This is a genomic window from Stenotrophomonas sp. YJH_SMC_105-26, assembly GCF_059368915.1.
Map to the genome: position 1 here is coordinate 563,283 of NZ_JCAFSD010000001.1, position 456,803 is coordinate 1,020,085.

At 67.1% G+C, this 456,803-nt stretch carries 394 protein-coding genes, 3 tRNA genes, 1 other RNA gene and 2 riboswitches (2 of these 400 cut by a window edge); of the genes, 156 read left to right on the forward strand and 242 right to left on the reverse strand.

Annotated elements, in window-relative coordinates; all coding sequences use genetic code 11:
• The 3 genes in view from AC5P7F_RS02720 to AC5P7F_RS02730 are tightly spaced (at most 49 nt apart) and all read right to left on the reverse strand, a layout consistent with a single transcriptional unit that may run on beyond the window.
• Positions 1–50, reverse strand: partial view of a DUF998 domain-containing protein gene (locus tag AC5P7F_RS02720; protein ID WP_014647965.1) — the beginning only. 568 nt of this gene lie to the left of the window's left edge; only the first 50 of its 618 coding nucleotides appear in the window; it begins with the start codon at positions 48–50; its stop codon lies off the left edge, out of view.
• Positions 47–220 carry an oxidoreductase-like domain-containing protein gene (locus AC5P7F_RS02725; RefSeq protein WP_032958663.1) on the reverse strand — a complete coding sequence of 58 codons (174 nt, stop codon included), beginning with the start codon at positions 218–220 and terminating at the stop codon, positions 47–49. The genes AC5P7F_RS02720 and AC5P7F_RS02725 overlap by 4 nt, the downstream gene beginning before the upstream one ends.
• 49 nt (positions 221–269) lie before the next feature.
• Positions 270–872 (reverse strand): HD domain-containing protein, encoded by a 603-nt coding sequence (locus AC5P7F_RS02730; protein ID WP_014647966.1) that lies wholly within the window; start codon positions 870–872, stop codon positions 270–272.
• Between the two features lie 229 nt (positions 873–1,101).
• Between AC5P7F_RS02730 and AC5P7F_RS02735 the strand changes: the two genes are divergently transcribed.
• Entirely contained in the window at positions 1,102–2,253 is a 1,152-nt protein-coding gene (locus tag AC5P7F_RS02735; protein ID WP_164077474.1) for a tetratricopeptide repeat protein, read from the forward strand.
• A 7-nt stretch (positions 2,254–2,260) separates the two neighbouring features.
• Here the strand turns inward: AC5P7F_RS02735 and AC5P7F_RS02740 are convergent, their stop codons facing one another.
• Positions 2,261–2,596 (reverse strand): zinc ribbon domain-containing protein YjdM, encoded by a 336-nt coding sequence (locus tag AC5P7F_RS02740; RefSeq protein ID WP_010482882.1) that lies wholly within the window; start codon positions 2,594–2,596, stop codon positions 2,261–2,263.
• Positions 2,597–2,788: 192 nt separating this feature from the next.
• Here AC5P7F_RS02740 and AC5P7F_RS02745 point away from each other — a divergent pair, with 192 nt between their 5' ends.
• The 3 genes from AC5P7F_RS02745 to AC5P7F_RS02755 all read left to right on the forward strand — a co-directional run bounded on the left by AC5P7F_RS02745 (position 2,789) and on the right by AC5P7F_RS02755 (position 4,867).
• The gene (locus AC5P7F_RS02745) at positions 2,789–4,150 is read left to right on the forward strand and encodes an Hsp70 family protein (RefSeq protein WP_164077475.1); all 1,362 of its coding nucleotides are present in this window, start codon (positions 2,789–2,791) and stop codon (positions 4,148–4,150) included.
• A 229-nt stretch (positions 4,151–4,379) separates the two neighbouring features.
• On the forward strand, positions 4,380–4,673 hold the full coding sequence (locus AC5P7F_RS02750) for a YkgJ family cysteine cluster protein (RefSeq protein WP_053462562.1): 294 nt from the start codon (positions 4,380–4,382) through the stop codon (positions 4,671–4,673).
• Positions 4,674–4,684: 11 nt separating this feature from the next.
• On the forward strand, positions 4,685–4,867 hold the full coding sequence (locus AC5P7F_RS02755; protein ID WP_005410566.1) for a hypothetical protein: 183 nt from the start codon (positions 4,685–4,687) through the stop codon (positions 4,865–4,867).
• A gap of 49 nt (positions 4,868–4,916) precedes the next feature.
• Here AC5P7F_RS02755 and AC5P7F_RS02760 read toward each other — a convergent pair whose 3' ends face one another.
• The 3 genes from AC5P7F_RS02760 to AC5P7F_RS02770 are packed head-to-tail and all read right to left on the reverse strand — an operon-like array spanning position 4,917 to position 6,918.
• Positions 4,917–5,798, reverse strand: a complete 882-nt coding sequence (locus AC5P7F_RS02760) for a DUF4097 family beta strand repeat-containing protein (RefSeq protein WP_032958651.1) — start codon at positions 5,796–5,798, stop codon at positions 4,917–4,919.
• An 11-nt stretch (positions 5,799–5,809) separates the two neighbouring features.
• Entirely contained in the window at positions 5,810–6,343 is a 534-nt protein-coding gene (locus AC5P7F_RS02765) for a hypothetical protein (protein ID WP_046431913.1), read from the reverse strand.
• Positions 6,340–6,918 carry an RNA polymerase sigma factor gene (locus AC5P7F_RS02770; protein WP_032958649.1) on the reverse strand — a complete coding sequence of 193 codons (579 nt, stop codon included), beginning with the start codon at positions 6,916–6,918 and terminating at the stop codon, positions 6,340–6,342. The genes AC5P7F_RS02765 and AC5P7F_RS02770 overlap by 4 nt, the downstream gene beginning before the upstream one ends.
• A gap of 126 nt (positions 6,919–7,044) precedes the next feature.
• On the opposite strand from AC5P7F_RS02770, the gene AC5P7F_RS02775 reads away from it, so the two are divergent.
• Both AC5P7F_RS02775 and AC5P7F_RS02780 read left to right on the forward strand, forming a co-directional pair.
• Positions 7,045–7,224, forward strand: a complete 180-nt coding sequence (locus AC5P7F_RS02775; RefSeq protein WP_014647972.1) for a hypothetical protein — start codon at positions 7,045–7,047, stop codon at positions 7,222–7,224.
• 35 nt (positions 7,225–7,259) lie between these two features.
• Positions 7,260–7,853: a mechanosensitive ion channel family protein gene (locus AC5P7F_RS02780; RefSeq protein WP_014647973.1), complete on the forward strand. Its 594-nt coding sequence runs from the start codon at positions 7,260–7,262 to the stop codon at positions 7,851–7,853.
• A 200-nt stretch (positions 7,854–8,053) separates the two neighbouring features.
• Here the strand turns inward: AC5P7F_RS02780 and AC5P7F_RS02785 are convergent, their stop codons facing one another.
• Entirely contained in the window at positions 8,054–8,320 is a 267-nt protein-coding gene (locus tag AC5P7F_RS02785; RefSeq protein WP_014647974.1) for a DksA/TraR family C4-type zinc finger protein, read from the reverse strand.
• A 170-nt stretch (positions 8,321–8,490) separates the two neighbouring features.
• Positions 8,491–9,048, reverse strand: a complete 558-nt coding sequence (locus AC5P7F_RS02790; protein WP_164077476.1) for a DUF2058 family protein — start codon at positions 9,046–9,048, stop codon at positions 8,491–8,493.
• Positions 9,049–9,110: 62 nt separating this feature from the next.
• Between AC5P7F_RS02790 and AC5P7F_RS02795 the strand changes: the two genes are divergently transcribed.
• The 3 genes from AC5P7F_RS02795 to AC5P7F_RS02805 all read left to right on the forward strand — a co-directional run bounded on the left by AC5P7F_RS02795 (position 9,111) and on the right by AC5P7F_RS02805 (position 12,058).
• Positions 9,111–9,611, forward strand: coding sequence for a M48 metallopeptidase family protein (locus AC5P7F_RS02795; protein ID WP_014647976.1), 501 nt, complete (start codon positions 9,111–9,113; stop codon positions 9,609–9,611).
• Positions 9,612–9,658: 47 nt separating this feature from the next.
• Positions 9,659–10,357, forward strand: coding sequence for an RNA pseudouridine synthase (locus tag AC5P7F_RS02800; RefSeq protein WP_046431915.1), 699 nt, complete (start codon positions 9,659–9,661; stop codon positions 10,355–10,357).
• Positions 10,358–10,465: 108 nt separating this feature from the next.
• Positions 10,466–12,058, forward strand: a complete 1,593-nt coding sequence (locus AC5P7F_RS02805; RefSeq protein ID WP_049404698.1) for a phospholipase D family protein — start codon at positions 10,466–10,468, stop codon at positions 12,056–12,058.
• Between the two features lie 3 nt (positions 12,059–12,061).
• On the opposite strand, the gene AC5P7F_RS02810 is transcribed toward AC5P7F_RS02805, so the two are convergent.
• A complete protein-coding gene (locus AC5P7F_RS02810) occupies positions 12,062–13,138 on the reverse strand; it encodes an HDOD domain-containing protein (protein WP_164077477.1) in 1,077 nt (358 codons plus the stop codon).
• 278 nt (positions 13,139–13,416) lie between these two features.
• Between AC5P7F_RS02810 and AC5P7F_RS02815 the strand changes: the two genes are divergently transcribed.
• Positions 13,417–14,514, forward strand: coding sequence for a Glu/Leu/Phe/Val dehydrogenase dimerization domain-containing protein (locus tag AC5P7F_RS02815; RefSeq protein ID WP_008264553.1), 1,098 nt, complete (start codon positions 13,417–13,419; stop codon positions 14,512–14,514).
• A gap of 47 nt (positions 14,515–14,561) precedes the next feature.
• Here AC5P7F_RS02815 and AC5P7F_RS02820 read toward each other — a convergent pair whose 3' ends face one another.
• Positions 14,562–17,405 carry a S8 family serine peptidase gene (locus tag AC5P7F_RS02820; protein ID WP_481462535.1) on the reverse strand — a complete coding sequence of 948 codons (2,844 nt, stop codon included), beginning with the start codon at positions 17,403–17,405 and terminating at the stop codon, positions 14,562–14,564.
• A gap of 182 nt (positions 17,406–17,587) precedes the next feature.
• Here AC5P7F_RS02820 and AC5P7F_RS02825 point away from each other — a divergent pair, with 182 nt between their 5' ends.
• The 3 genes from AC5P7F_RS02825 (at position 17,588) to AC5P7F_RS02835 (ending at position 19,796) form a co-directional block, all read left to right on the forward strand.
• Positions 17,588–18,763, forward strand: coding sequence for an acetyl-CoA C-acyltransferase (locus AC5P7F_RS02825; protein WP_164077925.1), 1,176 nt, complete (start codon positions 17,588–17,590; stop codon positions 18,761–18,763).
• Positions 18,764–18,887: 124 nt separating this feature from the next.
• Positions 18,888–19,229, forward strand: coding sequence for a hypothetical protein (locus AC5P7F_RS02830; protein WP_005418203.1), 342 nt, complete (start codon positions 18,888–18,890; stop codon positions 19,227–19,229).
• 156 nt (positions 19,230–19,385) lie between these two features.
• Positions 19,386–19,796, forward strand: coding sequence for a hypothetical protein (locus tag AC5P7F_RS02835; protein WP_014647982.1), 411 nt, complete (start codon positions 19,386–19,388; stop codon positions 19,794–19,796).
• Between the two features lie 112 nt (positions 19,797–19,908).
• Here AC5P7F_RS02835 and AC5P7F_RS02840 read toward each other — a convergent pair whose 3' ends face one another.
• Positions 19,909–21,546 carry an acyl-CoA dehydrogenase family protein gene (locus tag AC5P7F_RS02840; RefSeq protein WP_046431928.1) on the reverse strand — a complete coding sequence of 546 codons (1,638 nt, stop codon included), beginning with the start codon at positions 21,544–21,546 and terminating at the stop codon, positions 19,909–19,911.
• Between the two features lie 113 nt (positions 21,547–21,659).
• Here AC5P7F_RS02840 and AC5P7F_RS02845 point away from each other — a divergent pair, with 113 nt between their 5' ends.
• From AC5P7F_RS02845 to pdeM, 4 genes are read left to right on the forward strand one after another with little or no spacing between them, the layout of a single operon-like run.
• Positions 21,660–22,658 (forward strand): ligase-associated DNA damage response exonuclease, encoded by a 999-nt coding sequence (locus tag AC5P7F_RS02845; RefSeq protein WP_046431930.1) that lies wholly within the window; start codon positions 21,660–21,662, stop codon positions 22,656–22,658.
• Positions 22,655–24,262: an ATP-dependent DNA ligase gene (locus tag AC5P7F_RS02850; protein ID WP_046431931.1), complete on the forward strand. Its 1,608-nt coding sequence runs from the start codon at positions 22,655–22,657 to the stop codon at positions 24,260–24,262. Before AC5P7F_RS02845 ends, AC5P7F_RS02850 begins: the two co-directional genes overlap by 4 nt.
• Positions 24,259–26,718: a ligase-associated DNA damage response DEXH box helicase gene (locus AC5P7F_RS02855; protein ID WP_164077926.1), complete on the forward strand. Its 2,460-nt coding sequence runs from the start codon at positions 24,259–24,261 to the stop codon at positions 26,716–26,718. The genes AC5P7F_RS02850 and AC5P7F_RS02855 overlap by 4 nt, the downstream gene beginning before the upstream one ends.
• Positions 26,708–27,349 (forward strand): ligase-associated DNA damage response endonuclease PdeM, encoded by a 642-nt coding sequence (gene pdeM, locus AC5P7F_RS02860; RefSeq protein ID WP_014647987.1) that lies wholly within the window; start codon positions 26,708–26,710, stop codon positions 27,347–27,349. Before AC5P7F_RS02855 ends, pdeM begins: the two co-directional genes overlap by 11 nt.
• A gap of 1 nt (position 27,350) precedes the next feature.
• Here the strand turns inward: pdeM and AC5P7F_RS02865 are convergent, their stop codons facing one another.
• The 9 genes from AC5P7F_RS02865 to rlmD all read right to left on the reverse strand — a co-directional run bounded on the left by AC5P7F_RS02865 (position 27,351) and on the right by rlmD (position 34,707).
• Complete coding sequence (locus AC5P7F_RS02865; RefSeq protein WP_014647988.1) at positions 27,351–27,620, reverse strand: hypothetical protein; 270 nt, start codon at positions 27,618–27,620, stop codon at positions 27,351–27,353.
• A 180-nt stretch (positions 27,621–27,800) separates the two neighbouring features.
• Entirely contained in the window at positions 27,801–29,069 is a 1,269-nt protein-coding gene (locus AC5P7F_RS02870) for an FAD-dependent oxidoreductase (RefSeq protein WP_014647989.1), read from the reverse strand.
• A gap of 125 nt (positions 29,070–29,194) precedes the next feature.
• Positions 29,195–29,401, reverse strand: coding sequence for a cold-shock protein (locus tag AC5P7F_RS02875; RefSeq protein ID WP_005410590.1), 207 nt, complete (start codon positions 29,399–29,401; stop codon positions 29,195–29,197).
• A gap of 88 nt (positions 29,402–29,489) precedes the next feature.
• Positions 29,490–30,236 carry an S-methyl-5'-thioinosine phosphorylase gene (locus tag AC5P7F_RS02880; RefSeq protein WP_164077928.1) on the reverse strand — a complete coding sequence of 249 codons (747 nt, stop codon included), beginning with the start codon at positions 30,234–30,236 and terminating at the stop codon, positions 29,490–29,492.
• Positions 30,237–30,318: 82 nt separating this feature from the next.
• Positions 30,319–30,873 (reverse strand): hypoxanthine-guanine phosphoribosyltransferase, encoded by a 555-nt coding sequence (locus tag AC5P7F_RS02885; protein WP_014038078.1) that lies wholly within the window; start codon positions 30,871–30,873, stop codon positions 30,319–30,321.
• Entirely contained in the window at positions 30,873–31,880 is a 1,008-nt protein-coding gene (gene nagZ, locus AC5P7F_RS02890) for a beta-N-acetylhexosaminidase (RefSeq protein WP_014647990.1), read from the reverse strand. The genes AC5P7F_RS02885 and nagZ overlap by 1 nt, the downstream gene beginning before the upstream one ends.
• Before the next feature lie 160 nt (positions 31,881–32,040).
• Positions 32,041–32,736: a DsbA family oxidoreductase gene (locus AC5P7F_RS02895; protein ID WP_014647991.1), complete on the reverse strand. Its 696-nt coding sequence runs from the start codon at positions 32,734–32,736 to the stop codon at positions 32,041–32,043.
• Between the two features lie 116 nt (positions 32,737–32,852).
• Positions 32,853–33,338 carry a CYTH domain-containing protein gene (locus AC5P7F_RS02900; RefSeq protein ID WP_164077929.1) on the reverse strand — a complete coding sequence of 162 codons (486 nt, stop codon included), beginning with the start codon at positions 33,336–33,338 and terminating at the stop codon, positions 32,853–32,855.
• A gap of 34 nt (positions 33,339–33,372) precedes the next feature.
• Complete coding sequence (gene rlmD, locus AC5P7F_RS02905; RefSeq protein ID WP_032959001.1) at positions 33,373–34,707, reverse strand: 23S rRNA (uracil(1939)-C(5))-methyltransferase RlmD; 1,335 nt, start codon at positions 34,705–34,707, stop codon at positions 33,373–33,375.
• A gap of 127 nt (positions 34,708–34,834) precedes the next feature.
• Here rlmD and AC5P7F_RS02910 point away from each other — a divergent pair, with 127 nt between their 5' ends.
• On the forward strand, positions 34,835–35,563 hold the full coding sequence (locus tag AC5P7F_RS02910; protein ID WP_014647994.1) for a response regulator: 729 nt from the start codon (positions 34,835–34,837) through the stop codon (positions 35,561–35,563).
• Between the two features lie 521 nt (positions 35,564–36,084).
• Here AC5P7F_RS02910 and recO read toward each other — a convergent pair.
• From recO to rpoE, 9 genes are all read right to left on the reverse strand, one after another.
• Positions 36,085–36,804, reverse strand: coding sequence for a DNA repair protein RecO (gene recO, locus AC5P7F_RS02915; RefSeq protein WP_164077974.1), 720 nt, complete (start codon positions 36,802–36,804; stop codon positions 36,085–36,087).
• An 18-nt stretch (positions 36,805–36,822) separates the two neighbouring features.
• Positions 36,823–37,719 (reverse strand): GTPase Era, encoded by an 897-nt coding sequence (gene era / locus AC5P7F_RS02920; RefSeq protein WP_005410599.1) that lies wholly within the window; start codon positions 37,717–37,719, stop codon positions 36,823–36,825.
• The gene (gene rnc / locus AC5P7F_RS02925) at positions 37,716–38,396 is read right to left on the reverse strand and encodes a ribonuclease III (RefSeq protein WP_046431951.1); all 681 of its coding nucleotides are present in this window, start codon (positions 38,394–38,396) and stop codon (positions 37,716–37,718) included. The genes era and rnc overlap by 4 nt, the downstream gene beginning before the upstream one ends.
• Entirely contained in the window at positions 38,386–38,769 is a 384-nt protein-coding gene (locus AC5P7F_RS02930) for a DUF4845 domain-containing protein (RefSeq protein WP_014647998.1), read from the reverse strand. Before AC5P7F_RS02930 ends, rnc begins: the two co-directional genes overlap by 11 nt.
• Positions 38,770–38,821: 52 nt before the next feature.
• A complete protein-coding gene (gene lepB, locus AC5P7F_RS02935; protein ID WP_014038087.1) occupies positions 38,822–39,616 on the reverse strand; it encodes a signal peptidase I in 795 nt (264 codons plus the stop codon).
• A gap of 55 nt (positions 39,617–39,671) precedes the next feature.
• Positions 39,672–41,465, reverse strand: coding sequence for a translation elongation factor 4 (gene lepA / locus AC5P7F_RS02940; protein ID WP_197641409.1), 1,794 nt, complete (start codon positions 41,463–41,465; stop codon positions 39,672–39,674).
• Between the two features lie 180 nt (positions 41,466–41,645).
• Positions 41,646–43,178, reverse strand: coding sequence for a DegQ family serine endoprotease (locus tag AC5P7F_RS02945; protein ID WP_049420101.1), 1,533 nt, complete (start codon positions 43,176–43,178; stop codon positions 41,646–41,648).
• A gap of 74 nt (positions 43,179–43,252) precedes the next feature.
• Positions 43,253–44,128: an RseA family anti-sigma factor gene (locus AC5P7F_RS02950; RefSeq protein WP_164077973.1), complete on the reverse strand. Its 876-nt coding sequence runs from the start codon at positions 44,126–44,128 to the stop codon at positions 43,253–43,255.
• The gene (gene rpoE, locus AC5P7F_RS02955; protein WP_014038091.1) at positions 44,125–44,745 is read right to left on the reverse strand and encodes an RNA polymerase sigma factor RpoE; all 621 of its coding nucleotides are present in this window, start codon (positions 44,743–44,745) and stop codon (positions 44,125–44,127) included. The genes AC5P7F_RS02950 and rpoE overlap by 4 nt, the downstream gene beginning before the upstream one ends.
• Before the next feature lie 235 nt (positions 44,746–44,980).
• Here rpoE and AC5P7F_RS02960 point away from each other — a divergent pair, with 235 nt between their 5' ends.
• The 4 genes from AC5P7F_RS02960 (at position 44,981) to AC5P7F_RS02975 (ending at position 49,996) form a co-directional block, all read left to right on the forward strand.
• Positions 44,981–47,044 (forward strand): 3-hydroxyacyl-CoA dehydrogenase NAD-binding domain-containing protein, encoded by a 2,064-nt coding sequence (locus AC5P7F_RS02960; RefSeq protein ID WP_069116210.1) that lies wholly within the window; start codon positions 44,981–44,983, stop codon positions 47,042–47,044.
• Between the two features lie 591 nt (positions 47,045–47,635).
• Positions 47,636–48,499 (forward strand): pirin family protein, encoded by an 864-nt coding sequence (locus tag AC5P7F_RS02965; protein WP_005410608.1) that lies wholly within the window; start codon positions 47,636–47,638, stop codon positions 48,497–48,499.
• 121 nt (positions 48,500–48,620) lie between these two features.
• Positions 48,621–49,340 (forward strand): aquaporin Z, encoded by a 720-nt coding sequence (gene aqpZ, locus AC5P7F_RS02970; protein ID WP_053496518.1) that lies wholly within the window; start codon positions 48,621–48,623, stop codon positions 49,338–49,340.
• Between the two features lie 197 nt (positions 49,341–49,537).
• Entirely contained in the window at positions 49,538–49,996 is a 459-nt protein-coding gene (locus tag AC5P7F_RS02975; RefSeq protein WP_014648004.1) for a hypothetical protein, read from the forward strand.
• Between the two features lie 128 nt (positions 49,997–50,124).
• On the opposite strand, the gene AC5P7F_RS02980 is transcribed toward AC5P7F_RS02975, so the two are convergent.
• On the reverse strand, positions 50,125–50,976 hold the full coding sequence (locus tag AC5P7F_RS02980; protein WP_164077723.1) for a pirin family protein: 852 nt from the start codon (positions 50,974–50,976) through the stop codon (positions 50,125–50,127).
• Between the two features lie 215 nt (positions 50,977–51,191).
• Here AC5P7F_RS02980 and AC5P7F_RS02985 point away from each other — a divergent pair, with 215 nt between their 5' ends.
• Together AC5P7F_RS02985 and AC5P7F_RS02990 are read left to right on the forward strand one after the other, a co-directional pair.
• A complete protein-coding gene (locus AC5P7F_RS02985; RefSeq protein ID WP_014648006.1) occupies positions 51,192–53,273 on the forward strand; it encodes a carbon starvation CstA family protein in 2,082 nt (693 codons plus the stop codon).
• On the forward strand, positions 53,273–53,497 hold the full coding sequence (locus AC5P7F_RS02990; protein WP_032958992.1) for a YbdD/YjiX family protein: 225 nt from the start codon (positions 53,273–53,275) through the stop codon (positions 53,495–53,497). The genes AC5P7F_RS02985 and AC5P7F_RS02990 overlap by 1 nt, the downstream gene beginning before the upstream one ends.
• 117 nt (positions 53,498–53,614) lie before the next feature.
• Here AC5P7F_RS02990 and AC5P7F_RS02995 read toward each other — a convergent pair whose 3' ends face one another.
• Entirely contained in the window at positions 53,615–54,865 is a 1,251-nt protein-coding gene (locus tag AC5P7F_RS02995; RefSeq protein WP_053496043.1) for a DUF819 family protein, read from the reverse strand.
• A 143-nt stretch (positions 54,866–55,008) separates the two neighbouring features.
• On the opposite strand from AC5P7F_RS02995, the gene AC5P7F_RS03000 reads away from it, so the two are divergent.
• Positions 55,009–55,413, forward strand: a complete 405-nt coding sequence (locus AC5P7F_RS03000; protein ID WP_164077722.1) for a VOC family protein — start codon at positions 55,009–55,011, stop codon at positions 55,411–55,413.
• A gap of 86 nt (positions 55,414–55,499) precedes the next feature.
• On the opposite strand, the gene AC5P7F_RS03005 is transcribed toward AC5P7F_RS03000, so the two are convergent.
• Together AC5P7F_RS03005 and AC5P7F_RS03010 are read right to left on the reverse strand one after the other, a co-directional pair.
• Complete coding sequence (locus AC5P7F_RS03005) at positions 55,500–56,786, reverse strand: sensor histidine kinase (RefSeq protein WP_014648010.1); 1,287 nt, start codon at positions 56,784–56,786, stop codon at positions 55,500–55,502.
• A complete protein-coding gene (locus tag AC5P7F_RS03010) occupies positions 56,773–57,486 on the reverse strand; it encodes a response regulator transcription factor (RefSeq protein ID WP_014648011.1) in 714 nt (237 codons plus the stop codon). The genes AC5P7F_RS03005 and AC5P7F_RS03010 overlap by 14 nt, the downstream gene beginning before the upstream one ends.
• A gap of 131 nt (positions 57,487–57,617) precedes the next feature.
• Between AC5P7F_RS03010 and AC5P7F_RS03015 the strand changes: the two genes are divergently transcribed.
• The 4 genes from AC5P7F_RS03015 to AC5P7F_RS03030 all read left to right on the forward strand — a co-directional run bounded on the left by AC5P7F_RS03015 (position 57,618) and on the right by AC5P7F_RS03030 (position 64,408).
• Positions 57,618–59,321, forward strand: coding sequence for an ArnT family glycosyltransferase (locus tag AC5P7F_RS03015; protein WP_142235299.1), 1,704 nt, complete (start codon positions 57,618–57,620; stop codon positions 59,319–59,321).
• Positions 59,322–59,432: 111 nt separating this feature from the next.
• Positions 59,433–60,200 carry a phosphatase PAP2 family protein gene (locus AC5P7F_RS03020; RefSeq protein WP_164077721.1) on the forward strand — a complete coding sequence of 256 codons (768 nt, stop codon included), beginning with the start codon at positions 59,433–59,435 and terminating at the stop codon, positions 60,198–60,200.
• On the forward strand, positions 60,197–61,846 hold the full coding sequence (locus AC5P7F_RS03025; protein ID WP_014648014.1) for a phosphoethanolamine transferase: 1,650 nt from the start codon (positions 60,197–60,199) through the stop codon (positions 61,844–61,846). Before AC5P7F_RS03020 ends, AC5P7F_RS03025 begins: the two co-directional genes overlap by 4 nt.
• A 597-nt stretch (positions 61,847–62,443) precedes the next feature.
• A complete protein-coding gene (locus AC5P7F_RS03030; RefSeq protein WP_142235298.1) occupies positions 62,444–64,408 on the forward strand; it encodes a M2 family metallopeptidase in 1,965 nt (654 codons plus the stop codon).
• Positions 64,409–64,528: 120 nt separating this feature from the next.
• Here AC5P7F_RS03030 and AC5P7F_RS03035 read toward each other — a convergent pair whose 3' ends face one another.
• The 3 genes from AC5P7F_RS03035 to AC5P7F_RS03045 form a co-directional block, all read right to left on the reverse strand.
• Complete coding sequence (locus tag AC5P7F_RS03035) at positions 64,529–64,921, reverse strand: hypothetical protein (RefSeq protein ID WP_014648016.1); 393 nt, start codon at positions 64,919–64,921, stop codon at positions 64,529–64,531.
• 68 nt (positions 64,922–64,989) lie between these two features.
• Positions 64,990–65,883, reverse strand: a complete 894-nt coding sequence (locus AC5P7F_RS03040) for a siderophore-interacting protein (RefSeq protein ID WP_164077720.1) — start codon at positions 65,881–65,883, stop codon at positions 64,990–64,992.
• Between the two features lie 140 nt (positions 65,884–66,023).
• On the reverse strand, positions 66,024–67,250 hold the full coding sequence (locus AC5P7F_RS03045) for a multidrug effflux MFS transporter (RefSeq protein WP_032960036.1): 1,227 nt from the start codon (positions 67,248–67,250) through the stop codon (positions 66,024–66,026).
• 299 nt (positions 67,251–67,549) lie between these two features.
• Positions 67,550–67,652, forward strand: a riboswitch (glycine riboswitch).
• Between the two features lie 62 nt (positions 67,653–67,714).
• Between AC5P7F_RS03045 and gcvP the strand changes: the two genes are divergently transcribed.
• Positions 67,715–70,582 carry an aminomethyl-transferring glycine dehydrogenase gene (gene gcvP / locus AC5P7F_RS03050; protein WP_032960028.1) on the forward strand — a complete coding sequence of 956 codons (2,868 nt, stop codon included), beginning with the start codon at positions 67,715–67,717 and terminating at the stop codon, positions 70,580–70,582.
• Positions 70,583–70,673: 91 nt separating this feature from the next.
• Here gcvP and AC5P7F_RS03055 read toward each other — a convergent pair whose 3' ends face one another.
• The 3 genes from AC5P7F_RS03055 to AC5P7F_RS03065 form a co-directional block, all read right to left on the reverse strand.
• Positions 70,674–71,084 carry a VOC family protein gene (locus AC5P7F_RS03055; RefSeq protein WP_005418291.1) on the reverse strand — a complete coding sequence of 137 codons (411 nt, stop codon included), beginning with the start codon at positions 71,082–71,084 and terminating at the stop codon, positions 70,674–70,676.
• Positions 71,085–71,222: 138 nt separating this feature from the next.
• Positions 71,223–72,590, reverse strand: a complete 1,368-nt coding sequence (locus AC5P7F_RS03060; protein WP_014648020.1) for an amino acid permease — start codon at positions 72,588–72,590, stop codon at positions 71,223–71,225.
• A gap of 82 nt (positions 72,591–72,672) precedes the next feature.
• Positions 72,673–73,395 carry an AraC family transcriptional regulator gene (locus tag AC5P7F_RS03065; protein WP_014038112.1) on the reverse strand — a complete coding sequence of 241 codons (723 nt, stop codon included), beginning with the start codon at positions 73,393–73,395 and terminating at the stop codon, positions 72,673–72,675.
• Positions 73,396–73,509: 114 nt separating this feature from the next.
• Between AC5P7F_RS03065 and AC5P7F_RS03070 the strand changes: the two genes are divergently transcribed.
• Both AC5P7F_RS03070 and AC5P7F_RS03075 read left to right on the forward strand, forming a co-directional pair.
• Positions 73,510–75,600: a catalase gene (locus AC5P7F_RS03070; RefSeq protein WP_197641392.1), complete on the forward strand. Its 2,091-nt coding sequence runs from the start codon at positions 73,510–73,512 to the stop codon at positions 75,598–75,600.
• 22 nt (positions 75,601–75,622) lie between these two features.
• Positions 75,623–76,111 (forward strand): hypothetical protein, encoded by a 489-nt coding sequence (locus AC5P7F_RS03075; RefSeq protein WP_014648023.1) that lies wholly within the window; start codon positions 75,623–75,625, stop codon positions 76,109–76,111.
• Between the two features lie 8 nt (positions 76,112–76,119).
• Here the strand turns inward: AC5P7F_RS03075 and AC5P7F_RS03080 are convergent, their stop codons facing one another.
• Entirely contained in the window at positions 76,120–76,821 is a 702-nt protein-coding gene (locus AC5P7F_RS03080) for a serine aminopeptidase domain-containing protein (RefSeq protein WP_164077725.1), read from the reverse strand.
• 133 nt (positions 76,822–76,954) lie between these two features.
• Between AC5P7F_RS03080 and AC5P7F_RS03085 the strand changes: the two genes are divergently transcribed.
• On the forward strand, positions 76,955–77,242 hold the full coding sequence (locus AC5P7F_RS03085) for a hypothetical protein (protein ID WP_164077718.1): 288 nt from the start codon (positions 76,955–76,957) through the stop codon (positions 77,240–77,242).
• 86 nt (positions 77,243–77,328) lie between these two features.
• Here the strand turns inward: AC5P7F_RS03085 and AC5P7F_RS03090 are convergent, their stop codons facing one another.
• On the reverse strand, positions 77,329–79,452 hold the full coding sequence (locus AC5P7F_RS03090; protein WP_164077717.1) for a methyl-accepting chemotaxis protein: 2,124 nt from the start codon (positions 79,450–79,452) through the stop codon (positions 77,329–77,331).
• Positions 79,453–79,685: 233 nt separating this feature from the next.
• On the opposite strand from AC5P7F_RS03090, the gene AC5P7F_RS03095 reads away from it, so the two are divergent.
• The 3 genes from AC5P7F_RS03095 to AC5P7F_RS03105 all read left to right on the forward strand — a co-directional run bounded on the left by AC5P7F_RS03095 (position 79,686) and on the right by AC5P7F_RS03105 (position 83,489).
• Positions 79,686–81,689 carry a CARDB domain-containing protein gene (locus AC5P7F_RS03095; RefSeq protein WP_049441936.1) on the forward strand — a complete coding sequence of 668 codons (2,004 nt, stop codon included), beginning with the start codon at positions 79,686–79,688 and terminating at the stop codon, positions 81,687–81,689.
• A 170-nt stretch (positions 81,690–81,859) separates the two neighbouring features.
• Positions 81,860–82,822 carry a L,D-transpeptidase family protein gene (locus AC5P7F_RS03100; protein WP_197602902.1) on the forward strand — a complete coding sequence of 321 codons (963 nt, stop codon included), beginning with the start codon at positions 81,860–81,862 and terminating at the stop codon, positions 82,820–82,822.
• 4 nt (positions 82,823–82,826) lie between these two features.
• Positions 82,827–83,489: a peptidoglycan DD-metalloendopeptidase family protein gene (locus tag AC5P7F_RS03105; protein ID WP_164077715.1), complete on the forward strand. Its 663-nt coding sequence runs from the start codon at positions 82,827–82,829 to the stop codon at positions 83,487–83,489.
• On the opposite strand, the gene AC5P7F_RS03110 is transcribed toward AC5P7F_RS03105, so the two are convergent.
• From AC5P7F_RS03110 to hflK, 5 genes are all read right to left on the reverse strand, one after another.
• The gene (locus AC5P7F_RS03110) at positions 83,419–84,081 is read right to left on the reverse strand and encodes a hypothetical protein (RefSeq protein ID WP_197641391.1); all 663 of its coding nucleotides are present in this window, start codon (positions 84,079–84,081) and stop codon (positions 83,419–83,421) included. The genes AC5P7F_RS03105 and AC5P7F_RS03110 overlap by 71 nt on opposite strands.
• Positions 84,082–84,197: 116 nt before the next feature.
• Positions 84,198–85,490, reverse strand: coding sequence for an adenylosuccinate synthase (locus AC5P7F_RS03115; RefSeq protein WP_014648029.1), 1,293 nt, complete (start codon positions 85,488–85,490; stop codon positions 84,198–84,200).
• 1,063 nt (positions 85,491–86,553) lie between these two features.
• Positions 86,554–86,739: a DUF2065 domain-containing protein gene (locus tag AC5P7F_RS03120; protein WP_005414170.1), complete on the reverse strand. Its 186-nt coding sequence runs from the start codon at positions 86,737–86,739 to the stop codon at positions 86,554–86,556.
• Between the two features lie 67 nt (positions 86,740–86,806).
• Positions 86,807–87,670: a protease modulator HflC gene (gene hflC, locus AC5P7F_RS03125; protein WP_014648031.1), complete on the reverse strand. Its 864-nt coding sequence runs from the start codon at positions 87,668–87,670 to the stop codon at positions 86,807–86,809.
• Positions 87,667–88,800, reverse strand: coding sequence for an FtsH protease activity modulator HflK (hflK, locus tag AC5P7F_RS03130; RefSeq protein WP_197641390.1), 1,134 nt, complete (start codon positions 88,798–88,800; stop codon positions 87,667–87,669). Before hflK ends, hflC begins: the two co-directional genes overlap by 4 nt.
• Positions 88,801–88,953: 153 nt before the next feature.
• Here hflK and AC5P7F_RS03135 point away from each other — a divergent pair, with 153 nt between their 5' ends.
• Together AC5P7F_RS03135 and pilH are read left to right on the forward strand one after the other, a co-directional pair.
• Positions 88,954–89,949, forward strand: a complete 996-nt coding sequence (locus AC5P7F_RS03135; protein ID WP_053495211.1) for a YhdH/YhfP family quinone oxidoreductase — start codon at positions 88,954–88,956, stop codon at positions 89,947–89,949.
• Positions 89,950–90,037: 88 nt separating this feature from the next.
• Complete coding sequence (gene pilH, locus AC5P7F_RS03140) at positions 90,038–90,409, forward strand: twitching motility response regulator PilH (protein WP_164077789.1); 372 nt, start codon at positions 90,038–90,040, stop codon at positions 90,407–90,409.
• A gap of 98 nt (positions 90,410–90,507) precedes the next feature.
• On the opposite strand, the gene AC5P7F_RS03145 is transcribed toward pilH, so the two are convergent.
• The gene (locus tag AC5P7F_RS03145; protein WP_012511838.1) at positions 90,508–91,395 is read right to left on the reverse strand and encodes a DnaJ C-terminal domain-containing protein; all 888 of its coding nucleotides are present in this window, start codon (positions 91,393–91,395) and stop codon (positions 90,508–90,510) included.
• A gap of 261 nt (positions 91,396–91,656) precedes the next feature.
• Here AC5P7F_RS03145 and AC5P7F_RS03150 point away from each other — a divergent pair, with 261 nt between their 5' ends.
• Entirely contained in the window at positions 91,657–92,139 is a 483-nt protein-coding gene (locus tag AC5P7F_RS03150; RefSeq protein WP_142235294.1) for a peroxiredoxin, read from the forward strand.
• 29 nt (positions 92,140–92,168) lie between these two features.
• The gene (locus AC5P7F_RS03155) at positions 92,169–92,744 is read left to right on the forward strand and encodes a ferritin-like domain-containing protein (protein ID WP_014648036.1); all 576 of its coding nucleotides are present in this window, start codon (positions 92,169–92,171) and stop codon (positions 92,742–92,744) included.
• A 117-nt stretch (positions 92,745–92,861) separates the two neighbouring features.
• Here AC5P7F_RS03155 and pbpC read toward each other — a convergent pair whose 3' ends face one another.
• The 9 genes from pbpC to prpB all read right to left on the reverse strand — a co-directional run bounded on the left by pbpC (position 92,862) and on the right by prpB (position 108,709).
• Positions 92,862–95,243 carry a penicillin-binding protein 1C gene (gene pbpC, locus AC5P7F_RS03160; protein WP_111206446.1) on the reverse strand — a complete coding sequence of 794 codons (2,382 nt, stop codon included), beginning with the start codon at positions 95,241–95,243 and terminating at the stop codon, positions 92,862–92,864.
• A gap of 49 nt (positions 95,244–95,292) precedes the next feature.
• Positions 95,293–100,200, reverse strand: coding sequence for an alpha-2-macroglobulin family protein (locus AC5P7F_RS03165; RefSeq protein ID WP_495204132.1), 4,908 nt, complete (start codon positions 100,198–100,200; stop codon positions 95,293–95,295).
• Between the two features lie 227 nt (positions 100,201–100,427).
• Positions 100,428–101,888 carry a bifunctional 2-methylcitrate dehydratase/aconitate hydratase gene (locus tag AC5P7F_RS03170; protein ID WP_014648039.1) on the reverse strand — a complete coding sequence of 487 codons (1,461 nt, stop codon included), beginning with the start codon at positions 101,886–101,888 and terminating at the stop codon, positions 100,428–100,430.
• Positions 101,889–102,034: 146 nt separating this feature from the next.
• On the reverse strand, positions 102,035–103,213 hold the full coding sequence (prpF, locus tag AC5P7F_RS03175) for a 2-methylaconitate cis-trans isomerase PrpF (protein ID WP_046431995.1): 1,179 nt from the start codon (positions 103,211–103,213) through the stop codon (positions 102,035–102,037).
• Between the two features lie 23 nt (positions 103,214–103,236).
• Positions 103,237–103,563 carry a type II toxin-antitoxin system RelE/ParE family toxin gene (locus AC5P7F_RS03180; RefSeq protein WP_164077791.1) on the reverse strand — a complete coding sequence of 109 codons (327 nt, stop codon included), beginning with the start codon at positions 103,561–103,563 and terminating at the stop codon, positions 103,237–103,239.
• Positions 103,550–103,807 carry a type II toxin-antitoxin system ParD family antitoxin gene (locus AC5P7F_RS03185; protein WP_014648042.1) on the reverse strand — a complete coding sequence of 86 codons (258 nt, stop codon included), beginning with the start codon at positions 103,805–103,807 and terminating at the stop codon, positions 103,550–103,552. Before AC5P7F_RS03185 ends, AC5P7F_RS03180 begins: the two co-directional genes overlap by 14 nt.
• A 99-nt stretch (positions 103,808–103,906) precedes the next feature.
• Positions 103,907–106,525: a Fe/S-dependent 2-methylisocitrate dehydratase AcnD gene (acnD, locus tag AC5P7F_RS03190; protein ID WP_111206439.1), complete on the reverse strand. Its 2,619-nt coding sequence runs from the start codon at positions 106,523–106,525 to the stop codon at positions 103,907–103,909.
• Between the two features lie 97 nt (positions 106,526–106,622).
• Positions 106,623–107,780 (reverse strand): bifunctional 2-methylcitrate synthase/citrate synthase, encoded by a 1,158-nt coding sequence (gene prpC / locus AC5P7F_RS03195; protein ID WP_495204133.1) that lies wholly within the window; start codon positions 107,778–107,780, stop codon positions 106,623–106,625.
• A 35-nt stretch (positions 107,781–107,815) separates the two neighbouring features.
• Positions 107,816–108,709 carry a methylisocitrate lyase gene (gene prpB, locus AC5P7F_RS03200; protein ID WP_126411260.1) on the reverse strand — a complete coding sequence of 298 codons (894 nt, stop codon included), beginning with the start codon at positions 108,707–108,709 and terminating at the stop codon, positions 107,816–107,818.
• A gap of 153 nt (positions 108,710–108,862) precedes the next feature.
• On the opposite strand from prpB, the gene prpR reads away from it, so the two are divergent.
• A complete protein-coding gene (gene prpR, locus AC5P7F_RS03205) occupies positions 108,863–110,446 on the forward strand; it encodes a propionate catabolism operon regulatory protein PrpR (protein WP_049441273.1) in 1,584 nt (527 codons plus the stop codon).
• Positions 110,447–110,520: 74 nt separating this feature from the next.
• Here prpR and AC5P7F_RS03210 read toward each other — a convergent pair whose 3' ends face one another.
• The gene (locus AC5P7F_RS03210; RefSeq protein ID WP_032957082.1) at positions 110,521–110,973 is read right to left on the reverse strand and encodes a DoxX family protein; all 453 of its coding nucleotides are present in this window, start codon (positions 110,971–110,973) and stop codon (positions 110,521–110,523) included.
• 187 nt (positions 110,974–111,160) lie between these two features.
• Positions 111,161–111,760 (reverse strand): pyridoxamine 5'-phosphate oxidase, encoded by a 600-nt coding sequence (pdxH, locus tag AC5P7F_RS03215; RefSeq protein ID WP_164077792.1) that lies wholly within the window; start codon positions 111,758–111,760, stop codon positions 111,161–111,163.
• Positions 111,761–111,800: 40 nt separating this feature from the next.
• On the opposite strand from pdxH, the gene AC5P7F_RS03220 reads away from it, so the two are divergent.
• A complete protein-coding gene (locus AC5P7F_RS03220; RefSeq protein ID WP_046432003.1) occupies positions 111,801–112,628 on the forward strand; it encodes a kinase in 828 nt (275 codons plus the stop codon).
• A gap of 8 nt (positions 112,629–112,636) precedes the next feature.
• On the opposite strand, the gene AC5P7F_RS03225 is transcribed toward AC5P7F_RS03220, so the two are convergent.
• Positions 112,637–112,840 (reverse strand): dodecin family protein, encoded by a 204-nt coding sequence (locus tag AC5P7F_RS03225; protein WP_005410663.1) that lies wholly within the window; start codon positions 112,838–112,840, stop codon positions 112,637–112,639.
• Positions 112,841–112,938: 98 nt separating this feature from the next.
• Here AC5P7F_RS03225 and AC5P7F_RS03230 point away from each other — a divergent pair, with 98 nt between their 5' ends.
• The 5 genes from AC5P7F_RS03230 (at position 112,939) to mdtD (ending at position 117,491) form a co-directional block, all read left to right on the forward strand.
• Positions 112,939–113,481 (forward strand): shikimate kinase, encoded by a 543-nt coding sequence (locus AC5P7F_RS03230; RefSeq protein ID WP_014648049.1) that lies wholly within the window; start codon positions 112,939–112,941, stop codon positions 113,479–113,481.
• On the forward strand, positions 113,478–114,590 hold the full coding sequence (gene aroB, locus AC5P7F_RS03235; protein ID WP_032957074.1) for a 3-dehydroquinate synthase: 1,113 nt from the start codon (positions 113,478–113,480) through the stop codon (positions 114,588–114,590). The genes AC5P7F_RS03230 and aroB overlap by 4 nt, the downstream gene beginning before the upstream one ends.
• Before the next feature lie 51 nt (positions 114,591–114,641).
• On the forward strand, positions 114,642–114,881 hold the full coding sequence (locus AC5P7F_RS03240; protein ID WP_014648051.1) for a WGR domain-containing protein: 240 nt from the start codon (positions 114,642–114,644) through the stop codon (positions 114,879–114,881).
• Positions 114,882–114,906: 25 nt separating this feature from the next.
• Positions 114,907–115,989, forward strand: coding sequence for a uroporphyrinogen decarboxylase (gene hemE, locus AC5P7F_RS03245; RefSeq protein ID WP_134809182.1), 1,083 nt, complete (start codon positions 114,907–114,909; stop codon positions 115,987–115,989).
• A gap of 92 nt (positions 115,990–116,081) precedes the next feature.
• Positions 116,082–117,491, forward strand: coding sequence for a multidrug transporter subunit MdtD (gene mdtD, locus AC5P7F_RS03250; protein ID WP_014648053.1), 1,410 nt, complete (start codon positions 116,082–116,084; stop codon positions 117,489–117,491).
• 508 nt (positions 117,492–117,999) lie between these two features.
• On the opposite strand, the gene AC5P7F_RS03255 is transcribed toward mdtD, so the two are convergent.
• Complete coding sequence (locus tag AC5P7F_RS03255) at positions 118,000–121,527, reverse strand: hybrid sensor histidine kinase/response regulator (RefSeq protein ID WP_164077907.1); 3,528 nt, start codon at positions 121,525–121,527, stop codon at positions 118,000–118,002.
• Positions 121,528–121,623: 96 nt separating this feature from the next.
• Positions 121,624–125,166 carry an ATP-binding protein gene (locus tag AC5P7F_RS03260; protein WP_164077908.1) on the reverse strand — a complete coding sequence of 1,181 codons (3,543 nt, stop codon included), beginning with the start codon at positions 125,164–125,166 and terminating at the stop codon, positions 121,624–121,626.
• A 164-nt stretch (positions 125,167–125,330) separates the two neighbouring features.
• Here AC5P7F_RS03260 and AC5P7F_RS03265 point away from each other — a divergent pair, with 164 nt between their 5' ends.
• Genes AC5P7F_RS03265 through AC5P7F_RS03275 form a run of 3 tightly spaced genes read left to right on the forward strand, consistent with a single transcriptional unit; the run spans position 125,331 to position 127,120 of the window.
• On the forward strand, positions 125,331–125,975 hold the full coding sequence (locus tag AC5P7F_RS03265; protein WP_014648056.1) for a YceI family protein: 645 nt from the start codon (positions 125,331–125,333) through the stop codon (positions 125,973–125,975).
• Positions 125,972–126,544, forward strand: a complete 573-nt coding sequence (locus AC5P7F_RS03270; RefSeq protein WP_049441295.1) for a cytochrome b/b6 domain-containing protein — start codon at positions 125,972–125,974, stop codon at positions 126,542–126,544. The genes AC5P7F_RS03265 and AC5P7F_RS03270 overlap by 4 nt, the downstream gene beginning before the upstream one ends.
• A 3-nt stretch (positions 126,545–126,547) precedes the next feature.
• Positions 126,548–127,120: a YceI family protein gene (locus AC5P7F_RS03275; RefSeq protein WP_014648058.1), complete on the forward strand. Its 573-nt coding sequence runs from the start codon at positions 126,548–126,550 to the stop codon at positions 127,118–127,120.
• Between the two features lie 118 nt (positions 127,121–127,238).
• On the opposite strand, the gene AC5P7F_RS03280 is transcribed toward AC5P7F_RS03275, so the two are convergent.
• On the reverse strand, positions 127,239–127,469 hold the full coding sequence (locus AC5P7F_RS03280; protein ID WP_014648059.1) for a glutaredoxin family protein: 231 nt from the start codon (positions 127,467–127,469) through the stop codon (positions 127,239–127,241).
• Between the two features lie 99 nt (positions 127,470–127,568).
• Here AC5P7F_RS03280 and AC5P7F_RS03285 point away from each other — a divergent pair, with 99 nt between their 5' ends.
• Positions 127,569–128,951: an L-serine ammonia-lyase gene (locus tag AC5P7F_RS03285; protein WP_006464040.1), complete on the forward strand. Its 1,383-nt coding sequence runs from the start codon at positions 127,569–127,571 to the stop codon at positions 128,949–128,951.
• Positions 128,952–129,154: 203 nt separating this feature from the next.
• A complete protein-coding gene (locus tag AC5P7F_RS03290) occupies positions 129,155–130,150 on the forward strand; it encodes an alpha/beta fold hydrolase (RefSeq protein WP_164077909.1) in 996 nt (331 codons plus the stop codon).
• Positions 130,151–130,260: 110 nt separating this feature from the next.
• Here AC5P7F_RS03290 and AC5P7F_RS03295 read toward each other — a convergent pair whose 3' ends face one another.
• The 3 genes from AC5P7F_RS03295 to metX are packed head-to-tail and all read right to left on the reverse strand — an operon-like array spanning position 130,261 to position 133,588.
• Positions 130,261–131,328 carry a homoserine dehydrogenase family protein gene (locus AC5P7F_RS03295; protein ID WP_481462568.1) on the reverse strand — a complete coding sequence of 356 codons (1,068 nt, stop codon included), beginning with the start codon at positions 131,326–131,328 and terminating at the stop codon, positions 130,261–130,263.
• Positions 131,325–132,560, reverse strand: coding sequence for an O-succinylhomoserine (thiol)-lyase (locus tag AC5P7F_RS03300; RefSeq protein ID WP_046432019.1), 1,236 nt, complete (start codon positions 132,558–132,560; stop codon positions 131,325–131,327). Before AC5P7F_RS03300 ends, AC5P7F_RS03295 begins: the two co-directional genes overlap by 4 nt.
• On the reverse strand, positions 132,557–133,588 hold the full coding sequence (gene metX / locus AC5P7F_RS03305) for a homoserine O-succinyltransferase MetX (RefSeq protein WP_014648063.1): 1,032 nt from the start codon (positions 133,586–133,588) through the stop codon (positions 132,557–132,559). Before metX ends, AC5P7F_RS03300 begins: the two co-directional genes overlap by 4 nt.
• A gap of 77 nt (positions 133,589–133,665) precedes the next feature.
• A riboswitch (SAM riboswitch) is annotated at positions 133,666–133,784 on the reverse strand.
• A gap of 148 nt (positions 133,785–133,932) precedes the next feature.
• Between metX and AC5P7F_RS03310 the strand changes: the two genes are divergently transcribed.
• The 4 genes from AC5P7F_RS03310 to AC5P7F_RS03325 all read left to right on the forward strand — a co-directional run bounded on the left by AC5P7F_RS03310 (position 133,933) and on the right by AC5P7F_RS03325 (position 139,343).
• Positions 133,933–134,817, forward strand: a complete 885-nt coding sequence (locus AC5P7F_RS03310) for a M23 family metallopeptidase (RefSeq protein WP_046432023.1) — start codon at positions 133,933–133,935, stop codon at positions 134,815–134,817.
• A gap of 66 nt (positions 134,818–134,883) precedes the next feature.
• Complete coding sequence (locus AC5P7F_RS03315) at positions 134,884–136,488, forward strand: peptide chain release factor 3 (protein WP_014648065.1); 1,605 nt, start codon at positions 134,884–134,886, stop codon at positions 136,486–136,488.
• Between the two features lie 160 nt (positions 136,489–136,648).
• Complete coding sequence (gene trhA / locus AC5P7F_RS03320; RefSeq protein ID WP_005410682.1) at positions 136,649–137,287, forward strand: PAQR family membrane homeostasis protein TrhA; 639 nt, start codon at positions 136,649–136,651, stop codon at positions 137,285–137,287.
• An 82-nt stretch (positions 137,288–137,369) separates the two neighbouring features.
• The gene (locus AC5P7F_RS03325) at positions 137,370–139,343 is read left to right on the forward strand and encodes an AsmA family protein (protein WP_075077174.1); all 1,974 of its coding nucleotides are present in this window, start codon (positions 137,370–137,372) and stop codon (positions 139,341–139,343) included.
• A 562-nt stretch (positions 139,344–139,905) separates the two neighbouring features.
• Here AC5P7F_RS03325 and AC5P7F_RS03330 read toward each other — a convergent pair.
• The 3 genes from AC5P7F_RS03330 to mtgA form a co-directional block, all read right to left on the reverse strand.
• The gene (locus AC5P7F_RS03330) at positions 139,906–140,337 is read right to left on the reverse strand and encodes a CBS domain-containing protein (protein ID WP_012511858.1); all 432 of its coding nucleotides are present in this window, start codon (positions 140,335–140,337) and stop codon (positions 139,906–139,908) included.
• On the reverse strand, positions 140,297–141,316 hold the full coding sequence (locus tag AC5P7F_RS03335; protein WP_014648068.1) for a glycosyltransferase family 2 protein: 1,020 nt from the start codon (positions 141,314–141,316) through the stop codon (positions 140,297–140,299). Before AC5P7F_RS03335 ends, AC5P7F_RS03330 begins: the two co-directional genes overlap by 41 nt.
• Positions 141,317–141,380: 64 nt before the next feature.
• Positions 141,381–142,130 (reverse strand): monofunctional biosynthetic peptidoglycan transglycosylase, encoded by a 750-nt coding sequence (gene mtgA, locus AC5P7F_RS03340; protein WP_032957384.1) that lies wholly within the window; start codon positions 142,128–142,130, stop codon positions 141,381–141,383.
• Positions 142,131–142,207: 77 nt separating this feature from the next.
• Here mtgA and hslO point away from each other — a divergent pair, with 77 nt between their 5' ends.
• From hslO to AC5P7F_RS03355, 3 genes are all read left to right on the forward strand, one after another.
• Positions 142,208–143,101, forward strand: coding sequence for an Hsp33 family molecular chaperone HslO (hslO, locus tag AC5P7F_RS03345; protein ID WP_014648070.1), 894 nt, complete (start codon positions 142,208–142,210; stop codon positions 143,099–143,101).
• Positions 143,102–143,217: 116 nt separating this feature from the next.
• On the forward strand, positions 143,218–144,066 hold the full coding sequence (locus tag AC5P7F_RS03350) for an XOO1806 family protein (protein WP_495204134.1): 849 nt from the start codon (positions 143,218–143,220) through the stop codon (positions 144,064–144,066).
• A gap of 383 nt (positions 144,067–144,449) precedes the next feature.
• The gene (locus AC5P7F_RS03355) at positions 144,450–147,326 is read left to right on the forward strand and encodes a TonB-dependent receptor plug domain-containing protein (protein WP_014648072.1); all 2,877 of its coding nucleotides are present in this window, start codon (positions 144,450–144,452) and stop codon (positions 147,324–147,326) included.
• Between the two features lie 141 nt (positions 147,327–147,467).
• Here the strand turns inward: AC5P7F_RS03355 and AC5P7F_RS03360 are convergent, their stop codons facing one another.
• Positions 147,468–148,070 carry a TetR/AcrR family transcriptional regulator gene (locus AC5P7F_RS03360; RefSeq protein ID WP_005418411.1) on the reverse strand — a complete coding sequence of 201 codons (603 nt, stop codon included), beginning with the start codon at positions 148,068–148,070 and terminating at the stop codon, positions 147,468–147,470.
• Between the two features lie 153 nt (positions 148,071–148,223).
• Between AC5P7F_RS03360 and AC5P7F_RS03365 the strand changes: the two genes are divergently transcribed.
• From AC5P7F_RS03365 to AC5P7F_RS03375, 3 genes are all read left to right on the forward strand, one after another.
• On the forward strand, positions 148,224–149,141 hold the full coding sequence (locus AC5P7F_RS03365; RefSeq protein WP_014648073.1) for an alpha/beta fold hydrolase: 918 nt from the start codon (positions 148,224–148,226) through the stop codon (positions 149,139–149,141).
• Complete coding sequence (locus tag AC5P7F_RS03370) at positions 149,138–151,615, forward strand: acyl-CoA dehydrogenase (protein ID WP_481462567.1); 2,478 nt, start codon at positions 149,138–149,140, stop codon at positions 151,613–151,615. Before AC5P7F_RS03365 ends, AC5P7F_RS03370 begins: the two co-directional genes overlap by 4 nt.
• Before the next feature lie 75 nt (positions 151,616–151,690).
• Positions 151,691–152,158, forward strand: coding sequence for a hotdog fold domain-containing protein (locus AC5P7F_RS03375; protein ID WP_014648075.1), 468 nt, complete (start codon positions 151,691–151,693; stop codon positions 152,156–152,158).
• A 479-nt stretch (positions 152,159–152,637) separates the two neighbouring features.
• On the opposite strand, the gene AC5P7F_RS03380 is transcribed toward AC5P7F_RS03375, so the two are convergent.
• Entirely contained in the window at positions 152,638–152,988 is a 351-nt protein-coding gene (locus tag AC5P7F_RS03380) for a DUF1304 domain-containing protein (protein WP_032960857.1), read from the reverse strand.
• Between the two features lie 76 nt (positions 152,989–153,064).
• Positions 153,065–154,393, reverse strand: a complete 1,329-nt coding sequence (locus tag AC5P7F_RS03385; protein WP_164077964.1) for an NTP/NDP exchange transporter — start codon at positions 154,391–154,393, stop codon at positions 153,065–153,067.
• A gap of 284 nt (positions 154,394–154,677) precedes the next feature.
• Between AC5P7F_RS03385 and AC5P7F_RS03390 the strand changes: the two genes are divergently transcribed.
• Positions 154,678–156,078, forward strand: coding sequence for a serine hydrolase domain-containing protein (locus AC5P7F_RS03390; protein ID WP_032960851.1), 1,401 nt, complete (start codon positions 154,678–154,680; stop codon positions 156,076–156,078).
• Between the two features lie 102 nt (positions 156,079–156,180).
• On the opposite strand, the gene AC5P7F_RS03395 is transcribed toward AC5P7F_RS03390, so the two are convergent.
• The gene (locus AC5P7F_RS03395; protein ID WP_164077965.1) at positions 156,181–156,939 is read right to left on the reverse strand and encodes an SDR family oxidoreductase; all 759 of its coding nucleotides are present in this window, start codon (positions 156,937–156,939) and stop codon (positions 156,181–156,183) included.
• 114 nt (positions 156,940–157,053) lie between these two features.
• Here AC5P7F_RS03395 and AC5P7F_RS03400 point away from each other — a divergent pair, with 114 nt between their 5' ends.
• On the forward strand, positions 157,054–157,947 hold the full coding sequence (locus AC5P7F_RS03400) for a LysR substrate-binding domain-containing protein (protein WP_049441315.1): 894 nt from the start codon (positions 157,054–157,056) through the stop codon (positions 157,945–157,947).
• Positions 157,948–158,071: 124 nt separating this feature from the next.
• On the opposite strand, the gene AC5P7F_RS03405 is transcribed toward AC5P7F_RS03400, so the two are convergent.
• The 8 genes from AC5P7F_RS03405 to nudE form a co-directional block, all read right to left on the reverse strand.
• Complete coding sequence (locus AC5P7F_RS03405) at positions 158,072–158,566, reverse strand: hypothetical protein (RefSeq protein WP_014648081.1); 495 nt, start codon at positions 158,564–158,566, stop codon at positions 158,072–158,074.
• A 775-nt stretch (positions 158,567–159,341) separates the two neighbouring features.
• Positions 159,342–159,737: a glycine cleavage system protein GcvH gene (gene gcvH / locus AC5P7F_RS03410; RefSeq protein ID WP_014648082.1), complete on the reverse strand. Its 396-nt coding sequence runs from the start codon at positions 159,735–159,737 to the stop codon at positions 159,342–159,344.
• Positions 159,738–159,830: 93 nt separating this feature from the next.
• A complete protein-coding gene (gene gcvT / locus AC5P7F_RS03415; protein WP_164077966.1) occupies positions 159,831–160,943 on the reverse strand; it encodes a glycine cleavage system aminomethyltransferase GcvT in 1,113 nt (370 codons plus the stop codon).
• Between the two features lie 157 nt (positions 160,944–161,100).
• Complete coding sequence (locus AC5P7F_RS03420) at positions 161,101–161,403, reverse strand: Mpo1-like protein (protein ID WP_164077967.1); 303 nt, start codon at positions 161,401–161,403, stop codon at positions 161,101–161,103.
• 217 nt (positions 161,404–161,620) lie between these two features.
• Entirely contained in the window at positions 161,621–161,950 is a 330-nt protein-coding gene (locus AC5P7F_RS03425; protein WP_014648085.1) for a YnfA family protein, read from the reverse strand.
• Positions 161,947–162,786, reverse strand: coding sequence for a nucleoside triphosphate pyrophosphohydrolase (gene mazG, locus AC5P7F_RS03430; protein WP_014648086.1), 840 nt, complete (start codon positions 162,784–162,786; stop codon positions 161,947–161,949). Before mazG ends, AC5P7F_RS03425 begins: the two co-directional genes overlap by 4 nt.
• Before the next feature lie 13 nt (positions 162,787–162,799).
• The gene (gene cysQ / locus AC5P7F_RS03435; RefSeq protein ID WP_014038179.1) at positions 162,800–163,603 is read right to left on the reverse strand and encodes a 3'(2'),5'-bisphosphate nucleotidase CysQ; all 804 of its coding nucleotides are present in this window, start codon (positions 163,601–163,603) and stop codon (positions 162,800–162,802) included.
• A complete protein-coding gene (gene nudE, locus AC5P7F_RS03440) occupies positions 163,600–164,163 on the reverse strand; it encodes an ADP compounds hydrolase NudE (protein ID WP_005418435.1) in 564 nt (187 codons plus the stop codon). Before nudE ends, cysQ begins: the two co-directional genes overlap by 4 nt.
• A gap of 77 nt (positions 164,164–164,240) precedes the next feature.
• Here nudE and bioA point away from each other — a divergent pair, with 77 nt between their 5' ends.
• From bioA to AC5P7F_RS03455, 3 genes are all read left to right on the forward strand, one after another.
• Positions 164,241–165,632: an adenosylmethionine--8-amino-7-oxononanoate transaminase gene (gene bioA, locus AC5P7F_RS03445; RefSeq protein WP_239510543.1), complete on the forward strand. Its 1,392-nt coding sequence runs from the start codon at positions 164,241–164,243 to the stop codon at positions 165,630–165,632.
• Entirely contained in the window at positions 165,623–166,360 is a 738-nt protein-coding gene (locus AC5P7F_RS03450) for a 16S rRNA (uracil(1498)-N(3))-methyltransferase (protein ID WP_069116275.1), read from the forward strand. The genes bioA and AC5P7F_RS03450 overlap by 10 nt, the downstream gene beginning before the upstream one ends.
• Positions 166,361–166,517: 157 nt before the next feature.
• Entirely contained in the window at positions 166,518–166,631 is a 114-nt protein-coding gene (locus AC5P7F_RS03455; protein ID WP_080355779.1) for a 16S rRNA (uracil(1498)-N(3))-methyltransferase, read from the forward strand.
• Between the two features lie 99 nt (positions 166,632–166,730).
• Here the strand turns inward: AC5P7F_RS03455 and AC5P7F_RS03460 are convergent, their stop codons facing one another.
• From AC5P7F_RS03460 to pilG, 7 genes are all read right to left on the reverse strand, one after another.
• On the reverse strand, positions 166,731–167,195 hold the full coding sequence (locus AC5P7F_RS03460; protein ID WP_014648089.1) for a chemotaxis protein CheW: 465 nt from the start codon (positions 167,193–167,195) through the stop codon (positions 166,731–166,733).
• Entirely contained in the window at positions 167,192–168,529 is a 1,338-nt protein-coding gene (locus AC5P7F_RS03465; protein ID WP_495204135.1) for a chemotaxis protein CheB, read from the reverse strand. Before AC5P7F_RS03465 ends, AC5P7F_RS03460 begins: the two co-directional genes overlap by 4 nt.
• Positions 168,516–175,247 carry an Hpt domain-containing protein gene (locus tag AC5P7F_RS03470; protein ID WP_164077956.1) on the reverse strand — a complete coding sequence of 2,244 codons (6,732 nt, stop codon included), beginning with the start codon at positions 175,245–175,247 and terminating at the stop codon, positions 168,516–168,518. The genes AC5P7F_RS03465 and AC5P7F_RS03470 overlap by 14 nt, the downstream gene beginning before the upstream one ends.
• Positions 175,248–175,347: 100 nt before the next feature.
• Positions 175,348–177,384, reverse strand: coding sequence for a methyl-accepting chemotaxis protein (locus AC5P7F_RS03475; RefSeq protein WP_164077955.1), 2,037 nt, complete (start codon positions 177,382–177,384; stop codon positions 175,348–175,350).
• 41 nt (positions 177,385–177,425) lie between these two features.
• Entirely contained in the window at positions 177,426–177,956 is a 531-nt protein-coding gene (locus tag AC5P7F_RS03480; RefSeq protein ID WP_014648092.1) for a chemotaxis protein CheW, read from the reverse strand.
• Positions 177,956–178,318: a response regulator gene (locus tag AC5P7F_RS03485; protein ID WP_005410717.1), complete on the reverse strand. Its 363-nt coding sequence runs from the start codon at positions 178,316–178,318 to the stop codon at positions 177,956–177,958. The genes AC5P7F_RS03480 and AC5P7F_RS03485 overlap by 1 nt, the downstream gene beginning before the upstream one ends.
• Before the next feature lie 18 nt (positions 178,319–178,336).
• On the reverse strand, positions 178,337–178,738 hold the full coding sequence (gene pilG / locus AC5P7F_RS03490) for a twitching motility response regulator PilG (protein ID WP_005418455.1): 402 nt from the start codon (positions 178,736–178,738) through the stop codon (positions 178,337–178,339).
• A 240-nt stretch (positions 178,739–178,978) separates the two neighbouring features.
• Here pilG and gshB point away from each other — a divergent pair, with 240 nt between their 5' ends.
• A complete protein-coding gene (gshB, locus tag AC5P7F_RS03495) occupies positions 178,979–179,926 on the forward strand; it encodes a glutathione synthase (protein ID WP_046432057.1) in 948 nt (315 codons plus the stop codon).
• Complete coding sequence (locus AC5P7F_RS03500; protein WP_014648095.1) at positions 179,926–180,810, forward strand: energy transducer TonB family protein; 885 nt, start codon at positions 179,926–179,928, stop codon at positions 180,808–180,810. The genes gshB and AC5P7F_RS03500 overlap by 1 nt, the downstream gene beginning before the upstream one ends.
• A 574-nt stretch (positions 180,811–181,384) precedes the next feature.
• On the opposite strand, the gene tsaB is transcribed toward AC5P7F_RS03500, so the two are convergent.
• From tsaB to mrcB, 4 genes are all read right to left on the reverse strand, one after another.
• The gene (gene tsaB, locus AC5P7F_RS03505; RefSeq protein WP_049440310.1) at positions 181,385–182,098 is read right to left on the reverse strand and encodes a tRNA (adenosine(37)-N6)-threonylcarbamoyltransferase complex dimerization subunit type 1 TsaB; all 714 of its coding nucleotides are present in this window, start codon (positions 182,096–182,098) and stop codon (positions 181,385–181,387) included.
• A gap of 9 nt (positions 182,099–182,107) precedes the next feature.
• On the reverse strand, positions 182,108–184,156 hold the full coding sequence (yoaA, locus tag AC5P7F_RS03510) for a DNA repair helicase YoaA (protein WP_164077999.1): 2,049 nt from the start codon (positions 184,154–184,156) through the stop codon (positions 182,108–182,110).
• 605 nt (positions 184,157–184,761) lie between these two features.
• Positions 184,762–185,298 (reverse strand): hypothetical protein, encoded by a 537-nt coding sequence (locus AC5P7F_RS03515; RefSeq protein ID WP_014648099.1) that lies wholly within the window; start codon positions 185,296–185,298, stop codon positions 184,762–184,764.
• Positions 185,295–187,733, reverse strand: a complete 2,439-nt coding sequence (gene mrcB, locus AC5P7F_RS03520) for a penicillin-binding protein 1B (RefSeq protein ID WP_014648100.1) — start codon at positions 187,731–187,733, stop codon at positions 185,295–185,297. The genes AC5P7F_RS03515 and mrcB overlap by 4 nt, the downstream gene beginning before the upstream one ends.
• 96 nt (positions 187,734–187,829) lie before the next feature.
• Between mrcB and AC5P7F_RS03525 the strand changes: the two genes are divergently transcribed.
• The gene (locus AC5P7F_RS03525; protein ID WP_495205412.1) at positions 187,830–189,929 is read left to right on the forward strand and encodes a glycosyltransferase; all 2,100 of its coding nucleotides are present in this window, start codon (positions 187,830–187,832) and stop codon (positions 189,927–189,929) included.
• On the opposite strand, the gene AC5P7F_RS03530 is transcribed toward AC5P7F_RS03525, so the two are convergent.
• Both AC5P7F_RS03530 and AC5P7F_RS03535 read right to left on the reverse strand, forming a co-directional pair.
• A complete protein-coding gene (locus AC5P7F_RS03530; protein ID WP_046432065.1) occupies positions 189,926–191,491 on the reverse strand; it encodes a hypothetical protein in 1,566 nt (521 codons plus the stop codon). The two genes, AC5P7F_RS03525 and AC5P7F_RS03530, sit on opposite strands and share 4 nt — an antisense overlap.
• A 30-nt stretch (positions 191,492–191,521) precedes the next feature.
• Positions 191,522–193,678 (reverse strand): RelA/SpoT family protein, encoded by a 2,157-nt coding sequence (locus tag AC5P7F_RS03535; RefSeq protein WP_032958977.1) that lies wholly within the window; start codon positions 193,676–193,678, stop codon positions 191,522–191,524.
• 130 nt (positions 193,679–193,808) lie between these two features.
• On the opposite strand from AC5P7F_RS03535, the gene AC5P7F_RS03540 reads away from it, so the two are divergent.
• The gene (locus tag AC5P7F_RS03540) at positions 193,809–194,333 is read left to right on the forward strand and encodes a hypothetical protein (protein WP_014648104.1); all 525 of its coding nucleotides are present in this window, start codon (positions 193,809–193,811) and stop codon (positions 194,331–194,333) included.
• Between the two features lie 75 nt (positions 194,334–194,408).
• Here the strand turns inward: AC5P7F_RS03540 and hrpA are convergent, their stop codons facing one another.
• Entirely contained in the window at positions 194,409–198,491 is a 4,083-nt protein-coding gene (gene hrpA / locus AC5P7F_RS03545) for an ATP-dependent RNA helicase HrpA (RefSeq protein ID WP_495204136.1), read from the reverse strand.
• A gap of 86 nt (positions 198,492–198,577) precedes the next feature.
• Between hrpA and AC5P7F_RS03550 the strand changes: the two genes are divergently transcribed.
• The 6 genes from AC5P7F_RS03550 (at position 198,578) to AC5P7F_RS03575 (ending at position 205,577) form a co-directional block, all read left to right on the forward strand.
• Positions 198,578–199,126, forward strand: coding sequence for a Dps family protein (locus AC5P7F_RS03550; protein ID WP_164077951.1), 549 nt, complete (start codon positions 198,578–198,580; stop codon positions 199,124–199,126).
• Between the two features lie 572 nt (positions 199,127–199,698).
• Positions 199,699–201,504, forward strand: a complete 1,806-nt coding sequence (gene recQ / locus AC5P7F_RS03555; protein ID WP_197641371.1) for a DNA helicase RecQ — start codon at positions 199,699–199,701, stop codon at positions 201,502–201,504.
• Between the two features lie 204 nt (positions 201,505–201,708).
• Positions 201,709–202,089: a CopL family metal-binding regulatory protein gene (locus AC5P7F_RS03560; protein WP_014648107.1), complete on the forward strand. Its 381-nt coding sequence runs from the start codon at positions 201,709–201,711 to the stop codon at positions 202,087–202,089.
• A gap of 75 nt (positions 202,090–202,164) precedes the next feature.
• Positions 202,165–203,976, forward strand: coding sequence for a copper resistance system multicopper oxidase (locus tag AC5P7F_RS03565; RefSeq protein ID WP_164077277.1), 1,812 nt, complete (start codon positions 202,165–202,167; stop codon positions 203,974–203,976).
• Complete coding sequence (locus tag AC5P7F_RS03570) at positions 203,973–204,983, forward strand: copper resistance protein B (RefSeq protein ID WP_164077278.1); 1,011 nt, start codon at positions 203,973–203,975, stop codon at positions 204,981–204,983. Before AC5P7F_RS03565 ends, AC5P7F_RS03570 begins: the two co-directional genes overlap by 4 nt.
• Before the next feature lie 81 nt (positions 204,984–205,064).
• Positions 205,065–205,577, forward strand: coding sequence for a GNAT family N-acetyltransferase (locus AC5P7F_RS03575; RefSeq protein ID WP_111206107.1), 513 nt, complete (start codon positions 205,065–205,067; stop codon positions 205,575–205,577).
• An 86-nt stretch (positions 205,578–205,663) separates the two neighbouring features.
• Here the strand turns inward: AC5P7F_RS03575 and AC5P7F_RS03580 are convergent, their stop codons facing one another.
• Positions 205,664–205,969: a TFIIB-type zinc ribbon-containing protein gene (locus tag AC5P7F_RS03580; RefSeq protein ID WP_014648111.1), complete on the reverse strand. Its 306-nt coding sequence runs from the start codon at positions 205,967–205,969 to the stop codon at positions 205,664–205,666.
• Between the two features lie 149 nt (positions 205,970–206,118).
• Here AC5P7F_RS03580 and AC5P7F_RS03585 point away from each other — a divergent pair, with 149 nt between their 5' ends.
• Both AC5P7F_RS03585 and AC5P7F_RS03590 read left to right on the forward strand, forming a co-directional pair.
• A complete protein-coding gene (locus AC5P7F_RS03585; protein WP_142235266.1) occupies positions 206,119–206,886 on the forward strand; it encodes a CPBP family glutamic-type intramembrane protease in 768 nt (255 codons plus the stop codon).
• Positions 206,887–206,978: 92 nt separating this feature from the next.
• Positions 206,979–207,401, forward strand: coding sequence for a response regulator (locus AC5P7F_RS03590; protein ID WP_111206110.1), 423 nt, complete (start codon positions 206,979–206,981; stop codon positions 207,399–207,401).
• Between the two features lie 8 nt (positions 207,402–207,409).
• Here AC5P7F_RS03590 and AC5P7F_RS03595 read toward each other — a convergent pair whose 3' ends face one another.
• The 7 genes from AC5P7F_RS03595 to AC5P7F_RS03625 all read right to left on the reverse strand — a co-directional run bounded on the left by AC5P7F_RS03595 (position 207,410) and on the right by AC5P7F_RS03625 (position 211,348).
• Entirely contained in the window at positions 207,410–208,348 is a 939-nt protein-coding gene (locus AC5P7F_RS03595; RefSeq protein WP_142235265.1) for an alpha/beta hydrolase, read from the reverse strand.
• 84 nt (positions 208,349–208,432) lie between these two features.
• Positions 208,433–209,296, reverse strand: coding sequence for an alpha/beta hydrolase (locus AC5P7F_RS03600; RefSeq protein WP_142235264.1), 864 nt, complete (start codon positions 209,294–209,296; stop codon positions 208,433–208,435).
• A gap of 49 nt (positions 209,297–209,345) precedes the next feature.
• Positions 209,346–209,810 carry a lysis system spanin subunit gene (locus AC5P7F_RS03605; RefSeq protein ID WP_014648116.1) on the reverse strand — a complete coding sequence of 155 codons (465 nt, stop codon included), beginning with the start codon at positions 209,808–209,810 and terminating at the stop codon, positions 209,346–209,348.
• Positions 209,811–209,813: 3 nt separating this feature from the next.
• On the reverse strand, positions 209,814–210,350 hold the full coding sequence (locus AC5P7F_RS03610) for a glycoside hydrolase family protein (RefSeq protein ID WP_014648117.1): 537 nt from the start codon (positions 210,348–210,350) through the stop codon (positions 209,814–209,816).
• Positions 210,347–210,544: a hypothetical protein gene (locus AC5P7F_RS03615; RefSeq protein WP_014038210.1), complete on the reverse strand. Its 198-nt coding sequence runs from the start codon at positions 210,542–210,544 to the stop codon at positions 210,347–210,349. The genes AC5P7F_RS03610 and AC5P7F_RS03615 overlap by 4 nt, the downstream gene beginning before the upstream one ends.
• A 125-nt stretch (positions 210,545–210,669) precedes the next feature.
• Positions 210,670–211,098: a hypothetical protein gene (locus AC5P7F_RS03620; protein WP_014038211.1), complete on the reverse strand. Its 429-nt coding sequence runs from the start codon at positions 211,096–211,098 to the stop codon at positions 210,670–210,672.
• The gene (locus tag AC5P7F_RS03625) at positions 211,088–211,348 is read right to left on the reverse strand and encodes a YdaS family helix-turn-helix protein (RefSeq protein WP_164077280.1); all 261 of its coding nucleotides are present in this window, start codon (positions 211,346–211,348) and stop codon (positions 211,088–211,090) included. Before AC5P7F_RS03625 ends, AC5P7F_RS03620 begins: the two co-directional genes overlap by 11 nt.
• A gap of 85 nt (positions 211,349–211,433) precedes the next feature.
• Between AC5P7F_RS03625 and AC5P7F_RS03630 the strand changes: the two genes are divergently transcribed.
• A complete protein-coding gene (locus AC5P7F_RS03630) occupies positions 211,434–211,940 on the forward strand; it encodes a hypothetical protein (RefSeq protein WP_041863715.1) in 507 nt (168 codons plus the stop codon).
• Between the two features lie 88 nt (positions 211,941–212,028).
• Complete coding sequence (locus AC5P7F_RS03635) at positions 212,029–212,262, forward strand: hypothetical protein (RefSeq protein WP_032958956.1); 234 nt, start codon at positions 212,029–212,031, stop codon at positions 212,260–212,262.
• Positions 212,263–212,553: 291 nt separating this feature from the next.
• Here the strand turns inward: AC5P7F_RS03635 and AC5P7F_RS03640 are convergent.
• Positions 212,554–212,629, reverse strand: a tRNA-Lys gene (locus AC5P7F_RS03640).
• A gap of 177 nt (positions 212,630–212,806) precedes the next feature.
• Between AC5P7F_RS03640 and AC5P7F_RS03645 the strand changes: the two genes are divergently transcribed.
• Positions 212,807–213,763 (forward strand): DUF2268 domain-containing putative Zn-dependent protease, encoded by a 957-nt coding sequence (locus tag AC5P7F_RS03645; RefSeq protein WP_049440334.1) that lies wholly within the window; start codon positions 212,807–212,809, stop codon positions 213,761–213,763.
• Between the two features lie 117 nt (positions 213,764–213,880).
• Here AC5P7F_RS03645 and queC read toward each other — a convergent pair whose 3' ends face one another.
• From queC to aspS, 18 genes are all read right to left on the reverse strand, one after another.
• Positions 213,881–214,546, reverse strand: a complete 666-nt coding sequence (gene queC, locus AC5P7F_RS03650; protein WP_032958954.1) for a 7-cyano-7-deazaguanine synthase QueC — start codon at positions 214,544–214,546, stop codon at positions 213,881–213,883.
• A 78-nt stretch (positions 214,547–214,624) separates the two neighbouring features.
• Positions 214,625–215,326, reverse strand: a complete 702-nt coding sequence (gene queE / locus AC5P7F_RS03655; RefSeq protein WP_032958953.1) for a 7-carboxy-7-deazaguanine synthase QueE — start codon at positions 215,324–215,326, stop codon at positions 214,625–214,627.
• Between the two features lie 198 nt (positions 215,327–215,524).
• A complete protein-coding gene (ybgF, locus tag AC5P7F_RS03660; RefSeq protein ID WP_049406165.1) occupies positions 215,525–216,343 on the reverse strand; it encodes a tol-pal system protein YbgF in 819 nt (272 codons plus the stop codon).
• A gap of 3 nt (positions 216,344–216,346) precedes the next feature.
• On the reverse strand, positions 216,347–216,865 hold the full coding sequence (pal, locus tag AC5P7F_RS03665) for a peptidoglycan-associated lipoprotein Pal (protein ID WP_014648158.1): 519 nt from the start codon (positions 216,863–216,865) through the stop codon (positions 216,347–216,349).
• A gap of 64 nt (positions 216,866–216,929) precedes the next feature.
• Entirely contained in the window at positions 216,930–218,249 is a 1,320-nt protein-coding gene (gene tolB, locus AC5P7F_RS03670; RefSeq protein ID WP_014038220.1) for a Tol-Pal system beta propeller repeat protein TolB, read from the reverse strand.
• 285 nt (positions 218,250–218,534) lie between these two features.
• Positions 218,535–219,590, reverse strand: coding sequence for a cell envelope integrity protein TolA (gene tolA, locus AC5P7F_RS03675; protein WP_014648159.1), 1,056 nt, complete (start codon positions 219,588–219,590; stop codon positions 218,535–218,537).
• A complete protein-coding gene (tolR, locus tag AC5P7F_RS03680) occupies positions 219,580–220,008 on the reverse strand; it encodes a protein TolR (RefSeq protein WP_006438804.1) in 429 nt (142 codons plus the stop codon). Before tolR ends, tolA begins: the two co-directional genes overlap by 11 nt.
• A 24-nt stretch (positions 220,009–220,032) precedes the next feature.
• Entirely contained in the window at positions 220,033–220,812 is a 780-nt protein-coding gene (gene tolQ / locus AC5P7F_RS03685; RefSeq protein WP_005410752.1) for a protein TolQ, read from the reverse strand.
• Positions 220,813–220,822: 10 nt separating this feature from the next.
• The gene (gene ybgC, locus AC5P7F_RS03690; protein ID WP_014648160.1) at positions 220,823–221,254 is read right to left on the reverse strand and encodes a tol-pal system-associated acyl-CoA thioesterase; all 432 of its coding nucleotides are present in this window, start codon (positions 221,252–221,254) and stop codon (positions 220,823–220,825) included.
• On the reverse strand, positions 221,244–222,284 hold the full coding sequence (gene ruvB, locus AC5P7F_RS03695; protein ID WP_014648161.1) for a Holliday junction branch migration DNA helicase RuvB: 1,041 nt from the start codon (positions 222,282–222,284) through the stop codon (positions 221,244–221,246). Before ruvB ends, ybgC begins: the two co-directional genes overlap by 11 nt.
• Positions 222,285–222,420: 136 nt before the next feature.
• Positions 222,421–224,340, reverse strand: a complete 1,920-nt coding sequence (locus tag AC5P7F_RS03700; protein WP_142235261.1) for a potassium transporter Kup — start codon at positions 224,338–224,340, stop codon at positions 222,421–222,423.
• A gap of 49 nt (positions 224,341–224,389) precedes the next feature.
• The gene (gene ruvA, locus AC5P7F_RS03705; protein WP_014648163.1) at positions 224,390–224,983 is read right to left on the reverse strand and encodes a Holliday junction branch migration protein RuvA; all 594 of its coding nucleotides are present in this window, start codon (positions 224,981–224,983) and stop codon (positions 224,390–224,392) included.
• Positions 224,984–224,996: 13 nt separating this feature from the next.
• Positions 224,997–225,518, reverse strand: a complete 522-nt coding sequence (gene ruvC / locus AC5P7F_RS03710; protein ID WP_014648164.1) for a crossover junction endodeoxyribonuclease RuvC — start codon at positions 225,516–225,518, stop codon at positions 224,997–224,999.
• 105 nt (positions 225,519–225,623) lie between these two features.
• Entirely contained in the window at positions 225,624–226,355 is a 732-nt protein-coding gene (locus AC5P7F_RS03715) for a YebC/PmpR family DNA-binding transcriptional regulator (RefSeq protein WP_495204137.1), read from the reverse strand.
• Between the two features lie 176 nt (positions 226,356–226,531).
• On the reverse strand, positions 226,532–227,164 hold the full coding sequence (locus AC5P7F_RS03720; RefSeq protein WP_032958946.1) for an esterase/lipase family protein: 633 nt from the start codon (positions 227,162–227,164) through the stop codon (positions 226,532–226,534).
• 75 nt (positions 227,165–227,239) lie between these two features.
• Positions 227,240–227,761, reverse strand: coding sequence for a GNAT family N-acetyltransferase (locus AC5P7F_RS03725; protein ID WP_014648167.1), 522 nt, complete (start codon positions 227,759–227,761; stop codon positions 227,240–227,242).
• 31 nt (positions 227,762–227,792) lie between these two features.
• Positions 227,793–228,116: a hypothetical protein gene (locus tag AC5P7F_RS03730; RefSeq protein ID WP_014648168.1), complete on the reverse strand. Its 324-nt coding sequence runs from the start codon at positions 228,114–228,116 to the stop codon at positions 227,793–227,795.
• Positions 228,117–228,132: 16 nt separating this feature from the next.
• On the reverse strand, positions 228,133–229,884 hold the full coding sequence (gene aspS / locus AC5P7F_RS03735) for an aspartate--tRNA ligase (protein WP_014648169.1): 1,752 nt from the start codon (positions 229,882–229,884) through the stop codon (positions 228,133–228,135).
• Between the two features lie 158 nt (positions 229,885–230,042).
• On the opposite strand from aspS, the gene AC5P7F_RS03740 reads away from it, so the two are divergent.
• Positions 230,043–230,777: a DUF3011 domain-containing protein gene (locus AC5P7F_RS03740; protein ID WP_014648170.1), complete on the forward strand. Its 735-nt coding sequence runs from the start codon at positions 230,043–230,045 to the stop codon at positions 230,775–230,777.
• Between the two features lie 99 nt (positions 230,778–230,876).
• On the opposite strand, the gene AC5P7F_RS03745 is transcribed toward AC5P7F_RS03740, so the two are convergent.
• The 3 genes from AC5P7F_RS03745 to blaL2 all read right to left on the reverse strand — a co-directional run bounded on the left by AC5P7F_RS03745 (position 230,877) and on the right by blaL2 (position 233,786).
• Positions 230,877–231,518 (reverse strand): hypothetical protein, encoded by a 642-nt coding sequence (locus AC5P7F_RS03745; protein ID WP_014648171.1) that lies wholly within the window; start codon positions 231,516–231,518, stop codon positions 230,877–230,879.
• Positions 231,519–231,571: 53 nt separating this feature from the next.
• Positions 231,572–232,786, reverse strand: a complete 1,215-nt coding sequence (locus tag AC5P7F_RS03750; RefSeq protein ID WP_014648172.1) for a cation:proton antiporter — start codon at positions 232,784–232,786, stop codon at positions 231,572–231,574.
• A gap of 85 nt (positions 232,787–232,871) precedes the next feature.
• Positions 232,872–233,786 (reverse strand): L2 family extended-spectrum class A beta-lactamase, encoded by a 915-nt coding sequence (blaL2, locus tag AC5P7F_RS03755; RefSeq protein ID WP_049440342.1) that lies wholly within the window; start codon positions 233,784–233,786, stop codon positions 232,872–232,874.
• Between the two features lie 175 nt (positions 233,787–233,961).
• Here blaL2 and ampR point away from each other — a divergent pair, with 175 nt between their 5' ends.
• Positions 233,962–234,828 carry a LysR family transcriptional regulator AmpR gene (ampR, locus tag AC5P7F_RS03760; protein WP_053461166.1) on the forward strand — a complete coding sequence of 289 codons (867 nt, stop codon included), beginning with the start codon at positions 233,962–233,964 and terminating at the stop codon, positions 234,826–234,828.
• An 80-nt stretch (positions 234,829–234,908) separates the two neighbouring features.
• Here ampR and AC5P7F_RS03765 read toward each other — a convergent pair whose 3' ends face one another.
• Positions 234,909–236,774, reverse strand: a complete 1,866-nt coding sequence (locus tag AC5P7F_RS03765; protein WP_014648175.1) for an ABC-F family ATP-binding cassette domain-containing protein — start codon at positions 236,772–236,774, stop codon at positions 234,909–234,911.
• A gap of 334 nt (positions 236,775–237,108) precedes the next feature.
• Here AC5P7F_RS03765 and AC5P7F_RS03770 point away from each other — a divergent pair, with 334 nt between their 5' ends.
• From AC5P7F_RS03770 to ybaL, 4 genes are all read left to right on the forward strand, one after another.
• On the forward strand, positions 237,109–239,496 hold the full coding sequence (locus tag AC5P7F_RS03770) for a TonB-dependent receptor plug domain-containing protein (RefSeq protein ID WP_014648176.1): 2,388 nt from the start codon (positions 237,109–237,111) through the stop codon (positions 239,494–239,496).
• A 279-nt stretch (positions 239,497–239,775) separates the two neighbouring features.
• Complete coding sequence (locus AC5P7F_RS03775; protein ID WP_005418535.1) at positions 239,776–240,084, forward strand: hypothetical protein; 309 nt, start codon at positions 239,776–239,778, stop codon at positions 240,082–240,084.
• 9 nt (positions 240,085–240,093) lie between these two features.
• The gene (locus AC5P7F_RS03780; protein WP_053091798.1) at positions 240,094–240,975 is read left to right on the forward strand and encodes an XVIPCD domain-containing protein; all 882 of its coding nucleotides are present in this window, start codon (positions 240,094–240,096) and stop codon (positions 240,973–240,975) included.
• Positions 240,976–241,169: 194 nt separating this feature from the next.
• A complete protein-coding gene (gene ybaL / locus AC5P7F_RS03785) occupies positions 241,170–242,867 on the forward strand; it encodes a YbaL family putative K(+) efflux transporter (RefSeq protein ID WP_041863753.1) in 1,698 nt (565 codons plus the stop codon).
• 423 nt (positions 242,868–243,290) lie between these two features.
• Here the strand turns inward: ybaL and AC5P7F_RS03790 are convergent, their stop codons facing one another.
• Entirely contained in the window at positions 243,291–244,577 is a 1,287-nt protein-coding gene (locus AC5P7F_RS03790; protein ID WP_142235257.1) for an O-acetylhomoserine aminocarboxypropyltransferase/cysteine synthase family protein, read from the reverse strand.
• A 179-nt stretch (positions 244,578–244,756) separates the two neighbouring features.
• Between AC5P7F_RS03790 and AC5P7F_RS03795 the strand changes: the two genes are divergently transcribed.
• From AC5P7F_RS03795 to AC5P7F_RS03805, 3 genes are all read left to right on the forward strand, one after another.
• The gene (locus AC5P7F_RS03795; RefSeq protein ID WP_014648178.1) at positions 244,757–245,494 is read left to right on the forward strand and encodes a winged helix-turn-helix domain-containing protein; all 738 of its coding nucleotides are present in this window, start codon (positions 244,757–244,759) and stop codon (positions 245,492–245,494) included.
• Positions 245,491–246,780, forward strand: coding sequence for an ATP-binding protein (locus AC5P7F_RS03800; RefSeq protein ID WP_164077285.1), 1,290 nt, complete (start codon positions 245,491–245,493; stop codon positions 246,778–246,780). Before AC5P7F_RS03795 ends, AC5P7F_RS03800 begins: the two co-directional genes overlap by 4 nt.
• Positions 246,781–246,920: 140 nt before the next feature.
• Positions 246,921–247,721 (forward strand): MipA/OmpV family protein, encoded by an 801-nt coding sequence (locus tag AC5P7F_RS03805; protein ID WP_046432175.1) that lies wholly within the window; start codon positions 246,921–246,923, stop codon positions 247,719–247,721.
• Positions 247,722–247,760: 39 nt separating this feature from the next.
• On the opposite strand, the gene AC5P7F_RS03810 is transcribed toward AC5P7F_RS03805, so the two are convergent.
• The 3 genes from AC5P7F_RS03810 to AC5P7F_RS03820 form a co-directional block, all read right to left on the reverse strand.
• Positions 247,761–248,306: a hypothetical protein gene (locus tag AC5P7F_RS03810; RefSeq protein ID WP_239510499.1), complete on the reverse strand. Its 546-nt coding sequence runs from the start codon at positions 248,304–248,306 to the stop codon at positions 247,761–247,763.
• Positions 248,307–248,399: 93 nt separating this feature from the next.
• Positions 248,400–250,985 (reverse strand): ATP-dependent chaperone ClpB, encoded by a 2,586-nt coding sequence (clpB, locus tag AC5P7F_RS03815; protein WP_012481080.1) that lies wholly within the window; start codon positions 250,983–250,985, stop codon positions 248,400–248,402.
• A gap of 181 nt (positions 250,986–251,166) precedes the next feature.
• Positions 251,167–251,988: a DUF3014 domain-containing protein gene (locus AC5P7F_RS03820; protein ID WP_014648183.1), complete on the reverse strand. Its 822-nt coding sequence runs from the start codon at positions 251,986–251,988 to the stop codon at positions 251,167–251,169.
• A gap of 171 nt (positions 251,989–252,159) precedes the next feature.
• On the opposite strand from AC5P7F_RS03820, the gene AC5P7F_RS03825 reads away from it, so the two are divergent.
• Complete coding sequence (locus tag AC5P7F_RS03825; protein WP_053495831.1) at positions 252,160–252,870, forward strand: glutathione S-transferase; 711 nt, start codon at positions 252,160–252,162, stop codon at positions 252,868–252,870.
• A gap of 165 nt (positions 252,871–253,035) precedes the next feature.
• Here the strand turns inward: AC5P7F_RS03825 and AC5P7F_RS03830 are convergent, their stop codons facing one another.
• From AC5P7F_RS03830 to AC5P7F_RS03845, 4 genes are all read right to left on the reverse strand, one after another.
• Positions 253,036–254,646: a SulP family inorganic anion transporter gene (locus tag AC5P7F_RS03830; protein WP_111205398.1), complete on the reverse strand. Its 1,611-nt coding sequence runs from the start codon at positions 254,644–254,646 to the stop codon at positions 253,036–253,038.
• 629 nt (positions 254,647–255,275) lie between these two features.
• Positions 255,276–256,994, reverse strand: a complete 1,719-nt coding sequence (locus AC5P7F_RS03835; protein ID WP_164077434.1) for a thiamine pyrophosphate-dependent enzyme — start codon at positions 256,992–256,994, stop codon at positions 255,276–255,278.
• A gap of 108 nt (positions 256,995–257,102) precedes the next feature.
• Complete coding sequence (locus tag AC5P7F_RS03840; protein ID WP_164077435.1) at positions 257,103–257,960, reverse strand: SH3 domain-containing protein; 858 nt, start codon at positions 257,958–257,960, stop codon at positions 257,103–257,105.
• Between the two features lie 36 nt (positions 257,961–257,996).
• Positions 257,997–258,479: a DUF3574 domain-containing protein gene (locus AC5P7F_RS03845; RefSeq protein WP_032957546.1), complete on the reverse strand. Its 483-nt coding sequence runs from the start codon at positions 258,477–258,479 to the stop codon at positions 257,997–257,999.
• A gap of 217 nt (positions 258,480–258,696) precedes the next feature.
• On the opposite strand from AC5P7F_RS03845, the gene AC5P7F_RS03850 reads away from it, so the two are divergent.
• From AC5P7F_RS03850 to otsA, 4 genes are all read left to right on the forward strand, one after another.
• Positions 258,697–261,132, forward strand: coding sequence for a TonB-dependent receptor domain-containing protein (locus AC5P7F_RS03850; RefSeq protein WP_164077436.1), 2,436 nt, complete (start codon positions 258,697–258,699; stop codon positions 261,130–261,132).
• 236 nt (positions 261,133–261,368) lie between these two features.
• Positions 261,369–262,127, forward strand: coding sequence for a trehalose-phosphatase (otsB, locus tag AC5P7F_RS03855; RefSeq protein ID WP_014648189.1), 759 nt, complete (start codon positions 261,369–261,371; stop codon positions 262,125–262,127).
• A gap of 41 nt (positions 262,128–262,168) precedes the next feature.
• The gene (locus tag AC5P7F_RS03860) at positions 262,169–263,950 is read left to right on the forward strand and encodes a glycoside hydrolase family 15 protein (RefSeq protein ID WP_164077437.1); all 1,782 of its coding nucleotides are present in this window, start codon (positions 262,169–262,171) and stop codon (positions 263,948–263,950) included.
• Positions 263,947–265,311, forward strand: a complete 1,365-nt coding sequence (otsA, locus tag AC5P7F_RS03865) for an alpha,alpha-trehalose-phosphate synthase (UDP-forming) (protein ID WP_014648191.1) — start codon at positions 263,947–263,949, stop codon at positions 265,309–265,311. Before AC5P7F_RS03860 ends, otsA begins: the two co-directional genes overlap by 4 nt.
• Positions 265,312–265,381: 70 nt before the next feature.
• Here the strand turns inward: otsA and AC5P7F_RS03870 are convergent, their stop codons facing one another.
• Genes AC5P7F_RS03870 through rluD form a run of 4 tightly spaced genes read right to left on the reverse strand, consistent with a single transcriptional unit; the run spans position 265,382 to position 268,080 of the window.
• Positions 265,382–265,819, reverse strand: a complete 438-nt coding sequence (locus AC5P7F_RS03870) for a DCC1-like thiol-disulfide oxidoreductase family protein (protein WP_164077438.1) — start codon at positions 265,817–265,819, stop codon at positions 265,382–265,384.
• A complete protein-coding gene (locus AC5P7F_RS03875; protein WP_053495126.1) occupies positions 265,794–266,300 on the reverse strand; it encodes a DUF4166 domain-containing protein in 507 nt (168 codons plus the stop codon). The genes AC5P7F_RS03870 and AC5P7F_RS03875 overlap by 26 nt, the downstream gene beginning before the upstream one ends.
• A gap of 20 nt (positions 266,301–266,320) precedes the next feature.
• A complete protein-coding gene (pgeF, locus tag AC5P7F_RS03880; protein WP_164077439.1) occupies positions 266,321–267,091 on the reverse strand; it encodes a peptidoglycan editing factor PgeF in 771 nt (256 codons plus the stop codon).
• Positions 267,091–268,080: a 23S rRNA pseudouridine(1911/1915/1917) synthase RluD gene (gene rluD, locus AC5P7F_RS03885; protein WP_014038257.1), complete on the reverse strand. Its 990-nt coding sequence runs from the start codon at positions 268,078–268,080 to the stop codon at positions 267,091–267,093. Before rluD ends, pgeF begins: the two co-directional genes overlap by 1 nt.
• Positions 268,081–268,193: 113 nt before the next feature.
• On the opposite strand from rluD, the gene AC5P7F_RS03890 reads away from it, so the two are divergent.
• A complete protein-coding gene (locus AC5P7F_RS03890) occupies positions 268,194–269,081 on the forward strand; it encodes an outer membrane protein assembly factor BamD (RefSeq protein ID WP_032960726.1) in 888 nt (295 codons plus the stop codon).
• A gap of 199 nt (positions 269,082–269,280) precedes the next feature.
• Positions 269,281–270,483, forward strand: coding sequence for a lipase family protein (locus AC5P7F_RS03895; RefSeq protein WP_495205413.1), 1,203 nt, complete (start codon positions 269,281–269,283; stop codon positions 270,481–270,483).
• Between the two features lie 72 nt (positions 270,484–270,555).
• Here AC5P7F_RS03895 and AC5P7F_RS03900 read toward each other — a convergent pair whose 3' ends face one another.
• The 3 genes from AC5P7F_RS03900 to sucC form a co-directional block, all read right to left on the reverse strand.
• Positions 270,556–272,190 carry an NAD+ synthase gene (locus AC5P7F_RS03900; protein ID WP_014648197.1) on the reverse strand — a complete coding sequence of 545 codons (1,635 nt, stop codon included), beginning with the start codon at positions 272,188–272,190 and terminating at the stop codon, positions 270,556–270,558.
• A gap of 181 nt (positions 272,191–272,371) precedes the next feature.
• Complete coding sequence (gene sucD, locus AC5P7F_RS03905) at positions 272,372–273,247, reverse strand: succinate--CoA ligase subunit alpha (protein ID WP_005410793.1); 876 nt, start codon at positions 273,245–273,247, stop codon at positions 272,372–272,374.
• 20 nt (positions 273,248–273,267) lie between these two features.
• On the reverse strand, positions 273,268–274,437 hold the full coding sequence (gene sucC / locus AC5P7F_RS03910) for an ADP-forming succinate--CoA ligase subunit beta (protein ID WP_004154430.1): 1,170 nt from the start codon (positions 274,435–274,437) through the stop codon (positions 273,268–273,270).
• Between the two features lie 405 nt (positions 274,438–274,842).
• On the opposite strand from sucC, the gene AC5P7F_RS03915 reads away from it, so the two are divergent.
• Positions 274,843–276,456 (forward strand): sensor histidine kinase, encoded by a 1,614-nt coding sequence (locus AC5P7F_RS03915; RefSeq protein ID WP_014648198.1) that lies wholly within the window; start codon positions 274,843–274,845, stop codon positions 276,454–276,456.
• Positions 276,457–276,516: 60 nt separating this feature from the next.
• Positions 276,517–277,890 carry a sigma-54-dependent transcriptional regulator gene (locus AC5P7F_RS03920; RefSeq protein WP_126411296.1) on the forward strand — a complete coding sequence of 458 codons (1,374 nt, stop codon included), beginning with the start codon at positions 276,517–276,519 and terminating at the stop codon, positions 277,888–277,890.
• 112 nt (positions 277,891–278,002) lie between these two features.
• Here AC5P7F_RS03920 and pilB read toward each other — a convergent pair whose 3' ends face one another.
• The 3 genes from pilB to AC5P7F_RS03935 all read right to left on the reverse strand — a co-directional run bounded on the left by pilB (position 278,003) and on the right by AC5P7F_RS03935 (position 280,886).
• Positions 278,003–279,733, reverse strand: coding sequence for a type IV-A pilus assembly ATPase PilB (gene pilB / locus AC5P7F_RS03925; RefSeq protein ID WP_014648200.1), 1,731 nt, complete (start codon positions 279,731–279,733; stop codon positions 278,003–278,005).
• Positions 279,734–279,957: 224 nt separating this feature from the next.
• Positions 279,958–280,365: a pilin gene (locus AC5P7F_RS03930; RefSeq protein WP_053495123.1), complete on the reverse strand. Its 408-nt coding sequence runs from the start codon at positions 280,363–280,365 to the stop codon at positions 279,958–279,960.
• A gap of 92 nt (positions 280,366–280,457) precedes the next feature.
• Positions 280,458–280,886, reverse strand: a complete 429-nt coding sequence (locus tag AC5P7F_RS03935) for a pilin (protein ID WP_053495122.1) — start codon at positions 280,884–280,886, stop codon at positions 280,458–280,460.
• A 354-nt stretch (positions 280,887–281,240) separates the two neighbouring features.
• Here AC5P7F_RS03935 and AC5P7F_RS03940 point away from each other — a divergent pair, with 354 nt between their 5' ends.
• Genes AC5P7F_RS03940 through coaE form a run of 3 tightly spaced genes read left to right on the forward strand, consistent with a single transcriptional unit; the run spans position 281,241 to position 283,995 of the window.
• Entirely contained in the window at positions 281,241–282,500 is a 1,260-nt protein-coding gene (locus tag AC5P7F_RS03940) for a type II secretion system F family protein (RefSeq protein ID WP_053495121.1), read from the forward strand.
• 8 nt (positions 282,501–282,508) lie between these two features.
• Positions 282,509–283,372: a prepilin peptidase gene (locus AC5P7F_RS03945; protein WP_005418626.1), complete on the forward strand. Its 864-nt coding sequence runs from the start codon at positions 282,509–282,511 to the stop codon at positions 283,370–283,372.
• 11 nt (positions 283,373–283,383) lie between these two features.
• The gene (coaE, locus tag AC5P7F_RS03950) at positions 283,384–283,995 is read left to right on the forward strand and encodes a dephospho-CoA kinase (RefSeq protein ID WP_053495120.1); all 612 of its coding nucleotides are present in this window, start codon (positions 283,384–283,386) and stop codon (positions 283,993–283,995) included.
• Positions 283,996–284,970: 975 nt separating this feature from the next.
• On the opposite strand, the gene AC5P7F_RS03955 is transcribed toward coaE, so the two are convergent.
• From AC5P7F_RS03955 to AC5P7F_RS04020, 14 genes are all read right to left on the reverse strand, one after another.
• Entirely contained in the window at positions 284,971–285,258 is a 288-nt protein-coding gene (locus tag AC5P7F_RS03955) for a hypothetical protein (protein WP_053495128.1), read from the reverse strand.
• A 591-nt stretch (positions 285,259–285,849) separates the two neighbouring features.
• Positions 285,850–286,494, reverse strand: coding sequence for a hypothetical protein (locus AC5P7F_RS03960; protein WP_164077441.1), 645 nt, complete (start codon positions 286,492–286,494; stop codon positions 285,850–285,852).
• Positions 286,495–286,789: 295 nt separating this feature from the next.
• Complete coding sequence (locus AC5P7F_RS03965; RefSeq protein WP_164077442.1) at positions 286,790–287,185, reverse strand: hypothetical protein; 396 nt, start codon at positions 287,183–287,185, stop codon at positions 286,790–286,792.
• A gap of 331 nt (positions 287,186–287,516) precedes the next feature.
• Positions 287,517–287,885, reverse strand: a complete 369-nt coding sequence (locus AC5P7F_RS03970) for a hypothetical protein (RefSeq protein WP_126411299.1) — start codon at positions 287,883–287,885, stop codon at positions 287,517–287,519.
• 733 nt (positions 287,886–288,618) lie between these two features.
• A complete protein-coding gene (locus AC5P7F_RS03975) occupies positions 288,619–289,005 on the reverse strand; it encodes a hypothetical protein (protein ID WP_014648204.1) in 387 nt (128 codons plus the stop codon).
• Positions 289,006–289,544: 539 nt separating this feature from the next.
• On the reverse strand, positions 289,545–290,915 hold the full coding sequence (locus AC5P7F_RS03980; RefSeq protein WP_032957212.1) for a sensor histidine kinase: 1,371 nt from the start codon (positions 290,913–290,915) through the stop codon (positions 289,545–289,547).
• Positions 290,878–291,555, reverse strand: coding sequence for a response regulator transcription factor (locus AC5P7F_RS03985; protein WP_005410804.1), 678 nt, complete (start codon positions 291,553–291,555; stop codon positions 290,878–290,880). Before AC5P7F_RS03985 ends, AC5P7F_RS03980 begins: the two co-directional genes overlap by 38 nt.
• Positions 291,556–291,717: 162 nt before the next feature.
• The gene (locus tag AC5P7F_RS03990) at positions 291,718–292,179 is read right to left on the reverse strand and encodes a hypothetical protein (protein ID WP_014648206.1); all 462 of its coding nucleotides are present in this window, start codon (positions 292,177–292,179) and stop codon (positions 291,718–291,720) included.
• 115 nt (positions 292,180–292,294) lie between these two features.
• Positions 292,295–292,765, reverse strand: a complete 471-nt coding sequence (locus tag AC5P7F_RS03995; protein WP_014648207.1) for a hypothetical protein — start codon at positions 292,763–292,765, stop codon at positions 292,295–292,297.
• A 95-nt stretch (positions 292,766–292,860) separates the two neighbouring features.
• The gene (locus AC5P7F_RS04000) at positions 292,861–293,340 is read right to left on the reverse strand and encodes a hypothetical protein (RefSeq protein ID WP_032957208.1); all 480 of its coding nucleotides are present in this window, start codon (positions 293,338–293,340) and stop codon (positions 292,861–292,863) included.
• 258 nt (positions 293,341–293,598) lie between these two features.
• Positions 293,599–294,477, reverse strand: coding sequence for a 30S ribosomal protein S6--L-glutamate ligase (gene rimK, locus AC5P7F_RS04005; RefSeq protein ID WP_005418651.1), 879 nt, complete (start codon positions 294,475–294,477; stop codon positions 293,599–293,601).
• A 177-nt stretch (positions 294,478–294,654) separates the two neighbouring features.
• On the reverse strand, positions 294,655–294,873 hold the full coding sequence (locus AC5P7F_RS04010; protein ID WP_164077444.1) for a hypothetical protein: 219 nt from the start codon (positions 294,871–294,873) through the stop codon (positions 294,655–294,657).
• A gap of 123 nt (positions 294,874–294,996) precedes the next feature.
• Positions 294,997–295,070 (reverse strand) — tRNA-Gly (locus tag AC5P7F_RS04015).
• A 161-nt stretch (positions 295,071–295,231) separates the two neighbouring features.
• Positions 295,232–297,085, reverse strand: a complete 1,854-nt coding sequence (locus AC5P7F_RS04020) for an autotransporter domain-containing protein (protein ID WP_164077445.1) — start codon at positions 297,083–297,085, stop codon at positions 295,232–295,234.
• Between the two features lie 207 nt (positions 297,086–297,292).
• On the opposite strand from AC5P7F_RS04020, the gene thiS reads away from it, so the two are divergent.
• From thiS to AC5P7F_RS04040, 4 genes are all read left to right on the forward strand, one after another.
• A complete protein-coding gene (thiS, locus tag AC5P7F_RS04025) occupies positions 297,293–297,493 on the forward strand; it encodes a sulfur carrier protein ThiS (RefSeq protein WP_005418796.1) in 201 nt (66 codons plus the stop codon).
• Positions 297,494–297,611: 118 nt separating this feature from the next.
• Positions 297,612–298,406, forward strand: coding sequence for a thiazole synthase (locus AC5P7F_RS04030; protein ID WP_005418798.1), 795 nt, complete (start codon positions 297,612–297,614; stop codon positions 298,404–298,406).
• Positions 298,406–299,140 carry a tRNA (guanosine(46)-N7)-methyltransferase TrmB gene (gene trmB / locus AC5P7F_RS04035; protein WP_019660186.1) on the forward strand — a complete coding sequence of 245 codons (735 nt, stop codon included), beginning with the start codon at positions 298,406–298,408 and terminating at the stop codon, positions 299,138–299,140. Before AC5P7F_RS04030 ends, trmB begins: the two co-directional genes overlap by 1 nt.
• A 27-nt stretch (positions 299,141–299,167) precedes the next feature.
• Positions 299,168–301,015 (forward strand): SLC13 family permease, encoded by a 1,848-nt coding sequence (locus AC5P7F_RS04040; protein WP_032957191.1) that lies wholly within the window; start codon positions 299,168–299,170, stop codon positions 301,013–301,015.
• 303 nt (positions 301,016–301,318) lie between these two features.
• Here the strand turns inward: AC5P7F_RS04040 and AC5P7F_RS04045 are convergent, their stop codons facing one another.
• Positions 301,319–301,654: a Rieske (2Fe-2S) protein gene (locus tag AC5P7F_RS04045; RefSeq protein ID WP_053495813.1), complete on the reverse strand. Its 336-nt coding sequence runs from the start codon at positions 301,652–301,654 to the stop codon at positions 301,319–301,321.
• Between the two features lie 178 nt (positions 301,655–301,832).
• Here AC5P7F_RS04045 and AC5P7F_RS04050 point away from each other — a divergent pair, with 178 nt between their 5' ends.
• From AC5P7F_RS04050 to AC5P7F_RS04065, 4 genes are all read left to right on the forward strand, one after another.
• Positions 301,833–302,114: a hypothetical protein gene (locus AC5P7F_RS04050; protein WP_005410817.1), complete on the forward strand. Its 282-nt coding sequence runs from the start codon at positions 301,833–301,835 to the stop codon at positions 302,112–302,114.
• Positions 302,115–302,189: 75 nt separating this feature from the next.
• Positions 302,190–302,906 carry a fumarylacetoacetate hydrolase family protein gene (locus tag AC5P7F_RS04055; RefSeq protein ID WP_019660190.1) on the forward strand — a complete coding sequence of 239 codons (717 nt, stop codon included), beginning with the start codon at positions 302,190–302,192 and terminating at the stop codon, positions 302,904–302,906.
• A gap of 54 nt (positions 302,907–302,960) precedes the next feature.
• Positions 302,961–303,365, forward strand: coding sequence for a large-conductance mechanosensitive channel protein MscL (mscL, locus tag AC5P7F_RS04060; RefSeq protein WP_005418809.1), 405 nt, complete (start codon positions 302,961–302,963; stop codon positions 303,363–303,365).
• Positions 303,366–303,609: 244 nt separating this feature from the next.
• On the forward strand, positions 303,610–305,031 hold the full coding sequence (locus AC5P7F_RS04065; protein ID WP_495204138.1) for a M28 family peptidase: 1,422 nt from the start codon (positions 303,610–303,612) through the stop codon (positions 305,029–305,031).
• A 60-nt stretch (positions 305,032–305,091) separates the two neighbouring features.
• Here AC5P7F_RS04065 and AC5P7F_RS04070 read toward each other — a convergent pair whose 3' ends face one another.
• The 10 genes from AC5P7F_RS04070 to AC5P7F_RS04115 all read right to left on the reverse strand — a co-directional run bounded on the left by AC5P7F_RS04070 (position 305,092) and on the right by AC5P7F_RS04115 (position 319,479).
• On the reverse strand, positions 305,092–306,543 hold the full coding sequence (locus tag AC5P7F_RS04070; RefSeq protein WP_164077446.1) for an amino acid carrier protein: 1,452 nt from the start codon (positions 306,541–306,543) through the stop codon (positions 305,092–305,094).
• 10 nt (positions 306,544–306,553) lie between these two features.
• Complete coding sequence (locus tag AC5P7F_RS04075) at positions 306,554–307,540, reverse strand: hypothetical protein (RefSeq protein ID WP_049404925.1); 987 nt, start codon at positions 307,538–307,540, stop codon at positions 306,554–306,556.
• Between the two features lie 166 nt (positions 307,541–307,706).
• Positions 307,707–308,540 (reverse strand): TrmH family RNA methyltransferase, encoded by an 834-nt coding sequence (locus AC5P7F_RS04080; protein ID WP_046432259.1) that lies wholly within the window; start codon positions 308,538–308,540, stop codon positions 307,707–307,709.
• Positions 308,541–310,049 carry an alanine/glycine:cation symporter family protein gene (locus tag AC5P7F_RS04085; protein ID WP_049440417.1) on the reverse strand — a complete coding sequence of 503 codons (1,509 nt, stop codon included), beginning with the start codon at positions 310,047–310,049 and terminating at the stop codon, positions 308,541–308,543.
• A 180-nt stretch (positions 310,050–310,229) separates the two neighbouring features.
• Positions 310,230–310,832, reverse strand: coding sequence for a GNAT family N-acetyltransferase (locus tag AC5P7F_RS04090; protein ID WP_075076060.1), 603 nt, complete (start codon positions 310,830–310,832; stop codon positions 310,230–310,232).
• Complete coding sequence (locus AC5P7F_RS04095; protein WP_032957173.1) at positions 310,825–313,950, reverse strand: efflux RND transporter permease subunit; 3,126 nt, start codon at positions 313,948–313,950, stop codon at positions 310,825–310,827. The genes AC5P7F_RS04090 and AC5P7F_RS04095 overlap by 8 nt, the downstream gene beginning before the upstream one ends.
• Entirely contained in the window at positions 313,947–315,053 is a 1,107-nt protein-coding gene (locus tag AC5P7F_RS04100; RefSeq protein ID WP_032957171.1) for an efflux RND transporter periplasmic adaptor subunit, read from the reverse strand. The genes AC5P7F_RS04095 and AC5P7F_RS04100 overlap by 4 nt, the downstream gene beginning before the upstream one ends.
• A gap of 273 nt (positions 315,054–315,326) precedes the next feature.
• Entirely contained in the window at positions 315,327–317,390 is a 2,064-nt protein-coding gene (locus tag AC5P7F_RS04105) for a TonB-dependent copper receptor (protein WP_481462584.1), read from the reverse strand.
• A 72-nt stretch (positions 317,391–317,462) separates the two neighbouring features.
• The gene (locus tag AC5P7F_RS04110; RefSeq protein ID WP_164077449.1) at positions 317,463–317,882 is read right to left on the reverse strand and encodes a DUF2946 family protein; all 420 of its coding nucleotides are present in this window, start codon (positions 317,880–317,882) and stop codon (positions 317,463–317,465) included.
• A 613-nt stretch (positions 317,883–318,495) separates the two neighbouring features.
• Complete coding sequence (locus AC5P7F_RS04115; protein ID WP_164077450.1) at positions 318,496–319,479, reverse strand: LysR family transcriptional regulator; 984 nt, start codon at positions 319,477–319,479, stop codon at positions 318,496–318,498.
• Positions 319,480–319,687: 208 nt separating this feature from the next.
• Between AC5P7F_RS04115 and cysK the strand changes: the two genes are divergently transcribed.
• Both cysK and AC5P7F_RS04125 read left to right on the forward strand, forming a co-directional pair.
• Positions 319,688–320,647, forward strand: a complete 960-nt coding sequence (cysK, locus tag AC5P7F_RS04120; protein WP_046432270.1) for a cysteine synthase A — start codon at positions 319,688–319,690, stop codon at positions 320,645–320,647.
• Positions 320,648–320,912: 265 nt separating this feature from the next.
• Entirely contained in the window at positions 320,913–321,512 is a 600-nt protein-coding gene (locus AC5P7F_RS04125; RefSeq protein WP_014648231.1) for an O-acetyl-ADP-ribose deacetylase, read from the forward strand.
• A gap of 92 nt (positions 321,513–321,604) precedes the next feature.
• On the opposite strand, the gene AC5P7F_RS04130 is transcribed toward AC5P7F_RS04125, so the two are convergent.
• The 8 genes from AC5P7F_RS04130 to gap form a co-directional block, all read right to left on the reverse strand.
• A complete protein-coding gene (locus tag AC5P7F_RS04130; protein ID WP_075075806.1) occupies positions 321,605–322,747 on the reverse strand; it encodes an ABC transporter substrate-binding protein in 1,143 nt (380 codons plus the stop codon).
• Positions 322,748–322,876: 129 nt separating this feature from the next.
• Positions 322,877–323,881 (reverse strand): class I fructose-bisphosphate aldolase, encoded by a 1,005-nt coding sequence (locus AC5P7F_RS04135; protein ID WP_014648233.1) that lies wholly within the window; start codon positions 323,879–323,881, stop codon positions 322,877–322,879.
• A 223-nt stretch (positions 323,882–324,104) separates the two neighbouring features.
• Positions 324,105–325,571: a pyruvate kinase gene (pyk, locus tag AC5P7F_RS04140; RefSeq protein ID WP_014648234.1), complete on the reverse strand. Its 1,467-nt coding sequence runs from the start codon at positions 325,569–325,571 to the stop codon at positions 324,105–324,107.
• Between the two features lie 210 nt (positions 325,572–325,781).
• A complete protein-coding gene (locus tag AC5P7F_RS04145) occupies positions 325,782–326,435 on the reverse strand; it encodes an HAD hydrolase-like protein (protein ID WP_049440431.1) in 654 nt (217 codons plus the stop codon).
• Entirely contained in the window at positions 326,432–327,607 is a 1,176-nt protein-coding gene (locus AC5P7F_RS04150) for a phosphoglycerate kinase (RefSeq protein ID WP_014648236.1), read from the reverse strand. The genes AC5P7F_RS04145 and AC5P7F_RS04150 overlap by 4 nt, the downstream gene beginning before the upstream one ends.
• A gap of 631 nt (positions 327,608–328,238) precedes the next feature.
• Entirely contained in the window at positions 328,239–329,615 is a 1,377-nt protein-coding gene (locus AC5P7F_RS04155; RefSeq protein ID WP_164077995.1) for a DUF3999 family protein, read from the reverse strand.
• Positions 329,612–332,290, reverse strand: coding sequence for a DUF2339 domain-containing protein (locus AC5P7F_RS04160; RefSeq protein ID WP_197637390.1), 2,679 nt, complete (start codon positions 332,288–332,290; stop codon positions 329,612–329,614). The genes AC5P7F_RS04155 and AC5P7F_RS04160 overlap by 4 nt, the downstream gene beginning before the upstream one ends.
• Before the next feature lie 125 nt (positions 332,291–332,415).
• On the reverse strand, positions 332,416–333,420 hold the full coding sequence (gene gap, locus AC5P7F_RS04165) for a type I glyceraldehyde-3-phosphate dehydrogenase (RefSeq protein WP_005414333.1): 1,005 nt from the start codon (positions 333,418–333,420) through the stop codon (positions 332,416–332,418).
• 192 nt (positions 333,421–333,612) lie between these two features.
• Between gap and AC5P7F_RS04170 the strand changes: the two genes are divergently transcribed.
• From AC5P7F_RS04170 to AC5P7F_RS04180, 3 genes are all read left to right on the forward strand, one after another.
• Positions 333,613–334,242: an OmpW/AlkL family protein gene (locus AC5P7F_RS04170; RefSeq protein ID WP_014648239.1), complete on the forward strand. Its 630-nt coding sequence runs from the start codon at positions 333,613–333,615 to the stop codon at positions 334,240–334,242.
• 558 nt (positions 334,243–334,800) lie between these two features.
• A complete protein-coding gene (locus tag AC5P7F_RS04175) occupies positions 334,801–335,619 on the forward strand; it encodes a S1/P1 nuclease (RefSeq protein ID WP_049440438.1) in 819 nt (272 codons plus the stop codon).
• 11 nt (positions 335,620–335,630) lie between these two features.
• Entirely contained in the window at positions 335,631–336,431 is an 801-nt protein-coding gene (locus AC5P7F_RS04180; protein ID WP_014648241.1) for an MBL fold metallo-hydrolase, read from the forward strand.
• Between the two features lie 53 nt (positions 336,432–336,484).
• On the opposite strand, the gene AC5P7F_RS04185 is transcribed toward AC5P7F_RS04180, so the two are convergent.
• The 3 genes from AC5P7F_RS04185 to AC5P7F_RS04195 are packed head-to-tail and all read right to left on the reverse strand — an operon-like array spanning position 336,485 to position 338,644.
• Positions 336,485–337,048: a hypothetical protein gene (locus AC5P7F_RS04185; protein WP_049440440.1), complete on the reverse strand. Its 564-nt coding sequence runs from the start codon at positions 337,046–337,048 to the stop codon at positions 336,485–336,487.
• Complete coding sequence (locus tag AC5P7F_RS04190) at positions 337,045–338,286, reverse strand: M56 family metallopeptidase (RefSeq protein WP_069118238.1); 1,242 nt, start codon at positions 338,284–338,286, stop codon at positions 337,045–337,047. Before AC5P7F_RS04190 ends, AC5P7F_RS04185 begins: the two co-directional genes overlap by 4 nt.
• Positions 338,279–338,644, reverse strand: a complete 366-nt coding sequence (locus AC5P7F_RS04195) for a BlaI/MecI/CopY family transcriptional regulator (protein WP_014648244.1) — start codon at positions 338,642–338,644, stop codon at positions 338,279–338,281. Before AC5P7F_RS04195 ends, AC5P7F_RS04190 begins: the two co-directional genes overlap by 8 nt.
• Before the next feature lie 118 nt (positions 338,645–338,762).
• Here AC5P7F_RS04195 and AC5P7F_RS04200 point away from each other — a divergent pair, with 118 nt between their 5' ends.
• Together AC5P7F_RS04200 and AC5P7F_RS04205 are read left to right on the forward strand one after the other, a co-directional pair.
• A complete protein-coding gene (locus tag AC5P7F_RS04200) occupies positions 338,763–339,320 on the forward strand; it encodes a flavin reductase family protein (RefSeq protein ID WP_014648245.1) in 558 nt (185 codons plus the stop codon).
• A 33-nt stretch (positions 339,321–339,353) separates the two neighbouring features.
• Entirely contained in the window at positions 339,354–341,306 is a 1,953-nt protein-coding gene (locus tag AC5P7F_RS04205) for an acetyl-CoA hydrolase/transferase C-terminal domain-containing protein (RefSeq protein WP_049406588.1), read from the forward strand.
• Positions 341,307–341,431: 125 nt separating this feature from the next.
• Here AC5P7F_RS04205 and tkt read toward each other — a convergent pair whose 3' ends face one another.
• The 13 genes from tkt to AC5P7F_RS04270 form a co-directional block, all read right to left on the reverse strand.
• Positions 341,432–343,429 (reverse strand): transketolase, encoded by a 1,998-nt coding sequence (gene tkt / locus AC5P7F_RS04210; protein ID WP_164077921.1) that lies wholly within the window; start codon positions 343,427–343,429, stop codon positions 341,432–341,434.
• Between the two features lie 214 nt (positions 343,430–343,643).
• Complete coding sequence (locus AC5P7F_RS04215; protein ID WP_014648249.1) at positions 343,644–344,963, reverse strand: dicarboxylate/amino acid:cation symporter; 1,320 nt, start codon at positions 344,961–344,963, stop codon at positions 343,644–343,646.
• 57 nt (positions 344,964–345,020) lie between these two features.
• Positions 345,021–346,736 (reverse strand): BatD family protein, encoded by a 1,716-nt coding sequence (locus AC5P7F_RS04220; protein ID WP_164077922.1) that lies wholly within the window; start codon positions 346,734–346,736, stop codon positions 345,021–345,023.
• Positions 346,733–348,571: a VWA domain-containing protein gene (locus AC5P7F_RS04225; protein ID WP_164077923.1), complete on the reverse strand. Its 1,839-nt coding sequence runs from the start codon at positions 348,569–348,571 to the stop codon at positions 346,733–346,735. Before AC5P7F_RS04225 ends, AC5P7F_RS04220 begins: the two co-directional genes overlap by 4 nt.
• The gene (locus AC5P7F_RS04230) at positions 348,568–349,572 is read right to left on the reverse strand and encodes a vWA domain-containing protein (RefSeq protein ID WP_014648252.1); all 1,005 of its coding nucleotides are present in this window, start codon (positions 349,570–349,572) and stop codon (positions 348,568–348,570) included. Before AC5P7F_RS04230 ends, AC5P7F_RS04225 begins: the two co-directional genes overlap by 4 nt.
• A complete protein-coding gene (locus AC5P7F_RS04235) occupies positions 349,569–350,018 on the reverse strand; it encodes a DUF4381 family protein (protein WP_014648253.1) in 450 nt (149 codons plus the stop codon). Before AC5P7F_RS04235 ends, AC5P7F_RS04230 begins: the two co-directional genes overlap by 4 nt.
• Positions 350,015–350,944, reverse strand: a complete 930-nt coding sequence (locus tag AC5P7F_RS04240) for a DUF58 domain-containing protein (protein WP_046432294.1) — start codon at positions 350,942–350,944, stop codon at positions 350,015–350,017. The genes AC5P7F_RS04235 and AC5P7F_RS04240 overlap by 4 nt, the downstream gene beginning before the upstream one ends.
• 8 nt (positions 350,945–350,952) lie before the next feature.
• Positions 350,953–351,978 carry an AAA family ATPase gene (locus AC5P7F_RS04245; protein WP_014648255.1) on the reverse strand — a complete coding sequence of 342 codons (1,026 nt, stop codon included), beginning with the start codon at positions 351,976–351,978 and terminating at the stop codon, positions 350,953–350,955.
• 186 nt (positions 351,979–352,164) lie between these two features.
• On the reverse strand, positions 352,165–354,135 hold the full coding sequence (locus AC5P7F_RS04250; protein WP_053495744.1) for a type IV pilus secretin PilQ: 1,971 nt from the start codon (positions 354,133–354,135) through the stop codon (positions 352,165–352,167).
• Positions 354,136–354,156: 21 nt separating this feature from the next.
• A complete protein-coding gene (locus tag AC5P7F_RS04255; protein WP_005418914.1) occupies positions 354,157–354,690 on the reverse strand; it encodes a pilus assembly protein PilP in 534 nt (177 codons plus the stop codon).
• Complete coding sequence (locus tag AC5P7F_RS04260; RefSeq protein WP_005418916.1) at positions 354,690–355,346, reverse strand: type IV pilus inner membrane component PilO; 657 nt, start codon at positions 355,344–355,346, stop codon at positions 354,690–354,692. The genes AC5P7F_RS04255 and AC5P7F_RS04260 overlap by 1 nt, the downstream gene beginning before the upstream one ends.
• A complete protein-coding gene (locus AC5P7F_RS04265; protein ID WP_014648259.1) occupies positions 355,343–356,224 on the reverse strand; it encodes a PilN domain-containing protein in 882 nt (293 codons plus the stop codon). Before AC5P7F_RS04265 ends, AC5P7F_RS04260 begins: the two co-directional genes overlap by 4 nt.
• Positions 356,224–357,282, reverse strand: a complete 1,059-nt coding sequence (locus AC5P7F_RS04270) for a pilus assembly protein PilM (RefSeq protein WP_046432299.1) — start codon at positions 357,280–357,282, stop codon at positions 356,224–356,226. Before AC5P7F_RS04270 ends, AC5P7F_RS04265 begins: the two co-directional genes overlap by 1 nt.
• 219 nt (positions 357,283–357,501) lie before the next feature.
• Here AC5P7F_RS04270 and AC5P7F_RS04275 point away from each other — a divergent pair, with 219 nt between their 5' ends.
• Complete coding sequence (locus tag AC5P7F_RS04275) at positions 357,502–359,925, forward strand: PBP1A family penicillin-binding protein (protein ID WP_164077924.1); 2,424 nt, start codon at positions 357,502–357,504, stop codon at positions 359,923–359,925.
• A gap of 182 nt (positions 359,926–360,107) precedes the next feature.
• Positions 360,108–360,752, forward strand: a complete 645-nt coding sequence (locus AC5P7F_RS04280; RefSeq protein WP_014648262.1) for a hypothetical protein — start codon at positions 360,108–360,110, stop codon at positions 360,750–360,752.
• A 244-nt stretch (positions 360,753–360,996) separates the two neighbouring features.
• Here AC5P7F_RS04280 and AC5P7F_RS04285 read toward each other — a convergent pair whose 3' ends face one another.
• From AC5P7F_RS04285 to gmk, 15 genes are all read right to left on the reverse strand, one after another.
• The gene (locus AC5P7F_RS04285; protein ID WP_164077201.1) at positions 360,997–361,743 is read right to left on the reverse strand and encodes a hypothetical protein; all 747 of its coding nucleotides are present in this window, start codon (positions 361,741–361,743) and stop codon (positions 360,997–360,999) included.
• 69 nt (positions 361,744–361,812) lie between these two features.
• On the reverse strand, positions 361,813–365,565 hold the full coding sequence (locus AC5P7F_RS04290; RefSeq protein WP_164077200.1) for an ESPR-type extended signal peptide-containing protein: 3,753 nt from the start codon (positions 365,563–365,565) through the stop codon (positions 361,813–361,815).
• Positions 365,566–365,626: 61 nt separating this feature from the next.
• A complete protein-coding gene (locus AC5P7F_RS04295) occupies positions 365,627–366,334 on the reverse strand; it encodes a pilus assembly protein (RefSeq protein ID WP_164077199.1) in 708 nt (235 codons plus the stop codon).
• A gap of 17 nt (positions 366,335–366,351) precedes the next feature.
• Positions 366,352–367,497: a CblD like pilus biogenesis initiator family protein gene (locus AC5P7F_RS04300; RefSeq protein WP_164077198.1), complete on the reverse strand. Its 1,146-nt coding sequence runs from the start codon at positions 367,495–367,497 to the stop codon at positions 366,352–366,354.
• Positions 367,494–370,223, reverse strand: coding sequence for a TcfC E-set like domain-containing protein (locus tag AC5P7F_RS04305; protein WP_164077197.1), 2,730 nt, complete (start codon positions 370,221–370,223; stop codon positions 367,494–367,496). The genes AC5P7F_RS04300 and AC5P7F_RS04305 overlap by 4 nt, the downstream gene beginning before the upstream one ends.
• Before the next feature lie 60 nt (positions 370,224–370,283).
• Entirely contained in the window at positions 370,284–370,781 is a 498-nt protein-coding gene (locus AC5P7F_RS04310) for a CS1 type fimbrial major subunit (protein WP_046432313.1), read from the reverse strand.
• A gap of 449 nt (positions 370,782–371,230) precedes the next feature.
• A complete protein-coding gene (locus AC5P7F_RS04315; RefSeq protein WP_164077196.1) occupies positions 371,231–372,295 on the reverse strand; it encodes a hypothetical protein in 1,065 nt (354 codons plus the stop codon).
• Positions 372,296–372,711: 416 nt separating this feature from the next.
• On the reverse strand, positions 372,712–373,989 hold the full coding sequence (locus AC5P7F_RS04320) for a citrate synthase (protein WP_197641251.1): 1,278 nt from the start codon (positions 373,987–373,989) through the stop codon (positions 372,712–372,714).
• 296 nt (positions 373,990–374,285) lie between these two features.
• Positions 374,286–374,528, reverse strand: a complete 243-nt coding sequence (locus AC5P7F_RS04325; RefSeq protein ID WP_010484049.1) for a type B 50S ribosomal protein L31 — start codon at positions 374,526–374,528, stop codon at positions 374,286–374,288.
• Positions 374,529–374,616: 88 nt separating this feature from the next.
• Positions 374,617–375,555: a nucleoside hydrolase gene (locus AC5P7F_RS04330; RefSeq protein ID WP_164077195.1), complete on the reverse strand. Its 939-nt coding sequence runs from the start codon at positions 375,553–375,555 to the stop codon at positions 374,617–374,619.
• A 321-nt stretch (positions 375,556–375,876) separates the two neighbouring features.
• Positions 375,877–377,988, reverse strand: a complete 2,112-nt coding sequence (gene recG, locus AC5P7F_RS04335) for an ATP-dependent DNA helicase RecG (RefSeq protein ID WP_046432316.1) — start codon at positions 377,986–377,988, stop codon at positions 375,877–375,879.
• A gap of 7 nt (positions 377,989–377,995) precedes the next feature.
• Complete coding sequence (locus tag AC5P7F_RS04340) at positions 377,996–378,382, reverse strand: RidA family protein (protein ID WP_005418954.1); 387 nt, start codon at positions 378,380–378,382, stop codon at positions 377,996–377,998.
• A gap of 149 nt (positions 378,383–378,531) precedes the next feature.
• Positions 378,532–380,694, reverse strand: a complete 2,163-nt coding sequence (locus AC5P7F_RS04345; protein WP_005418955.1) for a RelA/SpoT family protein — start codon at positions 380,692–380,694, stop codon at positions 378,532–378,534.
• 106 nt (positions 380,695–380,800) lie between these two features.
• Positions 380,801–381,100, reverse strand: coding sequence for a DNA-directed RNA polymerase subunit omega (gene rpoZ / locus AC5P7F_RS04350; RefSeq protein ID WP_005410877.1), 300 nt, complete (start codon positions 381,098–381,100; stop codon positions 380,801–380,803).
• Positions 381,101–381,210: 110 nt separating this feature from the next.
• On the reverse strand, positions 381,211–381,876 hold the full coding sequence (gene gmk / locus AC5P7F_RS04355) for a guanylate kinase (RefSeq protein ID WP_014648271.1): 666 nt from the start codon (positions 381,874–381,876) through the stop codon (positions 381,211–381,213).
• A gap of 291 nt (positions 381,877–382,167) precedes the next feature.
• Here gmk and fdnG point away from each other — a divergent pair, with 291 nt between their 5' ends.
• The 8 genes from fdnG to selD all read left to right on the forward strand — a co-directional run bounded on the left by fdnG (position 382,168) and on the right by selD (position 392,602).
• A complete protein-coding gene (gene fdnG / locus AC5P7F_RS04360) occupies positions 382,168–385,236 on the forward strand; it encodes a formate dehydrogenase-N subunit alpha (RefSeq protein ID WP_152906956.1) in 3,069 nt (1,022 codons plus the stop codon).
• A 10-nt stretch (positions 385,237–385,246) separates the two neighbouring features.
• A complete protein-coding gene (fdxH, locus tag AC5P7F_RS04365; RefSeq protein WP_005410881.1) occupies positions 385,247–386,164 on the forward strand; it encodes a formate dehydrogenase subunit beta in 918 nt (305 codons plus the stop codon).
• Positions 386,161–386,808 (forward strand): formate dehydrogenase subunit gamma, encoded by a 648-nt coding sequence (locus AC5P7F_RS04370; RefSeq protein ID WP_014648274.1) that lies wholly within the window; start codon positions 386,161–386,163, stop codon positions 386,806–386,808. The genes fdxH and AC5P7F_RS04370 overlap by 4 nt, the downstream gene beginning before the upstream one ends.
• A gap of 227 nt (positions 386,809–387,035) precedes the next feature.
• Complete coding sequence (fdhE, locus tag AC5P7F_RS04375) at positions 387,036–388,019, forward strand: formate dehydrogenase accessory protein FdhE (RefSeq protein WP_032956068.1); 984 nt, start codon at positions 387,036–387,038, stop codon at positions 388,017–388,019.
• 4 nt (positions 388,020–388,023) lie between these two features.
• Complete coding sequence (gene selA, locus AC5P7F_RS04380) at positions 388,024–389,448, forward strand: L-seryl-tRNA(Sec) selenium transferase (RefSeq protein WP_495204139.1); 1,425 nt, start codon at positions 388,024–388,026, stop codon at positions 389,446–389,448.
• On the forward strand, positions 389,445–391,376 hold the full coding sequence (gene selB / locus AC5P7F_RS04385; RefSeq protein WP_164077193.1) for a selenocysteine-specific translation elongation factor: 1,932 nt from the start codon (positions 389,445–389,447) through the stop codon (positions 391,374–391,376). Before selA ends, selB begins: the two co-directional genes overlap by 4 nt.
• Positions 391,377–391,400: 24 nt before the next feature.
• Positions 391,401–391,496, forward strand: a tRNA-Sec gene (locus AC5P7F_RS04390).
• A gap of 26 nt (positions 391,497–391,522) precedes the next feature.
• On the forward strand, positions 391,523–392,602 hold the full coding sequence (gene selD / locus AC5P7F_RS04395) for a selenide, water dikinase SelD (protein WP_164077192.1): 1,080 nt from the start codon (positions 391,523–391,525) through the stop codon (positions 392,600–392,602).
• Positions 392,603–392,659: 57 nt separating this feature from the next.
• On the opposite strand, the gene AC5P7F_RS04400 is transcribed toward selD, so the two are convergent.
• Positions 392,660–393,520, reverse strand: a complete 861-nt coding sequence (locus AC5P7F_RS04400) for a YicC/YloC family endoribonuclease (RefSeq protein ID WP_005410888.1) — start codon at positions 393,518–393,520, stop codon at positions 392,660–392,662.
• Positions 393,521–393,644: 124 nt separating this feature from the next.
• On the opposite strand from AC5P7F_RS04400, the gene rph reads away from it, so the two are divergent.
• The 7 genes from rph to pepQ all read left to right on the forward strand — a co-directional run bounded on the left by rph (position 393,645) and on the right by pepQ (position 400,893).
• Complete coding sequence (gene rph, locus AC5P7F_RS04405) at positions 393,645–394,370, forward strand: ribonuclease PH (protein WP_014648280.1); 726 nt, start codon at positions 393,645–393,647, stop codon at positions 394,368–394,370.
• Positions 394,367–394,756, forward strand: a complete 390-nt coding sequence (locus tag AC5P7F_RS04410; protein ID WP_032956062.1) for a VOC family protein — start codon at positions 394,367–394,369, stop codon at positions 394,754–394,756. The genes rph and AC5P7F_RS04410 overlap by 4 nt, the downstream gene beginning before the upstream one ends.
• Positions 394,753–395,349, forward strand: coding sequence for an RdgB/HAM1 family non-canonical purine NTP pyrophosphatase (gene rdgB, locus AC5P7F_RS04415; protein ID WP_032956061.1), 597 nt, complete (start codon positions 394,753–394,755; stop codon positions 395,347–395,349). The genes AC5P7F_RS04410 and rdgB overlap by 4 nt, the downstream gene beginning before the upstream one ends.
• A 58-nt stretch (positions 395,350–395,407) precedes the next feature.
• Complete coding sequence (gene hemW / locus AC5P7F_RS04420; RefSeq protein ID WP_142235216.1) at positions 395,408–396,634, forward strand: radical SAM family heme chaperone HemW; 1,227 nt, start codon at positions 395,408–395,410, stop codon at positions 396,632–396,634.
• 201 nt (positions 396,635–396,835) lie between these two features.
• Positions 396,836–399,115: a DUF1631 family protein gene (locus tag AC5P7F_RS04425; protein WP_164077191.1), complete on the forward strand. Its 2,280-nt coding sequence runs from the start codon at positions 396,836–396,838 to the stop codon at positions 399,113–399,115.
• Entirely contained in the window at positions 399,112–399,486 is a 375-nt protein-coding gene (locus tag AC5P7F_RS04430; RefSeq protein ID WP_049440486.1) for a PilZ domain-containing protein, read from the forward strand. Before AC5P7F_RS04425 ends, AC5P7F_RS04430 begins: the two co-directional genes overlap by 4 nt.
• Before the next feature lie 75 nt (positions 399,487–399,561).
• On the forward strand, positions 399,562–400,893 hold the full coding sequence (gene pepQ, locus AC5P7F_RS04435) for a Xaa-Pro dipeptidase (RefSeq protein ID WP_164077190.1): 1,332 nt from the start codon (positions 399,562–399,564) through the stop codon (positions 400,891–400,893).
• A 539-nt stretch (positions 400,894–401,432) separates the two neighbouring features.
• On the opposite strand, the gene AC5P7F_RS04440 is transcribed toward pepQ, so the two are convergent.
• Together AC5P7F_RS04440 and AC5P7F_RS04445 are read right to left on the reverse strand one after the other, a co-directional pair.
• Positions 401,433–402,755, reverse strand: coding sequence for an aminopeptidase P N-terminal domain-containing protein (locus tag AC5P7F_RS04440; RefSeq protein ID WP_087786593.1), 1,323 nt, complete (start codon positions 402,753–402,755; stop codon positions 401,433–401,435).
• A 5-nt stretch (positions 402,756–402,760) separates the two neighbouring features.
• Positions 402,761–403,309, reverse strand: coding sequence for a YecA/YgfB family protein (locus AC5P7F_RS04445; protein ID WP_014648288.1), 549 nt, complete (start codon positions 403,307–403,309; stop codon positions 402,761–402,763).
• 153 nt (positions 403,310–403,462) lie between these two features.
• Here AC5P7F_RS04445 and AC5P7F_RS04450 point away from each other — a divergent pair, with 153 nt between their 5' ends.
• The 8 genes from AC5P7F_RS04450 to AC5P7F_RS04485 all read left to right on the forward strand — a co-directional run bounded on the left by AC5P7F_RS04450 (position 403,463) and on the right by AC5P7F_RS04485 (position 407,611).
• The gene (locus AC5P7F_RS04450; protein WP_005410898.1) at positions 403,463–403,684 is read left to right on the forward strand and encodes a TIGR02449 family protein; all 222 of its coding nucleotides are present in this window, start codon (positions 403,463–403,465) and stop codon (positions 403,682–403,684) included.
• Positions 403,681–403,977: a cell division protein ZapA gene (locus tag AC5P7F_RS04455; protein ID WP_005410899.1), complete on the forward strand. Its 297-nt coding sequence runs from the start codon at positions 403,681–403,683 to the stop codon at positions 403,975–403,977. Before AC5P7F_RS04450 ends, AC5P7F_RS04455 begins: the two co-directional genes overlap by 4 nt.
• 153 nt (positions 403,978–404,130) lie before the next feature.
• Positions 404,131–404,316: non-coding RNA, 6S RNA (ssrS, locus tag AC5P7F_RS04460), on the forward strand.
• Positions 404,317–404,399: 83 nt separating this feature from the next.
• Positions 404,400–404,993: a 5-formyltetrahydrofolate cyclo-ligase gene (locus AC5P7F_RS04465; RefSeq protein ID WP_164077189.1), complete on the forward strand. Its 594-nt coding sequence runs from the start codon at positions 404,400–404,402 to the stop codon at positions 404,991–404,993.
• Entirely contained in the window at positions 404,990–405,469 is a 480-nt protein-coding gene (locus AC5P7F_RS04470; protein ID WP_014648290.1) for an EVE domain-containing protein, read from the forward strand. The genes AC5P7F_RS04465 and AC5P7F_RS04470 overlap by 4 nt, the downstream gene beginning before the upstream one ends.
• A gap of 22 nt (positions 405,470–405,491) precedes the next feature.
• Complete coding sequence (gene rpiA / locus AC5P7F_RS04475) at positions 405,492–406,139, forward strand: ribose-5-phosphate isomerase RpiA (protein ID WP_014648291.1); 648 nt, start codon at positions 405,492–405,494, stop codon at positions 406,137–406,139.
• A 21-nt stretch (positions 406,140–406,160) separates the two neighbouring features.
• Positions 406,161–406,607, forward strand: a complete 447-nt coding sequence (locus tag AC5P7F_RS04480) for a DUF192 domain-containing protein (RefSeq protein WP_014648292.1) — start codon at positions 406,161–406,163, stop codon at positions 406,605–406,607.
• A 158-nt stretch (positions 406,608–406,765) separates the two neighbouring features.
• On the forward strand, positions 406,766–407,611 hold the full coding sequence (locus tag AC5P7F_RS04485; RefSeq protein WP_024957828.1) for a SirB1 family protein: 846 nt from the start codon (positions 406,766–406,768) through the stop codon (positions 407,609–407,611).
• Between the two features lie 40 nt (positions 407,612–407,651).
• Here the strand turns inward: AC5P7F_RS04485 and AC5P7F_RS04490 are convergent, their stop codons facing one another.
• Positions 407,652–407,876: a rubredoxin gene (locus tag AC5P7F_RS04490; RefSeq protein WP_075076014.1), complete on the reverse strand. Its 225-nt coding sequence runs from the start codon at positions 407,874–407,876 to the stop codon at positions 407,652–407,654.
• A 34-nt stretch (positions 407,877–407,910) separates the two neighbouring features.
• On the opposite strand from AC5P7F_RS04490, the gene thiE reads away from it, so the two are divergent.
• Entirely contained in the window at positions 407,911–408,537 is a 627-nt protein-coding gene (gene thiE, locus AC5P7F_RS04495) for a thiamine phosphate synthase (RefSeq protein ID WP_126411326.1), read from the forward strand.
• A gap of 16 nt (positions 408,538–408,553) precedes the next feature.
• On the forward strand, positions 408,554–409,843 hold the full coding sequence (hemL, locus tag AC5P7F_RS04500; RefSeq protein ID WP_049407023.1) for a glutamate-1-semialdehyde 2,1-aminomutase: 1,290 nt from the start codon (positions 408,554–408,556) through the stop codon (positions 409,841–409,843).
• A 94-nt stretch (positions 409,844–409,937) separates the two neighbouring features.
• Here hemL and azu read toward each other — a convergent pair whose 3' ends face one another.
• On the reverse strand, positions 409,938–410,387 hold the full coding sequence (azu, locus tag AC5P7F_RS04505; protein ID WP_032956045.1) for an azurin: 450 nt from the start codon (positions 410,385–410,387) through the stop codon (positions 409,938–409,940).
• A gap of 123 nt (positions 410,388–410,510) precedes the next feature.
• Between azu and AC5P7F_RS04510 the strand changes: the two genes are divergently transcribed.
• Positions 410,511–411,113, forward strand: a complete 603-nt coding sequence (locus AC5P7F_RS04510) for an HAD-IA family hydrolase (RefSeq protein ID WP_014648298.1) — start codon at positions 410,511–410,513, stop codon at positions 411,111–411,113.
• Between the two features lie 144 nt (positions 411,114–411,257).
• On the opposite strand, the gene AC5P7F_RS04515 is transcribed toward AC5P7F_RS04510, so the two are convergent.
• Complete coding sequence (locus tag AC5P7F_RS04515; RefSeq protein WP_049440495.1) at positions 411,258–412,484, reverse strand: acetylornithine transaminase; 1,227 nt, start codon at positions 412,482–412,484, stop codon at positions 411,258–411,260.
• A gap of 63 nt (positions 412,485–412,547) precedes the next feature.
• On the opposite strand from AC5P7F_RS04515, the gene AC5P7F_RS04520 reads away from it, so the two are divergent.
• Positions 412,548–413,420: an ion transporter gene (locus tag AC5P7F_RS04520; protein WP_014648300.1), complete on the forward strand. Its 873-nt coding sequence runs from the start codon at positions 412,548–412,550 to the stop codon at positions 413,418–413,420.
• A gap of 102 nt (positions 413,421–413,522) precedes the next feature.
• On the opposite strand, the gene AC5P7F_RS04525 is transcribed toward AC5P7F_RS04520, so the two are convergent.
• The 3 genes from AC5P7F_RS04525 to AC5P7F_RS04535 form a co-directional block, all read right to left on the reverse strand.
• Positions 413,523–414,464 (reverse strand): YiiG family protein, encoded by a 942-nt coding sequence (locus tag AC5P7F_RS04525; protein WP_069117945.1) that lies wholly within the window; start codon positions 414,462–414,464, stop codon positions 413,523–413,525.
• A 155-nt stretch (positions 414,465–414,619) separates the two neighbouring features.
• On the reverse strand, positions 414,620–415,612 hold the full coding sequence (locus AC5P7F_RS04530) for a DUF3829 domain-containing protein (RefSeq protein ID WP_164077188.1): 993 nt from the start codon (positions 415,610–415,612) through the stop codon (positions 414,620–414,622).
• A gap of 93 nt (positions 415,613–415,705) precedes the next feature.
• The gene (locus AC5P7F_RS04535; RefSeq protein ID WP_142235212.1) at positions 415,706–416,524 is read right to left on the reverse strand and encodes an SDR family oxidoreductase; all 819 of its coding nucleotides are present in this window, start codon (positions 416,522–416,524) and stop codon (positions 415,706–415,708) included.
• 108 nt (positions 416,525–416,632) lie between these two features.
• On the opposite strand from AC5P7F_RS04535, the gene AC5P7F_RS04540 reads away from it, so the two are divergent.
• Entirely contained in the window at positions 416,633–417,316 is a 684-nt protein-coding gene (locus AC5P7F_RS04540; protein ID WP_164077187.1) for a hypothetical protein, read from the forward strand.
• Between the two features lie 155 nt (positions 417,317–417,471).
• Here AC5P7F_RS04540 and AC5P7F_RS04545 read toward each other — a convergent pair whose 3' ends face one another.
• The 5 genes from AC5P7F_RS04545 to AC5P7F_RS04565 all read right to left on the reverse strand — a co-directional run bounded on the left by AC5P7F_RS04545 (position 417,472) and on the right by AC5P7F_RS04565 (position 425,582).
• Positions 417,472–417,978 (reverse strand): hypothetical protein, encoded by a 507-nt coding sequence (locus tag AC5P7F_RS04545; protein ID WP_041863781.1) that lies wholly within the window; start codon positions 417,976–417,978, stop codon positions 417,472–417,474.
• A gap of 209 nt (positions 417,979–418,187) precedes the next feature.
• Positions 418,188–418,991, reverse strand: coding sequence for an RHS repeat-associated core domain-containing protein (locus tag AC5P7F_RS04550; protein WP_197637316.1), 804 nt, complete (start codon positions 418,989–418,991; stop codon positions 418,188–418,190).
• Positions 418,992–418,998: 7 nt separating this feature from the next.
• A complete protein-coding gene (locus tag AC5P7F_RS04555) occupies positions 418,999–424,233 on the reverse strand; it encodes an RHS repeat domain-containing protein (protein WP_197602801.1) in 5,235 nt (1,744 codons plus the stop codon).
• Positions 424,234–424,416: 183 nt separating this feature from the next.
• Entirely contained in the window at positions 424,417–424,923 is a 507-nt protein-coding gene (locus tag AC5P7F_RS04560; protein WP_041863783.1) for a DUF2867 domain-containing protein, read from the reverse strand.
• A complete protein-coding gene (locus AC5P7F_RS04565) occupies positions 424,920–425,582 on the reverse strand; it encodes a serine/threonine-protein kinase (RefSeq protein ID WP_014648307.1) in 663 nt (220 codons plus the stop codon). The genes AC5P7F_RS04560 and AC5P7F_RS04565 overlap by 4 nt, the downstream gene beginning before the upstream one ends.
• Before the next feature lie 85 nt (positions 425,583–425,667).
• Between AC5P7F_RS04565 and AC5P7F_RS04570 the strand changes: the two genes are divergently transcribed.
• Positions 425,668–427,665, forward strand: a complete 1,998-nt coding sequence (locus tag AC5P7F_RS04570; RefSeq protein WP_046432354.1) for a bifunctional DedA family/phosphatase PAP2 family protein — start codon at positions 425,668–425,670, stop codon at positions 427,663–427,665.
• A 185-nt stretch (positions 427,666–427,850) separates the two neighbouring features.
• On the opposite strand, the gene AC5P7F_RS04575 is transcribed toward AC5P7F_RS04570, so the two are convergent.
• The 3 genes from AC5P7F_RS04575 to AC5P7F_RS04585 all read right to left on the reverse strand — a co-directional run bounded on the left by AC5P7F_RS04575 (position 427,851) and on the right by AC5P7F_RS04585 (position 430,685).
• Positions 427,851–428,429: an LON peptidase substrate-binding domain-containing protein gene (locus AC5P7F_RS04575; protein ID WP_142235209.1), complete on the reverse strand. Its 579-nt coding sequence runs from the start codon at positions 428,427–428,429 to the stop codon at positions 427,851–427,853.
• Positions 428,426–429,790 carry a UDP-N-acetylmuramate:L-alanyl-gamma-D-glutamyl-meso-diaminopimelate ligase gene (gene mpl, locus AC5P7F_RS04580; RefSeq protein ID WP_049440504.1) on the reverse strand — a complete coding sequence of 455 codons (1,365 nt, stop codon included), beginning with the start codon at positions 429,788–429,790 and terminating at the stop codon, positions 428,426–428,428. The genes AC5P7F_RS04575 and mpl overlap by 4 nt, the downstream gene beginning before the upstream one ends.
• A gap of 331 nt (positions 429,791–430,121) precedes the next feature.
• The gene (locus AC5P7F_RS04585; RefSeq protein ID WP_032956019.1) at positions 430,122–430,685 is read right to left on the reverse strand and encodes an adenylate kinase; all 564 of its coding nucleotides are present in this window, start codon (positions 430,683–430,685) and stop codon (positions 430,122–430,124) included.
• 136 nt (positions 430,686–430,821) lie between these two features.
• Here AC5P7F_RS04585 and AC5P7F_RS04590 point away from each other — a divergent pair, with 136 nt between their 5' ends.
• From AC5P7F_RS04590 to AC5P7F_RS04600, 3 genes are all read left to right on the forward strand, one after another.
• The gene (locus AC5P7F_RS04590) at positions 430,822–432,078 is read left to right on the forward strand and encodes a 6-phosphofructokinase (RefSeq protein WP_014648312.1); all 1,257 of its coding nucleotides are present in this window, start codon (positions 430,822–430,824) and stop codon (positions 432,076–432,078) included.
• 165 nt (positions 432,079–432,243) lie between these two features.
• Positions 432,244–433,038 (forward strand): hypothetical protein, encoded by a 795-nt coding sequence (locus AC5P7F_RS04595; RefSeq protein ID WP_164077184.1) that lies wholly within the window; start codon positions 432,244–432,246, stop codon positions 433,036–433,038.
• A 120-nt stretch (positions 433,039–433,158) separates the two neighbouring features.
• Positions 433,159–433,548 (forward strand): DUF488 domain-containing protein, encoded by a 390-nt coding sequence (locus AC5P7F_RS04600; protein ID WP_014648313.1) that lies wholly within the window; start codon positions 433,159–433,161, stop codon positions 433,546–433,548.
• 72 nt (positions 433,549–433,620) lie between these two features.
• On the opposite strand, the gene AC5P7F_RS04605 is transcribed toward AC5P7F_RS04600, so the two are convergent.
• A complete protein-coding gene (locus tag AC5P7F_RS04605) occupies positions 433,621–434,124 on the reverse strand; it encodes a hypothetical protein (protein WP_164077183.1) in 504 nt (167 codons plus the stop codon).
• Between the two features lie 355 nt (positions 434,125–434,479).
• Between AC5P7F_RS04605 and AC5P7F_RS04610 the strand changes: the two genes are divergently transcribed.
• Positions 434,480–436,507 (forward strand): sodium-translocating pyrophosphatase, encoded by a 2,028-nt coding sequence (locus AC5P7F_RS04610; RefSeq protein ID WP_014648315.1) that lies wholly within the window; start codon positions 434,480–434,482, stop codon positions 436,505–436,507.
• A gap of 78 nt (positions 436,508–436,585) precedes the next feature.
• Here the strand turns inward: AC5P7F_RS04610 and AC5P7F_RS04615 are convergent, their stop codons facing one another.
• From AC5P7F_RS04615 to AC5P7F_RS04635, 5 genes are read right to left on the reverse strand one after another with little or no spacing between them, the layout of a single operon-like run.
• Complete coding sequence (locus AC5P7F_RS04615; RefSeq protein WP_046432361.1) at positions 436,586–437,308, reverse strand: energy transducer TonB; 723 nt, start codon at positions 437,306–437,308, stop codon at positions 436,586–436,588.
• Positions 437,305–437,730, reverse strand: a complete 426-nt coding sequence (gene exbD / locus AC5P7F_RS04620) for a TonB system transport protein ExbD (RefSeq protein ID WP_142235208.1) — start codon at positions 437,728–437,730, stop codon at positions 437,305–437,307. Before exbD ends, AC5P7F_RS04615 begins: the two co-directional genes overlap by 4 nt.
• A 9-nt stretch (positions 437,731–437,739) precedes the next feature.
• Complete coding sequence (exbB, locus tag AC5P7F_RS04625; protein WP_014648318.1) at positions 437,740–438,468, reverse strand: tonB-system energizer ExbB; 729 nt, start codon at positions 438,466–438,468, stop codon at positions 437,740–437,742.
• Entirely contained in the window at positions 438,455–438,922 is a 468-nt protein-coding gene (locus AC5P7F_RS04630) for a YbaN family protein (protein ID WP_053495203.1), read from the reverse strand. Before AC5P7F_RS04630 ends, exbB begins: the two co-directional genes overlap by 14 nt.
• Positions 438,923–438,953: 31 nt before the next feature.
• The gene (locus AC5P7F_RS04635; protein ID WP_142235206.1) at positions 438,954–439,541 is read right to left on the reverse strand and encodes a biliverdin-producing heme oxygenase; all 588 of its coding nucleotides are present in this window, start codon (positions 439,539–439,541) and stop codon (positions 438,954–438,956) included.
• Between the two features lie 105 nt (positions 439,542–439,646).
• Here AC5P7F_RS04635 and AC5P7F_RS04640 point away from each other — a divergent pair, with 105 nt between their 5' ends.
• Positions 439,647–439,904, forward strand: a complete 258-nt coding sequence (locus AC5P7F_RS04640) for a DUF2789 domain-containing protein (RefSeq protein ID WP_006390068.1) — start codon at positions 439,647–439,649, stop codon at positions 439,902–439,904.
• A gap of 115 nt (positions 439,905–440,019) precedes the next feature.
• On the opposite strand, the gene AC5P7F_RS04645 is transcribed toward AC5P7F_RS04640, so the two are convergent.
• From AC5P7F_RS04645 to AC5P7F_RS04665, 5 genes are all read right to left on the reverse strand, one after another.
• Positions 440,020–442,938, reverse strand: a complete 2,919-nt coding sequence (locus tag AC5P7F_RS04645) for a TonB-dependent receptor (protein WP_142235205.1) — start codon at positions 442,936–442,938, stop codon at positions 440,020–440,022.
• Positions 442,939–443,194: 256 nt separating this feature from the next.
• Positions 443,195–444,130, reverse strand: a complete 936-nt coding sequence (locus tag AC5P7F_RS04650; protein ID WP_049408701.1) for a FecR family protein — start codon at positions 444,128–444,130, stop codon at positions 443,195–443,197.
• 105 nt (positions 444,131–444,235) lie between these two features.
• On the reverse strand, positions 444,236–444,736 hold the full coding sequence (locus AC5P7F_RS04655; protein WP_014038389.1) for an RNA polymerase sigma factor: 501 nt from the start codon (positions 444,734–444,736) through the stop codon (positions 444,236–444,238).
• 84 nt (positions 444,737–444,820) lie between these two features.
• Positions 444,821–445,294: a hypothetical protein gene (locus AC5P7F_RS04660; RefSeq protein WP_126411340.1), complete on the reverse strand. Its 474-nt coding sequence runs from the start codon at positions 445,292–445,294 to the stop codon at positions 444,821–444,823.
• Positions 445,294–445,785, reverse strand: a complete 492-nt coding sequence (locus AC5P7F_RS04665) for a hypothetical protein (protein WP_164077181.1) — start codon at positions 445,783–445,785, stop codon at positions 445,294–445,296. The genes AC5P7F_RS04660 and AC5P7F_RS04665 overlap by 1 nt, the downstream gene beginning before the upstream one ends.
• 187 nt (positions 445,786–445,972) lie before the next feature.
• Here AC5P7F_RS04665 and ppa point away from each other — a divergent pair, with 187 nt between their 5' ends.
• Both ppa and AC5P7F_RS04675 read left to right on the forward strand, forming a co-directional pair.
• Positions 445,973–446,509, forward strand: a complete 537-nt coding sequence (ppa, locus tag AC5P7F_RS04670; protein WP_005410935.1) for an inorganic diphosphatase — start codon at positions 445,973–445,975, stop codon at positions 446,507–446,509.
• Positions 446,510–446,661: 152 nt separating this feature from the next.
• Positions 446,662–447,783 (forward strand): HDOD domain-containing protein, encoded by a 1,122-nt coding sequence (locus AC5P7F_RS04675; RefSeq protein ID WP_014038392.1) that lies wholly within the window; start codon positions 446,662–446,664, stop codon positions 447,781–447,783.
• 59 nt (positions 447,784–447,842) lie between these two features.
• Here the strand turns inward: AC5P7F_RS04675 and AC5P7F_RS04680 are convergent, their stop codons facing one another.
• The 6 genes from AC5P7F_RS04680 to thiC form a co-directional block, all read right to left on the reverse strand.
• Complete coding sequence (locus AC5P7F_RS04680) at positions 447,843–448,052, reverse strand: hypothetical protein (protein ID WP_032955995.1); 210 nt, start codon at positions 448,050–448,052, stop codon at positions 447,843–447,845.
• A gap of 169 nt (positions 448,053–448,221) precedes the next feature.
• Entirely contained in the window at positions 448,222–451,071 is a 2,850-nt protein-coding gene (locus AC5P7F_RS04685) for a TonB-dependent receptor plug domain-containing protein (RefSeq protein WP_014648326.1), read from the reverse strand.
• A gap of 49 nt (positions 451,072–451,120) precedes the next feature.
• On the reverse strand, positions 451,121–452,020 hold the full coding sequence (locus AC5P7F_RS04690; RefSeq protein WP_032955994.1) for a helix-turn-helix transcriptional regulator: 900 nt from the start codon (positions 452,018–452,020) through the stop codon (positions 451,121–451,123).
• Positions 452,021–452,135: 115 nt separating this feature from the next.
• A complete protein-coding gene (locus AC5P7F_RS04695; protein ID WP_164077180.1) occupies positions 452,136–454,460 on the reverse strand; it encodes a winged helix-turn-helix domain-containing protein in 2,325 nt (774 codons plus the stop codon).
• A 259-nt stretch (positions 454,461–454,719) separates the two neighbouring features.
• Complete coding sequence (locus tag AC5P7F_RS04700) at positions 454,720–455,391, reverse strand: ion channel (protein WP_164077179.1); 672 nt, start codon at positions 455,389–455,391, stop codon at positions 454,720–454,722.
• A gap of 93 nt (positions 455,392–455,484) precedes the next feature.
• Positions 455,485–456,803, reverse strand: the 3' portion of a protein-coding gene (thiC, locus tag AC5P7F_RS04705) for a phosphomethylpyrimidine synthase ThiC (RefSeq protein WP_164077178.1). The gene runs 526 nt beyond the window's last position; only the last 1,319 of its 1,845 coding nucleotides appear in the window; its start codon lies off the right edge, out of view; the stop codon is at positions 455,485–455,487.

Consider the following 456,803-nt stretch of genomic DNA (forward strand, 5'->3'; position numbering starts at 1 on the left):
AGAACCAGGGCGGCCAGCGCCAGCAGCGCCGCCGGACGCGCGCGGCTCATGCGGAGGCTTCCGGGTGCCGCGCCTGCCATTCGGCCAACGCCTTGCGATAGCGCTGCAGCTCGTCGGCATACAGGTCCAGCACGCACAGCGGGCAACCGCTGCCACAGCATTCGTTGGGACCGGGCTCTTCCGGCGGCAGCGGACGGGGATCGGGATCAGGGACGGACACGGTTGGAAGCGGCAATCGGTGGAAACGGGCCCCAGTGTAGCGGGCTGGCTCAGCGACCCAGCTGCCGCCGCAGGTTGTCGCGCGCGGCCGCGTCGAGGCGCTGGTGGAAGAACTCGCTGAGGAAGATGCGCGGTGCGCGCAGCAGGCCCTGCAGGAAACGGCGGCGGCCAGCGCGATACAGGAAGCCCGGCACCACGCCCTTGTACTCTTCGGCCACGCCCCGGTCATAGGCGGTGAACACCGGTTCCGGCGCGGCCAGGATCGCCATGTCGCAGTCCAGGAACAGCGCGGCCTCGGCATCGACATCGTCCGGGCCGAGCGCGCCATGGCGGGCGGTCAGCAGGATCAGCTGCTCGACCCGGGCGGCATCGACAGCGGCGAGTTCCGGCGCCTGTGTGATCGCCTGCAGGGCCATCTGCGCCGAACGTGCTTCGTTGTCCTTTCGCCCCGCCACGTAGATCGCATCGTGGTAGAGCACGGCCAGGTAGACCTCGGCCGGCTGCTGCCAGCCGGGGCCGTCGGCAACCTCCTGGCAGTGCTGCAGCACCGCGCGCACGTGGCCGAAGTGATGGTAGGCGCGTGGTGGCGTTGCATAGCTGTCCTGCAGCGCCTGCCACTGCGCCGGAGCGAGCGTCAGCGGGGAAAAGTCCATGCCCGGATCATCCCGCCTGCGCGGTTGACGGGCAAGCTGTCGCTTTTTTCACCACGTCCTCACAACGCCCTTCGCACTAGGCCGCAACGCGGTTGTCCACAGCTTTCCCGAGCGCTGGTCCACACCGGTTGTGGATGAACGTGCGGACCGACCAACGGTCGCTGCAGCGGTGCGCGCACAGGTCTACACTCGCCTCAGGCGGGAGCGCCCGCCGCTGCCGGGAGCCGTCATGTACCGTCCTGCCGCCCGATTCGTTCTGCTCGCACTGGCCGCATTGGCAGCGCCGTCCGCGATCGCACAGGATCATCCGGGAACGGCCGCGCCGCTGGCCGTTGCCAGCACCACCACTCCGGCGATGCCGACGCCGCAGCAGGTGTTCGCGATTCCACCGGCGATGCGCGACATGCTGCGCACGCAGGTGATCAATCACGGTTACTCCCGCGAGCAGCGCCTGCAGGCGCTGGTGGAGATGATCTTCGACCGCCACGGCCTGGACCTGCAGTACGACGCCGATGCGACCTTCACCGTCAGCGAGATCTGGCAGCAGCGGCGCGCCAACTGCCTGGCCTTTACCCTGATGTTCGTCGCGCTGGCACGCGAAGCCGGCATCCAGGCACGCGTGCAGGAAGTCGGCCAGGTCGTGTCGTGGTACCAGGACCAGGCCCAGGGCCTGGTCTACAGCGTCGGCCACGTCAATGCCGGGGTCGGCTTCGCCGGCCGCTTCGCCACCGTCGATCTGGATCGCAACGTGCTGTACGACCGCCGCGGGCCGCTGCCGATCAGCCAGGCACGGGCATTGGCACACTTCTACAACAACCGCGGCGCCGAACGCATGGCCAGCGGCGATCTGGTGGGTGCACGCACCTTCTTCAATGCCGCGCTGGCACAGGACAACAGCTTCGCCGCCACCTGGAACAACCTGGGCGTGCTGGAAAACCGTACGGGCGATACCGCCGCCGCGCGCCGGGCATTGGAAACGGCGCTGCGACTGGACGGCCGCCAGGACGCTGCACTGACCAACGCCAGCGCGCTGTACCGGAAGCTGGGCATGGTCATGCAGGCGCAGGCGCTGGAGCAGCGCCTGCAGTCGGTGCAGCGCGAGGATCCGTTCGCGCAGTACATGCTCGGCGCCGAGGCCGAACGCGCCGGCCGACTGGATCAGGCGATCCGCTATTACCGGCAGGCCGTGCGCCTGTACGACACCGCACACCAGTTCCACTTCGGGCTGGCGCGGGCCTATTTCCTGGCCGGCCAGCTCAGGCGCGCCGATCGTGAACTGCTGCGCGCGCAGGCGCTGGGCGGTGCCCCGCAGCAGGCGCGCTACCAGGCCAAGCTGGACAGCCTGGCCCGCTGGCGCGCACAGCAGCAGGCCAGGCGCTGAAGGCCGGTCAGGCCTTCTTGAGGAAGCAGGTCTTCAGGACCAGGCCCTTGATCTTGTCCGAGTTGCCTTCGATGTGCTCGGCATCGTCCTCGACCAGGCGGATGTTGCGGATCACGGTGCCCTGCTTGAGCGGGATCGAGGAACCCTTCACCTTCAGGTCCTTGATCACGGTGACGGTGTCACCGGCCTGCAGGGTATTGCCGTTGCTGTCACGCACGACCAGGGTCGAACCGGCACTTTCCTCGGCGGTCCATTCGAAGCCGCAGTCGGCGCAGATCCACAGCGCGCCATCGGCATAGGTGTTTTCCAGGGTGCACTGCGGGCAGGCGGGGGCAGAAGACATCAGCAAGTACCTCAAAGTGAATCAACAGCCGCCATTGTAACCGCCCGGCTCGCCTGCCCTTTTCCGGGCGGCGCCCGGCTCCCGGCTTGACCCGATCCGGCCTCCCGATACGGAATGGGAGGCCGCAGGAACTTGCAGTCGGCGGCGAACTGCAGCAGAGTGCGCGGCCCCTGATCGCCCCCGGAACTCCCCATGCGCCTCGGCATCGACTTCGGTACCAGCAACTCCGCCGCCGCCATCGTGCATGAGGGAACACTGCTGCCGATCCGCTTCGGCGACGCCGAGCAGTTCCGCACCAGTGTGTACTTCCCCGGCGTGGTGCCCGACCCGGACGACTTCCAGCTCGACGACGGCCAGGAACACCAGCTGCAGCAGATGATCGACAGCGCCGCGCGCGCGGCGCGTGCCGCCGGCCAGGAACGCGCGCCGCAGGCGCTGCGCCGCGAAGCCCTGCGCGCGCTGCGCCGGGAATGGATGGAAGCCCGCGCCGGCAAGGAACGCAGCGCCAACGACCTGCTGCAGAACGCGGTCTACGGCGACGAAGCGCTGGAAGCCTATTTCGAGGAACACGAAGGCAACCTGGTGCAGAGCCCGAAGTCGATGCTCGGCTACAACCTGCACCCGCGCGCGAAGCAGACCATCACCGGCATCGCCGCGCACATCCTCGAACACATCCGCCTGACCGCCAGTGCCCAGCTCGGCCGGCCGCTGCGCGCCGCCCTGCTCGGGCGCCCGGTGCAGTTCCGCAGTTCGATCGGCGCAGCCGGCAACGACCAGGCGCTGGACATCCTGCGTGAAGCGGCCACCCAGGCCGGCTTCGACCAGGTTGATTTCCTCGAGGAGCCAGCCGCGGCGGCCATGCATTACCACGCCGAAAGCCGCGAGCGGCACCAGGCGGTAATCGTCGATATCGGCGGCGGCACCACCGACATCGCCCATGCCGAAGTCGGCGGCGACGACGCCCCGCGCATCCACCGCGCCTGGGGTATCGCCCGCGGCGGTACCGACATCGACCTGGCGCTGAGCCTGTCCAGCTACATGCCGCTGTTCGGCCGCGGCATCACCCGCGTGCCGGCCCACCACTACGTGGAAGCGGCCACCGTGCAGGACATGACCCGCCAGCGCGAATTCCGCCTGCACAAGTACGACCATGTCGACGCGCCCTGGGGCGACCGCCTGCAGGCCCTGCAGGACACCGGCAACACCGCCCGCCTGTACCGTGACGTCGAACGCGCCAAGATCGCCCTCAGCGCTGCCAGCGAGCACCGCAGCACGCTGGACTACATCGCCCGCGACCTGCATGCCGACAGCAGCGCCGACGGCCTGGCCGCCGCCGCCCATGGCTACCTGGAGCAGATCCGCGAGCTGCTGGCCCAGGTCCGCAGCGACATCGGCGGCGACCCGGATGCCGTGTTCCTGACCGGTGGCATGTCCCGCGCCGGCTACCTGCGCCAGGCGGTGGCGGCCGCCTTCCCGGGCGCCCGCATGGTCCACGGCGAGCCCTCGCTGGGCGTGGTCCAGGGCCTTGCGCTGGCGGCAGCCAGCCAGGATTAACAAAACGTTACGCGGTCTAAGTTACTCTTGGTCGGCTAGAACCCTGCTGCCCCTTCCACCGGCCATGCCGGTGTGTGTCCACGGTGCAGCCTGGCCCGCCCAGCGGGCCTAGCGGCCATGCCTTCCTGGCTCGTTCATGGTCCGCGCAGCACCTGAGCCGCCATTGAGACCCGCTTTGGGCACCCGCCAGGCCCCTGAGGCCTTACAACCTGACGCAGCACCTGCACCCATCGACTGCCGCCGTTGTGACGCGGTCTGTTGCCGGTTGCCCGTGCTGCTGCAGCCCGGCGACCACGTGCCCGGCCAGTTCCTGTCACGCGACACCCACGGCCGTGCCGTGATGGCGCGCAACGAGGAAGGCTGGTGCGCGGCGATCGATCCCTATCACCTGCGCTGCACGATCTATTCGCAGCGCCCGGCGATCTGCCGCCAGTTCTCGATGGGCGGCGATGACTGCCGCCGCGAGCGGCAGGACTACCTGCGCCAGGCCGATGCCTGGGCGCTTTCCTCCCCTTCCACCTGACAGGAGCAACCATGCCCCGCAAGGCAAAGACCCCCGCGAAGGCCAGCAACAGCATCCGCAGCGAACGCAAGGGCGCGGCCGCCAGCACCGTGGTCAGCAGCGATTCGATCGCTTCGGACCTGGCAGCGTTCCGCAAGGCCGGTGGCAAGATCGAAGTCCTCGGCACTACCTGGGCGCTGAAGAAAGCCAGCTGACCCAGCTCCGACCGCGGCGGCGCTGCCGCCGCGGCCTGCCGGACCGCGCTCAGCGATCCAGGCGTACCCGCACACTGCCCGAATGCGACTGGATGCGGATGTCACCGTCGCCATTGCCGAGCCGAGTATCGAGATGGCTGCCCGGGCCGTAGCGCGGCCGTTCCACCTGGCCGGCGTCGCTGTTGATCGACCCGCTGAAGCTGTTCACCGACAGCTGCGCCGAAACCGTGCGTGGCAGGCGCAGGTTGACCGACGCGCTCACCGATTCGACATTGATACGGCCCCCCGGCGCCAGCCCGGCCGCCGACAGGTCGATGCTGCCCGACACGGTTTCCACCGCCAGCCGCTGCACCCGCCCGGCATCGACCTCGACCCGGCCGGATACCGTCTGTGCACCGATGTCACCGGACACGCCGCCGCCGGCTTCGATGCGGCCACTGACCGTGTTCACGTCCAGCTTCGGCGTCTGCAGGCGCGCGATGACACCGCCGCTGACCGTATTGAGCTTGCTGTCGCCGCTGCGACCGGAGGCGCTCAGGCTGCCGCTGACCGTGTCGGCCTGCAGGCGGCGCACATCGATGCCGCTGATGTCCTGGCTGGCACTGACCGTACTCAGCAGCAGTTCCACCGAGCGCGGCACGTTCAGCACCAGCGTCGCGCCGCCGTTGTTGTTGCGACGCGGATACTCGATCTCCCAGCGCACGCGGTTGGCACTCTTCTCCTGGCGCAGCTGCAGGCCATCGCTTAGCGTACCGGTGAGCTGCACGTCGTTGCGGTCCCAGCCACGCACGCTCACTTTGCCGGCCACGTTGCTCAGTTCGATGCGACCGCCGGCGGCCAGGTTGTGGCGCTCGTCGATCCGTGTGTCAGCCAGGGCCACCGCGGGCAGCAGCAACAGCGCGGCGCAGCAGGTCATCAGGGTTCGTGTCATCGGGGGTCTCCTCAGGTCGTCAGGCCGGACTCGGCGGCATAGGCCGCCTGCCGGGTCAATTCCAGCCGCAACGCATAGGTGCGCTTGAGCTGGCCAAGCAGATGCGGCGCGCGTGGATCCTGCGCCAGCGCGGCCCGGATCTGTGCCGCGCTTTCATCGAGTTCGTGCAGCGCCGGCTGCCATTCCGGCGCCCGGCCTGCGGGCAACGAGGCCACTGCCTGCTGGTACTGCTCGGTCATCGCCGCGGCCTGCAGTTGCAGGGTAGACGGCACCGGCGCGTCCGGCTGCGCATGGCGCCACGGCGCCACCGCGTAGAGCGCCAGGCTTGCGGCCAGTGCGGCCCCCACCGGCAACCACCAGCGCCGGCGCGAACGCCCCGGCAGCACCACCACGTTGCCGGTCGGCGCAGGCGCCGCCTGTGGTTCACGCGGCGGCAGCTGCGCCGACAACCGCGCCCAGCCATCGGCGGGCAGGCCGCGTTCGGAAGGCAGCGCGCGCAGTCGGGCCACCAGATCGTGGTCGGAATCGTGTTCGTGTGTACTCATGTCATGTCTCCCAGCCGTGCGCGCAACAGGCCGCGCGCACGATGCAACTGTGCCTTGGAGCTGCCGACGGCCATCTGCAGCTGCGCGGCGATCTCCTGGTGTTTCCAGCCCTCGATGTCATGCAGCACCAGTACCGCGCGCGCCCTCGGCGGCAGCGTCGCCAGCGCGCGCTCCAGGTCGCGCTCGGTACCGGCGCAGCGGTCGTGTACGGCCAGCTCCTGCAGTCCTCCGTCCACATCATCAAGACTGTCGTGATCCTGCCCGGCGGCGCGCCCACGCAGTTCCATCAGCGCAGCGTTGACGCCCAGGCGATGCAGCCAGGTCGACAGGCTGCTCTCGAAACGGAACCCCGGCAGCGCCTTCCACGCCTGCAGGAAGGCTTCCTGCAAGGCGTCTTCGGCACGCGCCTGCTGGCCCCCGCACAGCCGCCACAGCACGGCGAACACGCGCGGTGCATGCCGCCGGTACAGCAGTTCATAGGCCGAGGTATCGCCGGCGGCGGCCGCCCGCACCAGGGCGGGTTCATCGACGGCGTCGTGGGCGGCAGGCGGCGCGGGCATGGTGGTGTCGAGCATATCGCTTGGATGCGGCGGCCCGGGAAAAGGTTTAGAGCCGGACGACGATCACTGCCGTGCAACCTTTTCGACACCTGCTGCATCCATGGAAGGTCCTTCGCGAAATTGCCGTCCAGGAGTCCTGCCATGTCCAGCCCAACCTGCGCCGCCCTGCTGGTGATCGCCGCCTGCGTCGTGCTGCAGGCACTGGGCCTGTCGCTGCAGCTGCACCCCGGTAACGGCCGTGCCTGCCTGCAACAGCACCGCCAGGCGCTGGTGTGCCTGGCCTGGGCCCCGGCGGTCGAATCCCCGGCACGCGCCGGGTAACATCGAAGGTCGTTATTGCCACCTGTTGTCGCCCCATGATGTTGTCGCTGAAGGATCACCTGCCGCCCTGGACCCACCCGTGGTTGAACTACGCCGGCGTCGCCCTGCAGATCGTAGGGGTGCTTCTGGTCGCGTGGCTCCTGCGCGTGCTCGCCCGGCGCCTGATCCGCCGCTTCGCCGAGCACTACACGTTGCCGCCCGAGATGGTGATGGGCGCGCGCCGGATCACCAGTTTCGTGGTCTATTTCAGTGCCCTGCTGTACATCCTCAGCCTGCTCGGCGCGAAGCCCTCGGTGCTGTGGACCGCGTTCACCGGCTTCGCGGCCGTGGGCGCGGTGGCCTTCTTCGCGGCCTGGAGCGTGCTGTCCAACATCTTCTGCACGCTGCTGATCTTCACCACCCGCCCGTTCCGCCTGCACGACTACATCGAGGTGCTGGAGAACGGCGAGAAGCCGGGCCTGAAGGGCCGGGTGATCGACGTGAACCTGATCTACACCACGCTGCAGGAGACCGGCGAGGGCCACGAGGGCACGGTGCTGCAGCTGCCGAACAACCTGTTCTTCCAGCGCACGGTACGGCGCTGGCGTGACCCGGCGCAGGCCCCCGGCGGCATCCAGGGCGACGGTTGAGGGTGGAGTTTTCGGCAGGGCTGCGCCCTGCACCTGCAGAGGCCGAAGCCGAAGCAAGATCAAGAGCGGCATTCCGTGGGATGGCGGGGCGGTGTGGGTCCGGTTGAGGGGGGCCAGATCAGTGAGCGCCATGGATGGCGCCTTTGATGTTGACGTTGCTTCTGCAGGTGCAGGGCGCAGCCCTGCAATAAAACACCCCTTTACCTCAGCTGGCTGTCCTTGCTGCCACGCCGGTTGTACCCGGCATGCGCCTGGTCTTCGTCGTCCCGCGCCTGCTGGCACGCAACGCACAACCGCACACCAGGCACAGCCTGGCGCCGCGCCAACGGGATCGGCGCGTCGCATTCCTCACAGTGTTCCAGACCGGGTCCCTCGCGCAGCTGGCGCCGCGCGCGGGCGATCGCGTCGTCGACGGTGGCGTCGATCTGGTCCTGGACCGCGCCGTCTCCTGCCCAACCGGTGGCCATGGCTATCCTCCGCAGGTGTGTCGCCCGATATGGGGACGATACACCCCGGCAGAAAGGAAGGCCTTCATGTAGAGCCGAGCCATGCTCGGCTGCTCTTCAGGATGCCAAACAGAATGCCGACGGATCCGATCAGGCCGATTGCGGCTTAATCCCCTCCGTCCCCTTTTTGCTTACCAGACCAGGTCGTCGGGCACCTGGAACTGCGCGTAATAGGCGTCGTCTTCTGCGTTGCCGGTGGAGATCTCGGCGGTCGAGCCCGGCTGGCCGTGGTCGACGATGATTGCTTCGGGTGCGCGTTCACGCACCTTTTCGGCGGCGGCGCGGGGCAGCAACGCATAGCCCTCGCCGTGGGCGACGATGACCAGCACGCCCACCGACAGCGCCTTGCGCAGCTTGGGGTCGATCAGCAGGGTACGGATCGCTGCGCCATCGCTGAAGCGGTACTCGTCGTCGCCCTTGTGGGGTACGGCATGGGCCGTGGTGATCTGCCTGGCCTGGGCCTTCTGTTCAGCCTGCCTGGCCTGGGCATTGCGTTCGGCGGCCAGTGCGCGGTCGCGCTCGACCTTCTCGGCGCGGGCACGTTCAGCCTCGCGCTGGACCTCGGCCGAGGTCGATTCGGCCTTGCCCTGGCGGGCCTTGGCCTGCTCGCGTGCGGCGGCGCTGGCCTGCGACTTCTTGGCCAGGCCGGCCTTGAGCAATTGTTCCTGCAGCGCGTTGGGCTTTGCCATGGTCGGTGCGTACCGCGTGTAATCTTGGATGCCCCATTCTACCGACGCCCCGCCGGCCCTGCATGGCAGTCCTGAAGTACCTCACCGGTTATCCCGAACCCCTGGTTGCCCAGGTCAGCGAGCTGCTGGCGCAGGGCAGGCTCGGCCCCTGGCTGCAGCAGCGCTACCCCGACCCGCACGAGGTGCGCAGCGACCGCCAGCTGTACGACTACACCCAGGAGCTGAAGGACCGTTACCTGCGCAAGTCGGTGCCGCTCAACAAGGTCTGCTACGACAATACGCTGGAAGTGATCAAGCACGCGCTGGGCACCCACACCGCCATCTCCCGCGTGCACGGCGGCCGCCTCAAGGCCAGCCGCGAGATCCGCATCGCGACCGTGTTCCGCCAGGCACCCGCGGCGTTCCTGCGCATGATCGTGGTGCATGAGCTGGCCCACCTGAAGGAAGCCGACCACAACAAGGCCTTCTACCAGCTGTGCCAGCACATGGAGCCGGACTACCTGCAGCTGGAGTTCGATACCCGCCTGTACCTGACCGAGCTGGCCAACCGCGGCCAGCGCTGACCGGCCGCAGCAGCTACACTGCGCGCCCCCTGCCCGACCTGCCTGCCATGGAACCGATCCGTCTCGACAAACGCCTGTCCGCCCTGCTCGGCATCCCGCGCGGCGAAGCGCGGCGCTACATCGAGGGCGGCTGGGTCACGGTCAACGGCGACGTGGTGGAACAGCCGCAGCGCCCGGTCGATGGCAGCGCGGTGATCGTGGTGGCCGAACAGGCCAGCGATGAAAAGGCCGAGCGGGTCAGCATGCTGCTGCACAAGCCGGCCGGTGTCGCCGCCGAAACCCTGTGTGCCCTGGTCAGCAGTGACAGCCGCAGCGAACTTGATGCCAGCGACATCCGCCCGTTGCAGCGTCACTTCCACGGCCTGCAGCTGGCCGCCTCGCTGCCGGCCAGCGACAGCGGGCTGGTGGTGGTCAGCCAGGATCCGGCCACGCTGGCCCACCTGCAGCGCAACCTGGGCCGTACCGAGCAGGAATACCTGATCGAAGTGGCCGAAGGCGGTCCCGAGCGCGGGCCGTGGCTGATGGCGCGGCTGCAGCAGGAATCGGGCGGCGCCAAGGTCAGCTGGCAGAGCGAGCAGCGCCTGCGCTTCGCCGGCAAGGGCCTGACGGCCAAGGGGCTGCGTGTGGCGGTCAGCGCCGCCGGCCTGCAGGTCACGGCCGTGCGCCGCCTGCGTATCGGACGCGTGGCGCTGGGGCCGCTGCCGCCGGGGCAGTGGCGCTACCTGGGCAGCGACGAGCGGTTCTGAGGTGTGCGGGTCAGGGCCCTTTCCCGTGGAGAGGGATCCGGGGGTCGGATCCCGTGCCGAAGGCAGGGGCTCTGACCCCCTGTCGATCCTGCAGGCATTCCTTCACGCATGGCGTGGCTCTACCATCGGGGCATGAGCCTGCCCAAGCCGCTGTGGCGACGCCTGCTGCGTGTTGCCGCGATCATCCTCGCCGTGCTGGTGCTGCTGGTCCTGTCCGGGCTGCTGCTGGCCGACCATCTCACGCCGCAGGCGCATGGCGCGCCTTCGCACGTGCTGCCGCTGCAGCCGGCACAGACCCGCATCGACCAGCAGATCGTGCCGCTGCAGGCGGCCCATCCCGGCCAGTCGGGCGTGGCCTTCCTCAGCGATGGCATGGATGCCTTCGCCGCCCGCGCGATGATCACCACCCAGGCCGGCCGCAGCCTGGACCTGCAGTACTACATCTGGCACGACGACCTGATCGGCCACCTGATGGCCAAGGCGCTGTACGACGCCGCCGAGCGCGGCGTGCGCGTGCGCATCCTGCTCGATGACATGAATGCCAAGGACAAGGACGCGCTGATGATGGCGCTCGATGCCCATCCGAACATCGAGATCCGCCTGTACAACCCGTTCCGCAACCGGACCGGCATCCTGCGCATGGTGGAGATGGTGCAGCGCTTCTTCAGCGTGAACCACCGCATGCACAACAAGAGCTGGATCGCCGATGGCCGCGTCGCGATCGTCGGTGGCCGCAACATCGGCGAGGAGTACTTCAGCGCGCGCACCGACGTGAACTTCCAGGATCTGGACCTGCTGGTCGCCGGCCCCGCCGTGGAGCAGGCCAACCGGATCTTCGACGACTACTGGAACAGCGAAACCGCCATCCCGGTATCCGCGCTTGCCTTCCATACCGACGCACAACTGCGCCTGCTGGTGCGCGAATCGGACCACGAGGCGCAGCGGGACGTGGCCCGCCCCTACCTTGCGCGCGTGGCCGAATCACGCCAGCGGCAGCGCCCGAGCCCCGAGCCGTTGCACTGGAGCGGTGCCGTGCGCATCGTGTCGGACCCGCCGATGAAGCACCGCAGGGATGATCGCGCCACCTGGCTGGTGTCGACCCTGATCAGCGAGCTGCAGGCCGCCCGGCACAAGGCCCTGTTGATCTCGCCCTACTTCGTGCCCGGCAACGAGGGCCTCGATGGCTTTTCGGCAATGGCCGGGCGGGGCGTGCAGGTGGGCGTGGTCACCAACTCGCTGGCCGCCAACGACGTCGCCGCCGTGCACGGGGGCTACATGGGCTACCGCGTGCCACTGCTGGAAGCCGGCGTCCACCTGTACGAGCTGAAGGCACAGGGTCAGTCGGGCGATGCCGGCGTGTTCGGCAGCAGCGGCGCGAGCCTGCACACCAAGGCATTCCTGATCGATGACCGCCGCGGTTTCGTCGGCTCCTTCAACCTGGACCCGCGCTCGGCCTACCTGAACACTGAAATGGGTGTGCTGTTCGACGATCCGGTGCTGGGTACACAACTGCGGGACGAATACCTGCGCCTGGCTGACCCCAGGCACAGCTGGTGGCTGGCACTGGACGACCGCCGCCGGTTGCGCTGGCTGGAGCGCGAACCGCCCCCCCACTGGGTGGAGGCCGAGCCAGGGGCAACGGCGCGCAAGCGCTGGTTGTCGCGGGTGATCAGCTGGCTGCCGGTGGAATCGCAGCTGTAGCGCTCAGGACGCCGGAGCGGCCTCATCCTGTCCGGCCTCATCCAGCGTTTCCACGTTGCGCCCATGCAGGCGCCGCCAGATCCAGCGCAATGCATGCGGCGGTGCCGAAGGCAGCTGCTCCAGCAGGGCCAGCATGCGGCTCTGGCTGGCATGCCCATGGCGGCACAACAGGCTGGCCGCTGCGGCCGCGCTGGCCAGGCGCAGGCTGTCGGCCAACGGTCCTTCCGCATCCACCGCCAAGGCCTGGTGAACCGGCTCAGGCAACTCCCATGCGGCAGCGACCCGCTGCGCAAGTGGCAACGACCACTGCTGCAACAGCTGCAGGGCCAACGCCGGTTCCACGGGCTCGCCACGGGCCTGTGCCTCCTGCAGCAGCTGGCGCATCACCAGCGCCGCACCCAGCCCCTGCACCAGGCCCAGCCACTGCGCGGCGAAGGCATCGCCGAAGGTGACCGTGCGTGCGTGGTCGGCCGCTGCACGCGATGCCAGCAGTGCGTGCTCCCAGATGATCGCGCTGAACTGCGGGAACACCTCGCATTGCACCTGCATCACCGGCTGTACCAGTACCGCACTGATGATCTGGCGCACGCCCTCGGTGCCGACCAGGGTCACCGCCCGCTGCAGGCTCTCTACCGGGCGCTCGTGGACCTTGTAGGCCGGGCTGTTGGCGATGCGCAGCAGGTTGCCGGTCAGCACCGGGTCCTGGCCGATGATCGCGGCCATCACCCGGGCCGAGGCGGCATCGTCGTTGACGGTCTGGATCAGCTGCGGCAGCAGCTGCGGCCGGCGGGGCAGCTGCCTGGCCGCCCAGTCGCGGTCCTGCAGCGCGCGCGCCACCGCCTCGCCCAGGCCTGGGTCCTGCATCGGCGTTGGCTCGCCGGCCAGCCGTGGGTACAACGCAAGCGCATGCAGCCCGCGTTGCAGGTGAGCGGCGATCTCCGGCGACGGCAGCGCCTCGCCCTGCAGGCTTGCGGCTGCGGCGGCCACCGCCTGGCGGGATGCGGCAACCAGCCGCGCCGGTGCCGCCCCGGTCGAACGTGTCAGCCAGCCGCGCAGCGATCGCCACCATGCCGCTGTCATCGCCGCCCGCCCCGTCGTTGTGATGCCCCTGCCGTCACTGACCGCCCTGCCTCTTCACGCCCATCCGGCCACCCGCCGTCGTCGCAGCATCGGCCGCACTTTCATCTTCTTTAACCGGACGGCCGCCGACGTCGACGGCAACGGCCGGGCGAATGGACTAGAATGGCGCCGCGCGACCCGTCCCCCAGCCATGACGACGTCGCTTTTTTTGTTTTGGGACCCTACCGTTCACTGGCCGTTCGCTGCAGTTCGCCGCTGTTCGCGCCATCGGAGACGCCATGCTATTCGAAACCCTCGCCACCACCGGCCACGAACAAGTGGTGTTCTGCCACAACCACGATGCCGGCCTGAAGGCGATCATCGCCATTCACAACACCACCCTGGGCCCGGCCCTGGGCGGCGTGCGCATGCGCCCCTACGCCAGCACCGACGAGGCACTGGCCGACGTGCTGCGGCTGAGCCGGACGATGACTTACAAGAATGCGCTGGCCGGCCTCAACGTCGGTGGCGGCAAGGCGGTGATCATCGGCGACCCGAAGGTGGACAAGACCGAGGTGCTGTTCCGCGCCTTCGGCCGTTACGTCGACTCGCTGGGCGGCCGCTACATCACCGCCGAAGACGTCGGCACCGACGTCAACGACATGGAGAACATCTACCTGGAGAGCCAGTTCGTGACCGGCGTGCACCAGGTCCATGGCGGCTCCGGCGATCCGGCCCCGTTCACCGCCTACGGTGCGCTGCAGGCGCTGATGGCGGCGATGCGCTTCAAGTTCGGCCACGAGGAAGTGGGCAAGACCAGCATCGCGGTGCAGGGCCTGGGCCACATCGGCATGGAGCTGGTGAAACTGCTGCGCGACCGCGGTGCCAAGCTGTATGTCACCGACCTGGACAGCGCACTGGTTGATCGCGCGGTCAGCGATTTCGGCGCCGAAGCGGTCAAGCCCGACGAGATCCACGAAGTGAACGCCGACGTGTTCGCACCGTGCGCGCTGGAAGGCGCGATCAACGCCGACACCCTGCCGCGGATCAAGGCCAAGATCATCTGCGGTACCGCCAACAACCAGCTGTCGAGCCTGGAAATCGGCGATGAACTGCACGCGCGCGGCATCCTGTATGCGCCGGACTATGCGGTCAACGCTGGCGGCGTGATGAACGTGTCGCTGGAGATCGATGGCTACAACCGCGAACGCGCGATGCGCCTGATCCGCAGCATCTATCACAACCTCACCCGCATCTTCGAACTGTCGCAGCGCGAGAACATCGCGCCGCAGCGTGCGGCCGACCGCATCGCCGAAAGCCGCATCCTGTCGATCGGCAAGCTGAAGATGCCGCTGGGCCGCAGCACCCCGCGCCTGGGCAACCTGCGCGGCGGCTGAGCCTGCCGATGTCGCGCCGGAGCTGACGTCCCGGCGCGACCTCCCGCTCAGAACCCGGTGCTGTAGCGCAGCGCCGCCTGGCGCGCGCCCTCGCCACCGACGCGCTGGTCGAAGCCCAGGCTCAGGCGGCCATTGCGGCCCCACCACGACTCCAGCGCCACGCCGAACAGCGCACTGCCACGCGGTGCGTCCCATCCCGCCAGGGGTGCCCAGGCATCGACACCAACGAAGCTGGCCTGCCAGTCCGCATCGGCACCGTCGAGCCGTTGCTGCCACTCGGCGTGCCCGCGCAGCGTCCAGCGCCCCCAGCCGCGCTCGCCGCGGATACCGGCCAGCATCTGGCTGCGCTGCACGCGGTTGGCGTCGCCACGCAGGCCGAAGCCGAAACCACCCAGCTCATTGAAGGCATCGGTATCCACGCGCGTGGTGCTGGCACCCAGATACGGTGTCAACGACGCGCCCGCGCGGCCAAAACGATAGCCGCCTTCGACGCTGGCACTGCTGAAGCGTCCGCCGTAACGTGCGGAAACACCATAGGCACCGGCGCCCAGCAGCAACTGGCGATCCAGCGCACGGGTGAACTGGCCGCTGCCGACCTGCGCCAGCGCATAGCCCCGGCCCAGGTTCCAACCGGCGTACAACTGTGCCTGCGCCTGGCGATCACGCCCACGATCGCCGCCGAAGCTGCTGCCACCATTGCTGCGGGTCTCGCCAAAGGCCACGCCCATCAGCCCATTGCTGCCCAGCGGCAGGTCCTGGCCGGCCATCCAGCCACGGCTGTCGGCGGCATTGCCGGCAAAACTGCCCTGCCCGGCCTCACCGAGCGCGCTCTGCCAGGCCCCGCGCAGGCGCGGCGCCGCCTGCACGCGATCGAAGCGCTCGGCGATCGCACGGCGCGACATGTCGATGCTGTCGAAGGTGGCCGACTCGGCCCGCGCATGCGCCTGCCCGGACAGGCTCTGCAGGCTGGCTGCCAGGCCCTCGCTGCCACCGCCGGTCCACTGCAGCGCACCGGCCGCCGTGCCGAAGGCCGAGCCCTGCAGCGCAGGACTGCCATCGAGTGCGCTGAACGCACCTTCCAGTCGTTGCGCCGCGGACTGCGCCGAGGCCGCGAGCCCGGTCGCCGCCGCCGTCACGCTCACCTGGGTCAGGTTCAACCAGGCAGTGTTGCTGTCATAGCCATAGCTGCTCTGCAGCAGCGACAGGCCCTGCAGGCCGCTGGAGGAGGCCGGGCTGCTGAAGGTGCCGCTCAGGCCACCGGCCGCATGGACCAGGTCCTGGCGGCTGCCGTTCTGCGGCACGTAGCCGGAGACGAAGCCATGCACGCGCACGCCACCATTGATCGAGGCCGTGCCGGTCACCTGCAGCGCATTGGCACCGAGCGCGATCATCAACTGGCCACCCGCCTGCTGCTTGTAGTTGCCCTCGATGGTGCCGGTGGTGCTGCCGGTGGTCAGGAACACGCTGCTGCCGTTGACCACGTTGCCGATCACGCGCGGCGTGCCGCCATTGAACTGCAGGCCGGTCGAATCCGGGTCGGGCTGGCCGAGGATGGTCACGTTGGAACGGATGACACCGCCGTTCTGCAGCGACAGGATGCCGCGTTCGATGCGGGTGGCGCCGCTGTAGCTGTTGTTGCCTGCGAGCACCAGGCTGCCCCCGCCCTGCTTGACCAGGCCGCCGCTGCCGACGATGTCGTTGCTCCACAGCGAGCCGCTCGATGGCGCATCGACATTGGCCACTACATCACCCCAGTCGAAGCGGCCCGGGCCCTTGATCGCCCGCGAGATGTCGAGCAGGCCGTAGCCGAACACCGCATCCACGCCGGGCGCGCCGATGTCCTTGGCCGTGCCCAGCAGGGTCTGCCGCACCAGGTTGTTGTCGAAGTACGGGTAGCGCTGCCAGACCAGCGCGGCGGCGCCGGAGATCAACGGGGCGGCGAAGGACGTCCCGTAGTTCCAGTAGTAGGTGCTGCCATTGGCATCGGGATAGACCGCGCTGCCCGGCGCAGCCAGGCAATAGCGCGCCGCCTGCCCGCAGGCATTGGCGTAGCTGGCCAGCGTGCCCGGTGCATAGGGATCCACTGCGGTCGCCACCAGCCAACCGCGCTCCAGGTCGGCCGCCGGCAGCGAGCCGGCAACGCCCAGCTGGCTGGGCAGGGCGGCCAGGCTGCTCGGTTCGGTGCGCGCATCGTTGCCGGCCGCGAACACCACCAGGCCGCCATGGTTGATGACGAACGGACGGTACTCGGCCGCCACCTGCGCGGTGGTTGGCAGGTCGGTCCAGTACAGGCCGCCCCACGAGTTGTTCATCACCTTCACGTTGTAGCTGATCAGGTCCTGGTGGACCTGCGCCACGCCCAGCGGACCGCTGAAGGAATTGCCCTTGCCGCTGCCGTCATCGACCGGCGGCTTGTCGGCGATGATCCGCGCCGAAACGATCTGCGCACCGGGGGCGATGCCGCCCGGCCAGGTTCCCACCGGCGCGCCGGCGGCCAGGCTGGCTACCGCCGTGCCGTGGCCCACCACGTCGTCCACCAGCAGGTTGTTGCGCGCCGGATCGATGTAGTTGAGGTTGCCCACCACCCGCCCGTTCAATGCCGCTGCGTTGCGCTGCACGCCCGAGTCGACGATGCCGATGCGCACGCCCTGCCCGGTCAGGCCGGCGGCCTGTGCGGCACGCGCATTGGTCACTGACAGGTGCGCGTCGAAGGCCGGTTCCTGCGGCTTGGCCGGAGGCGGTGCCGTCGGAGGGGGCGTCGTTGGGGGTGTGGGGGTGGTCGGAGGGGGATCGATGCGGACATTGCCGCCGCCTCCGCCGCCGCCACATGCCGTCATTGCCATCGCCAGCGCCGTTGCCAGCGCGGACCTAACCATCGTCGTGCGTTCCATCGATTCCTTCCCATGAACGTTGACCTGCCTACATCCCGGCAGGCGTGCGGTGCCGCCCAGCGGCGGCCCTCCCCGACCCTCTATACTTGGGCCGACCCCCACGCAGTCTGCCGGGAAACCGGGGCGCTTCCAACGTCCGCGGTCTCCTTTCCGAACATTGCTTACGCATCAACGAGATTGCCATGTCCAACATCGTCATCGCCGCCGCCAAGCGCACCGCCATCGGCTCCTTCCTCGGCCAGTTCAACGGCGTGCCGACCCCCACCCTCGGCGCGGCCGCCATCGCTGCCGCCCTGGAACAGTCGGGCGTACCGGCCAGCGACGTCTCCGAGGTCCTCATGGGCTGCGTGCTGCCGGCCAACCTCGGCCAGGCGCCCGCCCGCCAGGCGGCGATCGCCGCCGGCATTCCGCTGTCGACCGGCGCCACCACCCTCAACAAGGTGTGCGGCTCGGGCATGAAGACCATCATGCTCGGCCATGACCTGATCAAGGTCGGTTCGGCCAGCATCGTGGTCGCCGGTGGCATGGAATCGATGTCCAACGCCCCGCACCTGCTGCCGAACTCGCGTACCGGCAACCGCTTCGGCAACTTCCAGGCGGTCGACCACATGGCCCACGACGGCCTGGTCAACGCCTATGACGGCAAGGCCATGGGCGAATTCGCCGAATGCGCCGTGGACAAGTACCAGTTCAGCCGCGAGGAGCAGGACGCCTACGCGATCGAATCGGTCAAGCGCGCGCAGGCCGCACAGGCCAACGGTGCGTTCGCCGACGAGATCGTCGCGGTGAAGGTAGCCACCCGCAAGGGTGACGTCGAGGTCGCCACCGACGAGCAGCCGGGGCGCTCGGATATCGCCAAGATCCCGACCCTGCGCCCGGCCTTCAAGAAGGACGGCAGCGTCACCGCCGCCAGTTCCTCCAGCATCTCCGACGGCGCCGCCGCGGTGGTCCTGCTGACCGAGGAAGACGCGGCCGCCCGTGGCATCACTCCGCTGGCCCGCATCGTCGGCCACGCCACCCATTCGCAGGAACCGGAGTGGTTCACCACCGCCCCGATCGGCGCGATCCACACGCTGCTGGCCAAGACCGGCTGGTCGCTGGACCAGATCGACCTGTTCGAGATCAACGAGGCCTTTGCCGTGGTGGCAATGGCGCCGATGCGTGAGCTGGGCATCCCGCACGACAAGCTGAACGTGAATGGCGGTGCCTGCGCGCTGGGTCATCCCATCGGTGCCTCCGGTGCACGCCTGGTGGTGACCCTGGTCAACGCCCTGCGCACGCGCGGTGGCAAGCGCGGCATTGCCACCCTGTGCATCGGTGGCGGCGAAGCAACGGCAATCGCCATCGAATTGATTTAAAAAGATTTAACGATGATTTCGCAAAAATGAATGCGGGATCGCTTGACACCCAATCTTGGCTTGTCATCATGTTGTCGGCGCGCAGCATGCGCGTTGCCTAATTCTAACGACGAGGATTTACACAATGAGCATCAACAAGCTGCTGGTCGCGATGTCCCTGGCTCTGGCCCTGGCCGCCTGCTCGAAGCAGGAAGCTGCCCAGGACGCCGCTGCTTCGGCCAACGAAGCCGCCACCGAAGCCCAGGCTGCTGCCGACCAGGCCGCCGCTGCCGGCGCCCAGACCGCCGACGCTGCCCAGCAGGCTGCCAACACCGCCGCCACCGCTGCTGACGCTGCGACCGACGCTGCTGCCAACACCGCTGCTGCCGCGACCGACGCTGCTGCTGGCGAAGCCAAGGACGCTGCCAAGGCTGCCGAAGCTACCGCTGAGCAGGCCAAGGACGCTGCTGAAGAAGCCAAGAAGTAATAACTTCTTTCTTCACGCTGTTCCGGAAAAGCCGCTGGTTCGCCAGCGGCTTTTTCTTTGCGCCACTGCGACCTCGCGGCGCGGGCATCGCGACCCCGCCTTCACAACGGCATGAATAGGCTGGCGTCCCCATCCATTGCAGTACCGGAGACCGCCATGAAGATTCGCCCGATCACCACCACCCTGCTGGCCGCCTCCCTGCTGCTGGCTTTGGCCGCCTGCAAGGGCCCGGAAGCCGAACAGGCCAAGCAGGACGCGCAGCAGGCCGCTGACAGCGCCGGCGCGGCTGCCCGCGATGCCGTCGACAAGGCGGCAGAAGCTACCCGTGACGCCGCCGACAAGACCGCTGCAGCCTCCGAGCAGGCCGCCGCCGATACCCAGCAGGCGCTGGACAAGGCTGCAGACGCCACCGCCAACGCTGCCGACAAGGCCAAGGACGCCGCAACCGACGCCGCCGCACACGCCAGCGACGCGACTGCCAACGCCGCACAGAAGGTGGCCGACAAGGCCCGCGATGTCGCCAATGACGCGAAGGCGAACGCCGCCAAGGAAGAAGCCAAGCACTGAGGCGTACCGGCAGCCAGGCATGGGCCCGGCGCTACAGGAAAAGCCGCGGCACTGCCGCGGCTTTTCTGCTTTTCGCTTTGCGTTTTTTCCGTTGATTCCGTGGTGGGCGCTCCTACGGCAGCGCGCGCACCAGCATCGCCGACAGATCCACGCCCGTCGGCAGGGTCCCGAACACCAGCCCATGCTCCGCTTGCAGCCGGCTGCGCACGAACGCCTCTGCCATCGGACTTTGCGCACGCAACAGCAGCGCGGCCTGCAACAACAGCACTGTGCGCTCGCAGAACAGCCGCGCCTGCGACTCATCCGGTGGCGGTGCTGCTGCCCACCGCTGCAAAGCCGCTGCGTAGCGCGCATCACGATCGGCCACCGCCGCCAGTTCAGCGCGCAGCGCCGCCAGCGCCTCCGGTTCGCGCGCCAGCGCGCGCAGCACGTCCAGACACTGGATGTTGCCGCTTCCTTCCCAGATCGAATTCAACGGTGCCTGCCTGTACAGCCGCGGCAGCATCGATTCCTCCACATAGCCCGCGCCGCCCAGGCATTCCTGTGCTTCATTGACGAAGGCCGGCGCGCGCTTGCACAACCAGTACTTGCCCAGCGCCGTCCCCACACGCGCCAACGCGGCTTCGTTGGCATCCACGCCGGCCCGGTCCACCGCACGCGCGATGCGCATCGACAGCACTGTGGCCGCTTCCGACTCCAGTGCCAGGTCGGCCAGCACATTGGTCATCAACGGGTGCTCGACCAGCAGCTTGCCGAACGTGCGGCGATGACGTGCGTGATGCAGCGCCTGCGCCAGCGCCATGCGCATTTCCGCCGCCGCGCCCAGCATGCAGTCCAGGCGGGTCATCATCACCATGCCGATGATGGTGGCCACGCCGCGTCCCTCCTCGCCCACGCGCCACGCCTGCGCCCCGCAGAACTCGACTTCGCTGGAGGCATTGGCCCAATCGCCAAGCTTGTCCTTCAAGCGCATCAACCGGAATGCGTTGCGGTCGCCGTCGGCCAGCCGGCGCGGCATCAGCAGGCAGGTCAGTCCTCCCGGCGCCTGCGCCAGCACCAGGAAGCCATCGCACATCGGTGCGGAAAAGAACCACTTGTGACCGACCAGGCGATAGCGCTCGCCATCGATCGGTTCAGCGCGCGTGCTGTTGGCACGCACATCCGAGCCTCCCTGCTTCTCGGTCATGCCCATGCCCAGCGTGATGCCGGCCTTGTCCGCCACCGGTACATCGCGCGGGTCATAGACCGGCGCTGCGGCCTTGCGCGCCCACTCGGCCAGGTGCGGCTGCGTGTGCAGCACTGCAACTGCCGCATGGGTCATCGTCAACGGGCAACTGGTGCCAGCCTCGGCCTGGTGGTGCAGGTAGCTCAACACCGCGCGCGCGACATGCCCGCCCGGTTGCGGCTCGTGCCAGGACAACCCGGCGACCCCGTGCGATTTCGCTGTGCCCATCAACTGGTGATAGGCCGGATGGAACTCCACCGTATCGATGCGATGGCCCTGCGCATCATGCGTGCGCAGGCGCGGCCGATCGCGGTTGGCATCGAAGCCGAGCCGGTACAGTTCGTCACCCGCCAGCGCACCATAGACCGCCAGCCGCGGCGCGAAGCCGCCAGCGCCTTCGCGCTGCACCGCCTCCATCAGCGCCACGTCATCGGTCCACAACTGGCGCCCCGCGAACGACGGCGGCTGGTTCAGCACCACATGGGTTTCGTAGGGCGCATTGCTGCTGAAGCTGGGTCCACTCATCCGGTCCGTCCTGGCGGCAAGAGATCTGCGGTCCGATTGTGCCGCATCGCCTGCCAAGCCCGTGTTCAGGCCGATTCTCACCCTGTGCACGAGCGGCCGGCCACAGTGACCGCATGGCAGTCAACGACGATCTGGTGGTCCTGCGCCCCGAAGGGCTGTACTGCGCCGCCGGTGATTTCCACATCGATCCCTGGCGACCGGTCCCGCGCGCGGTCATCACCCATGGCCACGGCGATCACGCACGCCCGGGCATGGGCGAGTACCACTGCAGCGACGGCAGCCTGCCGATCCTGCGCTGGCGCCTGGGCGATGTGCCGGTGCAGGCGCATGCCGAGGGCGTGCCGTTCCGCCTGGGCCGGGTGCAGGTATCGCTGCATCCCGCCGGCCATGTACTGGGGTCTTCGCAGGTGCGCATCGACGACGGGCAGCAGGTCTGGGTGGCGTCCGGCGACTACAAGCGCCAGCCTGATCCAACCTGTGCGCCGTTCGAAGTGGTGCCCTGCGATACCTTCATCACCGAGGCCACCTTTGCCCTGCCGATCTATCGTTGGCCGGACACGCCCACCGTCGCTGCGGAGATCGTGGCGTGGCGACGCGAATGCGAACAGCGCGGCGAAGCTGCCATCCTGCTGTGCTATGCACTGGGCAAGGCGCAGCGGGTACTGGCCGAACTGCTGCCGCTGGACGATCGCCCGGCCTGGCTGCACGGTGCCATCGCCAATGGTGTGGAGGTGTATCGGCAGGCCAACGTGCCAATGCTGGAGACGCTGGCGGTGGCCGAGCAGGGTCGCCAGCCGGATGCCGCCGGCCAGTTGATCCTCGCCCCGCCCTCGGCCGCCGGCACACCGTGGATGCGCCGCTTCGGCCGCTACCAGCTGGGCTTCGCCTCGGGCTGGATGCAGCTGCGCGGCAACCGGCGTCGCCGCAACGTCGATCGTGGCTTCGTCATTTCCGATCACGCCGATTGGCCCGCACTGCTGCAGACCATCGAACAGACCGGCGCGCAGCGGGTGATCGCCACCCATGGCAATACCGATGCGTTGATTCCCTTCCTGCGCGAGCGCGGCGTAGCGGCTGAAGCCTTCCGTACCGATTTCGGGAGCGAGGAATGAAGGCCTTCGCGGCGCTCTACCAGCGCCTGGACCGCAGCACCGCCACGCTGGACAAGCGTGCGGCATTGATCGATTACTTCCGCCAGGCAGGCGCGCACGATGCGGCGTGGGCGCTGTACCTGCTCAGCGGTGGCAAGGTGGGCGGCGCACGCCGCAAGATCGCCGCCAGTGGCGAACTGCGCGCCTGGATTGCCGAAGAATCCGGCTTGCCGCCATGGCTGGTGGAAGATAGCTATGCGCAGGTCGGTGACCTGGCCGAAACGTTGACCCTGCTGCTGGATGATCCATCCCAGCCGGCCGCTGACCGTGCGTTGGCGGATTGGATCGAACAGCATCTGCTGGCGGTGGCCAACCAGCCCGAAGCGGTACGCCGTGCGGCGGTCGTCGCGGGCTGGCAGCAGCTGTGCAGCAGCGAACGCCTGGTGTTCAACAAGCTGCTGACCGGCGCCCTGCGCGTTGGCGTCTCGCAGCGGCTGGTGCAGCAGGCACTGGCGGAGTGGTCCGGCCTGGACATCGCGCGCATCGCCCAGCGCATGCTGGGCGAGTGGGTGCCCTCGCCCGCACTGCTGGGCCAGCTGCTGTCGCCGGATGAGCTGCCACTGGACCGGCAGCAACCCTACCCGTTCTTCCTCGCCTCGCCACTGGAAGGCGATCCTGCCGAACGCCTCGGCCCCATCGAAGATTGGCTGCTGGAATGGAAGTGGGATGGCATCCGCCTGCAGCTGCTGCGCCGGCGCGGCGAGGTCGCATTGTGGTCACGCGGCGAAGAGCGGCTGGATGGTCGCTTCCCCGAAATCGAACAGGCGGCGATGGCGCTTCCCGATGGCTGCGTGCTGGACGGAGAGCTGCTGGCGTGGGACGAAGCCACGGACCTGCCGCGTGCATTCACCGCGCTGCAGACCCGCATCCAGCGCCGCAAGCCCGGTGCGGCTACCCTGCGCAACACGCCGGTGCGCGTGCTCGCCTATGACCTGCTGGAACACGATGGCGCGGACCTGCGTGAGTTGCCGTTGCGGGAACGGCGTGCACGGCTTGCCGACGTCGTCGGTGCCCTGGGTGATGCACGGATCCAGCTCTCACCCGACGTTGCCGCCGAAGACTGGCCGCAGGCGGCGGCGATGCGCGATGTGGCACGCGAACGTGGCGTGGAAGGGCTGATGCTGAAACGTCGTGCCTCGCCCTACCAGGCCGGGCGACGCCGCGGTGACTGGTGGAAATGGAAGGTCGATCCGCTCACCATCGATGCAGTGCTCCTGTACGCGCAGGCAGGCCATGGGCGGCGCAGCACGTTGTACACCGACTACACCTTCGGCGTCTGGGACGGCGACACGCTGGTACCGGTGGCCAAGGCCTATTCGGGCCTGGATGACAAGGAGATCCTCGCGCTTGATCGCTGGATCCGCGCCAATACCCGCGAGCGCTTTGGCCCGGTGCGCAGCGTACGCCCCGAACACGTCTTCGAACTGGGCTTCGAGGCGGTCAACCGCAGCAGCCGGCACAAGTCCGGTATCGCCGTACGCTTTCCACGCATCCTGCGCTGGCGCCACGACAAGCCAGCCAGCGAGGCCGATCAGCTGGCTACCCTGCAGGCGCTGGCGCGATGAACCGCAGCCAGGCACTACGCCGGCTGGAAGACTGGTTCGCGTCGAAAGGCTGGCGCTCGTTGCCGTTCCAGCGCGCGATGTGGCGGCACTATCTCGCCGGCGGATCCGGGTTGCTGCACACGCCCACAGGCAGCGGCAAGACACTGGCGATGTTCGGGGGACCGCTGCTGCAGGCCATGATCGACCCACCGCCTTCGCCCCGCCGCGCCAGTGCGGTACGCCCGCTGCAGGTGCTGTGGGTGACGCCCTTGCGCGCGTTGGCCAGCGACACCGCGCGTGCGCTGCAGGCCGTGGTCGATGGGTTGCAGCTTGGATGGCGTGTCGGCCTGCGCAGCGGTGACGCCAGCAACCGCGAACGACGACAGGCACGCGAGGGCCGCATCGACGTACTGGTCACGACGCCGGAATCGCTGGCGCTGCTGTTGAGCTATCCGGATACGCTGCCGCGCATGCGCCAGCTGCGCTGCGTGGTGGTGGACGAATGGCACGAACTGCTGGGCAACAAGCGCGGCGTCCTGCTGCAGTTGAATCTGGCCGTGCTGCGCGATGCCGCGCCTGCATTGCAGCTGTGGGGGCTGTCGGCCACGCTGGGCAATCTGGATGAGGCGCGCGACGTGCTGCTGCCCGGACAGCCCGACGCGCCGATCGTGCAGGGCGTGCGCCCGCGTGCGACCACGGTGCGCAGCCTGCTGCCCGAACCCGGTGAACGCTTTCCCTGGGCCGGGCACCTGGGCCTGGCCCAACTGCCGCGGGTGCTGGACGCATTGATGCAGGCACGCAGCAGCCTGCTCTTCACCAACACCCGTGCACAGGCAGAACTGTGGCATCAGGCGCTGGCGTCGGTTTGGCCCGAGGAACACGACACGCTTGCGCTGCACCACGGTTCGCTGGATCCGGCGCTGCGCCAGCAGGTGGAGGACGGGCTGCGTGCAGGAACGCTGCGCTGCGTGGTCGCCACCTCCAGCCTCGACCTCGGCGTGGACTTTCCCGAGGTCGAACAGGTACTGCAGCTGGGCAGCCCGAAGGGCGTCGCCCGCCTGCGCCAGCGCGCCGGACGTGCGCGCCATCGTCCCGGTGCCAGTGGCGCGATCCTCTGCGTGCCGAGCCATGCGCTGGAACTGGCCGAGTACGCAGCCGTGCGTCGCGCACTGGCCGAAGGCGTGGTCGAAGCACGCAGGCCACCGATGCTGTCGCTGGACGTTCTGGCCCAGCATGCGGTCAGCCGTGCCCTGGCCGGTGGCTTCCACGGTGATGCGCTGCTGGCGCAGGTCCGGCGCACCCATGCGTTCGCATCCCTGGCCGAGGACCAGTGGCAGGCCGTGCTGACTTTCATCGTGCAGGGAGGCCAGGCCCTGGCCCAGTACCCTGACTTCCACAAGGTCGTGCAGGACGCCGATGGCCGCTACCGGATGCACGACCGGCGCCAGGCACTACGCCACCGGCTGTCGATCGGCACCATCAGCAGTGATGGCAGCGTGCGCGTGCAGTTCCTGCGCGGGGCCGGCCTCGGCGCCGTGGAGGAACAGTTCGCCAGCCGCCTGCGCCGCGGAGACCGCTTCCAGTTCGCCGGGCGCCTGCTGGAGCTGGTGCAGCTGCGCGACATGACCGCCTTCGTGCGGCTGGCACGAGGGCGCGGTGAAGGTGTCGTGCCCCGCTGGCAGGGAGGCCAGCTGCCGCTGTCGATGGCACTGGGCAGCGAACTGGAGTCGGTGCTGTCAGGCGCCGACGACAGTGCGGAAGCGCGCTGGCTGGCACCGCTGCTGGCACTTCAGCAGCAGGCGTCGGCGCTTCCCGGCCCGGACCACGTGCTGCTGGAAGACGTACGCCGCCGCGAAGGCCAGTTCCTCTTCGTCTATCCCTTCGCCGGACGCCACGTGCACGAGGCGCTGGCCGCCCTGTTGGCACTGCGCTGCACCCGCCAGCAACGCAACAGCATCGGCTATGCCGTGAATGATCACGGCCTGGTGCTGGCACCGGCGCAGGCGATCGACCTGGACGCGGCGCAATGGCATGCGTTGTTCACCACCGATCAGCTGCTGGACGATCTGCGTGCGGCGGTGAACCTGGGCGAGCTTGCGCGGCGCCAGTTCCGTGGCATCGCGCGCGTCGCAGGCCTGCTGGTACCCAGCCTGCCGGGGGGCATGCCGCGATCGCTGCGCCAACTGCAGGCCTCGGCGGGCCTGCTGTATGACGTGTTGCGCGAGCATGACCCCGAGCACCTGCTGCTGGCGCTCGCCGAACGCGAAGTGCTGCATGACAGCCTCGACCTGCCGGGGCTGCGCCAGGTGCTGGTCCGGATCGGCGCGCGACGCATGTCGATGCAGCGCCCTGCATCGCTGACGCCCCTGGGCTTTCCACTGTGGGCCGAACGCCTGCGCGGGCAGTTCAGCAACGAGGACTGGCGTACCCGCGTGCAACGCGCGGCCCAGCAGCTGGAACGTCGCCATGGCCGATGAAATACCGCTGCTGCTTGCCGGCGAACCGGTGACCCTGGCGGGCGCACGCGCACTCTACTGGCCGGCGCGGCAGGCGCTGCTGATCGCGGACCTGCACCTGGGCAAGGCCGATGTGTTCCGCCGCGCCGGCATCGCGCTGCCCAGCGGCGGAACCGGCGAAGACCTGCAACGCCTGCAGGGTCTGCTGGACAGGCATGCCTGCCGCGAACTGTGGATCCTGGGCGACATCCTGCATGGGCCGGCGCATCGCGCCGCCTGGTACCAGCAATGGCTCGGCTGGCGCGAACGCAACACCGCACTGGACGTGCATGTCCTGCGCGGAAATCATGACCGGCAGCTACCGCATGCCCAGCTGCAGGTGCAGATCCACGAGGAGGTGCGGCTGGCGCCGTTCCTGCTGCGCCATGAACCGTGCGCAGATCCGGCGTGGCACGTGCTCGCAGGCCACCTGCATCCGCAGGTCGCACTGCCCGCATTGCGCCGGCGCTTCCCGGCCTTCTGGCTGCGCGAGCGGATGACGGTCCTGCCGGCCTTTTCCGGGTTCACCGCCGGAATCGTGCCTGCTCCCGCCAGCGGCGAACAGATGATCGCCTGCGTGGAAAACGGCCTGGTGGAACTGCCAGTGGCTTGAATCAGGCCGGACGAATGTCCAGCTGCGGCATCAACTGGAACTCAGGCGTGTCAACTTCACGTCGCCGCGGCAAGGCCTGGATTGCCGCCAGCATCTCCTGTGCGCAGGCGCGGATGCGTCCGTGGTGCTCCGGCGATGCATGACTGATCAAGCTGCCCACATGGAATTCGAACACGTCCTCCAGTACGTCGGGCTGGTCCTCGTGCAGCATCTGCAACAGTCCGCGCAGCTTGCAGATTTCCGATTCCAGCTCCTCGACCGCGAACCACATGGCGTCCTCCTCTTCAACAACAGGCGGCACGTCCGGGCCGCGACAGGCCGCAACGGCAGCGCCGCCCGGGCCACGCGCGATGTCAATCACGGAAAGGAAAACGGGCGACGCGCAATCGCGTGCAACCTACTTCTCGCATATACACGGTGAGGCAACCGTTAACTCGCGTGACAGCGCGCTTCACGCATTCGCAGTGATCGCGCTGATGCCAGGCATCTGCGCCCCTGCAGCCAACGCGTCGACAAATGCCGGATCCAGCGCAAGCGAACCGAACCAGCCATGCTGGGTACCGCTGAGCACGCGCAGCATGTGGCCACGCCCACCCGGCAGGCGCCCCATCGGCCCGAGCAGCACGTCGCGCGCCTTTGCCCAGGCATCGCGATCAGACTGGAACAGCGGCGTCAGCCAACGGCTCCAGCGCTGGTAGACCGCAACGTGCGCCCTGCGCTGCGCCTGGTAGGCCTGCAATGCAGCGCCTCCCCCGCCATGTGCGCGCACGGCATCGCGCAATGCCAGCGCATCGAGCAGCGCCATGTTCACGCCCTGCCCCAGCTGCGGGCTCATCGCATGTGCGGCATCGCCGGCCAGCACCATGCGGCCGCAATGCCAGCGCGTCATCACGGCGTCACGGTAGACCGCGCGCGCCAGCTGGCCGGCATCATGCAGATGCGCAAAGCGCGCGCTGGCCTGCGGCCACAGCGCGTGCAGCTCGTCCAGCCAGGGCGTCATGCCATCGGCCTGCCATCGTTCGAAGTCGGCGCGTGGCAGGCTCCAGAAGAAGCTCAGGCGCGGCGTGTCATCACCTGGCCGCGTACCGACCGGCAGCAGCCCGATCATCTTGCGCGCGGCCACGTAGCGCTGCCGCAGCTCCTGCAGGTGCGGCCAGTCCTCGGCCGGCAGCAGGCACCACAGTGCGCCCCAGGGATACACGCGGTCCAGCCCGGTGCCGCCTTCGATCGAGCCGCGCAGCGTCGAAGCCGCACCATCGGCGGCCACCACCAGGTCGAACGGCCCATGCATGCGGCCCTCACTGTCATGCAGGCGGCCCTGTGCGGCATCCACTGCGGCGATGGTGACGCCGGCATGCAGCTGGCCCGCACCCGCACGCGCCCCGTCCAGCAGCGAGAACAGCGCCCCACGCTGCATGCCGAGGCCGTGCAGGCGCGCGTCCAGGCCGTCATAGCGCATGTCCATCACCGTGCGCTCGCACGGTGTATCGCCATAAAGACGGTGCACCGGCGCCGCATGCGCGCGCACGGCATCAAGCAGGCCCATCTGCCACAGCACCTGCAGGCCGCTGGGCTGCAGCAGGAAGCCGGCGCCAACCGGCCCCGGCGAGGGCACGCGTTCGAAGATCTCCACCTCGTGGCCATCACGAGAGAGCAGGATGGACAATGCCTGTCCAGCGGTGCCGTAGCCGATCACGGCGATGCGCAGTCGTTCCTTCATCGGCGCATTGTGCCCGAGCGCAAATCCGGATGGCCACCTGGAACCCTGTCCACAGCGCCGCAATGCCCGTCGCGACGCAAAAAAAACCCCGCCGAAGCGGGGTTTTCAACGCACTGTCGAGTGGATCACTCGGCCGGCGTGATGTTCGAAGCCTGGGCACCCTTCGGGCCCTGGGTCACGTCATAGGTGACACGCTGGCCTTCCTGCAGGCTGCGGAAGCCCTTGGAGTTGATGGCGGAGAAGTGCGCGAACACGTCGGCGCTGCCATCCTCCGGCGAGATGAAGCCAAATCCCTTGGCGTCGTTGAACCACTTGACGGTACCGTTCGGCATGGTGATGCGAGACCTTATGCAATGAATGGGTGGTGTACGCTGAACCCGCGCACAAGCTGAGTATGCAAAGCTTGCTCGGGGAAGACAATCACCCCCGCGCCAATTCGCCCACCAGTTCCGGAAGTCCGTTGCTGGCCGCCTGCACGTTCGCCAGTACTTCGGCCATCGTAATTTCCTCGCCATCACCGCAGCCGGCGGCCCAGTTGGCGATGATTGCCAGGCAGGCGTAATCCAGCCCCAGCTCGCGTGCCAGCGCGGCCTCCGGCATGCCGGTCATGCCTACCAGGTCGCAGCCGTCACGGCGCATGCGGGCGATCTCGGCGATGGTCTCCAGGCGCGGGCCCTGCGTCGCGCCATAGCAGCCGCCGTCATGGACCGTGACGCCGGTCACTTTCGCTGCCGCCAGGATCTTGCTGCGCAGTATCGGCGTATAGGGGTGGCCGAAATCGACATGGACCACGTCCGTGCCTTCTTCTTCACAGATCGTGCTGATGCGGCCCCAGGTGTAGTCGATGATCTGGTCCGGGCAGGCCAGCACGCGCGGGCCGAAGTCTTCGGTGATGCCACCCACCGTGTTCAATGCCAGCACGCGCTGCGCGCCCAGCTGCTGCAGTGCGGCCAGGTTGGCGCGGTAGTTGATCTTGTGCGGCGGCAGTGAGTGCCCCTCGCCATGCCGCGCCAGGAACGCCACGCGATGGCCGAGCAGCGTGCCCACGCGCACCGGGCCGGACGGGCGGCCAAAGCGGGTGTCGACCTCGTGGGTCTGCACGTCGTCGAGCTTGGCCAGGTTGTAGACACCGGTACCGCCGATCACGGCCAGGGCGATCTGTTGCATTCAAAGCACTCCATGGAAAGACGAACGCCGGCACCCGAGGATGCCGGCGGTGGAAGAAGACGCGCCGCAGGCAGCTGCGCCGTTACTCCTTCATTGCGTAGATCGCCGGCACGCAGCGCAGGGTCTCGTTGACGTCCATGCCGAAGCCGAACACGTAGCGGTCCGGCAGCTCGATGCCGGCGTAGTCGGCGGTCACGTCCGGCAGTGCGCGGTCGTGCTTCTTCACGGTCATCGCGGCGATGCGCACGTCGGTCGCGCCCTGCTCCAGGCACCAGGTGCGGACGCCCTGCAGGGTGTAGCCCTCGTCGAGGATGTCGTCGATCAGCAGCACGCGGCGGCCGAACAGCGAGGTGGCCGGCTTGTGCTTCCAGACCAGGTCACCGCCGGTGGTTTCACCGCGGTAGCGGGTCGCGTGCAGGTAATCGAACTGCACGTCCTGGCCGCGCGCGCCCAGTTCCAGCGCCAGCTGGCCGGCGAACGGCAGCGCACCATGCATGATGGACAGGAACAGCGGCACCTCGCCCTTGTAATCGCGCGCGATGGCGTCGGCGATACCGGCGATGGCCTTGTCGATGGTGGGGCGGTCGACCAGCAGGTCAGCCTGGGCCAGGGCCTGGGAAATGGTGAGGTTGGGCATCAGACGGTTCTTCCAAGGGTTTCAAGCAGACGGGATTGGGTGTCGCCATGGCGGGCGTCGGCCAGCAGGCCGTCCCAGCCGAGCGCGCCGCGGCCAAGCAGGCCCAGCAGCGCAGCAGTATTGAGGGAGCGTCCCTGCACCGCGTGCAGGGCTTCATCGACCAGTTCCGGGTGGCAGACCAGCACCACGTCGCAGCCGGCATCCAGGTGCGCGTGCACGCGTGCCGGCACGCCACCGGCACTGTGCGAGGCGGCCATGCCGATGTCATCGGAGAACACCACGCCACGGAAGCCGAGCTCGCCACGCAGGATGTCCTGGATCCAGCGCGGGGAATAGCCGGCCGGCTCCGGCGCCACCTGCGGATAGATCACGTGCGCCATCATCACCGCATCGGCACCGGCGGCGATGCCGGCCTGGAACGGCACCAGGTCCTGGGCGCGCAGTTCGTCCAGCGCGCGCGGGTCGATCGCGGTATCGACGTGGGTGTCTTCCAGCACGGTGCCGTGGCCGGGGAAATGCTTGAGCGTGGCGGCCATGCCGACCGCATGCATGCCGCGCACATAGGCGGCGGTGAACGCGGCCACCACCTGCGGGTCTTCACTGAAGGCACGGTTGCCGATGGCGCGGTTGCCGCGGCCAAGGTCGACCACCGGCGCGAAACTCAGGTCGAGGCCGCTGGCACGTACTTCGCTGGCCATCAGCCAGGCATGCTGCTCGGCCAGGGCCAGCGCCTGCTGCGGGTCGGCGGCGTACAGCGCGCCGATGTCCTGCAGCGGCGGCAGCGCGCTGTAGCCCTCGCGGAAACGCTGCACACGGCCGCCTTCCTGGTCCACGCAGATCAGCTGCGGGCGCGGGGCGGCGGCACGGATCGCCGCACTCAGATCGGTCACCTGCTGGCGCGAGGCGAAGTTGCGCTTGAACAGCACCACCCCGGCCACGGCGTCGTGCTGCAGCCAGTCACGTTCCTGGGCGGTCAGTTCGGTGCCGGCAACGCCGATCAGCAGCATGGTCGATCTCCACAACGCGCGCCCGCATGGCGCAGTGCCGCATTGTCGCAGAACCGGCCGACAGGCGCAGGGGTCAGACGAAGGGGAGTGTGGGGTCAGAGCCCCTGCGGGGATCTGACCCCGGGGTCGGATCCCCGCAGGGGCTCTGACCCCGATCTGCTCAGACCTTGCAGCCGTCCGGGCCGCAGGCCTCGTCGCCGTCAGCCGAAGCTGCCGGGGCGCCCTGTTCGGCTGCGATCTGGCGAAGGGCGTTGGCGAAGGCCTCTGGCGGCTGGGCCCCGGAAATGGCCCACTTCCCATCGATGACGAAAGTCGGCACCGAGGAAATGCCCAGTGCATGGGCCTGCGCCAGCCTGGCTTCGACCTCGGCCAGGCCGCGGTCGGAGCCCAGCATCTGCGCGATTTCAGCACCGTCCAGGCCGCCAGCCACGCCGGCCTTCACCAGCACTGCAGTATCGGCCAGATTCTGGCCATGCTCGAAGTGGGCACGGAAAAGTGCTTCGCCGACCGCATCCTGCACGCCGTGCTGGCCGGCCAGCCACAACACCCGATGGGCCGGCAGCGTGGTCACCCGCACCTGGCCCTGGCTGAAATCCATCGGCAGGCCCTCGGCCCGCGCGGTGGTCTGGGTCTGGCCGAGGATCTGCTCGGTGCGCTCGACGCCACCGAACTTGCGCACATAGGCCTCGCGCAGCGGCACCGGGGTGGCGTCCGCGTCCGGGTCCAGCTGGAACGGCTGCCAGTGGATATCGAGTTCAGGCGCATTGGCGCCGAGCAACTGCACACCCTGCTGGAAGCGATGCTTGCCGATCCAGCACCAGGGGCAGACCACGTCGGAGTAGATGTCGATTCTCATCCCCACCACATGGGGCCCGCCTCCCTCGAAAAAAGGGGACGGAGGGGATTAAGTCGTTTCCAGCACAGCTGGGGTAAAGACGACTTAATCCCCTCCGTCCCCTTTTTTTGGGGGCTTCACCACTGTGAATAGGGGTGACTGGCCAGTGCGACGTTGTAGTAGCGCGCGTCGTCGGTGACTTCGGCACCCACCCAGTCCGGCAGTTCGATCGCCTGGTCGGCGCTGTCCAGCTCGACTTCGGCCACGACCAGGCCGGCGTTGTCGCCGAGGAACTCGTCCACCTCCCAGGTCAGGCCGGCGTGTTCGACCAGGTGGCGGCGCTTGTCGATCAGGCCACCGACGCACAGCGCCAACAGGGTGCGCGCATCCTCCACCGGGATCGGGTAGTCGAACTCCTGGCGGGTATGGCCGATGGTGCGCGACTTCAGGTTCAGCGCGGCGTGGTCGCCTTCGATGCGCACGCGCACCGAGGCGTTCTGGGTGCCGCGGTCGAGCGCGCCCATGTCGTTGATGTAGCCCTGCGCCATCGGGATCACCCGATGCGCGGCGGTGCGCCAGCCATCACTGCTGACGAGGAATTTGCGTTCGATTTCGATGCCCATCGCGCCATTATGCGCGATGGGTGATGACAACCTGTCAGCGCTTCTCGAACACCGCGATGCTTTCCACGTGCGCGGTATGCGGGAACATGTCCATGGCACCGGCGCTGACCAGGGTGAAGCCCTGTTCGTTGACCAGATAGCCGGCATCGCGCGCCAGCGAGCCCGGGTGGCAGCTGACGTAGACAATGCGCTTGAACTGCTTCAGCGGCAGCTGCTGCAGCACTTCGATCGCACCCGAGCGCGGCGGGTCCAGCAGCAGCTTGTCAAAGCCCTGGCGCATCCACGGGGTGCTGCGCTGGTCCTGGGTCAGGTCGGCGCTGAAGAACTGCGCGTTGGCCAGGCCGTTGCGCTCGGCGTTCTCACGCGCACGCGCCACCAGGCCGGCATCGCCTTCCACGCCAACCACCTCGCGCACGCGGCGCGCCAGCGGCAGGGTGAAGTTGCCCAGGCCGCAGAACAGGTCCAGTACACGCTCGTCCTCACCCGGTTCCAGCAGGTCCAGGGCGTGGGCGATCATCTTCTCGTTGAGCTTGGCATTGACCTGGATGAAGTCCAGCGGGCGGAACGCCAGCTCGACATCCCACGGCGCCAGACGGAACGACAGCGGCACACCCTGCCCGTCCAGCGGCTGCACGGTATCCACGCCGCCGGACTGCAGGTAGATCACGAAGCCATGCTGCTGGCCGAAGGCCGCCCAGGCCGCGCGGTCGGCATCGCTGAGCGGCTGCAGATGGCGAACGGTCAGGACCACGGCCTGGTCACCGGCGATGAATTCGATCTGCGGGATGTCACGCTTGCCATCGAGTGACTCGATGAAGGTGGACAGCGCCTCGACCTTGGTACCAATCTCGGGGATCACGGTCAGGCACTGGCTGAGGTCGGCGACGAAGCGCGGATCCTGTTCACGGAAGCCGACCAGGGTCTTGTCCTTCTTTTCGACCCGGCGCACCGAGAAACGGCCCTTGCGGCGGTAGCCCCAGCTCTCGCCGACCAGCGGCGCGAGCACGGTGCCCGGCTTCACATGGCCGATCCGCTCCAGGTTGTCCATCAGCACGCGCTGCTTGGCCACGATCTGCTGGTCTTCGTCCAGGTGCTGCAGCACGCAGCCGGCGCAGGTGCCGAAATGGGGGCACTTGGGGGTCACCCGCTGCGGCGAGGCCTGCAGCACCTCCAGGGTGCGCGCCTCGTCGAAATGGCGGCTGCGGGCAGTCTGCTCAGCCATCACCACCTCGCCGGGCAGCGCGCCGCTGACGAAGGTGACCTTGCCGCCCTCGCCTTCACGGCGGGCGACACCGCGACCATCATGGCTGAGGTCGAGGATCTCGGTCTGGAACGGAGTACGGTCAGTGCGGGAACGGGATCGGGCCACGTGGCAACAGGCTGCGGGCAAAAATGGGGGCGTATTGTCGCAGATCCTGACCGACGGGGCCTGGACCCGCTTGCGCCCGTGGCCGTCGTGCTTGATGATTGGGCCAGCTGACATGGAGGCAGCCCTGATGCAGATGACCCCGCGGGCCGCACGGCCCCGCTTCCTGCTTGTCGAGGACGACATCATCAGCCGCGGTTTTTTCAAGGCGGCGTTGGAAACGTTACCGGCGGATGTGGATACCGCAGATTCGCTGGCCAGCGCCCTGGCCAGTGCCGAACCCGGCGCGCATGATCTGTGGCTGATCGACGTCAACCTGCCGGATGGCAATGGCGCGCAACTGCTGCGTGAGCTACGCCGCTCACATCCCGACACACCGGCGCTGGCACATACGGCCGACGGCGATACCTCCATCCACGCCCGCCTGCGCGAAGCCGGTTTCAGCGACACCCTGGTCAAGCCGCTGGGCCGCGACCAGCTGCTGAAGGCCGTGCGCCGTGCGCTGGTCAACAGCCCGGCGGGAATCTTCGTGGCACAGGCCCCGGCCGCAGTCGAGCTGGCCGTTCAGGACTGGGACGAGACTGCGGCATTGGCCGCGCTCAATGGCCAGCGCAACCACCTGATCGCACTGCGCGAGCTGTTCCTGGCCGAGTTGCCCGGTGTGCGCGACGCGGTCGAGCAGGCGGTGGACCAGCACGACGAGCGCCAGCTGCGCAGCCAGCTGCACCGGTTGCAGGCGAGCTGTGGCTTCGTGGGGGCGGCACGGTTGGGCCGGGCGGTGCGCCAGCTGCATCATGCACCCGAGTCCGGGCAGGCCCAGGACGGGTTCCGCGCCGCGGTAGCTGCCCTGCTGCATTGAGGGTTTTTCGGCAAGGCTGCGCCCTGCACCCGCAGAGGCTTCAAGCCAAGCCAAGGCAACAGCAACAGCAACGGCATGCATTCCGTGGGTTGGCGGTGCGGTATCGGAGGGCGGGGACGCCGTAAACCCGTCCTTGGGGGCTTGGCAGCCGCATCCATGCGGCTGACACCCCGCCCTCCGATACCGCCCCACCTCTTACAGTTTTCCGCGATCGGGTAGATCCACGCCATGCGTGGATGAATTTCTGTCAGATATCGAAATCAATCTGGGGTCGGATCCGTTTTCCTGCGGAAAACGGATCCGACCCCATCCCGTTCCGACAGGTCGCGGAACACTGTCGAAGGCGGGGTGGGTCCGGTTGCGGGAGTGTCCGCGGCATGGATGCCGCGGCCAAGCCCCCAGGGACGGGTTTACGGCGTCTCCCGCAACCGGACCCACCCCGCCTACCCACGGATAGCCAGCTTTTGCCGTTGACGTTGATTCGGCAGGTGCAGGGCTGCAAGCCCTGCCGCCCCCCCCCCCTACTTGCGCGGCGCAAGCTGCTCGAGCATTTCCCAGGACTTCAGCCCGCGCGCGCCCAGGTGATGGGCCAGCACCCGCCGCATCGGCAGGCGCAGGCTGGCCAGATCGGCGGCATCTGGTTCTTCGTCGGCCGCAAGGGCCAGCAGCGCCGAGCCAGTGGCCGCCGCCCGGCGCTCCCCGCCACGCTCGCTCAGCAGGCGCTGCGCCCCTTCCTGCGGGTCCAGCTCGTAGCGCGCCGCCGGGTCGATCGGCTGGCCATCACTGGCACTGTCCAGCTCGAAACCCAGGCCCAGCGCGGACAGCAGTTCGCGCTCGAAACGGCGCAGGGTCCAGGCCAGGCCGGCACCGACCGCCAGCCGCGCGCGTGCCTCACCGTAGGCAAGGTACAGCTCCGGCAGCGGGTCCTGGCGCGGGGCCAGGCGCAGGGTCAGTTCACTCAGGTAGAAGCCGGCCAACATCGCCTGGCCGACCAAGCGTGGCGCGGCATCCAGCGCCTCGGCACCCCGCAGCTGGGCCAGTTCACCCCGCTGCTGGGCACTGAAGCGGATCCACTGCAACGGCTGCAGGGCGGCGCGCAGCACCTGGCCCTTGGCGGTGGACACGCCACGCGCCAGCAGGCCGATACGGCCATGCTGCGCGCTCAACACTTCGACCAGCAGGCTGGTCTCGCGGTAGGCCCGTGCGTGCAGCACGAAGCCGGTGTCGTCCTCGATCATCATCGAAGCGACCGTCGCGGCTTATTCGTAGCCGAAGGCCTTCAGCGCGGCCTCGTCGTCGGACCAGCCTTCACGCACGCGCACCCAGGTTTCCAGGAACACCTTGGCCCCGAACAGACGCTCCATCTGCAGGCGGGACTTGGCGCCGATCTCCTTCAGGCGGGCGCCGCCCTTGCCGATCACGATGGCCTTCTGGCCCTCGCGCTCGACCCAGATCACCGCACCGATGCGCAGCAGGTTGCCATCCTCGGTGAAGCGCTCGATCTCGACGGTGGTTGCGTACGGCAGTTCCTCGCCGAGCTGGCGCATCAACTGCTCGCGCACCAGTTCACCGGCCAGGAAACGCTGGCTGCGATCGGTGATCTCGTCCTCGCCGAACATCGGCGGGGCTTCCGGCAGCAGCTTCAGCACGTCGCGCACCAGTGCTTCCAGGCCGTTGCGCTTCTGCGCCGAGATCGGGTGCACGGCGGCGAAATCACGACCTTCGGTCACCTGCTGCAGGAACGGCAGCAGCGCGCCCTTTTCCTTCAGGCGATCGATCTTGTTGACCACCAGCACCACCGGGATGCCGGCGTCGCGCAGCACGTTGAACGCCAGGCTGTCCTCTTCATCCCAGCGACCGGCTTCGATCACCAGCAGGCCGGCATCGACGCCTTCCAGCGAGCCACGCGCGGCGCGGTTCATCACCCGGTTCATCGCCCGCTTCTGCACCTTGTGCAGGCCGGGGGTGTCGACCAGCACCAGCTGGCCTTCCGGATAGGTGGCGATGCCCAGCAGGCGATGGCGCGTGGTCTGCGGACGGTTGGAGACGATGCTGACCTTGGCGCCGACCAGGGCATTGGTCAGGGTCGACTTGCCCACGTTCGGGCGGCCGATGACGGCCACGCTGCCGCAATGATGGGGAGTTTGTTCGCTCACTTGGAATCCAGTTGTTCTAGGACGGCCGCAGCCGCCTGTTGTTCGGCAAGCCGCCGCGAGGCGCCTTCGCCCTCGGTGCTGGCGGCCGGGTCGGCTACGTTGCAGCGTACCCGGAAGTGCTTGGCGTGGTCGTCACCGGATTCTGACACCAGTTCATACTGCGGCAACGCCTTCTGTCGGGCCTGCAGCCATTCCTGCAGGCGGGTCTTGGGGTCCTTCTCGGGCCGGCCGGAGGCCGGCAGTGCCTCGATCGAAGCGCTGAACCAGGGCAGTACCACCGCCCGGCAGGCCTCGAAGCCGGCATCCAGGTAGATCGCAGCCACCACGGCTTCCACCGCGTCGGCCAGGATCGAATCACGACGGTGGCCGCCGGACTTCATTTCTCCCGGACCCAGGATCAGTCGATCGCCCAGTTCCAGGGTGCGCCCGATCACCGCCAGCGCGCCTTCACGCACCAGCTCGGCGCGGGCACGGGTCATCGCGCCTTCGTCAGCCTTGGGCCAGCGCTGGTACAACGCCTCGGCCGCCATCATGTTGACGATGCTGTCGCCCAGGAACTCCAGGCGCTCGTTGTGTGGCGCACCGGCACTGCGATGCGTCAGCGCCTGCTTCAGCAGCGCCGGGTCGCGGAAGGGATGACCGATCAGGTCACCACGTTGGAAAGGTTTATTCGGCACCGCTTCGGGTCAGGTCCTGGGATGAATCGAATTTGCCAACCACGTCCAGGTTGCCGACCAGCGGACGGCGCACTTCGTAGTTGACCTTGAGGGTCCAGCCATTATCGCGGCGGTCGAACTTCACGTTGGCCGGCTTCACGTTTTCCGAGTAGTTGATGTACAGCCGCTTGAAGAACAGATCCTGGATCCGGGCCGGTTCCATGCTGCCCACACCCGGCTCGTTGGCCAGGCTCTTCATCGCCGAGCGCACCGCGTAATACTCCTGGTACATCGGGAACAGCTTCATGCCGATGTAAAGGAAGAAACCGACCACGATCAGGACCGCCAGGAACGAGGTCAGGGTCATGCCACGCTGCGTGTTCATCGTCTTCATTGCGTTCTCCCCAGATACGCGTTGGATGTGAAAATACTCGGTTGATGCCCGATCAGTTGATGCTCGAGCCGATCCGCGACGGCTCGAAGCCATCCTTGCAGAACCAGCCCTGGCAGTTCAGCCAGATCAGGAAGGCCTTGCCGCGCAGGTTTTCCTCCGGCAGCAGGCCCCAGAAACGGCCATCGTCACTGTTGTCACGGTTGTCGCCCATCACCAGGTACTTGCCGGCCGGCACGGTCCACTGGCCCTGGCCACGCGGATAGTCGGTCTCCAGCACGGTGTGGGTACGACCCGGCAGGTGTTCGACCAGCAGGTTGGCGCCCTCGCCCTGGCCCTTGTGGCCTGCATAGATGCCCTTGTTGTCGTACTTCAGCGGTTCGCCGTTGAGGATCACGCCGTCGCCTTCGAAGACCACGGTGTCGCCCGGCACGCCGATGACGCGCTTGATGAAGTTCTCACCCTTGGCCGGATCGTTGTCGCTGTGGCCGGGGAAGTGGAACACCACCACGTCGCCGCGCGACGGCTCGCCAAACGGCACGATCTTGGTGTTGCTGATCGGCAGGCGCAGGCCGTAGGAGAACTTGTTGACCAGGATGAAGTCGCCGATCAGCAGGTTCGGCATCATCGAGCTGGACGGGATCTTGTACGGCTCGGCGATGAAACTGCGCACGATCAGCACGATCGCCAGCACCGGGAAGAACGCACGCGAGTAATCCACCAGCACCGGCTCGGAGTCGAGCAGGCCCGCGCGCTGGGCGCGACGCTTGGCGAGGTACAGCTTGTCCGCGAGCAGGATCAGGCCCGAGGCCAGGGTCAGCACGACCAGGAGGATCTCAAACAGTTTCATTCAGGGTCCTTTGCAACGTCACCAGACGACCGGCCCCGCAGGGCCGGTGCGGGCCTTACTTGTTGTCCATCTGCAGGACGGCCAGGAACGCTTCCTGCGGAATCTCCACGCGTCCGACCTGCTTCATGCGCTTCTTGCCTTCCTTCTGCTTTTCCAGAAGCTTCTTCTTGCGCGAAACGTCGCCACCATAGCACTTGGCCAGCACGTTCTTGCGCATGGCCTTGACCGTGGTGCGGGCGATGATCTGCGAGCCGACGGCGGCCTGGATGGCCACGTCGAACATCTGGCGCGGGATCAGGTCCTTCATCTTCTCGCACAGCTCGCGGCCACGTCGGTCAGCGTGGCTGCGGTGCACGATCAACGACAGCGCATCGACCTTGTCACCGTTGATCAGCACGTCCACGCGCACGAACGGGCCTGCGTCGAAGCGCACGAAGTGGTAATCGAGCGAGGCATAGCCGCGGCTGACCGACTTCAGCTTGTCGAAGAAGTCCAGCACCACCTCGGCCATCGGCAGCTCGTAGCTGATCTGCACCTGGCTGCCCAGGTAGTTGATGCCGATCTGGCTGCCGCGCTTTTCTTCGCACAGCTTGATGATGTTGCCGATGTACTCCTCGGGGGTGAGCACGTTGGCGCGGATGATCGGTTCGCGGATTTCCTCGACCTGGTTCACCGCCGGCAGCTTGGCCGGGTTGTCCATGTTGATGATCGAGCCATCGGTCTTCAGGACCTCATACACCACCGTCGGCGCGGTGCTGATCAGGTCCAGGTTGTATTCGCGCTCCAGGCGCTCCTGCACGATTTCCATGTGCAGCATGCCCAGGAAGCCGCAGCGGAAGCCGAAGCCCATCGCCTCGGAGCTTTCCGGCTCGAAACGCAGCGCGGCATCGTTCAGGCGCAGCTTGTCCAGCGCTTCGCGCAGGTCCGGGTAGTCTTCGGCATCGACCGGGAACAGGCCGGCGAACACGCGCGGCTGCATTTCCTGGAAGCCCGGCAGCGGCTTCGGCGCCGGATCACCGGCCAGGGTGAGGGTGTCGCCGACCGGCGCGCCATGCACGTCCTTGATGCTGGCGGTGACCCAGCCCACTTCACCGGCACGCAGCGCCGGCAGCACCTTGCGCTTCGGCGTGAACACGCCGACGTTGTCGACCTGGTGGTTGCGGCCGGTCGACATCACCTGCAGCTTGTCACCGGCCTTGATCTCGCCCTGCATCACGCGCACCAGCGACACCACGCCGAGGTAGTTGTCGAACCACGAGTCGATGATCAGCGCCTGCAGCTTGTCGGTGTCGCGCGGCGCCGGCGGCGGAATGCGGTACACGATCGCTTCCAGCACGTCCTGCACGTTGAGGCCGGTCTTGGCACTGACCGGCACGGCGTCGGAGGCATCGATGCCGATCACGGCCTCGATCTCGGCCTTGGCGCGCTCGATGTCGGCGGTGGGCAGGTCGATCTTGTTGATCACCGGCACCACTTCCAGGCCCTGCTCCACGGCGGTGTAGCAGTTGGCCACCGACTGGGCTTCCACGCCCTGCGCCGCATCGACCACCAGCAGCGCGCCTTCGCAGGCGGCCAGCGAGCGGCTGACTTCATAGGAGAAGTCGACGTGGCCGGGGGTGTCGATGAAGTTCAGGTGGTAGGTCTGCCCGTCCTTGGCCAGGTACGGCAGTGACACCGACTGCGCCTTGATCGTGATGCCACGCTCGCGCTCGATCGGATTGGAATCGAGCACCTGCGCTTCCATCTCGCGGGCCTGCAGGCCACCGCAGAGCTGGATGATGCGGTCGGCCAGCGTGGACTTGCCGTGGTCGACATGGGCGATGATGGAAAAGTTGCGGATGTTCCGCATCGAATCAGAAGACATAGGTGGCGGCGGCGCGCGGCGTCGTCAGGGTAACGGTCGATTATCGCACGCCCAGCGCCCGGCCGCTAAAACCGGCTGCCGGGCACCGGCCCGGAACGACCGAAGCCCCGCCGGGGCGGGGCTTCGGGGGAGGCCCAGGGGCCGCCGGAGCGGCCCCGGCAGGCCCTACTGGCCGGCCTTGACCGCCACGAAGGCGCTGTTGCCGTTGGCCGTGCGGACCAGCAGCATGACCACGTCGTCCTTCTTGAAGCTGGACAGCGCCCGGTTCAGGGCATCCACACTGCCGACCGCGACGCGGCCGACCTGCAGGATCACCATGCCCGGCGACAGGCCGGCATCACGCGCCGCCTGGCCCTTGACCCCGGTGATGCGCACGCCTTCGTTGCCGTTGAGCCCGAACTGCTTGCGCTGAGCCGCGCTCAGGTCGCTCACGTCCAGCCCCAGCAGGGCATTGGCCCCGGTCTGCGGCGCCGCCTCGGCACCGCCGGCCGACGGCCCGCGGGCACTGGCCTGCCCGTCTTCACTCAGGGCGGTCAACGTGGCACTGAGGTCATGCGGCTTGCCGTCGCGGTACACCACCAGGTTCACCTTGCTGCCCGGCGCCATCGCACCGATCAGCGGCGGCAGGTCGGACCAGCTGTTGACCGGGCTGCCGTTGACCGAGCGGATGACGTCGCCCACCTGCACGCCGGCCTTGGCGGCCGCACTGCCGGCCACGATCTGGTTGACCAGGGCGCCACGGCTGTCCGGCAGGCCCAGGCCCTGCGCCTTCAGCGAATCGATCGGCTCCACGACCGCGCCGAGCTGGCCGCGGGTGACCTTGCCGCTCTTCTTGATCTGCTCGACCGCGCTCATCGCCAGGTCGATCGGGATCGCGAAGCTGATGCCCATGTAGCCGCCGGACGCGGAGAAGATCTGCGAGTTGATGCCGACCACTTCGCCGCGGGTGTTCAGAAGAGGGCCACCGGAATTGCCCTGGTTGATCGCCACGTCGGTCTGGATGAACGGCACATAGCGCTGGTCGGGGCCGCCCGTACTGCGGCCGACGGCGCTGACCACGCCGGCGGTGACAGAATGGTCGAGGCCGAACGGCGAGCCGATCGCGACAACCCACTGCCCCGGCTTCAGGCTGTTGGAGTCACCCACGCGCACGGTTGGCAGGTTCTTCCCGTCGATCTTCAGCAGGGCGACGTCGTACTGCTGGTCGCTGCCCACCACCTTGGCGGTGAACTCACGGCTGTCGCCCAGCTTGACCTTCACGTCACTGGCGTCGGCCACCACGTGGTAATTGGTCAGCACATAGCCATCGGGCGAGATGATGAAGCCCGAGCCCATGCCACGGCCCTTGATGCTGGGGCCACCGTCTGGCCCACCCGGCCCCTGCCCCGGCATCGGGAAGTCGGGACCAAAGAAGCGGCGGAAGAACTCCGGCATGTCATCGTCGCCCATCGGGCCGCGCGCGGCCTGGCGGTTGTTGCGGACGATGGTGGTATCGACGTTGACCACGCCCGGGCCGACCTGTTCGACCAGGTTGGTGAAGTCGGGCAGGCCACTGACCAGCGGCTGCGCCGGTGCCCGCGCGGCCGCGGCTGGCACGGGCTGGGTCTGCGCGACGGGCGCCGGCGCCTGTGCGCAGGCCACCAGGGGAAGGGTCAGGGCCAGCAGGCCAATGGCCTGCGTGCGGAGTCGGGGAGTCATCGGACGGCAACCTCCGGGTCGGGTGGAAAGAGGAATACGGGCCCCGCCGACGGCGGGGCGTGAAGGCGCCCGGCTCAGTCGCGCGGGCGCGGCGGCACCGGCAGGTCATCCTGCAGGCGCGGCTCGAACGGATAGAACGCGGCACTACCGGCGTGGGCCGGGAAGCTGGCATTGAGCGCGCCGCCAGCGGCGGGCGCCAGGCTGGAGCGCGGCCATGGCCGGGCCTGCAGCCCGCTGACCTCGCCGAACGGCAGGTTGCGGTTGGCGTTGGCCGGCACGGTCGGGGTCAACGGTGCCTGCACGGCGGCGATGGCGCGCTGCGAAGTGTCGTCGCGCTGGGCGGCACGCGCGGCCTGCTGGCTGCGCGTAGCGCTGGCACGGCGGGCGTCCTGGCGGCGGCCCGCCGCGGCCATCGCTACGGCCGGCGCAGCAGCCACGGCCACTGCGGCCGTGTCCACCGAAGCCTCGGTGACTGGGGTCGGCGCGGCCGGTGCCAGTTCCGCCTGGCTGGCCATCACCTGCGGCGCCTGCGGTTCACCCGGCGTCGCCTCCTTCAATTTCTCGCCGCCGATGAACAGGGCGACCGCGGCCACAGATGCGGCCAGCGCAGCACCGCCGCCCCAGGCGCGCCAGCCACTGCGACGCACCTGGCGACGCGGCTCGGCCTGCGGCGTCGGCTCTGCCGCAATGGCGGCCGCAACGGCGGCACTGAAGCCGGCCGGTGCCAACGCCGGGGCCTGCCCGCGCATCACGTCGCCCAGCAGCTGCCAGCGCTCCTGGCAGCCGGCCAGTTCGGGGTCGTGTTCCATCCGGCGCAGCAGGAAGCGCGCTTCATCGGCACCCAGCTCGCCATCGACCAGGGCCGACAGCTGCTCGCGATGGCGCTGGTCCAGGCGCTGCCCGGCGGGCGATTGATGGTTCTGCGATTCGTTGAACGGATTACTGGTCATACGCGGCTCTTCTCACGGGTGGCGCTGCCGATGTCCAACAGCGGCCGGAGTTCGGTGTCGATCGCCTCGCGCGCCCGGAAGATCCGGGAACGCACGGTGCCGATCGGGCACCCCATCTTCTGCGCGATATCCTCGTAGCTCAGGCCTTCCACCTCGCGCAGGGTGATCGCCGACCGGAGTTCCTCCGGCAGCGCGTTGACGGCCTTCATGACCGTCTGTTCCAGCTCCTGGCGCATCAACTCGCGCTCGGGCGTGTCGGTGTCCCGCAGGCGGGTACCGCTGTCGAACTGCTCGGCGTCACCGATGTCGATGTCATCGGTCGGCGGACGACGATTGTGTGAAGCCAGGTAGTTTTTGGCGGTATTCACGGCGATTCGATGCAACCAGGTTGAGAACTGGGCATCGCCACGGAAACTCCCGATCGCGCGGTAGGCACGGATGAAAGTGTCCTGGGCGACGTCCTGACATTCGCTCCAGTCGGCGATGTAGCGACCGACCAGGGCCACGACCCGATGCTGGTACTTGCGCACCAGGACATCGAACGCGGCACTCTCGCCGTGCTGCACGCGCCGGACCAGCTCCAGATCCAGCTCCTGAGGTGTATCAACATCGGCCATGAGGGGCCGCACTCCTGTCAGCCCAACCGACGTCGGGCAATGAGACTGCCAATCCCGGGAAAAGTTCAGTCGCCGATCACCTGGCGCCGCACCAGCTTTTAACCACCATTCGGTTAGCGTCCCGGTCCACGGCCATGGATCCGGGGGCGCCACTCCCCTGCTATTGGGATTTGACGCGGGGGAAACAACCTCTGGATCATAGCCGCTTCTCCATACACAACCGGATGGAACGTCCATGCTCTCAGGCTTCGATGGTCTCCGCTTCAGCCACTGGCACCCCGAGATCCGCGACGACGGCGTGGTGGTTCTCTCCCTGGATCGCCAGGACAGCAGCGTCAATGCGATGTCGCAGGACGTGCTGCTGGAACTGGGCGACCTGCTTGAGCGCATTGCCCTGGACCCGCCCAAGGGCGTGGTCATCCAGTCGCTGAAGAAGGCCGGCTTCATTGCCGGTGCCGACCTGAAGGAGTTCCAGGAATTCGACCGTCGCGGCACCGTCAACGACGCGATCCGGCGTGGCCAGGCCACCTACCAGAAGCTGGCCGAGCTGCCCTGCCCGACCGTGGCGGCCATCCACGGCCACTGCCTCGGCGGTGGCACCGAGCTTGCCCTGGCCTGCCGCTATCGCGTGGCCTCCAATGACAGCAGCACCCGCATCGGCCTGCCGGAAACCCAGCTGGGCATCTTCCCGGGGTGGGGTGGCAGCGCCCGCCTGCCGCACCTGGTGGGCGCCCCGGCAGCGATGGACATGATGCTGACCGGCCGCACCCTGTCGGCCTCGGCCGCGCGTGGCATCGGCCTGGTCGACAAGGTGGTGGCACCGGCGGTGGTGCTCGACACGGCCGTTGCACTGGCGCTGTCCGGCACCACCCGCCCGTTCAAGCAGCGCGCCACGGCCTGGGCCACCAACACCTGGCTAGCACGCACGCTGCTGGCACCGCAGATGGTCAAGCAGGTCGCCCGCAAGGCGAAGAAGGACCAGTACCCGGCGCCGTACGCACTGATCAGCACCTGGCAGCGCAGTGGCGGCAAGCCGATCCAGGCCCGCCTGGACGCCGAGCGGCGTGCCGTGGTGAAGCTGGCCAGTACTCCGACCGCGCGCAACCTGATCCGTATCTTCTTCCTGACCGAACGCCTGAAGGGCCTCGGTGGCGGTGATTCCGGCATCCGCCACGTGCACGTGGTCGGCGCCGGCGTGATGGGCGGCGACATCGCCGCGTGGGCCGCCTACAAGGGCTTCGAAGTGACCCTGCAGGACCGCGAGCAGCGCTTCATCGACCCGGCCATGGAACGCGCGCAGGCGCTGTTCGCCAAGAAGGTGCGCGACGAGAGCAAGCGCCCGGCCGTGGCCGCGCGCCTGCGTGCCGACCTGGAAGGCAACGGCGTGGCCGAGGCCGACCTGGTGATCGAGGCAATCATCGAGAACCCCGAAGCCAAGCGTGCGCTGTACCAGACGCTTGAGCCGAAGATGAAGCAGGACGCCCTGCTGACCACCAACACCTCGTCGATTCCGCTGGTGGAACTGCGCGACCACATCCAGCGCCCTGCGCAGTTCGCGGGCCTGCACTACTTCAACCCGGTAGCGCAGATGCCGTTGGTGGAGATCATCCATCACGACGGCATGGCGCCGGAGACCGAGCGCCGCCTGGCCGCGTTCTGCAAGGCGCTGGGCAAGTTCCCGGTGCCGGTAGCCGGCAGCCCGGGCTTCCTGGTCAACCGCGTGCTGTTCCCGTACATGCTGGAAGCGGCCACCGCGTATGCCGAGGGCATTCCGGGCCCGGTGATCGACAAGGCCGCGGTGAAGTTCGGCATGCCGATGGGCCCGATCGAACTGATCGATACCGTGGGCCTGGACGTGGCCGCCGGCGTCGGCCGCGAACTGGCGCCGTTCCTGGGCCTGCAGATCCCGGCCGCACTGCAGACGGTGGAACCGGACAAGCGCGGCAAGAAGGATGGCCAGGGCATCTACACCTGGGAGAACGGCAAGCCGAAGAAGCCGGACGTGGCCAGCGACTACCAGGCCCCGGCCGATCTGGAGGACCGCCTGATCCTGCCGCTGTTGAACGAGGCGGTGGCCTGCCTGCACGAGGGCGTGGTGGCCGACGCGGACCTGCTGGATGCCGGCGTGATCTTCGGCACCGGTTTCGCACCGTTCCGCGGCGGTCCGATCCAGCACATCCGTGCGGTCGGTGCCGATGCGATCGTCGAGCGGTTGAAGGCGCTGCAGCAGCGCCATGGCGACCGTTTCGCGCCGCGCCCCGGCTGGGACAACCCCGTCCTGCGCGAACCGGTGGTCTGAGTTCATCGGCCGGGCCTGCGGCCCGGCACCCGCAGAGGCAACCGCCGAAGCCAGAGCCGGAGCAACAGCCGGCTCTGGCTTTTCTGTTAGGCGGGCGGGGCGGTGTGGGCTTGCAGGACACGCCGTAAACCCATCCATGGGGGCTCGATGGCGCCATCCATGGCGCCAACGGTCCTGCAAGCCCACACCGCCCCACCCAGACAGTTTCCCGGTGACGGTTGCTGAACTGCGATGGCTGGTAGGTGTCGACCTTGGTCGACACCAGGAGCGAAGCGACCGGCGTTTGATTTTGATTTTCTTTTTCTTCTCCGTGGCTGGACGCACACGGAAACTGTCAGAGGCCGGGCGGGGTGGGTCCGCGGGGGTGTCCGCGGCATGGATGCCGCGGCCAAGCCTCCAGGGACGGATTCACGGCGTCCCCCGCGAACCCACCCCGCCCGGCCAAGCGCGGCTTTTGCTTTACGCAACCAACCCCACAGCCACGAGGGGCTGCGCCGTTGGCTGGAACACCCTGTTACCCATACGGGGCATGTGCCCGTCACAGCTGCATGCGATGCTCACCACCTGATCCCTGCCAGCGAGAACGCCCGCATGACCACCATCATCGCCCCGCGCGTGCACGACATCGGCGGCCTCGAAGTCCGTCGCGCCGTCCCCACCCTGCAGGCGCGCAGCATCGGCTCGTTCGTGTTCGTCGACCAGATGGGCCCGGCACTCATGCACCCCGGCACCGCCATCGACGTGCGCCCGCATCCGCATATCGGCCTGGCCACCGTCACCTACCTGTGGTCGGGCGCGATCGGCCACCGCGACACGCTGGGTTCGGATCAGGTGATCCGTCCCGGTGACGTCAACTGGATGACCGCCGGCCGCGGTATCGCCCATTCCGAGCGCACGCCGCAGCCGGACCGCGATCACGACAACCCGATCCACGGCATGCAGACCTGGGTCGCGCTGCCGAAGTCGCACGAGGAAATCGAGCCGGCGTTCTACCACCATGCCGCTGCCACCCTGCCCGAGCAGCGTCGCAACGGCGCGTGGCTGCGGGTGATCGCCGGCCGTGCGTACGGCGAGGAATCGCCGGTGAAGGTGTTCGCCGACACCCTCAACGTGGCAATCGATCTCGACCCCGATGCGGAAATCGATATCGACGACGGCCACCGAGAGCGCGCGTTGTACATCCTCGAGGGCGACGCGCAGCTGGATGGCGTGGATATTCCCGCGCAGCACCTGGTGATCCCCGAAGCCGGTGCACGAGGCCGCCTGCGCGCGAAGACGCCGGTGAAGGCGATGCTGTTCGGTGGCGAGCCGCTGGATGGCCCGCGCCACCTGTGGTGGAACTTCGTGTCGAGCTCGAAGGAGCGCATCGAGCAGGCCAAGCACGACTGGGAAGCCGGCCGCTTCGGCACCATTCCGGGCGACGACAAGGAATTCATCCCACTTCCGCAGTACTGAACATCGCGTGTTGCACACATCTGAAGGTGTATCCCTGCACCCGGCGTTGACGCTACAGTCACCCGCTGATCACTGAACTGTGACATAAATCACACTTTAGATCGTCAAAGGAGTGCAACACATGAGCATGGGTAAACGCTTGTCCGCCGAGTTCCTCGGCACGTTCTGGCTGGTTCTGGGTGGCTGTGGCAGTGCGGTGCTGGCCGCCAAGTTCGGTGGCGACGGCAATCCGCTGGGTATCGGTTTCCTCGGCGTGGCGCTGGCCTTCGGCCTGACCGTGGTGACCGGCGCCTATGCGTTCGGCCATATCTCCGGCGCGCACTTCAACCCGGCAGTCAGCGTCGGGCTGTGGGCCGGTGGTCGTTTCCCGACCAGGGATCTGGTGCCCTACATCATCGCCCAGGTTGCCGGCGGCCTGCTGGCCGGCTTCATCCTGCTGCAGATCGCCTCCGGCGCCAGTGGCTTCGCCATCGATGGCAGCCAGGCGGGTGCGTTCGCCAGCAATGGCTATGGCGCGCTGTCGCCCGGCGGCTACAGCGTGGCAGCCGCCTTCCTGTGCGAAGTGGTGCTGACGGCGGTGTTCCTGATCGTGATCATGGGTTCCACCCACGGCAAGGCACCGGCCGGTTTCGCCCCGCTGGCGATCGGCCTGTCGCTGACCCTGATCCACCTGATCAGCATTCCGGTCACCAACACCTCGGTGAACCCGGCCCGCTCCACCGCCGTGGCCTTCTTTGCCGGCAGCGGCGCAGTCAGCCAGCTGTGGCTGTTCTGGGTCGCTCCCCTGCTGGGCGGCGCGATCGGCGGCCTGATCTACAAGTGGATCGGCAGCGACCGCTGATCCACGCGGCTCCCATTGCGGCCCACCCTCGGCCGCAATGGTTACGTCTGCAACCGCGAATTGTGCGATTGCTCACGTTCCGTTAAGGTTGAGTTGACCGTCCGTGCACATGCCGGATGGGGCGGCATCCGGGGATGGGATGCCACGGCCGCCGGCCCTGCTGGCGGAGCCAAACAACTCATCACCTTGGGGGATGCATGAAGTTCGTGCCTGTCATCTTGTCGAGCCTGCTGTTCGCTGCGGCCCAGGCCGCCGCGCAGGCGCCGTCCGAATGTCCTTCGCTGCCAGCCAGCAGTGGCCTGCAGTGGCAGCAGCAGGTGCAGGCCGATTTCCTGGTCTGCCGCGCCAGCACCCCTGATGGCCGCGAAGTACTGAGCCTGATGCTCAGCGCGCGTGACCCCGCCATTCCGCTGAGCCGCTCGCTGCGCCAGGAAAAAGGCAGCTTCGGCGGTGAATCACTGTACTGGTACCAGCCCGACCTGGGCGGCCAGCAACCGCCGGGATATGCCGAACGGCGCATCAGCGTGGTCAAGATCGACAAAGGGCGTTATGCGCAGATTGCGCTGTATCCGGACAGCGCGCAGGAACTGAGCTCACTGCAGCAGCTGGCGCAGGGCATGAGCCTGACCCCGTCGGCCGTGGCCGCCGGGCGCTGAAGGTGACGGGGATGACTGCCTGGCAGCATCCCCGCAATGCACCTCGATCGGCAGGTAGTGCCGGCCGCCGGCCGGCAAACCCTTCGGTCCTGATCAAAAGCAGGTGCCGGCCGGCGGCCGGCACTACCTCAGAACCTGCCTTCCTGGAAATCGACGAAGGCCTGCATCAGTTCCTGCCGCGTGTTCATCACGAACGGGCCGTGCCGCATCACCGGCTCGCGCAACGGACGGCCGGCCACCAGGATCAGCCGCGCGCCTTCGCTGCCAGCCGAAACATGCAGCTGTTCGCCGCCGCCCAGCACCGCCAGCTCCTGGCGCGCAACATCACGGGCGGCGTCCTGTTCACCCACCGTCAGTCCGCCTTCAAATACATAGGCAAAGGCGTTGTGGCCTTTCGGCAGCGTGTAAGTCCAGGCCCGGTCGGGCGCCAACGTGATGTCGAGATACAGCGGCTCGGTGGCCGGCTGCACGATCGGGCCGCGGGTGCCGTCGACCGAGCCGGCGATCACCTTCACTGCCACGCCGGCTGCCGGCTGCACCACGGGAATGCGCTCGGGCGCGAACTCCTGGTACTTCGGCTCGGTCATCTTCTCCTTCGCCGGCAGGTTCACCCACAGCTGGAATCCACGCATCTGCCCGCTTTCCTGCTCGGGCATCTCCGAGTGCACCAGGCCGCGGCCAGCGGTCATCCACTGCACGCTGCCCGGGGTCAACAGGCCTTCGTTGCCATGGTTGTCGCGATGCCGCATGCGTCCGTCGAGCATGTAGGTGACGGTCTCGAAACCGCGGTGCGGGTGTTCCGGGAAGCCGGCGATGTAGTCCTCGGCCCGGTCGGTGCCGAATTCATCGAGCAGCAGGAACGGGTCCAGGTCCGGCAGCGTCGGGCCGCCGATGACGCGGGTCAGGCGCACGCCGGCACCGTCGGAGGTGGGCATGCCACGGATGGTGCGCAGCACGCGGACCGGTTCGGGAAGGCTCATGGCGACTCCTGTGGGATGGATGCCCCTGAAGATGGACGCCACATGGCCGTACGCCAATGGATGGCACCGCAACCAATTGTTCCATCCCTGATGTTGGCTGCACGTCAGCGCCACCGTCGTACGACCAAAGTACTACCGCCGATTCGTCCTGTGCCAATTGACCCTGTCGTGGGCAAGCAGGACTCTTTGACTGTCTTTCCGGGAGAGAGCACCTCATGAAAGGGTTTTCCAAACTGGGCTGGGCGGCACTCGCCCTGCTCGGCGCATTCTGTCTGGGCACCGTCGCCCTGCGCCGCGGCGAGCACATCAACGCACTGTGGATCGTGGTGGCCGCGGTCTCGCTGTACCTGGTCGCCTACCGCTTCTACAGCCTGTTCATCGCCAACAAGGTGATGCAGCTGGATCCGACCCGGGCCACCCCGGCGGTGATCAACAACGATGGCCTGGACTACGTGCCGACCAACAAGCACGTGCTGTTCGGCCACCACTTCGCCGCCATTGCCGGCGCCGGCCCGCTGGTCGGCCCGGTGCTGGCCGCGCAGATGGGCTACCTGCCCGGCCTGCTGTGGCTGGTGGTGGGCGTGGTGCTGGCCGGCGCAGTGCAGGACTTCATGGTGCTGTTCCTGTCCAGCCGTCGCAACGGCCGCTCGCTGGGTGACCTGGTGCGCGAGGAGATGGGCCAGGTACCCGGCACCATCGCCCTGTTCGGTGCGTTCCTGATCATGATCATCATCCTGGCGGTGCTGGCGATGGTGGTGGTCAAGGCGCTGGCCGAAAGCCCGTGGGGCATGTTCACGGTGATCGCGACGATGCCCATCGCGATCCTGATGGGCGTGTACATGCGCTACATCCGCCCCGGCAGGATCGGCGAGATTTCGGTGGTTGGCCTGATCCTGCTGCTGGCCGCGATCTGGTACGGCGGCAAGGTCGCCGCCGACCCGGTGTGGGGGCCGGCGTTCACCTTCACCGGCACCCAGATCACCTGGATGCTGATCGGCTACGGCTTCGTCGCCTCGGTGCTGCCGGTGTGGCTGCTGCTGGCCCCGCGCGACTACCTGTCGACCTTCCTCAAGATCGGCACCATCATCGCGCTGGCCATCGGCATCCTGGTGGTGATGCCGGAACTGAAGATGCCGGCGCTGACCCAGTTCGCCGCCAGCGGTGATGGCCCGGTGTGGAAGGGCGGCATGTTCCCCTTCCTGTTCATTACCATCGCCTGCGGTGCGGTCTCCGGTTTCCACGCACTGATCTCCTCCGGCACCACGCCGAAGCTGCTGGCCAATGAAGCGCACATGCGCTACATCGGCTACGGCGGCATGCTGATGGAATCGTTCGTGGCGGTGATGGCGCTGGTGGCGGCCTCGATCATCGATCCGGGCATCTACTTCGCGATGAACAGCCCGGCCGCCGTGATCGGTGCCGATGCAGCCTCGGCGGCGCACTACATCACCAACACCTGGGGCTTCACCATTACCCCCGAGCAGTTGACCGCGACCGCGGCCGCCATTGGTGAACCGACCATCCTGCACCGCGCCGGTGGTGCACCGACGCTGGCGGTAGGCATCGCGCAGATCCTGCACGAAGCGATTCCCAGTGGCAGCGACGCGATGATGGCGTTCTGGTACCACTTCGCGATCCTGTTCGAAGCCTTGTTCATCCTGACCGCGGTGGACGCCGGTACCCGCGCCGGGCGCTTCATGCTGCAGGACCTGCTGGGCAACTTCGTGCCGGCCCTGAAGAAGACCGAGTCGTGGACCGCCAACATCATCGGTACCGCCGGCTGCGTGGCGCTATGGGGCTACCTGCTCTACACCGGCGTGGTCGATCCGTTCGGCGGCATCCAGACGCTGTGGCCGCTGTTCGGCATCTCCAACCAGATGCTGGCTGGCATCGCGCTGATGCTGGGCACGGTGGTGCTGTTCAAGATGAAGCGTGACCGCTATGCGTGGGTCACTGCGGTACCGGCGGTGTGGCTGCTGATCTGCACCACCTACGCCGGCTTCATCAAGATCTTCGACAGCAACCCGGCGCAGGGTTTCCTGGCGCAGGCACACAAGTTCCAGGCCGCGCTCGCCAGCGATACGATCACTGCACCGGCCAAGTCGGTGGCGCAGATGAAGCAGATCGTGGTCAACGCCTACGTCAACACCGGCCTGACCGCGCTGTTCCTGCTGGTGGTCGGCGCGGTGCTGGTGTATTCGATCAAGACCATCCTGGCGGCACGCCGCAACCCGCAGCGCAGCGACCGCGAGACCCCGTACGTGGCGCTGAAGCCGCATGAAATGGTGGATCTGTGATGAGCACGCAACTGGTTCCCGCCGGCCAGTACCAGGCGCACCGCCGCATCTGGCGGCGCCTGGTGCAGACCGCACGACTGTGCTGTGGCATTCCTGATTACGACAATTACGTCCGGCACATGCTGGATAAGCACCCGGACCAGGAGCCGATGGACTACAAGACGTTCTTCCGCGAGCGCCAGGAAGCGCGTTACGGCGGGCGCAACGGCGGGCGCTGCTGCTGAGGGCCAGGCCTGCCTTTCAGCAGGCAAAAGAAAGCCGAGCGCGGGCTCGGCTCTACACGGGCAGAGCGGGTTCGCGGCGCACGCCGCGAACCCGCAACAGGATCGTCCGGCCAGGACTCAGGCGCCGGCCATCCACTTCAGAATCAGGCCGGTGACATACGCCAGCCCGGTGCCGGTGGCATAGCCCACCGTACCCAGCAGCACGCCCACCGGCGCCAGCGTCGGATGGAAGGCTGCGGCCACCACGGGGGCCGAGGCGGCCGCGCCGATGTTGCCCTGCGAACCGATCGCGAAGAAGAACAGCGGCGCGCGCAGCAGCTTGGCTACCCCCCACAGCACCAGCACGTGCGTGGCCATCCAGATCGCGCCAAGCAGGAACAGCCACGGCCGATCCAGCAGCGACAGCAGGTTCATCTGCATGCCGATGCAGGCGATCAGGAAGTACAGGAACACCGTGCCCAGCCGCGAAGCGCCTGCGGCTTCCAGCCGGCGCGCACGGGTGAAGCTCAGGCCCAGGCCCATCGCCGTGGACAGCAGGATCACCCAGACGAACTGGCTGTCGAGGCTGAACTGGCTGGCCCAGCTGACATTGGCCTTGAACCAGCCCGACAACGGCGCGGCGATGGCATGGGCCAGGCCGACGCCACCCAATGCCACGCCAACGATCACCATCAGGTCGGTCATGCTGGGAATGCGCGCGTTCTGTGCCTCGTAGGCGCTGATGCGTGCCTTCATCTCGTCGATGGCGCGGGTGTCGGCACCGTTGCGGGTATCGATCTGCTGCGCGCGGTTGGCCAAAAACAGCAGGATCGCCATCCACAGGCTGGCGCAGGCCACGTCGACCACCGCGAACTGGCCAAAGGTGGTGGCATCGGTGCCGAACACCTCGCGCATGGCCACCATGTTGGCGCCGCCACCGATCCAGCTGCCGGCCAGCGCGGCCATGCCGGCCCAGGTATCACCGGCCACCGTTTCCGGATGGATCAGCTTCATCAGCTGGAACGAGACGATGGCGCCGAGCATGATGCCGGCGGTACCGGCGCAGAACACGATCAGCAGCTTTGGGCCGAGCTTGATGACGCCTTTCAGGTCGATCGACAGTGTCAGCAGGACCAGCGCAGCGGGCAGCAGCACGTCGCGCGCGACCGGGTTGTACAGCGAGGTGTTGTGGCCATCGATGACACCGGCGGTGTTGTAGATGGCGGGGATGAAGTAGCACAGCAGCAGTGCCGGCACCCAGGCGAAGATCTTCTTCAACAACGGGGTCGGACCACTGGCGGCCCAGAAGATCAGGGCCAGGGTGGCGGCAATCAGGCCCAGTCCAACGATGTCGTTGCTGATCAGGGCGGTAGCGGGTTCGGTCGGCATGGGATCCTCTGTCGATCGAAAGAGCGGAGAAAAAAAAGCGCCGCATGAAGCGGCGCAGGTCGAGATTAACATTGTCTTCACGCCTGGTCATGCTGCGCTGCTTGTCGCCTTCCCCTGCATTGACGACGATTACGGCATCACCGTTGTGGAGCAGGCCCAAGCAGCTTGGTGCGTTCTCTGTCAGCCTGTCCGTGAAGGACCTGGCCGCCTCCCGCGCGTTCCACGAAGCCCTCGGGTTCTCGGTCACCGGTGGCGATCCCACGCAGAACTGGCTGGTAATGCGCAGCAACGGCACGGTCATCGGGCTGTTCCAGGGCATGTTCGAGGGCAACCTGCTGACCTTCAACCCCGGCTGGGACCAGCACAGGCAGGAGCTGCCCCACTTCCAGGATGTGCGTGAACTGCAGGCGGAACTGGATGCCAAGGGCATCGAACTGGCAGTCCGCACTGACCCCGATGGCCAGGGGACCGGCTACCTGCAGCTGGCCGATCCCGACGGCAACGTGATCCTGATCGACCAGCACGTGGCGCGGCCGAACGGGCGGTAATGCGAACAGCCATTGCGTGGGTAGGCGTCGACCTTGGTCGACGGGCCGCATGCCAACCAAGGTTGGCATCTACCAGGACGGCCGGTTCAGGCCGGGCGCGAGGCACTGAAATCGAGCGTGACACGCGTTCCGCGCGGCTCGCAGGGCTGCAGCTGCAGGGTCCAGCCCAGGTGCTCGCACAACCGCGCGATCAGGTCCAGGCCGATGCCGCCGCCACGATCGGCGCGTCCGCCACGGGCCATGCGCGCGTGGATGGCGGCAATCTCCTCCGGGCTCATGCCATGCCCTGGGTCCTGCAGCGTCAGCACCGCCGACGCACTCAACTGCAGCTCGATATGGCCGCGGCCGCTGTTCTCGATGGCATTGCGCAGCAGGTTGCCGATCGCCGCCTGCACCACTGCCATCGGCGCAACGATATCCACCGGCGCCGCCTGGATGCCGATGCTCAGGTCCTTGTCGCCCAGCAGGTGGCGATGGTCGTCGACGATCTCCGGCAGCAGCTGGTCCAGGGCGATGCGCTCGGCACGCGCGGCCAGGCGTGCCGGATCACGCGCCAGCACCAGCAGCAGCTCGATCAGCTGCTCCACGCTCTGCGCTGTGCGCAACACCCGCTGCATCTGCTGGCGGGCGCGCTCGGGCAGGCCCGGTTGCTCCAGCGCGAGCTCGGCAGCACCGGTCATCACCGCGATCGGCGTGCGCAGTTCGTGGCTGGCGGTGCTGATGAAGACCCGCTCGCGCTCGACGAACTGCTCGTTGCGGTCCAGGTAGTCGTTCAACGCACCGGCGATGGTATGCAGCTCAGCGCTGCCGCGCGGATCGACTTCGATACGCTGGCCCTGCACGCCCGGCCGCAGCCCGGCAATGTGCTGTGCCAGCAGGCTCAACGGACGCACCATCCGCTCCATGCCGAACGACGCCATCAGCACGGTGACGAAGATCATGATCACCCCGGCCAGCATCACCCAGCGCGTGGCGAACTGTTCCAGGTCATGGAAATCGGAGATGTCAAGCGCCAGCGCCACCCGTCCCATCGACTGCGTTTCACGGACCATCACCGCCGTCTCGCGGCCCTTGACCATCACTCCGTCATGCAACCCAGGATGCAGGGAGCGCAGGCTCTCTGGCAGATTGACTGCGTCAAAGCGGTACAGGCTCAGCGTGTCCGAGTCCTGCCAGCGATAGTGAGGTTCGTGCTCGACATGCTCGACGATGCTGTCCAGTTCGGAATTGAGCAGCGCGCGCCACGCGGCGTGCTCGGCGTGTTCGTGCACGTAGTTGCCGACACTGAACACTGCAATCGACAGCAGTGCCAGGTACCCGAGCAACCACCACACCACCCGCCGGTACAGCGGCCCCGGCTTACGCGCCCTCATCAGCATTCCTGCCTGCGTCGGCAGCGTCCATCAGCGCCAACCGATAGCCCACCCGCGGCAGCGTATGGATCAGCTTGTCGGCAAACGGGCCGTCGACGCTGCGGCGCAGCTCGTAGACATGCGAGCGCAGCAGATCGCCATCCGGTGGCTCGTCGCCCCACAGGGCGAACTCCAGCTGCTGGCGGGTGACCGCACCGGGGCTGGCGCGCATCAGCACTTCCAGCAGCTTGCGGCAGGCCGGGTACAGGTGCAGCACCTGGCCACCACGCTGGGCTTCCAGGGTCGCCAGGTCCAGCACCAGGTCGCCCACCTGCAGGCGCTTGCGCGGATTGCGGCCCTGCGCGCGCAGCAGCAGCGCCTCCAGCCGCACTTCCAGCTCGGGCAGGGCGAACGGCTTGGTCAGGTAGTCGTCGGCACCGGCGCGGAAGCCGGCGATCTTGTCCGGCAGCTCGTCGCGCGCGGTCAGCATGATCACCGGCACCTCCGACGCGTGCTCGGCGCGCAGGCGACGCAGCACCTCCGGCCCCTCCATGCGCGGCAGCATCCAGTCCAGGATCACCGCATCGTAGGGGTGGCTGCCTGCCAGGTGCAGGCCGGTGATGCCATCCGGGGCCACGTCGAGCACGTGCCCGCGCGACTCGAAATAGTCGAACAGGTTGGCCACCAGCTGGCGGTTGTCCTCGATCACCAACAGACGCATGCACGAAAGATCCACGGAAGTTCGTACCATGGTAGCGCCGACCATGTCGGAATGCGGTCGCCCTGCGCCCGCTCCGACGCCTTTCCTACCCCAGCCACGTCAGAGTGGCGGTTTTGCTCCCGGAGCCTGCCGTGCCCGTAGCCCTGCCCCGCCATTGGCGCCTGCCCCTGTTGTGGCTGCTGATCATCGCCGCGTTGGCCGCCGGTATCGGCCTGCGCCAGCCGCAGCCGCCGGACGAGCCGCGCTTCGTGCTGGCGGCCCGTACCATGGTCGAAAGTGGGGAATGGCTGCTGCCGCACCGGGGCGTGGAGCTGTACGCGGAGAAGCCGCCGGTCTTCATGTGGCTGCAGGCGGCCGCTTACGAGGTGGTCGGCAGCTGGCAATGGTCGTTCCTGCTGCCGTCGCTGCTGGGCGCCCTGCTCAGCCTGTGGCTGGTGTCGGACCTGGCACGGCGGCTGTGGTCGCCGCGGCATTCCCTGTACGCCCTCGCGGCGCTGTTCTGCACCCTGCAGTTCGGCCTGATGGCCAAGCGCGCGCAGATCGACATGGTGCTGGTCGGCATGACCACGGTGGCCCTGTGGGGATTGATGCGCCACCTGTGCGAGCGCCGCAACCTGCCCGCGCTGTGGCTGGCCGGTTTCGCCGCTGGCCTCGGCACGGTGACCAAGGGCGTGGGGTTCCTGCCGCTGCTGATGGTGCTGCCGTGGTTCGGCTGGTGGCTGTACCAGCGCCGCCGCGGGCGCAGCGTGGACGGTCCGCACCCGGCAACGCTGCTGTGGCTGATCCCGGCCTTCCTGCTGGGCGTGGCGGTGTGGCTTGCCCCGCTGGGCTGGGCATTGCTGCATGAGCCCAGCGCGTCCCTGCAGTCCTACGCCCACGAACTGCTGTTCAAGCAGACCGGCACCCGCTACGCCAACGCCTGGCACCACCGCCAGCCGGTCTGGTACTACCTGCAGGTGATCCTGACCTTGTGGCTGCCGGGCAGCCTGTTGCTGCCGATGCTGTTCAAACCCTGGTGGCGCCGCATCCGCCGTGGTGACTGCCGGCAATGGCTGCTGTTGGGCTGGGCGCTGCTGGTGCTGGTGTTCTTCAGTGCCAGCCCCGGCAAGCGCGAGGTCTATGTGCTGCCAATGCTGCCGGCGATGGCGCTGGCGGTGGCCCCGCTGTTGCCTGGCCTGCTGCGACGGCTTTGCGTGCGGCGCTACCTGTTCGGCTACACCGTGGTGCTGATGCTGGCCACCGGTGTGCTCGGGGTGATGCTGATGACCGAACATCCGTGGGCCCTGGCGCAGCTGGAACGGCGGGCGATGCCCGATTCGCTGCTGCCGGTGCTGGGAGATGGCCTGCTGACCTTTGCCATTGCCCTGGCCACGTTGATCGTGTGGCTGCGGGTGCGACGTGCCGCAACGCTGGTGTTGCTGACCCACGGCATGCTGTGGATGCTCTACGGCCTGGTGCTGATCCCGGCGCTGGATCCGTACGCATCAGCGTCGGCGGTGATGCGCCGGGTGGGCGCGCGGATCGGCCCGGATGCGGAGCTGGCACTGGTCGCCTGGCGCGAACAGAACCTGCTGCAGGCAGATCGGCCGGTGCGCGAGTTCGGCTTCAAGCGCCCGTGGGCCGAACAATGGCATGACGCCGGCCCGTGGCTGGCCGAGGCGCCGGGCAAGCGCTGGGTGCTGGTGCTGGACGATGCGATGAGCCCCTGCGTGGACCCGGCCAAGGTGATCGACATCGGCATTGCCAACAGGAATCGTTGGCAACTGCTTCCCGGTACGGCCTGGGACCCGAAGTGCCACGCCGAGCGCACCGGATCGACCGCCGAAGAAGACTGAACGGTGACGCGCGCCGGGGACTCATTAACCCGGCGCGAACGGGCGTCCGACCCTTCTCCGACATCGAGGTGACGAGCATGAGCGCGGATTCCCGAACCGCCCCTTCCCAGCATGCCCGTTCGTCCCATTGATGCGGCAGCGCCGCTTGCGACATCACCACTGGCGTCAAGATTCGCCGTAACTCACTTCTGGCTGCCTGTCGCAATCGGTCTGCCCGTGTTTACGCTGCTGATGGGTTTCGGCGGTGATCAATGGGTGGCCGATCACCTGTTCCGCCTCGAAGGTGGCCACTGGGCGTTGCAGGACGCCTGGGTCACCCGCACGGTGGTGCACAAGGCCGGCAAGTGGCTGAGCACGTCGGCGGCGCTGGTCGCGATCCTGTTGTGCGTGCACCACTGGCGCAAGGGGGGCGATCGCACCCTGCGATGGGCGCTGCTTTATGTCGTAATTGGCATGGCGCTGGGTACGGGCGTGATCTCCCTGCTGAAGACCCTGGTGCCGATGGAATGTCCCTGGGACCTGCTGCGCTACGGTGGCCATCAGCCCTATATCGGGCTTTTCACGCAGCGCCCGGCCGGCATGGCCGCACAGGCCTGCTTCCCTGCCGGCCACGCCAGCGCAGGCTATGCGTGGCTGTGCCTGTACTATTTCGCCCTGCTGTGGCGCCCGTCATGGCGCTGGGCAGGCTTGTGGATCGGCCTCGGCACCGGCCTGGTGTTCGGCATCGGCCAGCAGCTCCGGGGCGCGCATTTCCTTTCGCATGATGTTGCCACCGCGTTGATATGTTGGCTGCTGTCACTCGGCCTGTACCTGATCGTCAAAGGCATCCTGATCCGCCGTCAGCTGGACCGTCCCAACCGCCAGGAGGCAAACGCATGAGTGCATCGGTCCAACGCCCCGCCCGCCCTTCCGCGCTGGCGGGTCTTCGCCACTGGCGGCCACAGCTGTCCACCGAAGCACTGATCGCGTTCACCAGCCTGTTCTTCGCGGTGGCCGGCAACGGCCTGTTCTGGCACAGCGCGATGGCCAGCCATCCGGGCAGCCTGCGCTACGCGCTGTCGCTGCTGCTGTTGCTGCTGGGTGCGCACGGCGTGCTGCTGGGCATCCTGGTCTGGCGCTGGAACGCCAAAGTGGTGATCAGCCTGCTGCTGCTGGTGACCGCATTCGCCGCACACTACATGAGCCGCTACCACATCTACCTGGATGCGGACATGCTGCGCAACGTGCTGGCGACCGACCCCAAGGAAAGCCGCGAGCTGATGACGGTATCGCTGCTATGGCCGGTACTGCTGCTGGCAGTGCTGCCGATGGTGGTGCTGTGGCGCGTGCAGCTGCGCCGCCGCAGCTGGGGCCGCAGCCTGCTCTGGCGCGTCGGCTTCCTGGTGGTGGCGGCAGTGACGGCTGTCGGCGGCGCGTTGATCTCGTTCCAGGATGTCTCGGCACTGATGCGCAACCAGCGTGAAGTGCGCTATCTCGCGACACCGGCCAATGTCCTGTTGGGCATGCCGCGTGCATTGCGTGGCGACAATCCGGTGCAGCGCGCGCCGAAGCTGCCGATCGGCACCGATGCCAAGGCCACCCCGCGCGCGCCGGCCAGCAAGCCGCGCCTGCTGGTGATCGTCATGGGCGAGACCGTGCGTGCGCAGAACTGGGGGCTCAACGGTGGCCGCAACACCACCCCGGAACTGGCGCAGGCCAGCGTGATCAATTTCCCGGACATGCATTCGTGCGGCACCAGCACCGAGGTTTCGTTGCCGTGCCTGTTCTCGCCGTGGGGCCGCCATGACTACGACGAGAAGAAGATCCGCGCGCACCAGTCGCTGCTGCACGTATTGAACCGTGCCGGCATCGCACCGTTGTGGCGTGACAACCAGTCCGGCTGCAAGGGTGTGTGCGAAGGCCTGGACTTCCAGTCGCTGTCCGATGCCACCACGCCGGGCCTGTGCGCCGATGGCCGCTGCATGGACGAGATCCTGCTGCAGGACCTGGCCACCCAGGTACGCGCCAGGCCCGGCGACCGGGTGGTGGTGCTGCACCAGCTGGGCAACCACGGTCCGGCCTACTTCGAGCGCTATCCGCCCGCATTCCGCCGTTTCACCCCGACCTGCGATACCCGTGACATTGGCCGTTGCTCGCGCGAAGAGATCACCAACAGCTACGACAATGCCGTGCTGTACACCGATCACTTCCTGACAAAGACCATCGGCACGCTGCAGGGCATGCAGGATTACGACACGGCGATGATCTACCTGTCCGACCACGGCGAGTCGCTGGGCGAGAAGGGCCTGTTCCTGCACGGCGTGCCCTACGCCATCGCCCCGGCCGAGCAGACCCGGGTACCGATGACGATGTGGTTCTCGCCAGGCTTCGCCAGCAGCCGTGGGCTGGACCTGCAGTGCGTGCGCAAGCGTTCGGCGGCGTATACCGACCATGACAACCTGTTCCCGTCGGTGCTGGGCCTGATGCAGGTGAAGACCTCGCTGTACGAACGCGACCGCGACGTGTTCGCCAACTGCGAGAGTTGAGGGGTGTTCGGCAGGGCTTGCAGCCCTGCACCTGCCGGGGCAACGGCCGAAGCAACAGCAACAGCGTGCATTCCGTGGGATGGCGGGGTGGGCCCGGTTGCGGGAGACGCCGTAAACCCATCCTTGGGGGCTTGGCCGCGGCATCCATGCCGCGGACACTCCCGCCACCGGACCCACCCCGCCTTCGACAGTTTTCCGCGATCTGTTGGAACGATCTTGGGGTCAGATCCGTTTTCCGGAGGAAAACGGATCTGACCCCATTTTGATTGTCGATACCTGACAGATGTGTCGACCAAGGTCGACACCTACCAACAGCCGCCACGATCTGTCAGAGGTGGGGCGGTGTGGGCTTGCAGGACCGTTGGCGCCATGGATGGCGCCATCGAGCCCCCATGGATGGGTTTACGGCGTGTCCTGCAAGCCCACACCGCCGCGCCATCCCACGGATACCCCGCTGTTGCGGTTGCTTCGGCGGTTGCTGTTGCTTGTGCTCTGGCCTCTGCGGGTGCCGGGCGCCGCCCGGCCGACTTCCGCCACTTGCGGAGGCAGCGGCTGCCCACTAGCCTTCGGCCGTCGTTCACCACCCAAGGACCGCCCGTGAAACACCGTCATCTCCTGCTGGCCTCGGCAATCGCCGCCGCCACGCTGGCCCTGGCCGCCTGCAAGAAGGAAGCTGCCCCAGGCACCGATACCGCCAGCAGCAGCGCCCCGGCCGGCGAAACCGCCGACCAGTTCGTGGCCCGCATCAATGCCGAGTTCAAGGCCGCCTACCCGGAGATGACCTCGGCGCAGTGGCTGTCCTCCACCTACATCAACAGTGATTCGGAACGCATCGCGGCCAAGGCCAACGAGCGCTCGCTGACCCAGCTCAACAGCTGGATCGAACAGGCTGCGAAGTTCGACGGCAAGCCGATGAGCGAGGACAGCAAGCGCGCGATCCACCTGCTGAAGCTGATGTCGTCGATGCCGGCACCGCGCGACCCGGCCAAGCTGGCCGAGCTGACCCAGATCGCCACCCGCATGGAAGGCAGCTATGGCGCCGGCAAGTACTGCACCGATGCCAACGATCCGAGCTCCTGCCGCCAGCTGGGCGAGCTGGAGCAGGTGCTGGCACGCAGCCGCGACTACGACAAGCAGCTCGACGCCTGGCAGGGCTGGCACAGCACCACCAAGAACATGCGCGGCGACTACCAGAAGTTCGTCGGCCTGGTGAACGAAGGCGCCAAGGGCATGGGCTTCACCGATGCCGGCCAGATGTGGCGCAGCGGCTATGACATGCCGCCGGAGCAGATCGGCCCGGAAACCGACCGCCTGTGGGAACAGGTCAAGCCGATGTACGAGCAGCTGCACTGCTACGCACGCGGCAAGCTGGACAAGACCTACGGCAAGGACAAGGCCGAAGTGGGCAACGGCCTGATCGCCGCGCACCTGCTGGGCAACATGTGGCAGCAGGACTGGTCGAACCTGTGGGACCAGCTGGAACCGTACCCGGGCGCCGGCAGCCTGGACATCACCGCGGCGCTGGAGAAGCAGTACCAGACCAACCTGAGCGCCGCGCTGGCCAAGGCCGGCAAGGATGCCAACGTGGCCGCGCAGTACAAGGCGCAGCGCGAGGCCGAACTGCGCACCGCCAAGCAGATGACCGAACGCGCGCAGGACTTCTACGTGTCGCTGGGCATGCCGTCGCTGCCGCAGTCGTACTGGGAACGCACCCAGTTCATCAAGCCCGATGACCGCGATGTGGTCTGCCACGCCAGCGCCTGGGACATGAACATGGAAGGCGACGTGCGCACCAAGATGTGCATCAAGCCGAACGAAGAGAACTTCACCACCATCTACCACGAGCTGGGCCACATCTATTACGACCTGGCCTACAACCCGCTGCCGCCGCTGTTCCAGGGCGGTGCCAACGATGGGTTCCATGAAGCGATCGGCGACACCATCGTGCTGGCGATGACCCCCAAGTACCTCAGCTCGATCGGCCTGGTCGATGCGCCGACCGAAAGCCGCGAAGCGGTCATCAACAACCAGATGCGCATGGCGCTGTCGGGCGTGTCGTTCCTGCCGTTCGGGCTGATGATCGACCGCTGGCGCTGGGGTGTGTTCGATGGTTCGATCACCGCCGACAACTACAACAAGGCATGGTGGGACCTGAAGGCCAAGTACCAGGGCGTGGCGCCTGCCAGTACCCGTGGCGAGGAGTTCTTCGATCCGGGCGCGAAGTACCACGTGCCAGGCAACACCCCGTACACCCGCTACTTCCTGGCGCGCATCCTGCAGTTCCAGTTCTACAAGGGCCTGTGCGACGCGGCCGGCTACAAGGGCCCGCTGCATGAGTGCACCTTCTACGGCAACAAGGAAGCCGGCCAGAAATACTGGGCGATGCTGAGCAAGGGTGCCAGCCAGCCGTGGCAGGCCACGCTGAAGGAGCTGACCGGCACCGACAAGCTCGATGCCGGCCCGATGATCGAGTACTTCACGCCGGTCAACGAGTGGCTGAAGCAGCAGAACGAAGGCCAGATGTGCGGCTGGCAGGCCAACGCGGCACCGGCGGCGAAATGAGAAAAGGGGCGGGTCCGCAAGGATCCGCCCCTTCCTGGTAGTGCCAGGCCGCTGGCCGGCAACCACGCGATGAAGACCCCGCGGGCAGCCGGCCAGCGGCCGGCTCTACCGGAATGCCTGTCAGCTGTCCTTCTTCGCCGCCATCGCCGCGGCCAGGTCCGCCTTGAACTCCTCGAAGGTCTGGCCCTTTTCCTTCGCTTCGGCCTGTGCGGCGTCGCGCAGCGCATCGGAGTACATCAGGCGCACCGGCGTGCCGTTGCGCTCGTGCAGTTCACCGGCCTGCATGATCAGCGCCAGTACCTGCGCGGCGGAGTCACTGTGGCCGGCGATACGGCCGTCCATGCCCAGCACCCATTCGCCATCGCGGCGCACGACACCGGCCAGCAGGGTGCGCTGCGCGTCGCGCAGTTCCGCATGCGGCTCCACCGGCGAGGCCTGGGCAGCGGCCTTGTTGGCGGCCTGCTTTTCCTGGCGACGGCGCTGGTCGCGGCGGGTCTTGGAGCTGGTGGACATGGTGCGGTACCGCTGCGAGGGGGGCGCAAGGATAGCGCACCCCGCCCGCCACACCGCTTCACACCCCCTCAGTCCAACACTTTCCCGTGCCGCCAGTAACCCATGAAGGTGATCGTGCGGCGGTCCAGCCCGCACTCGCGGACCAGATGGCGACGGATCGCCATCACCGCTCCCGCCTCGCCTGCCACCCAGGCATACAGCGGCCCGGCCACGCTGGCATCGGCCTGTTCCCAGAGGATCTGCGCGTCGACGTCGATCTCTTCCAGTTCTTCGCCAGCGACCACGCTCGAGGCGGCCAGGCGCGCCTGCACCGCCTGCAACAGAGGCGCCCCGTACGCCGCCTGCCCGCGCGGCAACCAGACCAGCTCGGCCGTGGCCGGCGCCTTCAGGCGAACCGCATCACCGGCCTGCGCCACTTCCAGCAGGGCCAGCGTACGCGGCGGATCCACCCTGGCCGCCAGTTCCTCGAGAATGCCGGCCACTGCCGGCAGCGCGGTCTCGTCAGCCACCAGCAGCACCTGGCCAACGCCGGCCGGCGGCTTCCATTCCCAGCCCTCGCTGCTGTCGGCGCAGTCGGCATCCGGGGCCAGCAGCACCACGCGGTCGCCCGGCCGTGCATGGATGGCCCATCGCGAGGCCGGCCCGGTCTCGCCATGCAGCACGAAATCAACATCGACCTCGCCCTGCTCTGGACGCAGCTGGCGGAGGGTGTAGGTGCGCATCGGCGGGCGCTGATCGTCCGGCAGGGCCCGATAGCGTGGGTACCAGTCCTCGCCGCTGGGGACCTGCGGCACCTCCTGGCCGGGCAAGGGGAAGAACACCTTGATGCGCTGGTCCGGCCCTCCGGTCGTCATCCGCGCCACGTCGGCACCGGTGAACACCATGCGGTCCAGGGAAGGGGAAAGAACGCGGCGCTCCTTCAGCGCCACCTCGAACAGGCGGTAGGTCTGCTGCGCAGCCATGGGGAACCTCATGCAACGACAGTGGATCGGCTGGCTGTCGTGCACCTGTGCACCGGCTGGCTGGAGTGCCCAGCCTAGTCCGGCGGTTTCCCGTCGCAAGCGTTGCGGGCGTCGTAGCCTGCCCTACCCCTGCGCGCTGCTCAGTGACCCGTGCAGGCTGCCTGCGCCGCGCGTTCGCGCCGGTGTTCCCAGTACCAGAACACGAAGCCGGCGCCGAAGAACCCAGCCTGGCCCAACGCCAGGTGCAGCGGGCTGGCGCTGAGCAGCGGCGACACCACGCCGGCCACCACGGTGCTGATCATCAGCTGCACGAAGGCCTGCAGCGACGAGGCCAGGCCGCGCTGGTGCGGGTACATGTCCAGCACCGCCAGCGCCAGGATCGGGAAGATCAGCGCCATGCCCATGCCACCCAGGAAGATCGGCAGCACCGCCCACGGCAGCACGAACTGCGGCGCCAGCGCGACGTAGCCGACGTTCAGCAGCACCGACAGCGCGCACAGGCCGAAACCAATGGATACCTGGCGGGTGGGCGTGGTGTGCCCGGCCATGCGCCCGGACAGGAACGAGCCGGTGGTCATGCCGCCGATGGTGGGGATGAACAGCCAGGCGAAACCACCCTCGCCCAGGTGCAGGTGCTGCATCACGAACACCGGTGCCGAGGAGATGTACAGGAAGATGCCACCGAAACCGATGCTGCCGGCCAGCGCCAGGCGCAGGAAGCGCGGATTGAAACCGATGCGCACGTAATCACGCATCAGCACCCGCGGCGACAACGGAACGCGCGCTTCGAGCGGATGGGTCTCCGGCAGGTAGCGGGCGGTGGCCGCCAGCAGAACCAGTGCGAACACCACCAGGAACCAGAAGATCAGCGGCCAGCCAGCACCGCTGAGCAGGATCCAGCCACCGATGATCGGCGCGATCGCCGGGGCGATGCCGAACAGCATCGACACCTGGCTCATCAGCCGCTGCGCGTCGTGACCGTGGTACAGGTCGCGGATCACCGCGCGGCCGACGATCATGCCGACGCCTGCGGACAGGCCCTGCAGGGCGCGGAACCCCAGCAGCGTGGTCAGATCGGTGGACAGCGCACAGCCGACCGAGGCGCCGACGAACACCACCAGGCCGCCGAGGATCACCCGCTTGCGGCCCCAGGCATCGGACAGCGGGCCGTGTGCCAGGCTCATCAGGCCGTAGAACAGCAGGTACACGCTGATGGTCTGCTGCACCGCCACCTCGTCCACCGCCAGGCGCTGGGCCAGCTGCGGGAACGCGGGGAAGATGGTGTCGATCGAGAACGGACCGAACATGGCCAGGCCGGCGAGCAGCAGGGCCATGCGGCGGGTGGAAGGAGCAACAGCGGCGGTCATGGAGAAGGCGTCCGGCAGGGCCATGCGCGGCACGCACGGCGGGCGCCAGTCCCCTGCAGCAGGGACGGCGCCAGATGAATTCGGGTATCCGCCCATCATAGGTGGGGATTGCGCCTGATGCCATGCAGCAGTGCACAAAACGCACGGGCGGGCCATCGGCCATTCAGGCGCCGCGGCCGGGCCCGCAGGCGGCTGGCGCGCCCGCAACGGGCTATAATCGGCGGGCAACACGGTGGGAGAAGCGGAACACCGCTGCCGAAGGCGCAACGCCCGTAATCGCTCAGGCCCGATACCACCCGTAACACAACTCTGGAGAGACCGGTTCGATCCGGCGCCGAAGGGGCACGAAGCCGCGGTTTTCCGCGCTTCCAAACTCTCAGGCAAAAGGACAGAGGGGCGCCCCGCAGACCGCCGACCGGCGGCTTGTGCCCGTGCGTGTGCCCTTTCCTGACGGATCCTTCGCCATGTCCCAGAACACCCCTTCCCTGCGTGAGCTCGAGCACCACAATGCGTTCGTCGAGCGCCACATCGGCCCCAACGATGCCGAGATCGCGCAGATGCTCGACGTCGTCGGCCACGCGTCGCTGGATGCGATGACTGATGCCATCGTACCGGCCAAGATCAAGTCGCCGGCGCCGCTGGCACTGCCGGAATCGATGACCGAAGTGCAGGCACTGGCGAAGATCCGTGCGATCGCCGACAAGAACACCGTGCTGCGCAGCTTCATCGGCCAGGGCTACTACGGTACCCACACGCCGAACGTGATCCTGCGCAACATCCTGGAAAACCCGGCCTGGTACACCGCCTACACCCCGTACCAGGCCGAGATCTCGCAGGGCCGCATGGAAGCGCTGATCAACTTCCAGACCCTGTGCGCCGACCTCACCGGCATGGAAATCGCCAACGCCTCGCTGCTGGACGAAGCCACCGCCGCAGCTGAAGCGATGACCCTGGCCAAGCGTTCGGCCAAGTCGAAGTCGGACACCTTCTTCGTGCACGACGCCGTGCACCCGCAGACCCTGGAACTGCTGCGTACCCGCGCCGAGCCCATGGGCATCGTGCTGCGCGTCGGCACCCCGGCCGAGGCACTGGAAGCAGAAGCCTTCGGCCTGCTGCTGCAGTACCCGGACACCTTCGGCCAGATCGGCGACTACAAGGCGCTGGTCGAGGCCGTGCACGCGCGCGGCGGCCTGGTGGCCGTGGCCACCGACCTGCTGGCGCTGACCCTGCTGGCCGCCCCGGGCGAATGGGGTGCGGACATCGTGGTCGGCAACAGCCAGCGTTTCGGCGTGCCGTTCGGCTTCGGCGGCCCGCACGCCGCATTCATGGCCTGCCGCGACGCCTACAAGCGCTCGATGCCGGGCCGCCTGATCGGCGTCTCGGTCGATGCCCAGGGCAACCCGGCCTACCGCCTGACCCTGCAGACCCGCGAGCAGCACATCCGCCGCGAGAAGGCCACCTCCAACATCTGTACCGCACAGGTGCTGCTGGCGGTGATGGCCTCGATGTATGCCGTGTACCACGGCCCGGAAGGCCTGACCCGCATCGCCCGGCGCACCCACCGCCTGGCCTCGATCCTGGCCGCCGCGCTGCGCGAGGCCGGCGTGCAGGTCGGTGGCGACTTCTTCGACACCCTGCATGTCACCGGCGTGCACGCCGATGAGATTCACGCCAAGGCCCGCGCCGCCGGTTACAACCTGCGTGCGATCGACAGCGACTCGGTCGGCATCAGCCTGGACGAGACCGCCACCCGCGCCGACGTGGTCGCACTGGCCGCCGTGTTCGGTGCGCAGGCCGACGTCGACGCGCTGGATGCCAGCACCGCCGATGCGCTGCCGGCCGGGCTGCTGCGCCAGTCCGCATTCCTGACCCACCCGGTGTTCAACACCCACCACAGCGAGCACGAACTGCTGCGCTACCTGCGCTCGCTGGCCGACAAGGACCTGGCGATGGACCGCACGATGATCCCGCTGGGCTCGTGCACCATGAAGCTCAACGCCACCGCCGAGATGATCCCGGTGACCTGGCCGGAGTTCTCGCAGATCCACCCGCTGGTGCCGGCCGACCAGGCGCTGGGCTACAAGGAACTGATCGACACGCTGGAAGCGATGCTGGTGGAATGCACCGGCTATGACGCGGTCAGCCTGCAGCCGAACTCCGGCGCGCAGGGCGAGTACGCCGGCCTGCTGGCGATCCGCGCCTACCACCGCTCGCGCGGCGAAGGCCACCGCGACATCTGCCTGATCCCGGATTCGGCGCACGGCACCAACCCGGCCTCGGCGCAGATGTGCGGCATGAAGGTGGTGGTGACCAAGACCGATGCCAACGGCAACGTCGACGTCGAGGACATCCGCCTCAACGCCGAGAAGTACAGCGACCGCCTGGCTGCGATCATGATGACCTACCCGTCCACGCACGGCGTGTTCGAGGAAGAGGTGGTGGAGATCTGCGAGATCATCCACAAGCACGGCGGCCAGGTGTACACCGACGGTGCCAACATGAATGCCCTGGTCGGCGTGGCCAAGCCGGGCAAGTGGGGGTCGGACGTTTCGCACCTGAACCTGCACAAGACCTTCTGCATCCCGCACGGCGGTGGCGGCCCGGGCGTCGGCCCGTGCGCGGTCAAGGAGCACCTGGCCCCGTTCCTGCCGGGCAAGCTGGGTGACAACGGCCCGGTCGGCATGGTCAGCGCGGCCAGCTTCGGCAGCGCCTCGATCCTGCCGATCAGCTGGATGTACATCGCAATGATGGGCCGCGACGGCCTGCGCAAGGCCACCCAGGTCGCGCAGCTCAACGCCAACTACATCGCCAAGCGCCTGGCCCCGCACTTCAAGACCCTGTACACCGGCCGTAACGGCCTGGTGGCGCACGAGTGCATCCTGGACGTGCGCCCGCTGGAGAAGACCAGCGGCATCGGTGCCGAGGACGTGGCCAAGCGCCTGATCGACTTCGGCTTCCACGCCCCGACCCTGAGCTTCCCGGTGGCCGGCACGCTGATGGTGGAGCCGACCGAGAGCGAATCGCTGCACGAACTGGATCGCTTCATCAACGCGATGATCCAGATCCGCGAGGAGATCACCGCGATCGAAGACGGCCGCCTCGACCGCGAGGACAACCCGCTGAAGAACGCGCCGCACACTGCCACCGCAGTGACCGCCAGCGAGTGGACCCACGCCTACCCGCGTGAACTGGCCGCCTTCCCGCTGGCCAGCCTGAAGCAGAGCAAATACTGGCCGCCGGTGGCGCGTGTCGACAACGTGTACGGCGACAAGAACGTGATGTGCGCCTGCATCCCGGTCGATGCCTACAAGGATGATGAAGTCGAGGCGTGATTCCTCACTGCATCGGTAAAGAAAACGGCCCGCGCAAGCGGGCCGTTTTCATGGGGCGTGTGGACCAAGGCCCACACCCACAAGCATCCGATCACGGGTCCGGCATCTGCCCCAGGCTCAACTGCCACGACACGCCAAAGCGGTCCTGCACCCAGCCGTAGCGATTGCTGAAGTCATAGTCGCCCACCGGCATCAACCAATGGCCGCCCTCACCCAGCACGCGTGCCGCGCGCTCGAACTGCTCGGCACCGGAACACTCGACGAACAGCGAGATCGACGGCGAGAAGGTGAAATCGTGCACGTCCAGGCTGTCGAAGCACAGGTAGTGGGTGCCACCGAGCAGGAAGATGGCCTGGCGGACCTGCCCCGGCACGCCGGCGCCGGCCCCCTCGGGATGGCGTTGCAGGGCCAGCAGCCGGAAATCGGCAAAGGCTTCGGCGTACAGGGCCAGCGCGGCCTCGGCCTGGCCGGTGAACATCAGGAAGGGACGGCTGCGCAGCATGCGGTACTCCTGGTCGACGGGCCGATGACGGCCTGCCTGCACAGTGCCACGCGGAGTGTGTGCCTGTTGTAGAGCCGAGCCCATGCTCGGCTGGCGATCGCGCAAACAGCAGCCGACCGCAGGGTCGGCTCTACAGAATCACGCCTGGCGCATGCGCCGCGCGATGGCACTGCTGGCGGCGATCGTGGCGGTCAACGCCACCATCGACAGGAACTGCAGGCGGGTGTGCGACTCACTCAGCAGCAGGCCGAAGATCAGCGCAAGGATCGCCAGTGCACAGCAGGTCAGCCACGGGAAACCGGCCATGCGGAACGGCAGTCGGGTACCCAGACGATCCGCGCGACGACGCAGCACCAGCTGCGAGACCAGCGACAGCGTCCACACCAGCAGGCAGGTGGAACCGACGATGTTCAGCAGCACCGGCAGCACCCGGTCCGGGAACAGCAGTTCCATCACCGTGGCGGCAAAGCCGAACAGCACGCTGGCCAGCACGGCGATCACCGGCACCTGGCGCGGGTCGGTCCAGCCAAGCACGGCCGGCGCTTCGCGACGCTGCGCCAGCGAATACATCATGCGCGAGGCGCCGTAGAGGTTGGCATTGAGCGCCGACAGCAGCGCGATCACGGCGATCAGCGTGATGGCGGTACCAGCGCCCGGGATGCGGGCGATGTCCAGCACGGCGGCGAACGGCGACTTCAGCGCCTCGCTGGTCCACGGCACCACGGCGATGATCACGCTCAGCGAGCCGATGTAGAACACCAGGATGCGCCAGGCCACGGTGCGGATGGCACGGGCAATGCTGCGCTCGGGGTCTTCGGTTTCGGCCGCCGCCACGGCCACGATCTCGGTGCCGCCGAAGGCGAACACCACCACCAGCAGCGCCGCGCCGATCCCGGCCAGGCCCTTCGGCGCAAAACCACCGTGTTCGGTGAAGTTGCTCAGGCCCGGGGAGGTCACCTGCGGCAGCCATCCCATCAGCAGCGCCACGCCAATGGCGATGAACGCCAGGATCGCCGCGACTTTGAGGATGGCGAACCAGAATTCGAACTCGCCGAAGTTCTTCACTCCGAGCAGGTTGATCGCGGTGAAGAACAGCATGAACGCCAACGCCGCCATCGGTACCGGTATCGCCGGCCAGACCGTGGCCAGCAGCCCGGCCGCACCCACTGCTTCGGCGGCGATCACGATCACCAGCTGCACCCACCACAGCCAGCCCACGGTGGCACCGGCGGTAGCGCCCATGGCGTCGGCTGCATACACCGAGAACGCGCCGCTGGTCGGTTTGGCCGCCGCCATCTCGCCCAGAGCGTTCATCACGATGATCACCAGCGCTCCGGCGACCAGATACGACACCAGGACCGCCGGACCGGCCGCCTGCACACCCACGCCCGAGCCGAGGAACAGCCCGGCGCCGATGGCGCTGCCCAGGCCCATCATGATCAGCTGGCGGGGCTTGAGCGAATGTCCGAGGCGGGACGGCGAAGCGGTCGGAATCGAGTTGGGCATCGGCGGGGCTGGCGGCGGGCTACAGGGGCGACACCTTACCCTGTCCCGTGCCCACGGGGATAGGCACAGCGCAGCAGGCCGCTCAGGCCAGCGCCGGCTCGCCGACGTTCCCACCGATACGGGCACGATAGGCACGCGGCGAGAAACCGGTTTCAGCCTTGAACTTGCGGGTGAAGGCACTCTGGTCGCTGAAACCGCAGGCCTGGCCGATGCAGGCGATGCTGTCGTCGCCATGCAGCAGATGCATGGCCATCTGGATCCGCAGCCGGGTCAGCACCTGCTGCGGGGTCATCTGGAACACCTTGCGGAAGCTGCGCTCCAGCTTGGACAGCGAAAAGCCGGTGATGTCCAGCAGGGTCTGCATGCGCACGTTCTCGGCGTAGTGCGCGTTGAGGTGGGCCAGCGCCAGCCGCAGCTGCTCGTACTGGGTGCCGAGGCTGTCCTTCTGGCCAAGGTCGCGGGAAATGCCGATCAGGCCCTCGATGGCCCCGTCGACCACCAGCGGGCGCTTGCAGGTCAGGCACCAGCCCGGTTCGCGGTTGGCGAACAGGTGCAGCTCCATCAGGTTCTCGATCACCTCACCGGACAGCACGCGGGCGTCCTGGTCAACGTAGTCCGCACTGAGGCCGGTCGGGTAGATTTCGGCCGCCGTACGCCCGATCACGTCCTTGCGCGCGCGCAGACCCAGCCGCCGCAGCATGGTCTGGTTGACGTGGGTGTAACGCCCCTGGCGGTCCTTGATGAAGAACAGCACATCCGGGATGGCGTCGAACAGGGCTTCGATGTCGGCGGGCTCGACTCGCATGCGGCAAGCATACCCGAGCCTGCTTTTGCCCGTACGTTCACCTTTGCCGGACCGTGGTTTAACGGGGCTGGTTCCAGTGTCGTGGTTCCTTTTGATGATCCGGAGCCAACGTCCATGGCCGCCAGCAAGCCGACCGGCAAGCGCGCAACCGTCCCTGCCGAAAGCCACCGCCGGGGCGATGGCGATGAACTGCACCAGCAGGCCGGGGGCAGCCATCCGGCAATGACCACCGACCAGGGCATTCCGGTGGCGGACAACCAGAACTCCCTGCGGCAGGGACCTCGGGGGCCCACGCTGCTGGAGGACTTCATCCTGCGCGAGAAGATCACCCACTTCGATCACGAACGCATTCCCGAGCGCATCGTGCACGCACGTGGCAGCGCAGCACACGGCTACTTCGAGCTGACCCGATCACTGGCAGCCCATACCCGCGCACGCATCCTGACCGAGGTCGGCGTGAAGACGCCGGTATTCACCCGCTTCTCGACCGTGGCCGGTGGCGCAGGCTCGGTGGATACCCCGCGCGACGTGCGCGGCTTTGCGGTCAAGTTCTACACCAAGGAGGGCAACTGGGATCTGGTCGGCAACAACATCCCGGTGTTCTTCATCCAGGACGCGATGAAGTTTCCGGACCTGGTGCACGCAGTGAAGATGGAGCCGGACCGCGCCTTCCCGCAGGCCGCGTCGGCCCATGACACGTTCTGGGACTTCATTTCGCTGATGCCCGAATCGATGCACTTGATCATGTGGGCGATGAGCGACCGCGCCATCCCGCGTTCGCTGCGGATGATCGAAGGCTTCGGCGTGCACAGCTTCCGCCTGCTGAACGAGGCTGGCGAGTCGACGTTCGTCAAGTTCCACTGGCGGCCCAAGCTGGGCATTCAGTCCACGGTCTGGGACGAAGCGTTGAAACTGCAATCGGCCGACAATGACTTCCATCGCCGCGACCTGTTCGAGGCCATCCAGCGCGGCGACTTTCCCGAATGGGAGCTGGCGGTGCAGCTGTTCACCGAAGAAGACGCCGACGCATTCCCGTTCGACCACCTGGATCCGACCAAGATCATTCCCGAATCGCTGGTGCCGTTGCAGGTGATCGGGCGCATGGTACTGGACCGCTGGCCCGACAACTTCTTCGCAGAGACCGAGCAGGTGGCGTTCTGCCCGGCCAACGTGCCGCCCGGCATCGACTTCAGCAACGACCCGCTGCTGCAGGGCCGCCTGTTCTCCTACCTGGACACCCAGCTGCTGCGCCTGGGCGGCCCGAACTTCCACCAGATCCCGGTGAATGCACCGAAGTGCCCGTTTGCCAATCATCAGCGCGACGGCCACATGCAGATGCAGGTGCCCAAGGGCCGCGTCGCCTACGATCCCAGCTCGCTGCAGGACGACACCCCGCGCGAGACGCCTGCCGGATTCCGCAGCCATGCCAGCGCCGACGATGGCCGCAAGGGCCGCACCCGCGCGGAGAGTTTCGCCGACCACTACAGCCAGGCCCGGATGTTCTTCCGCAGCCTGGAAAAGCCGGAGCAGGCGCACCTGGCATCGGCGCTGGTGTTCGAGTTGTCCAAGGTGGAAACGCTGAAGGTGCGGGTGCGCACCGTCAGCCACCTGCGCAACATCGATGACGCGCTGGCGCAGCGCGTGGCCGATGGCCTGGCCCTGCCTGCGCTGCCCGACCCGGCCCCAACCGCCACGCCGGTGCGGGACATGCCGCCCGCTCCCGAGGTGCGCGTGATCGGGCGTAACAAGCCGACCCTGCAGGGTCGCTGCATCGGCATCCTGTTCGACGAAGGCTCCGACGCGCGCGTGATTGCCAGCCTGAGCAAGGCCGCCCGGAAGGCAGGTGCAGACGTGAAGCTGGTCGCGCCAAAAGTGGGAGGCGCCACGCTGAGCGATGGCGCATTGCAGGCGGCAGATGGGCAGCTGGCGGGCACCCCGTCAGCCGTGTTCGATGCAGTAGCCGTGGTGCTCAGCCTTGAAGCCGCGAAGGCCTTGTCGAAAGAGAGTGCAGCCGTCGAATTCGTCAGCCAGGCGTGGGCACACCTGAAGGCCATCGCCAGCGACGCGGGCGGCCAGGTGCTGCTGAAGGCGGCGCGCGTCGGCAACGACCCCGGCATCGTCGAAGCAGAAGACGCCAAGGCATTCCTGGCGGCGGCCGCCACCCGCCAGTGGGCGCGCGAGCCCAAGCTGCGCCTGCTGGCCTGACCACAACGACAGGAGAATCGTCATGCCCCGTGGTGACAAATCCGCATACACCGAAAAGCAGAAGCGTCAGGCCGAGCACATCGAGGAAAGCGAACGTGATCGCGGCGCGAGTGAAGGCACCGCCGAGCGCATTGCCTGGGCCACCGTGAACAAGCAGGACGGCGGCGGCAAGCGCGCCGGCAGTGCCCGCAAGGGCGCGAAGAAGGCGACCAGCAAGAAGGCTGCCAAGAAGGCGCCTGCCAGGAAATCGGCCACAAAGAAGGCCGCAACCAAGAGGACGGCGGCGAAGAAGGCACCTGCGAAGAAGGCGGTGGCGAAGAAGGCACCGGCTCGCAAGACCGCGACAAAGAAGGCCGCAAAGAAGACGGCGAAGAAGGCAGCGGTAAAGAAGGCGGGTACGGCCGCCGCGCGGAGCGCCGCCGCGAAGAAGGCAGCCAAGACGCGGGCCGCGAAGAAGACCGTGCGCAAGGCGGCGGCGAAGAAAGCCGCGCGCACGCGCGCACGCGGCTGAGTCTTCGATCAGTAGGGGAGCGCCCTCATCCATGCGGCAACTTCGGCTGCCGCTGCCTCGGCACGGGCCTGCAGCAGTAGATGCGGCCCTTCCAGCGATACGTGCCGGGCATCGGGCAACAAGACCTGCAGCTCGGCCACGCTGGGCGGCCACAACAGGTGGTCCTGTCGTGCATGCAGGCATAACGTCGGCAGCGTGAGCTTCGGCAACTGCGCGCGGACATCGATCTGCAGTGTCGCCGCAGCGCGCTGCCGCAGGATCGCGGTCGGTACCGCAGCGATCGCATGTCGCAGCTCGCGAAGGTTCATGCGTGTCCGCCAATGCCCCAGCAGAAGCCGGGCCAGCAACGCCAGCGGCGGCGGTGGCCATGCAGGGGCAAGCAAGCGTGCGCTCGCCGCTGGCAGCGGCACCGGTCGCCGCGCGAAGGTCGTACTCAGTATCAATCCGCGCAATCCCGGCGGTGAAGCCACCGCCAGTTCGATAGCCAGCGGCCCGGCAAACGATTCAGCCAGCAGCACAAAGGGAGAGATGGGAAGCTGCGCGCGCAGGATCGACGCCAATGTGACGTAGTCCTGTGGCCCGTGCATGGGCAGCGGCAGCACCTGCACGGTAACCCCGTGGTCCTGCATCGCTTCCACGAAGCATGTCGACAGCAGGCCGCTGCCATCCAGCCCGGGCAGCATCACGATCGGGAGCATCACGGCGTTCATCACATTGCTCACTTCTCAGGTCCCTTCGCACGACTCGCTGCCGCGCAGCTTCGCTTATCGGCTCGACCCAGGGAAGTGCACGCCGCTGGTCGCGGCGCTACCCTGATGGCCCCGGACAGACGAGGAAGGCGGCATGCGCAAGCCACGCTGGCTCAGCCGGACCGGCATTGCCCTATGCGCGCTCTATCTCGCGCTTACCACTTGGCTGGTGCTCGATGCCCGGTCCAACAGCGACCCCAAGAGCGCCTACATCCTCATGCAACTGCCGGTGATGCTGCAGACCGCAGCACTCAACGTCATCGGCGTGGGACGCTGGCTTTCCGGAATGACCTGGATCACCGTCTACCTTCTGGTGATTCCTCCCACGCTTGGCGTGCTGTACGTGCTTGGGGCCATGCTCGGCAGCGTCCTGGAGCAATGAGGGCGATCCTCCCTGCTGCCTGAGCGGGCGATGCAAATACGGCCGCCCAAGGCGGCCGTATTCCTGTCACGGGGTCAGCAGCCTGCTCAGGCTGCACGGCGCGGCACGGCCGAAGCCCCTGCGCCTTCCACCTTGAATACCGCCACCGACGTGGTCAACGCATGTGCCTGTTCTTCCAGCGCGCGGCTCGCCGCAGTGGCTTCTTCCACCAGGGCCGCGTTCTGCTGCGTCACCTGGTCCATCTGCACCACCACCTGGTTGACCTGCTCGATGCCGGCGGCCTGTTCCTTGCTGGCCGCTGCGATGTCGCTCATCAGCTGGGTGGTGCGCGAACTGGCCTGGGCGACGCGTGCGATCGCTGCTTCCGATTCAACGGTCACCGCCAGGCCACTCTTCACCTTGGCAGCGGCGTCTTCGATCAGCTCCTTGATTTCCTTGGCCGCGACGCCGGCGCGCTGCGCGAGCGTGCGTACTTCGCTGGCGACCACGGCAAAACCACGGCCCTGCTCGCCCGCGCGCGCGGCTTCCACCGCAGCGTTCAGCGCCAGGATGTTGGTCTGGAACGCGATGCCGTCGATAACGGTGGAGATTTCCGAGATGCGTGCCGAGGACTGATCGATCTCACCCATCACCGAGGCCATCTGCGCCATCGCCTGCTCGGTCTCGCGTACGGCGGCACCGGCGGCATGCGCTTCGCTGTCGGCCTGACGCGCCAGCTCGGCGTTCTGGCGCACGGTGGAGGTCAGCTCCTCCATCGACGCGGCAGCTTCCTCCAGGTTGGCCGCCTGCTGCTCCGTGCGGCGCGACAGGTCGTTGTTGCCGGCGGCCAGTTCCTGGGCCGCGTTGTTGATGCTGTCGGCAGCCACCTGGATGCCCCGCACAATGCCCGTCAGCTGCGCGGTGGTGGTATTGGCGTCGTCGCGCATGCGCGCGAACACGCCGTCGTACTCACCGTCCATGCGTGCGGTCAGGTCACCGTGCGAGATCGCGCGCAGCACGTCGGAAACATCGGCAATGCTGGCCTGGGAACTGGCCATCATGCCGTTGAGGTGTTCGACCATCGCCTTGAACTGATACTGGAACGCAGCAGCATCGCCACGCATGCTGAAGTCGCCGGCGCGAGCCGCACGGGCCAGTTCATCGATCTGCGCGTTGATCGCCATCAGGCTCTGCTTTACCGCGGCCAGAGTGCGGGTCAGCGTGCCCTTCTCGCCCGGGTAGTCCGGCAGGTCACGGCTGAGGTCGCCGATCGCGTAACGCTGCATCACTTCGGCCATCAGCAGCTCCACCTGCACGTGCGATTCGACCAGGCTGTTGGTGGCCTGCACCATGCGGCCGAAATCACCGGGGAAGGCACTGTCGTCCATGCGATAGCGGATCGCACCCGCTTCGTGCTGCTCAGCCATCTGCAGCTGTGCGCCGATCGCCGCCTGCACGCTCTGGCGTACGCTGGCCATCGCCTCGCCCAGCTGGGTCAGTTCATCCCGGCCACCGAGGCGGAACTCCTGGTCCAGCTGGCCCTTGGACAGCCGCTCGGCCAGGTTCAGGGCGCGCGCCAGCGGGCCGGTCAGGCTGCGGCCGATCATCACCGAGGCGCCGATGCCGGCAAGCAGTGCAACTCCGCCCAGCACCAGCAGCTGCAGCAGGCTGCGTTCGCCCAGGCGGATCGCTTCGGCGGCAGCCTCACGGCTTTCCTTCTCCTCGAAGTCCACGCCATCGGACAGCGCCTTGTTCCAGCCGTTGGCCGCTTCCTGCACCGGGCCCAGCGTCAGCGCCACGGCGCCAGGGTAATCACCCTGCTCCATCAGTTCGCTGGTCTGCTTGTTGAGCGGGCGCGCAACGGCACGCTTGGCCGCGATGGTTTCCGCGATGGTCTTGCCCTGGGCATCGCTGGGCAGCGCCTGGTAGGCGGTCCAGCTGGCCTCATAGCGCTTGACCAGGTCGGCGATGCGCTTCTCGTCGCTGCCGCGGTCTTCGCCCTGACGGATCAGCATTTCGCGGCGCACGACCATCATCTGGTTGTTGGCATCGAGCATCTGCGACAGCAGGCGCACCTTGGCCACGCTGACGTCGACCACCTGCTGCATCGCGCGCTTCTGCACGACACTGGCAGTGGCGCCGGTAGCCACCACGGCGGCGACCAGCAGCAGCAACAGGCCAAAGCCCAGCCCAAGACGCCAGGCAACCCTGACGTTCCTCAAGTAGTTCATGGGGGTATCCAATACGGGGGGATGTGGCCTTATCGGCGGCCTCATGCTGGGTCTTGACCCGTAAATTCTGAACGCTTCGGGCGCGGTTCACGTTTGCATCGCCATTGCCAGCAACGAATGCGCAGCATCTCCGTAGGCGGTCTGATCCACGCAGTTGTTGCCGTTATGCTGGGCCACCGCTGATCTGCAAGATGCCAGACCTCGGCCACCCTCGCCATCGTACAAGGACGACCATGAGGCATTATCTCAGTGCACTTCCGCTCCTGCTTGCCTGCATGACAAGCCCACAGTCCGCGCACGCCCAGGACGCATACACCGGAAGCAACTTCAAGTTCCTCTACGCGTACAACATCATCGGCAATGCTGACCCCGCAGTCCGCTCCCAGCTGACCGAGCTGCACAATGCCGGCGCGAATGTGATTCCCGTGACAGGATGGAATACGGGTGAACTCAGCTCCCGTTTGCAGGCGCTGCGGCAGGACCCGCTGTTATCCAGATTCAAAGTGCTGCTCCAGTTCAACGGACCCGTTCACGACGCCTGGTACGCAGATCCCGGCAGTGCCTGCTCTCCTGGCAACGAGCGTCTACCAGACTGGCTTCAACAGGAGCTTGACGCTGTTGCTGCACTTGCCCTGCAGAACTCAGACATCGTAGTTGGTTACTACACTTTTGACGAACCAGCTCTGCCACAGACACCACAGAACCTTGGTATCTGCAAGCGCTTCCAGGAACTGGTCTACGAAAGGCTTCGGCAAGCGGATCCCGATGCATCCGCGCGCCCGGTGATCATCGCCAATCTGATGGGCACGTTGAGCGATGTCCAGATCCAGTACGCAATGAGCCCACACGCACAGGATGTCGTCTTCGTTGACCAGTATCAGAACACCGTCAACGAACAGGTCGCTCAGTACCAGAAATGGAAACGGCACGGATTGCTGGGAGGTGGAATGGTTCCGGTCCTTCCTGCTTTCAACTACACCAGCTGCAATGACCCCGGACTGCGCACCAGCTTCCGGGTGAAACTCGAAGCTTCATTGCAAGCCGTGTATGGAGCGGACCGCCCTCGCAACCTAGGCAGCGCCTACTTTGCGTTCTGGCCGGGTGCACGCCCTGATTTTCAGTTCGACGGGCAGAACTGCCCTGCCATCTTCAACTCAATGATCGATGACCTCACGCATCAACCGGACCTTCAGGTCACGCGGATCGACACGATTCCAAGCCAGTTCCGGGCAGGGGAGCCAGTCCGTTTCCGGGCAACCATCCGAAATGCCGGCAATGCTCCGTCTCCCATGAATCACCACAGTGTCCTCGTCCATGAGGAGGGACAGTGTTTCGAGGGAGGATGCCAATGGGGAATCTTGACCATCAGTCTGGCCCCTGGTCAACAGGCCACCATAGATCTGAACCAGGGACCCAGCTGGACACCTTCGGCAGGGCTGCATGCGATGACCGTGTTCGCTGATGACGCGGACCGCATCAAGGAACTCGACGAACACAACAACGAGTTGACCCGGGAAATCATGGTGGGGGATCTGCCCGATCTGCAGCCATACCTGATCGAAACGATTCCAGCCAGTTTCAAGCCAGGCGATGCAGTGACATTCCGCACGGCAGTAACCAACCGCGGATCAATGCCCGCACCTGCGGGTTGGCTCGGAGCGGTCTATCTGGTAAACGGCGCGTGCCCAGCCAGTGGCTGCCCCTGGAGTGGCCTGACAACGGCCTTGGCGCCGGGCGAATCCGTATGGTTGAGCCCCGCAGGCCCCGTTTGGCCAGCCGCGGGTGGCCAGCAACAGATCACCTCCATTGTTGACGACCAAGGGCTGATCCAGGAGTCGAATGAGGGCAACAACCAGCTGGCTCGAATCATCCAGGTCTCGGACAAGCCAGACCTTCGGATCACCAGCGCCCATTCACAGCCGCTGCGTCCGAAATCCGGCGATGCAACCTCGTTCACCGCAACCATCGAGAATGTCGGCTCGGTCGCCGCCAGCGCGCCTTGGATTGGGCTGATGGCCATGAAGAACGGGCAGTGTTTCATTGAAGGTTGCGTATGGGGCGGCCTCCAGAACTACACCCTGGCACCCGGCGCCAGCGTCAATGTCAGGACTTACAACGACGTCTGGCGCCCGACCCCAGGGGTGCACTCCATCCAGCTGCTGGTTGACGATCAGAACACCGTGAGCGAGTCACGGGAGGACAACAACAGCATCGACATCATGGTTACTGTGGATTGAACATCAGGGCAGGCGGCGACGGATCCGTGGTCGCCTGCCCTCGTTGCTTTCCATGTGCAGACGCGGCCCCACAAGGGATGGTCACGTTGGCACCACTCATCCCGGCGTCAGATTCTTTTCACATCAGTCCTGCATTGCGCACAGGCATGGTAGTTCCGTGAATGCCGGAGATGCCCATGCGTGTACCCCATCCTGTACTGTTCGTCCTGTCGCTACTGATATCACCCGCCTTCGCGCAGTCCCCTGCGCCCAACCTGCCCGCCCCCATTGCCGAGAAGGCCGGCCCGGACACCGCAGTGCGCTCCGCACTGCATGCCCAAGTGCTGCTGGATCGCGCGAATTTCTCGCCTGGCCAGATCGATGGCGAAGTGGGCAGCAACCAGCGACGCGCGGTGGCGGGCTTCCAAGCCGCGCATGGGCTGACCGCGACGGGTGAGCTGGACGACGCCACCTGGAAGGCCCTGCAGGCTGATACGGTGGGGCCGCTGGCCAGCTACACGCTGACTGCCGAGGATGTTGCCGGCCCGTTCCAGGCCACATCGAAAGGACCTGCCGCACAGGCCAAACTGAAATCGCTGGGTTTCAGCAGCGTGGAAGAAGCCCTGGGCGAGCGCTTCCACGCGTCGCCGGAGTTGCTGAAGGTGCTCAATCCCGGCGTGGATCTGACCAAGGCTGGCAGCCGCATCCAAGTGCCCAACATCGCACCAGCGGCATTGCCGAAGGCGGCGAAGATCGTGGTCGACAAATCCGACTCCACCCTGCAGTTGCTGGATGCGCAGGGCAAGCTGATCGCGCAGGTGCCGGTGTCGTCGGGCAGCCAGCACGACCCGTTGCCGATCGGCGAATGGAAGATCCTGGGCGTGTATCGCGACCCGCCGTTCCACTACAACCCGAAGTTGTTCTGGGATGCGCGCAAGGGCGAAAAGAAAGCGACGCTGCCGCCGGGCCCGAACAATCCGGTCGGCCGGGTCTGGATCGACCTGTCCAAGCCACACTACGGCCTGCATGGCACGCCCGAACCCAGCCATGTCGGCAAGACCGAATCGCATGGCTGCGTACGCATGACCAACTGGGATGCGGTGCGTGTGGCCGACGCAGTGGATACCTCGGTACCCGTGGTGATGCAGGAGTGAACCGATGCGTCTTTCGCAGCTGATCGTGCTGGGCGTGCTGCTGGGCGTGGGAGCAGGCTGGTGGCTGCACCACGATGCGGGTGAGCCGGTGGCGGTTTCCCCGCCCGCAGTGCAACCAGCGGTCGCTGCGGTTGCAACGCCGCGCGTAGGCGCTCCGGCTCCCACGGCCTTGTCGCCGTCCAGCGCCACTGATGCACCGTCCGGCCTGCTGCTGCCGGTGCAGGGCATCCTGGCCTCGCAGCTGCGCGATACCTTCACCGATGCACGCAGCGAAGGCCGCGTACACGATGCCATCGACATCATGGCCGATGCAGGTACTCCCGTACTCGCGGTGGCTGATGGCACGGTGGAAAAACTGTTCGACAGCGAACGCGGCGGGCTGACGATCTACCAGTTCGAGCCCAGCGGACGCTGGTGCTACTACTACGCGCACCTGCAGCGCTATGCCGATGGCCTGGCCGAGAAACAGGCGATCAAGCGCGGGGATGTGATCGGCTACGTCGGCAGCACCGGCAATGCCAGCGCCGAGGCCCCGCACCTGCACTTCGAAGTGCATGTGTTGGGGCCGGAGAAGCAGTGGTGGAAGGGAGAGTCGATCAATCCCTATCCCTTGCTGAAGTCGGCGGCACCGATGCCCGGCGCTGCTGGCGCCGCAACGCCACAGTGAAGACAGTCAACGCAGCCCCCGGAATCAGCAGGAACAGCGCCGCCGTCTTCCAGAAAAAGAACGGCCACAGCCAGAGGTAGTCCAGGTCGGTCAGCTTCAGCAGACCCAGCGGCGGCTGCAGCTCGATGTCTGCAGTGCGTCCCGCCAGCGCCGGATCCACCTCCAGCACGGTTACCCGCAGCCATGAGCGGCCGCGTGGCAATGCGTCGCCGCGACCGTAACCAAAGTAGGAGGCCATGAGGCCGCTGGACTCAACCGATACCAGCGCGCGGTCGGTGCCCTGCCCGGCCACTCCCGAACGCTCCCGTGCGCGGAAGTCTCCATGTTCGGTGGGAGTCTCGATGCGCAGCAGCACTTCAGGGTCAGCCTCTGTACCGTCCGCGGCATAACGCAGGTGCAGCCGCAGTTGATCATCGATGAGGCGGTAGACCGTCACCTCGGCCGTCGCACCCGCGCTCAGCAGCAGCGGCAGGGTCTGGGTACGCGAGGCCAGGCAGTTGGCGATGGCGCCAAGCGCCAGAACCAGGCCGGCCATGCACCACAGGCTCCACGACACCCACAGGGTGACCCGCACTACCGTCCCGCCTTTCACGTTGACATCCTGGTCATCGCGTCGCTTCCCCGCTGGCCTGGCCACACAGTAACGAAAAAGCCCCGCGTGCGCGGGGCTTTTCCTGTCACCAACGCCGGGCATGGCCCGGCGCCACCTCAGGCGAACGGATCCTGCAGGACCATCGTGTGGTCGCGGTCCGGGCCGGTGGAGACGATGCTGATCGGGCAGCCGGCCAACTCTTCCAGCGAACGCAGGTAGGCGCGTGCGGCCGGCGGCAGGTCGTCCCACTGGGTGATGCCGTGGGTGTTCTCGCTCCAGCCCGGGAACTCCAGGTACACCGGGGTGCATTCTTCCCAGCCCTGCGCGTCCAGCGGCGCGTACTCGGTGCGCTTGCCGTTGTATTCGTAGGCGATGCAGACCTTCAGCTTTTCCATGCCATCGAGCACGTCCAGCTTGGTGATGCACAGGCCGCTGATGCCGTTGATGGCCACGGCGCGCTTCAGCGCGACGATGTCCATCCAGCCACAACGACGCGGGCGGCCGGTCGACGCACCGTACTCGGCGCCGCGGTCACGAATGCCCTGGCCGACTTCGTCGTCCAGCTCGGTCGGGAACGGGCCACCGCCGACGCGGGTGGCGTAGGCCTTGGCGATGCCCAGCACGTAGTCGATCGAATCAGCGCCGACGCCGGAACCGGCCAGCGCACCACCGACGGTGGTGTTGGAGCTGGTGACGTACGGGTAGGTGCCGTGGTCGATGTCCAGCAGCGCGCCCTGCGCACCTTCGAACAGCACGCGCTTACCCTGCTTGCGCAGGTCGTGCAGGATGCCGGCCACATCGGACTTCATCGGCTGCACGTATTCGCCGAAGGCCAGCGCTTCGTCGAAGGTCTTCTGGAAGTCGACCGCATCGGTGTTCAGATACTTGGTCAGCACGAAGTTGTGGTAATCCAGCGCGGTGCGCAGCAGTTCTTCCAGCTGCTTCGGGTAATGCAGGTCGGCGATGCGGATGCCGCGACGCGCCACCTTGTCTTCGTAGGCCGGGCCGATGCCGCGGCCGGTGGTGCCGATCGCCTTGCCACCGGCTGCGCGTTCGCGCGCCTGGTCCAGGGCGATGTGGTACGGCATGATCAGCGGCGCGGCCGGGGAGATCTTCAGGCGCGAACGAACTTCCACGCCGGAGGCTTCCAGCTCGGCGATTTCCTTCTGCAGCGCGGCCGGCGAGATCACCACGCCATTGCCGATCAGGCACAGCGCATCGTCACGCAGGATGCCCGACGGGATCAGGTGCAGGACGGTCTTCTTACCGTTGATGACCAGGGTGTGGCCGGCATTGTGGCCGCCCTGGAAGCGCACGACGGCGCCGATTTCCTCAGTGAGCAGATCGACGATCTTGCCCTTGCCTTCATCGCCCCACTGGGCACCCAACACTACGACAGACTGACCCATGACGGGCTCCTCGGTTTGTTGCGGCCATCGGGGCCGCGGACGGGTAAACCGTGGCGGGGCTGGCCAGCACCTGGAGGGCGGCTCCAAACGGGGAGCGGCCGGCGATGGAGGGCCCAGACACGGAAAAAGCCGAACGGGGAGGCCCGTCCGGCTTTTGTGCATTATCCGGGTTTCCGGGGTCCGCTGCCACCTTTCCGACGGACGGCTTCACCGGCCGGTCAGCCGCCCCGCCCGGTAGTGCCGGCCGCTGGCCGGCAATGCCAACCAAGGTTGGCATCTACCAGAGCCTGGCCACGCAGGTGCAGGTCGGTCAACTGCCCCGCCCGGTAGTGCCGGCCGCTGGCCGGCAATGCCAACCAAGGTTGGCATCTACCAGAGCCTGGCCACGCTGGTGCCAGTCGGTCAACTGCCCCGCCCGGTCGTGCCGGCCGCTGACCGGCAATGCCAACCAAGGTTGGCATCTACCAGGGCCTGGCCACGCAGGTGCAGGTCGGTCAGCCGCCCCGCCCGGTCGTGCCGGCCGCTGGCCGGCAATGCCAACCAAGGTTGGCATCTACCAGAGCCTGGCCACGCAGGTGCAGGTCGGTCAGTCGCCCCACCCGGTCGTGCCGGCCGCTGGCCGGCAATGCCAACCAAGGTTGGCAGCTACCAGAGCCTGGCCACGCAGGTGCAGGTCGGTCAGCTGCCCCGCCCGGTCGTGCCGGCCGCTGGCCGGCAATGCCAACGAAGGTTGGCATCTACCAGGGCCTGGCCACGCAGGTGCAGGCCGGTCAGCTGCCCCGCCCGGTCGTGCCGGCCGCTGGCCGGCAATGCCAACCAAGGTTGGCATCTACCAGGGCCAGGCCACGCTGGTGCAGGCCGGTCAGCCGCCCCGCCCGGTAGTGCCGGCCGCTGGCCGGCAATGCCAACCAAGGTTGGCAGCTACCAGGGCCAGGCCACGCAGGTGCAGGGCGGTCAGCCGCCCCGCCCGGTCGTGCCGGCCGCTGGCCGGCAATGCCAACCAAGGTTGGCAGCTACCAAGGCCAAGCCACGCACGTAGACGCAGGCGGCCGCGCCGGGGCGTCTAGTGCCGCACCCACCACAGCAGGCTCAGGCCGGCCAGCAGCACCAGTCCGCCGAAGCTGCGCAGGGCCGGGCTGGGCAGGTCCAGCAGGCGTTCGGCCATGCGCTTCCAGGCGAACGGCGCGACGAACAGGAACAGGCCTTCCAGCACCGCGACCAGGCAGACGGCGGCGAACAGATCTTTCATCGGGAACTCCGGAAAAAGCACGGGGCCCGGCAGTTGGCCGGGCCCCGTGGGGTAATGCCCTGCGACCTCAGCGGTCGTTCTTCAGGTACTGCAGGAACGGGTCGTTCTTGTCGAGCACGATCACGCCGTTGCCGTCGGTCATGGAGCCGCGGTACGCCTCCAGGCTACGGTAGAACGCGTAGAACGATGGATCAGCCGAACCGGCCTTGCCGTAGATGCGGGTGGCTTCCGCATCACCTTCACCGCGCAGGCGCTGTGCATCGCGCTCGGCCTCGGCGATCAGCACGGTGCTGTCACGGTCGGCCTGGGCGCGGATGGTCAGCGACTGTTCCTCGCCTTCCGCGCGCAGCTTGGCGGCTTCCTGCTTGCGCTGGGCGCGCATGCGCTCGTACACGTCGTTGATCACCTGGCTGTCGGTGGGCAGGTCCACCTGCTTGATGCGCAGGTCGATCATCTGCATGCCCAGGCCGGCCACGGCCTCGTTGATTCCCTTCAACTGCTCGGCGATCAGCTCACTGCGGTCGCCGGACACCAGCTGCTGCAGGGTGCGCGAGTTGATCTGGTTGCGCAGCGAATCGGTGATGATCGGCGCCAGGCGGGCGTTGGCCACGCGCGGGTCGCCGCCAGTGGCACGGAAGTAGTCACCCACGTTGGAGATGTAGCCGATGGCGAAGAAGTCGACGCTGACGTCCTTCTGCTCGGCGGTGAAGTAGCGCGCCGGCGCGGTGTCGAGCACCTGGAAGCGGCGGTCGAAGACCTTCACCGTTTCCACCACCGGCACCTTGAAGTGCAGGCCTGGCTTGATGTCCGAACGCACCACCTTGCCCAGGTTCAGCACCATGGCGGTCTGGTCCTCACGGACCACATACACCGAGCCGAGCAGGCCCAGCACCACCGCCACGATCACGGCGATCCAGATAGGACTCTTCATCGGCTGCCCTCCTCACGGCCGCTCGGTCGCCCGGTCGGGCGGCCCACCGGCCGGCCCGGATCACGGGAAGCTTCCACCGCTGCGCCCGGCAGCGACGGCATGACCACGTCCGGGTTTGCCACTGCGGCCGGGGCCGACGTGGTGGGACGGGTGTCGCCGGTCATCGGCACGTAGATCAGCTGGCGGCCATCGCCGCCGATCACCTTGCGGTTCTCGCTCAGCACCTGCTGCACGGTCTCCAGCCACAGGCGCTTGCGGGTCACTTCCGGCGCGTCCTTGTACTGGGCCTGCAACAGGCTGAAGCGCTGCGCGTCACCCTCGGCCTTGGACACCACCGCCTGCTTGTAGCCTTCGGCGGTGGTACGGGCGCGCGAGGCCTGGCCTCGGGCTTCCGGCACGACCTTGGCGGCGTAGGCCTGGGCTTCGTTGATCAGGCGTTCCTTGACCTGCTGGGCACCATTGACCTCGTCGAAGGCCGGCTTCACTTCCTCCGGCGGACGGGCGTCCTGCAGGGTCAGGCCGGTCACGGTCAGGCCGGTCTTGAACGCCTTCAGCAGCGCCTGCAGGCGCTCCTCAGCGGCCACGGCCAGCGGGCCACGGTTGTTCAGCACGGCATTGAGGTCGGCGCGGCCGACTTCCTCGCGCACCGCGCTCTGCGCCGACTGCTCCAGCACCTGGTTGGCATCGACCGTGCCGAACAGGTACTGCTGCGGATCGTCGATGCGGTACTGGACGTTCAGCGAGACGTTGACGATGTTCTCGTCGCGGGTCAGGACCGGCACCTGGATCGAGAAGGTCTTGATCTCGGTGGCGTTGACCTTGGTGACCGACTCGATCGGCCACGGCAGCTTGAAGTTCGGGCCGGGCTGCAGGATGCGCGAGAACTGGCCGAAGCGCAGGACCACGCCACGCTGCTGTTCACCGATCAGCTGGAAGCTGGAGAACAGCACCAGCAGCACCACGGCCGCCACCACCCAACGCACGATGCCGCCGTCGAACAGGTTCTTCAGCGGCCCGGGCAGTCCGCCCCAGCCACCACCATTGCCACCGCCGCGCGACCCGAACCGCCCGCGTCGATTGTCCTCGGGGCCTTGTCCGCCCTTGTTGCCGCCGGGTGTATTCCAGGCCATGCACGCTCCATCAAGATGTGGGCTGCGGCGCGGGCCCTTCCCGCGGCGCCAGCCGTGAAACCATTACCGATCATACAAGATGGGGCGGATCGGCAGGATCGAAAGGGTGACGACGGGGTAAGGTGGCGTTTTCCTCGAAGTCAGGCAACGCCGATGGCCCCCACCACCCCGTTCACCGCCTTCCGCATCGAAAACGACGACGCCGGCTATCGCAGCGGCCTGACCCGGCTCGGTGTCGACGACCTCAACCCCGGGCAGGTGCTGATCCGCGCCCACTGGTCCTCGGTCAACTACAAGGATGCCCTGGCCGGCACCGGCAAGGGGAAGATCCTGCGCCGCTTCCCGCTGGTCGGCGGCATCGACGTGGCCGGCACCGTGGTCGCCAGCACCGACCCGGCCTGGCGTGAAGGCGACGCGGTGCTGGCCACCGGCTGCGGCCTCAGCGAGACCCGTGACGGCGGCTACAGCCAGTATGTGCGGCTGGAGTCGCGTGCGGTGATTGCACAGCCGGCCGGGCTGAGCCCGCGCGAGGCGATGGTGCTGGGCACCGCCGGCTTCACGGCGGCGCTGGCGCTGCTGCGCATGCAGGACAACCGCCAGACCCCGGAGCTCGGCCCGCTGGCGGTCACCGGCGCCAGCGGCGGCGTCGGTGCGCTGGCGCTGTCGATCTTCAGCCGTGCCGGCTACACCGTGCACGCGGTCAGTGGCAAGCCGGACCAGACCGACTTCCTGCGCGACATCGGTGCCAGCGAGGTGCTGCCGCGCGAGGCGCTGGCCGACACCGGCCCGCTGCAGTCGGCGCGCTTCGGCGGGGGCCTGGACAATGCCGGCGGCGCCATGCTCGCCAGCCTGCTGGCGCAGACCGTGCCCTACGGCAGCGTGGTCAGCGCCGGCCTGGCGGCCAGCCCGACGCTGGACATGACGGTGATGCCCTTCATCCTGCGCGGTGTGTCGCTGCTCGGCGTGTCTTCGGCCAATGCGCCGCGCCGGCTGCGCGAAGAGGTGTGGTCGCGCCTGGGCGGTGAGTGGAAGCCGCAGCACCTGGACCGCATCTGCACCGCCGAGGTCGGCCTTGATGGCCTCCGGGCAGTGTTCGAGCGGATGCTGGCGGGTGGATCGCTGGGCCGCACGGTGGTGCGGATCGACTGAACGTCGCAGGCAGGCGACGGACGGCAGGTGCCCCCCTCCCGCCGGTAATGAGCCCGCACTACACTGCGGGCATTACATGGGGAACAACATGGCACGCATTCTGATCGTCGACGACTCACCGTCGCAGCTGTTGGGGATACAGCGCATCGTCGAGAAGCTCGGGCACCAGATCCTGACCGCCACCGATGGCGCCGCCGGGGTCGAAACCGCCAGGGCCGAGCTGCCCGACCTGGTCCTGATGGACGTGGTGATGCCCAATCTCAACGGCTTCCAGGCCACCCGTACCCTCGCCCGCGACGAGACGACCCGGCATATCCCGGTGATCCTGGTGACCACCAAGGACCAGGACACCGATCGCATGTGGGGCATGCGCCAGGGCGCCAAGGCCTACATCACCAAGCCGTTCTCGGAAGACGAGCTGTCCGAGGTGCTGGAGCGGGTGTTCGCCGGCCAGGGCTGAGACGCGCGTGGTCGTGCCGGCCGCTGGCCGGCAACCACGCGTCACCGTCCCAGGTCATGAAATTGCCGGCCAGCGGCCGGCACGACCGCAAGGCGTGCTCAGATCGACTCGCCGAAGGCCTTGGCCAGATTGCGGTAGGCCTTCTTCTGCGCCTCGTCGGTCGCGGCCGGGGCCACGATCTCGATTTCAACGATCTGGTCGCCGTCCGGGCTGCCCGGCAGGCCGCGACCACGCAGGCGCAGTTTGCGGCCGGCATCGGAGTCGGCGGGGATCTTCAGCTCCACCGCACCGCCCAGGGTCGGCACGCTGATGCTGGTACCCAACGCGGCCTGCCAGGGCGTGACCGGCAACGTATAGAGGATGTTGCGGCCGTCGACCTCGAACTGCGGATGCGCGGCGTACTCCACTTCCAGCAGCAGGTTGCCGCCATGGTTACCCTGCCCTGCCAGGCGGATCACCTGGCCCGGACGGATGCCCTTGGGCACGCGCACGTCCAGCTGCTTGCCGTTGACGGTGATGCGCAGGCTGTCGCCGCTGTAGGCCGCTTCCAGCGGGACCGACAGCTTGGCGCGGGTGTCGCGGTTGGGTGCGTGGCCTTGGCTGCTGAAGCCCGGGCCCGGACCGGCACCGCCACGCTGGCGCGCGAACAGGCTTTCGAAGAAGTCGCTGAAGCCGCCGTTGGGGCCACCCCCGCCGAATACTTCCTCGAAATTGAAACCGCCGGCGCCGCCGTAGTTCGGCGGCACGTTGAACTCCTCGCCCGGGCGATAGCCCTGCGCGCGCAGCTGGTCGTAGGCTGCGCGCTTTTCCGGATCGCGCAGCGCCTCGTAGGCCTCGTTGACCGCCTTGAACTTGTCTTCGGCCCCGGCCTCCTTGCTGACGTCCGGGTGGTACTTGCGTGCCAACCGGCGGTAGGCGGTCTTGATCTCCGCCTCGCCCGCGCTCGGTTCCACCCCCAGGGTGGCGTAGTAATCCTTGAATTCCATCCAGCTACCTCGATCTGCTTCGGCCGCGCCGGTGGCGCCGCCCCGGGTTCATTCTACGCGCCGGCGATGCTACGCCGCCCCTCGTGCGGCCCCGGTGAGGCCGACTGATCCTGCGCAATGCCGCTGCCATCCCGATGCCCCAGGCTGTGGCTGGAAGCCCCCGCCGCAACGCCTGAAGATGGGGCCTGCACACGGGTTTTCCAATGTCTTGACGCCCCTGTCCCATCCGGCCCACTAGCCTGCCCCAGCAAGGAGTTCCCCATGACCATCCATGTCGGCGACCACATTCCGGAAGTGACCCTCAAGCGCATCCGCGAGGGCATCGAAACACTTGATACGCATTCGCTGTTCGACGCCCGCAAGGTCGTGCTGTTTGCGGTGCCCGGCGCGTTCACCCCCACCTGCTCGGCCCGCCACCTGCCCGGCTACGTCGAAAAATTCGAGGCCTTCCGCCAGCGCGGCATCGATGTCTACTGCATGGCGGTCAACGACCCGTTCGTGATGAAAGCCTGGGCCGCCGACCAGAAGGTGCCCGACGGCCTGCTGATGCTGTCCGACGGCAATGCCGAGCTGACCCGCGCGCTCGGCCTGGAGCTGGATGCCAGCGCCTCGGGCATGGGCATGCGCTCGCGCCGCTTCGCGCTGTACGTGGTCGATGGCGTGGTGCGTGCGGCCTGGATCGAGCAGCCGGGCCAGTTCGAGGTGTCTTCCGCCGAGTACGTGCTGGAGCACCTGCCTACCTGATTCCCCACCGCAGAAGGAAACGGCCAGCAATGTCCAGCAAGCCAGCCAAAGCCAGCAAGCCCGCCGCCGGGATTCCCGGCATCAGTGACCGTCAGACCCTGCGCGAGCGTGCCCGGCACAACATCGAAGACGGCGCGATCACCGACAGCTACAGCGCCGACCGCAAGGTGGTGATCAAGCTGCTCAACGATGCCCTCGCCACCGAGTACGTGTGCGTGCTGCGCTACTACCGGCACTATTTCATGGCCAAGGGCATGCTGGCCGACGCGGTCAAGGCCGAGTTCCTCGAGCATGCACAGCAGGAACAGGCGCACGCCGGCAAGCTGGCCGAGCGCATCGTCCAGCTTGGCGGCGAGCCGGACCTGAACCCGGATACGCTGACCACGCGCTCGCATGCCGAATACAAGGAAGGCAGCGACCTGCGCGACATGGTGCGCGAGAACCTGGTGGCTGAACGGATCGCCATCGACAGCTACCGCGAGATGATCAACTTCATCGGCGACCGCGATACCACCACCAAGCGCATCCTTGAAGAGATCCTGGCGCAGGAGGAAGAACACGCCGACGAGTTCGCCGACCTGCTGGACGGGTGGATCGGGGAATAGCGGCCCCGCAAACGCCTTGGTAGATGCCCACCTTGGTGGGCGCATTTATCGCGCGCCAACCAAGGTTGGCACCTACCAGAGCATGGATGCGTCGGGTCGACGGGCCATTCCCAGCACCTATCGCAGGACGTTGAACCGCACCTGCGTCCACGCGCCGTCGGCTGCCAGCGCGGTCAGGGTGTGTGCGCCCGGATCGGCGAACTCGCGCTGCATCAGCTGCGCGCCGTGGGTCTGTGCAATCCAGCGTCCATCCAGCAACCAGTCCACCGCCTGCTCGCTGCCCAGCGCGCGCAGCTGCAGGCGCACGCCGTGTTCGGAATTCGGCGCGCGCGCCAGCGTGGCGCCGTCATTGAGCCCGTCCACGTGCAGCGCGACGCTGGCCTCACGCCCGTCGTCGCGGCAGTCCGGCGACAGCGCCGGCAGCTGCGAAGCCTCGCGCGTGGCCTTCGGCAGCCACGGCGACAACAACGCCGGCCAACGCGCGATCTCCCGCGCGACTTCCTGATGCGGCAAACGGCAATCAGCGGATACACGCAGACCGGTCCGCGCGTCGGCCAGGTAACGCTGCCGCCCCGGCTGCCAGCGCCGCGCCTCGCGCTCGGGGAAGGTCGGCGGTGCCGCACCGTCCAGCAGATAGGCCGACATCCGCCGCTGGCACAGCGCCGCTGGCAGGCCCTCGGCACGTTCGCCGGTGGGCCAGCAGACGTCCTCCTGGCTGACACTGGCCGGCATCGGTGCAGCAGCTGAATCACCGCGCTGGCGCGGCAGGCTGTCCACCACCTCGAACATCAGCGGCAGCGCGGTCACCGCGCCGTACTGGCCCGGTAGCGGTGTGCCGTCCGGCCGACCCACCCACACGCCCACGGTGTAGTGGCGGGTGCTGCCGATCGCCCACGCATCGCGGTACCCGTAACTGGTGCCGGTCTTCCACGCCACGCGCGGGCGGCCACCGACATCGAACGTCCCGACGCTATACCCCGGCCGCGGATTCGATTCCAGCATCTCGCGCACGATCCAGCTGGCGCCCGGCGAGGCCAGGCGACGCTCGATCATCGGTTCGTCATCGGTGTAGCGCACGCGCCCGGCGATGCCGTTGCGGTTGAGCGCTGCGAACGCACCGACCAGATCTTCCAGCCGCGCACCGGTGCCGCCCAGGATCAGCGACAGATTGGGTGTACTGCCCGGCGGGAAGCGCAGCTGGATGCCGGAGTGCGACAGGCGTGCGGCGAAGCGCGCCGGACCGACCCGCTGCAGCAGGTCCACCGAGGGCACGTTGAGTGACAGCCGCAGCGCGCTGGAGGCACCAATCGGCCCATTGAAAGCCATGTCGAAGTTGCCGGGGCGGTAGCTGCCGAAACTCTGCGGCGCATCGACCAGCAGGCTTTCCGAATGGATCAGGCCATCGTCCAGCGCCATGGCATACAGAAACGGTTTGAGCGTGGAGCCCGGCGACCGCCAGGCCTGCACCATGTCCACGTGGCCCAGCCGCTGCCGGTCACCGAACGCCAGCGTGCCGACATAGGCACGCGCCTGCAGGGTCTGGTTGTCGACCACCAGCAGGGCGGCCGAGGTGCGTTCAGGCAGCGTCGAGAAATAGCTGGCCACGCGTTCTTCCAGTGTGCGCTGCAGGCCGATGTCGATGCTGCTCTGGATGCGTGCCTGGCCCGGATGCGCCGAGTGCAGGCGCTGCGCCAGCAGCGCGGCGTGCAGCGGCGGGCGCAGCGAGCGCGCCACCACGTTCTCGATGCGCGCGTCTTCCACTTCGTCCGCCGTCCACACGCCCAGCTCGTTCATGCGGGACAGCACCTTGTCGCGCGCCTTCTGCGCCGCTTCCGGATGACGGTCCGGGCGCAGCCGGCTCGGCGCCTGCGGCAGCACCGCCAGCAACGCGGCCTCGGCATGCGACAGCTGCGCCGCCGGCTTGCCCAGGTAGGCCCAGCTGGCCGCTTCCACCCCCTCGATGGTGCCGCCGTAGGGCGCGCGCTCCAGATACAGGGCCAGGATCTGCTGCTTGCTCAGGTGCACTTCCAGCTGCACCGCGCGCAGCATCTGCTTGAGCTTGCCCCACGGCGTGCGCGTATGCGGATCGAGGATGCGGGCGACCTGCATGGTCAGGGTCGAGCCACCGGAAACGATGCGGCCGCCACGCAGCAGCTGGCCGCTGGCACGCAGGATCGCCAGCGGGTTGATGCCCGGATGCCGCCAGAACCAGCGGTCTTCGTAGGTCAGCAACGCCTGCAGGTACAGCGGCGAGACGCTGTTGATCGAAGCCGGGTAGCGCCACACACCCTCGGCGTCGGCGAATGCACGCAGCGGCGTGCCGTCGGCAGCCACCACCAGGGTGCTGGTATCACGCTGCTTCGGCAGCGGTGGCGGGAAGGCGAAATCCAGCACCAGCAGCAGCGCCAGCGTGGCGGCCGTACCCCAGCGCAGCCAGGGCCACAGCGGCTGCAGCCGGCGGCGCAGGGCCGCCAGCCGGATCGACATCGTGTTGTTCATTGCAGGTTGCCAGCAGGACGGGCCGCGCCGTCGCGGCCCGTCCGCGCGGTCACGGCTGTACCACCGTGATCGTGGTCGGGTTGCTGCGGCCGACGCCGCGCAGCTGCGGCCGGTACATGTCCTCCACCAGCGGCGGCGGCACCGAGTAGGTTCCCGGCGTCACCGCGCGTACCAGGTAGAACACGTTGGCCTTGCTGCCACGCGAGAGCTTCAGCGCGGCCACATAGCGGTCATCGCGGAACTCCTCGTGCTTGGTGTCGGCGGCCTCACCACGGTCGCTGATGGTGATGCCATCGACCACCACGTCGGCCCACTGCTTGGCATCGCCCAGGTTGAAGTTCTCGATCTCCAGGCCCGCCGGCAGCAGGTCGGTCAGCAGTGCATCGGGCATCGTGGTGTCAGCGGTGACGGTGACGCGCACGATCAGTGCTTCGCCTTCCTTCAGCGGGCGCGGCGACCACGGCTTGCCATCGGTGCCGTAGTAACTGCGCTCGACGCCCAGCAGGCTGTTGTCCGGTGCCGGTGCGCTGCGCGGGATGCCGGCCACATCAATGCTGGCGAACATCGGCGGCTGCCCCTGCGGGGTGAAGCGCACGCCGCTGGCCAGCTCACTGGCGCTGAAGTTGCGGCCGAACAGCTTGCGCTCGCCGATGGCTTCGGTGCTGCCACCGATCACCAGCTCACCGGCCACCAGCGCCTTCTGGTTGGCGGCCAGGGCCTTGCCGAGGCGGGCAATCGCCACCTGTTCCTGCGTGCTCAGCCACATCCAGCCGGCATTGCGGCGCGCATCCAGGCCACGGCCAAGATCCACCGCACGCGCATCCCAGGCGGGCTTGGCCAGCTTGTTCTCGTGGGTCAGCGCGATCATCAGCGCGTCATCACGGATCGCACTGCCGTAGTCGCCGAAGTACGACGGACGTTCACTGCTGGACTTGGCGAAGGCCGCCGCCAGCGCGGCCTGGCCACGCTTGGCATCACCCTGCAGCGACAGCGCCACGCCCAGGTGGACCAGTGACAGGCCACCGACCGCCTTGCTGCGCTCGTTGTCGTACAGCGTGCGCAGGGTACCCAGCGGTGCACGGTTGACCCGGGCCAGCACGTAACCCGAATACGCCTGGTTGGCGAACTTCAGCTTCTCGCGATCCTCCTGGCCATAGAACTGATTGCCGCCGGACAGCAGATCCTCGCTGAGCCGGTTGAGCGCCTTCTGCAGCACGTTGTCGGGCACGGCGAAGCCGGCGTCCTTGGCATCAAGCAGGAACTCGGTGATGTACGGGGTCAGCCACGGATTGACGTAGCCGTCGTCACCCCACATCGAGAAGTTGCCATTGGCCACCTGCATCGACGCCAGGCGACCGAACGCACCTTCCATGCGCTCTCTTCGGGTCTTGGCATCCAGGCCGTCGGCACCGAGCATCGACGACGTCGCCTGGTCCAGGATCAGCGCGGCGTAACCCTTGCTGGTGGTCTGCTCGGCACAGCCATACGGGTAGTTCAGCGCGCCCTGCAGTGCACTGGCGAACGGGATCGGCGGCAGCGGGCTGACCAGCAGGCGGGCATTCACCGACTCGGCCATCAGGCCATCGGTCAGGCTGTTGTCGAGGCTGACCGCGGCCAGCGGATCGAGTGTGCGCACCTGCGAACGCAGCACCTGCGGCCACGCCGCACGCACCGGCAGGTCGTAGCGGCGATCAGCCTTGAAGCCGTTGCCGTCCACCCGCACCCGCACCTTGGCCACGCTGTGGCCCTCGCGAGCCGACAACGGGAAGCTCAGCGTGGTCTTGGCATCGGCATTCAACTGCACGCTGCGGCTGCCCTCACCCAGGTTCAGCGGACCCTCGCTTTCCACCTTGACGTTGAACTGCCCCGGCTTGCCGGTGAAGTTCTGCACGTCCAGGGTCACGGTGCTGCGGTCGCCCGGGGCCAGCACGCGCGGCATGCTGGCTTCGGCCAGGATCGGGGCGCGCACGATGGTTTCCACGTCACGCTTGCCGTACTGGTCATCGCTGTAGACCAGCGCCGACACGCGCAGGGTGCCGTTGAAGTCCGGCACCTTCAGGCGGATGCGGGCATTGCCCTTGGCATCGAGCTGCACCGGGCCGGAGAACAGGTCCACGGTCTGCACGCGCGCGGTCGGGCGCTTGGCCTGCGGCAGTGCCTGCAGCGCCATGTCGCCGCCGAACTTCAGCTTGCCGCTGCCACCATCGAAGCTCTCGATCACCCGGCTGTAGATGTCATAGGCATCGATACCGAGGCGACGCTGGGCGAAGAAGTGCGCGCCGGCGTCGGGTACCGGGAAACGGGTGATGTTGTGGATGCCCACGTCCACCGCCGAGACGGTCACGTGCGCGGCCCTGCCGGCCAGCTGCGGTGCGCTGACCGTTACCGGCAGGTCCTGTTCCGGCCGCATCTGCTTGGGCGCGACCAGGCCGACGGCCACGGTTCGGCCCTTGCGGTCCATCGGCACATGCACCACGCCCACGGCGCGGGCCGGGGTGATCTTGCTCGGCGCACTGCCGCCGCGGAACACCAGCGCGGTGATGTAGACGTCGTGGCGTTCCCAGTCGGCGGTGACCGGGATCTTGAAGGTCGAGCCCGGCTTGGCCTCGATGTCCTGCACATACAGCATGCGGTCGGTCTCGACCATCAGGATGCCCTTGCCGGCGTGCGGCGGGGTCACCGTCACTTCCAGGGTGTCACCGGCCTTGTAGCCGGTCTTGTCCAGGCCCAGCTTGACCTTGTCCGGGCGTGCATCCAGGCCACGGTTGTCATCGCCCCAGCTCCAGCCCGCACGGAACGGGTAGCGGCTGGTCAGTCCGGTGGACGGATCGAACACGTCCACCCGGTACTCGCCCCACTCCACCGGGAAATCGAAGGCAACCGCACTGCTGCCGGCATCGACGGTGCGGGTTTCCTTGTTCTCGAAACGGCGGGTGAAATCGTAATCCCAGCGGTTGTCGTTGAAGGTCCAGTGGTAGTCGCGCAGTTCCCGCACCAGGGTGATCTTCAGGCCCTTGGCTGGCTGCGGTGTGCCGGCGGCATCCACGCGCATCAGTTCGAAGCGTGCGTTGCCGTTGGAATCAGCACCATCGTCGGGGTTGAACAGCGGCCGCACGCCGACCAGCGCGTTGGCCGGCCACATCACCCGCTTCAGGGTACGGGTGACCGTGCGGCCACCGGTTTCATACAGGCTGCCGGACAACACCACGGCGATCGGTGCCTTGGCCTTGGCCGCCTCTTCCGGCAACGCCACATCCTCACGCAGCTGGCCATTGGCCGGCAGCGTGGTATCGATCACGTCCTTGGCCTCGCGCGGCAGCTGCAGGGTCGGGTCACCGAAGAAATAGCCCGGCAGGCCCTCCACCGGCTGCTGCTCGGCAGCCACCGCCATGCGCGCAGTGAAGCGGTTGCCATCGGCCGGCGCGCCGTACAGATAGGCGCCGTTGGCCTGCAGGCGCAGGTCCTCGCCCGGCTTCAGCGTCTTCTGCGCGCTGTCCAGGTCCAGCTTCATGCGCTCGGGCAGGAACTCCTCGATGCGCAGGGTCATGCCCTGGATCGCTTCCTTGCTGGCCGGGTCGGTGCGGAACTCGACCTGCCAGCGCCCGGTCGGCGCCTCGGCGGGGATCACCTGCTCGAAGTTGATGTAGCCCTGGTCGCCCGGCTGCAGGCGGGTCTCGCGGAAGGTCTTGCCGTCGGGCTGCTTCAGGCGCAGGAACACCGGTTGTGCCTTGACCGGCTTGCCGTCGTTGTCGCGCAGCAGCGCGGACAGGCGCACGGTCTCGCCCGGGCGGTACAGGTCGCGGCCGGACCAGGCGTAGACGTCGAACCAGGCGTTGTCACGACCGGCCACGGCGAACTCACTCAGGTCCAGCGCCGGCTGGTTGAACGGCAGGAAGCTGGTGTCCTTGCCACTGCTGGCGACCAGCACGTGGGTGGCATCCAGGGTGTAGTTCAGCAGCGCATTGCCGTTGCCGTCGGTGCTGCCCTTCAGCACCACCTCACCCTTGGCGTCGAGCACGCGCAGGTCGATGCCCTTCAGCGGCGCACCGTCCTTGAGGCCGGCGGTGTGCACGAACAGCTTGTCCTTGTAGGCACGGGTATGCAGGCCGATGTCGCTGACCGAGAAGAACGCGGTATCGAACTCGCCCTCGTAGTCACCGGTGCGCTTGAGCAGGGCGAAGTACAGGCCCGGCTCCTGCAGTTCCTTGATGTCCTGGGTCGGCAGGTAGGTCAGCACCCGCTCGTTCTGTTTGCCACCCAGGATGAAGCGGTTGACGTAGACCGGCTCGGCCAGCTTGTTGATCGGGCTGCGCTCGTAGTCGCTGCTGAGCTCCCAGCTGCCACGGCGGCCGCCGCGCTGGTACTGGCTGAAGAAGGTCGGCAGGTCCTTCTCGCGCACGCGCAGGAACTCGACGTCGACCTCCGGCACGTTCACCGAGACCACCGGCAAGCCGCGGCTGTCCTTGGCCGGCAGCACGCTGCCCTGCGAGGCGAAACCGACCACCGGCTTCAGCTCGCCGCTGAACACCTTCTGCTTCAGTTCCTTGCCCAGCCGGCTGCCGTCGGCGGCCAGCAGGTCCGGCGAGACCACCAGGCTGAACTCCTTGCCGGCCTCGACGAACGGGTAACGCAGGGTCAGGCCGTCATCGGACAGGGTCCAGCTGCTGTCCTCGGTGCCGACCTTCTCTTCGAAGCGAACCAGTTTGTCGAAATCCTGCGTGCCGACCAGCGGGCGCGAGAACTCCAGCGCCAGCGACAGGCCGTCATTCTTCTGGTCCGGGTACGCACGCAGCAGGGTGAATTCCTTCACCTGCTCGGCCTTGGTGGTGATGGCTTCACCACTGGCCTTGGGCAGCTGCCCGCTGTCATTGCGGCAGCCGGCCAGCCCCAGCAACAGGCCTCCTGCCAGTACGGCCGCCGCCCATCCCCACCGCTTCCGCCGTGCCGGACCGCTCATGTCGTCACTCCTTGATCGAGGCGGCCATTATAGGCAGGCCACGTCAAGGTGTTGACGCAAATCCGGCAATTGCCGCGGTGCGGGTAGTGCCGGCCGCTGGCCGGCAGTCTCGGTAGCCGCCAACCTTGGTTGGCGTCGGCCGTGCCAACCAAGGTTGGCACCTACCCAAGCGGGTCGAGCCACGTGCCCGGCAAGCAGGCGCGGTGTCAGATCCGGTGAAGCGTCCCCTACCCCGGCAGGTACAGGTCCACGTAGTCGGTCACCGGCATCGCCGCCAGCGCCACCGGATCCAGCGATGCGGCCAGGATGCGCTGCTGCTGGGTGGTCGGGAAGCGATGGGCCAGGTGCCGGCGGAACTTGTCCATCAGCAACGGGATGCCCTCCTCGCGTCGGCGCGCGTGGCCCAGCGGGTATTCCACCAGTACCTCGGGCAGCTCAGTGCCGTCGCTGAAGCGCACGCTCAGGCCGTTGGCGATGCTGCGCTTGTCCGGGTCCAGGTAGTCGGCGCTGAGCTGCGGATCCTCATGACAGGCCATCTTCGCGCGCAGTGCGTCGATGCGCGGGTCGGCGGCAACGTCGTCCTCGTAGTCCTGGGCCACCAGCCGCCCATGCAGCAGCGCGATGGCGACCATGTACTGCACGCAGTGGTCGCGGTCGGCCGGGTTGTGCAGCGGCCCCTGCTTGTCGATGATGCGGATGCAGGCTTCCTGGGTGCGGATGGCGATGTGCGCGATGTCCTCGACCCGACGCCCCATCGCACGCAGCTGCTGGTGCAGCGTGATCGCCGCCTCCACCGCGGTCTGGCCATGGAACTCGGCCGGGTAGCTGATCTTGAACAGCACGTTTTCCATCACGTAGCTGCCCAGCGGTCGCTCCAGCGTCAGCGCCTTGCCCTGCATCGATACCGCTTCAAAACCCCAGGTCGGCGCGCTCAACACACTGGGATAGCCCATCTCGCCACTGGCCGCCATCAGCGCCAGGCGCACGCCACGGCTGGTCGCATCGCCGGCCGCCCAGCTCTTGCGCGAGCCGGTGTTGGGTGCGTGCCGGTAGGTGCGCAGCGCCTGGCCATCGACCCAGGCCAGCGACAGTGCATTGAGCATGCGTTCGCGATCCAGGCCGAGCAGCTGCGCAACCACGGCGGTGGTGGCCACCTTGACCAGCACCACGTGGTCCAGCCCGACCCGGTTGAAGGAATTCTGCAGGGCCAGCACGCCCTGGATCTCGTGTGCCTTGATCATCGCCAGCAGCACGTCATGCAGGGTCGGCGCTGGGCGATGCAGGGCCTGCGCGTTGCGCCCCAGCCAATCGCAGACAGACAGGATGCCGCCCAGATTGTCCGACGGGTGGCCCCATTCGGCGGCCAGCCAGGTGTCGTTGAAGTCCAGCCAGCGCACCATCGCGCCCAGGTTGAAGGCGGCCTGCACCGGGTCCAGCACGTAGTGCGTACCCGGCACGCGCGCCCCGTTGACCACGCTGATACCCGGCACCAGCGGACCGAGCAGCTTGCTGCAGGCCGGGAAGGACAGCGCTTCCAGCCCGCAGCCCAGCGTGTCGAGCAGGCAGTAGTGCGCGGTCTGGAAGGCCAGGGGGGAGTCGATGCGCGCGTCGCGTACGTAATCGACGATGTCCACCAGCAGCGCATCCCACGCTGCACGCTCGTTGGATGGGGTGTGGCTGTCAGACATCGTCGATCTCCTCTTCAGAGCTCAGGCCGCGCCTCCCGGTAGTCGCCAACCTTGGTTGGCGCTGGACGTTGCCCGGGCGGTGCCAATGCCATGCCAACCAAGGTTGGCATCTACCGAAGCATGTGATGCCAGCGCCGACCGGCTGGTTATTCGGCCGGCACCCGCACCTTGCCTTCCATCAATACGCGGGCGCTGCGGCTCATGATGGCCTTGGTCACTGTCCACTGGCCGTCAACAAGGCCGGCCTGCGCACCCACGCGCAGCGTGCCGGAAGGGTGGCCGAAGGTCACCGCTTCGCGTTCACCACCACCGGCCGCGCGATTGACCAGCGTGCCCGGAATCGCCGCCGCAGTGCCGATCGCCACGGCGGCGGTGCCCATCATCGCGTGGTGCAGCTTGCCCATCGACAACGCCCGCGCGTGCAGGTCGATGGCCGAGGCCGGAATGGCCTTGCCGCTGGAGGACACGTAGTCCCGTGCCGGCGCCACGAAGGCCACCTTCGGCGTGTGCTGGCGGGTGGCCGCATCTTCCAGGTTCCTGATCAGACCCATGCGCAAGGCGCCGTAGGCGCGGATCTTCTCGAAGCGCTCCAGCGCTCCCTTGTCCTCGTTGATCGCAGGCTGCAGCTCGGTGCCGGTGTAGCCCAGGTCTGCCGCATTGAGGAAGATGGTCGGAATGCCGGCGGTGATCATGGTCACCTCAAAACTGCCGACGCCCGGCACGTCCAAGGTGTCGACCAGGTTGCCGGTCGGGAACATCGCGCCCGCATCGCCGTCATCGGACGGATCGATGAACTCCAGCTGGATCTCGGCGGCCGGGAAGGTCACGCCATCCAGCTCGAAATCGCCGATCTCCTGCACTTCGCCATCGCGCATCGGCACGTGGGCGATGATGGTCTTGCCGATGTTGGCCTGCCAGATGCGCACGGTGCACAGGCCATCGCGCGGCACCCGGGCCGGATCGATCAGCCCATTGGCGATCGCGAACGGACCCACTGCCGTACTGAGGTTGCCGCAGTTGCCGCTCCAATCGACGAAGGCGGTGTCGATCGAGACCTGGCCGTACAGGTAGTCCACATCGTGGTCCGGCACCGAGGCGGTGGAGATGATCACGCACTTGCTGGTGCTGGAGGTGGCACCGCCCATGCCGTCGGTCTGCTTGCCATACGGATCGGGCGAGCCGATCACGCGCATCAGCAGCGCATCGCGCGCGGCGCCCGGCACCTGAGCGGCTTCGGGCAGGTCCTGCAGGCGGAAGAACACGCCCTTGCTGGTGCCGCCGCGCATGTAGGTGGCGGGAATACGGAGTTGCGGGAGGAAGGTCATCGTCGAATCCACGCGTTTGAATTTCAGGAAATGTCTTGCATCAGTGCGTCAAGACCACGATCAACGCACCACACACGCATGATGTCCACGCGGTCCGGTAGATCGAGGTAATAGACGAGGTAGCGTTCGAAGCCCGGAACCAGCATGAACCGCAACGACACCGGCAGCTGTGCTGCGAGGTCGGCGTGCCGGGTGGAACCCGAGCCTGGAAACACGGCGATGCGTTGAAGCGTGGCCTCCAACTCGGCGAGAAAGCGCCGACCCAGTACCAGCCCACCCTGCCGTGCAAACCACAGTGCGGCATCGGCTACGTCGGCTTCGGCCCTTGGCCGCCATTCAATCACCTTCACGCTCCAACCTTTCGGTCAGTTCGCGACGCATGCGCTCGAATGTGTCGGCCGTCACCGCAACGCCTGGACCAGAAGCCAGCCCCTCCGCTATCAACTGCTTGAGCAGCTCTTCGGCCTTGCTGCGCTGGCGCTGGCGGATCAGGTCACGCACGTAGTCCGACGTACTGGAGTAGCCGCCTTCACGCACTTCCTCGTCCACGAACTGCTTGAGCGGATCGGTCAGCGAAATGTTCATGGTGGCCATGAAACTCTCCTTTGGCAGTTTTTGCCAAGTCAGTGTGCGCCCTGCCCGGGTGTCGGACAAGCCGCCCCCGGCCTCCGGGGGCAGGCATTCAGGCCGGTATCACGCCACCTTGGCCCCTTCCAGGAAGTCCTGGGCGAAGCGCTGCAGCACGCCACCGGCTTCGTAGATCGCCACTTCCTCGTCGCTGTCCAGGCGGCAGGTCACTGGCACGATCACGTCCTGGCCGTCACGGCGGTGGATGACCAGGGTCAGGTCGGCGCGCGGGGTGCGCTCGCCGATCACGTCGAAGGTCTCGGTACCGTCGATGCCCAGGGTCAGGCGGGTGGTGCCCGGCTTGAACTCCAGCGGCAGCACGCCCATGCCGATCAGGTTGGTGCGGTGGATGCGTTCGAAGCCTTCGGCCACGATCGCTTCCACACCGGCCAGGCGCACGCCCTTGGCGGCCCAGTCACGCGAGCTGCCCTGGCCATAGTCGGCACCGGCGATGATGATCAGCGGCTGCTTGCGGTCCATGTAGGTCTCGATCGCTTCCCACATGCGCATCACCTTGCCTTCCGGCTCCACGCGCGCCAGCGAACCCTGCTTCACGCTGCCATCGTCGTTGCGCACCATTTCATTGAACAGCTTCGGGTTGGCGAAGGTGGCGCGCTGTGCGGTCAGGTGGTCACCGCGGTGGGTGGCGTAGGAATTGAAGTCCTCTTCCGGCAGGCCCATCTTCGCCAGGTATTCGCCGGCGGCACTGGACGCCAGGATCGCGTTGGACGGCGACAGGTGGTCGGTGGTGATGTTGTCCGGCAGCACCGCCAGCGCACGCATGCCCGACAGTGTGCGCTCACCGGCCAGTGCGCCCTCCCAGTACGGCGGACGGCGGATGTAGGTGCTCTGCGGGCGCCAGTCGTACAGCGGGCTGACCGCCGCGCCATGCTCCACGCGCACGTTGAACATCGGGTTGTAGACGCGGCGGAACTGCTCGGGCTTCACCGAGGCCTTCACCACCGCGTCGATCTCGGCATCGCTCGGCCAGATGTCCTTCAGGCGCACCTCGTTGCCCTCGGCATCCACGCCCAGCACGTCCTTCTCGATGTCGAAGCGCACGGTGCCGGCGATGGCATAGGCGATCACCAGCGGCGGCGACGCCAGGAAGGCCTGCTTCGCATACGGGTGGATGCGGCCATCGAAGTTGCGGTTGCCCGACAGCACGGCCGTGGCGTACAGGTCGCGATCGATGATCTCCTGCTGGATGGCCGGATCCAGCGCGCCGCTCATTCCGTTGCAGGTGGTGCAGGCGAAGGCGACGATGCCGAAGCCGAGCTTTTCCAGGTCCGGCAGCAGGCCGGATTCTTCCAGGTACAGCTGCACCGCCTTCGAGCCCGGCGCCAGCGACGACTTCACCCACGGCTTGCGCAGCAGGCCACGTTCGTTGGCCTTGCGCGCCAGCAGTGCGGCAGCGATCACGTTGCGCGGGTTGGAGGTGTTGGTGCAGCTGGTGATGGCGGCGATGATCACCGCGCCGTCGGGCATCAGGCCCTGCGCCTGCTCGGCCCTGCCCGCTGCCAGCTTGGCTTCGTCGGCGATGCCGCGCTCGGCCAGCTCGGCGGTGGCCACGCGCTTGTGCGGGTTGGACGGGCCAGCCATGTTGCGCACCACGCTGGACAAGTCGAAGCGCAGCACGCGCTCGTACTGCGCGGTGGCCAGGTCATCGGCCCACAGGCCGGTGGTGCGGGCATAGTTCTCCACCAGCGCCACCTGCGATTCCTCGCGGCCGGTCAGGCGCAGGTAATCGATGGTCTGCCCGTCGATATAGAACATCGCGGCGGTGGCGCCGTATTCGGGGCACATGTTGGAGATGGTGGCGCGGTCACCGATGGTCAGTGCCGACGCCCCCTCGCCGAAGAATTCAAGATACGCACCCACCACGCGTTCCTTGCGCAGGAACTCGGTCAGTGCCAGCACCACGTCGGTGGCGGTGATGCCCGGCTGCGGCCTGCCGGTCAGCTCGACGCCGATGATATCCGGCAGGCGCATCCACGACGCGCGGCCCAGCATCACGTTCTCCGCTTCCAGGCCGCCAACACCAATCGCGATCACGCCCAGCGCGTCGACGTGCGGGGTGTGGCTGTCGGTGCCCACGCAGGTATCCGGGAAGGCTACGCCGTCCTGCACGTAGATCACCGGCGACATCTTCTCCAGGTTGATCTGGTGCATGATGCCGTTGCCTGGCGGAATCACGTCCACGTTCTGGAACGCCTGCTTGGTCCAGTCGATGAAGTGGAAACGGTCTTCGTTGCGGCGATCCTCGATGGCGCGGTTCTTCTCGAACGCCTGCGGATCGTAGCCACCGCATTCCACCGCCAGCGAGTGATCGACGATCAACTGCACCGGCACCACCGGATTGACCTTGGCCGGGTCGCCGCCCTTGTCGGCGATCGCATCACGCAGGCCGGCCAGGTCCACCAGCGCGGTCTGGCCGAGGATGTCGTGGCACACCACGCGTGCCGGGAACCACGGGAAGTCGAGGTCGCGACGGCGCTCGATCAGCTGCTTCAGCGAATCGCCGAGCGTGGCCGGATCGCAGCGGCGCACCAGGTTCTCGGCCAGCACGCGCGAGGTGTACGGCAGGGTGGCATAGGCGCCGGGCTGGATCGCATCGACAGCGGCGCGCGCGTCGAAATAGTCCAGCGCGCTGCCGGGGAGGTTCTTGCGGTAATCGGTATTCATGGGCTGGCGGAGTGCTTGGGGCGGGCCGGGTGCCGGCGGTGCGGCGGCGAAAGCACCCGGCCGGCATGCGGCCGGCCGGATGGGGACAGCAGGGGGATCAGACGCGCTTGTCGATGGCGACGAAGTCGCGGTCTTCCGGACCGATGTAATTGGCGCTCGGGCGGATGATCTTGCCGTCGATGCGCTGCTCGATGATGTGCGCGCTCCAGCCGGCGGTGCGCGCGATCACGAACAGCGGGGTGAACATCGCGGTCGGCACGCCCATCATGTGGTAGCTGACCGCACTGAACCAGTCCAGGTTCGGGAACATCTTCTTGATGTCCCACATCACCGACTCCAAGCGCACGGCGATGTCGTACATCTTCATGCTCGACTGTTCCTCGGACAGCTCGCGGGCCACGTCCTTGATCACCTTGTTGCGCGGATCGGAGACGGTATAGACCGGGTGGCCGAAACCGATCACCACTTCCTTGCGCTCGACGCGCGCCTTGATGTCCTCCTCGGCCTCATCCGGGTTGTCGTAGCGCTTCTGCACTTCGAACGCCACTTCGTTGGCGCCGCCATGCTTCGGGCCACGCAGCGCACCGATGCCACCGCAGATCGCGCTGTACATGTCGCTGCCGGTACCGGCGATGACACGGCAGGTGAAGGTCGAGGCGTTGAACTCGTGCTCGGCGTACAGGATCAGCGAGGTGTGCATCGCCTTCACCCACGAATCCTGCGGCTTTTCGCCATGCAGCAGGTGCAGGAAGTGGCCGCCGATCGAATCATCGTCGGTTTCCACATCGATGGCGCGGCCGTTGTGGCTCCAGTGGTACCAGTACAGCAGCATCGAACCGAGGCAGGCCATCAGCTTGTCGGCGATGTCGCGCGCGCCCGGGTGGTTGTGGTCGTCCTTCTCCGGTGCCACGCAGCCGAGCACGGACACGCCGGTGCGCATCACGTCCATCGGGTGCGCCGACGGCGGCAGCTCTTCCAGCGCGGCCTTCACCGCGGCGGGGATCCCACGCAGCGACTTCAGCTTGGCCTTGTACGAAACCAGCTCGGCGCGGGTCGGCAGCTTGCCGTGCACCAGCAGGTAGGCGATTTCCTCGAACTCGCTGGTGTTGGCCAGGTCCAGGATGTCATAGCCGCGGTAGTGCAGGTCGTTGCCGCTGCGGCCGACGCTGCACAGCGCGGTGTTGCCGGCCGCGGTGCCGGACAGGGCGACGGACTTCTTCGGCTTGAAGGTCGGGGTTGCGGTCGTATCGTTCATGTTTCCCTCCGAAACTTGATGGTGCAGGGTACTGCTTATTTCTTGGCGGCGAACAGCGCATCGAGCTGCTGCTCGAAGGCGTGATAGCCGATGCGGTCGTAGAGTTCCTCGCGGGTCTGCATGGTTTCCACCACGTTGCGCTGGTGGCCATCGCGGCGCACCGCCTGGTAGACGTTCTCGGCGGCCTTGTTGGCGGCACGGAACGCCGACAGCGGGAACAGCTGGATGGCAACGCCGGCCGAGGCCAGTTCATCGCGGCTGAACAGCGGGGTGGCGCCGAATTCGGTGATGTTGGCCAGCACCGGCACCTTCACCGCGTCGACGAAGCGGCGGTAGGTATCCAGATCGTAGGCGGCCTCGGCGAAGATGCCGTCGGCACCGGCCTCGACACAGGCGATGGCGCGCTCGATCGCCTTGTCCACGCCGTCCACCTGGATGGCGTCGGTGCGCGCGATCAGGAAGAAGTCCGGATCGGTCTTGGCATCGGCAGCGGCCTTCACACGGTCGACCATTTCACCCTGCGAGACGATCTCCTTGCCCGGACGATGGCCGCAGCGCTTGGCGCCGACCTGGTCCTCGATGTGGCAGGCGGCCGCGCCGGCCTTGATCAGCGACTTCACGGTGCGCGCGATGTTGAACGCGCTCGGGCCGAAGCCGGTGTCGATGTCGACCATCAAGGGCAGGTCGCAGACATCGGTGATGCGGCGCACGTCCACCAGCACGTCTTCCAGGGTGTTGATGCCCAGGTCCGGCAGGCCCAGCGAGCCTGCGGCAACGCCGCCGCCGGACAGGTAAATGGCACGGAAGCCGGCGCGCTTGGCCAGCAGGGCGTGGTTGGCGTTGATCGCACCGATCACCTGCAGCGGCGATTCGGAAGCCAGCGCCTCACGGAAGCGGGCACCGGCGGAGAAAGGGGCAGAAGCGGTCATGCGGCAATCCAGGTTGAAGTACGGGAAAGGAAGCGCAAGCACCATGCCAAGCTGCAAGCGGTTGATTTCACGGGAATGACCGGCATGCAACAGTGGAACATATGAAACATTGAAACGGATGTATCATGAAACATCCTCCCCGAAACGGCTGCCATGTATCTGCCCCGCTCCCCCCTGCGCCATGCCGATGCCGACCCGGGCCGTCCGGTGATCTGGACGGTCAGCGTCTCGCGGCTGACCGGCCTGCTCGGCGACGTGATCCCTGAGTTCGACCGCCGCGCGCGTATCGAACAGATCAACCTCGGCTTCGAGGAAGCGGTGGAGGTGATCGGCCAACGCCTGCGTCGCGAGCACTGCGACGTGGTCATCGCTGGCGGCTCCAACGCGGCCTGGCTGCGCGGCCGGCTGGAGCTGCCACTGGTGCCGATCCAGGCCAACGGCTTCGACCTGATGGAAGCGCTGGCCCGGGCACGGCGTATCGCCAGCCGCATCGGCCTGGTCACCCACGCCAGCGACGTACCGGTGTTCAGCAACTTCCAGCAGAGCTTCGGCCTGGATATCGAGCATCGCCGCTTCGTCACCCGCGAGGACGCCCGCGACTGCATCGCCGACCTGCGCGCCAACGGCATCGAGGTGATCGTCGGCACCGGCATGGCCATCGACCATGCCGAGCAGGCCGGCCTGCCCGGGGTGCTGCTGTATTCGGCCGACTCGGTGCGGCAGGCGTTCGAACATGCGCTGGAACTGACCCAGACCCTGGCACGTTCCGGCAGCAACCGCGCTGCACCGCGCCGGCGCCCGGCAGCGCGTGCCGATGCGCATGAACTGCTCGGCGACAGCGACGCGATGGCGCAGGTGCGCGCGCAGATCGCGCTGTATGCCCCACATGACAGCACCGTGCTGGTCAGCGGCGAAACCGGCACCGGCAAGGAACTGGTGGCGCGCCAGCTGCACGCCGCCAGCGGGCGCCGTGGCCGCTTCGTCGCGCTGAACTGTGGCGCGATCAGCGAATCGCTGCTGGAAGCGGAGCTGTTCGGCTACAGCGATGGCGCCTTCACCGGCGCACGGCGTGGCGGCCGCGTTGGCCTGGTGGAAGCTGCAGATGGCGGCACCCTGTTCCTGGACGAAATCGGCGAACTGCCGCTGCCGCTGCAGACCCGCCTGCTGCGGGTGCTGGAGGAACGTGAAGTGCTGCGCGTGGGTGCCACCGAACCGACGCCGGTGGACCTGCGCGTGGTCGCCGCCACCCTGCAGTCGCTGGAGCAGCGCGCGGCGACCGGCAGCTTCCGCCGCGACCTGTATTACCGCCTGGCCGCGCTGCGGATTGCCCTGCCCTCGCTGCGCGCCCGACGCGGTGACATCCCGTTGCTGGCGCAGCATTTCTTCCGCCAGCTGCGTGGCATCGACGCGCCATTGGATGAGGCGGCGCTGGCGGTGCTGTGCGCGGCCGAGTGGCCGGGAAACGTGCGCGAGCTGCGCAATCTGGTCGATCGCCTGCGCATCCACTGGCAGCCCGGTGAAGGGCTGATCGATACGGCGCGGCTGCTGCAGCTGGCACCCGAGCTGGTGCATGAAGGTGTCGCGGCGTTGCCGCTGGAAAGCAACGGCAGGCGCCCACCGCGGGCCAAGCTGGAAGCACTGTTGCGGGAACACCGGCATGATCGCGAGGGCATGGCGCAGGCGCTGGGCGTGTCACGCACCACGCTGTGGCGCTGGCTGCGCGCGGAGGACCTGTAAAGCCGAGCCCATGCCCGGCTGATGTTCCCGCGTAAGCAGCCGAGCATGGGCTCGGCTCTACAGGGTGCCTGTCGTCAGCGCGCTTCGATGGCGAACCGTCCACTACCCACTGCGGCAATCCACAGCAGCAGTACGCCCAGCGGCACTTCGCTCAGGTAGAAGAACCAGCTCAGCCAATCCAGCACGCCAAGCCCTGCCGGAATGCGCGCGATGCCATCGGTCAGCGCAGCCACTACGCAGATCGCGGCCAGCAGCAGGGCCGAGGGGCGGCTCAAAAGGCCCAGCACCAGCAGACCACCCGCAATCCACTCGATCGCACCGAGTACCGGCGCACTGAACACCGGGAATGGGATACCGGCATCGACCAGCGTATGCACCATGCGCTCGCGCCCGGCGTCGGTGAACACCTTGTTCCAGCCGGACACGCAGAACATCACACCCGCCACGATGCGGGCGAGCAGCAACAACAACGCTTCCACGCCGCGGCGTGGTGGCGGCACGGCAAACAGGCAACGCCAGGAGGGCATGGCAACTCCGCAGATCGAGGGCATCGCAGCGAGTGTGCCCGTCGCCGACCTGCTCGTGCATGAAGCGGACCAGTCCGTTCGCGACAAACGCAGGTTGCTGTAGAGCCGAGCCCATGCTCGGCTGCTCCTGCGAGAACATCAGCCGAGCATGGGCTCGGCTCTACAGCAGCCCCAGCACCACCCCGCCTTACGGGTACAGCAGGCGCTTGCTCCAGCGCCCTTCGGCGCCGGCTTCATAGCACCAGCGCTCGTGCAGGCGGAACTGCGCGCCATACCAGAACTCGATGCGGTCAGGCACCACGCGCAGGCCGCTCCAGCCCTCCGGGCGCGGCACGTCCTTGCCCTCGAAGCGGGCTTCGATCTCGGCCACGCGCGCATCGAATTCCTCGCGCGTTGCCAGCGTCTTCGACTGCTGCGAGGCCCACGCGCCGATCTGGCTCATCCGCGGGCGGCTGGCGAAATAGGCATCGGCTTCCGCATCGGCGACCTGCTCGACACGGCCTTCGATGCGCACCTGGATGCCGGCCTCGCGCAGGCTGCGCCACAGGAACAGCAGTGCAGCCTGCGGATTGGCCTGCAGCTCCCGGCCCTTGTGGCTGTCCAGGTGGGTGTAGAACACAAAGCCGCGCTCATCGAACGCCTTCAGCAGCACGGTGCGCGCCGAGGGGCGACCCTGCGTATCGGCGGTGGCCACGGTCATCGCGTTCGGCTCGACCTCGCGGCTCTGTTTGGCCTCGTCGAACAGGCCGGCAAACGTGGACAGGGCTTCGGCGTACAGGTCGCTCATGATTGCGTTCTTCTCACACGGATTGGGCTATTGTGGCTGCATGGCCGCTGCTGCGTATATGCCCCAGGTGAAAGGATTCCCCGAAACATTGGCCGAACAGGCGCTGGATGATGCGCTGGGCAGCGGCGCAGCGGTTCCAGTATTGGCGATCAGCGGCCTGCAGGGGAGCGGCAAATCGACGCTGGCGGCGCAGGTGGTGGCCCGTGCCCAGGCACGCGGCCTGAACGCAGCCACGCTGTCGATCGATGATGTCTACCTGACCCGCGCACAGCGCCAACGGCTGGCCCGCCAGGTGCACCCACTGCTGATCACCCGCGGCCCGCCCGGCACCCACGACCTGCCGCTGGCCCATGCGGTATTGAACGCCGTGGCCGCACGCCAGCCCTTCGCAATGCCGCGCTTCGACAAGCTGGCCGACGAGCGCCTGCCCGAAGCACACTGGCCGCAGCTGCAGCAACCGCTGGACCTGCTGGTATTCGAAGGCTGGTTCCTGGGCACGCCCGCGCAGGATGACGACGCGCTGGACAGCCCGTTGAACGCACTGGAACGCGAAGCCGACGCCGATGGCCGCTGGCGGCGCTGGTGCAACCAGGCGCTGGCCCGTGACTACCCGGCGTTGTGGCAGCGCTGCGACCGCCTGTGGTTCCTGCAGCCGCCGGATTTCTCGGTGGTACCACGCTGGCGCTGGCAGCAGGAGCAGAACCTGCAGGCCGCGCAGCCGGGCCGGCACGGCATGAGCCGGCCACAGCTGGAGCGCTTCGTGCAGTACTACGAGCGGGTCAGCCGGCAGGCATTGAGCGCCCTGCCCGCCCTGGCCGACCACGTGGTGGTGCTGGACGGCCAGCGACAGGTGCAGGACGTGCGCTGAACGCGCCCCTATTCCACCAGGAAAGTCACCCGCAGGTTGACCCGCCATTCGGTGATCTCGCCGCTGCCATTGGTGACCACCTTGGTCTCGTTCACCCAGGCGCCCTGGATGCCCTTGACCGTCTCGGAGACTTTCTTCAGCCCGCTGCGCACGGCGTCTTCCACGCTTTTCGGCGAGGACGCAGTGATTTCGATGACCTTGGCGACCGTCATGGCCTGTACTCCGTCTGGCGCGGGAGACCCCGCAGGAACGCCCACCCTGACGTGAAGAACGTAAAGGCCAGGGCACGGAGGTGTTAGCATCAGAAGGCATGAATCCTGCTCCGAACCTGATCCTGATCGGCCCGATGGGCGCCGGCAAAACCTGCATCGGCCGCCGCCTGGCCGAGCGTTTCACGCTGGACTTCGTCGATGTCGACCAGGCCATCGTCGATGCCGCCGGCGCCAGCATTCCGACCATCTTCGAGCACTCCGGCGAAGCCGGCTTCCGCAGCCATGAACGCCAGGCGCTTGCGCGGGTACTGGAAGGCCGTGGCCAACTGGTCTCCACCGGTGGCGGCGCCGTGCTGGATCCGGACAATCGTGCACTGATCGCCCGGCGCGGCTTCGTGGTCTATCTGCGGGTCAGCGTGGCCGAACAGCTCGAGCGCCTGGCCCGCGACAAGGGCCGGCCGCTGCTGCAGCGCCCGGACCGCGAGCAGGTGCTGCACGATCTGGCCGCACACCGCGACCCGCTGTACCGCGAACTGGCCGACCTCACCCTCGACACCGACCCGTATACCGCTGCCGATGCGACCGCCCAACTGGTGGTCAAGCTGGCCACGCAATGGCAGCGCCAGGACCTGACCGCATGACCTCCCCCGCCCTGCTGCAGGTCGCCGTTGGCGGCGACCGCCCCTACTCCATCACCATCGGCGCCGGTGCCCAGGCCGATGGCACCGCGCTGGCCTCGCACGTGCGCGGCCGTCATGTGCTGCTGCTCAGCGACAGTGAAGTCGCCCCGCGCTATCTGGCGCCGGTGAAGCAGACGCTGCTTGCCGCTCGCCCCGACCTGGTCATCGGCGAGCACGTGCTGGCCGCGGGCGAAGCCTCCAAGACGCTGGCCGAGTTCGGCCGCGCGATCGAAGCGCTGGCCGCGCTCGGCGCCACCCGCGACGCCTGCGTCTTCGCCCTCGGCGGCGGCGTGGTCGGTGATCTCGCCGGTTTCGCTGCCGCCTGCTGGATGCGCGGCGTGGACTGCGTGCAGCTGCCGACCACCCTGCTGGCAATGGTCGATTCGTCGGTGGGCGGCAAGACCGCAGTCGACATTCCGGCCGGCAAGAACCTGGTCGGTGCCTTCCATCCGCCGCGTGCGGTCATCGCCGATACCCGCGTGCTGGCCACCCTGCCGCCACGCGAGCTGCGTGCCGGCCTGGCCGAAGTGGTGAAGTACGGCGCGCTGGGTGATGCCGTGTTCTTCGAGTGGCTGCAGCAGCATGCCGATGCGCTGCTGGCCGGCGAGGATGCGGTGCTGGCCGAGGCCATCGCGCGCAGCTGCCGGCACAAGGCCGCCATCGTCGAGCGCGACCCGTTCGAAAAGGGCGAGCGTGCCCTGCTCAACCTCGGCCACACCTTCGGCCACGCCATCGAGACCGAACAGGGCTATTCGGCCCCGGGCCGCGATGCGCTGAACCACGGCGAGGCGGTGGCGGTGGGCATGGTGCTGGCGGCGAAGCTGTCCACCGACCTGGGCCTGGCCGACGATGCCGACCGCGCGCGCCTGCAGGCCCTGCTGGAACGCCTCGGCCTGCCGGTGGCGATCCCGGCCGGGCTGGAGCCGCAGGCCCTGCTCGGCCGCATGCGCCTGGACAAGAAGAACGTGGCCGGCCGCCTGCGCCTGGTGTTGTGGCGCGGGATGGGCCGCGCCGAAGTGGTGCCGGACGTGGATGAGGCGGCGGTGCTGAAGGTGCTGTCGGTCCGGTAGTGCCGGCCGCGTTGCGGCCGGGGTCACCCTGGCCCCGCTACAATCGGCGCCATGCACGTTTACCTGCAACATCCCGACGCCGGTGCGCAGGCACCGCGCTTCCTGCGCCTGAGCCTGCTGCCGGACCTGTTCGGCGGCTGGGAGCTGCTGCGCGAGAGCGGCCGTGTCGGCAGCCGCTCGCAGCTGCGGCGCGAGCTGTTCCTGCAGGCCGACGACGCCCGCCACGCCTTCGAGAAGGCCCGTGATGCCGAACTGCATCGCGGCTTCCAGATCCTTTCGCACGGCGACTGACGCCGCTGCTCCTCCCGTCCAAGGAATGCCCATCGTGACCAGCCCTCTCCGCAACGATCGCCTGCTGCGCGCCCTGCGCCGCGAACCGGTGGACTGCACCCCCGTCTGGCTGATGCGCCAGGCCGGCCGCTACCTGCCGGAATACCGCGCGACCCGGGCCAAGGCCGGCAGCTTCCTGGCCATGGCCAAGACCCCGGAGATTGCCTGCGAAGTCACCCTGCAGCCGCTGCGCCGCTTCCCGCTGGATGCGGCCATCCTGTTCTCGGACATCCTCACCATTCCCGATGCGATGGGCCTGGAGCTGTACTTCGTCGAAGGCGAAGGCCCGAAGTTCCGGCACCCGGTGCGTGACGAAGCCGCCATCGCCCGGCTGGCGGTGCCGGACATGGAACAGGACCTGGGCTACGTGATGGATGCGGTACGGCTGATCCGCCGCGAGCTGGACGGCCAGGTGCCGCTGATCGGCTTCTCCGGCAGCCCGTGGACACTGGCCTGCTACATGGTGGAAGGCGGTGGCAGCAAGGACTTTGCGCGCATCAAGGCCATGGCACTGAACCACCCGCAGGCGCTGCACCGCCTGCTGGAGGTCACCACCGACGCGGTGATCGCCTACCTCGGCGCGCAGCGCGCCGCCGGTGCGCAGGCGCTGCAGGTGTTCGACACCTGGGGCGGCGTGCTGTCGCCGGCGATGTACCGCGAATTCTCGCTGCGTTACCTGCAGCGCATTGCCGAGGGGCTGGAGCGCGGCGAAGGCAGCGAGCGCACGCCGCTGATCCTGTTCGGCAAGGGCACCGGCCTGCACCTGGAAGCGCTGTCGCAGACCGGCGCCGATGCACTCGGCCTGGACTGGACGCTGGACCTGGACGAGGCGATGCGCCGCACCGGTGGCCGCGTCGCCCTGCAGGGCAACCTCGACCCGACCACGCTGTACGCCTCGCCGGATGCGATCGCCGCGGCCGCGGCGCGCGTGCTCGACACCTATGCCGCCGGCAACGGCGGCTCGCGCGAGGGCCATGTGTTCAACCTCGGCCATGGCATGTCGCCGGACATGGACCCGGCACATGTACAGGTGCTGGTCGACGCAGTGCACGCGCACAGCCAACGCTGAGCATTCCGCATGCAGGTACGGCGCGACCTTGATCGCGCCGTGATCCGCAGTGCGCGATCATGGCGGCCCCCACGCTGCACCGGCCGCACCCCATGTCCACATCGCCATCGACCTACAACCGCCAGCGTCCCCTGCTGTGGCTGGTGTCCCTGGCGATCTTCATGCAGATGCTGGACTCGACCATCGTCAACACGGCGTTGCCGGCGATGGCGGCCAGCCTGGGCGAGAGCCCGCTGCAGATGCAGTCGGTGGTGTTCAGCTATGCGCTGGCGGTAGCCACCTTCATTCCCGCCTCGGGCTGGATCGCCGACCGCTACGGCACCCGGCGCACCTTCCTGGTGGCGATCATCCTGTTCACCCTCGGCTCGCTGGCCTGCGCGCTGGCCCAGCACCTGCACCAGCTGGTCGGTGCGCGCGTGCTGCAGGGCATCGGCGGTGCGATGCTGCTGCCGGTCGGCCGGCTGGCGGTGATGCGCTCGGTGCCCCGCGAGGATTTCCTGCGCGCGATGAGCTTCATCGCCATCCCCGCGCTGGTCGGCCCGCTGATCGGCCCCACGCTGGGCGGCTGGCTGGTCGAGATCGCCTCATGGCACTGGGTGTTCCTGATCAACCTGCCGATCGGCGTGATCGGTTTCATCGCCGCGATGAAGATCATGCCCGACCATTACGCCAGCCACCGCACCCGCTTCGACCTGCGCGGCTACGTCATGCTGGCCTTCGCGATGGTGGTGCTGTCGCTGGCACTGGACGGCATCTCCGGCCTGGGTACGCCACACGCACTGGTGATGCTGATGACCGTGGCTGGCCTGGCCGCGCTGGTGGGCTACTGGCTGCACGCCGCCAACTCGACCGCACCGTTGTTCTCGCTGGCCCTGTTCCGCGTGCCCAGCTACCGCATCGGCATTCTCGGCAACCTGTTCTCGCGCATCGGCAGCAGCGCGATGCCGATGCTGATCCCGCTGCTGCTGCAGGTCGGCCTCGGCCTGGGCCCGATGCATGCCGGCCTGATGATGGTGCCGGTAGCGGCCGCCGGCATGGTCTCCAAGCAGCTGGCGGTGAGGCTGGTCGAGCGCTTCGGTTACCGCCGCGTGCTGATGGTCAACACCGTGCTGGTCGGCCTGGCGATGGCCAGCTTCATCCTGATGACACCCGGCCAGCACCTGGCCTGGCGCCTGCTGCAGCTGGCGTTCTTCGGCGCGGTCAATTCGCTGCAGTTCACCGTGATGAACACCGTGACCCTGCGCGATCTGGACCGTGAGTTCGCCAGTTCCGGCAACAGCCTGCTGTCGATGGTGATGATGCTGGCCGCCGGCTTTGGTGCTGCTGCGGCCGGCAGCCTGCTGGCCGCGTTCGGCAACCACCTGGACAGCAACAGCGCCACCGCCGCGCTGCATGCCACGTTCCTGTGCGTGGGCGCGATCACGCTGACCTCGACGATGATCTTCTGGCAGCTGCCCGACACCAAGCCCGAACCGCGGCAGGTGGAGCACGTCGCGGAGTGAAGGGGGTTCGGCAGGGCCTGCGGCCCTGCACCTGCGGTAGTGCCGGCCGCTGGCCGGCAACAGCAACAGCGAGCATTCCGTGGGCTGACGGGGCGGTGCGGGCTTGCAGGACACGCCGTAAATCCCGCTCCGCGGTCCGGCCCAGCCGCCGGCGGCTGCGCGTTCGGGCGCTTGCGAAGCAGTGCTTCGCAAGCAAAGCGCCCTCACCCATGGGGGCTCGATGGCGCCATCCATGGCGCCAACGGTCCTGCAAGCCCACACCGCCCCACCTCTGACAGGTTCACGCGGCTGTGGGTAACGGCGACTGTTGGAACGCGCGGTTGTTGGTAGGTGTCGACCTTGGTCGACACATCTGTCAGATATCGAATTCCAGATTGGGGTCAGAGCCCGTTGCGCAGCAACGGGATCCGACCCCGAGCTCCGACAGATCGCGGAAAACTGTCGAAGGCGGGCTTTTGACGTTGACATTGATTCTGCAGGTGCAGGACTGCAAGCCCTGCAATAAACCCTACCTGCCCATCGCCCTGGCGATCGCTTCCACCAGCAGTTCACCGGTCACCGGCTTGCGCAGGAAGCCGCCGATGCCGGCCGCTTCCACCTGCTGCTGAAGGTCCGGATCAGTCCGCGCGGTCACCGCCAGCAGCGGCAGCATGTAGCCCTGGTTACGCAGGTGCTGGGCCAGTTCGAAGCCGCTCAGGCCGGGCAGGTCCAGATCCAGCAGGCCGACGTCGAAATCGCCGGCACTGATCTCGCGCAGCGCCGCCAGCGCATGGCCGGCATGCACCACCTCGTGGCCGCGTGCGCTCAACAACCCCCGCACCACATCGGCCACGGTGGCATCGTCCTCGACCAGCAGCACCCGCAGCGGTGGCATGTTCGCCGCATCGTCGCGATGCCCCTCGGCGGACACCTCGGCGTCACCGTCCACCACCAGTGGCAACGGCAGGGTGACGCCGAAGCAGGTGCCCCGGCCCAGCTGGCTCTCCACCTGGATCCGCCCCTGCATCGCTTGTGCCAGCTCGCGGCAGATCGCCAGGCCCAGGCCGCTGCCACCGTACTGCGCTGCCGTACGTGCACCATCGGCCTGCTCGAAGCGTCGGAACAGGCGCTGCTGCTGTTCCTGGCTGATGCCCGGGCCGGTATCACGTACCTCGAAATGCAGCGCGCGCAGCTCGCCATCGCAACGTGCATGCAGGGTGATGGTGCCGCGGCTGGTGAATTTCACTGCGTTCGACAGCAGGTTCAGCAGGATCTGCCGCACGCGCATGGCATCACCGGTCGCCTGCAGGCCCGGCGGCAGCTGGTTGTCCAGGACGAAGCGCAGGCCCTTCTGTGCAGCCAGCGGGCCCATCAGCGCCGCCAGATCCTGCAGCAGGCCATTCAACGCAAACGACTGCGACTGCAGCTCCAGGCGCCCGGACTCGATCCGCGCCAGGTCCAGCGCATCGTTGACCAGATGCAGCAGGTGCTCGCCCGCATGCCGGATCGACTGCGTGTAGCCGCGCTGCTGCGGGTCCAGTGGCGAAGCCAGCAGCAGCTCGCTCATGCCCAGCACGCCGGTCATCGGCGTACGGATCTCATGGCCAAGGTTGGCCAGGAAGCGGGTCTTGGCCGCCGAGGCCTGCTCGGCCAGTTCCTGCTTGTGCAGCGCCAGCTGGTAGGCGTGGCGCCGCTGCAGGCGGCGTCGGTACAACCAGGCGAACCAGCTGGTCAGCAGCAACCCGACCGACGCCAGTACCAGCAGGCCGGACAGGCTGCGCCACCACGGCGGCTGCACGCGGAACTCCAGGCTCTGCACCCGCGACCACACATGGTCGGCCGAGCGTGCCTGCACCTCCAGCCGGTAGCTGCCCGGCGCCAGGCGCGAGAACAGGCGCTCACCCGCCGGACCGACTTCAACCCAATCCGGGTCGTAGCCGGCCAGGCGATAACGGTAGGTATTGGACGCCGAGTCGGCGAAGGACAGCAATCGCGCGACGATGCGCAGGTCGCGATCGCCATCAGCGATCTGCAACGGCGCATCGTGGGTCATGTCCAGCACCTGTTCGTTGCGGCGCACTTCCACCCGCTCGATCACCAGTGGCGCGCGACGTACCGAAGGCCGTACCTGCTCCGGGTCGAACACCACCGCGCCCGCTGCCGTTCCGGCCACCAGGTGGCCATCGGCCGCTGCGATCAGGGTGTGCTCGCGGAATTCCTGGCTTGGCAGGCCGTCGTGCACGCCGTACAGGCGCACGCTCTGCCCATCGGCACTGACACGTACCAGGCCGCGTGCGCTGGTCGCCCAGGCCACGCCCTGCGCATCCACCACCAGGCCAGAGGCGGAGATCGCCGGATAGCCCTGTTCGGCACCGACCACCGCCTGCCGTTCCAGCCGCCCCTGGCTCCAGCGGTATCGCGACAGGCGCCCGTCCTCGGACAACCAGACCTGGCCGTCACGGCCCACATGCAACGCATGGATGGCCGTTGCCGGCGCACCCGGCACCGGCTGGAAGCGTTCGCTTTCCGGCAGCCACTGCAGCAGGCCACGGCTGCTGGCCAGCCAGATATGGTCCTGCGGACCGCATTCCACATCGAGGTTGAGCTGGCCCTGCTGCAGGCCGCGCTGGCCATTGTCCAGCTGGCGCCGCAGGCGTCCGTCGAGATCACGTTGCTGCAGGCCCGCGGGAAGCATCAACCAGAGGCTGTCGCCGTCGCAGGTCATCATCGCTTCGATGACCCCTTCCATCGCCGCATCGGTACCGGCATCACGGCCCCAACGACGCAGTTCGCGCCGTTGCGGGTCGTAGCGCACCAGTGCATCGGTCGATCCGATCCAGACCTGGCCACGCCGGTCCTCGCGCACCGAGGTCAGCCAGTGCATGCCGTTGACCCAGGTGCGGTGCTGCTCGATCCTGCCGGTCTTCGGATCGAAGCGGTCCAGCGCGCCATGGCTGCCCACGGTCCAGACACCGCCATTGCTGGACGGGCTGGTGCCCAGCACGAGCGCATTGCGCAGCGAGCTGGGGTCGTCCTCCAGCCGCGACAGCACCGAGAACTGCCACCAGCGTGGCAGCAGGTGCCACAACCCGGCATTGGTGCTGGCCAGCCAGATGCCACCTTCGCGGTCCTCATAGGCACCGGTCCAGTTCGGCCGCACCGGACCGCGTGCGATCGCGCTGTACAGCGGCACGGTCTGGTACTGGCCGTCGACCGCACGTCCCAGCCCGGTGCGCGTATCCAGCCAATGTCCGCCCTGCTCGTCGCGCAGCATCATGCCCAGCACCTGCTCGCCTGGCGGCAGCTTCCACGGTGGTGCCTCGAAGCGGCCATCCGGGCGGCGCACGGTGGCCCCGGCCATCGTGCTGATCCACAGGCTGCCATCGGGCTCGGCGGTCAACCCGTTGATCAGCAGGCTGGGAATGATGTCCGTACCGACACGCTCGAAGTCGGTCCCGGTCCAGCGTGCCACGCCATGCTTGGTGCCGATCCACAGGCTGCCATCGGCCAGCGTGGCCAGGTAGGGCACCGACGACGAAGGCAGGCTGCGCGGATTGTTCGGCTCGGGCAGGAAGCGCTGCAGGCGGTCCTGGCTGTCCAGGCGGTACAGGCCGCCTTCGTGGGTACCGAACCAGATCGAGCCATCAGGCGTGCTGGCCAGGCTCCAGACCGTGTTGGTGCCCATCAACGGCTGGCTGCTGCGGTCGTAGAAGTGCAGCTGCCGGCGGTCGGCCGACATGCGCACCAGGCCAGCGTTCTCGGTGCCTATCCACAACTGGTTGCGGGCACCGACCAGCACCGTCCAGATGCGGTTGTCACGCAGTCCATCCTCGGAACGCCACACGCGGTAAGTGCGGCCGTCATAGCGGGCCAGGCCATCGTTGGTGGCGATCCACAGGTAGCCGTACCGGTCCTCGGCCATGCGGTTGACGGTATTGGACGGCAGGCCATCGAACACCGTCACCTGCCGCGGGCTCGGAGGCACCGGCTGTGCCGCAGCGGGCAACGCGCCGCACAGGAGGACCAGCAGCAGCATCGCCGCCCGCAGATACACCACCGATTGCCTCCTCACGCTGGTCCTGATGATTCCCGCGCTGCGGGCGTCGGCATGGTAAACCGAAAGTCGCGCCGTTCACGCCCGGCGCCGGCACAGTCACGCAGTCGCCTGCCGTTTCGCACGCGCCTGGGCGATGGCCGCCACCAGCAGGTCGCCGGTCACCGGCTTGCGCAGGAAGCCATCGAAGCCGGCGGCCAGCACCTGGGTTTCGGCGTAGGCATCGGAACGGGCGGTCACTGCCACCAGCGGCAGTTCATAGCCCATGGTGCGCAGCTGGCGGGCGATGGCCGTACCGTCCAGCGCGGGCAGATCGAGATCGAGCAGGCCGACGTCGAAACCATCGGTGGCGATCTCCGACAGCGCACCCAGGCCATGCAGCACGTGGACCACCTCATGCCCGCGCACCCGCAGCAGGCCGGCGATGACCTCGGCCACCGTGGCGTCGTCCTCGACCAGCAGGATGCGCAGCGGCGGCAGTTCCGGCAGGGCCGCCACCTCGCCCGCGGTGCTGGCGGCCTGGCGCGTCCAGGGCAGGGGCAGGCGCACGCGGAACCGCGCACCCTTGCCAGGCTGGCTGTCCACTTCGATACGCCCCCCCATCGCCACCGCCAGTTCCTGGCAGATTGCCAGTCCCAGGCCACTGCCGCCGTAGCGCGACGCGGTGCGCGGACCGTCGGCCTGTTCAAAACGATGGAACAGGCGCTGCTGCTGCTCGGCATTGATGCCCGGGCCACTGTCATGCACTTCGAAACACAGGCCGCCCTTCTCTTCCAGGCGCACGGCCAGGCCGACGTGGCCGCGCTCGGTGAACTTGATGGCGTTGCCGAGCAGGTTCAGCAGGATCTGGCGCACGCGCATCTCGTCGCCGCTGACACTGACCGGCCCTGCCGGGTTTTCACCGCGCCGGAATTCCAGCTGGCGCTGCTGCGCCATCGGCTGCATCAGGCCCTGCACCTGGTCGAGCAGTTCCTCCAGGTCGAACGGACGCAGATCCAGCTCAAGCCGCCCGGCTTCGATGCGGGCCAGGTCCAGCGCATCGTTGACCAGCCGCAGCAGATGGCTGCCGGCCTGCTGGATCGACCCCGCGTAGCCACGCTGCACCGGATCCAGCGGAGTCGCCAGCAGCAGTTCGCTCATGCCCAGCACGCCGGTCATCGGCGTGCGTACTTCGTGGCCCAGCGTGGCCAGGAAACGGCTCTTGGCCTGCGAGGCCTGCTCGGCCAGCTGCTGCTTGTGCACCGTCAGCTGCCATTGCTGGCGACGGCGCAGCCGCGCGCGGACCGACCAGACCAGGACCACCAGCAGCAGCGACCCCAGCAGGATGTAGCCGAAGATCGCCATGCCGCTGCGCCACCACGGCGGCAGCACCTTCACCTGCAACTGCTGCGAAGGCGTCCACGCGCCCCGGGCGGTCGCTGCCTGCACCTCGATGACGTAGCTGCCGGTCGGCAGCCGCGACAGGGTGCGCTGGCCATCGCCCCCCTGCTCCACCCAGTCCTGGTCATAGCCCTGCACGCGGAAGCGGTAACGGTTGCCCTGCGGGCTGGCATAGGACAGCAGCCGCGCATCGATCTGCAGATCGCGGTCATCCGGTCCCAGCAACAGGGTGCCGGTGAGCGGCAACGGTTGCCAGCCGCGCGCGTCGTCGCGGCGTACGCGCACTTCGGCGATCACCAGCGATGAAGAAGGCAGCACCGTGTCGTCGGCATTCACATCGAAGGCAACCAACCCGGTCTGGGTGACGGCCAGCACGCGACCATCTGCATTCACTGCCGGTGGCCGGCCGGTGAACTCCGCATCGGACAGTCCATCGCGCTCGTTGAACTGCTGCAGGCGCCGCGTTTTCGGGTCCCAACGCAGCAGGCCGCGCGGCGTCGTCGCCCACAGCTGGCCGTTGCCGGCCAGCGCCAGCCCGCCCATGGTGACCGGCGGCACGCCTGCACTGCCGTCGATGCGCTGGATGAGGCGCAGGCTCAGGCCATCCCACTGGTAGCGCTCGAACGCGCCTTGGCGCGCCAGCCACAACTGTTGCGGATCGATCCACACCAGGTCGTAGATGGGCCCGCGCGAAACGCCCGGTACTGCCTCGAAGCGTCCAGCCTGCTCGCGCCAGATGCCCATGTCACCCATCACCCAGGGCCGGCCATGGGCGTCGAAGCGGATCTGCTCGATCGGCGCATCGGCGGTCCCGCGGAAATGCTCCAGCGGATAGCGGTGCAGCAGCCGGCCATCTGCATCGCGCTGCTGCAGGTCCAGGCCCATCACCGACACCCACACCGTGCCATCAGGCGCCTGCCGCATCAGGTCGATGCGCTGGCGCAGGTCGGCACTGCCATCGATCCGCAGATCGCGCAGCGCGCCGGTAGCCGGATCGTAGACGGTGATGCGGCCGCCGCGTCCCAGCCACAGGCGCCCATCCGGGCGCGGCAGCACCGACCACACCACGCCGCTGCCGAGCTGCCGGTCGCTGGCCAGCAGGCGCAGGGTGCCCTGCGCATCGAGCTGGTACACCCCTCGCGCCGAGCCGACGTAGTAGTTCTTCCCATCGCTGGCCGCGCTCAACAGGTACTGGCTGTCCAGCGGCTTGCCGTCGAGCTGGTTCCAGATCGAGAAGCGCCGCCAGTCCGGTGGCAGATAGGCCAGGCCCTGGGTCAGCAGCGCCACCCACAATCCGCCCTCGTGGTCCTGCAGCAGATCGAGCACACCGCTGTGCGCGGTCAGGAAGCCGCTGCCGCGGTCGCCCTCCAGCCGGCGCAGCGCCGCCGCATCCCCCCGCAACAGGCCATCGGAGGTGCCAGCCCAGTAGCCCCCCTGGCGATCGGCCAGGACCAGGGCCGAGCGCAGCTGGGCGCTGTCGGCCCATCGCGGACGACTGACCCGGTCCTGCCCATCGATGCGGTACAGGCCATCGTTCTGGCTGCCGACCCAGATCGAACCCTCCGCATCCCGGCTCAACCGGAGCACGCTCAGCGTGCCCAGTTCCCGCGCGGCCACCGGCTCGAATCCGCTGCCGTTCCAACGCGCCACGCCCGCTTCGGTGCCCAGCCACAGGCGGCCCTGCGCATCGACCAGGCTGGTGAAGATGCTGTTGCTGGGCAGGCCCCCCGGCTGCGCCGGGTCATGGGTGTAGAGGCGCACGCTGCCGTCCTCGCCAAGCCGGCAGACGCCATGGTTGTTGGTCCCGATCCACAAGGCGTCGTCGACATAGGCCAGCGCCCAGAACTGCCCCTGGCAGGTGGAATTGACCGTGTCGAAGGTCCGGAAGCGCTCGCGGTCGGCATCCAGGCGGGCCACGCCCTTGCCGTTGATGCCCACCCAGACCCGGTCCAGCGGATCGATCAGCAGGGTCTCGATCTCGTTGCCGGGCAGCGAGCCCGGCTGTTCCGGATCGTGCTCCCAGACCCGCAGGCTGTTGCCGTCATAACGGGCGAGTCCACCATCGGTGGCGGCCCAGATGTGGCCCTGGCGATCCTCGGCCAGCGCCACCACCATGCGTGACGGCAAGCCTTCGGCGGCACCGAAGCGGCGCAGGCGCGGTGTTTCTGCCATGTCCAGGGTCGCAGCCGCCGTGGCCATCGCCATCAGCAGCAGTCCCATACCTGCGATGCCACGGCACCACCGGCGCCAGCCGCTCGTCATCCTGAACCCCCTGTCCTGGGCCGATTGTCACACAGGGCCGGGTTCATGGCTGCAACAGGCTGTTTCCAGCGGCGGCACCACCACGAACTGTTGCAGCCATGCACGCAACGTTGGCAGGGGGCTGTGCGTATGATCACAGCGTCACCTTCCGGAGCCCGCCATCGATGCGTCCCTGCCTGGCCCTGCTGCCGATGCTGCTCGCCACCGCCCCTGCCTGGGCGGCCGCCGACACCTATCGCCTCGATCCGGTGCACACGCGGGTGCTGTTCTCCATCGATCACGCGGGCTACTCGCAGGCCATGGGCACCGTGTCCGGCAGCGAGGGCCGCGTGCTGTTCGATCCCGACAACTGGCGCGACGCCACCCTGGAAGTGGACATTCCGGTGTCGCGTCTGGACCTTGGCGACGCCAAGTGGAACCAGGCCACGCTGGCCCGCAGCCTGCTCGATGGCGAGCGATTCCCCAGCGCACGCTTCGTCTCCAGCCGGGTCGAACCGATCGACGCCAAGCGTGCGCATGTGATCGGCACGCTGACCCTGCGCGGGGTCAGCCAGGAAGTCACCCTGGACGTGACCCTCAACGCGCTCAAGCGCTACCCGCTCCCTCCATTCCGACGCACCGCCGGGTTTTCCGCCAGCACGACGCTGAGCCGGCGCGCGTTCGGCATCACCGCCTGGCCGGGGGTCATCGGTGATGCGGTACAGGTGCGGATCGAGGCCGAAGCCACCCTCGACCGCAGCGACGCCCCGGGAACTCCCGCTCCCGTTCCACACTCCGACCACACGACGGCCCCCAAGGACCCTTCATGACCGCCAAGAACACCCCCGCCGCGTGGGGAAGTGTCAGCCAGCTCCTGCACTGGTTGATCGCACTGCTGATCCTCGCCCTGGGCGTGGTCGGCCTGACCATGGGCGAACTGCCCAAGACGCCCAAGTACTTCTGGGTCTACACCGCGCACAAGTCGATCGGCATCACCGTGCTGGCGCTGGTGCTGTTCCGTCTCGGCTGGCGCCTGTATGCCGGTGCGCCGAAGCAGGTGCCGGGCGTGCCCAGCTGGCAGGAACGCATCGCCAGTGCCACCCACGTGCTGCTGTACGTGCTGATGTTTGCCATTCCGCTGTCGGGCTGGCTGTACGATTCGGCCAGTGGCCTGCGCCCGTTCCGTTGGTTCGGCCTGGTCGACGTGCCCAAGCTGAGCGGCCCCGACCCGCAGGTCGTCGCGGTGTCCCATGCCCTCCACGAATACGGCTTCTGGCTGTTGATCGCGGTAGTGCTGGCCCATGCCGGCGCTGCCTTCTACCACCACCTGTTCCAGCGCGATGCAACGCTGTCCCGCATGTTGCCGCGCGGCTGGCTCGCCTCCCCTCAGAAGGACTGACCGATGAACCTGAAACTGACCACTCCGGCCGCCGTGGCCGCCGCCCTGGCCGGCATGCTGGCCACCGCCCCGGCGCTCGCTGCGGAGTATGCGCAGGCCCCCGGTGCCGGCTCGATCCTGGTGTTCGCCAGCAAGTACGACGGCGAAGTGTTCACCGGCAGCTTCCCGGGCTTCGCCACCAAGCTCAGCTTCGACCCGGCCAACCCGGCCGCCGGTTCGCTGGATGTGGTGATTCCGCTGGCAGGCGCCAGGAGCGGCAACAGCGACCGTGACTCGACCCTGCAGGGCGCCGACTTCTTCAATGTCGGCAAGTTCGCCACCGCGCGTTACACCGCCAAGGGCTTCCGCGCCGTGGGCAACGACCAGTTCGCCGCCGATGGCACCCTGGAACTGCGCGGCGTCAGCAAGCCGGTCACCCTGACCTTCACCTGGAAGCCGGGCACCCAGCCGGTGCTGACCGGCAAGGCCACGGTCAAGCGCCTGGACTTCGGCGTCGGCGGCGGTGACTGGGCCGATACCAAGACCATTCCGGACGACACCGCGATCAGCACGATCGTGAAGTTCGACGCGAAATAAGACCATCCGGTGATGCCGTGCCCGTGGCCGGCATCACCGGGCATCGCAACGCATCCGGTAGTGCCGGCCGCTGGCCGGCATCACCGGGAACAGAGGGGTTGCCGGCCAGCGGCCGGCACTACTGATCGACGGCCAACCAGGCCTGCACCGTGGCCGCATCGAACGGCCAGTCCAGCTCGCGCTCGCCGCGCTCGTCGCGCAGCACCGGCACGCGCGTGCCATAGCGCGCTTCCAGCGCCGGCTGGTCATCCAGGAACACCGATTCGAACTCCGGCGCCCGCGCCTTGGCCAGCTCGGCCAGGGCCAGGTCGCACAGGTGGCAATCGTCACGCTGGATCAGGGTCAGCACCAGTCAGGCTCCCGTGGCGGAAATGCTGCGCCGCAGCCATCGGATGGCCCGGCAAGCCGCTAGAATAGCGGCTTGTCCGGTACCCGCAGTTTGGCATCCATGGCTGTCAGCACGTTCGACGTTTTCAAGATCGGCATTGGCCCGAGCTCCTCGCACACCGTCGGACCGATGAAGGCCGCCGAGCGATTCATCCATCGCTGGCTGCTCGACCCGGGCCGCCTGCACGAGGTCGCGCGCATCCGCGCCGATGTCTATGGCTCGCTGGCCTTGACCGGCCGCGGCCATGGCACCGACAAGGCGATCCTGCTGGGCCTGGAAGGCCAACGGCCTAACCTGATCGACCCGGACATCATTCCGGCCACCCTGGAGCGCATCCGCAGCAGCAAGCGCATCCAGCTGATGGGCCAGCACGAGATCGCCTTCGACGAGAAGCGCGATCTCGGCATGAACAAGCGCCAGAAGCTGCCCTACCACACCAACGGCATGCGCTTCACCGCGTACAACGCCGACGACGAAGTGATCGCCACCCGCGATTACTACTCGGTCGGTGGTGGCTTCGTGGTCAACCAGGACGACGCGGCCGATGACCGCATCGTGCCCGATGAAACCCCGCTGCCCTACCCGTTCAAGAGCGGCGACGAGCTGCTGGCACAGACCGCACGCAGCGGCCTGAGCATCGCCCAGCTGATGTTCGAGAACGAAAAGTGCTGGCGCAGCGAAGACGAGATCCGCGCCCAGCTGCGCGAGATCTGGAGCGCGATGCAGTCGTGCGTCACCCGCGGCATCCGCGAGGAGGGCGTGCTGCCGGGTGGCCTGAAGGTCGGCCGTCGTGCACCGGCGCTGTACCGCGAGCTGTCGTCGAAGCCGGAAGCGGCGATGCGCGATCCGCTGACGACGCTGGACTGGGTCAACCTGTACGCACTGGCAGTGAACGAAGAGAACGCTGCCGGTGGCCGCGTGGTGACCGCACCGACCAACGGTGCGGCCGGCGTACTGCCGGCGGTGCTGCATTACTTCGACCGCTTCTGCCCCGGCGCCAACGAACAGCGCGTGTTCGATTTCCTGCTGACCTCGGCGGCGATCGGCATCCTGTACAAGGAAAATGCTTCGATTTCCGGTGCCGAAGTGGGCTGCCAGGGCGAAGTGGGCGTGGCCTGCTCGATGGCGGCCGGTGGCCTGGTCGCGGCGCTGGGGGGCAACCCGAGCCAGATCGAGAACGCCGCGGAAATCGGCATGGAACACAACCTGGGCCTGACCTGCGACCCGATCGGCGGCCTGGTGCAGATTCCCTGCATCGAGCGCAATGCAATGGGCGCGGTGAAGGCGATCAATGCCTCGCGCATGGCGATGCGTGGCGACGGCAAGCACAAGGTGTCGCTGGACAAGGTCATCAAGACCATGCGCGATACCGGCCGCGACATGCAGGACAAGTACAAGGAAACCAGCCGCGGTGGCCTGGCGGTGAACGTCATCGAGTGCTGAGGGCGACCGGCTCCGGCGCGATGGCGACGGGCCACAGGTAGAGTCGACTGTCAGTCGACCATCGCGCGCAGCGCGGGATTTCCGCGGCCTGAGGGAAGAGCAGTCGACCAACAGTCGACTCTACCCGGTCACCCTTGCCCGAACGGGCGACACCGTCACCGCGTTCCGGTTAGGCTCGGGGCTTCCCCACCCCGGATTGCCCCATGCGCGTGATCGCTGCCGCCCTGCTTGCCTGCCTTCCGCTGGCCGCCCTGGCCGCCCCCACCTACGGGCCTCGGCTGGAGGGTTTCGACTACGGCTATCCGGTGAAGACCTTCGCGCTGGAATCGCAGCGGCAGCCGCTGGAGATGGCCTACCTGGACATCGCGCCGAAGAAGGCACCCATCGGCGTGGTGGTGCTGCTGCACGGCAAGAACTTCTGTGCCGCCACCTGGAAGGAATCGATCAAGCCACTGGTCGCCGCCGGCTATCGGGTGATCGCCCCGGACCAGGTGGGCTTCTGCAAATCCAGCAAGCCCGAGCGTTACCAGTATTCGTTCGCGCAGCTGGCCGCCAACACCCATGCCCTGCTGCAACAGCTGCAACTGGGTGACGTCCCGGTGCACCTGGTCGGTCATTCGATGGGCGGCATGCTGGCGGTGCGCTACGCGCTGATGTTCCCGCAGGACCTGCGCAGCCTGTCGCTGGTCAATCCGATCGGGCTGGAGGACTGGAAGGCGCTGGGCGTCCCCTGGCGCAGCGTCGACGCGTGGTACGCCGGCGAAATGAACATCAGCTATGACAGCATCCGTCGCTACCAGCTGGAGGTGTACTACGACGGCAAATGGAAACCGGCCTACGAACCGTGGGCGCGGATGCAGTCGGGCATGTACGAAGGCCCGGGCAAGCAGGCCGTTGCATGGAGCCAGGCGCTGGCCTCGGACATGGTGTTCAACCAGCCGGTGGTCTACGAACTGAAGCACCTGCAGGTGCCGACCACGCTGTTCATCGGCCAGAAGGACCGCACCGCGATCGGGCGCGACCTGGCGCCGCCTGCGGTGAAGGCGACGCTGGGCAATTATCCGGTGCTGGGCAAAGCAGCGGCCGCAGCGATTCCCGGCGCGACGCTGGTCGAGTTCGCCGAACTGGGCCATTCGCCGCAGGTGCAGGACCCCAAGCAGTTCAACAGCGCGTTGTTGGAGGCCCTGAAGTCCCGCTGACCGGCAGGCGTGCCCTCTGTAGAGCCGAGCCCACGCTCGGCTCATGCGGCAGGACCGGGGTTCTGTCAGGAGCAGCCGAGCGTGGGCTCGGCGCTACAGGAACAATGCGATCAACCCACGATCCGCAGCACGTCATCCAGCAACGCGACCGCAGTGACTTCCGCGCCGGCACCCGGTCCCTGGATCAACAAGGGTTGGCGGCGGTAGCGATCGCTGTGGATGGCCACGCGGTTGTCGGTGCCGGCACCCTGCGCCAACGGATGATCGGCCGGCAGTTCGCGCAGGCCCACCTGCGCACCTTCGCTGTCAACACGGCCAACGAAACGCAGCACGCGGCCGTTGTCACGTGCCTGCTGCCAACGCGCCTGCAGCGGCGCATCCAGCTGCTCCAAGGCAGCCACGGCATCCTCCAGCGGCAACGCTGCCAGCGCTTCGGGCACCAGTGAATCCACCTGTACCTGCGACGCATCCAGCGCCAGCCCGCTGCTGCGCGCCAGGATCAGCAGCTTGCGGCGCACGTCCTCGCCGGACAGGTCCAGGCGCGGGTCTGGCTCGGTATAACCGGCCGCCAGCGCCTCGCGCACCGCCGCCGAGAACGGCGACTGGCCGTCATAGCGATGGAACAGCCACGCCAGCGAGCCGGACAGCACGCCCTCGATGGCATGGATGTGATCGCCACCGGCCACCAGCGCGCGCAGGCTGCTCAACAGCGGCAGCCCGGCACCAACGGTGGCACTGTCGCCATAACGCGCGCCACTGTCGGCACAGCTTTCGGCAATGGCCTGCGCGCGGGCGAGCTGCGCGCCCCGGCCCAGCTTGTTGGCGGTCACCACATGCACGCCCCGCGCCAGCCACTGCACGTGGCGCGCGGCCACGTCTTCGCTGGCGGTGGCGTCGACCACCACGTCGCCACGCTCCAGTCCTTCCGCACTCGCCCACGGTGGCGAACTCTGGCCATCGCGCGGTGCACGCCGTGCCAGTTCCAGCGGCAAGGCCAGGTCACGATCGATCTCCAGCGCAGTGCGTGAATTGGCCAGCCACTGCACGCTGGGCAGTTCCAGCCCACGCGCCCGCAATGCCTGGTAACGCTGTACGAAGGCCGAGCCGACCGTGCCGGTGCCCAGCAGCGCCAGGCGTCCCACGCCCAGAGCAGGAATTTCTGCGGCGAGCGCGCTCATGCATCCACCACCTGTTTGCGGCGCGCAGCCGCATCAATCACCGCTTCGGCGCGCTGCAGCGCGGCGCCGAGATCGGCCAGCAGGTCACGCTCGGCCTCGATGCCGACCGACAGGCGCAGCAGGCCTTCGCTGATGCCGGCCGCAGCACGCGCTTCGGCGGTCATCGCCGCATGGGTCATGGTGGCGGGGTGCGCGATCAGGCTTTCGACGCCGCCCAGCGATTCGGCCAGGGTGAAACAGCGTAGCCCGTCCACAAATGCACGCACCGCCGCATGCGGATCATCACCGGCGCAGTGCGCCAGTTCGAATGACAGCATCGCGCCGAAGCCATTCTGCTGGCGCGCGGCGATGGCGTGGCCCGGGTGATCGGCCAGGCCCGGGTAGTACACCGCGCCGACCGCCGGATGCTGGTCCAGCAGGGCAACGATCGACGCCGTGTTTTCCTGGTGCACGCGCAGGCGCGCATCCAGCGTGCGCAGGCCGCGCAGGGTCAGGAAGGCATCGAACGGCGAACCGGTCAGGCCCAGCGCGTTGCCCCACCACACCAGCTGCTCGTGCAGCGCCGGATCGCGCGCGACCACCGCCCCACCCACCACATCGCTGTGGCCATTGATGTACTTGGTGGTGGAATGCAGCACCAGGTCCGCACCAAACGACAGCGGCTGCTGCAGCGCCGGTGACAGGAAGGTGTTGTCGACCACCACGAGGGCACCGGCCTTGTGCGCGGCATCGATGACGAAGCGCAGGTCGGTGATGCGCAGCAGCGGGTTGGACGGGGTTTCCACCAGCACCAGCTTTGGCTGCGTGGCCAGCGCCTGCGCCAGCGCTCGCGGATCGGTCAGGTCGGCGGTGACCAGTTCGAAGTGCCCCTTCTTTGCCAACGCGTTGAACAGCCGCCAGCTGCCGCCGTAGGCATCGTGCGGCACCACCAGGGTGTCGCCCGGCTGCAGCAGCGCGTTCAGCACCAGGTTGATCGCGCCCATGCCGGTCGCGGTGATGACGCCGCCGGCGCCGCCTTCCAGTTCGGCCAGCGCTTCACCCAGCAGGTCGCGGGTCGGGTTGCCACTGCGCGTGTAATCGTACTGGCGCTTGTTGCCGAAGCCTTCAAAACTGAAGTTCGACGACAGCACGATCGGCGGCGTGACCGCGCCATGCGCGGTGTCCCGATCGATGCCGGCACGGACGGCGGCAGTGGTACGACTACAGGACGGCTCGTTGGCGTGCAGGCTCATGCGGACTCTCCAGAAGTGCGGAAGGCGGTGGCGAGGATCGCATCGATGCGATCGGTTTCTTTGAGGAAGGCATCGTGGCCATAGGGCGAGCGCAGCACGCGCAGGCTGCCGCGCGGGCCCAGCCCTTCGACCAGGCCGACCAGGTCGGCCAGCGGCACCAGGCGGTCGCCCTCCACGGCCACCACAACGGTCGGCGGCAGGATCGCGGTGGGATCGACGCGGTGCAGGTCGATTGATTCGGACAGGCGCAGGTAAGCGGTCACCGGCGTGCGCGCGACATACTGCGCACCGGCGGCGTCGAGATAGTCTTCGGCAGCCACGCGCACGCGGCCATTGATGACCTCCGGCGCAGCATCAAAGCGCTCGCCGAACTCTTCCGGGGTGCGGTAGCTGAGCATGGCGAACTGCCGGGCCAGGGCCAGGCCGTGGTCTTCGCCGCACTGCAGCTGGCCCAGCGCGACCGCGCGGCGCTGCAATGCGCGCCAGGCGGCGGCATACGGATGCGGTCGGTGCGCACCGCTGGCCAGCACCAGCTGGCGCACGCGGGCACGATGACGGATCGCGAACTGCTGGCCGACCAGCGCGCCATACGAATAGCCAACGAAGGCCTTCAGCGTGCGGATGCCGAGATGGTCCAGCAGCAGCGCCAAGGCATCGGCCTGGTCGGCGGTATCGATCGGCACATCCAGTGCACCGTCGGCGCCGATGAAGTCGAAGGCCAGCACGCGCAGCTGCTGCGGATCCAGCGCGCGGCCGCTGCCCACCAGGTCTTCGGCCCAGCCCTTCTCGCGGAACTGCGTGTTGGACGCCACGTGGCGATGGGCGGAAATGCCGCCGGCCAGCACCACCACCGGTGCATTGGCCGGACCGACCCACTCATAGCGCAGGCGCACCGGGCTGGGGCCGGCGTGGCGCATCGACAGCACCGCGGCGAACTCACCGCGCTCGGCATGCACGCGGTCTTCGACCGGCACGCTGACGGGGACAAAGGGTTCGGGGCGAATGGCGGTACTGGCGGCGAAGCTCATGGCGGGATCCGGTTGGGGAATCGGCCATCGAGCCTTCGCGGGGCCCGCGTTCGAGATGCACGTGTGGTGCATGGTTCGAACCATCTTTCGGTGGACGCCACGGTCCCCGCAGGATTTGGCACCTACGCAGACGCTTGCGCGCCTGCGGGCTGCCCCGGCTTCAAAGGGCCTGTCCCTCTGCCGGTCTCGATGGTGGGGCCACGATGCCAGCCCTTTCCGGCACTGTCAATCCCTTCATGCGGATAAAGCGATGAATATTCTTGGGACAGCTATGCGAAGGCCGTCCCGGTCGCCCTGTTCAGGATCGGGTACAGTCCGGGCGGTCCATTCCGCTGGAAACGCCGATGTCGCGCCTGCCCCTGTCCTGCCTGCTGCTGCCTCTGCTGGCGAGCGCGACCGCACACGCCGGCGACTGGCGCCAGGGCTGGGGACTGGCTCCCCCTTCCGCCCCGGCCACCCGCGCAGGCAGTGCCGAGGGCGCCGCCCCCATGGCCCAATTGCGCCTGCAGCCGGTCGGTACGCAATGGCAGGCCCGGATCGACAACGGGCTGGCAGGGCCGCTGCAGATCCAGCTGCGCGCCGCCCCCGGGCACCCGGTCGAAGGCCTCCCGGTCGAGTCGCTGATCCAGGGCGACAGCAGCCTGGTAGTCGGCCACCTGCCCGCCCCGATCGATGGCCGCATGCTGGATCTGCGCCTGCAGTCGGTGCCGGGCAACCCGGCCGCACAGGCCGAAGATGTCGCCTACCGCCTGCCATTCGATGCGGCGCGCCTGCGCGTGGACCAGGCGCCGCAGGGACGATTCAGCCATGACGACGAGGAGAACCGCGACGCGGTCGACTTCGCACTGCCGGAGGGCACCCTGGTGCTGGCCGCGCGCGAGGGTACGGTGATGCAGATCCAGGATGGCTTCCGTGGCAACGGCCAGGACCGCGAACGCGATGGTGCCCGCGCCAACTTCATCCGCGTGCTGCACAGCGACGGCAGCATGGCGCTGTACGGCCACCTGCAGGCCGGCGGCATGCGCGTGCGTCGTGGCCAGGCGATAGGGGCCGGACAGCCGATCGGCCTGTCTGGCAACAGCGGCTATAGCAGTGCCCCGCACCTGCACTTCGTGGTGCAGGTCAATCGCGGCATGGGCCTGCGCTCGGTGCCGGTGCGCATCTTCGCCGAGCAGGGCCAGCTGCAGTTCGCCCGCCAGGGCGAGGCCGAAGGCGGTACCGGGCGCTGACCGCCCCCGGCCGGTATAATCGGGCGCTTATCTCTTTGAAAAGCGCCCCGGGCGGGCGCCACTGCCATGTCCGAAGTCGCCAACGAAGCGTCGCGTCGCCGCACCTTCGCCATCATTTCCCACCCTGACGCCGGCAAGACCACGCTGACCGAAAAGCTGCTGCTGTTCGGGGGCGCGATCCAGATGGCCGGTTCGGTCAAGGGCCGCAAGGCTGCCCGCCACGCCACCTCCGACTGGATGGCGCTGGAAAAGGAGCGCGGCATCTCCGTCACCTCCTCGGTGATGCAGTTCCCGTATGAAGGCAAGATCGTCAACCTGCTCGACACCCCCGGCCACGCCGACTTCGGCGAAGACACCTACCGCGTGCTGACCGCGGTGGACTCGGCGCTGATGGTGATCGACGTGGCCAAGGGCGTGGAAGAGCGCACCATCAAGCTGATGGAAGTGTGCCGCCTGCGCGACACCCCGATCATGACCTTCATCAACAAGCTCGACCGCGAGGGCAAGGACCCGATCGAGCTGCTGGATGAAGTGGAAACCGTGCTCGGCATCCAGTGTGCGCCGGTCACCTGGCCGATCGGCATGGGCCAGCGCCTGAAGGGCGTGGTCCACCTGCTGACCGGCGAAGTGCACCTGTACGAACCGGGCCGCAACTTCACCCGCCAGGACTCGACCATTTTCCCGTCCATCGATGCTCCCGGCCTGGCCGAGAAGATCGGTGCACAGATGCTGGCCGACCTGCGCGACGAGCTGGAACTGGTGCAGGGCGCCAGCCACCCGTTCGACCTGCAGGCCTACCGCGAGGGCAAGCAGACGCCGGTGTTCTTCGGCTCGGGCGTCAACAACTTCGGCGTGCAGCCGCTGCTGGACTTCTTCGTCGAACACGCACCCGCACCGCAGGCGCGCTCCACCACCGGCCGCGAGATCGCCCCGGAAGAAAACAAGCTGACCGGCTTCGTGTTCAAGATCCAGGCCAACATGGACCCGCAGCACCGCGACCGCGTGGCCTTCATGCGGGTCTGCTCGGGCCGCTTCAGCGCCGGCATGAAGACCTTCCACGTGCGTACCGGCAAGGAAATGAAGCTGGCCAACGCGCTGACCTTCATGGCCAGCGACCGCGAAATCGCCGCCGAGGCGTGGCCGGGCGATGTGATCGGCATCCACAACCACGGCACCATCTCCATTGGCGATACCTTCACCGAAGGCGAAGCGGTCACCTTCACCGGGATCCCCAACTTCGCCCCGGAACTGTTCCGCCGCGCCCGCCTGCGCGATCCACTCAAGCTCAAGCAGCTGCAGAAGGGCCTGGCCCAGCTGTCCGAGGAAGGCGCGACCCAGTTCTTCCGCCCGCTCACCAGCAACGACCTGATCCTGGGTGCCGTCGGCGTGCTGCAGTTCGACGTGGCCGCCTACCGCCTGAAGGACGAGTACGGCGTGGAAGCCACCTTCGAGCCGGTGAGTGTGACCACTGCGCGCTGGGTCCACTGCAGCAACGAGAAGAAGCTGGAAGAGTTCCGCGAGAAGAACGCGCTGAACCTGGCGCTGGATGCCGCCGGGCACCTGGTCTACCTGGCGCCGACCCGGGTCAACCTGCAGCTGGCCCAGGAACGCTCGCCGGACGTGCGCTTCTCTGCCACCCGCGAAGCGGCGCATACCGTTTCGGCAGGCTGATGCCACGGGGTCGGATCCCTTTCCGGCAGGAAAGGGCTCTGACCCCAGCCAACGCAAGGCAGGCATTCACCCACCATACGGTGACAGGCGTGCACGCATCGCCCATCGCGGCGATGATAGGGGAGTGCGGGTCCCCCTCCCCGCGAACAATGCCTACGCCATGTCCACGACGTCCATTGCTTCGATCCGTGAAGAAATCGCCAGCGCCCTGACCCATGGCCTGGGCGCGGTATTCGCCCTGGCAGCCAGCGCGGTGTTGATCACCCTGGCGGCGATCTACGGCGACGGCTGGCAGCTGGCCAGCGCGATCGTATTCGGTATCGCGCTGTTGCTGCTGTACACCGCCTCCACGCTGTACCACGCCATCCAGCATCCGGTCGCCAAGGGCCGGTTGAAGGTGTTCGACCATTGCGCGATCTATGTGCTGATCGCGGGCACCTATACCCCGTTCACCCTGATCGGCCTGCGCGGTCCGTGGGGCTGGGGCCTGTTCACCGCGATCTGGGCGCTGGCGCTGGGCGGCGTGGTGTTCAAGCTGTTCTACACCGGCCGCTTCAAGGTGCTCTCAACGGTGATCTACATCGCCATGGGCTGGCTGGTGGTCGTGGCGATCAAGCCGATGTGGGCCTCGATCGATGGCGGCACCCTCACCTGGCTGTTCGCCGGCGGCCTGTCGTACACGCTGGGGACCTATTTCTACCACCGTGAATCGATCCCGTACTCGCATGCCATCTGGCACCTGTTCGTGATCGGCGGCAGCGTCTGCCACTTCGTCGCGGTCACCATGCAGGTGCTGTAACGGCCGCTCGACGGCAGCGCGTGCACACCATGCACATGGTCGCTTCGCGCCCTGTCCACGAAGAGGGGGCAACCATGGCAGCGTGAATGCTGCCGCCTCCCCTGCCGCAAAGCGCACGCCCCGCTGGCGCCTCCGCCGCCCCGGCCCACGAGGCCGGCGCTGGCTCACGATCCTGATCTTCCTGCTGGCGGCGATCCTGGTACTGATCGCGTTGTGGGACTGGAACTGGTTCAAGGGGCCGGTGGAGCGCGCGGTGCAGGCACGCACCGGCCGCGTGCTGCACATCGGGAACCTTGATGTCGACCTCGGCCGCACCAGCACGATCCGCGCCGATGCGGTCACCTTCGCCAATGCCAGCTGGGCGAAACAACCCGATATGGCCAGCGCCGACCGCGTCGAGATCGACGTGCGGGTCTGGCCCCTGCTGCGCGGCAGCGTGCAGCTGCCCGAAGTGCGCCTGACCCGGCCGGACGTGCTGCTGGAAACCGCCCCGCGCAAAGGCGAACCGGGCAACTGGGATTTCCTCGGTGACAGCGCCGGCGGGACCAGCCCCCAGCTCAAACGGCTGCGCGTCGATGACGGTCGCCTGCAGTTCCTCGATGCGCTCGGCCGCACCGATATCCGCGTGGACGTGCGCAGCGGCCAGCCGAAACAGGCCGACGCGGCGCCACCGCTGCTGGTGCAGGGCAAGGGACGCTGGCAGGGCAATCCGTTCACCCTGCGCGGTGGTACCGAATCACCGCTGGAGCTGACCGACAGCGGCCACCCGTTCCGCATCCACCTCGACGGTCGCGCTGGCGCCACCCACGCCGTCGCCAGCGGCACATTGACCAATCCCTTCCAGCTGCGCGTGTTCGACCTGCAGTTCGCGCTCAGCGGCCAGGACCTGGCCGACCTCTACCCCTTGCTCGGCATCGCCATTCCGCCGTCCCCGCCCTACGCGTTGAATGGTCGGCTCAAGCGTGACCACGACCTCTGGCGTTACGAGCAGTTCACCGGCAAGGTCGGCGACAGCGACCTCGGTGGCAACCTGCAGTTCGAAGTGGGAGGCGCGCGCCCGCGACTGACCGCCACGCTGGAATCCAGACGCCTGGACTTCGATGACCTGGCCGGCTTCGTCGGTGCGCCACCGAAGACCGGCGGCGGCGAAACCGCCAATGCAGAGCAGAAGGCCGAGGCCGCACGGGTCGCCGCGCGTGCGCGTGTGTTGCCGGACACGCCCTACAACCTCGGCAAGCTGCGTGCGATGGATGCCGACGTGCGTTGGAAAGCCCACCGCATCAACGCGCCGTCATTGCCATTGGACGACATGGATGCACACCTGTTGCTGGATGACGGTGTGCTGCGGCTGGACCCACTGAACTTCGGCGTCGCCGGCGGCGACATCCGCAGCACGATCCGCATGGACGCGCGCCAGCCGCAGATCAGTACCGCGCTGAAGGCCAGTGTGCGCGGCGTGCAGCTTGGCCAGTTGTTCCCCGACGCCAAGCTGGCCGAACAGGCCAAGGGCGGCATCGGCGGCGAGGTGGACCTGAGTGGCCGCGGCAATTCGATCGCCGCGATGCTCGGCAGCAGCAGCGGCAAGGTCGGCCTGGCAATGGGCCGTGGCCATGTCGGCAACCTGGTGATGGAACTGGCCGGCCTGGACATCACCGAGTCGCTGAAATTCCTGGTGACCGGCGACAAGCAGATTCCCCTGCGTTGCGCCTTCGCCGACTTCGGCGTGCGCGACGGCCTGATGACCAGCCAGGCGCTGGCGGTGGATACCACCGACACGATCCTCATCGGCGAAGGCACGGTCAGCCTGCGCGACGAGAGCCTGGACCTGCTGTTGAAGCCACGCCCGAAGGACAAGAGCATCCTGGTGCTGCGCTCGCCACTGCACATCGCCGGCACTTTCAAGGACCCGTCGTTCCGCCCGGACTTCAAGGCGCTGGGCATCCGCGGCGCGGTGGCCCTGGCACTGGGCAGCATCGCCCCGCCGGCGGCATTGCTGGCAACCATCGAACTGGGGCCGGGCAAGGATGCCGACTGCGGGGGGCAGTATGCGAAGTAGGGTTACAGCGTTGTTCGCGGCGCCTGCATTGATGGTGGCTTGAGGGGGACGGGTGACGCAGGCAGGACACGCCGCAAGTACGTCCCTGTAGGCTCGATGGCGCCATCCATGGCGCCAACGGTCCTGCCTGCCTCACCCGTCCCCCTCCTGACAGTTTCCTGCGCGCGCGGAACGAGAGCGGAAATTCAAAGTCAAAAAAAAAAGCAAAGTCAAAAGCTGTTGCCAACCAAGGTTGGCGGCTACCAAAGGCGAGGCACCGCGCATGTACGCACCGCGCTCGCGGAAATGTTTCCAGAGGCGGAGGGCATGGGCGTGCAGGACCGTTGGCGCCATGGGCCCGAGGCATGCCTCGGGCGGGTTGGACAGGACGCCCAACCCCGGTCTTGCCGTGTGCGCAGGACAGCGCACACGAGCAAGGCGCCATCGAGCCTACAGGGACGTACTTGCGGCGTGTCCTGCACGCCCATGCCCTCCGCCTCTTCGACGTATCAGGAAGGCGCCGCTTCTGCTTCTGCACTTGCTGTTGGCGGGCCGGCGGGCCGCAGGCCCGCCGGTGAACACCTCACCCCGCCACGATGTACTGCTGCAGCTGGTCCAGCTCGCGCCGCTGCGCATCAATCACCGACTTCACCAGGTCACCGATGGAGATCACCCCCAGCACCTGCGCGCCCTCCACCACCGGCAGATGGCGGATGCGGTAGTCGGTCACCAGTTGCAGGCAATGCTCCACCTGCTCACCGGGCGACACCGTCACCACCTGCGCCGTCATGATCTCCGCCACCGCGGTATCGCGCGATGAACGATCACGCAGCACGATCTTGCGCGCGTAGTCACGCTCGGACAGGATCCCGACCAGCCGCGGCCCGTCCATCACCAGTACCGCACCGATGCCCTTTTCCGCCATCAACCGGATCGCATCGATCACCGCCGCGTCCGGCGCGACCGCATGTACTTCAGGAGACTTGCCATCCAACAGTTGCCGTACCGTCGTCATCTGCCTGCCCTCCGAGGGTGGGTTGCAGGGCCGAGTCTGCCACGGCGGATGCTAGCCACGCGTCAACCAGGTACAACGGCCGCTGCTTGGACTCTTCGTACAGCCGCCCCAGGTACTCTCCCACCAGCCCCAGCGCGATCAACTGCACTCCCCCCAGGAACAGGATCACCGCCATCATCGTCGGCCAACCCGCCACCCGGTCGCCATACAGCGCCGCCTTCACGATCACCCACAGGCCGAACACGAACGCGACTGCGGCGGTTGCCAGTCCCAGGTAGGTGGCAGCCCGCAGCGGCACAGTCGAGAAGCCGGTGATGCCTTCGAGGGCGAAATTCCACAGCCGCCACAGGCTGAATTTGCTGGTGCCGGCCACGCGCGCGTGGCGGTGATAGGGCACGGCAATCCGCTTGAAGCCTACCCAGCTGAAAAGCCCCTTCATGAAACGGTGGCGCTCACGCATCCCGCGCAGGGCGCTCAGCGCGCGCGGGGACAGCAGGCGGAAATCTCCGGTATCGGCCGGAATCGGCGTACGCGACAGGCGACCCATCACCCGGTAGAACATCGCTGCCGTGGCGCGCTTGATCCAGGACTCGCCATCGCGGGCCATGCGCGTGCCGTAGACGTTGTCATGGCCCTCGCGCCAGCGCGCGACGAATTGCGGCACCAGCTCCGGCGGGTCCTGGCCGTCGGCATCGAGGATCATCGCTGCCCCCTCGTGCACCAGATCCAGGCCTGCGGTCAGCGCCGCCTCCTTGCCGAAGTTGCGCGACAGCTTCAGCGCCGAGACGCGCGCATCAGCCTGGGCCAACCCCGCGATCACCTCCCATGTGCGGTCATGACTGCCGTCATCCACATAGAGGATGTGGCCGTCGATGTCGGGCATGCCGTCCAGCACCGCGCACAGCCGTGGATGCAGCAGCGGTAATGCCAGGGCCTCGTTGTAGGCGGCGATGACAAAAGTGAGCCGTTCGCGGGTCATGCCCGGATTGTACATTGCCGGCCAGGCGCACGACCCGTCGCCCGCCGCTCACGCCACGCCTGCCTCAGTCCTCCGACAAGTATGACGCGCCTCCCAGCTGGCGCGCCTGGCGCTGGATCCATGCGGCGCGCCGCTGCACATACGGCCCCGGTGCGGCCGCGTTGTAGCGTCGCGGTGCCGGCAGTACCGCCGCCAGTCGCGCACTCTCGGCCGGGCTCAACCGGGCCGCGTCCTTGCCCCAGTATTTCTGGGCTGCCGCCTGCGCACCGTACACACCATCACCGAACTCGGCGATGTTGGCGTACATCTCCAGGATGCGCTCCTTCGGCCACAGCGCCTCGATCAGCACCGTGTACCAGACTTCCAGGCCCTTGCGGATCCAGCTGCGGCCCTGCCACAGGAACAGGTTCTTGGCCACCTGCTGGCTGATCGTGCTGGCGCCACGCAGGCGCCCTCCCCTGGCGTTATGGTCGCGGGCCTTTTCGATGGCCTGCAGATCGAAGCCATTGTGGTCGGGGAAGCGCTGGTCCTCGGCCGCCACCAGCGAGATCGGCAGGCTCGGCGCCATCTGGTCGAGGTCGCGCCATTGGTAATGCAGCCGATAGGACCAGTCGGCCTCGCCCAGCGCCTCGCCATAACGCCACAGCATCACCGTGGACACCGGCGGGTCGATGAACCGCAGCACCAGCACCTGCAGGCAGCTGAAGGCGGCCAGCAGCACCGGCAGCCACAGCAGCCGCTTCCAGCGCCAGCGTCGCCGGCGCGGTGCGGCCACCTCCGCCACTACCTTGTGCTGCTCTCCCGCTGCCCCCATTACTGGTGCATCCTTCTTCTGTCTGGTTGTCGGCGCATTATCCGGCAACCGCCCCCGTTTACGCGCGATGTGAGCCGATGACCGCCAACTCCGATTCCCTGATCCGTTTCCTGCTCCCCGACGCCGGCGTCCGCGGCGTGCATGTGCACCTGCAGGCCACCTGGCAGGAAATCCTGTCCCACGCCGTGTACCCGGACGCCGCTGCCGAGCTGCTCGGCGAGGCCTGTGTCGCCTCGGCCCTGTTCACCGGCCACACCAAGATCGACGGCCGCCTGTCAGTGCAGCTGCGCAGCAGCACTGCCCTGCGCACCCTGTTCGCCGAATGCACCGCGGGCGGCACCCTGCGTGGCATCGCCCAGCTCAGCGAAGGCGCCGACGCGCCGCGTGACCTGTCCAGCCTCGGCGATGACGCCATCCTCGCCATCACCATCGAGAACCCCGGCCTGGACCCGCGCGAGCCGCAGCGCTACCAGAGCCTGGTCGCGCTGACCGCGCCGGAACTGGACGAGGCCTTCGAGGACTACTTCCGCCAGTCGGAGCAGCTGCCCACCCGCCTGCTGCTGGCGGCCGACCGCAACGGTGCCGCCGGCCTGCTGCTGCAGAAACTGCCGGGCGACGAAGGCGACGAAGATGGCTGGGCGCGCGCCAGCGCCCTGTTCGAGACCCTGGGCAAGGCCGAACTGCTGGCGACCCCGGCCGAGCAGCTGCTGCACCGCCTGTTCCACGAGGAGCGGCCGGAGCTGCTGGGTGAAAAGCCGCTCTCCTTCGCCTGCTCCTGCTCGCGCGAGCGGGTGGCCGGCATGCTGCAGTCGCTGGGGGAAGAGGAGGCCCGAGCGGCCGCCGAGGACACTGGCGCCGTCGAGGTGCGTTGCGAATTCTGCGGACGCGAGTATCACTTTCCATTGACGGAGTTCGGCATACTGTTCCACGGCGCCCAGGGGGCTGTACCGGCGCCTGAACGACTTCAGTGAACGGCAGTCTTGTACCTGGGGAGGATCAAGGCTTGTTAAGAATTCATAAACACCCTAGGATCGAGTTCCCGTCCCCACGGGAACTTCCGTTGTCTGTCCCTGTCTGAACTGGTCCGATGCGTACCTTCCTGCGTCTACCGCTGGCCCTGCTGATCGCCCTTGGCGCGATCACGGGCGTGCATGCGCAGAGCAAGGACACCCGCACCGTGCTGCCGGTCTGGAACAAGGGCAGCGGCAAGGTCGAGGCGCTGCTGTACCTTGAGCCGACCGGCGAACAGGCGGCCGGCGCCCGCTGGCATTTCGGCCGCAACTCGCTGGACGCGGCCTTTGGCCTGTCCTCCGGCGATTCGCTGGGCCTGCTCTGCAACAGCAGCAGCGGCACCAGCATCAGCGGTCTGGCCAGCCATTGCATGCTGGCCAGCCTGGGCGACGAGGATGATCTGAACAGCCGTCGTTTCAGCGGTACCGCCGCGCTGAACCGCGGCAACAGCCGCCTGGGCATCACCGCCGGCACTGGCCGTGAAACCCTGCCCGCCTGGTTGTCGGGCCCGAACAAGACGCCCTCGCTGCGTGCCGAGCAGAACGATCTGACCGTGTTCGCGCAGAAGAACATCGGTCGCGAAGGCTTCGTCTCCATTGCCGGTACCTACGCCAAGGCGCGCCTGGTTCCGCTGGCCGACGCCTCGCCGGCCATCGTCGATCGCTTGGACAGCAAGAGCCTGAGCATCGGCGCCGGTTACGGCAACTTCACCGGCAGCATCATCGGCCGCGTGGTCGACGTCCCGGGCAAGCCCGGCAAGTGGGAAGGCCTGGGCATCGGCCTGACCTGGCGTACCCCGTGGTCCGGCCAGCTCACCGTCGGCGCCGAGAATGTGATCAGCCGCGGCAAGAATCCGTTCTCCCCGCGCAACGAAAGCAACGACGACGGCACCGTGCCGTATGTGCGCTACGAACAGGATCTCTGATCCCGGTAAACAGGCTCAGCAACGATATTCCCAAAGGCGCCGAAAGGCGCCTCTTGCATGATGCAAGCCTGCCGCACACTTGCGTAACCGGTATCGCCGCTGGGCGATGAAACGCTGCGCACCGACATAGTGAGATACATTTCAATCGAAACTTTTTTCATCATTCTGCGTTAACAAACGAGGCAGAGCGCCCTGACCATGCCGGTAAACTATTGATTGGCATGGGAAAAGCGCATCTTTACCAAAATCACAGGCTTGATTAACACAGCTTTAATTCTTGGCGAACGCCCGTTACTATCGGGTCAGCCTCGCGATTTGGGAGCGCTTTTTCGCTCCCCGCCGGGCATTAACCCCAGCCAAGATTTCTTGGAGAGAGAGAGCCAATGAAACTCAAGTCCAGCCAGCTGCGTGACGCAGTTGTGATCGCGCTTGTCGCCGGTGCCACCACCGCGACGGCCCACGCCCAGGAAGCCACCAACCTCGACCGCATCGAGGTCACCGGTTCGCGCATCCGTCAGGTCGATACCGAAACCGCCCAGCCCGTTCTGAGCATCAGCCGCGCTTCGATCGAGAAGAGCGGTTTCAAGACGGTCGCTGACGTCCTGCAGAACATCGCCGCAGCCGGCAGCCCGGCCATCAGCCGTTCCGAGCCGCTGTCCTCCGGTGAAGCCGTCGGTGGCTTCTACATCGACCTGCGTAACCTCGGCGCCGAACGCACCCTGGTGCTGGTCGATGGCAAGCGCCTCGGCGCCAGCGTCAGCGGCCTGCAGGACGTGTCGCAGATTCCGTCGGCCATCGTCGAGCGCATCGACGTGTTGAAGGACGGCGCGTCGTCGATCTACGGCTCCGACGCGATCGCCGGTGTGATCAACATCATCACCCGCAAGAACTTCCAGGGCCTGGAAGCCAACGCCTACGTCGGCCAGTACGGCGAAGGCGACGGCCAGAAGACCAGCTACGACTTCGTGGCCGGCTTCACCGGTGACCGCGGTTCGATCACCATCGGCGCCGAGTACGCCGAAGAAAAGGAAGTGTGGGCCAAGGATCGCTGGTTCAGCCGTTATCCGCGCACCACCTTCCACCCGGCCCAGAACTGGAGCCCGGTCAGCCAGTGGGGCACCATCATCGATCCGGATACCGATGACTGGCTGGTGCTGAACCGCGGTGGCGACTACCGCGACGTCAACCAGTACCACGACCAGGACTTCGCCGGCATCACCGGTGACACCAGCAACTCCAATACGCAGATGCACCTGCTGACGCCGACCAAGCGTCGCTCGGTGTTCGCCAACGTCCAGTACGACCTGACCGACAACATCCGCTTCGTCTCCGACCTGCTGTACACCCGTCGTGAGTCGCAGGCCCAGGTCGCAGGCTATCCGTTGCAGTCTGCGTCGTATGAGCGCCTGGGTGCCAAGTGGGATGCCGACAGCTACTACAACCCCTTCGGCAAGGACATGGGCTTCATGCGCCGTGGCTGGGAAGTGCCGCGCCTGTCGACCAACAAGCTGACCACCTTCCGCTTCACCGGCGCCCTGCAGGGCAGCTTCCAGTTCAATGACAAGTACTTCGACTGGGAAGCCGGCTACATCTACCAGAACTCGGAGAACCAGCAGAGCCAGACCGGCAACTACAACGTGCTGGCGGTCAATGCCGCCACCGGCCCGTCGTTCTACAACCCGGCCACCGGCCGCGTCGAGTGCGGCACGGCAGCAGGCCTGGTCGATGGCTCCAACCCGATCTATGGCCCGGGCGCCGGCGGCTGCCTGCCGTGGAACCCGGCCATTCCGTACGGCCGTACCGGTGACGGTGGCCTGACCGGCAACCCGGATCTGCAGCAGTTCCTGTTCCCGACCACCAAGAACACCGGTGAAGTCACCACCAAGACCTACTACGCGAACATCGCCGGCAGCCTGTTCACCCTGCCCGCCGGCGACCTGGGCTTCGCGCTGGGTTACGAGTACCGCGAGGACAAGGGTTCGTACAATCCGGACGCCCTGTCGCAGACCGGCTACTCGACCGACCTGGCCGCCGGCCCGACCGGTGGTGGTTACGACGTCAACGAAGTCTATCTGGAGCTGAATGTTCCGATCCTGGCCGACCTGCCGGGTGCCAAGGAACTGAGCTTCAACGCCGCGACGCGCTACTCGAAGTACAGCACCTTCGGCAACACCACCAACAACAAGTTCGGCCTGAAGTGGAAGCCGATCGACCAGCTGCTGGTGCGTGCGACCTACGCCGAAGGCTTCCGTGCGCCGACCATCGACAATCTGTACGGTGGCAGCTCGCAGACCTTCGCGTACTTCACCGATCCGTGCGATACCGACTTCGGTTCGACCGGCCAGCCGGGCGTCGCTGCCCGTTGCGCCGCGGCCATCGGCCCGACCGCCAGCACCTTCCGCCAGCTGCGCCAGGGCTACGTGCCGGCCAGCGGTCCGGATGAGCAGACGCCGGACCCGTTCAACGCCGTCTCCAACCCGAACCTGACTCCGGAAAAGTCCAAGTCCAAGACCGTTGGCCTGGTGTGGAGCCCGACCTTCGCCCAGGGCCTGAACATGAGCCTGGACTGGTGGAACATCAAGATCACCAACACGATCGTCACCGACAGCCCGGATGACCAGCTGAATGACTGCTACGTGCTTGGCATCGCCGAGCGCTGCAACTCGTTCACCCGTGATCCGAACCGTCACAACGTGATCAACCTGACCTACGCACCGCGTAACGCCGGTTACCAGGAAACCGAAGGCTTCGACTTCGACGTGGCGTACCGCTTCGAGACCGACAGCTGGGGTACCTTCAACGCCAACCTGCAGAACAGCTACGTCACCAAGAACGTGCTGAAGACCACCAATGCGCAGCAGGTGCCTGTGTCGATCCTCAATGGCTTCGGCAGCAACTTCCGCCTGCGTTCGAACCTGGTGCTGGGCTGGGAGCGTGGCGACTGGGGCGTGACCTGGGGCACCCGTTACTTCTCCAGCGTCAAGGAGCGTTGCTACTACAGCGACGAGTGCAGCCTGCCGGACTTCGGTTCGCCGGATCCGGTGCGCGACCAGCCGATGAACAAGCGTGGTTCGACCATGTTCCACGACGTCCAGGTTTCCTGGAACGCACCGTGGAATGCGACCATCGCCGTCGGCGCACGTAACGTGTTCGACCACTACGGCCCGCAGATGTACTCGGCACCGAACTCGCAGTTCTCCTACTACGGTGGCTACGACATCGGTCGCTTCATGTACATGCAGTACAAGCAGAAGTTCTGATCGGCAATCTGATCAGCTGATGCAGCAACGGCCCCGCAAGGGGCCGTTGTTCTTTGTGTGCCATGGACGGAGGCTGGCCGGCGCGCAACAAAAAAGGCCGCGGTGTCGCCGCGGCCTTCCTTCGACATCATTCCCGGGCGCTCATCCGTTCGGAATCAGCGTCTCGATCAGATGCTCGACGTACGCTTCGAAATCCTCGCGCGCCTGCTTGGGCTGCTGCAGCTGCAACGACAACTGCAGGAAGCCGACATACGCGGCGTAGGCAAGGCGGGCCCGATGACGCGCATCGGTCGAGCTGAGGCCGGCCTGGCGGAACGAGGCGACCAGATAATCGAGGCGGCGCTGCGAGACGCGGTCGATCACCGGCCGCACCATCGGATGATCCAGTGCCTTCAGCAGCTCGCTGTAGATGATGTGCGGCTGCACTTCATGCGCCACCATCTGGAACAGCTGGCGCAGGCGCACGCGCGGATCCGGCACGTCTTCCAGGCTGCCGAACACCTGTTCCTGTTCGAACAGTTCCCAGCGCTCCAGCGCCGCCTGCAGCAATGCATCGCGCGAAGGGAAATGCCAGTAGAAACTGCCCTTGGTAACGCCGAGTCGCCGTGCCAGCGGCTCCACCGCGACGGCGCCGACACCTTGTTCAGCAATCAGATCGAGGGCCGCCTGGGCCCAGTCTTCGGCACTCAGGCGGCTGTTGCGGCCGGCGCGCGGTTCGCCGGCGGAAGCGTCAGGTTGATTCATGGTCTGATTTAACCATACGCCGGGGTTCGTTGCAGTACGCGGTTGCGGTCGAAACCGTCGCAGCCTCCCAGGCGAGGTCCATTCAGGGGACTTCCGCAGCGCACCATACCGTGCAGTATTGACTTCCCCCCGAACCGATCCATACTAGCAAGTATGGTTACGTCCCCACCTCCCGCTGCGTTCCATGACCTGCGCCTGGACGCCGCCCATGGCGCCCGCCTGGCAGCCACCGCCAGCGACCATGGCCGGCGCGGCCGGGTGCTGTTCGCGCATGGCTTCGGCCAGACCCGCCACGCCTGGAATGCCACTGCCCGCGCACTGAATGCCGCCGGCCTGCAGACGCTGGCCTACGACGCCCGCGGCCACGGCGATTCGGACTGGAATGCCGCCAACCTGCCCTATCACGGCGAACAGTTCGCCGATGACCTGATCGTGCTGGCCGGCGAGCAGCCGCGCCCGCCGGTACTGGTTGCCGCATCGATGGGCGGGCTGTTCGGCCTGCTGGCCGAGTCGCGCTGGCCCGGCCTGTTCTCGGCGATGGTGCTGGTCGACATCACCCCGCGCTGGGATACCGCCGGCGTCGAGCGCATCCTCGCCTTCATGACCGCCCATCCCGACGGCTTCGCTTCGCTGGCCCAGGCCGCCGACGTGATCTCGGCGTACATGCCGCACCGTCCGCGCAAATCCGAGCAGTCGCTGCGTGCGCTGCTGCGCGAGGACGGCCGCGGCCGCTGGCGCTGGCACTGGGATCCGCGCCTGGTGGCCGAACTGGCCCGCGACAGCGAACAGCACCAGGACGCACTGGCCGAGGCCGCGCGCCAGGTGAAGTGCCCGCTGCTGCTGGTCAGCGGCGGACGCAGCGACCTGGTCACGCCGCAGACCGTGGCCGAGTTCCTGGCGTTGGCGCCGCATGCGCGCCATGTGCAGCTGCCGCAGGCCACCCATATGGTCGCCGGCGATGACAACGACGCCTTTACCGCTACTGTGTTGGACTATCTGGACGTGTTGCCCGCAGCGGACGCTGCGGCTTCGTCCGCCACAAACGAGCACGTCACCGGAGCACGCTCATGAGCATCGTTCTTCCCTTCCTCGCCCTGCTGCTGGCAGGCGCGTTCGTCGCCTACCACCGCATGCGGCTGGTTACCTGGACGCTGATCAGCGTGGCCCTGCTGGCCGCCTGCTGGTTCATTCCCTACGTCAACCAGACCGCCACGATCGTCGCGGCCGCCGTGTTGGCCGTCATCGCCGTGCCGCTGCTGCTGCCGTTCATCCGCAAGCCGCTGCTGACCGGCCCGATGATGAAGGTGTTCCGCAAGGTGCTGCCGCCGCTGTCGCAGACCGAGCGCATCGCACTGGAAACCGGTTCGGTCGGTTTCGAGGGCGAACTGTTCACCGGTGATCCGGACTGGAACATCCTGCTCAACTATCCCAAGCCGCAGCTGACCGCCGAGGAACAGGCCTTCCTCGATGGCCCGGTGGAAGAGCTGTGCGCGATGGTCAACGACTGGGAAATCACCCACGTCCATGCGGACCTGCCGCCGGAACTGTGGGCCTTCATCAAGAAGAACAAGTTCTTCGGCATGATCATCCCGAAGGAATATGGCGGGCTGGGCTTCTCCGCACTGGCCCACCACAAGGTGATCCAGAAGCTGGCGTCGGTGTCTTCGGTGGTCAGCTCCACCGTCGGCGTGCCCAACTCGCTGGGCCCGGGTGAACTGCTGGTGCATTACGGCACCCAGGAACAGAAGGACCAGTACCTGCCGCGCCTGGCCGATGGCCGCGAAGTGCCCTGCTTCGGCCTGACCGGTCCGTTCGCCGGCTCCGACGCCACCTCGATCCCGGACTACGGCATCGTCTGCAGCGGCGAGTGGAACGGCGAGCAGGTGCTCGGCGTCAAGCTCACCTTCGACAAGCGCTACATCACCCTTGCCCCGGTCGCTTCGCTGATCGGCCTGGCGTTCCGCATGTACGACCCGGATGGCCTGATCGGCGATACCCGCGACATCGGCATCACCCTGGGCCTGCTGCCGCGCGACACCGCCGGCGTTGAAATCGGCCGTCGCCACTTCCCGCTGAACTCGACGTTCCAGAACGGCCCCATCCGCGGCAAGGACGTGTTCATTCCGCTGACCCAGCTGATCGGTGGCGCGGCCATGGCCGGCAAGGGCTGGAACATGCTCAACGAGTGCCTGGCCGTGGGCCGCTCGATCACCTTGCCGTCCACCGCCAGTGGTGGTGCCAAGGCCGGTGCCGCGGTGACCGGCGCCTATGCGCGCATCCGCAAGCAGTTCGGCCTGTCGGTCGGCCGCTTCGAGGGCGTGGAAGAAGCGCTGGCCCGCATCGGCGGCAAGGCGTACAAGATCAGTGCGCTGTCGCAGGCCACCGCCGCCGCGGTTGACCGTGGCGACGTGCCGTCGGTGCCGTCGGCGATCGCCAAGTACCACTGCACCACCATGAGTCGCGAAGTGATCTCGGACATGATGGACGTGATCGGCGGCAAGGGCATCATCCTGGGGCCGCGCAACTTCGCTGGCCGCAGCTGGCAGGCCGCGCCGATCGCGATCACCGTGGAGGGCGCCAACATCATGACCCGCAGCCTGCTGATCTTCGGCCAGGGTGCGATCCTGTGCCACCCGTGGGTGCTGAAGGAAATGAAGGCCGCGCAGGATCCGGATACCCGCGCCGGCCTGCAGGACTTCGACCGCAGCCTGTTCGGCCACATCCGCTTCGGCATCTCCAATGCCGTGCGTTCGTTCTGGTTCGGCCTGACCGGCGCGCGCTTCGGTGCCGCCCCGGGCGACGCCTATACCCGCCGCTACTTCCGCAAGCTGGACCGCTACTCGGCCAACCTGGCGCTGATGGCCGACATCTCGATGATGACCCTCGGCGGCAAGCTGAAGTTCAAGGAATCGCTGTCCGGCCGCCTGGGCGATGTGCTGAGCCACGTCTACATGACCAGCGCCATGCTCAAGCGCTACCACGACGAAGGCGCACCGCAGGCCGACCAGCCGCTGCTGGCCTGGGCCTTCCATGACAGCGTGCACAAGATCGAAGAGTCGCTGTCGGCCGCACTGCGCAACTTCCCGATCCGTCCGATCGGCTGGCTGATGTGGGCACTGATCTTCCCGCTGGGCCGTCGTGCCGAGGCTCCGGGCGATCGCCTGAGCCGTCGTGTCGCCGCCCTGCTGATGGCGCCGAATGAAGCCCGCGACCGTCTGGCCAGTGGCGTGTTCCTGACCCCGTGCGAGAACAACCCGGGCGGCCGTATCAACAGCTACCTGAGCAAGGCGATCATGGCCGAGCCGGTGGAGCGCAAGTTCCTGAAGGCGCTGAAGAGCAAGGGCATCGAGGCGCTGGACTTCAAGGCGCAGCTGGACGAAGCCGTGGCCGAGGGCGTGATCACCCAGGATGAGCGCAGCCTGCTGGAAGAGCTGCGCACGCTGACCCTGGACACCATCACCGTGGACGACTTCGACACCCACGAACTGCGCGCGGCCAGCTACTACGACCGCCAGCACAAGGACCCGCATTCGCAGGCAGCCTGATCGCCCGCGACACGCGTTGCTTCGACGGCGGGCCTCGGCCCGCCGTCGCTTTATCCGCCGACCGGAATACCCACCATGTCCACGCCCCTGCTCTCGCTTTACCACCGGCTGCAGCGCTGGCCCGCCGGCACCTGGCTGTTCTCGCGCGCGGTGTGCTTCAAGGCGCCCTACTTCGCCAGCATCGCGCCACGCATCACCCGCCTGGAACACGGCCGCTGCGAAGGCACGCTGGCCGACCGCCGCAGGGTGCGCAACCACATCGGCACGGTGCACGCGATCGCGATGTGCAACCTGGCCGAACTGACCGCCGGGTTGATGGTCGATGCATCGCTGCCGAAGGGCATGCGCTGGATCCCGAAGGGGATGCAGGTGCAGTACCTGGCCAAGGCACGTGGCACGCTGCAGGCGGTGGCGTTGCCAGCACAGCCGATTGTCGTCGCGGCCGAGGGCTATGCGCTGCCGGTGACGGTGAGCGTGCGCGACCGTGCGGGCACGGAGGTGTTCAGCGCGGTGATCGACATGTGGTTGTCGCCGGCGAAGTAGGTTCCCGCGAACGGCGCAGCCCCTCGTGGGTGGACGGTTGATCGCGGAAAGCCCTGGTTAGGCTGGGGACGGTGGGTTCGCGGGGGACGCCGTGAACCCATCCCTGGGGGCTTGGCCGCGGCATCCATGCCGCGGACACCCCCGCGAACCCACCGCCCCCAGCCTCGGACGCATCTCTGCGGCGTCCACCCACGCAAGAGAAAAAAGAAGGGCAGAAGCAAAAGCAAAAGCGGCCCACCGGCCGCTTTTTGCTGTTGCTGTTGCTCTTGAACTTCTTTTTCTTCTCCGTGGGCTGGCCGCGCCCTGAAACTGTCAGGGGTGTGGCGGGTGGGCCGTTCAGGGGCGTTGGCGCCATGGATGGCGCCATCGAGCTTACATGGACGTACTTGCAGCGTCCCCTGCACGGCCCACCCGCCACACCCAACACATGACCCGCTCCACGCGACCAACCCACGAGGGGCTGCGCCGTTGGCTGGAAACTACGCCAGCGCGCGAAACACCAACGCCAGGATCGCCGGCATCGCCTGGATCATGAAAATACGGCGGCTCACGCTGTACGCGCCATAGCACCCCGCCACCACCACGCAGGCCAGCGAGAACGTCACCAGCACCGGCTGATCGATCACCAGCCCCACCACGATGCCTGCCGCCAGGAAGCCGTTGTACAGGCCCTGGTTGGCCGCCAGCACGCGCGTGGCCCCGGCCTTCTCCGGTGTGTTGCGGAAGGTCTTCAGGCCCAGCGGGCGGGTCCATAGGAACATCTCCAGCACCAGGAAATAGACGTGCAGCAGTGCGACCAGCAAGGTCAGGGCGAGTGCGATCCAGTACATGTGCGGTTCCTTGGACAGGGAAGGAGAATGGGGTCAGCGCCCTTTCCTCACGGGAAAGGGCTCTGACCCCGGCAAATCAACGGTCGCGCGGCAGCTTCTTTTCTTCGCGCAGCACGCCGAATGCAGCCAGGGTCATGAAGCCGGCCACCAGCACGCCGCCGATGAACACCACGTGCGAACCGAACAGGGTCAGTGCCTTGTGGATCCAGGTGAACCCCAGGTCCGCGCCGCGGTACACCACGGTGTCGATCGCCGCGCCGGCCTTGTAGCGCCACTGCCGGTCCACGCGCGTGTAGATGGTTTCGCGCGCCGGCTTGGCCAGTGCGAATTCGCTGGCGCGGGTCATCACCTGCACCACCGCGACCATCAACGGCATCGGCGAGGCTGCCAGCACCGAGAAGCCGATCAGGATCGCGAAACCGGGAATCAGCAGCGCCGGCGCGATGCCGTGGCGCGACAGCAGCCAGCGGGTCAGGCCCACCTGCATCAGCAGCGCCAGCGCGTTCACCGCCAGGTCGATGCGCGAGAAGAACGCGGTACTGGCCGCCGGGTCGGTAAACGCCGCGCGCACGATGCTGGCCTGCTGGTTGTACAGCAGCGTGCCGACGCCCACGCCGAACACCACCATCACCGCCAGCCAGCGCAGCAGTGGCTCGCGCACGATCAGTTTCAGGCCGTCCAGCACGCTGCCGCCCATCGGCTGCTCGCCGGACACCAGTTGCTGCTCGCGTTCGCGCAGCACCGCCCAATGCCGCAGCCGCCAGATGCACAACAGGCACACGACCAGGAATGCTGCCGAGACCAGCATCAGGTTGGCGATGCCCACGCGCTGGGCCAGCGCGCTGGTGATCAACGGGCCGAGGAACGCGCCAACGGTGCCGGCCGCACCGATGTAGCCGTAGTAGGCACGCGCCTGTGCGTTGGAGAACACGTCGGCCATGAAGCTCCAGAACACCGCCACCGCGAACAGGTTGAAGACCATCATCCAGAGGAAGAAGGCCATGCCCCGCCCTGGCACGTGACTGTCGAACAGTGCGTAGAACCCCAGCAGGGTGACGATGAAGAAGCCGTACACCACGGGAAGGAACACACGGCGCGGGAAGCGGCTGACCAGCCAGCCGTACACCGGCTGCAGCACCAGCATGATCACGAACACGCAGGAGAACAGGAACTGCAGGACGAAGTCCTTCAACGCGATGCCATGGCTGGCGAACCAGGTGATCAGCACGGGCGGGAACACCGTTTCCAGGTCCGCCGAGGCGGCCATGGCCTCACGCACCGGGCGCAGCACGTAGTAGCCGCTGAGCAGGCAGAAGAAGTACAGGAACGACCACCACAGCGCCGGCGACTCGCGCAGCGCCGCCGCCAGGCCCTGCAGCGGCCCCTTGCCCGATGCAGCGCTCATGCAGCGCCCCTCGCCCACAGACGGCGGTTGGACAGCAGCATGGCAGGCTCCGGGGCGGTGAAGCGCGTACGTTAGCCAATGCACTGCAACATCGCCAGCGTGACGCGCCCTCGCGCCTGCGGACGGACGCGACGACCGGCCTGGACGACACGTTCCGATACACACTTTCGGGGCGTCAAAATTCCAACTTTTTCAACAAGATGCGCATTCATCTTCGCTCTGTTTGTGCACAGGGGAAAAGCGGCGCTAGAATCGCCATCAGCAGTCGCGCACGGGTCCAACCGATGAAAAAGAACAGCCTGCGTCGTCCGATCCGTTCGGCGGCCACCGGTTTGCTGGGCATGTTGATGCCCGTTGCCTTGTCCACCACCGCGCAGACACCGCCGGCGTTGCCGCCGATGCCGACCAACATCGAATCCGCGACGGCTGCCACCGTCGCCCACACCCAGCCTGCGGCCTACCGCACCGGTCTGGTGCCGCGCGTCCAGGCGCCGGCGGCTGGCTTCAACGTCGCCAACATCGAATCGATGGCGCAGCAGCTGACCTATGGCGAGCGCGTGCCAGGCATGGCGGTGGCGATCGTGCAGGGCGGCCGCATTCTCAGCGCGCGTGGCTATGGCGTCACCGACGTCAACAACCCGCTGCCGGTCGATGCGCACACCGTGTTCCGCCTGGCCTCGCTGTCCAAGGCCTTCGCCGGCACCATGGCCGGCCTGCTGGTCAACGACGGCACGCTGCGCTGGGACAGCAAGGTCACCGACTACGTGCCGGGCTTCCGCCTCAATTCGCCCGAAGCCACCGACCGCCTGACCGTGGCCGACGTGCTCAGCCATCGCGTCGGCCTGCCGTACAACGCCTACGACCGCGACATCGAAGGCAACGCCGAGTACTACGCGCTGACCCAGAAGCTGGCCAACACCAGCCTGAAATGCCTGCCGGGCGACTGCTACGCCTACCAGAACGTGGCCTTCAGCCTGATCGGCGACGTGGTCTATGCGGCCTCGGGCAGCTTCTACGAGCAGTCGGTCGAGCGCCGCATCTTCAAGCCGCTGGGCATGAATGATGCCAGTCTCGGCCTGGCCGGCATCCAGGCCAGCTCGCGCTGGGCGCGTCCGCACGTGCGCAGCCGCAACGGCTGGGTCTCGCTGACGCCCAAGCCCACCTATTACCGCGTCGCTCCGGCGGCTGGCGTCAACGCCAGCGCCAGCGACATGGCGCAGTGGCTGCTGGCCCACACCGGCCATCGCCCCGACGTGCTGCCGGCACCGCTGCTGGCCACCCTGCATTCGAGCCTGATCAACACGCCGGGCGAGATGCGTTCAGGCTGGCGCCGTGAGCGCCTGCACTCGGCGGGCTACGCATTGGGTTGGCGTACCTTCGACTACGCCGGCCACGACGTGGTGTTCCATGCAGGTGCCGTGCAGGGCTATCGCGGCCTGGTCGCGCTGGTGCCGGAACGTGACCTCGGCATCGCCATCCTCTGGAATGGCGAAAGCGGCCTGCCCAGCGGCCTGCTGCCGACCGTGCTCGACTCGGCGCTCGGCCTGCCGGCGCAGCGCTGGCTGGACGTGGACACCGACTTCGGCAGCGACAACCTGATGGCCGAGGGCGCAAGCCCGGCGCAGCAGGACAAGCGCAAGGGCAAGGGCGCCTCGGGCAACCGCGCGGTGGCTTCGCCGCGCTGACCAGGCGGGCTCGACCGTGTGTGCGAAGGGCGGCCCATCGGTCGCCCTTTTTGTTGGCCGTTGCAGCGTCGAGCCCATGCTCGGCTCTGCAGTTCCGCAGCGCTAGTGCGCGAAGTAGTGCATGCCGCCGTCCACTGGAATCACCGCACCGGTGATGTAACCCGCCAGCGGCGAGGCCAGGAACGCCACCAGCGGCGCCACTTCCTCCGGTTCACCAAAGCGTCCGATCGGGATGTTGCGGGCAATGAACGCGCGTCTGCTTTCCTCGGTGGGGTGCAGGCGGTCCAGGATCTGCGCGCTGTTGATGCGCCCCGGTGCAATCGCGTTCACCGTGATGCCCTGCCCCGCCACCTCCGACGACAGGCCCTTGCTCCACAGGTGCAATGCCGCCTTCGCCGCGGTGGCCGCGTTCACCGCGCGCGGTTCCATCGAACCGCTGAAATTGATCACCCGTCCCCATGCCTGCGCCTGCATGCCGGGCAACAGCGCCTGGGTCAGCCGTCGTGCGGCGGAGAAGTTCAGGGCGATCGCTTCCTCCCAGATATCGTCATCGGCATCGACCGTGGTCGGCCGGGAACCGCCTGCGGCATTGACCAGGATGTCGACACGCTGCAATGCCTCACGGGATGCGTCCGCGATGTACCGGAGGTCGCCGGCAACCGTGACATCGCCGGCCACGATGACCGGTGCAGCGCCGCCTTCGGCTTCGATCCGCGCCGCCAGCGCCTGCAGCGGTGCCCGCTGCCGCGACGTGATGGCAATGCGCACGCCCTGGGCCGCCAGCTGCCTGGCGACGGCGGCACCGATGCCGCTGGCCGCGCCCGTCACCAACGCGGTACGGCCAGCAAGCTTCAAGTCCATGGTGTTCTCCTGTCAGCGTGGCCGGCGAATCCGGTCCGTGCACGACATGCTGTTTGATCACCCCTGATTGATAAACTCCACGCAGGTTTCAGCATTCAACACCCGGGGTGTCAGATGAACCTGCTGGAGAGCATGCAGGTCTACGTGCTGATCGTGGACAAGGGCAGCCTCAGTGCGGCAGCCGCGGCGATGGATATCTCGGCAACGATGGCCGGCAAGCACCTGCGCGCATTGGAAGCCCGGCTGGGCATGCAGCTGTTGAGCCGTACCACCCGGCGCCAGCACATGACACCGTTCGGCGAGGACTACTACGCGCGCTGCAAGGAGATCCTGCGCCTGGTGGAGGAAACCGACGCGCAGGCGCAGCACCAGCAGCTCTCACCGGCGGGCACGCTGCGCATCAGCGCACCGGTGATCTTCGGTACACACGCGCTGGTACCGGCGCTGGCCGAGTACATGGCCCGTCATCCGGATGTCCGGGTCGAAGCCACGCTGACCGATCGTGTGGTCGACCTGGCCGAAGAGGGCTTCGAGGCGGCACTGCGCATCGGCACGCTGGCCGACAGCAGCGTGCTGGTGGCACGAGCACTGGCCCCCTATCGCTTGATGATGTGCGCCTCGCCGGCGTATCTGGCCAGGCATGGCACGCCACGCACCGTGCACGCACTTGCCGGCCATCAATGCCTGTCGTTCGAACCGAGTGCGCTTGCCCAGTGGCTGCAGGACGACGCTGGCGAGCTCGACCACGTGCCCGACGGCCGACTGCAGATCAACAATGGCGAAGCGCTGCGTTCGGCGGCGCTGCACGGCCTTGGCATCGTCCTGCAATCGACGCTGCTGCTGGCCGCCGATGTCGAGGCGGGGCGTCTGGTGCAGCTGTTCCCGGAATACGGTCAGGCCGGTCGGCCGATGCACGTGGTCTATGCGCACGACCGTTACCACTCCACCCGCCTGCGCAGCTTCCTCGACTTCCTGATGGAGCGCTTTCCAGCGGCGCCGCACGGCTAGCGCCGACCGTCAGCAAAGCGGTCGAGCCTGGCTCGACTCGACGCTACAAGTGGCCCATAAAAAAACCCCCTCCCCGCTGGGCAGCCAGGGAAGGGGGTTTCAGGATGCGGCTATCGGGAAGTACTTAGATCAGCGGCGCCGGGGTTGCCGGCAGAGCGACCGGAGCGGCCTTCTTCTTGCGGGCGGCCGGCTTGCGCTTGGCAACCTTCTTCGCTGCCTTCTTCGGGGCAGCCTTCTTGGTGGCCTTCTTCGCGGTCTTCTTCACTGCCTTCTTGGCGGTCTTCTTGACGGCCTTCTTGGCAGTGGCCTTCTTCGCGACCTTCTTGGCCGGCTTGCGCGCCGCGGCCTTCTTGGCAGTCTTCTTGGTGGCCTTCTTGGCAACCTTCTTGGTGGCCTTCTTGGCAGCGGACTTCTTGGCTACCTTCTTCGCCGCCTTCTTCACTGCCTTCTTCGCAGTGGTCTTCTTGGCGACCTTCTTCGCAGCCTTCTTCACTGCCTTCTTGGCGGTTGCCTTCTTCGCGACCTTCTTCACTGCCTTCTTGGCAGCGGCCTTCTTCGCGACCTTCTTCACCGCTTTCTTGGCGGCGGGCTTCTTCTTCGCAGCTTTCTTGGTTGCCATGGGATGGCTCCTCGTCAGTGATAGGGAGTTGAAACGCCCAGTTGGATCAAACCCGCGGATGCTGCGTGCGGGGACCGCCGGCGCGTCAGGCGCGCCGTTACGGATGCGGCAATGCCCGCCTCGATCGGCGGAGCGGGCATCGGAACGGGAGTTGCCTTGCATTTCTCCGGGGGAAGCGGGGCCATGTCCACCGTCATCAGGGTCGCGGTGGTCTTGAAGGGGCTGCTTCGCATCGGACGATTGATTCTGCGCACTCGGTTGGGCAGGCAAGGTCTGCTGAGGCGAAACCTAATCACGGTTTTTTTTACTGTCAACAACCCCCGCGAAAAATTTTCACATCCGCGCCTTCCCGGGCGCCGCCGGCGCCACCACTCTGCACGGCCTGCAACGACGGTGGAAGCGGCGCGCACGCACGTTGCCTGCATCGATGCCAATGCAGGCGTTGATCAAAAAACACTTGAAATAAGCACTCCGCGTAGACAGGCGCAGGCAAGGCACAACGGCGTACGCGCATCGTCGGTGGTCACCGGCACCGCCGCCAACGCCAGCACAACGGCGCCGCAACGGGGGGCGAAAAGTTTTCACATTCGAACGCTTCGGCGCGGGGCTGAAACGCGGATTTGCGCAAAACTGCGCACGCCCATCGGCACCGTTCGCCTGTCGGCTGATGCCACGCCGAGGGTGCACAGCGAACCCCGCGTCATGAGTCCGACGCGGTCGCCAAAACAAAAACGGCCACCCGAAGGTGGCCGTTCCAGAATCCGGAAACGACGACTCAGTGGTCGTCGTTCTCCAGGGCTTCGGCGTACGCGTCCGGGTCCAGCAGCTCGTTGACCTCTTCGGCGTTGGTCAGTTCGATCACGAACATCCAGCCTTCGCCGTAGGCATCTTCGTTGATGGTTTCCGGCTTGTCGGACAGGGCCGAGTTGACCTCGACGACCTTGCCGCTGATCGGGCTGTAGACGTCCGAGGCGGCCTTCACCGACTCGACGACGGCGATCTGTTCGCCGGCCTTGGCGTCGGCGCCGACTTCCGGCAGTTCGACGTAGACCAGGTCACCCAGCAGGCCCTGGGCGTGGTCGGAAATACCGACGGTGACGCGGCCATTGCCTTCGACACGGGCCCACTCATGGGACTTGAGGAACTTGAGGTCGCCGGGGATCTCGCTCATGGGACTGCTCCAGAGATATGCAGGGGTGGAAAAAACGGGGCTAGTGTAACCAACCGGCCGCCACTGCTGTCAGTGACGACCGGCACGTTCGGATCAGGCGTCGGCGAGCACGCCGGGCTGGGCCTGGCCTTCGCGCACGAACGGGAACTTGACCACGCGCACCGGCACCTGCCGGCCGCGGATGTCGACGGTGACCTCGCCGAGTTCACCGGCCGGCACGCGGGCGAAGGCGATGCCCTTGGCCAGGGTCGGCGAGAAGGTGCCGGACAGGATCTCGCCCTGGCCGCCAGCGGTGGTCACCGCCTGGCCGTGGCGCAGCACGCCCTTCTCGTCCATCACCAGGCCGATCATCTGGCGCGCGGTGCCGGCGGCCTTCTGCGCCTCCAGCACGTCGCGGCCGATGAAGTCGCGGCCTTCGTCCAGCGACACGGTCCAGGCCAGTGCCGCTTCATACGGGCTGATCTCTTCGTCCATGTCCTGGCCGTACAGGTTCATGCCGGCCTCCAGGCGCAGGGTGTCGCGCGCACCGAGGCCGGCCGGCTTCACGCCTGCCGCCAGCAGGCGGTTCCAGAAGGCGACCACGGCATCCTGCGGCAGCAGGATCTCGAAACCGTCTTCACCGGTGTAGCCGGTGCGGGCGACAAACAACTCGACGCCGTCGTCGGACTGCGCCTGCAGGGCGGCGAAGCGGCCCAGCTTGGTCAGTGCTGCACGGTCGGCATCGCGGGCTAGGCCGATCACGATGTCGCGCGCCTGCGGGCCCTGTACGGCGAGGATGGCCAGGTCCGGGCGCTGCTCGACGGAAACACCGAACGGTGCCGCCTGCTCACGCAGCCAGGCCAGGTCCTTTTCGCGGGTGGAGGCATTGACCACCATGCGGAAGAAATCGTCGCCCAGGTAGTAGACGATCAGGTCGTCGATGACGCCGCCGCGCGGATTCAGCATGCACGAGTACAGGGCCTTGCCGGTCACCTTCAGTTTGTCGATCGAATTGGCCAGCAGGCGGCGCAGGAACGGCTTGACCTGGTCACCGCGCAGGTCGACCACGGTCATGTGACTGACGTCGAACACGCCGGCTTCGCGACGCACCAGGTGGTGTTCGTCCAGCTGCGAGCCGTAGTGGATGGGCATGTCCCAACCCCCGAAATCGACCATCTTGGCGCCAAGGGCGCGGTGGGTATCGTTGAGCAGCGTCTTCTGGGTCATGACCGGTCCGGCAGCAGAGGAAACAGGAATTCCCATTATCCCAGATCGGTCGCCCGCAGGCGTGCCGCAGCGCAGCGGTTCGTGGAAGCGGAAGCGCGGTCCGCCGCGCCCTTTCCCTTTCGGGCGAGGCAATGGCTGCGCTCCCCGCAACCGCCTGTTACAGGCGCACCCGCCCACGCAGGATGTCGACGAACATCACCCAGTCACCCATGAATGAATACAGCGGATGCCGGAAGGTGGCCGGGCGATTCTTCTCGAAGAAGACGTGGCCGACCCAGGCGAATCCATAACCGCAGAACAGCGCGGCCAGCAGGAGCGTCGGCTGGCCGCGCAACACGGCAGCCGCAGCCAGCAGCAGCACCCCGCAGCTGCCGATGAAATGCAGGCGCCGCGAGACCGGGTGGCGGTGCTCGCTGAGATAGAACGGATAGAACTCGCGGAAGCTGGCGAAGCGGGACATGCGCGTGCTCCGGGGGCCGTGGTCACTGCCATCATGCGCCTTACCGGGATGCAGCGCTGCGCGCTTGGGGGCATGGCCCGGCGGCCGTTGTAGAGCCGAGCCATGCTCGGCTGCCTTGGCCTTTGTAGCGCCAAGCTTGCTCGACTGCTCCCCGGAGAAGCAGCCGAGCATGGCTCGGCTCTACAAAAGGGTGGGCGCGGTCGAGCCTGGCTCGACGCTACACCGGGGGCGTGCGCGGACCGAACATGATCACCGCCATGCCGGCCAGGCACAGGGCTGCACCGAACAGGTCCCAGCGGCTGGGGCGGATGCCGTCGACCAGCCACAACCAGAACAGCGCGGTGCCGATGTACACGCCACCGTAGGCGGCATAGACCCGTCCACTGGCAGTCGGGTGCAGAGTCAGCAGCCAGGCGAACAGGGCCAGGCTGGCCGCGGCCGGCAGCAGCAACCAGACGCTGCCTCCCTTGCGCAGCCACAACCATGGCAGGTAACAGCCGACGATCTCGGCCAGCGCGGTCAGCAGGAACAGGCCAAGCGTCTTCACGCTTTTTCTGCTGCCTTGGCGTGCTGCCACAGCGCTTCCTGCGCATCCAGGTCCAGTGCCGCCAACGCCTCCCCCTGCGCCTCGGCCTGCGCTTCCATCGCGCGGAAGCGCCGCTCGAACTTGTGGTTGGCCCCGCGCAGTGCGGCGCCCAGATCGATATCGGCGTGCCGGGCCAGGTTGGCGCAGACGAACAGCAGGTCGCCCAGTTCTTCCTGCAGGCGCGCCTTGTTGCCCGCGATATCGCCGCGCTCGAATTCCTCTCGCAGCTCCTGCAGCTCCTCGGCCGCCTTGTCCAGCACAGGCAGCGGACCCGGCCAGTCGAAACCGACCCTGGCCGCGCGCGACTGGAGCTTCACGGCGCGCTGCCATTCCGGCAGGCCACGCGAGATACCGGCCAGTGCGGAGGTGTCCTGCTCGCCCTTGGCGGCACGCTCGGCGCGCTTGATCGCGTCCCAGTTGCGCATCACCCCGTCGGCATCGTCGACGCTGACATCGGCAAACACATGCGGGTGACGGCGCTGCATCTTGTCGCTGATCGCACGTGCGACATCGGCGAAGGCAAATGCCCCCTGCTCCTCGGCCATGCGTGCGTGGAACACCACCTGCAGCAGCAGGTCGCCGAGCTCGTCGCAGAGATCGTCGAGGTCGCCGCGGTCGATCGCATCGGCCACCTCGTAGGCTTCCTCGATGGTGTACGGGGCAATGGTCGAGAAGTCCTGCTCCAGGTCCCATGGGCAACCTCCCTGCGGGTCGCGCAGGCGCGCCATGATGACCAGCAGGCGTTCCAGTTGATGGCTTGCCTCGCTGCCGGTGGCAGGGGTGTCGTGCGCGCTCATGCGGCCTCCAGGTTCAGTCGGACAACCAGTCGCGCCACGGCAAGCTGGTATCACCAAGGGCAATGAAATCGCCGTTCAACAGCGTTTCGCGGCGGTTGTAACGGAACGGCTTGCCGGTCGCGGCCGACAGCACCGCGCCACCCGCCGCATGCAGCACGCACTGGCCGGCGGCGGTATCCCATTCAGAGGTTGGGCCGAGCCGCGGATAGACATCCAGGCCGCCTTCGGCGATCCGGCAGAATTTCAGCGACGATCCCTGCGCGATGGTCTCGATGCGGCCCATGCGCGCCAGCAGCGCCTCGGTTTCCGGCGAACGGTGCGATCGGCTGGCGGCGACGCGCAGCGGAGCAGTGGCCGGCGTGCGGGTGCGCAGCACGGTGTCGTGCAGACCCTGCCGCCGATAGGCCAGTTCCCCGCGCATGGCATGCCAGACAATGCCGGTGACCGGCGCCAGCACCACGCCGAATGCCGGTGCGCCCTGGTAGATCAAGGCAATGTTGACGCTGAACTCACCGTTGCGCTTGACGAACTCGCGGGTGCCGTCGAGCGGGTCCACCAGCCAGTAGGCGCCCCAGTGGCGGCGCTGCTCCCAGCCCACCTGCGCCGATTCCTCGGACAGGATCGGCAGGTCCGGGGTCAGCTGGCGCAGGCCCAGTTCAATGACCTGGTTGGCGGCCAGGTCAGCTGCGGTGACCGGGCTGTTGTCGTCCTTGATCTGCACGTCGAAGCCATCGGCATACACCTGCATGATGGCCTGTCCGGCTTCCTGGGCGATGGCGATGGCGGTCTCGCGCAGGTCCGTCGTCAGCTTGATCATCGCGTTCCCTGCAGCCACTGGCGGGCAATGAACAGCGCCGCCAGCGAGCGTCCCTCTGAGAAGTCCTCGCGCAGCATCAGCTGGTCCAGTTCGGCCAGCTTCCACGGCACCACTTCCAGCTCCTCCGGCTCGTCGCCGGCCAGTTTTTCCGGGTACAGGTCGCGCGCCACCACCAGCCACGACTGGTGGCTCATGTAGGTCGGGGCCAGGGTCATCGCGCGCAGCACGTCGACCCGGCGCGCACCATAACCGGCCTCTTCCTTCAGTTCGCGGTCGGCCGCCTGCTCGGGCGTCTCGCCGGCATCGATCCGGCCCTTCACCAGCCCCAGTTCGTAACGGTGCATGCCAGCGGCGTATTCACGTACCAGCAGCACGGTTTCGTCGTCGAGCATCGGCACCACCACCACCGCACCGTGCCCACGGCTGACCAGGCGCTCGAAGCGGCGGCGTTCGCCGTTGGAGAACTCCAGGTCCAGGTGCTGGCGCTGGAAGGGGCCGTTCTCCTCATCGGTGATCCGATGGATGATCGGCAAGCGACGGCCGGCACGGTCATCGTTCATGCGGAATCTCCGCGGCGACCGGCGGCTGCGCCGGGGCCGATAGAATGTGCAGGCAGCAACATGTTCATGAGCCCGAAATGCTAGCAGACCCAACCCCCTCCCCGCTGGCCCGCCACTGGCGGCAGCGCGACCTGCAGGTGCTGTGGCACCCGTGCACGCAGATGCGTGAGCATCCGGACACCCTGCCGCTGGTACCGATTTCCCGTGGCGAAGGCGCATGGCTGATCGACCACGACGGCAACCGCTATCTGGACGCGGTCAGCAGCTGGTGGACCAATCTGTTCGGTCATGCCGAACCGCGCATCGGTGGTGCCATCGCTGCCCAGGCCGGGCAGCTGGAACAGGTGATGCTCGCCGGTTTCGGCCACGAGCCGGCGATCACCCTGGCCGAACGCCTGCTGGCACTGGCGCCACGCCAGGCCGGCCGCGAACCGCTGGCCAAGGTGTTCTACGCCGACAACGGGTCCGCCGGCGTGGAAGTGGCGCTGAAGATGGCCTTCCAGTACTTCCAGAACCGCGGAGAGCCCCGGCGCACGCGCTTCATCGCGCTCGAGAACGGCTACCACGGCGAAACCCTGGGCGCGCTGGCGCTGGGTGACATTCCGCTGTACCGCCGCGTCTATGCGCCGCTGCTGGCCGAGGGCCTGTTCGCGCCGTCTCCCGATGCCTACCTGGCCGAACCGGGCCAGAGCGCGGCCGATCGCGCACGGCAGGCGGCCGATGGCCTGGCCACGCTGTTCGACCAGCACCCGGGCGAGGTCTGCGCGGTGATCCTGGAACCGCGCCTGCAGTGTGCCGGCGGCATGCGCATGCATGACCCGGTCTACCTGCAGCGCGTGCGCGGACTGTGCGATGCCCATGGCGCGTTCATGATCGCCGACGAGATCGCCACCGGCTTCGGCCGCACCGGCACCCTGTTCGCCTGCGAGCAGGCCGGGGTGATGCCGGACCTGATGTGCCTGTCCAAGGGCCTGACCGGCGGCTTCCTGCCACTGGCCGCCGTACTGGCGACGCAGGCGCTGTATGACGCCTTCCTCGACGACTCGCGCGAGCGCGCCTTCCTGCATTCGCACAGTTACACCGGCAACCCGCTGGCCTGCGCCGCGGCGCTGGCGACGCTGGACATCTTCCGCGACGACGATGTGATCGCGCGCAACCGGGGCATCGCCTCGGTGATGGGCACGCTGGCGGCACCGTTTGCCGACCACCCGCACGTGGCCGACGTGCGCCAGGCCGGCATGGTGGTGGCGTTCGAGCTGTCGCGCGACGGCAACAAGCGCACGCCGTTCGACCCGGGCCTGCGGCTGGGCCTGCAGGCCTACAAGGCCGCCCTCAAGCGCGGCGTGGTGCTGCGCCCGCTGGGCGACGTGCTGTACTGGATGCCACCCTACTGCGTGGACGACGAACAACTGGAGCTGCTGGCGCACACCACGCTGGCGGCCATCGACGAGGCGATTGCATGCGCGTGACCCGCTGCCCCATCGACCTGGCGCTGCACAGCGGCCAGACCGTGACCCTGCCGGAAGACACCGCCAACCACCTGGTGCGGGTGATGCGCCTGCGCGAAGGCGATACCTGCGTGCTGTTCAACGGCGATGGCCACGACTACAGCGCGACGCTGACCGTGGCCGGCAAGCGCGAGGTGCAGGTCCTCATCGACGCCGTGCAGGCCATCGACAACGAATCCCCGCTGGCGATCACCCTGCTGCAGGGCATCGCCCGTGGCGAGAAGATGGACCTGATCCTGCAGAAGGCCACCGAGCTGGGCGTGGTCGCGATCATTCCGGTCAACGCCGAGCGCACCGAGGTGAAGCTGGACGCGGCACGGGCGGAAAAGCGCGTGGCGCACTGGAACAACGTGGTGACCTCGGCCTGCGGCCAGTCCGGGCGCGCGCGCATTCCGCCGGTAGGATCGCCGCTGTCGCTGGCGCAGGCTGCGGCGGCGCTGCCAGCCGATTCGCTGCGGCTGACCCTGGATCCGCAGGGAGCACATCGCCTGTCGACGCTGGAAGCCGCTCCCGCTGGCGGCATCGTGATTGCAATCGGCCCGGAAGGCGGCTGGTCGCCACGCGACCGCGATCAACTGGCCGCAGCAGGATTCCAGGGGCTGCAACTGGGGCCGCGGATCCTGCGCACGGAAACGGCCGGACTGGCCGCGATCGCGGCGTTGCAGGCGCGCTTGGGCGATCTGGGGTAAGGCTGATTCGTGGTAGTGCCGGCCGCTGGCCGGCATCCACGGGATCATGAGGTTGCCGGCCAGCGGCCGGCACTACCAGCTACCCGACCGGCGGATTGCCGATCAGGCCGCCAGCGGATGTCGACGCTGGAAGCCGCTCCCGCTGGCGGCATCGTGATTGCAATCGGCGGGATTCCAGGGGCTGCAACTGGGGCCGCGGATCCTGCGCACGGAAACGGCCGGGCTGGCCGCGATCGCGGCGTTGCAGGCGCGGTTGGGCGATCTGGGGTAAGGCTTCGTGGTAGTGCCGGCCGCTGGCCGGCATCCACGGGATCATGGGGTTGCCGGCCAGCGCCCGGCACTACCAGCTACCCGACCGGCGGATTGCCGATCAGGCCGCCAGCGAATCCAGCGCCGCTTCCAGTGCATCCAGGTTCGGCAGCAGCGCGCTCTGCTCACCCAGCAGCACGCGCATGTGCACGATCTGCGGCAGGGTTTCTTCGGAGGCGTCGGCCAGCAGGCCGTCGCGCGGCACCGAGATCAGCTGCGGGAAGTTCTGCGTCAGCAGCGCGTAGTACGGGCGCTGCGCGTTGCCGCTGAGGGACTTCAGTACTACCACCTTGTTGTGGCCGGCCACCGTCTCTTCGCCCAGCCCGGAAAGGCGTGCGAACGACACCAGCGGCACCTGCCAGCCGTGCCAGCCGATCTCGCCAACCAGCCAGCGCGGCGCATCGGAGACCGGCTGCACCGGTACGCGCGACATCATTTCGGCCACGGTGGCATTGGGCAGCAGTACGCGCTCGTTGCCGGCCTGGATCAGGACGCCGCGGATTTCGTCGTTGCTGGCGTAGCTCATGGTGCATCTCCGTTGTCGTCCTGCTCACCCCAGCGCGCGGCAATTGCCTGCGCCAGCTCCTGCGGTTCACCGGCCACCATGCCGGCAGCAACCACGGCGGTGGCCGCAGCCGGGTCGTAGCAGCCCTCGCCTACCTGCCCGGCCACCCACGCACCGGCGGCCGCCAGGTCCAGCGCCGGGCCGACATGGGCCAGGTCGGCACCGCTGAGCAGCACCAGCGCAGTGTGTGCGGCCGGCAATGCAGCGAGCGAAATACCGGTGGCATCGCTCTGGAAATGCAGGCCATCGCTGGCCGCGCGCACGCCGATATCATCAGCCAGCACGTGGACCTCGCCCGGCACGGCGCGCTGGCCGGCCTCGGCCAGCTGCACCGGCAACGGCGAAACACGCGACATCTGCTTGACCAGATTGCCGTAGCGGCCACCGTCCAGGCGCATGTGCACCAGGACCGGCACGCTCAACGACGCGGGCAGTGCGCCGAGCAGGCGACGCAACGCATCCGGGCCACCGATGCCGGCCAGCACCAGCACTGATGCGGCGCGCGCACCGGCCGGGGCGGCGGCATCCAGATCGACCAGGGTCAAATGATCGGTATCGAAGGAGGGCTGCGGCGCAGCGGCCGGCGCCGCCACTTCTGCCGGTGCCGGCGCTTCGATCGATTCCTCGACCAGCGACCAGGCGGTGTGATCGAAGGAGATCGGCGGTGCCGCAGGCGCCGCCGGTTCGGCCGGCGCTTGCGGCGGCGAAGGCGGATCCCGTGGTTCGGGCACGTCCGGCTGCAGTGCCGCCAGGGCCTGCTCCAGCGCGATCGGTTCGTGCAGGTGTGCCGGCGGCGAATACAGACCGTCGGCCGGAACGTCATCGGCCCAGCTCAGCGCCTGCGCCAGATGCGGCTGCAGGGCTTCTTCCTGCGGTGCCGGCGCGGGCGCCGGATGGCCGGGCTCCAGCTGCAGGCTGGGCTCTTCCTCGGCACCCGGCGGCAACACCTGCTGGTGGCCGTGCAGCTTGGCCGCCAGATGGCGCCCCCAACGCTGCGCCTCCCAGCCGTCGCGGCGCGCGGCCAGCTCGGCCTCATCGAACACCAGGGTCAGCCCCGGTGCCGAGAGCGCGGCGTCCAGCCGTTCCAGTGCGTCCTCGATGGCCGCTTCCAGCGCGATCACCACGAACTGCGGATCCGCAGCCTGCAGGACCTGTGGCTCCAAGCCGTTCGGGTCATCTTCCAGAACCAGCTGCACATCTGCATGCGACAGCGCCTCGCGCAGGCGTTCGCGCGCCGCACCGGGGCGGGCCAGCAGGGCGACGGCCGGGGCCGGATGGGTTTCACTCACGGACACGGGCGATCCCCAGCAGGTCGTACACGTTACGCATCAGGTCCAGTTCCTGGTACGGCTTGCCCAGATAACGCTGGACACCGATCTCGAAGGCGCGCTGGCGGTGCTTGTCGCCGCTGCGCGAGGTGATCATCACGATCGGCACATCCTTGTAGCGCGGGTCGGCGCGCATCGCCGTGGCCAGCTCGTAGCCGTCCATGCGCGGCATCTCGATATCCAGCAGCATCAGGTCCGGCACGCGCTCTTCCAGCCGCTCCAGTGCTTCCACGCCATCGCGGGCGACGCTGACTTCGAAGTTGTGCCGTTCGAGGATGCGTCCGGTCACTTTGCGCATGGTCAGCGAGTCATCGACCACCATCACCAGCGGCACCTGGCGTTCGTCGCGCGGTGCATTGGCCAGCACCGGTGCGGTCGGATTGGCGAGGAAACGGCGCACCAGCGGCGCGACGTCCAGGATCACCACCACGCGACCATCGCCGGTGATGGTGGCACCGTAGATGCCCGGTACCGATGCGATCTGCAGGCCGACCGGCTTGACCACGATTTCGCGGTTGCCCAGCACCTGGTCGATCGCCACGGCAGCGCGCAGGTCACCGGCACGCACCAGCAGCAGCGGCACCTGGTCCTGGCCATCGGCGCGTGCCGGGGCCTGCCCGACCAGGCTGCCGAGGTCATACAGCGGATAGTCTTCGCCGCTGTAGCGGTAACTGCTGTCGGCGGCCTCGAAGCGTTCGCGTGACAGGCGGCCGATACCACTGACCGAGGCCACCGGCACGGCGAAGGTGGTTTCACCGATCTGCACGAACACCGCCTGGGTGACGGCCAGCGTCTGCGGCAGGCGCAAGGTGAAGCGCACGCCCTGGCCACGCACCGACTGGATGTCGACCGAGCCGCCGAGCTGGCGCACTTCGTTGCGCACCACGTCCATGCCCACGCCACGACCCGCCAGCTGGCTGACCTGGTCGGCGGTGGAGAAACCGGAGGCGAAGATCAGGTTGTCCAGTTCCTGCTCGCTGGGCTGCGCATCGGCGGCCAACAGGCCACGATCGATGGCGCGGCGGCGGATCGCTTCGCGGTCCAGGCCAGCACCGTCATCGGCCACTTCCAGCACGATTTCCGAGCCTTCACGGTGCAGGCGGATGGCGACTTCGCCCTCCTCCGGCTTGCCGGCGGCGCGACGCTGTTCCGGCGCCTCCAGGCCGTGGGCCACGGAGTTGCGCAGCATGTGTTCGAGCGGCGCGACCATGCGATCGAGGACATTGCGGTCCAGTTCGCCGTGGGTGCCCTCCAGGGTCAGGTGCACCTGCTTGCCGGTATCCATTCCGGACTGGCGGACCACGCGGCGCAGGCGCGGCACCAGGCCATCGAACGGGACCATGCGCGCGCGCATCAGGCCATCCTGCAGCTCGGAGCTGACGCGCGACTGCTGTTGCAGCAACGAATCGTACTGGCGTGACAGATCGTCGAGCACGCCCTGCAGGCCCCCGAGATCGGCCGCCGACTCGTTCAGTGCGCGGCTGAGCTGCTGCAGCGTGGAGAAGCGGTCCAGTTCCAGCGGATCGAACTTCTGATCGGCCTGGTCCTGCTCACGCTGGTAGCGGGCGACGATCTGCGCCTCGGTTTCCAGGTCGAGTCGGCGCAGCTGGTCGCGCAGTCGCGCATTGGTGCGCTCCAGCTCGCCCATCGCGCCGCGGAAGGCACCAAGCTGCTGTTCCAGGCGCGAGCGGTAGATCGCCACTTCACCGGCATGGTTGACCAGGCGGTCGAGCAGATCCGCGCGCACGCGCACCTGTTCCTGCTGCGGGCGCGCCAGCGGATCTTCATCGATCACGCCTTCGGCCGGCAGCGGTGCCGACAACGGCGCATCGAGCAGTGCCGGCGCAGGGCCGGCGACCGCTGCCGACGCGGTTTCTGCAACGCTCGCCACGTCCGCTGCGCCTGCGGCAGCCGCTGCTGCTGCGGCAATATCGGTGGTGGTACGCACTTCGAACGCATCGACCAGATCCTGCGCCGGTTCCACCACGCGGTGGTTACCGGTGCGGGTCAGCAGCTGGTGCAGGCGATCGAATCCGCGCTCCAGCAACTGCACATCGCGGCGTTCGATCTCGGTGCGACCGGCGGCGACCGCCTCCAGCAACGATTCGATGCTGTGGCCGAGATCACCGATGGCGTTGATGCCGGCCATGCGTGCGCCACCCTTCAGGGTGTGCAGGTCACGCTGCAGGCCGGCCAGCACCTCGCGGTCCTGCGGTGCATCACGCAGCTCGCTGATCAGGCCATCGCAGTGGTCGAGCAGGTCCTTGCCTTCCTCGACGAAGATGTCGACCAGCTCGCGATCGTAGACGCTGAAGTCGAGCGTATCGGTGCTGTCTTCAGGCACCGGCATGGCAAGGATGTCAGGTGTCACGGTTTCAGGCACGTCGGCTTCGGGCGCGCTGGCTGCCACGGCATCCGGTACCGCAACCGCATCGACGTCGGCGGCTTCGGCGTGGACCTCCGCCTGGCCCGGCGCGTCTTCCAGTTCGAAGAAGCGTACCGGTTCGGCGGTGGCCTGCGCTGCGGCCTCCGCGATCTCCTCATTCACCGTCGCCGGGGACGGCTGATCGGCGCTCTCTCCTTCACCGATCGCCGCCTCCCCGCCGACGTCCGCATCCTCGGCAAAGGCTTCCGCCTCGCCCGGCGCGAGTTCGCTGGCCTGCAGGCCGAGCACGGGCCATTGCCCGTCGTCGGCCAGGGGCTGCTCTTCGTCGATCACGTGCAGGCCGGCCTCGAGCGCGGCTTCCAGCGAGACCGGTTCTGCAAACCCCGGCGCAGCCATTTCATCCTGCAGGCTCGACAGCTCGCTGTCGAGTGGCAGTGCAGCAGGCATTTCGAACGCCGTGGCATCAGCGACGTGCGCGCGATCGGCCGAGGGCGCATTCAGGTCAGATGCGACGGCTTCGACAGCGGCCGGAGTCTCTTCGGCGTCGCGGTCGTCAACCGGCAGCGCACTGGCATCCAGGTACGGCGACAGATCATCCACGACGGTCAAACCGGCATCGTCGGACAACCGCAGCACGCCTTCGGCCTCCGCCTCGACACCGGCTACGGCAACGGCTGGAACGTCGTCGGCCACCTGGATCGATTCGACCACCGGCAGCGACGCATCCTCCTCACCCGGTACGGACGGCCATCCGGCATCGAAGTAGCGCGAAAGATCATCGCTGGCCGTCAGCTCACCGACCTCCAGCCCGGCCTCGATCGCCACGTCGGCGACCGGGGCTTCGACAGTATCGGCACGTGCTTCCGCGTCCTGCTCCGGTGCGGCAAACGAATGCGGCACCGCATCAAATTCAGGCGCGACGGCTGTCGATGCATCCGCGTCCAGTTCCACCGGCGGTTCGTCATCCAGCGCCAGATCGTCTTCTTCGTCTTCCAGGCCCACCATCGGCCAGCGCGCTTCCGGCAACGCGCCAGCCAGCGCCTGCAGGCGCTGCGCGAGTACCTGTTGCGGCGCGATGCGCGGCTGTTCGGCCTGCAACGCTTCCATGGTGGCGGTGATCGCCTGCGCAGTCGCATCCAGGGCGGCTACGCCTTCATCACCCGGGACCACCTCGGCGGCCAGTGCGCGCTTGATGTAGGACTCCGCGCCGCCGGTCACCGCCGTGATCTCGGGCACTTCGGTCATCGCGAAGGCGCCGTTCATGGTGTGCACCGCGCGCAGCAGTGCATCGCTGACCGGTTGCGGCGCCTGCTGCGCCGAACGCAGCCAGTCCTGCAGGGTGGTCTGGTGGACTTCCACCTCGGCCTCGAGAATCTCGCGCAGCACGCTGTCGATGTTGGCCGGCGTACCGGCCACTTCGGCCTCCACGTCGGTATCGGCCGGCGCCGAGGCGGCAGCCTCCACATCGAGAATGCGGCTGATCTCGTCTTCGCCGTCAGCTTCAGCAACCGGTACAACCGGCGCAGCCGCACCCGGCAGCGGTACGTAGTAGGTTTCCTCGCCTGCGCCGACACGATCGGCAATGGCCTGCATGGCCTGCAGGTCGACGCTGATGCGCTGGCCGTGGCGCAGCGCTGCGTTCAGTTGTGGCAGCGCCGCATGTGCGTTGTCGACCATCGCCAGCACCGCCGGCGAGGCGGCGCGGCTGCCATCCAGCACGCGGTTGAGCATGCCTTCGATCTTCCACGCGAACTCGCCCAGCGTACGTGCGCCAACCAGGCGGCCACTGCCCTTGAGGGTATGGAAGATGCGGCGGATCGGGCGCAGCCGGTCCATGTTGTCCGGCTGCATGCGCCACGCCGGCAGCAGCGTGCCCAGATTGGCGAGCTCGTCGTCGAACTCTTCCAGGAACACCTCGCGGATGTCCTCGTCGATGTTCTCGGCGTCGTCGTCGAAGCCGGCGTCGAAGCCCGTAGTCGCGTCGGCATTGGCGTCGGCGCCGGTCGCAACGACCGCCTCCGGTGCCGTCGCGGTGGGCATCGCCTGCGGATTGAAGCCGGCAGCAGCTGCACTCAGCTCGGCGAAGAACTGGGCATCGGCTTCGCTGAAATCGATCGGCGCGATGGTGTCGATATCGATCACCGACACGGCCGGCGCCGACGTTTCCGCTGCCGGGGCGGGCGCTTCGATCGACGGCGGCGTGATCGACGATGCCGGCAGGTCATCCGGAGCCTCGTCCACCCTGACCTCCGCCGCAGGCGATGCATCGGCCAGCGGCGGCGCCACGGCATCGACGATCTCCAGCGACGGATGCAACCCGGCGTCATCGTCCAGCGACAACGTTTCCATCGCGTGCAGCGACAGCACATCGTCAGCGTTGTCCAATGCATCGGCGTCGAAGCGGAACACCACGTCGTCGGCCTCGGCAACCGCGCCCCGTTCGGCCGCTACCGGATCGAACACCGGCGCAGCATCGAATCCGGTCACGGGCGAAACCACGCTGTCCGTCGTCTCGTCGATCGCAGGCGCTGCGCTTTCCTCGAGCACCTGCGGCGCCTCGGACAGCGACCACTGCGGTGCATCGGCGTGATCGCTGTCGGCCAGTTCGAAGCTGACGGGATCGAAACTGGCGAACGTCGGCGCGCGTTCGTCGCCGGCGGGCGCGGCCGCCTCGGCTTCGGGGTAGAACGGCGCCAGCTCCCACTGCGGGACATCAGGCGCAGGTGCGCTGGACGCGGCGAAGACCAGCGATGCCTCGGCATCATCCTGTGTTGGCAGCGGCGAGGCGCCAGCATCCAACGGGCTGGCGGCCACGACGCCCGCGGTGCCCAGCGCGCCGAACATCAGGCTGTTGTCGGGCACCCTCGGTGCCGGTGTGGCCGGCGGCGGATCGAAGGTGAAGTCCGGCAGCGATACCGGCACGTCGCCGGCCGCGGGCGCAGCAGGCTGCACCGGTACCTCGATGCGCTCGGGCTGCAGCGGCTCGACCTGCACCGGCAGCGGCTCACGTTCGATCGCAAGCGCTGCCGGCGCTTCCGGTGCGGCGGCGTTGCGTTCGGGCAGCGGCCAGTAGCGCAGTGCCTCGAGGCTGCTGCGGGTGATTTCGAGGATGTCTTCGCGGCCCGGGCGACGATCGCGCAGGGCTTCCAGGTAGTACTCCAGGCTGGCCATGGCATCGGCCAGGGTGTCCAGCTGGCGGCCGCTGGGCACGCGCTGGCGGCCGATCAGCTCGGCCTCGATGTACTGCTGCACGCCACGCAGGTAATCGGCGGCGGTACCCAGGTCGAGCATGCGCAGCGCGCCGGACACATCGCCCAGCAGGCGCGGTACATCCTGCAGCTCGGCATGGTTCCAGCTGGTTTCGATGAAGGCGACGAAATGCTCGCGGGCGGCAGCGAAGTTGGCGATGGCTTCATGGGCCAGCACTTCCACCGTGCGCCGGTTCTCCACCGCGCTCGGATCGTCCTCGCCACTGCCGCCGGCGCCCAGATGGGCAACCTGGTCGTCCAGCGAGGCATCGACGTACAGCAGCGCACCGGCGATATCCAGCAGCAGGTTCTCGTCGATCTGCTGGCGCCCCTCGACCACGCCACGCAGCGCGTCGCGCTGCTGCACGACCACGCCGCGGGCCACGCCCAGGCCCATCATGCCCAGCGTGTCGGCCACGGCGCCCAGTTCGTTGGCCTGGGTCTGCAGCTGTTCCGGTGCACCGCCGGTGCGCAGGTGCAGGTCAAGCGCATCCTTGATGCGCAGCAGTTCTTCCTTCACTGCGCTGCCGACGGTATCGAGCAGCTCGCGGTTGCGCCCGCTCAGGCTGCCCCGGGCATGGTCCAGTTCGGCCTCGGTGGCGGTGATGCTGTCCGGCGCAAAGGCCAGCAGCACGCTGTCGTTGACGCCTTCTTCGCCACGCGACGCGCGGATCTCGTTGAGCAGCGGCATCAGCACGATCGGAATGTCGCGATGGCCGTTCTGCAGGCGCTCCAGATAGTCCGGCAGCAGCACGCTGCCACGCATCAGGGTCGCACAGGCTTCATCCCGGTCGGCCACCTGGCCGGCGCCGATGGCATTGGCCAGCTGCTCCAGCTCTTCGGCCACCATCGCCGGGGCATACAGTTCAACCATGCGCAGGGTGCCCTGCACCTGGTGCAGGTAGCCGGCGCAGATGCGCATGCGGCTGGCATCACTCGGGTCTTCCGCGTAGTACTCGACCTCGTTGCGCACCTGGCGCAGGGTCTCGTCCAGCTCGGGCTTGACCCAGCCCAGCGCTGCGTGGCTCATCGCATCGCGCAGACTGCTCATGGACGCGCTCCGTTCGCCGCCGCGCGATGGCCGCGCGGATTCTGGCGTGGGGAATGGAAATGCTTCATCGACTGGTTCCTTGCTCGCCGCCCTGCCCGCGTCACGCCGGCAGCTTGAAGTCGGCGACCGAACGGCGCAGGTCCGCCGCCAGCTGCGCGAGGTGGCCGATCGACTCTGCGGTCTGCCCGGCACCCTGCGAGGTCTGGCCGGTGATCTGCCGGATCACGCCCATGGTGCGGGTGATGTCCGAGGCCGCGGCCGACTGCTGCTGGGCGGCGATGGAGATGTTCTTGATGAGGGTATTGAGGGCGTTGGACACGCGCTCGATCTCGGTCAGCGCGGTACCGGCGTCCTCGGCCAGGCGCGCACCGGACACCACTTCGGCCGTGGTCTGCTCCATCGAGGTGACCGCTTCGTTGGTATCGGCCTGAATGGCCTGGACCAGGTTTTCGATGCGTCGGGTCGCACCCGAGGTACGTTCTGCCAGGCGCTGCACTTCGTCGGCCACGACCGCGAAACCGCGGCCCGCTTCACCCGCCGACGCCGCCTGCACCGCCGCGTTCAGCGCCAGGATGTTGGTCTGCTCGGAAATGTCATTGATCAGTTCCACGATCGAGCCGATTTCCTGCGACGACTCGCCCAGGCGCTTGATGCGCTTGGAGGTTTCCTGGATCTGGTCGCGGATCTGGTCCATGCCCTGGATGGTCTCGCGCACCACGCCGGCGCCTTCGGCGGCGATCACCACCGAGCGCTGTGCCACGTCGGCCGACTCGGCCGAGTTGCGCGACACCTGCTCGATGCTCGCTGCGATTTCACCGATGCGGTCCGAGGCGGAGGTGATCTGGTTGGCCTGGTGGCCCGCCGCCTCTGCCAGCTGCATCGCGGTGGCCTGGGTTTCCTGGGTGGACATCGCGACCTTGGCCGAGGTGTCGTTGATGGTGGTCACCAGGTGGCGCAGCTCGTCCACCGCATAGTTGATCGCGTCGGCGATCGCGCCGGTCATGTCCTCGGTCACCGAGGCCTTCACCGTCAGGTCACCCTCACCGAGCGAGGAGATTTCGTCCAGCAGCCGCATGATCGCCTGCTGGTTGCGGCTGTTGAATTCCACCTGGGTCTGGTAACGCAGTTCCTGCTCGCGCGAGCGGCTGCGCACGTTGGTGGAGACGAAGCCGATGATCGCGATCAGCGACAGCGCGCCGGACACCACGCCGATCCAGAAGTTGGGGAACAGGCGTGTGTCGGACACCGAGCCGAACGAGGAGAACGCATCGAACAGCTTGCGGCTGTCGTCCAGCATGTGTGCCGAGCCCTGCCCCAGCGCGGTGGCGGCCGACTGCGCCGCGAACAGCTGGCGCGAGCTCGCCAGGATCGCGTCGGCGTCCTGCTTCATCGCTTCCCACTTCCGCTGCGACTGCTCCAGTGCGGCCACGGCGGCAGCACCGCGCACGGCGGTGATGCCCAGTTCCTCGTTGCCGTTGCGCAGGCCGTCGAGCACCTGCGAGAACACGGTGATGTCACGCGCCAGCGCATCCCCGGAGGTCGCTGCGGCGCTGCCACCGGCACGCATTTCGGTCACCCGACGGGCCATCGAACCGGCCACCACGACCTGCTGCAGTGCGCTGTACACCTGCGACGAGGGGGCGCCGGAGGCGGACATCGCGCGCACCAGCTCGTTCAGCTGGGCCTGCAGGCCCGGTACCGCGCCGGTGAAGTTGTTGGCATTGCCGGCCAGCGCCAGCACCGCCGGCTCGCTGGCCACCAGCTGCCCGGCCTGCTTGCCCAGCGGCGCCCAGGTTTCGCCCAGGGTGGCGATGGCGCCGGACACGCCCGGCTCCTTGCCATAGCGGCCCTGCAGCGTCGACACGTTCTGTTCGATCGCGTTGCGGGTGGCCTTGAAGGCGGTGAAGGCCTGGGCGTTGCCGCCGACCGCGTCACGTCCCTGGTTGGCCAGCTGCTGCGACAGCACCTGCAGGTCGGCGGCCTTGGAGCCGGCGTCGGCAAGGCGGCTGCCCTGCCAGGTGGCGACGCCGGTGTTGACGCCGAACAGGATCATCGATGCCAGCAGCAGGAACAGCCAGAGGTTGCTGCCGCCCAGCCGCAGCTTGCCGGTCTTGGTGGCGTCCGAAGCAGTACTCATCGTTCAACCTCGATCTTCAATGCAGGGGGCGATGCCCGGCCTCAGGCCGCGGCTTGCCGGAATTCAGGGGTGCGCGACAGCAGCGAGAGCGAGAACACGCCCCAGTCATGGCCGTCGGCATGGAAGGCACGGTCAACGAAATGGCCGTAGCGGCCTTCGGCCAACGTGCCCGCGTCGATCTGCTGGTCCAGCTCGAAGCTGCGCTGGCCGAACAGTTCATCGATGGTCAGTGCGACGTCGCCGCCAGCCTGGCGCATGATCAGCACGCGCTGGCCTTCCTGCTGCACGGTGCGCGTGCCTTCCAGGAAGTACTTCAGGTCGACCACCGGAAACAGGTTGCCACGCAGGTTGCCCACGCCCAGCAGCCAGGGCTGCGCGCAGGGCACCGGGGTCACCGGCGGCATCGGCACGATTTCCACCACTTCGCGGAAATCGGACACCAGCCGGCGCTGGCCGACCCGGTAACCGACGCCACGCCACAGGTCCTGGGCGAACTGCCGCCCGGGCAGCTGCACTGCATGGGCCAGGCTGCGTCGTTCGTAGGCTTCAAGGATGTCGAAGGGCGAGCGCATCAGGCCACCAGTTCGTTGATCCGCGCGATCAGTTCATCCTCGCGCGGCGGCTTGACGATGTAATCGGCTGCGCCCTGGCGCAGGCCCCAGGCCTTGTCGGTTTCCATCGCCTTGGTGCTGACGATGATCACCGGGATGTGCTTGATCGCCGCATCGCGGGCCATCGCCCGGGTGGCCTGGAACCCGCTCATGCCGGGCAGGACCACGTCCATCAGCACCAGCTGCGGCACCTGGTCGCGGACCAGCTGCAGGCCATCCTCGGCGTTGTCCGCTTCCAGCACCTCGTGGCCGGCACGGCGCAGCCACTGGGTGAACACCGCGCGGTCGGTCGGTGAATCCTCGATCAGGACGATACGAGCCATTGTGCCTTTCCCCCCTGGTCAGGCGTTGACGTATGTGCGGATGGCACCCAGCAGTTCTTCGCGCGTGAAAGGCTTGGTCAGGTATTGCTCCGAGCCGACGATGCGCCCCCGCGCCTTGTCGAACAGACCATCCTTGGACGACAGCATGATCACCGGGGTCGCCTTGAACAGCTGGTTGCCCTTGATCAGCGCACAGGTCTGGTAGCCATCCAGGCGCGGCATCATGATGTCGACGAAGATGATCTGCGGCTGCTGGTCTGCGATCTTGGCAAGCGCTTCGAAGCCGTCGGTGGCGGTGACCACCTCGCAGCCTTCGCGCTTGAGCAGCGTTTCCGCAGTCCTGCGGATGGTCTTCGAATCATCGATGACCATCACCCGGAGTCCTGCGAGTTCCCCGCCCGCAGTCGTGTTTTCAGTCATTGCCTATCCCCAAGCGCACGGCCCAATCTCTGGCGGGAGCCGCTGCGAAAGCGTATCTATATCGCACTTCCCGCGCCCGCTTCAAGGCCGGCCTGCCGCGCAGGGGGTAGCACCGGGCTGAACGTGACCGGGTTCGCAATGACTGCGCTGCCGGCAGGCGGACGCTGCGTTGCACTACGGCGGGGAGGCACACGGCCGGCGTTGCCGCTACCATCAACGCCTTGCCTGACAGGTGCGCCCATGCCGTTGAACGTCATCGTGGTGATGGACCCCATCGCCCACATCAAGATCGCCAAGGACACCACCTTCGCCATGTTGCTGGAAGCCCAGCGCCGTGGCCATGCCCTGCACTACGTGCGGCCCGGCGGGCTGGCCCTGGAAGGTGGCGTGGCGGTGGCCCAGACCGCACCGCTGCAGGTGCGCGACGACCCGGCCGGCTGGTATGAGCTGGGCGCGTTCAGCCGTACCGCGTTCGGTCGCGGCCAGATCGTGCTGATGCGCAAGGACCCGCCCGTCGACGCCGAGTACATCTACGACACGCAGGTGCTGGACGTGGCTGCCGCTGCCGGCGCCTGCGTGGTCAACAACCCGCAGGGCCTGCGCGACTACAACGAGAAGCTGGCCGCCCTGCTGTTCCCGCAGTGCTGCCCGCCGACCCTGGTCAGCCGCGATGCCAAGGCATTGAAGGCCTTCGCGCTGGAGCACGGCCAGGCCGTGCTGAAGCCGCTGGATGGGATGGGCGGCCGCTCGATCTTCCGCAGCGGCCAGGGCGATCCGAACCTGAACGTGATCCTGGAAACCCTGACCGACGGCGGCCGCAAGCTGGCGCTGGCCCAGAAGTTCATTCCCGACATCACGGCCGGCGACAAGCGCATCCTGCTGGTCGACGGCGAACCGGTCGACTACTGCCTGGCGCGCATTCCCCAGGGTGACGAGTTCCGCGGCAACCTGGCGGCTGGCGGCCGTGGCGAAGGGCGCCCGCTGAGCGAGCGTGACCGCTGGATCGCCGGCCAGGTTGGCCCGGAGATGAAGCGCCGTGGCATGCGCTTCGTCGGCCTGGACGTGATCGGCGATTACCTGACCGAGGTCAACGTGACCAGCCCGACCTGCGTGCGCGAGCTCGACGCGCAGTACGGCCTGAACATCGCCGGCACCCTGTTCGACGCGCTCGAGGCCGGCCTGCGCTGATGGCGGCCGCACCTGCCGTCCTGCCCCCGCCGGCGCGCGAAGCGCAACGGCTGGGCGCGACCATCGCGCTGTCGATCGTGGTCCACGCCCTGCTGATCCTGGGCGTGGGTTTTGCGGTGAAAGGCGACGCACCACTGGTGCCGACGCTGGAGGTGATCTTCAGCCAGACCCGCACCGCACTGACCCCGAAGCAGGCCGATTTCCTTGCCGCCGCCAGCCAGGAAGGTGGCGGCGAGCACGACCGTGCGCAGCGCCCGCGCGACAACCAGGCCGGCATCGTTCCGCAGGCCCAGGCGGGGCTGAGCCCGGTGCCGCAACAGCAGCAGTCGGCCGCGCCGGCGCCCCCGCCGCAGGCGCGGGTGGTCAGCAGCCGCAACGGCGAAGAGGCAGTGGCCCAGGCGCAGGCGCGCCCGACACCGGAGCAGCCGGAACCGGATGCACCGCTGACGGCACGCGAGCAGCGTGATGCCGAGATGGCGCGGCTGGCGGCCGAGGTGCATCTGCGCTCGGCGCAGTACGCCAAGCGCCCGAACCGCAAGTTCGTGTCGGCCAGCACGCGCGAATATGCCTACGCCAATTACCTGCGCGCCTGGGTCGACCGCGCCGAGCGCGTCGGCAACCTGAATTACCCGGACGAGGCCCGGCAGCGCCGGCTCGGCGGCCAGGTGGTGATCAGCGTGGGCGTGCGCCGCGATGGCAGCGTGGAAAGCAGCCGGATCCTGCGTTCAAGCGGGACGCCGTTGCTGGATGAGGCGGCGCTGCGGGTGGTGCAGCTTGCGCAGCCATTCCCGCCGCTGCCGAAGACCGAGGACGAGATCGACATCCTGCAGGTCACCCGCACCTGGGTGTTCCTGCCGGGTGGCACCCTGCACGACGACCGGTAGGGGTTTGTTGCCCGGGCCTGCGGCCCGGGACCCGCTGGAAGCAAAGTCAAAGTCAACATCAACAGCAGCGGTCGGGATATTGGGTTTGGCGGGGCGGTATGGGCTTGCAGGACACGCCGTAAACCCGTCCCTGGGGGCTCGATGGCGCCATCCATGGCGCCAACGGTCCTGCAAGCCCATACCGCCCCGCCTCTGACAGATCCCGACGCATCATTGCTGTTGGTAGGTGTCGACCTTGGTCGACACACATCCACGCTACGCGTGGATGCGAGCGAAGCGATCCGCTGTTGACTTTGATTTTCTTTTGATTTTCCGTGGCGGACGCACACGGAAACTGTCAGAGGTCGGGCGGGGTGGGTTCGCGGGGGTGTCCGCGGCATGGATGCCGCGGCCAAGCCCCCATGGGTGAGGGCGCTTTGCTTGCGAAGCACTGCTTCGCAAGCGCCCGAACGCACAGCCGCCAGCGGCTGGGCCGGACCGCGGAGCGGGGTTTACGGCGTCCCCCGCGAACCCACCCCGCCCGGCCAAGCGCGGCTTTGGGTTTATGCGATCAACCAACCCCGCCACGAGGGGCTCAGCCGTTGGCCTTCGCCTTCGCCTCGCGCGCGGCCTGCTGCTCGACCAGGGTCAGTGCCACGTTGTCGCGCAGGTAGGCCGGCTCGACCTTCTCCGGCGCAATGGCTTCGCCGCGCGCGAACGCCGGCACCGCCAGTGCGAGCACGTCCGACGCACGCGGCAATGCCGTGGCGTCGAATCCGCGCAAACCTGTACCGAGCTGCGCGACCAGCGCACCCTCGGCTGCGGCGAACCCGGTACCGACACCGTAGGCCGACAGCCCTTCCGGCAGCGCCACCGCTGCCGGCGCGCAGACGCGCTCGGCATCGCGCGCGACCGGCAGGCCGTCCACGCGCTCGAAGCGGGCGACGTAGAGTTCGCCCATCCGCGCATCGATCGCCGACAGGATCTGCGTTTCTTCCGCCGGTGCGCGCAGCGCCAACACCTGCAGCGTCGAGACCGGCAGCAGCGGGCGGTCCAGTGCCAGTGCGATGCCCTGGGCAATGGCAATCGCCAGGCGCACGCCCGTGAACGCACCCGGACCGCGACTGAGGGCGATGCCATCAAGCTGGCGACGGCTGATGCCGGCGTCGGCCAGCAGCGCCTCGGCCCACGGCAGGCTCAACTCGGCGTGCCGGCGCGGGGCGATCTCGAAGCGTTCCAGGACCTGCCCATCGACATGCAGGGCAACGGAACAGGCTTCGGTGGCGGTTTCAAAGGCAAGCAGTTTCATTGGATCAGGTCAGAACAAGGGGAACGTGGCACCGGGAGCAGGCTCCGGGCCCGCCGCAACGGCGGCCGGGGCAGCCGCATCATCGGCCACGGGCAGCCATTGTGGCCTAAAGAAGGCCTGCACATCGGCCAGGCTGCGGGTGCGCCGGAACGGCGGCAGCGACTCAAGAAAGACCCGGCCATAGCCACGGTTGAGCAGGCGCGGATCGCACAGGACCAGCACGCCCCGGTCGCTTTCGCTGCGGATCAGGCGGCCAACGCCCTGCTTCAGGGCGATCACCGCCTGCGGCAGCTGCTCGTCGCGGAACGGGTTGCCCCCCTGGCTGCGGATCGCCTCCAGCCGCGCCTCGTATACCGGGTCATCCGGTGCCGCGAACGGCAGCTTGTCGATCATCACCACGCTCAGCGCTTCGCCGACCACGTCCACGCCCTCGCGGAAACTGGCCGAGCCCAGCAGCACGCCATTGCCCGATTCGCGGAAACGCTGCAGCAGCGCCGCGCGTGGCGCCTCGCCCTGCACGAACAACGGCCACGGCCCGTCGCGCAGTGCCTCGGCGGCCTCGCGCAATGCACGGTGCGAGGCGAACAACAGGAACGCCCTGCCCTGCGAGGCCTGCAACACCGGCCGCAAGGTCTGGATCAGCGCGGTGCCAAACCCGCGCGCCGCCGGATCGGGCAGGCCTTCGGGCAGGTAGCACAACGCCTGCTCGGGCCAGTTGAACGGGCTCGGCTGGACCAGCGTGTGCGGATCGTCCAGGCCCAGGCGCGTGGCGATGTGGTCGAAGCCACCGCCCACGGTCAGCGTGGCCGAGGTGAAGATCCATGCCGCGCGGCTGCGCTCGCGATGCTCGCGCAGCGGGCCGGACACATCCATCGGCGTGCGCTGGCAGCGGAAACCACGCGGGGTGAGCTCATACCAGAGCACATCGGCGGCACGGGGGGTCTCCGCCGGATCGGTATCGAAATCGAGGGTGGGCTCATCATCGCCCAGCCAGCGCTGCAGCCGCGACACCGCCTCGCGTGCCCGCGCATGACAGGCATCCAGACCCGCCGCCGCCTCGCGCAGCGGTTGCAGTGCCTGCTCCAGCGTCACCAGGCCGGCCATCACCGTATCGAATCCATCGCGCACCTGTGGCATCGCCAGCGCACGCCACTGCGTACCCCGTGGCGGCAGCCCCTCCATCGCCGAGCGCAGCGCCAGCAACGCCTGCTGCAACTGGTCGACCGGTTCCTGCAGGGCCGACTGCGCGCCGCCTACGCCGCGCGCCTCGGCCAGGCAGTCGCGGCCGAGTTCCTGCCACGGGCGCATGCCGAAGCCTTCGCCGAAAAACTGCGCGGCCAACTCGGGCAGCTGATGCGCCTCGTCGATGACAAAGGCCTGCGCCCCCGGCAGCAACTCACCGAAGCCGTCCTGTTTCAGTGCCAGGTCGGCCAGCAGCAGATGATGGTTGACCACCACCACGTCGGCAGCCTGCGCACGTTGGCGCGCGCGCACCACGAAGCAGTCGTCCCAGAACGGGCAATCGGTACCCAGGCAGTTGTCGACCGTGGAAGTGACCATCGGCAGAAGCGGCGAGTCATCGGCCAGGCCTTCCAGTTCGGCGATTTCACCGAACTCCGAACGGCCGGACCAGGCCAGGATGCGCTGGAACTGCGCAGCCTGCTCCGGGCTGGAAAAACGCGGTTCGCCCCGCGCCTGCTGCAGGCGGTAGCGGCACAGGTAATTCGCGCGCCCCTTCAGCAGCGCGCTGCGCAGGCCAACGCCCAGTGCCTGGCGCACGCGCGGCAGATCGCGGTGGTAGAGCTGGTCCTGCAACGCGCGGGTACCGGTGGAGATGATGGTGCGCAGCCCGGACAGCAGCACCGGCACCAGATAGGCGAAGGTCTTGCCGGTGCCTGTACCGGCCTCGGCCAGCAGCAGGTCGCGCTGCTGCAGCGCTTCGGCGATGGCGTCGGTCAGGTGCAGCTGTGCCGGACGCGGGACAAAGGCATCCAGATGCGAGGCGAGCGCGCCGCCTTCGCTGAGGGCTTCGCGGCTGGCATGGACAAGGTCGGACATCAGAGGGAGAGGATACCCGGCCGGGCGCTGCCCGGCACCCGTTTCAAGCCAGAGCGCAGGCAAAGGCAACAGCAACAGCGTGGTTCATGGCTCTGGGTTGCTGCGTGTTTGGCGGGGCGGGAGGGGCAGGCAGGACACGCCGTAAACCCGTCCATGGGGGCTCGATGGCGCCATCCATGGCGCCAACGGTCCTGCCTGCCCCTCCCGCCCCGCCTTCGACAGTTTCCCGGTGACGGATGGACGTGCTTCGTGGCGTCGAGCTTGCTCGACTGCCCTTTCAGAAGCGGTGGGTGGAACGGAAACAAGAAGGGGTCGGATCCGTTTTCCTGCGGAAAACGGATACGACCCCACAACGAGTGCGCGCAGCGCGCGACCCGCTTTTGATTTTCTTTTTCTTTTCCGTGGCTGGACGCACACGGAAACTGTCAGAGGTTGGGCGGGGTGGGTTCGCGGGGGTGTCCGCGGCATGGATGCCGCGGCCAAGCCCCCAGGGACGGGTTCACGGCGTCCCCCGCGAACCCACTCCGCCCGGCCAAGCGCGGCTTTTGCTTCTGGCTTCAGCGACCAACCCACAGCCACGAGGGGCTGTGCCGTTGGCTGAAAACTCAGTACCGCTTGATCCCCGGCACCGTGCAGCCCTCAATCTGCGCATGCGCCGACACCGCATTCTCCTTCTCGCCCCGCGCCAGGCGCGACTGCTCGATCGTCGCCCAATGCCGGCGGCACAGCGGCCCGGTCTTCGAGCCCAGATCCACCGCCTTGCGCGCGAACGTCTCCGCCTGCGCCCACTGGCCCTGCAGCAGCGCCAGTTCGGCACGTTCCTGCAGCACTGCCGGGTCACCCGCCACGATCTCCAGCGCGTGGTCCAGGCTGCTGGCCGCGCCGGCCAGGTCGTTCGCCTGGCGTTGTGCCAGTGCAGTCACCCGCAGATCTTCCACCTGCGAATCACGCAGCGGCTGTACCGACAATTCCTTGTCGTCCGGACCCGCTGCAGCATCCACCGCAGCCAGGCGCTGCGCCGGCGTGGTGGTATCGACCGGCTTGACCACCGGTGGTGCGCTGCTCACGCAGGCGGCCAGGGCCAGGCTGAGGCCGGTCAGGGCCAGGGGCTGCAGCAGGGATCGCATGTTCATCGGCATCATCGGCTCGGGGGAGGAGTGGCGGCGGCAGGTGCCGCGGCAGGTTCGGCAGGCGCTTCCGGCTTGCGGTCCAGGCCGAACCAGCTGCGCCAGCCACCGCCCTCGCCTTCGGCCTCGCCCTGCCCCTCCGGCGACGCGGCCGGCGCGCACGGCGCATAGGCAGGCGCATAGCCCACCACGAACGGGAAACGACGCGCGCCGGGGCAGCCTTCATCGGTGCTGTTGAGGCCGGTGGGGGCCACCGACTGCCAGTCCAGGCCCTTGTTGCTGACCCGCAGCGGCGCGCTCGGCAGGCGCTGGAAGATGCCCGACCAGACCCGCATCGCGCCGGTGGCGCCATACAGGCCGGCCTGCGCGTTCTGGTCGTTGCCGATCCAGATCACTGCCAGGTGATCACCGGTGTAGCCGGCATACCAGCTGTCACGGCCATCGTTGGTGGTGCCGGTCTTGCCGGCGGGCTGCAGGCGGCCGAGGCCATCGGCATTGAGCCGCTGCGCGGTACCGCTGGCGACCACCTGCTGCAGGCCGACACTGATCAGGTTGGCGGCAATCGAGTCGCCTTCCTGCGCCGGTGCCGGGGTCTTGTCGTACCGCTTGAGCAGCTTGCCCTGCGGATCGAGCACGCCACGCACCGCGTGCAGCGGCTGGATCTCGCCGCCGGACGCCAGGAACTGGTACAGCTGCGCCATCGCGTACGGGCTCTGGTCGGTCGAGCCGAGGATCACCGCCGGGTTGGCGTCAGCCTTGATGCCGGCCAGGACATGGATCAGCTGGGTCACGCGCTCCGGGCCGACCTGCATGCCCACGCGCACCGTGGCCTGGTTGTAGGAATGCGCCAGTGCGTCGATCAGGCGCACCGTGCCGTGGCTGCGGTTGTCCGCGTTGCCGGGACTCCAGTTGCGGCCGCGGCCGAGCTGCACCGTCACCGGCGAATCATCCACCCAGCTGGCCAGCGAGTAACGGTCCGGCTGCGCCAGGGCCAGCAGGTAGACGAACGGCTTGAGCAGCGAACCGACCGGACGCTGCGCCTCGATCGCGCGGTTGAAGCCGACCTCGGACACCTCGCGGCTGCCGATCACCGCCAGCACGTCGCCGTTGTGCACGTCGGTCAGCACCATGCCGGCCTGCAGCTCGGGGCGGCGCTTGCTTTCCAGCGACTTGATGGTGCGGGTCACCGCGCCTTCGGCATAGGCCTGCGCGGACGGCGACATGCCGGTCATCACGCTCAGGCCCGCGCCCTGCAGCGCCGATTCCGGATAGTCATGGCCGAGCTGGCGGCGGACCAGGTCAACGTAGGCCGGGAAGCGGTTGGCTGCCACCAGGCCCGGCGTCTTGGGCACGCCCAGCGGTGCCTTCAGCGCGCGCTGGTACTCGGCATCGTCGATCAGCGTGGCCTCGTGCAGCTTGCCCAGCACGAAGTTGCGGCGATCCAGCGCGCGCTCCGGGTTGCGCCGCGGGTCGTAGAAGGACGGCCCCTTGACCAGGCCGATCAGCAGTGCGATCTGCTCGGTCTCCAGCGACTGCAGGTCACGGCCGAACCAGAACTCGGCGCCGGAGGACATGCCATGGATCGCCTGGCTGCCGCGCTGGCCCAGGTACACCTGGTTGAGATAGGCCTCGAAGATGGTGCGCTTGTCATAACGCGCTTCCATGATCAGTGCGTACAGCACCTCATTGAACTTGCGGGTGACCGTCTGCTCCTTGCCGATGCCGAGCAGGCCGCTGCGGGCCAGCTGCTGGGTCAGCGTCGAAGCGCCCTGGCGGCTCTGGCCACCGGAACGGATCGTCACCCACACCGCGCGCGCGATGCCGGACAGGTCGATGCCGTGGTGGCGGTTGAAGTCCTTGTCCTCCACCGCCTGCAGGCCAGTCACCAGCAGGTCCGGCGCCTCGTCCATGCGGATCAGGCGGCGCTCTTCCTGCTTCTGGCCGTACAGGGTGGCGATGCGCGCCGGATCCAGCCGCGCGGCCTTCAGCGCCTTGCGGTTGTCGGCGTCGCGCAGCGAGGCCACGCCGCCATCGGCCAGCGACAGCTCCACCCGGCGCGGGGCCACCCGGCCGTCAACGTCGTTGAAGCCGCGGCTGGAGATGACGAAGCGCCCGCCGTTCACCGCATAGGTGGCCGGCTCCTTGCCCTGCCCGTCATCGCGGTAGGCAGAGGCGGCCAGCTCGGTCTTCAGCGTAGACGCATCCATCGCCTTGCCGGGGGTGAGCACCAGCGGGCGCGCGTACACGCGCGTCGGGATCTGCCAGCGCAGTTCACCGAAACGCTGGGTCACCTGTTGGTTCAGGTACAGCGTATAGGGAATGAGGAAACCCAATCCCAACGCGACCGCAGCCATGCTCCAGGTGATCAGCCGGCGCCGCCACAGCGGACCGTTGTCCTGCTGGTCGTCGTCGGAATCGTCGATGTCGTCGGAATCGTAGCGTCGGGGCACGGGAATGCGAGAATGTAGGGTCTGGCGAGTCTACCCCAGCCGCTGCGGCTGGCGAATTCTCCCGGGTTCCCCTGCTTAAGCTGGAGTTGCAACCGGATGGCGATGTCCCTGGCCGAGATCCGATACCTGATCAACCGCCTGTCGGGCCTGGCCCGCCGGAGCCTGGCAAGCCTGCGCACCCGTGGCTGGCGTGCCACCTGGCAACGCATCCGCGTGCATGCCCATCGCGCCGTCCCCGCCCCGCGCACGCCACTGTTCCTGCCGCCAGCGCAGGATTTCGCCCCCTTCACGGTGCCGTTCAGCGAGTCGCCGGAGGTGAGCATCGTCATCCCGGTCTACAACCACGTCGCCCACACCGTGGCCTGCCTGCGCGCCCTGGCGGCGCACCCGCCGGCCGCCGCGTGCGAGATCCTGGTAGTGGATGACGGCAGCAGCGATGCCACCGTGCAGTGGATGCCGCAGGTGGCCGGGCTGCGCTATGAAGTGCGCGCGCACAACGGCGGCTTCATTGAAGCCTGCAATGACGGTGTATCGCGCGCACGCGGCCGCTACGTGGTACTGCTGAACAACGATACGGTGCCGCAGCCGGGCTGGCTCGACGCCCTGCTGGACACCTTCGGCAGCGTGCCCGACGCCGGCCTGGTCGGCAGCCAGCTGCTGTACCCGGATGGCCGCCTGCAGGAATCGGGCGGGGTGATCTTCGCCGATGGCAGTGGCTGGAGCTACGGCCGCTTCGAGGCCGCCGATGATCCGCGCTTTGCCAGCCTGCGCGACGTCGACTACTGCTCGGGCGCGGCGCTGATGCTGCCACGCGCCCTCTGGCAGCAGCTGGACGGCTTCGACACCCGCTACAAGCCGGCCTACTACGAGGACACCGACCTGGCCTTCCGCGTGCGTGCACACGGCCTGCGCGTGCTGGTGCAGCCGGCCAGCCGGGTGATCCACGACGAAGGCACCAGCAACGGTACCGACACCGGCAGCGGGGTGAAGGCCTACCAGGTACGCAACCAGGCCATCTTCGCCGCCCGCTGGGCCACCGAACTGGGCCGTCATCCGGCGGTCGGCGAAGTGCCGTCTCCGGCGCTGCTGCTGCGCGGCCGGCGCCAGGTGCTGATCCTGGACGAGGAAGTACCGCAGCCGGATCGCGATTCCGGGTCACTGCGCCAGGTCAATCTGATCCGCCTGCTGCTGCAGGGCGGCGCCCACGTTGTGTTCGTACCGACCCGGCGCGAGCACGCCGGTGCGGCCACCGAAGCGCTGCAACGGATGGGCGTGGAAGTCTGGTACGCGCCCTTCCTGGACGGCGTAGCCGGCTGGCTGCGCAGCCACGGATCGCGTTTCGACGTGGCAATGCTGGTGCGTCACCACGTCGCCCACGAATGCCTGCCGCTGCTCAAGCGCTATGCACCGCAGGCACGGACCGTGTTCGACACCGTTGACCTGCACTACCTGCGCGAACGCCGCGGTGCCGAAGTCGCCGGCGACGCAACCCTGCTGCGTGCAGCGGAACGTACCCGCAGCAGCGAACTGGCCGTGATGGAGCAGTGCGACATCACCGTGCTGGTCAGTGCGGCCGGACGGGAGCAGCTGCAGTCCGATGCGCCGCAGGTGCGGGTGGAGCTGATCTCCAACCTGCATGAGGTCGCCGGTGCCGGCGCCGTATTCGAGCAGCGGCGCGACCTGGTGTTTGTCGGTGGCTTCCGTCATCCGCCGAACCTGGACGGCATGGAATGGTTCATCGGCGAGGTCTTTGCCCGCATCCGCGCCCGGTTGCCGGAAGTGCGCCTGCACTGCATCGGCGCCGCGGCGCCGGAGTCGCTGCTGGCACTGGCCGCACGCCAGCCCGGTGTGCAGATGCACGGGTTCGTCGAAGACATCACGCCCTACATGGACGGCGCGCGCATCGCCATTGCGCCGCTGCGGTTCGGCGCCGGCGTGAAGGGCAAGATCAACCTGAGCATGGCCCACGGCCAGCCGGTGGTCGGTACCACCTGCGCCGTGGAAGGCATGCACCTGCATCCCGGCCAGGACGTGCTGGTGGCCGATGACGCTGTCGGTTTCGCCGATGCGGTGATCCGCCTGTACCAGGATCCACAGCTGTGGCAGCAGTTGTCCGATGCCGGCCTGGCCAACGTCGCCCAGCATTTCTCACTTGATGCCGCCCGCGCGACCGTGCAGCGGGTGTTCTTCGCCTAGTCCGCCCGTCCACCGGCGCGACGCAGGCGGTCTTCGAACGCCGGCAGTTCGGCCAGGTCCGGTTGCAGCAACCGCGCCTGTTCGGCAGCGTGCGCGGCAAAGGCCAGGTCGCCATTGCCGAGCCGTTCGCTGCCGATCGCCAGCCAGCGCTGGGCCAACCGCAGCCGCGCCGAGGGCAGGCCCGCTGCGGTCGGTGACAGCGTCTGCCAGGCCTGCAGGCAGGCACCCGCCGCCTGTACCCGGTTCTGCCGCAGATTGTCGTCGAAGCAGCGGCGACTGGCGGGCAGCAGGCGTGCTGCGGCAGCCTTGACCCGCGTGTCGCGGGGGGCCAGTGACTGGGCTTCGCGCAGTGCGTCGAACGCGCTGTGCCCCGGTGGGCTGATCCACTGCCCTGCACGTTCGGCACGCTCGATCTTGCGCAGGTGGTCGCGCAGCTGGCGTTCGCGCTGCGCCGTACTGATCGCGGGCTGCTGCAGGGCCTGTTGCGCCTGGCGCGCACGCTGCAGGCGCTGTGCCAGTTGCTGCCGGATTGCCTGCGAAGCGCCCAGCTCCGCCGCCAGGGCTGCATCGCGTTGCGCCGCATCGAACTGGAAGTCGTCGGCGGATGTCTGGCTGCGCACGACCACCGCCTGCAGCGCCTGCTCACGCCCCCGCTGGGCATTGGGATCATCGGCCGCCACCGCAAGCACTGCCAGGAAACCCTGGGCTGCGGCGTCCAGCTGCTGTCGTTGCAGTGCCCGCTGCGCCTGCCGCAGGCGCTGGTCCACCGCGCGCGCCAGGGCTTCCTCGCTGGCCGGCAGATCGGCATGACCGGCATCGAACTGGCGGGCACGACGCAGGATCGCGGCCGCCTCGGCCAGCTCTCCGCGCCCTGCCAGCGTGCGCGCCTGCAGCAGCAGGTCGCTCAGCGCATCTTCGCGACCTTCCAGCGCCGGCAGGTTGTCCGGCTGCAGGGCAAGGATGCGCTGGAACAAGGGCAACGCACTGCTGTCGCCATCATCCAGGCGTCCGGCCGCGAACGCGTTGCGCGCCTGGGCCAACAACGCACCAATACCGGCTCCGGCACTGCGTCGCGCCTGCAGCTGGCGGGCGACCGCATCGGCTTCGCCCTGCGGCACCTGCAGCTCACGGGCCAGTGCCAGTGCCTGCGCGCTGCCGTCCAGGTCACCGGCGTGCAGGCGATCGCGCGCCTGTTGCAGCGCTGCCGCGCCGGTATTGGCCAGGCCCTGGCGCGCCTGCGGGCGATCACCGTCCAGCGCCAGCACCGCCTGGTAGCGCTCGCGCGCACCACTGCCATCGGCATCGCTCAAACGACCGGCGGCCAGCGCACGATCCCCCTCGGCCAGCAGCTGTTCGATCTGCGGCTCATCCCAGAACCAGTCGGCCAGCGGCTTGCGCAGCAGGACCAGCAGCACGAACACGGCCAGCGCCGCAAGCAGCGCCCAGCGCCAGACCCGGCGCGCATGGCGTGCCTGCAGCCACCACCAGCGACCCTCGCGACGGACGCGGTCCAGCGCAGGATGTTCAGCGCCATGCGGGCGATGCGGGGGCTCGCGTTCCATGCGTGCAGGGTAGCCGGGGCAGCGTGAAGCTCAGCCGAGGCGACGTGCCTCGCTCACGCCCGGCAGCGCATCAAGCTTGCCCAGCAGCGTCGACAACTGCCCGTAGTCGCTGACCTTCAGCCGAAGCCGCAGATGGGCACGGCCACTGTTGCGCACGTTGTCACTGTGGATGTCGAGCACGTAAGCGTCTTCCTGGGCGATCAGGTTGGTGATGTCCTTCAGCAGCCAGCGGCGGTCGACCGCGTCGACCACCACGTCCACTTCGTAGCCGCCACCGGCCTGGCCCCACTCCACCGGCAGGATGCGCTGCGGGCTGGCGGCGGCCAGCCGGGCCAGCGCGGCGCAGTCTGCACGATGCACAGTGACACCACGGCTACGGGTCAGGTAGCCGACGATCGGCTCGCCGGCCACCGGCTGGCAGCAGCGTGCCAGCTGCACCAGCAGGTTGCCCACGCCCTGCACGGTGAACTTGGACTTGCCCAGGTTCTCGCGGCGCGCGGTCGGCCGCGGCAGGGTCGGCGCGGGCGCGGGCTGGCTGGCGGCACGTTCCGCCTCCAGCAACGTCCGGCTGACCTGGTTCGGGCCGGTATCGCCCAGCGCCACCTGGATGTACAGGTCATCGACGCTGTCGGCATGGAACTTCTTGGCCGCGACGGCCAGGTCCGAGTGCTGCAGGCCCAGCCGCTTCAGCTCGCGCTCGAGCAGCTCGCGACCGGCCTGCACGTTGCGCGCGCGGTCCAGCTTGTGGAACCAGCTGCGCACCTTCTCGCGCGAGCGGTTGCTGGCCAGGAAGCCATTGGCCGGCATCAGCCAGTCGCGGCGCGGGTCGGCCTCCTTGCCGGTCAGGATCTCGACGCGGTCGCCACTGCGCAGGCGATAGGTCAGCGGCACGATACGGCCGTTGACCTTGGCGCCGCGGCAGCGGTGCCCGACCATGGTGTGCACCTGGTAGGCGAAATCGAGCGGCGTAGCGCCCTGCGGCAGGTCCAGCACCTCGTCCTTCGGGCTCAGCGCATAGACCCGGTCCTCGGTCAGCTCGGCATCGAGCGCCCCGGCCAGTTCATTGCCCTGCCCGTCCTGCGCCTGCTCCAGCAGCTGGCGCATCCAGGTGATCTTGCGATCGAAGGACTTCTCCGCACCCTTGCCGCCTTCCTTGTACTTCCAGTGCGCGGCCACGCCCAGCTCGGCCTGCGAGTGCATTTCATGGGTACGGATCTGCACTTCGATGGTGCGCCCTTCCGGGCCGACCACGGCGGTATGCAGCGAGCGATAGTCGTTGGCCTTCGGGCGTGCGATGTAATCATCGAACTCGCTTGGTACCGGCGCCCACAGCGCGTGCACCACGCCCAGCGCGGCGTAGCAGGCGGCGACGTCGTCGACCATCACGCGCACCGCACGGATGTCATACAGCTGGTCGAAGGCCAGCCGCTTCTTCTGCATCTTCCGCCAGATGCTGTAGATGTGCTTCGGGCGGCCGCTGACTTCGGCCTTGATGCCCTGGGCGACCAGCTCGCGCGACAGCACCTTCTTGACGTTCTCGACGTAACGCTCGCGGGCGATGCGGGTTTCGTCCACCTCGCGGGCGATGCGGCGGTAGGTTTCCGGTTCCAGGTGGCGGAACGCCAGGTCCTCCAGCTCCCACTTCAGCTGCCAGATGCCCAGGCGGTTGGCCAGGGGCGCGTGGATGTCGCGGGTCAGCTGGGCCAGCGCGCGGCGTTGCTCGTCGTCCAGCTTGTCGGCCGCACGCATCCTCGCGAGCTGGCGCGCCAGCAGGATCGGCACCACGCGCAGGTCGCGGATGATCGCCAGCAGCAGCCGGCGCAGGCCCTCGCTGTTGCGTCCGGCCTCACGGCCGGCGTGCAGCGCCCACACCGGGTCGGCCGCATCCTGGCCATCGAGCAGGCCGATCACCGCCGCCTGGTGGCTGCCCAGCGGCAGCTGGTCCAGGCTGGCGCGCAGGCCCGGCAGGTCGAACAGCAATGCTGCCACCACCGCGCCTTCGTCGGCCGAGAGCATCGCCAGCGCATCGAGGGTATCGCCCAGCACCGACCAGGTGGCACGCATCTGGTGGTCGCAATCCGGCGCTTCCCAATGCTCGCGCAGGGCCTGGCGCAGCGGAGCAGGCAGCACCGCTGCCGAGGGACGGTTCAACAAGGCATCCAGGCCAGGGACGGAAGCGCGGTTCACAGCATCGAGCAGGCAAGACAGAGGCCCCTACACTAGCGCCGGCGCCGTTCAGGGACAATCACTGCGGCCACCATCACCCGGCATGAAGACATGCCGCTACACTCGCCAACACATCCAGGAGAGACCCGCCATGCCTTCGATTGCCCTGCGCGTCCGTCCACGGCTGCTGGCCTGTGCCGCCGTGTTGCTGTCCCTGTCCGCGCCTGCGCTGGCCCAGCGCGTGGTGGAGGGCGACCTGCAGCAGCAGATGTCGCCCACCGAGTTCAAGGCCGCCGGCCTGGACAAGCTCAGCGCCGCTGAACTGGCCACGCTCAACCGCTGGCTGCAGGGCAAGGTCGAGGCGGCCACCACCCAGGCCGTCGCCGCAGCGCGCGAAGAAGGCCGCCAGGAAGTGATCAAGAAGAACCGCGGCTTCCTGGACTTCGGCAGCAGCGAACCGATCGAAAGCACCCTGCAGGGCGAATTCCGTGGCTTCGGCCAGGGCCGCCGCTACGTGCTGCAGAACGGCCAGGAGTGGGAGCAGATAGACGCCACGCACTATTCCGGTGGCCGCAAGGAAGCGCCGAACGTCAGCATGCGCCCAGGCGTGATGGGCGCCTGGTACATGAAGGTGGACGGGGTGAACGTGCAACCGAAGGTTCGTCGCACCAAGTAACGCCCGGGCATTCCGGCCGTGCCGGATCCATGCCCGGCGGCCATGGTCGCCCGATGGGGCGACCATGGCGCGCGTTCACGCCTGGCGAAGTGCAGCCACCCGCTGCGCCAGCTTCTTCGCCGAAATGCCGGTGCGTGCCCCCAGCTCCTGCGCGAACAACGACACCCGCAGCTCTTCCAGATCCCAACGCAGCGCCTGCCATTGCGGGCGATCACGCAGGCCCTGCTGCTCGCCCGCTTCCAGCGCCTCCAGGAACGGGTGCAATTCCAGCATGCGCGCCTGGTCACGCGGCGGATCACGCTTGGCACGCTCGGTGCGCAGGATCATCGCCTTCAGGTAGCGCGGGTACTGCGCCAGCGCGTCGGCCGGCGTGTCGCGCAGGAAGCCGGGGTGGATCAGCCCGGCCAGCTGCGCTTCCATGTCGTCCAGGTTGCCACGCGCCCAGCCCATCAACGGCGCCTCCAGCAACGGCTTCAGTTCCGCCACCAGCGCCAGGATGGACTCGGCCAGTTTCAGCCGCGACATCGCCTCGCCGAACAGGGCCTTGGCCGCATGCTCGCGGCGTTGCTCGAAGGCTGCCGCATCGCGGATGTCTTCCAGGCCTTCGGCCAGCACCGCGTTCATCGCCGCATCCACCAGGTCTCCACGCAGGCGTTCCTGCGATTCGATCGCGGCATACAGCAGGCCGGTCTTGGCACCCACCGGCAGCTGCTTGCGCGCCTGCTTGACCTTCTCGGCCAGGGCAATCTCCAGCAGCCGGCGCACACCCAGCGGGTGGGCCTCCTGCGCCTGCTGGCGATCGGCGAAGATGCGCAGCGCCACGCTGTCGCCCTCGTCCAGCAGCGCCGGATAGGCCGGAACGCCGGCTTCACCGGGCACCTGCAGCGGAATCGGCGCGGCCGGGAACGTGCGCAGGCCATCGGCCGCCATCTCGCGCCCCGCGCGTGCAGCGAAGGCATCGCCGGCACGGCCGCCGAATTTCGCGCGCAACGCATCGAGATCACGCGAGGTCGCCAGCACCTTGCCGTGCTCGTCGCGCAGGCGCAGGTTCATGTGCAGGTGCGGTTCGATCGAAGCGGGTTCGAAATCGAGCGCCGTCACCGTCGCGCCGGTGGCACGTGACAAAAAGCGCGCCAGTTCGCCAGTGATGGCATCGGCGCTGGGCTGCGGGAATGCCTCGAAGAACGCACGACCGAAGTCCGGCGCCGGCACGTAGTTGCGGCGCATCGCCTTGGGCAGGCTGCGGATGAGTGCCGAGGCCTTGTCGGCGACGAAGCCAGGCGCCAGCCAGCCCAGCTGCACCGGGTCCAGCGCGTTGAGCAGGTGCAGCGGCACGTCCAGGGTCACGCCGTCATCATCGGCACCCGGCTCGAAGCGGTAGTGCAGTGGCAGGCGCGCCTGGCCCAGTGGCAGGTACTTCGGGTAGCGCTCCTGTTCGCTGCCCTCACCCGGCAACAGGTCGACCAGTGACCAGTGCAGGGTCTTGCGCTGTTCCGGCGCCAGCCCCTTCCACCAGGTATCCAGCCCTGCGGCCGAATGGATCTGCGGCGGCACCCGGTCCAGGTACCAGCGCGCCTGCCAGTCCTCGTCGGCCACGATGCCGGCGCGGCGCAGCTTCGCTTCCTCCTCGCGGGCGACCTCCAGCACTTTCTGGTTGTCGGCCACGAAGCTGGCGCGGGTGTTGATCTCGCCGGTCACCAGCGCCTGGCGCACGAAGATGTCGTGCGCCTCGCCCGGTGCGATGCGGCCGTAGTGCACCGGCTTCTTCGGTGCCAGCACCAGGCCGAACAGGCTGATCTGCTCGGAGGCCAGCACCTGGCCCTGCGCGCGCGACCAGTGCGGGTCGAAGTGCTTGCGCAGCAGCAGGTGCGGCAGTTCGGCGATGACCCAGTCCGGCTCGATCGCGGCCAGGGTCATGCCCCAGACCTTCTGCGTGTCCAGCAGGTTGGCCACCAGCAACCACGGCGGCGGGCGCTTGGACAGCGCCGAACCGGGGAACGGCAGGAAACGGCGCTGCCGTGGCGCCTGGAAATCGCCCTTCTCGGTGCGGTGCCCGATCTGCGTCGGCAGGCCCGCCACCAACGCCCGGTGCAGGGTCTGGTAGGCAGCCGCGCGCACGCGTTCGCTGAAGCCGCCGCCCGTCGGTGCCTGCTCCTTCTGTGCACGTACGGCCACCGGCGTCGGCGCCGCTTCGGCCTTGCCTTCGCGGGCCAGGCGTGCAGCGCGGTGCAGCTGGCCACGGGTGGCCTTCACTGCGGCGGCATCATCACGCGCTGCCGCCGGCGCACTGCTGCCGGCCAGCAACGGCGCCATCGACGCCTCGCTGGCCTCTTCCTTCCAGCCCAGTTCCTCGCACAGCAGCCGCAGCTGGCGGTGCAGCTCGCGCCACTCGCGCATGCGCAGGAAGCCGAGGAAATGACGGCCGCACCAGTCGCGCAGCTTGGACTGGGTCAGGTCTTCATGGGCCTGCCGGTAGGCATCCCACAGGCGCAGCACGCCAACGAACTCGGAACGACCATCGGCGAACTGCGCATGCGCGCTGTCGGCGGCACCGCGTGCTTCGGGCGGACGTTCGCGCGGGTCCTGGATGCCCAGGAACGAGGCGATCACCAGCATCGGCCGCAGGCAGCCGGCGGCCTGCGCGGCGACCAGCATGCGCGCCAGCTTCACGTCCACCGGCAGGCGTGCCATCTGCTTGCCGATGGTGGTCATGCGCCGCTCGGCGTCGATCGCACCCAGTTCGGTCAGCTGCTGCCAGCCATCGGCCACCGCACGCTCGTCCGGCGCTTCCAGGAACGGAAACTCCTCGATGCGGCCCAGGCCCAGCTGCAGCATGCGCAGGATCACCCCGGCCAGGCTGGAGCGGCGGATTTCCGGATCGGTGAACTCCGGCCGCGCCTGGAAATCGGCTTCGGCGTACAGGCGGTAACAGATGCCCTCGGCGATACGGCCGCAGCGGCCCTTGCGCTGGTTGGCGCTGGCCTGCGAGATCGGCTCGATGTGCAGGCGGTCCAGCTTGTTGCGCGGACTGTAGCGCTTGACGCGGGCAAAGCCCGGATCGACCACGTAGCGGATGCGCGGCACCGTCAGCGAGGTCTCCGCGACGTTGGTGGCCAGCACGATGCGCCGGTTCGGCCCGGGATTGAACACCCGGTCCTGGTCCTGGTTGGACAGCCGCGCATAGAGCGGCAGCACCTCGGTGTTGCGGTACTTGCGGCGCTCCAGCGACTGGTGCGCATCGCGGATCTCGCGTTCGCCCGGCAGGAAGATCAGCACGTCGCCGCGCGCATCCAGGCGGGTGATCTCGTCGATGGCCGACACGATGGCGTCGTTGACGGTGCGTTCGCCCTGGTCTTCGCCCTCGCCTTCCAGCGCGCGATAGCGCACTTCCACCGGGTAGGTGCGGCCTTCGACGCTGATCACCGGCGCATTGTCGAAATGCTGGGCGAAGCGTTCGGTATCGATGGTGGCCGAGGTGACGATCAGTTTCAGGTCCAGGCGCCTGCGCAGCAGCTGCTTCAGGTAGCCCAGCAGGAAATCGATGTTGAGGCTGCGTTCGTGCGCCTCGTCGACGATGATCGTGTCGTAGTTCGACAACCAGCGGTCACTGGCGATCTCCGCCAGCAGGATGCCGTCGGTCATGAACTTGATGCGGCTGTCGTCGCTGACCTTGTCGTTGAAGCGCACCTGGTAGCCGACCAGCTGGCCCAGTTCGCTCTGCAGTTCCTGCGCCACGCGGCTTGCCACCGCACGTGCGGCAATCCGTCGCGGCTGGGTGCAACCGATCATGCCGGCCTGGCCACGGCCTGCGGCCAGGCACAGTTTCGGCAGCTGGGTGGTCTTGCCCGAGCCGGTTTCACCAGCGATCACCACCACCTGATGGTCGCGGATCAGCCCGATGATGGCGTCGGCTTCACGCGCAATCGGCAGCTGCGGGTCCAGAGTAATGGACGGCTGCTGCTGCGCCCGGACCTGCCGGCGCTGCACCGACGCCTGCAAGGCCTGCTCGAAGGTAGCGGCCAACGCCGCATCCTGTGGCTTGGCCTGGCAACGCGAGAGCATCCCCAGCAAACGGCCCCGGTCGCGGCTCATGGCGCCGTCGATGGCGGCGCGCTGTTGGCGCAGGCGGGACGATGGATTTTTATCGATAGAGTTCATCAATCGGTTCGTTCAAAACTTTGATAGCGACCAGTCATCACGACCGGTTTATTGTGAAGGCCAACGATTCCACAAGGAGGAACCCCATGGCGAAGACCAAGAGCACGACCAAGGCCAAGACCGGCAAGCAGAAGCTTGCAGCGGCGGCACCGTCGGCGCCGAACATCGATATCGGGATCACCCAGGGCGACCGCAAGAAGATCGCCGACGGTCTGTCGCGCTTCCAGGCCGATGCGTTCACGCTCTACCTGAATACGCACAACTTCCACTGGAACGTGACCGGGTCGATGTTCAACTCGCTGCACACCATGTTCGAGACGCAGTACACCGAGCAGTGGGCGGCACTGGACGACGTGGCCGAGCGCATCCGCGCGCTGGGCTTCAATGCCCCGGGCTCCTACCGGGAATTCGCTGCGCTGACCTCGATCGCCGAGGAACCGGGCCTGACCGACAGCGCGGACTGGCGTGAAATGGTACGCCAGTTGGTGGTCGCCAACGAAGCAGTCTGCCGTACGGCACGTGAAGTGCTGGAGGTGGCGGCCAAGGGAGACGACGCCCCGACCGAGGATCTGATGACCCAGCGGCTGCAGACCCACGAGAAGTACGCCTGGATGCTGCGCTCGCTGCTGCAGTAAGAGTTGGGGGGCCCGGCAGGGCTGCGCCCTGCACCCGCAGAGGCCTTAAAGCCAAGGCCAGAGCCAGAGCAAAAGCTGGCCTCCTGTGGGTAGGCGGGATGGGTCCGGTGGCAGGGGACGCCGTAAACCCGTCCTTGGGGGCTTGGCCGCGGCATCCATGCCGCGGACACCCCTGCCACCGGACCCACCCCGCCTTCGGCAGTTCTCCGCGATCTGCCGGCAAAGCCATTGGGGTCAGATCCGTTTTCCCCAGGAAAACGGATCTGACCCCATTTTGTTTGTCGAGTTCTGACAGTTTTCATCCACGCATGGCGTGGATTGATCTGGCCCCCCGTCACCGGGAAACTGTCGGGGGTGGGGCGGTGTGGGCTTGCAGGACCGTTGGCGCCATGGATGGCGCCATCGAGCCCCCAAGGACGGGTTTACGGCGTGTCCTGCAAGCCCACACCGCCCCGCCCAATAAGCAGACAGCCCAGAGCCGGCTGTTGCCTTTGACGTTGCACTGGCTTGCAGCAGGTGCAGGGCGCAGCCCTGCCGAACCCCTACCCCTCCCTCCGGGGTAAACTAACCGGATGGCTTCCCGTCCCGCGCACGACCTGCTCCAACGCGTCTTTGGTTACGACGATTTCCGTGGTCCGCAGCAGGACATCGTGGAGCATGTGGCTGCCGGTCACGATGCCCTGGTGCTGATGCCCACCGGCGGCGGCAAATCGCTGTGCTACCAGGTCCCGGCCCTGCTGCGTGACGGTTGCGGCATCGTCATCTCGCCGCTGATCGCGCTGATGCAGGACCAGGTCGAAGCCCTGCGCCAGCTCGGCGTGCGCGCCGAGTACCTGAATTCCACCCTGGATGCCGAGACTGCCGGTCGCGTCGAGCGCGAACTGCTCGCCGGTGAGCTGGACATGCTCTATGTCGCTCCCGAGCGGCTGCTGACCGGTCGCTTCCTGTCGCTGCTGTCGCGCAGCCAGATCGCCCTGTTCGCCATCGACGAAGCACACTGCGTGTCGCAGTGGGGCCACGACTTCCGCCCGGAATACCGCCAGCTGACCGTGCTGCACGAGCGCTGGCCGCAGATCCCGAGGATCGCGCTGACCGCCACCGCCGATCCGCCAACCCAGCGCGAGATCGCCGAGCGCCTGGATCTGCAGGAAGCACGCCACTTCGTCAGCTCCTTCGACCGCCCCAACATCCGCTACACCGTGGTGCAGAAGGACAACGCCCGCAAGCAGCTGACCGACTTCCTGCGCAGCCACCGTGGCGAGGCCGGCATCGTCTACTGCATGTCGCGGCGCAAGGTCGAGGAGACCGCTGAATTCCTCTGCGGCCAGGGCTTCAACGCCCTGCCCTACCACGCCGGCCTGCCGCCGGACGTGCGCGCGAACAACCAGCGCCGCTTCCTGCGCGAGGACGGCATCGTGATGTGCGCCACCATCGCCTTCGGCATGGGCATCGACAAGCCGGACGTGCGCTTTGTCGCGCATACCGACCTGCCCAAGTCGATGGAAGGCTACTACCAGGAAACCGGCCGCGCCGGTCGCGATGGCGAGGCCGCCGAGGCCTGGCTGTGCTACGGCCTGGGCGACGTGGTGCTGCTCAAGCAGATGATCGAGCAGTCCGAGGCCGGCGAAGAGCGCAAGCAGCTGGAGCGGGCCAAGCTCGACCATCTGCTGGGCTACTGCGAATCCATGCAGTGCCGCCGCCAGGTGCTGCTGGCCGGTTTCGGCGAGACCTACCCCCAGCCCTGCGGCAACTGCGACAACTGCCTGACACCGCCGGCCTCGTGGGACGCGACCATTCCGGCACAGAAGGCGCTGAGCTGCGTCTACCGCAGCGGCCAGCGCTTCGGCGTCGGCCACCTGATCGACATCCTGCGTGGCAGCGAGAACGAGAAGGTGAAGCAGCAGGGCCACGACAAGCTCAGCACCTATGCGATCGGTCGCGATCTGGATGCGCGCACCTGGCGCAGCGTGTTCCGCCAACTGGTCGCCGCCAGCCTGCTGGAAGTGGACAGCGAGGGCCACGGCGGCCTGCGCCTGACCGACGCCAGCCGCGACGTACTGACCGGCCGCCGACAGATCAGCATGCGCCGCGACCCGGCCAGCAGCACCAGCGGGCGCGAGCGCAGTGCGCAGCGTACCGGGCTGTCGGTACTGCCGCAGGATCTGGCGCTGTTCAACGCCCTGCGCGGCCTGCGTGCCGAACTGGCCCGCGAACAGAACGTGCCGGCGTTCGTGATCTTCCACGACAGCACCCTGCGCAACATCGCCGAACAGCGCCCGACCAGCCTGGATGCACTGGCACGGGTCGGCGGCATCGGCGGCACCAAGCTGAGCCGTTACGGCCCGCGCCTGGTCGAGATCGTGCGCGACGAGGGCTGACGGTATCGCGTTGCCGCGCTGCGCGGCCGCCGGGCATGGTCCCAACGGCGCGCGGGCGCCCCTGTAGAGCCGAGCCCACGCTCGGCTGCCCCTGCGCGAACAGCAGCCGAGCGCGGGCCCGGCTCCACCTTGGTGCAGCTCCAACCTTGAACCGGCCATTCAGCCGGAAGTGCATCCGCGCCCGCTTGCGGCTAGATTAGCGCCATGTCCCTGGCTTCGACCCTGCTTCGTGTCGTGCTCATGCTCAGCCTGTTGCTCAACGGGCTGAACGCGGCCATGGCCAGCGGTCATGAAGAAATGGGGCGGATGGCACACGCCGTCGCGGCCGCCGCAGCTGGCGGTGACGCCGACTGCCACCACGCCGGCATGCAGGCCGACCCGGCCCCGCAGGCCAAGGCCCCCGCCCACGACGCCCACTGCCAGATCAAGGACTGCGTGCGCAGCTGTGCCCAGCACCCGTTGCTGGTGGTGCAGCCGTTGCCGTTCATGGCCGGCCCGGCGTTGTCGCTGGCACCACAGCCGATGCCGGCCACCGGCCGTCCGGCGCCGCCGCTGCCGCCGATCTCACGCCCTCCCATCGGCTGATTCCACATGCACCGTGCGCCCTGCGCACCGTAGCCGGCCACCTGCCGGCGTCTTTACGTGTCTGGAGTCACCACCATGAATACCCGCATTCCCCCCGGTCCGGGCGCCGTGCCCATGCCGTCGCGCCGCCTGTTCGTGCAGGGCCTGGCCGCCGGCGGCGTGGTTGCCGGCATCGCCGCCGTCGGCGTACCACAGCGCGCGCTCGCCGCCGCCACGGCCACCCCGCGCCTGGCCGGCGCCCCAGCCGTGCTCAGCGACACCCGCATCGAACTGGCCATCGGCGAATCACTGGCCAACTTCACCGGCCGCACCCGCCCGGCGATCACCGTCAATGGATCGCTGCCGGCGCCGATCCTGCGCTGGCGCGAAGGCCAGACCGTGGACCTGTTCGTGCGCAACACGCTGGAACGCCACCCGACCTCGATCCACTGGCACGGCATCCTGCTGCCGGCCAACATGGACGGCGTGCCCGGCCTGAGCTTCAACGGCATCGGCCCCGGCGAGACCTACCACTACCACTTCCAGCTGAAGCAGTCGGGTACCTACTGGTACCACAGCCACTCGATGTTCCAGGAGCAGGCCGGCCTGTACGGCGCGCTGATCATCGATCCGGCCGAACCGGCGCCGTACAGGCACGACCGCGAGCACGTGATCATGCTGTCCGACTGGACCGACATGGATCCGGGTGCGCTGTTCCGGCGCATGAAGAAGCTCGCCGAGCATGACAACTACTACAAGCGCACCCTGCCTGACTTCCTGCGTGACGTGAAGCGCGGGGGCTGGTCAGCCGCGCTGTCCGACCGTGGCATGTGGGGGCGGATGCGGATGACGCCGACCGACATCTCCGACATCAACGCCCACACCTACACCTACCTGATGAACGGCACCGCCCCGGCCGGCAACTGGACCGGGCTGTTCCGCAGCGGCGAGAAGGTGCTGCTGCGTTTCATCAATGGCGCCTCGATGACCTACTTCGATGTGCGCATTCCCGGCCTGAAGATGACCGTGGTCGCCGCCGATGGCCAGTACATCCATCCGGTCAGCATCGATGAGTTCCGCATCGCTCCCGCCGAAACCTACGATGTGCTGGTCGAGCCCACCGGCCAGGACGCGTTTGCCATCTTCTGCCAGGACATGGGCCGCACCGGCCACGCTGCCGGCACGCTGGCGGTGCGCCATGGCCTGCAGGCGCCGATTCCCGAGCGCGACCCGCGCCCGTTGCTGACGATGAGCGACATGGGCCACGACATGGGCAGTGGTGGCCACGGCGGCCACGACATGACCGCGATGAAGGGCATGGAAGGCGGCTGCGGCGCCAGCATGGGCCACGGTGCGCATGGCGGCGGTGATGCCGCCAGCAAGGCGCCAAAGCACCCGCCCAGCGAGCGCAACAACCCGCTGGTGGACATGCAGAGCTCGGCGACCGAACCGAAGCTGGACGACCCCGGCATCGGCCTGCGCGACAACGGCCGCCAGGTGCTGACCTATGGCGCGATGCGCAGCCTGTTCGAGGACCCCGATGGCCGCGAGCCCAGCCGTGAGATCGAACTGCACCTGACCGGGCACATGGAGAAATTCTCCTGGTCGTTCGATGGCATTCCGTTCGCCAGCGCCGAACCGCTGCGGCTGAACTACGGCGAGCGCATGCGCATCGTGCTGGTCAACGACACCATGATGCAGCACCCGATCCACCTGCATGGCGTGTGGAGCGATCTGGAGAACGCGCAGGAGGAATTCCAGGTGCGCAAGCACACCATCGACATGCCGCCCGGCACCCGCCGCAGCTACCGCGTGCGCGCCGATGCGCTCGGCCGCTGGGCCTACCACTGCCATCTGCTGTACCACATGGAAGCGGGCATGATGCGCGAAGTGAGGATCGAAGAATGAGCCGCTCACTGCTTTCCCCCAGCCTGCTGGCCCTGGGCCTGGCCGCCGCATTGCCGGTGTTCGCGCAGTCGCACGCCGGGCATGACATGGCCGCGATGGATCCGCCCGCAAAGACCGCCAACGCGCCGGTCGAACAGGCCGATCATTCGAAGATGGATCATTCGAAGATGGATTCGGGCACCACAGATCATGCCGGCATGGATCACTCGAAGATGGACCATGGCGCGATGCAACCGGCGGCGATGGACCATTCGCAGATGGACCACGGGGCAATGGGCCATGCCACGCCCGCGCCCACCGAACCGCGCGACCCCATCCCGGTGCCGTCCGATGCCGATCGTGCCGCTGCATTCCCACCGATCGCGCACGGCGCGATGGAGCATGCGCCGGAGATCAACAGCCTGCTGCTGATCGACCGCCTCGAACATTGGGACGGCAAGAGCAGCAACGGCCAGGCCTGGGAGGCCACCGGCTGGATCGGTGGCAACATCAACCGCCTGTGGCTGCGCACCGATGGCGAACGCAGCCGCGGCCGCACCGAGTCATCGTCGCTGGAAGCACTGTATGGGCGCAGCGTGTCGCCGTGGTGGGACGTGCTGGTCGGCGTGCGCCAGGACTTCCGGCCGGCCGACTCGCGCACGTGGGCGGCCATCGGCATCCAGGGGCTGGCACCGTACAAGTTCGAGAGCTCGGCCACGCTGTATATGGGTTCCGGCGGCCAGGTGCTGGCCAAGGCCGAGGTCGAGTACGACGTGCTGCTGACCAACCGCCTGATCCTGCAGCCGCTGCTGGAAGCCACCGTCGCTGCCAGGGATGAACCGGAGTACGGCATTGGTCGCGGACTGAACAAGGTCGAAGCCGGGCTACGCCTGCGCTATGAGTTCAGCCGCCGTTTTGCGCCATACATCGGCATCAGCCACGAGCGCACGTTTGGCGACACCGCCGACTATGCCGGTGACCACGCGCGCGACACACGCTGGGTGGCCGGCGTGCGCATGTGGTTCTGAGCAGCGGCTCGTGCGCGATGGCCAGCCCCGGCAGCCGCCGGGGCCGGCTACACTGCGCCACGCTCCATTGCAGGCACCACCATGTCGTTGCAGATCCGCCGCGCCACCCTTGCCGATGTCGATGCCCTGTCGGCGATCGCCATCACCACCTACACCGAAACCTGGGGCGACTCGTACCCCGCGCAGGAGCTGCATGATTTCCTGCAGGCGCACTACAGCAGCGAACCGCAGCGCACTGAACTGTCCGACCCACGCAGTGCCATCTGGCTGCTGATGGACGGCGACGCCGTGGTCGGCTACCTGGCCGCCGGTGCCAACACCCTGCCGCATGCCGATGCACGCGAGGGCGACATCGAACTGAAGCGGTTCTACATCCTGGCCGCACACCAGAACGGCGGCCATGGTGCACGCCTGATGGACGCGTTCATGGCCTGGCTGGACCAGCCGCGGCGCCGCACCCTGTGGGTGGGCGTATGGGAAGAAAACTTCGGCGCGCAGCGCTTCTACGCGCGCTATGGCTGCAGCAAGGTCGGCGAGTACGACTTCATCGTCGGTGATACCCACGACCGCGAGTTCATCCTGCGGCGGCCGTGATCATGCAGCCCATGTAGCGTCGAGCCATGCTTGGCCAGGGGCCGCAATATCCAGTCGAGCATGGCTCGACGCTAGAAACTAGAAAACTAGAAATCGAACAGTTCCGACAGGAAGCTGTCCTTCTTCTTTTTCTTGTAGCCCTGGCCCCGGTTGTCCTCGTAGCGCTGGCCGAGGTGGCGGGTATCACGGTGCATCACCGGTGGCGGCGAGGCCGGCTGAGCCTGCACGGGCGCTGGCGGCGGTACGGCCGCACCGGCGCCTGCGCGCTCGATGATCTTGTCCAGCTCGCCACGATCCAGCCACACGCCGCGGCAACTTGGGCAGTAATCGATCTCGATGCCGTGGCGTTCGGCCATCTGCAGCGTCTGGGTCTTGCACACGGGGCACAGCATCGGTATTGCTCCTGTCGGTCTGGTTTCGACTGTACCTGCACCGCGATGACTGTGCGGCAACGCGTGACCGATGGCACAGGGACTTCCGGCGCGTGCCCACATGCGTACCGCGCGGCACACTGCGCCCTTGTTCCGCAGGGAATGCGTACATGACCGTGTTGTCCCGCCTGCCCACCACCGCGCGCCTGTTGCTGGTGCTGCTGGGTGTCGGCCTTGGCCTGAACCTGCGGGATATTGCCGCAGCCATCGGCACACCGGTTCCCGCACTGCCCATCCCCTATGGCGGCAGCCTGTTGGACAACGCGCTGGCGGTACTGGTGGCACTGCTGCTGGCCGCGCTGCTGCGGCCCCGTGACATGGGCCTGATGGCCAGCTTGGGACTGCGCGGAAACGGCTGGGGCGGCCCGTTGTGGGTGCTGCTGGCCAGCCTGCCCTGCTGGCTGGGACTGGCGCTGCTCGGAACTCCGAACACGGCACTGACTGCGCTGGATGCCACGATGCTGGCCGCGCTGTTCCCGCTGGCCGAGGAAGTGCTGTTCCGTGGCCTCGGCTTCGTGCTGCTGGTGAAGATCGTGCGCGGTCCGTGGCCGTTGCTCGCGCTGCCGCAGGCACTGCTGTTCGGCATGGTGCACTGGCTCGGCTTCGGCGGGTTCGACGGCGGCGGCATCGCACTGTTCATTGGCGCGGTGATCGCGCTGGGCGGCTTCATCTTCGCCTGGCTCGACCACCTCGACGGCGACACCCTGTGGTGCGGCCTGGTCCTGCATGTTTCGATGAACCTTGCCTGGAATGTGTTCAGCCTCGATGACGCCATCGCATTGGGTTGGCAGGCCACCGGCCTGCGCATCGGCACCGCCCTGCTCGCAGTGGTGGTGCTGGCCTGGCACGTGCGGCTCAGGCGCCAGAGATGCCTGTAACGCCCGCTTAGCTTGCCGTGCACGTCGGGATCACTACCGGCTTGCGCATACTTGCGCGCCTTTTCACCGTTGCTGTCCGGAGTTGTCGCGTCATGTTGCTGTCCAAGCGCCACGTTGAACCCCGCGTCCTGCTCATCGAGGACGCCGAGGAAACCCGCGAGCTGAGCCGACTGGCGCTGGAAAGCCAGGCCTGCCACGTAGTGGGCGTGAGCTCTGCCGAAGCGGCGCTGGGCCTGCTGGCGGCCGGTGAGCGTTTCGACCTGCTGTTCACCGACGTCAATCTGGGTGCGATCAGTGGCATTGAAGCCGCCAACCGGGTCCGCAGCCTGTATCCCCAGCTGCCGATCCTGGTGACGTCGGGCATGGACCAGCACCAGGTGCTGCCGCAGCTCCGCGACGGCATCCATTTCCTGCCCAAACCCTACAACATGAGCGAGCTGCTCGACGCCATCCGGCTGTGCTTCCGGCACGCCGATGCGGGCGTATTGACCGGGCCGGATGCACAGGCGGCCTGAGGCACTCATCAACCGCTGCTGTACGGCCCGGTACCCGGGAACACCTTCAGCAGCGCGCGGGTGATCATGTCCGGGTAGACGGTGAAATGGTCCTCGCCGTCGATCACCATGTTCTCCACCTTCAATGATCGCCCGCTGCTGCGCAGCTGCTCGGCGAACTCGGCGTTGTGGCGCAGCATGTCGTTGCGGGTGAAATAGCGCGGCTCCGGCTTGACCGTTTCGAAGCTGCCGATCGACAGCACCACCGTGGTCGGCTGCGCAGGCGCCTTGGCTTCGGCCAGCATGCGCGGCACCCGATGGTTGTCGAACCACAGCGACGGGCTGGACAGGATGTAGCTGCGGAACATGTCCGGGCGCGTGGTCAGCACGTAGGCGCCGAACAGGCCGCCATAGGAATGACCGGCATAGGCTCGCCGCGCCGGATCGGTGCGGTAGCGCGCATCGATCAGCGGCAGTACGCGCTCGGCGAGGAAGTCGCGGTAATGCGCGGCGCCGCCGTAGCTGACGTCGTCGCTGTAGTCACGCGGATCGGTGCGCGCCGGATCGCTCGGCGTGTAATCCCGCGAGCGGCTCTGCCTGGAGGTCAGGCCTTCCTGCGGCGGCAGCCCGACCAGGATGAAATCCTCGATGTTGACGCCCTTCTGCCCGACCAGGTTGCGCACGCTGCGCACCAGCGGGAAGCTGTACAGCGCATCGGTCACGTACAGCACCGGATAGTGCTTTTCCGGATGTGCGGCGTAGTCGGCCGGCAACGCCACCCAGATCGGGTAATCGCGTCCCACCGGGTCGTGCACGCGCAGCGCCTCGGTATCCGGCAGCACCACGCCCTGCGCGGCGGTGGCCGCGCTTTCCTTCGCTTCATCCTGAGTTGCCGGTGGCGCCACCGACATCGCACAGCCCCCCATGGCCAGGCAGGCCGCCACACTCCATCCACGCACACGCTGCATCCACACTCTCCCGTTGCGGGCGACGCACCCGGGTGGCGTCGCTACCGCATCCTCACACGTCGCGCGGCGCCGCGCCACGCGCGGTCAGGGCGAGGCCGGCGGCGGCGCCGGGAACAGTGTGCGCAGCGCCTGCAATGCGGCCGGGTGGTAGACGGTCGCGTGGGTTTCCTCCGGCAGCGGCAGGTACTTCACCAGCGGCGACGGCGAGGCCTGCTGCAGCAGCGCGGCCAGTCGTGCCGTGGAGGCGGCCAGTTCCGGTTGCCCGCTGCTGGCCAGGAACACGTGCGGCTGTGCACGCGTCACCGCCGGCAGCTGCCGGGATGCTCCGGCCAGCATCGCACCACGGTTCCACCACAGGCTGGGGTCCAGCGCGATATAGCTGTTGAACAGCGTCGGCTCCTGCAGCAGCGTCTCGACCACGAACAGGCCAGCCAGCGACTCACCGATCAGCGCACGCTCGTCTGTGGTCGGGTAGCGCTGGCGTACCTGCGGCATCAGTTCATCGCGCAGGAAGCTGCGGTAGGCCGCCGAGCCACCGATGCGTGGCGCGATCTTCTGGTCCTGCGGGTCGCTGCTGGGGCCGGTCATGTCGCGGCGGCGCTCGGTATTCTCGATGCCGACCAGCAGGAACGGACGCATGCTGCCATTGCCGGTCAGCACCTGCACCAGCCCTGCCACATGCAGGAAATCCTCGCCGATGCCGCCATCGGCCATGTACAGCACCGGCAGCGGCGCCTTCGGATCCAGGCCCCAGGGCTGCGGACGATAGACATTGATGCGGCGGGTCTCGCCCAGTGCCTTCGACTGCACGGTGAAGGTCTCGCCGATGACCAGTGGTGCGGCCGCAGCGGTCGATGCCGGCGGTGCTGCCGGCACGGTGGGAACAACTGCGAGGCCCGGCCCTGCGGCGGCCAGCAGGATCAGGGCGGAGAGAGCGACGACGCGCATGCGAACTTCCATTTTCGAGAGGACGGCCAGCGTAACTGCGCCGGCGCCCTCAACGGCGATCCAGTTCGATCACGGCCTGGCAGGCACGGAGCTGGTCGTCGGCATCGCGTCCGATTCGAACAAGCGCTGCCGCAACCTCTGCTCGTAACTGGGCGCCCGCATCACGTTCGCCGGTGCGGGCGGCGGCTTCGGACAGACGGCCGGTATGGCACGCGGCGAGGTCGTCGCGCAGGCGGAGAGTGCCAGCGCGCAGGGCAGCCACCACATCGGCATCCACCTCGGCCGCGCGCTCACGATCCTGTTCATGTTGTTCCCCCAGTGAGGCCATCGCCTCGCTCCGTTCTTCCTGATCCCGGCGCAACCGCCGTTCGGACTGCACCGCGCCGGCCTGTTGCTCCACATCGGCACGCGCCATCGCGAGGTCGCTGCGATCACCGCGCCAACGCCAGCCAGTCATGAACATCAGCAACGACCACAGCAGCAGCGACGCCATCACCACCAGCATGCGCGGCATGGGTCACTGCTCCGCCAAGCAACGCGCGTGGCGCTGCTGCTGGCGCTCCCACACTCCCCAGCACACGGTGTTGGGGCGGCCGTCGATGCGGGTTGAACAGTCGTAGCCCCCTGCCCGTCTCCACAGCAGCAAGGCATCGCAGGCCTGGTGATACTCACCCTGCAGCAGATGCCGGCGCATCGACGACGCGCGCCAGTTGCCGATGCCGTACTGGTAGAGGAAATCGACATAGACGTCGTACTCGCCCTGGCTGAGCGCCACACCGGGCAGCGACGCGCGGAACTGCCCTTCCTCCCTGGCCAGATGAGCCTGCACGGCATGCAGCGCGCGTACTGGCGTGGTGCGGTCGCCCAGCCTCACCGGCGTGCCATCCTCGCGAACGGTCGAGCCGAAGCCATAGGTGGGCCGGTCATTGCGCGTGGGCACCACTGCGGCGTCGGTGTATCCCTCGCGGTCAACGATGGCGATCAGGCCCGCAGCACTCAGCGCAAGCGCGGCGACCAGGCTGCGTACCGGCAATGTACTGCCGGGCCGGCTCATTCGCGCTCCCTGCGGCGCCATTCGCGCAGCCAGCGCCAGCCCAGATAGGCAATCTGCGCCGCCAGGTAGATGATGGTGAGGACCACGACCAGGCGGTCCAGGGTGATGCCGGCTGCAAGCGCACCGGCGACGGTAACCGGTGGCGCCGACTTGATGGCCGCCGCGCCGGCCGTGCTGATGATTTCTTCTTTCATGATGGGTCCTGGAGGGAATGCAGGCCGCGTCGCATCGACGTGGCCCGAAGGGGTGCCCGCCCCGCTGCCGGCTCGGCACGAGGGTTGTTCCGGTCGGGAGGCGGGCGGAAGATCGGTTCCGCCGCTCATGCGGCCTGGGCGATGCCCTCCATCCAGCCACGTACGCGCTGGAAGCCAAGTTCGACCAGGTTGAGGTAATGCCGGTTGGATACCGGCCGCTGCCCGCTGTTGGCCAGCAGCAGATTCGCCGTTTCGAATCGTTCGACCTTGCGTCGGCCACGCCCGCAGTAGTAGCCGCGCAGCGCACAGGCCATCGCCACGTTGTCACGCGCGACCGCCGTGATGATGTCTTCGATCTGCTGCGCCAGCTGATCGGTTTCCAGAGGCTTGTAGCCCTGGGCCCGCCCCGGCATGTCACCACGATGCTCGATCAGCACCGCCAGCAGGTTGCGCGACTGGAAGCCGAGGTATTCGCAGTCGCGATGCAGCGCATATTCGCCGCCCCAGTGCTCTAGGCGGCTGCGGACATACTCACCGAACGTATCAAGCTGCATGGGTGGCTTCTCCTTTGACGGGCGACGGGGCCGGACCGAACACATCCGGGCGCAGGGATTCGCGGCGCACGGTGCCCGCAGTGGCCAGCTCGATGCGCCGGCACAGGCGCGCGCCGGGCAGCTTGTGGCCGCGGGCGATCATGTAGAGGGTCCGCAGCGCGCAGCCGGTCTGGTGGGCCAGGCGGCGCATGACGGGACAGCTGGGGGTGCCGTAGCCCCCTTGGGAGATGGCGTAGTCGATGAGGTTCATGGGCCACACATTACTGCCACGGTAATGGATAGTCAATACCGTTTTGGTCATTTGCTGGATTGGTAATGCAGCGCACCATCTACAGATGGACGCCAGTACCGCTCGCACCCTCAACATGCGCCTCCGCGTGGCCGCCGCCGGCGGCCCGGCCGAGTGGGCCCGCCTGTACGGTGGCACCCGCTGGGCCCAGCCCCAGGTCAGCCAGTGGATTTCCGAGAGCAACCCGAAGAGCATCGGCCATCGGCTTGCGCGCGATCTTGAATCAGTGATGCAGCTTCCACATGGAACGCTGGATCGCGTCGATCAGGACGGAGACGTGTCGCTTCAGTCTCAATCTACGGGACTGGATTTCGAGAAAATGAGCGCTGCGGTCAAGGTGCTTTCGCACTACCTGGAGCTGGTCGGCGATCCACCGGAATGGATCTACGATCCCGTGCTGCTGGAGACCGCATTCATGGTCGTGGACGAGTTCGGTCAGCCCTCTGCACCGGACAATGTGCTCGACCTGACGAAGCTTCTGGCAAGACGGATCAGGGAGGCAAAGGATGACTCACACGCGACTCGAGGAGCTCGCACAGCGGTTGGCCGCTAGGACGCAGGAACTGCGCGGCGAGCGCACCCCGGCGCCGGCATTGCGGGTGGTGGCGGGAGACGCACATGTGGTCCGCGGGGAGAGGCGCATGGACGCGATCATGCGCGAGTGGCATTGCCGCATGATCCGCAACGTACGCCGACGCTGGGGCGAACCCATGCAGCATGTGATCGATCAGGCATGTTGCGGTGTGGTCAACATCGAGCAGCTCGCCGACGACGCACTGATCCAGTTGCACAAGGACATGGAGCGCGCGGAGGAGTGCATCCGCGAGGGCATTTCCTTCCACGACGCCGGGCTGTTGCGCGCGCATTACGGCTGACAGCGTCCCTGGCCGGCCGGAAACGGCCGGTTCTGATGAGATCAATTACCTGAAATTACCTTTATTGTTACCTTAAAGGTAATTTTTTTAAGGTGAGCGACGTGGGGGCAGCAGCGACGGAAGCGGGTGCGCGGAGCGCCGCCTCCCCGCACCCGCTGCCAGCGGGCGCCGGGGAGTCGATAGCACCTGCAACACCGCATCGTTGCAGCGGCGCTTCCCCCATTGCGGAAGTGCTTTGAAGGAAGCAACAAAAAAGGCGCCCCTTGGGCGCCTTCTTGATCGTCAATGCAATGGTGGGCCGTGAAGGATTCGAACCTTCGACCAAAAGATTAAAAGTCTTCTGCTCTACCGACTGAGCTAACGGCCCGATGCATCGCCCGGCCTTTCGGCGGGGTCCGCATTCTACCCTACTTTGCCGGGTCGCGCGAAGTACAGGGGTGTTGCGTGTCCCGGCCAGCGGCCGGCACTACCCGGTCGGGTCAGCCCGCTTAAACCTTCCGGGCCTTCCACGCATCCCATCCATGTTCACCACCCGGAGCCACGGATGCGCCTCACCTGCTGTCTGATCGCCATCCTGCTGTTGCCCTGCACAGCAGTGGCCTCGACGTCCCAGGTCGTCACTGACGACATCGCCCGCTTCTGGGCCACCTATGACGCGGTGCGCGCCGAGCCTGATGCCGAACGCCGCGTGGTGCTGGTCCAGCAACGCTACATCGATCCCGGCAGCCCCGGACTGCATGCACTGATGCAGGTCCGCAACTACACGGCCCGCGAATACGCCGAGGCCATGCAGTCATGGCCACGCTTCTGGACTTCGGTACGGCCGTTGACTGCGAACGCGCAGCAGGCCAGCGCCACGCTGGACCGGGACCTGGACGCGTTCCGCGCGCTCTACCCTGCACTGCGTCCGGCCACCATCACCTACGCGATGGGCGTGCTGCGTACCGGCGGCACCACGTTGGGCGACAAGGTGTTGATCGGGGCGGAGATGGCGCTGGGCGATGAGCGCGTGGACGTAAGCGAGCTGCCCGAGCCGATGCGCGGCCGCCTGCGGATCTTCTACGACAGCCGCCCCGGTGCGAACAACGCGCAGAACAACCTGCACGAGTACGTGCATACCCAGCAGCGCGAGACCACTGGCAGCCTGGCCCAGTACGCAGTACGCGAAGGCGTGGCCGAATACGTGGCAGAGCGCATCAGCGGTCGCCGTCCGGCACTGCCGCTGTACGCCTATGGGCCCGCGCACGAGGCACAAATCCGCACGCGCTTCCTTGCCGAGATGCACGGTGACAGCCTGGACAACTGGCTGTACAACAGCGCGCGCAATCCGTTCGGGGTGAGTGATCTGGGCTACTACGCCGGATACCGCATCGCGCAGGAGTACATGCGCCAACAGACCGACGAGGGGGCCGCCATCGCGCGGATGATCGAACTGGACTACGCCGATCCGGACGCGGTGCGCGGCTTCATCGAGGCATCGGGATGGTTGCAGGCCCGGTAGGTCAAGGAGTGCGAACCAACGGTTCGCACCCACCGAGAGGGGCGGCTTGCACACACCAAGAAGGGGCGGTTCGCACCTGCAGTGAAGCCGGCCAGCGGCCGGCTCTACCAGACGCGGTCAGGCGTACAGCGTGGGGTCGGGCACGCCGGCCTCGGCAAAGCCCTGCGCGCGCAGGCGGCAGGCATCGCAATGACCGCAGGCGGCGCCGTGAGCGTCGGCGTTGTAGCAGGACACGGTCAGGCCGAAGTCCACGCCCAGGCGCACGCCTTCGCTGACGATCTGGCCCTTGCTGAGGAACTGCAGCGGTGCGTGCACCTTGATGCCCGCACCTTCCACGCCCGACTTGGTGGCCAGGTTGGCCAGCGCCTGGAACGCCGCCACGAACTCGGGGCGGCAGTCCGGGTAGCCGGAGTAATCCACGGCGTTGACGCCGCAGAAGATGTCGTTGGCGCCAAGCACTTCGGCCCAGCCCAGGGCCAGCGACAGCATGATGGTGTTGCGCGCCGGCACATAGGTGACCGGAATGCCGGCACCGCCGGCCTCCGGCACGTCGATGTCGTCGGTCAGTGCCGAGCCGCCGATGCTGCGCAGGTCCACGTCCACGGTCTTGTGCGCGACCACGCCCTGGGCCTTGGCCACGCGGGCGGCAGCGTCCAGTTCGGAGGTATGGCGCTGGCCATAGCGCACGCTCAGGGCATGCACGGCGAAGCCCTGTTCCTGGGCCATGGCGATGACGGCGGCTGAATCCATGCCGCCGGAGAGAAGCACGACTGCCTTCTTCATGGGAAAAACATCCGGTTGGGAGGGGAAAGCCAGCACGCTGTCCCGCGCCGGAGTTACATCAGGGAACGCTGCGCCGGCTCATCGGCCCGGCTCGTCGTTCCACAGGATTTTATGCAACTGCATCTGGAAGCGCACCGGCAGCCGGTCTTCGACAATCCAGTCGGCCAGCTGCCGCGCGGTGATCTCGCCCTTGCTGGGCGAGAAGAACACGGTGCAGCGCTGCACCAGGCCGTGCCCGGCGACCATCGCCTTGGCCCAGTCGTAATCCTCGCGGTTGCAGATGACGAACTTGATCTGGTCGCGGGCGGTCAGCAGCGGCAGGTTTTCCAGGCGGTTGCGGGCGGCTTCGGCCGAACCCGGCGTCTTGATGTCGACGACGCGCGACACCCGCGGGTCCACCGCGCTGACGTCCAGCGCACCGGAAGTTTCCAGCGAGACGTCCATGCCGGCATCGCACAGCTTTTCCAACAGCACCAGGCAGCGCTTCTGCGCCAACGGCTCGCCACCGGTCACGCAGACGTGGCGCACGCCCTGGGCCAGCACCTCGGCCACGATGTCGTCGATATCCCACCAGGTGCCGCCGTGGAAGGCATAGGCGGTGTCGCAGTACTGGCAACGCAGCGGGCAGCCGGTCAGGCGCACGAACACGGTTGGCCAGCCGGCGGTATCGGCTTCGCCCTGCAGCGAGGTGAAGATCTCGGTGATCTTCAGGCGTGGCAGGGGCGACTGCACGATCTCACTGGGCGTGGCGGCGGCGCTGGACGGAGTAACGGCGGTCATGGCGGGTACTTCTTGGTGGGACACGTGGCGGGTGGGCTACCGTGGCCGGTAACGAACGCAGCCGAGCATGGCTCGGCTCTACGAAAACAACCGGGCAGACAGGGCCCGGCGCTGCCGGATCCGGGCGGGTTTGCCGAACCGGAAACGAAAGCAGCCGAGCGTGGGCTCGGCTCTACAGGGCACCTATTGTACGCCGGGTCAGCGGATCTGCTTGCCGAGGCGGATGGACTGCAGACGGTCCTGCGCGGTGCGCGCGGCGTCCGAGCCGGGGTACTGCGCCACGACGGCCTCCAGCGTCTGCTGGGCCTGGTCGACCTTGCCCTCGCCATACTGCGAGAGGCCGACCTTGAGCAGGCCGCCGGCGGCCTTGTCGTGGGTCGGATAGCGCGAGAGCAGTTCGCGGAACTGGGTCTCGGCCATCGGGAAGTTGCGGGTGGCGTAGTAGCTCTCGCCCAGCCAGTACAGCGCGTTCGGCGCGTAGACGCCGTTCGGGTACAGCTGCAGGAAGCTCAGGAACAACTGCGCCGAATCATCGTACTTGCCGGCCTTCAGCGAATCGAAGGCGACGTTGTAGGAGGTGCGCTCGTCGCCGGTGGCGGCAAGACTGCCGGCATCACCGTGGACGGAAGGCGGCCGCTCGGAAGTGGCCGCCGCTGCGGGTTTTGCCGGGGCCGGTGCGGCCTTCGGCGCGCTCGCCGGAACGGGCGGCAGGGCCGGGGCGGCATTGCCCCCTTCCAACCGGTTCAGGCGGCTGTCCAGATCCAGGTACTGGTCCTGGGCGGACTGCTTGAGCTGGGCGTTGTCGTGCTGCAACTGCTCGATCGAGGCCTGCAGGCTGGTGACCTGCTGCCGCAGCTGATTGATCTGGTTCAACAGGTCCTGGTTGGCGCTGTTGTTGTACATCTGCTGCTCGAGCGCGCCGACACGGTCGGCCAGGCTCTGTCGCTGTGCATGCGCCGGTGCGGCAGCCACGAGGGCTGCCGCAACGACCAGCATCAGTTTGATGCCAATGCGCATGGATTACTGCGCGGTGTAGACGATTTCGACGCGACGGTTCTGCGACCAGCAGGACTCGTTCGACTCGGTGCAGACCGGACGCTCTTCACCGTAGGACACGACGGTCAGCTGCGAAGCCGAGCCACCGTTGGCCTGCAGGGCCGAGTTGACGCCGTTGCCACGACGCTCACCCAGGGCCTGGTTGTACGCGCGCGAACCGCGTTCGTCGGTGTGGCCCTGCAGGGTGATGCGCGAGGACGGACGGTCACGCAGGTACTTGGCGTGGCAAGCCATGATGGCCTGGAATTCCGGCTTCACGTCTTCCTTGTCCAGGTCGAAGTAGACAACGCGCTGGCGCAGGCAAGCGTCGGTGTCCAGGTCGCCCGGGCCGTACAGGCCGGAGGTCGACGGACCGGTCGGGGTGGTGGTGGAGGTGCCGGTGTCGACCGGGGTTGCCGGCTCTTCCTTCACCTTCTTCGAGCAACCGGCCAGGACGGCCACAGACAGCAGGGAAACAAGCAGAACGCGGGTGGACTTGTTCATGGCGATACCTTTGTGGCTCCTAGGCCGATGAGGGGTTCAAGACAGCGAAAATATTAACACTCTTTTAGCGCTGGGTACGGTATGGGGACCATGCCGGTTCGCGCACATCTCCGTCAGCCAGAACCAACCGCTGGCGCACGCGCGCATCGGCGGAAACGGCGTACAGCACACCACGGCCACCCTCGCGGGCGGCGTACAACACCATGCTTGCGTTGGGCGCAAAGCTCGGAGATTCATCCAGCGAACCCGGGGACAGCGTGCTCCAGCGGGGCGAACCCAGCGAGCTGTCCATCATCGCGATCTTGTAGCTGTTGCCCGAGCCCTGCGCAACGGCGATCTTCTTGCCGTCGTAGGACACCGAGGGCTTGGCATTGTAGTTGCCCTGGAAGGTCACGCGCTCGGCACTGCCGCCACCGGCGCCGACCTTGTAGACCTGCGGGCGGCCGCCGCGGTCGGAGGTGAAGTACACCGCGCTGCCATCCGGCGCCCAGGTCGGCTCGGTGTCGATGGCGAAGTGGTTGGTCAGCTGGGTCAGCTGCTTGCTGCCCAGGTCCATCACGTAGATTTCCGGGTTGCCCGAACGCGACAGGGTCAGGGCCAGCTTGCGGCCATCGGGTGAGAACGCCGGGGCGCTGTTGATGCCGCGGAAGCTGGTGACCAGTTCGCGCGCACCGGTGCCGATGTTCTGGATGTAGATCGCCGAATTGCCACGCTCGAAGCTGACGTAGGCCAGCTTGCTGCCATCCGGGCTCCACGACGGCGACAGCAGCGGCTCGGCCGAACGCACGATGGTCTGCGGGTTGTAGCCGTCGGAGTCGGCCACCATCAGCGCATAGCGCATGGCATCGCCCTTGCCGCTGGCGGTCACGTAGGCGATGCGGGTCCAGAAGGCGCCGCGCACGCCGGTGATCTTCTCGTAGATGGCGTCGGCCATCTGGTGGGCGACGTCGCGCATGGCGTTGCCACGGGCGGTCATCGCCAGGCCCAGCAGGCGCTCGCCCTTCGGCACGTCGAACAGTTCGTACTCGACGCGGTAGGCACCGGCACCGGCATCGAGCACGCGGCCGACCACGATGTAGTTCTGCTTCAGCGCGCGCCAGGTGGCGAACTGGATGTCACCGCCACGCACAGGCTTCTCGACGATCTGCGCTTCCGGCAGCGTGCGGAACTGGCCCGAACGCTCCAGGTCGGCGCGGACCACGCCGGCGACGTCGGTCTGCGGAGCGGCCGACGAACCCTGGTAGGGCATCGGCACGATGGTGATCGGCAGGGCGGAGGCATTGCCGCCGATGATGTCGATATCCAGCCCCTTCTGCTGCGCGACGGCAGCAAAGGGCAGCAACAGGGCCGCAAACACGGCAAGCCAGCGAGGCATCTTTTTCATGGAGCGCTCAATAGGGGGAAACCGGAACGAGGGATAACAAAGCGGGAGTGAACCGCTTCGCAATCATGAACCAAGGGTACGTGAATTCCGGGTCAGTTCCAGCCCGTCCTCTCACGCACCGTTAACGTCGTGGCTAACATCGCACCTGCCTGCCCCGATCACGCCGCCCAGCGGGGCGGTGTTCGACAGCAGCCTGCAGCCTGCCCGGCCGAAACCGAGCACGCCAGAGGCAAGCGCGACATCCGTGGGCAGGAGTGGCCCGAGGCCACCCCTGCCCTGCCCGCCTCAGCGATCCTGGGCGGTAAAGGTGAAGTTGAGCGTACGCGCGAACACCGACTCGAAGCCGCGGTACGGCAACGGCTGCGCATTGAGCACCGCGGCCTCGATCGAACGCTTGCCGGCCTCGTCATAGGGGCAGTTCGGGCTGACCTTGGCCTGCATCACCGTGCCGCCCGGAATCTGGGTGATGGTGATCTGGCAACGCTGGCCCAGCGGCACCGTATCCGGGCGCACCCACTGCGACAGCACCTTGGCCTGGATCGCTGCGGCGTACTTGGCTGAAAGATCGTCGCTGTTGCCACCACCACCGGCCGCCGGCTGGGAAGCGCCGCTGGAGCCGGCAGCGGCACTGCCTGCGGCATTGCGCGCGGCGGCGACCTCGCGCAGCTTCCGCTCGGCCAGCTTGGCTTCCTTCTCGGCCTGCTCGCGGCGGGCACGGATCTCGGCGATCTTCTTCTGCTTCTCGGCCTCGGCCTTGTCAGCCGCGACGCGCTCCTGCTCGGCCTGCTTCTTCTTCTCGTCCGCTTCCTGCTGCTTGGCCAGGCGCAGCTTCTGCTCCGCTTCTTCCTGGCGCTTGCGTTCGGTCAGGTCGATCTGCTCCTGGCGGCGCTTGGCTTCCTGTTCCTGCTTGGCCTTCTCCTGCGAGATGGCCAGTGCGCTCACCGCTTCCTGGTCCTTGGTGTCCGGCTGCGCAACACGCTCCTGCGCCTGTTGCTGCTGGGGCGTGGGCGCGTCCTGCGGGCGCGGCTCGGGAATCGGCTGCGGCGGCGGAATGGTGTCTTCCGGCACCGGGATCGGCTCGGCGACCGGCGGCGGCAGGTCCTCCAGCTTCTCTGACTGGCGCAGCGCCTGGCGTGCGGCGGACGCCTCGGAGGCGGACAGCGCCAGGCTGGCCTCGACCGAGGGGTCGCCAGCGGCGGCATCGGTGTTGCGCTGGGGCGACCACAGCCAGGCCACGATGAAGACCAGCGCGACCAGCAGGTGCACCAGCAAAGCCAGCGCCAGGGGCAGACCCCAGCCGGGTTCGCGCTGATGCGGGGGTGGCAGGGCGTCAGCGTGCATCGGTGGCCAGGCCTACCTTGTCTACCTTGGCGCGCTTGATCACGTCCATCGCGGCAATGACCTTCTCATAGGCCACGGCGCGGTCGGCGGCGACGATCACGCGCACGCCCTTGTCCTGGGCGGCGATGCCGGCCAGGCGGCCTTCCAGTTCCTCGGCCGACACGGCGGCCGGCTCCTTGGCGTCGGGCAGCTTCAGGCTGAGCTGGCCGTCCTGGCGCACCGAGACGATCACCGGGTCCTGCTTGCTCTCCAGCGCCTTGGCGTTGGACTGCGGCAGGTCGACGTCGAAGCTCAGGGTGAGCAGCGGTGCGGTGACCATGAAGATGATCAGCAGCACCAGCATGACGTCGATGTAGGGAACGACGTTGATTTCCGATTTCAGCTTGCGGCGCTTGCGGCGACCGATGGCAGCGGACATGGCTTGGACTCCCGGGTCAGGCGCTTACTCGTCGCCAGCGCTCTGGCGCTGCAGGATGGAGCTGAACTCTTCGGCGAAGGTCTCGAACCGCACCGACATGCGCTCCACGCGGGTGGTGAAGCGGTTGTAGGCCCACACCGCCGGGATCGCCACGAACAGGCCGATGGCGGTGGCGAACAGTGCCTCGGAGATGCCCGGCGCGACGGCGGCGATACCGGCCTGGGCACCGCTGCTGATCATGTCGTGCATGGTCACCATGATGCCGAACACGGTACCGACCAGGCCCACGTACGGGGCAGTCGAGCCGATGTTGGCCAGCAGCTCCAGGTTGCGCTCGAGCTGGTCCACTTCACGGGTGTAGGTGGTGCGCATGGCGCGCTGCGCGCCTTCAAGCTGCGCACGGCCATCCAGCCGGCGCTTGTCGCGCAGGCGGGTGTACTCGCGGAAACCGGCTTCGAAGATGGCTTCCAGGCCGGTCACGCTGCGGCTGCGGTCGGTGGCTGCGCTGTACAGCTTGCCCAGGTCGGCGCCGGACCAGAAGCGGTTCTCGAACTCGTCGGCTTCGCGGGTGGCCTGCTTGAACACGCGGGCCTTGCGGAAAATGATCACCCAGCTGACGAACGAGCCGACCAGCAGCAGCAGCACGATGATCTTCACCGGCAGGCTGGCCTTGGCCATCAGTTCGAGGTAGTTGATGCCGCCGCCGGTGGTGGCCTGGGCAAGGGTCTGTGTCGCGGCGTTGCTGACGTCGGCCGGCAGTGCCTCGGTGACCGTGGCCTGCAGGGCCAGGAGCGTTGCGATCATCCGTTGTTCCTCAATGTTCGGATTCGGGGTGGAGGTGGGGTTGCAGCACGGCAAGGACGGCATCGTCCATGCCACGAGGGCGGAAACTGGCCGCTTCCAGTGCGGCGATGCGGACCTGCGCGGACAGCAGCAGCTCGCCGTCGCGCAGGATCTGCTGGTCGAAGACCATGCTGGCCTTCTTCAGCTGGACCAGGCGGGCAGTCACCTGCAGGGTGTCATCCAGCCGTGCCGGCCTGATGAAATCCATCTGCATCGAGCGCACCGCGAAGACCATCCCGTGCTCGGCGCGCATGCGCTCCTGGCCGTAGCCGAGCGCACGCATCCATTCGGTCCGGGCCCGTTCCATGAAGGCCACGTAGCGGGCGTGGTAGACCACGCCACCTGCGTCGGTATCTTCCCAGTAAATGCGTGTCGGCCAACTGAATCGGGGCTCAACCGACATCGGGAACCTCCGCGAACAGGTCCTGCGGCGGGTTCTTCGGCTTCAGGCCCATGTGCCGGTAAGCCTTGTGGGTGGCCATGCGGCCGCGCGCGGTACGCACCAGGAAGCCCTGCTGGATCAGGTACGGCTCGACCACGTCTTCCAGCGTGCCACGCTCTTCGGACAGCGCTGCGGCCAGCGATTCGATGCCGACCGGGCCGCCGTCGAAGTAGTCGACCAGGGTCTTGAGCAGGCGCCGGTCGAGCTCGTCGAAGCCCTCCGGATCGACCTTGAGCATCTTCATCGCGGCCTGTGCCACGGCCTCGTCGATGTGGCCGCCGGCCTTCACCTGCGCGTAGTCGCGCACGCGGCGCAGCAGGCGATTGGCGATACGCGGGGTGCCGCGCGCGCGGCGCGCGATCTCGCCGGCGCCATCGGCGGTGCAGTCGATGCCGAGGATGGTGGCCGAACGGCGCACGATCCGGGTCAGCTCCTCGACGCTGTAGAACTCCAGGCGCTGGACGATGCCGAAGCGGTCGCGCAGCGGCGCGGTCAGCAGGCCGGCGCGGGTGGTGGCACCAATCAGGGTGAATGGCGGCAGGTCGATCTTGATCGAGCGGGCCGCCGGGCCCTCGCCGATCATGATGTCGATCTGGAAGTCTTCCATCGCCGGGTACAGCACTTCCTCGACCACCGGCGACAGGCGGTGGATCTCATCCACGAACAGCACGTCATGCGGCTGCAGGTTGGTCAGCAGCGCAGCGAGGTCGCCGGCCTTCTCGATCACCGGGCCGGAGGTCACCCGCAGGGCCACGCCCAGCTCGTTGGCGATGACGTGGCTGAGCGTGGTCTTGCCCAGGCCGGGCGGCCCGAAGATCAGCACATGGTCGAGCGCGTCGCCACGGGCCTTGGCCGCTTCGATGTAGATCTCCAGCTGCTCGCGCACCGGGGCCTGGCCGAGGTAGTCGGCCAAGCGCCTGGGGCGGATGCTGGCGTCGGCGGCGTCATCCTCGCGGGTGGCGCCGGCGCCGATGATGCGGTCGTCGGTCATGTGCTGATTATGCGGCAAAAGCGTATGGGGTCGGATCCGTTTTCCAGAGGAAAACGGCTCTGACCCCGAACCGGAACACCGGGAACATGGGGTCAGAGCCCTTTTCCTGCGGAAAAGGGATCCGACCCCGCGCGCGTCAGATCTCGACCTGGGCCCCGAGTTCGACCAGGCGGTTGCCCGGAATCCGGAAGAAGCCGGTGGCCGGGGCGGCGTTGCGATGCATCAGCGCGAACAGCTTGTCACGCCAGATCGGCATGCCGCGGTTGGCGGTGGCGACGATGGTCTCGCGGCTGGCGAAGAAGGTAGTGTCCATCGGATCAAAATAGATGCCACCGTGGTCGCACGAGCGCATCAGCGCCAGCGGCACGTCCGGGGTCTCCATGAAGCCGAAGCGCACGTAGACGCGGTAGAACTCGTCACCCACTGATTCGATCTTCAGCCGCTGCCCTTCCATCGCATACGGGATCGGCAGGGTTTCCACGTGCAGGAACACGTTGCGCTCGTGCAGCACCTTGTTGTGCTTGAGGTTGTGCATCAGCGCATGCGGCGCCACGGTCGGGTCGGCGGTGAGGAACACCGCGGTGCCCGGCACGCGCACCGGCGGGGCCAGCATCAGGCCCGGCAGGAAGGTATCCAGGCGGATGCCGTCCTTGCGGATCTCGTCGCGCAGCAGCTCGCGGCCACGGCGCCAGGTGCGCATCATGGTGAACAGGAAGATGCCCAGCACCACCGGGAACCAGGCGCCCTGCAGCAGCTTGGCGCCGTTGGCGATGACGAAGCCGAGGTCGATGATGAAGAACACCACGCACAGCGGCAGCAGCCAGCCACGCGACCTCGGCCACAACGTCCGCGCCACCACGGCCAGCAGCAGGGTGTCGATCAGCATCGTGGCCGACACCGAAATGCCGTACGCCACGGCCAGGTTGGACGAACTGCGGAACGCCAGCACCAGCCCGAACACCATCACCGCAATGCCCCAGTTGATGCCCGGGATGTAGATCTGGCCGATGGTGTCGTGCGAGGTGTGCTTGATGCGCATGCGCGGGATGTAGCCCAGCTGCATGGCCTGGCGCGAGACCGAGAACGCGCCGGTGATGACCGACTGCGAGGCGATCACCGCCGCCATGGTGGCCAGGATGATCATCGGGTACAGCGCCCACGACGGCACTGCCTCGAAGAACGGGTTCTTCAGGGCCTCGGGGTGGTTGAGCACCAGTGCGCCCTGCCCCAGGTAGTTCAGCACCAGGCACGGCAGCACGAAGAAGTACCAGGCGTGGCGGATCGGGCGCAGCCCGAAGTGGCCCATGTCCGCATACAGCGCTTCGCCGCCGGTCACCGCCAGCACCACTGCACCGAGAATGAAGATGCCGTGCCAGCCGTGCTCCATGAAGAAGCGGATGCCCCACCAGGGGTTGAAGGCCTTCAGCACCTCGGGCGCATCGACGATGTTGTAGATGCCGATTGCCGCCAGCGACACGAACCAGATTGCCATGATCGGGCCGAACGCCTTGCCGATCTTCTCGGTACCGAAGCGTTGCGCGGCGAACACCGCCAGCAGCACCACCAGGGTGACCGGCACGATGAAGACATGAAGTCCGGGCGCGGCCACCTCCAGGCCTTCGACCGCACTGAGCACGGACATGGCCGGGGTGATCACGCCGTCGCCGAAGAACAGCGAGGCGCCGAAGATGCCGAGGATGCCCACCACATAAGCCGAGCGCGAGCCGTTGCGCAGCGTGCGTTGGGTCAGCGCCATCAGCGCCATGATGCCGCCTTCGCCATCGTTGTCGGCGCGCATGATGATGGTGACGTACTTCAGGGTCACCACCAGGTTCAGCGCCCAGAACGCCAGCGACAGCACGCCCAGCACGGTGTCGTGGTCGCTGTTGAGCCCGTAGTGTGGCGAGAACGCCTCCTTCAGGGTGTACAGCGGGCTGGTACCGATATCGCCGAACACCACGCCGATCGCACCGATGACCAGCGCCAGTCCTCCAGCGGAGGGGGCGTGGCCATGGCCGCCGGGGGCGGCTGCGTGCGGGGTTTGACTGCTGGACATGGGACTCCTGGCGAAGCTCAGGCGGTAGGTTGGGGGAAAGGGACGCGGTTCAGCGCAGCGCGGACTGCAGCGCCTTGCGGATCACGGTGGCCACTTCGTCGCCTTCATTGAAGGCATCGCGGGCCATGCGGGCCGCTTCGGCCGGCTTGTAGCCCAGCTGCTGCAGGGCCACGGTGGCATCGGACAGCGGATCGGCCGGGGCCGGACCACTGCCGGTGGGCAGCGCGCCGCCGGCACCGAACTGGGCCGCGCGGTCACGCAGTTCCAGCACCATGCGTTCGGCGGTCTTCTTGCCGATACCCGGGATGCGGGTCAGCGCGGTGATGTCGCCGGCCTGGACCATGCGCGCGAATTCTTCGACGCTGACACCGGACAGCACGGCCAGCGCGATCTTCGCGCCGATGCCGCTGACCTTCTGCACGTCGCGGAACAGGCGCCGCTCGCCCTCGCGCAGGAAGCCGTACAGCGAGACGCTGTCTTCCTTCTGCGAGTAATGGGTGTACAGGGTGACCTCGCGGCCGAGCTCGGGCAGGTCGTAGAAGGTGCTCATCGGCGCCTCCAGTTCGTAGCCCACTCCGTTCACGTCCACCACCAGCCACGGCGGCGCCTTGTAGGCGACGATGCCGCGCAGTCGACCGATCATTGCGTGCAGCTCCTCATTTGCGGCCCCACGCCTGGCGGGCACTGAGCCCCAGGCGGTTGGCCGTCGCCCTTACGTGGGCATGGGTGATCGCCACCGCCAACGCGTCGGCCGCGTCGGCCTGCAGCTTGGTTTTCAGGTTGAGCATGAGCCCGACCATGTGTTGAACCTGTTGCTTTTCGGCGCCACCGCGCCCGACCACCGCGAGCTTGATCTCGCTGGCGGCGTATTCGTGCACCGGCAGGTCGCGCAGCACCACGGCCGAGATCGCCGCGCCGCGGGCCTGGCCCAGCTTCAGCGCCGAATCGGGATTGCGCGCCATGAACACCTTTTCGATGGCCACTTCATTGGGCTGGTACTCGCGGCACAGATCGGCCAGGCCCAGCACCAGCAGTTTCATGCGCTGCGGGAAGTCGTCGGCGCCCAGCAGCACCAGCGGCTGGTGGTGCACGTAACTGACGCGGCCGGCGGCGTCGACATCGATGATGCCGACCCCGGTCCGCTGCGAACCGGGGTCGATGCCGAGGATGCGGGTCATGCCGCGCTCCTGGCGGGGCGGAACGGGGGGCGCTGGCAGGCGTATGGGCTCATGACTGTCCGCGGTGACCGTTCAACGGCCCGCGCCCAGGCCGTCGAGGACGGCTCAGGCGTAGGCGTCGGCGCCGAGTTCGGCGTTGGAATACACGTCCTGCACGTCGTCCAGGTCTTCGAGCATGTCCAGCAGCTTCTTGACCTGCAGGGCGACCTCGCCTTCGACCTTGATGTCGTTGTCGGCGCGGAAGGTGATCTCGGCGTGGTCGGCGACATGCCCGGCGGCGACCATTGCGTCCTTGACTGCGTTGAACGCGTCAGGGCTGGTGACCACGTCGATCGAGCCGTCATCGGGGTAGACCACGATGTCGTCGGCGCCGGCCTCGATGGCTGCTTCGGTGATGGCTTCCTCGTCGGCACCCGGGGCGAAGCTGAGCACGCCCAGGCGCTTGAACATGAAGGCCACCGAGCCTTCGGTGCCCATGTTGCCGCCGCACTTGCTGAACGCATGGCGGACGTCGGCCACGGTGCGCACGCGGTTGTCGGTCAGGCAGTCGACGATCACGGCCACGCCACCCGGGGCATAGCCTTCGTAGCGGATTTCCTCGTAATCGACGCCTTCCAGTTCACCGGTGGCCTTCTTGATGGCGCGCTCGATCACGTCCTTGGACATGTTCACGGCCAGGCCCTTGTCCACCGCCACGCGCAGGCGCGGGTTGTTGTTGAGGTCGCCTCCACCGCCGCGCGCGGCAACGCCGATCTCGCGGATGATCTTGGTGAAAATCTTGCCGCGCTTCGCGTCGGACGCGTTCTTGCGGGCTTCGATGGAGGGGCCTCTACCCATGGGTGCTACCGTCTGGCTGCTTCAGGATCAAGGCGCGGATTCTACCTGATCGGGCGCTGCAACCGTGTCTAGGCCCGTATTGTTGTAGCGCCGGGCTAATGCTCGGCTCAATGGGCCCGACGGAATGCAGCCGAGCATGGGCTCGGCGCTACAAGGCGGCCCCGCCTCCCCTGCCCCTATGCCGCCGCCGCGTCGCGGCTGTGGTCGAAGTGGCCGTGGCGCAGGAAATGCGCGGTCTGCCGCGCGGCGTCGGGCGACACCACCAGGCCGCTGTGGCTGGTACGCACCACGCAATGGTCGGCCAGGCCCGGCAGGCGGGTCTCGGCCAGTGCCACGGTGCCGTCGGACGCATCGTCGATCGCGCCCAGCAGGCTGCCCAGCCCGTGCGGTACCGAACCGGCGATCAGGCCAACCTCGGCCTTGCCCTGCCAGTCCGGCAGGCCGTCCAGCAGCAGCTCGCTGCTGCGCCCCAGCGCCAGGCCCCAGCCATGATCGGACAACGAGCGCGCGGTACCACTGCCGCGCAGCGGCGAGCCCAGGCAGACCACGCGCTGCACTGGCAGCTGCGGATCGCGGCGCAGCGCCTCCAGTGCCAGCAGTCCGCCCAGGCTGTGACCGACCAGCGACAACGGCCCGGCGTCGGCCAGACGTTCCAGCAACTGCGGCACTGCCACATCGGGGCCACCGAACACCGAGGGATAGCCGAACGCGTGTACCTGGAAACCACGCGCGCGCAGGCGCCAGGCCAGTGGCCCGACCCAGGCGCGGGCATTCCAGATGCCATGCAGCAGCAATACGGGGGGAGTCATGCAAACAGCCTGGCGGTCAGCGGGGCAGGAACGTGAGGTGATTGAACACGCGCGCGCGGCAAGCGGCGGTGAACGTCAGGCCGCGCGCGGCGCGCGGCGCAGGATGAATTCGAGGTCCTGGGTGTCGCCGACAGGGAACAGGTACTCGCCGGCCTTCTCGAAGCCGTAGCGGGCGTAGAAGCGCTGCGCGCCGAAGTTCTCCGACCACACGCCCAGCCACAACGTGCGCGGGCCTTCGTGTTCCAGCCAGGCCAGCGCGGTTTCCAGCAGGCGGCTGCCCCAGCCGCAGCTCTGCTGCGTCTTGACCAGGTACAGGCGCTTGAGTTCGCCGTCACCAGGTTTCACATCCGGATGCGGCAGGCCACAGGGGCCGGCGGCGGCATGGCCGACCGCCTCCCCATCCAGTTCCAGCAGCCACACCGCGTAATCGGGGTGGGACAGGATCACGCGCTGGCGCTCGACCGTGTAGGCCTCCTCGAGGAAGGCCTGCAGGTCCTGCGGCGGGTACAGATGGCCGAAGGTTTCAGTGAACGTGCGTGCGGCCAGCGCCGACAGGGTCGGCGCGTCGTCCACAGTGGCGCGGCGGATCGAATACATGCAGGAAGTTGACGTCAGGGCGAAGCGCGGGTCAAGCCTTTCCAGGCGATTCCGCTTCTTCTTCCTCGTCCTCTTCCTCGTATTCCTCTTCGTCCTCGTCCTCTTCTTCCTCGCCTTCCTCGTCCTCGTCGTACTCTTCTTCCTCTTCGTCGTCCTCGTAGTCCTCGACGCCGAAGTCTTCACCGTCCCAACGACCTTCGCCGTCGGCGACGAAGGTCAGGGCCATCGCGGCCGGATTGGTACCGACGCGGACCAGCCAACCCCCGAACACGCGTGCACGCTCGGTGACCAGGGTGGCCTCGGAGCCTTCATTGCCCAGCTTTTCCCACTCCAGCGAAAACGCAAACTCGGTCATTGCCTGGATCTCCTGATCAGTTGGTCTTGGGGCGAACCTGGATGTGCACTTCGGCCAGCTGCGCGTCGACGATCGGCGACGGCGCGTCGGTCATCAGATCCTGTGCACCGGTGGTCTTCGGGAACGGGATGACGTCGCGGATCGACTCGGTTCCGGCCATCAGCGCGGCGATGCGGTCGATGCCGAAGGCGATGCCACCGTGCGGCGGCGCGCCGTAGTTCAGCGCGTCGAGCAGGAAGCCGAACTTGGCGCGGGCCTCTTCGGCGCCGATGCCCAGCAGCTCGAACACCGCGCTCTGCATGTCCGGACGGTGGATACGGATCGAACCGCCGCCGATTTCATTGCCGTTGAGCACCATGTCGTAACCGCGCGAGACGGCGGTACGGGCATTGGCGCGCAGGTCGGCGATGTCGTCCACGGCCGGTGCGGTGAAGGGGTGATGCAGGGCGACGTAGCGCTGTTCTTCCTCGTCCCACTCGAACATCGGGAAGTCGGTGACCCACAGCGGTGCCCAGCCGTCGGCGACCAGGCCAAAGTCCTTGCCGGCCTTCAGGCGCAGCGCGCCCATGAAGTCGGAGACCTTGTTGTAGCCACCGGCACCGAAGAACACGATATCGCCGTTGCCGGCACCGACATGGGCCACCAGCGCCGCGAAGCGCTCTTCGCTGAAGAACTTCTGGATCGGCGAGCTGACTTCGCCGTTGTCGGCGATCTTGATGTAGGCCAGGCCCTTGGCGCCGTACTTGGCGGCATGCGCGGCGTACTCGTCGATCTGCTTGCGGCTCAGCGCCGCGCCGCCCGGGATGCGCAGCGCGGCGACGCGGCCTTCGGCATCGTTGGCCGGGCCGGTGAACACGGGGAACTCGCTGTCCCTGACCAGTTCAGCCACGTCGACCAGTTCCAGCGCGATGCGCAGATCCGGCTTGTCCGAACCATAGCGACGCATCGCCTCGGCCCAGGTCATGCGCGGGAAGCTGGCATCCAGCTCGACATCGACCACTTCCTTGAAGATGGCGCGGATCATGTCCTCGACGAAGTCCTGCACATCGCGTTCGCGGACGAAGGCGAACTCCATGTCCAGCTGGGTGAATTCCAGCTGGCGGTCGGCACGCAGGGCCTCGTCGCGAAAGCAGCGCGCGATCTGGTAGTAGCGGTCGAACCCGGCCACCATCAGGATCTGCTTGAACAGCTGCGGGCTCTGCGGCAGGGCGTAGAACTCGCCCGGATGCATGCGCGCCGGCACCAGGAAGTCGCGCGCGCCTTCCGGAGTGGCCTTGGTCAGGATCGGGGTCTCGATGTCCTGGAAGCCCTTTTCGTCCAGGTGGCGGCGCAGCGCCTGCACCAGCTTGATGCGGGTGCGCTGCATGCGCTGCATTTCGGGGCGGCGCAGGTCCAGGTAGCGGTACTTCAGGCGGGTTTCCTCGCCCGGGTTCTCGTGGGCGTGGAACGGCAGCGGGGCGGCCTTGTTCAGCACGGTGATGGCGGTGGCGATCACTTCCACCTTGCCGGTGCGCATCTTGTCGTTCACCGCGTGGCGGGCGCGCACGACGCCCTCCACCTGCAGCACGTCCTCATAGCCCAGCGACGCGGCCACGGCGAACACGTCGGCGTTGTCGACCTCCACGGTCACCTGCACGATGCCTTCATGATCGCGGAGATCGATGAAGCAGACGCCGCCCTGGTTACGGGCCACGTCGGTCCAGCCGGCGAGGGTGACAGTCTGGCCAATCAGGGTCTCGTCGACCAGGCCGCAGAAGTGGGTACGCATGGGGGGAAGCTCCGCTGGAGAACGCCGGCACCGGATGGGGGCCGGAAAGCCTCGTATTCTGCGGCCGAGGCCCCGGCCGGGGCAAATCCGGGCAGTCACGCCGGCTTGATCGCCCCGGTCCCTATAGTCGGGCACCTGCCACCGTATGGGATGCCGCCATGAAATCGTTGTCCCTGGCCAGCCTGGCCGTGACCCTGAGCACTCTGGCCGTGCTCGCCCTGCCCCCTGCTCCGGCCGCTGCGCAGGACGGGGTGATCCGCTGCGAAAGCCAGAACAACCGTGAACGTGTCTGCAGCACCGGCTGGCGCAATGCGCAGCTGGTCCGCCAGCTGTCCGGCAGCGCCTGCGACGAGGGCCGCACCTGGGGCAGCCGCAACGGCAGCATCTGGGTCAGCAATGGCTGCCGCGCCGAGTTCGTTGAAGCCCGCGGCGGCTGGGGCGGTGGCAATGGCGGTGGCTGGGGCGGCAACAACGGCCGTCCCGGCGAAACCATCCGCTGCGAGAGCCAGAGCAACCGTGAGCGCAGCTGCCCGGTCGGCTGGCGCAACGCCCGCCTGGTCCGCCAGCTGTCCGGCAGCCCCTGCGATGAAGGCCGCACCTGGGGCGTGCGCAACGGCGCGGTCTGGGTCAGCAACGGCTGCCGCGCCGAGTTCGCCGAGGCCCGCGGCTGGGGCGGCGGCGGTGGCTGGGGCGGCGGCAACAGCAATTATTCGATCACCTGCAGCAGCAACAACAACCGCACGCAGAACTGCGACTGGGATGAGCGCCAGGGCCGGCCGGTGCTGCAGCAGCAGCTGTCCGGCAGTGCCTGCCAGGAAGGCCGCAGCTGGGGCTATGCACGCGGCCAGGTGTGGGTGAGCAACGGCTGCCGTGCACGCTTCAGCGCGCGCTGAGCCCCGGGGTCGGATCCCTGGCCGACGGCCAGGGCTCTGACCCGTGGGTTCATGCAGTGACCGGGTCGGACCCTCCGCAGGAGGGATCCGACCCGAAGATCAGGGTGCCGGCGCCTTCTCGTCGCCCCACGGTGCGGGCGGCAGCTCGACCGGCTTGCTCAGGTCGAACTTCACGCGGAAACGGCGGCCTTCCGGGCGCGTCAGTTCGTAGACGAAAGTCTGGTCGGGGTCGATCTCCATCGCCCAGGTGTTGTGCGTGGAGGCCAGCATGTCGGCACGACGGAACATCGCCACCGAATCGGAGTCGGCTGGGAACCGCTGGCGCTCGGCGGTGCCCGGTGGCGTGCTGTCGCCGCCATAGAGGGTGATCGCGTCGGGGCTACCGTCTTCGTGGCGATGATCGTGTTTCAGGCGCAGGCCGTTTTCGGTGCGGGTCAGCACCCAGGTGCGCGAATGGTCATCCCCCACATGGAAGGGAATCCGAAGTTCATGGGCGGGGTCGGCACAGCCGCGCACATGCATGACCAGGCGCTGGCCGGCGAACGGGTCCTTGCCGGTCGGTGCCGGCGTGTCCTCCACCACCCGGCCCTCATAGGCCTGGCCGCAATGCGCGGCGATGGCAGCCATGAAGGCATCGGCCGGTGCGGTCGCCAGATCATGCGCGACCGTATCGGAACGCTGCGAGCAGGCAGCGAGGCTGAGCAGGAGGGCGGAAGCGGTGACAACGGCAGGCAGTTTCATGCCCCAACCCTAACGGCCATGGCCGACGGGCGCAAACCGCGCGCGGCAACCGGTCAGCGTTCGGCGATGTGAGGTTCCGGCCGCGTCTCGGTGGCCGCTACCGGCGCGGACTCGCCCTTGCCCGCCGGCTCCTGCTCCACCGGATCGACGTCGAAGGGTGTGCGGAACACCAGCGACGGCAACAGTGTGGTCAGTGCGGCGTACAGCAGCAGCGCGCCGAACAGCACCGCCGGAATCTGGAAACGCTCGCGCATGATCGCCGCCAGCACCAGGGTGAAGATCAGGGTCGGGGCCAGCGCCAGCGAGACGCGCAGGCTGCTGCGGAAGCTCTCGCCGAACATCACCCGGCGCTGCAGCCAGACCACGCCGATGCGCAGCGGCAGCACCACCAGGGTGATCACGATGCCCAGCCCCAGCGCCTCGAAACTGAGGGCTTCGCTGGGCACCTTGGTGCCGGCATTGAAGAAATAGAATGGCACGAAGAACGAGGCGAACAGGCGCAGCGCGTGCAGGTTCTCGTGCGAGGCCAGCAGCGGCATGCGCTGGTGCAGCAGGCGCGCGACCAGGCCGGCGATGAACGCGCCCACGAGGTAATACACGCCCAGCAGATAGGTGATGTACGCCGCCACCATGCCGACCATCACCAGCAGCGAGAACTCCGAGCCCGGCGCGTGCGGCGCCACCCAGCGGCCCAGCGCGATGAACAGCAGCGGCAGGCCGATCATCATCGCCAGCAGGGCCAGGCTGGACAGCGCCATGTGGCCCGGGTCGCCGGCCTGCAGCACGATGAACAACGCCGCCAGCGCCAGCAGTTCGCCGGCGATGGCCTTGCTGGTGACCCAGAACCTCTCGTCCTCGCTCAGGCCCAGCCGCGACAGCGAATCCATGATGAAGCCGGTGGAGGGCGTCAGCAGCGCCAGCGCCAGCAGCCCAGCGGCCTGCCATGGCAGCCCCGCATAGCGCCAGGCCAGCCAGCCCACGCCGAACAGCGTGCCGGTACGGATCACCAGGTGCGCCAGCAGCGGCCACATGCCACGCCGCAGCGCCTGCAGATCCACTTCCAGGCCCGCGAACAGGAACAGCGAGGAAATGCCCAGCGTGGCCAGCAGGCCGATCACCGCGTCGTGTGCCTGGTCGCCCAGCCAGAGCATGCCGATGATGCCGAACAGCAGGCAGGTCAACGGCGCCGGCAGGCTGAAGCGCTGCAGTGCGCGCGGGATCACCAGCAGCGCGAAGATCAGCAGCAGGTAGATCAACTCATGGCTCATCGGGGTCTTCCGTGGGGTTCGAACGCGCGCAGGATGCGCGTGCCCGACCGATCCGGCAAGCCATTTCCCAATGACCCCGGTTACCTCATCCGATCATCGCATCGGCCAGCGCCCCCACCCGTGCAAGCACTGCTGCGCGCTGGTCGTCATCGACCGATGCGCCCTGCAGATAGGCGGTGACCACCCACGCGGTGCCGCCCGCATGCGGCCACAGCACGGCGATGTCGTTGCGCGTGTCATCACCGTTGCTGCCGGTCTTGTCCCCCACCCGCCAGCGCTTGCCCAGCCCGGCGCGCAGGCAGGCATCGCCGGTCTGGTTGTCGATGAGCCAATCGGCGAACTGCCGGCGCGATGCAGGCTGCAGGCCATTGCCCACCGCGAAGCGGGCCAGGCTGGTGGCCATCGCGGCCGGGCTGGTGGTATCGCGCGGGTCTCCCTTCGCGAACAGATTCACGTCCGGCTCGTTGCGGTCATTGCGGGTAATGCTGTCGCCCTGCCCGCGCAGGAATGCCGTCAGCGCCGACGGCCCGCCCACCACCTCCAGCAGCAGGTTGGCCGCCGTGTTGTCGCTGGTGGTCAGCGTGCCCCGGCACAGGTCGCGCACGGTCAGATCCTTGCCCACGTGGCGGCGCACCACCGGAGCGTAGGACAGCAGATCCTTCCCGGCGATGGGCACACGGGTGTCGAGCGAAACGCGGCCTGCATCGGCAAGGCTCAGCACATGGGCGACCAGCATCGACTTGAACGTGCTGCACATCGGGAAGCGCTCATCCTGCCGATGCCCGCCGATGCGACGGCCGTTGCCGGTGTTCAGCACGGTGACACCCAGGCGGCCACCGCTGGCTTTCTCCAGCGCGGCGAAATCGGCGGCGCCGGCAATGGCGGCGTTCGCGGCGGGTATGCCAGACGAGGCGGAAACCGGTTGCGCCAGCGCCGGGGCAAGCAGCGAGGACGCAACGGCAGCACCACTGAACTGCAGGAATCGGCGACGGGCGAGCATAGGGGTTCTCCTGGTGACCGCTCGATTATTGGCGCCTCCCCTGCAGCCGACCAGCGCGAAAAATCAAGGCAAGCCATAAGTGGAATTCATGCCTGTCGCGATCAACTCATTGAGATTTACGAAATTCCTCATTGAACGAGTACGATCAGCCATCATCCTGGCTCACGGCTTTTCGATGTTGCACCCTACCCTGCCGCTGAACGCGCTGCGCGCTTTTGAAGCCGCCGCCCGCCACCAGAACTTCACCCGTGCCGCGCTCGAGCTGTGCGTCAGCCAGGCCGCACTGAGCCACCAGATCCGGGGCCTGGAAGACCGGCTCGGCATCCGCCTGTTCCATCGCCTGCCGCGCGGCGTGGCGCTGACCGACGAGGGCGCGGCGCTGTATCCGGTGCTCAACGAATCGTTTGAACGCATCTCCGCCAGCATTGCGCGCTACACCGGCGGGCCGGCCCGGGAAGTACTGACGCTGGGCGTGGTCGGCACCTTCGCCACCGGCTGGCTGCTGCCACGGCTGGCGGCGTTCGAGGCGGCGCACCCGGACATCGAGCTGCGCCTGCAGACCCACAACAACCGCATCGACCTGGCCGGCGAAGGGCTGGACCTGGCGATCCGCTTCGGTGATGGAGACTGGCAGGGACAGGCCTGCACGGCGATCCTGGATGCCCCGTTCGCGCCGCTGTGCGCACCGGCATTGGCGCGGCGGCTGAAGCAACCGCGCGACCTCGCCACACTGCCGTTGTTGCGTTCCTACCGCAGCGACGAATGGCCGCGCTGGTTGCAGGCGGCCGGGGTGAGCGGCGTGGAAGCCCGCGGGCCGGTGTTCGATTCCTCACTGACGGTGGCGATGGCCGCCGCCGGGGGCGCCGGCGTGGCCTTGCTGCCCTTGCGCATGTTCGAGCAGGAACTGGCCGAAGGCCGCCTGCTGCAGCCCTTCGGCACCACCTTGGAGCTGGGCCGCTACTGGCTGACGCGGCTGCGCTCGCGCGCCGAGCGCGAACCAGCCAAGCGCTTCCGCGAATGGCTGCAGGCGCAGGGCACGTAACAAAAAAGGGGACGGAGGGGATTAAGTCGTTTGTGGCACAAACGACTTAATCCCCTCCGTCCCCTTTTTTTTTTGCGTGATCAGGACTCCAGCAGCTCCATCCACGCCGCTTCGGCCTTCTCCAGCTGCGCGGCGGTGGTTTCGCGGTCGCGGCCGATCACCGCCATGCGGGTGGCATCGGCATAGTTGGCCGGGTCGGCCAGCTGGCGGTCGAGCTCGGCCAGCGCGCCCTCCAGTTCGGCCACCTTGGCCTCGGCAGCCGCCAGCTTATGTGGGTTCACCGGCTTCTTCTGCACCACCTGCGCCACCGGTGCGGTCTTGACCACCACCGGCTCTTCCACCTGCTCCATGCGCGCCTTGGTGCCCTGCGCCTGCGGGCGGGTGCGCAGCCACGCGGCATACGCGTCCAGGTCGCCATCGAACGGTTCGACCACACCATCGGCCACGCGCCAATAGGTATCGCAGACCAGGCCGATGAGGTGGCGGTCATGCGAGACCATCACGATCGCGCCTTCGAAGGTGGCCAGCGCTTCGGCCAGTGCTTCGCGCATTTCCAGGTCAAGGTGGTTGGTCGGTTCGTCCAGCAGCAGCACGTTCGGCTGCTGCCAGGCGATCAGCGCCAGCGCCAGGCGCGCGCGCTCGCCACCGGAGAAGCCATCAACCGGCTCGAATGCACGATCGCCCGGGAAGTTCCACTTGCCGAGAAAATCGCGGAAGGACTGGTTCGGTGCGTCCGGGGCGATCTCGCGGAAGTGCTCCATCGGCGACTGGCCTTCGTGCAGCGACTCCACCGTGTGCTGGGCGAAGTAGCCAATCTTCAGGTCCGGATGCGCCATGCGCTCGCCAACGATCGGCGCCAGCTCGCCCACCAGGGTCTTCACCAAGGTGGTCTTGCCCGCACCGTTCGGGCCGAGCAGGCCGATGCGCTGTCCCGCTTCCAGGCCGAAGCCGACGTTGTGCAGGATCACCGCGTCCTTGCCGTAGCCGGCCTCGACGTGGTTCAGGCGGATCAGCGAGAACGGCAGCTTCGCCGGCGGCGCGAACTCGATGCGGAACTCACGCTCGGCGCGCACCGCTTCGGTGCCGGCCAGCTTGGCCAGGCGCTTCATGCGGCTCTGCGCCTGCGCGGCCTTGCTGGCCTGCGCCTTGAAGCGGTCGATGAAGCTCTGCAGGTGGGCGCGCTCGGCCTGTTCCTTTTCATGCGCGATCTGCTGCTGGCGCAGCTGTTCGGCGCGCTGGCGCTCGAAATCGGTGTAGCCGCCCGGGTAGAGCTTGGCGCCGCCGCCATGCAGGTGCAGGGTGTGGGTGGCCACGTTGTCGAGGAACTCGCGGTCATGCGAGATCAGCAGCAGGGTGCCGGGGTACTTCAGCAGCCACTGTTCCAGCCAGTACACCGCGTCCAGATCCAGGTGGTTGGTCGGTTCGTCGAGCAGCAGCAGGTCGCTGGGCATCATCAGCGCGCGGGCCAGATTCAGGCGCACGCGCCAGCCGCCGGAGAACGAGGACACCGCACGGTGGTGCGTCTCGGCAGGGAAGCCGAGGCCGTGCAGCAGCTTGCCGGCACGCGCTTCGGCGTCGTAGGCCCCCATCTCGGCCATCTTGGTGTGCGCGTTGGCCACCGCCTCCCAGTCTTCGCGCGCGGTCGCCTCGGCCTCTTCGGCCAGCACCGCGGCCACCTCGGTATCGCCGCCCAGCACGAAGCTCAGCGCCGGATCCGGCAGCGACGGGGTTTCCTGGGCCACGCTGGCGATGCGCACCTTGCCGGGCAGGTCGACGTCACCCTTGTCGGCCTCCAGCTCGCCCTTCACCGCCGCGAACAGGCTGGACTTGCCAGCACCGTTGCGGCCGACCACACCTACCCGGTAACCGGCGTGCAGGGTCAGGTCGACATTGGACAACAGCAGCCGCTCGCCGCGGCGCAAGGCGAAATTACGAAGGGAGATCATCGGGGGAGGGGTCCATATAACCGGATGGAATGTGCTGGTGAGCACTGTTCCTGCGACGCAATTCTAGCGTTAACGAATACTTGACGCGTCCCGGGATGCGCAGTGGCCGACGTTCCTCTCTCCCACGTCCCCGCCGCGCGCGTCCCGGGGTCCCTTCCTGCCAGCGCTGATCCGGGCTAAATGGTTGCTGCTGCAACGTTTTTTCTGACGCCTGGCATTTGACAGGCACTGAATATCCCGTTAATTGCTGTATTGCGCACCGCAACAACCGCCGTCCGCCTCACGCTCGTGATGTCGATTCCGGTGCCGCCCCCGCCAACCGGAGCCCATCCCGATGACCCGCAAGACCCGCCTGATCGCCGCCGCCGTCGCTGTCGCACTCGGTGGCTCTCCGTTCGTCGCCGCTGCACAGCAGGCCGGCACCGCCGCCAACACCCTGGACACGGTGATCGTCACCGGCACCCGCGTGGCCGACCGCACGGTCGCCGAATCGCAGTCGCCGATCGACATCATCACCCCCGAAGTGCTGCAGTCCACCGGTACCAGTGAACTGGCCACCGCACTGTCGCGCGCCCTGCCCTCGCTGAACTTCCCGCGCCCGGCGCTGACCGACGGCACCAGCGGCGTGCGCCCGGCGCAGCTGCGCGGCCTGTCGCCGGACCAGGTGCTGGTGCTGGTCAACGGCAAGCGCCGCCACACCTCGGCGCTGATCAACGTCAACGGCAGCATCGGCCGTGGCTCGTCGGCGGTGGACATCAACGCGATCCCGATCGCCGCGATCGAGCGCGTGGAAGTGCTGCGCGACGGTGCCTCGGCGCAGTACGGCTCGGACGCCATCGCCGGCGTCATCAACATCGTGCTCAAGGGCAGCGGCAGTGGCGGCAGCCTGGCAGTGGACTACGGCCAGTACTCGGCCGGCGACGGCAACAAGTACCAGCTGTCCGGCGACACCGGCGTCGAGTTCGGCAACGGCCGCGGCCGCGTGCACGTGGCCGGCCAGATCAGCCAGCAGGACGAGAGCAACCGCGCCGGCCCGTACCGCGGCACCACGCCGAACACCGGCAACTTCCCCAGCATCGGCCAGAAGACCTTCATCGTCGGCGACCCGCGCGTGGATGCCACCGCGGCCTCGGCCAACGCCAGCTTCGACTTCAGCGACCACGTGACCGGCTACGCCAGCGCGCTGCTCAGCAACCGCGACATCACCTCGTTCGCGTTCTACCGTTCGCGCAACCACAGCGGGCAGAGCGCGCTGCTGGCGCAGACCTACCCGGACGGCTACGTGCCGGAGATCAACCAGTATTCCAAGGACCGCTCGCTGGTGGCCGGGGTCAAGGGCAACACCGACAACGGCTGGACCTGGGACCTGAGCCTGAACCACGGCGAGAACACCCTGGACTTCCACACCCGCAACAGCATCAACTACAGCCTGGGTGCGACCAGCCCGCGCTCGTTCTACGACGGCACGCTGAAGTACCAGCAGGACATCTTCAATGCCGATCTGACCAAGTCGCTGGACTGGGGCCTGGCCTACCCGGTCACGCTGTCCTTCGGCGGTGAGTACCGCAAGGAGAAGTGGGACCAGAACCCGGGCGAACTGAATTCGTACACCGGCAGCGGCGCGCAGGGCTTCGCGGGCTTCACCCCGACCAATGAAGTGCATGCCGACCGCCACAACTACGCGGTCTACGCCGGCCTGGAAGCGGACCTGACCGACAAGTTCTCGGCCGGCATCACCGGCCGCTACGAAGACTATTCGGACTTCGGCGACCGCTTCTCGGGCAAGCTGTCGGCGCGCTACGCGTTCACCGACAAGGTGGCGCTGCGGGCCACCGCCTCCAGTGGTTTCCGCGCGCCCTCGCTGGCGCAGCAGGGCTACCAGGCGGTGACCAGCCAGTTCCTCAATGGCGTATTCGTCGAGCGCGGCACCTTCCCGACCACCAGCCAGGCCGCGCAGGCGCTGGGCGCCTCGCCGCTGAAGGCCGAGACCTCCACCTCCTACAGCCTGGGCCTGGTGCTGCAGCCGGTCGACCGCCTGTACATCACCGTCGATGCCTACCAGATCGACATCGATGACCGCATCGCGCTGTCGTCGAGCATCACCACCAATGCCGCGACCAGCGCGCTGCTGGGCACCCTGGGCCTGCCGCAGGTGACCGCGTTCTCCTACTTCACCAACGGCCTGGATACGCGCACCCGCGGTGTCGACTTCGTCTCCAGCTACACGGTACCGTTCAGCGCCAGCAGCCTGGAGCTGACCGCGGCATACAGCTACAACGACACCGAAGTGCGCCGCGTTGGCGGCACCCCGCCGGTGTTCGGCACGCTGGGCCTGACCCAGTCGCTGATCGGCCGTGATGAGATCGGTCGCATCGAGGACAGCTACCCGCGCGACAAGGCGATCCTGAGCGGCACCTGGCGTTCGGACCACTGGGAGCTGGGCCTGGCCGCCACCCGCTACGGCAAATTCACCGTGCGCAACTCGGCCACCGCGCTGCGTGACCAGACCTACGGCGACGCCTGGGTGGTGGATGCCTCGGCCAGCTACAAGCCCAGCAGCAACTGGACCCTGACCGTGGGTGCCGACAACCTGCTGGACAAGTACCCGGACCGCACCGAAGACCTGCAGAACTCCACCTTCGGCATGCTGCCGTACAGCAACTACTCGCCGTTCGGCTTCAACGGCGCGTATGTGTACGGGCGGATCAAGTACACCTGGTAAGGGGTAATGGGTGCGCCGGGCCCTGCCCGGCGCTGCTCCACACACCCGCCCGCGGCCTCGGGGCAGGCGCGGCCCTGACCGTATACCGTTGCCAGCTCCTGCACCCGGTTTCCAGGCTGTGCTCTGTTGCACGCGCCTCATAGGTCGTCCCGTGCATAATCAGCGGACCAACGAAGGAGCCGCTCCGTGACGAGAGCCTGCATCACTCGCCGCCATGTGTACGCTGCGCTCGCGTGGGTTGCGCTGGCGGCCCCCCTGTCAGGGTGTTCAGGAGATCACGTGAAACCCAGCTATTCCAAATCGAGCCTTGAGCCGGTCGTCGTCACCCAGCTCTCCGCGTCGAAGCTCCAGGTCCAGTTCAATGAACCGATGGAAAGCATGTATTACGCGGCAGGGATGAGCTATGTCGTGGAAGGGGACACCATGAAAGTCGTTGTTGATCGCTGCCCCATATCCGGCCAATGCACAACCATGCTGCGGCGCGACGTGAAGCCCGGACCTGCTGGCCCGGCCCGTCAGGAAATTCCCTTGATGGCGCCGCGCGTGGTGATGCTGTACGCCGATGGCGAAACACAGATTTTTCCGTAAGGGCATCCCATGAGCGACAAGGTCGTCCTCGGCATCCATAGTCACGTAGACCCCAATACACAGGGGTCGTTCAATCAGTTCGTGGACGGCCACGCCTGGATCTCGGTGACGCGAAACGGCCATACGACGTTCCATGGCCTGTGGCCAGACAACCATCCACTCGTTGAGGACAATGGCCCAGGTTCGGACATCCGCGAAGGCATGGAAGCCCGGGCCACACCTTCGGCCTCACGCTATTACGAATTGACTCCCGAGCAGGTCAAGCGACTTGACCAGGCCTTGGGCGAAAATGTCACCTGGTCATATGGCAATACCTGCGCATCGTGGGCGACCAGTACCGTGAACAAGGTTACCGGGCAGTCCCTGGATGCAGGCGAACTGCTGTTCACCGATACACCGCGGGAGCTGATCGAGTCCATTCGCAAGGCAGAGCGCGTGCGGCCCACCAGTCCTTCGCAGCCGCAACCGGCAACCGAACGGCCGGAAACCAGCATCCCATCGCTGAGCGATGCCTCGGCATCGCTTCACCAGCAGGCACTCGCCGGCGTCCACGCGCTGGACGCGTCGCTGGGTCGCGCATCTGATGAATCCAGCCAACGCATGGCGGCCAGCCTCACCCAACTTGCCCGGGCACAAGGTCTGGAACGGATCGACCATGTGGTATTGGGCTTGCCGGCTGGTCAGCCCCCAAGGCCGGAGAACATCTTCGTCATTCAAGGAGCCTTGGATGACCCGGGCCATCTGCGTGCCCACATCAACATTGAAACGGCCCTTCAGCCACCCGTTGCGGAGTCGCTGCGGCAGATTCATCAGTTGGACAAGCAGCTGGCCGCCTCGCCGCAGCAGGCCGAGCCTGCCCTGGAAGAGACCCAGCGCCGGCAGATGGTGTGATCATCGACGGCTACGCCTGGAGCCCCCCATAGGTAGGCACCATTCGGCCCGTCAGGGCCTGCCATCTCTCAACAAGGCTTGATATCTCGCCCGTACAAGCCGCCCACGCAACGATCCGATACGCTGGCCAGGTTTGCCGTATGTGACCGCATCGGTGAAAATCGGGACATCCCCCCGATTTCCTGCGAGTGCCGATGCACCATGACACCGACCTGATCAACATCGTTGCCGTTGGCCTGGGGCTCGCCTTCATCTTCGGCGCGCTGGCCAACAAGCTCCGCTTGTCTCCCCTGGTCGGTTACCTGGTTGCTGGCATCTGCGTAGGCCCGTTCACTCCCGGCTTCGTCGCCGACCAAGCGCTGGCCAACCAGCTGGCCGAACTGGGCGTGATGCTGCTGATGTTCGGTGTCGGCCTGCACTTCTCGCTGAAGGACCTGATGGCGGTCAAGGCGATCGCCATCCCCGGCGCCATCGGCCAGATCGCGGTGGCCACCCTGCTCGGCTGGGGCGTGGCCTCGCTGATGGGCTGGCCGGCCATCCATGGCGTCATCTTCGGTTTCTCGCTGGCCACCGCCAGTACCGTGGTGCTGCTGCGGGCGATGGAGGAACGGCGCCTGCTGGAAACGATGCGCGGCAAGATCGCGGTCGGCTGGCTGATCGTGGAAGACCTGGCCTGTGTGCTGGCGCTGGTGATGATGCCGGTGATGGCCGGTGTGTTCGGTCCTGACGCGGCCAAGGAATCGCACTCGCTCGGCAGCGTGCTGGCCGACATCGGCTGGACCTTCGTGCAGCTGGGCCTGTTCGTGGCGGTGATGCTGGTGGTCGGTCGGCGGGTCATCCCGTGGATCCTCGAGCGCATCGCCGGTACCGGTTCGCGTGAGCTGTTCACCCTGTCGGTGCTGGCGATCGCGCTGGGCGTGGCGTTCGGCTCGGCGATGCTGTTCGGCGTCTCGTTCGCGCTGGGCGCGTTCTTCGCCGGCATGCTGCTCAACGAATCGGAGCTGAGCCACAAGGCCGCGCATGATTCGTTGCCGCTGCGCGATGCGTTCGCGGTGCTGTTCTTTGTGTCGGTCGGCATGCTGTTCGACCCCAACATCCTCGTCCAGCATCCGTGGCAGGTGCTGGCCACCGTCGCCATCATCATGTTCGGCAAGTCGGCGGCGGCATTCTTCATCGTGCGTGCGTTCGGCCACCCGACCAGCACCGCGCTGACCATCTCGGCCAGCCTGGCGCAGATCGGCGAGTTCGCCTTCATCATCGCAGGCCTCGGCGTGGCGCTGCAGATCCTGCCGAAGGAAGGCCAGTCGCTGGTGCTGGCCGGCGCGCTGGTGTCGATCATGCTCAACCCGCTGGTGTTCGGCCTGCTGGACCGTTGGCAGGCCAAGCAGGAGCAGTCTCCGCAGGTACCCGAGCCGCCCGAAGCGATCGGCCCGTCGCGCGACCTGCATGACCACGCCATCGTGATCGGTTACGGCCGCGTCGGCAGCGAACTGGCGCAGGTGCTGCGCGACCGTGGCGTGCCGGTGCTGGTGATCGATGACAACAAGGAGCACGTCGAGCAGGCACATGCCAAGGGCCTGGCGGCGATCCGCGGCAGTGCCGCCGCCGACCGGGTGCTGGCCGAGGCCCATCCGGAGCGCGCCAAGATCGCGGTGCTGGCGATTCCGCAGCCGCTGGAAGCCGGTGAGGCGCTGGCCAAGCTGCGGGCGATCAATCCGGACCTGACCCTGCTGGCGCGCGCGCACAGCGATGCCGAGGTGAAGCATCTGCTGGAGCACGGCGCCGATGGCACGGTGATGGCCGAGCGCGAGCTGGCGTATTCGCTGGCGGAGATGATCATGTCCACGCCGCCGTACCGGAACCTGGGGCAGCACAGCATTCCGGTGGTGTGAGGGGTGTGCGTGCGGCAGGGCTTGCAGCCCTGCACCTGCCGAAACAACGGCAACGGCAAAAGCGGGCATAGCGTGGGATGGCGGGGTGGGTCCGATTGCGGGAGACGCCGTAAACCCTTCCATGGGGGCTTGGCCGCGGCATCCATGCCGCGGACACTCCCGCAACCGGACCCACCCCGCCTTCGACAGTTCCCCGCTGCTGTTGGTGGATGTCGACCTTGGTCGACACGGCGGCGCGCGGGGTCAGATCCGTTTTCCACAGGAAAACGGATCTGACCCCGGAAACAAAAAATCTCCGGTCGACCCGCATCGACCGGGGATCTGGATCGCCACGTTGCCACGCCTTGGAGAGGCAGTTCCACCGTAACCCATCGCGGTGCCGGCGGTGATCGCCTGTGGCGATGACGACCAAGCGCGCAGCTATCAGGCGCCGGCCAGGGCCTGTTCCAGGTCCGCGCGCAGGTCGCCGATGTGCTCGATGCCGATCGACAGCCGCACGGTGTCCTCGCTGACACCGGCCTTGGCCAGCTCCGCTGCATCCAGCTGGCGATGCGTGGTCGAAGCCGGATGGGTGGCCAGTGACTTCGCATCCCCCAGGTTGACCAGGCGGGTGAACAGCTTCAGCGCATCGAGGAAGCGGGCGCCGGCCTCGCGCCCACCGGGCAGACCGAAGGTCAGTACGCCCGAGCCGTGTCCACCCAGATAGCGCTGCGCGGCGGCATGCTCGGGGTCGTCGGCCAGTCCGGCGTAGCGCACCCAGGCTACCCTGGCATGCGCCTTCAGGAACTGCGCAACGGCCAGCGCATTGGCATTGATGCGTTCCATGCGCAGGGCCAGGGTCTCGATGCCCTGCAGGATCAGGAACGCGTTGAACGGCGACAACGCAGCGCCCGTATTGCGCAGCGGCACCACCCGCGCGCGGCCGATGTAGGCCGCTGGCCCCAGGGCTTCGGTATAGACCACGCCGTGGTAACTGGGGTCGGGCTGGTTGAGCCGTGCGAAGCGTTGGGGCTGTGCGGTCCAGTCGAAGCGGCCGGAATCGATGATCGCGCCGCCCAGGCTGTTGCCGTGTCCCCCGAGGTATTTGGTCAGCGAATGCACCACGATGTCGGCGCCGTGCTCGAACGGGCGCAGCAGGAACGGTGTGGCCACGGTGTTGTCGACGATCAGCGGCACGCCCGCGGCATGCGCGACCTCGGCGATCGCAGCGATGTCGGTGACATTGCCGCGCGGGTTGCCGATGGATTCGACGAACACCGCCTTGGTGCGGTCGTCGATCAGCGTGGCGAACGCGGCCGGGTCGGCCGGATCGGCAAAGCGCGCCTGGATGCCGTACTGCGGCAGCGTGTGCGCCAGCAGGTTGAGGCTGCCACCGTAGAGCGCACTGGAGGCGACGATGTTGTCGCCGGCCTCGGCGATGGTCTGGATGGCATAGGTGATCGCGGCCTGCCCCGAGGCCAGCGCCAGCGCGCCGATGCCGCCTTCCAGCGCGGCCAGGCGCTGCTCCAGCACGTCGGTGGTGGGGTTCATGATGCGCGTGTAGATGTTGCCCGGCACCTTCAGGTCGAACAGGTCGGCGCCGTGCTGGGTGTCATCGAAGGCATACGCCACGGTCTGATAGATCGGCACCGCCACCGCGCGGGTGGTCGGGTCGGGACGGTAACCGCCGTGCACGGCCAGGGTTTCCAGTTGCCACTGCGGGTCGCTCATTGCACCAGGCTCCATCCGGGAAACCGCCACCATAGGCCAGCCGGGGCCGCCTGCTGAAAGCCGCTGGCGATGACGTCCGTACCCGCGGTTATCAGGTTGGCCGCGATTCAGGCAGTCGTCATGGGGCGTTGCTAGGCTGCGCCGCCGGGCGCTCCTGCCTGGGAACGGAGGCCCCACGCATGCAGCCATCCCCCTGGACTCCCCCTGCCAGCAGTTCGCCCACGTCGGTCCTGCTGGTGGAGGACGACCGTCGCCTGGCCGAACTGGTCAGCGACTATCTCCACGAACATGGCTTCGCCGTGCAGCACGTGGCACGCGGCGACCTCGCCAGCGCCGCCTGCCGCCAGCATGCACCGGAACTGGTGGTGCTGGACCTGATGCTGCCCGGCCTGGGGGGCATCGATGTGTGCCGGCAGATCCGCAGCTTCTCCGATGTGCCGATCCTGATGTTGACCGCCTGTGAGGACGACATCGAGCAGGTGCTGGGCCTGGAATCGGGTGCCGATGACTATGTGCACAAGCCGATCGAGCCACGCCTGCTGCTGGCCCGCCTGCGCGCCCTGCTGCGCCGCCGCCACGGCAGCAGCAATACCGGCACGCCCAGCCGGCTGATGCATGGTGAGCTGCTGATCGATCGCATGCAGCGCGAGGTGCACCTGCACGGCCAGCCGGTCGAGCTGGGCACCACGGAATTCGAGATCCTGTGGCTGCTGGCCAGCCAGCCGGGGCAGATCCTGTCGCGCGACCAGATCCTGCAGGCGGTGCGCGGCATCGGCTTCGACGGTCTGGACCGCAGCGTCGACGTCTGCATCGGCAAGCTGCGCCGCAAGCTCGGCGACGATGCGCGCGAACCGCGGCGGATCAAGACCGTGTGGGGGCGCGGCTACCAGTTCAATCCTGCGGCCTGGTCGGAATGAAGCGGCTGTTCCTGTGGCTGTGGTTCATCACCGGCGCCTGCTTCCTGGTGTCGGTGTTCTTTCTCAACCACATCCTGGATGGCATCTACACGCCCGTGCAGGATCGCGTGTTCGTGCAGCAGGTGCGCGGGCAGGTGTACGCCCTGCGCAGTGGCCTGGCCGGCCTGGACGCCATCCAGCAGCGTGAGCGCCTGCAACAGTGGCAGCCACACTACGGCATCGACCTGACCCTGCTCGACAAACCTCCCGCGCTCGACGCGCAGGAACAGGAGGCCGTGAAGGCCGATGGCTTCGTCGTGCGCGATCAGTACCAGCAGGTGCTGCTGCCCATCGACGGCATCGGCGGCCGCTGGCTGCACCTGCGCCTGCCCGGCGCGGTGCAGATGACGACGTACATGACCATCGCCGCCTACCTCAGCATCCTGCTGCTGGTGGGCGCCAGCCTGTATGCCTGGGTGCGCCTGCTCTGGCGCGACCTGGAAGCACTGCGCCGGCACGCCGACCGCATCGGTTCCGGCGACCTGCAGGCACGTGCGCAGGTTTCGCCCCGCTCGCAGATCCGGGTCATCGTCGAACACTCCAACCGCATGGCGGCACGCGTGGCCGAACTGGTGCAGCGCCAGCGCGACCTGACCCATGCCATTTCACACGAACTGCGCACGCCCATCGCGCGGGTGGCCTTCGGCCTGGACCTGATGCAGGACAGCGATGACCGCGAACGCCGCGAACGGCTGGCGCAGGGCCTGCACGGCGACCTGGCCGAGCTCAACCGGCTGGTCAGCGAACTGCTGGCCTACGAACGGCTGGAGCATCCCAGCGAGGGCGAACCGATGCAGCGCATCGAAGCCAACGACTGGCTGCAGGCCTGCCTGGCCGATGCCCGCCGCGATGCCGAACGTGCCGGCATTGTCCTGCGCGTGCAGCCCAGCGCGTTGCCGCGAGTGGATGCCGAGCCACGCCTGTTGCAGCTGGCGCTGAGCAACCTGGTCGGCAATGCGCTGCGCCACGCGCGTTCGCAGGTGGAGGTCTCGCTGGTCGGTATCAGCGGCCGCGCCTGCCTGCGCGTGGACGATGACGGCCCGGGCATCGCCGAAGCCGATCGGGAGAAGGTGATGCGCCCGTTCACCCGCCTGGACGACAGCCGCAGCCGCGATACCGGCGGCTTCGGCCTGGGCCTGGCCATTGTCGGCCGCATTGCAGCCCGCCACGGCGGCGAGCTGCGCATCAGTCGCGCCACGCTGGGCGGCGCGCGCCTGGAAATGCACTGGCCGCTGGCTGCCAGCTGAACGCCCAAGGGCGCGATTACAGTTGATTACAACTCCCGCACAACTGCGGACGGATCGGTCGCCGGCATATCGCCACGCTGGCAACCCTGCAGCACTCGCCGGATGCGCGCGCTGCTTTCCTCCCATTGCCGAGAGTTTCCATGTCCCAGCTTCGCCGTTCCCCCGCCCTGCTCTGCCTGGCCGTGTTGCCGCTGTTCGCCGCCCCGATCGCCCACGCCAAGGATGACCACTGGACCTTCGAGCTCGCCGCCGGTGGCGGCGTGGCACCGCGTTACAGCGGCAGCGAGGAGTATCGTGCGACGCCGTCGCTGTCCTTTGATGTCACCTCGCCGGGGGGATGGTTTCTGGGCACCAGTGGCATCGGCTGGGGCACCTCCCTCGGCGAGCACACGCGCGTGCGTGCCTATGTCGGCGCCAGCGGCATCCGCAAGGACAAGGACTCGCTGCTGGGCGGTTCGGACTTCCTGCGCGGCATGGGTGATATCGATACCCGTCCCCTGGTCGGCGTCTCGGCTGGTTATACGCTGGGCGAAGCCGTGCTGAGCGGCTCCTGGCAGTTCACCCGCAAGGACGAGGACAAGGCCGAGAACGGCCTGGCCACCCAGCAGATCCATCTGAACCTGAGCATGCCGCTGTTCGACCTGGCCGGTGGCGTGGTCAGCGGCAGTGTTTCCACCGACTACGGCAACCGCGGCTACATGCAGACCTGGTACGGCGTCAGCCCGGAACAGGCCAAACGCACGGGCTTCGCCGAGCACAGGCCGAAGGCCGGCCTGGTCAGTGCCGGTGTCGGCCTGAAGTGGAGCCACCGCGTGGGCCGCAACGGCAACTGGTACATCTCGGCCGAAGGCACGCGCCTGCTCGGCGATGCGGCCAACAGCCCGATCGTGCAGAAGGCAAACCAGTTCGGGCTGATGAGCGGTTACACCCACCGCTTCTGATGCATGAAGGGCGCCGCTGGGCGCCCTTTCCCTCTGCGGTCAGCGGCAGGCCGGTGCGTCGCCGTTGCCGCACAACCCGACCTCGCGCAGCCAGCCGATCCACTGCACGACGTCCTCCTTCTCCGGCTCGGAGCGGAACGACTTCTGCACGGTGTGGAAGCCCTGCCTGCCCTGCACGCCCTTGATCCAGTTGAACTCCGGCTTGCCTGTCCCCGGATTCCGCGGGCAGCTGAGCATCAGCAGGGCGAAGGGCCGTCCCCCTTCTTCACCTTCGCGGATCCAGTGGCTCTGCGCCGCCGGACAGGCGATGCGCCACCCCGCCTCGATGATGCCGAGGAACTCACGCGGACTCACATGGCCACTGTTCGGCGCATCGTTGACGGTGACCATGTCGGTCCAGTCGTGCACGGTCTGGCCCTGTGGCACGTACTCGGTGATGCGGTTGCCTTGCGCGTCGGTGCTCTGGTGGGCCTGCTGGTAGCCCTTCATCGGCGGCAGCTGGACCTGTTCGGCGGCCGCGGCGTGTCCACAAACAGCAGCCAACGCCAGCGTCATGCAGAGTGAAGCCCTGCGGGCAACGTCCATGCGGTTCTCCTCATCCTTGCGAAAGTGAAACAGGACCATCGTGCGCTGCCAAGGCTCGGATGGCGCCCCAGCCATGGCTGGGGCGCCACCGGTTCAAGCCTTGGCGAACACCAGGCGACCACCGTCGTTGCCGACTTCGATGGTATCGCCGTTGACGAAGGCGCCGGACAGGATCTGCTGCGCCAGCGGGTTTTCCAGCTGCGACTGGATCGCACGCTTCAACGGGCGCGCGCCGTACACCGGATCGAAGCCGACGTTGCCGAGCAGGTCGAACGCCGCATCGGAGACCGCCAGCTTCAACCCGCGCTCGGCCAGCCGCTTCTCAAGCCCGCGCATCTGGATGCGCGCGATCTGCTTGATCTGCTGCTTGTCCAGCGGGTGGAACACCACGATGTCGTCCAGGCGGTTGATGAACTCCGGACGGAAGTGCGCCTGCACCACGCCCATCACCGCTGCCTTCATCTGCGTGTAGGCCTCCGGGCTGTCGTCGGCGCTCATGTCCTGGATCTGGTGCGAGCCCAGGTTCGAGGTCATCACGATGACGGTATTGCGGAAGTCCACGGTGCGGCCCTGGCCATCGGTCAGGCGGCCATCGTCCAGCACCTGCAGCAGGATGTTGAACACATCCGGATGCGCCTTCTCCACTTCGTCCAGCAGGATCAGCGAGTACGGGCGACGGCGCACCGCCTCGGTCAGGTAGCCGCCTTCCTCGTAGCCCACGTAACCCGGGGGGGCGCCGATCAGGCGGGCGACGCTGTGCTTCTCCATGAATTCGCTCATGTCGATGCGGATCATCGCGTCGGCGCTGTCGAACAGGAATTCGGCCAGCGACTTGCACAGCTCGGTCTTGCCGACGCCGGTCGGGCCGAGGAACAGGAACGAGCCGGCCGGACGGTTCGGATCGGACAGGCCTGCACGCGAACGGCGCACGGCATCGGAGACGACCTTGATCGCTTCCTCCTGGCCGACCACACGGTTGTGCAGCACTTCTTCCATGCGCAGCAGCTTGTCGCGCTCGCCTTCGAGCATCTTGTTGACCGGAATGCCGGTCCAGCGCGACACGACCTCGGCGATCTCCTCGTCGGTGACCCGGTCCTGCACCAGCTTGAAGTCCTTGTGCTCGGCTTCCTGGGCCGCGGCCAGCTGCTTTTCCAGCTGCGGCAACAGGCCGTACTGGATCTCGCTCATCTTGGCGAAATCCTGGCGGCGCTGCGCGGCTTCCAGTTCCAGCTTGGCCTGCTCGACCTGCTCCTTGATCTTGGTGGCGCCCTGCAGCGCAGCCTTCTCCGACTTCCAGATTTCATTGAGGTCGGAGAACTCGCGCTCCAGCCCGTCGATGTCGTTCTCCAGGTCGGCCAGCCGCTGCCGCGAGGCTTCGTCCTTTTCCTTCTTCAGCATCTCGCGCTGGATCTTCAGCTGGATCACCCGGCGTTCCAGGCGATCCAGCTCCTCCGGCTTGGAGTCGATCTCCATGCGCAGGCGCGAGGCCGCCTCGTCCATCAGGTCGATGGCCTTGTCCGGCAGCTGGCGATCGGTGATGTAGCGGTTGGACAGCGTGGCGGCGGCCACGATGGCCGGGTCGGTGATCTCCACCCCGTGGTGCACGGCGTACTTTTCCTTCAGCCCGCGCAGGATCGCGATGGTGTCCTCCACCGACGGCTCACCGACGAACACTTTCTGGAAGCGGCGCTCCAGCGCAGCGTCCTTCTCGATGTACTTGCGGTATTCGTCCAGCGTGGTCGCACCGATGCAGTGCAGCTCGCCGCGTGCCAGCGCCGGCTTCAGCATGTTGCCGGCATCCATCGCGCCATCGGCCTTGCCCGCGCCGACCATGGTGTGCAGTTCATCGATGAACAGGATGATCTGGCCTTCGTTCTTGGCCAGGTCGTTGAGTACACCCTTCAGGCGCTCCTCGAATTCGCCGCGGAACTTGGCCCCGGCGATCAGCGCGCCCATGTCCAGCGACAGCACGCGCTTGCCGCGCAGGCCCTCGGGTACTTCGTCGTTGATGATGCGCTGGGCCAGCCCTTCCACGATCGCGGTCTTGCCCACGCCGGGTTCGCCGATCAGCACCGGGTTGTTCTTGGTCCGGCGCTGCAGCACCTGGATGGTGCGGCGGATTTCCTCGTCACGGCCGATCACCGGGTCGAGCTTGCCGCTCTCGGCCCGCGCGGTCAGGTCGATGGTGTACTTCTCCAGCGCCTGCCGCTGCTCCTCGGCATTCTCCGACTGCACGTTCTCGCCGCCACGCAGCTTGTCGATCGCCGCCTGCAGGCGCGTCTTGTCGGCACCAGCGGCGCGCAGCGCCATGCCCAGCGTGCCGCCATCGTCCAGCGCCGCCAGCACGAACCACTCGCTCGCAATGAAGGCGTCCCCGTGCTGCTGCGCCAGCTTGTCGGTCTGGTTCAGCAGGCGCCCCAGATCGTTGCCCATCGAGACGTTGCCGGCCTGGCCGGATACCTTGGGCAGTGCGTCCAGCGCCTCGGTCAGGCGCTCGCGCAGCACCGGCACGTTCACCCCGGCCTGGGCCAGCAGCGGGCGCGTGCTGCCACCCTGCTGGTCCAGCAGCGCGCTGAACAGGTGAACCGGTTCGATGATGCTGTTGTCGCGGCCCACGGCCAACGACTGTGCGTCTGCCAGCGCCTGCTGGAAACGCGAGGTGAGCTTGTCCATCCGCATTGCGAATCCTCATCGGTCTTCAGGGCCGGCCTGGGCCGGCAATGCTGGAAAGATGCGGTTGCCCCACCCGGTTTCAAGGGTGGCTGCGACTGCACCCCGGGGCCAGTCAGCCTGCGGCCAGCATGCCGGAGCGCGTGTAGTCGGCGCGTTGATCCCGATCAGTTCCGCACGGTGGACGGGCTCAGCGGGTGATCGCGCTGCGGATCGCCCGCAGCTGCTGCTTGATCGCCCGCGCCTGTGCAGGATCCATGCGTAGCAGGGCCTTCTGCCCGATCGAGCGTGACTGCAGGGTGGGATCGACGAAGCGATAGCGGCCGCGCTCATCGCGCTGCACCAGCGGCGACTGGGCCAGTTCCGGGGTGTCCAGCAGGTGGTCGATCACCATGACCAGGCGGTCGTTGAAATAGCCCTCGGGCCGGCCAAGGTCGGCATAGGCCTGCTGGATCAGCGGATAGAAGCGCTTGTAAGCGGTAGCCGTTGCCGCCGGGTCCAGCGCAGTGAACGCCTGTACGTAAGGCGCATAGCGTGCCGCATTGCTGGCGGCGATGCGTTCGCCGCCTTCGCCCGTATCGACCTGCAGGTTGCCCGGCAGCGGCCGCGCGGCCAGCGCGGTCGGCGGCACGCTGGGCTTGTCCAGGTTGTCGACCTGGGTGACCAGGCGCTGGATCAGGTGATCACGCAGCAGCAGGGTCAGCGGCCCCTCGCCTTGGAACAGCTGGCTCAGTGCGCCCCAGGCCGCGGCGTCGCTGTCAGCCAGTTTCGGCAGCGCCGGGTCGGCGGCGGCCTCGGTATCCAGCGGATGCCTGATCGATGGTGGTGCTGGCGCGGGCTCTGCGGCCGCCTGCGGTTGTGCCGGTGCACTGGTACTGGCAGGGGTTGATTGCACCGGCACCGGGACACCGTCGGCCAGGCTCTTCAGCTGATCGCGGAACAACCAGCCGCCCGCGCCACCGATCACCACCACACCCAACACCCAGGGCCAGACCGCCTTTCCACTCTGCATGATGCAGCACCTCGTTTCACACGCAATGGAGAAGGTGTGACCCCATCGAGTGCAGCCGGTTCCCCGCCTGTTCCGCTGCCGTTCGGGTTGAGACCTGCAGCAAGGCCGCGCTCACGTCTGCTTTGCGCCACCCGCGCGAGGCTAGGAGTCCTGTCCCGTGGAGACTCTGCCATGCAGTACGCGCTGTACTACTGGACCGGCATCCAGGGCCGTGGCGAGTTCGTGCGCCTGGCGCTGGAAGATGCCGGCGCCGACTACATCGACATGGCGCGGGTGCACGGCGATGCGGTGATGCAGCCGTTTCTGGAGGGTCGCAACGAAGGGGCACAGCCCTTTGCGCCGCCGTTCCTGAAGGCCGGCCGCCAGGTCATCGCGCAGGTCGCGGCGATCCTGGATTTCCTCGGCCCGACGCTGGACCTGGTGCCGCAGGCCGCATCGCGGCGGATGCAGGCGCTGCAACTGCAGTTGACCATCGCCGACCTGGTAGCCGAGGTGCACGACACCCACCATCCGATCGCCGCATCGAAGTACTACGAACAGCAGAAGACCGAGGCCAGGGCACGAGCCGCGTCACTGCGCAGCGAGCGCCTGCCCAAGTTCCTCGGCTATTTCGAGCAGGTGATGGCCGCCAACGGTGGCCGCCATGCACTGCGCGAGCACTCCTATGTGGATCTGTCACTGTTCCAGCTGCTGAGCGGGCTGGACTACATGTTTCCGCGCCGCATGCAGGCGCTCGGCCCCACCCTGCCCCGGCTGCGCGCGCTGCAGGAACGAGTGGCGAAACGACCCAACATCGCCGCCTATCTGGCGTCTGAGCGGCGGTTGCCGTTCAACACCAACGGCATCTTCCGCCATTACCCGGAACTGGACGCCGAACGGTAGTGCCGGCCGCTGGCCGGCGGAGCGCGCTGTGATCATTCGCCGCCTGCAACACGCCCCTGTAGAGCCGAGCCATGATCGGCTCAGAGCAGCCGAGCGCAGGCTCGGCTCTACAGAGCACCAGAAGTGGAAGGAGCGGTAACGCCGGGCCATGCCCGGCGTCACCAGTCAATGATCGGTGCGATCATCCAGCGGTTTCACCGGCTGCTTCTGCAGCGACAGCAGGCCCAGCAGCAGCGCCAATGCCACGTAGGCGCCGGCGAACTGCAAGCTGATGATGCGTGCCAGCCCGTCCAGATCCCACGGCAGGTAGATGCCGCCACGCGGGTCCACCGAATGGATCAGGCCGAACAGGGTCAGCACCGCCGCCACCAGCAGGAAGCCGCAGGCACGGCGCAGGCGGCCATCGACCATCGCCGCCACCGCCGAAATCCACAGCATCGAGGTGATGATGAAGCCGTTGCCGAGGGTGAAAATCACCGCCAGCTCGGGCAGGCCATGGCCGTCGAGCTTGGTCAGCAGCTGCGGCAGCTGGTCCGGTGCGATCCAGCCGGGCGCCTTGATCGCCAGCAGGTAGGCCACCGACGGCAGGAAACCGAACACCATCGCGCCGGTATGGTGGCGCGGCGTGGCCTGGAACGCCTGGGTGGTGATGTCGATGGCCACGTACACGATGATCGGTGCCAGCACCGCCAGCGGCAGCCACTGCACCAACCCGGAGATGATGCCGAGCATGCCGCCGATGCCGACGAACAGGCCGGTCAGCAGCGTGTAGCCGCTGCGCGCGCCCATGTGCTTGTAGGCAGGCTGGCCGATGTAGGGCGTGGTCTGCGCGACACCGCCACAGACACCCGCCACCAGCGTGGCCACCGCTTCCACCAGCAGGATGTCGCGGGTGCGGTAGTCATCGCCAGCCGCGCGTGCGCTTTCAGAGACGTTGATGCCGCCGACCACCATCAGCAGGCCGAACGGCAGCAGCAGCGGCAGGTAGGTCATCGCCGTCGGCAGGCCCTCAAGGAAGCCCAGCGTCGGCAGCGGCAGCACCACCTGCGGCGGCACCCATTCCGGCACATGGAAGCCGGGCGCGCCCAGCCCGGCCAGGCCAAGTCCGTAATACAGCACGGTGCCGAACACGAAGGCCAGCAGCACGCCCGGGCCACGCACCGGCAGCTTGCCCTTGGCGATCAGCACATACAGCAGCAGGCCCAGCGTGGTGAAGCCGACCAGCGGCGAGCGCAGCGTTTCCAGCAGCGGCAGCAGGCCCATCAGCACCAGCGCGATGCCCGCGATGGAACCCAGCAGCGCAGCTCGCGGCAGTGCGCGGGTGACCGCTTCACCGAAGAACGACAGCACGAACTTGAGCACGCCCATGATGACCAGCGCGGCCATGCCCAGCTGCCAGGTGGCGATGCCCGCAGCGTGCGGGTCCATGCCCTGCTGCTTGAACGCGAGGAAGGCCGGGCCGAGCACCAGCAGGGCCATGCCGATGCTGGTGGGGGCATCCAGGCCGAGCGGCATGGCGGTGACATCGTCGCGGCCGGTACGTGCCGCCAGCCGGCGCGCCATCAGGGTGTACAGCAGGTTGCCGACCAGCACGCCAAAGGCGGTGCCGGGGAACATTCGGCCGAACACCACGTCGGCGGGGAACTGGAAGATCCCGACCAGGGCCATGGCGATGAAGCCGAGGATGGAGAGGTTGTCGACGACCAGGCCGAAGAAGCCGTTGAAGTCGCCGGCGACGAACCAGCGACGCGGTACGGCGGAAGCGGGAGCGGACATGGAAGGGGCGGTGGGGGTGGGGAGCGCCGATGGTAGGCCCAGCGGGGCCGGCGCGCCAATTCCGTCGTGGAATGATGGGTTCCAGCCAACGGCGGGGCCCCTCGTGGCTGGTCGCGGGTAGAGTCGACTGTTAGTCGACCGGCATTGCGAGTTCGGCCGGTCGGGGGGGCTGCGCAGGACACGCCGTAAATCCCCAGACCGGCCCAGCCGCTGGCGGCTGTGCGTTCGGGCCTTGCGAAGCAGTGCTTCGCAAGCAAAGCGCCCTCACCCATGGGGGCTCGATGGCGCCATCCATGGCGCCAACGGTCCTGCGCAGCCCACCCGACCGACCCCTGACAGTTTCCTGCGCGCGGCAGCCACGGAAGAAGATCAAAAGATCCAAAGCCAAGGCAGGCTCTCGCTGCAGTGCCGAGCCCATGCTCGCCCGCTGTACGCGAAGGCTCTGAGCCGAGCATGGCTCGGCTCTACAGAAGATTATTTCGATCATTCGTTCGTTCATCCACGCATGGCGTGGATCTACCGTGTCGACCAAGGTCGACACCTACCACACGGATGGCCGCCGTTGCTTCTGAGTGGCCGGCCAGCGGCCGGCACTACCGCGGGTGCAGGGCGCAGCCCTGCATCGCGCCCTACTTCTTCAGGAAGTTGTCCACCAGCAGATGCTTCACGTCGTCGAAGCGGCCATTCAACACCGCCTTGGCGGCATACAACGCCGTACCTGCCACCTGCTTGGCCTCGATCTGCGGCGGCATCACCAGCTCCGCGCGGCTGGTATGCACGTCCAGCAGCGCCGGGCCGCGCTGGGACAGGAAATCCAGCACCGCCTCTTCCAGATCCTCGCTGCGGGTTACCGTGCGGCCGTGGAAGCCGATGACCTCGGCCAGGCGGCCGAAGTCCGGGTTCTTCAGGTCGGTGTAGTTGTCCAGCAGGCCCTCCACCTTCTGCTCCAGCTCGACGAAGTTCAGCGAACCATTGTTGAACACCACCACCTTGATCGGCAGGTTCTCCTGCACTGCCGTGAGCAGGTCACCCAGCAGCATCGCCAGGCCACCATCACCGGACAGCGAGATCACCTGCCGGCCGGGGAAGGCCTTCTGCAGGCCCAGCGCCTGCGGCATCGCGTTGGCCATCGTGCCGTGCAGCAGGCTGGTCAGCGTGCGGCGGCGGCCGTTGACGCGGATATGGCGCAGCACCCACACCATCGGCGAACCGCCGTCGGCGGTGAACAGCGCATCGTCGCTGGCATGCCTCGACAGCAATGCCGTCAGATGCTGCGGGTGGATCAATTCACCCTCGCCCGGCTGTTCTTCCTGTTCGCGCTTCTTCAGCGCCTTGTCGCGACGCCCGATGCACTCGTCCAGGAAACTGCTGTCCTCGCGCGGCGGCAGCATCGGCAGCAGCGCGTCCAGCGTCGGTGCGATGTCACCGACCACGCCAAGGCTCACCGGGTGGCGGCGGCCGAGGTGACTGCCATCGCGGTCGACCTGGATGATCGTGGCCTTGTCCGGGTAGAACTGGCCCCAGGCGAAATCGGCGCCGAGCAGCAGCAGCGTGTCGCACTCCATCAGCGTGTGGAAGCCGGATTCGATGCCGAAGATGCCGGTCATGCCCATGTTGTACGGGTTGTCCGGCTCGACGAAATCCTTGGCGCGCGAGGTATGCGCGATGGGCGCCTGCAGGCGCCGGGCCAGCTCCAGCAGCTGCGCGTGCGCGCCTTGGCAACCGGCACCGGCATAGATGCCGATGCGCTTGCCCTGCCCCAGCAGTTCGGTGATGCGCTGCAGCTCGGCATCGGACGGGCGCAGCACCGGCTGGGTGTAGTGCACCGAGAACGGCACATCGTGCTTCACCTCGGCCTGGCTGATGTCGGCCGGCAGGATCACCACCGCCACGCCACGGCGGCTGATCGCGGCCTGGCAGGCCAGGGCCACGACGCGCCGCGCCTGCTCCGGGCTGTGCACCTGCTCGCAGAACACCGAACAACTGGCATACACCGCCTTGAAGTCCACTTCCTGCGGAAATTCCATGCCCAGCTCACTGGTCACCACCTGGCTGGCGATCAGTACCATCGGTGCACGGTTGCGATTGCTCTCGAAGACGCCGTTGATGAAGTGGAGGCCACCGGGACCACAAGAACCCGCACAGGCGGTCAACTCGCCGCTCACCAGCGAATCGGCGCCGGCAGCGAAGGCGGCCACTTCTTCGTGGCGTACATGTACCCAGTCGATTTCACTGCGGTGCAGGGCATCGGTGACGTGATTCAAGGTATCGCCAACGATGCCGTAACAGCGGCGGACGCCCGCCTGCTGCAGGGTATCGACAACGATCTCGGCAACGCGCTTGCTCATCGGATACATCCTCGAGGGGAGAGCATCCGAGGCTAGACCCGAAGAAGTGATGCCTCCGTGGGCAAGGCGCACATCACCTCGATAGGCAAACTACCGGCGGAGATCGAGTCAATCGTTGACGTTGATCCAGCCCTCCACCGCGCCCTCCTTCGGGTTGCGGTAGCGCAGCTTCACCCAGCCATCCTGTTCATCCAGCATCTCCACGCGGTCTCCCTGCACCAGGTAACGCCTGGTGCTGGATGCGCCGGGTCGATCGAACAGGAACAGCCGCGCGGGTACCACGGTGGCCTGCTGGCCACGCAACGGTCCATCCGGCGGTGCACCCAGGCCATCGGCGATGGCACTTTCCAGCACCCGGCCGGCGGCATCATAGGTGCGCCAGACGGCAAGCGGGCCCTGCTCGCCGGTCTGTTCCCACTGCAGCGCGGCGTTCAACGTATCGCCCAGCATCAGCACGCTCTCGGCGCGGTACAGATAGAGCTTCGCGCCTGCAAACCGGTACTGGTCGGTGTACCACATCGGGCCGCTGCGGCAGCTGCTGGTCAGCGTGCGGCTCGGACGGTCGACCGTCAGCCCCATCAGGTCACCGCAACTGTCCTTGCCGTGGGTGTCGGCCTGCAGCGCGCGGAACCCGGCACTGGCCGGATCGAAGCGGTACACCGTCACCGCTTCGTTGACCATGCCCACCGAGGCGCGCGCGACCAGTTCCGGGTAGCCATCGAAATCGACATCCTCGAGCGACCATCGCGAATTGCCGTCGGCATCGGCCGCGCCCTCAAGCGTCTGGCGCTTGCCTGACGGTGACAGCTGCACCGCGATGCTGCCGTCCTGCTGCGGATCGGCATGCGCCTGCACATGCGCGGCCACCTGGAAGCGCAGCGTTTCTCCGTCGTCCCCACCCGCCTGCGCCGTCGGTGCCAGTACGCCTGCCAATGCCAGGCCCAGCAGGCATTCCCTGTAGTTCATCATTGCTCCCTGCAGCACCGCGGCGGCACCTTCAACTCAGAACGATACCTCGACCGGCTGCCGCGACCACAGCACCGACTGATGCCTGGTCTGCTGCTTCCACGCCAGGCGGATCGCCTCGATGTCGGCGCGGCGCTGCGGGGTGTCCTCGTGCAGCACCACCAGCACCTTGGTGCGCAGGCGGTTGGGCGCGGCATCGCCGCGGAACAGCCACTGGCCGTAGGCATCAAACACGGTCAGGCCGTCCGGGAAGCGCGGCGTTACTTCCTTGTCAAGGAAGGCGCGCCACTGCGCGTCGCTGATGGTGTCGGCCTGCGGGCGGTTGCCGGCCCCCTGCTCCTCGCCTACGCCGAAGTACAGCTCGCTGCGCACCCAGCCATGGCCGGCGGAAGGGCGGGCGGCATCGCCCTTCAGTTCGGCGGTGGTGGCCGTGGCATAGGCGCTGGGCGCCTGCGAAGACAGGCTGGCGCAGCCACTGGTGGCCAGCAGCACGGCGAAGACGAGGCCAAGGTGTTTCATCGGTACAGCTCCGGGGAAGGGGGACAGGGCAAGCCGGCAGCGTACAGCGCCACCGGCCCGGCGTGCTGATGCCAACCGGGCATCAGCTCATACCGGACCGGCAGGGACTTGCATCGGCACCGGCCATCACGCGAAGATAATATATCGCTTCATCCGGATGGATGTAAGTGAAACTATCTCCCCCCCTTCCCCGTCGTCGTTGTTGCTGGAGCCCTCCATGTCCGCCCGCTTGCCCGCGTCGCCGCTCGGCCTCGCCATCGCCCTCGCGCTTTCCTCCGCTGCCGTCCCGGTCCTGGCCCAGGACGCCACCAACCTGGACACCGTGATCGTCACCGGCACCCGCGCCGCCGACCGCACCGTGCTCGAATCCACCTCGCCGGTGGATGTGCTCACCGCCGAGGACATCCGCAAGGCCGGCGTGGTCAACGGCGAACTGGGCAGCGCGCTGCAGGCGCTGCTGCCGTCGTTCAACTTCCCGCGCCAATCCAACTCCGGTGGCGCCGACCACGTGCGCGCCGCACAGTTGCGTGGCCTGTCCCCCGACCAGGTGCTGGTGCTGGTCAACGGCAAGCGCCGCCACCACACCGCGCTGGTCAACACCGACAGCAAGATCGGCAAGGGCACCACCCCGGTCGATTTCAATGCGATCCCGGTCAGCGCGATCAAGCGCATCGAAGTGCTGCGCGACGGTGCCGGTGCGCTTTACGGCTCGGACGCCGTGGCCGGCGTGATCAACGTGATCCTCGACAACGACGGCGACGGCGGCGAGATCGAGGCCAGCTACGGTGCCAACCACACCGACCTCAAGCCGATCGGCCGCACCCTCACCGATGGCCAGACCGGCAACATCAGCGCCAAGGTCGGTACTTCGCTGGGCGAGGACGGCGGCTTCCTGCGCGTCGGCCTGGAATACAAGCACCGCAACGGCACCAACCGCGCCGGCTTCGACCAGATTCCGCCGTGGGACCAGACGCCGGACAACCTGGCGCTGCAGGGCAAGCGCAACTACGTGCTGGGCGATGGCAAGAGCAAGGACATCAACCTGTGGCTGAACACCGAGATCCCGGTGGGACAGACCTCGACGTTCTACGCGTTCGGTACCTTCAACCAGCGTGACACCGAAGGCGCCAACTACTTCCGCTATCCCGATGGCGAGGCCAACTGGAAGCAGGTCTATCCGAACGGTTACCGGCCCATTTCCGAAGGCGAGAACCGCGACGTGCAGGCCGTGGCCGGCGTGCGCGGGCAGTGGGGCGAGTGGAGCTACGACAGCAGCCTGGATTACGGCCAGAACGACTTCACCTACCGCCTGCGTGATTCGCTCAACGCATCGCTGGGCCCGACCAGCCCGACCCGCTTCAAGACCGCCGACTACGAGTACGCGCAGACCGTGGGCAACCTCGATCTGAGCCGCGTGTTCACCCAGAGCGACAGCATCAGCCACACGCTGGGCCTGGGCGTGGAAGCGCGCCATGAGCGCTACCAGACCCGCCCCGGCGACCCGGCCAGCTATGCGGCGGGCCCGTACACCGACCGCCCGACCGGCTCGCAGGCCGGTGGCGGCCTGACCCCACAGGACGCCGCCACCCTGTCGCGCGACGTGGCCAGCGCCTATGCCAGCCTGTCCAGCCAGTTCGGCGAGAAGTTCTCCACCGACCTGGCCGCGCGCTACGAGCACAACGACGACTTTGGCGGCGAACTGACCGGCAAGCTCGGCCTGCGCTACGAATTCACCCCGGCGTTCGCACTGCGCGGTGCCATCTCCAACAATTTCCGCGCTCCGTCGCTGGCGCAGATCGGCTACGAATCCACCTCCACCGGCTACAACGCCGGCGGCCAGCTGGTGCAGGGCCGGCTGCTGTCGGTCAACAATCCGATCGCGCGTGGCCTGGGTGCGCAGAACCTGAAGCCGGAGAAGTCGATCAACACCTCGCTGGGCTTCACCAGCCGCATCGGCGAGCATTTCGACCTGTCGCTGGACTTCTTCCAGATCGATATCGACGACCGCATCGCGCTGTCGGAGAGCATCACCGGCGATGCGCTGACCGATTACGTGGCCGCCAGCTACGGCGTCAGTGGCCTGCAGAGCGCCAGCTTCTTCGTCAATGCCGCCGATACCCGCACCCGTGGCGCCGAGCTGGTAAGCAACTGGCGGCAGTCGCTGGGCGATGGCCAGCTGCTGCTGACCGGCACCTACGCCTACACCAAGACCACGCTGAAGAATGTGCTGGCCACGCCGGCGCAGCTGCGCGCGCTGAACCCGGACTACGTACTGTTCGGCATCGAGGAGACCAACACCCTGACCGATGCCACCCCGCGCACGCGTGGCAGCTTCTCGGCCGCCTGGAGCAACGACCACTGGTCGCTGAGCACCCGCGTGAACCGTTACGGCAGCGCCACCCGGGTGTTCAACTTCGGTGATGGCTACATCCCGCGCCAGACCTACCAGGCCGAATGGCAGCTGGATGCCGAAGTCGAGTACCGCATTACCCCGCAATGGAGCGTGGCCATCGGCGGCCAGAACCTGACCGACAACTACCCGGATCGATCCAACAGCGATATCCACTACTTCGGCAACCTGCCGTACGACGTGCTGTCGCCGATCGGCAGCAACGGCGCGTACTACCACGGCCGCGTCCGCTATACGTTCTGATCGCATTGGGTGGGTGCGGACCGTTGGTCCGCACGACACGGTAGTGCCGGCCGCTGGCCGGCAACTTCGTGATCCGGGTGCGGATCTGCTTTGGGTGGGTGCGGACCGTTGGTCCGCGCTGTTTGGGCTGGATGCAGGCTGACCTGCCGTGCCGACCAACGGTCGGCACCCACCGAAGCTGATCCGCAGCCTGCCCTCGACCCCACGTACACGCCCAGGCTGGCAGGCTGGTCGTCATGGCTGAACCGCTCCCCCTGCGTCCGCCACCGCCATTGCTGGACGACGCCTGTGCGTTGTTCCTCGATGTCGATGGCACCCTCATCGAATTCGCTGCACGACCGGATGCCGTGCAGCTCCTGCCGGATGTGCGCGAAGCCATCGGCCGCATCAGTGACCGCCTGGAAGGCGCCGTGGCACTGGTCAGTGGCCGACCGCTTGAACAGCTGGACCAGCTGTTCGCTCCCCTCCAGCTGCCTGCCGCCGGCCTGCATGGGCACGAACTGCGCGGCGAGGACGGTCGTGTGCTGCGCGACGAGCACGACGACGACACCGCCGAGTGGCTGCACGCGCTGCACCAGCAGGCGATGCGCTTTGCCCACGGCCATCCCGGCGTGCTGGTGGAAGACAAGGGCGTCGGCCTGGCCCTGCATTGGCGCGGTGCGCCGCACGCGGCAAGTGATGTGCGCGCCTTCGCCGATCGCCACGTGCGGGGCCGCGCCAGCTACCGCCTGCAACCCGGCGACCATGTGGTCGAGTTCGTGCCCGTCGGCACCGACAAGGGCCGTGCCGTGCGCCGGATGATGCAGTACCTGCCCTTCCGCGGCCGCCTGCCGGTGTTTCTCGGTGACGACCTCACCGATGAATTCGGCTTCGATGCCGCCAACAGCCAGCATGGCTGGAGCGTGCTGGTGGGTGAACGTGAACCCAGCGCGGCGGTGTTCGCGCTGCCCGACATACGCAGCGTGCACGCCTGGCTGCGTGAGAATGCCTATTGACCCGGCCAACCCCCACGGCCGCAACCGAGATGTACCGCGTGATGACCCAACCCGATCTTGATCTGGGCGTGGTCGGCAACGGCAGCTTCGGCGCCCTGGTCGACAAACGTGCCCGCGTTGTCTGGAGCTGCCTGCCCACCTTCGACGGCGACCCTACCTTCTGTGCGCTGCTCGGCCCCAGCCAGCAGACCGGTGGCGACTTCGCCATCGAGCTGGAAGACTTCGCCAGCAGCGAGCAGGAATACCTCACCAACACGGCGATCCTGCGCACGGTGCTCCGCGACGCGCACGGCGGCGAACTGGAAATCCTGGATTTCGCCCCCCGCTGGCGGCAGAACGACCGCTTCTACCGGCCGGTCAGCCTGATCCGCCAGGTGCGTCCGCTGGCTGGCAGCCCGCGCATCACCGTGCGTGCGCGCCCGCTGGCCGACTGGGGCGCACGCGTGCCAGAGTCGACCTGGGGCAGCAACCATGTGCGCTGGATCCTGCCGGAGCACGTGCTGCGGCTGACCACCGATGTGCCGGTGCGCTTCGTGCGCGATGGCCTGCCGTTCGTGCTCAACCATCCCATCCACCTGATCCTGGGCGTGGATGAGTCGCTCAACCGGTCGATCAGCGGCTACGTGCAGGAAGCCTTCCAGCGCACCCGCGACTACTGGCGCGAATGGGTGCGCTACCTGTCCATTCCACTGGAGTGGCAGGACGCGGTCATCCGCAGTGCGATCACGTTGAAGCTGTGCCAGTACGAGGACAGCGGCGCGATCATCGCGGCGATGACCACTTCCATTCCAGAAGCACCCGGCAGCGTGCGCAACTGGGACTACCGCTACTGCTGGCTGCGTGACGCAGCTTTCGTGGTGCGGGCGCTGAACCGTCTCGGCGCAACGCGCACGATGGAACAGTTCCTCGGCTACATCTTCAACCTGGCCACCACCGACGGCACGCTGCAGCCGCTGTATGGCATCGGCTTTGAAGCCAAGCTGGACGAAGACGAAGTGCCCAGCCTGTCCGGTTATCGCGGCATGGGCCCGGTACGCCGCGGCAACCTGGCCTGGGTGCAGCGCCAGCACGATGTCTACGGCAGCGTGGTGCTGGCCTCCACGCAGCTGTTCTTCGACCGCCGCCTGCAGGATCCCGGCGACGCGCACACATTCGCCCGCCTCGAACCGCTGGGCGAACAGGCCTTCGCCCTGCATGACGTGCCCGATGCGGGCCTGTGGGAGTTCCGTGGCCGCACCGAGGTACACACCTACACCAGCGCGATGTGCTGGGCCGCCTGCGACCGCCTGTGCAAGATCGCCGTGCGCCTGAAGCGCGATGACCGTGCACACTACTGGCGCGAGCGCGCCGACACCATCCATGCGCGCATCATGGCCGAGTCCTGGAATGAGGAACTGGGCCACTTCACCGATACCTTCGGCGGCCATCGCCTGGACGCCTCGCTCCTGCTGCTGGCCGACATCGGCTTCATCGATGCGATGGACGCCCGCTTCATCGCCACCGTCGATGCGATCGGCCGCGACCTCAAGCATGGCAATTCGCTGTACCGCTATGTCGCGCCGGATGACTTCGGTGAGCCGGAAACCAGCTTCACCATCTGCACGTTCTGGTACATCGATGCGCTGGCGGCGATCGGGCGCATGGACGAGGCGCGCGAGATGTTCGAGCTGCTGCTGAAGCAGCGCAACCACCTGGGCCTGCTGTCGGAGGATCTGGCCTTCGACAGCGGCGAGGCCTGGGGCAATTTCCCGCAGACCTATTCGCACGTCGGCCTGATCACTGCCGCGATGCGCCTGTCGCGGTCCTGGCAGGAGGCATCGTGAGTCGTCTGGTGGTGGTTTCAAATCGTGTGGCCGTACCCGGCGAGAACCGCGCCGGCGGCCTGGCTGTCGGCCTGCTGGCCGCCCTGAAGGAACGCGGCGGCCTGTGGTTCGGCTGGAGCGGCAAGACGGTAAAGGACGGCAGCGGCACGCTGCACCGGCAGAAAGACGGTGACATCGACTACGTCACCATGGACCTGAGCAAGCGCGAGGTGGACGGCTACTACAACGGCTTTGCCAACCGCACGCTGTGGCCGCTGCTGCACTTCCGCCTGGATCTGGTCGACTACGACCGTGCCACCCGCGAGACCTACCACAAGGTCAACGCACTGTTCGCCGACAAGCTCGCGCCCTTGCTGCGCGAGGATGACATCGTCTGGATCCACGACTATCACCTGATCCCGCTTGGCGCACTGCTGCGCGAGCGTGGCATCGGCTGCCGCATCGGCTTCTTCCTGCACATCCCGATGCCCTCGGCCGACCTGCTGCAGGCGATGCCCGACCACCTGCGGTTGTTCTCCGCGCTCTACGCGTATGACCTGGTGGGCTTCCAGACCCAGCGCGATGCCGATCGCTTCCAGACCTACCTGCGCCTGTTCGGCGGCGGTCGGGTACTCGCCAACGGCGAGCTGGAGGCACCGGGCGGGCGTCGTTTCCGCGCGGCGGCGTTCCCGATCGGCATCGACACCGAGCTGATCGCGCGCCAGGCCGGTACCGCCGCCACCAAGGCCGCCGTAAAGAACCTGCGCGCGAGCCTGCGTGATCGCCAACTGGCGATCGGCGTTGATCGCCTGGATTATTCCAAGGGCCTGCCCGAGCGCTTCCTCGGCTTCGAACGGTATCTTGAGCGCCATCCCGACCAGCGCGGGTCGCTGACCTACCTGCAGATCGCCCCCGTCTCGCGCGGTGATGTCACCGAGTACCGGCAGCTGCGCAGCCAGCTGGAGCAGATCGCCGGCCACATCAACGGTGGCCACGCCGAGCCGGACTGGACACCGCTGCGCTACGTCAACCAGAACTTCACCCATGCCACCCTCACCGGTTTCTACCGTGCAGCGGCGGTGGGGCTGGTCACGCCGCTGCGTGATGGCATGAACCTGGTGGCCAAGGAATACGTGGCCTCGCAGGACCCGGAGGACCCGGGCGTGCTGGTGCTGTCGCTGCTGGCCGGCGCCGCCGACGAACTCAAGCAGGCACTGCTGGTGAACCCGCACGACCTGGATGGCGTTGCCGACGCCATCGCCACCGCGGCGACGATGTCGCTGCGCAAGCGCAAGGAGCGCTGGCACGCCATGATGGAGCACCTGCGCACCTACGACATCAACCACTGGCGGCGCAGCTACCTGGACGCACTGGAAGGCTGAGGAAAAAGGGGACGGAGGGGATTAAGTCGTTTGTGCACAAACGACTTAATCCCCTCCGTCCCCTTTTTCTTCAATCCAGGAACCGCGCTGCCTGCTCCGGTGCGGGCAGATGACAGGCGTCGTTCCGCCCGAACCAGCGGTAGCGGTTGCGCGCCAGCGCGCGATACGCGGCATCCCTCCAGCCGCGCGGCACCATCCGCAGCACGCCGGTCAGGCGCCAGACGCCGTCCAGCCCGGCCAGTACACGCAGGATGGCATCGGTATCGGTCCAGGCGCCCTGCGCGTCCAGCAGCAGGAACGACATCGGGTCCTGCGGGTCCAGCCCGTGCGCGCGCAACATCGCGCTGCCCTGCTGCCCCTGCATCGCTGCAAAACGGTAGCGCCCCTTGCGGTCGAAACGCAGCAGGAAGCGCACCCAGCGGTTGCACAGGGCGCACACGCCGTCGAACACGATCACCGCGCTGCCAGTCCCGGCGGCGCCGTCACTGTGGTTCGAGCCAGCCTTCATAGCGGATCAGGGCTCCGGCCCAGGGCAGCGTCACATCGACCAGGAAAGTGTAACGCTCGCCGCGCCAGGCTTCACGGCAGCGCACACCGCCGAACCAACGCGTCGGCAGCGGCAGCAGCCCGAACGCCCAGACCCGCCGCACCGACCAGTCGATACCACCCTCGCGGGCCTGCAACGCGAACTCCAAGCGCACCGCGCCCAGCTGCTCGCGCAGAAGCCCTTCGTGCGCCCACAGCCGCGACACCATCGGCCAGCGGCCGAACCGTCGCGCCCACTGCTCACCCTGCCCGCGTGCACTGAACGCCACTTCGGTGGGCAGCGCGTCGCCGTCCTTCGGCAGCCGCGCCAACGCGGCCAGCAGCGGCACCAGCCAGTGCCGCCCTCGCACGATGCGCGCCTGCCCCACGTAGCGGCAGGGCAACGGCGCGGCATGCAGCGCCTGCACCGGCGCTGCCAGGGTGGCGAAGGCCGGCCCCAGCACGCGCGCGAACAGCGGCGTGGTCAGGGCGCGATCCAGGCCAGGGTCGCCATGCGCCCGGTACGACGGTCGCGCCGGTGCGAATACAGGTCAGGATCGGCCATGGTCGACACCGTGCCGCCATACACCTGCGCCGGGTCCATCCCCGCCGCCTGCAACCGCTGCCGCGCCAGCGCGAACAGGTCCACCTTCCAGTGGCCCGGCCGGGTCGCCACGAACGCCGCTTCGGCGGCCGGATCATGGCCGACGAAGGCGTGATAGACCTCCTCGCCGATCTCATAGTCGGACGGCCCGGCGGCCGGGCCCAGCCAGGCCCGCAGCTGCGCCGGCGGCGTCTGCAGGGCGGCCACCGTGGCCTCCAGCATGCCGTCAGCCAGCCCACGCCAGCCGGCATGGGCCGCACCCACCTCGCTGCCATCGGCCGCGGCAAACACCACCGGCAGGCAGTCGGCGGTCAGGATCGCCAGCACCACGCCCGGCACCGAAGTCACCGCGGCGTCGGCCACCGGTTCGCTGGCGCCAGCCACCGGCGGCGCGGTGAAGCGCAGCACGGTGCTGCTGTGCACCTGGCGCAGCCAGTGCGGTGCCGACGGCAGCGCCAGCCCCTGCTGCAGCAGCTGGCGGTTGTGCTCCACGTTGGCCGGGGTATCACCATCGGCCGCGTGCCGGTTGCCGAGGTTGAACTGCGCGAACGGCGCCGGCGAGATGCCCGCGCCATGCCGACGCGTGGTCAGCGCATGGACGCCTGCCGGCGCCGGCCAGTCCGCCTGCAGCAACGGCAGCGCGGCGGCCATCACCAGCGATCCCGCTCGCGGGCGGCGAAGGCTTCGCTGTCTTCGCGCAGCACCTTCATCAGGTGCAGCATGTCCTCCGGCACCGGCGCGGTATTGCGCACCGGCTCACCGGTGATCGGGTGCATGAACTCCAGGGTCTCGGCGTGCAGGGCCTGGCGCTTGAAGCCGCGCAGCGCGGCCACCAGCTCGTCGCTGGCGCCCTTGGGCAGCTTCAGCGCACCGCCGTACAGCGGGTCGCCGATGATCGGATGGCGCACGTGTGCCATGTGCACGCGGATCTGGTGGGTACGGCCGGTTTCCAGGCGGCACTCCAGCGCGGTGTGCGCACGGAAGCGCTCGCGCAGGCGGTAGTGGGTCACCGCTTCCTTGCCGTCTTCGCGCACCGCCATCTTCAGCCGGTCGCGCGGGTGGCGGTCGATCGGGGCATCGGCGGTACCGCCTGCCACCAGCGCGCCCATCACGATGGCCAGGTACTGGCGGTGCACGTCACGGGCCGCCAGTTGCTCGACCAATGCAGTCTGCGCTTCCAGGGTCTTGGCCACCACCATCACGCCGCTGGTGTCCTTGTCCAGGCGGTGCACGATGCCCGCGCGCGGCAGCACCGCCACCGACGGGTCGCGGAACAGCAGCGCGTTGACCAGGGTGCCGCTGTGGTTGCCGGCGCCGGGGTGGACCACCAGGCCGACCGGCTTGTTGATCACCAGCACATGCTCGTCCTCGAACAGCACGTCCAGCGGGATGTCCTCCGGCTGGGCGTCGGTCTGGGTTTCCAGCACCACGTGGAGGGTCACCACCTCGCCGCCGCGCAGCGGATCGCGCGGGCGCACCTGGGCGCCGTCCAGCAGGACGTCACCGGACTTGATCCACTCGGTCAGGCGCGAACGCGAATATTCGGGGAACAGTTCGGCCACGACGGCATCGAAACGACGGCCGGCGGCGGTGTCGGGGACGATGGCCTGGCGGGCCGATTCAGAGGGTTGTTCAGACATGGCAGGGGGCATTCTTTGAAATTTTGGGGTCCCGGCGGCCGGTTTCAGTCGCTGGACAGGACACTAGGCTATCATCGACCCTTCGTATTCCAGCCGCGTCCCGCCTCGACCCCATGATCCGACGCTCCGCCATGCTCTCCGCGCCCGTCCGCCTCACCGCCCTGCTGCTGGTGCTGGTCATCGCCGCAACCGGCTGCCACCGCGGCGCCAAGAAGGGTGATCGCCCCGACGAAGGCGTGCCGGTCGAACAGCTGTACGAGAAAAGCCACAAGCTGATGCAGGGCGGCAACTGGAGCGGCGCCGAAGCCAGCTTCCGCCGCCTGGTGGCCCAGTATCCGTACGGCCCGTACACCGAGCAGGCGATGATCGAAACCGCCTACGCCCAGTACAAGGCCGGCAAGCACGATGACGCCGTCTCCAGCATCGACCGCTTCATCCGCACCTACCCGACGCACCGCAACATCGCCTACCTTTACTACCTGCGCGGCCTGGCCAATTCCAACCGCAGTACGGTTTTCCTGCGCCGCGTATGGTCGCTGGATGCCAGCCGCCGCGACCTGTCCACGCCGCACCAGGCGTACTCGGACTTCAACATCGTGGTTGATCGTTACCCGAACAGCCGCTACGCCGCCGATGCGCGTCAGCGCATGCTGGAGCTGCGTGACGTGTTCGCCCAGCACGAGCTGGACAACGCCCTGTACTACATGCGCCGCGGCGCCTGGGTCTCGGCCGTGGGCCGCGCCAACTACCTGCTGGAAACCTACCCGCAGAGCGCCTTCCAGTACGACGCCGTGGCCGTGCTGGCCGATTCCTACACCCACCTGGGCAACAAGACCCTGGCCGACGACGCCCGTCGCGTCCTGCAGCTGAACCAGCCGGATCACCCGTGGCTGGAAGGCAAGTGGCCGAAGTACCCGTGGATGATCCGCAAGCTGAACCCATTCGCCGGCGAGAAGTCCGCCAGCACCGGCCAGCGCAACGCGCGACTGGAAAAGAAATAAGAGAGGGCCCCGAAAGGGGCCCTTCTTCTTTGTGGAGTCGAGCCACGCTCAACTGCTTTCCTCATCCGCCTCCCCGCGCCGGGGCCGGCACCTAGGAATGCTACGAATCCAGCGCGGATGCGACGCCGGTCGCAGCCCGCCTGGGTGAGGCGCTCCACACTGCGGCGCTGCGGCCACACCGGCCATCACGGAGCGCCCCATGCCGACACGGCCCTGTAGTTTCCGTTTCCTGTCCTGCCTTCTCGCCAGCGCCCTGCTGGCGCTGACCCTGGCGCCCGCGGCCGCCGCGCGGGACGCGCCGGGCGATCTGCTGTCTGCTGCCCCCTATCGCGCGTCATGGGTGCCGTCCAGGGCCGCGCAGGCCTACAAGCTGCACTACCGCACCCCGGTCCACCGCGGCCAGCTGGCCGAAGGCACCGGCCTGCTGTACCTGCCCGCCGGCGCGGCGCCTGCGGGCGGGTGGCCGGTGGTGTCCTGGGCACATGGCACTCAGGGCATTGCGGATCGCTGTGCGCCCTCGGTCTCCGGCCCCACCCATGCCGAACGCGACGGACGCTTCCTGGACGTGTTCCTGGCCCAGGGCTATGCCGTCGCCGCCGCCGACTACCAGGGCCTGGGCAGCCCAGGCAATCATGCCTACCTGCACGTGCGTACCGCGGCGCGCAACGCCATCGACATGGTCAAGGCCAGCCGCCAGTACCTGGGTACGGCAACATTGTCGCCGCGCTGGGTCTCGGTCGGATATTCGCAGGGGGGCGCGGCCGCATTGACAGCAGGCCATCTGGCCGCCTCCCATGGCGGCCCATCCCTGCAGTACCGCGGCAGTTTCACCGCCGGAACGCCCACCGCAGTCGAACTGACCGCGCTGGTGATGAATCCCGGCAACCGCACCGCCAATCCTGGCGCACCCAACGCATATCACGCGTATCTGCTCGACGGCCTGCTGCAGGCCGCGCCTCAGATCGACCGCGTCCTCAGCGACGCAGGCCGTGCCCGTGTGGCAGTGGCCCGCGAGCAGTGCCTGAGCGAACTGACCGCCACGCTGGACGGCGCCGATACCGGCAGCATGTTTACTGCACCACTGACCCGCGTGCCGGGCATCTGGGCGGTGCTGTACGACTATCTGGGTGTACCGCGCCGCGGCTTCAGCCAGCCGCTGATGCTGGCCCATGGCAGCGAGGACCGCGACGTGCCCTATCTGACCACCCTGCTGTACGCCGCAAGCCTGGCCGTGCGAGGTGAGCCGGTCGCGTTCCGGCGCTACCCGGTCGATCATCGCGGCACGCTGGATGCGGCGGCGGCGGATGCCCTGGCGTTCGTGCGTGCACGACTGGAGGGCGACCACTTCAACGACGCTGCGGAGATCGCAGGCCTCGAACAACGGCTCGACGAAGCCCGGTAGATCCACGCCATGCCGGATACGCGATCCAGGAAGTTGCCGGCCAGCGGCCGGCACTACCTGCCAACCGCTGCCTCAGCCCTTGTAGCCGTTGCTGATCGGGTAACGACGCTCGCGGCCAAAGGCGCGGCGCGAGACCTTCGGCCCCGGCGCGGCCTGGTGCCGCTTCCACTCGCTGATGCGCACCAGCCGCAGCACGCGGTCGACCACGGCCGCGTCATAGCCGGCCGCCACGATCTCCGTGCGCGACTGCTCCTGGTCGATGTAGCGGTACAGGATGCCGTCCAGCACGTCATAGGCCGGCAACGAATCCTGGTCCAGCTGGTTCTCGCGCAGCTCGGCCGACGGCGGGCGGCTGATCACCGCCGGCGGGATCACCGGTGCGCCGCCCACGGTATTGCGCCACTTGGACAGGCCGAACACTTCGGTCTTGTACAGGTCCTTCAGCGGCGCATAGCCACCGCACATGTCGCCGTAGATGGTGGCGTAGCCGACCGCGTACTCGCTCTTGTTGCCGGTGGTCAGCAGCAAGCCGCCGAACTTGTTGGCCAGCGCCATCAGGATCACCCCGCGGCTGCGCGACTGCAGGTTCTCTTCGGTCACGTCCGGCGCGGTGCCCTCGAACATCGGCGCCAACGCTTCCATCAGGCCCTTGAACGCCGGCTCGATCGACACCGCCTCCAGCTTCACGCCCAGCGCCTGGCACTGCTCGGCCGCCAGGTCGTTGGACAGGCCCGCGGTGTAGCGCGACGGCAGGCGCACGGCGGTTACGTTCTCCGCGCCCATCGCGTCCACCGCCATGGCCAGCACGATCGCCGAGTCGATGCCGCCGGACAGGCCCAGCCACACTTTCTTGAAGCCGTTCTTGCGGCAGTAGTCCTGGATGCCACGGGTCACCGCGCGCCAGGCCAGCGCGTCCATGCTCTCGTCGCCGTCGTCCATCCACACGTGCGGCATGAAGCGGCGGCTGGCGCCGTCGTACTCCACCACCAGCCACTGGTCGACGAAGGCAGCAGCGGCCGGGTGCACCGTGCCATCACCGTCGGCCACCACCGAGGCGCCATCGAACACCAGCGCGTCCTGGCCGCCAACCACGTTGAGGTAAGCGATCGCCGCCCCGCTCTCGCGGGTACGTGCAGCCAGCACGGCGTCGCGCTGGGCATGCTTGCCACGCTCGTACGGCGAAGCATTCGGCACCACCACCAGCTGCGCACCGGCGCGCATGGTGTCGGCCAGCGGCTCGGCAAACCACAGGTCCTCGCAGATCAGCAGGCCAACCGGAATACCGTTGACCTCGAACACGCAGCTGCCGCCATCCGGATCGACATCGAAGTAGCGGCGCTCGTCGAACACGGCGTAGTTGGGCAGCTCACGCTTGCGGTAGGTCTGCTCGACCAGGCCATCACGCAGCACGCTGGCGGCGTTGTAGACCACCGCGCCAGCCGCCTGCGGCCAGCCGACCACGGCGGTGATGCCGCGGCAGGCGGCAGCGATGCGGGCCATCGCCTGCTCGCACTCGTACAGGAAGCCCGGGCGCAGCAGCAGGTCTTCCGGCGGGTAGCCGCTCACCGCCAGCTCGGGGAACATCACCAGCTCGGCGCCGTACTCGTCGCGCGCCTGGCCGATCATCTCGATGATGCGCTCGGTGTTGCCGGCGACATCGCCGACCGGGAAGTCGAACTGCGCCATCGCGATGCGGATCGAAGCCATGGGATTCCAGCCTGTGGTTGCAATGCCGCCATTGTAACGCCGGGGTCAGATCCGTTTTGCGCAGCAAAAGGGATCTGGCCCCACGCCAGACGCAGAAAGGCCGCCCGGAGGCGGCCTTTCTGTGTTCAAGCAGCCGGCCAGCGGCCGGCTCTACAGCATCGTCTGCCGGAGGCAGTCGATCTTATTTCACCAGCTTGGCGATGGCAGCGCCCAGGTCGCCCGGCGAGCGGACGGTGACAACACCGGCAGCTTCCATGGCGGCGAACTTGCCTTCGGCAGTGCCCTTGCCGCCCGAGGCGATCGCACCGGCGTGGCCCATGCGCTTGCCGGCCGGAGCCGACGCACCGGCGATGAAACCGACGACCGGCTTCTTCACGTGGTTCTTGATGTACTCGGCGCCGGCTTCCTCGGCGTCGCCGCCGATTTCGCCAACCATGATGATGCCTTCGGTCTGCGGGTCTTCGTTGAACAGCTTCAGGCAGTCGACGAAGTTCAGGCCGTTGATCGGGTCACCACCGATGCCGATGCAGGTGGACTGGCCCAGGCCGACTTCGGTGGTCTGCTTGACCGCTTCATAGGTCAGGGTGCCCGAACGCGACACGATACCGATCTTGCCCGGCTGGTGGATGTGGCCCGGCATGATGCCGATCTTGCACTCACCCGGGGTGATGACGCCCGGGCAGTTCGGCCCGATCAGCACGGTGTCCGGATGCGAACGGGTCAGCACGTTCTTGACGCGCAGCATGTCCAGCACCGGGATGCCTTCGGTGATGCAGACGATGACCTTGATGCCTGCAGCTGCGGCTTCCAGGATCGCGTCGGCCGCGTACGGCGGCGGCACGTAGATGACCGAAGCGTTGGCGCCGGTGCTCTGCACGGCGTCGGCAACGGTGTTGAAGACCGGCAGATCGATGTGGGTGGTGCCACCCTTGCCCGGGGTCACGCCGCCAACAACCTGGGTGCCGTACTCGATCATCTGAGTGGCGTGGAAGGTGCCCTGCTGGCCGGTGAAGCCCTGCACGATCACCTTGGTGTTCTTGTTAATCAAAACAGACATGGGAATTCCTTGGTGTCGAATCAGGCAGCGTTCTTGACAGCTTCAACGATCTTCTTGGCGCCATCGTTGATGTTGTCAGCCGGGATGATGGCCATGCCGCTGTCGCGCAGCAGCTGCTTGCCTTCTTCCACGTTGGTGCCTTCCAGGCGCACCACGACCGGAACCTTGACGCCCACTTCCTTCACGGCGGCGATGATGCCTTCGGCAATCATGTCGCAGCGGACGATGCCGCCGAAGATGTTGACGAAGATGCCTTCGACCTTGTCCGAGGACAGGATCAGCTTGAACGCTTCGATGACGCGCTGCTTGTTGGCACCGCCGCCCACGTCCAGGAAGTTCGCCGGCTCGCCGCCGTTGAGCTTGATGACGTCCATGGTGGCCATGGCCAGGCCGGCGCCGTTCACCATGCAGCCGATGTTGCCGTCCATGGTGACGTAGTTGATGTCCAGCTCCGAAGCGATCACTTCGGTCGGATCTTCCTGGGTCTTGTCGCGCATGGCGACCAGGGCCTTCTGGCGGAACGCGGCGTTGTCGTCGCTGTCGAACTTGCCGTCCAGCGCGTACAGGTTGCCGTCGTCCAGGATGGCCAGCGGGTTGATTTCAACCAGGGCCAGGTCCTTTTCGTTGAACAGGCGGTACAGGTTCACCATGATGCTGGCGAACTGGCCGGCCTGCTTGGCAGTCAGGCCCAGCTTGAAGCCGAAATCACGGCCGTGGTAACCCTGCACGCCTTCGACGAAATCGACGTTCAGCGAGTGGATCAGCTCCGGGGTTTCAGCAGCGACCTGCTCGATTTCCACGCCGCCTTCCGAAGAGGCGATGTAGGTGATGGTCTTGGTGCCACGGTCGACCAGCACCGACAGGTACAGTTCCTTGACGATCTCGCCGGCGGTGGTCACCAGCACCAGGTTGACCGGCAGTTCAACGCCTGCGGTCTGGTAGGTGGCCATCTTGGTGCCGAGCATCTTGGCCGCAGCGGCCTTCACGTCGTCGGTGGTCTTGCAGAACTTGACGCCGCCAGCCTTGCCGCGGCCGCCAGCGTGGATCTGCGCCTTGACCATCCAGGGGCCCTGGCCCAGGGAGTTGGCAGCGGCAACCGCTTCGTCCGGGGTCGCAGCGACCTTGCCGGCCGGGACCGGGATGCCGTACTCGGCAAGCAGTTGTTTTGACTGGTATTCGTGGAAATTCATGCGTCACCGTGGGAATAGGAACGACCGCACGCAATTCCTCAGGGCCCCGGCGGGGCGCCGGCATGGACCGCGGCGGGCCCACTATTGTGGCCGAGCCGGCGCCGGGGCGCAAAGAAGTCTGTACAAAACGCCAGACCCGGCCAGATTTCCGCGGTCATTCAGGCAGTTGCGCCCGGCGGCCCACTGGCCACCGGTATCCATCCCGGGCCAAATGCGCGATCCGGGCGGCTCCGGCGGCGCCCTGCCCGGGGCCCTATACTGGCCGACCAAGGTGTGTAGAGTCGGGCTTGCCCTGCTGCTTCCACCGCAGGCTACATCGAAGCGACGTGCCCGCCCGGCCTCAGGGGACGCCAGGCAGGCCCGCCGCAGCGTCCAGACCCAGGCAGCCAGAAGGGGAGTTCCGGCGTGTCACCCAGTGCTTCATTGATCGACCGCATCGAATCGATTCCGCGGCGTGAGCTGTATTTCTTCGCGCTGTACCGGGTGCTGATCGCCTCGGTCATCGCCGCCCTGCTCTACAGCCCGCTGTCGGCCATGGTCGGCGAAGCGCACCACCCGCGGCTGGCCGACACCGTCGCCGCCATCTATCTGGTGCTGTCCCTGCTGGCTCTGGTGATCGGCCGCAACGAACGCTGGCTGCGCCCGATCGTGGTCAGCGGCGTGCTGGTGGATATCGTCGCCGCCACCCTGTTGTCGCATGCCCTGCCCGGTGCCAGCGCCGGCATCTCGATGTCGCTGCTGTTCAACATCGCCGCCGCCGCCACCCTGCTGCCGCTCAGCCTGGGGCTGGGCCTGGCCCTGGCCGCCAGCCTCGCCACCGGCGTGGAGTACACCTGGAAGCTGCTGGAAGGCGGCGACCCCACCCGTACCCTGGCCGAACTGGCCATGTTCGCCACCAGCTACCTGGCACTGGCCTTCATCAGTTACCAGGTCGGCAGCCGCGCGCGCCGCAACCAGCAGCTGGCCAACCAGCGCGGCGATGAAGTGGCCAACCTGTTCCAGATCAACGAGCTGATCATCCGCCGCATGCGTACCGGCGTGCTGGTGGTCGACGCCGACAACCGCGTCACCCTGGCCAACGAGGCCGCCTCGATGCTGCTCGGTGACAGTGATGGCAGCGGCGAAAGCGGCCGCCTGGACCTGGCCAGCGCCGCCCCGGAACTCGCCCGTCGCCTGCAGCGCTGGCGCAATGGCTGGGCGCAGGACGAACTACCGCTGCAGCTCAACCCCGACCAGCCCGAAGTGCAGCCGCGCTTTGCCCGCCTGCTGGCCGGCAGCGACCTGGCCCTGGTGTTCCTGGACGACTCCAGCGTGGTCTCGCGCCGCGCCGAATCGCTCACCCTGTCGGCGATGGGCCGCTTCTCGGCCAGCCTCGCCCACGAGATCCGCAACCCATTGGCCGCGATCAACTACGCGGTGCAGCTGCTGGAAGAAGGCACCGGCTTCAACGAAAGCGACCGCCGCCTGCTGCAGATCATCCGCCAGCAGTGCCAGCGCACCAACGGCATCGTCGAAAGCGTGCTGGGCCTGGCCCGGCGCGAGCGCGCCACGCCGGAGAACGTCGACCTGGCCGCCTTCGTGCGCCGCTTCGTGCTGGAGTACAAGCAGGGCCAGACGCTGGAGACCGACAGCATCGAGCCGATCATCAACGACACCTCGGTGCTGGCCCAGGTCGACACCAAGCACCTCTACCAGGTGCTGACCGTGCTGGTGCACAACGCGCTCAAGTACGGGCGCATCGGCCAGCAGCCGGCGCGGGTGCGCCTGCGCGTGGCGCAGCACGAGCGCAGTGCGGTCATCGACGTGATGGACCGTGGCCCCGGTATTCCCGAGAGTGTGGCCGCACAGTTGTTCCGGCCGTTCTTCACCACGTCCGAGCATGGCACCGGGCTGGGCCTGTATATCGCCCGCGAGCTGTGCCGGGCCAACCAGGCGCGGCTGGACTACATCCCGGTTCCCGCTGGAGGCTCCTGCTTCCGCCTGGTGCTGCCCGGCCCGCATACGCTGTTGCCCACCTGATCTCGATTCTGTGCGTCAAACATTTGTCGCTTCCAGCCCCCTCGTTTATCTTTCACGCCCATGAACGAAACCCGCAGCGCCCTCGTCGTCGACGACGAACGCGACATCCGCGAACTGCTGGTACTGACGCTCGGCCGCATGGGGCTGCGCATCAGTACGGCAGCCAACCTTGCCGAAGCGCGCGAACTGCTGGCCAGCAATCCGTACGACCTGTGCATCACCGACATGCGCCTGCCGGACGGCAACGGCATCGAGCTGGTCAGTGAGATCGCCCAGCACTACCCACGCACGCCGGTGGCGATGATCACCGCCTTCGGCAGCATGGACCTGGCGGTGGAAGCGCTGAAGGCCGGTGCCTTCGACTTCGTCAGCAAGCCGGTGGACATCGCCGTGCTGCGCGGCCTGGTCAAGCACGCGCTGGAACTGAACAACACCGAGCGCCCTGCGCCCGGCCCCGCCGCCGAACAGGGCGCACGCCTGCTCGGCGATTCGCCGGCCATGGACGTGCTGCGCACCACCATCGGCAAGGTCGCGCGCAGCCAGGCGCCGGTCTACATCCTCGGCGAATCCGGCGTGGGCAAGGAGCTGGTCGCACGCACCATCCACGCCCAGGGCGCCCGCGCGGCCGGCCCGTTCGTGCCGGTCAACTGCGGCGCCATTCCCGGCGAGCTGATGGAAAGCGAATTCTTCGGCCACCGCAAGGGCAGCTTCAGCGGCGCCCACGCCGACAAGCCCGGGCTGTTCCAGGCCGCGCATGGCGGCACCCTGTTCCTCGACGAAGTGGCCGAGCTGCCGCTGCAGATGCAGGTGAAGCTGCTGCGCGCGATCCAGGAGAAGTCGGTGCGCGCGGTGGGCGCGGCTGCCGAGGAGCCGGTGGACGTGCGCATCCTCTCGGCCACCCACAAGGACCTGGCCGAGCTGGTCGAGGACGGGCGCTTCCGCCACGACCTCTACTACCGCATCAACGTGATCGAACTGAGGGTGCCGCCGCTGCGTGAGCGTCGCCAGGACCTGCCGGAACTGGCCGCATCGGTACTGGCACGGCTGGCCCGCAGCCATGGCCGCCCGACGCCGTTGCTGGCGCCGTCGGCGCTGGACGCACTGGCCCAGTACGCCTTCCCCGGCAACGTGCGCGAACTGGAGAACATTCTGGAACGCGCGCTGGCACTGGCCGAGGAAGATTGCATCGGCGCCGACGACCTGCGCCTGCCGCAGCATGCCCCGCGCACGCCCGGCAGCGCAGCACACGCCGAGGCCGTGGTGGACCTGCAGCCCGGCAGCGCCGCCCTGCCTTCGTACATCGAACAGCTCGAGCGCAGCGCCATCCAGCGCGCGCTGGAAGAGAACCGCTGGAACAAGACCCGCACCGCCGCGCAGCTGGGCATCACCTTCCGCGCGCTGCGCTACAAGCTGAAGAAGCTGGGGATGGAGTAAGGAGGGCCCGACGCGGGCCACCCCATCCACGCACGACGCAGATCTACTGTAGAGCCGAGCCCACGCTCGGCTGCTCTTCGAACCATCAGCCGAGCATAGGCTCGGCTCTACCTCAATCCTTGGTAACGCGGTTGATCTCGGCCAGGCTGGTGACACCCGCCGCCGCCTTCTTCAACGCCGACTGGCGCAGATCGTTCACCCCGATCTGCTGTGCGGCCTCGGCAATCTGCAACGCATTGCCACCGGCCAGCACGATCGTGGCGATCTCGTCGGTCATCGGCATCACCTGGTAGATACCGGTGCGGCCCTTGTACCCCTCGGTGCACTCGTCACAGCCGACCGCCTCGTACAGCTCGATACCCGCATCCAGCTGCGCCTGGGTAAAGCCCTCGGCCAGCAACGCATGTTCGGGCAGGTTGGCCGGGCGCTTGCAGTTGTTGCACAACCGGCGCGCCAGGCGCTGGGCGATCACCAGCGTCACCGAGCTGGTGATGTTGTACGGCGCGATGCCCATGTTCATCAGGCGCGCGATGGTCTGCGGTGCATCGTTGGTGTGCAGCGTGGACAGCACCATGTGGCCGGTCTGCGCCGCCTTGATCGCGATCTCGGCCGTCTCCAGGTCGCGGATTTCGCCGACCATGATGATGTCCGGATCCTGTCGCAGGAACGAGCGCAGTGCCGCGGCGAAGGTCATGCCGCGCTTGTTGTTCTGCTGCACCTGGTTGACGCCGGGCAGGCGGATTTCCACCGGGTCTTCGGCGGTAGAGATGTTGCGCGTCTCGTCGTTGAGGATGCCCAGCGCGGTATACAGCGACACCGTCTTGCCCGAACCGGTCGGGCCGGTCACCAGCACCATGCCGTAGGGCTTGTGGATGGCGTCCAGGAACAGCTTCTGCTGGTCCGGCTCGTAACCCAGCTTGTCGATGCCCAGCTTGGCCGCGCTGCCGTCCAGGATACGCAGCACCACCTTCTCGCCGAACAGGGTCGGCAGCGTGCTCACGCGGAAGTCGATCTGCTTGGTCTTGGACAGGTTGAGCTTGATGCGTCCGTCCTGCGGCACGCGCTTCTCGGCGATGTCCAGCTGCGCCATCACCTTCAGGCGCGCGGCGATGCGCTGGTTCAGCTTCACCGGCGCGCGCGCCACCATCTTCAGCAGGCCATCGATGCGCAGGCGCACGCGATAGTCGTCTTCATAGGGCTCGAAGTGGATGTCCGAGGCGCCCTTGCGGATCGCGTCCACCAGCACCTTGTTGACGAACTTCACCACCGGGGTGTCATCACCCTTGGCATCGATGCCGGAGTCGCCACCGGCGCCGAGATCCTCGTCTCCGGCCGCAACATCCAGGTTGCCCATGCCATCGTCGTCACCGCCCAGCGCGTCGCCCAGCGTGTCATGGCTGGCATGCCACTGCTCGAGCGTGCGGCGGATCTGGTCTTCATCCACCAGGATCGGCTCCACCACCAGATTGGTGTGGAACTTGATCTCGTCCAGCGAATGGGTCGGATTGCTGGTACCCACGAACAGCTTGCCGCCGCGCTTGAACAGCGGCAGCACGTTGTGCTTGCGCAGCAGCTCCTCGCTGACCAGGCTCATCGCGTTCTGGCTGGCGTCGAACGTGGACACGTCGAACAGCGGCATGCCGAACTCGACCGCGTTGGCCGCCGCCAACTGGGCCGCCCCGACCACCTTGTTCTGCGCGAACCAGGTCGGCAGCGGCTGCCGGGCCGCAGCGGCCTTGGCCATGGCGTCGCGGGCGGAAGCCTCGTCCAGCGCACCATCCTGGACCAGGCGACGGGCCAGGCCGGTGATGCCGACGAGATTGGCGGTGGTTACGGCGTTCATATGGATCCTTGGCTCATCATGGGTCAGGCAGTGCGGCGCGCCTTCCAGAGGCACCGCACAGGGCAGCAGAACCTGCCGCGACCCGATGGCCGACGACGACGCCAATCCTTCAGCATGACTGCCTCGCCCGGCACTCCCAGCCCGGCAGGCACGATCCTGACTCCCCCGGGGATGATAGCCCCGTCAACGGCCCGCCAACATCCCATTGGCAGGCCGAAGTGTGATCAACAGCCGGTTGGGCGATAGCGCGCTTCGAAGGCGCTGCCGTCGCAGGTCCAGGTGCCGTCGGCTGCGCGCTTTAGGTACAGGATTTTACCCTTTATCGACGGTGCCCCATCGACTACGCAGCTGATACTGCCCACCCCAGCTTCATCCAAGACAGCGGATACAGCAGTGCAACGAGACGTCGGATAAAGACCGACGAACTCCGCATTCACCAGACTCGCGTTGCGGCTGTCTTGGGCTACAGACTCAACCGTAGTCTTGCCGGGCCTGATATCCGCCAACGCAGCGGTCAATTGCGATCTCGCGACAAAAGTTTGGTACACAGGAATCGCGATCGCCGATAGGATCGCGATGATCGCGACCGCGATCATGAGCTCAATCAGAGTAAAACCGGCATGCCTTAACATCGCGCCTCCCCATCAGGCTCGAATTAGTTGGATAGCCTCCAAACGAAGAAGGCCCCGACAACGCGGGGCCCTCCTTCGATCACTGCTAAGTATCAGCCCTGGCAGGTAGCCGGAGCATACTTCGGCTTGTCGGCAGCAGCCAGATCGGACTTGCAGCTCCAGTTGCCGTTGGCGTCACGCTCCAAGGTGATCTTCTTGGTGGCAACCTTCGGGTTACCCTTCAAGGTGCACACAATCGAACCAGCGCCGGTGTTATCCGGAGCGGTCGCGGTGAGCGCGCAACGATCGCTATCCTTCAGGCCCAGGTTCGATACAGTGGTGTACTGCGTGCCGTCAGTGACACCGTCATTCACCTTGGTTTCGTAGGCAGTCTTGCCGGCCGAAACTTCGGCGAGGCCTGCCGTGAACTGCGACTTGGCTACGTAGTTCTGGTACTGCGGCAGGGCGATGGCAGCCAGGATTGCAATGATCGCAACGACGATCATCAGTTCGATAAGGGTGAAGCCCTTCTGGTTCTTCATTTGGTACATCCCCAAGATAGTGGTGGTTGATTTCAGAGCGCAGGATCGGTCTGGCCGGCGGCCAGCTGAGCGGGTCCTGCCCCCTGCGGGTGGATCAACGCAGGTTGCGTGCCAACCCCGGCACGCCTCCCCCTGGATTTCCCCGCGCCCATGATGGCAGCTATTTCACGGATGGGAACCCCCCGGATGCGAATCTGCGATGGACGCGGCAATGTGACGCAGTGCGTCACCTTTGGCCGGCGCCGGGCACGAAATTGCATTCCGCCCCCCTTACCAACTGCCCAGACGGGCGTGAACCCGCTACCATCAGCCGCTAGACGCCCGCCTGGGGATGGTGGGTCTTGGGGAGCCGATATGTCTGTCAGTCGCAGTACGATCAAGAAGCAGCCCGTGGCGCGTGGCACTACGGAGCTGCAGCCGTTTGTCTGGGAGGGGACCGACAAGCGGGGCGTAAAGATGAAAGGGGAGCAGGCGGCAAAGAATGCCAATCTGCTGAGGGCCGAACTGCGACGTCAGGGCATCAATCCTGGCACAGTGAAGCCCAAGCCCAAACCTCTGTTCGGCAATGCCGGCAGCAAGATTTCATCAAAGGATATTGCCTTCTTCAGTCGGCAGATGGCCACCATGATGAAGTCGGGCGTACCTATCGTGGGTGCGTTGGACATCATCGCCAGCGGCCACAAGAACCCACGCATGAAGAAGATGGTGGATTCGGTCCGTACGGACATTGAGGGCGGCTCTTCTCTATATGAAGCGGTCAGCAAACATCCTGTGCAGTTCGATGACCTCTACCGGAACCTGGTCCGCGCTGGCGAAGGCGCAGGCGTGCTGGAAACAGTGCTGGACACTGTCGCAACCTATAAAGAGAACATCGAGTCCCTTAAGGGCAAGATCAAGAAGGCCTTGTTCTACCCAGTCATGGTAATGGCGGTGGCACTCGTCGTCAGTGGCATCCTGCTGGTCTGGGTGGTCCCACAGTTCGAGGACGTTTTCAAAGGGTTCGGTGCAGAACTACCGGCGTTCACCCAGATGATCGTGAACCTGTCGCGGTTCATGGTGTCCTGGTGGTGGTTGATGTTACTAGTGCTGGCGGGCGCGGTTGCTGGCTTCATTGCTGCCTACAAACGCTCGCCTAACATGCGGCACACCATGGATAGGCTCATCCTCAAGGTGCCAGTGATCGGCCAGATCATGCATAACAGCTCCATTGCGCGCTTCGCCCGGACGACCGCAGTGACATTCAAAGCTGGTGTGCCCTTGGTCGAAGCGCTTGGAATCGTTGCAGGTGCCACAGGTAACAAGGTCTATGAGGAATCCGTGCTCCGTATGCGCGACGATGTCTCAGTAGGCTATCCAGTCAACATGGCTATGAAACAGACCGCGCTGTTCCCGCACATGGTCATCCAGATGACCGGTATCGGTGAAGAGGCCGGTGCCCTGGACGCGATGCTGTTCAAGGTTGCGGAGTATTATGAACAGGAGGTCAGCAATGCGGTCGATGCCTTGAGCAGCCTGCTGGAACCGATGATCATGGTATTCATTGGCACCATCGTCGGCGGTATTGTTGTCGGCATGTACCTGCCCATCTTCAAACTTGGCGCCGTCGTCGGCTAAAGGTATCAATGGCATTTCTCGACCAGCATCCCGGCCTCGGCTACCCCGCCGCGGCCGCCCTGGGGCTGCTGCTGGGCAGTTTCCTCAACGTCGTCATCCTGCGCCTGCCCAAGCGGCTGGAGTGGCAGTGGAAGCGCGATGCGCGCGAGGTCCTGGAAGAACCGGACTTCTACGAACCCCCGCCACCGGGGATCGTGGTCGAGCCCTCGCACTGCCCGCACTGCAAGCACAAGCTGAGCTGGTACGAGAACATCCCGCTGTTCAGCTGGATCATCCAGGGCGGCAAGTGCCGCCACTGCAAGGCGCCGATCTCGCTGCAGTACCCGCTGGTCGAGGCCCTGACCTCGGTATTGGTGCTGGCCTGCGTCTGGCAGTTCGGCTTCGGCTGGCAGGGCTTCGGCGCCATCGTGCTGACCTGCTTCCTGATCGCCTTGTCCGGCATCGACCTGCGCACCCAGCTGCTGCCTGACCAGTTGACCCTGCCACTGATGTGGCTGGGCCTGATAGGCAACATCGACAACCTGTACATGCCGGCCAAGCCTGCCTTGGTCGGCGCGGCGGTGGGCTATCTGTCGCTATGGATGGTCTGGTGGCTGTTCAAGCAGCTGACCGGCAAGGAAGGCATGGGCCACGGCGATTTCAAGCTGCTGGCCGCGCTCGGCGCCTGGTGCGGGTTGAAGGGCATCCTGCCCATCATCCTGCTGTCGTCGGTGCTGGGCGCCATCATCGGCTCGATCTGGCTGTACACCCGGGGCCGTGACCGCGCCACGCCGATCCCGTTCGGCCCCTACCTGGCCATCGCGGGCTGGCTGTACTTCATGTGGGGCGCGCCCGTGGTGGAGCAGTACCTGGTGTTGAGCGGACTGCGCTGAGGGGAATCCCCATGAGCCGCTATGTGGTTGGCCTGACCGGCGGCATTGCCGCCGGCAAGAGCGAGGCGACCCGGCGCTTCGAGGCGCTGGGCATCGTGGTGGCCGACGCCGACCTGGCCGCCCGCGCGGTGGTTGCCGCCGGCAGCCCGGCCCTGGACCGTATCGCCGAGCGCTTCGGCGCCGGCATGCTGCAGGCGGACGGTAGCTTGGACCGGGCACGCCTGCGGGCCCACGTGTTCGCCGACCCGACCGAACGGGCGGCGCTGGAAGCGATCACCCACCCGGCCATCCGTCTGCTGATGCAACAGCAGTGCGAGCAGGCCGCCAGCCCCTATGCGATTGCCGCCATTCCGTTGCTGACCGAGGTCGGTGGGCGGCAGGCCTACCCGTGGCTGGACCGGGTATTGCTGGTGGATGCGCCCGAAGCCGTGCAGCACGCCCGGCTGATGCAGCGCGACGGCATCGACGCCGCGCTGGCCGACAAGATGATCGCCGCCCAGGCCAGCCGCGCGCAGCGGTTGGCACTGGCCGATGATGTGGTGGTCAACGATGGTCACCCGGAAGACCTGCAGGCGCAGGTGGAACAGTTGCATGCGCGGTATCTGGGGTTGGCTGGGGGCTGAGGCCTGGCTGCCGGCCAGCGACCGGCACTACCGAAGCGCATCGCCCCATGGCGTGGATCCACTGTAGAGCCGAGCCTATGCTCGGCTTGATGATCGCAGCCGAACTTTCTTGCGTTTTCTTCGACTCAATCCAATCGGACATCATCACTGCGGCGCGGGCCTCGATCATGACTATCCCGTTTCGCAGGTATAACCAGCAGACTCCTCGCTTTTCGTCGACGATGCAGCTCGCAACATTTCCAAGACGTTCGCTCCACTCCATTGCGGTTTCATCAAACCTCACCGCGCACGACTTGACGCCCTCGAAGCAGACAGACACGGGAATGCGCTCAGGCACGTCTGGCAAGCAGATGACATCTGTATCCCTCAGCACCAACAGCTGAGCTGAGAACTGCTTGCTGCCTACGGAATGGCTCAACCCCGTCAAGACAGCGAAACTCAGCCGCCCGGCAGCAACTCCATCGAGTCGTGTTCCAGAGGCCGCGGACACGCTGGGTCGTGGAGAATGTCCAGACAGCGCAGGGAGCTCCGACCTGAGTAGACTGCCCCCCGCCTCCAGCATGCCTCCGGCCAGATAAAGCCGAAGCACGCCAGTGCAGCCTAACCCATCAAAATGGCCATCCTGAATGTTCCCGGGCCAAGCGTTGTCCGACAGCTCCTGACTGTCGGACAGCAGGAAGAACGATTCTAGGTTATGGCAACCAATGTCAGCCAATGCTCCTTCCGCAAGGTCACCACATACGCCAACAGTCCGTATCAGGCAGGATCTATCCAGGATCGACACCTGCACTGAATCGAGAGACGAGTCATGAAGTCCCGTCGCCTCCAATGGATTTCGAACCACCAACTCAGCCTCCAATAAGCCACGGGGAAATGCGCTCAACACTATTGGCCGTGGCTCGGATGTACCTACAAATTTCAGCTGATCCAGTGGGTCATTGCAGCTCTGACCCACATCACTAATCAATCAGGAAATCAGCGGCCGCCACGAATAAACAGAGCCACGTCTCGATCAAAGAAGACGCTTTGGGCGATGTACGTTCTGACATCACCCGCCATTGCCTGATCAGGGTCCAAGAAAGAAAGCTCAACCAACTTCATCAGCAGATCCTTACTTGGCGACTTTCTCAACCACCAATGGAAAACACTGTTCCTATCATGTTCTGAGGCGTTCTCCATCCCAGGCTGATATGTAGCCATGAGCTGATCGATCAACTCCGCTGGCAACAAGTCGTACTCCCACCACTTGGTCGGGAATTCCATCATTTCCAGATACGCACTTCTATCCATGAATCATCACCAATAAGGCAGACCAACGCCCTCGATAAGCCCGCACATGACACCGGACATGATCGACACTCATCTGCAAACGATCATGCACCAACCATTTGCACGGGATCAACTTGATCATGTACTTCCCACCTGCAAAGGACGTTGCTTATCAAGCCATACAATTGAATCAAGCCCCCCAGCTCTACGACGCAGGACTTCCTGATCGACCGCGCTCGATCAAAGTGAAGTCGTGCCCTGTATCTGGACAATGCAGTAGACCGAATCCAGGCGCTCGCAACAACGCACCTCGTCCGAGGTACCGCCACTCTTCCGCGGAAAAGCCAACTGCATAGGACTCATCATCGATCACGGCAACCACGATCCCGCGCGTTCCGCCACCTAGATCAACGGTGTCGCCAAGCAATACCTTTTCCCCATCCGGGTAGTTCATAGGAAGCACTCAGGGAAGTCCATGAATGTCGACGAGATCAGAGCGGGCTTCGAGCTCAAGCATGCCTTCGGATAGCGCCATACGGGATGGTCGATTCGGATTTCCAACTGCTGGCCACCAACAGGACCGAGCTAGACATACGGATCGAAATCCAATGAGACTCCACTAGACGCCATCAGTCTGATCACGTCACAAGAAAGATTGAAACCCGGCCACACCCCGCGCTGACTCGATAGGCGTACTCCCACCTCCAGCGCCCACACCTTCGCCTCTCCTCCCACCTTCTCAAGGCCGCGCTGCAACGCTTCATGAACTCCCTCCTGGATGTCGCCAGTTCTGTATTGCTGGCGCTCGACTCTGGAAAGGATGACTTCTTCACCACTCACAGGAGAGTCACCAACGAGAACGACAACCAGCTCAGGGCGCGTCGATGAAGCACTGTCCTCCCCCAATTCCAATCCATCTGCGCCTCCGTCTCCAGTCAACTCGGGATCAAAATTCAATGAAGCAGATATAGATGCCATCTTTTCAAGGGTTGCGGAAGAGAGATTCAGACACGCCCTATCTCCCTCGCCTGCCCGAACTCGCACATCGACCTCAAGAGTCTGATGGGTCGACTCGGACAGGCTTGCCGCCCCGCGACAATCAATGACTTTCCTGATCAGAACATCCGCAGCATCCAGCTCATTCACTTCGAGCGACAGCTGCGCCATCAAGTCACAGCTAGCACAGCCAGCTACCGAAGCCGTCAATTTCACTTCAATCTCAGGATGCATCACTTCCACCGATGATTGGCAACTTCCACGAATAGAGCAGCGGATTATACGAACACCAGAATGATGCAATCGGGCATGCGCGCATTGCAATCAACGCACCTTTACCAGTTCAACTTCATATAGCGACGGCCTCCTTGCAAGCAACGAAATTCTCGCGCCTTCAGATGCACTCTCCCAGCTCTACGCCTATTAGATCACTTTCGCCCAGGTCAGTCGCGTGCGGCGCTCGGCATCGGCCGACGATGCGGTGATCAACGATGTCCAATGGGAAGGCCTGCAGGCGCAGCTCGAACCTCTACACGGACGCCATCCGAGGCTCGCTAGGGACCGAGGTGCTCGCAATGCGCGGAAGCGCTTTTACGCATGACTTGGATCTTCTGAGATATTTCATCCGCTCATCCCTATCGACGTCGGCGTCCCTTTTTTTGCCTACGCCTTTCCGCGCGGAGCCCTTTCCGTGCCAAACCACAACAGAAACAAAAATGAACATCACTCCCGCAACAACCCAGGAAAAGCCCATCAATCTGTTATAGGCCGACTGTCCGAATAAACGAATCAAGGCGCTATACAGACCACAGTTCGCTCGGCAAGGACCCGTCTCAATCAATGCATCGTCCATGACTGCAACGCCATACACGACCATCAGTACACCCACGAGACATCCGAAAATACGCAAGGCGAGCATCTTCATTCCTTAATTCGCGTCAAAGATTCCGCCATTGGCATAAAGAGCTCCAACTACCGGGCGCGCACCTGGAGAGCGCCCTACCGCGCTTTCGGATCCACCTGCCAGCATTTCAGGCAATCTCCAGCCCAGGATTCAACGACGGAGCATTCACTCGCCGCAATATGGTTGCGCACTTCACCGCCCACTACGGGTCAGCATAGCCAACGGGGGCTTCCCAAGCGCCCAGCAAGCCACGGTTACCGGCCGTAACGTGCGCAAGGTGCCGATTCGCATGAACCCTTGGTCGATGTTGGCCTTTAGCTCGGCGTTCAACAGCTCGGGCCTGAATCAAGATTCAATTCAAACTCCAGCTAGAGACAAGCCCCCTCACCGAATGACCCAAATCCAGACCAACGGAATCAACACGACGAGATAGGTAGAGAATGACAACCAGAATATCGCAAGAAGCATCCTTCGGGCACCAGAAGCCACCCAGAACACCTGCCGCCAGCCACAAAATGGATACTTCCGCATCAAGTGATCCCGCTCCAGAATCGCAGGCCTCCCAAGTGAGATCCACAGCTCCGGGGAATTTCTTTTTAACTCCCAAACAAGAATAAGCCTTGAAGCGATCGCGATCATTAGCATCACGGCTGCCAATACACAAAGCAATTCGAATATGGATTCTAAGGGCATTCGCAGCTACTCCATCTGACACCAGCACCCAAGAGACTGCTTTGCGCAATGACGTAACTCGCCGTGGCATTCCACCGCCTTTGGCCAACGATTCCCACTGACGAGACCGCACCAATTTTCATAGCTGAATGGGAGAGCCCCCGCCGAAGCTCGGCATCCGCCTCATAAAGTCTTGAGAAATGCCTTTCGTAGCAGTCTCTCGTTACCCGCTCCTGAGCGTTTGCATTGAGTGAGAAGATCCCACCTAGCATCCGGATCAAGTCAGGAAATCCGAAAGCCGTTGCAGTCCGGCACAGATGCGCAACCCGATCTTTCAATGAGGCGCCCGCGGTGGTCTCGCGTCGTTGCGGCTAGCGCGCATCCGGCCGTATCTAAACACAGAACAGCCACAACCACCTCCCTGTGGAAAAAGCGAAAGAAAGCAACGCTGTAAGAGCGCGCGCAAGTCCAAGCATTAGCCTTCCGAAGGCCTGTACACAGCTTCCTTCTGACTCTACACAGGAGAAGCTTCCTGTGAAACCTTCGTGGCGCGTCCAGGCACGGAGTATCGGATTGTGGCAATTGACCTGCAATCCCCTCCCGCCTCATCGTGGCAAGCGAGTTCATCGCATCTGCCCATCGTTGGGGGTAGCACGACATAACAGCAGTTTGTGCCCCCCCCCAAGCAGCGCGCGAAGCGCGCCACAAGCGGACCACAGAAAGCGTACGCGCGACCCAAGGCAGTTGCGGCAGCAGCTCGCGCATCCACGCATTGCGTGGACCTACTCCAGCTGCAGGCGGGCATATCGGGCCAGTTCGCGGGCGCCGAGCAGCAGGCCGTCGACGACATCCGGGCTCAGCTGCTGGTGGGCACCGCCCTGTTCGCGGGCGGCTTCGGCGGCGTGCAGCACCTGCATGAGTGCATTCAGGCCGGCCAGGGTGCGGCTGAGACCGGCCATGGTGGCCGCCTGGGCAGGACTGAGGCCCTGCGCTTCCAGTCGCCGGCCGTCGGCGGCATCGCGACCGTCCATGCGGGCCAGCAGCGCGGGCAGCAGATCCTTGGGATCATCGAGCAGAGTTTCGACACGCTCGGCCACGTCGGCCGGCAGCAGGTCAGCGGCTTCGCCGATCAGTGCGTACAGTTGGGGGAACACGGGGCGTGCGGACATGGTGAATCTCCTCGCAGACGACGAGCCACCTGCGGATGCGAGGTGGCGGACGGTGCGGGTTGGCGTACCGGAGACCCAACAACTCAAGCGCGAGGAAAAAGACTCCAGCGGATTCTGATGAATCCCCACGCACCATCCGCCGAAACGAGGCAGGCGATGCATTTTCCATGATGAGCCGCAGCCCACCCGGAGCGCTTGAGTTGAAGGTTTTTTTCAGGACGCCAATCCCGGCCAGGGCACCTGCCCCGGCCGCCCCATCTGGCCATCACGCAGCGCTGTGATCTGTAGGGAAATTCTCAAGCCGCTGTTGGGTGTACGAATGCGTGCATGCGGACACGCGCGCTACGTGGCAACGGTCACGGTGATGTCGTGTTGGGCTTCTGGCCCATCCTTCCTGCGAGGGAAATTCGGTGGCACAAGCGACAGAGGGCGCGACACGAACCCGCTGTAGAGCCGAGCCTATGCTCGGCTCCGGGAAGCCACGGCAGCCGAGCACAGGCTCGGCTCTACAAGTGGAGCACCCACCCTGGCAGGGGCCCTTACAACGGCTTCGGCGAGAACGTCAGCGTGGCGATCACGCCGCGCTCGCCACCGGGGCGCACGCTGACCTGCCAGCCGTACAGATCGCACAGGCGGCTGACGATCGACAGGCCGATGCCACCGCCCTGCGAATGGCCGGCATGGGTGCCGCGATAGCCGCGCTGGAACAGCTTGGCGGCGTCTTCTTCGCTCAGGCCCGGGCCGCTGTCAGTCACCGACACTGAATTGCTGCCGACAAAGACGCGCACTTCGCCATCCTGCGAGTACTTCACCGCGTTGCCGATCAGGTTGCCCAGCGCCACCGACAAGGCCGCCTCCGGCGCATCGATCACCAGGTTGCGCTCGCCTTCCAGCGCCAGCTCCAGCGGCTTGCCACCCAGCTGGGCGCGGTGGGCGTCCAGCAGCTGTTCGGCCACGCGCGCGACGTTGCTGGTGCCCTGCCCGCGCTCGTTGCGCGACAGCAGCAGCAGCGCGCCGATCAGGTCGCTGCACTGCTGCTCGGCGCGTTGGATGCGCTGTAGCCGCTGCAGCACCTTCTCATCCAGGCCGGGCCGGGTCAGCAGCAGTTCGGTGGCGCCACGGATCACCGCCAGCGGCGTGCGCAGTTCGTGGCTGACGTCGGCATTGAACTCGCGGTCGCGCTGCACCACTTCGGTCAGTCGCGACGAATAATCATCCAGCGCCTGCGCCAGCTGCCCCACTTCGTCATCGGGGAAACGCGGCGCCAGCGGCTCGGGATCACTGGTGCCGCCGCGATAGGCACGCAGCCGCGCGGCCAGGTCCGAAACCGGCTTCATCACCTTCGATGCCGACCACCAGCCCAGCACCAGCGACAACAGGCTGAACACCAGCACCGACAGCACCAGCGCGCGGTTGAGCTGCTGCCCACCGCGCACGCTGTCGGTCATGTCGTAGGCCAGGAACGCCCAGGCGTCGGGCGTCTTGCGCACGGCCAGCTTGTAGGAATAGCGCTGGCCGCGCTCGTCCACGCCGCCCATGTTGTACAGGCCATCCTTGAACTCATACCAGTCCGGCTCTTCCTCACGCAGCGCGTCAAACTTGTCAGGCTTGATCAGGCGCGCACGCATCTGCTGCACGGGCAGGTCGGGGTTGCGATCCGGGCTCTCGTAGAACCGCCGCACGTACTCGTTGATGTTGCGGTTCATCACGTCTTCCACCAGCTGGTTTTCCACGCGCATGCGGGCCCAGTTGGTGGCAAACGCGAACAGTGTCGTCAGGCAGAAGCCCAACAACACGAACGAGACGATGATGCGGCTGCGCAGGCGCCGCCGATACGGCGAACGCCGGCGCTCCCCCTTGGTTGCCACGGAATCAGGCTTCCGGGGTGGCGATGCGGTATCCGATGCCATGGCGGGTCTGGATCAGCGGCACTTCAAACGGCTTGTCGACCACCGCACGCAGGCCGTGGATGTGGACACGCAGCGAATCCGAGTCGGGCAGCTCCTCGCCCCACACGCGGGTTTCCAGCTCCTGGCGGGTGACCACGGCCGGCGCGGCCTCCATCAGGGCCTGCAGGATCTTCAGCGCGGTCGGGTTGAGTTGCAGCAGCTTGCCCTGGCGGCGCACTTCCAGCGTGTCCAGGTTGTATTCCAGGTCGCCGGTTTCCAGCACGCGGGTCTGCACACCCTTGCCGCGGCGCGACAGCGCGTTCAAGCGCACTTCCACTTCCTGCAGCGCGAACGGCTTGATCAGGTAGTCATCGGCGCCGGAATCGAAACCAGCCAGCTTGTTGTCCAGCGAGTCGCGGGCGGTCAGCATCAGCACCGGGGTCTGCTTGCGCGCTTCGTTGCGCAGCTTGCGGCACACTTCGATGCCATCCATGCCCGGCAGGTTCAGGTCCAGAACGATGGCGTCGAACTCGTGGACCACGGCCAGGTGCAGGCCGGTCACGCCGTCGGCGGCGAAGTCCACGGTGTGGCCACGATCCTCAAGGTAGTCGCCAAGGTTGGCGGCGATGTCGCTGTTGTCTTCGATTACGAGAATGCGCACTGGGACCTCTGGTTCTTGAAGGGTCGTCGGGGGGCCAGGCCCACCCGCTCAGGATGCCCCTGCGTGGGTGGACGCGACGTCTACCTGCTGAACGATACAGGTTCCATTCTTAACATTTCGTACCGAAGGGCCGACACCGACAAAAGCCCCCTCGGCGAGCGATCAGCGGCTGATGCGCTGCTGGTCGGTCAGCGCCCGGCGGCTGTCTTCCTGGGCCTTGCGACGCTGGGCCACGGTCAGGCAGACGCTGGTCGGCATGTTGCTGCCGGTAAGGCGCTCGCGGCGGCAGATCATGCGGCTGTCGGCCTGGGCGCGGGTCATGATGGTGTTGACGATCTCCTGCTCGTTGAACAGGTCGTTGCGCTCCTGCGGGGCCAGCTCATCCACCTTCTCCCGGCCATTCATCTTGATCCGGATCCGGTTCAGTGCCTGCTGCACGCGACTCTTGTCCTCCAGCCCGATCTCGCTGTAGTCCTCGCTGCCCATGGCCGTTTCAACGCGGCGGATCTGCTCGGACACCGGGGTGAAGGCATCCATCTGCACGGTGTCCTTCTGCGCCTTGGCCTGCACGGTGGCTACCAGGCCGAGCGACAGCATCAGGGCAAGTGTCGTGTTGCGGTACATGACGAGCTCCATGTTCGTCCATGAATAGGGTCTCGACTTTACGATTCCGCCGATGCGCCCACAAGGGACGCACGGCAGGGTGACCGATGGCGGCATGCGATCGGTCCGGCAGCGATCAGGGCTTGTAGTTGTTGAAGCGCTGGTTGTCGTTGAGCGCCTTGCGGCTGTCTTCCTGCGCCTTGCGGCGCTGGGCCACGGTCAGGCAGACACTCTGCGGCATGTTGCTGCCGGTGGTGCGTTCACGACGGCAGACCATGCGGCTGTCGGCGTGGGCGCGGGTCATGATCGTGTTGATCACTTCCTGGTCGTTGAAGATCTCGGTGCGGTCCTGCGGACTGACCTGCTCCACGCGTTCGTGGTCGCCCATCTTGATCTTGATGCGGCCCAGCGCCTGCTGCACGCGGCTTTTGTCTTCCAGCCCGATCTCGCTGTAGTCCTCGCTGTTGATCGCCGTCTCAACGTTGCGGATCTGTTCGGCCACCGGTGCGTTGGCGTCGAACTTCACCTGCCCTTTCTCGGGCTTGGCGTGGGCGGTGGTGGCCAGGGCCAGGCCCAGCATCAGGGCGAAGGGGGTCATGCGCTGCATCGTTACCTCCAGGTTCTTCCATGAGTGGAACATCGATCCTGCGGTGCCACCGATGCGCCGTCACAGCACACTCGATGGGCCGAAGGGCGGTGCGGTCAACGCCCGGCGGGCGGTGGGCTGAGCGTGTTGTAGCTGCGCTGGTCGTTGATCAGCGCCTTGCCTTTCTCTTCGATCCGGCGCCGTTCGGCCACGGTCAGGCAGCGGCTCTTGGGCATGTTGCTGCCGGTGGTGCGTTCGTACCTGCAGATCTGCCGGCTGTCTTCATGGCCACGCGCCAACAGGGTGTTGATGCGTTCCTGCTCGTTGAAGACCTCGGCCTGCAGCTGCGGCGGCAGCTCCTGCACGGTCTGGCGTTCGCCCATGTGCTGGCGGATACGCGACAGCGACTGCTGCACCTGGCCGCGATCCTCGGCGGACAGTTCGGCATAGTCGGGGGCGGCCAGGGCGGTCTCCACCTGGCGCATCTGCTCGGCGACCGAGCCCTGCCGGTCCATCTGTACAGCCACTTTCTCCGGCTTGGCGGCAACAGCGCCAGACAGGCCCAGCAGCAACGCGATCATCATGATGCGGTACATCGCCAACCTCCCGATCCATCCCGGAACGAAGGGCCAACTCTACGACCGTCACGCGGCCTCCACAAGAGACCTTGGGCATGGGGCCGACAGGCATAAAAAAGGCCCAGACGGTGCACCCGCCTGGGCCTGAAGTCGTATCCCGATACCGATCCTGCTGAGAGGCAGAGCTGCGGTTCGCTGAAGCCTACGCCCGATCCGATTAAAGCCTCGTTAAAGGCCCGGATCATTTGCCGGTGAGAATCATAACCCCATGGATAATCAGGGTTTTTTGATCTTCTCTACGTGCTCGATGATGCGTGTCGCCACGTCGACCCCGCAGGCCGCTTCGATGCCTTCCAGCCCGGGCGTGGAGTTGACCTCCAGCACCAGCGGGCCGCGCGCGGAACGGATCAGGTCCACGCCGCAGACCGACAGGCCCAGCGCCTTGGCCGAACGCACCGCCACCTGCTGCTCGGCACGGCTGGCCTTGGCCGCCACGGCGGTACCCCCGGCGTGCAGGTTGGAGCGGAAGTCGCCCTCCGGTGCCTGCCGCTGCATCGACGCCACCACCTGGTCGCCCACCACGAAGCAGCGCAGGTCGGCCCCCTTGGCCTCGCCGATGAATTCCTGCATCAGGAAGTTGGCGTACAGGCCGCGCAGCGCTTCGACGATGCCGCGCGAGGCACTGGCCTTCTCGGTCAGGATCACGCCGCGCCCCTGGGTGCCTTCATTGAGCTTCACCACGTGCGGCGGCGGGCCCAGCATGGACAGCAGGTCGACGGTGTCGTCGGGGTTGTCGCCGAACACGGTGACCGGCATGTCGATGCCCTTGGCCGCCAGCAGCTGGTGCGCGCGCAGCTTGTCGCGCGAACGCAGGATGGCGTCGGACGGATTGGGCGTGCGCGCGCCCATCAGCTCGAACTGGCGCAGCACCGCGGTGCCGTAGCGGGTGATCGAGGCACCGATGCGCGGGATGACCATGTCCACGCCGGTCATTGGCCGGCCCTTGTAGTGCATGGAAAAGCCATCGGCGGCGATGCGCATGTAGCAGCGCAACGGGTCCAGGATGCGCACGGTGTGGCCGCGCGCGCGCGCCGCCTCGACCAGCCGACGGGTGGAATACAGGGAGCTGTTGCGGGACAGGATGGCGAGCTTCATCGCGGTGGGATCGGTCGGCAGGCGCGAAGCATAGCGCGGGCGTGTGGCGGGTGGATGATGCCTGGCCCGTGCTGCCTGCGCCGGTAGTGGCCGGCTCCTGCGGCGACGATTCCGGCGAAAGAGTAACCGTCGCCGGATACACCACAGGCCCGCATCACCATGCGGGCTGGTTCCGCTTCAGAACCCGCGCGCGGATTCACCCAGCGCTGCGATGCAGGCCATCTGCGTGACCGATCCGGCCGAGGTCTCCTCATAGATCTGCCACAGAAGCTGCGCGGCCTTCGGCCCACCGGCGCGACCCAGTGCGCGCACTGCCGCCAGCTGGCGGGAGGTGCCGGCACCGGAGTTCCTGTAGATCTCATGAAGGCTGCCGACGACGTCGTCCTTCGTTTCCATGCGCTGCTTCCGTGTAGGAAATACGGCAACGCTAACCGGGCGCGGATGGCCGTGGATATGAAACTAATCAGAAATGAAGAAGGCCGCTGATGAGCGGCCTTCTGTCTACACGCGTGGCGTGATTGGAGCGGGCGATGGGAATCGAACCCACGTCAGTAGCTTGGGAAGCTACAGCTCTACCATTGAGCTACGCCCGCAGTGCGCGGTGAAAGTCTATGCGGTTGGGCCAGTGTTGCGCAATGGCAGCATGCCGCAATGGGGTCAGAGCCGTTTCCTGGCGGAAACGGATCCGACCCCCGGCGCAAAAGGTCAGAGCCCTTTCCTTGGCGGAAAGGGCCCCGACCCCGGCGGGTGCTGCTTAGAACGTGCCGCTGAAGTTGGCGAACAGGGTAGCGTCCTGCGCGCGCTTCTGGCCGGTCGACGCGCTCAGGCCGAAGTTGCTCTGCAGGCCAAACAGCTCGGTGCGGGCGCCCAGCACGACGGTGGCGTAGTTCTTGTCGAACTTCATGCCCGGCACGCGGTAGCTGCCCAGTTCCGGCAGGGTCTGCAACCAGGCGCTGGCCTGCTTGGTGTCCTCGAACTCGTGATCGTAGGTCACCTGCGCGTACGGCTTGACGGCGCCGCCATCGAAGCGGGCCTGCCAGCCGATGCGGCCGACGGTCGAATCGACGTTCTGGCGGTCGTAGCCCAGTGCGGTGGCCAGGGTGCCAGCCGCGGCGCTTTCGGTGTAGCCGTCGATCTTCACCTTCTGCCAGATCACCGAGGCGATCGGGCCGTGGCGGAAGCCGCCTTCGGTGCCGAACTCGTAACCGGCGTTCAGGGCCGCGGTCAGGTTGCTGCCGTCCGGCGAACCACCATGCTCACGGGTGGCCGGGCCCAGCTGGACCTTGCGGTTCACGTCATAGGACAGCCAGGTGTAGCTGACCTGGCCGTTCACCCAGATGCGGTCGCCATACCAGCCGGCGAACAGACCGGCGGTGGTGTCCTTCTGGGTGAAGTCGCCACGGCTGTTGCCGAAGTCGGCGCTGAGGCGGCCGAAGCCGGCGAAACCGCCGAACACCATGCCGTCGCGGGCCCAGTCGATACCGAACAGGCCGGCCGGGGCCAGGCCGTCGTACAGGTCGGCGTGGTCGTAGCGCTGCAGGTCGCCGCGCACGCCGCCCCACCAAGACAGGCCGTCAGCCGGACGACCACCCAGGTGCATGCTGACCTGGTCGGCGCGCGAGCGGCCGATGGTCTGTGCCGAGTGGCTCAGCACCTGCTGCAGGCGCGGGCCTTCCAGCACCGAGACCGCGTACTGGCCCAGCAGCTGATGACCGGCGGTGGTCGGGTGCACGCCATCGGCGAACAGGTAGGTGTTGGCCGCATCCGGGCTGACGTAGCTGGTCGGGTTGCAGGTCAGGATGCTCTGCGTCGAGTTGGCCGGATCGATCTTGCAGGCGGTGCTGGTGACGTTGGTGAAGCCGTACATGCCCGGGTTGGCGGTCACTTCACGCAGGATGCTGAAGGTGTCGAGCGGAATGAACTCGATGCCCGCCTGCTTCAGACCACCGTACAGGGCCTTGTTGTAACCGGCCGACAGTGCAGTGGCGGCGGCGGCGTTGGGGCCACGGAACTGCGGAGTGATGCCCACGTCCGGCAGATTCGGCACGAGCACGTACTGGGCACCGGCCTGCTTCAGGGCGCCCACCAGCGCGATCTGGTCGGTGACCGCGGCGCCGATGATGCCCTGCACCTGGGCCTGCGAGGCACCGCCGGCCGCTGCGCGCGTGGCCGCGAACAGATCATTGGCACCGCCCCATACGGTGTACAGGGCATTGGCGTCAGCCTTGCCACCATTCGCAGCAAGGTAACGGGTCGCCTGCGACTTCAGCGACGGAATGGCTCCGAGGCCACCCGCTTCGTCGGTCGATACACGGGCGCCGCCGACGGCGTAGTTGTCACCGTTCTGGCCATTGCCGTTGGGCGTGCCGTTGAGGCCGTAGTAGTTGGCGACCTGCTGCGCCCACACCCAACCCGGGTTGGTGGTGAACTGGCCGGTCACCGGACGCACATCGGCCGGCAGCAGCGGGCGGAAATAGCCAGCGTCGGTCAGGCTGTCACCGAAGAACACGGCCTTGGAATAGGGGGATTCGCCTGCCATGGCCGGAAGCGCGGCCAGCGCGATCGCGGCCGCCATCAGGGAGCGGATCGGGCGTTTGCTGAGCAGCATGTAAAAAACTCCTGTGGGGATATCGTTGAGGACCCGGCGGACGTACGCCGGCGCACGGTGAATGGTTCCACTGCGCCGCGTTTTGCTCACGCTGCGCCGCCGCATGGATTGTCGCCTGAGGGCGCTGGACCATGCTGTGCCGGGGCTGGCGATCAACGAAATTTGCAAGGGTTCCGATCCGCGCAGGCCATCGGCGACAATGCGGCGATGAACATCCAGCTCAACGGCGAACCCCGTACCCTGCCCGCTTCGGCGACCCTCCACGACCTGCTGCAGGCCGAGCAGCTGCTGCAGCGCCGGGTGGCGGTGGAGGTCAACGGCGAGATCGTCAGCCGCAGCCGCCATGGCGAGCACGTCCTGGCCGAAGGCGACGTGGTGGAGATCGTGCACGCGCTGGGCGGGGGCTGAGGCCTGCGCGGGTGTTCAGGGGTCAGATCCCTTTGCCGATGGCAAAGGGATCTGACCCCACGCTCGACCCCGCCCTCTGCGTGACCCCATCTTCAGGCGGATAAGCGATAATCGCGCCATGAACGTTCATGTCTCCCCCGATTCGCTGGTGATCGCCGGCAAGACCTATGGCTCGCGGCTGCTGACCGGCACCGGCAAGTTCAAGGACCTGGAAGAAACCCGCCTGGCCACCGAGGCCGCTGGCGCCCAGATCGTCACCGTGGCCATCCGCCGCACCAACATCGGGCAGAACCCGGGCGAGCCGAACCTGCTGGACGTGCTGCCGCCGGAGCGCTTCACCATCCTGCCCAACACCGCCGGCTGCTACACCGCCGAGGACGCCGTGCGTACCTGCCGGCTGGCCCGTGAGCTGCTGGACGGCCACAACCTGACCAAGTTGGAAGTGCTGGGCGACCAGAAGACCCTTTACCCGGACGTGATGCAGACCCTGAAGGCCGCCGAGCAGCTGGTCAAGGACGGTTTCGAGGTGATGGTCTATACCTCCGACGACCCGATCCTGGCCAAGCGCCTGGAAGAGATCGGCTGCGCTGCGGTGATGCCGCTGGCCGCGCCGATCGGTTCGGGCCTGGGCATCCAGAACAAGTACAACCTGCTGCAGATCATCGAAGACGCCAAGGTGCCGATCATCGTCGACGCCGGCGTCGGTACCGCGTCGGACGCGGCGATCGCGATGGAGCTGGGCTGCGACGGCGTGCTGATGAACACCGCCATTGCCGGTGCGCGCAGCCCGGTGCTGATGGCCAGTGCGATGCGCAAGGCGGTCGAGGCCGGCCGCGAGGCCTTCCTTGCCGGGCGCATCCCGCGCAAGCGCTACGCCAGCGCCTCCTCGCCGGTGGATGGGCTGATCGGCTGATGACCAATCCTTTTGACAGCGCCGGTTCCAAGGCCCCGCCCAAGCCCTTCACCGTGAGCGAGGGCCGCCGCGAGGTGCGCAGCTTCGTGTTGCGCCAGGGCCGCTTCACCCCTGCCCAGCAGCGCGCGTTCGACGAACGCTGGCCGCGCTTCGGCCTCGACTACACCGGCCAACCGCGTGACCTGGACGCCACCTTCGGCCGCCCGGCACACAAGGTGCTGGAAATCGGCTTCGGCAACGGTGCCGCGCTGCGCTTCGCCGCCCAGCACGACCCGTCGCGCGACTACATCGGCATCGAGGTGCACGCCCCGGGCGTGGGCCGTCTGCTGAACGCGCTGGCCGAGGACAATGCCGACCACGTGCGCCTGTACCACCACGATGCGGTGGAAGTGCTGCAGAACGAGATCGCCGACGGCGCGCTCGATGAAGTGCGCATCTACTTCCCGGACCCGTGGCACAAGAAGCGCCACAACAAGCGCCGCCTGCTGCAGCCGGCGTTCGCCGAACTGCTGGTGCGCAAGCTGCGCCCGGGCGGCCGCCTGCACTGTGCCACCGACTGGGAGGACTACGCCGAGCAGATGTGGGATGTGCTCGATGCCACCGCCGGCCTGGTCAACCGTGCCGGCCCGCGTGGCAGCGTGCCGCGCCCGGACTGGCGCCCGCAGACCCACTTCGAGACCCGCGGCCAGAAGCTCGGCCATGGCGTCTGGGACCTGCTGTACGACCGCACCTGACGATCGCCTGAGGACGCCGCGCCCCACATGGATACCGCGCTGACGCTGACCAACGACATGAAGCTCGTGCTCGGGCTGGTCGGCTTCACGATGGCGATGTTCCTGTTCGAGCGCATCCGCGCCGACGTGGTCGCGCTGGTGGTGCTGGTGGTGCTCGGTGTCACCGGACTGATCGCGCCGGAGGAAATCTTCGGCGGTTTCTCCGGTAACGCGGTGATGAGCATCATCGCCACCACCATCCTCGGTGCGGGTCTGGACCGCACCGGGGCGCTGAACCGGCTGGCCGCCTGGCTGCTGCGGCGCGGCCACGGTGTCGAGCAGCGGCTGCTGATGATGACCACGGCCATCGCCGGCCTGAACTCATCCTTCATGCAGAACCCGTCGGTGATGGCGTTGTACCTGCCGGTCGCCTCGCGACTGGCAGCGCGCACCGGGCTGACGATGCAGCGCCTGCTGCTGCCGATCTCGGCGGCGATCGTGATGGGCGGCGCGCTGACCATGGTCGGCAATTCGCCGCTGATCCTGCTGAACGATCTGCTGGCCTCGGCCAACAACAACCTGCCCTCCGGCCTGGCCACCATCGAGCCGCTGCGCATGTTCGCGCCGCTGCCGATCGGCGTGGCACTGCTGGTCGCCTCGCTGCTGTACTTCCGCTACTACGGCGACCGCAAGCTGATCGAGGAAGAAAACCTGGTCAACGACGGGGTCACCCCGGCGCGAACCGAGAGCTACTTTGCCAAGACCTACGGCATCGAAGGCGATGTGTTCGAGCTGGTGGTCAGCGCCGAAAGCCCGCTGGTCGGCATGACCCTGGGCGAGGCCGAGACCCTGCACGATGCGCCACTGCTGCTGGCCCTGAAGACCGGCAATGACACCCGCCTGGCGCCGCCGGCGGAGATGCGCATCTGGGTCGGCAGCGTGCTCGGTGCGATGGGCCCGCGCCAGCAGATCAGCGACTTCGCGCAGAACCAGTTCCTGCGCATGTCCTCGCGCCTGAAGCACCTGGGCGACCTGTTCAACCCCAGCCGCGCCGGCATTTCCGAGGCGGTGGTGCCGCCGACCTCGAACGTGATCGGCAAGAGTGCGGCCGACCTGCGCCTGCGCAAGGAGCGCGGCATCAGCCTGCTGGCGATCAACCGCGACAAGCAGGTGATCCGCGAGGACGTGCGTGACGTGCAGCTGCGCGCCGGTGACATGCTGGTGTTCCACAGCATCTGGACCGACCTGGCGCAGGCTGCCAAGAGCCGCGACTTCGTGGTGGTGACCGACTACCCGACCGGCGAGCAGCGCCCGCACAAGTTCAAGATCGCGATGGCGATCTTCGCGTTGACCATCCTGATCGCGCTGACCAGCAAGCTGCCGGTGGCGCTGACGCTGATGACCGGCGTGGCCGGCATGCTGCTGACCGGCGTGCTGCGCATGGACGAGGCCTATGCCTCGATCAACTGGAAGACGGTGTTCATGATGGCCGGGCTGATTCCGCTCGGCTGGGCGATGGACTCCAGCGGTGCGGCCGCGTGGGTGGCCGGCCATACCATCGACAAGCTGCCGACCGGCATTCCGGTGTGGGTGCTGGAGGTGGCGCTGGCGCTGCTGACCACGGCGTTCTCGCTGGTGATCAGCCATGTGGGCGCGACCATCGTGATGGTCCCCATTGCGGTGAACCTGGCACTGGCGGCGGGTGGCAACCCGACCGCGTTCGCGCTGATCGTGGCGCTGTCGGCGTCCAACAACCTGATGACGGCCTCCAACCCGGTGATCTCGATGATCACCGGCCCGGCCAACTACACCCCGCGCGAGATGTGGCGGGTCGGCGGCCCGTTGTCGCTGATCTACACCTGCGTGGTGGTGCTGATGATCAACCTGATGTTCTGAGGGGCTTGATCGGCAGGGCTGCGCCCTGCACCTGCAGAAGCCGAAGCAACAGCAACAGCGGGCATTCCGTGGGATGGCGGGGCACTGTGGGTTTGCGGGGACGCCGTAAACCCATCCATGGGGGCTTGGCCGCGGCATCCATGCCGCTCACACCCCGCAAACCCACAGTGCGCCGCCTTCGACAGTTTCACGCGGCTGGTGGTGGGTGCCGACCGTTGGTCGGCACGGATCTCGCTCTGGTAGCTGTCGACCTTGGTCGACACGGCTTTTGTAGCGTCGAGCCGTGCTCGACTGCTTCTGGCCTCAAGCCAGGTAGACCTGCCCGTCGCGCACGTCCACCGGCACCGCGCGCAGGCGGTCGCCCTTGCACGGGCCGGCGATGCAGTCGCCACTGTCCAGCGCGAACGACGCGCCATGCGCGGCGCACACCAGGTGGCCCTCGCGGCTCTTCAGGAACTGCCCCGGCGCCCAGTCCAGGCGGCGGCCGGCATGCGGGCAGATGTTCAGGAATGCGCGCACCTGCGCGCCGTCGCGGTACAGCACCAGCGATTCGGCATCTCCATCGACCACCGCTTCGACCTCGGCAAACGTGCCATCGGAAATGGCATCCAGGGCGATCAGGGCAGCAGCGGCAGTCATGGCGAAGGCTCGTACGGTAAACCCGCATTGTCGCATGCCCACTCAGGTGACTGGCTGCGACATGAACACAAGTCATTGATCCGTAATAAGCACAGGCTATATTTAACGAGTTTTTCACTCAATGACAGTGGCGCGTCCCGATACTCTGGTTTCGCTGATCCCAGCCTATCGAGCCGCCATGTTCAATCGCGCATCCGCCTTCAACCAGTTCCGCACCCTGTTCGCGCCGCGCAAGCCGCGCCACCCGCTGGTGCGCGTTGCCGTGGGCCTGCTTGGCCTGGCGATCCTGGCCGCGATGGTGTTCATCGGTGTGTTCGTCGGTGCGGCGATGATCCTGGTCGGCCTGGCGTGGAAGCTGCTGGCCTCGCGCAAGCCGGGTGTTGCCCGTCCGGTCGACCCGACCGTGGTCGAAGGCGAGTACCGCGTGGTACGCAAGCCGGTGTTGCCGGCCTCGCGCTGATCCACCTCCTCCGCGCCCGCTGACGGCGGGCGCCATGCGTTCTAGACTGCGGGCACGCCCTTCCTGGATGCCCGCATGTCCGATGTCTCCGATGTGATCCCTGCCGTAGCCTTGCCGCGTGTGCCGGTAGCCGGTGGTGGCAGTTTCCCCGTGCACCGCATCTACTGCGTCGGCCGCAACTTTGCCGACCACGCCCGCGAAATGGGTGCGGCAGTGCCGGCGGCCGATGACCGTGGCCGCCCGATGTTCTTCAGCAAGCCAGCCGATGCGATCGTGGTCGGCCACGACGATGCAATCCCCTACCCGCCAGCGACCGCCAACCTGCACCACGAAGTGGAGCTGGTGGTGGCGATCGGCCGCGATGCGCCCGCCGGCGAGCTGGCCGTGGCCGACGCCGACGCACTGGTCTACGGCTATGCCGTCGGCCTGGACCTGACCCGCCGCGACCTGCAGGCCGCGGCCAAGGACAAGGGCCACCCGTGGGACGCGGCCAAGGGCTTCGACGCCTCCGCGCCGATCAGCGAAATCGTCCACGCCGAGGAAGTCGGCGACCTGGCCGCGCTGAACCTGTCGCTGGAGGTCAACGGCGAGGTGCGCCAGCAGGCTCTGCTCGACCAGATGATCTGGAACGTGCCGGAGATCCTGCATGAGCTGTCCAAGCTGTGGCAGCTGCGTGCCGGCGACCTGGTGTTCATGGGCACGCCGTCCGGCGTGGCCGCGCTCAAGCCCGGCGACCGCTTCAGCGCGCGCCTGGAAAACGTGGCCGAGCGCCACGGCGTGATCGCCGGCTGACATCACCTGCGCTACCCTGCGCGCTGTCCACTTCCCCACCGGAGAAAAACAACAATGGGAATGCTCACCGAGTTCAAGGAATTCGCGATGCGCGGCAACGTCATCGACCTCGCCGTCGGCGTGGTGATCGGCGCGGCCTTCGGCAAGATCGTGACCGCACTGGTCGAGAAGATCATCATGCCACCGCTGGGCTACCTGATCGGCCGCGTGGACTTCTCCAGCCTGGCCTGGACGTTGTCGCCAGCCCGGCTCGGACCGGATGGCAAGGAGATCCCGGCGGTGGTGGTTGGCTACGGCGACTTCATCAACACCGTCATCCAGTTCGTGATCGTGGCTTTCGCGATCTTCATCGTGGTCAAGGCGATCAACCGCCTGTCGCGCAAGAAGGAAGCGGCACCGGCGGCGCCGGCCGAAGAAGTGGTGCTGCTGCGCGAGATCCGCGACAGCCTGAAGAAGTAAGGGTACCGGGCGCCTATGGGCGCCCCTCCCACCTGTAGAGCCGAGCCCACGCTCGGCTGATCTGCAAAGGCAGCCGAGCATGGGCTCGGCTCTACAGAAGCAGGCGAAAGCCCCGCTCCGGCGGGGCTTTCGCTTTGCTGCATCTGGCGGAAAACAGCATCCGCGCCAGCCATGACCTCCCGCCCATGCGCCGGGCTGAACGACTGTTAAGCTCCAAGGCTTAGGTCCCTTCCCGGAGTTGTCCATGCGTCGCCGCGTCCTTGCCATCGCATCCTCCCTCGCCCTGTTGGCCGCCCCGGCCTTCGCGGCACCGCGCACCACCACCCTGCCCCCCGCCTCGCTGGCGACCGCCGCGCAGCTGCGCGACCAGGCGCTGGCCGATGACACCGGCTGGAAGGTGGTCGAGTCGCTCACCACCGAGATTGGTCCGCGCATCGCCGGCAGCGAAGCCGATGCCCGCGCCGTTGCCTGGGCCGAAGCCAAGTTCAAGGCCCTGGGCTTCGACAAGGTCTGGAAGGAGCCGGTGACGTTCCCGAAATGGGAGCGTCGCAGCGAACACGCCGCCGTGACCGGCAGGAACCCGCAGCCGCTGCAGATCACCGCACTGGGCGGCAGCCCGGGTGGCACCGTGGAAGCCGAGGTGGTGCGCTTCGCCGACCTGGCCGCGCTGCAGGCCGCACCGGCAGGTTCGCTGAAGGGCAAGATCGCCTTCGTCGATTACCAGATGCTGCCCTTCCGCGATGGCCGCGATTACGGCCGCGGCGGTGCGATCCGCAGCAAGGGCCCATCCGAAGCCATCCGCAAGGGCGCGGTCGGCTTCCTGATGCGCTCGGCCGGTACCGACTCGCACCGCGTGCCGCACACCGGCATCACCCGTTTCGATGACGGCCTGACCCCGGTGCCGTCGGCCGCGCTGTCGGTGCCCGATGCCGACCAGCTGGCCCGCCTGCTGGCGCGTGGCAGCACCACGGTGAAGGTGGCACTGGATTGCGGCTGGGACGGCACCGCCACCTCGTACAACGTGATCGGCGAGATCACCGGCCGCAGCCTGCCGAAGGAAGTGGTGGTGATCGGTGGTCACCTGGATTCGTGGGACCTGGGCACCGGCGCCGTGGATGACGGCGCGGGCGTGGGCATCACGATGGCCGCCGGCCACCTGATCGGCCAGCTCAAGCAGGCACCGAAGCGCACCATCCGCGTGATCGCCTTCGCCAACGAGGAACAGGGCCTCTACGGCGGCAAGGCCTATGCCGAGGCACACGCCAAGGACGTGGCCCTGCACCAGCTGGCCGCCGAGAGCGACTTCGGCGCAGGCCGCATCTACGCCTTCAATACCGGTTCACCGAATCCGGAAGGCTCGCGTGAAGCGACGAAGCAGATTGCCGAAGTAATGAAGCCGCTGGGCATCGAGTACCAGGCCGACAAGGGTGGCCCGGGCCCGGACGTCGGCCCGCTGGCCGCCAAGGGCGGTGCGTGGGCGTGGCTGGTGCAGGATGGCTCGGACTACTTCCACCTGCACCACACCGCCGACGACACGCTGGACAAGATCGACCCGAAGGCGCTGGCGCAGAACGTGGCCGCGTATACCGTGTTCGCGTACCTGGCGGCGGAAGCCGACGGCAGCTTCGGCAGCGAGGCCAAGGCGACCACGCCGCCGAACGAGTGATGCGGTGACACAGGGGGTCAGAGCCCTCGCCCTTGGCGAGGGATCTGACCCCTGATCGTATTAGCTCTCCCAGACCCGGGTGTTGCTTACCCCGATCGTCTGCGGCTTGAACAGCGGATCACGCTGCTTGCGCTTCTGCGCCTCGTAATCGCGCAGTGCGGCCAGGGCAGGCCTTTGCAGCAGCAGGATGGCGATGATGTTCAGCCAGCTCATCAGGCCGACGCCGATGTCGCCCAGCGACCAGGCCACTGTGGCACTGTTCACCGCCGAGTAGCCGGTCGCTGCCAGGAACAGCAACTGGAAGACGCCCATCAGCCACGCCGCCGGCCGATCGCGGCACAGATAGCTGACGTTGGTCTCGGCCATGTAATACAGCGCCAGGATGGTGGTGAACGCAAACGGCAGGATCGCCAGCGCCACGAACGAACGGCCGAAGCCCGGCAGCGTCGATTCCACCGCGTGCTGCACGAAGCGTGGGCCGGCTTCGACACCCGGCAGATTGCCCAGCAGCAGGCGCGCCTCATCCGGAATACCGTTCACCGCCGGGTCGTAGACGTTGTACAGGCCGGTGGACAGGATCAGGAAGGCGGTCGCACTGCACACCACCATTGTGTCGATGTAGACCGAGAACGACTGCACCAGGCCCTGCTTGACCGGATGCGAGACTTCCGCGGCGGCGGCCGGATGCGCACCACTGCCCATGCCGGCCTCGTTGGACAGCACGCCACGGCGCACGCCCCACTGGATGGCGGTGCCGATCATCGCGCCGAACGCCGCATCCACGCCGAATGCACTGCGCAGCACCAGCATGATCACCTCCGGCACCCTGTCCGCGTTGAGCACCATCACCAGCGCCGCGACCAGCAGGTAGGCCACGGCCATCAGCGGCACCACCCATTCGGCCACGCGCGCAATGCGCCGTACACCGCCGATGAGGATGGCGCCCAGCACCACCAGCAGAACCGCGGTGGTGGTCATCACCGGCACGTCCCAGGCTTCGTTCACCGCGCTGGTGATCGCATTGGACTGCGTGCCAGCCAGCATCGCGCCCGCCAGCACCGTCACCAGTGCGAACAGCACTGCATACCAGCGTTGGCCGAGGCCTTTTTCGATGTAGTACGCCGGGCCGCCCCGGTACTGCCCCTTGCCGTCGCGGTCCTTGTAGATCTGCGCGAGCGTGGATTCGATGAAGGCACTGGATGCGCCAAGGAAGGCGACGATCCACATCCAGAAGATCGCGCCGGGCCCGCCGAAGGCGATGGCCATGGCGACGCCGGCGATGTTGCCCACGCCCACGCGGCTGGACAGCGAAAGGGACAACGCCTGGAACGGCGACACGCCGGCATCGGAGCGCTCATGGCGGAACATCAGGCGCAGCATGTCCGGCAATGCACGCAGCTGGATGAAGCGAGTGCGCACACTGAAGTACAGCCCGGTGAGCAGGCACAGCACCACCAGGTAGGGGCTCCAGACGATGCCGAGGATCGCGTTGACGATGGATTCGATGTTCATCGGCGGCCCCTCAGAAGAACATGCCCAGGGCGACCTGGGGGCTGATGATGCGGCCGGTGTTGCGGCCGGCCACGCTGAACTCGACGCCGGCGATCAGGCCCAGTGACGGGCTGAAGTGGTACTCCACGGCTGGCGCCAGGGTGACGCTGCGGCTGGCCGGGCGATGCTCGTCGATGCGTTCGAAACCACCGCTGGCGTTGCGCGCGAAACCCCTCAGGCGCTGGCCGGTCTCGCGGCTGGCGGCCACTTCCATCACGCCCACCCAGCGCGGATTGAAGCTGTACTCGGCGCCGACCGACAGGCCCAGCACCGACCCCCGGGAGATGTGCCCCTGGAAGCTGTCGTCGGTGCCGTAGACGCTGGCCCCGGAGATCGCCGTCCGCGACGGCGCAGGCCCGGCGCTGAGCTGGGCACGCCAGCGCAGCGGGCGGTCGTTACCCAGCCAGACCACCTGCTGCACGCCCAATGCGGCAGTGGTGCGCTGCACACCGTCGCCCTGCGCATCGAGCGGATTGCCGGTGATGCGGTCATGGCTGCCGGTGCTGAAGCGCTGCACCAGCGCGACCGAGATGGCCGGACGCGTGCCATCGGCATTGGGCGCCTGCAACAGGTACTGCAGGCGCGCGGTGGTGTCACCGGCACGGAAACCACTGCTGCGCGCTCCGCCCTGTTCGGCACGCGATGCACTGAGATTGACCTGCCCCATCACCCGGTCGCTGAAGCCGTAGATGATCGGTACCACCGTTGCCCATGCGCCGCTGCGTTGCCCACTGCGGCGGCGATGGCCGCCATCGTCGTAATGATCGCGGCTGTCGATCCGCACCAGATAGGGTTCGATGTACCAGTTGCCCTGCGGCAGGCCAGCCGGGTTGGGGGTGATCAGCGGCCCGGTGAAGTTGACGCCGTCCAGGCTGCGTTCGCTGGCTGCGGCACGGCCGTTGGCAAGGACGCTGGTCAGGACCAGCAATGCGATGAGGATACAGCGTGGGTGATGCATGGCAGCCTCTTCTGGACAACGTGGGATGGAGTTCCACCCTGCGTTGCCGGAAGCGGCTGACCAATAAGGAAACTTTCAAAACATCATGCGCGCTTGACGCAATTACGGACCCTGGAAGGGGTCAGAGCCCTCGCCTGCGGCGAGGGATCCGACCCGGGATACCGGATCAGCCGCGGCGGCTCGCCCACTGCGCCAGCAGTACCGCCGTGGCCGAGGCCACGTTCAGGCTCTCCACCGCGCCGCTGCCGGGAATCGAGACCTGCTGGTCGCACGCTCCCGCCAGGCTGCGGTCCATGCCCTCGCCTTCGGCGCCCATCACATACACCAGGCGGGCCGGCAGCGAGGTGCGGAACACGTCGTCACCGCCCTCCACCAGGGTCGCCGCCAGGCCGAAGCCGGCCGCACGCAGCTGCGTCATCGCCTGGGCGGTCTCCGGCAGCTGCACCAGCGGCACCGCTTCTGCACCGCCCTCGGCCACGCGCGCGGCGGCACCGGACAGCGCCAGCGTGCTGCCGGCCGGCAGCAGCAGCGCCTTGGCGCCGAAGTGTGCGGCCGAGCGCAGGATCGCACCGAGGTTGTGCGGGTTGCCCACGCCATCAAGCCACAGCGCCAGCGCCGGGCCGTCGCCGACCTGCTCCAGCCACTGCGCCAGAGGCAGCGCCGGTGCGCGCAGCACATCGGCCACCACGCCTTCGTGGTGGGTGGTGCCGGCAAGCTTGTTCAGATCGCCGTCTTCAACCACGCGATACCCCACGCGGTTGGCCACGCACCACTTCAGCAGCGGCTGGAGGCGCGGAATGCGCGCCTCCAGCAGGTACAGCTTGCGCAGCGCCTGTGGCCGCGCTTCGAACGCGGCCAGCACGGCATTCAGGCCGTACAGGCGCAGCTCGTCGCTGCCACCGCGCCCACCACCGCCCGTGGCCGGCACCTCCGGGCGCGGCAACGGCGTTGCGCGCGGCGGACGGGCGGACGGGCGGCGGTTGTTCCAGGGGTTGTTCACTTACACACTCTCCTGCTTGCGCTGGCGCCAGAAATCGGCGTTCTTGATGCCCAGGGCATCAGGGTCGAACACCGGATCCAGGCCCAGCTTCTTCTGTCGTTCGTAGTCACGCAGGGCCAGCATCGCCGGCTTCTGGATGATGAGGATGGCAATGATGTTCAGCCAGGCCATCAGGCCGACGCCGATGTCACCCAGCGCCCAGGCCAGGGTCGCATTATGGAACGCGCCGAACACCACCATGCCGATGATGCCCAGGCGCAGCACCAGCACGGTCAGCGGGCGCTTCCTGTTGTGGTTCACATAGCTGAGGTTGGTCTCGGCCATGTAGTAGTACGCCATGATGGTGGTGAAGGCGAAGAAGAAGATGGCCACCGACACGAACGCCGAACCCCAGCCCGGCAGCACCGCTTCCACGCCGGCCTGGGCGTAGCCCGCACCTTCGGGAATGCCGGCCAGGCCCTGGAAGATCGGCGCGGCGCCCTCCACCGGCGAGTACACGTTGTAGGTACCACTGGCCAGGATCAGGAACGCGGTGGCGGTGCACACCATCATGGTGTCGAAGTAGATCGCGAAGGCCTGCACGTAGCCCTGCTTGGCCGGGTGCGAGACTTCCGAGGCGGCCGCTGCATGCGGGCCCGAGCCCTGGCCGGCTTCGTTGGCATAGATGCCGCGCTTGATGCCCCACTCCACCGCCAGGCCCATCATCGCGCCGAATGCGGCATGCGTGCCGAAGGCACTCTTGAAGATGATGCCGAACATTTCCGGCACGCGGTCGTAGTTGATGATCATGATGATGATGGCCATCAGGATGAAACCGGCGGCCATGAACGGCACCACCACTTCGGCGAAGTTGGCGATACGCTTGACGCCACCGAAGATCACCACGCCCAGCAGCAGCGCCACCACGATGCCGATGCCCAGCTTCAGCGCCTGCACCGATTCCATGCCGAAGGCCTGGCCATCGAGCGGACCGCACAGCGCGGTGCCACGGCAGGCGTTGATGATGCTGTCGGCAATGGCGTTGGCCTGTACGCCCGGCATCAGGAAGCCGGCGGCGATGATCGTGGCGATGGCGAAGGCCAGCGCGTACCACTTCAGGCCCATGGCCTTTTCGATGTAGTACGCCGGGCCACCGCGGTAGCGGCCTTCGGCGTCCTTGGTCTTGTAGATCTGCGCCAGGGTGCATTCCACATACGACGTGGACGCGCCGAGGAAGCCCATCACCCACATCCAGAAGATCGCACCGGGGCCGCCGAAGGCGATGGCCGTAGCCACGCCGGCGATGTTGCCGATGCCCATGCGGCCGGCCATCGACATGGCGAGGGCCTGGAACGAGGACACGCCGGCGTCGGATTTCTCACCCTTGACGGTGAGGCGGCACATCTCGAAGAAGCCGCGGATCTGCATGAAGCGCGTGCGCAGGCTGAAGAACAGGCCGGCGCCCAGGCACACGAAGATCAGTGCCTTGCTCCAGATGATGCTGTTGATGAAGTGTACGGTTGCTTCCACGCGCGCTCTCTCCAGTCGGCGGGTTGTAAGGACGTCCCGTCGGCTGGAAGGGACCGGTCGATTCTCCCTGATCGCAGGCCGCTGCGGTAGCGCTGTCTTGTAGAGCCGAGCCCATGCTCGGCTTGGGCCCCCGAGGGCAGCCGAGCATGGGCTCGGCTCTACAACGGCCAGCCCGCGTGTTCACGGCAGCTGGGTGCGTACCCGGGCGAAACGGCGAAGGTCGTGCAGCACGCCGCGCTTGTAGACCGCGCAGCGCTCCACGCCCTCCTCCTGGAAGCCGTTCTTCTCCAGCACCCGCGCCGAGCCGAGGTTGAAGTCGACGACCGTGGCCTGCAGCCTGAACAGGCGCAGCTCGTCCATCACCCACGGTGCGAACAGCCCGACCACACGGGTCATCACGCCGTGCCCCCAATAGGCCTGGCCCAGCCAGTAGCCCAGTTCGGCGGTGTGCCCACGCTCGGCCATGCCCTGCTGGGCAGCGACGCTGCCGCAGGCCTGGCCGTCGATCTCGATGGCCAGATTCAGGGTTCCGGGGGCCAGCACGCGGCCGGCGAGAAAGGCCTCGCCATCGGTACGCGTGTACGGGTACGGGAAACGGTCGCGCAGGCCGCGCGACACCTCGGGATCGTTGGCGTGGCGCAGCAGCGATTCCAGATCATCCGGGCGCCAGGGGCGCAGCTGGAAGCCGTCGCCTCGAAGTGGCGTCAGAGCCCTTTCCCTTTGGGAAAGGGGTCCGACCCCGTCAGCGAGGGACCCGATCCCGTCGGTGTGCCGGTCAGGCATGGCCGCCCACCGACGGCGATTCCGCTTCCTGCTTCTCCAGCTCGCGCTTCACCGCTTCCGGCGAACGGGTGTACGGGGCAAGCCGCGCGTAGAACGCCGGCACCACGAACAGCGACAGGAAGGTCGAGAGGGTCACGCCGAAGATGATCACGATGCCGATCGTGCCACGGCTGGCCGAACCGGGACCACCGGCCACCACCAGCGGAATGGCGCCGACCACGGTGGCGATCGAGGTCATCAGGATCGGGCGCAGGCGCACCATCGCCGATTCAATGATCGCCTCGCGCACGCTGCGCCCATCGTCGCGCAGCTGGTTGGCGAATTCGACGATGAGGATGCCGTTCTTCGCGGCCAGGCCAACCAGCATCACGATGCCGATCTGGCTGAACAGGTTCACCGTACCGCCACTCACCCACAACCCGACCAGCGCGCCGAGCACGCCCAGCGGCACGGTCAGCATGATGGTGAGCGGGTGGATGAAGCTCTCGAACTGCGCGGCCAGCACCAGGTAGACCACCAGCAGGGCCATGGCGAAAGTGAGCAGCACGGCGCCACCGGCGCTCTGGTACTCGCGCGATTCACCCTTCCAGTTCACCTGCGCGTACTGCGGCAGCTCTTCCTGGGCCACGTTCTGCGCCCAGGCAATGGCCTCGCCCAGCGGATAGCCCGGCGCCAGGCCGGCACTGATGGTGATCGAGCGCAGGCGGTTGAAGCGGTTCAGGGTGCCGGCCTCGGCCACTTCGCTCAACGTGACCAGGTTGGACAGCGGCACCAGTTCGCCAGAGGTGGCGCGCACGCGGATCGCGGCCAGGTCGGCCGGGCTGGCGCGACCGTCACGTCCGGCCTGCACCAGCACGTCGTACTCCTCGCCGTTGTCGACGAAGGTGGTGACGCGGCGCGAGCCCATCATGGTTTCCAGCGCCGAACCGATCGCGGTGACCGGCACGCCGAGATCGGCCGCACGCTGGCGGTCGATGTTGACCCGCATCTGCGGCCGGGTTTCCTTGTAGTCCGAGTCGGGGCCGACCAGGCCGGGGTTGTCGGCCATGCGCAGCAGGATGCGGTCGCGCCACTGCGCGATCTCCGCGTATTCCGGCCCACCCAGCACGATCTGGAACGGCTGCCCGCCGCTGCGCACCAGGCCGCCACCGACCTGGGTACGCACACGCACGCCACGGATGGTGTCCAGTTCCTTCTGCAGTTCGTTGGCCACGTCCGGCGTGGCCTCGCTGCGCTGGCGCCACGGCTGCAGGAAGATGCTGACGCGGCCGGTGTGCATTTCCTCGCTGGCACCGAAGCCACCGGGCACGCGCGGGTTGGCACGCACGATCGGCTTGTCCGGGCCGACATGCGGGGCCAGCAGCGCCTCCACCTGCTGCACCTGCTGCACGGTGTAGTCGTAGCCGGCACCTTCCGGGCCGTCGATCATGATCTGGAACGAACCGCGGTCTTCGGCCGGCGCCAGTTCCGAGGGCAGCAGCTTGAGCAGGCCCCAGCTGGCGACCAGCGCGGCCACCATCACCAGCAGGTAGATCCAGGTGCGGTCGACATGGTGATCGAGCACCCGCCCATAGGCACCCGCGAGGCGCTCCAGGTTGCGGTTGATGAAGCCGTGCAGGCCACGTGGCGCCTGCCCGGTGTGCGGCTTGAGCAGCTTGGAGGCCATCATCGGCGTCAGTGTGAGCGCCACGAACGCGGACAACGCCACGGCGGCGGCCAGCGCCACTGCCAGCTCGCGGAACAGGCGCCCGGTGTTGCCTTCCAGGAAGCCGACCGGCAGGAACACTGCCACCAGCACGGCGGTGGTGGCGATCACCGCGAAGGCGACCTGCGCGGTGCCGCGCTTGGAGGCCACCAGCGGGGGTTCGCCCAGGTCGATGCGGCGCTGCACGTTCTCCACCACCACGATCGCATCGTCCACCACCAGGCCGATGCACAGCACCAGCGCCAGCAGGGTCAGCAGGTTGATCGAGAAATCGAACGCATACAGTGCGATGAACGCCGCGACCAGGCAGACCGGTACCGTCACCGCCGGGATCAACGCGGCGCGGAAACTGCCGAGGAACAGCCAGATCACCACCAGCACCAGGATCATCGCCTCCACCAGCGTGGCGTAGACGCGGTCCACCGCCGCTTCGATGAAGGTGGTGTTGTCGAAGGCGACGAAGATCTGCGTGCCCTTGGGCAGGGTCAGCGCCACCCGCTCGGCTTCAGCGCGCGCGGTACGCGCCACGTCCAGCGAGTTGGCCGTGGAGGTCTTGACGATGCCCAGGCCGATGCCCGGTTCGCCGTTGCTGCGGTAGTATGCGCGGCGTTCGGCCGAGGCCAGCTCGATCTTCGCCACGTCGCCCATGCGCACCACGTAACCGTCGCGGCCCTTGCCCAGCGGGATGGTCGCGAAATCTTCGGGCTTGATGTAGTTGCGCTCCACGCGCAGGGTGAAATCACGGTCGGTCGACTCGATGCGGCCGGCCGGCAGCTCCACGTTCTCGTTGCGCAGCGCGGTTTCCACGTCGCCGGTGGTCAGCCCGCGTGCGGCCAGCTGGTCCCGGTCCAGCCAGATCCGCATCGCATAGCGCTGGCGGCCGCCGATGCGGACCTGGGCCACGCCATCGAGGCTGGAAAAGCGATCGACCACGTAACGGTCGGCGTAGTCGCTCAGCTCCAGCGTGTCCATGGTCGAGGAGACCATGTTGAACCAGATGATGGGGTCGGCATCGCTTTCGACCTTGGCGATCTCCGGTGGCCGCGCCTCTTCCGGCATGCGGTCGGCCACGCGGCTGACCGCATCGCGCACGTCGTTGGCCGCCGCTTCGATATCGCGGTTGGAGGTGAACTCGATGCTGACCTGCGAGCGGCCGTTGGTGCTGCGCGCGTTGATCGTATCGATGCCTTCGATGCCGGCCAGCGCATCTTCCAGCACCTGGGTGATGCGGCTTTCAATGACCGCCGCCGAGGCGCCGGTGTAGTCCACCGAGACCGAGACGATCGGCGGGTCGATGGCCGGCAGTTCGCGCAGGGTCAGGCGGGTGAAGGACATCACGCCCAGCACCAGCAGCAACAGGCTCATCACCACGGCGAACACCGGCCGCTGGATGGAGATGTCGGACAGCTTCATCCGCCGTGGCCCTCGGCCGCGGCCGGCGCAGCGTCTTCAGCGGGCTTTGCACCACTGGCGGGCGCTGCGTCCTTGGCGGCAACCTTCAGGCCCGGACGCAGCTTGCCGGTGCCATCGACCACGATGCGCTGGCCCGCTTCCAGACCCTGCCTGATCTCGACCACGCCGGCACGGCGCGCGCCGGTCACCACGTCCACACGCTCGACGCTGTCGTCAGCCTTGATGCGGTACACGAAGGTATCGCGACCGACCTGCACCACGGCGATTTCCGGAATCACCAGCGCCGGGCGCTCGGGGCGGAACAGGCGCACGTCCAGCAGCATGCCAGGACGCAGCGCATGGTCGCCGTTGGCAAAGTCGGCGCGCACGGTCACGGCACGGGTGGCCGGGTCGATGCGCGCATCGATGGTGCTGACCACGCCCTCGAAGGTGCGGCCCGGCCAGGCCACGCTGGTGGCGCTGACCTTGTCACCGACGCCCAGCGCAGCCAGTTCCACTTCAGGCACCTGGAAATCGATGTGCATGTGCTCGATGTCATCGAGCGTGGCGATGACCGTGGTCGGAGTCACCAGCGAGCCAGGGCTGACCTGGCGGATGCCGAGCACGCCGGCGAACGGCGCGCGCACACGGCGATCACCGATGTCTGCCTGCATCTGCATCACGCGCGCTTCGGCGGCATCGCGGATCGACTTCTGCGTATCCAGCGTGGCGCTGGACACCAGCCGCTGGGCGGCCAGCTCGCGCTGGCGCTTGTACAGCTGATCGGCTTCATGGAAGGTCGCCTGCGCCTGCACCAGTGCGGCCTCCTGGGCCTGCCCACGCAGGGTCACGATCGGCGCACCGGCAGCAATGTGCTGGCCGCTTTCGAAATGCACTTTCTCGACGATCTCGCTGACCTTGGCGGTCACGCTGATCGATTCGCGCGCCTTGGCCGTGCCAAGCGCCTGCAGGGTGTCGCTCCACTGACGGGACTGCACGACCTGCGCAGTGACCGGCACCGCTTCTCCCTGCCGACGCGCGGCGGCCTCCTGTTTGCCTGCGCACCCGGCCAGCACGGCCAGGCTGAGGCCAAGGGCCAGGGTCGAAGCGATACGAGCCAACATGAACGGTCCAAATTGATCCACGGCCGCCGAGTGTAGGCAAGTGCCCCTGAAAGCGGTATGTGCCAAGCGTTTACCGGCGTGGAACCAGGGCTGCGATAGCGCCTTGAACCCATTCCGTGCAAGGCTGCCATGGGCAGTGTCGGCGTGTATCGGGGTGTATCCCGTCGTGCACCACCGGGTCAGTCATCGTAGAGTCGAAGCTGCCCGACGGAGGGCGTCGGGCGGGGACGGATCCTGGCGGGGATCCGGCCCCGTTTTTTTACATCCGGCGGATCAATACCGGTAGTTCAGCTTCATCCACACGCTGCGCCCCGGCTCGTTGATGCGCACCGGGTCGGCCGGGAAGCCGAAGTCGGCGCTGCCGGCCAGGTTCAGGTGCTCGCTGAAGGCGCGGTCGAACAGGTTGTCGACGCCTGCGCTGAGCTGCAGCTGCGAACCGAAACGGTACGCCGCGTTGAGCGCGAAGGTGGCAAAGCCCGCGCTCGGCCCGAGATCCTGTGCGACCACGTTGCCCTGGCCATCTGCGACACGGTGCTGGTGGGTCACCGCGCGCAGCAGCGCACCGGCGCTCCAGCGCTGGCCTTCCCAGTTCGCACTCAGGCGCGCTTCCAGCGGCGGCATCTGCGGCAGCGGACGCTGCTGGTCGCGGTTCTCGCCCCAGGCATAGGCCAGCGTGCCACCCAGCTTCCACTGTTCGGCCACGCTCACTTCCAGCCCCGCCTCGGCACCGGCGATGCGCGCATCGACGTTGCTGGCCTGGCTCATCCCCATCGCGCCGCTGCGGTGGTAGGTGAACAGGATGTAGTCCTGGATCTGCCCGGCGTACGCCGAGACCCAGGCCTGCACGCGCGGTCCCTTGTACTGCAGGCCAGCGTCGAGCTGGGTGGTGCGCTCGGGCTGGATGCCGGCAAACGCGTTCACCGCATCGGCCGGGCCGTGGTCGGGCGAGAACAGCTCCCAGTAGTCGGGCATGCGTTCACTGTGGCCGAGGCCGGCGTACCAGGTCAGGCCGTCGGCCAGGTCCTGCTCGTAGCGCAGGAAGCCACTGCCGAGCCATTCCTTGCGACGCTGGCCCGCAGTCGGATTGGGCATGTTGCCCATCATTCCGCGGAGCGACTGCCGCTCGTCGCACACGCTGGCGCGATCGATGCGCAGGCCGCTGATCCAACGCTGATCGGTGCCGGCGCCGAGGGTCAACTCGGTGAACACGCCATAGCGGCGGAAGTGGGCATCGGTCTCCCACGCCACCTGGCGATAGGTGCCGCGGCCCATGCCCATGCGCCCACGATGGCGGCTGTCTTCGCCGTCCACGCCCGCCACCAGCTGCACGTCCTGCCAGCGCCACTCGGAACTGACCCGGCCGCCCTGGGTACGGCGATCCACGTTCGAAGCCATCGGCGTCGGCATCATGCTGTTCGGGTTCGGCGCACGCAGCGTGTAGTTGTCCATCACGTGATCGGCCTCGTTGTAGTACACGTTGGCCTGCACCGTGTCCCACGCACCCGGCAGGTTGCGCTTCTCGAAGCGCGCGGCATAGCTGGTGCGTTCGAACGCGGCCCCGTCCATGCCGCGTCCCGCATAGCGTGCGATCGCATCTCCGGCACCGGCAGAAATTTCCAGCAGCGTGTCGGCATCCGGCGTCCAGCCGATCGCTACGTCACCGTTCCACTTGCGCCACTTCGATGGCACCACATCGCCGTGGCCGTCCTTGTAGTCATCGGCTTCGGAACGGTTGCCACTGGCGCGCACATAGCCGGTCGGGTTGCCCAGGGTCAGGTCGAGCACCTGGTCGTTGCGGTTGCGCGAACCGACCAGCGCACTGGCATCGGCACGCAGGCCCGGCTCTTCGAAGCGCGGTGTATCGCGCTCGAAGCGTACGGTGCCAGCCGAGGCACCTGCGCCCCAGCGCACGCTCTGCGGGCCCTTGATGATGGTCAGCCGGTCGAAGCTTTCCGGCGCGATGTAGGACAGCGGATTGTCCATGCGCGACGGGCAGGCACCGATCAGGTTGCCGTCATTGCTGAGGATGTTCAGGCGCGAACCGAACATGCCGCGCAGCACCGGGTCACCGTTGGTGCCGCCGTTGCGGATGGCGGAGAAACCGGGAACGGTCTTCAGGTAATCGGCGCCATCACTGGCGGGTACCGGCTGCCGCGGCAGGCGTGGGTCGGTCACCCAGTGCAGTGGCGAGGACGGTGCGGCAGCGGTGACCACCAGGGTGTCGAGGGTACGCGCCTCTTCGGCGGGCTCGGCATGGGCGAGCGTTGCAGCTACGGCCAGGCCAAGGGCAACCGGCAGGCGCGCACAGGCGCCCGCGGGGCGGGAAGTCATTTTCATCGGAACAGCTCCAAGGTACGCACGCGCGCACGGCGCCCGGTCAGGCGTCGTGCGGCAGATTCGACAGGGACATCAGCGAACGATGGAGAAAGGCGGCGGCCCACGCGCGGCATGCGCCGGCCAGCACAGCGCGGGCAGCACCTGCCGCGACCAGGGGAACACCAGCCGCGGCCGCCACAACAGCGGCAACAGCAGCACAAGCACGGCCAGCCACGGCAGCAGGCGCATCGCCAGCACGCAGTATTCGCAGGCTTCGCCGTGCATGGCGTGGGGATCGACCGGTGGGGCCGGATCCGTGTGCCCGGGCAAGGGGCTCTGGCCCGCTACGGCACCATCATGCTGCATGTGCGCGTGGTCCATGCCGGCCATCGCAGCGTGGTCCATCGGCTGCGCCTGCAGCGCGCGGCTGACCAGCGGCGCAAGCACCATCAGCAGCGTCGCCAGGACGGCAAGCTGGAGCAGAAGGCGCTGCGGGCGGGACAGCCGGGTCATCCCGCTAGTGTAGAGCCGGGTCCAGGGTTGCCCGTGCGACGAACCGTCGCAGGAGGGGTTTATCGGCAGGGCTGCGCCCTGCACCTGCAGAGGCCACGTCCACGGCAAGAGCCGAAGCAACAGCAAAAGCAAAAGCGGGCTTCCTGTTGAATGGCGGGGCGGGTCCGGTTGCGGGAGACGCCGTAAACCCATCCATGGGGGCTTGGCCGCGGCATCCATGCCGCAGACACTCCCGCAACCGGACCCACCCCGCCTTCGACAGTTTCCTGCGGTCTGTTGGAACGGCTTTGGGGTCAGATCCGTTTTCCGAAGGAAAACGGATCTGACCCCAGATGTATTTCGATATCTGACAGCTTTCATCCACGCATGGCGTGGATCTACCGTGTCGACCAAGGTCGACACCTACCAACAGCCATCGAAATCTGTCAGAGGTGGGGCGGTGTGGGCAGACAGGACCGTTGGCGCCATGGATGGCGCCATCGAGCCCCCAGGGATGGGTTTACGGCGTGTCCTGCCTGCCCACACCGCCTCGCCTCCCACGGAAGCCAGCTGTTGCTTCGGCTGTTGCCATTGATTCGGCAGGTGCAGGGCTGCAAGCCCTGCTCGACCAACCTCACACCGTGATGGTCTGGGTCAGTGATTCCCAGGTCGGTGGCACCGGCCACGCGGCCGCCTGGTTGCCATCCAGCACCCGCCGCAGGTCGCGCGGATCGATCTGCGGTGCCAGCACATGCACCAGCTCCAGCGCGTAATCACGCAGCACGCGGTCGCGCGGCAGCACCGCCCAGGCGATGCACTCGCTGATCGGGTCCGGCGCCGGCCACGACCTCAGGTCTTCGTCGTTGGAACTGACCGCCATTTCGGCCAGCAGGCCCACGCCCAGGCCGGTACGCACATAGGTCTTGATCAGATCGGCATCCAGCGCGGTCAGCGCCAGATCCGGCACCAGCCCGTTGGCGGCAAACGCACGCTGCAGCGACGAATTCGGGCGGGTCGAGGATTCGTAGCTGATCAATGGTTGCCGGGCCAGCACGGCCAGGTCCGGTGCACGCCCGGCGCGGTCCAGCGGGTGGCCCTTGGGCACCACCACCAGGCGTCGCCAGCGGAACAGTGGCACCGCGATGCCATCGGTGGGCTCCCCCCCAGCGGTGCTGATGATGGCGATATCCGCGTCACCCTGGTTCAAGCGATCCAGCGCGTCGGCTTCACCGGCCTGCTGCAGGTGCACGCTGACCTGCGGGTAAGCCTGCTTGATCGCCGCCACCGCCGGCGGCAGCACGAAGCGCGCCTGGGTGTGGGTGGTGGTCAGGATCAGCTGGCCCTGGCTCTCGCGCCGCTGGTTGGCGGCGTAGGTGCGGATGTTGTTGGCCTCGGCCAGCACGGCGCGGGCGCGGGCGATCACCTCGGTCCCGGCCGGGGTGACCGACTCCAGGCTGCGGCCCTTGCGCACGAACAACAGGAAACCCAGCTCGTCCTCCAGCTGCTTGAGCTGCTTGGACAAGCCGGGCTGGGTGGCATGCACGCGCGAGGCGGCCAGCGTGATGTTCAGCTCGGCGTCGGCGATGGCAACCAGGTAGCGCAGCTGGGTCAGCGTCATGGGCAGGCAGGCGGCGTGGGGCGGAGGTCCACTCTAGGGTCAATTGCCGTCACCAGCTTATAACCAAAGGTTGTTTAAGAAAGGTATCTGGTCATTTCCGGGCGTCATATGCCGGCGCTACGGTCAGCCGGCAGCCGCTGGCCTGAACAGCCAGCCCTCCCCCTTCGCCCGCCGAAGCCCGGCGCGGCCCCGTTTCCGGAGCGCTTCCATGGCCCTGTACGACTCCATCCTCGACACCGTCGGCAACACCCCCATCGTCAAGCTGCAGCGTCTGGCACCGCCGCAGGTCAGCGTTTACGCCAAGGTCGAGTCGTTCAATCCGGGCGGCTCGGTCAAGGACCGCCTGGCTTTGGCGATCATCCTCGACGCTGAAGCGCGTGGCCTGCTCAAGCCGGGCGACACCATCGTGGAGGCCACCTCGGGCAATACCGGCGTGGCACTGGCGATGGTCGCCGCAGCGCGCGGCTACAAGTTCGTGGCGACCATGGTCGAGACCTTCTCGGTCGAGCGCCGCAAGCTGATGCGTGCCTATGGTGCCAAGGTGATCCTGACCCCGGCCGCCGAACGCGGCAGCGGCATGGTGCGCAAGGCAGCCGAACTGGCCGAACAGCACGGCTGGTTCCTGGCCAGCCAGTTCGCCAACCCGGCCAACCCGGCCTATCACCGCAACACCACCGCCGCGGAAATCCTGCGCGACTTCGCCGGCAAGCGGCTGGACTATTTCGTCAGCGGCTGGGGCACCGGCGGCACACTCACTGGTGTGGGCGAAGTGCTGAAGGTCGCGCGCCCGCAGACCCGCATCATCGCCACCGAGCCGGCCGGCGCCGCCCTGCTCAAGGGCGATGACTGGAAGCCGCACAAGATCCAGGGTTGGACCCCGGACTTCGTGCCGGACGTGCTCAACCGCGATGTGGTGGACGAACTGGTCTCGGTCGAAGATGACCGCGCGATCGCCACCGCGCGCCGCCTGGCCGCCGAGGAAGGCATCTTCGTCGGCATCTCTGCCGGTGCCACCGTGGCCAGCGCGCTGGACGTGGCTGCCCGCGCCGAACCCGGCTCGGTGATCCTGGCGATGCTGCCGGACACTGGTGAACGCTATTTCTCCACACCGCTGTTCGCCGATGTCAACGAAGGCTCCGACGACGACTGGCTGGCCGGCCTGCCGTGACACCCCGGGTCAGGGCTTTTTCGCGCGGAAAAGGATCTGACCCAGCCTGTTACATGCCCGGGGCCGGATCCCTTTTCCGCAGGGGAAGGGCTCCGACCCCGTTCTGCTTCAGCCTGCGTGAAGGCGTCGCCCGCCATCGTGCGTGAAGGCCGTCGGATCGCAGCGCGTGAGACGGTCATGACGCAGTATCGATGCCCTGTCCCCTACCGTGGGAACAGCCGGCGCAGATGCTGCGCGGATCACCTCACAGGCAGGAGACGGACGCATGAAGATCGAGGTTTGGCAGGGTGACATCACGACCCTGGCGGTGGATGCGATCGTCAACGCGGCCAACGAAACACTGCTCGGTGGCGGCGGTGTCGACGGCGCGATCCATCGCGCGGCCGGCCCCGCATTGCTGGCCGAGTGCGCGCAGTTGCCGGAGTTGCGCCCGGGCGTGCGTTGCCCGACGGGCGAAGTGCGCGCCACCAGCGCCCATGCGCTGCCGGCGCGCCATGTACTGCACACGGTGGGCCCGGTCTGGCATGACGGCCAGCGCGACGAACCGGCGCTGCTTGCCAACTGCTACTGGAAGTCGCTGCAGCTGGCCGAGTCGCTGGGCGTGCAGTCGATCGCGTTCCCGGCGATCAGCTGCGGCGTCTATGGCTATCCGCTGTACCAGGCGGCGCAGATCGCAGTGACCGAAACACTGGCGTGGCAGCGCAGCCATGCGCAACCGATGCGCATCGTGCTGGTGGCGTTCAATACCGCTACGGCCAAGGCCTACCAGCAGGCGTTGAGCGCCGCCGGGCAAAGCGCGGACAGCGAACCGCGCGGGTCGATGCTGCCGCCGCTGGGTGATGCGGGTTTTGCCGCCGCGCACTGAATCCCGGTGCGCGACGTAAAGAAAAAGGCCGGGCAGTACCCGGCCTTTTCCGTTGCACCGTTGTGCTCAGCCACGCATGGCGTGGGTCACGCTCAACGGCTGGCAGCTTCCACCGCGGCGGCGTCATCGGCCACGGCGGCTGCGTCGGCTGCGGCGCGTGCCGCCGAGGCCGCAGCCCCATCGGCGCTGGCGCCATCCACCTGCACGCGCACTTCCACCATGCCCGCGCCATTGTTCAGGCTGGACACGTCGACCGTGTAATGACCGGCCGGCAGGGTCTCTTCCAGGCGCGAATTGGTGCCGTTGCCACCATCGTCGTCGGTCAGCTCGACGTCGCCGCCGACCACGCGCAGCACGGTATCAACCTGGCTGGAAATCGCATCCAGGCGCACATCGGCCGGGCGGTCCAGCGACAGCAGGAAGCGGCGACGGCCATCGTTGTCGAGCATCGTGTACACGCTGCCCGCCTTCGGCAGCGCCGTGCCATCGCGCTCGACCAGATTGCCGGGCAGCTCGATGCGGTTGGCCGACAGGGTGAACATGCCGCTGACGCCGTCGCCGAGGCCGCGCGCGGTCAGGGTGTACTTGCCCGGCTTCAGTGACAGGGTCAGGCGCGAGTTGGTGCTGTCGCCGCCATCGTCATTCTCTGCATCCACGCCCTGGCCCGACAGCTTCAGCACCGGATCGAAGACATCCGACACCAGGCGGATCTCGTACAGGCCGGCCTTGTCCACCTGCAGGGTGTAGTCCTGGGAACCACCGGCCAGCATGTCGACGATCTCGCCGCTGCCCGCCAGCGGCTTGCCGTCGTACGGCACCAGCTTCTCGGCGCGCAGGCGGTAAGGACCGTAGTCGGTCGAGCCGTTGGCGTTGACCGCCACCTGGTAGGTGCCGCCACCGTTGGCACGGAAGGCCACCGAGACGTCGCCTTCGCGCTCGTAGCCGGTGTTGCTGCTGGCCACCAGGCTGCCGTTGTTGAACACGGCGATCGAGCCGCTCAGCGAACCGGTCAGCTTCAGCCCGACCAGCTGCTTGTCTTCCAGCTTGATCTGGTAGAGCTGGTGGTGGCTGCCGTCGTTGTAGTTGATGCCGCTGCGCGAGGTGATCTCGCCGGATACCGGCTTGTCGAAATCGAGTGACGCGGCCTTGCCCGCGTCCGCGCCGCCGCCGATGCGGTTGCAACCGCTGGCGACCAGGACCGTGGCAACGGCCAGTGTGATTGCTGCCAAACGCATGTTGTTTCTCCTTGGCCTTCCATGTGGTTCCCGCATACCGGCCAGGCACGCGGGGGCGGAAAAGATACCCGCAAAAGCAAACGCCGGCGTGATGCCGGCGCTGCCTTGTTCATCCGGCGATGGGACGGATCAACCGTTCCACTTGCCCAGCGCGGCCAGGCCGTTGTCCTTGGCGCGCTCGTACACCGTCTTCTGGGCAGCAGCGTAGTTGCCCTTCATGTCCTTGGCCCACAGCTTCAGCGCGGCCTGCTGCATGGCGCGGCCGTAGGAGAAGCTCAGCGGCCACGGCAGGTTGCCCAGCTGGTTCATCGCGTTCAGGTGCTCGGTGGACTGCTCGTCGCTCTGGCCACCGGACAGGAACACCACGCCCGGCAGGATCGCCGGCACGGTGCTCTTCAGGCACATCACGGTCGACTCGGCCACTTCCTCGACATCGGCCTGCTCTTCACAGTCCTTGCCGGAGATGACCATCGAGGCCTTCAGGATGGTGCCTTCCAGCAGCACGTTCTGCTGGTACAGCGCGTCGAACAGCGAGCGCAGGGTGGCTTCGGTGACTTCGTAGCAGGTTTCGATGTCGTGGTCGCCGTCCATGATCACTTCCGGCTCGACCATCGGCACCAGGCCGCATTCCTGGCACAGCGCTGCATAGCGGGCCAGCGCATGGGCGTTGGACTCGATGCAGGTGCCCGACGGGATGCTCTCGCCGATGTTGATGACCGCACGCCACTTGGCGAAGCGCGCGCCCAGCTTGTAATACTCCTGCAGGCGCTCGCGCAGGCCGTCGAGGCCTTCGGTCACCAGCTCGCCCGGGCAGCCGGCCAGCGGGTGCGCACCCTTGTCCACCTTGATGCCCGGAATCATGCCGTGGTCGGCCATGTACTTGGCGAACGGCACGCCGTCCTTGGTCGACTGGCGGATGGTCTCGTCGTACAGGATGGCGCCGGAAATGTGCTCGTTGAGCTTCGGCGTGGTCAGCAGCAGCTCGCGGTAGGCGCGACGGTTCTCCTCGGTGTTCTCGATACCGACGCCGGCGAAACGCTTGGCGATGGTAGCGGTGGATTCGTCGATCGCGATGATGCCCTTGCCCGGGGCGACCATGGCCTGGGCGGTTTCAGCCAGCTGTTCGATGCTCATGTATTTCCTGTGGCGGGTGCGGGAAAAACGTAAGTATAGCCCTGCTGCCCGTTGCCTCGCCGTGGAGGACAGGATGGAAACGCTTCCACGTCTACGCAGGACAAAGGATGTCCTGCGGCATGGGGTCAGAGCCCCTTCAGGGATCTGACCCCTGGTCAGTACGGGGTCAGATCCCTTCAGGGCTCTGACCCCAGATCGGCAGCGCCGACCCGACCGTCAGGGCTTACAGATCGCCCAGGCCGATGGCGCGGCCATCCTCGCCCACTTCCAGCAGGCGCAGGGTGTTGGTGGCACCGTGGGTTTCCATGTGCTCGCCGCTGGTAAACACAACGCGGTCACCGGCCTGCAGCAGTTCCGATTCGACCAGCAGGCGGATGCTGCCGCGCGCCGCTTCGCGCGGGGTCAGGCCGCGGCTGTCGAAGTTGATCGGGAACACATCGCGCATCAGCGCCATCTGGCGACGCGCACCGTCATGGCGGGTGACCGCGAACACCGGCGCCTTGGCGCGGAAACGCGACAGGTAACGCGCGGTGCCGCCGGATTCGGTCATGGCCACGATCGCGCGCACGCCCACATGCTGCGACAGGAACATGGTGGCCATGGCAATTGCCTGGTCGGCACGTTCCAGGTTGCGCGGCGAGGCGTTGAAATCGGTCTCGGTCTGGAACTGGCGCTCGGCACCCAGGCAGATGCGTGCCATCGCTTCCACCGCCTTGACCGGGTAGGCACCGGCGGCGGTTTCCGCCGACAGCATCACCGCGTCGGTACCGTCGATGACCGAGTTGGCGACGTCCAGCACTTCGGCGCGGGTCGGGATCGGGCTTTCCACCATCGACTGCAGCATCTGCGTGGCGGTGATCACCACCTTGTTCTGCGCCAGCGAGGCCTTGATGATCTTCTTCTGCAGGCCCGGCAGCTCGGCATCGCCGATTTCCACGCCAAGGTCGCCACGGGCAACCATCACCACGTCGCTGGCCTCGACGATTTCTTCCAGGTTCTCGATCGCCTCGGTGCGCTCGATCTTCGACACCAGGGCGGCATCACAGCCGTGCGAGCGGGCGATGTCGCGCGCGTCGTTCATGTCCTGCGCGTTGCGGCAGAACGACACGGCGATGAAGTCCACGCCGATCTTGGCAACGATACCGATCAGTTCCTTGTCGCGCTCGGTCAGGGCACCCAGCGACAGGCCGCCGCCCTGCTTGTTCAGGCCCTTGCGGTCGGACAACACACCATCGTTGAGCACGGTGTTGACGATGCGCTCGCCCTGCACTTCCACCACCTGCAGCTGCATCAGGCCGTCGTCGAGCAGCAGCACATCACCCGGGCCCACGTCCTGCGGCAGGCCGAGGTAGCTCACGCCCACCTGGCTGGCGTTGCCCGGGCCGGCGTTCTCGCTGGCGATCAGGTCGAAGCGGTCACCCGCCTTCAGCTGCACCTTGCCTTCGGCGAAGCGCTCGATGCGGATCTTCGGGCCCGGCAGGTCGGCCAGGATGCCCACTTCCACGCCTACGCGGGCCGCAGCAGCACGCACTTCGGCGGCACGCTTGGCCTGGCCGGACGGATCGCCATGGCTGAAGTTCAGGCGCACCACATTGACGCCGGCGCGGAAAAGATCCTCCAGCACGCCCGGCGGATCAGTGGCCGGACCGAGGGTGGCAAGGATCTTGGTGCGACGCTGACGCTCGAACATGGTGGATGGGCCTCTCCCGTTAAAGAACGGAAATTAGCACATCCTTCACGCCGCATGTATACGGTTACAGCCTTGTGCTGCCTGACTCCGCAGGTCATGCAACGGACATTGTCCGGACATACGCTGGCGCAGGGCATTCCATAGAGCCGAGCCCATGCCCGGCTGGCCACTCGCCGGAGCAGCCGGGCATCGGCTCGGCGCTACAGGAAGCTAGGCCAGCAGCGTTTCCAGCTGCGCCGGTTCGCGTGCCAGCTGGCCAGCGCCGGCCGCGGTGAGTTCCGCCTCACCGCCAAAGCCCCACAGCACACCCACGCTGCGCAGGCCGTGGTGACGCGCGCCTTCGATGTCCATGCGGCGGTCGCCGATCATCCAGCACTGTGCGGGCTGCACCTGCAGCCGGCGCAGAGCTTCCCCGACCAGCTCCGGCTTGTGGCTGCGCGAGCCATCCAGGGTCGAACCGATGATCTCCTCGAACAGCCCGCCAAACGGCAGGTGCGCAAGGATGCGGCGCGCATGCGGCTCGTTCTTGGCGGTGACCACCGCCAGGCGGTGGCCACGGCCATGCAGCGTGCGCAGCGTGTCTTCCACCTGCGGGTACACCGTGTGTTCACGCCAGCCTTCGACGTCGAAGCGCTCACGGTAGTAGCCCACCGCCTGTTCCACCCGTGCCGGTTCGACGAACAGCGGCGCGAAGGTGGTGCGCAGCGACGGACCGATCCAGCCCAGCAGCGTCTCCTGCGGCGGCACCGGATGGTTCATCTTCTGCAGCGCATAGGCGATGCAGGCGGTGATGCCCACCTGCGAATCGATCAGCGTGCCGTCGAGGTCGAAGAACAGGACATCCTTGCTACGGTCGGCACTCATGCGCCGCGCGCGTCGAGCGCGGCGACGGCCGGCAGGGTCTTGCCTTCCAGGAACTCCAGGAACGCACCACCGCCAGTGGAGATATAGCTGACCTGCCCGGCGATATCGAACTTGTCGACCGCCGCCAGGGTGTCGCCACCGCCCGCGATGGAGAATGCCGGCGAGCTGGCGATGGCGCGGGCCAGCGCTTCGGTGCCCTTGCTGAAGGCTTCGAACTCGAACACGCCGACCGGGCCGTTCCAGACCACGGTGCCGGCCTTTCCGATCAGCTGCGCGTACTGCGCAGCGGTCTGCGGGCCAATATCCAGGATCAGGTCGTCCTCGGCGACGGCGTCGACCGCCTTCACTTCGGCAACAGCGTCCGGCATGAACTGCTTGGCGGTGACCACGTCGACCGGCAGCGGGATGTCGGCGCCACGCGCCTTGGCATCGGCCACGATCTTCTTCGCGGTGTCCAGCAGGTCCGGCTCATACAGCGACTTGCCGACCTTGTAGCCGGCGGCAGCGATGAAGGTGTTGGCGATGCCACCACCAACGATCAGCTGGTCGACCTTGCCGACCAGGTTGGCCAGCAGTTCCAGCTTGGTGCTGACCTTGCTGCCGGCAACGATGGCCAGCAGCGGCTTGGCCGGTGCGTCCAGCGCCTGCGCCAGCGCGTCCAGCTCGGCCATCAGCAGCGGGCCACCGGCCGCGACCGGGGCGAAGCGGATGACGCCATGGGTCGAGGCCTGCGCGCGGTGTGCGGTACCAAAGGCATCCATCACGAACACGTCGCACAGGGCGGCGTACTTCTTCGACAGGGCCTCGTCGTCCTTGCCCTCGCCGACGTTCATGCGGCAGTTTTCCAGCAGCACCAGCTGGCCCGGCTGCACGTCGACGCCGTCGACCCAGTCACGCACCAGCGGAACCTCGCGGCCGAGCAGCTCGGACAGGCGCTGGGCGACCGGCGCCAGCGAGTCGGCCTCGCTCCACACGCCTTCCTTCGGGCGCCCCAGGTGCGAGGTGACCATCACTGCCGCGCCCTGCTCCAGCGCGCGCTTGAGCGTCGGCAGCGAAGCGGTGATGCGCTGTTCGGAAGTGATGCGGCCATTCTCGATCGGCACGTTCAGATCCTGGCGGATCAGCACGCGCTTGCCGGAGAGGTCGAGGTCGGTCATGCGGACGATGGACATGGGCAACTCTTTGGCTCAGGGACGGGATGCCGGGCTACGGCAGGCGGCCATTGTATCGGGTGCGGCTGGTGGGAGGGCCGATGCCTGCGGCAGGCAGAGGCGCACGGCAACAGCAACGGCAACAGCCAGAGCCAACGCGCTGGCGCCTTGTGATGCTGTGGGTGGGCCGGGGCGGTGTGGGCTCGCGGGGGACGCCGTGAATCCATCCCTGGAGGCTCGGGCGCGCCATCCATGGCGCTTACGCCCCCGCGAGCCCAGACCCCCCTGGCCTCGACAGGTTCATGAGGCGGAGCGGACGGCGAAAGCAAAGGCGGTTTCTGGTGTCGGAGGGAGATGGAAGGTTGAGCCGAGCTGATGCTCGGCTGGGGATCTCGTGGAGAGCAGCCGAGCGTGGGCTCGGCTCTACAAAGAGCGCCCAGCCAAGCAGCTTTTGCTCTTCTTTTTTTCTTTCCGTGGGTGGACGCACACGGAAACTGTCAGAGGCCGGGCGGGTGGGCTGGGCAGGGGTATCCGCGCCATGGATGGCGCGGCTAAGCCTCCAGGGACGGATTCACGGCGTCCCCTGCCCAGCCCACCCGCTCGGCCCATCCCCGGGATCGCGCTTTGCAGCCACCCAGCCGTTCGCCGGAACCTACGCCGAAGGCGTCGGCTTCTGCCGAAGCAGGCTGAGCGCCAGGCCACCCACCACCAGCACGCCCAGACCCAGCAGCGCCCACAACAGCCACGACTTCCAGTCATGCTGCGGTTTCAGCGCCGCGTCACCCGCCAGCGGTTCCGGGCTGCCTTCCAGTCGCGCCAGCGTCGGCTGCCACGACGGATCGTTGCGCTGCCGAAGTTCCTCGATCAACACCCCGATCGGCGCGTCCGTGCGGCGCGCGGTCGCGCTGCCCACCGCCAGTGCGTAGGGCGCCGCACCCTGGCTCAGGAACACCAGCACTTCCGGTTGGTAGCCCAGGCGCAGCGTCGGCGCAGTGGCAGATTCCGCCGGATTCGCCACCAGCTTCCAGTAGCGGTCGCGGTGCACGCCGCCCAGCGGCTGCGCCGCCGACTGCTGGCGCTGGCCCTGCGTGCCCTGTTGCACCTGGTAGGCGATCCACGGCGCGCTGCGGCGCTGCCACTCGGCACTCTCATCATCACGACTGAACAGCGTCCATTGCACCAGGCTGTTGTCGGTGCTGGCCACATCGGCGCGCGCCACCGGGAACCGGCCATCCATCTCGAAGGTGTATTCGCCCTTGCCCTTCGACGTCGGCTCCAGCGACAGCCATTCCCACGGCAGCGTGGCCGGCGCTGGCGGCAGTTCCGCCAACACGCCGCGCAGGGTCGGCAGCCGCGAGTCGCCCTGCGCCAGGATGCGCAGGTAGCGTGCAGTGCCGTCCACCTGCAGGCGGCGCTGCAGCAGGCGCTTGCCGGCGCGCTGCAGATCCACCAGCGGCACGTCGCGACCCAACGATCGCCAGTGCTGCAGGTCATCACTGGCATCCAGCTGAACCTGCGCCTGCAGCGGCTGGCCGCTGTCGGCCCAGTCCAGCACCAGCGCCGCCAGCGGCTGCTGGTCGAGCATGCTGGCGTCGATCAGCCAGCCGCCCTGCCCGTTCGCCGTCGCCCCGCCACTCACCCGTGCTTCGACCCGGCGCACGCGCCCATCGGTATCACGCTCGGTCAGCAGCTGCAGATCGTTGCGCTGGGCATCGGCCAGCGGTGGCAGCACGAACCACGGCAGTTCACGCTGCACCGGCGGTTGCGCCAGCGGCTGGTCCGGCGCCAGCAGTGCCGACGGCAGCAGCTGGCTGGCTGCATTGAACACCTGCAGGTCGCTGAGGTCGGGACTCACGGCACGGCGGTAGATCGCCGGCTCCAGCACGATGCGGTAGGCACCGGACTGCGCGCTGGACAATGTGAGCGGCCATTGCTCGGCATACTGCGTGCGGTAATCAGCCGCCTGCACCACGACGGCGGCCAGCATGCCGAACATCGCCGGCAGCAGCGCCCTGCTCCACTTCCTCATTGCTTTTCCTCCACGGTCGGCGCCACGCTCGGCGGAGCCGGTGCCAGATAACCCACGACCGTGCACAGCAGACCGTAGGCGATGAACGATGCGATGCCCAGCAGGTTGCCCAGGTGCTGGCGATCGACAATAACCAGCTTGGCCAGTACCACGCCCATCAGCACGGCACCGACCATCCACAGCACACGCTGGCCACGACGCGAACCCCACACCCAGGCAATCACGCCCAGCACGCTCCACAACACGGTCAGGCTGGTCTGGGCCAGGCTGAAGCGCATCATCGACACGTTCCACGCCAGCCCACCCCACTGGTGCACGCCATGCAGCACCAGGCTGGTCAGTGCGACGAAGGCCGCCAGTGCCAGCAGCGGCATGCGGATGTTCAGCAATGCCTGCGGGGCCTGCGGTTGCTGATCGCCGTACAGCCAGCGCGCCAGCAGCAGCAGGCTCAACCATTGGCCGATCTCGGCCGGATTCAGCACCGGCAGCCACAACAGCGGTGCAGCGTCGCCCGGCAGCAGCTGGCCCAACAGCCAGCCGATCGACAGCAGGCCGAACAGCACGCACTGCAGCGGGACGCGCACGCTGTCGAAGGCCTGTCCCAATGGCCAGCGCAGCGCATTCCAGCGCCACAGCGACAGTGCCGCCATCAGCAGCCATGGCAAGGTCACCAGCAGGGTCGTCCAGCCCTGCGCCAGATCGGCTTCGCCACCGCCCCACAGGGCCAGCAGCGAAAGCAGCGACGGCCACAGCAGCCACCACAGGAACTGCGCGATGCGGGCCACGGTATCGCCGCCCTGGCGCAGGCACAGCAGGGTCCGCACGCCCAGCACCGCGAACACCGCCCAGGCCAGCGCGCCATAACCGGCGAACGGCTGGTGGTGTGCATCGCTCTGCACCAGGGCCAGCGGGAAGCCCAGCGCGAGCATGGCCAGTGCGGTCACGCCCAGTGCATGCGCCGGCTGGCGACGCTGCACTCCGGCCACCAGCCAGGCAGTGACCGCGGCCAGCACCAGCAACGCGTCCACTTCGGTGCGGTACGGGAAGAAGCGCGTGATCTCATGGACCAGGCCGCCCAGCCACCACAGCAGGCCCCACAGGTAGTACACCAGTGCGACCTCATGACGTGGCCTGCGCTGGTAGCTCCACGCCGACGCGAAGCCGGCCAGGGCCAGCAACAGCGCGCCGATGGCGGTCGGGTTGATCAGGAAGCGCAGGTCTTCGTGCCAGTGGTCGCCACCGGCAACGAAGGCGAATGCGGCGCCGATCTGCAGCAACGCGCCGGATACCTGCGGCAGCCAGCGCTTCTGGCGCAGCCCCAACCAGGCCAGGCCTGCACCTTCCAGCGCAAACACGGCACCGGTGGCACGCGCCGACAAGGCCAGCGGCACCGCCAGCGTGGCGAAGCCCACCGCAAGCACGGCATGCGACTGCGCCAGCATGGTATACGACGCACGTGCAATCAGCGCCCGTGCCAGTACCGCGTAGATCGCGGCCAGGCCCAGCGCGCATAGTGCCAGCGTCATCGGTTGTTCGTGCAGCATGCCTGCCTGCAACGAGAATGCGACCAGCGGCGCGCCGAACACCAGGCTGCCATCGATCAGATCGCGTCGGCCGGCCGGCCGGCGGCGCGCGTACAGCAGCGGGATCAGCAGGTAGAACACGAAGAACAACAGCAGGAACGGCTCAGTGCTGCTGAACTTGTCTGGTACGTACTGCAGCACGCCCCAGAAGGTGCCGATGCCGAAAGTGAAGGCGAAGCCCAGCAGGTTCAGCGCGCGCCAAGGGCGGAACCAGGCGATGGCGAAAATGCCTGCGTTGAGCACCGCGTAATAGCTGAACAGCCCCACGTGATTGCCGCTGCCGGTGGACAGCCATAGCGGTGCCATGAAGCCGGCCAGGATCCCCAGCACGGCCAGCGTGCGCGAGTTCTGCACCACCGCCAGCACGCACAGCCCGGCCACCAGGGCAATGGAGCTGGCGAAGGCGAAGCCCGGCGGAATCAGGTCGAAGCGCTTGAAGGCCGCGAAGATGGTCAGCAGCAGCACGCCGATGGCACCGCCCTGCAAGGCCAGCGCAAACAGGCGCCGGCGCTCGCGCTGGTGCCAGCCGAAGGCCAGCAGGCCCAGCGCGCCCACGGTGATGCCGGCCAGGCGCAGCTCGATCGGCAACACCAGCCAGCCCTGGTCGCTGACGTACTTCAGCAGCGCCGCGACACCGGCCAGCAGCACCAGCATGCCGATCTTGACCGGCACGTTGCCCTCGGTGAACCAGCGCTTGACCGCGCCGATGCCGCGCTCGATGACGTTGGGCAGTGCCGGTTCGGAAGGCAGCGGCGGCTGCACCGGCACCGGTGGCACCGGCGGTGGCGCAGCAGGTCGGGGAACAGGCGCCTCGGTCGGCGCTGCTTCGCGCACCGGTGGCTGCGGGGGGTGCGGCGCAGCAGCGGCGACCGGCCGCAGGAACGGCGGATCGGCACTGGCCGTGGGCGTGGCCGCAGCCCGTTCGGGCGTGGGCGCGCTGGCGGCCGGCCTGGCGGTGGCAGGCGCGGCGGCCATCGCGCTTTCCAGCGCCGCGACGCGGCGGCGCAGGCCGGAGATCATCACCAGCGCCACCACCAGCAGCAGGGGGATGGCCAACAGGACCAATACGACCAGTGCGATCAGTGCTTCCATTGCGTGCTTCCATTGCGTTCCCGCGCCCCAGCGGCAGCGGTCGACCGCCCCATGCTACGACAGGGTGGGCCCCTTAAACGACGAACCCCGGCCAGGCCGGGGTTCGTCTGCGATCTACGCCAGCCTTACTTGGCGGCGATGACCTTGGCCATTTCCAGGCACTTGTTCGAGTAGCCCCACTCGTTGTCGTACCAGGTCACCAGCTTGACGAAGGTGCCGTCCAGGGCGATGCCGGCATCGGCGTCGAACACCGAGGTGCAGGTTTCGCCGCGGAAATCGGTGGCCACCACCTTGTCTTCGGTGTAGCCCAGGATGCCCTTCAGCGGGCCTTCGCTCTGTGCCTTCACTTCGGCGCAGATCTCGGCGTAGGTGGCTTCCTTTTCCAGCTCGACGGTCAGGTCGACCACCGACACGTCCGAGGTCGGCACGCGGAAGCTCATGCCGGTCAGCTTCTTGTTCAGTTCCGGAATGACCACGCCGACGGCCTTGGCCGCACCGGTGGACGAGGGAATGATGTTTTCCAGGATGCCACGGCCGCCGCGCCAGTCCTTGTTGGACGGGCCATCGACGGTCTTCTGGGTGGCGGTGGCCGCATGCACGGTGGTCATCAGGCCGCGCTTGATGCCCCACTTGTCATTGATGACCTTGGCCAGCGGGGCCAGGCAGTTGGTGGTGCACGAGGCGTTGGAGATGATCGCCTGGCCGGCGTAGGTCTTGTCGTTCACGCCGTACACGAACATCGGCGTGTCGTCCTTCGACGGGGCCGACATGATGACCTTCTTGGCGCCGGCATCGATGTGCTTCTGCGCGGTTTCCTTGGTCAGGAACAGGCCGGTGGCTTCCAGCACCACATCAGCGCCGACTTCATCCCACTTCAGGTTGGCCGGGTCGCGTTCCTGGGTCAGGCGGATCTTCTTGCCGTTGACCAGCAGGTCATTGCCCTGCACCGCCACGTCGGCCTTGAAGCGGCCGTGCACGGAGTCGTACTTGAGCATGTACGCCAGGTAGTCCGGCTCCAGCAGATCGTTGATGGCCACGATTTCGATGTCGTCGCCGAAGTTCAGCACCGCCGAGCGCAGGACGTTACGCCCGATGCGACCGAAACCGTTGATACCAACCTTGATTGCCATTTCTCAAGCTCCTGCGGCCGCGACAGGTGCGGCGGGATGGATAGGGCCCACAAGTCTAGCAAACCGCCGCTGGCCACCGTGGGCCAGCCGGGACCGCCGGCCGGCCCACGGACAGGATTTGATCCGGATCAAAGCGTTAGCGCGGCGTGAGGCCGAGACTGTCGCCATCCACCCAGCAACGAGAACACCCCCATGCGCAAGACCTCCCCCCTGATCGTGGCCAGCCTGGCCGCCGCCCTGTCGCTCGCCGCCGCCCCGGCCATGGCCCAGTCCAAGGGCGACTGGACCGTCTCGGCCGGCGTGCACCAGGTGGCGCCGAAGTCGAACAACGGCTGGCTGGCCGGCGGCACCCTGAAGGTCGACGTCGACAATGACGTCAAGCCGACCATCACCGGCGAGTACTTCATCGCCGACAACCTGGGCATCGAAGTGCTGGCCGCGCTGCCGTTCAAGCACGACATCAACATCAACGGCCTGGGCCGCGTCGGCAGCACCAAGCAGCTGCCGCCGGTGGTCACCCTGCAGTACCACTTCAACAGCAAGGGCAAGGTGTCGCCGTTCGTCGGCGCCGGCCTGAACTACACCACCTTCTTCAGCGAAGACACTACGGGTGCGCTGGCCGGCAGCAAGCTGAAGCTGCAGGATTCGTGGGGCCTGGCCGCACACGCCGGCGTGGACTTCGCGATCGGCGAGAAGGGCGCCCTGCGCGTGGACATGCGCTGGATCGACATCGACAGCAAGGTGAAGTTGAACGGCGAGAAGATCGGCACGGTCAACATCGATCCGCTGGTCTACGGCGCTTCGTACGTCTTCAAGTTCTAAAGCGGTGTATTGGGCGCGGGGGCTTCGCCCCCGCTCCCCCGCTACACGCAGAACCCTCGCAGCATGTTGCCCCGGTAATTGCCGGGGCTTTTTTGTGCCTGGGACTGAAGCGGTTCCGGAGCTGGGGCAAGGCAGGGAGCGGAGCCGGGACACGCCGTAAACCCATCCCTGGGGGCTCGATGGCGCCATCCATGGCGCCAACGGTCCCGGCTCCGCTCCCCGCCTTGCCCCTTCCCATCACCGCGTGCGTACCAGCTCAAGCAAAGGCAAGAGCAGAACCCGTGCATCCGAGGCGCAGTGATTGCCTGTAATTGCAGGAGGCCGATTTTGATCCTGCATTTGTTTTTGATGTTGCATTTGACGTTTGCATCCGCCTCCGCGGCCATGTTTGGAGGGGAGCGCAGAGGGAGGGGCGGTGGGACCGTTGGCGCCATGGATGGCGCCATCGAGCCTCCAAGGACGGATTTACGGCGTGTCCCGCCGCCCCTCCCTCTACGCTTCCACTTCGGAACAGGAACGCGCCGCTCTTCAATCCACCTACCCCGCTAGAATGGGCGCATGAAAGCCCTGCACTCCCTGTTCCTCGCCGCCGCCCTGGCGCCGGCCCTGCTGTCCGTCTCCGCCCCTGCCCATGCCTGGGGCGCGCAAGGCCACCGCCTTGTCGCCGAAGTCGCCGACGCCCGCCTCACCCCCGCCGCCCGCGCCGAAGTGGACCGCCTGCTGGCCACCGAACCGGACGCCACCCTGGCCAGCATCGCGCCCTGGGCCGACCAGCTGCGCGCCAAGGACCCGGGCCTGGGCCGTCGCTCGGCCGGCTGGCACTACGTCAACATCGCCGAAGACGACTGCCACTACGAAGCACCGAAGCACTGCAGGAACGGCAACTGCATCGTCGAAGCCCTCAAGGCGCAGAGCGCCATTCTGGGCGACCGCAGCCTGACTGACGGCGAGCGCCTGCAGGCGCTGAAGTTCGTCGTGCACCTGGTCGGCGACATCCACCAGCCGATGCACGCCGGCTACGCCCACGACAAGGGCGGCAATGATTTCCAGCTGCAGTTCGGCAACCGCGGTACCAACCTGCACTCGCTGTGGGACAGCGGCATGCTCAACACCCGCAAGCTGGACGATGCCGGCTACCTGCCGGTGCTGCAGAGCCAGCGCGCACCGAAGCTGGCGCGCCAGTCCAACCCGCAGCGCGACCCGCAGGTCTGGGCCGAGGCCAGCTGCCGCATCTCCATGCAAGCTGGCGTTTATCCGGCCTCGCGTAAAATCGGTGACGAGTACACCGAGCGCTACCGGCCGCTGGCCGAAGCGCAGCTGCGGCTGGCCGGTGAAAACCTGGCGCAGTTGCTGAACCGCGTGCTCGGCACGCGCTGAGGAGAGCTCCAATGCCGGTCCAGGTGCAGTCGTTCTTCCACCGTGACAGCAACACCTTCAGCTACCTGGTCAGCGACCCGGCCAGCGGCGAGGCGGCGCTGATCGATCCGGTCCTGGACTACGACCCGGACACCGACGCCAGCAGCGAATCACCGCTGCGCGCGGCATTACAGGCCATCGAACAACAGGGCCTGCAGCTGCGCTGGCTGCTGGAGACCCATGCCCACGCCGACCATGTGTCGGCCGGGCGCCGGCTCAAGCAGCGCTTTCCGCAGGCCACGCTGGCCATCGGTGAAGGCATCCGTGCGGTGCAGGCGACGTTTGCGCCACGCTATGGCCTGCAGCTTCCGGGCGCCGATGAAATCTTCGACCACCTGTTCAGTGACGGCGAGACCTTCACTTTGGGCGAACTGCGCTGCCAGGTGATCGCCGTGCCCGGCCACACCAGCGACAGCATCGCCTACCTGATCGACGATGCGCTGTTCACTGGCGACTCGCTGTTCATGCCCGACGGCGGCACTGCCCGCTGCGACTTCCCCGGCGGTGATGCCGCACAGCTGTACCGCTCGATCCAGCGCCTGCTGGCCCTGCCGGATGCCACCCGCGTGTTCGTCTGCCACGACTACGGCCCGGGCGGCCGCGACTTCGCCAACGAAACCACCATCGGTGAACAGCGCGCGCACAACATCCACGTGCACGACGGCGTGGCCGAGGCGGAGTTCGTCAGCGTGCGCCAGGCCCGCGATGCGACGTTGGAAGAACCGAAGCTGATGCAGCCTGCGGTAAAGGCCAATATCCAGGGCGGGGCCTGACGTACGCCGGGCAGAGCCCGGCGCCATCGGTTTCCATCACGGACCGCGAGCGTTCATTTTCCCTGCATCCGCACCACGTGCTGGCCCTTCACGATCTCGAACGTGAAGGCGTACTGCAGGGTGACCGCTACCGGCTCGACGCGCTCGGCGCCCCGGCAGTCACCGCGGTCGGCAGGCACCTTGCCCGCCGCGAAGTGGCAGACCGCTGCGGACGAGTACTTCCACATCGCCACGGCTTCCTGGGCAGCCTGCAGCAGGGGCGCATTCTCGCCCGCAGCACCTGCCGCGCACTCCGGACGATCGGTCAATGGCAGGCTTCGCTCCACGGCGCCATTGGCATCAACCACCACCTGCAGGCAGATCGTGGTCGGCGCCAGTTCCGCGCGCGGGTCACGATCGCCAACCTCCGGGTCCGGTGCCGCGTACAGCTGCGGCATCCGGTAGCCTTCGGTCGCACCCAGCGAATACACCTGCAGCTGTCCACCGCCGCTGCCCGCCTGCGGCTGCAGGCGCTGGTGGCCGACATTTTCGCTGCGGGTATCCACCGTGGTCAGGCGGTCCTGGCTCGCACACCCGACCAGCAGCGCTGCCGCCATGATCAGCGACATGGACTTCATTGGGTGTCCTCAGTGTTGTCCATGGCGAACGTGATCGGAATCTTCACCGCCGCTGCAACCGGCTTACCGTTCTTCATCGCCGGCCGATAGGTCCAGCTGCGTGCCGCAGCGATCGACACCGCATCGAACACGCCCGGATTGGTGGCACTGAGCACGCGGACATCGCTGGGACGCCCCTGCGCATCCACCTCCACGCGCAGGTTCACCACGCCTACCTGGCGCTGCTCGAACGCGGATTTCGGATAGGACGGCGGTGGCATCCTGTCGATCTGGATCGGACGGTCCAGCCCAGCCTTGGCCGCATCTTCTTCAGCGTGCTCGAACGGCTCGACACCGATCCCCGGGCTCCCGACCGCGCCGCCCTGGCTGGCCCATGCCACCGCGCCCATGCCCACACACAACCCGACCACCAGCACCTGCCCGGACACCCACGGCAATGCCTTCCGCTTGGACTGCTTCAACATGGCGATACGCTCCTTCAACACGGGTTGGCTGCGCCAATGGCAGACCGCGGGCGCAACCGGGTGGACCAGCTGCGCCTTCAGCAGCGTGCTGGCGTAGAGGCCGCGCAGCGCCGGCTGCGGGGCCATGGTGCGGGCATCGCAGGCCAGTTCCTGGTCGCGCAGGAAGCGGCCCGCAGCCCACGGCAGAAGCGGGTGGAACCAGAACACCGCGCGCACCAGCAGCAGCGCACCGTTGGCCCAGTGATCGCCATGACGGTGATGGCTGCGCTCGTGCTGCAGGATCAAGCTCTGTTCCTGTGCGGTGAACTGCAGGTCGAAGTCGGGACCAACCACGATGCGTGGGCGCCACAGGCCGACCAGCGCGGGCAAGCCGGGATCGCCGCTGGCCTGCCAGCTGCCATCGGTGCGCGGCGTCAGTGGCCCCATGCTCCGTTCGAAACGATGTTGTGCGTGCAGGTCGCGCAACAGGCGGATGCCCGCACCCAATGCCCACAGCGCGAACAACAGCCCGGCCCATGGCAACGAGGGCCCGCTCAGGGCATCGAGGGCACCGGGCATCACTTTCAGCGGCAGCGTGGGTACCTGCTGCAACACCGCAACCTGTGGCAATGGCAGCGTCAGGGCCACCAGCAGCAGCGGCAGCAGCCACCAGCTGCGGTAGGCCAGCCCAGCGCCCCCCAACCGCACCAGCAGCGGTCGCAGCACCGCCAGCAGGACCACACCCACGGCCAGCCACAAGCTGGCCCGCCACAGTCCGTCGAGCAGCTCAGTCATGGTCCAGCTCCTGGATCAGCTTCTTCAGTTCGGCGATGTCCTGCGCGCTCAGCTGGCCGCGTTCGCTGAAGTGCGCGACCAGCGGCGCCACGCGCCCTTCGAAGACACGGCCGATGAAGTCCTGGCTCTGCGCCTCCACCCACGCCTGTCGCTGCAGCAGCGGCCGGTACAGGTAACGCCGTCCATCGCGCTCGGCAGTGATCGCGCCCTTGGTCAGCAGGCGGTTGAGCAGGGTCTTGATGGTCGGCTCGGCCCAGTCGCGATGGGCCAGCGCGGCCACCACGTCATCGGCACTACGCGGTGCCTGCTGCCACAGCACCTCCATCACGACGGCTTCGGCTTCGCTGATCGGGGTCATGGTTTACATCCGTAATCGACATATTGATTGCGCGCGTAATCGAACTGCCTGTCAAGCCCCTCGACTCCGGGTTCATCCCGGCTGCGCCAGCATCGGTTCCTCCCGCCCCTGGCCCCGGATGAAAGCACTGCCGAAGAAGGATTTCCCGGTCGAGCAGGCCCGCCGCTTCCTCGAACCCGGCCCGATCGTGCTGGTCAGCACGGCATGGCGCGGCCAGCGCAACCTGATGACGATGGGCTGGCACATGGTCATGGGCTTCTCGCCTTCACTGGTCGCCACCTACCTGTGGGACGCAAACCACAGCCACGCGTTGGCGCGCGGCAGCGGCGAGTGCGTGATCAACGTGCCCGGGGTGGAGCTGCTCGATACCGTGGTGGACATCGGCAACTGCAGCGGCCGCGAGGTCGACAAGTTCGCCCGTTTCGGGCTCGACGCACTGCCCGCGCGTGAGGTCGGCGCGCCACTGGTCGGCCAATGCCATTCGTGCTTCGAATGCCGCCTGTACGACGACAGCCAGGTGGCAGCGAGCAATCTGTTCATCTGGGAAATCGTGCACGCCCATGTTGCGCCCCGGCCGAAACTGCCGCGCACGGTGCATTACCGCGGCGATGGGCAGTTCATGGTGGCCGGCGCGGAAGTCTCGCGTCGACGGCGGTTCAAGCCCGACATGCTGTAATGCCCGCACTCCCCCGACGCAGGACCGCCGCGCATGACCGAACACCTCACCGACCTGGACGCCGCCGTCGACTGGTTGTTTGCGCGCGTGGACGGGCCGCTGCGGATCGGGGCACCGCTGGCACTGGGCAAGCCGCATCGGCTGCTCAATGCCCTCTACGCGCGCGTCGAGCACGATCCGTCGCGGCCGCTGCAGCTGTATACCGCGCTGTCGCTGAATCCGCCGAAGGCGCGGGGCAACGGCCTGGAAGCCCGCTTCCTGGCACCGTTCGCGCAGCGCCATTTCGGCGACGACTTCCCGCGCCTGGCCTATGCCGATGCGATCGCGCGCGACGCGTTGCCTGCACATGTGCAGGTGGAAGAGTTCTACATGCAGTCCGGCGCCCTGCTCGGGTCGCGCCAGGCGCAGTCCAGCTATACCAGCCTGAACTACACCCACGCCGCCGATGCGGTGGCGCAGCGCGCGCCACAGGTGATCGTGCAGAAAGTGGCGATGCGCCCGAACGACCGCCGGCTTTCCCTGTCGTGCAACAACGACATCACCCAGGACACGCTGGACGCGATGACCGCACGTGGCCTGCCGCGTCCGCTGCTGATTGCCGAGATCGATCCCCAGTTGCCCTACCTGGGCGGCTCGGCCACGGTCGATGTCTCGTTCTTCGATCTGGTGATCACCCCACCGCCGCCGTACCCGGCGCTGTTCGGGCTGCCGCGGCAGCCGGTCGGCGATGTCGACTACGCCATCGGCCTGTACGCCAGCACGCTGGTGCGCGATGGCGGCACGCTGCAGATCGGCATCGGTACGCTGGCCGACGCGCTCAGCCATGCGCTGGTGCTGCGCCACACCGACAACGCGCGCTACCGCCGCGTGCTGCACGCGCTGGATCCGCAGCTGGCCAGCCACCCGCTGGTGCAGGAGATCGGCGGCGTGGACCCGTTCGAAGTGGGCCTGTACGGCTGCAGCGAGATGCTCAACGAGGGCTTCCGCAGGCTGGTGCAGACCGGGGTGATCAAGCGCAAGGTACACGATGACCTGGCGCTGATGCAGCGCATCGAGAACGGCAGCACGCTGTCGATCGACCACGCCACACTGGCGGCCGAAGGTGAGTACCTGCACGGCGCGTTCTACCTGGGCTCGCCGGAATTCTACGAGTGGCTGCGCACGCTGCCAGAGGACGAGTGCCGTGCGATCGGCATGCGCCGCATCAGCGAGATCAACCAGCTGTACGGCGGCAACGAAACGCTGGAACGCCTGCAGCGCCGCCATGCGCGCTTCTTCAACTCCTGCATGATGGCCACCGCGCTGGGCGCGGCGGTGTCCGACGCGCTGGACGATGGACGCGTGGTATCCGGTGTGGGCGGCCAGTACAACTTCGTGGCGATGGCACATGCCCTGCCGGAAGCCCGCAGCGTGCTGATGTTCCGTGCCGCGCGCGATGACAAGGGCCGACGCGAATCCAACGTGCGCTGGAACTACGGGCACACCACCATTCCGCGCCACCTGCGCGACATCTACCTCAACGAATACGGCATTGCCGACCTGCGCGGACTGACCGACGAGGACTGCGTGCATGCGATGACCGCAATCACCGAGGCCCCGTTCCAGGGCGGCCTGCTGCAGCAGGCGCACGCCTCGCGCAAACTGCTGGCGGTCGCGCAACCGGATCCGCAGCGGCAGCAGCGCAATACGCCGCAGGCGCTGACAGCGGCGCTGGCCCCGTTCCGCGCCGATGGCAGCCTGCCGGACTATCCGCTGGGCAGTGACTTCAACGAGATCGAGCAGGTGCTGGTGAAAGCGCTGGCGTGGCTGAAGGCCAATACGCAGACCCGCGGCGACAAGCTGCGTACCGTCTGGGCAGCACTACGGCAACCGGCCGGCGACGGCGATGCGGTGTACCTGCAGCGCATGGGCCTGCAGGCACCGAAGGATTTCGCCGAACGCCTGGACGCGCGCCTGCTGCGGCTGGCACTGGCGCGCACCGCCTGAGAAAAGGGGACGGAGGGGATTAAGTCGTTTGTGCACAAACGACTTAATCCCCTCCGTCCCCTTTTTCCTGCGGCAAAGAAAAGGCCGGCGTGCGCCGGCCTTTCCTCATTACGTCGCGATGCTGCTTACAGCGCCTTGGCGGCTTCCACCACGTGCGCGGTGGTGATGCCGAAGTGCTTGTACAGCTGGTCGGCCGGGGCCGAGGCACCGAAGGTGTCGATACCGATCACTGCACCGTCCAGGCCGACGAACTGGCGCCAGAAGCCGGTGACACCGGCTTCCACAGCCACGCGCTTGCGCACCGCGTTCGGCAGTACCGATTCACGGTAGGCCGCGTCCTGGCGCAGGAACACGTCGGTGGACGGCATCGAGACCACGCGGGTCTTGAGACCAGCCGCATCCAGCTGGGCCTTGGCTTCGGTGGCCAGCGAGACTTCCGAACCGGTGGCGATCAGGATCACATCCGGGGTACCGGCGGCATCGGCCAGCACGTAACCGCCGCGCTCGATCTGCGCGATCTGCTCGGCGCTGCGCGGCTGGTGCGGCAGGTTCTGGCGGCTGAACACCAGGCAGCTCGGGCCGTCCTGGCGGGTGATCGCGGCCTTCCAGCTCACCGCCGACTCGACCGCATCGCACGGACGCCACACGTCGTTGTTCGGGATGTAGCGAAGCGAGGCCAGGTGCTCCACCGGCTGGTGGGTCGGGCCGTCTTCGCCCAGGCCGATCGAGTCGTGGGTGTAGACGTGGATGGCGTGCGCCGGGATCAGCGCGCTCATGCGCACGCCATTGCGGGCGTAATCGCTGAACACCAGGAAGGTGGCGTCGAACGGAATGAAGCCACCGTGCAGGGCCAGGCCGTTGGCAATGGCGGTCATGCCGAACTCGCGCACGCCGTAGTACACGTAGTTGGCGTTGGCGTCGTCGCTGGCAACCGATTTGCTGCCCTTCCAGAGGGTCAGGTTGGAGTGCGCCAGGTCGGCCGAGCCGCCGACGATTTCCGGCAGCAGCGGGGCATAGGCTTCGATGGCCAGCTGCGACGCCTTGCGCGAGGCGATCGTCGGGCCTTCCGCGGCCACCTGGGCGATGTACGCATCGGCCTTGGCAACGAAGTCGGCCGGCAGTTCGCCATGCGAGCGGCGGGTCAGTTCGGCTGCTTCAGCCGGGTACTGGCTGGCGTACTTGTCGAACAGCTGTTCCCACTCGGCCTGGCGCAGGATGCCGGCGCCATTGGCGCGCCAACCGTCGTAGATCGCCTGCGGGATCTCGAACGGGCCGTATTCCCAGCCCAGCTGCTTGCGGGTGGCTTCCAGCTCGTCCTTGCCCAGCGGTGCACCGTGGCTGGATTCCTTGCCCGCCTTGTTCGGCGAACCAAACCCGATGGTGGTGCGGCAGCAGATCAGGGTCGGCTTGTCGCTCTGCGACAGCGCGGCCTCGATGCCGGCCTTGATGCTGTCCGGGTCATGGCCATCGACGTCGCGCACCACGTTCCAGCCATAGGCCTCGAAACGCTCCGGGGTGTTGTCGGTGAACCAGCCCTCGACGTTGCCGTCGATGGAGATGTGGTTGTTGTCCCAGAAGCAGACCAGCTTGTGCAGGCCCCAGGTGCCGGCCAGCGAAGCGGCTTCATGCGACACGCCTTCCATCAGGCAGCCATCGCCCATGAACACCCAGGTGCGGTGGTCGACCACTTCCAGCTCCGGGCGGTTGAAGCGCTGTGCCAGCAGCTTCTCGGCCAGGGCGAAGCCCACTGCATTGGCGAAACCCTGGCCCAGCGGGCCGGTGGTGGTCTCCACGCCCGGGGTCTCGTGGCGTTCCGGGTGACCGGCGGTGTGGCTGCCCAGCTGGCGGAACAGCTTCAGCTGCTCGATCGGCAGGTCGTAACCGCTCAGGTGCAGCAGCGCGTACTGCAGCATCGAACCGTGGCCGTTGGACAGCACGAAACGGTCGCGGTTGAACCAGTGCGGGTTGCTCGGGTTATGGCGGAGGTAGTCGTTCCAGAGGACTTCGGCGATGTCGGCCATGCCCATGGGCATGCCGGGGTGGCCGGACTTTGCGGTTTCAACCGCATCGGCGGCAAGGAAGCGGATGGCGTTGGCCAACTGGCGACGGGTAGGCTGCGTCATGGTTCTGTCGGAATCGGGAGGCGGCCGCGGACGTGCGGGCGGCCTATTGTCCCATAGTCGCCGGGCGGGGGGTCAGTTCACCTTGCCCGGTCGTGCCGGCCGCTGGCCGGCACGTCATGATCTCCGCCGGATTCCGCATGTGAAAGGGGCCGGAGCCCTTTCCCCTGCGGAAAGGAATCCGACCCCGATCAGGTCGCCAGCAGTGGCGTTGGACTCAGTCCTGCTGCGGACCCAGCGCCGGGCCATCGTGCGACTCGCCCTTGGCCACCAGCGTGGTCAGGGCCAGGTCGCCGGTCACGTTCAGCGCGGTACGGCACATGTCCAGGAAGTGATTCACGCCCAGGATTAGGCCGATGCCCAGCGGGTTCACACCGACCATCGCGCAGATCATCGCCACCACCGGCAGCGATCCCGACGGCACGCCGGCGGTACCGATGCCACCGAGGATGCAGACCGCCATCACCATGATCTGCTGGCCGATGCTCAGGTCCACGCCGAAGAACTGGGCCAGGAAGATCACCGTCACACCCTCGAACAGCGCGGTGCCGTTCTGGTTGGCGGTGGCACCCACGGTCAGCACGAAGCGCGACACGCGCTGCGGCAAGCCCATCTGGTCGGCCACGCGCAGCGCGGTCGGCAGGGTGGCATTGCTGGAGGCGGTGGAGAACGCCATCACCGTTGCTTCCTGGGTATCGCGGAAGAACGACAGCGGCGAGCGGCCGGACAGCCACACCGCGGTACCGTAGGTCACGATCATGTGCAGGCCCAGCGCCAGCACCACCACGCCCACATAGGCACCCAGGCGGATGATCAGCTCGAAGCCGAACAGCGCGGCCAGGTTGAACATGAAGCAGGCCACCGCATAAGGGGCCAGACGGATGACCAGGTTGATCAGGGTCATCGAGATTTCGAACACGCCTTCGATGGCGCGGCGCAGCGGGGCAACCTTTTCATTGTCGGTCAGCACCATGCCGATGCCGAACATCAGCGCGAAGAACATCAGCGACAGGATCGCGCCGTTGTCCGACGCGGCCTGCAGCACGTTGCTCGGCACGATCGAAAGCAGCATGTCCATGCCCTTCGGCGTGCCGTGGATGCCAGCGACGATTTCCTTGCTGCGCTCGGCGTTCTCCGAGAGCATCAGTGCCGCAGTCTGCGGATCGACGCCCGCGCCCGGCTTGAGCAGGTTGACCAGCACCAGGCCGATGCCCACCGCGATGCCGGACAGCAGCACGGTGTAGGCCAGGGTCTTCCAGCCGATGCGGCCGAGGGCGCGGATGTCGCCCATCTCCGACACGCCCATGATCAGCGCCGAGAAGATCAGCGGCACGATCAGCATGAAGATCAGGTTGAGGAACAGGCCCGACGCCGGGGTGGTGACGTAGTCCATTACCCACTTGGCACCAGCCTGCAGACCATCGACGCTGCCGCCCAGGGCGTGCACGATCAGTCCCAGGACCAGGCCGATCGCAAAGCCGATGCCCATCTTCCAATGCAGGGGCAACTTCTTCTTGTCGGCAGCAGCTGCTGTCATACGCGGGTTTCCTCGAAAAATGAATGCACTCTAACAAAGCGCGCAAGCGGCGCCGGTTCAGGTTCGCCGCGGCGGATACAGCGGCGCCAGGTCAGTGTCGGCGGTGCCCGCAGCCGCCGACCAGTGCGGTCCGTCACGGAAGACCTCGCGCAGGCGCGTGCGCAGCGGCGCCAGATCCCCCTGCCCGCCCCACCGCGCCTGCTGCAGGTCCTGTAGCACTTGACGCTGGGCTGCATCCCCAAGCCGCGCGATGACCTGCTCGATGCGTTCCACACCAGCCATCGCACACAGCTGTGCTTCCACCTGTTCGAAGCCCTCGCCATCCAGCGCGCGGCGCAGTTCTGCCAGGCCGGCACGCCCGCCCGCCGCAGTCGGCACAGAGGCCTTGCCCGCTACTGGCGCCACTGCGCGCGGGCGCCGACCTCGCTGCCAGCCCCACAGGAGAGTCAGCAGCCACAGCAACGCCAGGCCGATGGCCGCCGCCATCCACGGCCACGGACGCTCGGACAGGCCGCTGGCACGCGGATCGGTCGCGGCGATGCGGCTGTCCTGGCCATCGGCGCCCGGCAGCGCGGCATCGGTGTCGATCGGCGGCAATGGCGCCGGTGAGGCAGTGCCGGTGCCGGTGCCGGCCGCGACGGCCAGCGTCAGGTCCGGCAGCTTCGCCTCCTGCGCCCTGCCGTTACGCACATCCCACCAGGGCAGGCGCGGCCCCGGCACCACCAGCGAACCCGGCTGGCGCGGCACGATCGAATAGCGGCGGGTGATCTTCAGGCGCGGCGTGCTGCCGTTGAAGGTCTCTTCGTACTGTGCCGGTTCGGCGAACACCTGCGCATTGGTGCCGACATCCGGCACCGGCAGGTCGGTGAACTGCGCGCGCGTCGCGCCTTCGGCAACCGCTTCGACCACCACGTTGGCGGCCTCACCGGTGCGGGCACTGGTCGGCGCACTGGTGTAGCGCAGCTGCAGGCTCTGCAGTGGCAGCCACGGCTGCGGGGCCTGCGCCGGCTGTGCCTGCACCTGCAGCGTGCGGTCTGCGCCGGTGGCATTCATGCGGCCATCGCCACCGCCGAAGAAGTCGTCGAAGAAGCCACCCGCACTGCGCCCACTGAAACGGGCACCGGCCAGGCGCAACGCGCCACTGCGCTCGGGGATCAGCAGGAAACGCCGTTCGACCACGTTGTAGCGGCGCCCGTTGACCTGGCGTACATCGGTGCGGTCGTCGCCCACACGCTGCAACGACGCGCCCGCCGGGGTATCCAGCACCAGCTCGCCGGAGGCCAGCTGCGAGGCGAAGTACAGCCGCACCACCACGCCCACGCTCTGCTGCACATACGGTGTATCGTCATCGACAACGGTTTCGATGAAGGCCATCGCATTGCTGTCGGGCCCCGCCACGGCGGCCGCATCGACCTGCAGCGTCAGCGGTGCGGTGCGCACACTGCCCACCTGCAGGCCCGGTACCACCAGCGCACCACTACGTCGTGGTGTCAGCGCCACGCCATACAGGTTGCGCTGCTGCATGCTGCCATTGCTCCATTCCACCTGGCGGCTGCTGGTCTGCCCGCTCAGGTCGAAGTCGGTGCGCAATGGCGTGAAGTCAGGGGCGCCCTGGTCGCTCTCGACATTGAGCGTGACCGTGTCGCCCATCGCGATGCGGTCGCGGTCCAGCCACGCGCGCGGCTGCGCCCAGGCCAGCAGCGGCAGCCACAACAGCAGCGCCGCCAGCACCTGTCGAGGCCAGTGCCCGTGCATGTTGATCGACCGCGTCATCGCCCTTCCCTCTTCCTGCGTTCGTTTTCCAGCTGGAACTTGGCCCGCAGCAATGCGCCCGGATCATCCGGCACACGCCGCATCCATGCCTCCACCGCCTGTTGCTCCTCGCGCTGGCGCGGCGTGCGGCCCTCACCACCCGGCACTGGCTTGCCCCCCTTGCCGGCCTCACCCTCGCGTGCCTGCTGCATCGCCTGCTGCATGCGCTGGCGCTGCTGTTCATCGGCCTGCGCCTGCGCCTTGGCATCTTCCACCTGCGGTGGTGCCTGCTGGCCATCGCGGCCACGTTCGCCAGGCTGAGGCTCCGACTGCGCGTTGTTGTCACCCGCCTTGGGCTGGCCCTGCTGGCCCGACGGCGGCTGGCCCTGGCCGGGTTGCTGCTGGCCCTGCTTCGGCTGTCCCTGTGGGTTCTGTTGGCCCTGCGGGCCCTGCGGTTGTTTCTGCTGCCCGTTGTGCGGTGGCTTCTGTTGATCCTGGCCTTGGCCGCCCCCGGATGGCCTGCGCTTGCGTGCGGCATCGACCACGGCACGGTTAGCCACCGCATCGGCCATGCCCGGATGCAGCGCCAGCGCGCGGTCGTAGGCGGCAATTGCGTCGTCGTAGTTGCCTTCGCGTGCCAGCGTGTTGGCCAGGTTGTACCAACCGGCATCGCTGTCGATGCCTTCGAACTGTCTGCGTGCAGTGGCGAAGTCGCCCCTGCGGTAGGCCTGAACCCCCTCGGCCAGGCGTTGATGCTGCAGCTGGTCGCTGCGCTTCCACAGCGTGCCCTGCGCCGGCTGCGAGACAGGCGTCGCAGGGGCCTGCGCCTGCGCGTCATTCATCCATGGCAGCAGACCCACCGCGAGCACCGCAGCCAGCACCGCGCGACGGCGGAAGGCCAGCAATGCCAGCAGCATCACCGGCGGCAGCAACCAGAAGCCTTCGTCACGCCACTGCTTGCCTTCGCCCGGCCGCTGCGCCGCCGTGCCGTCGCGCGCGTCGAGTACACCGAGCGCACGCAGATCGCCGTCATCGGCAGAGATGCGCGCATAGCGGCCGCCACCGGCAGTGGCGACTGCACGCAGGCTGCCCTCATCCAGCGCGGCCTGGCGGATCTGCCCATTGCCATCGCGGTAGGCCGCACCGGCAGGCGTGCCCAGGCCCAGCACCGACACCTGCAGGCCCAGGCTGCGTGCCTGCGCCGCCGCCAGTGCAGCTTCGCTGTCCGCCTGATCGCTGACCAGCAGGATCTGCCCCTGCAACGCGCCGATCTGCCGCATCAAGCGTGTCGCCCAGTCGATGCCGCGGTCGGCACGCTGGCCATCACGCGGCATCACGTCCGGCGACAGCGCATCCAGATACAACGCAACATTGCTGCCGTCGTCGGTCAGCGGCGCCACGGTGTAGGCATCATCGGCATACACCACCAGCCCCACCTGCCCGCCCTGGCGCGCGCGCAGCAGTTCGCCCACTTTCGCCCGCGCCTGCAGCAGGCGCGACGGCGGAAGATCGGTTGCCGTGATCCGGCTGGACAGGTCCAGCACCACCAGCAGCGGTGCGCTGGCCTGGAACATCGGTTGTGCCTGCTGGCGCCAGCTCGGCCCGGCCATGGCCAGCGATGCCAGTGTCCAGCCCAGCAGCAGCGCCCATGGCAGGCGCACTCGACGCTTCGCGCCCGCGGCCAGCAGGTGGGGCAACAGGTGTGCGTCCACCGCCTGCCGCCACGCATCACTGCTTCGCTGCCGGTACATCGCGAGCGCGAGGATCAGGGGCAACGCCAGCAGCGCCCACAACCACTCCGGTCGCAGGAAGTGCAATGCGCTCCAATCGGGGAGATTCGAAGCAAACGCGATCATCGGCGACGCTCCGGCCACAGCCAGGCCAGCACGCCCAGCAGCAACGCTAGCCCCAACGGCCAGGCATAGCGTTCTTCGCGCGGACGCAGGCTCGGCCCCTTCGCGGCGACCGGCTCCAGGCGATCGAGCTCGGCGTAGATCCCGGCCAGCTGCGCGGTGTCACGCGCGCGGAAGAACTGGCCACCGGTCATGCTGGCGATCTTCTTCAGGGTGGCCTCATCGACCGGATCCTGGTCGGTGGAAATCGGGATACCAAACAGGCGCATGCTGCCATCGCCGCCGAATGCAACCGTGTGGATGCGCACGCCTTCGGCGCGCGCGACTTCCGCGGCGCGCAGCGGCTCCAGCACACCGGCGTTGCTGACACCATCGGTCAACAGGATCAGCACGCGCTGTCCCTCCGGCTGGCTGCGCAGGCGCTTCACCGCCAGGCCGATGGCATCACCGATGGCGGTCTCGCGCCCGGCCAGGCCGACCACGCTGTCGCGCAGCTGATCGCGCACGCTGGCCAGGTCTGCGGTAAGCGGCGTAAGCGTGTAGGCGCGATCACCGAAAATCAGCAGGCCGACGCGGTCGCCGGCACGACGATCCAGGAAGTCGGCCAGCACGGCCTTGGCCGCGGTGAGGCGATCAACCGCCTGGGCTCCCAGCACCATGTCACCCTCGCCCATGCTGCCGGACACGTCCATCGCCAGCATCATCTGCCGGCCCTGCTGCGGCGGCGTGATGGCTTCGCCCAGCTGCTGCGGCCGTGCCAGCGCGATGCACAGCGCGCACCAGCCCAGCCATAGCAGCAGCGTGCGCAGCCACGACACGTCGACGCGGCCCCCACCGGACAGCGCTTCGAGCTCGGCGGCGGCGTAGGGCACGCGCAGCGCGGCGCCCGGTTCTGCACGGCGCTTCCACCAGCGCATCAGCAACGGCAACGGCAGCGCGAGCAATGCCAGTGGCCATGCCAGCTGCAGGTCCGGCCATGGCCAATAGGTCGTCCAGAGGTTCATCGGCGGCGCTCCAGCAGCATCGCCAGATAGCGCTCGCGGGCCCAACTGCGCACGGCCGCCACGTCGCTGCTGTCGACGCGTGGGCGATACGCGCCTTCGGCCAGCAGGCTGCGGCGCGCATCGGGCAACGTGCCCTGCGGGTCTACACGCTGCCACCAGGCATCATCGCGCAGCGATTCACTGCCCGGCTTTGCACGGCGTGCGGCACGGCGCAGCAATCCGGCAATGGCCGCCAGTTCGGCCGCAGCGTCGGTGGTGGCTGCCAGTTCGCTATCGAACAGCTGCAACCAACGCTGGCGGCGACGGCGACGCCGCCACATCAGCACGGCGATCACCAACAGCACCAGCACCACCGCCGCGCCGACCATCAGGTAACCGGGGGCAGGCGGCCACCATGAAGGTGCCGGTGGCAACTGCACATCGCGCAGCGGCAGCGCGGCGCTCACGCCGGCACCTCGGTCGGTGATGGCGCCAGCCACGCGTCGCTGGGCGCATCCGTGGACAGCACCTGCACATCGACACGGCGTGCGCCGAGCTGGCGCCGCAGTTCCTGCAGCGGTTCGACGAAGTGTGCCTGCCAATGCGCCTGCACTTCACTGCGGCGCAGGTCGAGGCCGATGCGCTGCTGTGCGGTCTGGAACTGCAGCGCCGCCGAGGGGGGATGCAGTTCCAGCGGATCAACCAGCAGCACCAGGCTGAGATCGTGATGCTGGGCCAGCGCGCTCCAGCGCGCGGGCGGAATGCGGATGGCCTGCTGCGGATCGGCCAGCACCAGCATGCGTGCCCCCGGGCGCAGCACGCGACCGGCATGATCCAGTGCACGCGCCAGGCCCAGATCGTCGACCGGCGGCTGTGCATACCAGCGGGTCAGCGCGTCGAGCACGCGCAGCACGCCGCGTGGCCCGCCCGCAGGGGCAATCGGCGCTTCGCGGTCACTGCCGCGCAGCGCACCCACGCGGTCGCCGCGGCGCTGCGCCGACCACGCGGCAACCGCACCGGCACGGGCGGCCTGTACCGATTTGAAGCGCACGCGCGTGCCGAAGTACAGCGCCGGCGACGTATCGGCCACGATCAGGCTGACCCGCTCGCGCTCGGCCTGGAACAATTTGGTATGGGCGCGGCCGGTGCGCGCAGTCACGCGCCAATCGATGTGGCGCGCGTCGTCGCCAGCTACATATTCGCGCGACTCGGCGTATTCCATGCCGCGGCCGCGCAGTTGGGACGGTGCCTGGCCCGCGTTGCCGGTGCGGCCACGGCGCGGCGGCGGCGGACGCTGTGCCAGCCGCCGTAGCGCGACCAGTTCGGCCAGCTGCGGGCGCAGCCCGTCACCTTCGAGCGCGGACGGTGCCTGTTCCAGGGATGGATCGGTCATGCGCAGGCTCAGGGTGCCGGCACCCGGGCCAGCAGCTCCTGCACCAGGCGCTCGCCGTCCCAGCCCTCGGCGGTGGCTTCATAGCTGGGCAGCACGCGATGGCGCAGCACGTCGGCGGCGACTGCACGCACGTCGTCGGGCGTGACAAAGTCACGGCCGGCCAGCCACGCCCGCGCACGGGCACAGCGCTCCAGTGCGATGGAACCGCGCGGGCTTGCCCCCCAGGCGATGCGGCGGCCGAGGCCGGCGTCGTAGCGCGCGGGATCGCGCGAGGCCAGCACCAGTTCGATCAGGTAGCGCTCCAGTGCCGGTGCCATGTGCAGGTCCAGCACTTCGCGGCGGGCGTCGAACACGTCCTGCATCGGCATCTTGTCCGGCGCCGGCGCAGCCTCGCCCAATGCACCACGGGCACGCTCACGGGCCAGCCGCAGGATTTCCGATTCGGCGGCCTGGTCCGGGTAACCGATGCGCACATGCATCAGGAAACGGTCCAGCTGCGCTTCCGGCAGCGGGAAGGTGCCCTCCTGCTCGATCGGGTTCTGCGTGGCCATCACCAGGAACAGCGGCGGCAGCGCATAGGTATGGCGGCCAACCGTGACCTGGCGCTCGCCCATGGCCTCCAGCAGCGCCGACTGCACCTTGGCCGGTGCCCGGTTGATCTCGTCGGCCAGCAGGATCGGGTGGAAGATCGGGCCGGGCACGAACTCGAAGCGGCCCTCCTGCGGGCGCCAGATCTCGGTGCCGGTGAGGTCGGCCGGCAGCAGGTCGGGGGTGAACTGCACGCGGGCAAAGTCTGCTTCCAGGCGCGAGGCCAGTGCACGGATCGCCGTGGTCTTGGCCAGGCCCGGCGCGCCCTCCACCAGCAGATGGCCGTCGGCCAACAATGCAATCAGCAGGCGTTCGACCAGTGCCGCCTGGCCGACGATCTCGGCCGACAGCGCGTCGCGCAGCTGGGTGAACGCCGCATGCAGGCGGGAGGTGGCCGGCGCGGGCGGCGGCGAGACGGTTTCGGGCATCGGCGGTGGCAGGTTCATGGGGGCCTTTGACCGGCGCAGGACGGCACGGGTTCCCGACATCATCGCAGGGTGCCCTGCGATTGGCATCAAGAACCGCTGAACAGCCGTCCACGCTGGGCATGGATCTGCTTCGTGCATGCCGCCAGCCCAAACGAAGAAGGGCCGCACGGGGCGGCCCTTCTTCGAAGACTCCGGTGCGACGGCTCAGTTCTGCTTGGCCACGCGCAGCACCTTCGGGGTGACGAACACCAGCAGCTCGGCCTTGTCCTTGTTGCGACCGCGCTTCTTGAACAGGTTGCCCAGGAACGGCACGTCGCCCAGGAACGGCACCTTGCTGATGCTGTTGCGATCGGTGAACTCGTAGACGCCACCGATCACCACGGTCTGCCCATCCTCGACCAGCACCGCGGTGTTGACTTCGCGTCGGTTGATCGACGGCACGGTGCCGTAGCCCTCCAGCTGGATCAGCTGGTCGACTTCGTCCTTCTTCACCTGCATGTTGAGGAACACGCGGTTGTCGTTGGTGATGGTCGGGGTGACCTTCAGCTCCAGCACCACTTCCTTGAACTGGACGTTCGGGGTCGCCACGCCGCCAGCGGTACCACCGCTGATGGTGACGTAGCCGATTTCCTTGCCCTGCTTGATCATCGCTTCGCGCTGGTTGGTGGTGACCACGCGCGGGTTGGAGATCACCTCGCCTCGCGACTCCTCCTGCATGGCCGACAGCTCCACGTCCAGCAGGTAACCCGCATTGAGGATGGACAGTGCCAGCGAACCCGGGTTGCTGGCGGCGGCCACCGGCAGGTTCCAGTTCAGGCCACGGGTGATCGCCGAGCCGGACTTCACCGGCGGCGGGCCGACCCGGCCACCGGCTACCCAGTCACGCTCGGCCTTGGCATTGGCCAGGTCGGTCGCAACCTGCGACTCACGGGTCTTCGCATTGGCATCCAGGCTACCGCTGAAGTACACATTGTCGCGGCTGCCGCTGACACCGAACTTCGCGCCCAGCTCGCGGGCGAAGGTGTCGGTAGCGATGACGATGCGGCTTTCGATCAGCACCTGGTCGACCGGGCGGTCGATCACGTTGATCAGCTCGCGCATGCGCGCGATCTTCTTCGGGATGTCGCTGATCATCAGCGTGTTGGTGCGTTCGTCGGCCACGATGCGGCCGCGCGAGGACAGGAAGCCACTGTCTTCCTGCGAGGAGCTGCCCGAACCACCACCACTGCCACCACCACCGCCGCCGCCGATGCCCTTGGCCTCGGTCAGCGCTTTGAAGATCTGCGTGGCGCTGTGGTAGTTGATCTGGATGTAGTCGGTCTGCAGGTCTTCGCGGTTCTCGATGGCGATGCGCGCGTCTTCCTTTTCCTGCTCGAACTTGGCCAGTTCGGCCTGCGGCGCCACCCAGATCACGCTGCCGTCGCGACGCTTGTCCAGGCCCTTGGCGCGCAGGACGATGTCCAGCGCCTGGTCCCACGGCACATTGACCAGGCGCAGGGTCACGTTGCCCTGCACCGAGTCGGACGCCACCACGTTCAGGTTGGACTCCTCGGCGATCAACTGCAGCACGGTGCGCACCGGCACGTCCTGGAAGTTGAAGGTCACCGGCTTGCCGGTGAAGCCGCGCTGGCCGACGGCCTTGGCCGCCTGGGTGACGCTGCCGGCGGTGACCGCACCCACGGCGGCCTGGGCCTGGCGCGGGCTGATCTCGACCACGTATTCGTTGCCGCTCTGGTAGGCCAGCGACTCCACCGCGCCACCGGTGCTCAGCACCAGTTGGGTGCCGGCGCCCGACGGCTTGGCGTCGATGCGCTGTACCGGCGTGGCGAAGTCGGTGACGTTCATCGGCTTCTGCAGGTTGGCCGGCAGCCGGGCATTGCCGACGTCGACCACGACGCTGTTGCCCTGCGTGCGCAGGTCAGGGATCGCGCCCTGCCCGTCGAACTGCACGATCAGGCGCCCGGCGCCGTCATCGCCACGCTTGAAATCGATCTTGGCCACCGACAGGCCCGCCGGCGCGGCGGCCGGTGCCACGGTGGCGCCCACCGGCTTTTCCGCCGGTGCGGCAGCCAGCGCCGGAGCGCAGGCCAGCATCAGCGCGACTCCCAGCGCGCTGACACGGTTCAAGGTAGAGCGCCGGATGGGACGCAGCCCCTTGGCTTGGTGAAAGGTCATCGTGCTATCCCCAGTAAACGATCATTGATCTTCAAGCGAGAGCGTTGCCGGCCGTTCCAGCCAGCCACCCGCGCCATCCGGCACCAGTTCGATCAGCTCCACGCGGTCTTCGAAGACCGCCGTGACCCGCCCGTCGCTCTGCCCCAGGTAACCGCCCGGGCGAACCCGGTAGGTGACCTTGTCCGGCCCCATCACCAGCGCCACGGTACCTGCGCCGGTACCGATGGTGCCGACCATGTCCAGCGCATCCAGCGGGAAGCCTTCCAACGGCTCCTTGCGCCGGTTCGGGTCCGGTCGCAATCCGCCATTCCCCTGCTGCGGATTGGTCCAGGCATCGGTGAACGGATCGCGCATGCCCTGCGCGGAGTATTCAAAGGTCTCGAACTGCTGCATCACCGGCAGCGGCTCCAGCGGTTGCGCCGGTCGCGCGCGCTCGCCTTCCACCCACTTCTCAAGGTTCGGTGCGTCACCGGGCGTGCTGGTCACGCCACGGCCGCAACCAGCCAGCAGCAGCACAGCCAGCACCATCGCACCACGTACGGTCTGCGCGCGCATCACTTCTTGCCCTCCTTGCCAGCGTCGGCCGCCTGCTGCGCCTGCACCTCGGTCTCGTCCAGGTAGCGGTAGGTCTTGACCGTACCGGACAGTTCCAGTGCACCGCTGCGGACGTTGCCGCCGGTCTTTTCCTTGGGCTTGAGGTTGATGTCGTGCATGGTCAGGATCACCACCCGCGGCAGCGAGGCCACGCCGCTGACGAACGCGCCGAACTGGTGGTAACTGCCCACCATGCGCAGCTTGATCGGCTTCTCGGCGTAGAACTCCTTGATCTGCTCCTGCTCCGGCTCGAACAGCTCGTTGGTCAGGCCGCTGGACAGCGCGGTCTGCGAGATGTCGATGATCAGGTCGGGCATTTCGGTCTTGCTCGGCAGCTGCCGCAGCATCTGCTGCAGCACCTGCTCCATCTGCGCCAGCTGCTGCTTCAGCGGCCCCAGGTTCACCGCGCGTTCCTGCTGCTTGGTGAACTCGGTGCGCAGCTCGACTTCCTTCGATTCCAGGCCGGCCAGTTCTTCGCGCTTGCCGCTGATCAGCAGCATCCACGCCACGAACATGATGACCAGCGCCAGCAACGAGCAGAAGACGATCTTGGCCTTCTGCGGCCAGTTGCCGATGTCGTTGAAATCCAGGTTCTTGATGTCGATCTTCTGGCTCATGCGCGGTCCCCCTGCAGCAGCGCATTGAAGGCCTGCGGCGGCTGCGCCAGGCGGCTGCCCTCAGGCTTCGGGGCAGGTGCCGGGGCCGGCGCGGCGGCCGGAGCGGCCGGTTGGTTCGGCTTGGCCGGCGTGGCCGGTGCAGTGGCCGGTGCGGCGGGAGCTGCTGCCGGCTGGCCCGCCGCCGGCGCCGCAGGCGTTGCGGCATCCGGACCTGCGGCCAACGGAGCCACCGGTGCCGGCGCAGCCGTCGCCACCGAGCCATCGGCGTTCAGGCCCGGCGTCGCCGACACCTCTTCGCTCTGTGCCGGCAGTTTCACCTTGACCACGAACACGTAGGGCAGCGCCTTGATGTCGGCCAGCGGGCCGGCCTTGCCGTCCTTGTCCTTCTCCGGGTCACGCGCTTCGATGATCGACAGCTCCGGGTTGGTCATCCAGCCGGAGGTCTCCAGGTTGCGCATGTAGGCCGAAACGCGGGCGTTGGACTGGGTGCGGCCTTCCAGCGTCAGTACATCCCCTTCCTGCTTCAGCGCGGTCAGCACCACGCCGTCGGGGATGGTGCGCACCAGCGCGTCGAACAGGTGGACCATCTGCGAGCGCTTGGCCTGCAGCTCCTCGATCACCTTCTTGCGCGCCAACAGGCGTTCCTTCTGCGCGTCGAGGCGGTCGATCTCCTTGTTCTGTTCCTTGACCTTCTCGATCTCGGCTTCCAGATAAGCATTGCGGTCCATCTGGCCGCTCACCTGACGGTCGTAGTAGAACCAGATCATCAGCGACAGCAGCAGGCCACCGACGGCGGCCATGCCCAGCATTGCGTAGAACTCGCGCTGGCGTTGCTTGCGCCGCTCGGCGCGCCAGGGCAATAGATTGATGCGTGCCATCAGTCAAAGCTCCTCAGCGCCAGACCGGTCGCGATCATCAGCGCGGGGGCATCCTGGGCCAACGCATGCGCGTTCACCTTCGGCCCCAGGGTCATCTGCGCCAGCGGGTTGGCGACCACGGTCGGCACGCCCAGCTGTTCCTCGACCATCTCCGGCAGGCCACCGAGCACGGCGCAGCCGCCGGCCAGCACGATGTGATCGACGCGGTTGAATTCGCTGCCTGCGTAGAAGAACTGCAGCAGGCGGCTGATCTGCTGGACCGTGGCTTCCTTGAACGGCTCCAGCACTTCCATCTCGTAGCTTTCCGGCAGGCCGCCCTGGCGCTTGGCCAGCCCGGCTTCCTCGTAGCTCAGCCCGTAGCGGCGCATGATCTCGTCGGTCAGCTGCTTGCCACCGAACACCTGCTCGCGGCTGTAGAGGCTGCGGCCGCCGCGCAGGACATTGAGGGTGGTCATGGTGGCGCCGATATCGACCAGCGCGACCACGCCGTCGATGGATACCGGCAGCTCGCTGGCGACCAGGGCGTAGGCGTTCTCGACCGCGAAGGCCTCCACGTCCATCACCTTGGCCTGCAGGCCACCGAGTTCCAGCGCGGACTGGCGCAGCTCGACATTCTCCGAACGCGACGCGGCCAGCAGCACCTGGACCATCTCCGGGTTGTTCGGGATCGACCCGATCACCTCGAAGTCCAGGTTCACTTCCTCGATCGGATACGGAATGTAGTTGACCGCTTCCAGCTCGATCTGGGCTTCCATGTCGTTTTCGTCGAGATCGGCCGGCATCGGGATCACCTTGGTGATCACTGCCGACCCCGCGACGGCGGCAGCGGCCACTTTGGCCTTGCTGCCTGAACGGTTCATCGCCCGACGGATGGCCTCACCCACGGCCTCCACTTCAACGATGTTCTTCTCCACCACCGCATTGGGCGGCAGAGGTTCCACAGCGTAATGTTCCACGCGGAAACGATTGCCGCTGCGGGACAGCTGCAAAAGCTTTACCGCAGTCGAACTGATGTCGACGCCTACGAGCGGCGACTGACTTTTTGGGATGAGCCCCACGGTTTCTCCCCTGCCGACGGGCACTTGGACGCAAGACCTGCGCCCAAGCATTAATAACGTATTCTTAGCAAATGGCAACGGCCCTGCTGTGAATTCCTTCACGGATTCACCATGCAGCCCCTGACTGTTCCCCTTGCGCTCCCCGGTGCCGACCCCAGCCGGCACCTTGCGTAATCTATACTCTGCGACCACGAAATTCGCAATCGGAATCTGAACCCGATGACTCGACTCCGCCGCTGGCTGCGCTGGATCTTCTTGATTGTCCTGGTCCTGGCGCTGATCGGCGCGGCCGCCGTGGGCGGTCTGTACTACGCCGTTTCCTCCAAGCTTCCCGACGTGCAGACCCTGCGCGACGTGGAAATGCAGGAGCCGATGTACGTCTATGCTGCCGATGGCAAGCTGATGGCGGTGTTCGGCGAGACCCGGCGGACCCCGATCACCATGAAGGACGTGCCGGAGAAGCTGAAGCAGGCCTTCCTGGCGACCGAGGACGCCCGCTTCTACGAGCACGGCGGCGTGGACTACATGGGCATCGGCCGGGCGGTCTGGCTGCTGGCCACCACCAGCGACAAGCGCGTGCCGGGTGGCTCCACCATCACCCAGCAGGTGGCCCGCCAGTTCTTCCTCAGCTCCGAGTACAGCTACACCCGCAAGCTGGCCGAGATCCTGCTGGCGCGCAAGATCGAGTCCGAGCTGAGCAAGGACGAGATCTTCGAGCTGTACCTGAACAAGAGTTTCTTCGGCAACCGCGCCTACGGCGTGGCCGCTGCCGCCGAGTTCTATTACGGCAAGAAGCTGAACGAGCTGGACCTGGACGAGATGGCCTCGCTGGCCGGCATCCCCAAGTTCCCCTCGTCGGGCAACCCGATCTCCAACCCGGAACGTGCCCGCCAGCGCCGCGACAACTACGTGCTGCAGCGCATGGCCGACCTGAAGTTCGTCAGCCAGGCCGAGGCCGACGCGGCCAAGGCCGTGCCGATGCACGCCACCGCGCATGAGCCGCCGGTGCAGGTCGATGCCCCGTACGTGGCCGAGCTGGTGCGCCAGGAGATGATCGCCCGCTTCGGCGGTGACGTGGTCAACAAGGGCTATCACGTCACCACTACCATCGACTCCACCCTGCAGACCGCCGCGAACCAGTCGGTGCGCGACGGCCTGCTGCTGTACGACCACCGCCACGGCTGGCACGGCGTGGAGAAACAGGTGCAGGTGGGTGCCGGCGAAGACGCCGCCGCCCTGGCCGAGCACCTGCGCGGCATGTACGGCCAGGCCGGCCTGCTGCCGGCGATCGTCGCCAGCACCGGCGCCGACGGCAGCGCCACCGTGGTGCTCGCCAACCGCAGCGAGATCGTGCTGCCGGCCGGTGCCGCCAAGTGGACCAACAAGACCCCGGGCAAGCTGGTGCAGCGCGGCGACATCGTGCGCGTGCGCGCCGGTGCCAAGGAGGGCGAGTGGCTGCTGGACCAGATCCCGCGCGGCCAGTCCGCGCTGGTCTCGCTGGATGCCCACAGCGGCGCGCTGAAGGCGCTGGTGGGTGGCTTCAGCTTCTCCGGCAACAAGTTCAACCGCGCCACCCAGGCCCGTCGCCAGCCGGGTTCGAGCTTCAAGCCGTTCGTCTACGCAGCCGCCTTCGACAAGGGCTACAACCCGGCCTCGATCGTGCTCGACGCCCCGGTCGTGTTCCGCGACCGCCGCGGCAAGACCTGGGCCCCGCAGAACGACGGCGGCGGCTTCCGCGGCCCGATGCGTCTGCGCGAAGCGCTGGTGCAGTCACGCAACCTGGTGTCGGTGCGCCTGCTCGATGGCATGGGCGTGGACTACGCACGCAAGTACATCAGCGAGTTTGGCTTTGCCGAATCGGAGCTGCCGCCGAACCTGTCGATGTCGCTGGGCACCGCCTCGCTGACCCCGCTGTCGGTGGCGCGCGGCTACGCCGTGTTCGCCAACGGCGGCTCGCGCGTGGACACCTGGCTGATCGACCAGGTCAATGACCGCGACGGCAGCCTGGTGTTCAAGGAAAACCCGGCGCTGGCCTGCCGCGACTGCGCCGGCAGCAGCGACCAGCCGGTCAACCAGGTGGTGGACGGCTTCAACTTCGGCGCTCCGGCCCCGAAGGTGGACCCGGCCGCCGCAGCCAAGGCCGAAGCCAAGGTCGAAACCCCGGCGGCACCGGCCAACCCGGATGCCCGCACAGCCCCGCGCGCGATCGACGCCCGCACCGCCTACCAGCTGGTATCGATGATGCGCGACGTGGTCCAGCGCGGTACCGGCGTCCAGGCCAAGGTGCTCGGCCGCGAGGACGTGGGCGGCAAGACCGGCTCCACCAACGACCACCGCGACGCCTGGTTCTCCGGCTTCGGTGGCCCGTACGTGACCACCGTGTGGGTGGGCCGCGACGACTTCCGTTCGCTGGGTTACCGCGAGTACGGCGGCAAGGCGGCCCTGCCGATCTGGATCGACTACATGCGCACCGCGCTGAAGGACACCCCGATCGCGCAGAACGACCCGCCCAGCGGCATGGTCCAGGCCACCCTCAACGGCGCGACCGAGTGGGTGAAGGTGGAAGACATGGACCGCCTGACCGACTACGACCTGAACCTCAATACGCCGCAGGCCGACGCCGCCGCGTTCGATATCTTCTGAGGAAGGGTCCGGTGGGTGCCAACCATGGGTTGATACCGATGCGGCTCTGGTAGAGGCCAACCTTGGTTGGCGCCCCGTGCCGACCAAGGTCGGCACCTACCAGAGCGGTTGCCTCCGCCATACCCACGCGGATGTCACATCCTTGCGCTAGTCTGTAGCCAGGTCGCAACAGGAGTCATCGCATGCATCGCGCCCGTCAGCATGCTGCCAGCCAGACCCGCGAGCGGCGCCATCGCCTCGCCCACGAAGCCGCCCGCCTGATGGCCGAAGGCGGCATCCGCGACTATCACCAGGCCAAGTTGAAGGCCGCCAGCCGGCTCGGCATCCACGACGATGCCTCCCTGCCCCGCAACACCGAGATCGAAGACGCCCTGCGCGAGTACCAGCGGCTGTTCTCCGGCCCCCAGCACGGCAACGAACTGCAGCGCCGCCGCGAAGCCGCGCTGCGTGCGCTGGAGTTCCTGCACGGCTTCGCACCGCGCCTGGCCGGCCCGGTGCTGGAGGGCACCGCCGATGCCAACAGCCCCGTACAGCTGCACCTGCACAGCGACGACCCGGAAGCCGTGCACCGCTTCCTGGACGAGCACGGCATTCCCGCCGAGTCGCGGACGCGCCGACTGCGGATGGACCGCGAACGGAGCCTGGACGTGCCGGTGTGGGTGTTCAGCGCCGAAGAGCTGACCTTCGACCTGGCCGTGCTGCCGTATGACGCCCTGCGCCAGGCGCCCTTGTCGCCGGTGGATGAGAAGCCGATGCGACGCGCGTCTGTCGCACAGTTGCGGCAGCTGCTGGCCGAGGCGGAGATCACCGCGTATATCGGCGGGTAGCGGTAGCTCCGGCCTTGGGTGGTTCCGGCCTTGGTGGGTGCGGACCGTTGGTCCGCACGATGCATCAGGCATCCGGACACCTGGTCCAAGAGCAGCCGAGCATGGCTCGGCTCTACAGAAGGCGCGCTGCCTGCTTCCTTTTTCTGGTGGGTGCGGACCGTTGGTCCGCACTGTGCGTCAGGCATCCGGACACCTGGCCCAAGAGCAGCCGAGCATGGCTCGGCTCTACAGAAGGCGCGCTGCCCTACCAGACATCATGGTGCTGCTCCTCCGGCTCATCGCCAAGCAGGCGCATCAGCCACGGTGCTCCCACCCGCTGCGGGTACGCCATCATCATCCGCGCGTGCATGTTCTGCAGATCGCCCAGCAACCAGGTCTGGTTGTAGACATCGCCGAACGGGTCCGACCACGCCGTCTGTATCCGCGCGCGCTCACCGCCGTTGAGGTTGGGCATCCTGTCCAACGGCACCTCCAGCACCGGCTCCAGCCCCCGGTTGATGGCCGCGTTCTCCGCCTCCGCCGCACGCATGAGCTCCAGCCGGTGGCTCACCTGCCAGCATGGGAAGGGGAAGCAGCTGCCCGTGGCTTCGATGTATGCCGCCATGTCGGCCAGCATATGGGCTTTCAGCTGCCACACCCTCTCACTGTCCAGCAGTTGTCGCACCCGCAGGGTGCGCAGCGTTCCCGCGCGGACGTCTTCCGGCGTGGTGAACGGCTCGCCCGGTGTCGGGCCGCCATGGCGCACCAGCACGATGCGGTGGATCGCTTCCTGGGTGATGTTCTCCACGCGCAGCGCGGCGGCCTCCGGATGCACGCGCGGTGGCGGCACGCTCGCCACCCGCCAGTGGTACCAGAGCACCAGCGCCATGCCCACCAGGCACAACAAGGTGAACTGCACCCAGCGATCCAGATTGCGGGTGTAGTAGTAAAAACGCGCCCGCCACAGATAGAACGTGCGGTAGCTGATGAATCGGCTTACCCATCGATACATTGCCATCTCCTCGGCAAGGACCCCGGCGCGGCGGGGTTCATTACGCGCACCACGCCGGGGCTGCACGGCTTACCAGCCGATGCCCACGCCGACGCCCATGCTGCGCTCACCGCTGTTGGTGAACGCACCATTGAGGCTGAAGGTGGCCGAACCCTTCTCGTTGAGCACGCGCTGGTAGCCCACCGCCATCGCCGACTCACCCTCGCTGTAACCCACGCCCGCACCCAGGCGGTTGTAGGTAGCCAGGCCGGCGGTATTCATCGCCATCGCACTCTGTGCGCTGCTCATCGCCGCCATGCGGTTGAAGCGCTTGTCCATCTTGTCCAGGCGGCGCTCGAAGGTGCTGATCGCACCATCGGTGTACTCGTTGGCCCGGGCAAGCATCTTCTCCAGCTCGGCGGTATCGACCTGCGGCTTGGGCGTGTCGTCCTGCTTCGACTTCGGCTGCGGGGCTGGCTTGTCACCTTCACCGGTTGAGGCGATCTGCGGCGAGCCGCCGGTCTCCGGCGCCGGCGCGGTCTCTTCGGTGGATGGCGAAGGCGTGGATGCTGCCGCCGTGGCGCGGGCCTGCGGCTGACCGTCGATACGCTGCTCCAGCCCATCCATGCGGCCGTTGATCTGCTGCTGCATCGAATGCAGCTGGCCGCCGTTGACCGCATCGCGGCTGCCGGCCGCGATCAGGCCGTTGGCCACGTTGGAGATGACCATGCCGTTGGCACCGGCCAGGGTGAGCTGATGGGTACCGTCTGCGCGGGCCGAGGGGGTTTCCTGGAACACGGAGCGGAGCTGTGATTCGACCTGGTTCACGCGCGAGGTGGTGCTGACGACAGCGCCGTCGAGCGCCATCAGCGCATCCTCGACAGTGTTCTGCGTTCCGCTCTGCACTGAATAAGTAGGGGCAATGATGTTGCCGTTCGCATCCATGCCTGCGCCGCCGCCGAGGGTGGCGAGGGAATCCTTGAGCTGGGAGACGGTGGTGGCGTTGTGGTCGGCGGTGCCGCTGGCGATGTTTGTAAGCCGACGTTGCGACGTTGCATTACCGAAGGATGCCGTCTGCCCCTCCTCTGCAAAGGAACCCGCACCCAGCGCCAATGACCCGGAGGCTGAGTTCTCTACGACGGCGCCCGCTCCAATCGCGACTCCGTTGACTGCATGCACTTGAGCGCCGACGCCCATCGCAAACCCACTGGATGCTTCACCGGAAACCCCCGCCCCACGGCCAACTGCCACTGAGTTCTTTCCCAGCGCTGTTGCGAAAGCTCCCAAGGCAACCCCGCCCTCAGCACCTGCTTTCGCTGAATCACCAACAGCCACCCCAAGCAAGACGGCCTCAGCGCGCTCACTCAACGCGTCGACGCCAACGCTCACATACAGGTTTGCTCCCTCCAGGTGAGAAATTCGACTGTTCGTCGCATACAGCTGCCTCCCAGATACCGCTTCATCACTGCTGTTGTCCAGGACTCCATCCGCCACACCACTGATCTTCCGGTTGGCATTGGCGCTGTTGCGTACGTCCAACGTCGTACCACTGTTCTTCTCTCCCAAACGCACATCGCCAGACGCCCAAACCTGCGCCACCAGCCCGCTCAGCGACGCTGTTTCGGCCAGCGCCTTGGTCGCGTCCGTCTTTGCCACGGTCGCGTCCGCAGCCGCAGAGGTGGCCATGCCTTCCACAGCCCCCACCTTCTCATTGGTGGCATTGAGCTGCCTGCCGTTGACGACCTCGTAGCTGCTGGCGCTGACCACGCCATCGGCCACGCCGGTCAGCTTACGGTTCGCATTTGCGCTATTGCGCACATCCACTACGGTGCCGCTGTTCTTTTCACCCAGGCGGACAATCCCTGTGACCGAAACCTGCCCGACCAGACCACCCAATACGGTGGCCTCAGCCAAGGCCTTGGTGGCATCAACCTGTGCGGCGTTGGCAGTGGCCTGCGCGCCATTCGCGGCATTCTGTGCAGTCGTTACCCGGCCGTTGGTTTCATTCAACTGCTTGCCCGTAATGGCCTCGGTACTGCTGCTGCTGACAGCACCATCCGCCAGGTTGACGATCTTGCGCTTGATACTGGAGCTGCCGACCGAGACCTGATTGATGCCGGTGGTCTGCGAGCCGTTGCCCAGAGCGACACTTCCCGTGTGCGATGCCAGGGCGCGGTCGCCCAACGCAATGGCACTTTCGGCACCCGCCTTTGCAAGATTGCCAAGCGCCGTCGAATACAAACCCGATGCGGCGGCCTCCCGGCCAATGGCGACGGCCTGATTGCCGCTCGCATCTGCCTTGTAGCCCAGCGCGGCGGCATGGGTCGCCGCGGCGGTCGCATCATTGCCTACGGCCACGGCGCGATCACCCACTGCCGAAGCACGCAGGCCTGCCGCCACCGCGCCGTTGCCGCTGCGCGTTGCGGCACCAAGAGCGACTGCCCCCGTGGCGGCGCTCTTATCGCCATTGGCGTCGACACTGGCCCGAGCATCTGCACCAACTGCGATGCTGTTGGTGTTGTACGCCTTCGCTGAGCGCCCCATCGCTACGCTGGCGGTGCTTCCGCTCCCCTCCGCCTCTGCCGCCAGCCCGATAGCCGGGGCGGATGCGTTCAGGCGCGCGGCTGCCGCGTCTGCGACGCGCTGTGCATCTGCCAGCTTGGTGTTGGTGGCATTCAACTGCTTCCCTGACACAGCATCGGTGCTGGACGTACTCAGCGTGGCATCCGCCACGCCCGTGATCTTGCGATTGGCGCTGGCACTGTTGCGGACGTCCAGTACAGAGCCGCTATTGCTTGCACCTATGAGGATATTTCCCGAAGGAGACTTCTCTTTCAAAAGGCCTGAGAGCACATTGGCCTTTGCCAGCGCACTGTCAGCATTGGTCTTGGCAGAGTCCGCGACCGAACGCGCGGCAGAGACATTGCTATTGGTGGCGTGGAGCTGCTTTCCGGTAACGGCATCCGTGCTGCTGGCGCTCAATCGCGCATCTCCCACATTGGTCACTCGCCGCTTGGTTGAGAGGTTGCCCACCGACACGGTGTTCGCCTCATCGGCTATCGAGTGCACACCGAGAGCAACTGCGCCCGTCTTTGACGCCTTGGCGTTGTAGCCAATAGAAACACTGTCGAACTCGGCCCTGGAGCTACCCCCCAACGCGATGGCACCTGAATATCCCGCCGTTCCAGCGAAGGCGTTTCCGCCAATAGCAATACGGGAAACACCTGCGGAACTCTCCACCGTCCTGGCACCGCTGCCCACCGCAATGGAGTTGCTCGCGTATGCCCTGGCGTCATGCCCCAGTGCGGTTGCACCAATTCCTGATGCGATCGAGCTGGCGCCTACGACTGTCGAGTATCCGCTCTTGGCCTCAGACCCGTATCCAACGACGACGTTCCTGTCGCCGCGTGCAATCGATGAATTCCCCACAAGCACACTTCCCAACCCCGACAACGATGATTCGGTGCCGTAGACCACCGATCCCCAGCCACTGATGCTCGACCGTGAACCCAGGATCATCTGCATATCACCGCTGATCGTGGCATTCCGATATTGGCTGTCATTTACCAGAGCCAGCTGGGTGTAACCCGCATTTACCTGGTTCGAAAATGACGAGAAGCGCCACGGAGAGGGCAACAGGAGTTGAGTGGAGTCGGTCCCTTCACGCTCGCCCTCAGCCACTTCCTCCGAGTGCTCGTGCGCTGCGGCAGGGAGGCCCACCAGTGCCGCCACCAGCAATAGTGCCCTGCCTCCAGCGGACTTGCCGCGCGGACTGCTCAACTCACTGCCAACCACCCAGCACTGCTTGGCGGCACTCCAGATACGACGATAGATGTGGTTCATGCTCTCTCCCTTAACAGGACATCGGAAATGAGGCCCCGCGAATAGCGCGGGGCCAGAACGTTCAGGCGCTCGGCGCCAGGGTGGTTGTGTGCTCGCGGTAGCCGTCCTTGGACAGGCGGTAGTGCAGCTGCACGGTATTGCCCGGTTGAGGCTGGAACGGCAGCTTCAGCTCCGCGTCCGGGTACAGGCTTTTGGCAAAGTCGTGGGTGGTACAGGCACCACTGGCGCTGCACTCGGCCAGTCCGGTGATGCCGACCCGCAAGGTCCCCACGTTGCGCAGGGTGTCGCCCTGCAGTTGCAGATCCACGCTGCCGTTGGTGGGCAGCACGTTCACCAGCGCGCCCCAGACCAGGCTGACACCGACGTTGGCCTGTGCCGCCTGCTCGTCACCCTCGAGCAGGGTTCCGTCTGGTCCCCTGACACCCTCGAAGTAGACGCGGTAGGCCACTTCCTTCTCCACGCTGCGTAGCGGAATCACCCGGATCAGGCGATTGCCTCCGCCACTGAGTGCGAACTTCCCAGGCGTGATGGCGACCGCGGCATCGGCCGCCTCCATTTCCACCTCTTCCTCGCCAGCCTGGGCGGGATTCGAGATGCGCAACAGGCGTGCCTGCACGTACTGCGGCTGGGTGGAGTGCGAGTAGACGCGGATCTGCGTACCGCGCTTGCCATCGACGGCCGCGCGCATCGGATGGATCGAGAGGTTGGCATGCGCCGGCGGCGGCAGCAGGGCGCTCAGCGGCAACAGACAGAACAGCAGCTTCTTCATAATGAGGCTCCGTGGGGTCAGGGTTTGGCGGTCGGCACGCGCAGCTCTACCGTCAGCTCGCCGTCGTAGAGACCGGGCCGCTTGCTGGCGATGGGCGTAGGCGGCGTTTCCAGCACCAGCGGCGTGGGCACGCAGTACACGGGTTGATTGATGCCCGGCAGCATCACCAAGCGCAGCTGCGCGCTGTCGATGCCGCGCAGCAGCTGTTCCTCGCCGTGTTTCATGGCCAGCAGGTTTCCGCCGTACTTCAGGCCGACCTGGTAGTCGAGGCGCTGGGTGTCGTCACTGCCGCCATCCCCGTGCCAGACCGCATAGTCACGCCCTGGTGGTGGCCGTGGACCGCTGTCGCGCACGGTGACGCCGAGGAACTCGCTCTGCGAGCCCACGCCGTCGTACAGGCACATGTCCACTTCCTTGTAGCCGCCGACCATCTTGCGGATGGGGTCGTAGCGCAGGTCCATGTTGACCAGCGGTGCGATGCCGTCGAAGCCCGGGAAGTAGATCGAGATCGCGTCGTAGTCGGTGACGGTGAAGTCGAAGTTGAAGGTGGCTGTGGCGACGGGTGCTGCGGCGGGATCAGCTTTGATGTTCAGGCGCATCGTGGCCTTCCAGTGGCCTGCTACGAGCCGCGAGATCTCGCGCTCAGGCAGCCTCAGTTCGAATCCAGTCCCAATCGGTTCGTCTGCTCCGCTTCCCACGCCACATCGAAACCAGAATGCTGAGTACAGAGGCCGCGGAGTTTCCTCCCAGAAGTCACGTGCGCAAATGCGGCCCGACATGATTCTTCGCAAACTTCCAATTGCACGAGCTTCTGCAACCATTCCTGTCCGCTGCTCCACAAAAAGCAGCACCACCTCAGAAGTCCCTGTGATAAGGGGAAGTGCTCCCTCCGTCGGGCATCGCCCAAACTCACTATCAGAAGCAGACCCACAAACCACATGGATCTGCCCATACTTGAACGCCAGGTCATGACTGAACCCCAGCACCGTCCGCGGCGCCCACAGCTCCACATCACCCGGCACCGCCGAGCGATCCCAGCTCAGCACGATGTCCCGGCTCTGGTCCGTCGGATGCGTCTCCGGCGGCCATTGCGCCCACGCCCGCGGCATCACCAGCACCAGCGCACACACCAGCATCAACACACACATCCAACGCCGGCTCATGGCGTCCCTCCTGCAGCAGCGGTCTGGGGCGTGGCGGCAATCAACGCGCGTTCCTGCAGCAGGCGGGTCACGCGGGCCTGCTGGCGGATCTCGGGGGGCAACTGGGCCACGGCCAGCGGCTCGCAGTGCACGGCGCCGACCAGCAGCACCACCTGGCGGCGCTCGCGCACCTGCAGCGGGCAGTGCAGCAGGCGGTCGTCCTGCAGCAGGTACAGCGTTGTTTCGCGACGCGGGAAATCGGCAACGAAGCTGCCGTTGGCGCTGGTGCCGGGCACCGGCGCGTTGAGGATGCGGGCGCCGCCCAGCGGCGACCCCGCAAGGTCCTTGGCATTGCCGATGAAGGTGTAGGTCACTTCGATCGGCACGGGCATGCGCATCAGCTTGCCGGGCGTGAGGAACATCGGCCGTGCACCGCCCACGCCGGTCACGCGGATCGCGGCGATGCTGTCCAGCGTGCTGGCGTCCTGCACTTCGGCGCGCTGCGACTGATAGGCCTGCAGCGGCAGCAGCCGGCGCTCGCCGATCTGCAGACGCTGTCGGCGCAGTCCCCCCACCTGCAATTCCGCGGCCACGCCATGCAGGTCGGCATCGTCGAAACCGTCCACCTGCACGGCCAGGCCGGCCTCGGCGCCGTTGGCACCGCTCCAGAAGAAACCACGACGGCCCAGTGCGAAGCCCGAGCTGTGGCTGCCGCTGTAGCCGGTCTCGCCACGCCCCCGCTGCTGATAGTGCGCGATGCTGGCGGTTGTGTTGCCGGTGCCGTTCTGCAGCTGGCCACTCAGCGATGCGCTGTAGCGATCGTTGTTGTTGGCGCGCAGTTCGGCGTTCAGCTCCCGATAGTGCGTGTCCCGGTCCTGGCGCAGGCTCTGGCCCACGCTGTAGTCGATGGCCGGGCGCTGATGCTGCGGCTGGCGCACGTCCACCGCATAGCGGCGCTGGCCGCTGCTGTCATGGCTGCGCTGCAGGCGGGTCAGGCTGAAGTTGAAGTAGATGCCACGGTCACGCTCGTTGCTGCCGCGCACGCTGTCGGTGCTGCGCTGCTGCCATAGCCCCACGCGCGTGGACACGCTGAAGTCCTGCCAGCGGTGGCTGCGGCTGAAGCTGGCCTGCCAGGTGCGGCTGAGCACGGGCTCGCGGCGCGGTTCCAGCGGACCGGGCGGCAGCAATGGATCCAGCCCGAACAACGGGTCCTGCTCGAATTCAGGCCGATGCCAGCCGGTGCGCCAGGTCTGGCGCCGGGTGTAGCCCACGTAGACGTTGCCGCCGGCCAGCGGCAGCGATACCGAGCCGCTGAGTGAGTTGGTGCAGCCCAGCTGGTCGCGCGCATCGGCCTCGAACTGGCAGGCCTTGCCGCGCTTGCGCTGCTGGTAAAGATTCCACGACGCCTTGCGCCGGTATGACAGCTGGTGCTGCTGACCATTGCTGCCATCGCTGCCGCGCATGCCGCTGAGCGAGGCGCGCATTTCCTGGGTGGCCAGCACGCGGCGCAGGTCCAGGCGCAGCTCGCCGTAGCTGTGGCCGCCGAGGTTGGCGGCACCCGCGGTAAGTGCGGCATCGCGGCCCAGCGGCACGCGCACGCCGGCCATTGCCACGCTTTCTCCATCGAAACGGTCGCTACGGCGCTCGTTGCGACGGCCACCCTGCACGAACCACTGCCACTGGCTGTTGGTCCAGTCGCCGCCCTTGTCGAACGGCGCCTCCTCGGTGCGCACCAGTACACCATCTTCGTAGATGCGCATGCGCACCAGGTAGTTGCCGAAGGGGAAATTGCGGGTGTCGATCTGGTTGATGCCGGCCTGCAGGTAGAAGGTCTGCAGCAGCCGCTCGCCGTCGAACACGTCGACGCGTGCATCGCGCGCCAGCAGCACGGTCAGCGGCGTGGCCTGCACGGCCGCGTCGGTGTCCACATAGGCCTGGGTGGTGCCCACGCGTGCGCCCTGGAAACGGTCCAGCGGCAGCATGCTGAAACTGAAGGTGCCGCCCTGCGGGCTGGACAGGTTGCGGCGGTCCATGCGCCCGGCCTGCAAGTAATGCGCTTGGCCCAGGTCATGGCGGTAATAGACGTTGTCGAACTGGAAGTCGTCGTTGCTGCCACGGCTGCGGTAGCGCTGCTGGGTGTAGTACCAGTCGGCGGACAGGTGGCCGCGATCAAACAGGCCCAGCGTGCCCACGCCGCGCGCGGACAGTGCCTGATAATCGCGACCACCGCTCACATTGAGCGTCTGCTGATGCAGGAAGGCGTTCTCGGCGTTGGCCGTGACCGTGTGGTAACGCTCCGCTGCCGGCTCGCCGGGAATCCACTGACGCGCCACGAACAGGCGCACCGCGCCCTCGCCTTCGTCGTACAGCGCGCGCGCCGCGGTGGGCTCTTCGGGCGGGTCCAGATAGCCGCACCCCGCCGTGGCGCCACCAAAACGGCAGGCCAGGTGGCTGTTGCGCGGCAACGGTTGCGACAGCGCCGGTAGCAACGCAGCCTGTGCTTCGGCAGGCAGGGTCAGCGCCTGCAGCACGCGCGCGGGGTCTTCCAGCTGCACGTGTTCCAGGGTCACGCGTACCGGCGACAGCCCGGCCGAGCGGCCGAACAGCTGGATGTCGAGTTGTTCGGTCTGGCCTTCGACCAGATCCTCGAAGCCGGCGGGGACGCCGTGGGCCGCTACCGAGGGAGCAGCCAGTGCCAGGGCGAGCGCGACCGCCAACCGTGTAACGGCGGGGGCATGTGGGGTCATGGGGGGTACCGCTGGAGTAGCGGCCGGCCCGGAGTGCGGGCCGGCGCGGGAAGCCGTGGATCAGGGCTTCTGGTTCATGACGATGTAGACCATGCCTTCGTAGCGGCCGTTGACCGTAAGCGGGCCACCGGCACCCGCCTGGGCGATGGTCAGGGGCATCGAGATGGAGGCACCCGGCGTCGAGCTGGCGCCGTTGAACAGGTCAGCCGCCTTGAACTCGGTGACCGCAGTGGTCAGCGCGTCGGTGTTCAGGCTGACGGCCAGCGGCACGCGCGTGGCGCCATTGAGCAGCACCGGATCGTGGCCGAGGCGCACCTCGATGTCCGCGGTTTCGTCATTGGAATGGATGCGCACCTGCTGCGTCGACGGCAGCAGGCCACGCAGCGGATCGTGGGTCAGCTGCACGGTGTCCGGCAGCGGGGTGCCATCGTCGCGCAGCAGCGCCAGGGTCGGGTCGACGTCGGCGTAGACGGTGATCTTGGTTTCCAGCGCGTGCGCGGACAGCGAAGCAGTAGCCAGCGCTGCAGCGAGCGCGGCCTTCTTGATAATGGCGTGCATGGTTGTCTCTCTCGGACAAGGGGGAATTTGAAAGCTCCCCTCCCCAAGGAGAAAAGGGAGGGAAGCGCCGCCCGCGGGGATGGGTGCGGGCGACGGAGAGAATGTTAGAAATCCATTGCCATGCAGGCCATTCAAGCATTCCTAAATCGTTGAACGTTAAGGAGAATTTTTGAAGGTGTTCAATGTTTGAGGGTTATGCAATTTTCCTCATCGGCTCAATGCAACAAACCTCATTGCTTTGCCTTTGTAGAGTCGAGCATTGCTCGACTCTATAGTGGGGCATCCACGCCTGCGGGATGGCATCAGGCCGCCTTTCGGCGGCCTGATGACACGGCGCGGTGGTGCGCGATCAGAAGAAGATCGCGTACAGGATCAGCAGCGGAATCGGCACGCCCAGCAACCAGAGCAGAATCATCTTCATGGCAGGTCTCCTTGCATGGAAGGGTGGATTACAGGTCGCGGCGGCGGCCGCCCCAGGTGGCGCTGAGGCTGGCGAAGAACGCGCCGATCAGCAGGGTGATGAAGAGCCACAATGCGGCGTAGGCGGTCGCCTTCCGCGCATCGTCGGCAGCCTGCTTGGCGGTATTCCTGGCCTTCTCCAGCGCTGCACGCATGCGCGTCTGCACATCGGTCACGCGGGCCTGCGCTTCAGCCGGGCTCATCCCGGTATCGCGCGCGATCAGCTGTGACAGGTACTGGGTATCGGCCGGATCCAAGCCTTCCCCCTGCAGGCTGTTGACGATGATGCGGTTCACTTCGGCACGCACTTCGCGGCGATCGCCGATCGGACCGTTGCCCGGCGCCGGTCGCGGCGGCGGGGCCATGCGCGCGTCGCGCGGACCGGCGCCCGCTGCCGGCGGTGGCGCGGCATCCGGGTCCATCGGTGTGCCCGGCGGCGGCGCTGCGGGATCGGCCGGCCCTGCGTGGGTCGTGCTGCGGAACAGCGCATCCACCCAATAGTCGAGGTCGCCTTCCGGTGCAGCCGCCACAGCGCCGCTGGCACCGGCTGCAGCCACGCCGACGGTGGACGCAGCGGCACCGGCAGTGGCGCCGGCCACCTTTGCGCCCGCACCCAGCACGCCACCGATGGCCGACGTCAGCAGGCCCGCGGTCAGCAGCGTGGCCACCGCCCACGACACGAAGCCGTGCGCGGTGTCGCGGAAGTAGGTTTCGTCGCCGTGGATCTGCGTCCACTTGGTGCGCAGGCGACCCGCCAGATAGCCACCCAGGCCGGAAGCGGCCAGCGCGGTGAAGGTGAGCCAGGCGATGCTGGACCAGCCGAAGGTTTCCTTGCTGACGCCTTCGAACGACCAGGGCGACACCGACGACAACCCCAGGCCCACGCCGAGGATCAGCAGGATGAGAGAGAGCGCAGCGGCGGCGGCGGCGCCAGCGAAGATGGCTCCCCACGACACCGCGCTTTCGCTGGCGGGCGGAACGATGGGGGCAGTGACGACAGCGGCGACGTCAGCGCCGAGCGGGCCGCGCTCGGGTGGGTCGAATCGGGTACTCATCGGGATGGACGCTCCATTTCAGGTGCTGCGAATGCAGCTGGCGTCCTGAGGCTGCGCGAGCGCTTGTGAAGCTGATGAGACCCCTGGATCACGCGGTCTTGGCGCGTTGAAGAGCGTGCCAACCAAGGTTGGCACCTACCAAGGCGGGAACGCGGTAACTCCATGCCACGCGTGGATGGGGGAGCGTGCCAACCAAGGTTGGCACCTACCAAAGGCGGGGACGCGGTAAATCCATGCCACGCGTGGATGGGGGAGCGTGCCAACCAAGGTTGGGAACAAGTGGATCCACGCCATGCGTGGATGGTTTTCCGCGAATGTCGAAAGCGTGCCAACCCAAGTTGGCACCCACCAGGGCGGCAGAAAAAAAAAACGCCCCGCGCATGCGGGGCGTTCTCGGCACAACCTACGCGGGGCGATCAGCCCTGGTAGTCGCGCAAATCGCTGCCGGTGTAGACCTGGCGCGGACGGCCGATCTTCATTTCCGGATCGACCTGCTGTTCCAGCCAATGCGAGACCCAGCCGGAGGTACGGCCCAGGGCGAACATGACGGTGAACATTTCGGTCGGGATCTGCAGCGCCTTGTAGATGATGCCGCTGTAGAAATCGACGTTCGGGTACAGCTTGCGCGCGACGAAGTACTCGTCCTGCAGCGCGGCCTGTTCCAGCTTCACGGCCACGTCCAGCAGCGGATCCTGCACGCCCAGCTGCTTGAGCACCTTGCTGGTCATCTCGCCGATGACCTTGGCGCGCGGATCGAAATTCTTGTAGACGCGGTGGCCGAAGCCCATCAGGCGGAAGCCGGAGGTCTTGTCCTTGGCCTTGACCACGGCGGACTCGACGTTGTCGGCGCTGCCGATCTCTTCCAGCATCTTCAGCACGGCTTCGTTGGCACCGCCGTGGGCCGGACCCCACAGCGCGGTGACGCCAGCGGCGACCGACGCGTACGGGTTGGCACCGGTCGAACCGACCAGGCGCACGGTCGAGGTCGAGGCGTTCTGCTCGTGGTCGGCGTGCAGGATGAACAGCAGGTCCAGCGCCTTGACCACATCCGGGTTCAGATCGTACTGGCCGTCAGCCGACTCGAAGGTCTGCTTCAGGAAGCGGCTGACGTAGTCCAGCGACGTGTCCGGCTTGTTGGCCGGCAGGCCCTTGCCATGGCGGTAGATCAGCGCCGACAGGGTCGGCACCTTGGCGATCAGGCGCACGGCGGCCTGGCGGCGCTGTTCGGCGTCGGACAGGTCCAGCGCATCGTGGTAGATGGCCGACAGCTGCGCGATCGCAGCAGCCAGAATGGCCATCGGGTGGGCGTCCTTGGCGAAGCTGCCGATCAGGGTGTTGATCGAGTCGTCGACATTGGCTTCGGCAGTCAGCTCATCGGTGAAGGCCTTCAGCTGCTCGGCGCTCGGGCGCTCGCCGTTGATCAGCAGGTAGGCCACTTCGACGTAGCTCGACTTTTCCGACAGCTGCTCGATCGGGTAGCCGCGATACAGCAGCACGCCCTTGTCGCCGTCGATGTAAGTGATGGCGGACTTGCAGCTGGCCGTCGCGGTGAAGCCGGAATCGTAGGTGAAAAACCCCGTTTCCTTGGTCAGCTTCGCGATGTCGACGCAGTCGTTGCCGAGGGTGGGTTTGATGACGGGCAGAACGACGGACTTATCGCCGGCGTTGAGCGTGACCTGATCAAGATCGGACACTGTGTGCGCTCCTTCATGGGAAGGCGCCTGCCCAAGCGCATTGGTCAGGCACGTGAATGACGTCCTCGGCCTGTGCCGGGGATCATGCCATTATCGCACAGCAGCATTTGCCAGGCGCTAGACAGAAGTCGTAGACGGCAGGCGGCCATAACCCGGCCAGCAAGCGGCCCGGATCGGCAAAAGCGTTGTCACACGAACGCAGTGTTCTGTCCATCCAAACGCCCGTTGGGTAGGCGTTGGGGAAAAACAAACGGCCGCGCAGAGCGCGGCCGTCGGTTCGAAGCTGGATCGACAGATCAGCGCGCGTAGCGCTTCTGGAACTTGTCGATACGGCCCGAGGTGTCGATGACCTTGTGCTTGCCCGTGTAGAACGGGTGCGAAGCCGAGGAAATTTCAACCTTCACCAGCGGGTAGTCGTTGCCGTCTTCCCACTTGATGGTTTCCTTCGTCGCCATGGTCGAGCGGGTCAGGATCTTGAAATCGGAGGTGACGTCATGGAAGACGACGTCGCGGTAGTTCGGATGGATATCGGCCTTCATGGGCTCACACCGTAAATGGGCTGGTGGTCAAGAGCGGCATTATAAGCACCGGTTGCCGCCCGGGGCAACCGGTGCCGGTCAATCGGCTTCAGTCCGCGCCCAGGGCCTGGCGTACCAGGGTCTCGAAACGCTGCTGGTCGTAGGCCATCAGCAGATCGCAGTTGTCCGGCTGGCCGGTCTGGCGGTTCCAGTCGACGATGGTGGCGCCGCGGCTGAACGTGCCATTCAGCTCCACGTTCAGCGGACGCGACTCGACCTGCAGCTGCCCTTCCGGGTTCAGTGCCCAGGCCATGGCAACCGCGTCGGCGGTGTACCAGCGGCCGCCCTTGCTGTCTTCGGACAGGCCACGGGTCTTGCGCGAGATCAGCTCGTAGAAGCGGGCACGATCGGAGTCGGCCTGCAGCCACTTCTCGGCTTCCTCCAGCGGCAGGCCATGGGCGACGGTGGCCTCCCAGTCCGACACCAGCAGGTGCTTGAACGAGGTGAACACCACATGCGCCGCTTCCGGGTCGAAGGCGATGTTGAATTCGGCTGCCGGGGTGATGTTGCCGTGGCAGGTGACCGCGCCGCCCATCACCACGATGCGCTTGATGCGCTGGGGCAGGGTCGGGTCCAGCTTCAGTGCCAGCGCGAGGTTGGTCAGCGGGCCAAGCATCACCAGCATCAGTTCGCCGGCATGCGCGTGCGACAGGCGCAGGATGGCCAGCGCAGCATGCTCGGCTTCGGCCTGGCGGCTCGGCGGCGGCAGGTCCACGTCGCCATAGCCATCACGGCCATGCACGTGGGCAGCGTCTACGGAAGGATGCAGCAGCGGATCCGGGCTGCCGGCAAACACCGGCACGTCGGTGCGGCCGACGATGTCGCAGAGCTTGAGGGCGTTGCGGACGGTGTACTGCAGGCCGACATTGCCGGCGGCGATGGTCAGGGCGACCACGTCATGCCGTTCATCGGCAAAGGCCATCAGCAGGGCCAGGGCGTCGTCCACACCGGGGTCGGTGTCGATCAACAGGGGGATCTTGTGGGTCATCGTTGCCGTCTTCAGATCGGCAACGAAGTGTGGACCGGGATGATGACCGTTGCAAGTATGGGGGGCGGCAGGGCTGCGACCTGCACCCGCGGTAGTGCCGGCCGCTGGCCGACAACTTCAACAGCAACGCCGAAAACGGGTTTCCCGCGGATGGCAGGGAAGAGCTCTCTGTAGAGTCGAGCCATGCTCGACTCACGCGCGCAGCGCGAACGGCAGCCGAGCATGGGTTCGGCTCTACAGTAGATCCACGCCATGCGGGGATGAGCGTCCCGGGGATGGGGTCAGAGCCCTTTGCTGTGCAAAGGGGCCTGACCCCGCCACTTACGCCGAGGCGTAGCGCACGGCGGTGCCGATCCAGCGCTGCACCACGCGATCGGCCAACGCGGGCTGCTGGGCCAGCAGCCGCTCGGCCAGGTCATGCACGCCGGGCAGCAGGCCGGCATCGCGGGCCAGGTCTGCAATGCGGAAACCGGCCAGGCCGGTCTGGCGGGTACCCAGCAGTTCGCCGGGGCCGCGCAGTTCCAGATCCTTCTCGGCGATGACGAAACCATCGTTGGTTTCGCGCATGGTCTGCAGGCGCTCGCGCGCCATCTGCGAAAGCGGAGCCTGGTACAGCAGCACGCAGCGCGATACCGCCGAACCACGCCCCACGCGGCCGCGCAGCTGGTGCAGCTGGGCCAGGCCGAGGCGTTCGGCGTTCTCGATCACCATCAACGAAGCATTGGGTACGTCCACGCCCACTTCGATGACCGTGGTCGCGACCAGCAGGTCGATCTCGCCGGTCTTGAACGCCACCATCGTCGCCAGCTTTTCGGCGGCTTTCAGGCGTCCGTGCACCAGCCCCACGCGAACGCCGGGCAGCAGTGCCTGCAGCGATTCGTAGGTGGCCTGCGCCGGGGTGGCATCCAGTTCTTCGCTTTCCTCGATGAGCGTGCACACCCAGTACACCTGCCGCCCTTCCTCGCAGGCCAGCGCGATGCGCTCGATCAGTTCCGGGCGACGGTCATTGTTGAGGGCGACGGTCTGCACCGGCGTGCGTCCCGGTGGCAGTTCATCGATGGCCGACACATCCAGGTCCGCGTACTCGGACATCGCCAGCGTGCGCGGAATCGGCGTGGCGGTCATCACCAGCTGGTGCGGCACGCTGTTGCCGCCCGCGCCCTTGTCGCGCAGCGCCAAGCGCTGGTGCACGCCGAAGCGGTGCTGTTCGTCGACGATGGCCAAGGCCAGATCCTGGAACACCACCGCCTCCTGCATCAGCGCGTGGGTACCGACCACCACCTGCGCTTCGCCACTGGCGACCTGCTCCATCACCTTGGCGCGCGCCTTGCCGGTGACCTTGCCGGCCAGCCAGGCGATACGCACACCGAGCGGCTCCAGCCAGCCGCGCAGGTTGTTGAGATGCTGTTCGGCCAGCAGTTCGGTGGGCGCTGCCAATGCGACCTGCTTGCCCTGCTCCACCGCCAGCATCGCCGCCAGTGCGGCCACCACGGTCTTGCCGGAACCGACGTCGCCCTGCACCAGCCGCAGCATCGGGCTGGGGCGCGCGAGGTCTTCACGGATCTGCTTGAACACGCGCGCCTGCGCGCCGGTGAGCGCGAACGGCAGCTGCTTCAGCAGCGCCTTGGCCAGCTTGCCAGGACCAGCCAGCGGCGGCGCATGGTGTGCCTGCAAGGCAATGCGCTGGCGACGCAGGCTGAGGTGGTGGGCCAGCAGTTCTTCCATCGCCAGGCGGCGCTGCGCCGGGTGGGTGCCGGCGGCCAGCGCGGCGAGGTCGGCATCCGGCGGTGGCCGGTGCACGGTCAGCAGCGCGCTGCGCAGCGACGGCAGGCCCAGGCCATCGAGCCAACCGCTGGGCAGCAGTTCCAGCGTGCTCTCCTCGGGCAGGCGATCCAGGGCCTGGCCGATCAGCTTGCGCATCGTCATCGGGCCCACGCCTTCGACGGTGGGATACACCGGGTCGAGGCGGTCGCCGAGTTCGGGATCATCGTTGCGGCCCAGCACCTGGTAGCTGGGATGGACGATTTCCAGGCCGAGGTGGCCGGGCTTGGGCGTGCCGAAGCAGCGCAGCCGGTTGCCGACCGCGAACTGGCCGACCTGCTGCTGGCGGAAATGGAAGAAGCGCAGCACCAGGGTGCCCTGCCCTTCGTCCTCCACCGCGACCTTCAGCATCGGTCGATAGCGCATGCCGCGCTCGACCGCGACCACCCGCCCTTCCACCTGCGCCGGCACGCCGTTGCGCAGGTCTTCGATGCGGGTCAGCCGGGTCCGGTCTTCATAGCGCAGGGGCAGGTGAAGCCAGAGATCCTGCAGGGTGGCCAGGCCACGCGCCTGCAGTTTGGCGGCCACGGCCGGACCGACGCCGGCGAGCATCGCCAGGGATGCTTCGCCGGACGGTGACAGGACCGGGGTGACCGCCGCCTTGCGTGCCACGTGGTGGTCAGTCGATGACCATCACCGCGTCGACCTCGAAGCTGGCGCCCTTCGGCAGGCCGGAGACTTCGATGGTGGAACGGGCCGGGTACGGGGCCTGGAAGTAGTCCTGCATGACCGCGTTGACCTTGGCGAACTCGCCCAGGTCGGTCAGGTACAGGCCCAGACGCACGACCTTGTCCAGCGAGCCGCCGGCGGCTTCGGCCACGGCCTTGAGGTTGTCGAAGGCGCGACGGGCCTGCGCTTCGACGTCGCCAGCGCCGACGATGTCGCCGGTGGCCGGGTCAAGCGGGATCTGGCCGGAGAAGTACACGGTGTTGCCGGCGCGCACGGCCTGCGAGTACGGGCCGATGGCGGCGGGGGCCTTTTCGGTGTTGATGATCTGGCGGGACATGGGTCGCTCCGGTGCTTTGGGGGAAAACAGAGCGGTGATTGTACCGGGTGGGCGCGGCATCGGCTGGGGGTCGGATCCGTTTCCCGGCGGGAAACGGATCCGACCCCGTACGTCGTGTGCGCGGAACGTCATCCACGCATGGCGTGGACCTACTGGCGGCGTACCGACTGCACGACCGACAGGCGGCGCAGGCGGCGCATCACTTCGGCCAGGTGGTTGCGGTCGCGCACCTGGATGTTGAACGCCAGCACGGCGGCGTTGAAATCGCGATCCAGGTAGTCCACGCGCTCGATGTTGGAGTGGCTCTGCGCGATGGCAGCGGCCAGCTGTGCCAGCACGCCGGTGCCGTTCTCCACTTCCACCACCAGCGAGGTGTCGTAGTCACCGGAGACGGTGGTGTCCCAGCCGATCGGCACCCAGCGCTCGGGCGACTTGCGCAGCTCGGCCAGGTTCGGGCAGTCCATGCGGTGCACCACGATGCCCTTGCCGGCGGTGTGGTAGCCCATGATCTCGTCGCCGGGAATCGGCTGGCAGCAGCCGGCGAAGGTGACCACGCCACGCTCGCTGCCGTTGATCAGGATCTTTTCCTGCGAGTGGTGGCGCGAATGCGGGCCGCCACGCAGTTCGGCGTAGGCCATCAGCGCCTGCGCGGCCTGGGTCGGCATCCAGTTGCCCAGTGCGACCTCGGCCAGCAGGGCTTCCAGGCGCGGGAAGCGGTGTTCGGCCAGGAACGCATCCAGGCGCCCCTTCGGCAGCCGCTCCAGCGACGAATCCATCGCTTCCAGCGCACGGTCGAGCATGCGGTGGCCCAGCTGCACGGCATCCTCGTGCTCCAGCTGCTTGAGCTGGTGGCGGATGGCAGTGCGCGCCTTGCTGGTAACCACGAATTCCAGCCACTGCGGTTTCGGCGTGGCCGAGCGTGCGGTGATGATCTCCACCGACTGCCCCGACACCAGCTTGGTGCGCAACGGCACCAGTTTCTTGTCCACGCGCGAGGCCACCGCCATGTTGCCGACGTCGGTATGCACGGCGTAGGCGAAATCGAGCGCGGTGGAGTTGCGCGGCAGGGCCAGGATCTTGCCCTTTGGCGTGAACAGGTAGACCTCGTCCGGGAACAGGTCGACCTTGACGTTGTCCAGGAACTCCAGCGAGGAACCGGCGGCACGCTGCGAGTCGATCAGCTCGACGATCCACGCGTGGGCACGGCTCTGTGCGCTGTTGGGCGAATCGCCGCCGAACTTGTAGGTCCAGTGCGCGGCCACGCCGCGTTCGGCGATCAGGTCCATTTCCTCGGTACGGATCTGCACTTCGATCGGCGAGCCATACGGTCCGAACAGCACCGTGTGCAGCGACTGGTAACCGTTGGCCTTGGGAATGGCGATGAAGTCGCGGAAACGGCCATCCAGCGGCTTGAAGGTGGCATGCACCGAACCCAGCGCGTGGTAGCAGCTGGGCACGCTGCGCACGACCAGGCGGAAGCCGAACACATCCATCACCTGGTCGAAGGATTTGTTCTCGTCGCGCATCTTGTTGTAGATGCTCCACGGGGTCTTGATGCGGCTGATCAGCCGATGCTCGATCCCCTCCTTGGCCAGGCGCTGCGACAGCTGCACTTCCACCTGCGCCATCGCCTCGCGACGCACCACCGGCTGGCTGCGGATGTGCTTCTCGATGATGGCGTGGCGCCACGGGTACAGCGCCTTGAAACCGAGGTTCTGCAGCTCGCTCTTGACCAGGCTCATGCCCAGGCGCTGGGCGATCGGCGCGTAGATCTCCAGCGTCTCGCGGGCGATGCGGCCGCGCGCTTCGCGGCTCTGCGCACCCAGCGTGCGCATGTTGTGCAGGCGGTCGGCCAGCTTGATCATGATCACGCGCAGGTCGCGCGACATCGCCAGCAGCATCTTGCGGAAGCTCTCGGCGGCCGCCTCCTGGCGGTCGCGGAACTTCAGCTTGTCCAGCTTGGTGACGCCGTCGACCAGTTCGGCCACGGCTTCGCCGAACTCGGCGGCCAGCGCCTCGCGGGTCAGCGGCGTGTCTTCGATGGTGTCGTGCAGGATCGCGGCGATCAGCGCTTCCACGTCCAGGCCGAGCTCGGCCAGCACCTGGGCCACCGCCACCGGGTGGGTGATATAGGGCTCACCCGACTTGCGCGTCTGCCCAGCGTGCGCGGAGGCTCCGACTTCCCAGGCACGGCGCAACAGCGGCAGCTGTTCCGGCGGCAGGTAATGGGCGGCGCGTTCAAGCTGGAGGACGTAGTCGGGTACGGCGGCAGTGGGGGCTGCGGCGACCTTGGCAGTGGGGCCTGGGTTCATGCCCGCAGCCTATTCCAGCGCGACGTTTACGGCAAATCCTGAATGCGAAACAGCCCGCACGGGGCGGGCTGTTCGGTGTATCCATCGATTACGTTGATCGATGCGATCAATCGTCGTTCTTGGACATGTCTTCGTCAGCGACCACTTCGGCGGCAGCCCACTCCAGCGCTTCGCGCTCGGCGCGCTCACGCTCGGCCTTCTCGACTTCGTCGATCAGCGCGTTGTCGATCTTGCGGGCGGCGATTTCGCGCAGCGCCAGCACGGTCGGCTTGTCCTCGGTCTCGCTGTTGTCCAGCGTGGCCTGCACGCCGTTGGCGAGCTGGCGGGCACGCTTGGATGCCATCATGACCAGTTCGAAACGGTTGTTAACGACTTCCAGGCAATCTTCTACGGTGATGCGGGCCATACGGGCTCCCGGCGACCGGTCGGCCGCTCAGTCGAATGAGGGAAAGGGGACGGAGTGTACTGGCAGGGGCTGGACAAAATCAAGCCAACCCCTACCCGATTCTTTTGGAATCAGTCAGTTGCGCCCGGATCGGGAGTCAGCAGGGCCTGGATCAGGCCGGCGTGGCGGACCTTCTGGGCCTCCCGGCGCAGGCGGCTGGCGGTGAAGATGGCGCACAACTCGTCCACGGCGGTGTCGAACACCTCGTTGACGATGACGTAGTCGAACTCGTTGAAGTGCAGCATTTCATCGCGCGCCGCGCCCAGGCGCTGGGCGATGACCGCCTCGCTGTCCTGGCCACGCTTGCGCATGCGATCCTGCAGGGCCTGCCTGGACGGCGGCAGGATGAACACGGTGACCGTGCCGGGCACCAGCTGGCGCACCTGCTGCGCGCCCTGCCAGTCGATTTCCAGCAGCACGTCCTGGCCGGCGGCCAGCTGCGGCTCCACCGACTGCCGGGCCGTGCCCTTCCAGTCGCCGTGCACCCACGCATGCTCGAAGAAGTCGCCGGCGGCGATCATTTCTTCGAACCTTTCCGCAGAGACGAAATGGTAGTGCTGGCCGTTCACTTCCCCCGGGCGCATCGCGCGCGAGGTGAAGGAGATCGACAGCGCGATCTGCGGGTCACGCGCCAGGGTGGCATTGACGATGCTGCTCTTGCCGGCGCCGGAGGGGGCGGCAACGATGTACAGCGTGCCGCGCGCAACGGCGTCCGACGGCTTCGACGGGGCGCTCATGCGCGGAACCCAACTGGTTGATTTCGCAAAATTTTTCCTCGGTGTTCCAGATCCGGCGCGGAGGATCGCGCCAGGACGGCGGGGGCTGCGCGGAACATCCTGGAACCAGGCCCGGCAGACGCTTCCCCGGGGGGGCGGGCACGCAACTTTACCAGAGCGGCCCCGTTGCGCGCCCGCCCCGCCGGCGCCGGGCCTTGTGCCACATGGGCGTGCGGGGGCCTGTGCTATAACCGGGCCGTACCCAACGACAGCCCGGAGGCCCGTGCCTCCCCGCCATCCCAGGAGAACGGCATGCCATCGATGAGCCGCCGCCAGTTCCTGAAAGTGACCGGGACAACCCTGGTCGGCTCCAGCCTGGCATTGATGGGCTTCGCGCCCGGCATCGCGCTCGCGGAGGTCAGGCAGTACAAGCTGACCCGCGCGACCGAGACCCGCAACACCTGTACCTACTGTTCGGTGGCCTGCGGCATCCTGATGTACAGCCTCGGCGACGGCGCCAAGAACGCCGAGCCGAGCATCTTCCATATCGAGGGTGACCCGGACCATCCGGTCAACCGCGGCACGCTGTGCCCGAAGGGCGCCGGCCTGGCCGACATCATCCACAGCAAGTCGCGCCTGCTCTACCCCGAGTACCGGGCACCGGGCTCCAACGAGTGGAAGCGGCTGAGCTGGGACGATGCGCTGGACCGCATCGCGCGGCTGATGAAGGAAGACCGCGATGCCAACTTCGTGCAGAAGAACGAAGCCGGGCAGACGGTCAACCGCTGGCTGACCACCGGCATGCTGGCGGCCTCGGCCACCAGCAATGAAACCGCGGTGCTGACCCACAAGGTCGTCCGCTCCCTTGGCATGCTGGCATTCGACAACCAGGCACGTGTCTGACACGGCCCGACGGTGGCAGGTCTTGCCCCGACGCTAGGCCGTGGTGCGATGACGAACCACTGGGTCGACATCAAGAATGCCGACCTGATCCTGATCATGGGTGGCAATGCCGCCGAGGCACACCCGTGCGGATTCAAATGGGTGACCGAGGCCAAGGCACACAACAAGGCCCGGCTGATCGTGGTCGATCCGCGCTTCAACCGCTCGGCCGCGGTGGCCGACGTGTACGCGCCGATCCGCACCGGTACCGATATCGTGTTCCTGGGCGGCCTGATCAACTACCTGCTGACCGAGGACCGCATCCAGCACGAGTACGTGCTGAACTACACCGACATGCCGTTCCTGGTGAAGGACGAATTCGCCTTCAAGGACGGCCTGTATTCGGGTTACAACGAAGAGAAGCGCAGCTACGACCGTTCCAGCTGGGACTACGCCTACGGTGACGACGGCTACGTACGCAGCGACCCGACGCTGAAGGACCCGCGCTGCGTCTACAACCTGCTGAAACAACACTACGCGCGCTACACCGTGGAGATGGTCGAGCGCATCTGCGGCACGCCGGCCGACAGCATCCGCCAGATCTGGGACATGATCGCGTCCACCGCCGGCAAGGACAAGGCGATGACCATCCTGTACGCGCTGGGATGGACGCAGCACTCGATCGGCGCACAGAACGTGCGTGCCGGCACCATGGTGCAGCTGCTGCTGGGCAACATCGGCGTGGCCGGTGGCGGCATGAACGCGCTGCGCGGGCATTCCAACATCCAGGGCCTGACCGACATCGGCCTGATGTCCGACCTGCTGCCCGGCTACCTGACGCTGCCGAGGCAGGACGAGCAGGACTACGACGCCTACATCGCCAAGCGCACGCAGAAGCCGCTGCGCGCCAACCAGATGTCGTTCTGGCAGAACTATCCGAAGTTCCACGTCAGCCTGATGAAATCGTGGTGGGGCGATGCCGCCACCGCCGACAACAACTGGTGCTTCGATTACCTGCCAAAGCTCGACAAGCCGTACGACATGCTGCAGGCGTACGAGCTGATGAACGAGGGCAAGATCCACGGCTACATCTGCCAGGGTTTCAACCCGCTGGCCTCGGCGCCTAACAAGGGCAAGCTGATCAGCGCGTTCTCCAAGCTGAAGTTCATGGTCAGCATGGACCCGCTGGAAACCGAGACCATCGCCTTCTGGCAGAACCACGGCGCGTTGAACGACGTCGACCCGAGCACGATCCAGACCGAAGTATTCCGCCTGCCCACCACGTCCTTCGCCGAGGAGAACGGCGCGGTGGTGAACTCCTCGCGCTGGCTGCAGTGGCACTGGAAGGGCGCCAATCCGCCGGGTGAAGCGCGCAGCGACATCGAGATCATGTCCGAGCTGTTCCATCGCATCAAGGCGATGTACGAGAAGGACGGCGGTGCGTGGTGGGAGCCGGTGCGCGACCTGGCCTGGAAGTATTCCAACCCGGAGCTGCCAACGCCGGAAGAGCTGGCGATGGAATACAACGGCAAGGCGCTGGCCGACGTGTTCGATCCCAAGGACCCGACCAGGCTGGTGCGCAAGGCCGGCGAGCAGCTGGCCGCATTCGGCGACCTGCGCGACGATGGCAGCACCGCGTCGGGCTGCTGGATCTACATCGGTGCCTGGGGCCCGACCGGCAACATGATGGCGCGGCGTGACAACAGCGACCCCACCGGCATCGGCAACACGCTGGGCTGGGCCTGGGCGTGGCCGGCCAATCGCCGCGTGATGTACAACCGCGCGTCGTGCGACGTGGCCGGCCAGCCGTTCGACCCGCGCCGCACGCTGCTGGCCTGGAACGGCAAGAACTGGGGCAGCGTGGACGTACCGGACTTCAAGGCCGACGAAGATCCCGCCGGCGGGATGGGCCCGTTCATCATGAACCCGGAAGGCATCGCCCGCTTCTTCGCCAAGGCCGGCATGGCCGAAGGGCCGTTCCCGGAGCACTACGAGCCATTCGACACGCCACTGCGCAGCAATCCGCTCAGCCCCGGCCAGGCACTGACGCTGAACAACCCGGCCGCCCGCGTATTCGCCAGCGATCGCGCACAGATCGGTTCGCCGGACGAGTTCCCGCATGTGGCCACCACCTACCGCCTGACCGAGCACTTCCACTTCTGGACCAAGCACGGCAAGTTGAACGCCATCATCCAGCCCGAGCAGTTCGTCGAGATCGGCGCGGCCTTGGCCGACGAGCTGGGCATCAGCAACGGCAGCCGCGTGCGGGTCAGTTCCAAGCGTGGACACATCGAAGCGGTGGCGATGGTGACCAAGCGCATCAAGGCCCTGCAGATCGATGGCCGGACCGTGCACCAGGTGGGCGTGCCGATCCACTGGGGCTTCCTCGGTGCGGCCAAGCCCGGATACATCGCCAATACGCTGACCAACGCCATCGGTGACGGCAACTCGCAGACGCCCGAATCGAAGTGCATCCTGGTCAAGGTCGAGAAGGTGTAGGAGACACGCCATGTCACTGCAATCGCTGGACATCATCCGCCGCTCGGCCACCACCACGCCCTCGCCGGAAGCGCGCGGTGCGCACACCGGCCAGGTCGCCAAGCTGATCGATGTGAGCAAATGCATCGGCTGCAAGGCCTGCCAGGTCGCCTGCATGGAATGGAACGACCTGCGCGACGAGGTCGGCAGCTGCGTTGGCAGCTATGACAACCCGCCCGACCTGAGCGACCAGTCGTGGACGGTGATGAAGTTCCGCGAGTACGAGGACGAGAAGGGCAAGCTGGAGTGGCTGATCCGCAAGGAGGGCTGCATGCACTGCAGCGACCCGGGCTGCCTGAAGGCCTGCCCGTCGCCGGGCGCGATCATCCAGTACGCCAACGGCATCGTCGACTTCCAGGAAGAGAACTGCATCGGCTGCGGCTACTGCGTGACCGGTTGCCCGTTCGACGTGCCGCGCATTTCCAAGAAGGACCACAAGGCCTACAAGTGCACGCTGTGCTCGGACCGGGTGGCGGTGGGCCAGGAACCGGCCTGCGTGAAGACCTGCCCGACCGGGGCGATCACCTTCGGCAGCAAGCAGGCGATGACCGAGCACGCGGCCGGCCGCGTGGAAGACCTGAAATCGCGCGGCTACGAGAACGCCGGCCTGTACGACCCGCAGGGCGTGGGTGGCACCCACGTGATGTACGTGCTGCAGCATGTGGACAAGCCGGAGCTGTACGCCGACCTGCCCAAGGACCCGCGGATCAGCCCGATGGTGGAAGTCTGGAAGGGCGTGGCCAAGCCGCTGGGCGTGCTGGCGATCGCCGCCACCGCCTTCGCCGGCTTCCTGCATTACATCGGCATCGGCCGCAACACGGTCAATGACGAGGAAGAAGAGGAAGCCGAACACGAGGCGAAGAAGATCGAAGAGGAGCAGCGGCCATGAAGTACGCCCCGCACCCGCGGCAGATCATCCGCTACCGCGCGCCGACCCGCATCAATCACTGGATCGTGGCGATCTGCTTCGTGCTGACGGCGCTGTCCGGGCTGGCACTGTTCCATCCCGCGCTGTTTCCGCTGACCCAGCTGTTCGGTGGCGGCCCGTGGACGCGCATCCTGCATCCATTCATCGGGCTGGCCATGGTGGTCGGCTTTGCGTTTCTGGCGTTCCGCATGTGGCGCGACAATCTGCCGACGGCCGACGATCGCGCATGGATGCGCGGCATGCGCGATGTACTGCGCAACGAGGATGAGAGGCTGCCGCCGGTGGGCCGCTTCAATGCCGGCCAGAAGCTCTTGTTCTGGGCGATCATTGGTTGCCTGTCGGCACTGCTGCTGACCGGCTTCGTGATCTGGCGGCAATACTTCAGCCATCTCTTCCCGATCGGGCTGATCCGCTTCTCGGTGCTGGCCCATGCGTTGTTCGGTTGGGTGCTGGTGTGCGCGATCGTGGTGCACATCTATGCGGCGCTCTGGATCAAGGGCTCGGTGCGGGCGATGACCCAGGGCAAGGTGACCTATGGGTGGGCGTACAAGCACCACCGGCAGTGGTTCCGCGACATCCTGCGCGGACGTCGGGAAGAGGGGTAACGGCAGGGCCTGCGGCCCTGCACCTGCAGAGGCGCCTTCGACAGTTCCCCGGTGCTTTTGGTAGGTGTCGACCTTGGTCGACACGATGAACACGGCAGCAACCGATGGGGTCAGATCCGTTTTCCTATGGAAAACGGATCTGACCCCATTTCAAATGGCCTACAGTGCGCTGGACGCCAGCGCTGACAACGGCGAGGATGGAGGCTGGTTCTTCTGGCTGGCCCTGCATGGCGCAACGCATCCTTGAACCCGGTGAGATCGAGACGCTCGCCTCGCGCGACGTGCCGCGCATCATCCTGCCTGATACCGGGTCGCTGTTCGCCACACGCGCGGCGCGCCTGCGCAGCCTGGCCGCGCACAGCGCCATCGGCGGTTACCTGCAGCTGCTGGCGGCATTGGCCGATGCACAGCAGGCGCTGCTGGAGGAATTGACACCCCAGCAACGCGAGGCGCTGCAGGACCACGCGCGCGCGCAGCAGTCCAGCGCGGCCGCCAGTGCCGGCATGCCGTTGCGGCCCGCCAACACACTTCATCTGGACGGGCGCTGGCGCGACTGGCTGCGCACGCTGTGCCGGCACTGCGCCGACGAAGCGGGGCTACCGGCGGAAACACGGCAGGAATTGCTGCGCGTCGCCGCCGCCGACGACACCTGGCTGGATGCGCAGGCCCACGCCGTGCTGGAACGCGCTGACGCGCCCCCGGTCGACGCGGTCGCTGCGCTGCTGGTGATGAATGCGTTGCAGGTGTATTGGGCAGTACTGGCGGCCAGCTTCCGCCCCAGCGACCTGAAGCCGCTGGCCGATGCGCCAGGGCTGTGCCCGCTGTGCGGCACCCTGCCGGTGACCAGCATGGTGCAGGCCCGCCCGCCCTATGCCTCCTACCGCTACCTGTCGTGCTCGTTGTGCGCCTGCCAGTGGCACTACGTGCGCGTGCAGTGCAGCCAGTGTGGCGCCGCTGGCAAGGACATCGCCTATCGCGCCCTGGCTGATGCCGACGGCGATACCGGCCAGGCGGTGCGCGAGAGCGCGGTACGTGCAGAAACCTGCGACCACTGCCACAGCTACCGCAAGATCCTGTATCTGGAAAAAGATCCGTCGCTGGAACCGGTGGCTGATGACCTTGGCACGCTGGCGCTGGACCTGCTGCTGGGCGAGGAAGGCTATGCACGCGCCAGCCAGAATCCGCTGCTGTGGCAATCCGACGGCGAGTGAGGCGATGACAGCCACGCCCCCCACCCCGGCATCGGCTTCCGCGCTGCCCTCGCTGGACCGGTTGCTGCGCCTGCCTGCCTTGGCAACACTGATCGAGGGCCACGGCCGCAGCCGCATCACCCAGTTGCTGCGCGTACATCTGCAGGCGCTGCGTGAGCGCATCAGTGCCACGCAGCTCTCGGCCGAGCAGTTGCATCAGGCCATTGAAGGCCCGGCACTGGTCGCGGCGCTTGATGCCGCACTCATCGCCGATGCACGGCTGAACCTGCAGCCGATGTTCAACCTGACCGGCACCGTGCTGCATACCAACCTGGGTCGCGCCCTGCTGCCCGAGTCCGCGGTGCAGGCCGTCACCCGCGCGATGGCCGCACCGGTTGACCTGGAATTCGACATCACCCGCGGCCGCCGCGGCGACCGCGATGCACGGGTGCAGGCGCTGGTCTGCGAGCTGACCGGCGCCGAAGCCGCCACCGTGGTCAACAACAATGCGGCGGCGGTCCTGCTGCTGCTCAACAGCCTGGCCAACCGCCGCGAGGTGGTGGTGTCGCGCGGCGAACTGGTGGAAATCGGCGGTGCCTTCCGCATTCCCGATGTGATGCGCAGTGCCGGCGCGCGGCTGCTGGAAGTGGGCACCACCAACCGCACCCACCCGGCCGACTTCGCCCATGCCATCGGCCCGCGCACCGCACTGCTGATGGAGGTGCACGCCAGCAACTACGCGATCACCGGCTTCACCGCCAAGGTCGACACCGCGGCGATGGCAGCGATCGCGCACGACCATGGCCTGCCGTTGGTGGTGGACCTGGGCAGCGGCAGCCTGTGCGACCTGGCGGCCTTCGGCCTGCCACACGAGCCGACCGTGCAGGAAACACTGGCGGCCGGTGCCGACCTGGTCTCGTTCAGTGGCGACAAGCTGCTGGGTGGGCCGCAGGCCGGCATCATCGCCGGCCGCGCCGACCTGATCGCGCGGATCAACCGCAACCCGCTCAAGCGTGCGCTGCGCATGGACAAGATGGGCCTGGCCGCGCTGGAGGCGGTACTGGCGCTGTACCGCGAGCCGGAGCTGCTGGCGCAACGGCTGCCGACACTGCGTACGCTCTCGCGCACGCAGCAGGACATGGATGCGCAGGCCCAGCGCCTGCTGCCACCGCTGCGCTCGGTGCTGCCGACCGGCTACATGCTTGAACAGGCACGGATGCACAGCCAGATCGGCAGTGGTGCGCAGCCACAGGCGCAGCTCGGCAGTGCCGGCCTGCGCATCACCACTGCGCAACGTGGCGGCCTGGACCGCCTGGCCAAGCGCCTGCGCCAGCTGCCGCGACCGGTGCTGGGCCGCATCGGCGAGGACGCATTGTGGCTGGACCTGCGTTGCCTGGAACCGGCCGACGAAGCGGACTTCCTCGCCCAATGGAGCACGCTGCAACCATGATCGTCGGCACCGCCGGGCATATCGACCATGGCAAGACGCGCCTGGTGCGGGCACTGACCGGCATCGAAACCGATCGCCTGCAGGAAGAACGCACGCGCGGCATCTCCATTGAACTGGGCTATGCCTATGTCCCGGTGGAAAGCGCGAACGGCACAGGCCCCGCCGCGATGCTGGGTTTCGTCGATGTGCCGGGTCATGAGCGCTTCGTCCACACGATGGTGGCCGGCGCCACCGGTATCGATGTCGCCCTGCTGGTCGTCGCCGCCGACGACGGCGTGATGCCGCAGACCCGCGAGCATCTGGCGATCCTGCAGCTGCTGGGCGTGGATCGCGGCGCGGTGGCGCTGACCAAGATCGACCGCGTGGACGCCGCGCGCATCGCCCGGGTCGAGATCGAGATTGCCGCTTTGCTGGCCGGAACGCCGCTGCAGGGTTCCCCCGTGTTCGCCTGCAACAGCACGTCCCCCGATGACGCAGGCATCAACGCCTTGCGCGCCCACCTGCACGCATGGGCCGCCGGCGATGCCAACGCGCGCCAGGCCGCGCTGCGCAGCGAGCTGTTCCGCATGCCGGTGGACCGCGTGTTCTCGCTGGCCGGCCACGGCACATTGGCGACCGGCGCGGTACATGGCGGTGTCACCGCGGTGGGCGAGCATCTGCAGCTGATGCCGGCCGCCACTGAAGTGCGCATACGCAGCATCCACGCGCAGAACCAGGCCAGTGATCACGCCATGGCCGGACAGCGCTGCGCGTTGAACCTGGCCGCCATCGCCCGCGACGAGATTCATCGTGGCGACTGGATTGCCGACCCGCGCGCGCTGCTGGCCACCACCCGCGTCGATGTGCGCCTGCGCTTGTCCGCACGGGCAGCACCACTGCGCGACTGGGCACCCCTGCACATCCACTGGGGCACGATGCACCGGCAGGCCCATGTGGTGCTGCTGGAGGACCGTGACCAAGGTGATGGGCAGTTGGTGCAGCTGGTGTTCGATGCACCGGTCTGTGCGATGTGTGGTGAACGCTTCATCGCCCGCGATTCCGCCGCGACCCACACGCTGGGCGGTGGCGTCGTGCTCGACCCGGACCCGCCACAGCGGCGCCGGCGCAGCCCGGCACGGCTCGCCTGGCTGGGCGCACTGGAGCAGCTGGCCACAGGTGCGGGAATCGGCCCGCTGTTGCAGCAGGCGCCCTTCGGCATTGCCATGGCCGCGCTGCAACGCTACTGCCGGCGCGCGGCCGACCGGATCGATCTTCCTCCAGACGCACAGCGCATCATCACCCGCGAGGACACGGTGGTCATCCTTGCCTCGCACTGGCAGGTGCTGCACGAGCAGGTGATCACATCGCTGCGTAGCTGGCATGAGCGACGCCCGGACGAACCCGGTGTCGACAGCGGGCGCCTGCAACGCAGCACCCTGCCCGCGCTTGCGACGGGGCTCTGGAATGCGCTGCTGCAGGACCTGCTGGACGACGGCAGCGTGCAACGCGTGGGCGCCTGGTGGCGCCTGCCCGGCCATGACCATGCGCCACCGGAACGCGAGCGCCTGCTGCTGGAACGCGTGCTGCCGCAACTGCACGCCGGTGGCTTCGATCCGCCGTGGGTGCGTACTCTGGCCGCCGACTTCGGACTGACCGAAGACGATGTCCGCGCCGTCCTGCGCCGCGCCGCCGCACGTGGCGAACTGTTCCAGGTGGTGCCGGACCTGTTCTATGCACCCGCGCGCATTGCGGAACTCGCCGCGATGGTCGCGCAGCTGTCACAGGCCAGCGGCGCGGTGGATGCGGCGGCCTTCCGCGATGCCATCGGCCTGGGCCGCAAACGCAGCATCCAGATCTTGGAGTTCTTCAATCGCGTTGGCTACACTCGACGCGTCGGTGACCAGCATCGGCCGCGCGGCGACCTGCAGTGGAACGCAGCCCGCGACTGAGCCCACCGGTACCGCCGTACTTTCGGAAGGCATGCGCATCCGGGCATGTGGCTGGGCTTCAAACCCAGTAGGGGGCGTCGATCGTTCCCTGGTAGGTTCGACTCCTGCTGCCTTCCGCCATTCGTGTTTCCGCAGGAGATGTCGGCATGGCCACGCACGCGCAGTCACCCGCCCCATCCACGGCCGATGCCCCGCAACGACTGACCTCTCTCGCGCATGGCGGCGGCTGCGGCTGCAAGATCGCGCCGGGCGTGCTGAGCGAACTGCTGCGCGGCGTTCCAGCACTTCCCGCACCGACCGAACTGCTGGTTGGCCGCGAGACCAGCGACGACGCCGCGGTGTACCGCCTCGATGATCGCCAGGCAATCGTCGCCACCACCGATTTCTTCATGCCCATTGTCGACGACCCGTTCGACTTCGGCCGCATCGCCGCCACCAACGCGTTGTCGGACCTGTACGCGATGGGCGCGCGGCCGCTGTTCGCGCTGGCCATCGTCGGCATGCCGATCAACACCCTGCCGCAGGACACCATCCGCGGCATCCTGCAGGGCGGCGAGCGTGCCTGCGCCGACGCCGGCATCGTGGTGGCCGGCGGCCACAGCATCGATTCGGTGGAACCGATCTACGGCCTGGCCGCGATCGGCGTGCTCGATCCTCAGCGGCTCAAGCGCAATGCCGATGCCCGCGCCGGCGATGTGCTGGTGCTGGGCAAGCCGTTGGGCGTGGGCGTGTACTCGTCGGCGCTGAAGCAAGAAGTGCTGGATGCAGAGGGCTACCGGCAGATGATCGCGTCGACTACCCGCCTGAACAGCGTGGGCGTGCCGCTGGCCGCGCTGGACGGCGTGCACGCGATGACCGACGTCACCGGCTTCGGCCTGCTCGGCCACCTGCTGGAAGTGTGCCGCGCCAGCGGCGTCGCTGCCGAAGTGGACAGTGCACAGGTGCCGCTGCTGCCGCAGGCGCTGGAGCTGCTGCAGCGCGGCTGCGTGACCGGCGCCTCCGCCCGCAACTGGGCCTCGTATGGCGCCGAAGTGCGCTTCGCCGAACGCTTGGCCGGCCACTGGCAGCCACTGCTGACCGATCCGCAGACCAGTGGCGGGCTGTTGGTGTCCTGCGCCCCGGAGGCAGTGAATGCGGTGCTGGCCTGCTTCCACGACGCAGGGTTCGGCCAGGCGGCCGTGGTCGGGCGATTGGGTGAAGGAGCGCCGGGCGTCAGCGTGCGCTGATGCGCTGGAACGACAAGGGCGCCCGAAGGCGCCCCTGCTGTATCGCTGGATGCAACATCATTCGATGTTCTGCACCTGCTCGCGGATCTGGTCGATCAGCACCTTCAGCTCCACCGCGGCATTGGACGTGCGGCTGTCCACCGACTTCGAGCCCAGCGTATTGGCTTCGCGGTTGAACTCCTGCAGCAGGAAGTCCAGGCGGCGGCCGACCGGCTCGCGCTGCTTGAGCACGCGGCGGATCTCGACGATATGGCTGCCGAGCCGGTCCAGCTCTTCATCCACGTCCAGCTTCTGCAGCCACAGGACCAGCTCCTGCTCCGCACGGCCCGGGTCGACCGGGTGCGGCAGGTCAGCCAGACGGGCGGCCAGCTTGGCGCGCTGGCCGTCGCGAATGGCCGGAATCAAGGTGCGCACTTCGGTGGCGATGCGTTCGATGCCGTCCACGCGTTCGCTGATGGCCGCAGCCAGCTTGCCGCCTTCGCGCTCACGCGCTTCGACGAAGCCGTCCAGCACCTGGTCCAGCAGGGCCAGCGCCTCGACCTGCAGGGCGGCGGCATCCGTGGCCTCGCCGCGGGTCACGCCCGGCAGCTGCAGCAGATCGGTGAAGCTGACCTGCAGGTTCGGGAAATCGGAGGTCAGGCGGTGGGCCAGGCGGCCCAGCTGGCCCAGCAGGGCCTCGTCCACCTGCAGGTTGGCAGCCGCCTCCGGCGCGCGCAGGCGCATCACCAGATCCAGCTTGCCGCGGCTCAGGCGCGCGGCGATACGCTCGCGCAGCTGCGGTTCGAGCGCCCGCAGTTCCTCGGGCAGGCGGGTGCCGACCTCCAGGAAGCGGTGGTTGACCGAGCGCAGCTCGCAGCCCAGCGTGCCCCACGGGGTGACCCGCTCGCCGCCGGCATAGGCGGTCATGCTTCGAATCATGGAATGTGTCCGGTGCGTGCAAAGGGGGAATGGTACCCTAGCGCCCTCACCAGAGCCCCCTTGCCCGCCCCGTGAAGGCCGCGGGCATGGCGGCGTACTCCCTCGCCATTACGGAACCCGCACCATGTCCGACTCCCGCCCCAGCGGCCGCCAGCCCGACCAGCTCCGCCCGGTCGTCATCCAACGCGGCTTCACCCGCCACGCCGAAGGTTCGGTGCTGGTGTGCTTCGGTGAAACCCGCGTGCTGTGCACCGCCAGCGTCGAGAACCGCGTGCCGGGCTTCCTGCGCGGCAAGGGCGAAGGCTGGGTCACCGCCGAGTACGGCATGCTGCCGCGCGCCACCCATACCCGCAGCGACCGCGAAGCGGCCCGTGGCAAGCAGGGCGGTCGCACGCTGGAGATCCAGCGCCTGATCGGCCGCAGCCTGCGTGCCTGCGTGGACCGCAATGCGCTGGGCGAACGCACCATCACCCTCGACTGCGACGTGCTGCAGGCCGACGGTGGCACCCGCACCGCCGCCATCACCGGCGCCTATGTGGCCCTGGTCGATGCGGTGAACGTGCTGATGAAGCGTGGCGACATCAAGCGCAACCCGGTCCTGGGCGCAGTTGCAGCAGTGTCGGTGGGCGTGTACCGCGGCACCCCGGTGCTGGACCTGGACTACGCCGAAGACAGCGACTGCGACACTGACATGAACGTGGTGATGAACGACGGTGGCGGCTTCATCGAGCTGCAGGGCACCGCCGAAGGCCACGCCTTCCGTCGCGATGAACTGGACGCGCTGCTGGGCCTGGCCGAGAAGGGCGTGGCCGAGCTGCTGGCCGCGCAGCAGGCGGCGCTGTCGGCATGAACCGGCGCATCGCCCTGACCACCCTGGTGGTTGCCGACTATGACGAAGCCATTGCCTGGTACACCGGCAAGCTCGGCTTCGCATTGCTCGAAGACATCGACCAGGGGCACAAGCGCTGGGTGGTGGTCGGCCCGACCGACGGCAGCGCCGCCGCCCTGCTGCTGGCCCGTGCCAGCGACGAGGAACAGCGCAGCCGCATCGGCAACCAGACCGGTGGCCGCGTTGCCTTCTTCCTCAACACCGACGACTTCCACCGCGACCACGCGGCGATGCTGGCCGCCGGCGTCGAGTTCCTGGAAGCACCGCGCGAAGAACCCTATGCAACGGTCGCGGTATTCCGCGACCTGTATGGCAACACCTGGGACCTGTTGGAGCCCCGTCAATGAAGAAACTGGTACTGGCCAGCCACAATGCCGGCAAGCTGGTGGAGATGCAGGAGATCCTCGCCGACCTGCCGCTGCAGATCACCTCGGCCGCCGAGCTGGGCCTGGGCGACGTGGAAGAGACCGGCCTGACCTTCGTCGAGAACGCGCTGCTGAAGGCACGCGCCGCCTGCGAAGCGACCGGCCTGCCGGCGCTGGCCGATGATTCCGGCCTGATCGTCGATGCCCTGGGTGGTGCACCGGGCCTGTACAGCGCGCGCTATGCCGGCCACCCGACCAACGCCGCTGCCAACAACGCCAAGCTGCTGGACGCGATGGCCGGTGTTCCCGATGGTCAGCGCAGTGCCCGCTTCTATGCGGTGATCGTGCTGCTGCGCCACGCCACCGACCCGCAGCCGCTGATCTGCGAAGGCCGCTGGGAAGGGCAGATCATCCGTGAGCTGCGTGGCACGAATGGTTTCGGCTACAACCCGGTGTTCCTGGACACCACCCACGGCCTGACCGCCGCGGAAATGGAGCCGGCGTTGAAGAACGCCATCAGCCACCGTGCCGTTGCCCTGCAGCAGCTCAAGCAACAGCTGGCGACGCTGTACTGACGCCCGACCTGATCGAACCAGGGAAGCCGGCCAACGGCCGGCACTACCGATGAAGCCCATGCCGCACGCCCACGACCACTGCAACCACCTGCCCGGCGAAGCCTGCTCCGCTGACCACGACAGCGCACCGCGGCTGGTGCCGCCACCGCTGTCGCTGTACGTGCACCTGCCGTGGTGCGTGCGCAAATGCCCGTACTGCGATTTCAATTCGCACCAGGCCAAGGGCGAGTTGCCGTTCGAGGCCTACATCGATGCACTGCTGCGCGACCTGGACCAGGACCTGCCGCTGGTCTGGGGCCGGGTGGTGCACAGCGTGTTCTTCGGTGGCGGCACGCCCAGCCTGTTCCCGCCGGAAGCGATCGACCGCTTCCTGCAGCAGGCCAGCGCGCGCCTGCGCTTTGCCCCCAACGCCGAAATCACCCTGGAAACCAACCCGGGCACCGCCGAGCATGGCCGTTTCGACCGCTACCGCGCGGCCGGCGTGAACCGCCTGAGCTTCGGCATCCAGAGTTTCGACGACGCCATGCTCAAGCGCCTGGGCCGCATCCACGACGGTGGCGAAGCCGAGCGCGCGGTGAAGATGGCGCAGGACGCGGGCTACGACAATTTCAACATCGACCTGATGTATGCGCTGCCGGAACAGACCCTGGCCGGCGCCGAGGCCGACCTGGAGCGTGCATTTGCACTGCAACCGGCGCACATCTCGCACTACCAGCTGACCCTGGAACCGAACACGGTGTTCTTCGCGCGGCCGCCGCAGGGCATTCCCGATGAAGACAACGCCTGGGACATGCAGGAACACTGCCAGGCATTGCTGGCACAGGCTGGTTTCGGCCAGTACGAGGTCAGCGCCTATGCGCGCCCCGGCCGGCAAAGCGCGCACAACCTGAACTACTGGCGTTTCGGCGATTACCTGGGCATCGGTGCCGGTGCGCACGGCAAGATCAGCTCGGGCGCCGAAGAACACGTGCTGCGCCGCTGGAAGCTGAAGCATCCGCAGGCCTACCTGGACAGCGCTGGCACGCCGGCCTCTTTCGGGGGTGACGATGTGATCGCAGCCGAGCGCCTGCCGTTCGAGTACATGCTCAACCTGCTGCGCCTGCACGAAGGGTTCGGCCTTCGCGATTTCGAGTCGCGCACCGGGCTGCCGCGCGGCGTGCTGGACGCTCCGTTGGCCGAGGCCGTCCAGCGCGGCTGGCTGGAGGTGGCGGAGGGTCATGTGCAGCCGACCGAGCTGGGCCGCCGGTTCACCAACGATGTGGTGAGCCTGTTCCTGGAGGAATAAGCCTTCCGCCATACCGGGTAGTGCCGGCCGCTGGCCGGCACTCTGGTAAAGACAGCGCTGCCGGCCAGCGGCAGGCACTACCGTTCATCCGTCGGCCCTGCCCGATGAACGTGAGACACGTTCAGCCTAAAGTAGCGCCGACTGCGGCCGACACGGTAGATTCACAGGATCGATCCGCGGGAATCCGGGTACCGCTCGCCGATGTCAGCTGTCTTTTCCATCACCTCTGCCGACAAGGCACGCCTGGCCGCCAGCGACCTGCCATCGCGGGTGCGTGAACTGCTGGGTGCGTTGATCGGCCTGTGCCGGCAAACGCTGGCCGCGCCCCTGATCCTGACCGTCGAAGCGCTGGAGCAGACGCTGCTGCACGACGCCGACCGTGCACGCAATCCGATGCAGCAGGCGGACCTGATGGCCCAGCGTGGCCAGCTGCACGCCTTCGCCGGCCATTTCGCCGACCGCATGCTCGATGCCGTGGCCGAAGCGCTGGCGGGCCTGCGCGAGCCGTCCACCGTCGCTGCGGCCCCTGCTTCGCCGCCGCCGCTACCGGGCGCGCTCGGCCTGTCGCTGGTCGATGAGCACGAGGTGGATCGCGACCTGCTGCTGACCGAAATGATCCGGCGCGAGACCCTGCGTTCAACCAATACGTTGAACCTGCTGGGACAGCGCCTGGGCGTGCTCGCGGCGGCGCCGGCGTTCGAGGCCGACACCCTGCCACTGGCACCGCAGGCCCTGTGCGCGATGGTGCGCCGGATCGCCGAACAGGACGCCCTTGGCGTGGAGGTGCAGCTTGCGCTGTACCGCAGCTTCGAACGGCAGGTGCTGGAACGCCTGGGCGATGTGCTGGACCGCGCCAATGCGCTGCTGGCCCAGCATGGCGTGCTGCCGGGCCTGGTCTACACCCCGTACCTGGCACGCTCGTCGAGCACCCGGCGGATCATCACCCAGTCGGTGGGCGGCGGCCGCACGACCCAGCCTGCCAAGCGTTCCGCCGCGCCGTTGACCGGCTGGAACGGCTCCGCTCCGGCCGGTTCCTGGTCGAACCTGGTGCAGGACGCATTCAACGACGCGGGTACGCCGGGCGCAGCCACCGCTGGCGTGACCACGTCCACCGGCAGTGCGCTGCATGAATTGCTGCAGCAGGCCCGCCATGCCACTGCCCCTCCTGCGGACACCGCTGCCGTGCCCAGTGCGGCCGTCGATGCGGTCCTCGCGCGACTGCAGGCCCAGTCCAGCGCGGCGACCGGCGTCGCCGACCTGCAGGCTGCGGTGGTCGCCCAGCTGCGCAGCGAGCACGGCGCGCAGGCCCAGCTGGGCAGCCACGACCGCGACAACCTCGACCTGCTGCGCCTGCTGATGCAGCAGGTGCAGCAACAGCAGCGCCCCGACCCGGTGCCGGCCGCCCTGCTGGCGCGCCTGCAGGTACCACTGGCGCGTGCGGCGATGGCCGACCCCGGCTTCTTCGTGCGCGATGAACACCCTGCACGCGAACTGCTCAACCAGATTGCCGAAGTCGGCGCCAACTGGCTGGGCGACGATGATGTGGATCCCCAGCTGCTGCAGCGCATGGCGCAGAGCGTGCAGGGTCTGCTCGGCCAGGATGCACGCTCGCCCGAGGCCTTCGCCACCGCCAACGAGGACGTGCAGCAGCATCAGCGCGCGGCGGCCCATCGCGCCGAACTGGCCGAGCGCCGCCACGTCGAGGCCGCGCGTGGCAAGGAACGGCTGGAACTGGCGCGTCGCCAGGCCAATGCGCAGATCGACCAGTGCTGCGACACACAGGCGCCGCCGCGCTTCGTGCAGACCCTGCTGCGCCAGGCCTGGGCCGATGCACTCACCCTCACCCGCCTGCGCCATGGCGAAGATTCGCCGCAGTGGCGGGAACGCCTGCTACAGACCGAGCGCATCGCCGCGGTGACCGCGCAGGCCGTCGATGCCAACGGTGGCACCGATGCAGTGCTGGCCAACGAGGTGGAATCGGCGCTCGTGCAGGTCGGCTATCACGCCGAGGAAGCCGCCGCCGTTGCGCGCCGCCTGGCCACGCCAGGAGGCGAGGATGAAAGCACCTCGCGCACCGAGCTCAGTGCGCGCCTGAAGGCACGTGCACGACTGGGTGAACATGCTGCCAGCGGCAGCGCCGACGCCCCGCGCACGCCGCGCAGCAGCGCCGAAGAGGCGGCCTACCAGCAGCTCGTGACCCTGCCCTTTGGCAGCTGGTTCGACATCGACAACGGTGACGGCACCCTGCGCCGCCAGCGCCTGTCCTGGTACAGCCTGCTGACCGGCCACGCCCTGTTCGTCAATCCGCGCGGGCAGAAGATCGCCGATACCGACCTTGATACGCTGGCCCGGCAGCTCAGCGCTGGACGTGCGCAGCTGGTCACCGAAGACAAGGGGCGGCTGGTCGATCGCGCATGGCAGGCCAGCCTCGGTGCGCTGCGTGCGCTGGCCGGCGGCCGTTACAAGGAGGCGTCCGTTTGAACGTGCAACCGCCGCAGGACACCCGCCGCGCGCCGCGTCGCCAAGTCTCGGACCTGGTACCGGTCACCGACCAGATGCGCGAATGCGTGGTGGGCCGGCTCGGCAATGTCTCCGAGACTGGCATGTTGATGCTGGCCAGCACCCCGCTGCGCGAGGACGCGCTGTACCAGTTCCGCTTCCCGTTGCCGATCAGTGACGGCCGCCACGAGGCCATTGACGTGGGCGTGCACCTGCTGTGGAGCGAGCCGGCGCATGTGCCCGGCCAGAGCTGGACCGGTTTCCGCTTCCTCACCCTGTCACGCGAACATCGGCAGCTGCTGCGCCAGTGGATAGGCGAAGACAGCGACGAGGCACCGGTTTCGACGGCCTGAGTGCCGGTTCCAGCACAGCGGTTTTTCCCGGTATGCGGCAGAATCTAGGGCCGTTTTCCGTGTCGAGCCACCGCAATGATCCAGCAAGACCCCGGCGCCCTGTACCCCGACCACCTGGCCGTGCTGTGCCGACGTGCCGAACAGGCGTTGGCCCGCGGCGGCTTCGACCATCTGGTCGTGCCCAGCGGCACCCTGCACTACCAGGTGTTCGACGATCGCGACTACCCGTACGCGGTCAATCCGCAGTTCAAGGCCTGGCTGCCGCTGACCCGGGTGCCCAACAGCTGGATCGTGTTCACCCCGGGCAAGCGCCCGGCGGTGATCTTCCACCAGCCCTTCGATTACTGGCACGTGGTACCGGACGCACCGAGTGGCTGGTGGGTGGAGCACTTCGACATCCACATCATCCGCAAGCCCGAAGAGGCGCTGGCCCTGCTGCCGGCCGACCCGTCGCGCTGCGCGATCCTCGGCGAGTCGCAGAGCGCGCTGGGCAGCTACGTGCCGAACAACCCGGCACCGGTGGTGAACTACCTGGAATGGCACCGCGGCAGCAAGACGCCGTATGAGATCGCGCTGATGCGCCAGGCGCAGGTGCTGGGCGTGCGCGGCCACCGCGCCGCCGAAGCCGCGTTCCGCAACGGCGCCGACGAATTCAGCATCCACATGGCGTACTGCCAGGCAGTGGGCCAGGATGCCAACGAGCTGCCCTACGGCAACATCGTGGCGCTCAATGAACATGCCGCCGTGCTGCATTACACCGAGCTGGGCCGCAAGGCGCCGCAGCCGCTGCGCAGCTTCCTGATCGATGCAGGCGCCAGCGCGCACGGCTACGCCAGCGACATCACCCGTACCTACGCCGCGCAGGGCCACGACGAATTCGCTGCGATGATTGCTGCCGTCGACGCCGCCCAGCAGCAGATGTGCGCAGCGGTGCGCCCGGGCTTCGACTACAGGCAGCTGCACGTGGACGCACATCTTTCGCTGATGGGCGTGCTGAAGGACTTCGGCGTGATCAAGGTCTCGCCGCAGACCGCGCTGGAGACCGGCGTCAGCGCCGCGTTCTTCCCGCATGGCATCGGCCACCTGATCGGCCTGCAGGTGCACGACGTGGCCGGTTTCGCGGCCAGCGACGAGGGCGGCCGCATCGAGCGCCCGGCGGGCCACCCGTACCTGCGCCTGACTCGCGTACTACAACCGGGCATGGTGGTGACCATTGAACCGGGCCTGTACTTCATCGACATGCTGTTGAACGAAGTGAAGGATGCCGGCCATGGTGATGCGATCAACTGGGACCGCGTGGATTTCTTCCGTCCGTATGGTGGCATCCGCATTGAAGACGAAGTGCTGTGCACCGAGGGCGAGGCGGACAACCTGACGCGGCCGGCGTTTGCGGCGGCGAACGGCTGAGCCCCTCGTGGTTGGGCGCTGATATCAAAGGCCGCGCTTGGCCGGGCGGGGTGGGTTTGCAGGACACGCCGTAAACCCATCCATGGGGGCTCGATGGCGCCATCCATGGCGCCAACGGTCCTGCAAACCCACCCCGCCCGTCCTTTGACAGTTTCCTGCTGCGTCCAACCACGGAAAAAGAAGAAAGAAAAGCAGAAGCGGGTCGCTCGCTGCGCTCGCTCCGTGTCGACCAAGGTCGACACCTACCAACAGCCGCGCGTGCCAATAACCGCGGTTGCCAACAGCCGCGTGAACCTGTCGAAGGCGGGGTACTGTGGGTTTGCGGGGTGTGAGCGGCATGGATGCCGCGACCAAGCCCCCATGGATGGGTTCACGGCGTCCCCGCACACCCACAGTGCCCCGCCATCCCACGGAATGCGCGCTGTTGCTGTTGCTGTTGCTGTTGCTGTTGCTGTTGCTGTTGCTGTTGCTGTTGCTGTTGCTGTTGCTCTTGCTGATGCCTCTGCGGGTGCAGGGCTGCAAGCCCTGCAGAACACCCCTTACCCCGCCATCACCGCTTCGATCTCGTCGGCGCTGCGCGCCAGGCCTTCGGTCAGCACGCGATGACCGTCGTCGGTGATCAGCACATCATCCTCGGTACGGATGCCGATGCCGCGCCAGCGCGGTTCCACCGTCGTATCGTCCACGCCGATGTACAGCCCCGGCTCGATGGTGAATGCCATGCCCGGCTCCAGCAGCCGCGAATCGCCCGCCAGGCGGTAATCGCCCACATCGTGCACGTCCAGCCCGATCCAGTGCCCGGTCTTGTGCCGGTAGAAACGCTGGTACAGGCCTTCGGACAGGTTCTTTTCCAGCGTCCCCTTCAGCAGGCCCAGCCGCAGCAGGCCCTCGGTCAGGGTCTGCACCGCGGCCAGGTGACCGGCCTCGTACGGCACGCCCGGCCTGGCCTGGGCCAGCGCGGCGGCCTGTGCATCGCCGACCAGGTCGTGCAGTGCACGCTGCTCGGCGCTGAAGCGGCCATTCACCGGGAACGTGCGGGTGATGTCGCTGGCGTAGCCACGGTACTCGGCACCGGCGTCGATCAGCACCAGCTCGCCGTCGCGCGAACGCGCGTTGTTGTCCCGGTAATGCAGGATGCAACCGTTGCGGCCCGCACCGACGATGCTGCAATACGCCGGCACCGCATCGCTGGCGCGGAACACGCGTTCCAGCTCGGCCTGCAGCTCGTATTCGTGGATGCCGGCCCTGGCAGCCTTCATCGCCGCCAGATGTGCACGCACGCTGATCTGCGCAGCGTGGTGCATCAGCGCCACTTCCGCGCCGGACTTGAACAGGCGCTGCTCGTGCAGCAGATGACCCAGTTCAAGGAATTCATGCGGCGGCTGCGCGCCGTGGCGCACCTGCGAACGCACGCGGTTGACCCAGCCGATCAGCTTCAGGTCGAAATCGGCGTCGCGACCGAAGTGGTAGTAGACGCGCGAACGGCCTTCCAACAGGCCCGGCAGGATGTCGTCCAGATCATCGATCGGGTACGCATCGTCCATGCCGTACTGCGCCACCGCGCCTTCCTGGCCGGCACGGCTGCCGTCCCAGGCTTCGCGCTCGGCATCACGTTCGCGGCAGAACAGGATGGCCTCGCCGTGGCGCCGGCCCGGGATCAGCACCAATACCGCCTCCGGCTCCGGGAAACCGCTCAGGTACTGGAAGTCCGAGTCCTGGCGGAACGGGTAATGGGTATCGAGGCTGCGCACCTTCTCGGCCGCGGCCGGCAGCACCAGGATTGCGTCCTCGCCGGCCATGTCCATCAGCTGGCGGCGCCGACGCTTGTATTCGCCGGCCGCGATGCCGGTGCGCTGCTTGATGTCCATCAGTTCAGGCGCTGCCGATGGCGCGAGGCCAGCACCACGTCACCGTGCAGCAGCAGTACCGCCACGCGGATGAACTCCTCGATCTCCGACAGGGCTTCGTCGTCATCATCGCCACCCGCTTCGAAATCCTCGCTGGAGGCGCGTGCCAGGCTGGCCATGTCGGTCAGCGCTTCTTCACCCTCTTCGGACAAGGTCGGGCGGCGGCCGCCGCTGCCCAGGCCGAAACCACCCAGGAACGAGCGGGTCCAGCTGAACATGGCATCGGCCTGCGCGGACACGTCGTCGCCGTCTGTCAGCAGCAGTTCGAAGGCGAAGTCGCGGTCTTCCAGCTGCTTGATGGTCGCCTGCAGCAGCTGCCCCAGCACGCTGTCGGCAGCCACCGGCGGCAGGTTGTCGTCGGCCAGCACCCGTGCCGGCCAGTCGTTGCCGGGGGCGCCACCGGCGGCCAGCCAGCCACACAGCGCACCGTGCAGCTCGGCAGCGGTAGCGCCCAGGCCCAGTTCCTGGCTGGCGCGGGTAACGTCGTCGACGGAGGGAAGTTCGGTCATCGTGCGGCTCGTTCGGAAAGGAAACCCGGGGCGCGCACGCGCGCGCCCGTGAGACCCCGTAGTGTAGCAACCCGGCGGCGTCCTCTCTGCGGCCGCCAGGCCTTGCTGCGACAACGCTTGACCGCCCTTGCCCGGCTTGCCTATCGTGCCCGCATGGAACCCGCCGATCCCCTTGCCCAGCTGCAGGACTTCGCCGCCCGCGTGGAAGCGTTGCTCGAACGCAACCAGCGCCTGGCCGAGGAGAACCGCAGCCTGCGCCACCAGCAGGAACAGCTGGTGGCCGAGCGTTCCACGCTGCTGGCCAAGAACGAGCAGGCACGCTCGCGGGTGGAAGCAATGATCAGCCGGCTCAAATCCCTGGAGCAGCACACATGAGCGCCGAACCGGTCAGTGTCCGCATCCTCGATCGTGAATACACGGTGGGTGTCGGCGGCGATGAACGCGACAGCCTGATGGCCGCCGCGCGCCTGCTCGATGCGCGCATGCGCGAAATCCGCGGCAGCAACCGCATGGCCGCCGTCGACCGCGTCGCCGTGCTGGCCGCACTGAACCTGGCCCACGAACTGCAGCTGCTGCGCGACGAGAACGCCCGCCAGGCCGTGGCCCTGCAGCAGACGCTGGCCGACCTGAACAGGCGCCTCGACCGCGCGATCGACGGCACCCCCTAGAAAAAGGGGACGGAGGGGATTAAGGCGCATTCGCCCCATCCGTGCCGGAAACGTCTTAATCCCCTCCGTCCCCTTTTCGCATATCTGAATTGGCACGGACTGTTGCCGACGAACGGCCTATCCAGATCCTGCACGCTGGCTATAATGGCCACGCGTTCTCTGCGGTACTCGACGGCATGTGCAAACATTCGCCTTGTCCCTTAAGAACGACACCGGGAGCGCGACAGCGCCGGGAGTGCAGGTCCGCCTTGTAGCGGGAAGCCCGATGGTTCTCCAGCGTTCCCACTTGAGCCCCCGGGTTCAAGGTCGTTTCGCATGCATCGACATTGCGGAGAATGCAATATTCCAGCAAGGGCGGCGTCTTCGGGCGTCGCCCTTGTTCTTTCCGGCACAATGGCGGCTGATCCTTGCCGCACGCTGCCATGACCGACCCGCGCCAGGCCCTGCGCCACGACCTGCGGCAACGCCGCCGCGACCTTTCCGCCGGTGAGCGCATTGCTGCCGCCGAATCCCTTGCCGATGCCCTGCTCGCCCTGCCGTTCGCCCCACGCGAAGGCGCCGTGGCCGGCTACTGGGCGCTGGATGGCGAAATCGCCCTGCACCGCTGGCAGCTGCAACTGCCCGAAGGCCTCACCTACTGCCTGCCGGTGCTGGCCGGCGAGGTGCTGCGCTTCGCGCCGTGGCGGCCGGGGCAGGCGCTGACCAGCAACCGCTACGGCATTCCCGAACCGGACGTAGCGCTGGACGATACGCTGGAACCGGCGCAGATGGCGCTGGTGGTGGCCCCGCTGGTGGGCTTCGACGCACAGTGCCGGCGGCTGGGCATGGGGGGCGGCTGGTATGATCGCAGCTTCGCCTTCCGCCAAGACCGGCCGGCGCCGCCCTGGCTGGTCGGTGCTGCGTTCGCGGTGCAGCAGGTCGAGTCCTTGCCGGTGGCGTCGTGGGACGTGCCGGTGGATGCGATCTGCACCGAAGACGGCACCCTGTTCCCCTCCGCTGCCCCCGTGAACGCATGACCGCCCGCAAGCGCTACTGGCTGATGAAGTCCGAACCGGACGCCTTCTCCATCGATGACCTGGCCAAGGTCAAGGTCGAACCCTGGAACGGGGTGCGCAACTACCAGGCGCGCAACTTCATGCGCGATGGCATGCAGGTGGGCGACGGCATCCTGTTCTACCACTCCAATACCAAGGTGCCGGGCATCGTCGGCCTGGCCACGGTGGCCAGCACCGCCTATCCGGACGACACCCAGTTCGATCCAAAATCCGACTACTACGACCCCAAGAGCACGCGCGAGAACCCGCGCTGGATGCTGGTGGACGTGGCCTTCGACCGCAAGCTGAAGCAGGTGATCGCGCTGGACGAGATCAAGCTGCACGCCGAGGAACTGGGCGAAGGCTTCCCGCTGGTTGCCAAGGGCAACCGCCTGTCGGTGTTCCCGGTGACCGCCGCGCAGTGGAAGCTGCTGCTGTCGCTGGAAAAGAAATCCTGATTCCCTGCCTGAGAGTTCTCCCATGTCCGAAGCCAAGCGCCTGGCCGCCGAGAAAGCCATCGAATACGTCGAAGACGGCATGATCGTCGGTGTCGGCACCGGTTCCACCGTGGCCTATTTCATCGATGCCCTGGCCCGCATCCAGCACCGCATCAAGGGCGCCGTGTCCAGCTCCGAGCAGAGCACCGCGCGCCTGAAGCAGCACGGCATCGAAGTGATCGAGCTGAACCACAGCGGCAACCTGTCGCTGTACGTGGACGGCGCCGATGAGTGCGATCCGAACAAGTGCCTGATCAAGGGCGGCGGCGCCGCACTGACCCGCGAGAAGATCATCGCCGAGGCCAGCGAGCGCTTCATCTGCATCGTCGACCCGAGCAAGCAGGTGCCGGTGCTGGGCAGGTTCCCGCTGCCGGTGGAAGTGATCCCGATGGCGCGCAGCCTGGTCGCCCGGCAGATCCGCGACATGACCGGCGGCCAGCCGACCTGGCGCGAAGGCGTGGTCACCGACAATGGCAACCAGATCCTGGACATCCACAACCTGCAGATCACCGATCCGGAAAAGCTGGAGCGCGAGCTCAACCAACTGCCGGGCGTGGTCTGCGTGGGCCTGTTCGCGCGCCGTCGCGCCGACGTGGTGATCGTCGGCGGCGAGCCGCCGGTCGTGCTCTGACCCTTCCGAAGGATCCTGACCATGTCGCTGTTGCGTTCGCTGCTGATGCTTCCGCTGCTGGCCCTGGCCGGCTGTGCCACCGACGCGGCCCGCCATTGGGTCGAGCTGGATGGCGCCCGCTACCAGGTGGAGCTGGCCACCAACGATGAAACCCGCGCGCGCGGGCTGATGTTCCGCGACCAGATGGCGGCCGACCACGGCATGCTGTTCATCCACGACCGCGAAGAAATGCAGGCGTACTGGATGAAGAACACCAGGATCGCGCTGGACATCCTGTACTTCGACAGCCAGCGCAGGCTGGTCAGCCAGCAGCGCGACGTACCGCCGTGCTCGGCCGGCGACATGTGCCCGCCCTACCCCAGCGGTGGCCCGGCGCGCTACGTGCTGGAACTCAACGCCGGCCAGGCCGAGAAGCTGCAGTTGAAGGACGGCACGGAGCTGAAATTCGGCCCGGGCATCGAAAAGTAAGGTACGGCCGGGCTGCGCCCGGCACCCGCAGTAGTGCCGGCCGCTGGCCGGCAACCCTGCAGGGGTCAGATCCCTTTCGCACGCGAAAGGGATCTGACCCCTGCATTTTTCACGCGGCACCGCTTGAAACGGCCTGCGAATGACGCCAGTCTGTGGCCATGCAGGACCGGATCACACTCCCCGACTGGGATGCACTGGCCGACCTCGAAGACGAGGCGCTGCCACTGTTGCCGACCGCGCTGCTGATCGCGCGCGATGAATACCCCGATCTGCAGCCGTCGACCTACGATGCGCTGATCCAGAGCCATGTCGACCACCTCCGCTCGGAAGTGGAGAGCATCGACAACAGTCCATTGAAGATGGCGGCGATCAACCGCCACCTGTTCGACGAGCTGGGCTACAGCGGCGACCACGACGAGTATTACGACCCGCGCAACAGCTACCTCAACCAGGTATTCGAGCGCCGGCTGGGCAACCCGATCTCGCTGGCGCTGGTGCAGATGGAAGTCGCGCGGCGGCTGGGCATTCCGCTCGACGGCGTGTCCTTCCCCGGCCACTTCCTGGTGCGCCTGCCGGTGGACGACGGCGTGCTGGTGATGGACCCGTTCAATGGTGGTCGCCCGCTGGACGTGGACGAACTGCGCGAACGCGCCAAGTCACACCTGGGCGGGCAGATGCCCGACGACCAGGTGCTGGCGCAGATTCTGGACCCGGCGCCGGCGCGCGCGATCCTGATGCGCATGCTGCGCAACCTGCACGGCGTGTATGCCGAGGCCGGCGAATGGGACCGCGCCGCGCGCAGTGCCGACCGCCTGCTGAAGCTCGCCCCGGAGCAGGACGATGCGCTGCGTGACCGCGGCCTGGCCTACCTGCAACTGGAGTACCTGGCCGGTGCCCGCCACGATCTGGGGCAGTACCTGAAGCGCAACCCGGAAGCCAGTGATGCGCAGTGGCTGCGCGAGAAGCTGATCGACCTCGGCGGACCGATGCCGCGGCTGCATTGAGGGTGCCGGGGTGTGGACCAACGGTCCACACCTACCCTCATCAATCGACCTCGACCATCTCGAAATCGGCCTTGGTGACCCCGCAGTCCGGGCAGGTCCAGGTCTCCGGAATGTCCTCCCAGCGCGTCCCCGGCGCGATGCCCTCCTCCGGCAGGCCCTCCGCTTCGTTGTACAGGAAGCCGCAGACCACGCACATCCAGGTGCGCAAGGTGGTGGGGGTGGCATCGCTCATCGGATAATCAGGGCTGGATTCACGGGCCGCCATTGTCCCATCGCGGTCCACTCACCGGTAGCCATCGATGACTTCTGCTTCCCCGGCGCCCCGCGGCGTCTACCTGATCACCCCGGACGAGCCCGATACCGCACGCCTGCTGGCCCGTACCGCGCCGCTGCTGGCCGCTGGCGCCACCTGGCTGCAGTACCGCAACAAGACCGCCAGTGACGCGCTGCGGCGGGAGCAGGCCACCGCCCTGCAGGCGCTGTGCGCGGAACACGGCGTGCCGCTGATCGTCAACGACGACCCGGCGCTGGCCAAAGCCGTTGGCGCGGCGGGGGTGCACCTGGGCGGCACCGACGGTGACATCCCCAGCGCACGCGCCCTGCTCGGTGCCGAGGCCATCATCGGCGCCTCCTGCTACGACCAGCTTGCCAATGCAGAGAAGGCCGTGGCCGCCGGCGCCAGCTACGTGGCCTTCGGCGCGTTCTTCCCGACCACGACCAAGGTCACCAGCAGCCGCGCGCATACCGGCCTGCTGCGGCAAAGCGCCGCACTGGGCGTGCCGCGGGTGGCGATCGGCGGCCTGACGCCGGACAATGTCGGTCCCATCATCGACGCCGGCGCCGATCTGGTCGCCGTGGTCAGCAGCGTGTTCGCCGCCGAAGACCCGGTCGCGACCCAGCGCGCCTACCTCGCCCAGTTCGCGTAACGCCCAGGAAAGCCCCATGAACCACGACCAGTCCCACGCCCTGTTCTCCCGCGCCCAGCAACTGCTGCCGGGCGGCGTCAATTCGCCGGTACGCGCGTTCAAATCGGTCGGTGGCGAACCGTTCTTCGTCGAGCGCGCCGACGGCGCCTACCTGTACGACGTCGACGGCAACCGCTACATCGACTACGTCGGTTCCTGGGGCCCGATGATCGTCGGCCACAACCACCCGGCCGTGCGCCAGGCGGTGAAGAAGGCGATCGACAACGGCCTGTCCTTCGGCGCGCCGTGCGCAGCCGAAGTGACCATGGCCGAGACCATCACCCGCCTGGTGCCGTCGTGCGAGATGGTGCGCATGGTCAACTCCGGCACCGAGGCCACGCTGTCGGCGATCCGCCTGGCGCGTGGTGCGACCGGCCGCAACCGCATCGTGAAGTTCGAAGGCTGCTATCACGGCCATGGCGACTCGTTCCTGGTCAAGGCCGGCAGCGGCATGCTGACCCTGGGCGTGCCGACCTCGCCGGGCGTCCCGGCCGGGCTGAGCGAACTGACCCTGACCCTGCCCTACAACGATTTCGAAGCGGCCACTGCGCTGTTCGCGCAGCAGGGTGACGACATTGCCGGCCTGATCATCGAGCCGGTGGTCGGCAACGCCAACTGCATCCCGCCGCGCGAGGGCTACCTGCAGCACCTGCGCGAACTGTGCACGAAGCATGGCGCACTGCTGATCTTCGACGAGGTGATGACCGGCTTCCGCGTCGCCCTCGGCGGTGCGCAGGCGCACTACGGCATCACCCCGGACCTAACCACCTTCGGCAAGATCATTGGCGGCGGCATGCCGGTCGGGGCCTACGGTGGCCGCCGCGAGCTGATGCAGCAGATCGCCCCGGCCGGCCCGATCTACCAGGCAGGTACGCTGAGCGGCAACCCGGTGGCGATGGCCGCCGGCCTGGCGATGCTGGAACTGATCCAGCAGCCGGGCTTCCACGCCGACCTGGCCGAGCGCACCGCGCGCCTGTGTGCCGGCCTGGAAGCGGCCGCCGCCGAAGCCGGCGTGGCCGTGACCACCACCCGCGTGGGCGCGATGTTCGGGCTGTTCTTCACCAGCGAGAAGGTGGAGACCTATGCGCAGGCCACTGCCTGTGACATCCCGGCGTTCAACCGCTTCTTCCATGCGATGCTGGACCAGGGCGTGTTCCTGGCGCCGTCGGCGTACGAAGCCGGTTTCCTGTCCAGCGCGCACGACGATGCGGTGATCGAGGCCACCCTCGCCGCTGCACGCGTGGCGTTCAAGGCCACCAAGGGCTGATCGCAAAAAGGGGACGGAGGGGATTAAGTCGTTTGTGCACAAACGACTTAATCCCCTCCGTCCCCTTTTTTTATCCCCTCCGTCCCCTTTTTTTCTAACCGAAGAGGAACTTGCCCTTCATCATCGCGAAGTGGCCGGGGAACGAACAGAAGAAGGTGTAGTCGCCACCTTTCTGCAGGCCCTGGGTAGAGAAACGCACGCGCGTGGTCTCGCCGCCGCCGATCACCTTGGTGTGCGCCAGCACGCGCTTGTCGGCCTTCGGCAGGTAGCTGTCAGCCAGGGTCATGCGCATGCCCGCCATCGCCACCGGCTGGTAATCAGCGCTGCGGGTCAGCACCCAGTTGTGGCCCATCGCGGTGACCGCCAGCTTGCCGGTATGGCGCAGGGTCAGGTCCACGGCGGTGCAATCAGCGGCAACCTTGATCTCGCGGCTGCTGAAGCTCATCTGGTCGGTGCTGTCGATGCTCACCGCACACACCCGCGCCATCGCCGACGGCGCCAGCATCAGCGCACCCAGTCCCACTGCCACCCTCCAAGCCTTCATCATTGCATCTCCTGCGGATTCAAGCGCCATTCTAGGCAGCCCCCTGCGGCGCCGTCTGCGACCGTCTGTCGCATGCCAGCTCCAGGGTTTCCCGCGCACTCATCGCAATGGCATGCTCAGCCGATGCGGATCGACCTGTTGCTGCTGGATGTGGATGGCGTGCTGGTGCAGTACCAGCGCGGGCAACGCGTGCTGCATCTGGCCCGGACACTGCAGGTTCCGACGCACGCCGTACAGGCCGCGCTGTACGACAGCGGCCTGGAAGCAGCGCATGACAATGGCACGCTGGATGGCCCGGCCTATCTGGCGCAGCTGGGAGAGCTTCTGGGCACGACTGTCGATGTGGCTGCATGGACCGCGGCGCGACGGGCCGCCAGCCATCCTCAGGCGGCCGTGTTGCAACGATTGCAGGCCCTGCAACTGCCAATCGCGGTGCTGACCAACAACGGCGCGCTGATGCAGCAGGCATTGCCCACCCTGCTGCCGGAACTGTTTCCTGCCCTGCAGGCGCGCGTGTTCTGCAGTGCGGATTTCGGCCTGCGCAAACCTGCGCCGGCGGTGTTTCTGCGCACGCTGGAAGCGCTGGGCGTGGCACCTTCGCGCACGCTGTTCGTCGATGACCTGTTCGCCAATGTGCGTGGCGCGCGCGCTGCCGGCCTGCACGCGGAAACCGTGCGCGATGGCCGGGGATTGGGCAAGGTGTTGAAGCGCTACCGGATTGCGTGAACTACTGTAGAGCCGAGCCCATGCTCGGCTGCTGTGGCCTGGCATCGCGATGAACCGAGCATGGGCTCGGCTCTACGGGCATTCCTCAGCAACGGGGTCAGAGCCCTCTCCGCAGGAGAGGGGTCCGACCCCGGCACGATGGCCTCAGCGCGCGGCGATGAACGCGGCAATCGCCGCGCGCAGGCGCTTCAGGCCTTCGGCCACTTCTTCGTCGGTGATGTTCAGCGACGGCACGAAGCGCAGCACGTCCGGGCCGGCCTGCAGGGTCAGTAGGCCCTGCTCGGCGGCGTGGTCGAGGATCGCACCGGCCTGGCCGGCGAAGTCCTTGCTCAGCACCGCGCCCAGCATCAGGCCACGACCACGCACGTCGCTGAACACACCGAACTCGTCGTTGATGCGGGCGAAGCCATCGCGCAGCGCCTTGGACTGGCGACTGACGTTGGCGGCGATCTCCGCCGAGGCCAGCTTGCGCAGCGCCACGCGGGCCACCGCAGCAGCCAGCGGGTTGCCACCAAAGGTGGTGCCGTGCGCGCCGAACTGCATGGTCTCGGCCACCTTCGGGCCGGCCAGCATCGCGCCGATCGGGAAGCCGCCACCGAGTGCCTTGGCCAGGGTAACCATGTCCGGCACCACGTCGTCCTGCCAGTGCGCGAACAGCGTGCCGGTGCGGCCCATGCCGGCCTGGATCTCGTCCAGCACCAGCAGTGCGTTGTGCTGGTCGCACAGTTCGCGCACGCGCTTGAGGAAACCGGACTTGGCCGGCATCACGCCGCCCTCGCCCTGGATCGGCTCCAGCATCACCGCCGCCACGTCGCCGGCGGCCATCGCGGTTTCCAGCTGTACTTCATCGTTGAAATCGATGTAGCGGAAGCCGCCGGGCAGCGGCTCGTAGCCTTCCTGGTACTTCGGCTGGGCAGTGGCGGTCACCGCGCCCAGGGTGCGGCCGTGGAAACTGCCACGGAAGGTGATGATCACCCGCTTGTCGGCCGGGCGGCCCTGGCTGGAGGCCCACTTGCGGACCATCTTGATCGCCACTTCGTTGGCTTCGGCGCCGGAGTTGCACAGGAACACGCGCTCGGCGAAGCGGCTGGCCTTCACCAGCTCCTCGGCCAGGTGCAGCGGCGGCGCACTGTAGAACACGTTGCTGGTGTGCCAGAGCTTGCCGGCCTGCTCGACCAGTGCGGCCACCAGGTCCGGATCGTTGTGGCCCAGCCCGCACACGGCGATGCCGGCGGCCAGGTCGATGAACTCACGGCCCTGGCTGTCCCACACGCGGGCGCCCTGGCCTCGCTCCAGTACCACCTGACGGGGCTTGTAGACCGGCAGGTAATAGTGCGAAAGGGAGATCAGCGGATCGGTAGCGGCGGTCATGGCAGTCGGCAGGGTTCAGGAATCCCCATTCTCGCGCCGGAACCCCTGCGGCACAATGCGCCCATGCGACCGTTTTCTGCCCCCCAGCTGAACCCCGCCACCGAGACCGGCTGGCGCCGCCGGTGGTTCGACATCATCTACCGCCACGACTCGCGGCCCTCGCGCAATTTCGACCTGATCCTGGTAGTGGCGATCGTCGCCAGCATCCTGGTGGTGATGATCGACAGCGTGCAGCACCTGCATGCCGAATGGTCCACCGGCCTGTACATCCTGGAATGGGCCTTCACGATCATCTTCACCGCCGAGTACCTGCTGCGGCTGGCCGTGGTCAAGCGCCCGCTGCGTTACGCGGTGAGCATCTGGGGCATCATCGACCTGCTGTCGATCCTGCCCGCCTACCTGTCGATGTTCATTCCTGGCGCGCAGAGCCTGCTGGTGGTACGCGCGCTGCGCATCCTGCGCGTGTTCCGCATCCTCAAGCTGACCCGCTACATCGAGGAAAGCGGCGTGCTGATGACGTCGCTGTGGCGCAGCAGGCGCAAGGTGCTGGTGTTCCTGTTCACGGTGATCACCATCACCATCATCGCCGGCGCGCTGATGTACGTGATCGAGGGCCCCGAACACGGCTTCACCAACATCCCGGCCAGCATGTACTGGGCGGTGGTGACCATGGCCACGGTCGGCTTCGGCGACATCGTGCCGCAGACCGTGCTTGGCCGCTTCGTCACGTCGGTGCTGATCCTGATCGGCTACAGCATCATCGCCGTGCCCACCGGCATCTACACCGCGGAGCTGGCCAGCACCATGCGCGAAGCCGAGCTGGCCGCGCGCCGCGATGCGCGTGGCTGCCCGCACTGCGGGCTGGAAGGCCACGAGCCGGATGCACGGCATTGCCGCAAGTGCGGGGGTGAACTACCGGATGCATTCAGCCATTGAGGCACATGCCGGCCAGCGGCCGGCACTACCAAACCCGCAGGGTGCGCGCCGGGCGTGACCCGGCACTACCCTCGGTAGCTCCACGCCATGCGTGGATCCTCCTCAACGCATGCGGTTGCTGGTGGTCACCAGGTCGTTGTAGGCATCCAGGATCGTCGACTGCGCGCCCTCAGGATCGGTGGTGAGCCAGCTGCCCGACGCCTTGCGCTCGGCGGCCAACGCATCGGCGGTGATCGGCTTGCCCTGCTCCAGACGTTCGACACCGCGACCGGCGGTACGCACCAGCTTGTCGGCCGAACGCTGCACATGACCCCACATCGGGTCGTCCTTGCCGACACCACTGTTCTGGATTTCCGTCACCAGCGCCTGATAGTCGGCCAGCTGGCCGCGCAACGCCGCAACGTCCGGTGCGTCGCTCTGGAACGCCATCGCCAGCTGCTTGCCATCGCCGACAAGGCGCAGGTGGTAATAGGCCAGCGAGCGGCCTTCGCTTTCCTCGATCTGCTTCAGCTGGGCGGCGCGGCGGTCGTTCTCGTTCTTTTCCAGCGCAGCATCCATCGCTTCGCTGGCCTTGAAGAAATCAGCATAGGCCTGCATCAGCGGGGTATGCTGGCTGCGCATCCCTTCGCCACCATCGCGACGATAGTCCTCGCGGGTGAAGTACCCATCGGCACGCTCGATCAGGGTGTTCAGTGCCTGGAATGCCCGCTGGTACTGTCGCGCTGGTGCATCCAGCGGCGTGGCAGGGGTCTTTGCCAGCGCATCTGTCAGCGGCTGGCCGCAATAGTCGACCCGGTGCGACAACAGCTTGCCGGGTGAACGCGGCTGCGCTTCCTTGCCGGTCGGGCCGGCCTCGGGATCCTTCATCCAGCCCGTATACGTCTGGAAACCCTCGCGGATGGGCTGTTCGACGCCGTTGTAACACTCGATGTAGGCGTTCACCTTCCCCAGCCCGGGGTCGGCGACCGCCAGCCCCGCCGGGTTGTTGCAGCCGGCCAGCGCGCCAAGCAGGAGAACGGGAATCAGGCGTGTGGATGCGTTCAAATCAGTTCCTTGCACCAGTGAAAACTGCAGGCATCTTCATGCATGGCGCGGGCGCGCGCTCCAGCACCTCGGGAAGGTGCTGGCATTCGGGGCTGCGGGGCGCGTCATGTCGCAATCATCCTGCTCGATCGCGACAAAAATAACGTTGAGCTTCGCTACTGGCGGTTGCTCTGGAAAACCAGCGAGTTGTATTCCTGCATCAGCTTGTTGGCGGAGCCACGCGGCGCCATCGAGGGCGAATCCAGCATGCGTCGTTCGAAATCGCTGTAAGGCTTTTTCTCGCCGACGCGCTGCAGCCGCTCCTTGCCTTCGCGACGGAAGTTCTCGGCTTCACGCTCGAAGCTGTTCCAGTCCAGCTTGCCCGGCTCCTGATCAGCCACCTTCGCATGCGCTTCGTCGGAAATGCGGTTGAACGCATCCAGGCGCTCGCGCGCCTTGGCCTGATCGAAGTCATCCTCACTCATCAGATCCATGATGGCCTTGGCTTCCAGCATCATTGCCAGACGGTAGTACTCGCGCGTGCGTCCCTCGGCCTGTTCCAATACCTTGAGCTGCTCGCGCTGGGCGGCGTCGTTCTGGCGCTCCAGCTCGGCGTTGAACGTTTCGCTGGCAGTCACGAACTCCTTGAAGGCGGCCATCAAGGGCGCGTGCAGCTGCTTTCCCTTGGCGAACTGGTCGTCTTCGTAGTCCTGGCGATCGTAATAGTCGTGCGCGTCCTTGCTGAGCGGCACCAGTGCCTTCAGCGCGTGCTGGTAATGGCCAGCAGCGGCATCGAGCTCAGCCAGCGCCGGCTTGGCAGCCATCGCCTCGGTCACGGGGCCATCGCACTGCTTCATGTCGTAATCGCTGATCTCGAACGGACCGTACACCTGGGTCTCGCGCCCGCTCGGGCCGGCCTCGACGTCCTTGATCCAGCGCGTATAGGACTCGATGCTGCCGTGGGTCTTCGAATCAAGCGTGTTGAAGCAGCCGATGTAGGCGTTGAGCTTGGCGGTCAACTGCTGCTGTGCGTCGGACGGCGCCGCGCTGGCGTCGGGCGTGCTGGAAGGGCCGGCGTCGCCAGTGGTTGCGGGTGCCTTGCCGCCGCAGGCAGCCAGGACAATCGACAGCGAAGCGGCCAGCGCCGCGACGGAAAGAGTGCGTGACATGGGTTCACGTCCTTGTTGAAAACGATTACAGCCGCGCATTCTAGCGCAGCAGGCCGAAGGTCGCAGCCCTCGGCCTCTGCCGGCGACGCGCGATCACTCCAGGAACAGATCCGGCAACAACGGACGCGATGGATCCACCGCATAGCCGGACAGATCGGTGATACCCGCCTGTGCCAGCACGTCATCGTCGATCAGGAACTGGCCGTGGAAACCCACCGCCTCGCGCACCAGCACCGCGTGCGCAGCATCGGCCATGATCTGCGGCGTGCGGCAGCCGGCCGCATCGACGCCCGGAATCATGTTGATCGCATCGGTGGCGATCACCGTGCGCGGCCACAGCGCGTTCACCGCCACACCCTGCGGGCCGAATTCCGCGGCCAGGCCGAGCGTGACGAAGCTCATGCCCATCTTCGCCAGCGTGTAGCCGGTATGCGCGCCCCACCACTTCGGTTCCAGGCTCGGCGGCGGCGCGAGAGTGAGGATGTGCGGGTTCGGCGCCTGCAGCAGGTACGGCAGGCAGGCCTGCGCGCACAGGAAGCTGCCGCGCGAATTGACCTGCTGCATCAGGTCGAAGCGCTTCATCGGCGTATCCAGCGTGCCACGCAGCCAGATCGCGCTGGCATTGTTGACCAGGATGTCGATGCCACCGAAGGTATCGACCGTGGCCGCAACTGCGGCGTGTACCTGCTCCTCCTCGCGGATGTCGCACTTCAGGGCCAGGCCCTGCCCGCCTGCCGCCGTCACCGCTTCGGCCGCGGTATGGATGGTGCCCGGCAGCTTCGGATTCGGCACCGACGACTTGGCCGCAATGGCCACGTTGGCGCCGTCGCGCGCAGCGCGCAGTGCGATGGCCAGGCCGATGCCACGCGAGGCACCGGTGATGAAAAGCGTTTTGCCCTGCAGACTGCCCACGTCCCACACTCCAGCGTATGCAATGAGCCGCTAGTATGCCGCGCCGACGTGGAGTTCACCCGGCCTTGACGATACTTGGGCCTCCAGACAACGCACGAGGTCCACGCCATGCGCCGTTCCCACCTGTTGCTGCCTGCCCTGGGGCTTGCGCTGCTGACCGCCTGCCAGGGCCGTTCACCGGAACCGGGCAAGGAGCCACCTGCCGGTGACACGCCCAGCGCAGAGAAGGCCGCCGCCGACGGCAAGCTGCGCTGGAGCGAGGCCGTGGTGTGGGATGGCGACCTCAACGCCTGCCGCCAGGGTGAGAACGCCGCCACGCGTGATTGCCTGCGCGATGCGATGCGCGCCGGCGGCGCCAGCGCCGATGCGATCACCGCCGCCGAACAGCTGTCCACCGGGGGCGAGCTGGCCTACGTGACGGCCTGGCACGAGAACGAAGGCCTGGGCATTGCGACGGTCGAGTATCCGTTCCGCGCCAACACCAACGAGGGCACCCGCCTGGTCGACGCCACCGGCAAGCGCATCGATGTGGATGCCGTGCAGCTGGACGACACCCTGCGTGCCGACCCCGCCGTGCAGGCCCTGCTGAAGGACCACCCGCAGGCCACGCCGTTCGCACCGGCGCAGTCGGCCGGGGCCACGCCGCTGGAGAACGGTGGCGTCCGCCTGCTGTACCGCACGCCGCTGCGCGACTGCCACGCCTGCCCGGATGTGGGCCAACTGCAGATCGCGTACGACTTCGACGCCAAGCGCAACTTCATTGGCCAGCAGGTGGTGCCGGCGACGACGTAAGGCATTAAGCGTTAGCGTTAAGCGCCGAGATGCTCTGTGGACCGGGCCATGCCCGGCGACATCGACCGCGCGAAGCATACATATCGGCTTTGCCCTGACCACAAAGCCGAACGACGACCGCAGCAGCAGTTTCTCGCATCTCGCGACAGAGAGAATCAACGGGATCGCTGATAGAAGGAGTCAGTCGTCAGCCGACTTTCAATTACCGATCGAACATAGGCAGCCCGCGCCTTGCGGGACTGCGAGTATTCGGCAAAAATCGTCATTGCTTCGGACCTCATCTCAGTGCCGCCGGTGGTCGTAAATACGAAAAATGAAGGCTCAAGATAACCAACAGTCTCTCGCATAAACCGCTTGCACTCATCAAGCGGAAAATCTGCGGCGTAGTCCGCCCAATCGATATAGCGCCTCCAGAAAGCAGGCGCCCCCCATTCCCCGCATCTCTCATCAACAAAGAGCTTCAACTCAGAGAGCATGTCGGCGCATGCATCTACAGTTTCATCATCTAAATCCAGCGAAGCAACGCGACCGGGATCAACCGCCTGCCAACAAAAAACCATAAAATCCGCAACAAAGCTCTCTTCACAGCCCTCGAAGAAATTACTCTTGTACCAGGCAAGAGTTTTCGCCACATCAGTCAATTCATCAGAATCAATCATCATCTTACCTTTCCGGCGGCATTAACGCCTGCGTTGACTATCTCACCATTCCGCACATGAACCCAAACCTGCGCCCCTCCCCTCATCGTCTGAGTGTACGTACTGACACCGGCAGAGGCTGCATCTTGCGTCATTAGCCGCGCGGCAACCGCATCCACCCTTAGGTTCGCCGGGTTTGAGCTGACACGCTGGAAAAGACCAACAAATCTCATTTATGAAGCAACCGTAGTGGGATTCACATGCCCTGCGGCGCTTCTAAATACATGCTCTGCTCGTACCGCAAAATTGAATCGAGCAAGCATTGGAATTGCAGCAGGAACAGAAGCCAGCCCTCCGCCGCCCCGCGAGTACATTGCGGGTATCGCGATATCATGAAAAAGGGCACCGACGTCAAAGATGTTTCCATTCTTTGTCAAATCTCCCGACAAGCCAAGACGCGACTTTATCTCTTGCCAGTTGGAGTTTGATTCTCCGCCAGATGCCACGCTCGGAGATGAGCCAGAGGATGGCGCCCTCGGAATCGCGGAGTCAGATGATGTCGGCCCAGTGGCCGTCGTGTTCCCACCGGTACTCTTACAAGTACCGTCACTATTCGTGATTCTAGAGCCAGTGCAGCGGCCATCTGGATCAACGAAAGTATAGGGGTTCAGTGCCGAATACATGTATCGATTAAATAGGGCTCCGTTGTCCAAGCCCACGTCGACCGGATCTGTCGATAGGAATATCCCGACCAACGGATCGTAGTACCGCTGCTGCATGTACGTCAGACCCGTCGCCGAGTCCGACACATGCCCGGTGAATCCCGGGCGATCCCCCTTCGCATCACCTACGGTCGCACCATAGGGCTCATAAACGGTGCGCTCGACGATCGCGCCGTTGGCATCAGAGATGGCAACCGGGGAACCCAGCGCGTCGGTATGCACATACTGGACGATCTCCTGCGCCGAAACACTCACTGTGCACAGCAACAGTCCCAACAGAACAGCGACACCAACCAGAATTTTCTTGATCTTCATTTTCAGGTCACCGAGGGTTGGTCAGGTCGCCGTAATCCACAACGCTCTGCGGATACGGGTTGGACCAGGCTGAACAACCGCTGGCATTGCAGGCGCGCACAATCTGTACTTCCGCGCAGTAGACCGCGCCCTGAGCTTCGATTGAGCTCTCCGGACCGGAATACTCGAGCCTTCCGCCGTAGGCCATCATCTCGTAGTTGGTTGCACCCGGCATGCTGGTCCACTTCACCTCGCAGGAGATTTTGGTGGCGCGCCCTTCCTTCCATTGCGACTTGATGGAATGAATGAACTGCGGCGTACCCGGGGGCGGATTGGAAGCGACGACCACCGTGTTGGAGAAGTCACTGCAGCCAGAGATGTTGCATGCCCTTACGCGATAGGCGTAGTTGCCGAACACCAGAGCATTGCGCTGCGACTGGGTCGAACCGTCGTTCTGGACCGCCGTCCAGGTTCCGCCATTGACACTCTCATCCAGCAGGTAGCTGGCCGCCATGGCAACGCCCGTCCAATTCAACGTGACACTGCCCGACGAGGTTCCTGCGGGCGCACTCAGGCTGGGCGGTGCCGGTGGCCGGATCACTGAAACAACACTCGTCGCCGAGTACACGCCCCACCCCGCATCGTTGCCGGCCCGGACGCGGTAGGCATAGTTGCCGGTCCCCTTGCCACCGAATGCCTGACTGGTGCTGGCCAGTGAGGCAACCTGTGCCCATGCACCATTGTTGAAGCTCTCCTCCAGTGCATAGCGCAATGCGCCGTCGGCGCTGCTCCACGCAATCGTATAGTTGCCATCGAGACTCTGCCCCGGCACGTTGAGCGAAGGTGCCGCTGCAGGCGGATAGATCACCTGGGTCCGGGCAACATCTGATTCAGGACCACAGCCCGCTGGGTTACAGCCAAAGACCCGGTACCCATACGTCCCGGCCGGCTTGCCGGAGACCGCGAGACTGCGCGCCGCGCTCTCCTGCACCGTCTGCCAGGCGCCCGCTCCCACCTGCTCCTGCAGGCGATAGGTTGCCGCGCCCGCCGCTTCCGTCCAAGTAATGCTGTAGCTGCCATTGAATGCCGTTGCGGGCGCGCTTACAGCAGCCTTTGCCGCAGGAGGACGCTGCACCACGACACTGGCCGTCGCCGACCAGCCACTGCAGCTGTCCTGTTGGCAAGCGCGGACAGCATAGCCAAACGTTCCTTCCGCCTTCGCGGACGTGTTCCAGCTACGTTCGGCGCCGTTGTAGATCGTGGCCCAAGCTCCGCCAGCTGCCTGCTCTCGCAGTTCATAACGGCTGGCGTAAGACACCGCCGTCCACTGCAGTGCATAGGCACCGTTGTTGCTGAACGCGGGCGCGGTCAGGACCGGCGTAACCGGCGCGACGACCTGGATGGCCTGCGCCACCAGGCTGCCATTGAGGTGGATGTACTCGGTATTGCGGCCCTCCCGGGCATTTTCCTGCCGGCGCAGCACACCGTCGTTGCCGTACAGCGATCGAATGGTGGCACCGTCATTGGCGCCCGCCGACAGGATGCGCCGGCCATGTGCGTCGTATCGGTATCGCTCCGCGCTGGCCACACTGCGCAGGCGATTGCCGAAGTCGAAGCTGTAGCCGACGCCGTTGCGGCTGGAGAGGTTGCCCTGTGCGTCGTAGCTCAAGCCCAGAGTGGTGGCGCCTCCACTGTTCTGTACGTTGGTAAGCCGGTTATGGGTGTCGTACCAATAGACGTGATCCTTGACACCGGTCAGCGCGGCCGAACGCAGGTTGTCCACAGCATCGTAGGTGTAGCGGTACACGCCATCTCCGCCAAACGAAGGCGAGGTGGCCTGAATCAGACGATCCAGTCCGTCGTAGGCCATGGTGCGCGTGCGCTGCCCGTCCAGATTGTCGACGATACGCGCGACGTTGCCATTGGCGTCGTACTCATAGGTCGTGTCCAGCGCTCCGGCACTGTCGACCACCCGGGTAGGCAACTGGCGCTGGTTCTGCGCCATCGTGTGCACGATGCCATTGCCATAGGTGAATTGCTTCATGCCCCCATTGGCGTAGTAAGTCACCCCTGAGGCGTAGCCTCCCGCCTTGGTCGGCTGGCCCAGCGCGTTGGGCGCATAGTCAACGAAGCGCCCACTCGGATAGGTCAGGCCTGAAAGTGCGCCATTGGCGTTGTAGGCATATCCCAGCGACTGGATGCCGAGGGTACTGTCACTGGAGGTTTCGGCCGTCAACAACCCACGCTTGTTGTAGGTATAGGTGTTGATCGCCTGCGTCGTCCCCGCATCGTTTGCCGTGGTCACCGTGGCCGGCTTGCCGTCCCTTGTATACGTCCAGCCCTGGTTGCCATTCCCATCCGGGAACGCAAGTGTCGACAGCCGATTGCGCGCATCGTAGCCACGAACGATCCTGCGGGCCGCAACCGGTCCAGCATCAGCGTCGCATGCCGTGGTGCTGGAAAGGTCCAGGCCAGCTGCGCTCCAGGCAAGATTGCCCGCTGCGTCGTAACCCATCAGCGTTGCGCCGGTCTCCGGCTCCACACTCTTGCAGAGCTGCTGATGACCGTCATACACATAATTGCGGGCAATCCGGGCGCTGCCGTCCTGGTTGCGGCGCACGATCGAGCGCGGCTTGCCGAAGATGTCGCGATCGATATCGGTGAACGCGCCCGCCGGGTGAATGATCGACACCGGGGATTCCGTCGACGGCGCACCGAACGCCTGGAAAGTGGTCAGCGTCGTATTGCCCTTGGGGTCGACCACTTTCAAGCCGCCACCCGCCAGATAACTGGTCAGCGATGTCAGCAGACCGGCCTCGCTGTCGACGGACACCGAGGTCTGTCGCCCCAGCGCGTCGTAGCCGGTCCATGTACCTGTACTCAGCACAGCAGACTCGCCAGGGTGCGAGGCGAACACCTGCCGACCCGCTTCGTCGTAGGCAAACCTCTGGTAGCGCTGGGTCACGCCACGCGAGGACTCGTCATATTCCTCAGTCAGCAGCGGACGCCAGAAGGCATCGAAATAGACGTTGCGCCGCGCGTTTCCGGTTGCGACGGTCTGCCGCCAATGACCCGCTCCGATACCGTACTCGTCGCCGTTGATGGCGGTGAAACTCTGTGTCGTACGTGCCCAAGCCACACTGTCGCCCGCCGGCCAGTCGATGGTGGCCATGCGTCCCATTGCGTCATAGCCGTACTGGGTGGTTGCACCGTTCTCATCGGTAACGCTGCTGACCCAGCCATTGTCGTCCACCACCGCCGACTGCACAGCGCCGTCGGCAAACTGGATCTGCTGTGGCGTGCCGCGCTTCCAGCCGGAAAGCGTAGTGCGATTGCCACGACCGTCATCCACCATGGCCACGGTTCCGTCAGGGTTGTAGCCCAGTACCTGCTTCAACAACCCATACGAACGCACTTCCGTGGGCCGCATCAGGCCATCGAACGTCGTCTGCTCGACCACCACGCCGGTATTCTCGTTGGTGACCTTCGCGATCGCGCCCAGAATCCATCTGCTTCGGTCGTCCGCATACTGAGTGGCATCGGTGCGGCTGCCCAAAGGACTGGCGCTATTGACACGCAACGGGCGAGCCAGATCATCGAACAACAATATGCTGGTCTGGTAGGTCACGCCATCCTGCTGGATGGCCTCGGCCACGACCGGCCGCACCTGAGCTGTGCTCGGCTCGTCGCCACTGTAGATCATCCCGTGAAGCGGGGCGAATGGCTGTGATTTCACTTCGTCTTCGGTCATGTAGACCGAGGTGCTGCTCTTGACCACATTCCCGGCCGCGTCAATGACGCTGCTACCCAGCAGCCGCCCTTCATTCAGCGCGTACTGCGAGCCATAGCGGTAGGCCGTGCGGGTTCCGTCGGGATTTGAGATCGTGACCTGCTTTTCCTTCTTGCAGGTCGTGCAGGGGTAGATGGCTGCACCGCCCACGCCGCCCCAGAGCGGCTCGTAGCCGCTGCCATAGTCATAGCTCCACTGCAGCACCTTCGGCAGGCCCGGTCCCCAGATCTTCTTGGCTCTCAGCGAGACTACGTCGTAGAAAAACGGGGTGACGATTTCGTAGTAGTACGCCGACTGTGCGATCCGGCGGATGCACTCGCTGGCATGGACGCCACTGCGGTACTGGCGACCATTCGAAAACTGGAACTCACCCATCGCACCGGACGGATGCTTGATGGTCATGACCAGCGTACCGTCACGCTCCGGCGGCTGCTCCTGACAGGTCTCGTTGCTGTTGCCGTCCCAGTTCACCTTCTCCCAGGCGCGCAGCGCGCTGGAGTAGGCGTAGGACCAAGTGCTTCCATCGGGCTGGGTAACTGCGGTGAGGCGGTTCTGGCCTTCGACCTGACCGTAGCCATAGTTCCAGGTACGGCCCGCGGCAGTCACCGACACCAGAAGCGTGCCGCTGTAGGCCAGCGTGATCTCGCGGCCATCGCTGGACCAGATCCGGGTCGGGTGACCGTTGCCGTTGTACTCGTACTGTACCCAGTTGCCCGACCGGTCCTCTACACGGCTGGCCATGAGGTAGATGCGCGTGCGAGCGATCTTGGTCCTGTCTCCTTCGCCGCCCGAGCGCTCCAGCGTGCCGCCAAAGCGCGTGAACGCGGTATCGAAGAAGTACGACTCGCCCGAGGTGGTCCTGACCCGATAGCCCTCGCCAGCCAGACCCGACTTCATTGGAATACAGTCGATGGCATCGCGATGCGAGGTGCTCCACTTGCGTGCAACGCCGTCTGTCGGCATCGGCGTGTTGTTCCAGGCCCCCAACATGGTGCGATCACCACCACCCGGGACATGGATCATGTTGCCCTGCCAGACTTCGTTGAGCCGGAAGGAAATGGGCCACTGAGGCACCATGTCGCCACTGCAACGATTGTTCAGCCAGGCGCTCGCGCCGGGGAACATGCCGGTGATGTACGGCGTGTCGACCTCCCAGCCGCCCACACCATCGAGACTGGCGTTGAAGCTGCCACTCCCGACCAGGTCCATCTCGACACTGAACCGGCGCCGCATCTGCACCGGCAGGGCGTTGTTGCCTGGCAGGCTGACGTCGGTGACGGCAAACTCAGTCTTGCCGTTGTAGAGGCTGACGCTCTCGCCGAAAAGATCATCCTTCAGCGCCGTCAGGTTCTGGGCGGACTCAATGAGCTTGCGGTATTCCTGGTAGGGCTCGACTGCCGAGACCGAACCTGCGACCACGCACAGCGTCAGTGCCGTAGCAACACGGCACTGCCAAGCAGCAACTCGCTTCACAATTTTCCCCTCGCGTCCGCATGCGTAGCCGCGCCAGGACGGCGCGACGTTGCTTCCATGCGACTCTCTCGTTCCTGATTCTAGGCGAGCGCTGCGAACAGATGGAAGGGGTCGTCAACGGCAATCATCTGGCACTTGCACGCGACCATTGAATTGCTTAATGCACCCACGCATGGCGTGGATCTACCGGTACGCCTGCACCTGCTTCCTCAGCAGATGCGGCACGATCAGCCGATGCACGGGTGCAACCGGCAGCATGTACACGCGCCCGAACGCGTTGTGCGTATGGACCACCGTCGCCACTTCCAGCACATCGCCCTGCCACTGCAGGGCCAGCTGCACACGCAGGTGGCGGTCGTCGTCTTCCAGCACGATGGCATCGTCATCCAGCGACTGCAGGGTGAAGATGCCCAGCCGTTGCCCCGGACGCGGCTGCGCGATGTCCTGTACCGCACGCAACGAGCCCAGGTGCTTCATGCCGAGCAGGCGCATGCCGCGATTGCGCAGTGCCATCAGCCCATCGAACCAGCCGGGAATGGTCGCCGCCATGTCGCGATAGGCCTGCAAGGCCGAGCGCCCATCACGACGGGTCGTCGCCTGGCAGGCGTGCACGAAGTCGGCGCCAGCCAGCTGTGGGCGCAGGATGCTGCCTGCACTCGGCGGGCCGGTCACCACCTGCGTACGGCTCACGGCTTCGGCCCCTGCCCCTCGTTGTCTTCCCAATGCAGGATGCGGCGGGTGACGAAGCGGTAGACCGGCTTGCCGGTGGCGAACCACAGCTCGCGCACCCAGGAGGTGCGCTTGAGCACCCGCTTTTCCACCGGGGTGAGCGACTCGCGGCAGTACATGCGCTTGTGCTTGAGCAGGTGGCGCAGGTCCTCACGGGCCAGCAGGCGCATCCAGCGCGAGCGCGGGTTGCCGATCACCGCCAGCTGGAAGTCGATCAGCGCCGGGCGGCCATCGTCGGTGACCAGCCAGTTGGCTTCCTTGGCCAGATCGTTGTGGGCCACGCCATTGCGATGCAGCTGCTGCAGCAGGCGACGCGCGGCGCGGAACCAGGCCAGGTCACCGCGAGGCGGACGCTGGTACATGGCGTCGCCGGCCATGAAGCTGCGGTCGAGATGACGTCCATCCCACGCCAGCAGCTGCGGCACATCGGCCATGCCGTGGATGTGGCGCAGTGCGCGTGCTTCACGGCGGGCCAGCCACCAGGCCGGCAGCCGCAACCACAGTGGTGTGGCGCCCAGATCACGGCGTACAAAGGAGCCGGCCGGCCCTTCCACAAGGAGGATGCGACCGAAGCTGTCGGCCTTCAGGGCGTGCGAGGGCGTGTCTGACGAATGCGGCATGTGCCCATTCTAGGCGATGGCGCCCGTTGCAAACGGTCACCAAGCGGCTGGGAACCAGTCACCTTCACGCCCCTATAATCGGGCAATGGACTCTTCATGGATCGACGCCACCCTCGCGTGGATTGCCGCTCACCCCGTGCTGGCGGGTGCCGTTATCTTCCTCATCGCCTTCTGCGATGCGGTGATCATTCTCGGCGCCATCGTGCCGGCCCTGCCGCTGCTGTTCGCGGTGGGCGTGTTCATCGGGCTGGGCCAGATCTCCGGGCCGTATGCGGTGGCGGCAGCCGCACTGGGCGCATTCGCCGGTGATGGCATCAGTTACTGGATCGGGCGCCGCTGGGGTGACCGCCTGCGTGGCGTGTGGCCCTTCAGCCGTTACCCGCAGCTGCTCGACCGCGGCGAAAACCTGTTCCGCCGCAATGCCTTCAAGAGCATCCTGGTAGCACGCTACGTGGGCGCGATCCGGCCGTTCGTGCCGGCCATCGCCGGCATGATGAAAATGCCGGCCAGCCGCTACATGCAGGCCAGTGGCATCGCCAGCATTTCGTGGGCGGTGCTGTTCCTGGCACCGGGCTGGGTGCTCGGCGAGGCCTACGACGCGGTGGCCGCCGTCGCAGGGCGCCTGGTGGTGGTGGTCGGCCTGCTGGCAGTGATCCTCGGCCTGGTCTGGGCCATCGTGCTGTACGGCTACCGCTGGTCGGCCGCGCGCATGGACAACTGGCTGGCGCGGCTGCTGGACTGGTCCAACCGACACCCGACGCTGGGCCGCTACACCGTCGGTGTGCTGGACCCGAAGCGCCGCGAGTCGGTGCCGCTGGCGATGCTGGCGCTGATGCTGCTGGTGCTGGGCTGGGGCTGGTTCGCGCTGCTGACCGTGGTGGTCGCCCATGGCGAGCCGCTGGCGATCGACCTGCTGGTGCACCAGGCCATGCTGGCGCTGCGCAATCCGCTGGCCGATTACCCGATGGCCGCGCTGGCATCGCTGGGCGCCTGGCAGGTGTTGTTGCCGGCCACCGCTGCAGCGATGGGCTACCTGATCTGGCGCCGCCGCTGGATGGCAGCCGCGCACTGGCTGGCCGCGCTTGCCTTCGGCCTGGCGTTGACCATGCTGCTCGGCGCAACGGTGGATGTGGTGCGACCGGTCGATGCCAGCAGTGGCTTTGGCTTCCCGTCGGTGTCGGTGACCATGGCCACCATCACCTTCGGCTTCTTCGCGGTGCTGATCGCCCGCGAGATGCCTGGCCGCACCCGTGTCTGGCCGTACCTGGTGTCGGGCATCGTGGTCAGCCTGATCGGCTTCTCGCGCCTGTACCTGGGCGCGCACTGGCTGAGCGATGTGATCGGCGGCATGCTGTTCGGCACGTTCTGGCTGCTGGTGCTGGGCATCGCCTACCGCCGCCGCTTCAACCGCTCGTTCTGGGTGAAGCCGGTGGCGTGGCTGTTCTACGGTGTCTTCGCCGTGGCGGCGATGTGGTACGCGCCGCGCCACATTCCGGTGAAGCTGGAACGCTTCGAGCCGACCCTGCCGGCGGCGCAGGCGATGGACATGCAGGCCTGGTGGCAGCACGACTGGGCGACACTGCCGGCGCGCCGCAACGAGTTCGACGACGACCAGCGCTGGCCGCTGGACGTGCAGGTGGCGGGCCCGCTGGCCCCGCTGCAGGCGCAGCTGGAAGCACGCGGCTGGAAGCGGCAGGAACAGGCCGGCTGGCAGGAGGCGCTGCTGATGCTGGACAAGAACACGGGTGCCGACGAACTGCCGGTGCTGCCAGCCACGCTGGACACGCGCGTGGAAGCGCTGTTGATGGTGCGCCCGGGTACACACCGCGATGAGCGCTACGTACTGCGCCTGTGGCCAGCCCCTGCGCAGTTGCAACCGGGCAATACGCCGCTATGGCTGGGCAGTGCGCAGACCCTGCGCTACGAGCGTCATTTCGAGTGGATCGGCATGTGGCACCCGCTGCGTGGCGTCGACCCGGCGCTCAACGCAGTGAAGGACGCCGTGCAGGACCTGCCGCAGCGCGAGGATGTGCACAGCGAAACCGGGTTGCCGGTGCTGCGGTTGAAGACCACGGCGCCCTGACCGGCACCGGTGCGCGATCACCCACTGAAGAGCCGAGCCCATGCTCGGCCGCTCTTCGCGGGAACCATCAAGCCGAGCATAGGCTCGGCTCTACAGTAAATCAGTAGATCCACGCCGTGCGTGGATGGCATTCCACGCATGCCCCAGCGTGTGCACCAAGGTGCACACCCACCCAAGGCAGGCTGCTACGGCATCCAGCCCAGCAACTGCTGCAATCGCTGGTGCGGGTCGTCCATCTGCAGCAGCTGCAGGCGCTGCTGCTCGCTCAGCGGCAACAGCTCGGCCAGCCGCCAGCCGACCCAGCTGGCCTGGTCCAGCAACGCCGGGTTGGACGGCGCATAGGCCTCGCCGGCCTGTTCGATGATGTGTCCCAGCACCGTGGCCAGCAGCGCGTGCTGTGGTCGCAGTTCGTCGTCCGGGTCTTCCTCGCACCAGCGCACGTCGGCCACCACCAGGCCGTTGTCGCGCACGCGGGTACGCTCCACATGGAAACGGCGGGTGCCGCGCAGGCGCAGCTGCAGCACGCCATCGGCGCCGACATCGAAGTCTTCGATGCGCACCTGCACGCCGTAGGCCGCTGGCGTCGCCGGTGCGCCGACTTCCTCGCCATCGAGGATCAGGCAGACACCGAACCCCTCACCACTGCGGCCGCTGTCGCGGACCAGGTCCAGATAGCGGCGCTCGAAAACACGCAGGCCCACCGCCGCACCCGGCACCAGCGTGGTGTGCAGCGGAAACAGCGGCAGCGGGCCGTCGACGCTCATCGGGCCTGCAACGCGGCGAGGAAGCGGCGCGGGGCGCCGTCGAAGCCACCGTTGGACATGAACACCACGTGGTCGCCGCTGCGCACGCTGGACTGCAGCTGCGCCAGCAATGCGTCGGTATCCGGCACCGCGTGGGCGTCACCACGTACCGCAGCGATCACCGCAGCGGCATCCCAGGCCAGTTCCGGGCGATGCAGGAACACCACTTCATCAGCCAGCGCCAGCGACGGTGCCAGTGCCTGCGCATGTGCGCCCAACCGCATCGAGTTGCTGCGCGGTTCCATCGCAACCACGATGCGCGCATCGCCGACCCTGGCGCGCAGGCCTTCCAGCGTGGTGGCGATCGCGGTGGGGTGATGGGCGAAATCATCGTAGACGGTGATGCCGCCATGGCTGCCGATCACTTCCATGCGGCGCTTGACGCTGCGGAAGCGCGCCAGCGCCGGGATCACCGTGGCCGGCGCCACGCCCACTGCATGCGCAGCGGCCAGCGCGGCCAGCCCGTTGAGCACGTTGTGGCGGCCCAGCAGCGACCACTGCACGTCGCCCAGCGCCTGCCCACGATGGTGCACGCGGAACGCGCTGCCATCGGCGGCCAGCAGCTCGGCATGCCACTCCAGCGACGGATCGAAACCAAACCGCTCGACCGGGGTCCAGCAGCCCATCGCCAGCACTTCGGCCAGGTGCTGATCCTCGCCGTTGACGATCAGCCGCCCACGTGCGGGCACGGTACGCACCAGGTGGTGGAACTGGCGCTGGATCGCCGCCACGTCGGGGAAGATGTCGGCGTGGTCGTATTCAAGATTGTTGAGGATGGCCACCAGCGGCCGGTAGTGCACGAACTTGCTGCGCTTGTCGAAGAAGGCCGTGTCGTACTCATCGGCTTCGACCACGAACTCGCGGCCCTGGCCCAGGCGCGCGGAGACTCCGAAATCCTCGGCGACGCCGCCGATCAGGAAGCCGGGCGAGCGCCCTGCACTTTCCAGCAGCCAGGTGAGGATGGTGGTGGTGGTGGTCTTGCCATGGGTACCGGCCACGGCCAGCGTGTCGCGGCCCGGCAGCACCTGCTCGGACAGCCACTGCGCGCCGGATATATAGCGCTGGCCGGCATCGAGCACGGCTTCCACGGCGGCATTGCCGCGCGACAGCGCGTTGCCGATCACCACCTCGTCGGTGCCGGCCGGCACGCTGTCGGCACGGTAGCCCTGGTCCAGGGTGATGCCCAGCTGTTCGAGCTGGGTCGACATCGGCGGGTAGATGGCCTGGTCGCTGCCGCTGACGGAATGCCCGAGTTCCCGCGCCAGGGCGGCCACGCCGCCCATGAAGGTGCCGGCAATTGCAAGGATATGTACGCTGCTCATGACCGAGGATTGTGACCGATGACGGCTGTATAGGGCCAATGTCCGCTATCGGGTAAGACAACCCCTACACGGGATGTGAGAAAACTCCAATCAGCTGTCAGGGAATTCCCGATAGCGATGTTCTGTGAACCCGGACACAATTCGAACTGCCAGCCGCAGTACCCGAACCGGTCCTACTCCCCAAGAGGCCATCCCCAAGGGAGCTCATGCTGCGGGGCCCTGAGCAAGCCCTTCGCCGGCGCCTGTCAAACGACACAGGCCTGATCCTCGCGGACCAGGCCTGTGTTTTTTTGCGCCCGGGGAGCCGGCAATTCGCGCCGGCCCGGCCGGATCAGGCCTTGATCGCCGCCAGGATGCGGGCTTCGATCTCGTCCAGCTCACCGACGCCATCGACGCGGGCCAGGGTGCCACGGCCGGCGTAGAAATCGACCACCGGGGCGGTCTGCTCGTTGTAGACCTGCAGGCGCTGGCGCACCGCTTCCGGATTGTCGTCGGCGCGGCCCTGCTCCTTGGCACGACCGGCGATGCGATCCACCAGCAGCTCGGTGGCCACGTCCAGCTGCACCACGGCGTCCAGCGGCTGGCCGATCTTGGCCAGCAGGCCGTCCATCGCATTGGCCTGGGCCACGTTGCGCGGGTAGCCATCGAGGATGAAGCCCTTGGCGACATCAGCCTGGGTCAGGCGCGACTCCAGCATGCCCAGCAGGATGTCGTCCGACACCAGGTTGCCGGCATCCATCACCGTCTTGGCCTGCTTGCCCAGCTCGGTGCCGGCGGCGATTTCCGCGCGCAGCATGTCACCGGTCGAAATGTGGGCGATGCCCAGCTTTTCCTTCAGGCGCGTCGCCTGTGTCCCCTTGCCCGAACCGGGCGGTCCCAACAGAACCAATCGCATTGACCTGACTCCAACGTGTTGAAAACAAAGAAGGTTCGCGTCCCGGACGGTCCGGTATCGCTGCACCGCAATAGCGCCACTTTACCGCATCCGGGTAATGTCCCTGCAATGTCCCCTCCCCCGAGCAGGTAGAAGCATGCGCAACGGTACTCTCCTTTATGCCCAGTCCGGCGGTGTCACCGCCGTCATCAACGCCACGGCGGCGGCGGTGATCGAGCAGGCGCGGGCCAAGGGCATCAAGGTCCTGGCCGCCCGCAACGGCATCCTCGGCGCCCTGCGCGAGGAGCTGATCGACACCAGCAAGGAGAGTGCCGCGGCCATCCGCGCGCTGGCCCATACCCCGGGCGGTGCCTTCGGCTCGTGCCGGGTCAAGCTGAAATCGCTGGACGCCGACCGCGCCCGCTACGACCGCCTGCTGGAGGTGCTGCGCGCGCACGACGTGCGCTGGTTCCTCTACAACGGCGGCAACGACTCGGCCGATACCGCGCTGAAGGTCTCGCAGCTGGCCAAGGCCTCCGGCTACGACCTGACCTGCATTGGCGTGCCCAAGACCATCGACAACGATCTGGCGGTGACCGACACCTGCCCCGGCTTCGGCTCGGCGGCCAAGTACACCGCCGTCTCGGTGCGCGAGGCGGCGCTGGACGTGGCGGCGATGGCCGAGACCTCCACCCGCGTCTTCATTTACGAGGCGATGGGCCGCCACGCCGGCTGGCTGGCCGCGGCCGCCGGCCTGGCTGGCAACGGTGATGACGAAGCACCGCACATCATCCTGCTGCCCGAGCGCGCCTACGACGAGGCCGCATTCCTGGCCAAGGTGAAGGCCGTGGTCGAGCGCGTCGGCTACTGCGTGGTGGTGGCGTCGGAAGGTATCGCGACCGCAGATGGCCGCTTCGTCGCCGACGCAGGCGGCGGCAAGGACTCGTTCGGTCACTCGCAGCTGGGCGGCGTGGCGGCGCACCTTGCTGCACGGGTCAAGGACCAGCTGGGCCTGAAGGTGCACTGGGCGCTGCCCGACTACCTGCAGCGCTCGGCCCGCCACCTGGCCAGCAGGACCGACTGGGAGCAGGCACAGGCGGTCGGCAAGGCCGCCGTGCAGCTGGCACTGAAGGGCCAGAACGGCGTGATGCCGGTGATCGTGCGCAGCAGCGATGCGCCCTATCGCTGGAAGATCGAAGCGGCCCCGCTGTCGAAGATCGCCAACCACGAGAAGAAGATGCCAGCCGGCTTCATCCGCCGCGATGGCTTCGGCATCACCGCCAAGGCGCGCGCCTACCTGTCGCCGCTGATCAAGGGCGAAGCGCCGCTTCCCTATGGCACCGACGGCCTGCCGAAGTACGTGACACTGAAGAACGTGGCGGTGAAGCAGAAGCTGCCGGCCTTCGAGGGCTGAAGTGTGCCTGCGTCCTGTGCGGCGCACAGGGCGCATTGCGGCGGCCGCCGAAGCGCCCCACAATCGGGCTCCGGCCCGGGGCAAAGGGGCCGCTGCAAGCCAGATTCGACGCTGCCCGGCCCTCAAGGCCCGGGCCCGTGCTGCCATTTCACAAGGACTGTAACCATGAAGCACCCGATCCTGATCGCCGCGCTGCTGTGCGGTGCTGCCGCGCCGGCCTTCGCTGCGACCTGCGAAAGCAACTTCCAGAAGAAGGGCAATCCCTTCGTCGGCACTACCTTCACTTCATCGGTCACCCATCCGGACCTGACCGTGGCCAGCGCCATCGGCCAGATGCGGGTAATCGCCAAGAACGCCAACATGGACGTCCTCAGCGAGGACGTGGAAGGCGGCTCGATGCTGATCGAAGAGCCGGAATCCATGGCCCACAAGCCGATTCCGATGATCATCAGTGCCACCTCCGAAGGCGGCCAGGGCACCGTCGGCATGGTGGTGAAGGTCAACAAGGGCGCCATCGCCCCGGCCGACGGCGTGCGCGAAGAAATGTGCAAGCTGCTCAACCAGATCAAGCCAGGCAAGGCGGGCGAACAGGCGGCCAAGGCCACTCCGCAGGCCTCGGTGGTGACCATTGCCGCCGACCGCTTCGGCTTCCAGCTGCGCAACCAGAACAAGGACAACCCGGCCGCGGTCGAGCCGCGCTACAAGGGCAAGACCTACGCCATCACCGGTCGCATCACCACCGTGCTGCGCAGTGGCGGCACCTACAACACCAGCTTCGACCTGCCCAGCGATGGCAGCATCGATTTTGAGCGTGTGGCCATTTCCTGCTCGTTCGCAGCCAACCAGGCCGCGTATGCGCTGGCCCTGCGCCTGCGCGAGAAAGTCACGCTGACCGGCGTGGTCGACAGCTACGACCAGATCGGTCGGGTGTTGTGGCTGAAGGACTGCCGCGGCAACTGACCGCTGCCGGCATGGGAAAAGGCCCGGGTGCGCAGGCGCCCGGGCCTTTTCGTTTCCCCAGCGGTTCACGCCTGGCGCACGTGCATCGCAGGATGATGGACGCCCCGCCTGGAGGTCATCATGGCACTGCGTGTTGTTCGTCTCGGCAGCCCGCGCCAACCCGGTGAGGGCCTGCGCATCGGCACCGTGCGGCGACCACCGCGCGGCGTGCCCCGCAGCGAATTCGCGAAACGGGACTGGTACGACGTCTGGTTCCCGACTCTGTCACCCAGCGCGGAGCTGGTGAAACAGGCCCATGAGGCGAAGACCGCCGCCGACTGGACTGCGTTCTTCCGCCACTACAAGGCCGAGATGAAAGCGCCCGATGCCGCGCACGCGCTGGACCTGCTGGCCGCGATGTCGCAGCACAGCGACCTCAGCGTGGGCTGCTACTGCGAGGACGAAGCGCACTGCCATCGCAGGGCGTTGCGCGAGCTGCTGGTGGCGCGCGGGGCGACGCTGGCGGAGTGAGATCAGCCGGATGCCGGCCAGCGGCCGGCACTACCACGTGGACGACTGCGTGGGCGCAGCGCACGCATCATCTCAATTGCAGGCCTTGCCTTCCATCTGCAGCTGCGCGGCGAACATCGTCACCTGCGGAATCTGGCCGGCTGCCGCCTGCTTCTTGGCCTCTTCCAGATAGATGCGCGACTGGCCCTGCCCATCCAGCTCGACCTTGTTGCTCGACGGCAGGCGCCACACCCGCACCACCGCCTGCTGCGCCGGGCATGCCGCGTTGGGCACGCGGATCACATCGTTGAGCTTCCAGCCCTTGTCGGCACTCGGCTGTGCCTTGGTGTAGTCGACGAAGCGCGCACGTGGCTGGCACTGCTCGCTGGTACGCACGGCGGAGAAGCGGTACGGGACGGCGGCATCGCCGGTGAACGCACCTTCCAGGCGTGCGCAGGCCTCGGGAATCTGCCGCAGCGTATGCACCGCGCCCACCGCCTGGGGTGCGCCCACGGCACGCTGCAGCTCCGGGGTTTCCGCAGCGAGTGCCGGCACGGCCGGGGCCAGGGCGGCGAGCATCAACAGGGACAGGCGCATGGGGGATCTCCATCGGGACTCCGCGCAGGCTTGCAGAGGCTGGCTTAACGGGGTGCAAAGGCCGGTGGCTCGCAAATCATGCCCTTGCCTGGCGGCGGGTCCGCGCGCATGTCGACGCGTTCATTGGCAGGGCGCCCACGGGTCATGCGGCGCGGCTCCCACGGGCCAGTCGAGCATGGCTCGACTCTACAAAGAGCGGCACGCATACTGCGGGCACCAGGGAATGCTGAACACCGCCATACGTCGGACGACCACCAAGGTCGGTACGGGTTGGTTCCAGGCTGCAGCCCGTCGTCCCCCTCGTGGTGCCGTTCATCGCCACTGGATGCCTACATCCATTCTGCGGAGGGGTCTAATGCTGGAACGTCACGGGCTGTCACTGGCGCTGGGCTGCGCCATTCTCGCGATCCTGTTCGGAATCGTCTCGGCGCGCTGGATCCTGCGCCAACCCACCGGCAATGAGCGCATGGTTGCGATCGCCACCGCGATCCAGGAAGGTGCGCGTGCCTACCTCAACCGTCAGTACCTGACCATCGGCATCGCCGGCGTGGTGCTGTTCGTGCTGGTCGGGGTGTTCCTCAGCTGGTACACCGCGATTGGTTTCGCGGTCGGTGCGGTGCTGTCCGGCGCCGCCGGCTACATCGGCATGAACGTGTCGGTGCGCGCCAACGTGCGCACCGCGGAGGCGGCGCGCCAGGGCATCAGCGCGGCGATGGACGTCGCCTTCCGCGGCGGCGCGATCACCGGCATGCTGGTGGTCGGGCTGGGCCTGCTGGGCGTGGCAGGCTACTACGCACTGCTGCTGCGCATGGGCCTGCCGATGGAGCAGGCGCTGCACGCGCTGGTCGGGCTGGCGTTCGGTTCGTCGCTGATCTCGATCTTCGCGCGGTTGGGCGGCGGCATCTTCACCAAAGGAGCCGACGTCGGCGCCGACCTGGTCGGCAAGGTCGAAGCCGGTATTCCCGAAGATGATCCGCGCAACCCGGCGGTGATCGCCGACAACGTCGGTGACAACGTCGGTGACTGCGCCGGCATGGCCGCCGACCTGTTCGAGACCTACGCGGTGACCGTGATCGCCACCATGCTGCTGGGCAGCCTGATGCTGGCCGAGGCCGGCGCCAACGCGGTGCTCTACCCGCTGGTGCTGGGCGGCGTATCGATCATCGCCTCGATCATCGGTGCGCTGTTCGTCAAGGTGAAGCCGGGCGGCTCGATCATGGGTGCGCTGTACAAGGGCGTGATCGTCTCCGGCGTGCTGGCGGCGATTGCGTTCTATCCGATCACCACCGGGCTGATGTCCGACAACGTGCATGGGCCGATGGCGCTGTATGGCTGCGCGTTGATCGGGTTGGTGCTGACCGGGCTGATCGTGTGGATCACCGAGTACTACACCGGCACCCAGTACAAGCCGGTGCAGCACGTGGCGCAGGCCTCGACCACCGGCCATGGCACCAACATCATCGCCGGCCTAGGCATTTCGATGAAGTCCACCGCGCTGCCGGTGGTGGCGGTGTGTGCGGCGATCTGGGGAGCCTTCGCGCTGGGCGGCCTGTACGGCATCGCCATCGCCGCTACTGCGATGCTGTCGATGGCCGGCATGATTGTCGCCCTCGATGCCTACGGCCCGATCACCGACAACGCCGGTGGCATCGCCGAAATGGCCGAGCTGCCCTCGGAGATCCGCGACATCACCGATCCGCTGGATGCAGTGGGCAACACCACCAAGGCAGTGACCAAGGGCTATGCGATCGGATCGGCGGCGCTGGCCGCACTGGTGCTGTTCGCCGACTACACCCACAACCTGCAGGCGGCCAATCCCGGCCAGGAGTTCCGCTTCGATCTCAGCGACCACACGGTGATCATCGGCCTGCTGATCGGCGGCCTGATTCCCTACCTGTTCGGTGCGATGGCGATGGAAGCGGTCGGCCGCGCCGCCGGTGCGGTGGTGGAGGAAGTGCGCCGCCAGTTCCGCGAGATCCCCGGCATCATGCAGGGCACCGGCAAGCCCCAGTACGACAGGGCGGTGGACATGCTGACCCGCTCGGCGATCCGCGAAATGATCGTGCCGTCATTGCTGCCGGTGGCGGTGCCGGTGGTGGTCGGCTTGCTGCTGGGGCCACGCGCGCTGGGCGGCCTGCTGATCGGCACCATCGTGACCGGCCTGTTCGTGGCCATTTCGATGACCACCGGCGGCGGTGCCTGGGACAACGCCAAGAAGTACATCGAGGATGGCCACTTCGGCGGCAAGGGCAGCGAGGCACACAAGGCGGCAGTGACCGGCGACACCGTCGGCGATCCGTACAAGGACACCGCCGGCCCGGCGATCAATCCGCTGATCAAGATCATCAACATCGTGGCGCTGCTGCTGGTGCCGCTGTTGTAGATCCGCGCCATGCGTGGATGACGGCCTCGATGGGGTCAGAGCCCTTTCCTGCGGAAAGGGATCCGACCCCACCGTCAATCACCGCCCACGCAGGAAGAACGACACCGGCACCATCACTTCCACCGGGTCGCCGGCCATTTCGGCCGGCGGCGCCGGCAGCGGGCTGGCCCGCTGCACGGTGTCCAGCGTCTCCTGGTCGAGCAGCGCGAAGCCACTGCTGCGGCCCAGTTTCAACCCCGAGACCGCGCCATCGCGGGCCACGGCAAAGCGCACGTAGACCACGCCCTGCTGGCGCAGCCGCTCGGCCTGGCGTGGATAGCGCCGGTGCTGCTGCAGGTGCCCGAGCAGGCGTCCTTCCCAGGTCGCCTCGGCACGACTGCGCTCACCCGCCGTGGTCTGCGGCGCGGTGTAGCGTGCGGCAGCGTCGGCGGCCACCTGCGGCGGTGCGCTGGTCTGCGCGACGTTGGCATCGGCGCTGTCCGGCGCGGGCGCTGGTTCCGGCGCTTCTGGCGGAGGCAGCTCACCCTGCGGCTGCACGGGTGCCTTGGGTTGCTCACGCACGGCTGGCGCTGGCGCCTGCTGCCGCTGCTGTTGCTGCTGCAGCGGCCCGGTGGCGACCTCGCGCGGCGGCGCCGGCGGTGCCTGCGCCATCGGCGCCAGCTCCAGCGTCAGCGCTGCCGGGGGAGCCGTTGCAGCCTGCACCGGTGCGCGCGCCACCCACCAGCAGGCCGCGCCGATCAACAGCGCGTGCACCAGCAGTACGATCGCCAGGCTGGTCGCCCAGCGCCGCAGTCCGCTCATTGCGTGCGCTGCTCCAGGCCGACCAGTGCCACCTTCAGGTAGCCCGCCGCACGCAGCGCATCCAAGGTGGCCATCAGTTCGCCGTAGGGCACGCGGGTGTCGGCGCGCAGGAAGATGCGTTGCGCGGTATCACTGTGGGTGGCCACCTGCAATGCAGCCGCCAGCCCGTCACGCGCCACCGCCTGCTCGCCGACGCGCAGCGACAGGTCGGCCTGCACGGTCACGTACACCGGTGCCTGTTCCGGCGGCGCGGCATTGGCGCTGCTGGCCGGCAGCTGCACCGGCACCGACACCGTGGCCAGCGGTGCGGTCACCATGAAGATGATCAACAGCACCAGCATCACGTCGATGAAGGGCGTGACATTGATCTCGTGCGCTTCTTCGGGGGCATCGTCGCGGTCGGACGCGGTCCTGATCGCCATCGTCGCGCCTCAGTGCACCGCGCGCAGCGGCGCCGCAGCGGCACGCGGGACGGCACGATCAAGATCGCGCGACACCAGCTGCTGCACGGCCGCCGACAGATCGCCGAGCAGCCCCCGCAGGCCGGCCAGCACGCGGCTGAAATGGTTGTAGACCAGCACCGCGGGAATCGCCGCGACCAGGCCGAGCGCTGTCGCCAACAGGGCCTCGGCGATGCCGGGCGCAACCACCGCCAGGCTGGTGGTGTTGCTGTGGGCGATGCCGATGAAACTGTTCATGATCCCCCACACCGTACCGAACAGGCCGACGAACGGCGCCACCGCGCCGATGCTGGCGAGCGCGCCGATACCGCGCCGCTGCACGCGCGCGGTTTCCAGCTCGATGCGTTCCAGGCGCGAGGCGACGCGCTCCTTGATGCCGTCGTGGCTGTCCAGCTCCTGCGACAGGCGCAGTTCGGTGCGTGCAGCGTCCAGCATCGTCAGTGCAGCGCCCTGTTGCAGGGTCGCTTCTTCGCTCTGCGTCGGCAGCTGTGCGGACTGCAGCAACAGCGCGCGTGCCGCACGCAGCTGCCGGGCCTGCCGCGCCAGCTCCCAGCCCTTGGCCAGCAGCACGGTCCAGGTGGCCAGCGACGCCAGTGCCAGCGCGATCATCACGGCCTTCACCACCACGTCGGCGGCCAGGTACATGCCCCACGGGGTCAATGCGGGGGCGGCCACAGGGGCCAGGTCAGCAGGCAGCATCGTCTCGGTTTCCATCAGCATCAGGGGTCGCTGCGCGACGGCGGGTCGCACGCGGATCATTGGCGTCGTCCACTTCCACGACCGGATGGGGCTGCAGCCGCGGCGCGGGTCGGCTGAGCACGTAGCCGGCGCTGACCGCGAAGAACAGGCCCACGCCCAGCAGCAGGCGCCACGACGGGTGCGCTCCCCAGCAGAACAGCGCAAAACCGACGGCCATGCCGGCACTGGCGAATGCCTTGCCCTTGCGCGACACCGCACCCTGCTCACGCCACAGCCGCAGTGACGGGCCGTAGCGCGGATGCGCCAGCAGGCGCTGCTCGAACTTCGGCGAGCTGCGTGCGAAGCAGCCCACGGCGAGGATCAGGAAGATGGTGGTCGGCATCACCGGCAGCAACGCGCCGATCACCCCGAGGCCGACCATCAACCATCCCAGCGCGAACCAGAGCCAACGCATCAGCGCTGCATCCGCAGGCGGGCACCAGGCATCAGGCGAATTCCACTTCGACGTGGCCGTGCACGCTGCGGAACGCGGCGTCGGCCGCATCGATCACCTGCTGCTCCTGCCTGGCACTCAGCGGTACCGCGTCCAGCGCAGCGGTGAACTCGCGCCAGTGGCGCGCCGCGCCATCCGGATGCGCGGCCAGGTGGCGGGCGCCGAAATCACGATCCAGGCCGAGCCTGGCGGCCATCTTGTACAGCACGGTGCCGCCCAGGTTGGACCCTTCGGCCACATACAGCCACCCCAACGCGGCGGGCAGTTCCAGATCGGACGGCAACGCCGCGATGTCGGCCCCGGGCAGCGTCTGCTCCAGATCCTGCAGGTCGCGCGCCACCTGGGCCAGGCGGCGGCGCTCGCCCAGGTCCGGCAGCAGTGCGTCCAGCGCAGGGTTGGCATACAGCGCATCGATGCTGCGATGGAAGCGGTACTGCACGCGCAGGAACCGGGCGAAGTTGCTGCGGTCGGCGAAGATGTCACCGGCCATGATGCGCTTGTCCAGGGCGCCATGGCTGTCGCGGGTGGCGGCCTTGAGCCGCAGGCTGCGGCTGTCTTCAGGGGCGGTGTGTGCGTTCATGAGGGATGCCAAGGGGGTCGTCCTGCTGTAGACGTTCGCCACGGGGCTTTCCCCAAGGCTATGTGCGCCGATAATGGCGCATCCCTTCTACCGCAGGAACCGACGATGATCACCACCGAACCGCGCATGACCAACCTGTTCCTGCAGCTGGGCCTGGACGCCAGCGCCGAGGGCATCGCCCGCTTCATCCGCGAGCACCAGCTGGCCACCGATGTGGAAGTGGTCGAGGCACCGTACTGGAACGATGCGCAGCGCCAGTTTCTGTCCGAGTCGCTGCAGGCCGATGCGGCATGGACCACCGTGGTGGATGAGCTGAACGAGTCGCTGCACGAGGACGCGGTGAAGGCGGCGACGGGGCTGTAAGCGGGGTATCCCCCGCTGGTGGGGTCAGAGCCCTTTCCGGAGGAAAGGGATCCGACCCCGCCGCTCATCCTTTCCGGAGGAAAGGGATCCGACCCCAGCGCTCATCCGCGACCGATCAGTACTTCCAGGTCAACGCCAGCCGGGCCGTACGGCCCGGTGCCGGCATCACGCCCAGGGCCAGCGGGTCCAGGTAGTAACGATCGGTCAGGTTGTCCACGCCGGCTTCCACCGAGAGCTGGTCGTTGAAGCTCCAGCTGGCGAACAGGTCGACCAGCGTGGTCGGCCGGTACAACTGCTGGATCGCCGACAGGCCCACGTTCCAGTCCTTGTCCAGCTTGCTGATCGGGCCAGCGTTGTGGACCACGCGGGTGCCGAAGGTCAGGCGCTCGTCGAACAGGCGCGAGCCCAGGGTCAGGTTGACCATGTAGCGCGGCGGGTTCTGGGTATTGGTGTACGAGCCCTCGAAGCCGCCGTCCACGCAGTCGGGCGTGTTGGCCAGCTCGCCGTTCCTGCGCTGCGCCCCATAGGCACGGCGCTCGGCGGCGATGTCCGGCGCGCAGGTCTTGGCCTTGGAGTAGTAGTGCGCGGACAGATCGGCAAATACCTTGCCGCTGTCATAGCTGGACTGGAACTCCATGCCCGAAACCTTGAACTGGTCGACGTTGCGGATCAGGCCCGCCGACAGCGTGCGGTAGTCACGGGTGATCAGGTCGTCGATACGGGTATCGAAATACGCCAGCTTCAGCGCCAGGCGGTCGCCGGCAGTGAACAGGTCGTGGCGGAGGGTGCTGGCGCCGATTTCCCAGCTGCGCGCGCGCTCCGGCTTAAGCTCGCCCACCGGTTTGGCGGCGGTGAACAGGCCCAGCGTGGTCTCGAACAGGCTCGGCAGCTTGGTGCCTTCGGCGTACTTCACGTAGACCAGGGTGTCTTCGCTGAAGCGGTAGGCCACGCTGGCGGTCGGCGAGAACGCGCTGTCGCGACGGCGGATCGGCTGCGACCAGGTCCAGCTGACCGGCACCTCCAGGTCCTGCGCCTTGCCGGCGTCGTAGAAATTCCAGCCCGCGATGTCCGCCACCGTGCCCTTCTTGTACGGCGAGGCCAGCAGCGATTCCTGGGTGAAGTTGCCGTTGGCATCTGGATACCAGTTCAGCAGCGCGATGCGCTTGGCCCGCCACGACGGCAGCGCCGGGTTGCCATTGAGCAGCTCGGTGTAGCGGTACTGGCCCTGCACCTCATAGGCATCAGGCGTGGCCAGGCGGTTGCGGTCATGCACATCCACGCGGTTCCAGCGGCCACCGGCCAGCAGCTCCCAGTGCTCATCGGGCTGCCACTTCAGCGAGGCCACCGCGCTGTATTCCTTGCGCTCGGCGTTGCGCAGGAAACGGTTGTTGACCAGATCGTCGTGCATGACCGGCCCCGAACTGCCCGGCGCGATGTCTTCGTCGCTGTAGGACAGGCCGTAGTCCAGCGTGAACGCGCCGGCCCGGGTGTCGAACTTCGAGGTATTGCTGACATCCAGGCCGAAGCGCTTCTGTCGCAGCGGATTGCGGTAGGCATCCTTGTAGCCGGGGTCGCCACTGAAGCTGGGCGCGTCGTACCACTCGGTGCGGCGGTCGAAGTACCACGGGGTGATGCCGGTCAGGCTGTTGTACATCACGCTGTCGGTGTCGGTGTACGCGGCGTTGACGCGCAGGTCGATCAGCTCGCTGTCCGGATTGAAGCGGTAGCGCAGGCTGTAGCTGTCCATGTCGACGTGGCCCGGATCCCACTGTGGAATGCGGTCACGATCCACGCGGATGATCTGCGAGGCCATGATCTCGCCGGCAGTGCCTTCATAGCGGCGATAGCCGGCTTCCAGCGTCTGCGTGTCGTCGATGCGCCAGGCACCCTTGAGCAGCGCCGACTTCGAGCGCGAAGAGGTATTGAAAACCTCGGTGCGCGGCGGATTCAGCGGCGCCAGCGTGCGCCGATCCTGCGGGAAGTCGTCGTAGCCATGGCGGCCGGAGAAGTAGTTGCCGTTGTCACGGTAGGCGTAAGCGGCGACCAGATCGAAGCGGTCCCAGTGCCCTGCGGCGGCCACGTTGAAGAACTGGCTGCCGGTGGCGCTGCGATCGGTGCGCGGTGCCGCACTGTAGGACGGCAGGCTGTTGGCACTGCCATTGGCCAGGCCGCCGCGCACGCGCACGCCGACGTCGCGGCCCTCGCGCAGCACGTCACCGATCTTCAACGTCTCCATCTCGACCACGCCGCCGATGCCACCGGACGCGTTGGCCTGCAGGCTCGGCCCCTTGGTGATGGTCAGGCTGGAGATCAGGTCCGGGTCGAGGTAGGTGCGCTGCGACTGGCCGGCGTAGCCACGGTAGGTATCCATGCTGGACTGGCCACCGTCGATGATCACCGGCACGCGGCCCTGGCCCTGGATACCGCGGATGTTGACGTCGAAGCCGTTGCCCACGCGCGGATCACCGGCGGTGACACCGGCCACACCCTTGACGATGTCGCCGTTGGAGGTGCCGCGGAAACGCTCCAGATGCGTGCGATTGAGCGTGGTGGTCGAACCCACGCTGCGATAGCTGTCGAGCAGGCGTGCTTCATCACTGGTCGCGCCGCTCCCGACGCGGTCGCCGGCCACACTCAGCGTGTCGGTGACGATCACACCACTGTCGGCCTGCAACGGCGTTGCCGCTTCCAGGGTGACCGCATCGGCGCTGACCCGGCGCACTGCCAGGCCACTGCCCTGCAGCAGCTGCTGCAGCGCCTCGTTGGCCGACAGGCTGCCGCCGACCGCGCGAGAGGTTACGCCACGTGCCAGCGATGCGGGATAGACCACCTGCACACCGGACTGGCGCATGTAGCTGCGCAGCGCGTCATCCAGCGGTTGCGCCGGAATATCGAAGCGCAGCACGGCCGCGTGGTCGCTGCTGGCGCTCTGCGCCAGTACGGACGGCGCGGCACTGGCCAGGCCGGCGGCGAGCAACGCGATGCACAGGCGGGACGGGCGCAGCACGCGGCCCGGGCGATGGAAGTCGAACATGGGGGAACCTGTCAGGTAATCGGTGCCGCGAACGCGGCGTCATCCGCAACACGGGCGGACACGGCGACGTACGTGGCGGCGGCGGGTACGTTCGCGGAGTAAGACGGATGAAAGCGTGGCAACCCCAAGGGGATTTGCAGTCGAAGCAGGTGCCGACGGTTGCGCGCCCGGTTGCAGTGGTGGGCGCCGACGGTTGCGTGGCTGGTTGCAGTGGTGGGTGCCGACCGTTGGTCGGCACCGGGGCAATGGCGTGGATCTACCGATGGACGATGGCGACGCCGAGCGGCAGCCGGGTCACCTGCAATCCAGCCGTCGCGGCCAGCGCATCCAGCGCCTGTTCCGGGCGGTCGATGCGCAACGCCGCGCTTACCGCCGGCAGCTGCGATAGATCACCACGCACGAAGGTCGGGCCAGCGCGATAGCGCCCCACCCATTGCACCGCGTCAGCGACGCGGGCCTGTTCCAACAGCAGCTCGCCCTGACGCCAGGCGCCGACGCTGTCGGCCGCAACGTCCCCCAATCGCCTCACCCCACTGTGTTCACCGTAGGCCGCGCGCTGGCCCTGCTGCAGGTAGGTCCAGCCACCGTCAACCGGGCTGGCCATCCGTACCCTGCCCTGCCCGACCTGGGTTTCCACCTGGTCGTGACCCCGCGCCACGGTGAAGGCGGTCGAGATGTCCTCGACCACGCCATTGCCGGCGCGCACGCTGAAACGTCGCTGCGCGTCCGGACTGACCTCGAACCAGGCACGCCCGCGCAACAGCTCGACCTGGCGGGCGTTCGCATCAAAGTGCACGGCAATCGCACTGTCGGCGTCCAGCACCGCACGGCTGCCATCAGGCAGCAGTACGTTCTGCACCTGGTGCGTGCTGCGGTGATCGGACTGCAGGCGCAGCCACGCCTCCGGCCATGCCACCAGCATCGCCAGCATTGCCGCCGCAGCCATGGCCCAACGCCGTCGGCGCGGGCGTCGACCAGCCACGCGGGCCGGCTGCGCTCGCGGCCCGACGCTGCGCCACAGCGCGCGCTCGTGTTCGAAGGCCCTGCGGTGCCCCGGCTGTTGCAGCCAGTGTTCGAACGCCTGCATGCGCGCGTCGCTGATATCGCCCGAGGCCAGCCACGCGATCCAGTCCCGGGCCTGCTCGGCCAGGGCATCGTCATTGGCGGCAGGCAGCATGTTCGGCGGGCTCATCGGCTGGCGGACAGGCGCATTCAAGCGCGGGGCGGAGAAACTGGACCGCATCCACGGTCCAATGATCAAGACGTTTGCGCGAAGGCCAGCCCCAAGGCGGCGCGATCATCGGCCGCTGCGGGCCCAGGCCAGGCGCTGCAGCGCGGTGCGTACGTGATTCTCCACCGTGGTCACCGATACCCCAAGGCGGCGTGCGATCTCGGCCTGGGTCAGGCCCTGAAGGCGGTTGAGCCGGAAGATGGTGCGGGTCGGCTCCGGCAGATGGCCGGCCGCGTCGAGTACCCGCTGCAGCTCGTCCTGCGCCATGGCCTGCTCTTCGGTCGAGATCACCTCGTCCGGCCCCCACAGGTAGTGATCGGCCAGCAGGCGGTTGCGCCGGGTCGACTCGCGGCCGTGGTCGGTGGCGAGGTTGGCGGCCAATCGATACAGATAGGCGCGTGGGTTGTCGATGGCCTGGCTGTCATCGACCCCACGGGCCTTGAACCACACCGCCTGGATCACGTCCTCGGCGCCGTTGTCGCCCCCCAGTATCCGTTGCACCCGGCGCAGCAGCGCTGGCCGCTCGCGGATCAGCAGTTCGGTGAGGGAGGCAGCATTGGAGGACATGCGCGGAGCCGGGACGACAGACGGGAGGCGCCGCGCATGCTACTCCGCAAATGCGAATCAGTCACGTTTGCATTGTCGAAATGGTCACAGGCAATCAGTCAGCCCCTCGTAAACGTGGGTGCTGGTTCCGGGCAGGGTGGCATGCAGGGCTTCATGCCCGGCGCGCTCCCACGCTGCCAGCAGCTCGTCCAGGCGGGTTCCCGCCGCCAGTGGCAGCATGCAGGCATAGCGTCCCTGGTCAACATCGATCTGCCCGGTCTTCTGGACCCAGGTGTAGCTCCCGGCGAACGTCCAGACACAACGGGCCACGACACCGGTGGCCCGCTGCACTGAGCAACGCAAGCGCATCGCCCGCAGGTTGTAATACTGCCCTTCGCAGAAGGTATCCCCACAGATATCGTCAAAGCCGCGCACCAACAGACGTTCGGCCGCCAGGAAGCGCTCGCGCCCGGTTGCCGGATTCGGGTAGTCACGGGCATCGACAAATTGAGGGGTCGCCTGGGCGTTGGCTGCCATCAGCAGCGCGCAGACCAGCCATCGTGCCGGGAAGACGCGCATCACCCCGCCCTCCCGGTCTTCCGGAGGCAGTCCGGCAGCGCATCGAACAGGCCATGGTCAAGTCCAGGCAGGTTCGCCGCCAGGCCATCTGGTGCTTCCAGTGAAGCATGGAAGGCGTCAACAGGTACCCCTGGCCCCAACTCCAACGGACAGACCCAGCGGCCATTGTCGACCTGCACCTCCCCGGTATCGGCCTGCACGGCCAGCTCGCTGGCCACCACCACCCAGGCGCAGCGCTGCACCGTTCCGCGATGGGCCAGCACCGCGCAGCGGACCTCCATCACCCGGTAGTTGCTGTACTCACCTTCGCACCAGGTATCGGCACAAAGCCGGTCGAACTCCCTTGCCAGGGCGGCCTGCAGCCCGTAGGCGCGCTCCCAGTTGGCCTCGGGCCGGGGGTAATCGATCAGGTCCACGTGCAGACCGCGGGCGGAGACAGGCAGGGACGCCAGCAACAGCACGACCCCCATGCATCGGGCATACCAGGACATCGACGGAACTCCTCGGGAATGAGCGTCCAGCCTGCGCCGGCAGACCCTCCTGGCCCATCGGCCAAGGGCGGCGCCCCCCGTCAGGCCTTGCCGCGTCGGCAGGTCGGCGACCCGCCCGCTGCACAGCGCCCGGCAAAGGCATAAAATGGTGAGCTATCCGTCTATATCCCCCCACCTGGAGCACACCATGGGTCTGGAACTCGTCTCGCCCGGCAAGAACCCGCCGGAAGAAATCAACGTCATCATCGAGATCCCGAAGGACTCGGAGCCGGTGAAGTACGAAGTGGACAAGGAAACCGGCGCGATCTTCGTCGACCGCATCCTCTCCACCCCGATGCGCTACCCGTGCAACTACGGCTACGTGCCGAGCACGCTGTGTGGCGACGGCGATCCGGCCGACGTGCTGGTGGTGCTGCCGCTGCCGCTGGTGCCGGGCTCGGTCGTGCGCTGCCGTCCGGTCGGCGTGCTGAAGATGAGCGATGAGGCGGGCAGCGACGAGAAGATCCTGGCCGTGCCGGTCTCGAAGATCTTCAGCGGCTACGCCCACGTCGAAGACATCGCCCAGGTCTCGAGCCACTGGCTGGAGCGCATCGGCCACTTCTTCGAGCACTACAAGGACCTGGAGAAGGGCAAGTGGGTCAAGCTGGACGGTTGGGGCGGCGCCGCTGAGGCCAAGCAGATCCTGATCGAGGCGCACCAGCGCCATCTCGACAGCAAGGCCTGAGCCTGAACCGGATCGCTCCGGCGGTACCCTGCCGGAGCGATGCGGGTCACGTTTCATGACGACGGCACATCACTCTTGCTGCCGTATTAGGTAAATTGCGTCACTTCACACGTCATCGACATCCATCGTCGAGACAGCCAGGGGAATGTGTCGTGCGTATTCTGCTTGTTGGGGATGCAGCCAGCCTGCCGGCCGAGCTGACCGAATTCATTGCCGATCTTGGGGAAGACTGGCAGCCGTTGACCGCCACCGATGGCCAGGCTGCGATGACCGCGGTGGCCACGCAGGGCGTGGACGCGGTGATCGTCTGCCCGCAATTGCCGGATCTCAATGCCACCACGCTGCTGGGGCAGATCCGGACCTTGCGCCCGGAGACCATCCGCATCGCGCTGGTCGATGCGCAGCATGGCAACCGGCCGCCGCCGGCGCGCCTCATTGGTGTCGCCCACCGCTTCCTGCCGCTGCCGCTGGCGCCGGAAGTGCTGCTGGAGGCACTGACCAGCCTGGAAGAACTGCGCGAAGTGCTGGACAGCCCGCGCCTGCGCGATGCCATCGGCCGTATCGAGAAACTGCCCTCGCCGCCGCACCTGTACCTGAGCCTGACCCAGGCCCTGGAACATGACGACGACGCCGACAGTGCCGATGTCGCCAAGCTGGTCGCCGCCGATCCGGCGATCGCCGCCAAGGTGCTGCAACTGTCGAACTCGGCCTTCTTCAGCCAGGGCCGCACCATTGCCGACCTGCGCACCGCCGTGACCCGGCTGGGCCTGGCCACGCTGCGTGACCTGGTGCTGGCCAGCGAAGTATTCTCCGCACCGACGCTGTCGGCCGCCGAGCGCAACTCGCTGCAACAGCGCGCACTGCTGGCCTCGCGGCTCGCCGCACGCCTGCTGCCCGAATCCAGTGCCGAACTGGGAGCGACTGCCGCGCTGCTGGCCGACATCGGCCTGCTGCTGCCGGGTGTGCGCAACGAGCGCAGCGAGCCCTCGCTGGCCGGCGACACCCGCCCTGGCCATGCCGAGGCCGGCGCCTACCTGCTGGGCCTGTGGGGCCTGCCGATGCCGATCATCGAAGCGGTGGCCTTCCACCTGCAGCCGCAGCGCGCCAACACCCGCAGCTTCTGGGTGACCGGTGCGGTGCACGTGGCCCTGGCGCTGGTCAATGGCGATCCGGTGGACGAGGACTACCTGCAGCGCGCAGGCGTGCTGAACAAACTGCCGCAATGGCGCGAACACGCCAATGCGCTGATGGGACTGGTGCCCAGCGACGCCTGAGCGCGTTGCATGATGTCCGGATGACAGAGGGCGCACCCACAAGGTGCGCCCTTTCCATGTCAGCGGATACCGCAGGCGTCCTGCACGCAGCGACGGTACTGCGACTCGCAGATGACCGGTGACTTGCCACTGGCCAGGCACTGCTGGCGGAACTCCTCGCAGTAGAGCCCACCGCCGCAGACCCCGAGGCCCTGCGCGAACACCGCGCCCACCAGCGTTGCGTAGATCAATGCAGCGGCGGATGCCTGCCGCAGCAACGTGTTCTTCATATCCCTCTCCACATGCAAGCGTCCGGTAGTGGACCTCCTGACTGTGTTGATTACGACACGACGGGACCGTGACTGCGCTCACCTTCCAACAATTTCCGGAATTCCCCTACAAGAAAAAGGGCGGACCTTGCGGTCCGCCCTCCTTCTGTTGCTACCGCACTTCGATGGATCAGAAGCGCTGGGTGTACTTCATGTACAGGAAGCGACCCACGTCGAAGCCGCCGTAGTAGGCGAACGCCGAGTTCGGAGCCGAGTACTGCAGGGCACCCTTGTGGTCGAACACATTGTTCGCGCCCAGGGCGATGGTCGCATCCCACGGCGCCTTCCAGCTGACCTGCAGGTCGTGGAAGGTGTTGGAACCGGTGTGACGCAGCGGATCGGTCTCACCGTTGGCCATGTGGTTCGGAGCATCGCACCAGCCGTCAGCCAGCGAGATGCAGCTTTCCTTCATGCCCGAGTAGTAGCGCGCGGTGTAGTTCACACCGAAATCGCCGTACTGCCAGTTGACGCCCAGGTTCGAACGCACGCGGAACAGGCCCGGCTCGCTGACGCGGCCGACCATGATGTTGTCGCCCGCGCTGTTCTGGCGCTGCTCGTCGTACTTGGCGGTGTAGCTGGTCTGCCAGTCGATGCTGAACTGACCAATGGCCAGTTCCGGCAGGCGGTACTTGATGCCCAGATCGTAGCCCTGGGTTTCCATCTTGCCGAGGTTGGCGGTGCCGTAGGTGATCGCACTGACGTGGCCGTCAGCCGCACGGGTCACGCTCGAGCAGCGCGAAGCGTTACCCAGCACGTAGCAGTCACGCAGGATGCGGTCGACGCTGTCAGCGATGATCATGTCGCTGATTTCGTACTTGTACCAATCCAGCGACACGTCCAGGCCCTGCACCCAACGCGGGCTCCACACCAGGCCGAAGGTGGTGCTCTTGGAGGTTTCCGGCTTCAGGTTCGGATTGGCACCCGAGATGAACTGGTCACCCGACTGGCACGGCAGGGTCGAACATTCCTTGCCTGCCTGGCCCAGCTGCACGTAGTTGGCCGGCACGCCTGCGCCGGAGCACGCGGCATTGCCTGCAACGCTGCCCGGAGCCTTCACGCCGCACGGATCGATGTAGGACTCGAAGCTCGAGCTCAGGCCACCGTACAGGTCGCTGATGGTCGGAGCGCGGAAGCCCTCGGCGTAGGTGCCGCGGACCAGCAGTTCATCCAGCGGACGCCAGGTCAGGCCGAACTTGCTGTTGGTGGTGCCACCGAAGTTGCTGTAGTCCGAATAACGGCTGGCAACGTTCAGGGTCAGTTCCTTGGCGAAGGCCATGTCGGCCAGCAGCGGCACGTTCAGTTCGAGGTAGACCTCGTTCAGATCGTACTGGCCGCGGGTCGGCTTCTGGCCCAGGCCGGTGGACTGGCCCGACTGTGCGAAGGCGTCCGGCACGTAGCTGCCTTCTTCCTTGCGGTGCTCGACACCCAGGGCGAAGCCCAGGTCGCCGGCCGGCAGGGTCACGATGGCGCCCGACAGGTTGGCGGTGAAGCTGGTGGTCTTGGTGACGCCACGGGTGGTGAAGGTCGGGAACAGGAAGTCCTGCAGCTCCTGGTTCGCCAGCGAGCCCTGACCCTCAACGCCGTACGGCAGCAGCGGGTTCCACGGACGGCAATCGCCCAGGATCGGGTTGGCGGCGGTGCCGCAGCGGGCAACGCCACCGGCATCGATGAACGACGGGCCCAGCGCCTGACGCGCGCCGATCAGGCTCATGTCACCGCGGTTGCTCTTGATCGACTCGTTGCGGTTCCACAGCGCGCCGACATCCCAGTCGAAGGTCTTGCCACCCAGCTCGAAGAAGCCGGTCAGGGTCGGAGCGAAGCGCAGGGTCTTCAGCTGGCTGTCAGTGGTACGCGGCACTTCCCACAGGCGGCGGCGGAAGCTGACGTCCTGGCCAACCGGGTTGAAGGCGCTGTCTGCCGACAGCGGGGTGTTGATCGACTTGGAAGCGGACTGGTACGGATAGCCGGCGATCTGCTGGAAGGTCTGGCGCTCGTTGTAGAGCACGTCGGTGTTCAGGCTGATCGAATCGGTGAAGTCGTAGGTGCCGTTGATGTAGACCGACTTGCGCTTCACACCGGTCAGCAGGGTCATCTGCTCGTTCGAGTTGGCGAACTCGTCTTCGGTGATCGCGTGGTAGTCGTTCGGGTTCTTCGGATTGCCACCCGGGTTCAGGGTCTGCCACACCGCGCTCGACTTGCTGCAGTCGTACAGCTTCGGGTTGCACCAGCTGCCGTTCTGGCTGATCGGGCTCCAATCAGCCGAGGTGGAGTTCGGACCCAGCGAGCCGTCACGGCTGTACCAGCGGTCCTTGGCCCACACCGGATCCTGCTTCGAGTACTCGGCCGACAGGGTCAGGCTGCCGCGCTCACCGCGGGCACCGAGGGTCATCGAATAGGTTTCGCTGTCGCCGTCGCCCTTGCCGTACTGGCCGACGTAGACATTGGCTTCGCCGCCGTCGAAGTTCTTGCGGGTGATCACGTTGACCACGCCGGCAATGGCGTCGGAACCGTAGATCGACGAGGCGCCGTCCTTCAGGATCTCGATGCGCTCAACGGCCGACATCGGGATCTGGCTCAGGTCCTGCAGACCCGAGGTCGAAGCGCCCAGGCGCTTGCCGTTCATCAGCACCAGGGTGCGCTCGGCGCCCAGGTTGCGGATGTCGACGTAGTAGCCGCCCACGTTCTCGCCCGAAGCCAGCGACTCCGAACGCGAAATGGCCGGGGAACCGGCCGAGGTCAGGTTGTTCAGCACGTCGGCGACGCTCGAGAAGCCCTGCTTTTCCAGGGATTCGCGGGTCATCGTCAGGATCGGCTGCTGGGTCTCCACCGAGGCGCCGCGGATGCGCGAGCCGGTGACCGAAATGCGGTCCAGGTCGGTGGTGCCCTTTGCTTCCTGAGCCGAAGCAAAGGCCGGCGCCAGCGCCAGCGCAATGCCGGCCGGCAGCAAGCCGAACCGCACTGCGGGATTACGAACGTTCATCTATCTCTCCAAGGTACGTGTTAGCAGCGTGTTAAAACACCCCAGCACGTTACGATTGCGTTGCAGCGCTGTATTTGCGCGAACCAACCGGAGACTTTGCGGATTGTGGCGGGAGCAAGCCGCCGTTCTCCCTGAAGCGCGACGCGGACTGGCCGTAGCGGGCGCGGAACGCACGCGCGAAGCTGCAGCAGTTGTCGAAGCCGCTGGCGGCGGCGACCTCGCCCACCATCATGTCGGTGTCGCGCAGCAGATCAGCGGCGCGTTCGAGGCGCAGTCGTGCCGAAAGCGACTGCGGGCTTTCCTCGTACAGGCTCTGGAAGGTCTTGGAGAGGTACCAGCTGGAGAAGTTGGTCAGTTCGGCCAGTTCGCCGATGCGCACCACCCGGTGGCTGTTGCCTTCCAGATAGAGGCGCGCACGCTGCATGCGGCCGAACACCTGGCGCTTGCGGCTGCGCGAGCGGCCTGGGCAGCGCTGCACGTTGTCGGCCAGGCCACGCTGCAGGCCAGCAAGGTGCAGCAGCAGCGGACGCAAGGCCTGGGCCGGCTGGCCGCTGGCCAGCGCATCGCGCCACAAGCGCAGCGCAACGCGGGCGTCACTGCGGTTCATGCGGCCACGACCGGCATACAGGCCACAGTCGGCCATCTCGGTCAGCACGCGAAGCGCTTCAACGTTCAGGTTCAGGCCAACGCACAGCCCGTTGCGACCGGCCTGCACCAACGGCCGCGATTCCTTCTCGAAGGCGATCCACTCGCCCTGGCGCAGGCGGAATCGCCCTTCCTTGGCCTCCACCCACGAACTGCCACGCACCTGCATCCAGACAGTGAAGCTGGAGCCGGCAGTCTGCAGGCTGCCCAGCCGGGCCACGCCCAGGCAGGTCGGCGTGACATCGTCGAGCGACCGGTCCAGGGAGACGGTTTGGCCGCGATCGGCCAGCGAGAGTTGACGCATGGGGGCACCACGGATTTGCCTAGTACAGGACTCCGTTTTGCCTAATCAGGCGACACCGCGTCAGGAAAGTCCGACGAGATCGCCACGAATTCGCGACGAGATCCAGACGAAGAAATTACGAAGGCCCATTTCCACTGAAAAACAACAACTTGGAGAACGCCGGGAACAGCGCGGGGGGGCGTTCGGGCAACCGCATCACACCGATGTCGGCACCATCGCTGACCGCCATCGCCACGAACAGGTCACGCCCGTCAGCGCTGGCGCTGAGTCCGTTGCCGGCGCTGAGCCGCTCCGCATCCAGGCAGCGTTCCGGCTCCGCGCGGCCGGGCAGGATGCGCACGAAGGTGGTGCCACACGTGCTCGAAGTGCCGAGGTAACCGACGCCAGTGTTGCCGGCCACGGTCCAGGCCCGGTATCGCCAGCGGCTGGGCCGGTCATCGCTGATCTGCTGCACGCTGCCCGACGACAACGCGGCGTCGGCCGACCACAGGCCACCTGCGGCCAGGCGGGTGAACAACACGCGGCCACTGCTGCGGTCGAAGCGCGCCTGCGACACCCCTTCGATGCTGGCCAACCGGCGCCAGGGCTGGGTGCTGCGGTCGAACAGACTCAACCGGGTGCGCTGGTCGGCATCGCGCTCGACCACAAACAACTGCTCCGGCGACGCGCCATACAGGGCCTGCAGCGGCTGTTCGGCCGGGACCGGCAAAGGTTGCAGGCGTTCATCGCGTGGCGCGATCTCGTAGACCACCGTGCGCCCATGCGCGTCGCGGCCGACCACGAGCAGCTGGCGGCTGTCGGCCGACCAGTCCGGTGCCTGCCGCGCTTCCGGCCGCAGCCCTTCAATGGGGCGCAGCGAATCCGGCCGCTGCATGTCCGCCCACCACAGGGCGAAGCTGCCGGAGCGATCCGAGGTGAAGACCAGCTGGCGGCCATCCGGCGCTGCCATCGGCTGCCCATCGCGGCCACTGGATGCAAACAGGCGTTCGGGCGCGCCGCTGCCCTGCACCGGCACCTTGAACACGCCGAACTGCGCGCGCCGGTGGACGAAGGCCAGCATCCCGCCACGTCGCGACACGGCGGGCCACTGCGCATCATCCAGGCCGGCATCGCGCAGCGTGTGCCGCTCGACGTCCAGATAATAGAGCCGCGCCTCGCTGTCGACGCGGCGACCGAACACGATGGTGCGGCCATCGTCCAGCCAGGCCCATCCGCGCAGCTCTGCCGCCTCGTTGGTCAACTGCTCGGGCGTACCGCCCGCGGCCGGCACCCGCCACAGATCGCCCAGCTGCGGATTGCGCACGAACACCAGCCATTGCCCATCGGGCGAGTAACGCGGTGCGTAGTCGAAGTCGTCCTGGTCGACGCTGTACGCCAGCGCGCGCCACTGACCACTGCCCAGGTCCAGCACGCGGATGCCACGGTGCGCGTAGCGCCCGACCATGCTGCCGAACACCAGGCCGCGACCATCGGGCGTCCAGTCGAAGCTGAGCAGCTCGGTGCCATCGCAGCGCGTGGCCTGGCGCAGGGCGCCACCGGTTGCGCTGGCGATCAGCACCTGGCAGCCACCGTCGGCGGAGAACCGTGCGAAGGCAATTTCGCGACCATCCGGCGACCAGTTCGGGAATCGATCGACGGCACCGGCCGGCGGCGCCAGCAACTGGCGCGCCGGCGCGTTGCCGGAGGTCTGTACCTTGATCGCACCACCGCCGTTGCCATCTTCGTTGGCGCCTTCATAGGCCACCAGCGAACCATCCGGTGACAGCGTGGGATAGGTTTCAAAGCCGCTGGTTGCGGTGATCAACCGATAGGGACGCTGGGGGCTGCCGATCACCCGCGTGCCGTTCTCCACGGCGGCCTCCACCGGCGAACTGCTGGCCGGTGCGCGGCGCAGCAGCAGCGTGGTCATCACCAGCAGCGTGGCCAGCATCAACACGCCCAGCGCCAGCAGCACGCGGCGGCGGACATGGCGCCAGCGGCGGCGCGATTCCTGCGCGCGCGCGGGCAGCACCGCAGCGGCGGCGAGTGCGGGCTGCACGTCCACACCTTCGTCGTCAGGCAAGCCCGCAGCCGACGGCTCCGCATCGTCCAGCGCCTGTACCGGTACCAGAAGCCGATAGCCGGTCTTGGAAATGGTCTCGATGTAGGCCTGGCCGCTGTCGTCGTCGTTGCTGAACGCCTTGCGCAGCTGGGTAACGGCCTGGGTCAGCACATCGTTGGTCGGCAGCGTGTCCGGCCACACCTCGGCGAACAACTCGTCGCGGGTGACCACACGGCCCGGCTGCCGCAGCAGCACGCGCAGCACGCCCAGCGCCTTCGGCGTCAGCCGGCGCGGACGACGCGCACCGACGACCTCGACTTCGCGCGAGGACAGAGTGACGATGCACTCTCCTATCCGTATCCGATCGGACACGGGTGGCTGTATTTCGCTGCTGTTCATTTTCTGCTACACAGTAGAGACAGGTCCCGGGCAGTGTTTGCCTTCGTTACGGTCCCGTCCTGGGAACAGCGAAAAGCCAGACTCCGCACAAAGCATCGGCGCATACCGCAAAAACAATCGAGCGCGCGAATACTAGCCTATGCAAGTTACCTCGCCTATCGCGTGGTCGACATCAGGCTCTCTCTCGCCGACGCATTCACATAATTCGCGACATCATTCGCGCCCTCTTGGGCGCGAAATTTTTATCTGGCGTTCATTTTCACATGCGCCGCAGCATGGTCAATCCGACCAGCCGCGAAACCACCAAAGCCACGTACATCACGCCGGAAAACTGCTCCAGCATGACCAGTGCTCGTGCCTGTGGATGAAGCGGCACGACATCACTCAAGCCGACTCCAGACAGCAAGCTGAAGCTGAGATAAAGCAGCTCCATCCAACTGCGCTGCGCCTGCCCGCCGGTGCCGTGGAAACTGCCCGGATACCACTGCTGGCACACCGCGAACGCGAAGGCGAACGCCCACGCCAGCAGGGTGAAGGTTGCGCCTGCGGCGAACAGTTCGTCGCGGGTGACCTTGTGGTCCTGGAGCATGTAGGCAATCAGGGCGCCAGCCGTGTAAAAGTACAGCAGGCTCTCCAGCACCTGCGCGGTGGTCAGCAATGCGGTGCGCTCGAGCAATGCGCCTGCCAACGAGAACACCACCGAGGGAATGGCCAGCAACAGCGCCAGCCAGGTGCCCAGCGGGCTGCGCTGGACCACCCACAGCGCCAGGCCGAGTACCGCCATGCCGAACATGCCCAGTGCCGCGCGGCCGGCGGCGGTGTCATCCAGCGCGGGATACAGCAGCACCGCCAGCAGCTGCGCGCCCAGCAACCAGGCCGAAGGATGCCGGCGGGCAATGGCCAGCCAACGGGTGGTCATGGCAACAGGCATGGTGTCCTTTCCGCGGGATGATGGGCGGAGGATAGCCGGGAGCGGCGTGATGAGCGGTAGTGCCGGCCGCGGGCCGGCACCACCGTCTGCGCATCACCCCTGGTGGTAGACCTCGGCACCCGCGGCGCGGAACTCCTCCGACTTCTCCTTCATGCCGGCCTCGGCGTAGTCACGCACATCCTGGGTGATCTTCATCGAACAGAAGTGCGGGCCGCACATCGAGCAGAAGTGCGACAGCTTGTGCGCATCCTTCGGCAGCGTTTCGTCATGGAACTCCCTGGCCTTCTCCGGATCCAGGCCAAGGTGAAACTGGTCTTCCCAGCGGAACTCGAAGCGCGCCTTGCTCAGTGCGTTGTCGCGTACCTGCGCGCCCGGATGGCCCTTGGCCAGGTCGGCCGCATGCGCGGCGATGCGGTAGGCCATGATGCCGTCACGCACGTCCTGGCGATTGGGTAGGCCAAGGTGCTCCTTCGGCGTCACGTAGCAGAGCATCGCCGTGCCGAACCAACCGATCATCGCCGCACCGATCGCGCTGGTGATGTGGTCGTAGCCCGGCGCGATGTCGGTGGTCAGCGGCCCCAGCGTGTAGAACGGCGCTTCGCCGCATTCGCGCAGCTGCTTGTCCATGTTCTCCTTGATCAGCTGCATCGGCACGTGGCCGGGGCCTTCGATCATGGTCTGCACATCATGCTTCCAGGCGATCTTGGTGAGCTCACCCAGCGTCTCCAGCTCACCGAACTGCGCCACGTCGTTGGCATCGGCGATGCAGCCCGGGCGCAGGCCGTCACCCAGCGAGAAGGTCACGTCATAGGCCTTCATGATCTCGCAGATGTCTTCGAAGTGCGTGTAGAGGAAATTCTCCCTGTGGTGCGCCAGGCACCACTTGGCCATGATCGAACCACCGCGGCTGACGATGCCGGTCACGCGCTTGGCGGTGAGCGGCACGTAGCGCAGCAGCACGCCGGCGTGGATGGTGAAGTAGTCCACGCCCTGCTCGGCCTGCTCGATCAGCGTGTCGCGGAAGATCTCCCAGGTAAGCGCTTCGGCGCGGCCGTCGACCTTCTCCAGCGCCTGGTAGATCGGCACGGTACCGATCGCCACCGGCGAGTTGCGGATGATCCACTCGCGGGTTTCGTGGATGTGCTTGCCGGTGGACAGGTCCATCACGGTGTCACCACCCCAGCGGATCGCCCACACCAGTTTCTCCACCTCTTCGGCAATGCCCGAGGACACCGCGCTGTTGCCGATGTTGGCGTTGATCTTGGTCAGGAAGTTGCGGCCGATGATCATCGGCTCGCTTTCCGGGTGGTTGATGTTGTTGGGCAGCACCGCACGGCCACGGGCGATTTCATCGCGCACGAACTCCGGCGTGATGATCTTCTGGATCGAGGCGCCGAACGCCTCGCCCGGGT

What these genes read in the sequence shown, in the direction of transcription:
- AC5P7F_RS02730 (WP_014647966.1), bottom strand. Translation starts at nt 872, where the DNA reads ATGGACTTTTCCCCGCTGACGCTCGCTCCGGCGCAGTGGCAGGCGCTG.
- AC5P7F_RS02735 (WP_164077474.1), top strand. Translation starts at nt 1,102, where the DNA reads ATGTACCGTCCTGCCGCCCGATTCGTTCTGCTCGCACTGGCCGCATTG.
- AC5P7F_RS02740 (WP_010482882.1), bottom strand. Translation starts at nt 2,596, where the DNA reads ATGTCTTCTGCCCCCGCCTGCCCGCAGTGCACCCTGGAAAACACCTAT.
- AC5P7F_RS02745 (WP_164077475.1), top strand. Translation starts at nt 2,789, where the DNA reads ATGCGCCTCGGCATCGACTTCGGTACCAGCAACTCCGCCGCCGCCATC.
- AC5P7F_RS02755 (WP_005410566.1), top strand. Translation starts at nt 4,685, where the DNA reads ATGCCCCGCAAGGCAAAGACCCCCGCGAAGGCCAGCAACAGCATCCGC.
- AC5P7F_RS02760 (WP_032958651.1), bottom strand. Translation starts at nt 5,798, where the DNA reads ATGACACGAACCCTGATGACCTGCTGCGCCGCGCTGTTGCTGCTGCCC.
- AC5P7F_RS02765 (WP_046431913.1), bottom strand. Translation starts at nt 6,343, where the DNA reads ATGAGTACACACGAACACGATTCCGACCACGATCTGGTGGCCCGACTG.
- AC5P7F_RS02770 (WP_032958649.1), bottom strand. Translation starts at nt 6,918, where the DNA reads ATGCTCGACACCACCATGCCCGCGCCGCCTGCCGCCCACGACGCCGTC.
- AC5P7F_RS02775 (WP_014647972.1), top strand. Translation starts at nt 7,045, where the DNA reads ATGTCCAGCCCAACCTGCGCCGCCCTGCTGGTGATCGCCGCCTGCGTC.
- AC5P7F_RS02780 (WP_014647973.1), top strand. Translation starts at nt 7,260, where the DNA reads ATGATGTTGTCGCTGAAGGATCACCTGCCGCCCTGGACCCACCCGTGG.
- AC5P7F_RS02785 (WP_014647974.1), bottom strand. Translation starts at nt 8,320, where the DNA reads ATGGCCACCGGTTGGGCAGGAGACGGCGCGGTCCAGGACCAGATCGAC.
- AC5P7F_RS02790 (WP_164077476.1), bottom strand. Translation starts at nt 9,048, where the DNA reads ATGGCAAAGCCCAACGCGCTGCAGGAACAATTGCTCAAGGCCGGCCTG.
- AC5P7F_RS02795 (WP_014647976.1), top strand. Translation starts at nt 9,111, where the DNA reads ATGGCAGTCCTGAAGTACCTCACCGGTTATCCCGAACCCCTGGTTGCC.
- AC5P7F_RS02800 (WP_046431915.1), top strand. Translation starts at nt 9,659, where the DNA reads ATGGAACCGATCCGTCTCGACAAACGCCTGTCCGCCCTGCTCGGCATC.
- AC5P7F_RS02805 (WP_049404698.1), top strand. Translation starts at nt 10,466, where the DNA reads ATGGCGTGGCTCTACCATCGGGGCATGAGCCTGCCCAAGCCGCTGTGG.
- AC5P7F_RS02810 (WP_164077477.1), bottom strand. Translation starts at nt 13,138, where the DNA reads ATGACAGCGGCATGGTGGCGATCGCTGCGCGGCTGGCTGACACGTTCG.
- AC5P7F_RS02815 (WP_008264553.1), top strand. Translation starts at nt 13,417, where the DNA reads ATGCTATTCGAAACCCTCGCCACCACCGGCCACGAACAAGTGGTGTTC.
- AC5P7F_RS02820 (WP_481462535.1), bottom strand. Translation starts at nt 17,405, where the DNA reads ATGGAACGCACGACGATGGTTAGGTCCGCGCTGGCAACGGCGCTGGCG.
- AC5P7F_RS02825 (WP_164077925.1), top strand. Translation starts at nt 17,588, where the DNA reads ATGTCCAACATCGTCATCGCCGCCGCCAAGCGCACCGCCATCGGCTCC.
- AC5P7F_RS02830 (WP_005418203.1), top strand. Translation starts at nt 18,888, where the DNA reads ATGAGCATCAACAAGCTGCTGGTCGCGATGTCCCTGGCTCTGGCCCTG.
- AC5P7F_RS02835 (WP_014647982.1), top strand. Translation starts at nt 19,386, where the DNA reads ATGAAGATTCGCCCGATCACCACCACCCTGCTGGCCGCCTCCCTGCTG.
- AC5P7F_RS02840 (WP_046431928.1), bottom strand. Translation starts at nt 21,546, where the DNA reads ATGAGTGGACCCAGCTTCAGCAGCAATGCGCCCTACGAAACCCATGTG.
- AC5P7F_RS02845 (WP_046431930.1), top strand. Translation starts at nt 21,660, where the DNA reads ATGGCAGTCAACGACGATCTGGTGGTCCTGCGCCCCGAAGGGCTGTAC.
- AC5P7F_RS02850 (WP_046431931.1), top strand. Translation starts at nt 22,655, where the DNA reads ATGAAGGCCTTCGCGGCGCTCTACCAGCGCCTGGACCGCAGCACCGCC.
- AC5P7F_RS02855 (WP_164077926.1), top strand. Translation starts at nt 24,259, where the DNA reads ATGAACCGCAGCCAGGCACTACGCCGGCTGGAAGACTGGTTCGCGTCG.
- pdeM (WP_014647987.1), top strand. Translation starts at nt 26,708, where the DNA reads ATGGCCGATGAAATACCGCTGCTGCTTGCCGGCGAACCGGTGACCCTG.
- AC5P7F_RS02865 (WP_014647988.1), bottom strand. Translation starts at nt 27,620, where the DNA reads ATGTGGTTCGCGGTCGAGGAGCTGGAATCGGAAATCTGCAAGCTGCGC.
- AC5P7F_RS02870 (WP_014647989.1), bottom strand. Translation starts at nt 29,069, where the DNA reads ATGAAGGAACGACTGCGCATCGCCGTGATCGGCTACGGCACCGCTGGA.
- AC5P7F_RS02875 (WP_005410590.1), bottom strand. Translation starts at nt 29,401, where the DNA reads ATGCCGAACGGTACCGTCAAGTGGTTCAACGACGCCAAGGGATTTGGC.
- AC5P7F_RS02880 (WP_164077928.1), bottom strand. Translation starts at nt 30,236, where the DNA reads ATGCAACAGATCGCCCTGGCCGTGATCGGCGGTACCGGTGTCTACAAC.
- AC5P7F_RS02885 (WP_014038078.1), bottom strand. Translation starts at nt 30,873, where the DNA reads ATGCCCAACCTCACCATTTCCCAGGCCCTGGCCCAGGCTGACCTGCTG.
- nagZ (WP_014647990.1), bottom strand. Translation starts at nt 31,880, where the DNA reads ATGCTGCTGATCGGCGTTGCCGGCACCGAACTGACCGCCCAGGAACGT.
- AC5P7F_RS02895 (WP_014647991.1), bottom strand. Translation starts at nt 32,736, where the DNA reads ATGAGAATCGACATCTACTCCGACGTGGTCTGCCCCTGGTGCTGGATC.
- AC5P7F_RS02900 (WP_164077929.1), bottom strand. Translation starts at nt 33,338, where the DNA reads ATGGGCATCGAAATCGAACGCAAATTCCTCGTCAGCAGTGATGGCTGG.
- AC5P7F_RS02910 (WP_014647994.1), top strand. Translation starts at nt 34,835, where the DNA reads ATGCAGATGACCCCGCGGGCCGCACGGCCCCGCTTCCTGCTTGTCGAG.
- recO (WP_164077974.1), bottom strand. Translation starts at nt 36,804, where the DNA reads ATGATGATCGAGGACGACACCGGCTTCGTGCTGCACGCACGGGCCTAC.
- AC5P7F_RS02930 (WP_014647998.1), bottom strand. Translation starts at nt 38,769, where the DNA reads ATGAAGACGATGAACACGCAGCGTGGCATGACCCTGACCTCGTTCCTG.
- lepB (WP_014038087.1), bottom strand. Translation starts at nt 39,616, where the DNA reads ATGAAACTGTTTGAGATCCTCCTGGTCGTGCTGACCCTGGCCTCGGGC.
- lepA (WP_197641409.1), bottom strand. Translation starts at nt 41,465, where the DNA reads ATGCGGAACATCCGCAACTTTTCCATCATCGCCCATGTCGACCACGGC.
- AC5P7F_RS02945 (WP_049420101.1), bottom strand. Translation starts at nt 43,178, where the DNA reads ATGACTCCCCGACTCCGCACGCAGGCCATTGGCCTGCTGGCCCTGACC.
- AC5P7F_RS02950 (WP_164077973.1), bottom strand. Translation starts at nt 44,128, where the DNA reads ATGACCAGTAATCCGTTCAACGAATCGCAGAACCATCAATCGCCCGCC.
- rpoE (WP_014038091.1), bottom strand. Translation starts at nt 44,745, where the DNA reads ATGGCCGATGTTGATACACCTCAGGAGCTGGATCTGGAGCTGGTCCGG.
- AC5P7F_RS02960 (WP_069116210.1), top strand. Translation starts at nt 44,981, where the DNA reads ATGCTCTCAGGCTTCGATGGTCTCCGCTTCAGCCACTGGCACCCCGAG.
- AC5P7F_RS02965 (WP_005410608.1), top strand. Translation starts at nt 47,636, where the DNA reads ATGACCACCATCATCGCCCCGCGCGTGCACGACATCGGCGGCCTCGAA.
- aqpZ (WP_053496518.1), top strand. Translation starts at nt 48,621, where the DNA reads ATGAGCATGGGTAAACGCTTGTCCGCCGAGTTCCTCGGCACGTTCTGG.
- AC5P7F_RS02975 (WP_014648004.1), top strand. Translation starts at nt 49,538, where the DNA reads ATGAAGTTCGTGCCTGTCATCTTGTCGAGCCTGCTGTTCGCTGCGGCC.
- AC5P7F_RS02980 (WP_164077723.1), bottom strand. Translation starts at nt 50,976, where the DNA reads ATGAGCCTTCCCGAACCGGTCCGCGTGCTGCGCACCATCCGTGGCATG.
- AC5P7F_RS02985 (WP_014648006.1), top strand. Translation starts at nt 51,192, where the DNA reads ATGAAAGGGTTTTCCAAACTGGGCTGGGCGGCACTCGCCCTGCTCGGC.
- AC5P7F_RS02990 (WP_032958992.1), top strand. Translation starts at nt 53,273, where the DNA reads ATGAGCACGCAACTGGTTCCCGCCGGCCAGTACCAGGCGCACCGCCGC.
- AC5P7F_RS02995 (WP_053496043.1), bottom strand. Translation starts at nt 54,865, where the DNA reads ATGCCGACCGAACCCGCTACCGCCCTGATCAGCAACGACATCGTTGGA.
- AC5P7F_RS03005 (WP_014648010.1), bottom strand. Translation starts at nt 56,786, where the DNA reads ATGAGGGCGCGTAAGCCGGGGCCGCTGTACCGGCGGGTGGTGTGGTGG.
- AC5P7F_RS03010 (WP_014648011.1), bottom strand. Translation starts at nt 57,486, where the DNA reads ATGCGTCTGTTGGTGATCGAGGACAACCGCCAGCTGGTGGCCAACCTG.
- AC5P7F_RS03020 (WP_164077721.1), top strand. Translation starts at nt 59,433, where the DNA reads ATGCCCGTTCGTCCCATTGATGCGGCAGCGCCGCTTGCGACATCACCA.
- AC5P7F_RS03025 (WP_014648014.1), top strand. Translation starts at nt 60,197, where the DNA reads ATGAGTGCATCGGTCCAACGCCCCGCCCGCCCTTCCGCGCTGGCGGGT.
- AC5P7F_RS03035 (WP_014648016.1), bottom strand. Translation starts at nt 64,921, where the DNA reads ATGTCCACCAGCTCCAAGACCCGCCGCGACCAGCGCCGTCGCCAGGAA.
- AC5P7F_RS03040 (WP_164077720.1), bottom strand. Translation starts at nt 65,883, where the DNA reads ATGGCTGCGCAGCAGACCTACCGCCTGTTCGAGGTGGCGCTGAAGGAG.
- AC5P7F_RS03045 (WP_032960036.1), bottom strand. Translation starts at nt 67,250, where the DNA reads ATGACCGCCGCTGTTGCTCCTTCCACCCGCCGCATGGCCCTGCTGCTC.
- gcvP (WP_032960028.1), top strand. Translation starts at nt 67,715, where the DNA reads ATGTCCCAGAACACCCCTTCCCTGCGTGAGCTCGAGCACCACAATGCG.
- AC5P7F_RS03055 (WP_005418291.1), bottom strand. Translation starts at nt 71,084, where the DNA reads ATGCTGCGCAGCCGTCCCTTCCTGATGTTCACCGGCCAGGCCGAGGCC.
- AC5P7F_RS03060 (WP_014648020.1), bottom strand. Translation starts at nt 72,590, where the DNA reads ATGCCCAACTCGATTCCGACCGCTTCGCCGTCCCGCCTCGGACATTCG.
- AC5P7F_RS03065 (WP_014038112.1), bottom strand. Translation starts at nt 73,395, where the DNA reads ATGCGAGTCGAGCCCGCCGACATCGAAGCCCTGTTCGACGCCATCCCG.
- AC5P7F_RS03070 (WP_197641392.1), top strand. Translation starts at nt 73,510, where the DNA reads ATGGCCGCCAGCAAGCCGACCGGCAAGCGCGCAACCGTCCCTGCCGAA.
- AC5P7F_RS03075 (WP_014648023.1), top strand. Translation starts at nt 75,623, where the DNA reads ATGCCCCGTGGTGACAAATCCGCATACACCGAAAAGCAGAAGCGTCAG.
- AC5P7F_RS03080 (WP_164077725.1), bottom strand. Translation starts at nt 76,821, where the DNA reads ATGAACGCCGTGATGCTCCCGATCGTGATGCTGCCCGGGCTGGATGGC.
- AC5P7F_RS03085 (WP_164077718.1), top strand. Translation starts at nt 76,955, where the DNA reads ATGCGCAAGCCACGCTGGCTCAGCCGGACCGGCATTGCCCTATGCGCG.
- AC5P7F_RS03090 (WP_164077717.1), bottom strand. Translation starts at nt 79,452, where the DNA reads ATGAACTACTTGAGGAACGTCAGGGTTGCCTGGCGTCTTGGGCTGGGC.
- AC5P7F_RS03095 (WP_049441936.1), top strand. Translation starts at nt 79,686, where the DNA reads ATGAGGCATTATCTCAGTGCACTTCCGCTCCTGCTTGCCTGCATGACA.
- AC5P7F_RS03100 (WP_197602902.1), top strand. Translation starts at nt 81,860, where the DNA reads ATGCCCATGCGTGTACCCCATCCTGTACTGTTCGTCCTGTCGCTACTG.
- AC5P7F_RS03105 (WP_164077715.1), top strand. Translation starts at nt 82,827, where the DNA reads ATGCGTCTTTCGCAGCTGATCGTGCTGGGCGTGCTGCTGGGCGTGGGA.
- AC5P7F_RS03115 (WP_014648029.1), bottom strand. Translation starts at nt 85,490, where the DNA reads ATGGGTCAGTCTGTCGTAGTGTTGGGTGCCCAGTGGGGCGATGAAGGC.
- AC5P7F_RS03120 (WP_005414170.1), bottom strand. Translation starts at nt 86,739, where the DNA reads ATGAAAGATCTGTTCGCCGCCGTCTGCCTGGTCGCGGTGCTGGAAGGC.
- hflC (WP_014648031.1), bottom strand. Translation starts at nt 87,670, where the DNA reads ATGAAGAGTCCTATCTGGATCGCCGTGATCGTGGCGGTGGTGCTGGGC.
- hflK (WP_197641390.1), bottom strand. Translation starts at nt 88,800, where the DNA reads ATGGCCTGGAATACACCCGGCGGCAACAAGGGCGGACAAGGCCCCGAG.
- AC5P7F_RS03135 (WP_053495211.1), top strand. Translation starts at nt 88,954, where the DNA reads ATGGCCCCCACCACCCCGTTCACCGCCTTCCGCATCGAAAACGACGAC.
- pilH (WP_164077789.1), top strand. Translation starts at nt 90,038, where the DNA reads ATGGCACGCATTCTGATCGTCGACGACTCACCGTCGCAGCTGTTGGGG.
- AC5P7F_RS03145 (WP_012511838.1), bottom strand. Translation starts at nt 91,395, where the DNA reads ATGGAATTCAAGGATTACTACGCCACCCTGGGGGTGGAACCGAGCGCG.
- AC5P7F_RS03150 (WP_142235294.1), top strand. Translation starts at nt 91,657, where the DNA reads ATGACCATCCATGTCGGCGACCACATTCCGGAAGTGACCCTCAAGCGC.
- AC5P7F_RS03155 (WP_014648036.1), top strand. Translation starts at nt 92,169, where the DNA reads ATGTCCAGCAAGCCAGCCAAAGCCAGCAAGCCCGCCGCCGGGATTCCC.
- pbpC (WP_111206446.1), bottom strand. Translation starts at nt 95,243, where the DNA reads ATGAACAACACGATGTCGATCCGGCTGGCGGCCCTGCGCCGCCGGCTG.
- AC5P7F_RS03165 (WP_495204132.1), bottom strand. Translation starts at nt 100,200, where the DNA reads ATGAGCGGTCCGGCACGGCGGAAGCGGTGGGGATGGGCGGCGGCCGTA.
- AC5P7F_RS03170 (WP_014648039.1), bottom strand. Translation starts at nt 101,888, where the DNA reads ATGTCTGACAGCCACACCCCATCCAACGAGCGTGCAGCGTGGGATGCG.
- prpF (WP_046431995.1), bottom strand. Translation starts at nt 103,213, where the DNA reads ATGACCTTCCTCCCGCAACTCCGTATTCCCGCCACCTACATGCGCGGC.
- AC5P7F_RS03185 (WP_014648042.1), bottom strand. Translation starts at nt 103,807, where the DNA reads ATGGCCACCATGAACATTTCGCTGACCGATCCGCTCAAGCAGTTCGTG.
- acnD (WP_111206439.1), bottom strand. Translation starts at nt 106,525, where the DNA reads ATGAATACCGATTACCGCAAGAACCTCCCCGGCAGCGCGCTGGACTAT.
- prpC (WP_495204133.1), bottom strand. Translation starts at nt 107,780, where the DNA reads ATGAACGATACGACCGCAACCCCGACCTTCAAGCCGAAGAAGTCCGTC.
- prpB (WP_126411260.1), bottom strand. Translation starts at nt 108,709, where the DNA reads ATGACCGCTTCTGCCCCTTTCTCCGCCGGTGCCCGCTTCCGTGAGGCG.
- prpR (WP_049441273.1), top strand. Translation starts at nt 108,863, where the DNA reads ATGTATCTGCCCCGCTCCCCCCTGCGCCATGCCGATGCCGACCCGGGC.
- AC5P7F_RS03210 (WP_032957082.1), bottom strand. Translation starts at nt 110,973, where the DNA reads ATGCCCTCCTGGCGTTGCCTGTTTGCCGTGCCGCCACCACGCCGCGGC.
- pdxH (WP_164077792.1), bottom strand. Translation starts at nt 111,760, where the DNA reads ATGAGCGACCTGTACGCCGAAGCCCTGTCCACGTTTGCCGGCCTGTTC.
- AC5P7F_RS03220 (WP_046432003.1), top strand. Translation starts at nt 111,801, where the DNA reads ATGGCCGCTGCTGCGTATATGCCCCAGGTGAAAGGATTCCCCGAAACA.
- AC5P7F_RS03225 (WP_005410663.1), bottom strand. Translation starts at nt 112,840, where the DNA reads ATGACGGTCGCCAAGGTCATCGAAATCACTGCGTCCTCGCCGAAAAGC.
- AC5P7F_RS03230 (WP_014648049.1), top strand. Translation starts at nt 112,939, where the DNA reads ATGAATCCTGCTCCGAACCTGATCCTGATCGGCCCGATGGGCGCCGGC.
- aroB (WP_032957074.1), top strand. Translation starts at nt 113,478, where the DNA reads ATGACCTCCCCCGCCCTGCTGCAGGTCGCCGTTGGCGGCGACCGCCCC.
- AC5P7F_RS03240 (WP_014648051.1), top strand. Translation starts at nt 114,642, where the DNA reads ATGCACGTTTACCTGCAACATCCCGACGCCGGTGCGCAGGCACCGCGC.
- hemE (WP_134809182.1), top strand. Translation starts at nt 114,907, where the DNA reads ATGCCCATCGTGACCAGCCCTCTCCGCAACGATCGCCTGCTGCGCGCC.
- mdtD (WP_014648053.1), top strand. Translation starts at nt 116,082, where the DNA reads ATGTCCACATCGCCATCGACCTACAACCGCCAGCGTCCCCTGCTGTGG.
- AC5P7F_RS03260 (WP_164077908.1), bottom strand. Translation starts at nt 125,166, where the DNA reads ATGACGAGCGGCTGGCGCCGGTGGTGCCGTGGCATCGCAGGTATGGGA.
- AC5P7F_RS03265 (WP_014648056.1), top strand. Translation starts at nt 125,331, where the DNA reads ATGCGTCCCTGCCTGGCCCTGCTGCCGATGCTGCTCGCCACCGCCCCT.
- AC5P7F_RS03270 (WP_049441295.1), top strand. Translation starts at nt 125,972, where the DNA reads ATGACCGCCAAGAACACCCCCGCCGCGTGGGGAAGTGTCAGCCAGCTC.
- AC5P7F_RS03275 (WP_014648058.1), top strand. Translation starts at nt 126,548, where the DNA reads ATGAACCTGAAACTGACCACTCCGGCCGCCGTGGCCGCCGCCCTGGCC.
- AC5P7F_RS03285 (WP_006464040.1), top strand. Translation starts at nt 127,569, where the DNA reads ATGGCTGTCAGCACGTTCGACGTTTTCAAGATCGGCATTGGCCCGAGC.
- AC5P7F_RS03290 (WP_164077909.1), top strand. Translation starts at nt 129,155, where the DNA reads ATGCGCGTGATCGCTGCCGCCCTGCTTGCCTGCCTTCCGCTGGCCGCC.
- AC5P7F_RS03295 (WP_481462568.1), bottom strand. Translation starts at nt 131,328, where the DNA reads ATGAGCGCGCTCGCCGCAGAAATTCCTGCTCTGGGCGTGGGACGCCTG.
- AC5P7F_RS03300 (WP_046432019.1), bottom strand. Translation starts at nt 132,560, where the DNA reads ATGAGCCTGCACGCCAACGAGCCGTCCTGTAGTCGTACCACTGCCGCC.
- metX (WP_014648063.1), bottom strand. Translation starts at nt 133,588, where the DNA reads ATGAGCTTCGCCGCCAGTACCGCCATTCGCCCCGAACCCTTTGTCCCC.
- AC5P7F_RS03310 (WP_046432023.1), top strand. Translation starts at nt 133,933, where the DNA reads ATGTCGCGCCTGCCCCTGTCCTGCCTGCTGCTGCCTCTGCTGGCGAGC.
- AC5P7F_RS03315 (WP_014648065.1), top strand. Translation starts at nt 134,884, where the DNA reads ATGTCCGAAGTCGCCAACGAAGCGTCGCGTCGCCGCACCTTCGCCATC.
- trhA (WP_005410682.1), top strand. Translation starts at nt 136,649, where the DNA reads ATGTCCACGACGTCCATTGCTTCGATCCGTGAAGAAATCGCCAGCGCC.
- AC5P7F_RS03330 (WP_012511858.1), bottom strand. Translation starts at nt 140,337, where the DNA reads ATGACGACGGTACGGCAACTGTTGGATGGCAAGTCTCCTGAAGTACAT.
- AC5P7F_RS03335 (WP_014648068.1), bottom strand. Translation starts at nt 141,316, where the DNA reads ATGACCCGCGAACGGCTCACTTTTGTCATCGCCGCCTACAACGAGGCC.
- mtgA (WP_032957384.1), bottom strand. Translation starts at nt 142,130, where the DNA reads ATGGGGGCAGCGGGAGAGCAGCACAAGGTAGTGGCGGAGGTGGCCGCA.
- hslO (WP_014648070.1), top strand. Translation starts at nt 142,208, where the DNA reads ATGACCGCCAACTCCGATTCCCTGATCCGTTTCCTGCTCCCCGACGCC.
- AC5P7F_RS03350 (WP_495204134.1), top strand. Translation starts at nt 143,218, where the DNA reads ATGCGTACCTTCCTGCGTCTACCGCTGGCCCTGCTGATCGCCCTTGGC.
- AC5P7F_RS03355 (WP_014648072.1), top strand. Translation starts at nt 144,450, where the DNA reads ATGAAACTCAAGTCCAGCCAGCTGCGTGACGCAGTTGTGATCGCGCTT.
- AC5P7F_RS03360 (WP_005418411.1), bottom strand. Translation starts at nt 148,070, where the DNA reads ATGAATCAACCTGACGCTTCCGCCGGCGAACCGCGCGCCGGCCGCAAC.
- AC5P7F_RS03365 (WP_014648073.1), top strand. Translation starts at nt 148,224, where the DNA reads ATGGTTACGTCCCCACCTCCCGCTGCGTTCCATGACCTGCGCCTGGAC.
- AC5P7F_RS03370 (WP_481462567.1), top strand. Translation starts at nt 149,138, where the DNA reads ATGAGCATCGTTCTTCCCTTCCTCGCCCTGCTGCTGGCAGGCGCGTTC.
- AC5P7F_RS03375 (WP_014648075.1), top strand. Translation starts at nt 151,691, where the DNA reads ATGTCCACGCCCCTGCTCTCGCTTTACCACCGGCTGCAGCGCTGGCCC.
- AC5P7F_RS03380 (WP_032960857.1), bottom strand. Translation starts at nt 152,988, where the DNA reads ATGTACTGGATCGCACTCGCCCTGACCTTGCTGGTCGCACTGCTGCAC.
- AC5P7F_RS03385 (WP_164077964.1), bottom strand. Translation starts at nt 154,393, where the DNA reads ATGAGCGCTGCATCGGGCAAGGGGCCGCTGCAGGGCCTGGCGGCGGCG.
- AC5P7F_RS03390 (WP_032960851.1), top strand. Translation starts at nt 154,678, where the DNA reads ATGAAAAAGAACAGCCTGCGTCGTCCGATCCGTTCGGCGGCCACCGGT.
- AC5P7F_RS03395 (WP_164077965.1), bottom strand. Translation starts at nt 156,939, where the DNA reads ATGGACTTGAAGCTTGCTGGCCGTACCGCGTTGGTGACGGGCGCGGCC.
- AC5P7F_RS03400 (WP_049441315.1), top strand. Translation starts at nt 157,054, where the DNA reads ATGAACCTGCTGGAGAGCATGCAGGTCTACGTGCTGATCGTGGACAAG.
- AC5P7F_RS03405 (WP_014648081.1), bottom strand. Translation starts at nt 158,566, where the DNA reads ATGGCAACCAAGAAAGCTGCGAAGAAGAAGCCCGCCGCCAAGAAAGCG.
- gcvH (WP_014648082.1), bottom strand. Translation starts at nt 159,737, where the DNA reads ATGAGCGAGATCCCCGGCGACCTCAAGTTCCTCAAGTCCCATGAGTGG.
- gcvT (WP_164077966.1), bottom strand. Translation starts at nt 160,943, where the DNA reads ATGACCCAGAAGACGCTGCTCAACGATACCCACCGCGCCCTTGGCGCC.
- AC5P7F_RS03420 (WP_164077967.1), bottom strand. Translation starts at nt 161,403, where the DNA reads ATGTCCCGCTTCGCCAGCTTCCGCGAGTTCTATCCGTTCTATCTCAGC.
- mazG (WP_014648086.1), bottom strand. Translation starts at nt 162,786, where the DNA reads ATGAGCGCGCACGACACCCCTGCCACCGGCAGCGAGGCAAGCCATCAA.
- cysQ (WP_014038179.1), bottom strand. Translation starts at nt 163,603, where the DNA reads ATGATCAAGCTGACGACGGACCTGCGCGAGACCGCCATCGCCATCGCC.
- nudE (WP_005418435.1), bottom strand. Translation starts at nt 164,163, where the DNA reads ATGAACGATGACCGTGCCGGCCGTCGCTTGCCGATCATCCATCGGATC.
- bioA (WP_239510543.1), top strand. Translation starts at nt 164,241, where the DNA reads ATGCTAGCAGACCCAACCCCCTCCCCGCTGGCCCGCCACTGGCGGCAG.
- AC5P7F_RS03450 (WP_069116275.1), top strand. Translation starts at nt 165,623, where the DNA reads ATGCGCGTGACCCGCTGCCCCATCGACCTGGCGCTGCACAGCGGCCAG.
- AC5P7F_RS03460 (WP_014648089.1), bottom strand. Translation starts at nt 167,195, where the DNA reads ATGAGCTACGCCAGCAACGACGAAATCCGCGGCGTCCTGATCCAGGCC.
- AC5P7F_RS03470 (WP_164077956.1), bottom strand. Translation starts at nt 175,247, where the DNA reads ATGAGCAGTCTGCGCGATGCGATGAGCCACGCAGCGCTGGGCTGGGTC.
- AC5P7F_RS03475 (WP_164077955.1), bottom strand. Translation starts at nt 177,384, where the DNA reads ATGAGTACTGCTTCGGACGCCACCAAGACCGGCAAGCTGCGGCTGGGC.
- AC5P7F_RS03480 (WP_014648092.1), bottom strand. Translation starts at nt 177,956, where the DNA reads ATGCGCTCGCCCTTCGACATCCTTGAAGCCTACGAACGACGCAGCCTG.
- AC5P7F_RS03485 (WP_005410717.1), bottom strand. Translation starts at nt 178,318, where the DNA reads ATGGCTCGTATCGTCCTGATCGAGGATTCACCGACCGACCGCGCGGTG.
- pilG (WP_005418455.1), bottom strand. Translation starts at nt 178,738, where the DNA reads ATGACTGAAAACACGACTGCGGGCGGGGAACTCGCAGGACTCCGGGTG.
- gshB (WP_046432057.1), top strand. Translation starts at nt 178,979, where the DNA reads ATGCCGTTGAACGTCATCGTGGTGATGGACCCCATCGCCCACATCAAG.
- AC5P7F_RS03500 (WP_014648095.1), top strand. Translation starts at nt 179,926, where the DNA reads ATGGCGGCCGCACCTGCCGTCCTGCCCCCGCCGGCGCGCGAAGCGCAA.
- tsaB (WP_049440310.1), bottom strand. Translation starts at nt 182,098, where the DNA reads ATGAAACTGCTTGCCTTTGAAACCGCCACCGAAGCCTGTTCCGTTGCC.
- yoaA (WP_164077999.1), bottom strand. Translation starts at nt 184,156, where the DNA reads ATGTCCGACCTTGTCCATGCCAGCCGCGAAGCCCTCAGCGAAGGCGGC.
- AC5P7F_RS03515 (WP_014648099.1), bottom strand. Translation starts at nt 185,298, where the DNA reads ATGATGCCGATGAACATGCGATCCCTGCTGCAGCCCCTGGCCCTGACC.
- AC5P7F_RS03525 (WP_495205412.1), top strand. Translation starts at nt 187,830, where the DNA reads ATGGCGATGTCCCTGGCCGAGATCCGATACCTGATCAACCGCCTGTCG.
- AC5P7F_RS03530 (WP_046432065.1), bottom strand. Translation starts at nt 191,491, where the DNA reads ATGGAACGCGAGCCCCCGCATCGCCCGCATGGCGCTGAACATCCTGCG.
- AC5P7F_RS03540 (WP_014648104.1), top strand. Translation starts at nt 193,809, where the DNA reads ATGCCTTCGATTGCCCTGCGCGTCCGTCCACGGCTGCTGGCCTGTGCC.
- hrpA (WP_495204136.1), bottom strand. Translation starts at nt 198,491, where the DNA reads ATGAACTCTATCGATAAAAATCCATCGTCCCGCCTGCGCCAACAGCGC.
- AC5P7F_RS03550 (WP_164077951.1), top strand. Translation starts at nt 198,578, where the DNA reads ATGGCGAAGACCAAGAGCACGACCAAGGCCAAGACCGGCAAGCAGAAG.
- recQ (WP_197641371.1), top strand. Translation starts at nt 199,699, where the DNA reads ATGGCTTCCCGTCCCGCGCACGACCTGCTCCAACGCGTCTTTGGTTAC.
- AC5P7F_RS03560 (WP_014648107.1), top strand. Translation starts at nt 201,709, where the DNA reads ATGTCCCTGGCTTCGACCCTGCTTCGTGTCGTGCTCATGCTCAGCCTG.
- AC5P7F_RS03565 (WP_164077277.1), top strand. Translation starts at nt 202,165, where the DNA reads ATGAATACCCGCATTCCCCCCGGTCCGGGCGCCGTGCCCATGCCGTCG.
- AC5P7F_RS03570 (WP_164077278.1), top strand. Translation starts at nt 203,973, where the DNA reads ATGAGCCGCTCACTGCTTTCCCCCAGCCTGCTGGCCCTGGGCCTGGCC.
- AC5P7F_RS03575 (WP_111206107.1), top strand. Translation starts at nt 205,065, where the DNA reads ATGTCGTTGCAGATCCGCCGCGCCACCCTTGCCGATGTCGATGCCCTG.
- AC5P7F_RS03580 (WP_014648111.1), bottom strand. Translation starts at nt 205,969, where the DNA reads ATGCTGTGCCCCGTGTGCAAGACCCAGACGCTGCAGATGGCCGAACGC.
- AC5P7F_RS03585 (WP_142235266.1), top strand. Translation starts at nt 206,119, where the DNA reads ATGACCGTGTTGTCCCGCCTGCCCACCACCGCGCGCCTGTTGCTGGTG.
- AC5P7F_RS03590 (WP_111206110.1), top strand. Translation starts at nt 206,979, where the DNA reads ATGTTGCTGTCCAAGCGCCACGTTGAACCCCGCGTCCTGCTCATCGAG.
- AC5P7F_RS03595 (WP_142235265.1), bottom strand. Translation starts at nt 208,348, where the DNA reads ATGCAGCGTGTGCGTGGATGGAGTGTGGCGGCCTGCCTGGCCATGGGG.
- AC5P7F_RS03600 (WP_142235264.1), bottom strand. Translation starts at nt 209,296, where the DNA reads ATGCGCGTCGTCGCTCTCTCCGCCCTGATCCTGCTGGCCGCCGCAGGG.
- AC5P7F_RS03605 (WP_014648116.1), bottom strand. Translation starts at nt 209,810, where the DNA reads ATGCCGCGCATGCTGGTGGTGATGGCGTCGCTGCTGCTGTGGTCGTTG.
- AC5P7F_RS03610 (WP_014648117.1), bottom strand. Translation starts at nt 210,350, where the DNA reads ATGAGCCGGCCCGGCAGTACATTGCCGGTACGCAGCCTGGTCGCCGCG.
- AC5P7F_RS03615 (WP_014038210.1), bottom strand. Translation starts at nt 210,544, where the DNA reads ATGAAAGAAGAAATCATCAGCACGGCCGGCGCGGCGGCCATCAAGTCG.
- AC5P7F_RS03620 (WP_014038211.1), bottom strand. Translation starts at nt 211,098, where the DNA reads ATGCAGCTTGATACGTTCGGTGAGTATGTCCGCAGCCGCCTAGAGCAC.
- AC5P7F_RS03625 (WP_164077280.1), bottom strand. Translation starts at nt 211,348, where the DNA reads ATGAACCTCATCGACTACGCCATCTCCCAAGGGGGCTACGGCACCCCC.
- AC5P7F_RS03630 (WP_041863715.1), top strand. Translation starts at nt 211,434, where the DNA reads ATGGACGCCAGTACCGCTCGCACCCTCAACATGCGCCTCCGCGTGGCC.
- AC5P7F_RS03635 (WP_032958956.1), top strand. Translation starts at nt 212,029, where the DNA reads ATGGACGCGATCATGCGCGAGTGGCATTGCCGCATGATCCGCAACGTA.
- AC5P7F_RS03645 (WP_049440334.1), top strand. Translation starts at nt 212,807, where the DNA reads ATGCGCCTCACCTGCTGTCTGATCGCCATCCTGCTGTTGCCCTGCACA.
- queC (WP_032958954.1), bottom strand. Translation starts at nt 214,546, where the DNA reads ATGAAGAAGGCAGTCGTGCTTCTCTCCGGCGGCATGGATTCAGCCGCC.
- queE (WP_032958953.1), bottom strand. Translation starts at nt 215,326, where the DNA reads ATGACCGCCGTTACTCCGTCCAGCGCCGCCGCCACGCCCAGTGAGATC.
- ybgF (WP_049406165.1), bottom strand. Translation starts at nt 216,343, where the DNA reads ATGCGCATTGGCATCAAACTGATGCTGGTCGTTGCGGCAGCCCTCGTG.
- pal (WP_014648158.1), bottom strand. Translation starts at nt 216,865, where the DNA reads ATGAACAAGTCCACCCGCGTTCTGCTTGTTTCCCTGCTGTCTGTGGCC.
- tolB (WP_014038220.1), bottom strand. Translation starts at nt 218,249, where the DNA reads ATGAAAAAGATGCCTCGCTGGCTTGCCGTGTTTGCGGCCCTGTTGCTG.
- tolA (WP_014648159.1), bottom strand. Translation starts at nt 219,590, where the DNA reads ATGCACGCTGACGCCCTGCCACCCCCGCATCAGCGCGAACCCGGCTGG.
- tolR (WP_006438804.1), bottom strand. Translation starts at nt 220,008, where the DNA reads ATGTCCGCTGCCATCGGTCGCCGCAAGCGCCGCAAGCTGAAATCGGAA.
- tolQ (WP_005410752.1), bottom strand. Translation starts at nt 220,812, where the DNA reads ATGATCGCAACGCTCCTGGCCCTGCAGGCCACGGTCACCGAGGCACTG.
- ybgC (WP_014648160.1), bottom strand. Translation starts at nt 221,254, where the DNA reads ATGTCGGTTGAGCCCCGATTCAGTTGGCCGACACGCATTTACTGGGAA.
- ruvB (WP_014648161.1), bottom strand. Translation starts at nt 222,284, where the DNA reads ATGACCGACGACCGCATCATCGGCGCCGGCGCCACCCGCGAGGATGAC.
- AC5P7F_RS03700 (WP_142235261.1), bottom strand. Translation starts at nt 224,340, where the DNA reads ATGTCCAGCAGTCAAACCCCGCACGCAGCCGCCCCCGGCGGCCATGGC.
- ruvA (WP_014648163.1), bottom strand. Translation starts at nt 224,983, where the DNA reads ATGATCGGTCGACTGCGCGGCATCGTCGCCTACAAGGCGCCGCCGTGG.
- ruvC (WP_014648164.1), bottom strand. Translation starts at nt 225,518, where the DNA reads ATGACCCGCATCCTCGGCATCGACCCCGGTTCGCAGCGGACCGGGGTC.
- AC5P7F_RS03715 (WP_495204137.1), bottom strand. Translation starts at nt 226,355, where the DNA reads ATGGGTAGAGGCCCCTCCATCGAAGCCCGCAAGAACGCGTCCGACGCG.
- AC5P7F_RS03720 (WP_032958946.1), bottom strand. Translation starts at nt 227,164, where the DNA reads ATGACTCCCCCCGTATTGCTGCTGCATGGCATCTGGAATGCCCGCGCC.
- AC5P7F_RS03725 (WP_014648167.1), bottom strand. Translation starts at nt 227,761, where the DNA reads ATGTATTCGATCCGCCGCGCCACTGTGGACGACGCGCCGACCCTGTCG.
- AC5P7F_RS03730 (WP_014648168.1), bottom strand. Translation starts at nt 228,116, where the DNA reads ATGACCGAGTTTGCGTTTTCGCTGGAGTGGGAAAAGCTGGGCAATGAA.
- aspS (WP_014648169.1), bottom strand. Translation starts at nt 229,884, where the DNA reads ATGCGTACCCACTTCTGCGGCCTGGTCGACGAGACCCTGATTGGCCAG.
- AC5P7F_RS03740 (WP_014648170.1), top strand. Translation starts at nt 230,043, where the DNA reads ATGAAATCGTTGTCCCTGGCCAGCCTGGCCGTGACCCTGAGCACTCTG.
- AC5P7F_RS03745 (WP_014648171.1), bottom strand. Translation starts at nt 231,518, where the DNA reads ATGAAACTGCCTGCCGTTGTCACCGCTTCCGCCCTCCTGCTCAGCCTC.
- AC5P7F_RS03750 (WP_014648172.1), bottom strand. Translation starts at nt 232,786, where the DNA reads ATGAGCCATGAGTTGATCTACCTGCTGCTGATCTTCGCGCTGCTGGTG.
- blaL2 (WP_049440342.1), bottom strand. Translation starts at nt 233,786, where the DNA reads ATGCTCGCCCGTCGCCGATTCCTGCAGTTCAGTGGTGCTGCCGTTGCG.
- ampR (WP_053461166.1), top strand. Translation starts at nt 233,962, where the DNA reads ATGTTGCACCCTACCCTGCCGCTGAACGCGCTGCGCGCTTTTGAAGCC.
- AC5P7F_RS03765 (WP_014648175.1), bottom strand. Translation starts at nt 236,774, where the DNA reads ATGATCTCCCTTCGTAATTTCGCCTTGCGCCGCGGCGAGCGGCTGCTG.
- AC5P7F_RS03770 (WP_014648176.1), top strand. Translation starts at nt 237,109, where the DNA reads ATGACCCGCAAGACCCGCCTGATCGCCGCCGCCGTCGCTGTCGCACTC.
- AC5P7F_RS03780 (WP_053091798.1), top strand. Translation starts at nt 240,094, where the DNA reads ATGAGCGACAAGGTCGTCCTCGGCATCCATAGTCACGTAGACCCCAAT.
- ybaL (WP_041863753.1), top strand. Translation starts at nt 241,170, where the DNA reads ATGCACCATGACACCGACCTGATCAACATCGTTGCCGTTGGCCTGGGG.
- AC5P7F_RS03790 (WP_142235257.1), bottom strand. Translation starts at nt 244,577, where the DNA reads ATGAGCGACCCGCAGTGGCAACTGGAAACCCTGGCCGTGCACGGCGGT.
- AC5P7F_RS03795 (WP_014648178.1), top strand. Translation starts at nt 244,757, where the DNA reads ATGCAGCCATCCCCCTGGACTCCCCCTGCCAGCAGTTCGCCCACGTCG.
- AC5P7F_RS03800 (WP_164077285.1), top strand. Translation starts at nt 245,491, where the DNA reads ATGAAGCGGCTGTTCCTGTGGCTGTGGTTCATCACCGGCGCCTGCTTC.
- AC5P7F_RS03805 (WP_046432175.1), top strand. Translation starts at nt 246,921, where the DNA reads ATGTCCCAGCTTCGCCGTTCCCCCGCCCTGCTCTGCCTGGCCGTGTTG.
- AC5P7F_RS03810 (WP_239510499.1), bottom strand. Translation starts at nt 248,306, where the DNA reads ATGGACGTTGCCCGCAGGGCTTCACTCTGCATGACGCTGGCGTTGGCT.
- clpB (WP_012481080.1), bottom strand. Translation starts at nt 250,985, where the DNA reads ATGCGGATGGACAAGCTCACCTCGCGTTTCCAGCAGGCGCTGGCAGAC.
- AC5P7F_RS03820 (WP_014648183.1), bottom strand. Translation starts at nt 251,988, where the DNA reads ATGCAGAGTGGAAAGGCGGTCTGGCCCTGGGTGTTGGGTGTGGTGGTG.
- AC5P7F_RS03825 (WP_053495831.1), top strand. Translation starts at nt 252,160, where the DNA reads ATGCAGTACGCGCTGTACTACTGGACCGGCATCCAGGGCCGTGGCGAG.
- AC5P7F_RS03830 (WP_111205398.1), bottom strand. Translation starts at nt 254,646, where the DNA reads ATGTCCGCTCCCGCTTCCGCCGTACCGCGTCGCTGGTTCGTCGCCGGC.
- AC5P7F_RS03835 (WP_164077434.1), bottom strand. Translation starts at nt 256,994, where the DNA reads ATGAGCAAGCGCGTTGCCGAGATCGTTGTCGATACCCTGCAGCAGGCG.
- AC5P7F_RS03840 (WP_164077435.1), bottom strand. Translation starts at nt 257,960, where the DNA reads ATGAACTACAGGGAATGCCTGCTGGGCCTGGCATTGGCAGGCGTACTG.
- AC5P7F_RS03845 (WP_032957546.1), bottom strand. Translation starts at nt 258,479, where the DNA reads ATGAAACACCTTGGCCTCGTCTTCGCCGTGCTGCTGGCCACCAGTGGC.
- AC5P7F_RS03850 (WP_164077436.1), top strand. Translation starts at nt 258,697, where the DNA reads ATGTCCGCCCGCTTGCCCGCGTCGCCGCTCGGCCTCGCCATCGCCCTC.
- otsB (WP_014648189.1), top strand. Translation starts at nt 261,369, where the DNA reads ATGGCTGAACCGCTCCCCCTGCGTCCGCCACCGCCATTGCTGGACGAC.
- AC5P7F_RS03860 (WP_164077437.1), top strand. Translation starts at nt 262,169, where the DNA reads ATGACCCAACCCGATCTTGATCTGGGCGTGGTCGGCAACGGCAGCTTC.
- AC5P7F_RS03870 (WP_164077438.1), bottom strand. Translation starts at nt 265,819, where the DNA reads ATGAAGGCTGGCTCGAACCACAGTGACGGCGCCGCCGGGACTGGCAGC.
- pgeF (WP_164077439.1), bottom strand. Translation starts at nt 267,091, where the DNA reads ATGGCCGCCGCGCTGCCGTTGCTGCAGGCGGACTGGCCGGCGCCGGCA.
- rluD (WP_014038257.1), bottom strand. Translation starts at nt 268,080, where the DNA reads ATGTCTGAACAACCCTCTGAATCGGCCCGCCAGGCCATCGTCCCCGAC.
- AC5P7F_RS03890 (WP_032960726.1), top strand. Translation starts at nt 268,194, where the DNA reads ATGATCCGACGCTCCGCCATGCTCTCCGCGCCCGTCCGCCTCACCGCC.
- AC5P7F_RS03895 (WP_495205413.1), top strand. Translation starts at nt 269,281, where the DNA reads ATGCCGACACGGCCCTGTAGTTTCCGTTTCCTGTCCTGCCTTCTCGCC.
- AC5P7F_RS03900 (WP_014648197.1), bottom strand. Translation starts at nt 272,190, where the DNA reads ATGGCTTCGATCCGCATCGCGATGGCGCAGTTCGACTTCCCGGTCGGC.
- sucD (WP_005410793.1), bottom strand. Translation starts at nt 273,247, where the DNA reads ATGTCTGTTTTGATTAACAAGAACACCAAGGTGATCGTGCAGGGCTTC.
- sucC (WP_004154430.1), bottom strand. Translation starts at nt 274,437, where the DNA reads ATGAATTTCCACGAATACCAGTCAAAACAACTGCTTGCCGAGTACGGC.
- AC5P7F_RS03920 (WP_126411296.1), top strand. Translation starts at nt 276,517, where the DNA reads ATGAACGAAACCCGCAGCGCCCTCGTCGTCGACGACGAACGCGACATC.
- pilB (WP_014648200.1), bottom strand. Translation starts at nt 279,733, where the DNA reads ATGAACGCCGTAACCACCGCCAATCTCGTCGGCATCACCGGCCTGGCC.
- AC5P7F_RS03930 (WP_053495123.1), bottom strand. Translation starts at nt 280,365, where the DNA reads ATGTTAAGGCATGCCGGTTTTACTCTGATTGAGCTCATGATCGCGGTC.
- AC5P7F_RS03935 (WP_053495122.1), bottom strand. Translation starts at nt 280,886, where the DNA reads ATGAAGAACCAGAAGGGCTTCACCCTTATCGAACTGATGATCGTCGTT.
- AC5P7F_RS03940 (WP_053495121.1), top strand. Translation starts at nt 281,241, where the DNA reads ATGTCTGTCAGTCGCAGTACGATCAAGAAGCAGCCCGTGGCGCGTGGC.
- AC5P7F_RS03945 (WP_005418626.1), top strand. Translation starts at nt 282,509, where the DNA reads ATGGCATTTCTCGACCAGCATCCCGGCCTCGGCTACCCCGCCGCGGCC.
- coaE (WP_053495120.1), top strand. Translation starts at nt 283,384, where the DNA reads ATGAGCCGCTATGTGGTTGGCCTGACCGGCGGCATTGCCGCCGGCAAG.
- AC5P7F_RS03955 (WP_053495128.1), bottom strand. Translation starts at nt 285,258, where the DNA reads ATGGAATTCCCGACCAAGTGGTGGGAGTACGACTTGTTGCCAGCGGAG.
- AC5P7F_RS03960 (WP_164077441.1), bottom strand. Translation starts at nt 286,494, where the DNA reads ATGCATCCTGAGATTGAAGTGAAATTGACGGCTTCGGTAGCTGGCTGT.
- AC5P7F_RS03965 (WP_164077442.1), bottom strand. Translation starts at nt 287,185, where the DNA reads ATGAAGATGCTCGCCTTGCGTATTTTCGGATGTCTCGTGGGTGTACTG.
- AC5P7F_RS03975 (WP_014648204.1), bottom strand. Translation starts at nt 289,005, where the DNA reads ATGTCCGCACGCCCCGTGTTCCCCCAACTGTACGCACTGATCGGCGAA.
- AC5P7F_RS03980 (WP_032957212.1), bottom strand. Translation starts at nt 290,915, where the DNA reads ATGGCATCGGATACCGCATCGCCACCCCGGAAGCCTGATTCCGTGGCA.
- AC5P7F_RS03990 (WP_014648206.1), bottom strand. Translation starts at nt 292,179, where the DNA reads ATGTACCGCAACACGACACTTGCCCTGATGCTGTCGCTCGGCCTGGTA.
- AC5P7F_RS03995 (WP_014648207.1), bottom strand. Translation starts at nt 292,765, where the DNA reads ATGCAGCGCATGACCCCCTTCGCCCTGATGCTGGGCCTGGCCCTGGCC.
- AC5P7F_RS04000 (WP_032957208.1), bottom strand. Translation starts at nt 293,340, where the DNA reads ATGTACCGCATCATGATGATCGCGTTGCTGCTGGGCCTGTCTGGCGCT.
- rimK (WP_005418651.1), bottom strand. Translation starts at nt 294,477, where the DNA reads ATGAAGCTCGCCATCCTGTCCCGCAACAGCTCCCTGTATTCCACCCGT.
- AC5P7F_RS04010 (WP_164077444.1), bottom strand. Translation starts at nt 294,873, where the DNA reads ATGGAAACGAAGGACGACGTCGTCGGCAGCCTTCATGAGATCTACAGG.
- AC5P7F_RS04020 (WP_164077445.1), bottom strand. Translation starts at nt 297,085, where the DNA reads ATGCTGCTCAGCAAACGCCCGATCCGCTCCCTGATGGCGGCCGCGATC.
- thiS (WP_005418796.1), top strand. Translation starts at nt 297,293, where the DNA reads ATGAACATCCAGCTCAACGGCGAACCCCGTACCCTGCCCGCTTCGGCG.
- AC5P7F_RS04030 (WP_005418798.1), top strand. Translation starts at nt 297,612, where the DNA reads ATGAACGTTCATGTCTCCCCCGATTCGCTGGTGATCGCCGGCAAGACC.
- trmB (WP_019660186.1), top strand. Translation starts at nt 298,406, where the DNA reads ATGACCAATCCTTTTGACAGCGCCGGTTCCAAGGCCCCGCCCAAGCCC.
- AC5P7F_RS04040 (WP_032957191.1), top strand. Translation starts at nt 299,168, where the DNA reads ATGGATACCGCGCTGACGCTGACCAACGACATGAAGCTCGTGCTCGGG.
- AC5P7F_RS04045 (WP_053495813.1), bottom strand. Translation starts at nt 301,654, where the DNA reads ATGACTGCCGCTGCTGCCCTGATCGCCCTGGATGCCATTTCCGATGGC.
- AC5P7F_RS04050 (WP_005410817.1), top strand. Translation starts at nt 301,833, where the DNA reads ATGTTCAATCGCGCATCCGCCTTCAACCAGTTCCGCACCCTGTTCGCG.
- AC5P7F_RS04055 (WP_019660190.1), top strand. Translation starts at nt 302,190, where the DNA reads ATGTCCGATGTCTCCGATGTGATCCCTGCCGTAGCCTTGCCGCGTGTG.
- mscL (WP_005418809.1), top strand. Translation starts at nt 302,961, where the DNA reads ATGGGAATGCTCACCGAGTTCAAGGAATTCGCGATGCGCGGCAACGTC.
- AC5P7F_RS04065 (WP_495204138.1), top strand. Translation starts at nt 303,610, where the DNA reads ATGCGTCGCCGCGTCCTTGCCATCGCATCCTCCCTCGCCCTGTTGGCC.
- AC5P7F_RS04070 (WP_164077446.1), bottom strand. Translation starts at nt 306,543, where the DNA reads ATGAACATCGAATCCATCGTCAACGCGATCCTCGGCATCGTCTGGAGC.
- AC5P7F_RS04075 (WP_049404925.1), bottom strand. Translation starts at nt 307,540, where the DNA reads ATGCATCACCCACGCTGTATCCTCATCGCATTGCTGGTCCTGACCAGC.
- AC5P7F_RS04090 (WP_075076060.1), bottom strand. Translation starts at nt 310,832, where the DNA reads ATGCCTGACCGGCACACCGACGGGATCGGGTCCCTCGCTGACGGGGTC.
- AC5P7F_RS04095 (WP_032957173.1), bottom strand. Translation starts at nt 313,950, where the DNA reads ATGAAGCTGTCCGACATCTCCATCCAGCGGCCGGTGTTCGCCGTGGTG.
- AC5P7F_RS04100 (WP_032957171.1), bottom strand. Translation starts at nt 315,053, where the DNA reads ATGTTGGCTCGTATCGCTTCGACCCTGGCCCTTGGCCTCAGCCTGGCC.
- AC5P7F_RS04105 (WP_481462584.1), bottom strand. Translation starts at nt 317,390, where the DNA reads ATGAAAATGACTTCCCGCCCCGCGGGCGCCTGTGCGCGCCTGCCGGTT.
- AC5P7F_RS04110 (WP_164077449.1), bottom strand. Translation starts at nt 317,882, where the DNA reads ATGACCCGGCTGTCCCGCCCGCAGCGCCTTCTGCTCCAGCTTGCCGTC.
- AC5P7F_RS04115 (WP_164077450.1), bottom strand. Translation starts at nt 319,479, where the DNA reads ATGACGCTGACCCAGCTGCGCTACCTGGTTGCCATCGCCGACGCCGAG.
- cysK (WP_046432270.1), top strand. Translation starts at nt 319,688, where the DNA reads ATGGCCCTGTACGACTCCATCCTCGACACCGTCGGCAACACCCCCATC.
- AC5P7F_RS04125 (WP_014648231.1), top strand. Translation starts at nt 320,913, where the DNA reads ATGAAGATCGAGGTTTGGCAGGGTGACATCACGACCCTGGCGGTGGAT.
- AC5P7F_RS04130 (WP_075075806.1), bottom strand. Translation starts at nt 322,747, where the DNA reads ATGCGTTTGGCAGCAATCACACTGGCCGTTGCCACGGTCCTGGTCGCC.
- AC5P7F_RS04135 (WP_014648233.1), bottom strand. Translation starts at nt 323,881, where the DNA reads ATGAGCATCGAACAGCTGGCTGAAACCGCCCAGGCCATGGTCGCCCCG.
- pyk (WP_014648234.1), bottom strand. Translation starts at nt 325,571, where the DNA reads ATGTTCGAGCGTCAGCGTCGCACCAAGATCCTTGCCACCCTCGGTCCG.
- AC5P7F_RS04145 (WP_049440431.1), bottom strand. Translation starts at nt 326,435, where the DNA reads ATGAGTGCCGACCGTAGCAAGGATGTCCTGTTCTTCGACCTCGACGGC.
- AC5P7F_RS04150 (WP_014648236.1), bottom strand. Translation starts at nt 327,607, where the DNA reads ATGTCCATCGTCCGCATGACCGACCTCGACCTCTCCGGCAAGCGCGTG.
- AC5P7F_RS04155 (WP_164077995.1), bottom strand. Translation starts at nt 329,615, where the DNA reads ATGAGGAAGTGGAGCAGGGCGCTGCTGCCGGCGATGTTCGGCATGCTG.
- AC5P7F_RS04160 (WP_197637390.1), bottom strand. Translation starts at nt 332,290, where the DNA reads ATGGAAGCACTGATCGCACTGGTCGTATTGGTCCTGTTGGCCATCCCC.
- gap (WP_005414333.1), bottom strand. Translation starts at nt 333,420, where the DNA reads ATGGCAATCAAGGTTGGTATCAACGGTTTCGGTCGCATCGGGCGTAAC.
- AC5P7F_RS04170 (WP_014648239.1), top strand. Translation starts at nt 333,613, where the DNA reads ATGCGCAAGACCTCCCCCCTGATCGTGGCCAGCCTGGCCGCCGCCCTG.
- AC5P7F_RS04175 (WP_049440438.1), top strand. Translation starts at nt 334,801, where the DNA reads ATGAAAGCCCTGCACTCCCTGTTCCTCGCCGCCGCCCTGGCGCCGGCC.
- AC5P7F_RS04180 (WP_014648241.1), top strand. Translation starts at nt 335,631, where the DNA reads ATGCCGGTCCAGGTGCAGTCGTTCTTCCACCGTGACAGCAACACCTTC.
- AC5P7F_RS04185 (WP_049440440.1), bottom strand. Translation starts at nt 337,048, where the DNA reads ATGAAGTCCATGTCGCTGATCATGGCGGCAGCGCTGCTGGTCGGGTGT.
- AC5P7F_RS04190 (WP_069118238.1), bottom strand. Translation starts at nt 338,286, where the DNA reads ATGACTGAGCTGCTCGACGGACTGTGGCGGGCCAGCTTGTGGCTGGCC.
- AC5P7F_RS04195 (WP_014648244.1), bottom strand. Translation starts at nt 338,644, where the DNA reads ATGACCCCGATCAGCGAAGCCGAAGCCGTCGTGATGGAGGTGCTGTGG.
- AC5P7F_RS04200 (WP_014648245.1), top strand. Translation starts at nt 338,763, where the DNA reads ATGAAAGCACTGCCGAAGAAGGATTTCCCGGTCGAGCAGGCCCGCCGC.
- AC5P7F_RS04205 (WP_049406588.1), top strand. Translation starts at nt 339,354, where the DNA reads ATGACCGAACACCTCACCGACCTGGACGCCGCCGTCGACTGGTTGTTT.
- tkt (WP_164077921.1), bottom strand. Translation starts at nt 343,429, where the DNA reads ATGACGCAGCCTACCCGTCGCCAGTTGGCCAACGCCATCCGCTTCCTT.
- AC5P7F_RS04215 (WP_014648249.1), bottom strand. Translation starts at nt 344,963, where the DNA reads ATGACAGCAGCTGCTGCCGACAAGAAGAAGTTGCCCCTGCATTGGAAG.
- AC5P7F_RS04220 (WP_164077922.1), bottom strand. Translation starts at nt 346,736, where the DNA reads ATGACGCGGTCGATCAACATGCACGGGCACTGGCCTCGACAGGTGCTG.
- AC5P7F_RS04225 (WP_164077923.1), bottom strand. Translation starts at nt 348,571, where the DNA reads ATGATCGCGTTTGCTTCGAATCTCCCCGATTGGAGCGCATTGCACTTC.
- AC5P7F_RS04230 (WP_014648252.1), bottom strand. Translation starts at nt 349,572, where the DNA reads ATGAACCTCTGGACGACCTATTGGCCATGGCCGGACCTGCAGCTGGCA.
- AC5P7F_RS04240 (WP_046432294.1), bottom strand. Translation starts at nt 350,944, where the DNA reads ATGACCGATCCATCCCTGGAACAGGCACCGTCCGCGCTCGAAGGTGAC.
- AC5P7F_RS04245 (WP_014648255.1), bottom strand. Translation starts at nt 351,978, where the DNA reads ATGAACCTGCCACCGCCGATGCCCGAAACCGTCTCGCCGCCGCCCGCG.
- AC5P7F_RS04250 (WP_053495744.1), bottom strand. Translation starts at nt 354,135, where the DNA reads ATGACCTTTCACCAAGCCAAGGGGCTGCGTCCCATCCGGCGCTCTACC.
- AC5P7F_RS04255 (WP_005418914.1), bottom strand. Translation starts at nt 354,690, where the DNA reads ATGCGCGCGCAGACCGTACGTGGTGCGATGGTGCTGGCTGTGCTGCTG.
- AC5P7F_RS04260 (WP_005418916.1), bottom strand. Translation starts at nt 355,346, where the DNA reads ATGAGCCAGAAGATCGACATCAAGAACCTGGATTTCAACGACATCGGC.
- AC5P7F_RS04265 (WP_014648259.1), bottom strand. Translation starts at nt 356,224, where the DNA reads ATGGCACGCATCAATCTATTGCCCTGGCGCGCCGAGCGGCGCAAGCAA.
- AC5P7F_RS04275 (WP_164077924.1), top strand. Translation starts at nt 357,502, where the DNA reads ATGACTCGACTCCGCCGCTGGCTGCGCTGGATCTTCTTGATTGTCCTG.
- AC5P7F_RS04280 (WP_014648262.1), top strand. Translation starts at nt 360,108, where the DNA reads ATGCATCGCGCCCGTCAGCATGCTGCCAGCCAGACCCGCGAGCGGCGC.
- AC5P7F_RS04285 (WP_164077201.1), bottom strand. Translation starts at nt 361,743, where the DNA reads ATGTATCGATGGGTAAGCCGATTCATCAGCTACCGCACGTTCTATCTG.
- AC5P7F_RS04290 (WP_164077200.1), bottom strand. Translation starts at nt 365,565, where the DNA reads ATGAACCACATCTATCGTCGTATCTGGAGTGCCGCCAAGCAGTGCTGG.
- AC5P7F_RS04295 (WP_164077199.1), bottom strand. Translation starts at nt 366,334, where the DNA reads ATGAAGAAGCTGCTGTTCTGTCTGTTGCCGCTGAGCGCCCTGCTGCCG.
- AC5P7F_RS04300 (WP_164077198.1), bottom strand. Translation starts at nt 367,497, where the DNA reads ATGAGCCGGCGTTGGATGTGTGTGTTGATGCTGGTGTGTGCGCTGGTG.
- AC5P7F_RS04305 (WP_164077197.1), bottom strand. Translation starts at nt 370,223, where the DNA reads ATGACCCCACATGCCCCCGCCGTTACACGGTTGGCGGTCGCGCTCGCC.
- AC5P7F_RS04310 (WP_046432313.1), bottom strand. Translation starts at nt 370,781, where the DNA reads ATGCACGCCATTATCAAGAAGGCCGCGCTCGCTGCAGCGCTGGCTACT.
- AC5P7F_RS04315 (WP_164077196.1), bottom strand. Translation starts at nt 372,295, where the DNA reads ATGAGTACCCGATTCGACCCACCCGAGCGCGGCCCGCTCGGCGCTGAC.
- AC5P7F_RS04325 (WP_010484049.1), bottom strand. Translation starts at nt 374,528, where the DNA reads ATGAAGGCCGATATCCATCCGAACTACCGCGACGTCGTCTTCCATGAC.
- AC5P7F_RS04330 (WP_164077195.1), bottom strand. Translation starts at nt 375,555, where the DNA reads ATGACCCACAAGATCCCCCTGTTGATCGACACCGACCCCGGTGTGGAC.
- AC5P7F_RS04340 (WP_005418954.1), bottom strand. Translation starts at nt 378,382, where the DNA reads ATGTCCCGCCAGATCATCAACACCGAAAAGGCCCCCGCCGCCATCGGC.
- AC5P7F_RS04345 (WP_005418955.1), bottom strand. Translation starts at nt 380,694, where the DNA reads ATGAACCCAGGCCCCACTGCCAAGGTCGCCGCAGCCCCCACTGCCGCC.
- rpoZ (WP_005410877.1), bottom strand. Translation starts at nt 381,100, where the DNA reads ATGGCCCGCATCACCGTAGAAGATTGCCTGGAAGTCGTTAACAACCGT.
- gmk (WP_014648271.1), bottom strand. Translation starts at nt 381,876, where the DNA reads ATGAGCGCCCCGTCGAAGCCGTCGGACGCCGTTGCGCGCGGCACGCTG.
- fdxH (WP_005410881.1), top strand. Translation starts at nt 385,247, where the DNA reads ATGTCACTGCAATCGCTGGACATCATCCGCCGCTCGGCCACCACCACG.
- AC5P7F_RS04370 (WP_014648274.1), top strand. Translation starts at nt 386,161, where the DNA reads ATGAAGTACGCCCCGCACCCGCGGCAGATCATCCGCTACCGCGCGCCG.
- fdhE (WP_032956068.1), top strand. Translation starts at nt 387,036, where the DNA reads ATGGCGCAACGCATCCTTGAACCCGGTGAGATCGAGACGCTCGCCTCG.
- selA (WP_495204139.1), top strand. Translation starts at nt 388,024, where the DNA reads ATGACAGCCACGCCCCCCACCCCGGCATCGGCTTCCGCGCTGCCCTCG.
- selB (WP_164077193.1), top strand. Translation starts at nt 389,445, where the DNA reads ATGATCGTCGGCACCGCCGGGCATATCGACCATGGCAAGACGCGCCTG.
- selD (WP_164077192.1), top strand. Translation starts at nt 391,523, where the DNA reads ATGGCCACGCACGCGCAGTCACCCGCCCCATCCACGGCCGATGCCCCG.
- AC5P7F_RS04400 (WP_005410888.1), bottom strand. Translation starts at nt 393,520, where the DNA reads ATGATTCGAAGCATGACCGCCTATGCCGGCGGCGAGCGGGTCACCCCG.
- rph (WP_014648280.1), top strand. Translation starts at nt 393,645, where the DNA reads ATGTCCGACTCCCGCCCCAGCGGCCGCCAGCCCGACCAGCTCCGCCCG.
- AC5P7F_RS04410 (WP_032956062.1), top strand. Translation starts at nt 394,367, where the DNA reads ATGAACCGGCGCATCGCCCTGACCACCCTGGTGGTTGCCGACTATGAC.
- rdgB (WP_032956061.1), top strand. Translation starts at nt 394,753, where the DNA reads ATGAAGAAACTGGTACTGGCCAGCCACAATGCCGGCAAGCTGGTGGAG.
- hemW (WP_142235216.1), top strand. Translation starts at nt 395,408, where the DNA reads ATGCCGCACGCCCACGACCACTGCAACCACCTGCCCGGCGAAGCCTGC.
- AC5P7F_RS04425 (WP_164077191.1), top strand. Translation starts at nt 396,836, where the DNA reads ATGTCAGCTGTCTTTTCCATCACCTCTGCCGACAAGGCACGCCTGGCC.
- pepQ (WP_164077190.1), top strand. Translation starts at nt 399,562, where the DNA reads ATGATCCAGCAAGACCCCGGCGCCCTGTACCCCGACCACCTGGCCGTG.
- AC5P7F_RS04445 (WP_014648288.1), bottom strand. Translation starts at nt 403,309, where the DNA reads ATGACCGAACTTCCCTCCGTCGACGACGTTACCCGCGCCAGCCAGGAA.
- AC5P7F_RS04450 (WP_005410898.1), top strand. Translation starts at nt 403,463, where the DNA reads ATGGAACCCGCCGATCCCCTTGCCCAGCTGCAGGACTTCGCCGCCCGC.
- AC5P7F_RS04455 (WP_005410899.1), top strand. Translation starts at nt 403,681, where the DNA reads ATGAGCGCCGAACCGGTCAGTGTCCGCATCCTCGATCGTGAATACACG.
- AC5P7F_RS04465 (WP_164077189.1), top strand. Translation starts at nt 404,400, where the DNA reads ATGACCGACCCGCGCCAGGCCCTGCGCCACGACCTGCGGCAACGCCGC.
- AC5P7F_RS04470 (WP_014648290.1), top strand. Translation starts at nt 404,990, where the DNA reads ATGACCGCCCGCAAGCGCTACTGGCTGATGAAGTCCGAACCGGACGCC.
- rpiA (WP_014648291.1), top strand. Translation starts at nt 405,492, where the DNA reads ATGTCCGAAGCCAAGCGCCTGGCCGCCGAGAAAGCCATCGAATACGTC.
- AC5P7F_RS04480 (WP_014648292.1), top strand. Translation starts at nt 406,161, where the DNA reads ATGTCGCTGTTGCGTTCGCTGCTGATGCTTCCGCTGCTGGCCCTGGCC.
- AC5P7F_RS04485 (WP_024957828.1), top strand. Translation starts at nt 406,766, where the DNA reads ATGCAGGACCGGATCACACTCCCCGACTGGGATGCACTGGCCGACCTC.
- AC5P7F_RS04490 (WP_075076014.1), bottom strand. Translation starts at nt 407,876, where the DNA reads ATGGCGGCCCGTGAATCCAGCCCTGATTATCCGATGAGCGATGCCACC.
- thiE (WP_126411326.1), top strand. Translation starts at nt 407,911, where the DNA reads ATGACTTCTGCTTCCCCGGCGCCCCGCGGCGTCTACCTGATCACCCCG.
- hemL (WP_049407023.1), top strand. Translation starts at nt 408,554, where the DNA reads ATGAACCACGACCAGTCCCACGCCCTGTTCTCCCGCGCCCAGCAACTG.
- azu (WP_032956045.1), bottom strand. Translation starts at nt 410,387, where the DNA reads ATGAAGGCTTGGAGGGTGGCAGTGGGACTGGGTGCGCTGATGCTGGCG.
- AC5P7F_RS04510 (WP_014648298.1), top strand. Translation starts at nt 410,511, where the DNA reads ATGCGGATCGACCTGTTGCTGCTGGATGTGGATGGCGTGCTGGTGCAG.
- AC5P7F_RS04515 (WP_049440495.1), bottom strand. Translation starts at nt 412,484, where the DNA reads ATGACCGCCGCTACCGATCCGCTGATCTCCCTTTCGCACTATTACCTG.
- AC5P7F_RS04520 (WP_014648300.1), top strand. Translation starts at nt 412,548, where the DNA reads ATGCGACCGTTTTCTGCCCCCCAGCTGAACCCCGCCACCGAGACCGGC.
- AC5P7F_RS04530 (WP_164077188.1), bottom strand. Translation starts at nt 415,612, where the DNA reads ATGTCACGCACTCTTTCCGTCGCGGCGCTGGCCGCTTCGCTGTCGATT.
- AC5P7F_RS04540 (WP_164077187.1), top strand. Translation starts at nt 416,633, where the DNA reads ATGCGCCGTTCCCACCTGTTGCTGCCTGCCCTGGGGCTTGCGCTGCTG.
- AC5P7F_RS04545 (WP_041863781.1), bottom strand. Translation starts at nt 417,978, where the DNA reads ATGATGATTGATTCTGATGAATTGACTGATGTGGCGAAAACTCTTGCC.
- AC5P7F_RS04550 (WP_197637316.1), bottom strand. Translation starts at nt 418,991, where the DNA reads ATGAAGATCAAGAAAATTCTGGTTGGTGTCGCTGTTCTGTTGGGACTG.
- AC5P7F_RS04565 (WP_014648307.1), bottom strand. Translation starts at nt 425,582, where the DNA reads ATGCCGCATTCGTCAGACACGCCCTCGCACGCCCTGAAGGCCGACAGC.
- AC5P7F_RS04570 (WP_046432354.1), top strand. Translation starts at nt 425,668, where the DNA reads ATGGACTCTTCATGGATCGACGCCACCCTCGCGTGGATTGCCGCTCAC.
- AC5P7F_RS04575 (WP_142235209.1), bottom strand. Translation starts at nt 428,429, where the DNA reads ATGAGCGTCGACGGCCCGCTGCCGCTGTTTCCGCTGCACACCACGCTG.
- mpl (WP_049440504.1), bottom strand. Translation starts at nt 429,790, where the DNA reads ATGAGCAGCGTACATATCCTTGCAATTGCCGGCACCTTCATGGGCGGC.
- AC5P7F_RS04585 (WP_032956019.1), bottom strand. Translation starts at nt 430,685, where the DNA reads ATGCGATTGGTTCTGTTGGGACCGCCCGGTTCGGGCAAGGGGACACAG.
- AC5P7F_RS04590 (WP_014648312.1), top strand. Translation starts at nt 430,822, where the DNA reads ATGCGCAACGGTACTCTCCTTTATGCCCAGTCCGGCGGTGTCACCGCC.
- AC5P7F_RS04595 (WP_164077184.1), top strand. Translation starts at nt 432,244, where the DNA reads ATGAAGCACCCGATCCTGATCGCCGCGCTGCTGTGCGGTGCTGCCGCG.
- AC5P7F_RS04600 (WP_014648313.1), top strand. Translation starts at nt 433,159, where the DNA reads ATGGCACTGCGTGTTGTTCGTCTCGGCAGCCCGCGCCAACCCGGTGAG.
- AC5P7F_RS04605 (WP_164077183.1), bottom strand. Translation starts at nt 434,124, where the DNA reads ATGCGCCTGTCCCTGTTGATGCTCGCCGCCCTGGCCCCGGCCGTGCCG.
- AC5P7F_RS04610 (WP_014648315.1), top strand. Translation starts at nt 434,480, where the DNA reads ATGCTGGAACGTCACGGGCTGTCACTGGCGCTGGGCTGCGCCATTCTC.
- AC5P7F_RS04615 (WP_046432361.1), bottom strand. Translation starts at nt 437,308, where the DNA reads ATGAGCGGACTGCGGCGCTGGGCGACCAGCCTGGCGATCGTACTGCTG.
- exbD (WP_142235208.1), bottom strand. Translation starts at nt 437,730, where the DNA reads ATGGCGATCAGGACCGCGTCCGACCGCGACGATGCCCCCGAAGAAGCG.
- exbB (WP_014648318.1), bottom strand. Translation starts at nt 438,468, where the DNA reads ATGCTGCCTGCTGACCTGGCCCCTGTGGCCGCCCCCGCATTGACCCCG.
- AC5P7F_RS04630 (WP_053495203.1), bottom strand. Translation starts at nt 438,922, where the DNA reads ATGCGTTGGCTCTGGTTCGCGCTGGGATGGTTGATGGTCGGCCTCGGG.
- AC5P7F_RS04635 (WP_142235206.1), bottom strand. Translation starts at nt 439,541, where the DNA reads ATGAACGCACACACCGCCCCTGAAGACAGCCGCAGCCTGCGGCTCAAG.
- AC5P7F_RS04640 (WP_006390068.1), top strand. Translation starts at nt 439,647, where the DNA reads ATGATCACCACCGAACCGCGCATGACCAACCTGTTCCTGCAGCTGGGC.
- AC5P7F_RS04645 (WP_142235205.1), bottom strand. Translation starts at nt 442,938, where the DNA reads ATGTTCGACTTCCATCGCCCGGGCCGCGTGCTGCGCCCGTCCCGCCTG.
- AC5P7F_RS04650 (WP_049408701.1), bottom strand. Translation starts at nt 444,130, where the DNA reads ATGAGCCCGCCGAACATGCTGCCTGCCGCCAATGACGATGCCCTGGCC.
- AC5P7F_RS04655 (WP_014038389.1), bottom strand. Translation starts at nt 444,736, where the DNA reads ATGTCCTCCAATGCTGCCTCCCTCACCGAACTGCTGATCCGCGAGCGG.
- AC5P7F_RS04660 (WP_126411340.1), bottom strand. Translation starts at nt 445,294, where the DNA reads ATGCGCGTCTTCCCGGCACGATGGCTGGTCTGCGCGCTGCTGATGGCA.
- AC5P7F_RS04665 (WP_164077181.1), bottom strand. Translation starts at nt 445,785, where the DNA reads ATGTCCTGGTATGCCCGATGCATGGGGGTCGTGCTGTTGCTGGCGTCC.
- ppa (WP_005410935.1), top strand. Translation starts at nt 445,973, where the DNA reads ATGGGTCTGGAACTCGTCTCGCCCGGCAAGAACCCGCCGGAAGAAATC.
- AC5P7F_RS04680 (WP_032955995.1), bottom strand. Translation starts at nt 448,052, where the DNA reads ATGAAGAACACGTTGCTGCGGCAGGCATCCGCCGCTGCATTGATCTAC.
- AC5P7F_RS04685 (WP_014648326.1), bottom strand. Translation starts at nt 451,071, where the DNA reads ATGAACGTTCGTAATCCCGCAGTGCGGTTCGGCTTGCTGCCGGCCGGC.
- AC5P7F_RS04690 (WP_032955994.1), bottom strand. Translation starts at nt 452,020, where the DNA reads ATGCGTCAACTCTCGCTGGCCGATCGCGGCCAAACCGTCTCCCTGGAC.
- AC5P7F_RS04695 (WP_164077180.1), bottom strand. Translation starts at nt 454,460, where the DNA reads ATGAACAGCAGCGAAATACAGCCACCCGTGTCCGATCGGATACGGATA.
- AC5P7F_RS04700 (WP_164077179.1), bottom strand. Translation starts at nt 455,391, where the DNA reads ATGCCTGTTGCCATGACCACCCGTTGGCTGGCCATTGCCCGCCGGCAT.